The sequence below is a fragment of the Haloarcula sp. MBLA0138 genome (genome assembly GCF_055632455.1).
On record NZ_CM145746.1, the window covers coordinates 1,970,744 to 2,405,295 of the forward strand.

Sequence of the window (434,552 nt, forward strand, 5' to 3'; positions counted from 1 at the left end):
GCTTCAACCCCACAAGGGGTCCATCTGAAACCTCGCATCGACAACGTGGGCGACGTGCCCGTGTCGCTTCAACCCCACAAGGGGTCCATCTGAAACCCTCCCGGCGGTCTTGGCCGCCTGTGCCTGCGGGCTGCTTCAACCCCCACAAGGGGTCCATCTGAAACACTCCTCACGGGCGTCCTCGTGGCTCTCGCCGGTGCTTCAACCCCACAAGGGGTCCATCTGAAACAGGGGCAAGGCCTCTACAATGCAGTGATGGTCACGCGCTTCAACCCCACAAGGGGTCCATCTGAAACCCGGGTCGACGACCCGGTCGTTGTCGTCCTCGACGCTTCAACCCCACAAGGGGTCCATCTGAAACGCAGCATCGCCCCGTACTGGCCGGGGTGGACGAGGCTTCAACCCCACAAGGGGTCCATCTGAAACGGCCTCGATTTTCTTTCCCGTCGGTCGCCCGAGGCTTCAACCCCACAAGGGGTCCATCTGAAACCTTTGACAGCAGCAGCGGTAAGTCCCACACCAGAGGCTTCAACCCCACAAGGGGTCCATCTGAAACCGTCCGTTGCGTGTAGGTTCGGTGCGATGCTTTCCGCGCTTCAACCCCACAAGGGGTCCATCTGAAACTCGTCCCAGGCATCGTGCAGCGATACAAGGTGTCGCGCTTCAACCCCACAAGGGGTCCATCTGAAACTTGTTTCTCGCGCTCAGTAATGTCGTAAAACTGGTTGCTTCAACCCCACAAGGGGTCCATCTGAAACTCCGAGACGAGAGCGGGGAGGCAGTAGCAGTTACCGGCTTCAACCCCACAAGGGGTCCATCTGAAACGAGTAAACGGATGCGGTCTTAGTCCCAGACTTGTGGCAGCTTCAACCCCACAAGGGGTCCATCTGAAACCATGCCCTGGTCACGGGCCACAGGCCAAATACCGGCTGATTTCACTAAGTCGTTTTCGTCGACCGTCAATACCCCGCTGACCCCCGGGGGGTCGACGAAAACGCTGTCCGCGGTCGGCGAGACCGTCGCGGGCACGTACCACGCATCCCGCACGTAGCGGGTGGACTTATCGTCGCCGCCGTCGTACCGTCCCGACATGCCCGAGGAAGTGCTGTTCGAGTCAGAGAGCGACCAGAGCCGAGAAGCGATCGCGTCGTACCTCCGCAGCGTCGCCGACAAACTCGACCGCGGCGAGGCAGTTACGCTGGCGGCCGGCGGCGAATCCGTGACGATGGAGCCACCGGCCCGCCCGACGTTCGAGGTCAAGGCCGAGCGCGAGGGGCCGACGGACGGGCCCGGCGAACTGAGCATCGAGTTCGAACTCGAGTGGGACGAGAACGGCGGCGGGGAAGGCGAGAGCGGGGAACTGCGAATCGAGTGAGGCGGCGTCAGCCCAGCAGGCTCCGGAGGACGATACCGATGCCGGCGACGCCGAGGACACCGCCGACGGCGAGCGCGCCGGTACCGGCACCGAGGCCGCCGTCGGCAGTCGTGCCGGCCCGCGTCCCGGGGGTGGCCGACGGCGGCGAGCGCGCGGTCGCGGTCTCGCCCGCGTTGACCGACAGCGTCCCGATGTCGTCGGGCGAACCGGTCACCGCGCTCCCGCGGTACAGCGAGAGCGGGTAGTCGGCCGCGTCGAGGCGCGTGTCCAGCGCGACTTCGGAGCCGGGGTCGACGGTGACGCTGTCGTCGCTGTCGGCCACGCGGAGCGTCGTTCCGTCGCGGCCGGCGGCGGCGGTGTCGAACAACAGCGACACCCGGTCGTCGCCGTCGCCGTCCCGCACCGTCGCGTTGATTTCGTAGCCGGCCTCGGGGCCGCCGATGGAGACGGTGGCGCTGTCGGCGTCGGCGAGATAGACCGAGAGCGTCGCCGTCGCGCCCTGTCGGGTCCGCACGATGGACTCGCGGAAGCCGAACTCGGGGCGCTCGGAGACGTTGTGTCTGGCGTCGGCGTCGCCGTCGTCGCGGACGACCAGCGTCCCGACGGCGTCTGCCCGGCCGTTCGTATCGGTCCCCTCGAACAGCGCCACGTCGTAGTTCGCGGGGTCGAGCGACGAGGAGAGCTGTGACTCGTCGGTGACGGTCAGTTCGTCGCCCTCGCTCCCGACGGTCAGCGTCGGGTCGTCGGTGCCGGCTGCGTCGGTGTGAAAGCGGACGCGGGCCGCTCCGTCACCGTCGGCGTCGGTGACGGTCGCGTTGATGCGGTAGTTGACCGACGGGTCGCCGACCGACAACGTCACGGTCTCGGCACCGTCCATCGACAGGGGAATCGTGGCCGTCTCGCCCTGCGTCACGACGGTCACGTCGCGCACGTCGAGGCCGGAGCCGTTCCAGCCGTCGCCCGTCGCCGTCGGCGTGGGGGTGGGCGTCGGCGTCGCCGGGACCGAGTCGGTGCAGTCGCCGTCGCAGGCGGCCAGCCGACCGCTGCGCTGGGTGTAGGTCTCGCCGTCACGGAGGACGCTGAGCGTATAGGTGGTGTTCGCCGGGACGGAGCTCATGTCGAACACCGCGGCGAAGGTCCCGTCGTCGGCGACGCGGGCGGTCGACTGCCGGAGGAACGGCGACTCCGCGTCGTTGGAGCGGAGCCGGACGGTCACCTGCGTCCCGGCGTCGAACGTCGCCTCGCCCGAGACGACCTGCTGGCTGTCCGCCGCGAGCGGGAGGCGCTCCTCGTCGAGGGCGACCTGTTCGGCGGCGGCCGCGGTGCCGGCGAGCGCGGCGACGCCGACCAACAGGCCGACCAGTAGGTGCGTCCGTCGTGTCATCGGGCCACCTCCGCCGCGGGCCGGTCGCGGTCCGGCCGGTGGCGTCCGTGGAGGGCGGTACTGTCGGTAGTGCGGGGTCCGTGCATCACGCGCTGTCCTTCCGCTGTGCGGTACTAAGACGCCCCGATAGGTTAAATCACGTCTGAAGTGCGCAACCACGGTAGAGCGTCGAGTAGGCGAGCTATAACCCCATCTAAGAATATATTTCTATATAGAAAATATGAACCCATCCGGAACCTTCAGTACCGCGTGTGGTATTTAACCGGTATGCACCAGACTGGCTGCCTCGACGCCCCGACGGCGGCCGATTGGGGCGCTGCCGCCCCCGCCCCTACCTCTGTCACCGGTCGCCCGCCCGCGTTCGCCACGCGGGGGCGCTCGCTCGGGGTGACAGCCGCGTGACCGGACCGACGGCGACGAACGTCGTCCTCGTCACGATAGACTCGCTGCGAGCGGACGCCGTCGGCGGAACCGAGAGCGCCACGCCCGTTCTGGACCGTCTGGCCGACGACGGCGTCGTCTTCGAGAACGCCGTCGCACAGGGCAACTGGACGCCGTTCTCGTTCCCGTCCATCATGGGCTCGCGTCCGGTGTTCGCCGAGTCGGGCGACATCGGCCTGCACGGGACGCCGACGCTGGCCGAGCGGCTCTCGGATGCCGGCCTCTCGACGGGTGGGTTCAACGCCGCCAACGGCTTCCTCACGGAACACTGGGGGTACGACCGCGGTTTCGACGAGTTCGAGCCGTTCGTCGACAGCGACGGCTACGGGAAGTACCTCGCGGCCCACCCGACCGTCCAGGCGTGGGTGCAACTCGCCACATCCCCGGTCCGGCGGGCCGCGGCGGTCCTCTCGGGGAAGTCCGACGCCCGGCCGTTCGCCGACGTGTCCCGGATGGGCGACCTCGAAGACCGGGCCGAGGCGTTCCTCGAATCGACCGGCGACGGCTTCTTCCTGTGGGTCCACTACATGGACACGCACACGCCCTACGTCCCGGCCCCGCGCCACCTCCGGGAGGTCAGCGACCGCCGGCTCGGCGTCCTCCGGATGCTCGGTGCCCACGCCCGGACGGGACTCGGCTGGGACGTCTCCGAGCGCACGCTGGGGACGCTGCGGACGCTGTACGACGGGACGATACGGCAGGTCGACGCGAGCGTCGGCCGCCTGCTGGACGCGCTGGCGGCCGAGGAGGTCGCCGACGACACCGCGGTCGTCGTCGCCGGGGACCACGGCGAGGAGTTCCTCGAACACGGCCACCTCGCGCACTACCCGAAGGTCTACCGCGAGCTCGTCGACGTGCCCTTCCTCGTCTCCCACCCCGAGTGGGCCACTGGCCGGGTCACGGAGCCGGTCGGACTGGACGCGATACCGCCGACGGTGTGTGACCTGCTCGGCGTGACGCCCGCGGACGAGTGGACCGGCGAGTCCGTCGCGCCGGCGCTCGCGGGCGAGTCGGTCGAGAGTCAGGCCCCCGTCGTCTCCGTCGCGGTGCGTGGCGAGTCGGTCACGAGCCAGCCCATCCCTCGCCGACTGGCCGACGGGACGCTCGTCGTCGCGGCCCGCGACGAGCGCTGGACCTACGTCGAACACGTCGACACCGACCACCGCGAACTGTACGACCGCGACGCCGACCCCGAGGAACAGCGCGACCGCACCGACCCGGACACCGACGGCGACGCGCCGCCGGTGGTCATCGACCGGCTCTCGGCCGCCGTCGCCGACCACGTCGACGCCCTCGCAACCGACGGCGAGAGCGAGACCGGGGACGACGACGGCCCGGCGGCCGGCGAGGAGATAACCGCTCGGCTCAAGGCGCTTGGCTACCAGTGATACCAGTATGGCGCTCGCGGACGTGACGACGGCCCAGCGGCGACAGCTCGTTCGCTTCTTCGCCGTCGGCGTGGTGGCTGCGGCCGTCCAGATGGCGCTGCTGTGGTGGTTCGTCGACATCGGCGGCGTCAACTACCTGCTGGCGGCGCTGGTCGCCATCGAGTCGACCATCCTCCTCCAGTACGTCCTGAACAACGCGTGGACGTTCCACCGCTCGCGGCACACGACGCTCGGGGAGTACCTGCGGGGACTGGGCAAGACCAACCTCGTCCGTGGCACCGCCATCCCGCTCCAGTTGGGCATCCTCTACGCGCTGGTCAACTGGGTCGCGCTGGGTCTGCTGGTCGCAAACGGCGGCGCTATCGTCGTGACCGGCGTCTACCGGTACGTACTCGATGCCCGCTGGACGTGGGGGTAGGTTTGCGGGAGGGGGACCGTTTTTGCCGCCGGCGTCCGGAGTCGGGCCATGGACGAGTCGGTGCGACTCGGCGTCGACGTCGGCGGGACGTTCACCGACGTGGTGCTGGTCGCCGCGGGCGACCTGACCACGGCGAAGGTGCCGACGACGACGCCACAACACGAGGGCGTCCTGCGCGGCGTCGCCGAGGCCTGCGAGGCCGCCGGCGTCGAGCCGAGCGCGGTCGACCGGTTCCGCCACGCCACCACCGCGGCCACGAATGCGCTGTTAGAGGGGACCGGCGGCGAGGCGGCGCTTGTCACCACCGAGGGGTTCGGCGACGTCCTCGCCATCGGCCGGCAGGACCGGCCGGCGCTGTACGACCCGACCGCCGACCGGCCGGAGCCGCTGGTGCCGGCCCAGCGCCGCCACGAACTCCCCGAGCGGGCGACCGTGGACGGTATCGAGCGGGCCGTCGACGCGGACGCGGTCCGGGACCTCGCTGCCGACATCGACGCCGACGCCGTCGCGGTGTCCTTTCTCCACGCCTACGCCCACCCGGAGAACGAGCGCCGCGCCGCCGCCGTGTTGCGCGAGGAACTCGACGCGCCGGTGTCGGCCAGCCACGAGGTGCTGGGCGAGTTCCGAGAGTACGAGCGGACGGCGACGACGGCGGCCGAGGCCGTCGTCACGCCGGTCGTCGACGCGTACCTCGAACGCCTCGTCGCGGGCGCGACCGAGCGGGGCCTGCCCGCGCCGCGGGTCATGCAGTCGAACGGCGGCATCGCCGACGCCGAGACGGTCCGTGACCACGCCGTGACCGCGGCGCTGTCCGGCCCGGCTGCTGGCGTCGTCGGGGCGAGCGCCTTCGAACCGGCCGACGCGGCCGGCGTGGTCACTTTCGATATGGGCGGGACCTCCAGCGACGTGTCGCTCGTCAGGGACGGCGAGATACGGCGGACGACCGAGGGGACCGTCGGCGACCGCCCGGTCCGGGTCCCGATGGTCGACGTGGAGACGGTCGGGGCCGGCGGGGGCTCCGTCGCGTGGGTTGACGCCGGCGGCGCGCTCCGGGTGGGGCCGCGGTCGGCGGGGGCCGACCCCGGACCGGCCTGCTACGGCCGGGGCGGGACCGAGCCGACGGTGACCGACGCCGCGCTGGTGTTGGGGTATCTGGGTGCGGATACGGCCTTGGGAGGTGACCTCGAACCCGACGCCGACGCGGCCCGGGCGGCGCTGTCCGCCCTCGCCGACGACGCCGACCTCGACGGCCCGGTCGCGGCGGCCCGTGGCGTCTACGCGGTCGCCAACGCCACCATGGGCCGGGCGGTCCGGGCGGTCACGGTCGAGCGGGGCCACGACCCACGAGAGTTCGCGGTCGCGGCTTTCGGCGGCGCGGGACCCATGCACGCCGCGGCGCTGGCCGACCGCCTCGACGTATCGCGGGTCGTCGTGCCGCGGGCCAGCGGCGTCCTCTCAGCGCTGGGGCTACTGGCCGCCGACGAGCGCCACGACGCCGCCCGGACCCACCGGACGCCCCTCGACGAGGCCGACCCCGACGCCGTCGCCGGCGTCCTCGACGACCTCCGCGAGCGGGTGCTGGCCGACGCGGCCGACTCCGACGCCGCCGCGGTCTCGCTGCGGGCCGACTGCCGCTACGCGGGCCAGAGCTACGAACTCGCGGTCCCCGTCGGGGAGTTCGACCGCGCGACCGTCAGAGAGCGGTTTCACGACGCCCACGAGCGCGTCCGCGGCTACCGGCTCCCCGAGGGGGCCGTCGAACTCGTCACGCTCCGGGCGACGGCGACCGTCGCGGGCGACCGGCCGGCGTTCGGCCACGACGGCGGTGGCGACCCACAGACGGGGAGCCGCAGGGCGTACTTCGAGGGGTGGTACGAGACGCCGGTACTGGCGTGGTCGCGGCTGGCCGTCGGCGAGACACACGCGGGGCCAACCGTCGTCGAGGGCGGCGAGAGCACCGTCGTCGTCCCGCCGGGGTGGTCTCTGACCGCCGACGAGCGGGGCACGCTCAGACTGGAGGGACAGTCGTGACCGACGCCGACCTCGACGCCGTCGAACTCGAAATCCTGCGCACCCAACTGGAGAGCGTCGCCGAGGAGATGGGGCGGGTGCTGATTCGGGGCGCGTTCTCCCCGAACATCACCGAGCGGCGGGACTGCTCGACGGCGCTGTTCGACGCCGACGGCCGTCTCGTCGCACAGGCCGAACACATCCCGGTCCATCTGGGCGCGATGCCCGCGGCCGTCGACGCGGTGCTGTCGGCGGACCCCGTCCCGGGCGACGTGTTCGTCCTGAACGACCCCTTCGCCGGCGGGACTCACCTGCCGGACGTGACGCTCGTCTCGCCGGTCGCGCCCGACGGCGAGATAGTCGGCTACGCCGTCTCGCGGGCCCACCACGCCGACGTGGGCGGGACGGTCTCGGGGAGCATGCCCGCCGACTCGCGCGAGATACAGCAAGAGGGGCTCCGGATTCCGCCGACCAGACTGGTCGCCGGGGGCCAGCGCCGCGACGGGGTCGAGGAGTTGCTGCTGGCAAACGTCCGGAACCCGACGGAACGACGGGCGGACCTCCGGGCGCAACTGGCGGCCAACGAGCGCGGAGCCGACCGGGTCGCGGACCTGCTGGCCGACCACGGCGACCGCCTGCTGGCCGCCTTCGACGCCGTGCAGTCGTACTCCCGGGCCCGCGTGACCGACGCTATCCGCGAGCTTCCGGACGGCGTCTACACCGCCGCGGACGTGCTAGAAGGCGACGGCGTCGTCGACGGCGAAATCCCCGTCGAAGTGACCGTTACCGTCGACGGTGGGGCCGTGGACGTGGACTTCTCCGGGACCGCACCACAGGTCACGGGCAACGTCAACGCGCCGCTGTCGGTGGCGAAAAGCGCCGTCTACTACGTCGTTCGCGTGGTCACGGACCCGAACGTGCCGCCCAATCAGGGTTGTTACGACCCCGTCACCGTCCACGCGCCGCCCGGAAGCCTGCTCAATCCCGAGCCGCCGGCGGCCGTCGTGGGGGGCAACGTCGAGACGAGCCAGCGGGTCACCGACGTGGTGTTCCGGGCGCTGGCCGACGCCGCGCCCGAGCGCGTGCCCGCGGCCGGACAGGGGACGATGAACAACGTCGTCGTCGGCGACAGCGAGTTCAGCTACTACGAGACCGTCGGCGGCGGGATGGGCGCGAGCGCCGACGCCGACGGACCCAGCGGCGTACAGGTCGGGATGACGAACACGCTGAACACCCCCGTCGAGGCGCTGGAGGCCGCCTACCCGCTCCGGGTCGAGGAGTACTCGCTGCGCCGAGACAGCGGCGGCGACGGCCGACACCGCGGCGGCGACGGCCTCGTCCGCGAACTCACAGTCGAGACCGACGCTACCGTCTCGCTGCTGACCGAGCGCCGCCGCCACGCGCCGTGGGGGCTGGCCGGCGGGGCCGACGGCCTGCCGGGCGCGAACTACGTCGACGGCGAACACGTCCCGGCGAAGGTCACCCGGGAAGTCGAGGCCGGCACCACCGTCCGCGTGGAGACGCCGGGCGGCGGCGGCCACGGCGACCCGGAGTGAGCCGCCGACACCCGCTCGCCGCCGGGCCAACTGAGCGCCGGGCTGGTGTTCGCCGCGTCGCGCTGGTCGTCCTCGCGCTCCGTTAGACGGTCGGCACCGGCACCTCGTCGAGCACGTCCCCGAGCACGTCGCTCTTGTGGACCTGCTCGACGCGGGCGTCGGGGGTCAGGACGAGCCGGTGGGCCAGCGTCGGCCGCGCCACCCGCTTGACGTCGTCGGGCGCGACGAACTCCCGGCCGGCGACGGCGGCCATCGCCCGCGCCGCCTCGAACAGCCGCTGTGTCCCGCGGGGCGAGACCCCCACGTCGACCCGGTAGTCCTCGCGGGTCGTCCGTGCCAGTTCGGCCATGTACGCCAGCAGGTCGTCGTCGACGCGGACGCTCTCGGGCACCGCCCGTAGCTCCCGGAGCGTCTCGGCGTCGAGGACCGGCTCGACGGTCGGGCTCTGCGTGGTCCGGCCGGCGCGGCGCTGGAGGAGTTCGACCTCGCCATCGGCATCGGGGTAGCCGATGGCCGTCTTCGCCAGAAAGCGGTCGACCTGCGCCTCGGGCAGTTCGAAGGTCCCCTCCATGTCGACCGGGTTCTGCGTCGCCAACACGAAGAAGGGGTCGGGCAGGTCGTAGGTGTCGCCGTCGACGGTGACCTGTCCCTCCTCCATGGCCTCCAGCAGCGCGGACTGGGTCTTGGGCGGCGCGCGGTTTATCTCGTCGGCTAGCACGACGTTGGCGAATATCGGCCCGCGGTTGAACTCGAACTCGCCGCGCTCCTCGTCGAAGACGTGGGTCCCGGTGATGTCCGCGGGCAGGAGGTCCGGGGTAAACTGCACCCGGGAGAACGAGAGTCCGAGCGCGGTCGCCACGCTACGGGCGGTCAGCGTCTTCCCGGTGCCGGGCACGTCCTCCAGCAGCACGTGCCCCTTGGCGACGACGCCGAGCAGAACGGTCTCGAAGAACCCCCTGTCGGCGACGACCGCGCCGCCGACCTCGTCGAGGACCCGACTCGACAGTTCGCTGGCTTCCGTGACATCCATACCCCCACCGTGTCCCGCGTCGGGTAAAGGCGTGTCGAGTAACCGACACCCGACGAACCGAAACCCCTAAAGAGTGGACGGGGATACTGACGTGTGAGCCGAGGTAGCCTAGCCTGGCCAAGGCGGTTGCTTCGAGAGCAACTGTCCTCACGGACTCAGGAGTTCAAATCTCCTCCTCGGCGCTTCTCTCGACCGAACCCACGGAGCCGCGCTACACGCCGGCGACGAGGAAGACGAGGACGCTGACGGCCATCACGGCGAGGATGAACGCGGCCGCGAGTCCGCCCCCCAGCGCGACCATCGCGTTGGCCGTCGAAGCCAGCGTCTCCGTGCGGTCGTTGCCGAAGACGGTCACCTCGGCTTTCTTGCTGGCCATCCCGGCCTCGACGGGTTCGAGGTCGGCCACCGCGCGGTCGACGAGGTCGTCTATCAGCGCGACGACTTCGGCGGGTGGAATGGCCTGTCCGACCTGATTCTCGGCCTCGACGGTGTTGACGATGTGGGTGTCGCTGGTCATCACCTCCATCGCGTCGACGCTGTCGACGGCCTCCAGTATCTCCTCGCGGAGGCCGGGCTCCATGTTGTTGCCGTCGACGAGGACGTAGGCCGTGCGGTGGTCGTCGACGGCGAAGACGCAGACCCGGATGCCGAGCGGGCCGATGCCCTCCTCGGGCTCCCACGGCGTCTCGTCCCACGCGACGCCACAGCGCAGGCGGCCGGTCTCGGCCCCGGTCAGGCGGTCGCTCAGCCGGCCGGCCCCGTGGAGCATGTCGAACGAGCGCTTGCTGCCGGGGACGACGTGGCCGAGGTCCTCGCCTTCGAGGCCGTCGTTGCAGTTGTGGGCGTCGACGAGCAACACGTCGTCCAGCCCGCCCGAGCGGGCCTCGGACATCGCCGAGAGGCCGACGGCGTACTCCACGTCGTCGGCACACCCCGGCGAGAAAGTGTTGACCAGCAGGGCGTCGTCGCCGAAGGCCTGTCCGGTCAGGGTCGCCTCGTCCTCGGTCACGCGGTGGCCCCGCGTCGCCGTCTCGGAGAAGTCGATGCGCTCGCGGGCGCTCTCGGCGGTGCTGAGGATGGTATCGACCTCCCGTTCGGTGACGAGGTTGAAGTCGTGGCCGGCGGTGGCGTGGGGCGGGAAGGCGAGTCCGTCGGCGGCGGCCGCCACCCGCTCGGGGAGGTTTCCGCCGCCGATTTCGCCCATCGGCCCGGGATGTATCATCGGGAGGACGAACCGGGCCTTCTCCTCGCCGTCGGGGCGGCGGACCGCGAGGACGGTCACGGGGACCAGCGCCTTCTCGCCGATCTCCTCGAAGAACTCCTCCAGTTCCCGGGAGCCCTCGGCGATGTGGCCGATGAACCCCCGGAGGAAATCGAGCGCCGAGACGCCCAGCGAGGAGCGCCACGGCCGGTCGATGAGGACGAGAAAGAGCCACACCGCCAGCGCGTAGATGGTGCAGATGACCGCGAGCAGGGCGAAGTCCGCGGGGATGAACCCCTGTACCTCCGGCGGGGCCTGCTCGGCGCGGGCGAGCCACTCCTGTAGCACCGGGTCCTCCAGCAGGAACGCCGTCGCGCCGCTGTACACCGCCAGCAGGGCCGCGGCGGCGACGGTCTGGACGCTGGCCGGGACCGCCGCCTTCAGCAGCGAGTGCCGGGAGACGGCCATCAGGATGAGCAGGCGAAATGCGAAGATGGAGGCCAGCGCCACCAGCAGGGCGTCGAAGACGAAGTTCTGGCCGAGTGACGGGCTCAGAAGGGCGAGAACGCCCGCGACCGTCAGGACGCCGATGGTGACGAGTTCGCAGATGAGCGCGAGCAGCGAGGCGCGGTTGGGCGTCAGCTGGCCGCCGAGTCGGGAGTCGACCCACGGGGTGAACGCGCCCGCGATAGCGGTCGGAAAGCCGATGAAGAACAGGCCCTGCCACGCGTCGTCGAGGACGAACCGGGAGTCGAAAGCGGCGACCCCGGCCAGCGCGGCGATGAGTAGGGCGAACGCGAGGCTGGCGTACCAGTTCGGAGCCCGGAAGATGAACCGGGAGAGGCCCGCCAGATTCCCCTGTGTCGCCGTCATTTGTCGATTGGATTCCCCGCTGTCACATAAATCCGTTCGCTCCGTCCCGCCGCGGTCGCGTCACCGGGCCGGCGTCGCGCGCTCACAGACCGCGAGGAAGTTCTCGAAGACCGCCTCGCCCTCCTCGGTGTGGGCGACCTCCGGGTGCCACTGGACGCCGTAGATATCGGCGTCGGGGTTGCTCATCGCCTCCACGTCGCAGATGTCGGAGGTGGCCGTGCGCTCGAAGTCGTCTGGGACCGCTTTGACCTCGTCGGCGTGGCTCGCCCAGACGCGCGTCTCGGGGGCGAGCGAACCAAGCAGCGGGTCCTCCTCGTCGAGAATCTCCACGTCCACGTCGGCGTAGCCGCCGTAGTCGCCCCCGCCGACGCGCCCGCCCAACTGGTCGGCGATGAGTTGCATCCCCAGACAGATGCCCAACACGGGCACGTCCAGTTCGAGGTACGCGGGACAGTTGCCGATGTCGTCCATGTCCGGGCCGCCCGAGAGGACGACGCCGTCGGCGTCGATGTCCTCGGGCGGCGTCGTGTTGTCGACCAGTTCCACGTCCACACCCATGTCCCGGAGCGCGCGCTGCTCCAAGTGGGTGAACTGGCCGTGGTTGTCGATAACGGCGATGTGCGTCATTGGTGAGTGACACGCCGGCCGGCCGTATATATGTCCTGATGCCCGGCGCGTTCGGCCCGCGATGCTACAGCAAGCCCTCAGTGCGGCGTTTCGCCAGCCAGTTCGCGGAGCGGAGTTCGAGCGTGACGACGTTGCCGTCGTCGGGCGTCCGCTCGAAGGACACGTCGCCGCCGTAGCTCTCGACGACCCACGTCACGAGCCAGAGGCCGACGCCCTGCGAGTGCTGGAGCGGGGTCTCGGTCTCGGCGTCGAAGACCGCCAGTTCGGTCTCCGGAATCGGCGGGCCGTCGTCGACGATGCGGACCTCGGTCGTCCGCCCGTCGGCGTCGACGGTGACCCGGATGGTCGGGTCGCCGTCGTTGTGGACGACCGCGTTCTCGACGAGGTTGTCGAGGACGGTCCCGAGAAGCCAGTCGGCGTGGACCAAGGCCTCGTCGGGAACGTCGGTCTCGACCGTCGCCTCGGGGTGAGAGCGCGCGACGGCATCGACGCGCTCGGAGAGGTGTGGAACGAGGTCGACCGGGTCCTGCGAGCGGCGGTCGGCCGCGAGCGCGACCTCGACCTGTCGGGCCTTCTCCGTGGTCGTTATCATCTCGTCGATGGTACACCGGAGTTGGTCGGCGTGGGCGGTCGCCCCGTCGCCGTCGGCCCGGTCTTCGAGTTCGCTCAGGTGGCCCAACGCGACGTTGAGGTCGTTGCGCATGTCGTGTCTGAGGAGGCGGTTGAGCACCGCGTTGCTCTGGGAGAGCCGTCGGGTCGACCGGCGAAGCTCCAACAGCGCGCCGACGAGGATACCGACCAGTCCGGCCGTGGCGACGCCGCTGGCGAGCAGTCCGGGACCGACCGTCGACAGCGGGATGTCCGAGAGGACGACGCCGACGTTGACGAGCGTCAGCAGCGCGATACCGAGCCCGCCCCACTCGGCGACGGTCCACACCTCCTCGCCGTCTAGCCCGCTTTTCGGGAGCCAGTAGTTCGCCGCGGCGAGAGTCAGCGCCGGGACGACGCCGGCAGTGACGACGAGGAGGGCAGACACGCCGGTACCGGCCGCGAGGGCGTGCACGAGAAGCGCTACACAGAGGACGACGCCGGTCCCGACGACGTAGCCGATACCGAGCGAGCGCTTCGACACCTCCGGCGCGTACACAATGGTTGGGGTATCTCGACAGCGCGTACTTAGTTCCCCACTATCTGTTATCAAATTCGATACTCAGACCGAATATTACGGGCGATATATAAGTCGGAGCCGGTGCAGTGAAATTCTTCCGGCCGGGAACGACGCCGGCGTCGCGCCCGGGATTCGTCGCGTCGAGACTCGTGGCGGGCGACCGAGTTCTGAACGGGCGTCACTCGTCGTCGTAGCGCTCGGCGGCCGAGTCGAAGCCCAGTTCCGCCCGCTCCTCGCTGCGTCGCCCCTCCCGCACGGCGACCGCCTCGGGGTCCGGGGCGGCGTCGTCGTCGACCCGCGCCCACGACTCGTGGACCTTCGCGTGGCACCACCGACAGAGGTAGACCGTTATCTCGTGGTCGAGGTCGCCGTCGGGGTACGAGAGGTGGTGTTCCTCCAACAGCGGGCGCTCGTCGCCGTGGGCCATCGGCCGCGCTTCGAGGCCGCAGCGGGCACACGCTCGGTCGTGCTGGCGACAGCGGAAGTGCGGGCAGTCGGCCCAGTCCCACTCGGCGGCGTCCGGGTCCCCCTCGGGACCGACAGCGGCCGGACACCGGAACGCCTCGGCGCTGCGGGCGTCGGCGAACTCGGGGTCGTGGTGGCCGTGGTCCCGCGCCCACCGGCACTTGCCCTCATCGGTGACGAAATCACAGCGGTCGACGTGGGCGTAGGGGTCGTCGACGCCGACGCTGGTCCCGCCCGGGGCCTTCTCCATACGGCCGTGTTGGGGGCCCGACCACCTCAATCTGTCCGTACCACCCGGCGGCGACAGGCGTGGGTGGCGGAGCGGACTACAGAACCGGCCCGGGGCGAACGAACGTGAACACGACGGTGTTGAGCGCGAGACCCACGAGCGTCGTCGCGCCGGCGGCCGTCAGGAGGACGGCCCCGCGGGGGCGGTCGTGTCGCCGCCGAATCCAGTAGCCACAGCCCAGCGCGAGCGGCCCGAACACGAAGGGGGCGACGACCAGCGAGAGCGCCGCCGCGGAGACGCCGGTAAAGAGCAGGCCGCCGTAGCCGACCCGGCCGGCGTCGTCGCGGCGCTGTCGGTGCTGTGTGAAGCTGTACCACGCCGCCGTGAGGAGGTTGAGTCCCGGGAGCGCCACGCCGGCGACGAGGGGCCACGAGAGCGCCCCCGCTCGCCGGGCATCGACGACGACGGCCGGCAACAGTAGCAGCGACGCGGCCCAGCAGGTCCAAAAGAGGTCCATCGGGGGCGCGAGTTCGAGGAACGCCGCGGCGGCGAGGCCGTCGACCCACAGCGGGACGAGCGCGGTCACAGCGAGGAGCACGCCGTCGGAACGGTCGGACATATCGGGACTGTCCACACGCCGACACAAAAAACAGTCCCTCGGCGAGCCGACACGAAATCCCAAGTTATACAGTCGTGATACGTAACGATAGCGTATGGCTGTCAGGGGACTCGGGTCGCTGGTACGCGGCGGGTTCGACGCGCTGTTTCGCCCCCATCGGTTCGTCGAGTTCCAGACCGACTCCTACGGGGCGAGCCGGTTCGGCGTGGTTCGACAGCTCGCGTCGCTGCTTGGCGTCTACGTCGTCAACCTCGTCGCCTACGCGATTCCCCTGACGCTCGCCGGCATCGGCATCCAGACGACAGCGCAGGCACCCGCGGGGTACGCGAGCGTCGCCGGCACGTACGGGCTCGACCCGACCGCCAGCTGGCGGCTGCTGGCCGCGTTCGTCCAGAACTCCCTTTTCATCTCCGTCGCCACCGCAATCACGCTGGTCACGTTCCACGTCGGCGTCCTCGCGGTGCGGGACTCCCGAGGCGTCCTCCAGAGCGCCCACACCGTCGTCTACACGACGAGCGCGTACCTCGTCGCCGTCTTCACGGGCGTGTGGTACCTCACCAACCAGAGCGGCGTCGCCGGTGCCCGCGAACTCGTCAGAAACCTACAGGCCGCCTTCGTCTACGCCGTCATCGACGCGCTGGGCGCCGACCTCGAACTCCCCAGCGGACGGCCCGACGGCCTGCACACGGCCGCTATCTCGACCGAGGGCCAGTGGATTCTCGCCCTGCTCGTCGTCGCCGTGTTGTACTACCTGTTCTCGCTGTATCTCGGGGCTCGCATCAACCACCTCGCGACGCGGGCCAACGCCGCCGTCGCCGTCGCCGCCGTCGCCCTCTCGCCGGTTGTCTACGTCACCGGCTCGGTATTCGCCTACACCGTCGGATTCGCCTAACATGTCACGAACAGAGACACAACCCGAAGCGGCAACGGACCAGTCGAACGAACGGGACCCCGAGCGCGTCCTCGTGGAGACGAACCCGACGACCAAGCCGACGCTCGTCCGGTTGGCGGTCGTCTTGCTGATTGGCCTCGGTGTGTTCGCGTACTTGCAGACCACCCCCGAGGCGCTGGGGTCGCCCGACGTGACCAGCACGGCGTCGCTGGTCGTGTTGCTGGTGGCGCTGGCGCTGACGGTGCGCTATCTCGTCCGGACTATCGTGCTGGTCCGGACCACCTACGCCGTCACGCCCGAGCGGGTCGAACAGCGCTACGAACTGCTGTTCCGGACCCACTCGAAGGGCATCCGCTTCGTCGAACTACGGAGCCACGAACTGAACCAGAACCGCATCCAGTCGGTGCTTGGCTACGGGACTATCTCGCTGAACCGCGGGCTCGGCGCGCTCCGACTGGAGAACGTCGACGACCCCGAGGCGGTCTACGAGACGGTCCGGCAGTGTGCCCGGCGAGCGCGGTGAGCCGAGTGCCCGACGACGGGCCGAGCCGCCGCCGCTACGTGGCCGTACTGGCCGCCAGCGTCGGCCTCGGCGGCTGCCTCCAGTTCACCGAGGACAACGGTGACGACGGCCCGGAATCGACAGCGAACGCTGGTGGCGCGGCCACGACCGCCGACGGGAGCCCGACCGACACCGCCGAGTCGGACGGCGGCGACGGCGGAACGGCGACCCGGTCGCTCCCGCCCGGAACGCGGTGGATAGCCAGCGCCGGCGGGCCGTTCGTGGCTGGCCCGGTCGTCGTCGGAGACACCGTCGTCGCGACCAGCGTCGACAGACACGTCTACGGCTTCGACGCCGAGACGGGCGAGCGGCGCTGGCGCGTGAGCAGCGAGACGGCGCTGGAAGAGGGGTTGAACGCCGTCGGCGGCGTCGCCGTCGCCGCGGGCTTCGAGGAGCAACTGGGCGTCGCCGTCGGCGACGGGACGGTCACCTACCGCAAGCAGGGCTTCGAGAGCGGCGTCCGACAGCAGGTCGCCGCCGACGGTGCGGTGTTCCAGTGCGGGATACAGGGGGGCGTCCGAGCGCTCGACCCGGCGACGGGGACGGCCCGCTGGACCGCCGACGCCGACCAGCCACGGGTCGCCGTCGACCACGGCGGCGACACGGTCTGTGTCGGCCTCCACCCGACCGGCCACCACGGGTCGCCGCCGTGGGCCTTCGCGGGCCACGACGCCGCCTCGGGCGAGCGGTTGTGGTACGTCGAGCGCACCGAGGCCGACACGGCAAACCCCAGCGTGGCCGTCGCCGGCGACACGTGTCTCGCCTACAACGGCGGCAGCCACCACATGGTCATCGACGCCCGCTCGGGGACGGTCCGGACCGAGGTCACCGACTCCCGGCTCGGCCGCCTCTACGGCACCGTCGACGGCCGCATCGTGGTGAGCCGCGGGGGCAACCTACAGGGACTGAACGGCGCGACCGGCGAGCCCAGTTGGACGAGCACGGTCGGCCCGGGGAGCTACGACGCGACCGCCTTCGACGGGACGACGTTCTGGTATCTCTCGGCGACCACGCTCTACCGGGCCGACACCGCGACCGGCGAGGCGACGACCGTCGGCGACCTCGCGCTGGGGGGCGCGTCGGTCGACAGCGGTCCCGGGCTGCGCGGCGGCCTCGCCGTCGTCGACGGGACCGCGTTCGTGACCACTGGTGACGCGCGCCTGCGCGCGATGGAGGTCCCGTCGTGACCGACTCCGGCGCGGGGACGGACCCGACGGACCGCGACCCGGGAGCCGACTCCGGCCGCGGGCCGCGGCGCTGGACGCGCCGGGGCGTCCTCGGCCTGTCACTTGGCCTCGCGACGGCCGGCTGTCTCCGGACCGGTACCGGCACCGAGAGCGACACCGACGCCGGGACGGCCGCCGGGACCGCGACCGCCCGCGAAACGACGGCCGGCGAGCAGACCGCCACGGGGACCGCGGGGTCGACGCCGACGGGGCTCGAACGCGCGTGGACGGCCGACGAGGCCACGCCGGCGACGGTCGTCCGCGCCGCGCCCGACGGCGAGACCGCTGTCGTCGGTGGAATAGACGGCGTCGGAGCAGTGACGCCGACCGACGGGAGCGTCGACTGGACGGCGACCACCGGCGAGGTGACGGCGCTCCCGGCGGTGACGGCGACCACGGCCTACGTGCCGGCCATGGACGGCCGGCTCCACGCGCTCGCGCTCGCGGACGGAACCGAGCGCTGGGCGTTCGAGGCCCCCATCGGGCTGACGACGGTCCCGCTGGCGTTTCCCGAGCGCGACCGCGTCGTCGCCGGGGCCGGCGAGACCGGCGGGAAGCAGGTCGGCTCCGTCGGCAACGACGAGTTCGACCCGGCGTTCCTCTACGTCCTCGACGGCACCGGTGAAGCCGTCTGGTCGGTCGAGACCGCCAACGGCAACCCCGTCGTCGGGACGGCCGTCCACGACGACACGCTGTACCTCCGGACGGTCAACCGCATCGAGGCCTACGGCTTCGCCGACGGTACCCGACAGTGGCGCATCGGCCCCCACGACGTGCAGTGGGACAACGTCTCGTACTCCCCCCATCGTCCCAAGCGCCTGCACGCCGACGCCGACGGCGTCTACGTCCCGACGCAGGACGGCGTCACCGCCCTCGCGCCCGACGGCACCAGACGGTGGCGCTTCGAGCCGTTCGACAGCCCGTGTCGGTTCCACCTCGGCTCCGGGACGCTGTACGTCGGCGCGCGGGACAACGCCGTCTACGCCGTCGCCACTGCCGGCGGGACGCGACGGTGGCGCGCCCAGTTGGACGGCCGGGTCGACGCGCTGGTCCGGGACGGCGGCCGCCTGTGGGTCGGTACCGACGCGGGAACCGTCAGCGCGGTCGGTACCGACGCCGACGGCGGACCGGACGCGGGCGAGACGGCGGTCGACGCCGGCGTCGGCGACCGCGTCGGGTCACTCGACACGGCTGGGAACGGCCGTCTCGTCGGCGCGGTCGACGGGACGCTCGCGGGCTTTGACGTTCAGTACGCGTAGCCCACGGGTCAGCGCGTCCGTTCGTACAGACATGCGGACCACGTCGAGAGAGGGTACCGACAGGCGACCTTCAATACAATATATTTTAGCTAAATTTTATTACTTTAGCCCGTCCCATGAGCCCCATGACCGGCACAGCGCAGACGGGCGAACCGCCGACGGTCCCGGCCCCGGTTCCGCCGGACGACACCGCCGCGTGGTACGCGCCCGACGTTCGGGAACAGGACGCCATCGGCCACGGCGTCGTCGTGACGATACGCTCTGACGAGACGTTCCGGTACGAGGTCCGCGAGCCGCTACCGTCGGCCGCCGAACGCGAGGCGCTGTCGACCGTCGAGGCTCACTTCGACGGCGCGAACATCGAGCGCCCGCGGACGCGACAGGGGGCCGTCGAGCGGATGCGCGAGGGGTTCGACCGGAAACACCGACGGGTCATCGACCGGCTGGTGGACTGCTCGCCGGCGGCCCGCCGCCGCGTCGCGTACCACGCCCTGTGTTCGCTGGCCTGTCTCGGCGACCTGACGCCCTACGCCCTCGACGACCGCATCGACGTGGCCGACGTGACCGACGAGGGCATCGTCGTCCACACCGACGACTACGCGCCCCTGACGACTGCGCTCCCGTCGGACCCCGCGTACATCGACCGCTTCGCCAGCGAGCGGGTCGGCGAACACACGGTCCGGTTCCGTGGGTTCGAGGTCCCCGTGGTCGTCTACCGGGAGCACGTCCTCGGGGCCGACCCGTTCACGACGAAGTACGCGGTCCGGGAGCCGGACCTGCTCCCCGGCGACCGCGAACTCATCGCGGAGTGTAAGGAGCGAATCTGGGAGACGAACGTCGACGGGCTCGTCGAGGACCGCGGCGACTTCGTCCGCGAGCGCGCCCGGACGCTGCTGGCCCGGCAACTGACCGTCCGGAACACGACCGAACTCCTCGACGCCGCCCGGTATCGGGTCCGGTCGGCGATGGCCGAACTCGGTGTGGCCGTCCCGCCGGTCGACAAGCGGTTCGCCGACGGCCGGCTCGACGACCTGCTGTACTACGTCCTCCGTGACCTCGTCGGCCACGGCAAGCTCACCGTTCCCATCCGCGACCCCACGCTGGAGGACATCGAGGCCAACCGCGTCGGCGAGCGGGTGAAAGTGCTCCCGCGGGCCGACCTCGGTCACGACGGTCGCGTGCCGACGAACCTCGCCTTCGAGTCCGAGAGCGCGTTCGTCAACGTCGTCACGCAGTTGGCTGCCGACGACGGGACGGAACTCAACGCCTCGAACCCCAGCGCGAAGGTCAACATCGACCCGCCGACGGCCCACGACGCCGACGAGACGATTCGGTGTGCGGTGGCGCTCCCGACCATCAGCGAGGACGGCCCGCACATCTCCATCCGGAAGCAGGCCGCCGACGCGATGACGCCGGTCGACCTCGTCGAGGGCGGCTCGCTCCCCACGGAGTTGGTCGCGCTGCTGTGGCTCTGCTACGAGTCCCACGGGGTCGTTCTCTTCGCCGGTCCGACCGGGGTCGGCAAGACGACGCTGCTCAACGCGCACATGCCGTTCATCCCGTACCGCGACCGCCCCATCAGCATCGACGAGGGGTCCCGGGAGGTCCGGATTCCCCACGAGACCGGCGTCTCGCTGACCACCCGCGACCACGAGCGCGACCACCGCCGGGTGACGATGGCGGACCTGATGACGCAGTGTAACTACCTGAACCCGGACGTGGAGGTCATCGCCGAGATAAACTCGCCGGCGTCGTTCGAGACGTTCGCCGAGACTCTGAACACCGGCCACGGCGTCGTCGGGACGACCCATGCCTCGGACATCGAGACGCTGGTCAACCGCGTCGTCGAGCAGGACCTCCCGACCTACCTGCTGTCGGAGATCGACCTCGTCGTGTTCCCGCGTCACACGGACGGCGAGCGGTACGTCGGCGAGGTCGTCGAGTTCACCGACGAACCCGGACAGCGCGACGGCGGACGGAGCGGGACGGTCCGGAAGGACGGGACGACGTTACATTACAACACGGTCTGTGCCCGGGAGCCAAGCGGCGAGTTCGACTTCGCCTACGACCATCCGGCGCTGGGCGACGACGAGCGACGCGTCGATACCGAGGTGTTCGACCGGCTCGCGTCGCTGCGCGACGAACCGGTCGCGGCCGTCGAGGAGACGTTCCAGCGCCGGCACCGATACGTCCAGTACCTCGTCAGGGAGGGCGTCGACGACTTCGAGGAGCTGTTCGGCGTGCTGGCGGACTTAGAGACGAACGAGGCCGCGACCGTCGAGCGACTCCGCCACCGCACCGCCCGGGAGCGGGCACCGTTCGAGTTGGAGGTCGGCCGGGATGGCGACTGAGGGGGACCGGCTCCGGCTGCTGGACCGGGGTCTCTACGCCCTGTTCGCACACCACGCCGACGACAGTGGCCATCGGACGACCAGAGAGCGCTACCGGGCGGCCTACCCCGACACGGAGTTCGGCGTGTACGTCGCGCGACTGTACGGGTTCGCGTGGCTCCTGACGCTCGGCGGCGGCCTCGGCGTCGCGGGGCTGACGCTCGCGGTTCCCGACCGGCTCGTCGCTGCGGCGACGGCGTTGGCCGCGCGGAGCCTGCCGGTCGTCAACCGGCTCCCGCTACCGGACGTGCCGCGGGTCGGAACCGCCGTGTTGGCTGGCCTCGCCGCCGGGTTCGTCCTCCGGTGGAGCGCCTTCGCCGCCGGGGAGCGGTACCTCTCGTGGGTCGCCAGCGCGCGCCGCGCCGACATCGCGGCGACGCTCCCGGGCGCGGTGCGCTACCTCCGGGTGCTCGCCTCGGGGACCCACGACAGACGGACGATGCTCCGTGCCGTCGCCAGACAGGACGCCTACGGCGAGACGGCCGTGGCGCTGCGCCGGGCGCTGAACAGGGCGGCGCTCACCGGGAGCCTCGACGACGGACTGGAGCGGGTGGCGAGCGAGACGCCGTCGCGGGAGTTGCTCGCCCCGTTCCTGCTGAACTTCAGGGAACACGCGAACCAGAGCGCCGAGGCACTGGAGGGGTATCTGGAGATGGAGGGGCGGCTCCTCTCCCACGAACAGAGCCGCCGCCACGAGCGGGCGACGGGCTACTTGGAACTGCTGGCGGAGCTGTTCGTCGTCCTGCTCGTCCTCCCGTCGCTTGCGGTCCTCATCGTCACCGTCATGGGCGTCCTCGCGCCGGGGCTGTCGAACACCGTCTCGACGCCGTTGGGGCCGGTCTCGATTCGGGCCGTCGTCGTGTTCGGCTGTGGTGGCCTCGTCCTCGCCGCCGGCGCGCTGGCCGCGTTCGTCGTCCAGACGCTCCGACCGCACAACACCGCCGCGCCGAGCTACGAGCGCCCCGACGGCGTCGTCGGCATCGTGACGAGCGCGGCGTCGAACCCCGCGAGCGCGCTGGCGGTCTGCCTCCCGCTCGGCGTCGGCGCGGCGGCGTGGCTGTGGCTGCTGGGCTACGACCCGGTGAACGTCGGCCTGCTGTCGTACGCCGCCGTCGGCCTCCCGGTCGGGGCGGTGTCGGTCCGGCGGGCGCGACGCGACGACGCGAAAGACCGGGAGATACAGGACTTCGTCCACGCCGTCGCGGGCCACGTCGCGCTTGGGCGGCCGTTCCCTGACGCCGTCGACCGGGTCGCGGCGGAGGTCGGACTGGGGGCGCTGGAGCGGGACGTAGCGTCGCTGGCGTTCACGCTCGAACTCGGCGACAGCCCGGACGACGCCGCGGCGGACCGCCGGGCGGCCGCGCTCGACCAGTTCGTCGAGCGGGTCGGGACACCGATGGCCGAACAGACCATCGGGCTCGTCGTCGGCGCGCTGGACGCCGGCAGCGACGCGGAAGACGTCTTCGAGACGCTCCAGACCGAGATAGGACGGCTCTACCACCAGCGGAAGTCGCTCCGGTCGGCACTGTTGGTCTACGTCGCCGTCGGGTGGACGACGGCGCTGCTCGTCGTCGGCATCACCGTCGCGGTCAACGTCTACGTCCTCGACGGGTTCGCACAGCTCTCGGCCGTCTCGGGCGCGTCGAGCATCGCGCTGGACCCGACCGCGATTCAGCCGGCGCGCGAGCAGTACCGCTTCTACGTCGTCACGCAGGCGACGATGCTCGCGTGTGGCTGGTTCGCCGGGACCGCGAGCCGCGGCGGCTACGAGGCGCTGTTGCACTCGAGCGCGCTGGTGGTGGTGGCCTACGTCGTCTATGCGGGGGCGGGGTTGCTGTGAGCCGCCGCCTCCGCGGACAGTCACACGTCGTCGGTGTCGTCCTGCTACTGGGTATCACCGTCACCGCACTCGGCGGGCTGACGGCCGTCGTCGGAGCCGTCGTCGACGGACAAACGGCCGCGGCCGACGAGGCCCGAGTGGCGGACACCTTCGACTCAACGCTCCGACCCGTCGAGCAGACCGGACGGACGCGGTCGACGGTCCGGGTCACCGGCGGACGAGTGACGACCGTCGACCGACAACTGCGGATACTGACGGCGTCGGGGACCGAACGGACCCTCGACGTCGGTGCGCTGGTCTACGAGGGCGACGGGACCAGAGTCGCGTTCGTGGCCGGAGCGGTCGTCCGCGGCCCGCCGGGCGAGGCGTGGGTCGTCAGAGAGCCGCCATTGACTGTGACGGCGGCCGAGGAGGCCGTCGTCGTCGGTGCCCCGCGGCTCGGGTCGGCCGGCGCGACCGTCGCCGGGTCCGGCGGCATGGACGTGTCGGTTGTGACAAACGTCAGCCACCGCCGCGTGACGCTGCCGGCGGCGGAGTACAGCGTCGCCATCGAGACGGCGACCCCCGCGGCCCTGCGACGGTCGCTGGACCGGCCGGAACTGCGGACGACGCGCCGCGACATCGACGGCGACGGCGTCCCGAGCGTCGTCGTGACCGCGGACGGCCGCCGGACGCTGTATCTCGTCGTCCACGAGATGCGACTGGAGGTGGGGCATGGATAGCCGCGGCGTCAGCACGGTCGTCGAGAAACTGCTCGCGCTCGGGGTCGTGGTGCTGTACATCGGCTTCCTGACGACCACGCTGTACGGCGGCGTCATCCCGGAGTACCGGAGCGCGGTCGGGGCGGAACTGGGCGAGCGGGTCCTCGCCGAGGCGAGCGCCGCAGTCGAACAGGCGGTCCCACCGCGGACGCGGAGCGTCGCCGCGACACGACGGGTCGACGTCCCCGCGACCATCGACGGACGGGCCTACGAACTACGTGCCGACGGCGGACAATTGGTCCTGTCCCATCCCGACCCCGCAGTCGGCGGGCGTATCACACCGGTGTTGCCATCGCGTGTCACTGCTGTCGAGGGCGCGTGGCAGAGCGGCGAGCGGACGGTCGTCCGCGTCACCGGCGGGAACGGGAGCCTCGCGGTCAGGCTGGAGGGCGGGCCGTGAGTCACGACCGCAGCCAGCGGAGTCCGCCGGCGGCAAGCAGTGCGGCCAGCAGCGCCACCAGCCCGAAGCCGGCGAAGACCGTCACGAGCGCGCGGACGAACCCCGGCAGTCCCGCCGGTGCCGCGACCGCGACGAACGCGGCGATGCCGAAACAGACGACGGCGACGAACACGCCGACGAACAGGAGGTCGCTCGGGTCGAGGCGTCGCACGGCCGCCGGTACGAGCGGCGCGGGGAAAACTGCACGGGACCGCGGGCAGACGACTCTCCCCGCGGTAGCGGTCGCGCTCGTCGTCCTCACCGCCGTCACCGGCGTCGCGGTGCTCTTTGCCGACACCGCGATTACGGGCGCGAGCAGGACGCCGGGCGAGCGACACGCGGCCGCGGCGGCGGCCGACAGACTCGTCGCGGCCGACGGGCCGCTGACCGACCGGGCCAACGTCGTCACCCGGGGGCGGGCCGCGGCGTTCGACGCGGTCACACTGCGGCGCGTGGTCCCGCAGGCGGACGAGCGGGCCGTCCGCGTGACGCTTGGCGACCGGACGCTGGCGAGCGACGGACGGCCGACCGGCGGGACGACGGTGCGGCGACTCGTCCTCGTCGAGCGCCGGCAACGCGAGCGCGTCGTTCCCGACCTGACAGGCGAACGACGGGTGACGCTGCCCCGCCGGACCGACGCGGCGACAATCACCGTGGCCCCGCCAAACGGGACGGCGGTCTGGACGGTCCGGGCGGACGGTCGCGTGGTGTTGCACGACCCCGCCGGCCTCAACGGGACCTTCGACGTGGCGCTGTCGCCACAGCGGACGACGACGCTACGGTTCGTGGGGGCCGGCCGACTTGGCCGTGGAAACGTGACGGTGACCTACGCCGCGCCCCGGACGCGCAAGGCGACGCTGGCGGTGACCGTCGATGCGTAGGGCGCAACTGCCGCTGTCGCTCGTCGAGGTCGCCATCGGTACGACGCTGATACTGAGCGTGACGCTCGGGTTCGCGCTGGGCGTTCCGGCACCCGACCGGCGGTCGCCCCAGTTGGAAGCGTACGCGTCGGATACGGCGACTGTACTGGCGGGCGAGTCGCCGCGTCACGGGGGCCGGACGCGCCTGTCGGAACTCGCTCGGAGCGAGCGCGGGTTCGAGCGCGAGCGCCGTGCCGTCGCCGAGCGCGTCGACCGCATCCTCCCGGCGAACGTCGTGTTTCGGCTGACGACGCCCCACGGGACCGCGGGCTATCCGCGGCCCCGTGCCGTCAGCGTCGGCACGGCGACGGTCCCGACCGGCTACGGCCCCGTCCGAATCGAGGTGTGGTACGCGTGACCGACCGCGGGCAACTCGTCCTCGCGGCGGCTGTCCTCGTCGCCGTCGCGCTGGCACCCGTAGTGCTCGCCTACCTCCAGTTGGGGTACCACGACGACGTGCGGGCGACGGCGGCGTACGACGACGACGGGACGCGAACGCTGCGGGCGTTGGACCGCGCGGTGACGACGGTCGGCTACGGCGTCGCGGCGGAGTACGGCTGGTCCCGGCGAGACGATGCCGTGACCGACGTGCGGTCGCGGCTCGCACCGCGAATCGACCGCCTGCGGACGGCTGCCGTCGACGACGGCACGGTCCACACGGTCGCGTACAACGACACCGCGGCGCGTCGCTGGCGGGCGCGCGAGTGCCCGTCCGGTCCCGGTCGACAGTTCGGCACCTGCGTCGCCGACCGCGGCGTCGTCGTCCAAGAGCGGGCCGGTCGGACGCACGTGCTCGCGGTCGCGTTCGACGTGACCACGACGACGCCACGCGGTGAGCGGACCGCCACCGTCGTCGAGCGGGTGGTCGCGTGAACGCCGACCGGGAGACTAATGTCGACAGCCGCCCAACGGAACGGCTTGATGGAATCGAGCGAGCGGGTCTACGGGGACGTACAGTTCCTCACGGGGTCGCCACAGCGCCACGCCGTGCTGGCGGCGCTGGCCGAGTCGCCCGCGCCGCCGCGGGACCTGTGTGCCACAGTCGACGCCACGCGGACGACGGTCCAGCGCATCCTCGCGGGCTGTCGGGACCGGGAGTGGGTCCGCAAGCGCGACGGCGACTACCGGCTGACGCCGACGGGCCGGCGGGTGTTCGAGCGGTACCGGGACCTCCTCGCGACGGTCGAGCGGGCGAGCGAAGTGGGGCCGTTCGCGGTCCACTTCGAACCAACGGCCGGAGAGCTCCCGGCGACGGCCTTCGAGTCGGGGACGGTGACGGCGGGGACCGACGGGACGCCGCTGGCCCCGGTCCAGCGGTTCACCGAGTGGTTCGAGGAGCCCGACGGAGACGTGCGGGCTGTCTCGCCAATCGTGGCGGCGTCGTTCAACGAGGTGGCAGCGGGGCTGTTAGACCGGGGCGTCGAGATCGAGTTCGTCATCGACCCGAGCGTCCTCGAACGCTCTGTCGAGGAGTTCGAGCCGGCGCTCGAACGCGGCGTCGAGGACACGGGCATCGACGTGTTCGTCCACGAGAGCCCGCTGGCGTTCGGGCTGGCGCTGGACGACCACCGGTGTTGTCTGGCAGCCTACGGCGACGGGAACAACCTCCGGGCGCTGCTGGAGTGTGACGACGAGCGGACCTACGAGTGGGCCGTCGAGCAGTACGAATCCATCCACGACGGGGCACAGCCCCTCGAAACCGCCGTCTCGTCGTCGGCCTGAGTCGACGCGTCGCTGTCGGGCGGGCCCGGTGACTACGTAGCGACGGCGAGCGAAAACGGGGTGGGCGGCCGAAACGAAGCGGGCCGAAGCGCCCTCGGAGGCGGGTGCCACGATAAACGACCCGTCCGAGCGGGCGGCGGCAGACGGCGAGTCGTTCCCCATCGAACGACTGGGGCGCGGTCGACCTATATTTAGTTACGCGAACAGTTACGCGACCCGGAACGTGTTACCGAGCCTGTAACACCCCGGGCGACAGTATAAGTACGCGGGCGTCGATTGTCCGCGTATGTCACCGCCGGGCCGGGAAGTACAGTACACGGAATCGGATGTCATCGAGGTGTTCAAGGACCGTGGCGACTACGCCGAGCCGCTGACGGCCTCGGAGGTCGCCGAGCGACTGGGCTGTTCGCGTCGGACGGCGCTGAACAAGCTTCACGACCTCGAAGCGGAGACGGATATCACGAGCAAGAAGGTCGGCGGGCGGTCGCGGGTCTGGTGGATTCCGGTGCGGACCGACTAGAGGTCCCACTCGGCGGCGCGCTCGCGGGCCTCGGCGCGGGCCTGCTCCCGGATGGCTTCGATCTTCTCCTCGTCGTCGAGGAAGGCCGCGACGGCGCTTGGCGACGCCTCGGGCGTGGTCTCGTCGCGGTCAGGTTCGGTCGGGAGGGGGCGGTCGGGCGCGCCGTGGCGCGTACTCTCGGCGAGCGCGGGGTCGCCGGCCAACCGCTCGGCGGGCATCCCCGGCGGGACCCGGAGGGCGTCGGCGTCGTGGACCGAGTCGAGGTCGCGCTCGTCGAGGGCGTACATCTCGACGTGGTAGGGGCCGGGAACCGCGAGGTCCGCGAGCGCCGCCGGCCCGCCGCGCTCGGTTCCGGTGTGGTAGGCCAACACCGGGACGCCGTCGGCGAAGGTGAGGACGCCCCGACCGTCGGCGTCCAAGAGGAGCGCGTCCTGTGGCTCGAAGACGACGTAGCCGGTCAGTTCGCGGTCGAGCGCTTCGGCGAGGGCCTCCCGCGGGTCGGCGACGACGCGGGACTTCCGGAGTTGCCCCCGCGGGACCTTCATGGCTGCTCGGGGATGACGGCGCTGCGGAACCGGTCGGCGACCGCGCCCGGCCGCCCGGTCCGGACCGACAGTGCGTCGGCGGCCCGTCGGTACGCCGCGGCGGGGTCCGAGGCGGGCGCGTGAGCCAGCAACGGGCGGCCGGCGCGGCGGGCCTCGCGCACTCGCTCGCTCTCGGGGACGGTCCCCAGCGTCGGGCCGTCGAAGTACCGGTCGGTCTTGTCGGTGACGGCGTCGATGTCCTCGTCCTCGCGGACCTTGTTGAACAGCACGCCGGCCACGTCGGTCCCGTAGGAGGTGGCGTACTCCTGTACCTTCAGCCCGTCAGTGATGGCCGGAATCGTCGGCTGGAGGACGACCACGATGCGGTCGGCAGTCACGACGGGGAGGACGGCCGCCCGGCTGTCCAGCGCCGGCGGCGAGTCCAACAGGAGGACCTCGGTGTCGGCCGCGAGGGCGGCGACCACTTCGCGCAGTCGGGTCGGGTCGGCGTCCCGGAAGCCGTCGAGGCTGGTACCACAGGGGACGACGGTCATCCCGAACCGGTCGTAGGTCGCGGCCTCGACGGGCGCGGTGTCGGCGAGCACGTCGTGCAGCGTCGTCTCGGCCTCGGTGAGTCCCGCGTGAAAGAGGAGGTTCGCCATCCCGGTGTCGGCGTCGACGACCGTCACGTCGTAGTCGTCGGCCAGCGCCATCCCGAGCGCGAGGGTGCTGGTAGTCTTGCCGGTCCCACCCTTCCCGCTGGCGACGGCGAACGCTTCGACCATTGGCGGCGGTAGCGCCCCACTCACATATAAAGTTCCGGTTCGATAGCGAGGAATAAAATCAGTCGAGACCGAGTGGACCGAGGTCGACGGCGTCGCCGACGAGCGCCGCGGCGGCCGCGTAGGGGTCCACCGTGGCGGCCTCGGGGGTGCCGTCGGTTGTCGCGGTGTCCGCGTCTGCGTCCGGACCGCCGAGAACGGGGTCAGGTGGCTCGACACCGACGGCCGCGAACGTGTTTCGTACGAAGGCATCTCTGGGCGCGGCGTTCGCAAAGAGGTCGTGAAGGTAGGTACCCAGCACCGACTCGGTGGCCGCCCCCTCACCGTCGAACGGGCGGGCGGCGTCGCCGGTCAGGGTCGACTCGCCCATGTGTATCTCGTAGCCCTCGACGCGGCCGTCGGCACCGGCGAGCGGTCCGACGCCGTCGAGCCGGCGCTCGACGTGGGCGACGGTCTTCTCTGCCGAGAAGGCGGTCGTGACCGGCAGCAGGTCCAGCCCCGCGACGCGGTCGGCGTCGCCGGTCCCCTCGATGGCAGCGCCAGTGATCTCCTCGCCGAGCATCTGGTACCCTCCGCAAAGTCCGACCACGGGGCCGTCGAAGGCCGCGAGCGCGTCGTCGAAGCCGGCCGCCCGCAGCGCCAGCAGGTCGTCGGCGGTGTTTTTCGTCCCCGGGAGGACGACGGCGTCGGCCTCGGCCAGCGTCGCGTCCAGCGGGACGTAGGCGACGCGGACGCCGGGCACGCGGGCCAGTGGCTGGAGGTCGGTGAAGTTCGAGATGCGGGGGAGCCGCGGCACCGCGACGGTGACGCTGCGCTCGTCGGAGACACCGTCGTCGTCGCCGCGGACGGCCCGCCGGCCCTCGGGCGGGAGCGCGACGCTGTCCTCCTCGGGCAGGCCGGGGTCGTCGTAGGGGAGCACGCCCAACACGGGGACGCCCGTCCGGGTCTCGAATTCCGCGACGCCGGGGGCCAGCAGCGAGCGGTCGCCGCGGAACTTCGTGACGACCGCGCCGGCCACGCGCTCGCGGATGTCCTCGGGGACCAGTTCGAGCGTCCCGACCAGCGACGCGAAGACGCCGCCACGCTCGATGTCGGCCACGAGAAGCACGTCGGCGTCGGCAAAGCGGGCCGTCTCGACGTTGGCGAGGTCGCGGTCGTGGAGGTTTATCTCGGCTATCGAGCCGGCTCCTTCGGCGACGACGACCTCGTGGGCGTCGGCCAGTCGGGCGTGGGCGTCGCGGGCGGCGGCGAGGGCGCGCTCCCAGTGGGCGTCGTAGTACTCGCGCGCGCCGACGTGGCCGACGGGGTCGCCGTCGACGACCAACTGGGACTCGCCGTCGCCGCGGGGTTTGAGCAGGACCGGGTTGTGGTCCGTCGACGGCGGGACGCGGGCCGCGCGGGCCTGCACGTACTGCGAGACGCCGACCTCGCCCCCCGGCGTCGCCCGCGCGTTGTTGCTCATGTTCTGGGCCTTGAACGGCGCGACGGCGACGCCGCGGTCCGCGAGCAGGCGACACAGCCCGGCCGCGACGGTACTCTTGCCCACGTGGGACGCCGTGCCGGCGACCAGAACGGTCCGGGCCATCGCTTCGCTGTCGGCGCGCCGCGTACAAGAGTCGTTCGCCGGGGTCAGTACTCGGTCCCCTTGCGCGCGCCCTGTCCGTCGTCGATTGGGTGGCGCTCCTTGCGGACCTCAGTGACGAGGTCGGCGTGGTCGAGCAGGTACTCGGGGCGCTCGTGGGCACCGGTCAACACCAGCTCGAGGCCGTCGGGCTTGTCGTCGACGAGGGCGAGCACGTCCGCGGGGTCGAGCAGTCCGCGGCCGGCGGCGTAGAGGACCTCGTCGAGGACGAGCATGTGGACGCCGTCGTCGGCCGGGCTGTCGGCGGGGAACGGCGTCGAGAGGTCGGCGTCGGCGCTGGCGTCGACGACCGTCCGGGCGCGTTCGAGCGCGCCGGCGGCGCGGGCAGCGTGCTCGTCGTCGTCGCTCCCGTCGAGGAAGCCGTGCCAGCCGTAGTGGCCGGCGTTCTCGTAGGAGAACCCCGGCAGGGCCGCGATGGCGTTGTACTCGCCGCGGACGTCCTCGACGGAGCCGGTGCCGCCCTTCATGAACTGCAGCAGGTGGACGCGGTAGCCGTGGCCGACGGCGCGGGCGGCCATCCCCAGCGCCGCGGTGGTCTTGCCCTTCCCGTCGCCCCACCAGACCTGCACGAGGCCGAACTCCTCGGGCGCACCGGGCGTTATCGGCTCGGCGGTCGGACCGGCGTCGTTGTCGCTCATACCCCCTTCTTTATGGCTCGCGCACATCGGTCTGCCGGTCGGTGACCACGCCGTGGGCGGCCGCGGCGGGCGACGGCGGCCCGTCGGGGTAGCGGGCGGCGAGGCTCGCCCGCACGGCGTCGCGGACGCAGGCCCGCGTCGCGGCCCCGACCTCGGTCGCGCTGCCGGCGAAGCGGGCGCGCTCGGCGTCGGGCCGACAGCCGACGACGGCGGCGTCGGAGGTGGTCCCGGGGGCGTCGGCCACCGCCAGCAGCGTCGCCGCCTTCGCCTCCACGGCGGTCCCCAGCAGCGTCGCCAGCGCGCCGTCGCCGAGCGCCCGGTCGACGCCGACGACGAGGTTGACCGTGCCGGGCCGCCAGTCGGCGGTATCGATAGCATCGGTAGCATCGGTGCCGTCGGTGGCGTCGGCGGCGGTCCCGTCCGACCCGTCGGCGGTGTCGGTCATCGGCAGGGTCGCGGGGTTCGACACCCCCGCGGTGGCGAGGACGGCGACCGGGCCGCTCCGGGCGACGCGGGCGTGGGCCACGTCGACGCCGGTCAGGAGCGTCGGCCCGACGGGAAAGTCCGCCGCGGCGAGTCGCTCGGCGCGGTAGGCGTCAAGGTCGGTCCGCTCGAACCCCTCGGGGACCGTGACGTTGTACGCCGCGTCGGCGACGCGGTAGCCCCCGTCCCACGCCGTCGAGAGCCAGCGCCCGCCGTCGAAACCGAACCGACAGACCCCGGCCCGGCGCTCAGTCTCGAACACCCAGCGCCTCCAGTAGCCGGTCGTTCTCGGCGGGCGTCCGGACGGCGACCCGGACGTGGTTGTCGAGGCCGCGGAACGTCCGGGCGTCTCGGACCACCACGCCGCTCTCGCGGGCGGTCGAGAGCAGGTCGTCGACCCCCGTGTCAGTCGGTTCGAGCAGGAGGAAGGGGGCCTGCGAGTCGTGCACGTCGAACCGCGCCGAGAGCCGGTCGGCCAGCCGCTCGCGCTCGCTCGCCACCCGCTCGCGGGTCCGGTCGACGAACGCGCGCCGGCCGTAGCAGTGCGCGCCGACGGCCGCCGCGGGGCCGCTCATCGACCACGCGCGCCGGGCCGTGGCGAGGCGGTCGAGCCGGTCGCCGGCGGCGACGGCGTACCCCATCCGGACGCCGGGGAGGCCGAATAGCTTGGTGAGCGAGCGCGCCACGACGACGCCCTCGCGGCCGGCCAGCGACGGCCGGTCGGTGAAGCCGAGGAAGGCCTCGTCGACCAGCAGCGCCGTGTCGGCGTCCCGACAGCGGTCGGCGAAGGCCCGCAGGGCGGCCGCGTCGTAGGCGTCGCCGGTCGGATTGTTCGGGTTGCAGGCGATGGCGAGCGCGTGCGGGCCGGGGTCGGCCGAGAGGAGCGCGTCGTGGGCGACGAACTCCGGGTCGCCGCCCTGTAAGCGGACCTCGCGGGCGTACTCGCCGAAGCTCGGAGCCGGGACGAGGACCGAGTCGCCCGGCGAGACGGTCGTCTGTATCGCCAGCCGGATGGCTTCGAGGCCGCCGGCGGTCGGGACGACCTGTCCGGGGTCGCAGTCGACGAAGGCCGCGGCGGCCCGCCGGAACGCGGGGTAGCCGTCGTCGGGGTACGAGCGGGCGGCGTCGAACGCCTCGCGGTAGGCGCGCTCGGTCCCCTCTGGAACCTCGGGGTTCGTGTTGGCGCTGAAATCCAGCGGGTCGGGGTCGTCGCTGCTGCCGTGGGGGACGCGGCCGTCGGCGTCGAACGGCGCGTCGGGGCCGCCCGCGTCGCGCAGGCGGGCGACGCTCTCGGGGTCCATGGCGGTGGGTGGCGCGCCCGGACCGAGAAAGTTTCTCTCAGTCCCGGCCGGCCGCGTACAGCAGCGCCGCACCGGCGAGGACCACGAGAGCTTCGAACCCCCGTTCGACGCCGGGTTTGGCCGAGAGCGACGCCGGCGTCGCGGCCTCGTAGGCGTACAGGTACGCGCCGTCGTGAGCGTATATCTCGCCGGTCGAGTAGCGCACGGGGTCGTCGGACCGGGCGCTACCGGTTCTGAGCGCGCGACGGACGGGCGGTTCCGCGTCGGCTGGGTCGTCGGCAACCGTCGACAGGACCGTCTCGGGGTCGGCGCGTTCGAGGCCGAAGACGAACGCCTCGCGCTCGTCGTCGTAGGCGACCGTCCGCCGGTAGACAGTGCCTTCGCCGCCGAAGACGACGTATTCGGGTGGGTTGGGGTACGGGCTCCCGGTGTAGGAGAGGAGCCCCGGGTAGTCGACGGAGACGTTCCCGTCTCGGAGACGTGATTCGAGGTAACAGGCGCGGTCGTGGTCGACGGTGGCCGCGGCTCCGAGGCAGGCGACGTCCTCGGTCGGCCCGGCGGGCGGGGCGCTGTCGCCCAGTCGGAGGCCGTCGTCGGTCGCCGATACCTCCGCCGTCCGGTAGACGTAGTCCTCCCCGGTCAAATCGAGCGCCGGTCCCCAGACGGGGACGGAGACGAGCACCAGCCCGAGAAGGAGGAGAGCACGCTGGCGGACCATAACCGGCCGCTCGGTCGGCCGTCAGTTAAACGCGTCGTCGGTGGTCAGGAGCGCCTCGGCGACGCGGGCGTCGGCCAGCGTGTTGACGTTGACCGCCAGTCGCGCGTCGTCGGCCAGCCACGCGCTCTCGCCGCCGTCGCCGACGACGTTGACGCCGGTCGGGGCGACCGTCCGCCCCCCGCGCTCGAAGGTCGTGTCGGTGCTGACCCCGAGGTCCCGTTTCAGCGCCGCGGGGACGAGGACGGTCAGCGAGCCGCCGTCGTGGGCGACGCACACGCGGTCGAGAACCGTGCCGTCGAGCAGCGGGAGGTCGGCGGCGACGGTCAGGACCGGGCGGGAGAGTCGGGCGTCCGACAGCGCCGCGTCGAGGTCGGCGACGTACCCCTCGCCGGGCGTCTCGACGCAGGGCACGTCGAGGTGGGCGCGCGTCGCCGGGGCGTTGGGCGAGGTCGCCGCGTAGACCCCTTCGACCGTACTCCCCTCCAGCGCCGCCGCGACGCGGTCTATCATCGGGACGCCGTCGACCCGAAACAGTGGCTTCTCCGCGTCGCTGTCGAGCCGGGTCCCGCGGCCGCCACAGAGTATCAGAGCGTCCACGCGACCACCCCGGGGCCGGCGAGCGACCACGCCGTGACCGCCGCGTGGAGGGCGGCGACACGAGCCAGTTCGTTGGTCGCGCCGAAGGCGTCGCCGCCCACCCCGCCGAGCCGGCGGTCGGCCCACCGCCGTACTCCCAGCGCGACGAGGGGACCGGCGGCGACGGCCGCGAGCGAGGCCGGGACCGCGAGGACGGCGGCGGGGAGCGCCGCCAGCGCCGCCCACGCGAGGTCCGACGACCCGTTGCCCGACAGCACCGTCGCGCCGAACCCCTCGTGGCTCGGCGAGCCCAGACAGGCCAGCGTCGCCATGCCCAGTTTCGCGCCGACCTCGCTCGCCAGCGCAAGCGCGACAGCCACGAGCGGCCCGACGGCGGCGAGCGCGAGCGCGCCCAGCGCCAGCGCCAGCAGCGCGCTCGTCAGCGCGAGGACCGCGCCCACGCCGACCTCGGTGTCGCGCATCACCGCGCGGCGCTCGGCGGCGTCGCCGTGGACGGCGGCGGCGTCGCCGAGGTCGGCCAGCCCGTCGGCGTGGTTGACGCCGGTGACGGCGACGACGGCGGCAAGGTAGGCCGCCGCGACGACCGGGGCCGGGAGGTGGCCGACTGCGAGGAAGGGGGCGGCGACGAGCGCGCCGACGACGTAGCCCGAGAGCGGGAACGCGGCCGGCGTCGCGGCGAAGGCGTCCCACGCGGCCTCGCTGTGGCCGACGGGGAGCCGCGACAGGAAGCCGAGCGCCCCGCGGACGGCGGTCAGAACCACACGACCGCCCCCGCGAGTGCGTAGGCGAGCGTGCCCGCGAGGCCCACGCGGTCGACGGCCGCCTCGGAGCGCTCGGCGGTCGGGTGGTCGGCGCTCGCGTTCAGCGCGTAGACGCCGGGCTTCTCCAGACAGACGCCCGCGGCCGCGGCGACGACGCCCATCGGCCAGCCGGAGTTGGGCGAGGGGACGCGGTCGAGCCACTGCCGGGCGCGGGCGAGCGAGCGGGGGTCGCGGAAGGCGACGGCCAGCAGGACGGCGCTGGCGCGGGCCGGCAACCACATCGCGGCATCGTCGAGCCGTGCGGCTGGCGTGCCGACCCGCTTCGAGCGGTAGCCCAGCATCGAGTCCATCGTGTTGACGGCCTTCACCCACGCCGCCGCGCCGGCCGCGAGCGGGAGCGCCGGGAGTCCGACGAGCGGCCCAGCGGTCGCCGTGAGCGCGAACGCGCCCAGCGGTGCGACGAGTCCGTCTGCGAGGTTCTCGGCCGCGCTCTCGACGGCCGCGCTCCGGACCAGCCCCGGCGTGAGGTCGTCGGCGTTCCGTCCGGCCAGCGCGAGCAGTTCCTCGCGGGCGCTGGCGAGGTCCCGCTCGCTCTCGGCGACGACGGTCCGGGCCGTCGCACAGAGGTGCCGGAGGCTCGTCGTCAAGAAGAGCGCGACCCCCGCGGCCAGCGCGGCAGCGACCGCCGAGACCGCCCCGGCGGCCGCGACGGCGACGGCAACGGCGACGGCGGCACCGACCGGGAGCGCGACGGCCGCGAGCGCCCCGACGGCGAGGGGGCGGTCCCACGGGCGGTCGACCGCGCCGACCAGCGCCCCGAACCACGCGACCGGGTGGCGGCGGGTCGCGGGCTCGCCGACGGCGAGTTCGAGCGCGGCGGCCGCGAGGACCGACAGCGTCGTCAGCACAGGTCGCCCTCCCGGAGCAGGCGCGCGACGGCGGGGAGCGGCGTCTCGGACAGCAGGACCGAGCGAGCGCCGACGCGACCGGCCCCGCCGTCGGTGCGGGCGTCGTCGCCGACGTGGACGAGCGCCGACAGCGGGACCCCCAGCGCGTCGGCCGTCGCCGCGAACGCCTCCCGGTGGGGCTTGCGCCAGCCACAGCCGACGCTGGTGACGACGGCGTCCAACCGGTCGGCGTCGAGGCCACTGCGGTCGAGCGTCCGCTCGGCGAGACCCGGGACGGAGCAGTTCGAGCAGACGGCGACGGCCCCGGCGTCGGCGGCGGCCGCGAGCGCCTCGGCCGCGCCGTCGCGGCTCCGCACCGCGGCGTCGAACGCGTCGAGGACCGCCGCCCGGGCGGTAGCGTCGGACACCGAGACGCCGCGACTCGCCAGCGCGAGGCGGACGTGCTCGTCCAGCGGTGCCTCCCGGCCCCGGTCGTACTCGCGGTGGCCGGTCCGGTAGGCGGCCTCCCAGTCGTCGGGGACGGCGACGCCGCGGGCGTCGAGCGCCGCGGCGACCGCGTCCCACGGCGCGGCCGGCCGGTCGGCGTCGACCAGCGTCCCGAAGAGGTCGAACGAGACTGCCACGCTCGTTGCAATAGCGCAAACCCACTTGAACTGTGCGGTGGGTTCGGCGGCCGGTAGAGACCCCCCGACGGCCGGAGCTGACGTGCGTCAGACGGGTTAAATATATCCGATACTTTCTATCGCCATTATTGTCTGATTCCGTATACGAATTCGTCCGTATACAGTCAGAATTAGTAAATAAATCACTACACTGTGTCGGTGTGATTCGGAACGGGAGGGGGAGAGTTCGGCGGCAGTCAAGACCGACTCAGCCGCCGTTTTCACATACGTAAACCTATAATTCACTACCAGCGGTGGTGGACGGCGTCGCGGACGTGGGCCTCGTAGATGTCTCGGACCGCGCCGTGAGTCTGGTGCGAAAGCGGGTCGAGGTCCGAGACGGCGGCGTTGGCCTCGATGTGCTCGGGGGTCGTCGACCCGGGGATGACCGTCGAGACGGCGTCGTGGTCGAGAATCCAGCGCAGGGCCATCTGAGCCATCGTCATCCGCTCGGGGACGTGCTCGCGGAGCGCGTCGACGGCGTCGAAGCCGGCGTCGACCGGCAGGCCCGCGAACGTCTCGCCGCGGTCGAAGGCCTCGCCCTCGATGTTGAAGTTGCGGTGGTCGTTCTCGGGGAACTCCGTGTCCCGGGAGAGCTTTCCAGTGAGGAGGCCCGAGGCCAGCGGGACCCGGACGATGACGCCCACGTCGCGACGCTTCGCCTCCTCGAAGAACAGCTCCGCGGGCCGCTGGCGGAACATGTTGAAGATTATCTGGACCGTCTCGACCCCGGGGTACTCGATGGCTTTCAGGGCCTGCTCGACCTTCTCGACGCTGACGCCGTAGCGGTCGATTTTCCCCTCGTCGCGCAGCCGACGAAGCGCCTCGAACGTCTCGGGCTGGTAGTACGCGTCGGTGGGCGGGCAGTGCAGTTGGACCAGTTCCAGCGAGTCGACGCCGAGGTACTCCCGCGAGCGGTCGACGAACCGCGAGAGGTTCTCGTAGTCGTAGCGGTCGGCGGTGTGGGGGTCGAGTCGCCGCCCCGCCTTCGTGGCGACGGTCACCTCGTCGCGGACGCCCCGCTCGTCTAGGACTTCGGCGATGCGCTGTTCACTGAACCCGTCGCCGTAGACGTCCGCGGTGTCGATGAAGTCGATGCCGGCGTCGAGCGCGGTCCGGACGGCCTCGCGGCCCGCCTCCTCGGAGACGTCGCCCCAGTCGCCGCCGATGTTCCACGTACCGAAGCCGACCTCTGTCACGTCGTACCCGGTGGTGCCGAGCTGTCGGTGCTGCATACTCGCGGTTACCGCCGGACGTACTTGTGCCTGTGGCAAGCGGCCAACGGAAAGATGAGCGGGTGCCCGATAGCAGGCGGGACGTGCCGTGTGGACGCCGAGGGGCGGCCGGCTATTCGACCCACTTGGCCCGGCGGACGTCGTAGCCGCCACAGTCGGGGCAGGCGTGATACTGTACGTCGAACGATGTCTCACAGAGGAGACATATATACGGGTGCCGTTCGTGTTCCCCGAGCTGGGAAACGTCCTTAGCCTTGTCAAACACTCCCATCGACGACCACACCGTTGCTTGTACCCGTATCGCTAAAAAGAGCGAGGATAGTTCACGTCGTTTCACGCGCCGCCGTCCGGTGGTTCTCGGTTTCGAGACGCCGGCGTTCTGGCTCGGTCACACCCCGACCGGAGCGGCGACGCCGACGCGTACGCCGCGGTGTGAGCGATGCTCGCGGTCCGGCCGCGGGGCCCGCCCGTCAGACTCCTGTCACGACTTGGAGAGGAAACGTCGATGCTGCCCGTGATACCGGGTTTTTAATAAAAATTCGGTTGTTACCCACGTGCATGGACGACGCACCAGCCGTCGGGGAGCTCGCACCGCCGAACCGCACACTGATGGGTCCCGGACCCAGCGACGTGCATCCCCGCGTCCTGCGGGCGATGAGCACGCCGCTGGTCGGCCACCTCGACCCTTCCTTCATCGAGATAATGGACGAGGTACAGGACCTCCTGCGGTACACCTTCCGGACGGACAACCAGTGGACCATCCCCGTCTCCGGGACCGGGTCGGCGTCGATGGAGGCCGCCATCGGCAACCTCGTCGAGCCCGGCGACACGATGCTCGTCCCGACCAACGGCTACTTCGGCGACCGGATGGCAAGCATGGCCCGGCGGGCCGGCGGCGAGGTGGTCACCGTCGACGCCGCGTGGGGCGAGCCGCTCGACCCCGCCGACGTGGAACACGCCTTCGACGCGCACAGCCCCGACGTGTTCGGCTTCGTCCACGCCGAGACCAGCACCGGCGTCCTCCAGCCGTCGGTGCCGGAACTGACCGACATCGCCCACGCGAACGACGCCTTGGTCGTCGCGGACACGGTGACCTCGCTGGGCGGCGTCGAGTTCCGGGCCGACGAGTGGGACGTCGACGTGGCCTACTCCGGCCCCCAGAAGTGCCTCTCGTGTCCGCCGGGCGCGAGTCCGCTGACGCTCAACGACGACGCGATGGACAAGGTGCTCTCCCGGGAGACCGACCCCCGCTCGTGGTATCTGGACCTCTCTCTGCTGGAGGGGTACTGGGGCGAAGAGCGGGCCTACCACCACACCGCGCCCATCACCAACGTCTACGCGCTCCGGGAGGCCCTGCGACTCGTCGCCGAGGAGGGCATCGAGCAACGCTGGGAGCGCCACCTGTCGGTCGCCGGCGCGCTGAAAGCCGGCGTCGAGGCGATGGGGCTGGAGATGAACGCGCCCGCGGACTACTGGCTGCCCAGCCTCAACACCGTCAGGGTCCCCGACGGCGTCGACGACGGCGCGGTCATCGACCACCTCGTCGGCGAGTTCGACCTCGAGATCGCCAGCGGCCTCGGCGCGCTGGAGGGCGACATCTGGCGCATCGGCTGTATGGGCCACTCCGCGCGCCCGAAGAACGTCAGCTACCTCATGACCGCGCTGGGCGACGCGCTCACCGAACAGGGTGCCGACGTGGACGTCGACGCGGGGCTGGCGGCGACGAGCGACGCGCTCTGAGTCAGTCTCACGGTTCTGTGCCCCGCTACCGGAACGAGGCGACTCGCAGTCGGCTACGAAACGACCGGAAAGGAAGTCCGCCCTCCCCGATTTGAACGGGGGGCAAGTCGATCTACAGTCGACTGCTCTACCAGTCTGAGCTAAGGGCGGGCTGCACCAGAAGGTAGCCCGTCGTCCGGACTTAAGGGTTGTTATTCGGTCGAAACCGAGCCGAAACCACACGGTTGATTACGCAAGAAGTAAACGGAGGGTGGTCGTAGGCGGGGGCACGTGCTGGGAGACTGCGTCTACTGCGCCGACCGCCTCACCAACGAGCAACAGTCGCTGTCGTGTGACAACTGCGGGGACGGCTTCCACGTCCCGTGCGCACGCGACGCCGACGAGTTCACCGTCGAGAAGAACTCGCGGCTGCTCGGGTCGACGACGTACGCCGTCGACTGCCCGAGCTGTGGCGACAGCTGGGAGATCGGGTTCGACCCGCGCTGACAGACAGTCGTCAGACATCGCGGGAAGATTGAAATACCCCGGCGCACAACCTATGCGACGAGTCGGATGAGCAAGATTACCTTCCGCGCCGACGACGACCTCGTCCAACGCCTCGAGGAGTTCGACGCCTCGAAGAGCGAGGTCATGCGGGAGGCCCTCCGGTCGTATCTGGAGGGGGCCGGCGACGGCGGCGCGGCCGTGTCCGACGTGACCGACACCGAGAGCATCGACGCGCTCATCGCCGAGCGCGTCGACGCTATCATCGAGGAGCGCCTCGCCGACGCCGTGCCGACCCGACAGCCACAGGACGTGAACGTAAACATCGCGCTCGAAGGGGACTCGGCCGGGTTTTCGGCGGAATCCGGACAGTCCCGGAGTGGCGAACAGGCGGCGTCGGACGCGTCGACGACGGGCGTGTCACACGGCGCTGCGGAGCGTAAGACAGAGGCGGGGGAGCCCGAAAACGACGAGGCGCGGGCGCGTAAGACGTGTGCGCAGTGTGGTGAGAACCTGTCCGCAGACCACGTGTACTGTCCGAACTGCGGCGAGAAGTCGTCGCGCCGAGTGTTCTGTGAGTGCGGCGACGAGCTGCGTTCGGACTGGGGGTTCTGCCCCGGCTGCGGTCGTCGGACGCCCGCTGCGGACGTTCTCGACAAGTCGTAAGCCGCGTTTACCCGCCCGACAGGGCGTCAGACACCGCAAACGCCCGAGTGTATGACACTGGGCACAAGTTTTATTATACCACAGTCTGTGGTACATCGTGCGTAAGACGGTCGTCTTACAGAGCGAGCGTCCCGGTGGCACCGCGCCGCTGTTGGGCGATTCCGAGCTGTAAACAACGGCCCGGAGCGTAAACGGGCTCCGGGCGCGCCGTCTTACCCAAAGGGGAATACAAACATGGAGCGTGTGACACTACGGATTCCGAAGCAGCAGATAGAAGAGGTCGAACGAATGGTCGAAACGGGGGAATACCCTAACCGGAGCGAGGCGATCCGGTCGGCCGTTCGGGAGATGCTCGCAGAACAGGAGGGTGCCGAGCGGTCCTCCGAGAAACGCAAGCACGTGTGGGCGAGGGCCTAACGATGCAGGACATCGTCAAGGAGGCCCTCGAACGCGACGAGCAGGAACAGCAGAAACTGTCCGACGACGACGTCGACGGGTTCGGTGACCCGCGAATCGTCATCGTCGGCTGTGGCGGGGCCGGCAACAACACGGTCAACCGCCTGTACAACATCGGCGTCGAGGGTGCCGACACCGTGGCGATAAACACGGACAAGCAGCACCTGAAGATGGTCGAGGCCGACACGAAGATACTCGTCGGCAAGTCCCTGACCAACGGTCTCGGTGCCGGCGGCGACCCCTCGATGGGCGAGCGGGCCACCGAGATGGCACAGGGCACCATCAAGGAAGTGCTGGGCGACGCCGACCTCGTGTTCGTCACCGCCGGGATGGGCGGTGGCACGGGGACCGGCGCGGCCCCCGTCGTCTCGAAGATAGCCAAAGAGCAGGGCGCCATCGTCGTCGGCATGGTGTCGACGCCGTTCAACGTCGAGCGGGCCCGCACGGTGAAGGCCGAGGAGGGGCTGGAGAAGCTCCGCAACGAGGCCGACTCCATCATCGTGCTGGACAACAACCGTCTGCTGGACTACGTCCCGAACCTGCCCATCGGCAAGGCGTTCTCGGTGATGGACCAGATAATCGCCGAGACCGTCAAGGGCATCTCCGAGACCATCACCCAGCCCAGCCTCATCAATCTGGACTACGCCGACATGACGTCCATCATGAACCAAGGTGGCGTCGCGGTGATGCTGGTCGGCGAGACCCAAGACACCAACAAGACCGAGGAGGTCGTCAAGGACGCGATGAACCACCCGCTGCTGGACGTGGACTACCGCGGCGCGAGCGGCGGGCTGGTCCACATCACCGGCGGCCCCGACCTCACGCTGAAGGAGGCCGAGGGCATCGCCCAGAACATCACCGAGCGACTGGAGGCCTCCGCGAACGTCATCTGGGGCGCTCGCATTCAGGAGGAGTACAAGGGCAAGGTCCGCGTCATGGCCATCATGACCGGCGTCCAGTCCGCGCAGGTGCTCGGCCCGAGCACGCAGAAGCAGGCCAACAAGTCCCGCGAGGCGATTCAGGAGGTCGGCGACGACGCCTCCTTCGACGCCAGCGACAACGTCGAGAGCTTCGAGGGCAACGCCGGCAACGCCGCAGGCGGTCACAGCGCGGCCGGCGGTAACAACGCCGGCTACGGCGAGACCGACGGCGGGCGCGACACCCGCGAGAAGAACAACGGTCTCGACGTCGTCCGGACGAACGAGTAGCCGTCGGGCCTCGTTCCGGACCGCCTGTTTTCGCCGACTCTTCACCGCACCTTCGAGGTGGCGTCAAACCCGACCAGCGACGGCTCAGACGACGCCGGTCCCGGGGTTGCCGTCGACCCGGTCGCCGTCGGCGGCGGTGAGATACTCGACGGCTGCGCTCCCGGTCCCGATACCGTCGACGTACTTCAGTTTCCCGTCGTCGGCACCGAGGTAGACGAGTTCGTCGGTGCCGTCGCCGTCCACGTCGGCGGCCGCGGCGGAGGCTTTCGCCGCGGTCGGGGCGCTGGCTCCCGCGACGTCGCCGCTCGTTAGCTCGTCGGTCCCGCCGCCGTCGGCGACGAACACGTCGTTGCCGCCGTCGACCGCGGCCACCTCGGTCGCGCCGTCGCCGTCGAGGTCGCCCAGCGTCCCGGCCCCGACGCCGGTGCTGGAGCCGAGACTCAGCCCCGTGGTGACGACGCTGCCGCCGTCGAGGTACTGGAGCGTCTGGCTGGCGTCGGCGAAGACGAGTTCGTCGGTACCGTCGCCGTCCACGTCGCCGACGCCGACGACGCCTTGCACCCCGTCACCGGGCGTGGCGACGACCTGTGGCGACGGGTCCGACGGCGCGACCCGATAGAGCGTGTCGTGATTCTGATTTGCGAAAAACACCGACGGCGGGCTTCCGTTCCACCGCCCCGCGGCCACGCGGGTCTTGCTCGTCGCCACCGACCCGGGAATGTCGCCGCTGTCGGCGAGGGTCACGACCTCGCCGCCGGGGTCGGTGACCGTGACGCGCCCGCCGGTGGTGACGTAGGGTACGTCCGGGTCACCGTCGCCGGCCACGTCGGGACCGAGCGGTCCGAGAGCCGCCACGTCGTTCGTGTTCGGTATCGTCCGGAGCCGGCCGCCGTCGCCCGAGAGCGCGATGACGCCGCCGCTGTTGCCCGTGAAGACGGTGCCGGCGTAGGCGGGCGGGACACGCGCCGTCGGCGGAGCGATGCGCTCGACGGCGAACTCCGCGAGGACGTACGAGGAGGGCGCGCCCTCGGACTCGGTCCAGACGAGCGAGACGGTCTCGCGCTGGGCGTCGACGACGGCCGACCGCCCGGCGGCGAAGGTGGTGCCCGCGAGCGCGTCGGGGTCGCTCACCCCCCGAACTCGGAGTCGGTCGCCGGCGACGGTCTCGCCGGACTCGTGGACCAGCCGGTAGTCGTTGTAGCCGTCGGCCGGTTCGAGGGCGACCGCGACCTCCGGCGCGGGGTCTTGCTCGGTCGTCAGGCCGAACACCAACGACGCCGCCGCCGCGACGAGCAACACGACGATGGCGAGCAGAATGACCGTCCCGACGACCGGCGAGACCGACCGCTGGCAGCGATAGAAGCGAGGGGGACGCATACGTCGCTGTGTGACGAATCCAGCCACAAACCGTTTGTGCCGTTTTCACACGTTCAGGCCGCTTCGAGCGCGTCCAACAGCGAACACTTCCGGCAGCGGTCCCGGGCGGTGGGCGCGCCGCAGTTCCCGCACTCGCCGTAGTCGGCGTCGTCGCCGCCGTAGGCCTCGGCGGCCAAGGCGGCGAGCTTCTCGTAGCCGGCCATGATAGAGTGGCGGGTGCCGGGGTGGTTCTCCTCCAGTCCGAGCATCACGTCCTGTATCTCGCCGCGGTAGGCCTCCTCGGCGTGGGGACACTCCGTGATGTGGGCCGGGAGGTCCCGGAAGCGGGCGTACAGCGCGACCTCCTTCTCGGGCACGTCCCGCAGGGGCTTGGCCCGCGGGACGTGGTGGTCCTGGTCCTCGCGGGCGTCGGCCGGGGCGTCGCCGCCCTCGAAGGGGCCGAGCGAGGCCTCGAAGTGCTGGGCCATCTGCTCCACGTCGCCTTCGAGGAAGTTCATCAGCGCCGTCTCGGCCTCGTCGTCGAGGTTGTGGCCGGTCAGTAGCTTGTCCGCGCCGAGTTCCTCGGCGTACCGGGAGAGCACGTCCCGGCGGAAGACGCCGCAGTACGCGCAGGCGGCCATCCCCATCGGGTCGTCCTCGACCACGTCGTCCATCCGGACGCCGTACTCGTCTTCGTAGCCGACGACCTCGTGTCGGATGCCGAGGTCGTCGGTCAGCTCCCGGCAGGCGTCGAGGCTCGCGTCGCGGTACCCCTCGATGCCCTCGTGAATCGAGAGCGCGACGAGTTCGATGCGGGGGTCCTCGGCGAAGGTGTCGTGGAGGACCTCGGTCAGGACGACGCTGTCTTTCCCGCCCGAGAGGCCGACGACCCACGTCTCGGGGTCCTCGGGGGTCGCGTCGTCGGGGACGAGACCGTCCTCGCGGACCCGCCGGCGGACGCGCTTCTCGACGGCCCGACAGAGGTGGTCCTCGCAGAGATGCAGCCCGGAGTAGGCCGCGTGCAACACCGCCGGGGAGCCGCACTTGTCACACTCCATCTATCGAAGGCAGCGTCCGCGCGGCCCTGAGCGTTTCGCATTCAGAGCGCGTCGGGGCCGCGGGCCAGCGCGTCGACGACGGCGTCGGCGTGGCGCTCGCGGGCGGGCGAGGAGAACAGTTCGTGGCCGCCGTCGTAGAGCCGGATACGCTCGGCGGGCAGGCGTTCGCCGACGGCTCGCGGGTCGACCACGCGGTCGGTGAGCGTACAGAACGCGACAGCGCCGTCCCGAGCGGGCGGCAGCGTCGCCTGCGCGTCCCGGACCGTCCGGAGGAAGCGCGGCGAGAGGGCGTCGGGCCCCTCGCGGACCTGTCGCTCGGTGGCGAGGTCGCCGAGCGCCGCCCGGTCGAGGGGCCCCGCGGGAATCACGGGCGTCGACACCGGGAGTGCGGCGACGGCCCGCACGACGGCGTCGGGCAGCGGGAGGTCGGTCCCCCACCACGGGCTGAGGTAGACGCGCTGGGTCACGCCGGCCACGTCGAGATGGGCGGCGGTCAGCCCGCCGGCGCTGTGGCCCAGCAGGGCGAACGCGTCGAGGTCGGCGGCGTAGTCCGCGAGCGGGGCGACCCACTCGGTGCGTACGTCAGTGACGTGGGTCGGGAGTTCGGCGACGTGGACGCGGTAGCGCTCGGCCACGCGGTCGACGAGCCACCGGACCGTCTCGTGGCGACAGCGGTTCCCCCACCCGAGGACGAGCAGGCAGTCGTCGGCGTCGGCCCCGCGGTTCCCGTCGTCGTAGACGCGGACTCGCATGTCGGTGCCACGGCGGTCGCCCGGAAATAGCTGTGTGAACGACCGTCACGGTGACCGGCGTTTCCGCGCTGGAGCGTCAGCGATTTGACCGCCGGCCGACTACCGCGACGCATGAGCGAGGGCATGGACCGCGCGGCGGCCGTCGAGCGCGTCGAGGACATCGTCGCCACCGTCGAAAGCGAGACGATGCCGGTCCCGGTGCGCGAGGTGTGGGTGTACGGCGACGTGGCGCTCGGGCTGGACCCCATCGAGCGGCTGGACGTCTACGTCACCAAGGACATCCTGCTGGGCGACGAACCCGACCGCGCCGAGGAATTGCGGGCCGAACACGGCGTCGACGGCATCGGCCGCAGCGTCCGAGCCGAGTGGGCCGAGGCGTTCCCCGAACACATCCGCGCCAACAGCAGCGGCCACGCCGCCCCCGAAGAGTGTCTCGCCGCCCACCTCCTGCCCGACGACGAACCGGTCCATCTGGAGGTGTGTAACGCCTCCTTCGACGACAACGTCACCCAGCGGCTCCGCGGGGCGCGGGCACGGGGCGACTACGAGCAGATTCTCGACCCGCGGGCGGCCTGCCTGTGGGTCGAGGGGCGGCGCTCGGCCGACGCCTTCCAGAAACTCCGGGACGGCGAGTTCGTCTTCCCGACGCTGTCGGGCGCGCTGGAGATGCTGGACATGGACGCCGAGGAGGCCGCCGAGGCCGCCGAGGCGGTGCGGGCCTACCGGGAGCGCCAAGAGGGCGCGACGGTCCGGGGCGACGTGGTGTAGGGCGTCAGGCGGCGGCGTCGGGGAACGTGACGCCGGTCACCTCGAAGCGCGCGCCGCCGTCCTCGCCGCCGGTGACCCGGATATCCCAGCCGTGTGTCGCTATCACCTGCTCGACGACGCGCAGCCCCAGCCCGGTGCTGTCGGCCGTCGAGAACCCCGTCTCGAACACCGCCTCGCGCTCGGCCGCGGGGACGCCGGGGCCGTCGTCGGCGACGTAGAAGCCGTCGGGCAGGGCTCCGACGGTGACGGTGTCGCCGCCGTGTTCGACGGCGTTGGAGAAGAGGTTCTCGAACAGGCGGCGGAGCCGCCCCTCGTCGGCGCGGACGGTCCGGTCAACGTCGACGACCAACGTCGTCCCCGTCGTCGCCAGCCCGTCCCAGCAGTCCTCCGCGACGGCCGCGAGGTCGACGGGCCCCGTGTCGCCGGCCGCGGTGTCGTCCCGAGCGAGCGTCAGGAGGTCGTCTATCAGGGCGTCGATGCGGTCGTGGGCGTCGGCCACGGCGTCGAGGTGGTCGCTCTCGCAGTCCGTGCGCGCCAGTTCGAGCCGACCGTCGGCGATATGCAGCGGCGTCCGAAGCTCGTGGGAGACCAGCGACGCGAACTCCGACAGCCGCTCGTTCTGTTCCCGCAGCGCCCGCTCGCCGTCGAGTCGGTCGAGCACCGCCGCGGCGTTGTCGGTCAACACCTTCGCCAGCGTCCGGTCGGACCTGTCGAACTCCGCCGGTCCTATGGAGAGGGTCCCGTGGTCACCGATGGGCAGGTACAGCACCGACTCCGCGGCCGTCACGTCGATGTGGTCGGGGTCGTCGACGACCAGTGGCTCGCCGGCGTCGTACGCCGCGCCCGGGTACCCCTCGCCGATGTCGTAGACCGGCCGCTCGCCCATCGACGCGGTGGCGTCGTCGGAGATAGCGACCGGCAGGAGTTCGTCGCCCATCCGGAACCGGACGCCGTGGTACGAGAACTCGAATATCTCGTTGACGGCGTCGCTGACGACGGCCGCGACCGTCTCGCGGTCCTCGGCGCGGACGAGCTCTCTGGTCGCCTCGTGGAGCCGCTCCAGCCGGCCGGCGAGGGCGTTCAGCTCCCGCTTGCGGGCCCGCTGCTCGGTGATGTCGCGCGTGACACACGTGACGTACTGGGTGTCGCCGTCGACCCGAAGGGGCGTCATCCGGTAGTCGAGGACCACCTCGCCCCGCTCGGGTATCTCGTGTTCGACGACGCCGTGAATCTGCTCGCGCTCGCCGTCGAGTAACTGCTGGAACACCGGCTCATCACGGACCTCGCGCAGCCGGGGGACGAGCGTGCTCCGTTGCCCTTCCAGTTCCGAGCGGGTGGTGCCGAAGTCGTCGGCCAGAAACTCGTTGACGATGACGAACCGGCCGTCGGCGTCGTAGACGCAGGCGGCCTCCTGCATCGTGTTGACCAGTCGCTCGTAGATTCTGAGCTGTTCGTTTCGTTCGGCGAGGGCGCGCTTCGAGCGGTAGCTCTCGACGGCGTTGACGATGCGGTTGGCCAGTATCTCGTACTGGTCGACGCCGGAACCCTTCTGGAGGTAGTCGGTGACGCCGGCCGAGATGGCGTCGCTGGCGATCGCCTCGCTCCCCTTGCCCGTAAAGAGGATGAAGGGGAGTTCCGGGTATCGCTCCCGGACGGTCGTGAGAAACTCGATACCGTCCTGGACCGGCATGTCGTAGTCGCTGACGACGCAGTCGAAGCCGTCGCCGTCGAGGGCATCGAGCGCGACCTCGACCTCGTGGTGCGTGTCGACGGCGAACCGGTCGTCCTCCCGTTCGAGGAGGGCGGCGGCCGTCTCGCCGAAGGCCACGTCGTCGTCGACGTGGAGCACGCGTATCGGGCGGGTGCGCTCGGGCATTGCTACAGACGTACGTGTACACGGACATGAATGTGTGGGCCAGTAGCACGGGAGAAGGTTTTCGGGACGGCCGACGTAGGAGTCGGCGATGGCCCAACCGGTCTCGCTCGCGGTTCGAACCCTCCACGTCCTCGCGGTGACCGTCCTCGTCGGCGGGACGGCCGCCGTCTGGTACGGCTATCGGACGGCCGCCGTCGGCGGGCCGACCCCGGCGAAACGCTACGAGTGGCTGTTCTGGGGCGGCCTCGGAATCCTCGTCGTCACCGGCGTCGGTAACCTCGGCGCGCTCGGCCCGCCCGGGCCGGCGACCGACTGGGGGCGGACACTGCTCGTGAAACTGACCCTCGTCGTCGCGCTCGTCCTCGGCTCGGTCGTCAGGACGCTGGCAGTCGCCGGCATCGACGGCGATCCGGTGACGGACGGCGACGCCCGCGACGGCGACGCGCTCACCGACGGCACGGCGCGGCGCTACCGGCGGTTCCTCGGGCGCGCCTACGGCGCGACGACGGCCGCGTTGCTGGCGCTGGTCGTCCTCGCGGAGGTGCTCGCGCATGGCTGAGTCCGGCGGGTCGCGGCCGGCGCTGCGCCCGTGGTGTCTGGCGACGGCCGACGCCACGCTGTTCGTCCTCGTCGGCGTCCTGGCGGCCCACGCGACCGGCGCGCTCGGCGGTCTCCTGTCGGGGCTGCACACCGCCGCCGGCGTCGCCGCCTTCCTCTACCTCTGGGCGCTGTTCGTCGTCGCGGTCCGGTGGGTGCTGGCCGGCGCGCCCCTCGAACGCGCCGGGGCAGGGTCGCTGGCGCTCCGTGGCGTCGCGGCCGGTGGCGTCGCCGGTATCGCCTTCCTGCTCGGCGTCGTCGCCGTCGCGGCGGTCCCGCGGGTCCTCGCCGGCGACCTCCAGCCGCTGTCGGCACTCCTCGTCGCTCTCATCGGGAGCGCGGCCGCGGCAGTCGTCGGGGCCGTCGTCGGTCTCCTGTTCGGGTCGCTGGACGTGGTCCTGTACCGCGCCGCGGTCCGCGTCGGCCCGGACAGCGACGCTACGGCCGACCCACGGTGACGAAAAACGGGACCGTCTCCCGGCGCTCGTACTCGTCGGCCCGCATCTGCTCGACGACCGTCCGCCCCATCTCGCGCCACCGCTCGCGCAGGGCGTCGAACTCCTCGGCGGTGGCCGCGCCGTCGAGGATGGTCGCGCGGTCGCTGGCGAGGCCCTCCCCGGTCGCCTTCCGCCGAGCGCCCCGCACCGCCGCCTCGCCGTAGGGCGGCTCGACCGTCCGAGTCTGGTCGTAGCGCCGCGTCGAGACCACGTCGAGGCCGGCCTCGCGGAACAGGTCGGCGGCGTCGGCCCCCAGCGCCACGTCGGTGGCGACGCCGTCGAGAAACAGGTCGCGGGCCCGGCGTGCGAGAACCGGTTCGCTGTCGACGGTCGACTCGACGGCGACGGCGGCGTTGTTCGGCTCGACGGCCGCGACGCGGTCGCGGGCCACGCGGGCGAACTCGCGGACGGCCGCGCCCGGGTCGGGGAGGTTGATGAGCAGCGCCTGACAGACCACGAGGTCGAAACTGTCGTCCGGGAAGGGGAGCCGCGTCGCGTCGCCCGCGACGACGGGGCCGTCGGCCCGCGACAGCAGGGCGCGGTCGGCGTCGAGTCCGACCACCTCGCCGCCGGTCTCCTCGCGGAGGACGCGGGTCAGTTCGCCGGTGCCACACCCCGCGTCGAGCACCCGCTCGCAGTCCGCGAGGGCGAGGTCCGACAGCGCCGCTCTGGAGTCGTCCCACATCCCCGTGCGGGTGGTTTCGAGGTAGTCGGCCGAGAACCTGCGCACGGTCGTCACAGTCGGCTGGCGGTGAAAAGTCGACCGGTCTCGCCGGTGGTCCCGCGTCTCACTCGCCGCGCAGTTCGCGGACGCGCTCGACGTTCCACGCGAAGCCCTTGCCGTTCTCGGTCGGGGTTTCGAGCACCAGCGGCACGTCGGCGACGGCGTCGTGGGTGACGAACGCGCGCATCCCCGCCTCGCCGATCTCGCCCTCGCCGACGTGGGCGTGTTCGTCCTTGTTCGTCCCGCAGGCGTGTTTGGAGTCGTTGAGGTGGACACAGGCGAGGTCCTCCAGTCCGACCACGTCGTCGAACTCGGCGAACGTCTCGTCGACGCCCTCGGGCGTCGAGAGGTCGTAGCCCGCGGCGAAGGCGTGGGCGGTGTCCAGACAGAACTCGATGTCCAGCGCCGTGCGTTCGCGGACGGCCGCCAGATGCTCGAACTGCCCGCCGAGTTTCGTCCCGCTGCCGGCGTCGGACTCGACGAGAACGGTCACGCCGTCGGGCACGTCGATGTCGTCGAGCACGCTCGCGGCGTTGTCCAGCCCGCCCTCGACGCCCGCGCCGGTGTGGGCCCCGAGGTGGACGTTGACGTACTCGATGCCCAGTTTGGCGGCGGCGTCGACCTCCTTCTGCATCGAGTCGCGGGACTTCTCCCGGAGGTCGTCTTTGGGCGTACAGAGGTTGACGAGGTACGACGAGTGGATGACCCACGGGCCGACGCCGTGGTCGTCGCTCAGTTCCCGGAAGCGCTCGGCCTCTTCGTCCCCGATGTCGGGGTCCTGCCAGACCTGCGGCGAGTGGGAGAATATCTGCCCGCAGTTGCCGCCGTACTCGACTTGCTCCTCGACGGCGTTGAACGCGCCGCCGGCGATAGAGGTGTGTGCGCCGACTCGTACCATACGCCCGCTGGGGCACCGCCGTCTATAGGCGTTGTGAAGCCGGCGGTGCTGGCGTTTTTCACGGTCGGGACCGAACGGCGGGACATGGCAGAGGGACCGGCGGTCGGCGAGCCGGCACCGGCGGTCGGGGCGCGGCTGGTGACGCCGGACGGGCGGATGCAGCCGACGGCGCTGTCGCGGCTGTACGACCGCGGGCCGGTGGTGGTGGCCTTCTACAAGAGCGACTTCGAGCCGGGCTACCTCTCGGAGTGGGGCGTCGGCCCGCGGCTGACGACCGGAGACGGCCGGTCGGTCCCGGTCGTCGGCGTCAGCGAGTCCGGCCCCAACACCCACGAGGCGTTCATGGACCGCTACGGCGTCGAGACGCCGCTGTACGCCGACCCGGACGGGTGCGTCGCCGACGGGTTCGGCGTCCGACGCCGCCGCCTGTTCGTCTTCGAGCGGACTGTCCCGGCGGTGTTTCTCGTCGACAGTGACGGCGTGGTACGCTACCGCTGGGTCGGCGGCGGCTGGCGAGGGGCGGACGAACCGCCGGTCGCGGACCTGTGCGACGCCGCGACCGAGGAGACGACGGGCGCGGTCGAACGGCGGCGCTGGTGAGCGGTCGCCACGTCAGCCGCGCTGGCCGACCGGGCCGGCGGCGGCAGCTCGTCGGGCGACGGTTCAGGGGTCGCGCCGGACCCAGTCGTCGCTGGCGTACTTCGTCTCGGCGAGGTCGCGGGCGCGGGCGAGTTCGTCGTCGGTCCACGCGCCCTCGTCGGCGTCGACCCAGTCGGCGAGCGTCGCCCGGAGGGTCGCGGCGGCCGCCTCGGGGGACGTGTCGGCGTAGGCGTCGACGGCCCCGACCCGCTCGCGGAAGGCCGCCGGGTCGGGCGCGGCGGCGAAACAGCCACAGTGGCGCTCGGGGGCCAGCGACAGCGACAGCGAGCCGTGCTGGACGACCGCGTCCCGCTGGCGGTACTGGGCGTTCCCGCTTATCTTCCGCCCGTCCGGGCCGACGATGTCGTGGGCCGGGTGCAGCGCGCGGAGGTAGCAGGCGGGCGGGTGGACCGCCGGGCGCTCGCCGCCGGCGAAGGCGGCGTCGACCCCCATCGCCGCGAAGGCGTCCAGCACCGGCTCGCAGAACAGTTCGTAACAGTCCATGAGGTCGCCGGGCACCGCGTCGGCGGGCGCGACGATGCCGTAGGAGAGGTCCGCGGCGGCGTCGTGGTAAATCGCGCCCCCGCCGGTGGGCCGGCGCGTGACGCCGATGTCCGCGCGCTCGCAGGCGTCCCAGTCGACGGTCGCGGGGTCCTGTCCGTAGCCAAGCGAGAGGGTGTCGGGCCACGTGTAGACCCGGACCGTCGCCGGCCCGCCCTCGGCGGCCGTCTCCGCGGCGACTTCCTCCAGCGCCATCGTCAGCGGCCCCGGGTGCGACTCCGGGCCGACGACGCGCCAGTCGAGGTCCGACAGTTCCATAGCCGGGGTAGGCGGCGGGCGGCGAAAGTGGTTGCGACAGTCAGGCCGGGCCGTCGTGGCGGTCGAGGACGCCCGCCATCACGCGCCGTTCGGCCTTCCGGAGGTGTTCGGCGGCGGTGCCGGGCGCGCAGTCGAGGCGGTCGGCCACGTCGGCGACGCTGCCGGCGCGCGGGCTCTCGTAGTAGCCACAGTCGACGGCGGCGGCCACGGCGGCGAACTGCCGGTCGGTCAGCGACGCGGCGGTGTCCATCCGCCGGCTGTCGTACTCGCCGACCGACAGCACGTCGACGCCGACCCCCTCGGGGACCTCCCGAATGGCCGTCTGGACCGTCTCGCCGGGACCGACCAGCGTCAGGCGGACGGTGCCGTCGGCGCGGTAGGCCACCGGCGAGACGATGACGAGGCCGGTCTGGCTCACCGCGTCGATGAGGGCGTTTCCGACCGGCGAGGGGCGCTCGCGGACGTAGAGGTAGAACGTCTCGTCGGGGCAGGTCGACAGTTCGTACTCGGCGACGGCGTCGGTCGACGCCAGCGCGTCCCGGTAGGGGTCGGGGGGCCACCCGTCGACGTGGAACAGGAGCGTCTGGGCCTCGCCGCCCAGTTCCGTCCCGCGAAGGAGGTAACTCGCCGCGTAGCCGTCGCGGTCGACGACGAACTGGTGCATCGGGTGCCGGTGGGTCGGCCCCATCGTCAGCGAGAGGCGCGCGTACTTCACGGGCGGGCTTGCGCCGCCACGTATAAAGCAGCCTCGCACGTGAGGCAGAAAGGCGACGGCCGGCGTCGCGGAACGCAGACCAGAGCGATGGCACAGACAGCGACGGCCCCTCCGGAGGCCGACTCCCTCGTCGAACCGATACGCGAACACGTCCTCGGCCGCGAAGACCACCTGAACGCGCCGGCGGTCGTCGTCCGGGCCGACGAGGTGCAGGCGGTCCTCTCGACGCTGCGGCGGGATGCCGGTCTCGACCACTGCGCCTGCGTCACCGCACAGGAGTACGACGACCGCTTCGAGACCGTCTACCACCTGCGGAGCTACGACGACCCGACCCGCGAGCTGTCGGTGGTCGTCCCGACGACGAAAGACGACCCGACCAGCGAATCGGCCGCGCCGGTGTACCGCACGGCGGCGTGGCACGAGCGCGAGGCCTACGACCTGCTGGGCATCGAGTACGACGACCACCCGGACCTCCGGCGCATCCTCCTGCCCGAGACGTGGCAGGGACACCCGCTGACGACCGACTACGACCAGTCACAGCCACAGATAGTCACCTACCGCGAACACGAGCGCCTGCTGGAGGACCGCCGAGAGGGGCCGGAGACGCTGCATCTCAACGTCGGCCCGCACCACCCCTCCACCCACGGCGTCCTCCACCTCGAAGTCGGGTTGGACGGCGAGCAGGTCGCGGCCGTCGAACCGGACATCGGCTACATCCACCGCTGCGAGGAGCAGCTGTGCCAGTCCAAGACCTACCGCCACCAGATAATGCCCTACCCCGACCGCTGGGACTGGAGCGGCGCGGGACTGCTCAACGAGTGGGCCTACGCCCGCGCGGCCGAGGACCTCGCGGACATCGCGGTGCCCGAGTACGCGCAGGTCGTCCGGACGATGAGCGCCGAACTCAGCCGGATGCTCGGCCACCTGCTCGCTGTCGCCACCTACGCGCTGGACGTGGTCGGCGAGTTCACCGTCGCTTTCCAGTGGGGCATCCGGGACCGCGAACTGATACAGGGCGTCCTCGAAGACCTGACGGGCCAGCGCCTGATGTTCAACTACTTCCGGCTGGGCGGCGTCGCGTGGGACCTCCCCGAACCCCGCGAGGCCTTCTTCGAGAAGATACGGGACTTCCTCGAGGACCTGCCCGAGAAACTCGTCGAGTACCACGCCGTCCTGACAGGCAACGAGGTGTTCCAACAGCGGACCGTCGGCACCGGCGTCCTGCCGGCCGACCGGGCCAAGGCCTACGGCTGTACCGGGCCCGTGGCGCGTGGCTCGGGCGTCGACTACGACCTCCGGCGGGACGACCCCTACGGCTACTACGACGAACTCGACTGGAGCGTCGTCACCGAGGCCGACGGCGACAACTTCGCGCGGGTGCTGGTCCGCTTGCGGGAACTGGAGGAGTCCGCGAGCATCGTCGAGCAGTGCGTGGACCTGCTGGAAGAGTGGCCCGAAGAGGACCGCGAGATTCAGGCCAACGTTCCGCGCACGCTCAGGCCCGACCCCGACGCGGAACTCTACCGGGCCGTCGAGTCCGCGAAGGGGGAACTGGGCATCTACATCCGCTCTGACGGCACCGACACGCCCGCGCGGTTCAAGATTCGCGGCCCCTCGTTCTCGAACCTCCAAGCGCTCCCCGAGATGGCGACGGGGGAGTTCGTCCCCGACCTCGTGGCGACCCTCGGCAGTCTCGACCCCATCATGGGCGACGTGGACCGCTAGCCACCCGAGACGGGAATGTCGCCGAGGGCGACGGTGTACTCGGCGGTGGTCGGCGTGCCGCCGGTCGGCGTCGTCACGACCACGACCGTCAGGGTGTCCGGGCGCTGTCCCGGCGGGAGCCGCCAGACGCCGGTGACGGTCCCCGACGCGCCGGCGGCGACCGTCCCGGTAGTCGCGCCGGACCCCGCGACCGTCCGACCGCCGCGGGTCGTCACCGCCCCCAAGCGGAGTTCGGACGCCGCCCCGTCGGTGGCGTTGACCGTCACGGTCAGCCGGAACAGCCAGCTATCGTCGGCGGTGACCACCGACGCGGCCGCGATGCGCTCGGTGGCGGCCGTCTCGGCCAGCACCTCGTCGCCGGCGGTCGCGCCCGTCGCCTCGGGTGTCGGCGTCCCGGCGGCCCCACCGGCCCCGCCGCCGGCGAGGTGGTGGGTGAGGAACCCACCGAAGGTGACGACCTCGATGAGTATCGGGATGCCGATGGCCGCGATGATGAGATAGCGGACCAGCGGCGTCTGCTTCGGCCCCTCGACGTCGTCGAGCATCGGGGTCAGACCGGTATCGGCGGGCTTCCGGGCGCGGTGATGCCGTCGGCGACCATCGCCCACAGCGGCGGGCCGTAGGCGATGACGATGAGCACCAAGGCGATGGCGGTCCAGAGCTTGTAGTTGTCGAGGATGCGCGGGCTGTGTTCCGGCCCGGACAGGGGTTCCGGGAAGTCGGCGTTGACCGACAGCCGGCCGCCCCGGTGAGAGAGCCACGTGTCGGCCATCACGACGAGGAACATCGCCGCCCCGACGAACAGCAGGAAGCCGCCGATGGCTATCTGGAGGCGCATCTCGGCGACCGAGCCGACGATGCCCTCGAAGGCAAACTCGTCGTAGGTGGGCTCGGCGGTCCGGCGCGGGATGCCCGCGAGGCCGGCGCGGTGCATGGCGTTGGACATCAACGCCATGCCGACGAACCAGACGTAGGGCTGGGCGACCGCGAGCGACCGCTGGCGCAGGCGCTTGCCGGTGAGCTGTGGCACCAGCCAGTAGCTGATAGCCATCGCCGTCAGCGCGAAGGCGGTGCCGACGGTGAGGTGGAAGTGACCCGGCACCCACAGCGTGTTGTGGATGAGGTAGTTGATGTTCATCCCGGCGTTTATCATCCCCGAGAACCCGCCGGCCGCGAACATCAGCCCCGCGAGGGCACAGCCCGAGAACGCCGGGTTCCCCCACGGGAGCGACCGGAGCCAGCTCAGATACCCCTTACCGCCGCGCTGGCGCGCCCCGTGTTCGAGGGAGGCGACGACGGTGAAGGCCGTCAACAGCGACGGCAACAGGAGGAACATCGTGTTCGTCATGGCGATGAACTTGAACCCCTCCGGGATGCCGGGGTCGACGTACTGGTGGTGGAAACCGACCGGCGTCGACAGGAGGAGGAAGAGGACGAAGACGACGCGGGCAAGCGGGTCGCTGAACAGCCGACCGCCGGCCAGCTTCGGGAGGACGGTGTACCAGACGAGATACGCCGGCATCAGCCAGAAGTAGACGACCGGGTGGCCGAAGTACCAGAACAGCGTCCGGGTGAGCAGCGGGTCGACCTGACTGATGAGACCCAGCGACCACGGGATGAGGAAGGCGACCACCTCGACGGCGACGCCGATGGTCGAGACGTACCACATCAGCATCGTCGTCAGGACCATGAACGTCTTCAGCGGGATGCGGGCGTCGGGGTTCTCCGAGCGCCAGTCCCACAGGGCCCGGAAGTACGCCAGCCCGCCGACCCACGAGCCGACGATGATGAGCGCCGCTCCCAGATAGAACGCGGGGTGGGCTTTCATCGGCGCGTAGAACGTGAAGAGCACGTCCGCCGAGAGGTCGTGCCCCAGCACGGTCGGCGCACCGACGAGGCCGCCGATGATGGAGACGGCGGCAAGCACCGTCCCGACGAGCATCAGCCAGAAGCCGGTCCAGCCGATTCGCTGTGGCAGTTCGCGTTCGAGGCTGTTGGTGACTCCCCACGCGAACAGGCCGGCGATGAAGAACGTCGTGAACACCAGCGCCAGCAGGACGCCGTGGCCGGTGAGGATGGTGTAGTAGTCCGCGGAACTGACGAACCCGCGGAACACGCCGGTGCGGTGGAGCGCCTGGACGATACCGAACAGGGCACCGAGTCCCAGCGCTACGAACGCGACGAGGAACTCGCTGCGGATGAGTTTCGAAGTCTTCGGGTAGGAATCGACGAACACCATTACTGGTCACCTCCGTCGTCGTACTCGGACTGTGGCACCACTTCGATGGAGCCGCCCATCGTGTGGTGGGCGGCCCCGCAGTACTCGTGACAGACGAGCCCGTAGGTCCCCGGCTCGTCGAACCGCGCGGTCACCTCGGCGACCTGCCCGGGGATGACCATCGTGTTGATGTTGGTCTCGGTGATGGAGAAGCCGTGCATCACGTCGGCGCTGGTGACGCGGAACGTGATGCGCGCGTCCGCCGGCACGCGGATGGGGGTGTCGCCGCTGCCGGGGACGAACTGGAACTGCTGAGCCACCACGTAGACGACGTAGTGGCTGTCGTTTTGCCTGACGACGCCGGGGTCGTCGAAGCCGGTGCCGGTGTTGGCGTTCTGGACCGCCTGCGGGTCTATCTGTCCCCCCGAGTCGTCGACCATCGAAATCCCAGCGCCGACCGTCCCGTAAGCGATGGTGGCGATGAAGCCGACGATGAGGAGCAACGCTGCGCCCAACCAGACTTTCTCGAAGTTGTGGACCTGCATGGTATCACCCGATGACTGAGACGCGGCCGAGGAACTCGACGAAGTACATGAACACCCACAGCAGGGCGATGAGCACGAAGTAGAACGCGACCAAGGCGGCGGTGCCGGTCGGGTCGTACTCGTCGTGACCGAGTTCGACGGCCGGGTCGCTCTCCGGAGCCGTCTCGACTGCGACCGTGCCGTCCGCGCCGACGGCGTCGGCCGGCGGTTCGGTCGCCGTCCGCCGGCGACTCGCCGCGGCGTACAGCAGCGGCGCGGCGAACGCGAGCAGGACCGAGCCGTTCAGGAGCCAGCTCGGCCCCGACACCTCGATGCCGGCGTCGCCGCCACCGCCGTCATCGCCGCCTCCGCCGGGGGGTGCCCCGACGACGACGGCACCTTTCATCCCCAGCGCGCGGTGGGGCGTACAGTAGTACGGGTAGATACCCGTCTCCTCGAAGGTGTGGCTGTAGGTCGTCCCGCCCTCGGAAACCGACGACCCCGAATCGAGCGGGCCGTCCCCCTCCGAGACGACGTTGTGGGCTCCGCCGTTGCCCGTCCACGTCCAGACGACCTCCGTCCCCGGCGAGACGCGGACGGCGGGCGGGCCGTAGGCGTAGGCCCCGTTGTTGCCCTCCGCGCCGACGGTCACCTCGACGGTGTCCTGCCCGGTCCGGTCGACCGTCTCGCCGTCGAAGTTCGAGACGCCCTCGAACCAGCCGCCGTAGTCCGGGTTCGCCGGCGGCCCCTGCGCAGCGCCGCCGCTGCCACCGCCGCCCGAACCGCCGGGGCGGACGACGACGGCCCCCTTCATACCCAGCGCGCGGTGGGGGGTACAGTAGTACCGGAAGATGCCCTCGCTCTCGAAGGTGTGGCTGTAGGTCGTCCCGGCCCCGGAGACGGACGACCCCGAATCCAGCGGGCCATCGCCCTCGGAGACGACGTTGTGCGCGCCGCCGTTGCCGGTCCACGTCCAGACGACTTCGGTCCCGGGTGAGACCATCACCGCCGCCGGCCCGTAGGCGTAAGCCCCGTTGTTGCCCTCCGCGCCGACGGCTATCTCGACCGTGTCTTGCCCCCGACGGTCGACGGTCCCGTCGAAGTTCGAGACATCGTCGAACCAGCCGCCGTAGTCGGGTTCCTGCTGTGCCGTCGCGGTCCCGGCCGCGCCCAGCGCCGCCGCCCCAGCCGTCGCGGTGAGGAAGCGGCGACGCGGGAGCACGGGGACCGACGACCGTCCGCTGTCGGTACGTCCCTGTCCCATACACGGTCGAATATCGGGAACAGGGAAAAAGGTCCACCTGCGTTCTTGCCGAACTGGAACGCCCCCGGATTTTTTATAGACACTCTAGCGTACGGTCGGCCATGTCCGCGTCCAGTCCGCGGCTCGTGACGTTGCTCGCACTGCTCGGTCTCGCACCGGTCGCCTACTACCTGCAGGGGACCGGCCGAACGATAGTCGCGCTGTCGCTGGTCAGCGTCGTCGTCATCGCCGGGAGCCTGCTGTTGATGACCGGCGACCACGAGGGCGACGGCAGCGGGGGGCCGGCCGCCTGAGATGGCCCCGACCCCCGGGGCGGTCGGCCTCAGTACGGGCGAGACGGCCGGGCTAGCGGCGTTCGCCGGCCTCGGACTGCTCGGGAGCGTCCACTGTCTCGGGATGTGCGGCCCGCTGGTGACGACCTACGCCGACCGGCTCGACGACGGGGGGCCGGTCTCGACCCTGCAGATACGCCAGCAGGCGCTGTTCAACCTCGGGCGGGCGGCCAGCTACACGCTGCTGGGTGCGGTCTTCGGCGCGCTCGGCGGGGTCGTCTACGACGCCGCCGGCCTCGTTCGGCTGGGGACCGCGGTCCGGGGCGTCGTCGGCGTCCTCGCGGGCCTGTGTATCGTCGGTATCGGCATCGGCTACCTGACCCGGGGCGGCGCTGTCGCGGCCGCCGCGTCGCTGCCGGTCGTCGGCTCGCTGTTCGGGCGCGTCTCGACGGCGCTGGTCGCCCGGCTGGACCGGCTCGTCGACGGCCCGGGGATGGTCGCGCTGGGCGCGATGCACGGCCTGCTCCCCTGCCCGCTGTTGTACCCCGCCTTCCTCTACGCGCTGGCGACCGGGTCGGCGGTGACCGGCGGACTCTCGCTGGCGGCGCTGGGGCTGGGGACCGTCCCGCTCGTGTTCGCCTACGGCACCGCCTTCGGGTCGCTGTCGCCGGCCCGCCGGTCGGCGCTGCACCGCGCGCTCGGTGCCGTCTTCGTCGTCCTCGCGCTCGTGCCCCTCGCCAACGGGCTGGCGGCGTTCGGCGTCGCCGTCCCGAGACCGCCCCTACCGATGCCGTGGACCTGACCCATGCGCTGTACGCTCTGTGACCTCCCAGTCGAGGAGCCGGTCACCGACGCGGGAGTCGCGGGGACGTTCTGCTGTCGGGGCTGTCTCGAAGTCGCGCGGACGCTCGACGACCCGGCGGCCGCCGACGCCGCCGACGCCGCGACCGGCCCCGACCCCGCCGACGCCGACGGCGAGACGGCCTTTCTCTCTGTCGACGGGATGCACTGTGCGACCTGCGAGACGTTCCTCGAAGCCCGCGCCATCGACCACGCCGGCGTGGCGGCCGCCGCCGCGAGCTACGCCACGGGGACGATGAAGCTCACCTACGACCCCGACCGGCTCTCGGAGGCGGACCTGCCCGATGTCGTGGGTGGGACGGGCTACGACGCGCGGTTCCGGTCGGCCGGGGCCGACGACGACCACGAACTCGAAGGCCGGCTCGTCGTCGGCGGCTTCTTCGGGATGATGACGATGGTGTGGTACGTCCTCTTCCTCTACCCCGCGTACCTCGGCGTCGACCCCGGACTCCGGCTGCTGGACCTCTCGGGGAACGCCGGGAGCTACCTGCTGTGGAACGTGGCCGTGATGACCGGCGTCGTCGTCGGCTACACCGGCTGGCCGCTCCTGCGGGGGGCGTACGTCAGCCTCCGGACCGGGCGGCCCAACATGGACCTGCTGGTGGCGATGGCGGCGACGACGGCCTTCGGCTACAGCGTCCTCGCGGTCCTGCTGGGCAGGACCGAGGTGTACTTCGACGTGGCGACAGTCATCGTGCTCGCGGTCTCGGTGGGGAACTACTACCGCGACCGGGTCCGGTCGGCCGCCGTCGGCCGGCTCACCGACCTCACAGCACAGCGAGCCGACGCCGCGACCCGTCGGACCGACGCGGGGACGGAGACGGTCGGCGTCGACGACCTCGAAGCCGGCGACGCGGTCGTCGTCGGCGACGGCGAGCGGGTGCCCGTCGACGGAGTCGTCACCGAGGGGACCGCCGCCGTCGACGAGTCGCTGGTCACCGGCGAGTCCCTACCGGTGGAGAAAGCCGCCGGCGACGCGGTGTTGGGCGGCTCGCTCGTGACCGCGGGCGGACTCGTCGTCCGGGTCGGCCCCGACGCCGAGAGCACGGTCGACCGGCTGACGGAGCTGCTGTGGACGGTCCAGAGCGACCGCGGTGGCGTCCAGCGGCTGGTCGACCGCGTCGCCGCCGTCTTCGTCCCGCTGGTCGTCGGGTTGGCGGTGCTGGCGGCGGCGGCCCACCTGCTCGGCGGCGCGGCCCCGACCGACGCCCTGCTGACCGGGCTGGCGGTGCTGGTGGTCTCCTGTCCCTGCGCGCTGGGGCTCGCGACGCCGCTGGCGACGGCCGCCGGCGTCCGGGCGGCGCTGGAAGACGGCGTCGTCGTCACCGACAGCGCGGTGTTCGAGACGGCCGCCGACGCCGACGTGGTCGCCGTCGACAAGACCGGGACGCTGACGACCGGCGACCTGACGCTGGTCGACCGGCCCGGCGAGGAAGCGCTACGACGCGCGGCCGCCGTCGAGGGGTTCGCCGACCACCCGCTGGCGGCGGCCGTCACCGACGCCGCGGGGCCGGTCGACGCCGTCGTCGAGGGGTTCCAGCGCCACCCCGGCCGCGGCGTCGAGGCGACCGTCGACGGCGAGCGCGTGGTGGTCGGCCGGCCGACCCTGCTGGCCGAGCGCGGGCTGGCGGTGTCCGAGTCCCTCCGGAATCGCTGTGACGAGGCCCGCGAGCGCGGCCGGATTCCGGCGCTGGTCGGCTGGGACGGGCGCGCCCGCGGCGTCCTCGTCGGCGGCGACCGCCCCCGCGACTCGTGGGAGCCGGTCGTCGAGACGCTCTCGCAGGACCGCGAGGTCGTCGTCGTCACCGGCGACGGCGACGCCGCGGCCGCGCCGTTCCGCGAGCACCCCGCGGTCGACGAGGTGTTCGCCGGCGTCCCGCCGGCGGCCAAGGCCGAGGTTGTCCGACGGCTCCAGTCGCGGGGGACGGTGGCGATGGTCGGGGACGGCACCAACGACGCCCCCGCGCTGGGGACCGCCGACCTCGGCCTCTCGCTGGCGTCGGGGACGGAACTGGCGGCCGACGCCGCCGACGCGGTGGTCACGACCGACGACCTCGCGGCGGTGCCTCGCGCCTTCGAGTCCCTCACCGCGGCCCGGCGGCGCGTCCGGCAGAACCTCGCGTGGGCCTTCTGCTACAACCTCGTCGCCCTGCCGCTGGCCCTGCTTGGCGTCCTCAACCCGCTGTTCGCCGCCGTCGCCATGACCGCGAGCAGCCTGCTGGTCGTCGCCAACTCCGCGCGGTCGCTGGGCGGCGACAGCGGGTCGGCGGGTCGGGTCGGCGAGGCGGCCGCGGCCGACTGACGGCCCCCGACGGGCCGCTTTTGTGCGTTGCCGACCTACGCCGTGACGATGACCGAGCAAGCGACCTTCGCGGGCGGCTGTTTCTGGTGTACGGAGTCCGTCTTCGAGCAGGTAGAGGGGGTCGAGTCGGTGGTGTCGGGCTACGCCGGCGGCCACGTCGCGGACCCCTCCTACGAGGCGGTCTGTCGGGAGGAGACCGGTCACGCCGAGTGCGTGCAGGTCACCTACGACCCCGACGCGGTGAGCTACGAGGACCTGCTGGCCGTCTTCTTCACGACTCACGACCCGACGACGGAGAACCGACAGGGGCCGGACGTGGGCACCCAGTACCGCTCGGCGGTGTTCTACCACGACGACGCCCAGCGCGAGGCCGTCGAGGCGTTCGTCGCGGAGATTCAGCCCGGCTACGACGACGACATCGTCACCGAAATCGAGCCGCTGGAGACGTTCTACCCGGCCGAGGACTACCACCAGAACTACTACGAGAAGAACCCGAATCAGGCCTACTGCACGATGCACATCCCCCCGAAAATCGAGAAACTGCGCTCGAAGCACGCGGAGCTGCTGGGATGAGCTTCGAGTTCGAGACGTCGGTCGCCGTCCGCTACGACGACCTCGACACCTACGGCCACGTCAACAACGTCCGCTACGGGACCTACCTCGAAGAGGCGCGCATCGACTACCTCAGAGAGGTCGTCGACCGCGGCGACGGCCTGCTGTCGGCGACCGGGGACGGGACGGGAATCGTCATCGCCAACCTCGAAATCGACTTCGAACGGCCCGTCGAGTCCGTCGACAGCGTCGTCGTCGGCGTCCGGGTCCCCCGGCTGGGGACCAAGAGCTTCCCCTTCGAGTACGAGGTCCGGGATGGCGAGGGCGTCGTCGCCACCGGCGAGTCGACCGTCGTGACCTACGACCGCGACGCGGAGGCCCCGCAGGAGATTCCGGCGCGGTGGCGCGACGCAATCGCGTCTTTCGAGGGACTGTGACGCTGGCGGACACGCCGGGCGTCCACCACGTCTCGGCCATCGCGGGCGACCCCCAGCGAAACGCCGACTTCTACGGGGAGACGTTGGGCCTGCGGCCGCTAGTCCGGACGGTGAACTTCGAGGACCAGTTCACCTACCACCTCTACTACGGCGACAGCACGGGGACGCCCGGGTCGGTGGTAACGTTCTTCGCGTATCCCCGCGAGACGGCTGGCCGCGACGGGAAGCCCGGTATCGAGACGCTGGCGCTGTCCGTCCCCGAGGGGAGCCTCGACTACTGGGCCGACCGGCTCGCCGGCGGGGATGGGACCGTCGGCGAGGGGACGACCCGGCTCGGGGAGGCGGTACTTCCGGTCACGGACCCCGACGGCACGAGGCTCGAACTCGTCGCCGACGGCGACCACGGCGCGCCGGTCGCGGGCGGCCCGGTCCCCGAGGCGCACGCGGTCCGGGGCGTCCGGGGCGTCGCAGTCCGCTCGACCAGTCCCTACGTGACCGCGAGCCTGCTCGACACCTTCGGGCTCGACCTCGTCGGGGAGGACGACCGCGCCGTCCGGTACCGCGCCCCCGAGCGCGGGTCGACGGTGGATATCCTGAAAGGCGACGCCCCCTACGGCCGCGAGGGACGGGGCTCGGTCCACCACGTCGCGTTCAGCGCCGCCGACGAGGCGGCGCTACACGAGTGGCGGGACCTGCTCGCCGAGCGCGGGTTCGCCCCCTCGCGCGTGAAAGACCGGCACTTCTTCCACTCGCTGTACGTCCGCGGCCCCGGCGGCGTCCTGTTCGAGTTGGCGACCGAGCGGCCGGGGCTGGGCGTCGCGGCCGACAACGCCGCGCCCGCCGCCGACCTCCGGCTCCCGCCGTGGCTGGAGCCGGACCGCGAGATGATAACCGCCCAGCTACCGGCGCTGTCCGTCCCGGCGTGGTGACCGTGGCCGACGCCGACCCGCACGCCGACGGGCCCGTTGTCACGGCCGGCGCACCCCCGCAGGCCGCGACGGCGGCGGTCGTGATGCTGCACGGCCGGGGCGACTCCGCCCGGGCGTTCCTGCGGCTGACCGACGAGTTCCACCACCACGGCGCGATGTACCTCGCACCCGAGGCCGCCGGCAAGGCGTGGTTCCCCGGGCCGATGGACGCCCCCGCCGACGCCCGCGAGCCGTGGCTGTCCTCCGCGTTCGGGCTCGTCGAGCGCACGCTGGACCGCGCCGCCGAAGCCGGCGTCCCGCGGGAGCGGACGGTGTTCGTCGGCTTCTCGCAGGGCGGCTGTCTCGCCGCCGAGTACGTCGCCGCGAACCCCGAGCGGTACGGCGGCGCGGCGGTGCTCGCGGGCGGTCTGCTCGGTCCCGACCCCGCGGCCGTCGAGCGGGACGGCTCGCTGGCCGGGACGCCGGTGTTCGTCGGCTGTGGCACCGACGACCCCCACGTCGACTCCGAGTGCGTCGACGCGACGGCGGCGGCGCTTCGCCGACTGGATGCGACCGTCACCGCGCGGACGTACGACGGACTGGGCCACGCCATCGGCGACGACCAGATGCGGGCCGTCGACGGGCTGGTCGGCGACGCGGTGTGACCGAGCCTGGGCCGGTCACAGCGCGTACGCCAGCCGCTCGCCTGTGTCGAGTCCGTTCCGGAGTGCGGCGTGGAGCCGGCCCTCGCCGGCGACCCAGTCGCCGGCGCAGTACAGGTCGTGCGCTTCCGCGGTGTCGACCGGCCCGGCGGCGACGCCGCTCTCGGGCAGCGCGTAGCGCCACCCCTGATGGTCTGTCCAGTCAGGCGCGGTCAGTCGGTCGTCGCCGACCACGTCGGCCGTCAGGTCGGCGAGGGCGGCGACGTTCGCCGCCGGGTCGGCGTCGTAGCGCTCGACCGACCACTCGTGGTTGGCCTGCACGACGAGCAGGCTCTCGCCGTCGGGAACGTGGCCGGGCTTGCACTCCTCGCGGGAAATCCAGCCGACCTCGTGGTCCTTGTCGGTGTTGACCAGCCCGTAGTAGGGTACGTCGAGTTCGAACGGGTAGTGCAACAGCGCCGTCCAGACGGAGCGGTACTCGACCGCGCCGGCGGCGTCGGCGAGCGCCGCCCGGGCGTCGGCGTCCCAGTCGGCCGCCCGGAGGAGCGCCTCGGTCTGGGGTGCCGGCGGCGTCATCACGAGGGCGTCGAAGGGGCCCCACGTCTCCCCGTCGGCGTCCGCCAACGTCCACGTCTCGTCGGCGGGGTCCCGGGCGACGGACTCGACGCGGGTCCGGCGGTGGACCGTCGCGTCGGTCCGGCCGAACAGCCGTTTGGCTAGCTGGGTGAGGCCGGCCTCGTAGCTCCACTTGCGCTCGTCGGCGTCCCGACCCGCCGAGACCGCGCCCTCGCGGTCGAAGGTGTAGACCGGGCCGCGGGTGTCGACCAGTCCGTCGGCGTCCAGCGTCTCGCGGACGAGGTCGGTCACGCGCTCGTCGTCGTCCTTGAGGTAGTTCGCGCCGTAGTCGTACGTACAGCCCTCGCGACGGCGGGTGGCCGCGCGGCCACAGACCCCGCCCGATTTCTCCAGAACGGTAACCTCGGCCTCGGGCGCTGTGCGGTCGACGACGTGCGTGAGCGCCGCGGCGGCCGCGCCGGCCCCGACGACTCCGATGCGTGGCATGTGCCCACCGTAGGACCGCAGCGGCCTGTACCCATCGCCACCGGCACCACGGGCCGGCACCGCGAACATTCTATATAGCGATATGCGATATATTCCGGGACGTTCCCCGACGCGCCGAACTTATACGAGTCGGCCGACAACGGCCGGTGTAATGGTCGAGAACGTCGCTTCGGTGGTCGCCGAACTGGAGCAAGACGACGTCAATCTGCTGTCGGGCGTCGAACACGGGATGCGCTTCTCGGAGTACGTCGCTCGCGAGAAGCTCACCGAGTTCGCTCGGCTGACTACCGAAGAGGTCGACTACCGCCTCGACCGCTGCGAGGACCGGGGGCTGGTCGAGCGAAAGACCATCCAGTACGAGGGGTTCAAACTCACGTTCGAGGGGTACGACGCGCTGGCCCTGCACACGTTCGCCGAACGTGGCACCATCGAGGGGTTCGGTGCGCCCTTGGGGGTCGGCAAGGAGAGCGACGTCTACGAGGTGCAGTCGTACAAACCCCTCGCGCTGAAGTACCACCGGGAGGGATACACGAACTTCCGCGAGGTGATGCGCGAACGGGAGTACACCGCCGACAGAGAACACGTCTCGTGGCAGTACACCGCCCGGAAAGCCGCCGAGCGGGAGTACGAGGCCTTGGAGACGCTGTACCCGGCGGTTTCGGTCCCCCAGCCCGTCGACGCCAACCGCCACGCCATCGTGATGGGGAAAGTCGACGGCGTCGAACTCTCCCGGACCAAACTCGAACCCCGGCAGGTCGTCCCCGTCCTCGAACTCGTCGTCGAGGAGATGCAGGCGGCCTACCGCGAGGGGTTCGTGCACGCGGACATGAGCGAGTACAACGTCTTCGTCACCGACGCCGGCGTGGTCGTCTTCGACTGGCCCCAAGCGGTGCCGACCGACCACGAGAACGCACGGGAACTGTTGGCGCGTGACACGGACAACGTCGTGAGCTACTTCCAGCGGAAGTACCCCGCACAGGTCGACGCCGTCGACGTAGACGGGTTGGCGGCGGCCGTCGCTGCCGACGAGTTCGTATCGCTCTCGGACCACCTCGACTGAGGCGGTCAGCCGTTGACGGGACCCTCCCGACGGCTCTCGGGCCGGGCGACCGAGGCCCCGTCTGTTTCGCCCACCTCGTCGCGGTTCACACCCGAAATCCCCCGGAGCGGCGGTGCGCGACGGGCAACTGATAAACTGTATAGCGCGATATCAAATTCGTTGTGCGGGCGAGCGCGCCGGACACAGCGACCCGGTCCGAGAGGGCCGTTCGGCCGTGGAACCGCCGGTCGGCCGGCGTCGGCGCAACTGATTTCCGCTCGACGGCCCATCTCGGGCCAATGGGCGCAGACGACGGAGGCCGGCGGTCGAAGGTGGCCCGGCTCATCGAGGCGTACGGACTGGACGGGATGGGCGCGGAACTCGAAGCCGCGTGGCTCGGCGACGGGCGCGAGCGGGCGAGCCTCCGGGACCTCGCCGACCGCTTCAACCGGGCGCTGCTCGTGGCGGCCATCGGCGAGGCGGGGATGGACGCCGTCGACGGCGAGCCGGCGAACTTCTACCGGTTGCTGACCGACGCGGACGTGAGCGCCGGCGAGCGCATCGAGGCTCGCAACCGGCTGGAGCGGGGCGGCGTCGACGTCGACGGGCTGGAGTCGGACTTCGTCACCTATCAGGCGGTCCGGCACTACCTGACGGCGGTCCGGGGCGCGAGCTACGAGCCCGACGACTCGGGACAGGTCGACCGCGAACAGGGGACCATCGACCGGCTCCAGAGCCGGGTCGAGACCGTAGTCGGGGACACTATCGACCGGCTCCGGGCGAGTGGCGACCTGTCGCTCGGCGAGTACCGCGTGTTCGTCAGCGTCGAAATCCTCTGTCGGGACTGCGGGACCCAGTACAGCGTCGGGGACCTGCTGGCCCGGGGCGGCTGTGACTGCTAAACGTCGGTGACCCGGTTGTAATCGTCGTCCACGGCCTGTGCGTCCTCGGGGAGCAACGCGACGACGAGGTAGGGGGCGTAGTCGGCGAAGTAGTCGACGAGGGCGGCGATACGCTCGGCGTCGATGGCCTCCAGCGAGTCCAACAGCATGAACGGCACGTCCTCGTAGACGTCGTGGACGAGATAGCCCGAGAGCGCAAAGACGAGGCCGGTCACCTCGCGTTCGCTCTCGCTGAGGTGGGCGACGGTGTCCTCGTAGGCGGTCCCGCCCTCGCTGGTCCGGACGACGTGTAGCTCGAAGGTAGAACCGTCGGTGGCGTCGGCCGCCGGCGCGTCGGTGGGGCGGTCGGTCCGTTCGAGCCAGACGCGGTCGACGTTGTCGTAGTCGAGGACGTCGAGCAGCGTCGCCATGTGGTCGTTGAACTGCTCGGTCGCCTCGCTCTCCAGCCGGTCGATTCGGGTCCGGAGGTCGAGCAGTTCCGAGACGACCTCCTCGCGGCGGGCGACCAGTGCGTCCTCGCGGCGGATTTCGGACTCGCGTTGCTCGATGTCGGCCGCCACCTCGTCGAGGTCGGACTCCAGTCGGTCGAGTTCGAGTTCGAGTTCGTTGGCCTCGGAGTGGAGGTCGAGCACCTCGTCGAACTCCGCGGAGCGGAGTTCTTCGACCCGGGTTTCGAGTTCGGCGACGCGGTCCGAGAGGTTGTCGCGGCGCTCGCGCAGGTCCGCGACGGCGGACTGGCGGCGGTCGAGTTCGGCGTCAACGTCGTCGAGCGTCCCCGAGAGGTCCGCGCGGCGCTGGGCGGTGTCGGCGATGTCGTCGCGGCGCGCGACCAGTTCGGCGATGTCGTCCTCGATGTCGTCGACGTCCGCGAGAGTCTCGCGGCGGTGGTCGCGCATGTGCCCGAGCGTCGACTCGATGCGCTCGGGTTTGACCTGCGAGCCACAGGTCCAGCAGGTCGTCTTCGACCCCCCGTAGAGCTGCCCGGTGACGTCGCCGACGGACTCCGGTTTCGCGTCGATGGCGTCGGCGATGCGGGAGTGTTCGCCGGCCAGCAACTCCTCGTTGAAGCCGATGACGTTCTGGAGGCGGTTGGCGTACTCCGAGCGGTCCCGCCGCCGCTCCCGGAGTTCTTCGAGGCGGGCGTCTATCTCGTCGAGGCGGTCGTCGGGGGCCTCGGGCAGCCCGGCCAACTCGGCGGCGAGGCTCCCCCGCTCGTCGCGGAGGGCGGCGATGCTCTCCTGCTCGGACTCGATGTCGTCCCGGACCCGCCGCAGTTCCGCGCGGGTGGCCCGGAGTTCGTCGAGCGCGGTCTCCAGTTCGGCGGTGCCCGCGCGGGTCGCGTCGAGGTCGTGGTTCGTCTCCTCGATGCGGGCCTCCACGTCGGCCAGTTCGTCCCGCGTGTCGGCTATCTCCTCGCGGAGCGACGCCCGCTGCTGTTCGAGGGCCGGGAGCTCGCGTTTCAGTTCCGCGATGTCGTCGAGGTCGTCGTCGATGGCGGCCTTGCGCTGCTCGGCGTCGCGTATCTCGCGGCGGATGCCCGCCACGTCGACCGGGCGCATGATGAGGTCCCGGAGGTCGTCGCCGCGGACGACCGCGCGCCGGGCCTCGTTGTCCTCCAAGAGGAAGGCGAACAGCTCCGCGGTCGTCGGGTCGTCGAGGATACCCGACCCGGAGCCGACGGCGCCGTCCTCCGTGCGCGTGAGCGTGCGCGTGTACGACTCCCCGTCCAGCGAGAGGTCGACACGGCCGCGGTCGGCGTCGCCCTTGACGCTCGCCCAGTCGCTCCCGTGGGCGGCCATGAGGGCCTGCAGGAACGAGGTCCGGTTGGTCGCGTTGCGGCCGACGAGGACGGTCACGCCCGGCGGTAGCTCGACGGTCGTCTCGCCGATGCCGCCGATGCGCTCGACGGCGACCGTGACCGAATCGCCGGCGGTCGTGGCCGAGTCCATGCTCGGGACTCGGGCGGTCGGGAGGATAAACACTGGGGCGCGCGCGGCGAGCGCCGTGCGTGGCGGCCGCGCGTCCCGCCGTTCAGAATAACAAGCATATGTTTGTTAGTGCACGGTGTGACGGACTCACGTGCCAGTCGAAAGCGGTCACGGCAGGCAGCTATACGGACATATATAGTCGAAACCAGTCACAAGCGTGTACTTTTATCTAAGACCATGTACGTAGCTCGCGGTGTCGATAGCTATGTCAGCAAGCGATAAAGCCGAAAGCGCGCTCCGCGGTCACGTGACCTCCGTCAAGGAGGACCTGATGACCGGCGTATCGTTCATGATCCCGTTCGTCACCATCGGCGGCATCTTCCTCGCCCTCGCGTACGCGGTGGGGGACACACAGGCCGTCTTCGGCAACACCGGGTCGGCCGGCTGGTTCCTCGCACAGGTCGGGACGGCGGGCCTGACAATCATGGTCCCCATCCTCGGGGGCTACATCGCGTACGCCATCGCGGACCGCCCGGGGCTGGCCCCCGGGTTCCTGCTTGCGTACATCCTCCAACAGGGGAGCGTCGTGGCCGAGGCGGCCTCGGTCATCGGCCTCTCGGGCGGGCAGGCCGGGGCCGGCTACCTCGGTGCCATCGTGGCCGGCCTGCTGGCGGGCTACGTCGCCCGGTTCTTCAAGAACCTCGACGTGCCGGAGTTCATCGAGCCGATGATGCCCGTCCTGCTCATCCCCGTGGCGACGATGGCCGTGCTGACACCGGTCATGCTGTTCGTGTTGGGCGTCCCGGTGGCGCTGGCAAACGGCGCGCTGACGACGTTCCTCCAGACGATGCAGGGCGGACAGGCCGTCCTCGTCGGCCTCCTGCTGGGCGGGATGATGGCCTTCGACATGGGCGGTCCGGTCAACAAGGTCGCGTACGTCTTCGCCACCGGCCTCATCACCGAGGGCATCTACGCGCCGATGGCCGCGGTCATGATCGGCGGGATGATTCCGCCCATCGGGCTGGCGCTCTCCAACCTCGCCTCGCCGCACAAGTACGCCGCCGAGATGTACGAGAACGCGAAAAGCGGCGTCGTGCTGGGCTTCTCGTTCATCACCGAGGGCGCGATTCCGTACGCGGCCGCGGACCCGCTGCGAGTCATCCCCGCTATCGTCGCCGGGAGCGCCGTCGGCGGGGCGACCTCGATGGCGATGGGCGTGACGATGCCCGCGCCCCACGGCGGCATCTTCGTCGTCCTACTGTCGAACCAACCGCTCGCGTTCCTCGGCTGTATCCTGCTGGGGTCGCTGGTCACCGCCGTCATCGCGACCCTGCTCAAGCCCGACTTCGAGGACCGCGTCGACGTGGAGTCCGGGGCGGGCACCGCCCAGCCGACCGACGACTGACGACTGCCGACCGACCGCAACCGACTGACGACACACCAGACAATGACAGACGCAATCACGCGCGACGACATCGACGAACTGATTCCGGCGAGCCACGTCTCGCTGTCCGAACCGCCCGCGGAGAAACGGGCCTGCATCGAGCACCTGCTGGACCTGCTGGTCGAGGCCGGCCGCGTCGAGGACCGCGAGGCCGCGCTGGAGGCGCTGCTGGAGCGGGAGGCCGAGACGACCACCGGCGTCGGCATGGGCATCGGCATCCCCCACGCCAAGACCGACGCCGTCTCGCGGCCGTCGCTGGCGTTCGTCCGCTCCGAGTCGGGCGTCGACTTCGGCTCGATGGACGGCGAGCCGGCGACGCTGATATTCATGATACTCGTCCCCGCCGAGGGCGGCGAGGACCACCTCGAAATCCTCAGTTCGCTCTCGCGGGCGCTGATGCACGACGCGGTGCGAGACGACCTCCACGCGGCCGCGGACGCCGACGAGGTGCGCGACACGCTCCGGAGGGCCATCGCATGAGCGTAGAGCGCACCGTCACGGTCGTCCCCGAGGCGGGCCTGCACGCCCGCCCGGCGTCGGCCTTCGTCGAGGCCGTCACCGACCACGACGCCGAGGTGTCGGCCGGCCCGCCCGACGGCGACCTCGTGCAGGCCGGTAGCATGATAGCCGTAACGAGCCTCGGCGTCGGCGAGGGCGACGACCTCCGACTGGTCGCCGACGGCCCCGACGCCGAGGCCGTGCTGGACGAACTGGAGCGGATACTGACAACACCGGAGGAGGAGCTGAACGCCTGAGATGGCCGATAGAACGCTCATCGGAACGGGCGCGACGCCGCGGGCGGGTGTCGGCGAGGTCGTCTGGTACGGCCGCGACGTGACGCTGCCCGAGGCCGACGCGGCAGCCGACCCCGAGACCGAGCGCGAGCGCTTCGCCGCGGCCGTCGAGCAGGCCCGGGCCGAACTGGCTGCCGAGCGCGAGGCCACCGCCGAGCGCGTCGGCGAAGACGAGGCGGCGGTGTTCGACGCCCACGTCAAGTTCCTCGAAGACCCGACCATCGAGGACGCCGTCGAGACGGCCGTCGCCGACGGGACACCCGCAGCGACCGCCGTCGACGACGCCTTCGGCGAACACATCGAGCAGTTCGAGGGAATGGACGGCCGGATGGCCGAGCGCGCCGACGACCTCCGGGACGTGCGCGACCGCCTCCTCCGCCTGCTGACCGACGGCGAGCGCGTCGACCTCGGGGAGCTCCCCGAGGGCAGCGTCGTCCTCGCCGAGCGGCTGACCCCCAGCGACACCGCGCAGTTAGACCCCGAGCGCGTGGCCGGGTTCGCCACGGTGACTGGCGGGCGCACCTCTCACGCGGCCATCTTCGCCCGGTCGCTCGCGCTCCCGGCCGTCGTCGGCGTCGGCGAGGCACTGGAGTCCGTCGCGGACGACGAGGAGGTGGTCGTCGACGGCGACGCCGGCGAGGTGCTCGTCGGCCCCGACGACGGGGAGCGCGCGGCCGTCGCCGAGGACGGCGGGGCCGCCGTCGTCGAGGACGCCGTCGAGACGACCGACGGCCGCGAGATAGAGGTCGCGGCCAACGTCGGCCGACCCGAGGAACTGGCCGCGGCCGCCGACAGCGGGGCCGACGGCGTCGGCCTGTTCCGGACGGAGTTCCTCTTTCTCGACCGGGAGACGCCCCCGGACGAGGACGAGCAGTGCGCGGCCGTCCGGGAGGCGCTGGACGCGTTCCCCGACGGGCGGGTCGTCGTGCGGACGCTGGACATCGGCGGCGACAAGCGCATCCCCTACCTCGACCTGCCCGAGGAGGCCAACCCCTTCCTCGGCGAGCGGGGGGTTCGCCGGTCGCTCGGTCCCGACAGCGACCTGTTCCACGCGCAACTGCGGGCGCTCCTGCGGGCGGCCGCCGAGGGCGACGGCGAACTGGCGGTGATGTTCCCGCTCGTGACGACCGTCGAGGAACTGGAGGCGGCGCTGGAGGCGCTGGAGGCCGCCGCCGCGGACCTCGACGACCGGGGCGTCGACTACGCGCGTCCCGAAATCGGGGTGATGATAGAGACGCCCAGCGCCGTCTTCGTCGCCCGCGAACTGGCCGCCCGCGTCGACTTCCTCTCTATCGGCACCAACGACCTCACGCAGTACGTGATGGCTGCTGACCGGGAGAACGAGCGGGTCGGCGACCACCACGACCCGACCCATCCCGGCGTCCTCCGGGCCATCCACCGGACGGTCGAGTCGGCCCACGCCGAGGACGCGTGGGTCGGGATGTGCGGCGAGATGGCCGGCGACCCCGACCTCACCGAGTTGCTGGTCGGCCTCGGCCTCGACGAACTCAGCATGAGCGCCGTCACCGTCCCCGACGTGAAAACCGCCGTCCGCGAGACGGCGTACGACACCGCGAGCGAGCGCGCCGAGCGCGCCCGCATCGCCGCAACACGCAGCGCAGTCCACGACACACTAGACAGATGAAACTCGTCGCAGTCACCTCCTGCCCGACCGGCATCGCACACAGCCAGATGGCAGCCGAGAACCTAGAACAGACAGCACAGGAACAGGGCCACGACATCACCGTCGAGGTCCAAGGCGCGATGGGCGCGGAGAACGAACTCTCCGCGGCCGACATCGACGCCGCCGACGCGGTCGTCATCGCGGCCGACACCGCCGTCAGCCGGGACCGCTTCGAGGGGAAGCCGGTCGTGAAAGGCACCGTCAAGGATGCCGTCAACGACGTGGAGAGCCTCCTTGCCGAGGCCGTCGAGGCCGCCGACGGCGAGGCGGTCGACGCCGCCGACACCGACGACGCGCCCACGGAGAGCCAACAGCCCCGGCGGGGCGGCGACCGCTCGAAAAGCCTCGTCGCACGACTGAAGCGACTGTTCGGCTGAGCGTCCGTCGCGTGCCGACCGCGTCGCACATATCACCGGCCCCAGTCGCTATCAATCAAATTCAGTCATAATCAGTATTCTTTAGTGAGCGTGTGTGAGTGATAATGGTACAGATGCGACCTGTCGACGATTCACCGCTGGTGCGCAAGGACAAGACGCTGGTGCTGGCCCACGACCACGGGCTGGAACACGGCCCGAAACAGTTCAGCGGCGTCGAGGAGCGCCTCGACCCACGGGAAGTGTTCGAGATGGCCACCCACGACGCGGTCACCGCGCTGGCCGTGGGCAAGGGCCTCGCCGAGACGTACTACCCCAGCTACGAGGACGACGTGAACCTCTTGGCGAAGCTCAACGGCGGGTCGGACCTCTGGATGGGCGACCCTTACTCGCCCCAGAACTGGAGCGTCGAGTACGCCGCGGAACTGGGCGCGGACGCCATCGGCTACACGATTTACCCGGGCGTCAACCGCGAACCCGACATGTTCGAGGACTTCCGCCCCGTCCAAGAGGCCGCCCGCGACCACGACCTCCCCATCGCCATGTGGTCCTACCCCCGCGGCCAAGCCGTCAAAGCCCACCGCAACCCCGACACCATCGCCTACGCGGCCCGCATCGGCCTCGAACTGGGCGCTGACTTCACGAAGGTGAAATACCCCCGCGACAAGGAGGCCATGGCCCACGCGGTCGACGCCGCCGCCGACAACCGCGTCCTGCTGTCGGGTGGCTCGAAGACCTCCGACCGGGACTTCCTCGAACTCGTCGCCGACTGCATGGACGTCGGCGTCGCCGGCCTGGCCGTCGGCCGCAACGTCTGGCAGCGCGAGGACCCCGACGACATCCTCGACAAACTCGACCCCGTCGTCTTCGACGACGCCGACCCCGACGACGTGCTGTAACGGCACGTCGCGCGTCTGTCCCATCGTCGCGCCCGCCGCGCTCGTAGCCCACAGCGGGGGGCGACGACGGATTTCTCGCGGTTCGTGAGCGGGTAGCGCCGCCGCCGGGGACGGCGCACCACGAACGGCTAAGTCGCGGCCGCCCGGAGTGGCGGTATGGCACTCGACGCACTCGACGAGTTCGACGTGGTCCCGGCGGCCGGCGAGGTCGTCGACGGGGAACTGGCGGTGACCGACGACGTACTGGTGAAGGCGTTCGCGCTCGGGCCGGGCGGCGAAATCGAGCCCCACGAACACCCGGGCGCGACCAACGTGTTCCACGTCGTCGCGGGGACGGTGACGGTCACGCGAGACGGAACGTCCGAGACGGTGACCGCCCCCGGCGTGGTGTTGAACGAGCGCGGGCAGGTCCACGGCGCGGCCAACGACGGCGACGAGGTAGCCGTCCTGACAGCGAGCCTCTGTCCGCTGCCCGGGCAGTAAAGCGGCGCGAGAGCGGGGGCGTCAGGCGCTCGCGTTCGGTTCGGCGCTGCCTGCGGCGACCGTGTCGGTCCGGTCCGAGGCGGCTTCGAGCAGTTCGCGGTAGCGGTCCCGGATGGTGACCGTGCTCACGTCGGTGGCGTCGCTGACGGTCTCCTGTGTGAGTTCCTCGTTGACCAGCAGGCCGGCGGCGTAGATGGCGGCCGCGGCGAGGCCGACGGGGCTCTTGCCGCTGTGGACGTTCTCTGCTTTCCCCGTCTCGATGAGTTCGTGAGCGCGGCGCTGGAGTTCGTCGGTGACGGCGAGTTCGGAAGCGAACTTCCCCACGTAGTCGGCGGGGTCGGGCGGCCCGATTTCGAGCGAGAGCTCCTGATTGATGTAGCGGTACGCGCGGGTGAACTCCATCTCGTCGACGCGGCTGACGACGACCATGTCGTCGATGGTGTGGGGGAGGTTCGCCTGCCGGACGGCGGCGTACAGTGCGGCGGTGGCGATGCCCTCGATGGAGCGGCCGGGCAGGAGGTCCTCGTCGAGCGCGCGGCGGTAGATGACGCCGGCCGTCTCGCGGGCGCTCTCGGGGACCCCCAGCGCCGAGCCCATGCGGTCGATTTCGCCCAGCGCCTGCTTGAGATTGCGCTCCCGGGAGTCCCGCGTGCGGAACCGCTCGTCCCACGTGCGCAGGCGCTGCATCTTCTCGCGCTGGCGCGAGGACAGGGAGTTACCGTAGGCGTCCTTGTTCTGCCAGCCGATGTTGGTCGAGAGCCCCTTGTCGTGTTTCAGTTCGGTCGTCGGCGACCCGACGCGGCGCTTTTCGTCGCGCTCGGCGCTGTCGAAGGCGCGCCACTCCGGTCCGTGGTCTATCTCGTCGGACTCGACGACGAGGCCGCACTCCGAACACACCGTCTCGCCGCGGCGCTCGTCGGAGACCAGCGAGCCCCCGCAGTCCGGACAGCTGTGGGCGGTCGCCGCGTCGGCCTGTTCCTCCGTCGCCTCGCGTTCGTCGGCAGGGTGTGTTTGCAGCGTCATTTGGGAGTCGGTCGTACCAGTATAGACGAGCCCAATGGGTATCAGATTCCGTTTGGCGCACGCCAAAGTTCCGGGGAGTGAGGCGACCGGGAGACGGAGAACAGTTCCGTTCAGCTACCCGAGCGGCCGATTCGGAGGCGACCGCCCTCGGCGACCGTCTCCTCGGCCTCGACGGGGCCCATCGAGCGCGTGACGAACGAGCGGACTATCCACGCCTCCGCGCGCTGGAGGCGGTACTGGAGCGTCGACCGGGAGACGTCGAGCCGGTCGGCGAGCTCGGTCAGCGAGACGGCGCGGGGCGTCCGGTAGTAGCCGTGGTCGACGGCCGCCTCGACGGCCGCCTGTTGCTCGGGCGGAAGTTCGGCCAGCGTCACCGCCTCCTCGGACCAGTAGGAGGGCTCGCCCAACTGTCGGAACTCCACGGTCAGGCCGGGCCGCAGGTCCGCCTCCAGCGCCGCGAACAGGTCGTCGACACCGTCGTCGCTACAGAGCAGGAGCCGCCACTCGCATCTGTCGCCGCGGCGCTCGGTCTCACAGAGGACGCCGTTGCCGACGTGTTCGATAGCCAGCCGCGGGATGGAGTGGCAGTCGCCGGTCTCCGAGCGGTAGCTGTAGACGGTCCGGCGACCGGGCTCCTCGCCGATGACCTCGTACGTCCAGTCCGTCCGACAGTTGTGGGTGCCGATACACTCGGTGCACTGGACCGGTTCGTCGTACACGTCGTCGAGGCGTTCGAGCGCGGCCGGCGGCCCGGCGACCCGTTCGAGCCGCCACATCCCGTCGTCGGTGACGTTACACGCGATGGTTCGGGAGTGGGTCTCCGGATACTCGATGAACACGTCCATGATGGGGTCCTTGTCCCGCTCGTAGTCGATAGTGAAGATGAACTCGCGCACGCAACCGCGTACGTGGCGGAGGGCCATATATTCGGCGTATGCCGAACGCACTCTCTTTCGGACGGAGGACCTCTATCCGGTATGTCCTGTCCCCCCTCGACGGACGCGCCCCGGACCGGCGACGCGTCGGGCGCACCGCGAGAGCCCGCCCACAACTGGCGATACAGCGTCGTCCACGGTGCGTTGCTGTGGGCCGGGCTGGCGGTTGCCGCGCTCACGGTACCCGCCGGCCACCCGGCCGGGCTGGGCGTCACCATCGCCGGACTGCTCGGCGGGCCGCTGTTCCCGGTGGCCCTGTACTTCGACTACCGGCAGGCGCGACGGCTCGGGGCGTGTGACCCCGGGGTCGACGCGTACCTCCGAAACCTGTCGCGGGACGTGGCGACGACGCTGTCCGGTCGGGCACCGCTCGGGGCGGCCCGAACCGACATCTGCCGACGGCGCTGAAGCGCCGCGGCCCCCTCAGTCGTCGACCGCGACCCGGGACCCGGTGTCGGCGGCCTCGTAGACGGCATCGAGGGTCCGCATGTCCGCGAGGCCGTCGTCGCCGTCCAGCGTCGCCGGCTCGTCGGTGAGCAGCCGGTGGGCCGCGTAGTCGAACAGCTCCGTCATCTGGTTGTCCCCCGCGGTGTCGAGCGTCGCCGTCTCGCCGTCGACGGTCACCGAGAGCCCCGTCGTCGTGGTGAAGGCGGGGTCGAGCCGAACCCGCCCGCGCGTGCCAGTAATCTCCAAGACGCTCCCCGGTTCGGCGTTCTGGCTGGCCGTACAGGCCGCGTAGGTCCCGTCCTCGAACGTCATCGAGAACCGCGCGTGCTCGTCGGGCACGTCGGCGAAGGCGGGGTGGTCGGAGCGCATCGTCGCGGTCACGGCGACGGGGTCGGCGTCGAGGAGGAACCGGGCCGTGTTGACGGCGTAGATGCCGAGGTCCATCACCGACGTGCCGTAGCCGGTCAACTCCGGGTCGAGCCGCCACTGGTCGGGGTCGTCGAAGACGTCGAGCAGCCGCTGGGTGTTCGAGCCGTGGACGTGTCGGGGCTCGCCGATAGCGCCCGCGCGGACGAGTTCCCGCGCCCGGCGCACCGCCGGCTCGGTCTGCATTCGGTAGCCGACCAGCAGGTCCACGCCGTGGTCCGCACACGCCGCGACCATCTCGGCGGCCCGTTCGGCGGTCGCCTCCATGGGTTTCTCGGTGAGGACGTGCTTGCCGTGGCGGGCGGCGCTGGCGGCGTAGTCGAGGTGGCGGGCGTTGGGCGTACAGACGTACACCGCGTCGTAGGCGTCGGTCGCCGCGCCGTCGTGGAACTGTTCGTAGGTGATGGCCGCCTCGGCGGTGGACACGCCGTCGGCGACTCGCTGGGCCGTCCGGGCGCTGGAACTGACCAGCACTGTCGCCTCGCAGTACGACGAGTCGGCGATGGCGGGAATCGCCTGCTCGACGGTCCACCACCCCAGCCCGACGAGGGCGAACCGAACCGTGCCGTCGGCGTCGGTCTCCCAGTCGCGCTCGCGGAACCCGTCGAGGAACGCGTCGAGTGTCATTGCGCGTCGTTCGGCCACCGGCCCCAAAAGCGCGCGGTGACGGCCGAGACACGAGTGACCGCCGGGGCGGTTCGATATAGCCCACAGCGGTGTACAGCGTCAGACACACCGCCCGCGCTTACAGCCAGTCGGTTTCGGGGTCGATGCGCTGTGGTGGCGTCTCGCCGGCTAGCGCCGCCGCGACGTTCTCCGCGACGGTGTCGTTCAGTTCCGCCCGGGCCTCGGCGGAGCGCCACGCGGCGTGGGGCGTCACGACGCAGTTGTCGAGGCCGACGAGCGGGTGGTCCGCGTCCGGCGGCTCCTCGCTGAGTACGTCTAGCCCCGCCGCGGCGATGTCACCGGCCCGCAGCGCGGCCGCGAGGTCGTCCTCCGCGACGAGGCCGCCGCGGCCAGTGTTGACGAGGACCGCGTCGTCGTCCATCGCGGACAGCGCCGCGGCGTCGACCAGTCCCCGGGTTTCGTCGGTCAGGGGCGCGTGCAGGGAGACGTAGTCGGCCCGCGCGTACAGTTCGTCGAGCGTCACCGTCGCCACGTCGGCGGCGGCCATCGCGTCGGCGTCGACGTAGGGGTCGTAGGCGACCACGTCGAGGTCGAACCCCCGCAGTCGCTCCCGAACACGCCGGGCGATAGGTCCGAACGAGACCAGCCCCAGCGTCCGGTCGCGCATGCGGTGTATCGGCCGGGTCCGCTCCCAGCCCCAGCCCCCCGCCCGCACGTCGCGGTCGTAGGCCGCGACCGTCCGAACGCAGTCCAACAGGAGCGTGACGGTGTGGGTCGCCACCTCGTCGGTGCAGTACTCGGGGACGTTGGTGACGTGGGTGCCGTTCTCGGCGGCGGCCGCCACGTCGACGTTCTCGAAGCCGACGCCGGCGCGGGCGACGACGGCGAGGCCCGGGAGTTCCGCGAGGGCGGAGGCGGGGACGGGCGTGTTCACGTCGACGGCGAGGGCGTCGGCCCCGCGCGCGGCCTCGACGAGCGCCGCCTCGTCGGGCATCGGGGCGACGGTCACCGCGGCGTCGAGTTCGGCTCGCAACCGGTCGGCGTCTATCATCGGGTCGTCGCTGGCGACTACGCGTGCCATGTCCGGACGTTAGCCGCCGACGGGATAACGGGCCGGCCGTGTTCCCGCCCGGCAGGAAACGCGGCGATAGTCCAGTTATAAATCGTATATCGCGATATAGAATCGGCCACGCTGGCCAGTTCGTGTCCCGAGGCAGACGGGGACGGCGGGCATTGGCGGTTGTCCGGGACTATTTTTTGGCCCGCCTAAAATTCGTAAAACATATAAATTTTTTAGGCTAGCCTAATCCCATGGGAGACGATTCCGGCCGACGCGAGGCACCGACGCGGCGAGACTACATGAAATACGGCGGCGCAGTCATCACCGGGGGGCTGCTGGCAGGGTGTTCGAGCCGGGCCGACACAGAACCGACGCCGGCGGGGACGAACACCGAAGCGGGGGCGGGGACGGCCACGACGGAAGACGAGTACTCGGTGACGATGTCGCCGGTCGGCACCGTCGAGTTCGAGCGCCCGCCCGAGACGGCGACGCTGTACGACGCGACGTGGGCCGACGTGCTCGTCGGCCTCGGTCACGGCGACGCCGTCCTCTCGCTGGGGTTCCCGGACCGCTACTACACCGGGTACTACGACCAGCTCGAAGGCGTCACCTTCGATACGAGCGACCTCGCGGGCCTGTTCAACGACGGGCTCGACAAGGAGCAGTTCTACGAGCTCGATGCGGATGTCCACCACCTCGACCCCGTCAACGTCCGCTGGTGGTCGGAGTGGTCGGCGTCCGACATCGAGGAGGTCGAATCGAACGTCGCGCCGTTCTTCGCAAACCGTCTGAGCCGAGCGCACTCGACCCCGCCGGAGTGGTACGACGGGCAGTACGAGTATTACACCCTCTGGGAACTGATCGAGAAGGTGGCGAGCGTCTACCGCGAAGGGGAGCGCGCAGCGGAACTCGAGACGCTCCGGGACGAGGTGGTCACGGAGATAACCGAGGGACTCCCGCCGGCGTCGGACCGCCCGTCCGTCGGGCTGCTCGTCTTCTCGCCCGGTGAGGAGTCGTTCTCCCCGTACAAGCTCAACGTCCCGGGGTACGGCAAGGCGCAGTACCGCCCGCTCCAAGTCGAGGACGCGTTCGCGGACAGCGACAAGAGCTACGCGGAGAACTACGAGGGGAGCTACGACATCGAGGGGCTGCTCGAAGTCGACCCGGACGTGATAATCCACAACTGGGACATCGAGCCGTCGGAGCGGACGCGGGCGATGCGGGAGTTCTTCGCCGACAACCCGGTCGCACAGGAACTCACCGCCGTTCAGAACGACCGCGTCTACGTCGGCGGCTCGCCGTTGCAGGGACCCATTTACAACGTGTTCCAGCTCGAGATGGCCGCGAAGCAGGTGTTCCCAGACGAGTTCGGCGAGTGGAACGGGGTCGGCGAGACGCCGCGGAGCGAACAGCTGTTCGACCGCCAGCGCGTCGCAGACGTAGTTACAGGGGCGTTCTGAGCGCAGCTGGTAATCTCGGATTCGATACTACTTCGTCATATTTCAGCGTTGTAATGGTTATTATATGACTCGGCTGCGATTTTTGTCTCTGAAAAGCAGCACCTGAATTCAGATTCGACCGTTCGAGTATTGAGGCTCAGACACTAGTCGAACGAGACCATCCCTTTGACGACCTCGGGCTCCATCGCTCGTTGGAAGGCGGCGTCGATGTCGTCGAGCGAGGCCACGAAGTCGACGATTCCCTCGACGTCGACGGTCCCGTCGGCGAGCAGGTCGATGGCGGCGTCGTAGGTGTTCTTGTAGCGAAACGAGCCCCGAACGTCGAGTTCGTTGTCGATGACGTCGAGCACGTCGAAGGGGACCTCGGCCTCGTCGGCGAGTCCGACGAGGACGACGGTGCCGCCGCGGCGGACGGCGTCGACGGTGGCGCGGATGGACGGCTCCGCGCCGGAGGCCTCGACGACCACGTCGGCACCGACGCCGTCGGTGTAGTCGTCGACCGCGGTGGCGGGGTCCGTCTCGGTCACGTCGACGGCGCGGTCCGCGCCGCGCTCGCGGGCGCGGTCGAGTTTCGACCCGACCACGTCGGTGACGAGTACGTCGGTCGCGCCGGCGGCGCGGGCGGCCTCCATCACGAGCAGGCCGATGGGGCCGGCCCCCGTGACCAGCACCGTGTCGCCGGTGCCGACGCCGCCGCGCCGGCAGGCGTGGATGCCGACCGAGAGGGGTTCACAGAGCGCCCCCGCCGTGGTCGAGACGGCGTCGGGAAGCGAGTAGGCGAAGTCGGCGGGCCACGAGACGTACTCGGCGAAGGCCCCGTCGTGTGGCGGCGTCGCCATGAACCGGACGGACTCACAGAGGTGGTAGTCGCCGCGCTTGCAGTGGGCACACCGGCGACAGGGGACACCCGGTTCGAGAGCGACGCGGTCGCCGGGTTCGTGGGCGGTGACGTTCTCGCCGACGGCGACGACTTCGCCGGCGCTCTCGTGACCGAGGACGAGGGGGTCCTCGACGACGTAGTCGCCGATGCGACCGTGCCGGTAGTAGTGAACGTCCGACCCGCAGATGCCCACGTCGCGGACGGCGACGAGGACGTCGTCGGGGCCGGGGTCGGGGCGGTCGCGGTCGCGGAGTTCGAACTGCGTCGGCTCGACTAACACTGCGGTTCGCATGTCCGAACGGACGGTATCGACCCACTAAAACCTAGCTACTGGGGGGTCACCACTCGGCGATGCTCCCGTCCTCGTGGTGCCAGACGGGGCTGTACCAGTTGACCGCGGTCTGTGCCTGCTCGCGGATGTACGACTCGTCGAGTTCGATGCCCAGACCCGGGCCGGTGGGGCGCTCGACGTAGCCGTCGGCGAAGGTGAACGTGTCGGGCGCTTCGAGCAGGCGGAGGCGCTGGCTCCCCTCGGGGTCGTGCAGCCCGAGGTCCTGCTCTTGGAGGACGACGTTCTGGGCGGCGAAGCCGACCTGCAGGCTGGCGGCGAACGCCACCGGCCCGAGCGGGCAGTGCGGGACGACGGCCACGTCGAAGGCCTCGGCCATGGCCGCGAGCTTCCGGAGTTCGCTGATGCCGCCGACGTGGGTCACGTCGGGCTGGATGACCGAGACGGCGTCGTCGGCGAAGAGAGACTTGAACTCGTAGCGGGAGTAGAGCCGCTCGCCCGTCGACAGCGGGACGCTGGTCTGGCCGGCGATGCGGCCGTAGCCGTCGCTGTGTTCGGGCGACAGCGGCTGGTCGACGAACATTGGGTTGTACGGTTCGAGCCGGCGGAGTAGTTCGACGGCCATCGGCTTGGAGACGCGGCCGTGGAAGTCGACGCCGACCAGCGCGTCCTCGCCGACGGTGTCCCGCAGCGCCGCGACGCGCTCGACGGCGCGGTCGACGGCCGCGCCGGTCTCCAGCGGGCGGAACTCGCGGGGGTTGTTGAGCTTGAACGCGCGGTAGCCCCGCTCGTAGTCCTGCCGGGCGGAGTCGGCGATGTCGTCGGGGTCGCCGCCGCCGAGCCACTGGTGGACGAGCAGCCGGTCGCGGACGTGCCCGCCCAGCAGTTCGTGGACCGGGACGCCGAGGTGCCGGCCCTTGATGTCCCACAGCGCTTGGTCGATGCCCGAGAGGGCACTCATCAGAATCGGACCGCCTCGGAAGTAGCCGCTCTGGTAGAGCTTCCGCCAGTGGTACTCGACCCGGCGCGGGTCCGCGCCGAGCAGGTACCCCTCGACGAGCTCCGAGACGGCCGTCCGGACGGTTTCGAGCCGTCCCTGTACGATGGGCTCGCCCCACCCGACCGTCCCGTCGCTGGCCTCCAAGCGGAGCAACAGCCACCGCGGGGGCACGGCGAACAGTTCGAAGTCGGTGATTTGCATAGAGGGAGTAACGGCGAGCGGGCACTTGAAACGACAGGCTCGGGGCCGGGACGAGCGGGCGGACACGACGGCGCGACGGGCTGAGGGTATAGATTTAACACGGTGGCGGCGAGTAATTCGACTGTTCGCATGAGTGTAGTCGAGCGTTTCTCCCTCGACGGAGAGACGGCTATCGTCACCGGCGCAGCACAGGGACTCGGCAGAGAGATGGCGAGCGGCCTCGCGGAGATGGGGGCCGACATCGCCATCGCCGACGTGAACCACGAGAAGGCCGCCGAGACGGCCGCCGAACTCGACGGGGAGACGGACGTGGTCGCCGTCGAGGTGGACGTGACCGACGAGGCGTCCGTCGAGGCGATGGTCGAAGAGGTCACCGACCGCCTCGGCCCGATAGACGTGTTGGTCAACAACGCCGGCATCGTCGAGAACTCGCCGGCCGAGACGACGGACATCGACTCGTGGCGGCGCGTCGTCGCCGTCAACCTAGACGGCGTCTTCCTCTGTGCCAAACACGTCGGCCAGCACATGCTGGAGCGGGGCGAGGGCCGCATCGTCAACATCTCCTCGATGTCGGGGTTCGACGTCAACGTCCCCCAGAAGCAGGCCAGCTACAACACCACGAAGGCAGGCGTCAGGATGCTGACCCAGTCACTGGCCGTCGAGTGGGGCGACCGAGGCGTCCGGGTCAACGCCATCGCGCCGGGGTACATGCGGACCGACCTCGTCGACGAGGTGTTGGCGGAGAACCCCGAGATGGAGGAGACGTGGCTGGAGAACACGCCGATTGGACGGCTGGGCCGCCCGGAAGAACTGAAGGAACTGGTCGTCTACCTCGCGTCGGACGCCTCCTCGTACATGACCGGGTCGACGGTGGTCATGGACGGCGGGTACACGTCGCGGTAAGGGGTCGATGGCGGCGGCGACCGGAGCGGCGGTCCCGACCGGTCAGTCAGCCGGGAGCGCGCGCACCCGTTCTTTCGCGCGTTCCCACCCGGCCGTCTCGGCCGGGTCGTACGTCGTCGTCGTGAACGCCGACTCGACCAGCCGGCGGCCCGCGGCGAGGTCCGGCAACGTCCCGGCGGCCAGCGCCTGCGTCAGGACGTTCCCGACGGCGGTCGCCTCGACCGGACCGGCGGTCACCGGCCGCCCGGTCGCGTCGGCGAGACACCGGCAGAACAGTTCGTTGCGGACGCCCCCGCCCCCGAGGGCGATGCGGTCGGGCGGGTCGTCGACGACGGCGTCGAGGGCGTCGAGTTCCAGCGCCGTCTTGGCGACGAGGCTGTCGAGCAGACAGCGGACGACGCCGCCCCGGCCGGTCGGGACGGGCTGGTCGGTCCGGCGGCAGTAGTCGCGTATCTGGTCGGGCATGGGCGCGTCGATGCCGAAGGCGTCGGCGTCGGGGTCGACGAGCGCGGCCCGGGCCGGGGCGTTTCGCGCCGCCGACAGCAGCGTCTCGTAGTCGACGGGGTCGCCGGCCTCGCGCCACGCCTCGCGGCACTCCTCTAACAGGAAGAAGCCGTTGACGTTCTTCAGGAGCCGGACGCTGCCGTCGGCACCGAGTTCGTTCGAGAGGCCGCGCTCGAAGGCGGCGTCGGTGCGGACCGGCGCGTCGCGCTCGACGCCGAGGATGAACCACGACCCCGTGTTGAGGAACGCGGCGTCGTCGTCGAGCGGGAGGCCGGCAACGGCCGCCGCGGTGTCGTGACTGGCCGGGGCGACGATGTCGGGCGTCGTCGGGAGCCCCGCGGCGGCGTCGTCGGCGACGGGACCGAGGCGCTGACCGGGTTCACCCAGTTCCGGGAGCAACCCCGTCGGCAGCGACAGCGCGTCGAGCAGGTCGGTCGCCCACGCGCGCTCGGCCGGGTCGACCATCTGCGTGGTCGAGGCGACGGTCACCTCGCCGCAGTCCCGGCCACCGAGCAGCCGCGACAGCAGTTGGGGCATCATCAGCAGCCGGTCGGCGCGGTCCAGCAGGGCCGGCTCCTCGCTGGCGAGCGTGTGCAGCTGCCAGAGCGTGTTGGGCGTGTTCCAGTTCGTGATGCCGGTGGCCGCGAACAGCCGGCGCTTGTCGACGGTCTCGAACAGCGCCTCGCGGGTGGCCGTCGCCGCCGGGTCCCGGTAGGAGACCGGGTCCCGGATGACCGCGCCGTCTTCGAGGAGGCCGAAGTCGAGCCCCCACGTGTCGACCCCGACGGTGTCGAGGGCGTCGGCCCGCTCGCCCGCGGCCCGGAGGCCGTCGACCATGCGCTCGCGGAGCGCGTCGAGGTCCCAGACGTAGCGCCCGTCGCGCTCGACGGGGCGGTTGCCGAAGCGGTAGACCTCCCGCACGTCGAAGGCGTCGGGGGTCACGCGGCCGAGATAGACCGTCCCGCCGCTTGCGCCGATGTCGATGGCGACGTGGTTCATCTGGCGGGGTTACTCGGTGTAGGCGTCGAGTTTCTCGCTCAGACGCCCCATCTCGTCGTCGGGGAGTACCTCCGGCTCGCCGATGGCGCGGGCCTGATAGTGGATGCGCGCGCAGTACTCGACCATCAGCGCGACGGTGTAGGCGTCGTCGAGGGAGGCGTCGGCGGTCAGGACGCCGTGGTTGCGCAGGAGCGTGGCGTTGAACGACTCGCCCAGCGCCTCGACGGCGGCCTCGCCCAGCGCCTCCGTGGCGTGGGTCTGGTACTCGGCGACGGGGACCTCCGTCCCGGTAAAGGCAAGCAGGTAGTGGGAGGCCGGGATGGACTCGCCCAGCGAGGCGAAGGTCGTCGCGTAGGGCGAGTGGGTGTGGACGACGCCGCCCACGTCGGGCCGGCGGTCGTACACCGCGAGGTGCATCGGGAGTTCCGTCGAGGGGTCGATGTCCCCCTCGACGACGGTGCCGTCGGTGCGGACGATGGGCACGTCCGCCGGCTCGATGTCCTCGTAGGGGACGCCCGAGGGACTGATGGCGATGCGGTCCTCGTCGATGCGGGCGCTGAGGTTCCCGCCGGTGCCGGTGGTCAGGTCGTCTTCGAGCAGGCTGCGGCCGTACTCGCAGATTGCGGTGCGCGTCTCGGAGTGGGGTATGTCGTCGGTCATGTCGGCGTGTCTCTGGTCGGTCGTCGCGGTCGTCTGTCGGGCAGTACGAAAGGGCGGCGGCGCTCACTCGGCGGTCTGCATCCGCTCTTCCAGCGCGACCTCCGCCTCGGCGTCGAGTTGGCGCTGGTGGATGGTCTCGCCGGTGGCGGCGTCGAACAGGTGGACGTCCGCGTCGGGAATCTCGACGTGGACGCGGTCGCCCTCGGCGATGGGGCGTTGGCCGTCGGTCTCGACGACGAACGTCTCCTCGTGGTCCTGCGTCTTGGCCCGGAGGTAGACGTAGGAGATGCTCCCCATGGGCTCGACCACGTCGACGGTCGCCTCGAACTCGTGGTCGGCGTCGGCCCGGTCGTGGAGCACGACGTCTTCGGGACGAACCCCGAGCGTGAGTTCGTTGCGCCCGTCGGCGGACTCCTGCATCCGCTCGGTCAGGTCGAAGTCGAAGCCGTCGGCCCGGAGCGTCCCGCCCTCGACGCGGCCCTCGAAGAAGTTCATCGAGGGCGAGCCGAGGAAGCCGGCGACGAAGCGGTTGGCCGGCCGGTAGAAACACTCCAAGGGCGTCCCGACCTGCTGGAGTTCGCCGTAGTTGAGGACGACGAGCCGGTCGCCCATCGTCATCGCCTCCGTCTGGTCGTGGGTGACGTACAGCGTCGTCACGTCGAGTTCGCTCTGGAGGCGGTTGATTTCGGTGCGCATCTCCGCCCGGAGCTTCGCGTCCAGATTCGACAACGGCTCGTCCATCAGGAAGACGTTGGGGTCCCGGACGATGGCCCGGCCTAGGGCGACGCGCTGTTGTTGCCCGCCCGAGAGCTCCCCGGGCGTGTCGTCGAGCAGCATGTCGATGTCCATCATCTCGGCGGCGTTGCCGACGCGCTGGGCGATGTCGTCGTCCGAGAGGTCGGTCGACATCTTCAGCCCGAACGACATGTTCTCCTCGACGGTCATGTTCGGGTACAGCGCGTAGTTCTGGAACACCATGGCGATGTCCCGAGCGCGCGGCCCGAGTTCGTTGACGACCGTCTCGCCTATCTTCACGTCACCTTCCGTCTGCGTCTCCAGTCCAGCGACGATGCGCATCAGGGTCGACTTGCCGCTCCCGGAGGGACCGACGAAGACGACGAACTCGCCGTCGTCGATGTCCAGAGAGACGTCGTCGACCGCGACGATGGAGTCGTTGCCGTCGCCGAACCGCTTCGTTACGTCGTCTATCGTGATACTAGCCATTATGCGTCCTCCGTAGTGCGGCAGGTGACGCCCGCCGCCGGGGCGCGGTTCGCGGACCGTCCGTTCGCCGTCGCGGTCGCGGTCATTCCTTTATCACCACGCCGAAGCTCAGACCGGCGGCGAGATACTTGTTGACCGCGACGAGGAATATCACCACGGGCAGTATCATCGCCGTCGACGCGGCCGCCAGCATCGACCACTCGATGGAGCGAGAGCCGATGAAGGAGTAGACGTACAGCGTCACCGGCACCGCGTTGAAGCTCGTCAGCACGAGCCCGAACAGCAGCTCTATCCACGCGAAGATGAAGCTGATGATGGCGACCGAGAAGATGCCCGGCTTGGCGGCCGGCAACACGACCTTCCGGAACGACTGGAACCGGGTCGCGCCGTCGACGCGGGCGGCCTCCTCCAGCGTCTCCGGGATGCCGTCGAAGAACGCCTTCATCACCCACACGACCAGCGAGAGGTTGATGCTGACGTACATCAGCACCATCCCGATGCGCGTGTCGAACAGGTTCAGCGCCCGGAAGATGATGAAGAAGGGCAAGACGACGGCGATGGGCGGGAGCATCCGCGAGGAGAGAATCCACACGAGTACGTCCCGCTGCATGGGCACGTCGTACCGCGAGAGGACGTACGCCGCCGGCACGCCGATGAGCAGGACCAACACGACGGACGCGGCCACCATGACCACGCTGTTTGCGAACGCCGCGAGGAACTCGCCTTGCTGGGCCAACTGGATGTAGTTGTAGACGGTCGGCAGGAACAGCCAGTCCGGCGGCAGGGCGTTGGCCTGTCCCGGCGGCTTCAGCGACATCGAAGCCAGCCAGTACAGGGGGAACAACACGACGGCGGACCACGTCAGCAAGACGGCGTGGCGGACGACCGTCACCAGCGTCTCGCGGGTGTCCTTGTCGAGGCGCTGGCTGCGGGTCGCGGAGTCGGCGTCGGTCGTCGCCATCAGTCCCACACCCCCTCGAAGCCGACCTTTGCGATGATGACGTTACACAGCGCGACGACGAGGACGAGGTAGACCACGGCGATGGCCGCGGCCACGCCTATCTGGTTGTTGATGAACATCTGCTCGTAGATGTTGATACTCACCAGTTGGGTCGCCGTCCCCGGACCGCCCTGGGTCAGGCCGTACACCACGCCGAAGGTCCGGAACAGGTCGATGAGCCGGATGAGCATGGCGACGAACACCACGGGCTTCATGTACGGGATGATGACGTGGACGTACCGCCGCCACAGCGGCGCGCCGTCGACCCGCGACGCCTCGACGAGCGTGTCGGGCACCGACGAGAGGCCGGCGTAGAAGATGATGAACATGAACGGCGTCCAGTTCCACGTGTCCAGCAGGATGACCGTCAACAGCGGCACGTCGGAGAGGAAGTTCGGTGCCGCGAACGGGGTCACCGTGGTGATGATGTAGGGGATGATGCCGACCTCGCTGTTCAGCATCAGGCGACCGATGGTCGCCAGCGAGACCGGCGCGACCGCCATCGGAACGATGAACAGGACCCGGTAGAACGACTTCGCGCGCCCGGAGTCGACGCCGGCGACCAGCGCCGCCAGCACGAACCCGAGCAGGCTCTCCAGCGCGAGCGCGCTGACGACGACGGTGATGGTGATGACGAAGGAGTGGAACGCCCCGCCCCGAGAGAAGGCCGTCTGGTAGTTGCTCAGACCGGCGAACTCGGCGGCGAAGACGTTCAGCGTCGGCTCCTCGATGAAGCTGAGATAGAGGTCGTAGGCCCCCGGGAAGAAGGTGATCATGACCATCACCAGCACCATCGGGGCCATGAACCAGTACGGGAGGTACTGGTTCCAGAGCTCGCTCAGCGTCGAGCCGGACTCGTTGGCGGCCGCCTCCGTCTGTGTCGGTGTGCTCATGTGTTGGCTGTGGCTCGTGTGCTGGGGGCGGTCATTCGCTGTAGATGTCCTCGGCTATCTCGGCGGCCCGCGTCATCGCGGCCTCCGCGGACTTCTGGCCGGCGATGGCCCGCTGGAGTTCCTCGGAGTAGCGCTGGCCCCACTGGGGGTACTTCCGGTCGAACGGGTCCGGAGCCGCCGACTCCAGCGATTCGAGCGTGACCTGCGCGAAGTTGTCGCCGACGCGCGAGCGGAACTCGTCGTTCTCCCAGACCGAGCGGCGGACGGAGAACGCGGCGCTGCTGTTCAGGTGCATCCACGTGTTGGTCGGCTCCGAGGTCGCCCACAGCATGAACAGGAAGCCCTGCTCGGAGTTCTGGGCGTTTTTCGACGTGGATATCTGCCAGTTGAACGCGTTGGGCGAGAAGGAACCGTCGGCCGGCCGGGGGGCCTTGGCGATGCCGATGCGGTCCGCGACCGAGGAATCCGACCCGGTCAGCGTGGGCCAGAAGAGGTTGGCGTCGGCGACGATGTGGCCGGTCCGGCCCTCCTGCATCGTGGTGAGCACGTCGGACCACGTCTGCGTGGACGCCCCCTCGGGACCGTAGTCCTGCAGGAGGCTCGTGTACCACTCCGCGGCGTTGATGACGCCCTCGGTGTCGAGCCCGGAGTTCTCCGGGAAACTCTCCCAGAGCTTCGCCCCGTACTCGCGGAGGAAAGTGTTCAGGATGTAGATATTCATCCCGTACCCCTTCTGGCCGCGGCCGGCCGTCCCGACGACGTCGGACTCGTTCTCGTGGATGACGCGGGCGTTCTCGCGGAACTCCTCGAGGGTCTCGGCGACCTCCAAGTCGTGTTTGTCGTAGAGGTCCGTCCGGTAGAACTGGGTCTGGACCTCGACGGTGATGGGAAGGCCGGTCCACGAGTCGCTGTAGCCGCCGCCGTGGGCCTGCCATCGGGAGGCCTCGAAGAGGTCGTTGGGCTGGTACCACTCCTCGTCGTACAGGCTGCTGTCGTTGAAATACGGGTCGAGGGGCTGAATCCACCCCTCGTTCCGGAACTGGTTGACGACCTGGTCCATGTAGAACACGTCGAACTGGCCGGCCCCGGTGCTGACGTCGGTCTGTCGCTTGGTCCGGAACTGCTGTTCGGGGAGGACGTTCCAGACCACGTCGATGCCGGTCAGTTCCTCGAAGACCGGGACCGCGGGCTTGACGGCCGACACCCACGGGTGTTGGACGGCCCCGATGTTGATGGACGACCCCTCGAACTGCCGCCAGTCGATGTCGGCGCTCTGGTACTCGCTGAGCGGGATAGGGAGGTCGCCGCTGCTCGTACTCCCGCCGTCGCCGCCGCCACCGTCGCCACCCGAGCCGCCTGTCTCCGTCCCCGTTCCACCGCGGGTACAGCCAGCGAGGCCGCCGAGCAGTCCGACACCGGTCGCTTTCAGGAAGTTCCGTCTGTTGCGTTCGCTTGGCATATGTTCGTACCTCGTCCCAAAGATATCCGAATCCCCCATAATAAATCTATCCCCTTTCCGCCGTCACGACTGGTCGAACCGGGCCATCGGCGACGGCGTTGGGCGGATCGCCCACCGAAACACGGCCCGGGGTCACGGGGAACCGTTTTGTACCCCAGCGCCGATATCGGAGTCGAGACCGATGTCAACACCACCACTCCTCGACACGCCGTCGGGGAACGCGGTCGTCGTCGCACTGGACCACGGACTCAGCCTCGGCGCGCCCGAGGGGTTCGAGACACCCGAAGAGACGCTCGACGCGGTGTTGCGGGGCGGCCCCGACGGCGTCCTCGTCGGGCCCCACTTCGCCCGCCGCTACCGCGACCGCCTCGACGAGGCCGGCGTCGACGTCGTCGTCACCGCGGACGTAGTGACGTGGTCGACCAGCCCCGGCCGGGACGACGGCGAGGACATCTGGACGCCGGCGTTCGACGCGGACTTCCTGCGTGACCTCGACCCGGCGGGGGTCAAGACCGTCCTCGTGTTCGGCCGCGACGACACCGAGACGTTCGAGCGGAACCTCGCGTACGTCGCCGAACTCGCCGCGGAACTGCGCGGGACCGGCGTCCCGCTGGTCGTCGAACCGGTGATGTGGGGCGAGCGCGTCCCCGACCGGTTGGGGACCGACCCCGACTACGTCGCCGACGCGGCGCGCATGGGATGGGAACTGGGCGCGGACATCCTCAAGACGCCCTACACCGGGAGCGTCGACACCTTCGAACCCATCGTCTCGAACGCCCCCGTCCCGGTGATGATACTGGGCGGGCCAGCCTCGGGGACGACCCGCGCCACGCTGGAGTCCGTCGCCGAGGCGATGGACGCCGGCGCGCGCGGCCTGATGGTCGGGCGGAGCATCTGGAAGGCCGACGACCCGGCCCGCACCGTCGCCGCGCTCGGCGACATCGTCCACGACAGCGCGACCGTCGACGAGGTGTGGGACTGAATCGGGACCCGTCGCCGGTCGGTGACACAGCCACCGCGGGCCGGGTGGTCGTGGAAAGATTTTAATATGAGATATACGCAACTGTTGGCGAGGACCGACGAGACGAGCGACGCGGCGCGTGACACGGCGCGACGCCCGCCCGCCGGCGACCCGTCCTGCGGGGCGCGGCGGACCGTCTCGACCACCGGTCGAAACCAACCATGAGACGCGACCACCACACCCGCGACCAGACGCGAACCGCAGCGGCCAGCCACGAGCGACTCCGGAGGCCGCGAAGATAATGCGCGCGGCGACACTGACCGACGTGGGCGAGATAGCCGTCGAGGAGCGCGAGCGACCGACGCCGAACGACGACGAGGTGCTGGTCCAAGTCGGCGCGTGCAGCGTCTGCATGACCGACTACCACATGTATCACGGCACCTTCCCCGTCGAGACGCCGCTGGTGCCGGGCCACGAAGCCGCCGGGACGGTCGTCGGGACCGGCGCGGACGTGACCGGGTTCGCCGCCGGCGACCGCGTCGCTGTCAACCCGACAGTGCCCTGTAACGCCTGCGCGTACTGCAAGCGCGGCGAGACCCACCTCTGTGAGAACAACACGAGCATCGGCGGGGCCGGTGACACAATCCTCGACGGGGCCTTCGCCGAGTACGTCCGCGTCCCGGCCATCAACGTCGAGGACATCGGCGAGATGTCCTTCGAGCGGGCCGCGCTGGCCGAACCGCTGGCCTGTTGCCTCCACGGCGTCGACCAAGTGGACGTGACACCGGGCGACAGCGTCGCCATCGTCGGTGCCGGACCCATCGGCCTCCTGCTGTTGCAGGCGTTTCGCGCCGCCGGGGCGGCCCCGATAGTCGTCTCCGAACTCGACGCGGAGCGCCGGGAACTGGCCGACGACCTCGGTGCCGACGCCGTCGTCGACCCCGAGGCGGTCGACCCCGAGACGGCCATCCCCGAAGCGGCCGGCGGGAAGGTCGACGTGGGCGTCGAGGCCATCGGGCTGGTCCCGACCATCGAGCAGGCCAACGCCGTCACCGCGAAGGGCGGGTCGACGCTCGTCTTCGGCGTCCCGGGCCAAGACGAGACGCTCGAAGTCAACCCCTTCGACGTGTTCTTCGACGAGGTCGGTTACCGCGGCTCCTACTCGCTGACCACCGATGACTTCCAGCGGGCCGTGACGCTGCTCGAACACGGCCGCGTCGACGCCGACCGCCTCGTCACCGACCGCATCGGTCTCTCGGAACTTCCGGACGCCTTCGACCGCATGGCCGACGCCGAGGGCCTCAAGAACGTCGTCGTCCCCGACGCCGAGTGACCGCGCCGGCAGCTGAACCACCGTAGCGACTGTTTTCGATGGGCTCGACGCCGACAGCGCCGCGAAGGCCCCCTGTCGTCAGCGCCGACTACGGGTGGCCGCCACCGCGTTCTATTGCGTTCATCTCTGCAGAATACGTTGGTTTCTGTGCGTCGGTCGGCGTAAACAGCCAGACATCGCTGATAGTTCATTACATTTCTCGGGCACCCAGAGCGCACGGAGTGGCCGTGTGTTCTGCTCTAGTGAACAGCTTTTTGTCGCCGGTCGCCGTAGCGAGGGCGTATGAGCGACGAACCGACCTACGCGGTCGAAGCGACGGGCACCTCGATTGCGGTGTTGGAGACGCTGGTCGAGCGCGGCGAACCGATGGGCGTGACGGCGCTGGCCGAGCGCGTCGACGCCGCCAAGAGCGTCGTCCACAACCACCTCTCGACGCTGCTCGCGCACGGCTACGTGGTCAAAAACGGCAGCCAGTACCGGCCGTCACTGCGCCCGCTGGCGCTGGGGGACCGAACGCGGGCCGCGATGCCGGTCTACCGGGCGGCCAGACGCGAACTGGGCAACCTCGCGGCCGCGGCCGGCGAGACGGTGACGCTGTTCGGCGTCGAGGACGCCCGCGGCGTCCCGATACGCGTCGCGGTGACGCCCGACGGCTGGGAGCCGCCGTTTCGGGTCGGCGAACGGCTCCCGCTGCACGTCAACGCCCCGGGGAAGGCGATACTGGCGACGCTCCCGGACGACCGCGTCGAGGCGATTCTCGGTGACGGGCCGCTGGCCGCGCCCACCGACGCCACCGTCACCGACCCCGACCAGCTCAGGGACGACATCCGCCGCATCCGCGACGACGGGGTGGCGTTCTGCAGAGGTGAACAGTACGAGGGCGTCGTCGGCGTCGCCGCGCCGGTGGAGTCACTCGGTGACGGCCGCGCCGCCGCTGTCGGCGTCTGTGGTCCCGCGGAGCGCCTGAACCGCCGGTATCTGGAGGAAGACGTAACCGGGCAGGTGCTCAGTACCGCGAAGGCGGTTCAGGTCGAACTCACCAGCGGATGAACGCCCGATAACACAAGTACATCTGTTACTAAGTGAGCGAGACACCGCCGGAAATCGAAGAGAGTAGTCGGCCATTTCGGTTAGACTTCTTCGAGTTTGCCCATACTCCTACAGCTATGTATGTACCTATTGCTAGTTTTCTACTATTTTTGCCAAAGTGCAGTTGGATATTTCTTGACTACTACTGTTTCCCGTATTTTGTTTTCTTATATTACTTCCCCCTCACTATACCCACCAATCCACCTCCAGATTTTGCTCGGCAGCCACTCACACACCGTGTCCCGCTCCGAACCGCTTAAGGCCCCGAGCGGGAAAGTACGGGCAACTCGCTGGACGACGGGCACCAGCGGGCACCTGCGTGTGCAGGTCGGGATGTGAGTCGCCGACCGCGACTTGAACCACACGACGCCCGTGGTGATACACATGGCACGAAGTGCGTACTCGTACATCCGCGACGCGTGGAAGAACCCGAAAGACGGCAAACTCGGCGAACTGCAGTGGCAGCGCCAGCAGGAGTGGCGCGAGCAGGGCGCGGTCGAGCGCATCGAGCGCCCGACGCGGCTCGACAAGGCCCGCTCGCAGGGCTACAAGGCCAAGCAGGGCATCGTCGTCGCTCGCGTCTCCGTCCGCAAGGGCGGGGCCCGCAAACAGCGCTTCACCGCCGGTCGGCGGACGAAGCGACAGGGCGTCACCCGCATCACGCGCCGAAAGGACATCCAGCGCGTCGCCGAGGAGCGCGCCGCGCGGGTCTATCCGAACCTCCGGGTCCTGAACAGCTACTGGGTCGGAGAGGACGGCAGCCAGAAGTGGCACGAGATCATCCTCGTCGACCCCGAACACCCCGCCATCCAGAACGACGACGACCTCAACTGGATATGCGAGGACGACCAGACCAGCCGCGTCTTCCGGGGCCTGACCGGTGCCGGCCGCCGCAACCGCGGGCTGGGCACGAAGGGCACCGGTGCCGAGAAGACCCGTCCGTCGCTGCGCAGCAACGACGGCAAGGGCAAGTAACGCGGTTCTCTCTTTCGTTCGATTCGCCGGCGGCGCTCGCGCCGCCGGCACAAGGGATTTCCCGGGGCCACGAGACCCATCTCCCGTGGACCACGCGTTCGTCTACCGGTGTTCGGCGCTGGTCGTCGGCGTCTGCGTCGCCTACAACGGCCTCGTCGTCGCGCGGGCGGACGGCGTCAGCGTCGCGGCGGGGCTGGCCGCGGTCGTCGGCGGGGCCGCACTCGCCGCGGCGAACGGCTACGCGCTGGCGACCGAGCGGGAGGCCGCGGTCTCGGAGCGCGCCGCGTGGCTCGGTGTCGCCGCCGCGGTGCTGGCGGCGACCGGCACCGTCCTCGGCGCGGCGGGGTGAGCGACGCCGCGGGCCGGGCTACGCCCGGACGCCCTCCGCTCGGTCCATCAGCGTCACGACCGCGACGTGAGGGAGCGTGACGACGGCGACGAAAACCAGATACAGGCCGACCCACTCCGGGACCGTCGCCGGCGGGTTCGGGACGAGACGCCACAGACCCGCGAGCAACGCGAGAGAGGCGAGCGTCAGCGGCGCGGCGTCGCGCGCGAACCGGGCGAACGCGGCCGTCGCGTCGCCCTGCCGCAGCGCCGGGGCGGCCCCGTCGTCGACGACGAGGAGCCGCGCGACGTGGCGCAGCGAGTGCCAGAGACAGAAGTAGACGCCGACGGCCACCACCGGGGGAACGACGGCGAAGAAGAGGGCGAGCCCGACCGTCTCGCCGGCATCGAGTCGCCACCCGCGCAGGTCGTCGGCGCGGCGGTAGCCGACCGCGAGCGTCCCGACGACGAGCAGGCCGTAGCCGGCCGCCAGCGCCGCGCGGGTGTCGGCACGGAACGCCCAGTCCAGCGCCGTCACAGCCCCGGGGGCGAACAGCGCCACGAGGTCGACCGCGACCCGGCGGTACCACGCGGGGAAGGCGAGCAGCGGGACGAGCATCGGCAGGCCGCCGCGGACGGCGACGGTCGCGGCCCGCTGTGGCCCCGAGCGCAGATGGTCGACGGCGGCCAGCGCCGAGAGCGCGTAGCGGTCCCCCTGTCCCCAGTGGAACCACGTGAGGGCGACGAAGAACGCGAACGACAACGCCGGTGCGAGGAACCAGAGGACGGCGTAGAACCCACCGAGAGCGGCGTACAGCCCGAACACGCGGGCGATGGCCCGCCGGTCGGGGCGCTCGTCGCGGGCACGCGCGACCGCGAGGTGGTCGACGGCCCCGTGGGGGAGCCCCAAGAAGACGACGCTCGCGACCAGCGGGGCGTACTGAACGGCCGGCGGGATGGAGACGCCCGCGAGGAACACGGCGGCCAACAGGGCGGTCGCGGCCCACCCGGGGACGAGCGCGGTCCGGCGGAGCGTCGCGCGGGCCGCCGGCGCGAGGCGTGTCACCCCCATCGGTCGGTGAGCCACGCGTACAGGACCAGCCCCTGCACCACGAACAGCGAGGTCAGCAGGAAGAACGCGGCCTCCTCGACGGGCAGGTCGAGCAGCGGGACGGACAGCCCCGTCGTGTACCGGTCCGAGAGCGTCCAGATACCCAGTTCGAGCGCGATGCTGTCGGCGACCCACAGGTACAGCGTCGGGACGGCCGTCCCGACCAGTACCGTCCGCCACTCGGCGACGAGGACGGGCCAGCCGAAGGCCCACTGGAGGGCGAGGATAGGCGCGCTCCAGACGAGCAGCGAGCCGAGATAGAGCCCCGACGGCGCGGCCAGCAGGGCGACGCCGGCGGTGGCGACAACGCCGGCGGCCAGCGCCCCAAGGGCCCGCGTCGGCAGCGACACCGCCAGCGAGGGGGTCGTGTCGACGGGGAACCGTGCGGCCCACAGGCAGACGCCGACGGGTTGGAGCAGGAAGAACAGGTACTCGCCGAGGGGGACCCGCGCGAACCGGGCAAGGACGGTCCCGTCGCCGTACCACCAGACGCCGCGGGCGACGAGGTAGCTGTCCCACGGCGTCGTGTAGACGAACGCGAGGCCGGCCAGCAGCGCGGTCCCCGAGGCGACGACCCGGCGGTCGGCGAGGCGGTAGCGGGCGGTCAGCGCAAGGCCCGCGAGCGCCGGCGCGACCAGCAACGCGTGGAACTGGAGGTAGGTGAGCGCCGCCATGCCGGCGGGCGGGGTCACCCGCGCCACGTCGGGCGGCCGTGCCCGGTGACGTCGGTCGGGGCCGCCGCGGGGCTGCGCTCGGAGACGGCGCTGACGGCGTAGAAGGTCGCCTCGGGGTCGCCGTTGCGCCGCCAGTGCCACCACGTCCGGGCCAGCAGCCACAGGCGTCGCCGGCGGGTCAGTTCGGGCGTCTCGGTCAACACGTCGTACCCCCGGTCGCGGACGAGCCGGTGGTGTTCGGCGTACAGTACCGCCGCCAGCAGGACGCCGAACTGGCAGTCGTCGGGGAGGTAGCGGATGCCGGTGACGCCCTCGCGGTAGAGGTCCTCGGCGCGGGCGAGTTCCGCCTGCATCACGGCTCGGAAGCCGTCGTCGACCTCGGCGTCGGCCAGTTGCTCCTCGGTGACGCCGTGGCGCTCCAACGTCTCCTGTGGGAGGTAGACCCGGCCGTACTCGTGGATGTCCTCGCGCACGTCCCGCAGGAAGTTCGATAGCTGGAACGCCTCGGCCAAGGCGGCGGCGTGGGGCAGGGCCTCCTCGGCCTGTGGCGGGTCCATCACCGCGGTCATCATGTTGCCGACGGCGACGGCCGAACCACGCATGTACTCCCGGAGGTCGTCGAAAGTCTCGTAGCGGGCCTGCGCGATGTCCATTTCCATGGCGTCGACGAAGACGTTGACCTCCTCGTCGGGGATGCCGTGGTCGGCCCGAAGCTCCTGAAAGGCCGCCATCACGGCGGGGTCGTCGGTCGTCTCGGGGTCGGCGTTGCCCAAGGCGGCCTCGCGTATCTGCTCTAACCGCTCGTGTTGGACGTTGGGCGGCGGACCGTCGGGCTGGTCGACTATCTCGTCGGCCACCCGGAAGAACGCGTACATCACGTAGGTCGGGTGTCGGATGCGCTCGGGCAGCAGGCGCGTGGCGAGGTGGAACGTCCGGCCGGTCTCCTGTTGGATCGATTTGCTCGTTTCGATGTTGTCTGAGTGCATTGAGATGTGCGACAGGTCAGTGGGCGAGTGGTTCGGTTCGAGGGCGAGGGAGGCAGTCGGGCGCGACCCCCGATGCGGTCGGGACGGCGAAGCGGTGCGCCCCGGCGGCGGGTCACGGTCGTCCCATCGTCTGCCGTAAAATACGGGGACTGCGACATTAAGGTGTGTACCCAACTGCTTTGGGCGGGGCGGCCCGCGGGCCGCCGGTCGCGGGTCCGGACGCCTCACCACGCCTCGAAGACCTCTTCGAGGAGCTTGCGCTCGCCGGCCCGGAGGTGCTGGTGGAACGTCGACGGACAGATGTCCATCGACGCCGCCAGTTCCTCGCCGGAGACGTCCCGCGGCCAGTCGAAAAAGCCCCCGAGATACCCCTTCCGGAGCGCCGTGAGCTGGCGGTTCGTCAGCCGGTCGTCGAGCGTGGCGAGGAAGGCTCGCCGGGTCGTCGGCGGCTCGTCGCGCTCCCGGACCGACAGCAGTTCCGTGCCGGGGTAGCGGTCCCGGACGTGCTCGACGACGCTCCGGGTGTCGGTCGTCGCCGGGAGCGTGGCCGTGACGTTCGCCCGCCCGGGCTCGACGACGATGTCGCGGGTCTCCGCGCCGCGCTCGGCGAGTACCGAGACCACCGGCGGGTCCGAGACGGTGAACTCGAACAGCGCGGCGTCTTCCGCCGTCGAGACGTGCGTGACGGCGCTGACCTGCGGGTGGTCGCCGGCGACGGCACACAGCGCCGATGGGTCGTCGGTCTCCGCGAGGAAGAACATCACCGTCTCCTCGCCGGCGACGCTCCCGCCGTACTCCATCCGACAGCCCAGTTCGGCGGCGATGTCGACGAAGAACACCCCTTCGGTACCGACCTGTAGTTCGAGTTCGGTGAGGTTGTCGGCGGTCAGCAACCGGCTGGTCTCCGCGGCGTCGAGGGCGGCCGCGACGGTCTGGCCGACGACGCCCAACACCGTCTGCTCGCGGGGGTCGAAGACGTCCTCGCTGTCGGCGTAGACCGTCAGGACGCCGTACAGCGACTCGCCCGAGACCAGCGGGACGGCGGCGACGGAAGCGACCGGGCCGTCGGCCAGTCGCTCGTGTGCCGTCCCCACGTCGCCGGTGCGGACCTGTAGCTCCTCCTCGCGGGCGGCCACGGCGACCGGGTCGTCGTCGTCGAGCGACACCGAGAACCCCCCGTCGCGGTCGGCCGACAGCGCCGCCGGCGCGAGCGTCTCGTCCCGGAGGTCGAACTCCGCAACCCACGCGAACCGGTAGGAGTCGACGCCGGCGAGGCGGTCACAGACCGTCTGCCGGATGGCTTGTGTCGACTCCGCCGTCACCACGTCGCCCAACACGGCCTGGACGAGCCCGTCGACTCGGTCGACGAGGTGGCGCAGTTTCTCCCGCTCGGCCTGTAGCTGCTCGCTACGGCGCTCGGCGGCCAATTCGGCGAGCTTCCGCTGCGTGATGTCGATGTGGGCGACCGCGACGCTCCCGGCCGAGCCGTCGGGCAGTGGCGCGGCCCGCATCAGGAACCACTGCTTCTCCTCGGGCGTGTGACAAGGGTACTCCAGCGTGAACAGGTCCCGTTCGCCGGCGACGACGGCCTCGATGCCATCGACCGCCCGCGAGGCGTACTCGTCGGCCTCGACGTCGGTGGTCTCGAAGTAGTTGACCCCCTGCATCTCGCGGCCGTCGACGTTGGCGAACTCCCGCCACGCGCGGTTCGTGAACAGGATGGTCCCCTCGTCGTCGAGGACGGCGATGTTTATCGGGAGTGTGTCGAGCGTCGAGTGCGCGAGTGTCTCTGGTGCCTTCATTCGGTGACCCCGGCCGTTCCGATACCGCGTCTAGGGGCGGTACCCGGATAAACGTGTGGCCGCCAGCGGTCGTCTGCGACCGGCAGCGCCCGCGAGCCGCCGTCGCGTCTGCGAGAGCCGCCACTGCCGGTGTGGAAAGTTCTAAACCCGGCCGGTCGCTACGTCGAGATATGTTCGGGTCCCGGACCGGCGGGACGACGGTGACCTGCATCGCGTGCGGGGAGACGGTCGAGCGGGCCGACGCCCGCGAGTACGACAAACACGGCGACCGCTGGGACCGCCGGGACAAGGAGTTCGAGTTCCTCTGTAAGGGATGTTTCTCTGAGCTGAGCCGCCAGCCCCGCGACGGGCTCGAGACCACGCTCTCGGCCGCGGGGGCCGGCGAGACCGACCGGCGGACGTTCCTCGAACGGTTCCGGGAACTGTCCGAAGACGGCGTCGAGGGCGAGTAAGCGGCCCGTCCGCACGGAAGGTCGCGCTGGGCTGTCGCCCGCGCCGGCTCAGTCGTCGCCGGCCGCGCGCTCGCCGTCGGCCAGTTCCGCGGCGAGGTCGCGGTCCGAGCGCGGCCCGTCGAGTTCCACGTCGGGCAGGAGGTCACGGAGGTATCGGCCAGTGTGGGACGCCTCCGTGCGGGCCACGTCCTCTGGCGTGCCCGTGGCGACCAGTTCCCCGCCGTTCTCGCCGCCCTCGGGCCCGAGGTCGACGACGCGGTCGGCGTTTTTCACGAGGTCGAGTTCGTGTTCGATGACGACGACGGTGTTGCCGTCGTCGGTCAGCCGGTGGAGCACGTCGATGAGCTTTCGCTCGTCGGCGGGGTGAAGGCCCGTCGTCGGCTCGTCGAGCAGGTACAGCGTCTCGCCGGAGTCTTTCTTGCCCAGTTCCTCGGCGAGCTTGATGCGCTGGGCCTCACCGCCCGACAGCGTCGTCGAGGGCTGGCCCAGCGTCATGTAATCCAGTCCGACATCCTTGAGCAGTTCCAGCCGGCGGCGGATGCCGGGGTGGCTCTCGAAGAAGTCGTAGGCCTCGGCGACGGTCATCTCCAGCACGTCGGCGATGGTCGCGTCCTTGTAGGTCACGTCAAGCGTCTCGTCGTTGTAGCGCGCGCCGCCACACTCCTCGCAGGGCACCTCCACGTCCGAGAGGAAGTTCATGTCGATGGTGACCGTCCCCTGTCCGCCACAGGCCTCACACCGGCCGCCCTTGACGTTGAACGAGAAGCGGCCCTTCTCGTAGCCCCGCTGTTTGGCGAGGCTGGTCTCGGCGAACAGTTCGCGGATGTGGTCGAAGACGTTCGTGTAGGTGGCGGGGTTCGACCGCGGCGTGCGGCCGATGGGCGACTGGTCGATGAGCCGGACCGTCTCTATCTCGTCGATACCCTCGATGGCGTCGTGTTCGCCGGGGTTCACGTCGGTGTCGTTCATCCGGCGAACGAGGCCCTTGTAAAGCACGTCGTGCATCAGCGTGGACTTCCCGGAGCCGGAGACACCGGTGATAGCGGTGAAGGTCCCGAGCGGGAACTCGACGTCGAGGTCCGCGAGGTTGTGCTGGCGCGCGCCCCGGACGGTGAGGTGGCCGTCGGCGTCGCGGCGTTCGTCGGGGATCGGAATCGACCGCTCGCCGGCGAGGTAGTCACCGGTGACGGAGTCGTCGGCGGCTATCAGCTCCTCCTGTGGCCCGTTGACCACGACTTCGCCGCCCCGCTTGCCGGGGCCGGGCCCCATGTCGATGACGTTGTCGGCCCGGCGCATCGTCTCGGTGTCGTGTTCCACGACCAGCAGGGTGTTGCCGAGGTCCCGAAGCTCTTCGAGGGTGTTCAGCAGACGGTCGTTGTCCCGCTGGTGGAGGCCGATGGAGGGCTCGTCGAGGACGTACAACACGCCGACGAGCCCGGAGCCGATCTGGGTCGCCAGCCGGATGCGCTGGCTCTCGCCGCCCGAGAGGGTGGCGGCCTCACGGTCCAGCGTCAGATATTCGAGGCCGACCTCCTGCATGAACCCGAGCCGGGCGCGTATCTCCTTGAGAATCTCCGCGGCGATTTTGGTGTCCCGGGCCGAGAGGGCCGACTCCATGGCCTCGAAGTGGGCCGCGGCGTCGCCGATGGACATCTCGTTGACCTCGGTGATGGCGACGCCGTCGACGAGGACTGCCCGGGACTCGGCTTTCAGCCGCGTCCCCTCGCAGGCCGGGCAGGTCGTCGTCGCCATGAACTCCTCGATGTGCTCGCGGGCGCGGTCGGAGTCGGTCTCGACGTGGCGGCGTTCGAGGTTCGGAATCACGCCCTCGAAGCGCTCGGTCTTCTCGCGGGTGCCGTTTTTCGTCGTCCACTGGAAGTGGACGGGGCCGTCGGTGCCGTAGAGGAACTGCCGGCGTATCTCGACGTCCAGTTCCTCGAAGGGGGTCGACAGCGAGACGCCGAAGTGGTCGGCGACGTTGTCGAGTTGCCGGGAGTAGTAGGTCCGGTCGTAGCTCCACGGCTCGAAGACGTGTTTGAGGGGTTTGCTCGGGTCCGTGACCACGAGGTCCTCGCTGACCTCCTTAGTCTCGCCCAGCCCCTCGCATTCCGGACAGGCCCCGTGAGGGGAGTTGAACGAGAACGAGCGGGTCTCGACCTCGCTGATGTCGATGCCACAGTGGGTGCAGGCGAGGTCCTCCGAGAGTTCGACGACGAGGCGGTCCGCGTCGTCGGCGTCGTCCCCGTCGGCGAGGTCACCGGTCGAGCGGGCCGTCGACCCGCCGAGGGCCTCGCTCGCGCCCTCGGGCGGGTCCGGGACGACGACCTTCAGCGTCCCGTCGGCTTCCGCCAAGGCCGTCTCGACGGAGTCGGTGATGCGCGAGCGGGCGTCGGGCGAGACGGTGACGCGGTCGACGACCACGTCGACGGTGTGGTCGTAGTTCTCGTCTAACTCGGGGCGGTCGAGCGTCAGGTCGTAGGCCTCGCCGTCGACCTCGACGCGGGCGTACCCCTCGCTCACGAGGTCGTCGAACAGGTCCTCGAAGGCCCCCTTCTGGTCGCGGACGACCGGCGCACACAGTTTCGCGCGGGTTCCCTCGGGCAGTTCCAGCACGCGCGAGACCATGTTCTGTGCGGACTGCTCGCCGACCTCGCGGCCACACTCCGGGCAGTGGGGGGTTCCCACGCGGGCGTACAGCAGGCGGAGGTAGTCGTGGAGTTCGGTGACGGTCCCCACGGTCGAGCGGGGGTTGTTGGCGGCGTTCTTCTGGTCGATGGAGATGGCCGGCGACAACCCCTCGACGTTCTCGACTTGGGGTTTGTCCATCTGTCCGAGGAAGTTCCGGGCGTAGGCCGACAGGGACTCGATGTACCGGCGCTGACCCTCCGCGTACACCGTCTCGAAGGCCAGCGAGGACTTGCCCGACCCCGAGAGCCCGGTGACGACGGTCAGCTCCTCGCGGGGAATCTCCACGTCGACGTCCTTGAGGTTGTGTTCTTCGGCACCCGTGACCTCGATGACGTCCTTGCTCATCTATGGGGTCCCCAAGGCCGGCGGGGGTGAAACCCTGTCGGTTGTCGCCCGGGGGTTGAAGTGTCGAGCCGGTATCAGACAACCCGTGAGTGGGACCTCGAACTACGACATCGCGGGTATCGAACTGACAGACGACACCTACACCGTCGAGCAGAGCCTCGTCCGGAACAAATACAAGGCGATGGACGCCGCCGGGAACGTCGTCCTCCGGGGGAAACAGAAGATGTTCAAGCTCAAAGAGCAGTTCCCCTTCGTCGACGCCGACGGCGACGAGGTGTTCGAGGTCAGGGCCGGCGGCATCGTCGACGTGGCCGGCAACTACGTCCTCACCGACAGCGAGACGGGCGAGGACATCGTGGTTCTCGACAACGACTACTCCATCCTGCAGGACACGTGGACGGTCCGGGACGCGGAGACCGAGGCCAAAATCGCCAAGATAGACTCCCGCGGGGCGATGGTGACGCTGGCGCGGAACACCCTGCCGTTCGGCAACTGGATTCCCCACAAGTACGAGATAACCGACGCCGACGGCGACCACGTCGGGAACATCGACGGGGAAGTCTCGTTGCGGGACCGCTACACCATCACCGTCGACGACGCCAGCGACGTGCCCAAAGAGCCAGTCGTCGCCGCCGCGATGGTCATCGACGCCATTCAGGGGAACTGACCGGAAGCCTTCTCACCGTCGCTCCCCGACGGGGGGTATGCGCCGCCGGACAGCCATCCGGACGCTCGCGCTCGCCGGGGCGGGCGGTCTCGGGGCGACGCGGGCGCGCGGCCATCCGACGCCGACTGGGGACGACAGCCGCGGAACCGACGGGACCGCGACGGCGACGGGGAGCGGTCCACTGGGACGGCTCGACCTGCCCGCGGCCTACGAAGTCGTCACGAGCCCCGACGGCCACACGGCCTACGTCGCCACCGGCGACGGGGTGGTACTCGTCGACCTCGTCACGCCGACGGCCCCGCGCGTGCTGGCCGAGCGGACCGGGCTGCTCGCCGACGCCGCGGACGGCCCGCTCGAACGGATACAGGACCTCGCGCTCGCCGACGGCCGCCTGCTCGTCGCCGGGCCGGCCCACCCGACCGAGGGCGTCGCCGGCTACGTCGTCTTCGACGTGACCGACCGGCGGAACCCGACGCGGACGGCGGCCGCGACGACCGGGACGCGAATTCACAACTGCGACTTCGACGGCCAGTACGCCTATCTCACGGGCAACGGCCGCGAGGGGAACCCGCTGGTGATAGTCGACACCGAGACGGGGCGGGAGGCGGGGACGTGGTCGGTCCGCGACGCCGACGCCGGCTGGGCGGACGTGCCGACCGGCCTGTGGCCGCTCCACGACGTGTGGGTCCAAGACGGCCGGGCCTATCTGGCGTACTGGGACGCGGGGACGTGGATAGTCGACGTGTCGACGCCAGGCGACCCGGGACTAGTCTCGCGGGTCCGCGGGCGCTCGCCCGAGGCGCTGGCCGACCTCAACGACGCCGGCGACGAGCGCACGGAGCCGCCGGGCAACGACCACTTCGTGACGGTGAACGGGGACGCCACGCTGCTGGGCGTCGGCGGGGAGTCGTGGGCCCTCGGCGACGACGGCGACGGCGGCCCCAGCGGCATCGAACTGTTCGACATCGCCGACCCGACCGACCCCGTCTCGCTCACGACGGTCGCCCCGCCCCCGACCAGCGACCCCTCGCCGGGGGGCGTGTTGACGACCGCCCACAACTTCGAACTGACCGACGGTCGCCTGTACTCGGCGTGGTATCAGGGCGGCGTCCGCGTCCACGACCTCTCGGACCCGAGCCAGCCCCGCGAACTGTACGCGTGGCGCGACGGCGACGAGGCCGCGTGCTGGACCGCACAGCGGGCGGCGGGGTCGTTCGTGGCGACGAGCACGGACGCCACCGGGGGCGTGGACCTCCAGCCGCGGCTGTACGCGTTCCCGGACCCGGCGGCCCCGGCACCGACGGCCAGCGACACGCCCACCGACGAGGGGGAAAGCGCCGGTGCCGCCGGCGACGGGTTCGGCCCGCTCGCGGCGCTCGCGGCGCTGGGACTCGGCGCGTGGCGGGCGCGAGAGGCGTAGTCAGTTCTTCGCCCAGTCCAGCGCCGCGTCGCGGTCGTCGCTGGTCATCGTCTCGACGCCCATCTCGGAGACTTTCCCCTTCAGGGCGAGGTTCTTGATGCCGTCGGAGACGATGGCCCACTTCGTGATGCCGTGGCCGGCACCGACCTCGGCGGCCTCCTGTGCCTTCTCGAAGACGTCGGCGCTCAGCGAGGCGTCCATCTGGAGGACCGAGAGGTGCGCGTCCACGCGGTTCTGGGTCGCCAGTTGTTCGAAGCGCTCGTTGACGCGCTCGTACTCCTCGCGGTCCGAGGGCATCCCCGAACCGAAGTCCGCGACCAAGACGTTGTCGTCGACGTACAGTTGCCAGTCCGACATACTACTGACTGTGTCGGCATCTGAAGTATTCGTGATACCCAACTACGTAGGTTCGAGGGCGCTCGCCACCGCGGCGGCGACGCTGCGGGCGCGCTCGGCCAGCGAGTCGGGGACGTGGCCCCGGTCGACGGCGGCGTCGAGTTCGTCGTCGTCGACCCGCTCGACGGTGCCGTCGCGGTGTTTCACCACGTCGACGTGGAGGTCGACGTAGCGCGCGCCGTCGGGGAACACCTCGACGGGGGTACAGACGTTGACGTAGGTCCCCTTGCGCTCGCCGTCGGCGTCGCGGTAGACCGTCGGGTACCACCAGCGCCCCTCCTTGAGTTTGGTCTCGGCCACGTCGCCGGCGGTCTTCGGGACGCCCAAGGCGTCGTACTCGCCGCCGGCCGACATCTCGCGTTCGAGGGTAACGGTGCCGTCGGGGTCGACGGCCGCGACGGTACCACTCGACAGTTCGACGAGTCGCCCGTCGGGCTTGCCGTGGCCGATACCCAGCGAGTCGCCGACCCGCGGGCCGAACTGGCGGGCCGTGACCGCGAAGGGGAAGTCCACCTCGCCGTCGGCGTCGGGGTCGGGACACAGCGCCTCGACGTAGTCGACGGCGGCGCTGGCGGCCTCGCTGCCGGCCTTCACGCGGTGGTGGCCCGGCATCGTCTCGGTGACGGCGCGGCGGTGCTCGTCGAGCGCGAAGCGGCTCTCGCGGCCGAACCACGCCCACGTCGTCGCGGGGTCGACCCAGTAGGGACCGGGGTCGCGGTCGGCCGGCGGGGCGGCGTCGGCCAGCGCGCCGTCGAGGGCCGCGGCCCGCTCGTTGGCCGCCCGCAGGGCGTCGGCCAAGGCCTCGAAGGCCGCGTCGTCGCTGGCCCGCTCCCACGAGACGCCCCACCCCTCGCGGGGGTCGGCGGCGACCACGTCGAGCATCGCCGGGCCGCTGGCGTCGGGCGTCGACCCGCCCCGCACGAGCGAGAGGAGGTCGCCCCGGACCGCGACGGTCGTGTCGAGGACCGGCCGGTCGCCGGCCCACGGCGGGGCGTCGTCGACGACCTGCACGCGTAGGCGGTCGCCGGTCTCGACCCGGTCGTCGCTGTTACCGTAGGGGAGATACCCCTCGGCGTCACCGAGGTCCACGACCGCGCCGCCGCCGAGCGTCTCGGTGACCGCGCCGGCGTAGACGGCCCCCTCTGGCGTGGCGCTGTCCCACCGGAGCGTGTCCCGACCGAGCGTCGAGAGGGCGTCCGTAACCGCCGCGACCGTTTCGGGGTCGCCGCCGACGCCGACGCCCTGCCGGTCGTCGGTGGTCGTCACGACCGCGTCAGCCCGCGCCGTGTCGAAGTCAGCGTCGAACCGGGCCTCGATGGGGCCGGAGGCCTGCACCACGTCGACGCCGCGCTCGGTCAGCAGGCGGGTCAGCGCCGTCGCGTAGATGCCCCGGACCTTGACCGTCATAGCGCGTCGGGGTCGCGGGCGAACCGGACCCGCGCGTCGACGGTCGGCCCGAGCGTCAGTTCGACCCGCTCCTCGGAGAGGACGCGCCCGCCCTCGACGGGGACGCCCCACGAGTCGAAGCGGAGGTAGCCCCGGAGGTCGTCGGCGTGGGTGAAGAGGTCCAGATACTCGACGGCGTGTTCCTGTACGTCGGCGGCGCTGTGGGCCATCTCCATGTCGGAGTAGACGGTGTCGACGTCCGCGAAGAAGGCTTCGAGGTCGGCGGCCGCGTCGTCCGTCGCCGCGACGACGGCCTCCGAAGCCGCCTCGATGGTCTCCTGTGCGACGCCGGCCTCGCGCAGTGCCCGCTGTTCGCGCTGTGTGAAGTGCATACCCGCGCTTGTGCCCGGGGGATAGAAAACGTCGCGTTACGCCAGCGCGTTCAGCACCAGCACCAGTCCGCCAAAGAGGACGCCGAAGGCGACGATGGTGCGCGGGTCGATGCGGATGGTGTTGCTGTCCTCGGCGTCGAAGTACCGGACCAGTCCGGCACTGGACATCAGGCCGCCGCTGTCGCTGCTCATACACGTCACTGTTCCCTACCTCGGAGTAAGCCTTTCGGGTTCCGCTCGTGCCCTCGTCGGACCAACATGGATAACCCTTATCTGAGCGCACGGGCAAGGTTTGAGGGAGTACCATGACGGTCACGCTGAAAGACTTCTACGCCGACTGGTGTGGGCCCTGCAAGACCCAAGACCCCATCCTCGAAGAGTTGGAGGAAGAGTGGGGCGACGTGGAGTTCGAGAAGATAAACGTCGACGAGGAGCAGGACGTCGCCAACGAGTACCAAGTGCGCTCGCTGCCGACGCTGGTCGTCGAGAACGACGACGGTATCATCGAGCGCTTCGTCGGCGTCACGCAGGCCGACGACATCGAGGACGCGCTCCAGCAGGCCTCGGCCTGACCGCGCGGTTGGCCCGTCGTTTTCGCGGCTCGCTCGACCGATAGCCCCGGCGACGGCGCTACTGGAACCGCACGCCGAGGTCGTGCATGCCGTCGTTGTGGCGGGCGACGTTGATGAGCAGCGGCGTCACCGCCTCGACCTCGGCGGCGTTTTCGAGCGGGCCGCCGTCGAGCGCCCGCAGGCCGTCGATGGCCTCGGCCAGCTCCGAGACGGTGTCTTTGGCGTCGGTGTCGTCGCCGACGACGACGGTGTCCCAGTCGAGGTCGAGGTCGAGATTGGCGAGTCGGCCGGCCGCGAGGTTGTGGAACGCGCCGACGACGGGGGTATCGTCGGGGGCCGCTTCGGCGGCCAACCGGGTGACGCTGCCGGCACCGGGCCGGTTGTAGTGGAAGCCGTCCTCGTCGCGTTTCATGCCGACCGCCGGGGCGACCAGCACGGCGTCGTCGAGTTCGTCGGCGACCGACTCAACGGTGTCGGTGAGGTGGTAGGCGGGGACGGCGGCGACGACCACGTCGGCGCGGGCCGCGGCCGCGGCGTTGTCGAATCCGTCGACGGTCACGTCCCGGCCGCGACTCGACAGCTCGGTCTCGTACTCCTCGGCCTTGGTCTCGGCCTTCTGTTCGTCGCGGGAGCCGACGATGACGCGGTGGTTCGTATCGTAGGCCCACCGGAGGGCGAGGCCCTCGCCGATGTCGCCGGTGCCGCCGAGTAGGGCGATGTCCATGTGGGTGGCGTGGGGCGACCGGCGAATAAGCGTTGCGCGACCGGTGGTGCTTGCCTACGTGTAGGCCGCCCACGCCGCGTCGAAGCCGCCGCCGTAGGCGACGTAGAGGGCGGTGGAGGTCCCGCCGACGAACGCGACTAGCTGGAAGCCGACACCGAGGATTCCGGCGGTGCCAAAGAGGAGGTCGAACAGCGTCGCCAGCGTGACGGTGGCGACGAACAGCGAGAGGACGTACATCGCCACCCGCCCCGGTCGGTGGGCGTCGTCGAAGCGGTCCGCGTACCGCCGCATCGTGAGGTAGGCGCCGGCGGTGCCCCCGAGGAAGAAGGCGACGGTGTACAGTTGGATGAACGCGATGGGGAGCCTGACCGACGCGCTCCCGACGATGCCGGTCCAAACCCCGACGAGCAGCGCCCACGAGGCGGTGGGGAGTCGTCGCATAGCGGCCTCTCGCCCCCGAGACCCAAATCGGTGCCGCTTGCGGGCGGCGGGGCCGCCGCGAGCGGACGGCCGGGCGTGTGGCCCCGCTTCAGTCCAGCAGGTCGGGGAGGGCGTCGACGTGGTCGACGACGGCGCTGGCCCCGGCGTCGGCGAAGGCGCGTCGCCCGTCGTCGCCGGTCAGTCCGCCGGTGAGGACGCCGACGCCGTAGTAGACGCGGGACTCGTCGGCCGCGTCGGCGTTGACCGCGGTGCGCACGTCGTCGAGGGTGTCCCCCGCGAAGGCGACCCGCTCGGCGTCGAAGCGCTCGGCCAGCGTCGTCAGCGCGCCGGGGTCGGGTTTGCCGGCCGCCCAGTCGTCCATCGTGAACCGGCGGTCGTCGGGCAGGTCGAGGCCGGCCCGCTCCATGGCGATGTCGGCCTCGGCGGCCGGGCGGCCGGTGACGACGCCGATCGCGTAGCGCTCGGCCAGCGCGTCGAGGGTCGCCGGCGAGACTAGCACCGGTTCGTCGTGGACGTAGCCCGGCGCGTCGAAGGCGGGGTCGCCGCCCTCGATGTCGCGGTACAGGTCGCTCCCGAGATACAGCGTCTGGAACACCTCGCGGAGGCGCTCGGGGTCCCACGCCGACAGCACGCGGCCGGCCGCGGCCTCGTCGAGGCGGTCCCGGACGACGGCCTCGGCGGCGTCGATACCGCCCCCGCGGGCCGCGACGGCGTCGGTGAACTCGGCGACGGCGAGCTCCGTCTCGGCGGCCGCGAGGACGTACAGCGACGCGGCGTCGGTCAGTTCCCAGTCGTTGTTGAAGCCGCCGGCGTTCTTGAACCGCTGGACGGCGTCCCGGTCGACGGTGTCGCCGTACACCCGTTCGACGGTCTCGACGATGGCCCGCCGGTAGGAGTCGGCGACGTCGACGAGTACGCCGTCGATGTCGAGGACGACCGCGTCTACGTTCATGCGAGGGCGGTGGCGGCGCTCGTTCAAGCGCCTTACCATTCGCCGCGGGTCGCGGGGCTGTCGGGGAGCCGGCCCGACTCACCCCGGGCCGTCGGTCGGCCGGTACAGCGTCTCGCCGCCGGGGAGCTGTTCGGGGTCGGCCGGCACCGCCGGCTGGTCGGCCCCGAGGGTGGTGAACCGGCAGTCGGCGTCGACCCGGCGGGCGACCGCACGGACGGGGCGGTGTAGCTCCGGCGGGAGGTTCCGGGCGTAGACCACGTCGACGCCGTCGTACACCGAGAGGTCGGGGTCGGTCACGTCGTCCCGAACGAACCGGACCCCGTCGGGCACCGCCTGCGGTTCGATGTCCGTCGCGGTCACGGCGACCCCGCGAACGGCCAGTTCGTCGGCCACGCCGGGGCGGACGCCGACGCCGACTTCCACCGCGCTGTCGGCCGATTCCAGCCGATTCACGAGGGCCGTCTCGGGGTCGCTCACGTCGGGATATTTATGAGACGCTGGCGCATATGCGTTCGCATGCACGTCGACATCGTCCCGGTCGGCGAGGTCTCCGCGCAGGTCAAACGCGAGGCCTCGGAGGGACTCCGCTCTGTCTACGACTGCGAGGTCTCTATGCACGAACCGCAGTCGGTGCCCGCCGGTGCGTACGACACGGACCGCGACCAGTACCGGGCCGAGGAGTTCATCGACCTCGCCCGGCGGACCGGGGCGGGCGGGAAGAACATCGCCATCACGCCCAAGGACCTCTTCTACCGGCGTCGCAACTACGTCTTCGGGCTGGCGTATCTCGGCGGCTCCGGCAGCGTCATCTCCACCTACCGCCTGCAGACCTCCTCCGACGGCGGCTTCTCGAACCGCTCGGCCGGCGAGATATTCTCCCAGCGGGTCCGCAAGGAGGTCGTCCACGAGGTGGGCCACACCCTCGGGCTGGAACACTGCGACAACAAGCGTTGCGTGATGAATTTCTCGCCGACGGTCCGGCAGGTCGACGTGAAGGAAGTCTCGCTGTGTGGCACCTGTCAGCGCCACGTCCTCTGAGCGGTGAAACCGCCCGACAACGGCTACCCATACTAGTTAGGACGTGTGCCTAATACGACCCTTCGTGTAGCCGGAGACGCAATGAGCAAGAGCCAACCGAACGACCGAGCCGAGGAACTCGGCGATATCTTCGTCTCGGTCACCGGTGGCGAATCGGTCACCGAACAGCAGGACGACGCGCCTGCCGACCGGGAAGTCAGTCCCGACGACGAGCTGGACCCGACGGAGGTGGCTGACGGGCTCGACGACGCCGTCGCCGGCACCGAGACCGGCGACACCTCGGACCCCGCCGCGTAGCGACGCCCCGCCGGTGCCGGCGTCGGGCGTCACTTCCGTAACATCTTGTCTAGTATCGACAGCGAGGAGCCACGCCCGTAGCGCCGCCGCGGCGCGAGACGCCCGAGGACGGCGCTAATCCGGCGAGTAGTAGTACTCGCCGGCGTTTTTCTGCTCGCGGTCCAGTTGCGACCCCGGCTTGTTGATGCGGGGCCGCGAGGTCCGCTCGTCCCGGCGGAAGGTGATGTCGAGGTTCGAGAGGAACTCGTTCATCCCCTCACGCATCCCCTGTGGCGGGGCGGCGTGGCCTTCGCGGGCGGGCTCGCCGTCGAAGACCAGCAGGCGGTCGGCCAGCAGGTCTATCATGTAGATGTCGTGGTCGATGACCATCGCCGTGGCGTCGTGGTTCTCGGCGTAGCGGCGGATGGCCGAGGTGGCGAGCACCCGCTGTTCCACGTCCAGATGCGCCGACGGCTCGTCGAGCAGGTAGAGGTCGGCGTCCTTCGAGAGGCAGGCCGCGATGGCGACCCGCTGGCGCTCGCCGCCAGAGAGGTCGGTGAGTTGCTGCTCCATGATTGCCTCCAGTTGGAGCGGCTGGGCGATTTCGGTGTTCCAGTACGAGGAGCCGAAGTCGTCCGTGATGGAGGCGAGGAAGGCGTCGACCCGCATCGGCTGGTCGATCTCGATGTACTGGGGCTTGTAGGCGATGTCGAGTCGCGTGTCGACCGCGCCCTCCGTCGGGTCGAGGCGGCCGGCCAGCATCTTGGCGAACGTCGACTTCCCGATGCCGTTGGGGCCGACGACGCCGAGCACCTCGCTCTCGCGGATGGTCCCCGCGTCGACGGACAGGGAGAACTCGCCGTCGCCGTAGCTCTTTGCGAGTTCGGGGTACTCGATGACCACGTCGCCGGCCGAGGCGGTGCGGGGCGCGTGTTCCTCGAACTCGATTTCGGTCTGGCGGACCCGCATGTTCTCGTTCTCTAGGTACCCGGAGAGGTACTCGTTGATGCCGTTCTTGACGGACTTGGGCGACGTGATGATACCGAACGCGCCGGGGGTCCCGTAGGCGACGTGGATGTTGTCCGCGAGCAGGTCGAGGATGGCGAGGTCGTGTTCGACGACGAGCATCGACCGGTCGCCGTCGTCGGCCAGTTCGCGGATGAGCCGCGCGGCGGTCATCCGCTGGCCGATGTCGAGGTACGGCGTAATCTCGTCGAGGAAGTAGAAGTCGGCGTCCCGTGCCAGCGTCGCCACCAGCGCGACCCGCTGGAGTTCGCCGCCCGAGAGGTCGTCGATGTGGTTGTCGACGACGGGGCGGATGCCCGTTTGTTCGATGAGATAGTCCAGTTCCCCGCGCTCGTCGGTCTGTTCGAGCAGCTGGCGGGCCTTCCCGTCGAACTGGTCGGGGATGCGGTCGACGTACTGGGGTTTGCGGGCGACGGTCACGTCGCCGTCCCGGAGCTGTTCGAGGTAGTCCTGCAGGGCGGTCCCGCGGTACTCGTCTAACACGTCGTCCCAGCCGACGGGGTCGCCGTAGCGGCCGAGGTTGGGCTGGAGTTCGTCCGCGAGGATGCGGACGGCGGTGGTCTTCCCGATGCCGTTGGGCCCGAGGATGCCGGTGACCTGCCCCTCCTGTGGTGCGGGCAGGCCGTACAGCGAGAAGGCGTTCTCACCGTAGCGGTGGACCGGCTCCTCGTCGAGTTCCTGCGGGAGGTTGATTATCTCGATGGCGTCGAACGGGCACTTGTTGACGCAGATACCACAGGACTCGCCGAGACAGATCTCCTCGGAGATGCGGACTTGGTCGGGCTGGCCCTCGAACTCCTCGCCCTCCTCGTAGGCCTCGCCCCGGGGGACGATACACTCCTTCCCGCTCCGGTTGGGCGGGCAGTAGTTCATGCACTCGTAGTTACAGCGGTCGGGCTGACACCGGTCTAGGTCGACGACCGCGATGCTGTCCTCGGCCACGGTTACACCCCTGCTGTCAGCAGGATGCCCCACGAGACGAACCACAGCGCGAAGGTCATGAACGCGACGTAGAGGACGTCCTTCGTCGAGAGGTCGTCCGTGTCGATGCCGACGAGCCGCAGAAGCGGGAACTGGGCCACGACGGCGGCCGCGACGACGAGCACCCCGGTCACGTCGGTCGCGCCGGCGGCGACGGCGTTGGAGACGAACGCCGCGCCGATGCCGGCCACTGCCGTTATCGTCGTGACGGTCAGCCCGCGCATGTGCGAGCTCATGCCGTCCGCCGTGTCGGTAGCCATACCTCCCTCTCGACCACCCGCAACCAAAAGGTGCGTGGTTCTCCGACGGCCCCGTTGTCCCGCCTGCGGGCCGTCAGCGGCGGTCTGTCGAGCGGACTCCTCAATCTTTATGCATCCGGCGCTATTCGGTGTTGGTAATGACGGAAACCGATGGGGAGGCCATCGCAGATCTTCCTCCGAGCGCGAAGCTCGTGTACAAGGTGCTGGAGTACGACGGGCCGCTGACCCAGAAGGGCATCGTCGAGGAGTCGATGCTCTCGGCCCGCACCGTCCGCTACGCGCTCGAACGGCTCGACGAGGTCGGCGTCATCGAGGAGGACGTCTACTTCGCCGACGCCCGGCAGAACCTCTACGAGATTACCGACCGACCGACCGAACAGGCCGACGCCGCCGTCTCGGACTGACTACTGCGCCTCTCTCACGTCGTATCCACAGGCCGGACAGTTCTGCCGCGGGTTCTCGAAGGTCAGCTGACAGAAGCCACACTCGTAGCTCCGCGTCCCCGACACTCGGGCGCGGATGTGGCTCCGGATGCTCATGCCAGTTCCCCGCAGTCCAGACAGCGCGCCCGGTCGGCCGACGGGTCGAAGACCAGCGCGACCTCGCCGCAGTTGTGGCAGTAGCGGTCGTCGGCAGTGAGTTCGCCGGCGCTCCGACCGGCGGCCGTGTGTGAGTCAGTAGCTCCCATACCACGTTCGACGGCGAGGCGATACAAAAGTGTATGGCCATACGTATCGTTATACCCTTATACAGTAGACATTCTTCTATATTTTTGCCAGCTACTGCATTGTTTAGCCCACTTTCCTCGGATAATATGGCGATGTCGCCCATTCGTTTTCGAGACGTGAAATCGGGGACCGTCGGCCCACGGTGAGGGGTTTTTGTCGCCGACGGGCCTACCCGTGGCCATGCGCGACACGGAGCGACGGGAGGCGGGGTTCGAGCGCCGGACGCCGGTCGACGACGCACTGTCGGCGCTACTGGGGGCGATACAGCCACACGAGCGGACGGAGCGGGTCCCGCTCCAGGACGCCGACGAGCGCGTACTCGCGGCGGACGCGACCGCACAGCGGCCCGTCCCCCACTACCGCCGGGCCGCGATGGACGGGTTCGCGGTCCGGGCCGCGGACACCTTCGGGGCGAGCGACCGCTCGCCGGCGCAACTTCGAGTCGGCGACCGCGTCGGCCCCGAGACGGCGGTCAGCGTCCACACCGGGAGCGAACTGCCCGAGGACGCGGATGCGGTCGTGAAGGTTGAGGACGCCCAGCGGGACGGCGACCGGCTCACCGTCTTCGACGCCGTCGCCGGCGGGGAGAACGTCGCTCCCGTCGGCGAGGACGTGGCGGCGGGCCAGTCGCTTTTCGAGGCCGGCCACCGGCTCAGGCCGTCGGACCTCGGCCTGCTGAAGGCGGTCGGCCGGGACGCCGTCGCGGTGTACGAGCGCCCCCGAGTGAGCGTGATACCGACCGGCGAGGAACTGGTGCAGTCGGACCCGGCCCCCGGCGAGGTCGTCGAGACGAACGGCCAGACCGTCGCCCAGTACGTCGAGCGGTGGGGCGGCGCGGCGACCTACCGGGACGTGGTGACCGACGACGAGGCGGCGCTCCGGACGGCGGTCGACCGGGACCGCGACCACGACGTGGTGGTGACCACCGGCGGGTCGTCGGTCGGCGAGCGGGACCTGCTGCCGGAGGTCGTCGACGGCCTCGGCGAGGTGCTGGTCCACGGCGTCGCGCTGGCACCCGGCCACCCGGTCGCGCTCGGCGTCGTCGACGAGACGCCCGTGCTCTCGCTGCCGGGGTATCCGGTGGCCTGTATCGTCACCGCCGTCCAGTTCCTCCGGCCGGCGATGCGGGCGGTCGGCCACCTGCCCGAGACCGAGCCGCCGGCGGTCGACGCGCGCCTGACCCGCAAGTTAGCGAGCGAGCCCGGTACGCGGACGTTCGCCCGCGTCTCGCTCGGCGACGACGGCGAGCGGACGGCGACGCCGACCCGGACCGGCGGCGCTGGCGTCCTCTCGTCGGTCGCGCTGGCCGACGGCTGGGTCGTCGTCCCCGAGCGGACGGAGGGGTACGACGCCGGCGAGACCGTCGCCGTCGAACGCTGGGAGTGGTCGCAGTGAGCGACCGCCGGGAGTTTCGCGACCTCGCCACCCCGGACGAGGCCCGCGCGACGCTCGCGGGGTTGGACATCGACCCCGGGACCGAGACGGTGCCGCTGTCGGCGGCCCGCGACCGAGTGCTGGCCGAGCGCGTCGACGCGGGGCTGGACGTGCCGGGGTTCGACCGGGCGAGCATGGACGGCTACGCGGTCAGGGCCCGGGACACTTTCGGGGCCGACGAGGCCGACCCGGCGACGCTCGCGCTGTCGGGCGCGGTCCACGCCGGCGAGGAACCCGCCGTGACCGTCAAGCCCGGGACGGCCGTGGAGGTGTCGACCGGTGCGGTCATGCCCGACGGTGCCGACGCCGTGGTGATGGTCGAGCGGACCACCGAGACCGACGGCGGCGTCGCGGTCCGCACGTCGGTCACGCCGGGCGAGAACGTGATGCTGGCCGGCGCGGACATCGCGGCCGGCGCGCGGGCGCTGGGGCCGGGGACGCGGCTCACCCCGCGCGAAATCGGCCTGCTGTCGGCGCTGGGCGTCGACGAGGTGCCGGTCCGCGCCCGACCGACAGTGGGTATCGTCTCGACAGGCGAGGAACTCGTCCGGCCCGGCGACGCCCTCGACAGCGGGGCCGGCCAGATACACGACGTGAACAGCTACGCGCTGGCGGCGGCCGTCGCCGAGGCCGGCGGGGACCCCGACCTCTACCCCCACGTCGGCGACGACTACGACGAGATGGAGCGGGTCCTCCACGCGGCCGCCGACGACTGCGACCTCGTGCTCTCGTCGGGGTCGACCAGCGCCAGCGCCGTCGACGTGGTCTACCGCGTCATCGAGGAGCGGGGCGACCTCCTCCTCCACGGCGTCGCGGTCAAGCCCGGCAAGCCGACGCTGGTCGGCACCGTCGGGGAATCGGCCTACGTCGGCCTGCCGGGCTACCCCGTCTCGGCGCTGACGATATTCCGGGAGTTCGTCGCGCCGGTCGTCCGCGGGGCCGCGGGCCGGGCGGAACCGGCGACGGCGACGGTGACCGGCGAGATGGCCGTCGACGAGCGCTACGCGGAGGGGCGACACCGATTCGTGCCGGTCGGCCTCGTGCGCACCGGGCCGGGCGAGGGCGGCGGCGACGCGGACGGCGACCTGCTCGTCTACCCCGTCGACAAGGGCAGCGGCGCGACGACGACGTTGGTCGACGCCGACGGCACCGTGACGATGCCACCCGGAACCGACCGCCTCGCCGCGGGCGAGCGCGTCGAGGTGTCGCTGTTCTCGCCGGACGCGCGCCCGCCGACCCTGCTGGGCGTCGGCGAGGACGACCCCACGCTGTCGGACCTGCTCGACGCCGTCGAGCGGCCTCGGTATCTCCCGCTGGGGACCGACGAAGGACTGCGCCGGCTGGGGACCGGCACGCCGGACGTGGCGGTCGCGGCCGGGCCGGCCGACCCGCCCGACGACGCCGTCGAACTCGGCGGCTGGGAGCGCGACTGGGGGCTGGTCGTCGCGGCCGACGTGGGAGTCGACGGACTGGCGGCGCTCGTCGACGGTGACTACCAGTTCGTCAACCGCGGCGTCGGCTCCGGCCTCCGGCGGGCGCTCGACGACGCCGTGGCCGCGCTGGCCGACGAACGCGGCGTCGACCGGGCGGCGCTGACCGAGGCCATCGACGGCTACGAACTGACGGCACAGGCCCACGAGAGCCCCGCCCGGAAGGTCGCGGCGGGGGCGGCCGACGCCGGTCTCGGTCTCCGGGAGACGGCGGCGAGACTGGGGCTGACGTACGTCCCGCTGGGAACCCAGTCGGTGACGGCATACGCGAACGCCGAGCGGACCGAGAAGACCGGCGTACGGGCGCTCGCGGCTGCCATCGAGGGACGCGACGGCGTGTAGACGCCGGGACCGCGGTCACGCGTCCCCGAGCGCCGGCCGTCAGTCGCCGTCGGAGTACTCGTAGGGGTCGCGGTCGCCCTCGGTGTCGCGGTAGGCCTCGTTGAACTCCCACTCGCCGTCTTCCCCCTCGACCATGTACTCGCCGTAGTAGGGGACGCGGTTCTCGACGGTGCGCTCGAAGGCCGCACGCATACTCGCCCGGGTCTCGCCGATGTCGACGAGGTCGTCGTTGCGGTTGAGACACCCCTTGAGGTAGCCGTCGTGGGTCAGGCGCACGCGGTGGCAGTTCGCACAGAAGTCCGCGTTGCCGACGGGGTCGACTATCTCGACCATCCCCGTGCCCGACGGCGGGCTGGGGTCGGCCCGCGCCCCGCCGTCGGAGGCCGCAAGCGAGGTCGGCGAGGCCGTCACCTCGGCGTCCTCGCTGCTGACGAAGTAGCGCTTCCGGTCGTGCATCTCGCGGGTCTCGACGTGGTCGGCCCGCTCGGCCAGCCAGCCGTGGACCCGGTCGATGTCGACGGCCCACTCGGGATGGCCCGCGAGTTCGGGCATGTACTCGATGAGCTGTAGCTGGAGGCCGTCGTTGGCCGCGACGTGGTCGACCATCCGCGGGACGTACCCCGCCGTCGGCTCGAAGACGACCATGTTGAGCTTCACCGGCGCGAGCCCGGCGTCCAGCGCCGCCTCGACGCCCTCTAACACCTGCTCGTAGGCCCCGCTTTGGGTCAGCGCCGCGAAGTCGTCGGCGTCGAGGGCATCCTGCGAGACGTTGACCCGCTGGAGGCCGGCCTCGACCAGCCCCTCGGCCCGGCCCGGCAGGAACGTCCCGTTGGTCGTCATCGACACCGCCATCGCGTCGGGGGCCCGGCGGACTATCTCCTCCAAGTCCGACCGGAGCATCGGCTCCCCGCCCGTGAGCTTCACCGCGTCGACGCCGTAGTCGGCGGCCACGTCGAGGAAGCGAACCACGCGGTCGGTCGACAGTTCGCCGTCCTGTGGGTCCATCGGCCCGCGCGTGTCGCCCAGCCCCTCGTTGTGGCAGTAGACGCAGTCGAAGTTGCACCGGTCGGTCAGCGAGACGCGGAGGCCCGTCACCTCGCGGCCGAACTCGTCTGCCAACATCTGGTTGCCAACTGTTCACGCTGTCCGTATTTAAATTGCCGTCTTCTCTCCGAAAGCGCGAGAAAGTGACGAAGCGCCCACTTCAGAGCCCGCCGTCACCGCTGTCTCGCCGGCCGCACCCGCTCCGGCCGACCGCGTCGCCGAGGCGTGCCGCCGCCGCGGCCAGCGCCGCGGGCGTGTTCAGGTTCTCGAAGGTCGCCGCGTCGGCGGCCACGAGAGCTTCGCCGTCGACCACGGCGCAGTCGAGTTCGTCGAGGACGGCCGACACCCGCCGGTCACCCCGGGCGAGGACACGCTCGCAGGCCGCCGCCGTCGGTTCCGTCCGGTAGACCGCCTGTAGCGGCTGGAAGCGGTCGTCCGGCCGGGGCACCGCCCCGTCGCGGCCGGCGGCGCGGTCGAAGAGGGCCGCGACGAGCGACGGGTCGACGAAGGGCATGTCGGCGGCGACGACCGCGGCGTAGTCGGCCTCGGTCGTGGCCAGTCCGGCCGCGATACCGGCAACCGGCCCCCGGTCGGGGACGGGGTCGGTGGCGAACGTCGGGTCGAACCCGTCCAGCGCGGCGCGGACGGCGTCGAGTTGGGCCGTGCGGCAGTTGACCACGAGGTCGTCGACGACGCCGTCGAGACGAGCGACGACCCGTCGGACCAGTGGCTCGCCGGCCAGTTCGGCGACGACCTTGTCCCGGTCGCCGAAGCGGGTCGAGCGACCGCCAGCGACGACGACACCGGCGCGCATGGGCGGCGATTGGCGACCCGGCGGCAAGAACCTTGCCGGCCGCGTGGCGGCGGACCAGCGTTTATCCACCGGGCCGGCGATAGCTGTCGTATGGGAACGACGGAGGCGGCCGACGGGCACGCCGGCCGCGAACACGCGAGTCGGTGGCCGCCGGTCGCGGCCGTCGGGGCCGCCCTGCTGTACGCGGGTATCGGGCTGGCGCTGGTCGGTCCCGACCTCGTGCCGGCGGCGCTCCCGCTGGGACTGGGCGGGGTCGGCGCGGTGGGGCTGGTCGTCGGTCTCTCGGGGTGGGCCTACGAGGCGTTCGTCGCCGACTACTGGGCGGCCGGCGGTGGCGATGGAGGCGTCTACACCGGCGGGATGGCGCTCTTTCTGGCCTCGGACGTGGCGACGTTCGCGGCCGGCTTCGTCTACTACGTGGTCGTCCGGGCCGGCGCGTGGCCCCCGGCCGACCTGCCGCCGCTGGTCGGGTCACTGGTGGCGGTGAACACGCTCCTGTTGCTCGCCAGCAGCGTCACCGTCCACTACGCCCACGGGGCGCTGGTCGCGGGCCAGCGCCGGCGCTTTCTCGGGTTGCTGGGCGCGACAGTGGCGCTCGGCGTCGCCTTTCTCGGCGGACAGGTCTACGAGTACTACGAGTTCGTCGTCCACGAGGGGTTCGCGCTCTCGGGCGGCGTCTTCGCCAGCGCCTTCTACGGGCTGACCGGCCTGCACGGCCTGCACGTCGCGTTGGGCGTGGTGTTGCTCGCGGTCGCGTTCGGCCGGGCGCTACGGGGGCAGTACAGCGCCGAGCGGGACATCGGCCTGCGGACGACAGCACTGTACTGGCACTTCGTCGACGCGGTCTGGGTGTGCCTCGTCGCGGTGCTGTACGTCGGCGCGAGCGTCTAGCTCGCCGACCGTTCGAGGTCGACGAGCCGGCGGTACAGCGGCGGTGAGAGGATGGTGACGACGCCGACGGCGACGGCGAAGACGCCAAGCGGGAACTGCAGCGGCGGGGCGTCGAAACAGGGGTTCTCCGAGACGACGGTGGCGTAGTGGCGCTGCTCCTCGTAGACGACGACGGTCCCGTTCCGGAACGTCGCGGCGTTCGGGAAGGGGCCCTCGACGTGGGCCTCGCCGACGGGGTCCGCAAGCGCCGCGTCGACCGCCTGCTGCTCGGCGGGCGAGAGGTCGGCGTACGCGAGTCGGGGGAGGTCCGGCGACGGACCGCCGGCGAACCGCTCGGCGGTGGCGGCGGGGGACGCGACCGAAATCGTCGGGGCCCCGCAGGTGGCGATGTCGGTTTGTATCGTCGCGTACGCGCCGGGTACGGCGGCGGCGATGCCGACGGCGACGAGCATCACGCCGGCGAAGGGGACGACGTAGGTGAAAAACACCGAGTCGGTGGGGTCGTCGGGAGCCTCGGCCACGGCTCACCCCTCCCCGCGAGCGCGGCGACGGCGCGAGCGCAGGTACTGGAAGGTGACGGTCAGCCCGAGGCCGTACGCCCAGTGGGCGACGAGGACGAAGCCGAGATAGCCCACGAGCGCCAGTCCGCGCTGGCCGGTGTAGAAGGCGACGGCGAAACCGGTCGATACGAGCGTGGCGAACACCAGTCCGGTCTCGAAGAGGTAGCGCCCGGGGAGGTACTCCGAGAACGCGAGGAACACGAGCGGCCACGTGACGGTGCCGCCGACGAGAAAGAGCAGGGTGCCGATGGCGGGGTTCGCGGGCAGGCCGACGAGTTCGGCTATCTCGGCGAAGGACGCGGGGTCCAAGACGCCGCCGACGACGGCGGTCCCGAGGCCGCCGGTCATCAGGAGCGTCCCGACCAAGCCGCCGACGCCGGCCATCGAGGCGTTGCGCGAGACGTTCCGGGCCACGCTACCGACGCCGCCACCCAGTCCCGACGGGGCCGCCTCGGGCGCGTAGGACCGCCGGCGCGTCTCCGGCACCGCGGGCGTCAGGTCGTAGGCCTCGACCATCCGGTCCTCGAACCACTGCCACTCGCGTGTGAACTGGTTCGTCGCCTTGAGGTTCCACGGGTCAGTCGTCTCGACGGGGTCACCCTGCCAGTACGAGGCGAGCATGTTGTACAGCCACAGCAGAGCCGAGAGGCCGACCGTGTAACCGCCGACGGTCGCTATCTGCTGGGCGAGTTGGTACTCCGCCGGGTAGACGGCCTGCCGGCGCGGGAGGCCCAGCGCGCCCACGACGAGCAGTGTCAGGAACGTCACCGTGGCCCCGAAGACGACGAGACCGGCCTGAAACCGCGCCAGTCGCTTGTCGTACCAGCGGCCGGTGATGAGCGGGTACCAGTAGTAGCTCGCGGCCATCATCAGAAACGGGATGATGCCGACGACGATGAGGTGGAAGTGCCCGACGACGTAGTAGGTGCCGTGATAGAGGATATCGACGGGAATGACCGCGAGGAAGACGCCGGTGACGCCGCCGACGATGAACGTGCCGATGCCGCCGGCACAGAGGATGAAGGGCGCAGTCGTGCGGATGTCGCCGTCCCACAGCGTCGTTATCCAGTTGAACACCTTGATGGCGCTGGGGACAGCGATGGCGACGGAGACGGCCATGAACGAGGCCCGGATGCGGGGGTCGATGCCCGTCGTGAACATGTGGTGGGCCCAGACGCCGAAAGAGAGGACGCCGAGGCCGAGCGTCGAGTAGACGATGAACTGGTAACCGAACAGCTTCCGGCCGGCGAACTTCGGCAGGATGGTGCTCATCAGCCCCGCCGCCGGCAGGAAGAGGATGTACACCTCGGGGTGGCCCCAGAACCAGAACAGGTGTTGCCAGAGGATGGGGCCGCCGCCGTCGACGGCGAAGAACGTGGTTCCGAGGTTGCGGTCGAGCAGGAGCATCACCAAGGCGCTCCCGAGCAGCGGGAACGCGAACAGGGCGAGGCCGCTGGTGACCAGCATGTTCCACGAGAAGATGTCGAGGTTCGCCCACGTCACGTCCGCGGCGCGTTCGTAGACGACGGTGACGATGAAGTTGATGGCCGCGACGGTGGTGGCGATGCCCGAGAGGTGCAGACCGAGAAGCAACAGGTCTAGCTGCGGGTTCGGTTGCTGGACCGACAGCGGCGCGTACAGCGTCCAACCGACGCTGACCTCCCGCAGCGTGAGGAAAAACCGGATGGCGTCCTCGGGAAAGAACACGCCCAGCACCTGCCCGGCGACCTGTGCCAGCAGGCCAAAGCGGGCCAGCAGCAGCGCCGGCGGGAGCAGCCAGAACCCGACGGCGTTGACCCGGGGGAACGCCATGTCGTCGGCCCCGACCAACAGCGGGAGGACGTAGTTACCGATGCCGAAAAAGACCGGGAGGACGAAGAAGATGAGCATCGTCAGCCCGTGGGTCGTAAAGAGCGCGTTGTACGTCTCGGGGGTCCAGATGTCCGCCGGCGGCGTCAGCAGTTCGGTCCGGAGCATCATGGCGTCGACGCCGCCCCACAGGCCGGCAACAGTGCCGAACGCGATGTACAGCAGGCCGATGTCCTTGTGGTCCGTCGTCGTCAACCAGTGCAGCGCTGTCCGGCGCAGGCCGCGCAACTCCGACCGGACCGCCTCGCCCGTGGTGTAGCCGCCGTCGCTGTGGGCGCGTGCCGTGCGGCGCTTGCGGACCCACAGCAGGAGACAGCCGACGGCCAGTGCCGCGAGCGCGCTCCCCTCGACGACCGCGCGGTCGGTCATGGGCGGCGGCCACGTCCCGAACCCGCGGCCGCCGATGCCGCGATGTACATACCGGTCCGGAGAGGTGCCTCGGCATTAAAACTTCACTTTGGCTGTCATTCTCGGCCCGGAGCGGCAGCGCGGGGGCCGGCTCGGTGGGCCGTGATACGCCCGCCGAACCGCTCGATTGCGGGCGTTTCAGTCCCTCACTCTAGCAGACCCATGTCCGCGGCGACGCGGTCGGTCAGCGCCGACAGCACCTCGGGGTCGACCGCCGCGACGGCGTCGCCGCCGTGTAGCTGTTCGTTGTGTCGGGCGACCGCGGCCTCCACGTCCTCGAACGGGACCCGCGTCCGCGTGTCGCAGTCCGGACAGACGACGGGGATGTCCGGGAGGTCCTCCTCTGACATACACGGTCGTCGTCGCCGCCGCGGGAAGTACGGTTCGGTCCTCACTCCAGTACCGACCGGGGCCGCTTGAGGTAGTACTCCTGCTCAGTGACGCGCTCGAAGAGGGCAAACAGCGTCTCGACGGCCGCCGGGTCGGGGTCGAACTGGAGGTGGGGGGCGAGGTGGTACCCCTTGGCCCCGCTGCAGAAGAAATACAGCGTCCGGTGGTGGGCCGGCGTCGCGTCGACGACGCCCACCTCGGCCCCGCCGAGGTCGTCGGCGAGGTCGTTGAGCATCGCGGCGATGTCGTCGTGCAGGCGCTCGTCGGGCCGTGTCAGCGGCGTCCCGACGGTCTGTTCGAGGAAGTCGCTGGTCGCTCTGAGGAACGGGTTCGCGTCGACGCCGGTCGGGTCGACGGCGGCGAACCGCTCGTAGAGGTCCAGCAGCGCCGCCAGTTCGTCGGCCGTCAGCGCCACCGGCCGGACGGGGTCGCCCTGCGGGAGCGTGTAGTCGGGGAAGGTGTACGACTGGGGGTCCGGGAGCGAGCCGAACGCGTCGTCGAGGTCCATGGTGACAGTTACCGCCCGGCACGCCTAACTGTTGGGCCGACCGCAACCGGTTTCCGCCGGGCGGGCGAGCCGTCGGCCGATGCCCTCCACCCGCTCGCCGCGACAGCAGCACCGCCGACGAGACGACCCGCGACCCGGCCGACGGGAGGTTTGACCGTGCCCGATTTCACGACGCGGTTGGCCGACGGCTGGCACCGTGCCGGCAACGTCGCGCGGCTGGCGCTGGTCCCGATGGCGCTGTCGCTGACCAACACCGACGCCGTCTCGTCGGTGCTGACCCACGACGGGGTCCACGTCGGCCTCAAACTCGGCCTGCCGTTCTCCGTGGTCACTGTCTGGCAGTTCGTCGACCCGCCGAGTACCGGCGTCACCGTCGAGACCGGCCTCCCCGAGTCGGTCCCGCTCGCCGTCGCCACGCTCCCCGTGGTGGCGCTCCTGCACGCGGTGTTGAGCGCCGGCTACTTCGGTCGCCTCGGCGCGGTCGTGACCGGCCGCGACCGGACGTTCCGCGACGGCGTCCGGGCGCACCTCCGCCCGTTTCTCGTGTTGTCGCTGGTCCCGTACCTCCTCGCGCTCCCGTTCGTGCTGGGTGCGGGCGGCCTCGCCACGGTCGCCGCCCCGTTGGTCCTCGTGGCCGTCGTCGTCGTCATCCCGCTGTTCGTGGCCGGCGCGTACCTCTTCTACGCCGCGCCGTATCTGGTCGTCCTGCGCGAGGCCGGCGTCGTCAACGCGCTGCGTGGGTCCTACCGGCTGGCCGTCGCCGGCGGGCCGTACTTCAGCTACGCGCTCGGGTTCGCTGGGCTGGTGCTGGCCGTCTCACCCTTCGCCAGCCTGCTGGTCGTGAACGTCCCCGGGGTCGGCCTCGTGGTGGGCGTCCTCGCCGGCGGCTGGCTGGGACTGGTCTGTAACCTCACGACGATGCGGTTCGTCGCCGACCTCGACCCCGAATCGAGCGCCGCCCACGGCTGGGGCGACGTGTCGGCGATGGAGCGGGGCCGACAGCCCGACGGCGCGGGCGGGCCCGACTAGGACCGCCGCTCGTCGAGGGCCGTCAACAGATTGACGCCGTGAGCGATGCGCAACACGGTACTCGCGTCACCGGGTTCGTAGACGAGGTCCGACCCCGCCCGGACGTGGTCGAGGACGGTCTCGGAGGCGTGGGCCGGCGCGGCGGCGATGCCCGCGTCCCGGTCGGCGACCCACTCCATCACGCGCAGGTCGCTCTTGCTGTCGCCCATCACCAGCGCGAACGGGTCGGCCACGTCGAGTACGTCGAAGGCCTCGGCGACGCCGGCGGACTTGTCCAGTTCCAGACTGACGAGTTCGGCGGCATCGCCCTCGTAGTAGCCGATGTCGACGCGGTCGAGGACGCCGCGGAACGCCGCCGGCGCGTCGTCGACGGGGGCGTCGGTCGACTCGCCCGCCGCTTCGAGGACACCCTGTATCTCCGGGTCGGCGCTGAAGTGAGCGCGCGCGACCCCGGCGGGGTCGGCCACGTCGGCGTCGACGACGGCGGCGACGGTCTCCCCGACCAGCCGACAGAGGTACACCAGCGCCTCGTCGATGACCTCGACGGCCGCCGCGCTCCCGACCTCCGCGTTGGGTTTGAGCGTGACGTTGAACTCGTTGCCCTGCAGGTGACAGCGGTGGGCGATGTCGTCGGGCATCTCCGAGAGGACCCGCCCGCGGACGGCGTCGAAGACGTCGCCGACGGTGTCGTCCAGTCGCTCGTACAGCAGGCGCTTGGTGTCCGGGCCGTGGTCGGGCGTGAACACGCCGTTGCCCGACTCGTAGACGATGCTCAGCGACCCCGAGGAGACGACCTCGTTGCCCAGCCCTTGGATGAGAAAGCCCTTGACGTTCTCCAAGGTCTGGCCGGTACAGACGACGATAGGGACGCCGGCCTCGTGGAACCGGGTCAGCAGGTACAGCGTCTCCCGCGGGATTTCGTTGTCGGTGTCGCCGGCCGACCGCAGCGTCTCGTCGACGTCCAACACGAGGACGTTGACCGCGCGGTCGTACTTCGAGGTGAGGTCCAAGGCGGTGAAGGCCTCGTCCCGGGTCAGCCGCGCGGCCAGTTCGGCGTACGTCTCGCCGGTCACCGGAAACTGGTCGGTTATCTCCGCCTTCCGCTCGTCGAGTTCCTCCTTGGCCGCCTCCCACTGTTCGAGCGCGACGGTCGAGCGCAGCGGGGGGAACAGGTCGACGAACTCCTGATACGCCCGCAGCGTCTCCGTGTCGACATCGTCGTAGAGCCGGTAGAGCTGGTCGTATTGTTCCATCTGCACGTCCACGTAGTGTCTGAGTGTCTGTCCCCGCCCACTTTACCTAGTGGGGTCCGCCACCGCCGGAAAGACCGGCGCGCTTACGACCTCTCGTCGCCGCCGTCGGTCAGTAGTTCCGTCTCGCCGCCGGACTCGTTGCGAAACGCTGGCAGTTCCTCCTCGTCGTCCTCGGCCGGGACAGTGTCAGCCCCGTCGCTCTCGGGCGTCCACGCACGGCCGCGGTCGCGGTAGTGGCACATGTCGTCTCACCGTACGGGAGTCGGGACTGTCGCGTGTTAACTGTTTCCACAGTCCGGGCGAGAGCTACACCGTACGCTCAAGTCGCTCCGCCCCGGACCCCGCTGTATGAACGCACGGGGGACGCCGTGACCGACATCCAGCAACTCGACGAGCGGACCGTCGAGCGCATCGCGGCCGGCGAGGTGGTCGAGCGCCCGGCCTCCGTCGTGAAGGAACTGGTCGAGAACGCCATCGACGCCGACGCCGACCGGGTCGAGGTGGCCGTCGACGCGGGGGGCACCGAGGGCGTCCGCGTCACCGACGACGGCGTGGGGATGGACCGCGAGGCCGTCCGGCGGGCCGTCCAGAACCACACCACGTCGAAGCTCTCGGACATCGCCGACCTCGAAGCCGGCGTCGGGACGCTCGGGTTCCGCGGCGAGGCGTTACACGCCATCGGAGCCGTCTCGCGGGTGACTATCCGGACCCGCCCCCGGGGCGGCGACGCCGGGACCGAACTCGTCCTCGAAGGCGGGGAAGTCACGTCGGTCGGGCCGGCCGGCTGTCCGGCGGGGACGACCGTCGAGGTCGAGGGCCTGTTCTACAACGTCCCCGCCCGCCGGAAGTACCTCAAGCAGGCCGCGACGGAGTTCGCCCACGTCAACACCGTCGTCACGAGCTACGCGCTCGCCAACCCCGACGTGGCCGTCTCGCTGTCCCACGACGGCCGCGAGACGTTCGCCACGACCGGGCAGGGCGACCTCCGGGAGACGGTGATGTCCGTCTACGGCCGCGAGGTCGCCCAGTCGATGCTAGCGGTCGGCGCGGACGCGAGCGGCGGGGACCGGGAGAGCGATGGCGGCCTCCCCGACGGCCCGCTGGACGGCGTCTCGGGACTCGTCTCCCACCCCGAGACGACGCGGGCCGGCCGAGAGTACCTCTCGACGTACGTCAACGGCCGCTACGTGCGGGCCAAGACCCCACAGGACGCCGTCGTCGACGCCTACGGGACGCAACTGGCCCCGGACCGCTACCCCTTCGCCGTCCTCTTTCTGGACGTGCCGGCCGGCGACGTGGACGTGAACGTCCACCCACGGAAGATGGAGGTCCGCTTCGCCGACGACGAGGGTGTCCGCGAGCAGGTCCGGACCGCCGTCGAGGACGCGCTGCTCCGGGAGGGGCTGTTGCGCTCGTCGGCCCCGCGGGGCCGCTCACAGCCCGAGCAGACGGAGATAGCGCCCGCGCGGACCGCGGAGAGCGATGACCGAAGTGAGACGCGCGCGGGCGGTGGGGCCGACGGCGACACGGTGGCCGACGAGGAGTCGGCCGAGGGCGTGACGGGCGGCGAGGCGGCCGGTTCCACGCCGGCCGCGGGCGGCACCGACGGCGACGACCCCGATGGCGACGACACCGGCGTTTCGGGTCGAACGGCGGCGGACCGCACCGGAACCGCGACGGACCGCGAGGCGGCGTCGGCCGACGGTACTGCACCGAGCGGGGCGGCCGAAACGACCGACGGGACGACCGGCGACGGGACCGTACCGAACGCGGACGCGAACCGGGGGACCGACGCGGCCCGCCCGGCCGGCGGAGCCGACGGTCCGAGCGGGTCGGGCGGTGACGGCCGCGCCCCCTCGCCCGACCGGAAGTTCACCGGCGGGCGCGAGCAGGCGCGACTCGGCGACGACCCGGGGACGGACCACGACGCCCTGCCCGCGATGCGCGTGCTGGGCCAGCTCCACGACACCTACGTCGTCGCGGAGACGGGGTCGGGACTGGTGCTGATAGACCAGCACGCGGCCGACGAGCGGGTCAACTACGAGCGCCTGCGAGACGAGTTCGCGGGCGAGACGACGACCCAAGCGCTGGCCGACCCCGTTGAACTCGAACTGACCGCCCGCGAGGCCGCCGTCTTCGACGGGCGGGCCGACGCCTTGGCGAGTCTGGGCTTTCACACCGCCCGGACGGGCGAGCGGACCGTCGAGGTCCGGACGCTCCCGGGGGTCGTCGCCGACGCCGCCGGCCCCGAGGTCGTCCGGGACGTGCTGGGCTCGTTCGTCGCGGGCGACGACGCCGCGGCGGCGACGGTGGAGGCGGCCGCCGACGAACTGCTGGCCGACCTCGCCTGTTACCCGTCGGTGACCGGCAACACCTCGCTGACGGAGGGGTCGGTCCGGGACCTGCTCGCGGCACTGGACGACTGCGAGAACCCCTACGCTTGCCCGCACGGGCGACCGACCGTCATCGAGATAGACGGTGACGAACTCGAAGACCGGTTCGAGCGGGACTACCCCGGCCACGGGGGCCGGCGGGAGTGACACGCTCGTTCGCCGATAGAGGCGTGTGAATTAAACCGGCGTCCGCCGATAGCGTGGGTATGACCCTCGTTGCATTCGGCGAGACCGCCCTCCGGTTCGTACCCCCCGACGGCCAGCGGTTCGAGACCGCACGCGACGTTCGGCTCCGGGTCGACGGGACCGCAAGCACCGTCGCGGCGACGGCCAGCCGCCTCGGAGCCGACGCCCTCTGGCTCTCGAAGCTTCCCGACTCCCCGCTTGGCCGCCGCGTCGTCGCCGAACTCGGCGAACACGGACTGGAGACCGACGTGGTGTGGGCCGGCCCCGGCGACGGCCGGCAGGGGCTGACATTCCGCGAACCGGCGACTGCCCCCCGGGAGGAGCGGGTCCTGCAGGACCGCGACGGGGCCGCGGCGGCGACGCTCACGCCGGGCGAACTCCCGATGGAGGCGATTCAGCGCGCCGACGTGCTGTTTACCTCCGGTGCGACCGCGGCGTTGTCCGACACCGCGGCCGACACCACCGGGGCGCTCCTGCGGGCCGCGAGCGGCCTGCGGGCGATGGACCTCGACTTCCACCCCGGGATGTGGGACGCCGAGCGGGCCCGCGACACGCTCACGGACCTGTTCGACGCCGTCGACGTGCTGTTCGTCAACGAGGCGCAGGCGTCGGCCGTGTTCGACCGCACCGGCACCCCCCGAGAACTGGTCCACACCGTCGCCGCCGACTACGACCTCGAACGGGTCGTCCTCACCCGCAGCGAGCGCGGGGCCGTCGCCTACCACGACGGCGTCGTCCACGAGCAAGACGCCGTCGAGACGGAGGCCGTCGACGACGCCGGCCAGCACGCCGCCTTCGTCGGGGCGACCCTCCAGCAACTCGACGCCGGCGCGGCGATGGACGACGCCTTGGTCTACGGCGTCGCCGCCGCCGCGCTGGCCCGGACGATGACCGGGCCGCTGACGCCGCTGGAGCCGGCCGAGGTCGACCGACTGGTCGCCGCCCAGTCCTCTGGGTCCGGCCGGGGCCACTAGCCGCCGCGAACGGGACGCTTTTCCCCGCGAGACCCCCACGGGAGTACGATGACTGTCATCGAGGACGTCCACGCGGCCCACGGCGCGGCCTTCCGCGAGGCCGGCGGCCGGCGGGTCGTCGACACCTACGGTCGGCCCGAGCGGACCCACCGCGCCGTCCGCAACGTCGTCGGCGTCTGCGAGTTCGGCTACGGCGTCCTCGTCGTCACCGGCGAGGACCGCGTCGACTACGTCGACAACGCCGTCTCGAACCGCGTCCCGACGGCCGACGGCGAGGGCTGTTACGCGCTGTTGCTCGGCCCCGACGGCCGCGTCGAGACCGACCTATACGTCTACAACGCCGGCGAGCGCCTGCTCGTGTTCACCCCGCCACAGCGGGCCGAGCCGCTGGCCGAGGCGTGGCGCGAGAAGACCTTCATCCAAGACGTGGACATCGCGGTCGCCACCGACGACTTCGCCGTCTTCGGCGTCCACGGACCGAAGGCAACCGAGAAGATAGCGAGCGTCCTCCATCAGGCCGGCTCGCCCGAGGCCAGCCTCTCCTTCGAGCGCGGCGAACTGGGCGACGCCGGCGTCACCGTCGTCCGCACGGACGACCTCGCCGGCGAGGAGGGGTACGAGGTGGTGTGTGCCGCCGGCGACGCCGAAGCCGTCTTCGACACGCTGGTCAACCGCGGGCTGAACGCCGTCCCCTTCGGCTACCGGACGTGGGAGGCCCTGACGCTGGAGGCCGGGACGCCGCTGTTCGACACCGAAATCGAGGGCGCGCTGCCCAACGACCTCGGCCTGCGCAACGCCTTGGACTTCGAGAAGGGGTGTTACGTCGGACAGGAGGTCGTCTCCCGCATCGAGAACCGCGGGAACCCGAACGCGCGGCTAGTCGGGCTGACCGCCGATGCCGTCCCCGACTCGGGAGCGGCCGTCGCCGCCGGCGACGAACACGTCGGCGAGGTCACTCGCGCCGGCGAGAGCCCGATGCGCGAGACACCGGTCGCGCTGGCCCGCGTCGACTGGGACCTGCCCGACGGCGGGCTGTCGGTACGGGTCGACGGCGAGGAACGCGGGGCGACTCGCGTGGCCCTCCCGTTCGTCGAGGGGTCGGCCGACTCCGCCCGCCGGCCGACCTACGAGTAGGCTACTCCGTCAGCGGGAGGACGATACCGAAGACGAGCGGCGAGAGCAGGCCCAGCAGGATGCCGAGCGCTTCCATGTCGGTCAGCAGTACGTCACTCCACCCCGGGAGCGGCCCGACCAGCGCCGGGCCGACGAGTTCGCCGAGCAGGCCGGCCGCGAACAGGCCGACCCCGAGCAGGAACCCCCGCTTGGCGAGCGTCTCGTAGTCCATCTGTCGGTGCATGTCTCGACTGAAACCGTTCGGCGAGCTAAACCTTTCCATTCGGTCGAAAGAGCTACAACGCCGTTCGAGGAAGGTGTCGACCATGCGAGAATACCTCCCCGAAACGCTCGTCGAACCACTCGGAACGGCACTGTCGGCGCTGTTGGCCGGCGTCCTCACCGTCGCTGGCACCCTGACCGAGCAGGCCGGGCTGGCGGACCTGCTGGCCGGCCAGTCCACGATGGGCCTCTGGGAACTCTGGATGGGGACGCTCCTGCTGTTTGCCGGCATCTACATGCTGGGCTACAAGCGGGTCCTACCACGGCTTCGCGGCGCGACGCCGAACTGACCGGGGTCAGAGTGGTCAGGACCACGACAGCAGCGCCTTCAACTGCTCGCGGGAGAACAGCGTCGTCGGCCGGTCCATGTGGACCCCTATCTCCCCCTCGAAGGCCCTCATGCCCGCCCGCTGAATCGGCTCCGGCACCGAGTAGCCCGCACGGACCGCGTGGCCCAGCCGTATCTCCCGCCCGAGGTCGCCGCGCCACGCCCGCTCGTAGTCGTCGAGCGTCGACGGGTCGTCGGGGTCGACGGTGCGGGCCGCGTGGTCCGCGGCGGTCATGCCGTAGCGGATGCCGCCGCCGGTGAAGGGTTTGGTCTGTGCGGCGGCGTCGCCGACGAGGAAGGAGCGCCGGCCGGTGACCCGGTCGGGCGGGCCGACGGGGATGAGCCCCGAACAACGCCGGTTCACGTCGGCGTCGTAGTCGGCGACCAGCGACTCGAAGCGCTCGCGGGCGTCGTCGCCCGGCGGGACCGCGAGGCCGTACTCGACGCCGGCCTCGCCTCGGGGGATGCGCCACGCGAAGAAGCGCGGCACCGTCAGGTGTACGTCCACGAAGTCGCCGTGGTCAGCCGTCTCGTCGAAGCCGAGCACCCCGTGGAGCAGTTCGCCCGGCTCCGGCAGGCCGATTTCGCGGCGCACGCGGCTCTTGGGGCCGTCACAGCCGGCGACCAGTTTCGCGCGGTGGGTCTCGACGCCGTCGGGGCCTTTCACCTCGACCGCGACGGCGTCCCGGCCCTCGGAGACCCCGACGACGGTGTGTTCGTCGCGCACGTCCGCGCCGGCGTCGGCGGCCACCTCGGCGAGGTGTTTGTCAAGCCCGACGCGGTCGATGACGTTCGAGACGACCGTGTCCTTGTGGAAGGGGTGGGCGTCGCTGTCGGCCCCGCCGGTGTGAAAGCGCGCGCCGTAGACCTCGTTTTGCAGCAGGTCGTCGCGGGCGTCCTCGGTGAACTCCCAGACGTCCGTGCTGACGTGGCCCGAGCAGGCCAGCGGCGTCCCGATTTCGCCCTGCTCGAAGACCACCACGTCGAGGCCCGCCTCGGCGGCCCGGCGGGCGTACCGCGAGCCGGCGGGACCGGCCCCGACGACGACGACATCGTACATACCCGGTCCGAGGGTGTCACCGGACAAATACCTTCTCGATTGCGGGCCGCGACCGACCGCACCGGACTTGTCGCTCCGGCCCCGAGGGGCGGTATGACCGACTACCAGCCCGGCGTCTGCAACATCGGCTCGACACAGCGACGCGCGCGGCGGTTGTCCGGCGTCGCGTCCTTTCTGGTCGGCGGCGCGCTCGTCGCCGCCGCCCTGACCGGGGCTCTCCCGCGGGCGGCGTTGTGGGCCGCGGTGCCGTTCGTCTTCGGCGGGTGGGTCGGCGTGTTACAGGACTACCTCCGCTTTTGCGTCGCCTTCGGCGCGCTGGCGCGCTACGACCTCTCCGGGTCCGGCGGCGGACGGGGGCGCGCCGACGACGCGGCCGCGGTCCGGGCCGACCGGAAGCGGGCCGCGTCGGTGCTGGCCGCGGCGGCCGCCGCGACGGCGGCGACGACCGCGGCACTCGCCGGTCTCGCGGCGCTGCTCTAGACGACCGCCAGCCCGCGCGGGACCTGCGCGTAGGCGTCGTCCCACGCGCCGACCCGCGACCACTCGCGCCCGTCGGTCGAGCGGAACAGGCCGTGGTTCGTCAGCGCGAACAGGCCGTCGTCGCCCGCCGCGAGCACCGGTCGGGCGAGGCCGGCCGGACCGGGCAGGCCGGCCATCGCCCGCGCCCACGTCCGACCGGCCTCGGCCGAGCGATAGACGTGGCTCTCGCCGTCGACTCGGTGGGCCGCCCGCGGGCCGCTGGCCGCCGAGACGACCACCGTCTCGGAGTCGTCGGGGCCGACAGCGACGCTCCAGACGTACCGGTGGGCGAGGCCGTCCTGCGGGTGGGACCACGTCGCACCGCGGTCGTCCGAGCGGGCGTAGCCGTCCCCGGCCGCGGTGTAGACGCGGGCCGGCGCGTCGGGGTGGACGGCCAGCGTGTGGTTGTCGCGGCGCGCGCCCTCGGGGTGGTCGACCCACGTCTCGCCGCCGTCCTCGGTCCAGACGAACGCGCCGGCCTCGATGGCGACGTACACCCGCTCAGGGTCGTCCGGTGCGACTTCGAGCCAGCGGACGTGGTGGGTGTGGGGCCGGGGCGGGAACGACCACCGGCCGGCCGACGGGAGGTCGGCGAGGCCCGGCCGCTCGGTCCACGTCTCGCCGCCGTCGGTCGAGCGGTAGACGGCGCTGGGCTCGGTGCCCGCCCACACCGCGTCGGGGTCGTCGGGCGCGACCGTGACGCTCGTGACGCGGTCGCCGGCCGCCAGCACCCGCTGCCACGTCCGGCCGCGGTCGGTCGTCCGCTGGAGGCCGTCGCCGGCGGTCCCGACGAACGCCCGGGCCGGCCGGGCCGGCGACGCGGCGACGCACTCGACGCGGCTGTCGGCGAGCACTTCGGTCCACGTCCCGTCGCCGACGAGGACGCGGTCAGTCAGGGCAGCGTAGACGGTGTCCATACCCACCGCTACGCGGCCGCGAAGCAGAAAGCTGTCGGCAACGGGGCCGGCCCGACAGCCATAACTACACCGTGGGCGTAGCCGGCGGCATGACCAGCGACGACGCGCAGGCCGCCGCGGGGACGGTCGAGGGGCAGGGGCCCGTCGAGATAGACGAGGAGTTGGCCCGCCATCTGGAGAACAAGCGCGAGGACCTCTTCGAGAAGTTCGGTATCCCCGACGAGTTCCCGCCGGAGGTCCTAGAGGAGGCCGAGGCCCGGACCGAGGACGTCCAACAGGAGATACAGGACGAGGTCGACGAGCGGGCGGACCTCCGCGGGATGACGACGTGGACGACCGACCCCATCGACGCGCAGGACTTCGACGACGCCATCTCCATCGAGGAGCGGGACGACGAGTACGTCCTCTGGGTCCACATCGCCGACGTGACCCACTACGTCAATCCCGAGACGGAGATGTGGAAGTCGGCCGTCGAGCGGGCCAACACCGTCTACCTGCCGGGCTACACCGTCCACATGCTCCCGCCGGTGCTGGCCGAGACGGTCTGCTCGCTGGTCCCCAACGAGGACCGGCTCGCCCACACCGTCGAGATGCACCTCGACAAGGAGGACTTGGGTTACGAGGAGATTGACATCTACAAGTCCGTCATCCGCTCGGACGCCCGCCTGACCTACACGGAAGCCGAGAACCTGCTCGACGACCCCGACAGCGCCGCCGACCTGCTGGAGGACCCGGAGGTCGACCTCGCGGCCAAGACCGAACTCGTCTGGGAACTGGCCGACGCGATGCACGAACAGCGCAAGGAGGAGGGGTCGCTCGTCCTCAACCCCGCCCGGGACCGCGCCCACACCATCATCGAGGAGTGCATGCTCAAGGCCAACAAGGCCGTCACGCACGAACTCATGTGGGACCGCGGCGTCGAGGCGATGTACCGCGTCCACCCTCAGCCCTCCCCCGACGAGTGGGACGAGGCGCTCCGGGAGATTCAGGACCTCGACGGCGTCTCCATCCCCGGCGAGGCGTGGGACGACCCCCGGAAGGCCGTCAACGCCACGCTCGAGGACGCCCCCGGCCGCCAACTGGACCAGATTCAGTGGGCCGTGATGAAGGTGATGCCCCGCGCGAAGTACATGAACGACCCCTTCGGCGGCCACCACGCCCTGAACTTCGAGATTTACGGTCACTTCACCTCGCCCATCCGGCGGCTCTCGGACCTCATCAACCACTGGATAGTGTACACCAACGACGTGCCCGAGGACCTCATCGCGCTGTGTGACCGCGCCAGCGACCGGCAGAAAGACGCCGAGCAGTGCGAGCGCGAGTACAAGGACTTCCTGCAGGAGGTCGGGCTCGACCCCTCGGCGGTCAACAATCGCGGCATCGAAGTCGTCGACGAGTAGCGCGGCCGAGCCTCAGGCGTCGGCCTCGGCGAGGTGTTCCCGGCTCCACGCCCGCAGGTCGGCGATGACCGGTTCGAGGGCGACGCCGGCCGCCGTCAGCGAGTACTCCACGCGGACCGGTTTGTCGTCGATGACGTCCCGCGCGACCACGCCGCGGGCCTGCAAGTCGTCGAGACACTCCGAGAGTACCTTGTCCGAGATGCCGTCGACCCGCGCCTTCAGGTCGTTGAATCCGAGTGGTCCGTCGGTCAGCAACGCGGTGATGAGCACCGGGTGCCACTTCTTGCCGAGGATGGCCGTCGCCTGCCGCAACGGCCGGCGGTCGGCCGGGCCACCGTCGTCAGTCAGCCCCTCACATGCCATGAATTCGCTTTCAGCGCAGGCGGATATATATGTACTGACCACGCTCTGGCGTGTGTGTCTCTCAGGAAACAGGAAGGCCTATTGGGGTCCTCGCCCGCCATGCTGTCATGTGCCCGCCCTCCCCCGCCATCGTCACCGACGGGCTGACGAAGCGCTACGGCGACGCCGTCGCCGTCTCGGAACTCGACCTGACGGTCCCGCGCGGCAGCGTCTTCGGCTTTCTCGGCCCGAACGGGGCCGGCAAGACCTCCACCATCCGCGTCCTGACGACGCTGACCGAGCCGACCGCCGGGAGCGCCCGCGTCGCCGGTCACTCGGTCGCCGACCGCGCCAGCGTCGTCGACCACATCGGCTTCCTCCCCGAGGAGCCGCCGCTGTACGAGGAACTGACCGGCCGCGAGCAACTGGAGTACGTCGCCGGCCTTCGGGGGCACGAGGACTGGGACCGCGTCGAGTCGCTGCTGGAGCGGTTCACCCTCGCCGCCGACGCCGACAAGCGCGTCGCCACGTACTCGAAGGGGATGAAACAGAAACTCGGGCTCGTCCAAGCGCTGTTGCACGAACCGGACGTGCTCTTCCTCGACGAGCCAACCAGCGGCCTCGACCCGCGGGCGGCCCGGACGGTCCGTGACACCATCGGCGAGGTGGCCGCCGCCGACACGACCGTCTTCCTCTCGACGCACATCCTCCCGGTCGTCGAGGAACTGGCCGACACCGTCGGCGTCCTCTACGACGGCGACCTCGTCGCCTCGGGCGCGCCCGCCGACCTGACCGACCGCGCCGCGGCTGGCAGCACCCTCGAGGACGTCTTCCTCGAAGTGACGAGCGAGCGAGCGGGCGAACAATGAACGCGCCGCGGCCCGGCCGGGCGGCCCTGCTGGCCCGGACAGAGCTGTTGCGGACGTGGCGCAAGCTCCTGTCGAGCGCCCGCGGGCTCCTCATCCTCGCCTGCGGCGGGCTCGCCGTCGCGCTGTACGGGCTGGGCTTCGGCGCGGCCGCCTTCTTCGGTGCCGATGCGCTCGTCGGAAGCGACCCCGACACCGCCCGGTTCGTGCTGACGGGCGGGACCGTCGCGCTACTGGCACTCGTCACGCTCGTCACGCTCCAGCGCTCCGTCAAGACGACCGGGGAACCGGACGGTCGGGACGGCCTGCTGACGACGCTCCCCTACGAGGACGTCCTCGCCGGACTGGTCGTCGCGGAGGCCGCCCGCGTCCTCGTCGCGCTCGGGTTTCCGCTGGTCGCGTTCGCCGTCGGCGTCGCCGGCGGCACTGGGGACCCGGTCGCCGGCCTGCTCGTGTTCGTGCTCGCAGTCGTGCTCGCGCTCGTCGGGACGTTGCTGGGCTACGCGCTGGGGCTGGTGGCGAAACTGGTCGCCGCCCGGTCGGCGTTCGTGGCCCGCCACCGCGCGACCGTCGGCGCGCTGGCCTCGCTCTCGTTTCCGGTCGGCTGGGTCGCTCTGACCGTCGTCGACCCGGCTCAGCGTGCCCTCCTGCAGGCCGTGACGGCGTCGCCGCTCGCGTGGGTCGCCGACCCGGTCTTCGTGGTGGTCCCCGGACTCCCGGGCGACCCCGTCGCCGCCGTGTCGGCCGTCGCGGCGCTCCTGCTCGCGGTCCCGACGCTCTGTGTCGCCTGTCTCGGGCTGGCCGAGCGCGTCTGGTACGCCGACCCGGTCCAGCCCGACCACGAGTACGACGCCGACGAGCGGACACTCTCGGACCGCCTGCTGGAGGGACGGGTCCCGCCGGCGACCCGCGCGGTCGCACAGAAGTCGTGGCTCCGCGCGAAACGCGCCCCGATAGCCGTCCAGTTCGCCATCGTCCCCTTCTTCTTTCTCGTCTATCAGTTCCAGACCGTCCTGTTGCAGGGGCGGATACCGCCGACGCTCCCGCTGACGGTCGGCATCGCCAGCGCCGCGGCTTTCGGCGCGGCCTTTTCGCTGAACCCGCTGGGCGGCGAGGAGGCCGTCCTGCCGACGACGCTGACCGCGGCTGTCTCCGGCCGGGCCTTCGTCGCGGGGCTCGTCCTCGCCAGCGTACTCCCGGGCGCGGTCGTGACGACGGCGCTGGTCGTCGGCCTCGGCGTGGCGGCCGGTCTCCCGCCGGCCGTCGTCGCCGCTGCCCTCGGGACCGGGCTGGTCGGGACATTGAGCGCGCCGGCGACCGCCGCCGGCCTCGGCGTCGTCTTCCCGAAGTTCGAGTCCTCGTCGGTACAGGGCCGCGAGGTGGTCGTCCCGAGCGGATGGGCCTTCGGCGGCTACGCGCTCGTCCTCGGGGCCACCGTCGCCCCCGCCGCCGTGGCCGTCGCGCTGGTCGTCCACTGGCCCGCCGTCTTGCCGGTCGCCGGGACGTTGGTACTCACCGGCGGGCTGGCGGTCACGGCGCTGCTGGCCGCCGTCAGTGGGACCGCCGGCTTCCTCTACGCGGCCAACCGGGTCGGCACCTACCGCCTCGAGTGAGTCAGCAGACCGGCTTGGGGTCCAGCCCCATCGCTTCGAGCGTCTCGGCGTAGGCGTCGTAGGCGACGCCGATGGAACCGACCGCCCCGTCGTGGGCACGGCCGCGTTCGGCCTCGTCCAGCGCGTCCAACGCCCGCTCGCCCCGGGTCGCGTCGCCGGCCGCCGTCCGCAGTTCGCGGAACTGTTCGGCCCGGGCCTCGTCGGCCTCGTTGACGAAGAAGTTCACCACCTGCAGGTAGAAGCGGTCGGCCAACAGCGGCGCGGCGACCAGCCCCGCGCCGACCCGCTCGGCAGTCCCGGTGACGCGACCGAGGTGGTCACCGAACGCGTCGGCCTCGCCGGCCGTCCCGTCGATACTGTCGGCGCGGTCGTCGGCGGCCTCGGCCGCCGCCCGGAACGCCTCGCCGACGGGGCCGTCGGCCGTCGTCGTCCACTCGCCGAGCGCGGTCGCCGCGTGTCGCTCCCGCGTCGCCGCCGCGTCCAGCACCGCGTCGGCCTCCAGATTCGCGCCGGTCGCCGCGACGAGCGCCTTGTCCGACCCCAGCCGGGACAGTTCGGTCGCGGTCGCCTCACGGACGGCGTCGACGGTCTCTCCAGCGTCCATACCAGTGACTGAGTCCGTCGTCGGCTTAGAACCCCCGGCCGCTTTATCGGTCCCCAGCGCCTAGCGTCGCTATGGCCGACACGTACCCCGACCCCCCGACCGAACCGCCGACCGTCTCGGCCGCGCGGCTCCAGTCGCGGCTGGATGCCGGCGACCCCGTCCGTGTCCTCGACGTCCGCGACCGCGACGAGTTCGAGCAGTGGCACGTCGACGGGCCGTCGGTCACGGCGACACAACTCCCGTTCACGAAGTTCCTGCAGGCGAAAGTCACCGGCGAGGTCGACCCGCTGGTCGACGCCGTCGCCGGCGACGGCCCCATCACGGTCGTCTGCGCCCGCGGCGCGGCCAGCGCTTTCGTCGCCGGCCTGCTGACCGAACACGGCCACGACGCCCGGAACCTCGCGGGCGGGATGGACGGATGGGCGCGCCACTACGAGGGTCGCGAACTCCCCTGCGAGGCCGCGACCGTCGTCCAGTACCGCCGGCCGGCGTCGGGCTGTCTCGGCTACCTCGTCGTCGATGGCGGCGAAGCTGCCGTCGTCGACCCCCTACTGGCCTTCGTCGACCGCTACCGTGCCGACGCCGCCGACCGCGGCGCGACGCTGCGCTACGCCGTCGACACGCACGTCCACGCCGACCACGTCAGCGCCCGCCAGCGCCTCGCCGAGGACGGCGTCGAACCCGTCCTGCCCGCCCGGGCTGCCGACCGCGGCGTCGCCGTCCCGGTCACCGAACTCGCCGACGGCGAGAGTCTACGGGTCGGCGACGCCGAACTCCGCTCGCTCCCGCTGCCCGGCCACACGACCGGAATGACCGGCTTCCGCGTCGGCGACTGCCTGCTCGCGGGCGACAGTCTCTTTCTGGAGAGCATCGCCCGCCCCGACCTCGAAGCCGGCGACGAGGGCGCACCGGCCCTCGCGGCGACGCTGTACGAGACCCTAACCGAGCGCCTCGCCGCTCTCCCGGCCGCGACGCTGGTCGCCCCCGGCCACTACAGCCCCGGCACGACGCCCGACGATGGCACGTACACCGCCGCGCTCGGCGACCTGCGCGAGCGCCTCGCCGTCTTCGGGATGGGCCGCGACGAGTTCGTCGAGTTCGTCTGTGCCGACGTGCCGCCCCGACCGGCCAACTTCGAGCGCATCGTCGCCCGCAACCTCGGGACCGCCACCGGCGACGACGAGACGGCGTTCGAACTCGAACTCGGGCCGAACAACTGCGCGGTACACGCCGACGACTGACGTGAGCAGTCCGTCGACCACTGGGTGCCCTACAGCGGGAACCGCCGCCGTAGCTCCTCCAACAGCGACCGCTCCTCGTCCGGCGTTGGCGTCCCCACCACGTCCTCGTCGGGCCGGATGACCGTCCGCTGGTCGTTCTCGTCGACTTCGATGAGGTCGTCCGCCTTGAGCGCCGCCAGCGCCTCCTCTAGTGTGTCGATGTCCACGTCCGCCCGCGACCGTATCTCGAACACCGTCATCCCCTCCTCGTGGCGGTCCGCCAGAGCGTCGAGCACCGCGACCTCCGTCTCGTCGCGGTCGCGATACGCCGGCTTCGCTCTCATACGCACCCCTACTGTCGGCTGACTCTTGTCTCTATCCCTCACGTGGAAGCCGAATCTACAGGAGCAATGGGAACGATGTCCCTATCTTGGCGCGCTCGCTGGGCGGACCCCCGAGACCGTCCACACTATCTGAATCGGTAGACGATGCGATGGTCTTGAACGAGACTTAGTCATCGTCTCCGGGGAAGCACATTACCGCACTAGCTGACGTGGATAGTCCCTCCGTACCGTGATACTCTCGGTCTACTCCGGTGCAGGGTTCACACTCGTATTCTCCACCCGATCGCTCGGAGGGATGTTTATCTCACCGTCCCGGTCGATACCCGAGTACACGTCAAGGCCTGACGACGTGGAGTTGTCTGCTCCCGCAACATACGTGTCGCCCGAAGCCGGCGCCCATTTGGTCGTGACGATGTACCGCTTGAAATACTGCCACGAGTCTTCGGTGGCCGAGTAGTCTTTGGCTGCTTGGAGGGTAATGTAGTTGACTTTGTAGAGTTCGCCCTGTTCGTTCACAGCGCGGACATACACCCGCTCCGGAACCCACGATTCGTTTGCCGGCATGTTTTCAGGCCTCACGTACCCCTCGTAGAGGTTGGTGTACGCGAGTTGGATAGATGAATATATCCTCAGAGGTTTCTCCGTCTCGTTAGTCAGGAGGTGGGTGACGACGATGTAGTCCTGCTCGGGATTTGCCAACTGATAGTCCTCCATATAAGTATAGTTGTTAGTATCATTGGCCGTAGAGGTGTAGTCGTGGGCAAACTCCGCGTATCGTTCCGTCTCGTTCCAGTTGTCTGGGTCACCGCTGAACCACCCTACTTCTGGAGGTACTTCCACGAGTTCAAGGAAGTAGATAAACTCCTCTCGCTCACCCGCGGAGGTAGTGATGATAGTGTACTGTCCCGTCTCGGGTAGGGTGACCTCTTCTAGCTGGGCAGCGTTGTCGTTTCCCCCGTCGTCGTTGCTGTCAATGAGGCTTCCATTGGGGGCTTCGAGTCGTATCTCGGGGTCGCCGCTGGGAGAGCGCATGGAGAGATTCATCGTCGTCCCGGCTTCGGCCGTGAACTGAACTGGCTCGTAGTAGCGGCCATCAGTTTTCGGGTCCCCGCCGTCCAGTTCTCCGTTGATGATGTCGTTGTAGTAAGCTCCCGACCCCTCAATCTCCACCTGACGCAGATCAACGGCGTCCGATTCAGGCGTTGGAGTCGGCATATCCGTGCTCACACCATCGCTCGTAGGGGTTGGACTGTTCACGTCGCGCTCATCGGTATCTAAACCGGCGCAGCCGGCAGAGAGCAGTAGTAGCGCGGTGAGCACCGTGAGAATCGTGTCCCGGGAAGGGAAGGGAAGTGTCGATAGCATCCTACTGTATCAATTGTGTCTCCAGTTCTATTTACACACTATTTGTTCGGAATTATAAATCTGCGGCAGACGAGCGAGCTAGAGTGAACACGAAACGAGATGAGGTGGTGAACGAGCATGCCCCCGTTAGTAGAGGTTGCCCCGCCCGTATCCATCGGAGACACCACTATCTCCGGAATCGTCTGAGCCTCCGGAGTCGCCCCCACCAGCAGTGGTTCCGCCGCCACCGCCGATACCGAAGCTCGCTCCGCCATCGCCACCCGTCGACCCACCGTAGGTGATACCACCGCCATCGTCGTCCCCGCCGTCATCGCCACCGTTGCCACTCTCCGAACTGTCACCTCCGCCGCTATCACCATCATTATAGCTGGCGCTATCACTGTCACCGCCGTCATCGCTACTACTCTGGTCAGTCTGATGGTTTTCTTCGACGGCAGTTGTGAGACTACTCTTCGCGTACCCGGGTCCCGCTCCTTGGAACTCGCTCATGTCGTCCACGACATCGTTGGCGGTCACCCTAGCGGACCCACCATCGTATTGTGGACCCTGCAAGTACAGCGTGATTTCGCCGTCGCCGTTGCCGTCAACTATCGTCTGGCTCCCGGTGGCAACGTTGGTAACGGTGGCGTCAGTCAGACAGTTACCCGCGAACGGATTGCAGTCACTACCGCTGCCGCCGCCACCGCCACTGCTGCCGCCGCCACCGCTACTCCCTCCACCACCAATACTGACAACCTCACCGACCTGTATCCGGTGACTCGCCGTCGCCCGGTGCCCGGTAACGTCGTAGGCGACTGCGCGCACAGAGACGTTGCCGGTCTCGGCGAACGACCGGGAGAAGGTCGCGGTGCTGTCGTTGCCCGTCAGCGACCGCCGGGCGACGCTGTCGCCGTCAACCACCAGCGAGAGCGTCCGCAGGGAGTGGTTCCCCGCGGTTACGTCCGCCGTCAGCGGCGTCGAACTGCCGACGACCGTCACCGAGGGGCCGGTGAGCGTGACCTGTGGCCCCGAGGGCGGTCGTACGCGGACGAACAGCGTGTCCGAGCGCGTCGCGCCGTCGTCGTCGGTGACGGACAGCGTGACGTTGTACCGGCCGGTCGTCGAGGGGTCGAAAGAGGTCTGTCGGCAAGAGCTACAGGCCGGCGTCATCGTGGTTCCGTCCGGCGCTTCGACGTTCCACGCCACGCTACTGAGAGTTCCGTCGGGGTCCATCGACCCGTTGGCGTCGAGGTAGACGGTCGCGCCGCGTTCGACGGTCTGGTCGAGCCCCGCGTCCGCCAGCGGCGGGTCGTTGGCCGCCGCCGTCGCTGTTCCCGCGGCAGCGACGACCAGTACGACGAACGCGATAGCGAGCGGCCAGCGCACGAGAGGGTGTGGTGGCCGACTGCCCTATAAAATTTCACAATCCTATACGAGAATTGAATGTGGCGTGGTGAGCCGGCGGGCGGAGGGGACGACGGACAGGGTTTAAGTACTACAGGGTGGCAATTTCACGCAATGGGTCTCAAATGTTCCGTCCTCGGGCACGCGTGGGGCGAGACCACCGTCGAGCGCGAGCGGGAAGAGCAGGGCAGCGAAGTCGTAATCACCATTCAGGAACGGGAGACCTGCGAGCGGTGCGGCGAGCAGCGCATCGTCTCCGAGAACAAGGAGGTGACCGCAATCGAGACGCCCTCGGACATCGCCGCCGACGTCATCGACGAACAGGGTGACGTGGTGGAGGGGGGCGACGCCGCGCCGGAAGCCGACGAAACGGGGACGGAGGCGGCGGACGAACCGACCGACGCGGGGAGCGAAAGCGAGTTGAGCGGGGCCGGCGGGAGCGACGGTGACGACGAGGCGACCGTCTCCGAGTCTGTCGGCGACGCGGAGCCGGCCGGCGGCACCGAGGCCGCCGACCCGGCGTCGGAGGACGCGGAGATAATGGACGACGACGCCGTCGCGGGCGGCGACGACGAACTCGACGACCCGACGACGGATGTCGCGGTTCCCGACGCGGAGGGGGACGGACCGGTCGGGGAATCCGAGGCCGACGAGGACGACGGCGTCATCATCGATGGGGCAGCCGAGGAGCCATCGACCCGGGACCGAGAGCCCGGCGAGTGGCCCGAGGAGCCGGCGGGCGACGGGGACGACTGGGAACCCGAGACGGACCGGACCGGCGACGACCCCGACGTGGAACCGGCGAGCGGGCCGGCCGTGACGGTTCCGGACGGGCAGTTCTACTGTCCCGAGTGCGGGTTCACCACCGAGGTCGAATCGTCGTCGCTGCGGGCGGGCGACTTCTGTCCGGAGTGTCACAAGGGGTCGCTCGTCAACGACGCCGACGAGTGAACGCAAAGGGTAAGACGCCCCCTCGCAAAACCACGCCCATGCGAGAGTACAAGATGCGCCGGGGCGAGCATCTCGAAGACCGCGTTCCGGACATGGAGGCCTTCGTCGAGGAGTACTTCGGCGCGGTGACCGACACCGAAGACTACGACGACACCGACCTGCTGGTCGTCGACGAGCCGGACAATCCCGTCTTCGAGCGCGTGGTCGCCGGCCGCGTCGAGTACGGGAGCAAGAAAGACAAACTGGCCCTGCACATCGACGAACGCCCCGCCGAGGAGGTCATCGCCGAGGGCCACGTCGACGCCGCCGAGGACGCCGTCGCCAAGAAGAACAACTTCCTACAGGAGGCGACCGGCCGGGACGCGAAGGCCCGCCGCGACTCGATGAAACGTTCCGTCGAGGACGACGCCGACAAGCCCGACAACGTCTGACCACAGCGCTCGAAGCGCTCCGTTCTCCGTCGTTGGCGTTCGCCCCCGCCAACGCTAAATGCCTCCGTGACATACGTTCACATACGCCCCGGCCGGAGGCGACAGAAGTATCCGGACCCGAGCGGTTGCGCTCCCGCGGCTCCGGCCGCAGCGGCGCGCTGTCATAGTTTGTCCGCCCGCCGGAGCGGCCCCTTCCGGCATTCGGCGCGTCCCCGTTCGTCACTCCACCAGCCCGTAGCCCCGCTTGAAAAGCAGGAAGTCGACGGCGAGGACGGCCGCCGCCGCGAGCGAGAGGACGGCCAGCGACGCGTTCGGGTCGATTTCGGAGACGCCGATCATGCCGTAGCGGACGCCGTTGACCATGTACACCATGGGATTGAACAGCGAGACCTGTCGCCACAGCGGCGGAAGCACGTCGAGCGAGTAGAAGACGGCTCCGAAAAACACCAGCGGGCGGAGGATGAACTGGTTCATCACGGTCAGGTAGTCGAAGTCGTCGGCCCACAGGCCGCCGACGACGCCGAGGCCGGCGAACAGCACGGTGATGACCAGCAGAAACGCGACCAGATAGAACGGGTGCGCCAGCGGGACCGAGGTGAACACCAGTCCGACACCGACGATGAGGACGGCGGTGACGACACCCCGCAACGCGCTGGCGCTCACGTAGGCGGCGACCATGTTGCGGTTCGACATCGGCGAGGTGACGACCTCGTGGATGTACTCGTTCCACCGGCCGTGGAAGATGGAGAAGGAAGCGTTCTCGAAGGCGTCGGAGATGGCCCCCAGCACGACCAGTCCCGGCAGGACGAACTGGATGTAGCTCACACCGGCGATAGAGCCGATGCGACTCCCGAGGATGACGCCGAACACCGAGAAGTACAGCGAATTGGTGATGATGGGCGGCAGGAAGGTGTTGTAGGGCCGCCGGACGTAGCGGGTGATCTCCCGGCGGACGAGCGTCGCCAACTGCGTGGTCTCGGTGCTCACGCCGACACCTCCGCGTACTCGCGCTCGTCGCGGGTCATGTCGACGAACACCTCCTCCAGCGAGGCCCGGCGGATGTCCAGCGAAGTGACGGTGTGGCCCGCCCGCTCCAGTTCGCGGACCAGCGCCGGCGCGGTCTGGCTGCCGCCCGAGGCGGTGACGCTGAGGCCGTCGTCGGTGACGCTCACGTCGGTCACGCCCTCGACGTCGAGGCGCGGGGCGGTCCGGGGCGGGTCGGCCAGTGCCACGGCGACGGTGTCGGTGCCCCGGGACATCAGTTCGTCGGGCGTCGACACCTCGACCTTGCGGCCGTCGTCCATGATGGCAACGCGGTCACAGAGCCGCTCGGCCTCCTCGATGTAGTGGGTCGTCAGCAGGATGGTCGTCCCGGCGTCGTTCATGTCGCCGATGATGTCCCAGAGGTCGTGGCGCAGTTGCACGTCGACGCCGGCGGTCGGTTCGTCCAGAATGAGCAGGTCGGGGTCCGAGACCAGCGCCCGAGCGAGCATGAACCGCCGTTTCATCCCGCCCGAGAGCCAGTCGAAGCGCGTGTCGCGTTTCTCCCAGATGCCGACGGTCTTGAGCGCGTCCTCGGCGCGGCGCTCGGCCTCGTCGCTGGCGATGCCGTGGTAGCCCGCCTTGTGTTCGAGGACCTCGCGGATGGGAAAGAAACGGTCGACGTTGAACTCCTGTGGCGCGAGGCCGATGCGGTCGCGGGCCTCCCGGTAGTCGTCTTCCACGTCGAAGCCAAACACCTCGGCGACGCCGTCGTCCTTGTGGACGAGGCCGACGAGGGTGTTGATGACCGTCGTCTTGCCCGCGCCGTTGGGGCCGAGCAGGCCGAAGAACTCACCGCTGTCGACGGTCAGTTCCAGTCCGTCCAGCGCCTGTACGTCCCCGTAGCGCTTGTGGAGGTTCCGGACGCGTATCGCCGGTGCAGTCATTACCGTTGCAAGCGCCCCGACACCGAAAAGCACGTTGAAGCGCCGGAACTGTGCCGGAAAGAGTCAGCGACCCAGCCGCTCGCGGGAGATGGCGACCCCGTTGGGCGTGATGATGAGTTGGTCGTCGTCCTTCTGGACGATGTCGCCGCCGACCTCGTTTGCGACCTGCTTGAGTTCGTCGCTGATGTGTTCCATCGTCCGGTCCTGCGTGGAGTGGCGGGTGATGTCGGCGACGACCACGTCGCCGTCGTAGACGGCGTCCTTGATTTCGATGACGTCCTGCTTGTCGCTGATGCGGGCGATACGGACCTGCCGCTCCGCGTCAGCGCCGACGGCGATGTCCCCGGCGTCCAGTTCGACGTAGTCCTCGGTCTGTCGGGACGGTCCCGAATCGCCGAGAATCTTGCTCATCAATCCCATGTCCCTTCGGGCGTGCGCTGACGGTTTAGGTCTTACGTCAGACGCGTTTTACTTCACTTCATATTTTGTGGAAAGAATTCCAATTCCAGCGCCTCGGTAGCTCAGACGCGGCTGTGCGGGGACTAGACGCTGAACTCGAACAAGTCGTCGCCGACGTGGTGCAGCGACTCGACGACCTTCCCGCTGTCGCCGACCATGTCGTCGCCGGCGGCCTTCGCGCGGCCCACGGCGAGGAACTTCCCGTGGGACTCCTCGTTGATGACCACGAGGTCGCCCGCGGCGATGTCGTCGTCGGCGTCGGTGATGCCCGGCCGCATCACGTCCGCGCCGTCGGAGACGAACGACACCGCGCCCGCGTCGACGGTGACGACGTGTTTCTGTGGCGGGTAGCGGTTGGCCCCCTGTACGGTGAGAAACGGCTCTTTCTCCGCGTTGCCCTCGTCGTCGAGATACAGCACCAGCGGCTCCCCGTCGACCAGCACGACGTCCCAGTCGCTGTCGTCGAACTCGACTTTCTCGAAGCTGTCGGCGTCCAACTCGACGCCGAGGTTGTCGGCCAGCGCCGTCGCGATGGCGTCGACCTCGTCCGAGCGGAGGTGGTGGCGCGACTTGACTTCCATGGCCGCGTCTCCGCGGCCACAGCGGGTAAGCGTAACGAACTCCCGCCCGCGCTCGGGGAAACCGTTATCTCCCCGTGGCACCCGGACACGCCCGTACGGGAGAGCCGTGACCAGAGTCAGACCCGCCTTCGACGACGACGCCGAGGCCATCCGCCGGGTCGCCAAGCGGACGTGGCGCGACACCTACGACGTACTCGACCCCGCAGTGGTCGACGAGACCGTCGAACAGTGGTACGCCGACCCGCTGGGCAGTTCGCTCCACGGGTGGGCGGGCGGCCAGCCGGCCCGCGACCTCGGCGTCGAGGCGCTGCTGTTCGTAGCCGAGCGCGCCGAGGTAGTCGTCGGCTTCGCACAGGGGGTCGCCACCGGGCCGGAGGGGACGATACTCCGGCTGTACGTCGACCCGGCTCACCAAGGCCTCGGCGTCGGGTCGGCGCTGTACGAGCGGCTGTGTGACCGGTTCCGCGAGCACGGCGTCGAGCGGCTGACCGCCTTCGACCTCGCGGCCAACGACGACGGCCGGCAGTTCTTCGAGCGCCGCGGGTTCGAGCGGACCGGCACGGGGACCGTGACCATCGGCGGCGAGGCCTACGACGAGGCTGTCTACGCCCGCGACCTCGACCCGGAGGACACGGCGGAGGCGAACGCGTCGGACGCGGCGAGCGAGTAGTCGCGCCGAACCCGGCGGACGGGTGGGGACAACAGGCGATAGCGGGCGGGTTTTTGCCCCGCCGCGCCGTAGCCCGGGTATGCGTGTCGTCACACTCCTGCCCTCGGCGACGGAACTCGTCTACGCGCTGGGCGTCGTGCCGGTCGGCGTCTCCCACGAGTGCGACTACCCACCGGCGGCCCGCGAGCGGCCCGCGGTCAACCGTTCGCGGGTCGACGCCGGGGCGACGAGCGCCGAGATAAACGAACAGGTCGCGGCCGCCGAGGACGGCGACGGCGTCTACGCTATCGACCGCGCGACGCTGGCGGACCTTGACCCCGACCTCGTCGTCACGCAGGGAGTCTGTGACGTGTGCGCCGTCGACCGCGTGCAGGTGGCGGCGGCCGTCGACGACCTCGAACTGGACTGCGAGGTGCTGACACTCGACGTACACAGCCTCGACGACCTCTTCGAGTCCGTCCACCGCGTCGGCGCGGCGCTGGGCCGGGACGGCCGGGCCGCGGACCTCGTGGCGGCCATGCGCGAGCGGGTGGCGGCCGTCGAGACTACCGCCGCCCGCGCGACCGACGCCCCGCGGGTGGCCGTGCTGGACTGGCTCGACCCCGTGATGGTCGCCGGCCACTGGGTGCCCGAGATGGTCGAGCGGGCGGGCGGCACCTACGGCATGGAGGCCGCGGGCGCACACTCCCGGCCCCGCGAGTGGGACGCCGTCGTGGAGTACGACCCCGAGGTGCTGGTGGCCGCGCCCTGCGGGTTCGACGTGGCACAGACCCGCGAGAACCTCGCGGACCTGACCGACCGCCCGGGATTCGACGACCTGACCGCCGTCCGCGAGGGGCGGGCCTACGTCGTCGACGGGCACCACTACGTCAACCGCTCGGGGCCGCGGCTGGTCGACACGCTGGAGTATCTGGCGGCGCTGGTCCACCCGGCCCTGTTCGACGCGCCGCCGCGGGACGCCGCCGTCGAACTCCCGACGGTGCGGGCGTAGTCAGGCCATCGCCGCGGCAGCCCGCAGGCCGACGTAGGTGTTGCCGAGGACGACGGCGGTCCCGAGGGCGACGACGCCCGACAGCCACCAACGCCACCACGGCACCGCCTCCACGACGCGGCGACACGCCAGCAAAACAACGCCGACGTAGAGGACGACGGCCATCTTCAGCGCGACGACCAGCATGGGCTCGTGGGCCAGCAGCGCCCGAATCAACGGGTTCGCCTCGACGGCGTGGCCGGCGAACCGCGCGGCGAAAAGCGTCGAGACGGCGTCGCCAAAGCCCCAGACCAACACCAGTGAGAAGACGAGTTCGACGTAGCCGGGCCGCTCCAGTCGCATCGCGAAGGCGTCGGCGAGGGCCGGGCGACGCGAGGCCATGCCGACTGCTGTCACGCGGCGGCGCATAAATCTCGGCCCCGAGTTATCGCCGCTGAGAACGTCCCTGCTCACTCCGTCAGGGCGCACCGGCCCTCGTAGGCGGCGTCGGCGACGCGCTCGATGGCCGGGTCGGAGCCACAGACCGGGCAGTCCGGGTTCGGCGCGACGGGCACCTCGTCGACGGTCATCGCCGACGCGTCGTAGGCCAGCAGCCGGCCGACGAGGCTCTCGCCGTGGCCCGTGGCGAGCTTGACGACTTCGGTCGCCTGCATGCAGCCGATGGTGCCCGGGAGCACGCCCAGCACGCCGGCCGTCGCGCAGTCGGGGACGGTCCCCTCGGGCGGGGCCTGCGGGAACAGACAGCGGTAACACGGGCCCGTCCCGTCGAAGGTCGTCACCTGCCCCTCGAACCGGAAGACCGCGCCGTGAGAGAACGGGACGCCGGCGAGCGTGCAGGCGTCGTTGACCAGAAAGCGCGTGGCGAAGTTGTCCGAGGCGTCGACGACGACGTCGTAGTCGGCCACGAGGTCGGCGGCGTTGGCCCGGCTCAGCCGCGTCTCGCGGGCGTCGACGGTCACGTCGGGGTTCAGGTCGGTCACGAACTCGCGGGCGCTCTCGACTTTCGGCCGGCCCACGTCGGCGTCGGCGTGGACGACCTGCCGCTGGAGGTTCGACCGCTCGACGGCGTCGTCGTCGACGATGCCGAGCCGGCCGATTCCGGCGGCCGCGAGGTACTGGAGGACCGGCGAGCCGAGTCCGCCGGCCCCGACGACTAATACGTCGGTGTCGAGCAACGCGGCCTGTCCCTCGGGGCCCACGTCGTCCATGATGACGTGCCGCGAGTAGCGGTCGAGCTGTTCGGCGTCGAGGTCCGGGCGCATGCGCGGCCGTTCGGCGGCCAGCGAGATAAGGGGCGTGTTCCCGAGTAGGTCGCCGTCAACCCCCGGCGGACACGGGTGATGCTGTCCCTCGGCTCGCCTCAGCAGTCGTAGAGGTCGCGGTACTTCGCGTCGGCGTAGTCGAGGAAGTGGTCGGCGGTGAACGACTCGCCCGTGGCCTCGCGTATCAGGTCGTCGGTCTCGTAGCGCGCGCCGTGGCGGTGGACGGTGTCGGTCAGCCAGTCGTGGACGGCGTCGAACTCGCCGGCCCGGACCTGCGCGTCCACGTCGCCGAGGTCGGCCCGGAGGTGGTGGTCGAGTTGCGCGGCCAGCACCGACCCGAGCGTGTAGGTCGGGAAGTAGCCGATAGCGCCGTTGGTCCAGTGGATGTCCTGCAGACAGCCCTCGGCGTCGGTGTCGGGTCGAATCCCGAGGTACTCGTCCATCTTCTCGTTCCAGACGGCGGGGACCTCCGCCACGTCGAGGTCGCCCCGGATGAGGTCACGCTCTATCTCGAAGCGCAGGACGATATGCATGTGGTAGGTGAGTTCGTCCGCCTCGACGCGGATGGGGTTGTCGTCGTAGACGCGGTTGGCGGCCTCGTAGAACTCGCGGGGCGTCGCGTCGGTCCCGAGGTGGTCGTTGGCGGTGTCGGCGAAGAAGTCCCAGAACGCCCGCGAGCGGCCGACGTGGTTCTCCCAGAAGCGCGACTGGGACTCGTGGACCGAGAGGTCGCGGCTGTCCCCCAGCGGCGTCCCGTACTGCTCGCGGGGGAGCCCCTGCGTGTAGGTGGCGTGGCCGAACTCGTGGACCGTCGACCCGACGGCGTCAAGCGGGTCGTCGGGCGTGAACCGGGTGGTCACGCGGGCGTCGAACTGTGTCCCCGTCGAGAAGGGGTGGGGAGCGGTGTCGAGGCGGCCGCGGTCCCAGTCGTAGCCCAGTTCGTCCAGCGCCGTCTCGACGAGGGCGTGCTGGGTGTCGTCGTCGTAGGTCCCCTCGAAGGGGTCCGCGAGCGTCACGTCGCTGTCGGCGATGTCGTCGACGAGCGGGACCAGTTCGTCCCGCAGGCGCGTCAGCACGTCCTCGGCGGTGTCGATGCCCAGATACGGCTCGTACTCCTCGAACAGCACCGCGTAGGGGTCCCGGTCGGGGTCGATGGCCTCGGCGTACTCCCGGCGCAGTTGGACCATCTCCGCCAGCGTCTCCTCGAACAGTCCGAAGTCGTCCTCGGCCTTGGCCTCCTCCCAGACGGGGAGCGCGTTCGAGGAGGCCTCGGAGATGCGCTCGACGAGGTCCGAGGGGACCCGCGTCGCCCGCTCGTGGTCGCGCCGGACCTCGCGGACGACGGCGGCCTGTTCGGCGTCGAGGTCGGCCGCTTCGAGGTCGTCGAGCCACTCGCCCACCCGGTCGTCGGTCAGTAGGTCGTGGTGCAGCGTCGAGACGGCCGAGGACTGCTTCGCCCGGGCGGGCGTGCCCCCCTCGGGCATCATCACCTGCTGGTCCCACTGGAGGACGCCGCCGGCGTCCGAGAGGTAGTGGAGTCGCTTCACGTGGTCGAGGAACTGCTCGTAGGTCGACTCCGCCGCGCCGGTCGTTGCCATGTGACGGCGTTGGGGCGGCCGGCGTAAATGCTCGGTGTCGCCGGTAAGCCCGACCGTCGGTCGGCACAAGGTTCGTGTGCGTGCCGGACGCGGGGCCGTCCGGTGGCCCGTGGGCCGCCGCCGAGCGACCGCCGGTGACGGCTCACGCCGGCCACGCCTCGGCGACCCGCTGGTATATCGACCGACAGCGCTCCAGTACCGGCACCGAGACGCTCTCGGTCGCCGTGTGGGCCTCGCCGGGTTCGGCCGCGCCGACGACGACACAATCAGTCCCGGCGGCAGCCAGCCAGCCCGCGTCGGTCGCGTGGGGCTTGACGACCTGCTCGGGCGTTCCCGCCTGTGCCCCGGCGGCGGCGTCCAGCACGGCGTCGGCGAACGCCGGGTCCTCGCAGGCCATCGGCGGGAGGTCTTGGTCGACTTGCCACGAGACGCCGTCGACGGACTCGACCCGCGAGAGCGGCGCGCGCTCCCCGGGCACGGTCCGCTCGTCGACGGTGACGGTACAGCGCTCCGGGACGACGTTCCACGCCGACCCGCCCTCGATTTCGGTGACGGCGAGGCTCCCCGAGAGGGGGTGGCCCAGCACCGCCGTCTCGGGGAACTCGATGTCCCGGACCACGTCGACGGCGTCGCTCGCCCGGTAGATGGCGTTGTCCCCCGCCGCCGGTTCGCTGGCGTGGGCGGCCGCGCCCTCGGCGACCAGCGTCGACCCGCGCCGACCCTTGTGGGCGACGGCCACGTCGGTGACGCCGCCGGCGGAGTAGCCCGTCGACCCCTCGCCGACGACGGCGTAGTCCGGCGCGAAGCCGTCCTCGATGGCCGCCTGACAGCCCAGTCCGCCCCGCTCCTCGCCGACGAAGGAGGCGAAGACGAGTTCGCCGGCCGGGTCCGCGTCGGCGAAGGCGAGCATCGCCGCGGCGAGACACCCCTTCATGTCGGCGGTCCCGCGGCCGTAGAGCCGCCGCTCGGTGTCGCCGTCACCGGGTCGGGAGGCCGCGTCGGCCTCGTGCGTCTCGACGACGTAGTCGTCGCCGTCGACCTGTGACTCGTCGGGCGGCACTACGTCGTGGTGGCCCACCAAGGCCAGCGAGCGCTCGCCCGTCCCTTTGCGCGCGAGGACGTTGCCGTGTGCATCGCGGGTCACGGCGGCGTCGGTGTTGTCCCGCAGCCACGACGCGACGAGGTCGCCCGCCGCGGCCTCCGGGTGGTCGGCCATCCCGTCGTCCTCGTCCCAGTGGCTCGGGACGGCGACGAGTTCGCGGGTGAGTGCTGCGACGTTCATACCGGACGGTGGGCCGGCGGTGACTTCAACGCCCGCCGTTCGCGCGCCCGACTCCACAAGAGCCATACCCCCGTTGGCGCAACTGACAGTCGAATGACGACGACATCCGAGGGGGACACCGAGGACGCCCGCCTCGCGGACTCCGTGCCGCCGGTCCGGGAGTGGGGACGCGCGCTCGTCGTCGGCCTGTTCATGGGCACGGCCGACGGCGTCCCGGGGGTCTCGGGCGGTACCATCGCGCTCATCGCCGGCATCTACCCGCGGCTCATCGCCGCCATCACCGCCATCACGCCCGGTCACGTCCTGCGGTTCCTGCGCGCGCTGACGCCGCTCGACGAGGGGCCGTCGCTCGGGCGGGCCGCCGCCGTCGTCGACGAGTTCGACGGCTGGTTCCTCGTCGCCCTCGTGACCGGCGTCCTCACCGCCGTCGTCGCCGTGGGGCAGTTCGTCGAGTACGCCAACGAGCACGCGCCGGTCCTGCTGTTCGGGGCCTTCTTCGGGCTCATCGGGGCCTCGGCGGTCATCCTGTTCCGGGAGATAGCCATCGACACGAGCGCCGAGGCCGTCGCCGCCGTCGCCGGCTTCGTCGTGGCCTTCGTCGCCTCCGGACAGGGCACGCTCTTCGCCGGCGGGGGCCTGCTCGTCGTCTTCGTCGCCGGCGCTATCGCGGTCAGCGCGATGATACTCCCCGGCCTCTCGGGGTCGCTCCTGCTGGTCGTCATCGGCCAGTACGTCTACATGTACGACCGGCTCAACGCCTTCCTCGAATCGCTTGTCGGCCTCGTCACCGGCGGGTCGACGGCCGGACTCGTCGACGCCGGCACCGTCGTCGTGACGTTCGTCCTCGGCGGGCTGGTCGGCGTCTTCACCATCGCGCGGGTCATCCGCCGGGCGCTGGACGCCAACCGCGCGGTGACCTACGCCTTCCTCGTCGCGCTCGTCCTCGGGGCACTGCGCGCGCCGGTAGCGACGCTCAACGGGGCCGAGTACGCGGTGACGTGGGACGGCGCGACCGTCGGGGCGTTCGCGGCCGTCGCGGCGGTCGGTGCCGTCGTCGTCTTCCTGCTGGACTGGTACGCCGTCGACATCGACCTCGACGCGGTGTAGCCGTCAGCTGACGAACAGCCGGCGCGTGGCCCGCTCGTGGTCGGCTGCCAACACGTCGACCAGCGGCGCGAACTGCGCCATCCCGTCCAGCGTCCGCTCGGCGCTGTCGTCGACGGCGGCGACCATCGCCGGCCGGAGCGCGTCGAGTACCCGTTGGGCCTCGGTGTGACCCAGCGACAGCACCCGCTGGGCCGCGCCGAGCAGGCCGGTGACGAAGCCGTGACAGCACAGCAGGCACGCCTCCCGTTCGTCGATGCCGGCCAGCGCCGTCGCCGCGCCGAGGACGACGGGGTAGTTGCCCGGCGCGTCCCCGTCGGCAACCCGGTCGGCGTAGCGCTCGAACAGCGGGGCCTCGCGCAGGTCCCGCTGGAGCGAGAGCAGGCGGCTCCCCGACCGCTCGGCGCTGTCGCGGAACTCCGCGGCCAGCGTCACCGCCGTCAGCCGCCGGTCGGCCTCGCAGACGGCGTCGACGTCGCCCGCCAGCGCGCCGGCGTGGGCCGCCCGGAGCGCCACCAGTTCGCCCGGCCCGACCTGCCGGCGGAGGTACGTCGAAAGCAGCGCTTCGAGGTCGTCGCCGTCGGTCACCCGGTCGTCTTGGACGAACTGTTCGAGGGCGTAGGAGGCGGTGTAGGCCCCGACCGGCAGGAAGGAGTCAGCCAGTCGGAACGCCGAAAGGGTGGCGTCGTCGTCCGGGCGCGCGTCGGCAGCGTCGCCGCTCATCGGTCCCCTCCGTCGACGGTGCGGACGCCGTGAGCGAGGCCGTCAGCGCCCTCGCCGCCGTGGCTGTGGTCGCCGTGGGCGTGACCGCCCTCGCCGTGGTCGTGGGAGTGTGGGGGCCCTCCGCCGGACCCGTCGTCGAACGTCGTCGGCGGGACCCGCTCGAAGCGGCTCTCGACGCCGGCGGGCAGGTGGTCGGCGACGGCCTCGCGCATCCGCTCGCGGGTGTCGGGCACCGGGAACAGGGCCTCGCCGTCCCGCAGGGCGAGGTCCCAGTGGCGGTTGCCCAGCGCGTGGCCCAGTTCCAGCGCCGTCAGCGGCGACACGTCAGCGGCCGCGAAGTCGAGGACGAGCGCGTCGACGGCGGCCAGTTCCACGACCACGCACGCCCCGCTCTCGGTCGCCAGCACGTCGCCGTCGGCCAGTTCCGCCGCGACGACGACGCCGAGGTCGGTCCCGTCGACGGTCTCGGTTCTGACCCGCGAGCGCCGCCGCTCGGTGTCCGAGAGGACGACGCGATGGGGGTCGGCCCCGAGCCGGTCGGCCACGTCGGGGTCCTCGCGGTGCCCGAGGCGGGTGTCGGCCACCAGCATCAGTACTTCCTCCCCGAGGGAGCAGGGGCGTCCAACAGGGTCCGGCGCGCGCGGTCCCACGCGGCCCGGAGCGCCGCCTGCACCGTCTCGGCCCGGTCGCCGAGCGCCCGCACCGCCACGCCCGCGTCGTTGGGCAGGGCGGTCGCGCCCGCCCGCGCGTCGCCGTCGGCGACGGCCTCGTGGAGCGCGTCGCTCAGCCCCGCGGTGTCGCGGTCGGGCGCGACGACGAAGGCGGTCCCGTAGACGGCGAACTCCCCGAGCACGCCCGGCGCGGTCGGGTCGGTCGTCCCGGGCGCGAGGCGGGTCGCGTCCTCGAACAGCAGGCCGTCCGGGCCGCTTGCGCGCACCCGCGAGTGGTACCGCTCGAACTCGAATCGCTCGCCGCGGGCCAGCCGTCCGGGGACGACCACGTCCGCGAGGACGGCCGTCGCGTCCGGGCCGAGGTCGAGCGTCAGGTCCTGCGCGTAGCGGGCGTCGGCGTGCAGGATGGTCGGCTCGGGGACGTAGTCGAGGTGGCCGCCGCGCGCGACGGTCAGGTCGGTGTCGGCGGCGGCGTAGTTGGCGTTCATCGACTGGACCTTCGTCGAACTCTGGGTCGAGACGTGGGCGACGGCGTCCGCGCCGACCCCGATAGACACGTCGTGGCGGTCCCCCTGTGCGACCCCGCCGGTCGGCGACTGGACGAACACCGTCGTCCCGTCGGGATGGGGGTCGTGGTCCAGCGTCCCGGAGACGTGAAACGGGACCGTCGCGTAGTCCCGGACCAGCGCCGTCCCGCCGCCGGCGCGGTCGAACTGGAGGTCCATGACGCCGTCTTTCCCCGGCGACCCGACGGCGGCCTGCGGGACCGACTCGGCGGCGTACTCGGCAAAGGCCGGATGGGACGGAGCCGACGGCTCCGCGGACCGCCCCGCTGACTCCGGGCTGTCGGCGGCCATCAGGCGAACAGCACCCCCTCGCGGACGTGCTGTAACACCTCGTCGACGCCCTCGCGGGCCTTGCAGTCGGTGAAGACGAACGGGCCGTCCCGGACCTCGCTGGCGTCGCGCTCCATCACGTCCAAGTCCGCGCCGACGTGGGGCGCGAGGTCGGTCTTGTTCATCACCAGCAGGTCGCAGTCGACGACGCCCGGGCCGCGCTTGCGGGGGATGTCGTCGCCCTCGGCGACCGAGATGACGTACAGCGAGTAGTCGGCGAGTTCGGGGTTGAACGTCGCCGCGAGGTTGTCGCCGCCGCTCTCGACGAGGACCAAATCGAGGTCCGGGTGGTCGGCGAGGAAGGCGTCTATCTGCTGGAGGTTCATCGAGGGGTCCTCGCGGATGCCGGTGTGGGGACAGGCCCCCGTCTCGACGCCGGCCACGAGGTCCTCGGGGACGACGCCCGCGAACCGCTCGCGCAGTCGCTCAGCGTCCTCCTGCGTGAGGATGTCGTTGGCGATGACGCCCACGTCGAGTCCATCCTCGCGCAGGCGCGGGACGAGTTCGGTCAGCAGCGTCGTCTTGCCGGAGCCGACGGGGCCCCCGATGCCGACCGTCGCCACGTCGCGGTGTGTCAGGCTCACGCCTCGCCCCCGTCGTCGCCGTCCGCGCCGCCGACGCTGTCCGAGCGGACCGGGTCGTGGACGGTCACCAGCTTCGTCCCGTCGGGGAAGACCGGTTCGACCTGAATCATGTCGACCATCTCAGGGACGCCGTCCATCACGTCCTCGCGGCCCAACAGCTGTGAGGCCCCCGCGCGGATTTCGGCGACCGACTGGCCCTCGCGGGCGCGCTCGATGCACCAGTCGCTGATGTAGGCGACCGTCTCGGGGTGGTTCAGCAGGACGCCGCGCTCCTTGCGACGCCGTGCGACCTCTGCGGCGGTAAAGACCGTGAGCCGTTCCTGTTCCTTGGGGGTGAGTTTCATAGCAGGTACCGTTGAGCGAGTGGCAGTTCCGAGGACGGTTCGCAGGTGACGTGTTCGCCGTCGACCCGCACCTCGAAGGTCTCGGGGTCGACGGCGATGTCGTCGGGGCAGTAGTCGTTGTACACCATGTCGGCCTTGCCGGGCGTGCGGGTGCCCGCGACGGGGACGACCTCGGAGTCCAGCCCGTACTCCTCGCCGACGCCGCGCTCGGCGGCAGCCGGCGAGACGAACGACAGCGAGAGGGCGTGTTTCGCCTTACCGACGGCCCCCGCGCGTTCGCGCTGGAGAATCGGTTCACAGGTCATCAGCGACCCGTTGGCCTCGCCCATCTCGGAGTGGACCGGGAAGCCGCCCTTGAACGTCATCGCGGGCTTGACGCCGAAGAAGGCGGGGTCCCACAGCACCACGTCGGCGAGCTTGCCGGGTTCGAGCGTCCCGACGTACTCCTCGATGCCCGCCGAGATGGCGGGGTTGACGGTGTACTTGGCGATGTAGCGTTTGACCCGGAAGTTGTCCGCACCGGTGCCCTCGTCCTCGGGCAGCGGGCCGCGCTGGGACTTCATCTTCGAGGCCGTCTGCCACGTCCGGGAGACGACCTCGGCCATCCGCCCCATCGCCTGTGAGTCGGAGGTCATCATCGAGATGGCTCCCATGTCGTGGAGCACGTCCTCGGCGGCGATGGTCTCGGCCCGGACCCGGGACTCGGCGAAGGCCACGTCCTCGGGTACGTCGGGGTTGAGGTGGTGACACACCATCACCATGTCGAGGTGCTCGTCGAACGTGTTGTCCGTGTAGGGCATCGAGGGGTTCGTCGAGGACGGCAGCATGTTGGGCTCGCCGACCATCTCCATGATGTCCGGGGCGTGGCCCCCGCCCGCGCCCTCGATGTGGAACAGGTGCATCGTCCGGCCGTCGACGGCGTCGAACGTGTTCTCGACGAAACCGGCCTCGTTGAGCGTGTCGGTGTGCATGCACACCTGCACGTCCTCGTCCTCGGCCACGTCGAGCGCCGTGTCGATGGCCGCGGGCATCGACCCCCAGTCCTCGTGGAGCTTCAGCGTGCAGGCCCCGGCCTCGATCTGTTCGCGCAGCGGCTCGGGGTCGGAGGCGTTGCCCTTCCCGTAGAAGCCGACGTTGACCGGCCACGCCTCGGCCGCCTGCAGGTGGCGCTTGACGTTCTCCGGACCGGTGGTGCAGGTGGTCGCGCCGCCGCCATAGCCCCCGCCGAGCATCGTCGTGATGCCCGAGGACAGGGCATGTTCGTGCAACTGCGCGGAGTTCCAGTGGACGTGGATGTCCAGTCCGCCGGCGGTGGCTATCTTCCCCTCCGCGGGGTAGACGTCGGTCGACGGCCCGACCACGAGGTCGACGCCGTCCATCGTATCGGGGTTGCCGGCCTTGCCGATGCCGGCTATCTCGCCGTTGCGGATGCCGATGTCGCCGGCGACGACGCCCAACACGGGGTCGATGACCGTCGCGTTCGTGATGACCCAGTCCATCGCGCCCTCGGCCTGCGTGACGCCGGGGGCCATCCCCAACCCGTCCCGCAGCGTCTTGCCGCCGCCGAAGACCGCCTCGTCGCCGTGCGTGCGCAGGTCCTCCTCGACTTTCGCGAACAGTTCCGTGTCGCCCAGCCGGACCTTGTCGCCCTCGGTGGGGCCGTACAACTCCGCGTAGTTCTCGCGGTCGATGTCGCGCGTCACTGGTCGCCCTCCTCGTCGTCCTGCTCGCGGGTGTCTCCCCGCTCGCCGTCCCGAGACCCGCTTCCCGAGCGCGCCTCGCTATCCCCGAAGCCGGCCGCTCGCAGCCGTTCGAGCGCCTCGTCGGGGTCGCCGTCGACGCTGCCGTCGACCATCCCGTTCATCCCGTGGGCGACGCGCTTGCCGCCGATGGCGACCAGTTCGACCGTCTGCTCGTCGCCGGGTTCGAACCGCACCGCTGTCCCGGCGGGGATGTTCAGCCGCATCCCGTAGGCGGCCGCGCGGTCGAAGGCGAGGGCGGCGTTGGCCTCGAAGAAGTGGAAATGCGAGCCGACCTGCACCGGCCGGTCGCCGGTGTTGCCGACGGTCACCTCGGCCTTCTCGCGGCCCTCGTTCAGCGTCACGCTCCCTTCGCCGGTGACGACCTCGCCGGGGACGAGCCCCTCAGTCATCTCCGCCACCGTCCGAAACCACTATCGACTGTTCGTCCATCATCTGCGCGCTGGTTTGAACAGGTACGGTAAAGAGATTCACTTCGGCGCAAGTTCCGCCGGGCGCGCGCCGAGACTCGGACGTTCGACCACTAAAGCACTGCCGGAGCGGGCGAAACCGCGCGTTCGTCCATCGTCACGCGCCGTCGAGGTGTGCCCGCGCCTCGGCGACGGTCAGGGGGGACGCCTCGCGGTCGGCGAACAGGCGGACCACCTGCGGCGGCCGGAGGTCACAGTCGGTCAGCAGGTCGGCGTCGGTGAGCACCGCCCGGGTCGGCCCGTCGGCGACGACGTCGCCGGCCGAGTCGAGCAACACGACGCGGTCGGCGACGTGGGGGACGAGTTCCGTCTCGGGGGTCGACACGACGAGCGTAACGCCGGCGGCGGCCAGTTCGTCCAGCAGCGCGAGCACTTCGGCGCGGTTTGCCGCGTCGACGTTGCTGACCGGCTCGTCGAGCATGAGGAGGTCCGGCTCGGTGGTCAGCGCGCTCGCCAGCGCGGCCCGGCGCTGCTCGCCGCCACTGAGCCGGAAGGGCGGCTTCGAGAGCAGGCCGTCGAGGCCGAGCCGGTCGGCCAGCCGTTCGACCCGGCGCTCGGTCTCGGCCGCGCCGAGGTCGAGTTGGCTGGGGCCGTACGCGAGGTCCTCGCGGACGGTCGGGTTGAACAGGTAGTCGGCGGGGTCCTGCGTGAGGACGCTCAGGCGGTCCCGGACGGCGTCGGCGTCGGTCGTCTCGCCGAAGTACCGCACCGTCCCCCGGTCCGGGTCGAGCAGGCCGCCCAACAGTTGGAGCAGCGTCGACTTGCCCGCGCCGTTGGGGCCCAGCAGCGCCACCCGCTCGCCGGCGGCGACGGTCAGGTCGACGCCGTCGACGGCCGCCGTCCCGTCGGGGTAGGCGTAGCCCAGCCCGGTCGCCTCGACGGCGGTCACGCGAGGACCACCGCCGCGACCGTGCCGGCAACGACGAGGGCGAACGCGAGGTCCGCGCGGCCGAGCGACGCCGGCTCGGCGCTCGGTCGCACGCGGGCCCCGCCGCGGGCGCGGGCGGCCCGTTGGACGCGCTCGCCCCGCTCCAGACTGCGGAGGAGGAAGGCCCCGGCGAAGTTGCCCGAGTCCCGCCAGACCCGGCGCAGGGACGGCGTCGAGAGGGTCCGCCCGCGGCGCGCCCGGGCCATCCGCTCCAGTTCGCCGAACGTCACCAGCAGGTACCGGTAGGTGACCGCGAGCAGGGTGACCGCGACGGCCGGGACGGGCAGCCGCCGGCAGGCCCCGAGTACGTCCCGGAACCGCGTGGTCAACAGGAGCGCGGAGAGAAAGCCCACGCAGGCGGCGACCCTGACGGTGAACACCGCGACGTACTGCAGGCCGGCGACCGACAGCGGGAGCGACGGGAGCGTCGGCCCGCCCATCAGCAGGGCTTGGGGGGCGACGACGACGAGCGCGACCGCCGGCGGCCCGCCGAGCCGTCCGAGGAGCGTCCGGACGGGGACACGTGAGGAGAGTGCCAGCGCCGCGGCGAGGCCGGTCAGGGCGGCGACGGTCGCCAGTTCCCGCTGGGTCACGGTCAGCGCGACGAGGGCGACGACGCCGACGAGCTTCACGCGGGGCGTGACCGCCTGCAGGAAGCCGTCGCGCTCGGGCAGGGACTCCGAGAGCAGGAACCGCCGCGCGCGGGCGGCGACGGCACCGAGGGTGCGCCCGAGCAGGTCAGCCCGACCCATCGGTCTCCGCCCCGAGGAGGCGGCCCAGCGCGCCCGCGGCCAACAGCGTCAGCGCGGTCCCGACGGCCGCCGAGACCAGCGTCCCGGCCCCGCTCCCCAGCCCCGGCACGCTGTAGTCCGGCAGCGGCGCGACGCCGGTCGGTTCGGCCGCGTCGGTCGCGCCCGTCTCCTCGGCGGCGTTCTCTAACGGTTCGGCGTAGCCGACCGCACCGGCGGCCCAGCCAAAGACCGGGGCGAGCAAGACGAGGACCGCGAGGACGCCCAGCGCCCGCGGGAGCCACCCCATCAGGCGCTCACCTCCGGCGCGGTCCCGGGCCGGAGGTCCGGCCGGGTCCGGGCGAGATAGCGGTAGACGACGGCGGTGATGGCCCCCTCGACCAGCCCGAGGACGAGATGGCCGACGCCCATGATGGCGAGCGTCGTCGCGAGTTCGTACTGGAACGCCGAGGAGAGACCGAGTTGGAGCCCCGCCGAGAGCGCGCCCGCGGTGATGCCGAGCCAGCCGGCGGCGAAGGCCGCCCGGAACTCGCCGTAGGGGGCGACCAGCCGGTAGACGGCGTAGCCGACGTACACCTCGACGATAGCCATGTTGAAGACGTTCGCGCCGAGGACGACGAGGCCGCCGTCGCCGAAGACCAGCGCCTGTATCGCCACGACGGTGGCGACACAGAGCGCGCCCAGATGCGGGCCCAGCAGGATAGCGGCGAACGCGCCGCCGACGAAGTGGGCGCTCGTCCCGCCCGGGATGGGCCAGTTGAGCATCTGTGCGGCGAAGACCCCCGCCGCGACCACGCCCAGCAGGGGTGCTTGGCTGTCGGACACCTCGCCGCCGGCCCGCCGCGCGGCGAGGCTCAGGACCGCGACGGAGAGCGCGCCGAACAGCACAGCCAGCGGCAGGTCGACGTAGCCATCGGGGATGTGCATACCTCTCCGTCTCACCGCTCGACGGATAATACTTTCCACTCGTGCAGTATTACTGAGGGAGTGGGCAACCCTATTACCGCCGTCCGCCGTAGCCGCGGGCATGAGCGACGACATCGACCGCATCAGCCTGACGCTCCCGTCGGGGATGGTCGACCGGCTGGATGGCATCGTCGACGACTGGGAGTACGACAGCCGGTCCGAGGCCATCCGGGACTCGCTGCGGGACTTCTTCGCCGACTACGAGTGGGAGACCGGCGAGGCCGAGCGACACCACGGGACCGTCGTCGTCGTCCACGACCACCACGTCGACGGCATCGCCGACGACCTCCAGACGGTCCAACACGAGATGGCCGACAGCATCATCTCCGTCCAACACATCCATCTCTCGCACGACACCTGCATGGAGACGCTGGTCGTCGAGGGGCCGGGCGCGGCCATCACCGACCTCGCCAATCGGCTCCGCGCGCTCAGCGGCGTCCGGCAGGTCAAGGTCGTCGTCGTCGACCAGTAACGGACCGGCGGCCGCGCCGGTCCCCGCAGAGTCGGCAATCCTTTCCCCGTCCCGCCGCGCCCGGCTCGAAATGTGTGTATTTCGGACAGAAACACGCAGAGTTATTCGAACATCTCGTTTTCTCCACTGTCCTTGAATATCCTTAAACACAACTCGACATATGAAGGAGGATATAAGATTCGATGAGCAAACCTTATGTGTGTACTCCGGAACGCCAAGAACGTGAGCGAAATCGTGAACGCATGTCCGGATATGCTCGGTGAGTTGTCTAAAACGTGCAGTAATGGCGTGTATAAGGATACGTGCGGCGGCGTCTCGGCGGTGGTCGGCGAATGACGGATTCCCGCACTCGTCGGGGCTTTCTGGCCTCGTCGGCGGCGCTGACCGGGGCCGCGCTGGCCGGCTGTTCCGGCGGTGGCGGCAGCACCAGCGGCGGGACGGCCTCCAGTTCCGAGACCATCACCCTCGGCGTCCTAGAGGACCGGTCGGGGAACTTCGCGCTGGTGGGCGACCCCAAGCACAAGGCGTCGCTGCTCGCCATCGAGGAGATAAACGAGGCCGGCGGCATCGACGGCCAGCAGATAGAGGTCTTCGACCCGGACCCCCAGTCCGACAACCAGCGGTATCAGGAGCTGACCCGCCGGGCCATCCAACAGGAGAACGTCGACTCGCTGTGGGCCGGCTACTCCTCGGCCACGCGGGAGGCCATCCGCCCCATCATCGACCGCGAGGACCAACTGTACTTCTACACGACCCAGTACGAGGGCGGCGTCTGTGACAAGAACGTCTTCGCCGTCGGCCCGACGGCCCGCCAGCAACTGGGCAGCGTCCTCCCCTACCTCGTCGACGAGTACGGCTCGGACATCTACACCATCGCCGCCGACTACAACTTCGGCCAACTGTCGGCGGACTGGGTGAAGGTGCTGGCGAACGAGAACGACGCCAACGTCATCGGCGAGGAGTTCATCCCGCTGTCGAACTCCCAGTTCGGGTCGACCATCAACCGGATTCAGGAGGCCGACCCCGACTTCGTGATGTCGATGCTCGTGGGCGCGAACCACACCTCCTTCTACGAGCAGAAGGCCTCCGCGGGCCTCGACGTTCCCATCGGGACCTCGACGGCGATGGCACAGGGCTACGAACACCTGCGGCTCGACCCGCCGGCGATGGCCAACATCTACGCCGGGGTCAACTACATGCAGGAGATTCCGACCACGCGCAACACCGAGGAGGGCGGGTTCGTCGACCGCTACTTCGAGATGTTCCCCGACGCCCCCTACCTCAACGAGGAGGCGGAGAACAACTACTTCTCCATCTACATGTACAAGCGGGCCGTCGAGCAGGCGGGCACGACCGACCAAGCGGAGGTCAAGGCCGCGCTGGAGTCGGGCATCACCTATCCCGCCCCCGAAGCGCCCGAGGGCGAGGAGATAGCGCTGGACCCCCAGACCCACCACGTCGACCACCACATGTGGGTCATGCGGGCCGACGAGGAACACAACGTCGAGGCCGTCGACGACCGCGTCATCCCCGAGACGTTCCTCTCGGAGACGGTCGGCTGTGACCTCACCCAAGAGGACGAGGAGACGCAGTACACCCCACAGGACTTCTACGAGGAGGCCGGATAGTATGGTAAACGGGCTCAACCTCCTGTTCCAGTTTCTCGATAGCTTCGCCTTTATCGTGCTGGCGGCGGCGGGGTTGGCCATCATCTTCGGCATCATGGGCGTCATCAACCTCGCCCACGGGGAGTTCATCATGGTCGGCGCGTACGCGACGACGCTGGCGAACATCCGGCTGGGACTACCCCTGCCGGCGGCGATGCTGGCCGGCGTGGCCGTCTCGGCCGTCTTCGGCCTCGTCGTCGAACGCGTCGTCATCTCCGGGTCGGTCATCAACTGGGTCAGCCAGACGGCGCTGGGCCGTGACGTGGTCGAACCACTGTACGACCGGCTGGCGGACTCGATGGTCGCCACGTGGGGCCTCAGCCTCATCATGGTCCAAGGCGTCCGCATCACGCTGGGCAACTCACTCGACCAGATCGGAACGCCGCTGGGCGAAATCGCCTACGGCGGCTTCTCGTACTCGGCGTACCGCGTCGGGCTGGCCGGCGTCGCCGTGGCGCTGTTGGGCCTGACCTACTACGTCTTCACCCGCACGGACTACGGGATGCGGGCCCGCGCGACCATTCAGGACGAGGACACCGCCCGGGCGATGGGCGTCGACACCGAACGGACGTACATGACGACGTTCGCCTTCGGGTCGGCGCTGGCCGGCCTGACCGGCGCGCTGTACGCCCCGACCATCACGATGGTTCCCGGACTCGGCGGCTCGTTCCTCGTCGAGGCGTTCGTCGCCGTCGTCGTCGGCGGCCCCAGCGTGGTGCTGGGAACGACGCTGGCCGGCGGTCTGCTGGGCAGCATCAACGCCATCGTCTCGAACCTGTTCAACACCACCTACGGCCGCATCTCCTTGCTAGTGGCCGCCATCGTCATCATCCGGTTCCTGCCCGACGGCGTCACCGGCTACATCGAGCGCCTGCGCGAGCGTAGGCAGGAGGGGGCGTAGATGGCGACCGGCACCGCGGGCGGCGCGGGACCGACCGCGCCGAGCGGACCGCTGAGTCGCGTCCGGGCCTACCTCGAAGGCCCCAACACAATCGGGAGCACGCGGGCGTTCTGGGTCGGGTTCGCCGTCGCCGTGGCGGCGCTCGTGGCCTACCCGTTCCTCGTCGGCTCCTATCAGGCCTCGCGGTTCTCGCTGTTTCTGGTGTACGCCTTCCTCGGCCTCTCGCTGTCGGTCGTGTGGGGGTACGCCGGCGTCCTGTCGTTCGGACAGGTCGTCTTCTTCGGCGTGGCCGGCTACACCTTCGGCGTCGTCTCGGTCAACTTCGCCACGCCGGCGGGCATCACCGGCGCGTTCCTCGTCGGCATCGGCGGAGGCGCGCTGATGGCCGCCGTGCTTGGCTACTTCATGTTCTACGGCGGCGTCCGGAACGTCTACGTCACCATCATCACGCTGGTGTCGACGCTGGTGCTCCACACGTTCATGGCCCAGACCGCCGGGGACCAGTGGACCATCGGCGAGGCCGCGCTGGGCGGGTTCAACGGGATGCCGACCATCCCGAACCTCGCGTTCGGCGTCGGCGGGGCCGCCGTCACGTTCAGTAACTTCACGTTCTACTACCTCGTGCTCGGCCTGCTCATCGCCACGTATCTGGGCCTACGCGTGCTGGTCAACTCCGACTACGGGCGCGTGATGGTCGCGGTCCGGGAGGACGAGGACCGCACGCGGATGTTCGGCTACAAGGTCGAACGCGTCAAACTCGCCGTGTTCACTCTCGGGGGGGCGTTGGCGGGCCTCTCGGGCGTGCTGTACGCCTCGTGGGGCAACTACGTCAGCCCCGGCGTCTTCGAACTGACCTTCGCCTCCCTGCCGGTCATCTGGGTGAGCGTCGGCGGCCGCAAGAGCCTGCTGGGCGCGCTCGTGGCGACGGTCGGCATCGAGTTCTTCCGGAACTCGCTGGGCGGCGAACTCGCCTTCGTCATCGTCGGCACCCTCCTGCTGGTGTTCATCCTCGGGCTGCCGGGCGGTATCGTCCCGTGGATACACGGGACCTACACGCGGCTGCGCGGGGACGACACCGTGCCCGAGCCCCCGGAGACGGCCGGGGAGGTGAGCGAGTCGTGAGCGCCGAGGACGCGGCGGGCAACCCGAACGTCCGCCAGACGGCCGCGGAACTCGCCACGGGCGACCGCACCGACACGCTGCTCCAGACCGACGACCTGCGCAAGGACTTCGGCGGCTTCACCGCCACCGACGAGGTGGACTTCTCGGTCGCCGAGGGGGAACTGCGCTGTCTCATCGGTCCCAACGGCGCGGGCAAGTCGACGCTGCTGAAACTCATCACGGGCACCTACGCCCCCAGTTCCGGCAGCGTCTACTACGACGGGCACGACATCACCGACCTCGACCCCCACGAACGGGTCCAGCGCGGCATCAGCATGAAGTTCCAAGTGCCGTCGGTGTACGGCGAACTCACCGTCCGCGAGAACGCCCGGCTCCCGGTCCAGCAGTTCGCCACCGGGGCCGAGCGCCGCGAGCGCGTCGACGACGCCATCGCCGCCGCCGGCCTCTCGGGCTACGAGGAGGTGGCCGCCAGCGCGCTCTCGCACGGCCAGCAACAGCAACTCGAAATCGGGATGGCCGCCGCCTTGGAGCCGGACCTCCTCCTGTTGGACGAGCCGGTCGCCGGCCTCGACGTGACCGAACGCGAAGCCATCGCCGAGCGGGTGACCCGCCTCAACGAGGAGGCGGGCATCGCCTTCGTCGTCATCGAACACGACACGGACTTCGTCGCCTCCATCGCCGACGAGGTGACAGTCCTGCACAACGGCGACGTCTTCCGCGAGGGACCCGTCGAGGACATCGAGTCGGACACGGAGGTTCAGCGCATCTACCTCGGAGGGGAGCAATGATACTCGAACTCGACGGCGTCACCGCCGCCTACGACACGACCCCCATCCTGCGGGACGTGGACCTCGCGGTCGACGAGGGCGAAATCGTCGGCGTGATGGGGAAAAACGGCGTCGGAAAGACGACGCTGATGAAGACGGTGATGGGGCTGTTGGAGCCCACCGACGGGACGGTCACCTACGACGGCGCGGACGTGACCGCGGCGACGGCCGACGAGCGCGCCCGGGCGGGCATCGGCTACATCCCGCAGGGTCGGGACGTGTTCCCGAAGCTGACCGTCGAGCAGAACGTCCGGATGGGCGAGACGGTCAACGCCGACAGCGACGAGGCGCTGTACGACACCGTCTACGACTACTTCCCGGTGCTCGAAGAGCGGGCGAGCCAGCAGGCCGGCACGCTCTCGGGGGGCCAACAGCAGATGCTCGCCATCGCGCGGGCGCTGGTCTCGAACCCCGACCTCCTCCTGCTCGACGAGCCCAGCGAGGGTATCCAGCCCTCCATCGTCGACCAGATAAGCCGGGACATGCAGACCATCAACGAGGAACTCGGGACCACCATCCTGTTCGTCGAGCAGAACCTCGGCGTCATCCGGGACCTCGCGGACCGCTGTTACGCGATGGAGCGGGGCGAACTCGTCGACGAGGTCGGCCCGGAGACGCTGGCCGACGAGGACGCCATCGCGGAGTATCTCGCGGTCTGACGGCTGCCGACTCCACACCCTTTTCAACGCCTGCGACAAAGCGGTGGTATGGAAATCGTACCGGACACGAGCGTGGTCATCGACGGCCGCGTGTCCGAGCAGGTCGCGGCCGACGCGGACCCCGACGCGGAGGGTGAAGGCGCGGGGTTCGCCGGCGCGACCGTCGTCGTCCCCGAAGCCGTGGTCGGCGAACTCGAAGCGCAGGCCAACGACGGCCGCGAGACCGGGTGGGAGGGGCTCGAAGAGCTCCAGCGACTGGTCTCGCTGGCCGAGGACGGTACCATCGACGTGGAGTACGTCGGCCGCCGCCCGGACGCCGTCGAGAAGCGCGAGGCCGGCGAGGGTGAGATAGACGCGCTTATCCGCGACGTGGCCGGGGACCGCGGCGCGACGCTCGTCACCAGCGACGACGTGCAGGCCGAGGTGGCCCGCGCGAAGGGGCTGGCCGTCGAGTACCTGTCGCCGGTCGCCCGCTCGTTCGACCGCCTGCAGATAGAGAACTTCTTCGACGAGGGGACGATGAGCGTCCACCTCAAGACCGGCGTCGCCCCCTACGCGAAGAAGGGCGACATCGGCGACATGCACTACCAGCCGATACGCGACGAGCCGGCCACCGAAGAGGAACTCCGGGAGTACGCTGCCGACATCGAGGAGGCCGCCCACAACTCCACGGAGGGGTTCCTCGAACTCGACGAACCGGGCATGCGCATCGTCCAGTTCCGGGACCTCCGTATCGCCATCGCCCGGCCGCCCTTCTCCGAGGGGATGGAGATAACGGCGGTCCGACCCATCGTCAAGACGGACCTCGACGACTACGAGTACGCCGACGAACTGCGGGACCGCTTCACGGAACACCAGCGGGGCGTCCTCATCTCCGGGTCGCCCGGTGCGGGGAAGTCGACGTTCGCACAGGCGGTCGCGGAGTTCCTCGTCGACGCCGACTACTCGGTCAAGACGATGGAGAAACCCCGGGACCTGCAGGTCGGCCCCGACGTGACCCAGTACACCGAACTCGGCGGGTCGATGGAGAAGACCGCCGACTCGCTGCTGATGGTCCGGCCCGACTACACCATCTACGACGAGGTACGCAAGACCGACGACTTCGAGGTGTTCGCGGACATGCGGCTGGCCGGCGTCGGCATGGTCGGCGTCGTCCACGCCACCCGCGCCATCGACGCGCTCCAGCGGCTCATCGGCCGCGTCGAGTTGGGCCTCATCCCGCAGGTCGTCGACACCGTCGTCTACATCGAGGCCGGCGAGGTCCACACCGTCTACGACGTGACGACCGAGGTGAAGGTGCCACAGGGGCTGATGGAGGAAGACCTCGCGCGCCCCGTCATCGTCATCCGTGACTTCGAGACCGGGCAGCCCGAGTACGAGATATACACGTTCAACCGACAGGTCGTCACGGTGCCGCTCAACGAGGACGAGGACGGCGAGGACTCCGGCGTCGACCGCCTCGCCAAACAGGAGGTCGAACGCGAGATTCGCTCCATCGCCCGCGGTCACGTCGAAGTCGAACTCCGCGGCCCCAACACCGCCGTCGTCTGGGTCGAGGACGACGACATCTCGCAGGTCATCGGCAAGGGCGGCGGGCGCATCTCCGACGTGGAGAACCGGCTGGGCATCGACATCGACGTGCGCACCTTCGAGGAGCGCCCGACCGGCCCCTCGGGCGGGCCACAGACCGACGCCGGCGGCCAACAGGGCGAACTCGTCACGCCGGAAGTGACCTCCCGGCACGTCATCGTCCCGCTCGACGGCCACGCCGGCGACACCGTCGAGGTGCAGGCCGACGGCGACTACCTCTTCACGGCGACCGTCTCCCGTGGCGGCGAGATTCAGGTCTCGCGGGGGTCGGGCATCGCCGAGGAGCTAGAGCGCGCCATCGACCGCGGCGCGTCGATTACGGTCGTCCCGTCCTGACGCGGCGGCGTCACCCCGCGACCGGTTCGACAGCCACGCATCGTAAGCCGACTGGTTTCGCACGTCGACGGTGCCATGCATCCGCGAGTGGCCCGCGCCACAGAGTTCCGCGCAGTAGAGGCGATAGTCGCCGGTGGCGGTGGCGTTGGTCAGCACCGTCTGCGTCTGGCCGGGGAAGACGTCCTGTTTGATGCCCAACTCGGGAACGTAGATGGAGTGGACGACGTCATCGGAGGTCAAGGTGAGGCGCACGTCCGCGTCCCGCGGGAGGACCAGCCGGGACTGGCTGGTGACGTTCGCCGACGGGTAGCGAAAGCGCCAGCCCCACTGGTAGGCGACGACCTCCACCCGCACGTCGGGTTCGACGGCCGGCTCGCCGGGCTGGGCCGCGGCGGCCGGCGTGAGGTATGGGTTCGCCAGCACGAAAAACGCCGAGACGCCGACGAACACGAGGATGACGCCCGTCGCCGCCGTCCACGTTATCTCCAGCGCGGGGTCGTCGACGGTGGGACTGGGGTCGTCGTTGTCCCGGAACCGGTAGACGGCGTAGACGAGCGTCAGCTCGACGAACAGCGTGAGCGGTAAGGCGACGTACAGCAGTTGGCTGTTGAGGTCGTCGATGGCCGCGCGGTTCACCGACTGGGCGGCCGCCGGCGTCGCAAGCAGACAGAGACCGACCGCCAGCAGACCCAGTCGCGCGGCGATTCGCGTGGTCCGCATCGGTTCGAACTGCACTCGGCATCCGGATATAACTTCGGTCGGGTGAGAAGCATAGCGACGACTGACCGGCGAAAACGTCCCCGAGAGCGTCTCTAAGCGCCCATCTATGTCTCGTCGAGCCGCTCCTGCCACTGCTGGACGGTCGCCATGAGCTCCACCGGCGGCGTCTCGTTCACGTCGAGGTCCGCGAGCGCGTCCAGCACCGCGGCGGCGTCCTCGTCGAGCGGGGCGTCGGCGGTCCCGCCGTCGGCGCTGGCCCCGCGGTCCGGACGCGTCTCGCCAGCAGCGTCCGAACGGTCGGGGCCGCCGGCCGACCCGCCGCCGAAGCTCCCGCTCCCGAGGTCGAAGACGGCCTGTGTCGTCCCGCCGTCGCCGCCGCCTTTCGCCTCGATGGCCTTCTCCTCGCGCAGGCGGTCGAGCACCGTCCGCGAGCGGTCGACGACGGGGTCGGGCACGCCCGCGAGGTCGGCGACGTGGATGCCGTAGGAGCGGTCGGTCGGGCCGTCCCGGACCGTCCGGAGGAAGGTCACCTCGCCGTCGGTCTCGTCGGCGGCGACGTGGACGTTCTCGACGCGGTCGAGGTGGTCCGCGAGCGTCGTCAGTTCGTGGTAGTGGGTGGCAAACAGCGTCTTCGCGCGCACCTCGTTGTGGAGGTACTCCGTCGCGGCCCACGCGATGGAGATGCCGTCGAACGTCGCAGTTCCCCGACCGACCTCGTCGAGGATGACCAGCGACTCCTCGGTCGCGGAGTGGAGGATGTTCGACAGCTCCTGCATCTCGACCATGAACGTCGAGCGCCCCTGTGCGAGTTCGTCCAGCGCGCCGACGCGGGTGTAGATGCCGTCGACGACGCCGACCGTCGCCGACCGTGCCGGGACGAAACTGCCGACCTGCGCGAGCAGCGTCACCAGCGCCGCCTGTCGCATGTACGTCGACTTCCCGCTCATGTTCGGCCCGGTGACGACGAGGAACTGCCGCTTGGCGTCCATGTAGAGGTCGTTGGGGACGAACTCGGTCGTCTGCTCGACGACCGGGTGCCGGCCGGCCTCGATAGCGAGTTCCCGGCCGTCGGTCAGTTCGGGCCGACTCCAGTCGTTCTCGACGGCGTGGACCGCCAGTCCGGCCAGCGCGTCCACCTCCGCGAGCGCCCGGCCCGCGTCCTGCAGGAGCGGGGCACGCTTGCCGACCCGCTCGCGCAGTTCCTCGAACAGGGCGTACTCCATCTCGTGGCGGCGCTCCTCCAGTCGGAGCACGTCGCGTTCCTTCTCGTCGAGTTCCGGAATCGTGTAGCGCTTGGAGTTCTTGAGCGTCTTTATCTCCTCGTAGGCGTCGGGGACGGCGTCAGTCTCGCTCTTGCCGACTTGGATGTAGTAGCCGTCGGTCCGGTTGCGGTCGACCGAGAGGTGGGTGATGCCGGTGCGCTCCTTCTCGCGGTCGGGCAGGGTTTCCAGCCACTCCAGCGCGGCCTCGTGGTCCTCGACGACGGCGTCGAGTTCGTCGTCGTAGCCCCGCTCGAAGAGACCGCCCTGCGTGACCGTGCCGGGCGGGTCGTCGACCAAGGCGGCGTCCAGTTCGGCCGCCAGCGCCGCGGCCCCCTCGCGGTCGGCGTCGGCCAGCACGTCCGCCAGCGGCGACTCGGCAAGGCGCTCGGTCTCGGCGACGGCGTCGGCCACCTCGGGCAGCAGCGCCAGCGTCTCCCGTACCGCCCGCAGGTCGCGGGCGTCGGCGCTGCCCGAGGTGGCTTTCGACCCCAACCGTTCGAGGTCGTAGGCGTCGCCCAGCGTCTCCCGAATCGTCTCGCGGGCCATCGCGGCCTCGGTCAGCGCCGCGATACAGCCCTGCCGGCGGCGCAGTTCGCCCCGGTCCCGCCGGGGCCGCTGGAGCCAGCGCCGGAACAGGCGGCCGCCGGCCGCGGTGACGGTGTGGTCGACAGTGTCGAACAGCGACCCGGAGCCGTCGCCCTGCATCGTCTCGGTCAGTTCGAGGTTGCGCTGGGTGGTCGCGTCGAGGTCGACGTAGCCGCCCGCGCCGTAGGCCTGCAGGCGCGTCACGGCCGCCAGCGTTCCGACGCCCGTCTCGGCGACGTAGGCGATGGCGGCCCCGGCGGCGCGGATGGCCGCCTCGTCGCCGTCGATGCCGACGCTGTCCAGGGTCTCGGCTCCGAACTGGTCGCGGACGCGGTGGCGGGCGCGGCCGGCGGCGAAGGCCTCGGCGTCGTGGACCGTCAGCGCGGCGTCGGTCCGCTCGCGCAGGCGGTCACAGAAGTCGCCGTCGTTGCGCAGGTCCGGCCCCGGGAGGATTTCGGCGGGCGCGAAGGTGTACAGTTCCGACAGCGCCGCGCCGGGGTCGGCGTCGTCGAGTTGGGTCACCTGAAACTGGCCGGTCGTCGCGTCGACGAACGCCAGCCCGTAGGTCGCCGTCGGGCCGCTGCCCTCGCGGACGACCGCCGCGAGGTACTGGGCGGACTCGTCGCCGGTCTCTAGGTGCGTCCCCGGCGTCACGACCCGCGTTATCTCGCGGGCGTGGCCGTCGGCCGTCTCGTGCTGGTCGGCGACGGCGACCCGGTAGCCGCGCTCGACCAGCGCGGAGACGTACGGCGTGAGGTCGTCGACCGGGACGCCGGCCATCGGGTACGAGGAGCCGTGAGAGGACTTCTGAGACACCTTCAAGTCCAACTCGTCGGCGACCCGCTCGGCGTCGTCGGCGAAGAACTCGTAGAAGTCCCCACACTGCATCGCCAGCAGGTCCGCGTCGGTCCCCTCCTTGAGCGAGAGGAACTCCCCGACGATACCGGTCGCCTCTGTCATACCCGACTCTGTGGCGCTCCGGGGCGTAAGGATTGCGGGTGGCGGACGACGCCATCGCGTACGCGACCGTCGGACCCGTAGCCTCGGTTACAGGTTCCGGGCGCTTGAGCGGCCAAGTATTTCAACCGTGCCGCGGTAACAGGGGACGATGCACGGGGCGCGCCAGTGGTGGGTGGCGGTCGGGACCGCAGCGCTGGTGCTCGCCGCCCTCGCCGTGACCGTCGGGGCGGGCGTCGCAGCGCCGACCGGGTCGGACCCCGCGGGACCGACCGCGAGCGGCGTCGCCGGCCCGGCCGGCGTCACCACGACGGCGGCGGGCGACACCGGCGCGTCGGCCGACTACAGGCGCTTACCGACGGGGACGACCGTCCCGCAGGTGGCGGACGGCGACGCCATCGCCGTGACGCAGTCGTACCGACTCACGCCGGCCAGACCGGGCAACGTCACCGCGACGGTGACCTACGCGGTCCCCGACCGCGTCGTCCAGTTGGAGACGCGGGTCGCCGCGGAGGCGACGGTCGTCCGGTCCGAGGGGTTCGAGCGGGTCAACGCGACCACCTACGAGTGGGACGGCGAGGCGTCGACGGCCACCCTCCGCTACCACCGAAACCCCAACGCGACCGTCCAGCGGAGCGGGCCGGTGAGCGCCGATGGGGAGTACATCGGCGTCGACGCGGGCGAGTGGGCGCTGTTCCGCCGGTCGACGGTGCCGACGCGGTACCGCTACACTGGCACCGACCCGCTGGGCTTCGACATCGACGTGCGAACTGAGGGGCCGGGCGCGGCGGGCCAGCGCCTCGTCTACGCCGGCGCGGGGACGACCTACACCCGGGCCGCGAGCGACCAGCGGTTCCGGCTGTTCGTTCCCGAGCGGGCGTCGATGGCCGAGGACCCCGACGCGGTGCTGGACTCGATGGCGAACGCCTCCGACGCGCTGCGGGTGGGCGACCGGGACGAGCGCGTGTTCGTCGTGGCCGCACCCACCGACCGCGGCGTCGACTGGGGGGTCCGGGGGCTCCAGAGCGGCGAGCGGGACCTGTGGGTCCGGGACGGGGAACGGCTCGACGACGCCGACAACGTCTGGCTCCACGAGTACGTCCACACCCGACAGGCGTTCCGGACGACCGACGAGACCCGGTGGTTCACGGAGGCCAGCGCGACGTACTACGCGGCGCTGTTGACGCTGGAACAGGACCGCATCGACTTCGCGGCGTTCCGGGACCGCCTGAACGACGGCGCGAACGGGGTCTACGACGGCGTCGTCCTCGCGGAGCCGTCGACGTGGACGCGCAACGCCGACTACTACGTCGGCCCGCTGGTGGCCGGCCGCATCGACGAGCAGGTTCGGGTCGAGACCGACAGCGAGGGGACGCTACAGGGGGTGCTCCGGGAACTGAACGGCCGCACCGACCCGGTGACGGGGTCGGTGTTCGTCGCGGCCGTCGAGCGGACCGGCGGCCCGCCCGCGGCGTCGGCCGCGCGGGAGTACACGCAGACGACGGCGGGCGCGACGATGTGGAACGAGACAGTCCACGCCCGCGTCTTCGGCCAACTGCCGGCCCGCATCGGCTACGCGCTACCGCCGATAGCGACGGCGGACGGCTACCGCGCCAGCGGGCCGTACCGCATCGCGCCGGTGGGCGGGAGCGAGCCGATACGACTCGCCACCGGCGAGACGCTGACCGTCGACGTGACCGTCAGTAACGCCGGCGGAACGACCGGGGGTACAACGCGACGCTGGATATCAACGGGACGGGCGTGACGACACAGCAGGGCCGTCTCGACCCCGGACAGCGCCGCACGGTCGCGCTCTCACACACCTTCGCCACGCCGGGACGGTACCTCGTCAGCGTCGACGGGACGAACGTCACCGTCCGCGTCGAGCGCCCGGCGGTGGCGCGCGTGACCGACGTGTCGGTGAGTTCCCGGGAGTTCACGCAGGGAGAGACAGCCGTCGTGACGGCCACGGTGGTCAACGACGCCGCCATCCCCGCGGAGACGACGGTCGTGTTCACCCGCGACTACGGCGCGGTCACCGAGCGGCGGGTGTATCTCCCGCCCCAGAACACGACGCAGGTGTCCAGCGGCGTCCCGCTCACGGAGGGGGGCGACGTGTTGCTGTCGGCCGGCGGCGCGCCCCCGGTGTCGGTCCGCGTCGTCCCCGGGGTCGACGAACAGACGCCGACGGCGACGACTACCGCCACGCCGCGGCGGACGACCGGCGACAGCGGCCCGGGCTTCACCGCGCTCGCCGCGGCGCTGGCGGCGGCACTGACAGTGGCAGTACTCGCGCGGGAACGGGACCAATAGCGGCCGGTCGCTACGCGTGTGTTCGCTCCGAGGGGAGCCCTACCTCGACGGCGTAACTGGACTGGAGCCACGCCGCGGGGTTGTCGAGGTCGTAGACGACGACGTCGCCGCCGCCGGTGGTGAAGGTGCCGTACTGCTCGGTGGGCTGGTCGGAGTCGGTCGGTGCCGGTTCCATCGTCTTCGCCCGTCGGTCGACGGTGGAGTGGGTTAAGCGTTTCTCGAATCTAATATAGAGTACTAGTACCATATTAAGGTCCGACGGCGAACTGCGGGGCTCCGGCCGCCGGGGCACGGTGCCACCACCCCGCACCCGCCCTCTGTCTCACTTCGTGGAGACCACGAAGTCGGACTGAATCCACGCGTCAGTGTTCTCTCGGTCGTAGACGACCACGTCGCCGTCTGCGGTCCTGAGCGTGCCGTAATCGACAGCCACGGTATTCGTCGTGCCTGCCATCGTCGTGTTCCAAGGTCCCCACCCGGGACCTGTTAGAGAGAATGATTGATGGCGATATAATTCTGCCCGCAGTATCGAGCAGTGAGCCGCCGGGGACCACCACCGCTTAGGGCCGGGCGGTCGACCGCTCGGACATGACACGCGCGGACGCGCCGGTGTCGCCGCCGGTGGTACTGACGATAGCGGGGAGCGACTCGGGCGGTGGCGCGGGGATACAGGCGGACCTGAAGACCATCGAGGCCGGCGGCGGCTTCGGGACCAGTGTCGTCACTGCGGTCACGGCCCAGAACACGACCGGCGTCGGCGGCCAGCACCTCGTTCCGGTCGCGGACGTGGCGGCGCAGTTGACGGCCGTCACCGAGGACTTCGACGTGGCGGCGGTCAAGACCGGCATGTTGGCGACCAGCGACGTCGTCGACCTCGTGGCCGAGCGCGCCGACGCGCTCCCGGACCTCGTCGTCGACCCCGTGATGGTCGCGGCGTCGGGCGACCGGCTGCTCGAACCCGAGGCGGAGGCGGCCTACGAGTCGCTGGTCGCCGAGGCGGGGCTGGTGACGCCCAACGCCGACGAGGCCGCGGTGTTGACCGGCCGGACGGTCGACGACCCCGAGGCCGCCCGGGCGGCCGGACGCGACCTCGTGGCGATGGGGGCCGACGCCGCCCTCGTCAAGGGGGGCCACGTCCCCGGCGACGAGGTGGTCGACACGCTCGTGACCGACGAGTCGGTGACGACGTTCCGCCACGAGCGGGTCGACACCGACGCCACCCACGGCTCTGGCTGTACGCTCTCGTCGGCCGTCGCCACGCGGCTGGCCCACGGCGACGACTTGGCCGACGCCGTCGCCGCGGGCATCGACCTGCTCTCGCGGGCGGTCCGGTACAACCTCGACGTGGGCCAGGGGGCGGGCGCGGTCCACCACGCCGTGGCCGCGCGCGACGACGCGGCCCGCGACCGGACGCGCGAGGCCGTCGAGGGCGTCGTCGCCGCGCTGGTCGAGCGGGACGTGTCGGGGTTGGTCCCCGAGACCGGGATGACCGTCGCCGGGGCGACACCGTACGCGGAGACGCCCGCCGAGGTGGCCGCGGTCGAGGGCGGTATCGTCCGGACCCGCGACGGCGTGCGCGACGTGCGGGGCGTCCGGTTCGGGACCGGCGGCACGGTCGCCCGGTTCCTGCTGGCCGCCCGTGAGCACGACCCGGCGGTCCGCTTCGCCCTGAACTGCCGGCTCGACGACGCCGTCGAGTCGGGGCTGGACTCGCTGTCCGGGACCGTCTCGGGGTACGACCCGAGCGAGCGCCCGGCCGGGGCGGCCGACGACGCCGTCGCGTGGGGCGTCGGCGAGGCCTACGCGGCCAGCGACGACCCGCCGGTAGCCGTCGTCGACCGCGGGGCGGTCGGGGCGGCCCCGAGCGCGACCCTGCTGGCCCGGGACCCCGAGACGCTGCGCGAGCGCGTCCGGACGGTGCTGGCGGCCGTCGAGGGCACGTAACGCGGTCGTGCCCGGGCCGGGACGACCGCCCCGGCCGCTTTTGTAGCGGCGCGGCCAACGGCGGGTATGACCGACGAGACGGCGTCGATAACGGTGTTCTCGGACTACGTCTGCCCGTTCTGTTACCTCGGGCGGGCGTCCCTGCGCCAGTATCAGGCGACCCGGGACGAGGCGCTGGAGATAGACTGGCACCCCTACGACCTGCGGAGCCAGAAGCGCAACCCCGACGGGAGCATCGACCACTCGGTCGACGACGGGAAAGACGACGAGTACTACGAGGAGGCCAAGCAGGGTGTGCGCCGGCTTCAAGAGAAGTACGGCGTCGAGATGGACGTGGACATCGCCACCGACATCGACTCGCTGCCGGCGCAGGTGGTCTCGTACCGCATCAAACAGGCGTACGACTACGGAACGTGGCTGGCGTTCGACGAGGCCGTCTTCGACGCGCTCTGGCAGGACGGCGCGGACATCGGGAACCCGGCCCTGCTCGTCGAACTGGCCGTCGAGGCCGGCGTCGACGCCGAGGAGGTACGGGCGGCGCTCGACGACGACGCGCTCCGCGAGGAAGTGCGAGGGCTGTTCGACGAGGCCCACCAGCAGGGCGTCACAGGCGTCCCGACGTTCGCCTACGAGGGGTACGCCGCCCGCGGCGCGGTCCCGCCCGAACAGCTCGAACGCCTCGTCGAGGGGACCTAGACGACGCGGTTGCGCAGGTCCTCGCCGCGGGCGAGGCGGCCGACGTTCTCGCGGACGAGGGCGGCCACGTCCTCGTGATAGCGGTTCGTGAACGCCGCGCAGTGGGGCGTCATCACCACCTCGTCGCGGTCCCAGAGCGGGTGGTCGTCCGGGAGCGGTTCCGCCCAGTAGGCGTCGATACCGGCCCCGGCGAGGGTACCGTCGTCGAGCGCCGACAGCAGCGCTTCCTCGACCACGACCGGGCCGCGCGCGACGTTGACGAGGTACGCGTCGTCGGGCATCGCCTCCAACACGTCGGCGTCGACCAGCCCGCGGGTCGCCTCGGTCAGCGGACAGGCCAGCACGACGAAGCGGGCGTCGGCGACGGCGTCGACCAGCGAGTCGGGCGCGTACACCCGCTCGACGCCCTCGACGGGGTCGCCGGAGCGCCGCACGCCGACCACGTCCATCCCGAGCGCCTCCGCGCGGTCGGCGACGCCGCGGCCGATGGTCCCCAACCCGACGACACAGACCCGCTCGCCGGTCAGAGTGAAGGGCGCGCCGTAGGGCTCGTGGGTCCAGTCGCGGTCGCGCTGGCGGTCGCGGTAGACGTGCAGGCGGCGGGCCAGCATCGTCATGTACCCCACGACGGTCTCGGGGACGGTGTCGCCGTGGATGCCGGTGCTGTTGGTCAGCGCCGTCCCGCTCTCGGCGTAGGCGTCGGTGTCGAAGTCGTCGTAGCCCGCGCGGACGCCGTGGACCCACGCCGCGTCGTGAAACGCCGCGCGCGGGCCGAAGGTCACGACGCAGTCGGTGGGCGCGAGCGCGTCGCCGTCGCCGACGGTCACGACCGGAACCGACAGCGACGACAGCGACTCGGCGAGCGCCGCCGCCGGACAGGCCTTCGTCACCGACTCGTGGACCGCGACGCGTTCGATGTCCATACACGTGCCAGCGGCCCGCACGGCCTAACCGTTTCGGCGAAAAGAGGCGACAGCAACGGCTACAGGGCGTCTGTACAGCAGAAGCCGCGGCGACCCGTCACTCCCGCTGGCCGGTGCGGGCGGCGACGCGCATCTCGACGTAGCGACGGCTCCAGTCCTCGAAGTAGGTGCGAACCGAGCGCAGGAGGCGCGCTACGGTGCCGTCCGTCGGGGCGGGGTCAACCGCGTCGTGACTGTCGTCTACCGTCGACTGCGTACCCGTCGTGGGCCCCTCGGGAAAACTCATACGTTACGTACTGCCACACCCGGCATAATAAACATTAGGGATACGCCGACGCGCGGCCCGCCGGCCCCGACACGCGGCCCTCGACGAGCGCCGCAGGAACTCCGAGCCGTCGAGAGAGAGACAACAACGCACTTATACCGGTCTTCCCAACACGGCTCCAAGCGTCAATGACAACGTCCTCGTCTGGGAGCCTCCAGAAGACCTTTCTCAAGTATCAGCACGTCTTTGTGTTCCTCGCGCCGCTGGCGTTCGTCCTCGGCGTGTACTTCTTCGCGCCGACGAACGGCTCGGGGGCAGGCTACTGGTTCGAGTACTGGTGGCTGTTCCTCGCGTTCATCACCGGCGCGACCATCGTCAACACCGTCGGCATCAGCGGGTCGGCACTGTTCGTCCCCTTCCTCATCTTCGTGTTCCCGGTCGTCGCCGGGGAGACGCTGACACCGGAGACGCTGGTGAAGATCGGCCTCATCAGCGAATCGTTCGGACTCTCCAGTTCGGCGCTGGCGTTCATCCAGTACGGGCTCGTCGACCGCCGGCTGGCGACGACGCTCGTTCTCGGGGCCGTCCCGTTCGTCGTCGGCGGCGCGTTGCTCTCCTTTGTCATCCCGGAGCCGGTGTTTCACCTCCTGCTCGGCCTCGCGCTGATGGCGGCGGCGTACCTGCTTTTCAAGGCCGACCTCGGCCACGAGGAACCCGGCGGCACCGACGACTCCGTCTCGGCCGACGGCGGTCCCGGGCTGCCAAACGACGCCGACAAGCTCGGTCCCGCCGGCGTCGAGACGGCCGACGACGGCACCGTCACCCGGGTCGACCGCGACGGAAACGACTACGAGTACTCCCGCGGGGGCTACCTCGAACGGTTCGCCAACTACAGCGTCGGCGGCGTCTTTCAGGGGTTGGCCGGCTTCGGCATCGGCGAACTGGGCATCATCTCGATGCTCCGGACGAAGGTGCCGGTCCGAGTCGCCATCGGTACCAACCACATCGTGGTGGCGACGACGGCTATCCTCGCCTCGGTCGTCCACGTCTTCGGCGGCGGACTGGTCCCCGGCGCACACAGCATCGACCTCGCGTCGACGCCGTGGAACATGGTCGTCTGGACCGTCCCGGCGACGGCGACCGGCGGCCAGATAGCGCCCTACGTCTCGGCGGCGCTGGACACCGGCACCATCAAGAAGGGCGTCGGCGCGCTGTTCGCGGTCATCGCGGCGGCGCTGTTCGTGATGGCCGTCGGCGGGTTCTAAGTTTCCGGGGCCGCCTTCTTCGCGTATGTACGACGACATCCTGCTTCCGACGGACGGCAGCGACGGCATCGGCGTTGCGGCGACCCACGCGGCGACCATCGCCGAGCGATTCGACGCGACGGTCCACGTCCTCTCCGTGGCCGACACGCGGAACCGGTTCGAGAGCCCCGCCAGCGGCCTCTCGGCCGAGGCGTGGACCGACGCCGAGCGCGAGCGGGCCGACAACGCCGTCGAGAGCGCGGTCGACGCGCTGGGCGACGGCGTCGAGACGACGACGGCGGTCCGCGAGGGCGTCCCCCGGACGGAGATACTCGACTACGTCGACAGCGGGGCCATCGACATGGTCGTGATGGGGACCCACGGACGGACCGGGCTGGACCACTACCTCATCGGGAGCGTCGCCGAGAAGGTGGTCCGGCGGTCGCCGGTCCCGGTCGTCACCGTCCGCCTCGAAGCCGGGGACTAGGCGGGTACCGCGCCGGTCGCGGCCCCGTCGGCGTCGGCGCTCAGTTGCCGGTAGGCCGCGACGATGGCGGCCAGCGAGTACAGCGAGACGGGGGCTTGCGCGGCGACGACCGCCAGCAGCGTGAGCCAGTAGGGGAGCGCGAGGGCGGACAGCAGGCCGACGACGGCTCCCAGCAGGCTCGACAACGAGACGACCACCACCACCAGCGCGAACAGGCGGAGCCAGTGCCCCTTCGTGCGCCGGTAGCTCTCCCGCAGCGCGGCGACGAAGTTGCGGTCCTCGACGGCGACGATGGGGAGCATGAACAGGAAGGCGACGTAGGCGACGAGGCCGGGGACGACGAGTAGCGACCCGACGGCGACGGCGAGGCTGTACGCGAGGCCGCCGAGGACGACGTTGGCCGTCGCCAGCGGGGCGTTGCGCGTGAACGCGCCGGCCGGGAACGACTCGCGGGCCCCGGCGGCGAAGGTCCGGACGGCGGCGACGGAGACGTACGCCGAGACGACGACCAGCGCGAGGTAGCCACCGCCGAGCGCCGCGAGCGGAACGTCGACCGTCAGCGGGAGCGCGCCCGCCAACTCGCCCAGTCCGAGGCTGGCGTACCACACCGCCAGCGCCGAGTTCACGAGCGCCGCGGACGCCAGTTGGAGGGCGAGGAAGACGGCGAGAAACGTCGCGCCGGTTCGACTGCCGAGTTGCGTGGCCGCGTCGCTGAGCGCGGCACCGATGCGGAGGGCCATCGGGTCCCGGTTCCGCGGGTGCAACCAAAAGCGTACCGTCAGTCGCCCTCGACGAACGCCACCAGTTCGGCGGTCGGGACGAAGCCGTCGGCGCGTCGGGCGACGACCTCGCCGTCGGCAAACAGGAGCAGCGTCGGGACGCTGCGTACGTCGAACTCGGCGACGGCGTCGAGGTCATCGCTGGGATTGAACACCGCGACGGCGGCGTCGGTCGCCCGGGCGACGTTGTCCAAGACGGGCTCCATCGACTGACAGATGGTACAGCCGGTCGTCCGGACCATCACCAGCACGCGGTCGTGGGTGGCGAGTACGTCGTCGAGTTCGGCCCGCGTGGCGACGGTGACCGGACGGGCGTCCGCGTCGGGAGTCATGCCGTGACTACGGGGGCGGGACGGAAAACGGCCGCGGCGGCGAACACAGCGACTATGCCGGCCGAGCCACTCCCCTCCGGCATGGACGCTGCGCTTGGCCCGCCCGAGCAGATGGCCGGGCGGGAAGAGGAGCTGACGCCGATGATGGCGCAGTACTTCGAGCTGTGTCGCCGCTACGACGACGCGCTGGTGTTGTTTCAGGTGGGGGACTTCTACGAGGCGTTCTGCGAGGCCGCCGAGCGGGTCGCCCGCCTCTGTGAGATAACGCTGACCCAGCGGGAGGACTCGACCGGCGAGTACCCGATGGCGGGCATCCCCATCGACAACGCCGAGTCGTACATCGAGACGCTGCTGGACGCGGGCTACCGGGTGGCCGTCGCCGACCAAGTCGAGGACCCTGACGAGGTCAGCGGCGTCGTGAAGCGGGCGGTGACCCGCGTCGTCACGCCGGGGACGCTCACCGAGGCCGAACTGCTGGGCGGCGCGGACAACAACTACGTCGCCGCGCTGGCCGGCGGGGAGTCGTACGGCCTCGCGCTGCTGGACGTGTCGACCGGGGACTGCTACGCGACGAGTGTCGGCACCGAGACGGGCGTCGCCGACGAGGTGAGCCGGTTCGGGCCGGCGGAGGCCATCGTCGGTCCCGACGCCGACGTGGACACAGACGCGGTGTTCGGCCCGGCGTGTCTCGTCTCCGAGTACGACGCAGCCGCCTTCGACGGCGAGCGCGCCCGAGACGCCGTCGAGCGGTACTTCGGCCCGCCCGACAGGCTGCTGGCGGGCGACGCCGAGGTGCGGGCCTGCGGGGCCTTGCTCTCCTACGCCGAGTACACCCGCGGGAGCGCCGGCGCGGTCGGCCCGGACGGGGAGCCGGTCGACCCCGACGTGGACCCCGAGCGGACCCTCGACTACCTCAACCACCTCACGCGGTACGACCCCCGGGAGTACATGCTGCTGGACGCAGTGGCCGTCGAGAGCCTCGAACTGTTCGAGCGCCGCGCGGTGCGGGGCCACGGGAATCTGACGCTCGTGGACACGCTCGACGAGACGGCCTGCGCGCTGGGCCGGCGGGAGCTGACCGACTGGCTCCGCCGGCCGCTGCTCGACGCGGACCGTATCGACGCGCGCCACGAGGCCGTCGCCGAACTGAAGCGCGACCCGGCGACCCGCGAGCGGCTCCACGACCTGCTGACTGAGGTGTACGACCTCGAACGGCTCGTCTCGCGGGTCTCGCGGGGCCGGGCCAACGCCCGGGACCTGCGCTCGCTGGCGGCGACGCTGGCCGTCGTCCCCGAGGTTCGAGCGGCGCTTGCCGACGCCGACGCGCGCCTGCTGGCGGACCTCCACGCCACGGTCGACCCGCTGTCGGCGGTCCGCGAGGGGATAACCGACGCCGTCCGCCCGGACCCGCCACAGGAGGTGACCGAGGGCGGCGTCATCGCGGCTGGCTACGACGCTGAACTGGACCGGCTCCGGGACACCGAGCAGTCGGGCAAGGAGTGGATAGACAGCCTCCAACGGGGGGAGCGCGAGCGGACCGGCATCGACTCACTGAAGGTCGGCCACACGGCCGTCCACGGCTACTACATCGAGGTGACCGACGCCAACCTCGACGCCGTCCCCGAGGACTACCAGCGCCGTCAGACCCTGAAAAACAGCGAGCGGTTCGTCACCCCGGAACTGAAAGAGCGCGAGGAGGAGATTCTGCGGGCGGAGGCGGCCGCCGACGACCTCGAGTACGACCTGTTCTGCGAGGTCCGCGACGCCGTCGCCGCGGAGGCCGAGCGCGTGCAGGCGCTCGCGGACCGCCTCGCCCGGCTCGACGCGCTGGTCTCGTTCGCCGAGGTGGCCGCCCAGCACGGCTACTCCCGGCCCGAGGTGGGCGGCGAGGGCATCGACATCACGGCCGGCCGTCACCCCGTCGTCGAGCGGACCGAGGAAGCGTTCGTCCCGAACGACACGCACCTCGGGAGCGGGCCGACGGCCGACGAGGCGACAACCGACGGAACGGCCGGCGAGGCGAGCGAGACCGCTCCCTTCTTCGCCGTCCTCACCGGGCCGAACATGAGCGGGAAGTCGACGTACATGCGACAGGTCGCGCTGATATGCCTGCTCGCGCAGGCCGGGAGCTTCGTCCCCGCCGAGTCGGCCGACCTCCCGGTGCTGGACCGGGTGTTCACCCGCGTCGGGGCCAGCGACGACATCGCCGGCGGGCGCTCGACGTTCATGATAGAGATGACCGAACTGGCGACCATCCTCGACGACGCCACGGCCGACTCGCTGGTCCTGCTGGACGAGGTCGGCCGGGGGACCTCGACGGCCGACGGCCTCGCCATCGCGCGGGCGGTCACCGAGCGACTCCACGACGAGGTGGGGGCCTACACGCTGTTTGCGACCCACCACCACGACCTGACCGACGCCGCCGCGGCCCTGCCGGGCGTGACCAACCGCCACTTCGAGACCAGCCGCGAGGACGGGCGGGTCCGGTTCGACCACGAACTCGCGCCCGGCGCGGCGGCGGCCTCCTACGGCGTCGAGGTGGCCGACATGGCCGGCGTCCCCGAGGGCGTCGTCGAGCGCGCGCGGGAACTGCTCGACGGGCGGGGCGACAGCGACGCCGGTTCGGACTCGGTGCCGGCGGACCCGGCGGCGAACGGCCGCGGTGCGGTCGGGGCGAACGGCGCGGCGGACGCGGCGGATATGGCGGACGCGGGGGATGCGGCGGACGTTGCGGACGCGGCGGGCGGCGACGGCGAGACGGCCGACCTCCCGCAGTCGGTCCGCGAGCGACTGGCGGCCCTCGACGTGGCGACGATGACGCCCATCGAAGCGATGAACGCGCTGTCGGCGCTACAGGACGACCTCGACTGAGCTACCGGGTGTCGACGGCGTAGTTGAAGCCGGCGAACACGACAGCGCCGACGACGCCGACGGGGACGGCAAAGCGGAGCGCGCGACCGAGCGCCGACTGCACGGCGATGGTCACGACGAGCCAGACGAGGCCGTTCAGGAGGGCGTACTGGCGACGGGACAAGGTGTCGACCCACGTCGTGAGGGAGTCGATGCCGGGAACGGAGGCCACGGCCGGGCAGTCGGCCGCAGCGGTGAAAAGTCCCCGGCCCGAGCCGGCGGTGCCGGCCGCTCACTCGCCGGCGGGCGGCTCGAGCGGCACGAACTCCAACCCCTTCTCGGCGAGCAGGCTCCGGGCACGGTCGGTGACGGAGGGGGAGACGAGGATACCCCGGACCGCGGTGTCGGCGTGGAGGTCCCGCTCCAGCGCCGAGACGTAGCGGTCGAGTTGGCCGACGGCGTCGGGACCGACCCGCCGGCGTTTCAGTTCGAGGACGACCGTCCGCCCGGCGGCGTCCTCGCCGTAGACGTCGACGGCACCGGCGGGCGTCTCGCGCTCGGTCGCCAGCGGCGTGAACCCCTCCTCTATCAGGTCGGGCCGGTCGAGGACCCGCTCTTTCAGGTCCGCCTCCGTCCCGGAGACGGCGAGGTCCTCGGGGTCGGTGCCGTCGAAGGCCGCGGCGTGAGCGACGGACTCGAAGACGACCTCCAGCGTCTCGTCGGGGTTCGAGCGCGTCGACCGGACGACGAGGCGGTCGTCGGCGACGGCGACGGCGTGGTCACACCCGGGGGGCTGCCAGTTGACCGGCTGTTGGCCCTCGTCGGTGTGGACCAGCGCCGCGCCGTCGGGCTTGAGCGTGACGTGGCGGTCGCCCGGGCCGAGCGAACTGGCCGCGCGGCCCTCGTACTCCACCGTACACGAGCCAAACAGCGTCACCATCGCCCCCCGGTCGACGCCGCGCTGGACGAGGTCCCGGGCGGTGTCGGGCGCGGGGAAGGTCAGCGTCTCGACGGCGCGCTCGGCGGTCACGGCCGCCGGTTAGCGGCCGTCGCGTAAAAAGGGCGCGTCGTCGGGCGGGACGACCGGGACGCGCTCGGCGAGCGCGACCAGCAGGCCGTCCCGGACGGCCGCGGGGTCGGCCCCGTCGGCGACGGCGCGGCTGGCAGCGCTCTTGCGCTCGACCCACCAGTCGCGGAACGCGGCGGAGTCGTCGGGCCGTGCGAGGACGACGTCGGCGGCGTCGGTCAGCGTCGGGTCGAGCCAGCAGACGCGGTAGCTCGCCGCCCGTTCGCCGCGGACGAGCACGCGGTCCAGCGTCGCGTCGACGGCGGCGCGGACGCCGGCCGCGTCGGTCCCGAGCGCGAGCGGTCGCCCCGCGTCACCGTCGCCGACGCCCCAGTGTGCGAGGCGGCAGTCGAACCGGCCGTCGGCCCGGACGGTGACGACGAGCGTCCGCCGCCCCATCAGTCGCCCCCCGCCGTTTCCGGGTCGCGCATGGGCCAGCGTGGGCCCGTTTCCCTACTTGAACGTGGGGTCGTCGAGTGGGGTCCCGAAAGACGTGTCAACACGGCACAACCCTCAAGTAGCGTGTCGACGTAGCTAGAGATATGCCGGGAAGCGAGTGGCTCTACGGGGTCATCGCCCTGCTCGTCGGGCTGCACGTCCTGACAATGCTGTACGCGTACCGCAGTCGGGGCACCGCGACGGCCGGCCAGCGGACCGACGCGGACCCGAGCCTCGGCGGCGACGCGGGCGGGGACGGGAGCGCCCTCGTCTGCCCGCAGTGCGGGGCGGCCAACGAGCCGGACTACCAGTTCTGCCGGGAGTGTGTCGCCGACCTCACCGGCGGGGCACCGCGACACCAGTCGGTCGCCGGAACCGACACCTACTGAGCGGCCGCCAGAACCGGCGCGACAGTTCCGATACCGGCGTCGAAGCGTTTAGGTCGGCCGGGGGAGAACCGTCGAGCGACCGCGGAGTGGACGGATGGAACGAGTCATCGACGTCGGCGGAGAACGGGCGGTCTTAGAGCGCAGGGCTTCGGGCGGCGTCCTCGGCGGCGACCGCCTCGCCGACGCGCCACTCGACCAGTACCTCGCCGACAGCGAGACGGCCAGCTACGTCGCGTGGAACAAGCGCCGCGGCGTCGAACGGGACGGCGAACCGGTCGCCAAACCGGACGGGAGCCACCGGGCGTTTCTGGTCGTGACCGACGTTCGCGCCCTGTTCGTCGTCGGCCACAGCGACGGCGACTGCGCCGTCTCGGTCCCCCACACGGACGTACTCGGCGTCGAGACGAGCGACGGGCTCCTCGCGTCGACGCTGGAACTGGCCGTCACCGGCGGGACGCGCTGGCGCTTTGGCTGCCGGGGCGACCTCGCGCCGGTCGTCGACTGGCTCGACGACGCCAGTCAGGGGTGGGCGCGGGCCGACAGGCTACTCGACGAGGCCGCGGCCGCCGTCGACGACGCCGCGGCGGCGCTGCACGACGACCCCGAAGCGGCGCTGGCGACCGTCGCGGACGCGGCGAGGGCACTGGAGACGGCGCGGGACCGGCTGGCCCGCCTCGGCGACGGTGCCGTGGCGACGGTCGGGAGCCGGACCGAGCGGCTGGCCGACCGGCTGACCGCGCTCCGACGGCGCGCCCACGCACGGCGGGGTGATGAAGTGCGGGCGGCCGCCCGCGCGGCGTGGGAGGAGGGCGACTACGTCAGCGCGTACGACGGCTACGAGCGGGCGAGCGAGGCCTACGAACGGGCGTTGGCCGTCGCCGCGGCCGAGCCCAGCGACGGGGCGCTCCGGGAGCGCGTCGACGGCGTCGACGCCGAGCGGGCCAAACTCGAGCGCGCGCCGGTCGCGGCCGCGGAGGCCGCCGTCGACGCGGCCCGGGAGGCCGACGACGACGCCGTCGCGGTGGGGCGGTGGGAGACGGCGCTGGAGCGGTACCACGCGGCCATCGAACTCGACTGGGGCGGCGACCGCGCGTTCGCCGGCGACCGCGAGGGGCTCCGGGACGGTGCCGCCGACGCGGCCGCGGCGCTGGTCGACGCCCGCGTCGCGGCCGGTCGGACGCGGCTGGCGGCGAGCGAGCGCCACATCGTCACCGGCGACAGGGACGCCGCGCGCCGAGAACTGGCCGCGGCCCGGGACCACTTCGAGCGGGCCGGGTCAGTGGCGACCGAGTTCGTCCCCGACCGGCGGTCGCCGCCGACCGAGCGCCTCGAAACCGTCCGCGACCGGCTGGCCCGGCTCGGCGCGCCCGAGTGAACCGGGCGACAACGAGGCAAACCGTTTTCTCCGCGGCGTCCGAGTCCCGTACCGTGACACATCCGACCCGAACGCTGCCGAGCGGTGACGAGCTACCGACCGTCGGACTGGGGACGTGGGAACTCGACGAGGATACCGTCGGGGAGTCGGTCCACGCCGCCATCGAGGCGGGCTATCGACACGTCGACACCGCCGAGGGGTACTTCAACGAGGCGGCCATCGGTGATGCGCTGGCCGAACACGACCGCGAGGACGTCTTCCTCACCTCGAAGGTACTCGCCAAACACCTCGACTACGAGTCGGTCATCGAGTCCTGCGAGGCGTCGCTGGAGCGGCTGGGGACCGACTACCTCGACCTGTACCTGATTCACTGGCCCAACCCCGCCGTCTCGCTGCGGGAGACAATGGACGCGATGGCGACGCTACACGACCGCGGGCTGGTCCGGAACGTCGGCGTCTCGAACTTCAGCGCCTACCAGCTGTCGGCGGCCCACCACGTCTCGGACGTGCCCGTCGCGGTCAACCAGATCGAGTACCACCCGTGGAACACGCAGGACGACGTGGTCGAGTACTGCCGGGAGACCGACACCGTCGTCGAGGCCGCCGCGCCGCTGGCCCGGACCGAGGTGTTCGAGGACCCCACGGTACAGGCCGTCGCCGAGGAGTACGACCGCTCGCCCGCACAGGTCGTCCTCAAGTGGGCCGTCGAGAACGGCGTCGTCGTCCTGCCGAAGTCCTCCAGCCCCGAACACGTCCGGGCCAACGCCGACCTGTTCGACTGGAACCTCGCGGCCGAGGACCGCGAGCGCATCGACGACATCGAGCACCACCAACCGGTGTACGACTACCCGGCGCGGGACTGGACGGGCGACACGTACGGCATCTCGCAGTGAGATGGGCGCGCCGCGAGTGGACCGGTACGACGCCGCCGCCGCGGTGAGCGTCGCGGCGCTCGTGACGGGTGCGGCCGTCCTCGTCCCGGACCCCACAGTCCGGTACGGGGCGTGGCTCGCGGCGTTTTGCGTCTGGATGGCGTGGTTCGTCGCCTTCGGCGCGAAGTGGCTCGCCGACGGGTGAGCCGAGAAGGGTTTACTCGATTCCGTGTCAGACGGATTTTATTTACTCCCGGCGATTACGCACACCTGATGCCTCGCATCGAAGTCTCGGAGAACCTGTACCGCCAGCTCGAGGACGAAGCCAACGGAGCCGGGGACGACATCAACGACACGCTGTGGAGAATGGTGGGCTCCTACCGGCGCACGAACAACCCCGAATCCGACCGCCGATAGTCGGCCTGTTGTTTTCGTTTAGCTGCCCCAGAAGTTGTCGCGGCTGCCGAGTCGCTGGCTGTCGTCGTCTTCGTCGTCAGCGGTGGGTTCGTCGTCGGTTTCGTCGGCGTCGTCGTTGTCGTCGCGTTCGAGACGTTCGAGTTCGTCGGCGCGGGCGTGGTTCGAGCGGACTTTCGTGATTTCGACGCGGGCGCGAGCGGGCGGGAGGACGCCGTCGACCATGACGATGAAGCCGTCGTCGGTGCGGCCGACGCCGGCCCCGCTCTCGTGGATGTCGTCGACCTCGACGACGACCTCTTGGCCGGGTTGGACGGGTTGGCTCTTGAGTTCCGAAATCGGCTGGTTGTAGTGATTACACCACTCCGCGCCCCCGCGGTCCCCGTAGTGCGTACACCCCATCCCCTCGATTCGCTCCGTGAAACTCGGGCATTCCTCCGCTAACGGGCACTCCGGCATACCTCCTCCTACACCAGCACACCGCAAAACGCTTGCGACACGCCGGACCGGACCGGGGCGGGCGTCGGGAAACCGAACGAGGGCGACGGGCGTTCGATGTCGGTCCGGAGCGTGGGGGCCGCGGGACCGGGTTGCCGGGTCATATCGCGTCGACCCGTTCCAGCGCGCGCTCGATTCGTCGCACCGCCGTCCGAATCGAGTCGGCGTCGGTCGCGTACGAGAGGCGGACGTAGTCGGCCGCGCGGTCGCCGAAGTCGACGCCGGGCGTGACGGCGACACCGGCCTCCTCGAGGAGGTAGTCGGCGACGGCCAGCGCGTCCCCCGGGAGGTCGCGCACGTCGGCGAGCAGGTAGTAGGCTCCTTGTGGCGTGTAGCCGAGGTCGAGCCCCCAGTCGGCGACCGCGTCGAGGAGGAGGTCGCGGCGCTCGCGGTAGGTCTCCCTGACGGCGTCGAGTCGGTCCGGCGGGGCCGAGAGCGCCGCGACGCCGGCGTCCTGTGCGAAGTTCGGCGCGCAGATGAGGAGGTTCTGTGCCAGTCGCGTGACGGCGTCGACGTAGGCCGAGGGGACGACCATCCAGCCCAGCCGCCAGCCGGTCATCCCGTAGCGCTTCGAGAAGCCGTCGAGGACGAACGCCTCGTCGGTGTATTCGAGCATCGAGCGCGCCGGCGCGTCGTAGGCGAGGCCGTGATATATCTCGTCGACGACGAGCGTCGTGTCGGTCCGCGCGGCCGCGTCGGCCAGCCCGGACAGCGTCTCGCCGTCCATCACCGCACCGGTGGGGTTGGCCGGCGAGTTGAGCAACAGCGCGCGGGTGTCGGGACCGAGCGCGGCCTCGAACTCGGCGAGGCGGGGGCGAAAGCCGTCGGCGGCCCGCAGCGGAACCGTCTCCGTCCGACCGCCGACGGCGCGGACGAAGTTCGGGTAGCAGGCGTAGTGGGGGTCTGTCAGCGCCACCCCGTCGCCGGGGTCGACGGCGGCCGCGAGCGCGAGTAAGAGTCCGGGCGAGGAGCCGGGCGTGACGACGACGCGGTCGGGCGAGACGTCGACGCCGTACTCGCGCTCGTAGCGGTCGGCGATGGCCCGTCGGAGCTGTGGCTTGCCCGTCGCGGCCGTGTAGTCGGTGTTGCCGGCCCGCAACGACTCGACGGCCGCCTCGACGACGCCGTCGGGCGGGTCGATGTCGGGCTCGCCGACCTCCAGATGGACCACATCGTCCATCTCGTTGGCCCGTGCGAGGACGTCCATGGCGAGAAACGGCGTCACCGCGGCGGCGCGCTCGGAGACCATGCCGGCAGGATAATGCGCGCCGGGTTGAATAGACTCCGGTCGCTCGCAGTCGTCGGGGGCGGTCCGTTCGCCGGTCGGGGTGTGTCAAGCGCCGGTAGGGAGAGCGTACCATGGTGGTCCCGGGAGGGACCGCGACGGGGGAAGCGGGGGGCTCGAAAGCCGACGACGGCACGAAGTATTTTATCCCCCGATTAACAACTCTGGTTCTAGATGTTACAGAACCGACGACGGTTGTCGGGCGCGTGCTGGCTCGTCGCCGGCCTGCCGATACTCGCGTCGTTCGTCCAAGCGGCGGTCGCGCTGCTGGGGACCTCCGCGAGCGGGATACCCGTCATCGGCGGGCTGAAACAGCTGTTCCAGTCGGTCGCCGTCTTCGACGCCGCGGGGACGGTGTTCCGGGCGAGTTCGACGGTCGTGCTGGCGCTGTTCGTGCTGGTGACGGTCGCGTGGCTGGCACAGGGCGCTGGGCTGTTCGCGCTCAGACACCGCGTGTTCACGCTGGGTGCGACCGGCTTCGTCACGCTGTTTCTGGTGCTGTTCGAACTCGTCTACCTCCCGGTGGTGTCGGCGGGCGTGCCGACGGCGCAGGTTGCGGGGTTCCTGCTGGTCCCGGTCGTCGCCGCGGCGGCGAGTTGGGCCGCCTCGCTGGTGTTCGAGTGGGACGTGACGCTCGACGAGGAGACGAGCGAACAGCTGTCGACGGCCCGCAGCGAGGCGCGGACGGCGCTGGAGACGTTCGACGAACGGGTCGAGCGCGTCGCCGACGAGGAGACCCGGGAGACGCTGCGGTCGTTCGCGCCCGCGGCCGTCGACGCCTTCGAGCGCGACGCGGCGGCGTTCCGCGAGGAGTGTCGGGACGTGGTCGACCGGGCCGACGACCTGACCGACGGGTCGATGGCGAGCCGGGAGCGAAACGACGTGGCCGCGCAGGTCCGCGCCGACGCCGCGGACCTCGACCCCGAGGCGCGGGCCGACCGGCTCCGGGAGGACCTCGAACGGGCCGTCGTGGACCGACTCCGCGACGAGTTCGGCGACCTGCACTACGTCTCGCGGTACGGCCGGGCCTACGAGGTGCGGAACCTCCGGTCGTACAACGAGGTGTCGCTGCCGACGCTGGAGGGGCCGGCGGTACAGGTCGGCGGCGACCGGAACGAACTCGACGACCGGCTGGTCGAGGCCGTCGAGACGCAGGGACTCGGGCCGGTCGCGGGCGCGATAGAGCGGGTCCAGCGCCACCTCTCTGAGCTGGAGGCGACGCTGTCCGACCGCGAGGAGCGGGTGGCGACGGCGCTCGACGAGGCCGAGGAGGCGCTGACGCTGGCCGAGGACCACCTCGCAAACCTCGACGGTGAGGCGCGCGAGCGCCTCGAAGAGTACCTGCTGGAGGGGCGAACGCCCGAGGACGCGCCGGCGGTCCCGAATCGGCCGTCGGTGTCGGCCCACGAGACCGACGCGAAGGCGGCGCTGCACGAGGGGCGGTTCGACGCCGCCGAGCGCGCCGCCGAGGACGCCCGCGAGGAGGCCCGTGCGGTGCAGGCCGTCGCGGAGTTCTTCGGCGAGAGCGTCGTCGCCACCGTCGACTACGGCTCGGGGTCGATACCGGTCCCGGACAGCGTCGGGGCGGACCTCGCCGCACAGCTCCGGGTCCCCTTCGAACGGAGCTACGGCGTCGACTACGCCGTCGAGGAGGGGCGACTGGAGATAGCCGGCGACGGGACCGACGGGGCGGAGGAACGCGAGCCGGTGACCCGGCGCGGGGAGACGGGCACGGCGACGAACGGGGCGGACCCGGACGACGTGTTGTACGTCCTCCGGGAACTCCAGTCGACGGCGGCAGCCACCAGCACGGACGACACCGTCGAGCTACAGACCGAACAGCTACCCGAGAAGTTCGTCGACGAAGCGGTCCTGACCGAGATACGGTCGTTCGCCGAGCGACAGGGCGACGTCGTCGGCGTGACGGTCCCCGACGACCCGCCGCCGGGCTTCCTCTCCGTGGAAGTCGCCGACGGCGTCAGCCCCCAGCGGGTGATGGGCGACCTACAGGACCAGTACGCGAACAGCCGATGACCGAACACTCACACGACTACCGCGAGAGCCACGACCAATGAGCGACAAATGCAAGATATGCCTAGAGGACACCGAGGAGCCGACTATCGAGGAACACATCGCCGCCAACCACGCGGGGACGCCGAAATCCGTCCGGAAGGTGTACCCCGACCGCTACGACGACGTCTTCGACGGGGACGGCGAACTCAAACCCCGGTTCCGGACTGCCGAACCCGACGACGGCGACGAGGCCGAGCCGCCGGAAGGGACGGAGCAACCGGGCGACCCGGACGGCGGCGGAGCCGGTGCCACCGGCACCGCGGTTGGGAACGGGGCCGGCACCACCGCGACGGGGGCCGGTGGCCCGGATTCGGGTGTCGGGGGTCCGGACCCCGACCCGACCGCGGGCGGTGACGACCCCGTCGGAAGCCCGCTGAGCGGTGCGACCGGTAACAAGTGGCTGATGGTCGGCGTCGGCGGCGCGGGCAACCACATCATCGACGCCGTGTTGATGCGCCGGGACACGCTGCGAAACGAGAACAGCAGCCTCGCCGAGGTCTGGGAGGGGGGCCTCGCCAACTACGGGAGCATCAACACCAACATCACCGAACTGGGTGAGACCTACTACGCCCGCGAGGACCGCGGCTTCTCCCGGGAGGCGCTGGTCACGAACGGGATGATAGGGTACCGCCACCACAACTACTCCGGCGCGGGCCGCAACTGGAAGGTGGGCCGCCAGTTGATGCAGAAGGACTTCGAGGGGGAGAAAAACGCCATCCGGGACCGGCTCGACCTCAACCTCAACGACATCGAGGCCTCGCAGGCGGTGATGCTGGTAAACAGCGTCACCAAGGGGACCGGCTGCGGCGCGACGCCGGTGTTGGCCGAGAACCTCCGGGACCTCATCACGGAGGGGACCGGCGGCGAGGACACCATCGCCTTCTCGAAGCCAATTCTCAGCTCCGTGGTGCTGCCCTCGGACAACGAGTTCGGCTCCAGCGAGATGGTGCGGGGCGTCGTCGGGATGGCCTACCTCTCGAAGGCCGTCGACGGCATCATCCCGTTCGACAACAGCAAGCTCGACGACCCGCCGGCGGACCTCGCGGTCGACATCGACGCGGAGACGCTCGAACGGTACAACCCGCCGATGTACACCGACATCAACCGATTGTTGGTGACCTTTCTGGAGGCGTTCACGATGTCCTCGACGCCCCAGTCGGCCGACACCGCGGGGACCGCCCGCATCAACGGCGAGGTGTTCGACGTGCCCGACAGCTTCCGGCCGGTCCAGCGCAAGTACGGCCTGAGCGAGGACCGGGCGTACAAGCCCGCGGTGGTGATGGCCCCGGTCATCGGGAAGACCAGCGCCTCGACGTTCGACCGGTCGCGCCTCGACACGCTCGCGCGCTCGACGCTCCTGCAGGGTCAGCTGGTCGATTTCGACCCGAAGACCTCGTGGGGCGGGACGTTCATGGTGTACGGCCCGGAGGAGAAGATGGCGGAACTCGCACCGCTTTTGAGCAACAACGAGCTGAGCGACATCCTCAGCGGCGAGGACTTCCTCGACCGCGAGAGCTTCGAGGGACCGGGCTCCATCGACGTCTACGTCAACCAACTGGTCGTGCCACACGTCGACGACGTGTACCTGTGGGGGCTGCTGTGGAACCCCCACCTGCCGACCCTAGAGCGGATGTACGACCACGCCCGCGAACTGGTCGAGCACAGCGACAGTCAGGAGGCGACGGAGCTCCGGGAGATATGGGACACCGTCGAGCCGCTGTTTGACTGCCTCGGCCGGGAGAACATGGGGTGACACGATGGTCGAGCTAGTCGTCGCGGCGGGAGTCGCAGTGGGGGCGCTGCTGGTCGGGAGCACCGGGGGGTTCGCCGCCGGCCGCTTGTCGGGCGGGGACGGAGACGGCGGGACCGACCTCGCAGAGCCCGCCGAGCGGCTCGGCCAGCCACCACAGCCGCGGGCGGTGACCGAGGCCGTCGAGACGCTGATGGGGGCCGTCGACGCAGTCGTCAACGCCGCCGACCTCGAAGCGAGCGGCGGCGTCCGCCCCGAGGACGGACCGGTCCAGCGGGCCGACGAGGTGCGGCGGGCAGCCGAGCGCGGGGACCTCGTCGAGACGGACGCGCCGACCGCGGCGGGCGGGGCCCCCGGCTCGGAACCGGAGCCGACGGCCGAGCCAGAGGAGGTCGTGCCGGCGTCGCTTGCCGGCGCGGCGTCGTCGGTCCGCGCCCGGCGGGAGCCCGAGACGGCCGACGGCGAGCGGCTCTTGGAGTACCTCGAAGCCGCCGACGAGGTGCCCGAACGGAAGCTGACCGACACGCTCGACGGCGTCGTGCGCGCGCTGAACGACCACGAGGCGGTCGCGGCCGCACTGGAGGGGGTCGACCCCCACGTCGAGCCCCGGGAACTGGCCCGGACGCTGGAACGGCGCAGCGACGCCGCGAGCGGGGACCTCGGCGACGCCTTGGGGACCGTCGCCGAGACGCTCTCGACCGCCGTCGAGGAGCGCGAGCGGCGGGCGTCCGGCCGCGAACGGCTCGCGGAGAGCGCCGAGCGGGTGTGCGAGGCCGCCAACGAGCAGACGAGCGCGCGCTTCGAGAGCGACGCCGGGGCGGCGGCGTGGCTGGCGTCGCTGGCCGACCGGCTCGACGACGGCAGCGTCGCCTTCACCGACCGGGAGAGCGGCCTCGGAGGCGTCGCCGGACGGCTCGACCTCGCGCCCGAGAGCGCGCTTGGCCGCGAGTTCATCGACCTGCTGACCAGCGACGCCGTCTCGCGGACGGACAGCGAGGAGACGCTGCGCGCGGTCGTCGCGGCCGTCGACCGCGCCGAGACGACGGGCCACCGGCTCGAAGGGCTGGACGCCGACGAGGTCGCGTCGCTGGCCGACCGACTCGCCGATGACTTCCGCGCGGTCTCCGCTCCCGCCGGGGCGGTACTGGGAGAGCGGGCGGCCGAACTCGCGTCAACGGTGCGACGGGCCGGGGAGTCGGACCGCGTGACCGTCTACGCGGCCCGGCAGGAGCTTCGGTTCTACGACCACCGCTTGCTGGCGAAGCTGCGCGAGGGCGGCGACGACGGCGGCGAGCGGCCGGACCTGCAGGCGCTGTCCGACGAGGTGGAACAGCGCCGGTCGACGATGCGGACGCAGTACCCCTCGGACTACCCGCAACACGACCACAGCATCCCGATACACTTCCTCGAACTCGTGAGTACGCTTCAGGAGGCCGCCAGCGATGCCCGGGCGGCTGGCGACGAGGGCCGGGCGGTCGGCCACTTACAGGCCGCCGACCGGACGCTCGATTGGGTCGCCGAACTGTACGAGCGCCACGCCTACAGCGTCCTGCTCGAACAACTCCGCGGCTGAGCGGGACGTGACTGACTGCGTACGTGTTGCCCCGGTCGGCCGCGGTAGCCCGACCGTACCGCGGATTCCTCCGTGGGGTTTCCGAGCCCCGGCAGTCAGAAAAAGTGACAGATTTCTTTGTTGTCGATTGTAGTTAGAGACACATTTATGATACTGGATACTTGATACGTGGACCAATGCCATATCTCTTTGTGGGTGCAGGACAGGCAGGCAGCTCCATCGTGGACGAGATCTTCGCCCACAAGAACATGGGTCAGATAGCCACACCGCTCGTATTTAATTCCACGATACGAGACCTGCAAAAGATGCAGAATATCGGGCGTGACAACTGGTATGGCGTCGCGGAAGGGGCCGGACTGGTCCCGGGCACGACCGACGGGTTCGAGGAGCAGGTCACCGGCGGGTTCGGGCGGAACCCGGTGCGCGCAAACGAGGTGATGGCGGACAACCGGAGCGTCCTCGAGAGCACGCTGCGAGACGAACTGACCGAGCGAGTCGAGAGCGACGAGGGCGACGAGCGACCCGCGGCCACCACGGAGACGAACGTCCCCTTCGCGTTCGTCTTCTGCGGGCTGGGCGGGGGTACCGGCTGTGGCATCACGCCCCACCTCATCGAGGCCATCGACGACTACACGGACGGGACCTGCAAGACCATCGCGGTCTGTGTCCTGCCGAACACGCAAGGACCGGTCGGGCAGGCCGACGAGGACGAGGAGACCTCGCCCAGCCGACAGGCGTGGAACGCCCGCTACGGGCTGGACCGCATCGAGGACGTCGCCGACGGCATCATCCTCGTGGACAACGAGCGCCTGTCCTACCACGAGGCCGCGGAAGGGCAGTTCACCGACCTCAACGAGTACGTGGCGGCATCGCTGGTCGACCTCGTCTCCGGGACGGTGCTGGAACGCATCGACCGCAGCGAGTACGACGTGGACCCGCCCATCATCGACATTCAGGACATCGTGACGAGCCTCTCCTTTGGCCTCGGCGGCGAGCAGGGCGAGACCGGCTACGCGTCGCTGGGGCGGTCGGTCCAGATGACGCGGTCGCTGTCGGGCTACCTGCTCCCGTTCGTCGGGGGAAAGACCGTCGACGCCTCGGCGCTGTCCCACCTCGCGGAGCTGAAACAGACTGTCGAGGGTGCGGACACGGACGACGCCCGGAAGGCCATCGGCCTCCTGCGGGCCCCCTCGAAGTACGTCGCCGGGACGGAGTATCAGGTCGACACGTCGAAGCTCCGGTCGTTTCTCACCGCCCGGTGTGACGAGGTGAACCTCGGAGCGACGCTGACCAAGCGCAACCTCGTCTCGTTCACGACGCTGTTTACCTACCGCCGGGAGGACTTGGACCGGCTCGACGAACTGGAATCGCTGGCGACCGAGTACGAGCGCGAGTCCGAGGCCGTCGTGTCATGAACCGGACGCGGGCGACTCTCGCAGCGGGCGTCGCGCTGGTCGGGAGCCTGCTCGCCGGCTCGGCCGCCGGGCAGTCGACCGGCGGCGTCGCCGGTCTGCAGGCGCGGACGGCCGCGGCCGTCGCCGCGGTGGAACTGAGCCAGCAGCCGCTCGTCCACGTCGGGACCGGGGCCCTGCTGGGCCTCGGCCTCGGGGCGGTGCTCGGGAGCGCCTCGATGTTCGCCTACTGGAACCGGAAGCTATCATGAGAGTCGGACACGCCGCCGCCGTCGTCGCCCTCGTCGCCCTCGTCGCGCTCTGTTCGGGGCCCGCGGCGGCCGACCGCGCCGCGGACGCCCGCGCGGCCTGTGGCGACATCTCCGGGTCGACGCCGGTGCTGTTCGTGGCGGGGAGCGACCAGCCACACACGGACGACCTCGCGCTGTACCCCGGGACGAACGTCTCGGTGGCGTACTGTGACGGCGGGAGGGCCATAAACACCACCAGCGGCGGGACGACGCTCTGGGGCGTCGCGGACCGGGCCGGACTGGAGAGTGTCACCCGGGAGGCGGCGACCTACAGCGCGGTCGTCCCCGCGGGACAGCCACGCGTCGAACTGCGTCCCGACAACATCACCGGCCGGGAGCCGGCGAACGGGTTCACCGTCACCGTCCAGCGCGGGCCGACAGTCGAGTCGGGCCTGACGGGGACGACGCTCTCGTTCCGGTCCGGGCGGGCGAGCGCCTACCGGGCCAACGAGAGCGACTACCTCGACGCGCGAGACGAGACGCTGGCGGCCGCCGACGCCCTGAACGAGACGGCCGCCGGAATCCGACAGTCCGAGCCGTCGGCGTTCCCCGACCGATACGCGGGGAGCGCCAACGACACGCTCACGCGGCTGAACCGGTCTGGACGCGCCGCGGACGACGACGCCGCTGCCCTGCGCGGTCTCCTCTACGCCAGAGCGAACGCGAGTTCGCTCCCGCCCGGCGACTACGGGCGGACCCTCGAAACCCTCCACCGAAGCCGGACAGCGACGGACGACCGAACCGCGGCCGCGCTCGACCGATACCGGGCCGCGCTGCGTTCGGTGGAAGCGACCGCGCGGCGGACAATCCTGACCAACATGGTAGCGGGACTACTCACCGGCCTCGTCATCGGGGCCATCGGCGGCGGGTACAGGCTCAGACAGTACGGACAGAAGACGCAGGACTTCAGCGACTTCGGGGGGAGCGACTTCGACCGGTCGCTGCTGGTTCTCCCGGTCGCCGTCGGCCTCGCCCTGCTGGCCGGCGGGCTGGCGCTGCTGTTCGTGACCGGTATCGGGGGGGCGTTGCTGTGAAGTCCTCGACCCGGACCGTGGCGGGCATCTTCGGGCTGGTGGTGCTGGGCGGCCTCCTCAGCGCGGGCGTGTTCGTCTTCTTCGGCTCCCAACTCGCCGTGTACGCCGCGGCCGCCATCGCGCCGATGCTGGTGGTCGTCGGCGGGCTCTGGGTCCGCCGGCGCATCAGTTCGACCGGGACCGACCAGACCCAGTACACCCGGCGGCGCGCCCGGGAGGTCGGCGAGTCCTTCACCGACTGCTGGGAGACCAGAGCGCGGATGCGACAGGAGTACCCCGACGTGTTCGGCGACGGCCTCGGGCTCGGCGTCGACGGACTGGTCGCGGACCTCCGGGCGGCCGGCATCGAGTTCGACGAGGAGACGGGCGCGTTCACGCTCGGCAGCGTCGACACGCTGGAGGACGTGAACTCGCTGGCGGGTCGGGTCGACAGTCTCGATACCGACCTCGACAGCGCGTTCGGCGAGGCCGTCGAGCGCCGCGTCGAGGAGATCGGTTCGGAACTGGACCGCATCGACGACCTCGCGGCGGTCGGGGAGCGCCCGACCCGGGCGGACGTGCCCGAAGACGACTGGGAGGCCGCGGGGGCGACGCTCGACGAGGCCCGAGAGTTCGCCACCGAGCGGGTCGACGCGGCGGCCGAGACCATCCAGAACACCGTCGGCTCCGCCGACGACGTGGACCGCGAGGCCGTCGAGGAGCGACTGGCCGAGGCCCGCGCGGCCGCCGCCGACGACCGCTTCGCCGACGCCGTGACCGCCCTCTTGGACGCGCGGGACACCGTCCGGCGGGAGGGCGAACGGGCGTTCAGCAGCGTCCGGGCGGACCTCCGGTCGCTGCTGGAGACGATAGCCGACAGCGACGCCGACGACTACCTCACCGACACGGACGCCGACGTGAGCGACATCCAGCGGGCGGTCGCCGACCTCGACGACGCCATGGAGCTGTCGGCGCTGACCGAACACCGCGAGGCGGCCCGCGAGACCGCACTGGACGTGGTGACCGCGCTGGCGGCCGCCCTCGACGACGTGGTCGGCCGGCTCGAACGGGCGGACATCCCCGACGGCTACTACACCGTCCCCGAGACCCACCGCCGGAACTTCGCGGCGGAGCTTCGCGAGACCGGCGACCTCCAGTCGTTCGAGCGGACGTGGACCGAGGCCGTCGACGCCCTCACCGCGGCGCTGGACGACCTCCGGCCGAAGGCCGACGTGGTCAGCGGCTACGACCAAGTCCGGGAGGTCATCGAGACGGAGCTACAGGCCACGGGCCGGGTCGATGCCGACGACCTGCCCGTGCGCCAACACGAGGCGCAGTTCCTCGGGCTGTACTACCGCGAGAACCCCGAGACGGTGTCGTTCGACATCGACGAGCCGAGCCTGTCGGTCGACGGCGGCGGCGAGACCTACGCGGTCGAGGCGACCGTGAGCTTCGAGCGGGGCGGTCCCGACCGGGACGTGACGGTCACGCTGGAGGGGGACCGTCACACCGCGACCGAGACGGTGACGACGCCGCTGGTCGGGACGGCAGCGTTCGACGAGGTCCCCTTCGGCGAGTACACCGTCGAGGCGGCCCCGGACGACGACGACTTCGGCCGGGCCGAGGCGAGCGTGACCGTCGACGGCGACACCGAGGTGTCGCTGGACCTCCCGGAAGTGACGCTCAGGGACCAACTGTGTGACGGCATCGAGGGCGAGGCCGAGCAGTACCTCGACGACTTGGCCGACACCTTCGCCGACCGGTTCGACGACGAGGGGTATCTCAGCACCGACATGTCCTACCGCGTCGACGCGGAGTACGTCCCCTGTCTGCTGGCGCTGTGGGCCGAGCGGACCGGCCGCGGCGCGACCCGGCTCGACGACGGGACCGTCCTCGTCTACGACGGCGAGAGCCTGCGGGGCGAACTGGAGAACGTCGTCGCGTACAACCTAGACGACGGCGAGTCCATCGCCTTCGACGAACTCAGAGAGCGGTTCCTCTCCGCGCCGGTTCCGGACGCGGCGCTGTCCGAACTGGCGGCCGACGACCTCGACGACGCCGCCGTCGAGGGCGACCACCTCAGGAAACACTAGCTATGTCCCAATCAGACACCTACACCCGTTGGGCCGTCCTCGCCTCCGGAGAGGGCGGCGGCCGTATCGCTTCGACGCTGTTCAGTCGCACCGAGAACCCCGGTATCGACGACCGGGTGCTGGTGATGAACACCAACCGGACGGACATCGCCAACACCATCGAGCGCATCGAGCGCAACACTATCGACATACAGGACATCCGCGCCGACCACACGCTGGAGTTCGGACCGCTGGACGGCGTGGGCAACTACTTCCCCGGCGGCGAGCAGTGCGCCGAGGTCGACGAGGACCGCATCAGTCAGGAGATAGCGGACAACGGTATCGACGAGTCCGACGCCTTCCTCTACATGGCGACGCTGGGCGGGGGGACCGGCAACGGCTCGGTGCCCTACATCATCAACTCGCTCAAGGAGGAGCCGCCCAACACCGCCATGGAGGACGTCATCCACGTCGCGCTGGCGGCGTGGCCCTACGACTTCGAGGGGGGACAGCGCCACTTCAACGCCGTCTGTGGCCTCTCTCGGCTCCTGCGGTGGTACGACGGGACCCAGAACGCCGACATGGTGTTGCTGGTCTCGAACTCCCACATCTCGAACGACGACGACCTCAACGGGCCAAACGAGGACCGCCACGAGTCGGTCAACCGCAACGCCATCGCCGCCGTCGACATGATGATAGGGGCCGGCCGCCAGACCCACAGCGTCGTCGACGTCTCGGACCTCGTCACGTGGCCCTCGCGGCTGGACGCCTATCACTTCACGCCCGGCGTGGCGATGGACCAACCCTCCGTCTTCGAGTTGGACCTGCTGTTCGACAAGGCCGCCGACAACGTGTTCGTCCCGATGGACCCGACGACCGCGAAGGTCGTCTACGCCGTCGTCCGCGCCCCCGAACACCTCATCGAGGCCGGCGAGTACACCGAGGCCGACGTGGAGATGGCCCTCCAGCAGTGGCTCGACGCCAACGGGATGGACGAGGTGGTCCACCAGATGCCGACGCTGACGCCGACACAGCGACAGGACGACGAGGTGGACGTGCTGTTGTTGTTCGGCGGATTCGACCTCGAACCGCTGCTCGAGAACTCCCGACCGAAGTTCGAGCGCATCATGGAGCAGGCGACCGAAGACGGGCTGGCGACGGACATCGACACGCCGACCGAGGAGTTCACCGCCGACCAGTTCCGGACGGTACAGCAGAACCTCGACGACTACCTGTCGGGTACGCGGAGGTGACCAGCGTGGGGACGCCACACGCCGGCCGGGCCGTCGCGTGCCTGCTCCTCGTCGCCGCCGCCGTCGCGCTGGGTGCCGGGACCGCCGCCGCGGACGGCCACGTCTCGGTGACGCGCGACGGGGCGAACGTGACCGTCGCCGTCGACGCGAGCGCGGTCAACGCGACCGGGACGCAGGCGACGAACGTCTCCGTCCGCGGACAGACGATACGGAGCTACCGGCTGAACTACACCGCCCGAACGACACACACCCGGAGCATCCCGCTGACGGCGTTCCGGAACGTCTCCGGCGACCTCAGACAGGTCTCGGTCGTCGTGACCGTCAACGGGACGAGCGTCGGCGTCCCGGTCGGCCTCCGCTACGCCGAGCGGGCCGGTGACGGCGACGTGGTGGCCCGCAACGTCACGCTCCCGGTCGAGGAGCGCACCGTCGTCGGCGTGCCCGACGGCGCGGCGGTCCCGGTCGCGGTCGACGGCGCGGGCGGGAACCTGACCGTCGACGGGACCTACCGCGACGGGACGGTCCGCGTCCCGCTCGGGGCTATCCGCGACAACGTCTCGCTGTACGACAGCGTTCGGTTCCGGGTCCTGCCCGGCGGGAGCAACCGCACCTACGAACTCGTCCCGCGGCGGGCGGCCACGGCCTACGTGGTGTCGTCCGGCGACGGGGCCGACGTGAGCCACCCGCTGGTCCGGGCGGGCCAGCGGTACGCCGTCACGGCCACGACGGACGGTCCCGGCGGGACGTTCAGTCGGACCGTGACCGCCGGCGGGCCGACGACGCGCGGAGCGACCGACTACGGCGGCCGCGTCACGCTCCCCGAGCAGGTCCTCTACGCCGACCGGCTCCGACTACGCGTCGCCGCGGTCGACGGCCGAACGGTGTACAACCGGAGCGGCCCGCCGGCGTCGGTCCTCGAACCCGTCGAGAACAGGCGGGCGGTCGAGTGGAACGCGTCGAGCGAGACCATCGCGCTGCCGGCGGTGCCCGACGACCTCACGGCCGTCTGGATACGGAACGGGAGCGGCGAGGTCCGGCGGTACGACGCCGCCGTCGTCAACGCGTCGCGGTCGGTCCTCACCGTTCCGGACGCGGTCGCCGCGACCGGGAGCGGCTTCACGGCCGTCTTGGTCGGTGAACAGGACTACCGCGCGGTCACGGTCGAAGCGGTCGGGAACGCCTCGGCGGTGCAGGGCGGCGACGGCGGGACCGGCGGGGCCGGCGGCCAAGCGCAGCGGGACCCCGTCGGGCTCGTAGCGGACAACCTCGTGCTCGTCGTCGCCGGCGTGTTGGGGCTCGTCTCCTTCGGCGCGACGCGGGTGTTCACCGAACACCGGACACCCGTCGACCGGCCGACGGCGTTCGGGCTGGCGGTCGGCGTGGCCGCGTTCGGCCTCGCGTTCGGCTGGTGGGCGGCCGACAACGAGGCAGGGGCCTACGCGGTCTTCCTCGCGGCGGCGCTCGGCGTCGCAGGGGCGGTCGGCGCCCTGTGGGGCGCGCTCGCGGACAGGCAGTCGGTGGACCGACCGCTGGCGCTCGCGGTCAGCGTCGGGGCCGTCGGCGTCGCCCTCGCGGGCGGGCTGTACGGCCTCGGCCGCTACGGCGTGTTGTCGTCGTTCGAGCGGGTAATCGAACTGGGCTCTGTCTACGGGTTCGTCGCCGCCGCGGCGGTGCTTGGCTACGGGTCGTTCGCGCTGGAAAGCGGTGGGAGCGGCGGGGCCGCCGCGGCCGGACCCTCGACGCACGAGACGACGATACGCGTCCGTGACGAGACCGGTTCCCCCATCGGCGGAACGGTGTCGGTCGAAGTGCTGAGCGACATGGAGGTAGAGGAGACGGAGGTCACCGACGGCGTCGGCACCGTCGAGTTGAAGTCCGGGCAGCGGTGGCAGGCGCGGGCACAGCACGGCGGCCGGCAGGCGTCCTCGGGGAAGCGACAGGCCGGCGGCGAACTGGTCGTCGAGTTCGAGGGGCGACGCGCCGGCATCGAGGTCGTCGACGGCGAGACCGGCGAGCCGGTGTCGGGCGCGTCGGTGACCGCGACGGTCGACGGGGAGCGGCGAAGTCCCAGCGAGACCGACGGAAGCGGGCAGTGGGGGACGACGCTGCCGCTGTCGGCGTCGTCGTTCGAGGTGTCGGTCGACCACGACGCCTACGAGGGGGCGACGTGGTCGCCGGCCTCGCTGGACGGACGCACGACGACGACGCTCGAACTGCGGCCGCTGACGGGCACCGTCACGGCGACGGTGACGATAGCTGGCGAGAGCGTCCCCGGCGTCCCCGTGACGGTGGCCCGCCAGCGCGGGAACGAGCGCCGGAGCGACGCCACGGGCGCTGACGGGACGGCGACTTTCACCGACCTCCCGGTCGGCGAGTACGCGGTCGAACCGAAACTGGGCGACCGACCGCCGCAGTTCAGCGCCGGCCGGAGCACGGTCCGGGTCCGGGACGGCGAGACAAGCCGGACGGATGTCGCGGTCCGTCTCGACTACACCCTCCCGTCGGCGGCGGCCGAGCGGGTCCGCTCGCTCCGGGACCGAGCCGACGACATCGGGAGCGTGAGCCGGCGCGACGGCGCGATTCCGGCCTACTACGCGAGCGTCCTCGACGGCGTCGCCGACGCGGTCGAGCGGATTCCCGACAGCGGCCACGCGTTGCTGACGGCGAGCGTCGACCCCGAGGACGCGGTGGCGGCGCTGCTGGACGCCGGCGAGGCGGCGGCCGACACCGTCGACGACGTGATGACCTCGAAACGCAACGTCGACCTCTTCTCGGCGTGTTCGGACCTGCCGACGGCGACGGTGTCGTGGCGCGGCGAGCTGTCGGTCGAGCGCGTGACGGAGCTGGCGGAACTGGACATCGGCGAGCAGCGCGGCGAAGTGGGGGACCGACTCGACGCCGTCGACGACCGCATCTCGGCGGCCGCCGGCGACGTGGCGGAGGTCAGTCCGGCCAGAGAGATGCGCGAGGGAGTCCGGACGATGGTCCGGGACAACACGGGGGCCACGCAGGTGGAATCGGCGTCGCTGGTCGCCGTCGCCGAGGCACTGCTCGACGCCATCGAGGGGCTGTTCGACGACGACCGACTCAGGGCGCGGATGGAGCGGACGGTGTACTAACATGAGAGGGCACTTCGTGACGCTGGTCGTCGCGGCGGCGGTCGTGGCGGTGCCGGCAGCGGGCACCGCGGCACCGACTTCGCCGGCCGCGCCGGCCGTCAGTCACCCGACCGAGTTCGCACAGACAAACGAGAGCCAACCCGACTCCGCGTCGGCGTATCTCGCCACGTTCCGCGGGCTGAACGGGACCGCGGCGTACACGGCCTACAGCGAGTTCGAGGTCATCCGCTCGCAGGCCGTGCTGGCGGTCCAGATAGGCAACTTCACCGGGACGGAGGCCGAGCGGATGGGGCTCGTCCTCGACCTGCTCCGGACCTTCGAGACGGCCCACGCCCGCCAGCAGGCCGGCGAGTACGGGGCCGCTATCGCGGCCGCCAACGAGACCAGCGCGGTCAGCGAGCGACTGCGGGCGGTCGACGGCGGCGAGCGCTACGCCGTGCTGGCGGACGTGGCGCTGGAGCGGTTCTACGCTCGGACCGGGCAGTCGCTGCAGTCGGCGGCGGAGTCGGAGTCGGTGACGCCACAGCGGATACAGACGCTCCGGCGGGCGGCACTGTCCTACCAGCGCGCCGGCGCGACGGACCGCTACTCGCAGGTCCTCCTGCGGGTCGATAGCGTCGAACAGAGCTACGCGGCCGACGTGGCCGAGATGAACGACTCCGCGGCGGCCGCGGCGGGGTTCGTCGATAGCTGCTCGAACTGCGGGGGCGTCGCGGCGGCCCTGACGGGCTACGGCTTCGGCGTCTTCCCGAAGTACCGGGCGGCACAGCGGGCTACCCAGCGGACCGACGAGGCCATGGCGCTGGCCGAGACCCACGGCCTTTCGGGGCGGAGCCAGTCCCTGACCGACCTCCGGTCGTCGGTCGGAAGCGTCCGGTCGACGCTGGCGGTGGCGAGCGCCGTCGTCATCGTCGGATACACCGTCCTGTTGGGCCTGTTCTGTGCCCTCGTCGCGTGGCGGCTGACCGTCTGGCGGCGGGACTTGGAGGCCGCCGCACACGGTGACTCCGTGCTCGTGGGGGCGATGCTCCGTGGGTGAGACGGTCCGCGCCGTCGCGGTCGCCGCGATGGCGCTCTGTCTGGCCGCGAGCGCCGGCCTGGTGGCGGCCGACCAGACCGGCACGCTCGAACTACAGGAAGCAGAGAGCGGCGACAGCGACAGCACGACGCTCAGCTACACCTTCACTGCGCGTGGCAACGGGACCGCGACGGTCAGCCCGACCAGCGACCGGCAGGGCGACGTGTCGTTCACGCTGACGAGCGACCGGTCGTTCACCGTCGAGAACGGCGAGCGCTACACCGTCGAGTACGAGGCGACCGCACAGGACGGCGCGCGCGAGGGGAGCTACGACATCTACTCGACGGTCAACGGTCCGGGCGGGAGCTACTCGGAGACGCTGACCGCCGACGTGGAGGTCCGCAGCCCGCGGTTCGGCTCGGTGGGCACCCAGTCGACCGAGGTCAAGTTCACCGGCGGCACCAGCGCCTCCACGTCGGTCAACGTCGACGTGGAGAACACCGGCGACGGCGTGATGACCGGCGTCTCCGGGTCGACCAGCGGCGTCCCGTCGGGGATGAGCGTCGAACTCTCGACCCCAGGAGAAATCGATGCCGGCGACAGCGGGACGGTCGAGGTCGACGTGGACGTCGACGACTCGGTCAGCGAGGGGAGCCACGACATCGGTATCCGACTGACGGACTCGCTGGGCAACAGCGAGCAGTTCACCGTCAGCGTCGACGTGGTGAAGGCCCCGGTGTTGGCCGGGCCCGACGACGACGTGGAACTGGGCGACATCCTCGTCGGCGAGTCGGCCTCGACGGACTTTACCATCAGGGAGGACGGCGGCTACGAGAACGTCGACGGCGTGACGGTCGCGTCCGACGGCAGCGACCCCGGCGGGACGCTCTCGCTGTCGGGCATCGACGGCTACATCTCCGCCGGCGGCTCCCGGGACGGGACCGCCCGGATAGACGTCGACGCCGACGCCGACCAACACGCCGACCTCACGTGGAACGTCGACCTGCGGCCCGACGACCCGCAGGGCGTGGGCACGACCGTCTCGTTCAACGCGCGCGTCATCTACCCGCCGTACTACGAGTCGGTCACCGCCGAGGACCAGACCATCGTCTTCGACGAGCCACGGAGCGAGCAAAGCGAGTTCTCGACGACGGTGCCGGTCACCATCGAGAACGGCGGCGACCAACCCATGGAGGTGACCGACGTGACGCCGTCGGTCTCCGGGAGCGACCTGCGCGCGACGGTCGTCGATGCGCCCGGGACCGTCCCGGCACAGGACTCCCGCACCGTCGACGTCAGGGTCACCGCCGACGCCGCCGCCCCGGAGGGCGAACGGAGCCTGAGCGTCGGCGTCGACGCCGTGGAGGCCGGCGAGGAGAGCGCGTCCGCGACCGTCACCGTCGAGCACGACACGGAACTGGCCGTCGAGACCAGCGACGTGAGCTACGGTCGCGTCGTCGCCACCCGCAGCGTCACCCGGAACGTACTCGTCAGCGAGCGGCTGGGCTACAAGGACGTGGAGAACTTCGACATCGAGCAGGTGTCGGGCCCCGAGCGTGGCTGGCTGACGGTCGCCGAGCGCCCGGAGTCGCTGTCGGCCGGCGAGTCCGCACCCTTCGTCACCGCCATCACCTTCGACACGCGAGCGCAGTTCTTCACCCAGTACAGTTGGGAGTACCGCATCACCGGTGACAACATCGACACACAGACCATCACCATCACCGCCACGCCGCGGCCGGTCGACTTCACCGCGACCGTCGAGGACCTCCGGGCCGCCGAGACCAGCGGTGACAGCCGGCGGGAGACGGTCGCCACCGGGACGGCCGACGCGATGGAGGCGCTGGCGACCCGGCTCCGCGAGGACAGTTCGCGGCAGGCTCGCCGGGACGTGACGACCGTCAGCGCCGCGGGCCGGTCCACGGCGCTGTTCCTCCGGTACACCGCCGACGCCCGCGAGCAGTTGGCGGCGGGCAACCACACCGCGGCACAGCGGTCGCTCACGCGGGCCGCGGCGACGTACAACACCCTCGCGAGCGCCTCCGAGCGGGTCCGGACGCCGGCGATACGCGACCGGATGGCCGGCTCGTCCGACGCCGCCGAGTCGATACTGAGCGAGCTACTGGAACAACAGCGGAGCCACTACCGCCAGCGCCTCGACTCGAACGAGACGACGATGCTCGAACACGCCCAGACCTACCGTCAGCTCGCTCAGCTCGCGGCGCTGGCCGACGACGACCAACAGGCTACGCGCCTCCAGAACCAGTCCCAGTCCGCGTTCCGCGAGTACTCCACGCTCGTCAGCGACGGGAACGCGAACCTCCAGACGGCCCGGACCGAGCGGACGAACCTCACGGCCGCGACGATGCTGTCGGTTGGCGGCCGCCCGGTGTTCTGGATAGGGAACCTCGACTCCGTCGAGCGGCAACAGTCGGCCGTGGTCGAGGCCTACACGCAGGCTGAAGGGCAGTTCGAGTCCGCCGGCGCGACCAGCCGGGCGCAGACGGCCCGGACCGAGCGGGCGGCGTTCACACAGCGCATGGAACAGGGCCGGCTGCTCTCCTTTGGCTTCGCGGGCGCAGTGGCGCTTGCCTTCCTCGTCGCCCTCGGGTTGGAGGCGCGGGCCATCTACCGCTACGTGCAGGACTCCGCCGAGTCGGTCAGCGGCGACTTCCTGCTGACCGGCGACACGGCGTGACGAGGTGCGAGTCGGCGGCGGCCGTCTCGCCGTCCCGTCCTCCCTCGTCTGCGTCGTCGGGGGCACCCCCGTCGGTCCGCGTCGCGGCCCACGCGTCCGCGATGTCGTCGGCACCGGGGGCCGCGCCGTCGTCGTCCGCGACCGGGCCGGACACTCGGTAGACGTGTTCGACCGCGCCGTCCCGCGTGTCGCCCGACACCGAGAGCGTGAACGACGCGGTGCCGGGCGCGGCGGGTTCGATGTCGACGACGTAGCGCTCGGCGTCCCCGGCGTCGAGGCGGCCGATGTCGCGAGTGCCGGCCGCGAGGGGCGCGACCGCGTCGCCGGCGGCCTCGACCGAGAGGTCCGTCACGGCCGTCCCGGCGGTGAGCGTACACTCGATAGCGCTGTTGCGGCCGACCGCGGGCCGCGACCGCGGCGTGACGGACAGCGATAGAGGCACGTCCGGGACGCCGCCCTCGTCCGCCCCGCCCTCGCGGGCCGCCAGCGTCCAGTAGTGGGTCGGCTCCGACCCGGGGGTGCGGTAGCGGACGCCAGCCGCGAAGGGTGCCTCGGCCGGGACGGCGTCGCCGCCGACCCGCCGCTCCAGCGTCGCCGTCTCGCCGGGGGCCAGTTCGGGGCCGTCGTCGAGGGTCCACACCTCCGCCTCGGCCCCGTCGGGGTCGACGCCGAGCGCGCCGACCCGACAGGGGCGGTCGCCGGTGTTCGCACACTCGAAGGACAGGGCCGTCGCCGACCCGTCCGGTCGGGCGGTGACGCGGGCGAGGAACGCGCCGGGTTCGACCGTGACCGAGCGGGCCGGCACCTCGCGGGTCGTCCCGTCGTGGGCGACGGTGCCCCGGGCCACGTCGACCGGCCCCACGTCGAAAGCCGCGTGGTCGCGTTCGACGGTCACCCGCCCGTCGGGTTCGACGCGGTCGATTCGGTGTTCGGCCCCGTCCAGCGCGACCGTGACGCCGGTCGCCGCGCGGGTCCCGACGTTTTCCACGGCCACCGTCTCCGTGAACCGACGCCCCCGGGCGACGGCCTCGGGAACGTCGCGGTCGACCTGCAGCGACGGGGCCAGCCCCGCGTCGGCGTCGTCCGCGCTCGCCTCGCCGTCCGCAACGTCCGGCTCCGGGCGGCCGGTGGCTCTCTGGTCGCCCGAATCGGACGCCGGAGCGGGCGTGGCAGGCGTCGACCGGCCAGCGGGTTCCCCGCCACTGGACTCGGCGCGGTCGTCGCGGGCGCGGGGCCACTCCGCGGCCGACAGCGCGGCCCGCTCGGTCACGCCGTGGCCCGGGAGCCGCGCCGTCACGTCGACGCCGTCGGCGACGAACGATTCGCTCAGGGGTACCGCGAGCCGTAGCCGCGTCCCGCCGGACAGTTCGAGGTCGCGGTCGACCTGTAGCCGGTCGCCGCCGTCGACCGACAGCGTCCCGACGAGCGTCGCGTCGAAGGGGACCGACAGCGTCACGTCGAGAAACGGGTTCGCCCGGTCGCCGCCGGCGGCGACCGAGAGCGCGGGCGAGTCGGCCGGGAGCGGCACGGTCACGGCCGTCTCGGCCGCCGCGTCGCCGAGCGTCACCGAGAGCGGCCGCTCGGGGTCGGCGTCGGCCGGCAGCGTCACCGGAATCTCGGCCTCGCCGGCGGCCGGGACGGTCGCCTCGTCGTCCGCGAGGGCCACGTCGGCCGGCTGGTCGGCGTCGTTCGTCACCGTCACGGTCGCCTCGACGCCGTCGGGGGTCACGCGGTCGACCGCCCCCGTCGCGTCGACCGCCGTCGCCGGGTCGGCGCGCGCGACTGGCGTGACGGTTCCCTCGCCGACGGTCGCCCCGTCGACCGACAGCGAGACGGTCACGTCGGCCTCGCCGGTCACCTCTGCGACGGGCACCGCGACCTCGGTCGCCTCGTCGGGGTCGAGCGAGACCGTCGGCGACCGGTCGGCGAGCGAGAGGGGCGCGTCGGCCGCGGTCGCGGCCGCGAGGGTCGTTTCGGCCGGCGTCGGCCCGGTGTTCTCCACGCGGAAGCGGACCGGCTCGTCGGCCCGCGCGGCGTCGGTCAGCAGCGTCGCGTCGAGCGCGGCCGCCGGCGGCATCCCCCGCCGGTACACCGTCTGCGTCCCGCCGTCGGCGACCGCCAGCAACGAGCCGTCGGCGGCGGCGACCACTCGGTCCCCGCCGGGTAGCGACAGCGGGTCGGCGGTGCCGCGGGCGTCGAGGCGGCGGAGGCCCTCGCCGTCGACCACGACGACGCCGTCGTCGGTGGCCGCGATGTCGCGGGCATCGGTCGACTGGGACCACGTCTGCTCGGCGTCGGGCAGCGACAGCCGGACGAGCCGCCCGTCTTGCAGCCTGACGACGACGGCGTCGTCCACGAGCGCGACCTGCGCGATGGCCCCGTCGAGGTTGCGGTCGAACAGCACCTCGCCGGCGTCGTCGAAGGCGGTGAGAAACGACCACGCGGCGACGGCGACCCGTCCGTGGCCGCCGACGACCGCGGCGAGGTCCGACACGTCCGCGTGGGGCCGTTCGGCGGCGTACAGCTCCGCCCCGGTCTCGGTGTCGAGCCCGACGACCCGACCGTCGTCGGTGAGACAGGCCAGCACGCCGCCGGCACCGACGGGCGCGACGGTCCGCGCCGCCTCGACGGTCGCCGACCACAGCTCGATGTCGCTGGTCGTGGTCGCCGTCACCGTCTCCCCGGACAGCGTGAACACGTACCGCTCGGCGGCGACGGCCTCGACCGGTCCCGGGACCGACAGCGTCGTCGTCCCGTCGCCGTCGACTACGTCGACCCGCCCGGACGGCGTCGCCAACACCACGGCCGACTCGTCGCCGGCCACCATCGCGTCGCTGCCCAGCGAGAGCCGCTCGACCTCGGCGTACGAGCGGTCGGTCGCCCCCCGTGCCATCGGTCAGTCCCCCGCGTCGCCGCCGGCGGTTCCGGCCCCGCTCTCGCCCTCGTCGTCGGCAACGGCGGCCAGTTGGTCCGCCAGCGACCCGCCGCCCATCGAGATGCCGAGGCGGTCGGCCTGCTCGCTGACGTAGTCGCGCATCGCCGGATACCCCTCCAAGGCGTCGGCCTCGTCGCGGACGCTCGTGACGAACTGCCGGACAGTCTTGGGCTGGTGGTCGTCGAGGCGGTCGAGCAGGTAGTCGGTGTCTGGCGTGACCGGGTCGCGCCCGTCGTCGACGACGCTCCTGATGAGGTCCCGCTGGAGGTCCGTCCCCAGCACCCGGTCGGCTATCTCCGCGGGCGTGTAGCCGATAGAGGCGTCGCCCAGCCTGTCGTAGTCGATGTCGACCGCGTCGTTTGCGGCCTCCAAGTCCGACAGCTCCTTCTCCCAGACCTGACTCATCACGGCCTGTCCGGGCTGGGGGATGAACTGCTGGAGCGGGAACCGCCGGCTGGCCGCCGGGTCGATGGTAAAGGGCATGTTGGTCGCGCCGACGACCAGCAGATTGTCCTCTATCTTGTCGGTCCCCATCTCTTGGAGGAAGGCGTTGGTCAGCGACCGCTCGTGGCGCTGGAGGTTGTCGTCGCTCCGGTCGGGGATGAGCGTCTCTATCTCGTCGAAAAACAGGACGGCGAACCCGTCCTGTGCGACCCGGTGGGCCTCCTCGAACACCGCCTCGACCCGGCGCTCGGCCTCGCCGGGGTACCGCGAGAGGATGTCGCCGCCCTTGACCGGGAGGAACTTCACGTCGCCGTACTCCTCCTCGATGTTCGTGTTGTTGGCCGCCTCGTAGGCGATGGCCTCCGAGACCAGCGTCTTCCCACAGCCCGGCGGGCCGTACAGCAGCATGCTCCCGCCCCGGGACGCGAAGTTCTCGCCGTAGCGGTCCGTGATGGCCTGCTTGGTCTCGGGGTCGAACAGCGCAAGCAGCATCCGCGCGGTCTCCTTGACGTCGTCGAGCCCGGCCACGTCCGCCTCGAAGCTCACCGTCGGCTTCTCCGGGGAGACGTCGATGTCGACGTCCATCTCGCCGTCGTCGCCGGGCTGGCCGCCGGGACCTCCGCCGGAGCCCCCGCCGGGACCGCCCCCTTGGCCGCCGCGGGGCTTGCCGCCGGCCCCGCGCTGTCGCTCGGCCGCACCGGCGTCGACGAACTCGATGTCCGTGCTGTCGGTGACCACGAGCGTCGTGTAGTTGTACGGCTCCAGCGAGACCACCTCGAACGGGACCAGCGCCCCGGCCACCTCGGCCACCTCCTCGATGCCGCGGTGGAGCAGGAACCGCTCGTCGGCGAGATGCTCCCGGAGGCGGTCCTCGTCGCCGCTCTCGACGTGGAGCGTCGCCGTCTCGCAGGTCGCCACCTCGCTCAGCCCCACGTCTGTGTGGACGCGGAAGGGGAGGCCGTGGTCGATACCGCCGAACAGCTCCGCCGCGTTGTCGTGGAGGTAGACGGTGTTCTGGAGGTCGCTGCTCATCACCTCCTGCTCGGAGTCGACCCGGAAGTACCCCTTCGTGTTCCGGTGTTCGGCGGCGATGACGTTCGACGACCCGACCTTCCGCTTCTGGATGGTGATGTGGGACGTCGGTCGGTCCGACTTCGTTATCGGATTGAGATTCAGCGTGCTCATGGTTCGGTCGTTGCGTCGGTGAGCCGGTCGATGGTCCAGTCGGCGAACTCGGCCGGCTGGTCGGCCGGTCGCGTGTACAGCCGCTGGAGGGACTCCTGTCGGGCGAGTTGGGCCTTCAACAGCGAGCGGGTCTCGGCGACCGCCTCGACGGTGCTGGCCCACGTCCGCTCGGCGACCGGTGCGTCCGGGAGCGTCTCGGCGCGGGCCAGCACCCGCCGGCACTTCCCGGCCGTGGCGTCGAGTCGGTCGACCAGCAGCCGGAACACCGGCCGCCAGTTGTGGCCGACGGCACCGTCGGCCCCCAGCGGGACGAGCAGCGTCGGCCCGACAGCACTGACGCGGTCGGTCCCCGCGGCTCGGTCCCGGAGCGTCGGGTCAAGCGAGGCGGCGTCGACGGTGCCCTCCGCGTACAGCCGCTCTAACAGCGCGGCGACGACGTCGTCGGCGGGGTCGGCGGCCGCGTCGGGCACCGGGAGCGGCGTCCCGGCCTCGACGAGCGACGCGAGAGTCCCCAGCGTCGACAGCTGTTGGAGTCCCGTCCGGCGCAGTCGGACCGGGTCGAGGCGTCGCTCGTCGAGGACGGCGGCGGCTCGGCGGTCGAGCGCTCTGGCACCGACCACGAGCGACTGCGCCTGCATCGCCTCAGACGCCCTGTTCCTGCCCGGTCTGGTCCACGTCGGGGGCCTCCTGACTCGCCTGCTCGACGTCCTCGGAGCCCTGCAGTATCTGGGAGGCAAAACCCATCGTGTCCTCCTCCTCCTTGCGCTGCTCGGCGTCGGCCACGCCGGCGACCGCCGACGCGACGCTGGAGAGGTGTTCGGCCATCTCCCGGGCGTCCTCGTAGTTGATGTGCTCGTTGACTTGGTACACCTTCCGGAGGCGTTCGAGTTGGACTTCGAGCGACCCCTGCGTGTCCCCGAGGTTCTGGACGTGCATCGAGAGCTCCTGAGTCATCTTCTGAATCTCTTGGTCGAGGTCACTCCCGCTGCTGACCGAGTCGATCATCGATTCGAGGTGGAACAGGCGGTGTTCGAGGCGCTCGTACTCGGCTTGCTCGCTCTGACTCAGGTCCCCCTTGTCGAGTTGCCCGCCGTTGGTCAGGTTCATCAGGCGCTGGGCCACCTCCTTTTGCTTCTGTTCGTACTCCTCCATCTTCTGGGAGACGTCTATCTGCCCCATCTGCTGGCGCAGCTCCTCCTCGACTTCCTCGACGGTGTCGATGGTCTCCTGAATCTTGGTCGTACAGCCCTCGATGGCCGACATCCAGTTGAGCAACATCGCGGTGTCGTCCTCGGTGTCGCCGCCCTCCGAGGCGATGTCTGCCAGCGACTCGGGGTCCGAGAGGACGACCACCTCGGAGCCGTCCTCGTTCAGGACGCCGTTGGCGATGAAGTAGTCGATGATGGCCTCGGCCTGCTGGTCGGACTGGACCGGGACCGGCGACTCCTCGGCGTCGGCCAGCGTCGTGACCGCCTCCTCACGCGAGATGGTGCCGCCCGTGTCGGCTTCGAGGTTCAGCGCGTCCGAGAGGTCCTGCTGGATGAGGCTCTTGATGACGTCCCGGAAGGTGGCGTCCAGCCCCTCCGTCTCCTCCAGTTCGCCGGAGAACCGGACCGGCTCCTCGTGGTCGCTTTTCGGCTGTGCGACGATGTAGCGCTGTCCGCCCTGTTCGATGACGTCGAAATCTGTGTAGGTCTGTGGCATTGTTAGGCGTCGCTTTCGGCGGAGAACCGCTGGTCGACGAGCGCGTCGAACTCCGTCCGCACCGCGTCGCGGACGTGTTGGTTGACACGCGCCGCGTCGCTGACCTCGATGGCGTCGATGTCGGGGTGACCGTGGTCGCGGTAGTCGCTGGGCGTCGCGAGGTCGTGTTCGCTCTCGACGTCGTCGCGCAACTGCTCGGCCCGGCGGGTGACGTACGTCTCGAAGCGCTCGTCGTCGACGACGAGTTCCCGGGTCACGTCGAGGCCGTGGTCGGCGGCCACCTCGTCCCGGACCGCCGTCACCAGCTCGTCGGCGTCGTTGCGCCCGAGGTGGGGCAACACGTCGAACAGTTCGTCTATCTCGTTGCGCAACACCTGTTCGAACTCCGCGAGCGGGAGTACGCCCACGTCGCCGAACTCGTCGACGGCGCTCTCGCCGACCTCGTCAGCGAGGTGGGCGGCGTACTCGTCCATCGCGCTCTTGACCACGTACTCCCCGTCGAGGTCCGCGACGAAGTCGTTCTTCTCCAGAAAGCGGATGACGTCGCTGGTCGCCGCCACGTCGACGACTGTCTCCAAGTCGGCATGCGAGATGGTGCCGTGTTTGGCCTCTTCCTGAAGCCGCGAATCGACGCTCGCGTCCCCGGAGGTCTCGTCTTTCAGCCGCGGCCCGCTGACGTAGTAGTCCCGTTCCCCCGCCGCGATGCGCCGGACGTAGTCCTCACTCTCCAGTTCGTCCGTGAAAAAGCCAACGTCGGTGGGCGCGATGTCGAAGCGCTTCTCGATGGTCTGTGTGTTCACCACGAGGTCGTACGTGAAGATGCTCTTGAGTTCGTCGCTGACACGGCTCCCCTCGCGCGTCTCGAAGGGGTCGTAGTAGTAGACACCGCTGCGCCGCCGCTCCAGCGGGGAGACACCGTCGTCGGCGGCGTCCTGTAACGTCCCCTCGATGTCCGACAGCGACAGGCTGCCCGCCTTCGTCAGCCCCGTGTCGGCGCTCTCGTACTCCGTCTGAATCTGGTCTTTGTGGTCGTTGACGTACAGGAACCCGTAGTTGTCGAGCGCGATGTCCCGACATATGTCCTGTACCGCCTCGTCATCGGCGGGACGAATCATATCCGGAAATGAACGTCTCACGTAGTAAATGTTGTCCCGTGAGACAGTCGTAACCGGCCGGCGGCAGCCGAACCGCCGTGACCGGGTCGTACAGTTGACACCCACACCGGAGCCGCGACACCGACGGCGTGTCGTACCGGGACTGGTGCAAGCACCCGACAGGTGCGGTCGCGGGAGGAGAATCATGGACTCGCCGGGATTTGAACCCGGGGCCTCAGCGCCTCAGCAGGGCCTTCACGCCGCTTTGCGGGGAAGGCCGCTTCGGCGCGTGCGGGGCGAAGGGACCCCGCAGTTGCCGCCCCGCGGCGAGCGCCCGAGCGGGTAGCCGCCTGCGCGTGTTCGGTTGTTCAAGGGAGCAACCATGAACGCGACACCACCCCACGAAGCGAAGAACCGCTACCTGAAAGACAAGTCCACCGACGTTACGGACTCGACCCTGTCGAACTACGAAACCACGCTCAACGTCTTCTGCGAGTGGTTGACCGATGAGGCCGGCGTGGACACGCTGAACACGCTGACCAGCGACGAGATTCAGAAATTCAAGGAGCAACGGCTGGAGCAGGTCAAGACCATCACCCTCAAGACCGACATGACCTGCATCAAGGACTTCATCCGGTTCTGCGAGCACATTAACGCCGTCCCCGACGGGATGCACGAATTGGTCCGGGTGCCGAAACCGAGCCGCGAGGACGAGGTTTCGAGTGAGCTCATCACCAGCGACGAGGCCAGCGAGATACTGGACTACCTCGACACCCACGAGTACGCGAGCCTCCGGCACGTCATCTTCCGCATCCTGTGGAAGACCGGGATGCGCCGGAGTTCGCTGTACGCGCTCGACGTGGACGACTTCGATGACGGCTCGAAGCCGCTACTCCGCCTGCGTCATCGGCCCGACACCGGCACGCCGCTCAAGAACAAGCGCCGGGGCGAGCGGGACGTGCGCCTCGACCGGGAGACGGCAGACGTGATAGCCGACTTCCTGAAGCACAACCATCCCGGCGGAACCGACGGGCACGGACGGACGCCGCTACTCATGTCCACGCACGGGAAGCGGTGCGAGCCTTCGACCATCCAGCGAAACATCTACACCGTCACTCGGCCCTGCCACTACACCGGAGAGTGCCCGATGGACCGCGACCTCAATGAGTGCGAGGCAACGTCCTACAACACGGCGAGCAAGTGCCCCGGCTCGGTCGGCCCACACGCCCTCCGGCGCGGGTACGTCACCGAGGCGCTGAACGCCGGACAGCCGCGCGACGTGACCGCCGACCGCGTGGATATGACCACGGAAGTCTTGGACAAGCACTACGACCACGCGACGAAAGAGGAGCGGATGGAGCGACGGGAGGATTACCTCGTGGACGTTTGAAGTCTCGCCTCTATCTCCCAACGAGATTAGATTCATATTCAGTACCTCACAAAGCTCGCAAGTTGAAGGAGTCCGCTTGCTGAGTTGTGTCCAAGCAAGCAAAGCAAGCGGACAGTGAAATCCACGAAGACCAACTTCTTAACTTCCTCGTCAACCGGCTTGACGAGGAAGTTTCTCTCACCCTGGCGAATAACGCTGAAATCGATCCCGAGGACATCTACGAGGTCCTCGTCGGCGCGACCGCCGACGGGACCTCGATCTCCACGCTGTGCAACTCCAGTGAAGACTCGCCATCGGCGAACACGATCCTCTACCACCTGCGGACGAAGTTCGAGCCGGAACGGCTCGAACGAGTCGCTAACACACTCCTTCGGCAGGATGTCGTCGAACTGCTCCCCGAGCAGGTGGAGGTCTGCGCAGACCTCCACCTGCGGCCCTACTACGGTGACGAAGCCGACACAGACGGCCTCTACCACTCGGAAGCGAAGCGGGGAACCACCGCGTTCCACGCGTACGCGACACTCTACGCGCGTGTGAAGAACAAACGCTACACGCTGGCGGTGCGCCGTCTCGAAGACGGCGACACCGCCAGCAGCGTCCTCGCTGAGTTCCTCGGTGTGCTTGACGGCCTTGACACCGAGGTCAAGGCCGTCTACCTCGATCGCGGATTCTACGACAGCAAGTGTCTCACGCTGCTTCAGGCGCATAACTACGCCTACGTGGTCCCGATCATCCGGTGGGGTGAGGCGATTCAGCAGGAACTCTCGGAAGGCTGGAGCCGCGTCATTCAACACGACCTGACAGGGAAACTCGACGGTCATAGCTGGACCGTCGAGTTTCCCGTCTACATCGACTGTACGTACCTGAATGGACGGTATGACGAGAACGGCGTGGCGCGTCACGGCTACGCCGCTGACGCGCCGTTCATCGAGACTCCACGCGACGCTCGATACCACTACTCGAAACGCTTCGGTATCGAGTCGAGCTATCGCTTGTCCGAGCAAGCGATAGCGACGACAACGACACGAGACGCAACGGTGAGACTGATGTACGTCGTGGTGAGTCTGCTGTTGCAGAACGTCTGGCGGTATCTCCACTACGAATACGTGGCGACGCCCCGCCGAGGTGGGCGTCGCCTCTGGTGGTGGCCGTACAAGGAGTTCGTGAATATGGTTCGCCGGGCCGCGTGGACGGCCCTCGCGGTGCGTCGGGCCGTCCCCGCAAACCGGCCACCTGACGACCGGTTTCATCGGTAGTCACTTACCAGGATCGCCGCCTTGTGAGTGGCTACGCTGTCGCGTCGGCGGCTGACCGCCGCCGACAGCGACAGCTCCGTCTCCGATTAGTGTTGTTCAACCGCTATCGACGACTCATCACGACAGAACAGGTGACTTAGGTCAGGCTAACTGGTGATGCTTTGTGAGGTACTGATTCTCTTGTCGTGTGCTTTCGTTAGGCTCGTGTCGGGCAAACAGTATGACTGGAAGATTTGCGGCGTCCTCGAAGACACCTGAGTCTCGGAAGTCGTACACTTCCTCGATTGCAGATTCCTGGAGTAGAACCCGACGAATACCCTCACCGTAATCGGAAAGAAGAAATTGGTTTGAGGTAATGTAACCGAGTTCTCCTTTCTCTTCTTTGAGTAGTTCTAAACCACGCTCGTAGAAGACACAGTAAATGTCATAGTTTCCGGTCGTAGACTCGTAGAGTCGGTCGAGCATCTCTTTTTGTCTATCCGGAAGATGCTGAACCCGAACATACGGAGGGTTCCCGACTACGTAGTCGTACTCCATGTAGTTCTTCACGACGAGCGCGAGCACAGTGTCCTCGAACATCTTGAACAGCCGCCCGTCGTTGTGCTCCTCTTTCAGGTAGCGCACGTTCTCCAGCATATCGTCCACGTAGGGGGCGAAGAAGTCCTCCACCCCAGAGTAGTGCCGCGACGTGTGCTGGTTGATGCGCTCCTCCAGCCCACTCTTGTATTCCCAGTCAAAGTCGCCGCCGAACTCCTCGGCCAGCGCCATGTGGTCCTTGACGGTGTCCAAGACGCCTTGCAGGGCCGCGAAATACTCGCCGAAGTTGTTCACCCCTGTCTCCAACTGAATCGTGTCGAACAGTGGCATCCGCACCCGCCGCACGAGGAAGCCGTCCTCCGTCTCGGCGGCCTCGTCCTCGTCCACTTCCACAGGGAGCGGCACGGGAATCCGCACGTCTTGGTCGTCCTCGGTCATCGCGTCGAAGGTCATCTGGCGCGTGCCGTCGTCGCCAAGGTCCGCGCCGGTCAGCTCTCGCTCGTTGCGAAGCGTGTCCGTCCGGTAGATGGGGAGTCGTCGGAGCGTAAAGTCCGGGTTCTGGGTCTTGGCCTCGCGGTAGGCGGGAAGGATGGCGACCACGAAGCGAATCTGTGCCATCAACACAGCGAAGGGGTGTATGTCCAGTCCGACGATGCGGGGACGGGTACAGAGGTCCCGCAGGTGCTCCTCCCAGTCCGGGTCGTCCTCGAAGTTCTCCACGTCGGCGATGTACCGCTCGACAGCCTCTACGAGGAAGGTGCCGGACCCACATGACGGGTCGATTAGGCGCTCGTTGGAGACACCGCGCTCGTATCCGACGCCGTCCATGATGTAATCAACGACTGGTTGAGGAGTGTAGAACTCCCCAAGAGCCTTCCGCGTTTCACGGTCGAAGTACCGCTGGTAGAGGTCCCCGAGCAGGTCGCCCTCCACGTCCTCGAAGTCGAACCGGAGAACGTTGAAGAACACCTCGGCGACGGCGCGGCTGAAGCGGTCCCGCGTGGCTTCACTCACACGCTCTACGTCGCCGGACCCGCGTGCTACGTCCTCGAACCGGCTCGGCCCGCTCGCGTGTTGCGTGTCAATCTGCTCCCTGTACCCGTCAGTCCACCAGATGAAGATGTCGTCCTGAAACAGCCCTTCGACCAACTGGTCCTGCATATCGTCGATGAGGTCGTCCGCCGCGACGGCGAATGCGTCGAGGTTGATGGTGTCGCCGAAGCCCTGCAACCCGCGGAAGTAGTCGTCCATCCCCTCGTAGCCGGTGCCCGCGAAGAAGTCGTGGTCCTCGGTCGCCTTCGCCAGCAGGAGCCGCGCCAGCAGGGCGTGTCCGCTCTCCAGACAGAAGATGAAATCCCGGAGCGACTGCTTCCCATTGATGAACGGGTCCCACGAGGTCGGAACCTCGTCCGGCTCGTCGGCGTAGGTCGCCTCCCAGAAGTCGTAGGCCCCCTTCACGAACTTCGCTTCTTGGTCATCCCGCAGTTCGTGCAGGAGGTCCATCATCCCGGTGACGAGGTCGGCGAACGGACTCCCCTCCTCCAACCGGAAGGTGTCGAAGAAGTGCTCTTGCCCGAGTTCGGCCTGTGAGTCCAGTGGAATCGGGTCGAGGTCTTCGAGGAACTGGTTTACGTCCTCCGGGTCCGTGAGGTCGAACTCGCGTTTCTGGAGCGCGCTGACGAGGTCGCGGGCCTGACTCTCCGTGACCGCCTCCAGTGAGACGGTGAGCATCGCGCGGCTGTCGCCCCGGCGGTAGAGCCGCAACTGCTCGCCGTTGGTCAGGACGCCGTACTCCGCCCGCAGGTAGTCCATGTAGTGAAACAGTTGGTCCTCGTGGGGCGGCAGGTCACGGCCAGTCGTCTTGAACTCGTAGACCGCCGTGACGGCCTCGTTCGTGTCGAGCGTGATGTAGTCGGGTCGCCGGTCATCGGGGAGTGTGAACTCGCTCCGCAGGTCCGTTCCGGTCCCTTCGTAGTCGAGCGCATCGTAGAACCCCTGTTCGAGAAACAGGTTCTCCACGTCTCGCTCGCTCATATCTTCGTCCGTCTGTCCCGCTATGGATTGGAGAGCATCATGGAGAGCGGAGGCATCTGCCATAGAGCGTTCAAGAGAGTCGGCCATCTTAAAAGTAGATGAGATGTATTAGGTGTCAAGATACGGGTAGAATCTGTAACTACTCTAGTATTCGACAAACAACGTAATCGGGCCGCTAACCGAGGCGCGAGACTCCCCGCCACACCGTGGGCGTCGTGCGCGGCTACACGCGCTTCTGAGAGCGTTCTCTCACCAAGAGGATGTTTCCCTTTTGGAAGTGTGAAGAACCGCGTGAGAGCGTTGTGAAGCGTCGCTGTCCGTCTCACAATTGATGGCTGTTCGTTCTGACCGGAGACGCCGTAGGCAACACTCTCCACAGGTTAACGAACAGCGAGGGGGACAAGGTGCCGCTCACGGGTTTAGAACACGTTTTCCGGTCCCTTCGGGGTTAAACTCGATGACGCCGCCGGGTTTTTGCTGTGAACTTCTGCTGTGGTTCTGTGCTCAACGGTAAGAGACACCGGGTCACGACCCCGTAGAGCGGTGGTTCCCCATTAGGTGGCCACCCTTGGGCTAACCCCCTTTGTATTTCCCCTTACAGATTTCCAACACTTCGATGGACTATCTCTCCGGGGTTGTTCGACACTTGTCTAAACCGAGTCGGTGGCTACCCGGGCCTGCGGTTTCCATGCACAAGGTTCCAGATAGCCGCGAGAGTGCCGAAATCGGCGCGGCGAGCAACCGGGAACAACCCTCTATGCACCCAGTTTCCGAAAGTAAGGAGCAACCCGATACTGCGGGTTTCAGTCGGGACGACCCCCGAATTTCAGTCAAATCTCGCTGATTCTCGTGCACCGACTTACCAACAACACAGGTATCTAACCTTCCTGATGTAACAACCTCCCTAAACTTCGCCAAGCCAGTAGACGGTGTTCTTCTCTCCTATCGTCTTCCCTTCGAGCCGTCCCTCGTCTCGCAGGGATGACAGCCGCTTGTAGGTTGCACTCCTCCCGATGGGTAGCCTCTCTGCCACCTCATCGGTCGAGAGCACCGGGTCGTCCGTCTCACGAAACAGTTCAAGAATCTCCTCATCCGTGACTCGTGGTTTTCGACCGGGTTTCGAGCCGTCGCTCATGTCCGACAGGAGTGCCGCCGCGGTGTTAACTCTTACCGTTGGCGGTAGTAACCTACACTGCGCGTACGCTAAGTCCGAATTCCGTTAGTTTTAACTTTGTTACCGCCAACGGTAGTAATACGAAGACGACCCGTCCCTCGGGGCGTGACTCGCGGAAAACGCCCGGTGCTGGAACACCGGACGGGTGGTCTTCGTAGCCCCGAAGACCATGAGAGAGAACGAATCTACCGCTGAAAAGCGTATCGTTGAACAACTGGATTTCGGCCCGAAGACGGCGAAGCGGGTCGCGTGGGAAGCGTGGGAGTTCACCATCGTCGGCCCCCACCAAGTCGAAGTTACGAACGCCAGTTACGGCTTCAAGAAAGACGACCACGCCTACGTGGTCGGAGTCGATGAGCGGGACGGCGTCGCGGTCCCTGCCGAGTGTGAGTGTCCTGCCGACCTACACAGGGAGCCGGACTGCAAGCACAAACTGGCAGTAGCGACGGTCGGCGGTTCGACTGTTCTGCAAGCCGCGGTCACCTTTGAGTCGCCCGCGCCGGCGTCATCGGACAGTCCCCCGAGCGGAGCGACCACTGCCGCCGATATGCTCCAGACGGACGGCGGGACCGTCGCGGTCGAGGCCCCTGCCGAGGAGCCGGAGACTTGCCCGAACGGCGAGGAGTGGTGTCCCGGTCCCGACGCCGACGAGTTGCCCTGCTTCGAGTGCTTCGAGGTCGCCGACGAGCGGGGTGGTGCCCGATGACCAACCGCGAGACACACGAAAACGAGGAGCGGACGGTCATCTGCCCGGTCGAAGGGTGCGACGCCGAGAAGTTGGCCCGCGGGATGCACCTGCACGTCCTGCACTCGAAGGGCGACGGCCACGGCCCCAAGAGAGTCCTCCCGGACGACGTGTCGCTGGAGGATATGCTCACGGTCGGTACCGAGACGGTGGAGATGGAGTACCCGACCGAGCGCGACACCGAGCAGGAGGCCCGGCTGTGCCCCTACTGCGGCGAGGCGTTCACGGGCAAACAGGGCGTGCTCATCCACCTCGGGCAGGTCTCCGGTCGGAAGAACCACCCCGACGACGCCGCGGAACGACACGAACCGCAGGACTTCCCTCGCGTCGGCGTGGACGAAAACGAGAACGTCGTCCGGCTCATCGAGGACGACCCCGAGGACGGCGACCGCACCGAAGGCCCGACGGTTCCCGCGGAGAGAGTCTACCGCTACATCGCCGAACTGCACGCCAAGGACAAGCAGGGCGAGGCAAATCGGGCACGTCGCCGTCTGCTCGAAACTGGTGAGCGTGAACAGCCCGCGCTCTTGTCGCCTGTCTTCGAGCCTATCCTCGCCGAGGCCCGCCGGCGGGAGGTCGGCGACGGCGTCACGACCGCGCTCGAAGACGACGGCGTCTACATCGAAGCGGGCGACCGCTCACCGACGCTGACAGCCGATGAGGCCCGGCGGCTGGCCGACGAGTTGGAACGGGCCGCTGAACACGAGGACGGACTGGACGAGGACTTGCTCGGCCTCATCGGGTGGTTGCGCGACTGTGCCGACGTGCTCGAAGGGAAGATGAGTGAGGGCGAAATTGGCGTTTCGTGGGGTGGCAAAGGCGGTTGAACGGCTAATTCAGCGAAGATGTAATCAGGAGCCGAGATTTAGAAAGAGTAGTGACAGTAGGACCGTTCTCCGCGGGGGCCATACTCGGGGCGTCAGTGACTCTTGTGGTTGGGAGTATTCCTTTTGCCTACAGGTACATTTGGGGAGCGAAGTCCCATGTCTCACTCTCCCGTTTTTCTACGCTTGACGACTCTGAGTGGCGCGATGGCAGAAACAACGACAAGCCGGTTTGGAGTCGCCGGGTTCTCGTTCGGGCATCGAACAACGGATGGAGGGATGGAGTCATCAGCGATTTCTCACTTGAGGAAGTGAGACTCACCGGAGATACAGAGACGACCGTCATCAGGAATCCAGAAGACGGCGTTCTCAAAACCGAACTGGAACATTTCTCCGAATCAGGTGAGATGACTCGACTTGATGTTGACCAGCGAACCAACTACAAAGGACAGATTGTAGGTGGCCGTGATGACGAACTGATGGGAGTGATACCCTTCATCTTGCAAGAGAGCGAGTTAGGGAAGGCGATGAAGGAGGCACAGAATGGCGATTTCAAATTCTCCGCGACGGTTGAAGACAACAAGAGGATTTACTCTACGAGTATCGAGGTGTCCGCCTCTTTGGAAGATAGTGCAGGCGGAAAACTCGGCAAGTAGAATTGACGCTTCGAGAAAGTGTTTTGACCGTTGGTGGCCTATCGGGAATCAACGGAAGTCGCAAATGGTCAGAAGGACCGTGTGGCAGGGCTGAGGTTCGATTCCTCAGAGGCGTCATGCCACAGACGGCAGTCCCCGAGGACCCGGTCCGGTAAACAAGATTCTGACCATGACAGGGACAAACGCACTCGCAACGGTGCTGTCGAGTATCGTCCTCACGACTTCCGCACCCGTGGCTGCGGTCATCGTCACGGCGCTGCTTGCATCCAGCGTCATCCTGATGCAAGCGCCTTCCTCCGGGGCTACCTCGTAGTTGCATCTCTCTGGTTCGCTTGGCCGGCTCATCGAGTATCGACATAGTTCGGTAGAAGGCACTGGCGACGACAATTCCGTAATTCTCGCTAACCGCAGGATAGCGACCGGGGGACTCGGAGAAATCACGAACACTCAACCGGCAAGCGGTGCCGCGCGACGGAGCGAACACACTGTTCTAACGGTCAAGTAGATTTAAGTAAAAGCCCCGCCGTGTGGCGATTACTGAACGCGCGTAGCGCGTATGGACTCGCCGGGTTGGATAGACCGCGAAATCGCGCGATAATCCACCTGAAACGCCGGTTCCGAGCATCTTACAGTTCCTCCAGTTGTCGCTTTCGAACCTGCATCTTCTCCCGGTCAGTGCGAACATCGTAGTGCTTGTACAGCACGTCGAGGGACACGTCACACCGCTCCGAAACCGTCTCCGGAGCCACGTCGTCGTTCAGGTGATGCGTAATCGACCCGCGCCGAATGGCGTGAGGAGACCGTGACGACGGACACTTACTGGCGGCCTCACCGCCAGTGTGGGCGTCGCACTCCTGCGGGTCGCGGTCGTGCGGACACTCGCCGACGACGCAGGGCTGGGTGAGCTTGGTAACCCACTTGTAGACGGTATCACCCGACGGACGGCCGTACTCCGAGGTGATGAGCGGCCGCCGCCCGTGATCGTCCGTCACGTCGGGGCGGTCAGGGTTGTTCAGGTAATCCTCAATGGGCTGGTACCACCGTGGGCCGAGGTACACCCAGCGGTTCCCGTCCTCGCCGTTCTTGAGCTTCGTCCCTTCGTCAGGACGGTGTTCCACTACGATAGCGTGCTCGTCGGGTCGGAGATCGTCGACGTCCAACGACAAGAGCGCCCCGCGACGCATCGCCGTCCGCCACATCAGGAGCATCATCACGTGGTCCCGACTGGCGTAGCGGTACTCTCGCAGGTAGTTGAGTAGCTGTTCGGCCCGGTCCTTGCTTAGGTGAATGTCCCGCGCTTCGGACCCATCGGGCAGCTCCGGCGAATGGACCTTCTCGGCGAGCCCGTCGTGGACCGCCTCGATGTCGGCACACCACCGGAGAAATACCCGAATCGTACTCAGCTGCTTCTGTAGCGTGATAGCCGCTACGTCGCTTCGTCGCCACGAAACGAATGCCGCGAGGTTCCTGCCGGTCAGGTCGTTCAGATTGTCGATACCGTTGTCGTCGCACCACTCGTTGAAGAATCGTAGTCGCGTCTTCGCGTTCCGAATCGTCGACTCACGAACCGACGGTTCACGGTGGTCGAGGAACCGAGAGATACCCTCCTCTGGAGTCAGTGGGCGGAGATCGTCGGTCATGCGTCGACCTTCTCCCGTGCTCGGTTCAGTAGGTTCCCGACCGTACCCGGCGAGCGATCAGTCTCGCGGGCGTACTCTCGTAGGCCGAACTCGCCTTCTTCGACGGCGACGTACACCTCACGCTCGGCGTCGGTGAGGGAGTCGAAGCGGGTCCGCTCGAATGTGGCGAGTGAAACCTGCTTTCGACTCATGCGAGGGTAGTACCGGAGTCGGTGAACGAACGGCGCACTTCGAGAACGTACTCGGCGTCATCGGTGAGTTCGTACTCGTTGGTCCGCTGGTCGCGCTTGCCCTTCTCCAGCAGCCCCATCTCGACCAGTTCGTCGAGATTGGGGTACAGGCGGCCGTGGTTCACCTCTTCGCGGTAGTACGCCTGCAGCGCGCTCTTGATGCCGAGCCCGTGCAGCGCGCCCTCGTGGTGGAGAATCCAGAGGATATCCCGCTGGAACGCGGACAGGTCGGCGAGCCGAACGTCGACATCCTCGTCGTGCTGGCCCATCAGCCCACCGTCGGCCTGTAGGTTCGCACAGTCCGCGCAGGTGGGGAGCCGGTCGCGCGCGTCAATACCGTCGGCGTCCGCACCACAGGTGGCGCAGCTGCCGTCGTCAGAATTATTCGATAGCGTTGCCTCGGTGTTCGTGCGGGGCTGCTGCCCCGTAGCGGTGGATTCGCTCATGGCTTCACAGCGTGCGAAGCCACCCTTTCGGGCGGTGGTTCCAGCACCGCCCGTTCTTCACGAACCGAGGAGAGTCATCATCAACCGAGTCGGGAGCTTCGCATATCTACTTCTTGGCCGATAATGCATAAATGCATTGGTGGCCTCAAATCAGGCTATTAGTGAGCGATAAAGTACTCAATGTCGTAGTACAACGCGAATGCGCCAGTCAGGGTCTTGGATGACGATCTGGGACGACCGGATACTGGAAATCATCCGTGAAGACGAATCGGGCACATCAACAGAACTCTCAAACCGAGATGAGATTCACATTGCCCAATCTACCGTCTCTCGCCGTCTCCAGAAACTCACGGACTACGATCTTCTCCGCCCCCTTGGGAATGGTGTCTACATCCTCACTGATGAGGGCAAAGCCTATCTCGACGGCAAGTACGACGCCGAGAAAGAGCGCTATATCAACGGTGGCGGTTCCTCCGACGACGAAGAGAACGGTGCTGGCGCGACCGACGGTCCCGGAATCAATGGCTGACGATGTCGCTCCCCTGAATCATGTCACGCAAGCCCGCCGACTGGATGGTTCCTCTCGATGAACGGATTCTCGAAATACTGCGGTCCGAAGGCTGGTCTGCGCCGAGCTATATCGCTCGGAAGGTGTCACTGTGGGCTTCTGTGGGCCGGGTGCGGGAGCGATGTGATATGCTGATGCAGGCGCAGCTGGTAGAGCCGCTTTCGCCGGAGTTCCAGAACTACGATATCACCGGTGCCGGGCAGCGGTATCTGGAGGGACGGTTAGATGCAAGTACGCAGCCATGGCCGTCTCCGAGGACGGTTTGATCTCGTTCTTCGCTTGCACCTCGTTATAATCGTTGAAAAACACACGACAGTTACAAGTCCCGGCCATATGTTATCCGGGATGTTGCAATGAAACGACGGGATATCCTAATCTCGATAGGCTCTTCCTGTACCGTCATCGGTGGTTGTTCTACCCTCTCTGGCGATGATCGGTCGCCAAGAACTGCTGCACAGCAGACTGAGGGAACACAGACTCAAACTTCGACACCGACTGCGTCCCCGACCCCCGAGCCAGAACCGCAGGTTGGTTGGGCCGAGGAAGAAATCTCTAGCGGACAGTACCGTGTTATCGTTTCGGTAGATCTTGATGGTGCGGACAGTGCGAATTTCGTCGATATTTCGCTATCAGGTGGAGAGAATGAGTATATTAATTCTGTTTCCAGCGATGGAAACCACGTCATTGCTGGCCCGGGGAGCAACCAATCCACACTATCCGGGGGGACGATGATCTACGTTGAGATCGCAGACGGCTCTAGAAACTCTGTTGCAGCTAGTCGAAAATTCGGAGAATACATCGTTGGATCAGGTGGAAAAGGCGGATCTGTAGATGTCCCCGAAAACCAGACTGAAACGCAAGCGGAGACAGAACAAGAAGCGGTCCCGTCACACCTTGATGGGATGTCCAGAAGTACGTTGCCCGACACCTCGAACAATAGTCCAGTTGATCGAGAGTTTACGCAAAACTACGACGGAACGGTTACCGAGTTCTCACTGCAGATCTCGGAATCGCTCTATGAATATTACAATCAGCGAATTCGTGTCGCTGACTACGGGGCGTACGCCTCAGATACATTGGACGATCAATCGATACAGAGCCTTGCAAACACGTTGGAGCGATACGGGGAACGAAACGATCACACACCCCGTCAAATCGTAGACCACGCTATTGCTTGGGTACAGGGAATGGAATACACTCAGGACCAGCCAGCCACGGGATACAACGAGTATCCGAAGTATCCACTCGAAACGCTGTACGGCCGAGGTGGTGACTGCGAAGACACCTCGATTCTGCTAGCTGAAGTTCTCGACGAACTCGGGTATGGAGTTGTCCTGCTGAAGCTCGATCAGGCCGAACATATGGCCGTTGGTCTTGCCGGTGAAGATGATATCGAAGGCTCCTATTACACGCAGAATGGGCAACGGTATTACTATGTCGAGACCACCGGTTCTGGGTGGCGAATCGGTGAAGTTCCGGATTCAGTCCGAGAAGAGGGTTCGAACGCTGATTTAGTCGATATTAACCAATCACCGTCTCTTTCACATCAGTGGGAATCACGAGTGCAATCTGATGGGAGCGTAGAGATTCCGACGACCGTACTCAATTTTGGAAATACGTCTGCTGGCGACGCGGCGGTACAGGTTGAAATCGAGACTGGTGATGGAAATATCGTGGCACAGAATCGTCAGTCGATTCCGTCTCTTGGAACAGAACAACAGGTCACGACCAGACCACAAATTGAGCCACCCGCTGAACAACCGATGAAAATTCGTGTCGGAGTACTCTCTGATGATGTGCTTGTGGATTTGAGTGAGACAGGAATCCAGCGACAGCCATAACTGACATTCTGTATTTTATTGTCGGTGTTACTGGCCAGATATGGTCTATACATTTTATGCTGTCAGAAATAATTTAGTATCTGAACAGTGGTCCGAGCGCCAGTCATCAGCCGATGCGGACTATATGGATGACCTTTCGGAAAGGAATTGGAAAGGATACGCCCAGTCCTATCTAATCCATATGTTATTTTGCGTATAGTTCATCCATAGAGCGAAGGCCCGAACCTCTTTAACCGAATACGCACGGAGTATCCACAAGGAATGACAGAGAGGACTCAGCAGGCAACGCTCGGTGGGGGTGGTGGCCCACGAGAGCTCGAAGACTACGATTGGACCTTCGAGAAGAGCGACACGCAGTATCTCACGCATGGGCTACACTCGTACCCGGCCCGGATGATCCCACAGATCCCGGCCACGCTTCTATCTCACTACAAGGACCGAGGGGTCATCGAGGACGGCGACCGCGTCTACGACCCGTTCTCCGGCAGCGGAACGACGGCGGTAGAGGGGCGACTCGCGGGTCTGCATGCGGAGGCGAACGACATCAATCCACTCGCCTGTACGCTCACTCTCGCCAAAGCCGTCCCGCTGGAGCCCAGCCGGCTGAAGGAGGCACAGACGGCGCTGCTCAATGGGCTGGACGCAGCCCTTCGAGAGATACAAAACCAGCACGCAGAGACCGGCGAGGTAGACATCTCGGTAGACGATGTCCGGGATGGGTGGTTCCCCGAACCACAGCTCTACGAGTTGGCACACATCCGGAATCGGATCGACGATACTGAATCCGAGTACGGAACCGACATCGCTCGCATCCTCCGGGTCACACTCTCACAGACGACCCGGAAAGTGAGCTACCAGCGAAACGGCGAGTACAAGCGCTACCGAATGCCCGAGGAGAAACGGAAGTCACACGACCCCCCGGTCTACGATTGGTTCACCGACCGACTACAGGAGAACGTCGCCCGGATGCAGGACTACGCCGGGCGAGTCGACCCCGATCTGGAAACCAATGTCCACTATGCCGACTCCCGAGAAGCCGAAGACGTCGACACCGACAGTGCGGACATCGTGATCACGTCGCCCCCCTATGGTGACCACGGAACAACCGTCGCCTACGGACAGTTCTCACAGGACCCCGCTATCGTCGCCAGCGGCCGCGGCTACGACGAGATGAAAGATGTCGACAAGAACGGACTCGGAGGCAAGAAGAGTGAACTGGAGCCCATCGAGGAGATGCGGGAGTGGTCCCCCGCGCTGGAGCGGACGATCACCACACTGGAAGAGAAAGAAGGGCGAGCAGAAGACGCCATGGAGTTCTTCCGCGACTACTACGCGGTCATGGAACAGGTCGCGCGGGTACTCAAGTCCGGCCAGCCTGTCGCCTGGGTCGTCGCTAACCGAACGATGAGCCGGGTCAATATACCGACGCATCTGATTACGAAGGAACTCTGCGAACACATCGGGTTCACCCACGAACACATGCTCCCGCGGGAAATTCCAACGAAGACGCTCCCCTGGGAGAACGCCCCGGAGAACGAGACGGGCAACAAGGGCGACCTGATGGCCGACGAGAATATCGTCGTGATGCGGGCTCCTCAGTAATCGTCGAGTTTCGACTGTCGTGCTACAGAACCAAGATCGCTGGTATCGAGAGAGGTGGAATCAAAGACGGGTTCGCTCTTTTCGAAGGCATTGATCAGTGTATCCTTGCTCCGGATCCGAAACGCCGTTCCGTGATTACGCTCGCTGGTGGCGTCGGGTTTCAGGTGCCGACGAAGATCAACGACGACATCGCCGTTTCGGAGCAGGTGCATGAACGCATCACCTTCTAATCCGCGTAGCAGATACGCTTCCTTGTACCAGAACCATTCGCTGCTCGCTCTATCTTCGGACTCTGCAAGTACATACAGCAGATTCTGGAATTTGTCTTCGAACTCTTGGCGCATGTAGTTGGAGGTGTATCGCCCACACATCCCAACCTCTTCGTGTTCTATACAGAAGCTATCTTCATAGAAGCCGAGAGAGAAGCCGTCTGGGTTCGTCTGATCTGAGTTGATCGTCGAGTAGAGAGCCAGTCTCCCCTCGTCGTCTTCGACACCGACCTGCTCAACCAGTTCGGTGCCCCAAAGTTCCTGCGTCGGTGGTTCACGACAGAGTAACGTTGTCGGACTAGTAGAGTCACGCCGAACCGCCTTGATTTCGGTATTTTCGAGATCTGAATCGGATTCGTTGTTTTCGACTACGCCGAGATGCTCTTCGAGAGTGTATCCGACTGCAGTGTCACCGGTCCGTTCAGTCTCTATGAATCCCTGATTATGCAGCTCACGCAGATCAGGCAGAACGTCTTCGAGCGTGAGGTCATTCGGCATCCTTCAACCGAGGAGTTCCGTCCGTTCCTCGAAGGCTCGTTCTAGTTGGGATTCGTCCATAATCCGCCACGCAGTCCCCCGGTTCCGGATGTTTCCGTTCTCTTTGATGTGCATCCGGAGATCGAGGGTGATCACCGACTCGCGCATCAACCCCAAGAACGAATCGCCATCGAAGCCGTCGAGATGGTACGCTTCGTTGTAGTGGAAATGCTCCCGCCCGTCAACGTTCTTCACGTTGGCTTTGACCATCACCAGTTCGGGCATTTTCTTCTCGAAGACTTCCTGCAGGAGATCAAGCGGGTAGGTCGCACAGACGCCGTAGTCTTCGTGCGAAACCATCACCGAGTCAGAGGTATAGTCGAGATAGAAGCCCTGACTGTTCGGTGAGTCGACTTCGACAGTCACCTTCAACGCCTCGCGCCCCTTGCTGTCCACATAGCCTAACTCACGAACCATCTCTTGATTCCAGAGGGTCCGCTGACCACGCGGGGGTTCTTTCGTGAACAGCGTATTGAGGTTGTTACTCCCCTTTCGGGTACTCTTCAATTCGACACCAACAGCGTCCGGCCCCGGAATGTTGTTCTCCTCGATACCAAGAAGGTCTTCCAGCGTCTTCCCGATTCCAGTGTTTCCAGCACGATGAGTCTCGACATAGCCCATCTCCTCGATGTCCCTAAGACGGGCGGTGAATTCGTCAAAATCCTCCATGACAACGGAGGGCTAGAAATACCGTGTATGCTTATATTTCTAGCTTACACTTCAGAGCGTTGTTATATGACAACAGGTAACAAATACGGACTGGCAACAAGAACCGGTAGACAGCAACTACAACCAGCTGCCAACCGAATATTCTCGGTGATGCTGCACCGGCAGACTATCAGTATCCAGTATCTCCGCGATCTCGCCGGGTGTCACGCTTCCCTCCTCCACAGCCCTCTCCATTAGTTCCTCGTAGGTGCCCGTCGGATGTGCAGCGTTCGCCCCGGCACACCGACAGTAGTGGTTCACCGCCTTGTCTATCGCCTTGCTCTTCGTGTTCTCCCCGGTCGCGTCAAGGAGCGCTTCGAGCATTCGTTCCCGATGGTCGGTCATTCGGAGGCGCATAGAATTGCACACGTACCCCGTGCATCTAGTTTTTTCGTCGAACTGGAGCGGCTATATCGGGGTAGTTTGGAGGAAAATCGCCGCTCCATCGAAAACCGAGCCGAAGCCCATACCCACGCGGCCCGGTTCTGCACACACAGCTACTCGGCTGTGTGTGCAATTTCGGGGATTCGTTTCTGTCGGGCTGCGACCCCACGGGGTCGGTGCTGAGACTCCTACTCAGCGGTATCCATCACGCTAACCGAGAACCGTCCGTCCCCTTCGTGAGTTACCCGAGCCCACACGTCTTCGACCAGCTCGCCGTCTTCGTCGACAACACCCAACTCTTCCAGTTCCTCTTTCGGGAGCGTCACCGAGGTTGAATCCCCGTTTTCGCTGAGTTTTCGGAAGTCCATCACACCAGTGTCCACGGGTCAGCTAGGTATATGAATTAGGATTATCCGTATTATGAACACAATCGGAAAAATCCTACGAGTCTAGTCGTTTGCAGCGGGTTTTATGGGTGTAGTATGTTCGGAAAGATCGACATCGAGGACGCATTGGCCGGCGTCGTCTTCACCGCCAGCGCGTTCGTCACCAACGGTATCGCTTCGATCACTATCCTCGGCATCGACCTGTCGGCAGCGGTCGTCACCGTCCAGAACACGGACATCATCTTCGCGTTCCTACTGTCGCTGGCTTCCCTGGGGATGGCCTACGCCACCAACCGCGTCAACCAGAGTCGCAACAAGAACTACCAACTGAACACCGACCTCGCCGACATCGTTCGCGGCTCGGCCACCGTCGAGACCTACCTCACGCTCGCAACGGTCATCGTCGTCCTCCTGACCGGCCTGAACATCCTCGGGCTGCGCGAGATGGTCACCGCCTCCGCCGCCCTCGGTCTCGTCGTCGTCGCTGTCGAGGCCGCCGGCTACTACGTCATCAGCTACCTCGGATAACCATGCACGACGACCTCACCTACAGAGACCTCCCCACCGGCGGCATCCGCAAGCGTCCCACCAAGGCGCTCCTGCTTGCCTACGGCCTCGGCTGGGTCGCCGCCACCGTCGGCGCGGTCGGAAGCCTCGCCTTCGCAACGGGGGTGCTGTAATGGGCGACAACTACGGCGCGCTCGCGCTCGCGACCCTGCTGGTCGTCTCGACCGCCGTCGTCGGCGTCGGGCCGTCGCTGACTGCCGCCCAATCGACAACCTACGACCACACGTTCACCGCCGGCCAGCAGCGTGTCGGCGTCGACACCGGCAACTACACTGGGACGTTCGAGTATCAGGTCTGGGCCAACGATGGCCCGAGCGGGCAGCCTACCCTCATCTACGAAAACCAGTTCAACGCCACAGACACGGCTCGGTATCTGATGTTCGGCTCTCACGGCGCGTACGGCAACATCACCGTCACCGTGGTACCGATGGGCGGCAACAGCGGTGAGCCGTCCTTCGTCGACGGGAAGGACTTGGGACTCGTCGCCGAAAGCCGACTGCTCGCCGCCACCGGTGGTGATGCGGACCACATCTGTGACCCCAGCGAGCAACTGTCTACGATGACGATTCCGGGGTTGACCGTCACCGACTGCGACATGCCGGTCGACGATGTCGAAACGACGGATACGGACGCCAAACAGGTCAAACTCGACCTGTACCAGTCCGCACAGAACCAGCGTGCCAGCAGCGAGAACTTCCAGACCACGCTGGACAACTATCTCCAAGACACGGAGACGCAGGCCCGAATCGTCGGTCAGAACGCCTATATCAGGTCACTCAACAACGGCAGTAGCGAGTTGGCCGCGCGCACTGCCGCCCGACAGGCGGTCGCCGATTATTACGCTGTCAAGCAGATGCAAGTCCGCAATCAGTGGTCTACGGCCCTCGCACACGGTGCGTACATGCGGAGTGTCGCTCAAAGTGAGAGCAACATCACCAACTACTACCCGGCCCGCTTCGCGGTAAGCGCCTCGACCAGCCTCAGCGACACACGGATAAGGCAGTACCAGTACGATACCGAGACGCTGACCCTCACCAACGGGACGACAGTGGACTCTCCGCGGTTGTGGGCACAGCCGAACTTCGGAACCGGCTGGAACGGCGGCCCGAAAGTAGGCGTGACCGACGGACACACGTCGTGGAGCAACACCGACGGGAGCGTGACCGTCACCGGCGCGGTCGTGACTGCACCCACCTCAGACTATAGCAACCTGACCTACATCCGGTTCAGCGAATACAGTGATGCTTGGAGCGAGATTGAACAGCAAAACCAGCGCGTCCAAGACGAGATGGATACGCTGGTCAACAACACCTACAGTGAGTATCAGGCCGGCGACATCAACAACAGTGACCTCGTTGACCCCTACATCCTCGCAGACGAGTACTCGCCGGGCGACCAGTTCCAGAGCTTCGCCGCCGCGCAGCTGACCGCGATTGGTACCAACAGTCCCGAAGCGATGGACCAAGCCGGCCACTTCAACATCACCACCGAGAGCGGGACGGAGTACCGCGGTATCCTGTTCTCCGCCGAGAATCCGTCGAGTGGAGAGTTCGCGGTCAACCAGACCTACAACCCCGAATCTATCGCAGGCACCCAGTACATCGTGACCGAATCCCAGATGGTCGAACTCACCGAGAACTTCACCATCTCCGGCATCGAGGACACGAGCGGAGACCCAGTCCGAAACGTCACCATCGAGAAAACGACCTATCAGACCAGCAATGTCAGCGAACTCGAACAGCTATACGAGGATTTGGCCGAACGTCGGGCCGAGATCGAAGCCCGCGAACAGGCGCTGAATGCCGGCGGTGGTGTCGGTGGCGGCCTATTCGGCGGCAACGGGCAGGTCTCCCCCGTCGTCGCCGGCGTCGTCATCGTCGCCCTGCTCGCCGTCGCTGTCCTCCAAGACTAACCCATGCGTTCCCTCATTTTCATCGCGCTGGTCGTGGTCAGTCTCGGCTGCGCCAGCGCCCCGGCCCTCGCACAGTCCGCCAACACCTCCAGCCCACAGCCCACCGATGCCGCGACCGGCGAGCGCATCGACGCGAACACGGTTCTCGTCGAGTCGGAGTTCCACGCCAACGAATCGGCGGCGTACCTCACCCTCCGGTCGAGCGCCGTCCAAGTCGTTACCGTCTCCGACGCCGGCGCGTTCCGCGAGGGCGGCCGCGTCCCCGTCCGCTCGGTCGCCATGTCCGCCGGCGAGACCACCACCGTCGAGATACCCGTCACCGAACAAGACGGCTACGTCGGCGTCGCTATCTCTACGGAGGAAACACCGCTGTACGCCGAGATAATCCAACAGCCCTCCGGCGGCGGGCTCGACATCCTGCGCGCGCTCTCGTCCATGCAGGCGTGGCTTGCCGGCGCGGCAATCGCCTTCGTCTGGACGATTATCGCCGGCTGGAACGTGATGCGCGCCGAAGACGGCCGTCCGGAGGTGGCCTGATGCTCCCCGCGCCCACCTTCGCCAACAACCGCGACCGGCTGACGTACCTGCTGGCCGAGTACAAGCTCCTCATCGCCGGCATGGTCGTCGGTGCGGTCGGCCTCATCCTGTACTACCAGCCCGCCGTCCCCTCCCTCCCCAAGTGGATTCCGGCCGTGCTGGTCGGCTGGCTCGTCTTCGCCATCCCGTGCTACCTCGTCGGCGCAAAAATCGCCCGCTGGCTCCGTCGCCGCAACTGGGTCGAAGTCCACCATGTCAACGCCGTCGAGGACACCGTCGAGAAGTTCTACGTCCCGCCCAAGAAGTGGCAGGACAAGACCATTCCCGACGACGCCCCCGACCCCTACCCCGTCAACGGCGGCAGCGCGTGGGCCGTCCGCGACTACGAGTATCTCGACGACGTCGACGAACTCCGCGTCGAAGGTGTCTGGTTGGAGGGGTGCCGGGATACGGAACTCCTCACCAAGCGCAAGCAGATGGAGGACATCCACGGCTGGCTCATCGACCGCGCCGAAGAACTCGCTGCCATTCGCGGCCGCTGGTCCCGCGGGGCCGTGGAACTCCAAGGGAAAATCATCAGCTACGATTCGGAGGCCAACGAACGCGGCCGAATGGTCCAGAAGACTGCCGCGAAGGACACGTTCGCCGACCTCATCGAAGACGGCGAGAACTTTGACGACGCCCCCAGCGTTCACGACCTCGCCGACCGCCCCGACCCCACGGCGTCGGCCGCCGTGGGCGATGGGCCGCAGGAACCGCCCGCCGACCAACAGGAAGTGCTGAAAAACGATGACTGACGAGACCAACGACCTCTACACGCCCGCACAGTTCCGCGAGTATCAGGACGGCTTCGGTCAGCGAGACCCCGACGTGCATCGTCACGCGGGGCTGGTCCGCGACGAACAGCTATCCCGGTATCTGTCGGTGCTGGAAACTCACTACGACCCGCGGCTGTGCGACCAGCCCGAAAAGATGCCCGGACAGGCCAAAGACCTCCAACACGTCCGTGAAATGGTCCAAATCGCAGGTACCGAGACTGCCCGCCGCGCGATGGAGGCCGGCGACATGCAGTCGCTCAAGCAGTTCACCGGCGACGCGGGTCAGCGGGCGGACATCTCCGGTATCAAGGCAATCGACCAACTCCGCGCCCAGATGACCGGTCCCGCCCCGATGTTCTACGAGTGGGCCGAACCCGGGAGCGGGAAATCCAACTTCGCGTGCCTGCTCGGCCAGCTTTGGACCGAGCAACAGCCCGCCGAGGCGCTGGTCGCCTCCAACATCCGCACGCTCGAAGAAACCGACGAGTGGACCGACCGCGACGGCATCCGCCGCGACGGATGGCTCGCCAACTACGGCGAGCTTGAGGAGTGGCTGAAACAGGACGGCGACCCCATGCACAACGAACAGGTTCCGAAGCTGTTCATCTTCGACGAGGCCAGCAGTAACGCCGGCGGGTCGGGTTCGGACGGCTACGACACGAAGACGAAGCTCGGGCCGCTCACGTACAAGATTCGCAAGTACGGCGGCTCACTCATCGTCATCGGTCACGACGGCCGGGACGTTCATCCACTCGTCCGAGAGCTCGGCGTCTGCGTCCACAAGGAGGGACTGAAGGAAGCGACCTTCTACGAGGACGTGCGGAACCGGCAGGGCGTGAACCCCATCTTCTCGGTCTCGGGCATCCCTGAAACGGACTGGCGCTACGACGACAAGGAAGCGACCACGTGGTCGTGGTCCAGCGGTGACGACGAGGAAGATGTCGACCCGGCGGACCTCTCGCGGACGCTCGCTATCTACACGGTCATCACGGCCAAAGAGGCCGAACCGGACAAACCAAACCACGAAATCGCCGATTTCGTGCCGTACAGCGCCGAATGGGTCCGACAGCGCTGGAACGAATACGAACACGACGGCGAGCATCGGGACGTGGTTGGTGAAGTGCAGGACCTAACCGCATGAGGGCAGGCGAATGGCGACCAACCAACAACAACCAACCCCCTCCCGTACTCGTAGTGTTGGCCCATCGCCCGCTCGCAAGGCGAGCGGGAGCGAGCGATGGGCAGCGGCCGGCAACCAGCCGGAGGAGTATCTATATATGACGTACGCAAGGCAACAGAATGCCGTCTGAATCGCGGAGCCACCGCGCGAACCACTACGGGACGCTCGTCGAGCGGAAAGCGGTCGAGCGGTACCGGCTCGACTTGGAGCGGTGTAGCTGGCACGACGCGCTCCGCCCGGACGGGACGCCCGTGGAAATCAAGGCGGCGATGCACCGCCACGCGGACGGCCAACCCGGCACGTTCAAACTCTACGACCAGTACCACGAGCGACTACGCGCCGCGGACGGCTGGTACGTGTTCGGGCCGTATCGCGTTCGTGGGCGCGGTGTTGAGGTGCTGGACTGGGAGATGCGCCACTCGTCGCGACTGCCCCGTCTGGATTGGCACGGCGGTGGCGACCACCGCGATGCCCGGCAGGCGAAGGTCGAGATAGACGAGGTGTTCGGATGACGCTCGACGCGGCTGCGGCGGTGGTCTGTGCGGCGGGATGGGCGGGTTGGCTGGGCTACCAGCGGGTCCGGGAGTGGCGAGCGCCGTCCGAGCAAGAGCGGTTGCGACAGCGGTACGTGGAGGGTGACCTCAGTATCGAGGAGTACGAGCGCCGGCTGGAAGCCCTGCTGGACCCGCGCAACGAACGCATCCGGAACCGGGTGGCGGACATCTCGGGTATCGGCACGGTCACGGCCGACGAGATAGCGCTGGCTTTCGACTCGGTGGACGACCTCGCGGCGGCCGACCGGCAGGCGCTGACCAGCGTCCCGAACGTGGGTCCGGAGCGGGCGGAGGCGATTCTGTCTCGATTCGACTGACCCCGAATTTTTCGCGCGCGGCCCCTGCGGGGCCGACGGCTGTGTGGTGTATTTTGGTGAAGTGGCCTTAGCCACACGACTAAGGGAGAACCGGAAAGCGAGTTTCCGGTTCTCCCCTGGTCGCGCGGCTGGGGGACGTGACCGAAGGGAACGAACCCAGCCGCGCGACGCGCGATTTTCGAGGGGAACGAGAACAAATTGCCGCTAAAATAGTGTGTTCGGTAGTGATGCCTCTACTCGGGCAGCACGCTACCCGCCGTCCCAGTCCTCTGCGGGCGGACACCCAGCGGCCCGCCACGCTTTCCAGTCGAAGCCAGCGTTCCGGCGTTCCTGTGCCTCGCGGCTCGTGTAGTCGCCCTGTCGGTAGCCTTTGGCGAACACGTTGGATAGGTCGCGGAACCGCTCACGGCCCGTCTCGACCGTTTCGATGACGACGTGAACGCCGTAGGTGTTCGCCTCTACACACTCGGTGTAGGCCGTCCGAATTTCTCGGGCGATTTCCTGGGCCTCGTCGAGGTCGTCCGGCGTGTACCCCACCTTCAGTAGCTTCCGGCAGTCGTCGGCGTCGACTTCCGAGATGGCGTACTCGCGACGGACTCGGGCCCATCGTGACCGAGCCCGTTCCTCGGCAGCGTCGGCTAATTCCATCGTGGCGCTGCCGATCTCCTGCCGGAACCGATCACCGGCCGCCCGCACTCGCTTCAGGAGTTCCTGCTGGATCTTCTTCGACTCCAGCTCCATCTCGCCGTAGGTGTGCCGGATCAGGCCCTCCAGCCGGTCGATGACTGCCCGAATCGTCCGGTACGTGTAGCCGGTCTTCTCGGCCGCTTCCTCCGGTGAGACCTTTCCACCGTCGGTGAGCAACATCTCGGTCACGTCCCGGTCGGCGGCGGTCATGTCGCCCCACAGTTGCATCACGCGATGCTCCTGATCGTCTTCGATATCCGGTAGCGGGCACGGGACGAACTTCCGCGCTTCCGTCGTGTTACGGAGGCTCCAGAACGGGTCGAAGTCGACGAATATGCCGCTGTCGGCGTTCGTCGCCAGCCCACACCACTCCAGACAGTTCAGTACCGTTTCCTCCAGCTCGCGGCGGGCGTCGTCGAGGTCGTCCCACCGCACAGTTTGCTCGGTCCGACTCGTCTGATACGCCACCTCGAACTTCGGGTGATATGGCGCTTCGTCGGGCTCGTACTGCTGGGGTTCGTTCGGGTAGTAGTGTTTCAGTTCCTTCCCCAGCTCGTGGCCCCGGACCAGTTCGCCGGCCTTCTCGTCTTCGACCGTCGCGGTGACGTAGTAGCCGGGAAGCTTCGTGTTGTCCTCGACGTGCTTTCGGTAGCCGCTCCGATCTCCCTGAATGAGCGTGTGACAGCGCGCTATCGGCCCGGCGGCGGCGTACAGTGGGCCGCTGTCCGTTCGGGAGAGTCGGACGTAGTACGCGAGGTCGTTGATGTGGCTGTCCGGGTGGGGCTGGTCGAAGTACCGCGCGGCGATTCCGTAGGCGTCCATCACCCGCTTCACGAGTGAGAGATACCGCTCGTGAGGAAGGTTCGACGCCTGTACCTGCACGTCGATGTACGGCGCACCGTACTGCGGAACCGAGACGGGCGTCCCGTCGGCGGTCAGGTTCGGCCACCGTGGGCGGACAGTAATCGTCCCGCCTTTGACGCGCTGGTCCTTGTCGGCCCGCTTTCCTTGGTACGTGGGCGAGTCCTTCGAGACGAAGTAGAACTGGAACTCCCGGACGTTCTGAATCTGGAACTCCGAGCTGTCCCACGGGTCTAGCCCGCTTTCAGAGTAGTCGAAGCAGGTAGCCCACGTCTCGCCGTTGAAGTCGATGTCATGGGTCGGCTTGCCCTCGGTCTCCCAGCGGTCGCCCCACTCCTTGATGAGCGAATCCATCGCGTAGTAGGGCTTCAGCCCGTAGTCTGAGACGCTGGGGTCGGGATGCACACCAATCGTAAAGCGCACGTCGCCCTCATGAGGGGCACATTTGAGGTGCCGAGACATCCCTACCTCGCGTCCTCGATCTCCGCGACGGCGCGCTCGATTTCGGCCTGACTCTCTGCGACAGGCTGCATCTTCGCCCAGTCGAAGTGACGGGGTTCGCCCGCCTCTACATCGTAGAGACGGGAAGCCCGGACGAACCCATCAGTCACCAGACTCACCCCCGTCGGTGACCGTCCGAAGTGTCTGCTGTTGAGTGCGGCCTTCGACGGCGTGAAGGATGCTCTCGGATAGTTGACGGGGCATCCGAGCACGCTCGTCGTATCCGGCAGGCATCGACGCGACGGCACTCGTCCCGTCGTCTTCTCCGTTCGAGACGTGACAGTCTCTACCGCGTGGACACTTCCGGTAGGTCAATCCGTCGGGATGATCGCCCCACAGGTCCGTCGGCTTCTGGTAGTCAGTTCCGTACCGACAGTAGGTGACGGTCCCGGTCGGTTCCCCCAGAACCCACCGGAGTCGACCACGTGGGTTTTCGAGGAACCAGTACTCGGGCGATAGTGCGTGAATCAGCCCGAGGGTGTGATACACCATAGCGACGTGTCGGCGGGCACGGTCACCGACAGGCTCACGAGCTTCGTGATCCCACTCGTCGTGGTTTCCCGCTGTTGAGAACAGCGTACACGGATGGCCTGCAAGAACCACGGTGGCGTTCGGAAGATCACCCGGTCGAAGCTCCATCACGTCTGCGAGGATGTCCGGCTCTGTCTCCGGCCGGTTGTCGACCGTAACAACTCGCCATTGAGGGGAATCTTCAAATGCCGCCGAGAATCCACCAGCTCCAGCGAACAGGTTGAGACAGACACGACTCACAGCAGACCACCCCTGTTTCGACTCGAACGGATACCCCGACTGACCGGAATCACCCGAAATCCTTCGGAGAAACCACCGGACTGCGTGGGCGTGGATTCCGCTTCGGAATCCCTTCGATTTGAGACCGGGTTATTTCCGAACCGGAGATTGTCGCAACGTCCGGATAGAGCCAGCGTAGCAGTCGCTAACGGAAGAGTTCGACAGGACGAAGAACTGCTATGGACTCGCCGGGCAGGTTTTCTACGGTGCCGTCGTGTGGTTTTGGGTGTTTTCTGAACATGGTGGTGGTCACTCGTCTGGTAGGTGGTCGGTTCTCACGTCCATCTTCTCGCGTTCAGTTCGGGCGTCGTAGTGCTGGTACAGGACATCGAGCGAGACATCCATCCGCTCACTCACCGTTTCCGGCGGCGTGTCTTCGGTCAGGTGGTGGGTGATAGCTCCTCGACGCACAGCGTGGGGGGACCGCGACGAGGGGCAGTCTGCGACGTTCGCGTTCCGGCCCCGCGCGTCGCACGTCTCAGGCGTCCGGTCGTGCGGGCAGCTCGCGTAGCTGCACGGATGCAGCGCTCGCATGAGCCACTTGTAGATGGTCTGCGGGGACGGGCGGCCACCGTCCTGCGTCGTGAACAGCGGCTTCCGGCCGTACTCGTCGGTCCCCTGGACGCGGTCGGGGTTGTCGACGTAGTCGGCGAGAATCTGGAACCACTTCGGGCCGAGATAGACCCACCGCTCGCCGGCTTCGCCGTTCTTGAGCTTGGTCCCTTGGTGGATACGGTGCTCCAGCCGAATCGCGTTAGAATCGTGCTGGAGGTCGTCGACATCGAGAGACCAGATAGCACCGCGTCGCAGTCCGGTTCGCCACATCAGCGCAATCAGCGCGTGGTCTCGACTCGCGTACCGGTGTCGTTCGTAGTACTCCAGGGCCGCGTTCGCTCGACTGGGGTCGAGATGTACATCCCGACTCTCGGCACCGTCCGGCAGCTCGGGCGCGTGGACCTTCTCACCCAGCCCCTCCTGCACGGCCTCGATGTCGGCCCACCAGCGTAGCGCCTGCCGGATGGTCGAAAGCTGCTTCTGCAGCGTGATGGGGGCGATATCTCCACGTCGCCACGCTACGAAGTCCGACATGTCCCGACCTGAGAGCGTGTTCAGGTTCTCGATTTCGCGCTCTTCGCACCAGTCGAGGAAGTAGCGGAGTCGAGTCTTCGCGTTCTGCAGGGTCGACTTCCGAACGGACGGCTCCCGGTGGGTCAGGAACCGGTCGACCCCTTCCTCGGGTGAGAGCGGTTCGAGTTCGTCCGTCATTCCTCCAGCCCCTCGCAATTCTGAAAGTGGTCGATGGTGATCCGCTCACCGTCGGAGACGAGGAAGGTCTGCCCGCAGTGGTCACACCGCAGGCGGCCCTCTTTCTCAGTCATCCGCGACCACGGCCTTGCCAGCCGAGTCGTCGGCGCTCGCCTGCTCGCGGCGCTCCTCGTCCGCCACGCGGACTTTCAGGCCCTCCGGGTCCGACCGGTCGCCGTAGGCCTCCGTCCGCACCTCGCGGATAGCAGCGATCTTGTGCGGCGGGAGCTTGACGCGGTGGCCTTCCCACTCCGTGATTCGGAGCCAGCCGCTCGCGAGTGTCTCGTAGTCGGCCACGTAGACCGACCCCTGTTCACGGACCTGCACGAACGCAGGCGTGTACTGTGGGTTCTGAGGCAGGTCCTCGGGATCGATAGCGTCCCCGTTCATGGGCCATCAACCTCATCGTCGTTACTCTCTTGGTCGCTCGAATCGTCGGAAAAGTCGGGGCCTCGGCTACTGGACATAGTTTACGCGGCCCCCTCGTTTCGAGACTTTTCGCTGTTCCCGTCCACGCAGAGTACCGTGTCGTCGCACTCGAAGGGGGTCCCTTCGTGCTCGCGGATTGCTTGGCGGACGTACTGCGAGTAGGTCATCTCGTGCTTTTCGGCCTGTTCAGATATTCTCTCGTCCATCTCCGTTGGCAGCGAGATGGACACAGATAGGCTTCTCTGTACCATTGCGTGTTGACTAATTAATTGCTACGTAATATAGCTAACGGCACTTGATATAGTCTTAGACAATAATACGAGAGCGGTGGTATGATACCCAGCGCTGTTAATAATTAATTAACCGAGCATGAACAAGCGATATTCAGGAGACTGGATGGTTCTCGCAGATGACCGGATATTGGAGTTCTTGAACGAGGAGGAAGCGGCCAGTCCGTCGGAGATGGTCAAGAGCGGCGTCGTCCGGTACTCAAACGGATACGTCTCGCAGCGGTGTCAGAAGCTCGTTGAACACGGACTTCTCAAGCGTTTCGGGAGTGGAGTTTACGCCATTACGGACCGCGGAGAAGGGTATCTGCGTGGAGAAATCGACACATCCGAGGACGCGCCTGACGAAGTAGATTCATCGGTAGACAACGGACCAACAGCTGGCGAAAACCACGAGCAAGCCTGATACATGGAGAGGAGAAAGTCGGCGGACTGGATGGAGCAGCTCGACGAGCGAATCATGGAGTTCATCTATTTCGAGGGATGGGCCTCACCGAATCTGCTCAAAAAGGAGCGGAGTGTTAGTGCCTCAGAAGACCGAATTCGTGACCGCTGCAAGTTCCTCCACTACGTCGGCTTCATCGAGCCCATCCACGGCGAGATGTACGACCTGACCAGCGAGGGGATTCTGTACCTCAAGGGCGAGATCGACGCGGAGCACTATCCCGACCCGACGCCGAGTAAAGTGTTCAAGGACCGGTTCGCGACGCCGTCGAACTGGGCACACGCGAATGTGAAGCCGTACTGGCCGTGATTCCTAAACAAAAACGATGGTCAAGAATACAACTACAATCCTGATTAGCCTCGGTGGAAGCCTGGTGATCAATCTTGCCGGCATTTATATTCAGCACCGCCTTTCCGAAGGAGCAGAAACAACGCGAAACAGGGAAGCATGGTATCGTAAAATCGTTTCGCAGGGTAACAACGTACGAAGGACTTGTCTAAGCCTCCCTGCAGGTGTAGAAATCAACCCGAGAAATTTAGAACCTCGTGATGAAAGCTATCAAGACGACGTAGAAAAGCTAAAAACAGAGATTGAACAGCTACATCAGGAATGCGGAAGTGCGCCAGCAGGGGTTGATGATAACCTTGTGCAGAAGATACGGGACCTGAGGAATTGGATCCAGCAGCCGAATTTTCGTTCAGAACCACCAACAACAACAGAACTTCGTGAGGATGGACGAAAACAAGTAGATCAAATCATGAAAGAAGTATACGAGGAATCGTCAGAAATGGATAATTATCCCTACTAACTAGACAATCCATATCTATCAACCACCTCTTGAGAAGAGAATATATGTAGTTTGTCGCTGTCTGAAAGATTATTTTTGAGTATATCGTTGATATTCTCTGCTTTTTCATAAATTTGATCTCCACAGCTAACTAAAAAGTACTCATTCCCCCGACTCCGTTGCCAGTATACAGCATTTAGAATAGAGTCTGATCGAATTTTCCCTACTTGGCTACTCAAGTAGGATTCAACATCCCAATGTCCCTTGTTACCGCGACCGTATCGGTCCGAAATCATCCGTAGTTCGACACGCTCTTGAAGCGATGAAGACTGTTGTAGTATTTCATACACTTCCTCAGAGAACCTTGACAAGCCCAATTCTTTGACTGAGTTTTTTAATTGATCAATTTCAGGCTCATACCCATCTTTCAGACCATAGGGTAATTTACCTGCTATTTCAGAGAGCACCAACTCCTCAGAGACATAGTCATTGAGATCTAAGTCATCCCTATCGGCGTACTTTTTGCTTGATTGAAACAAGTGTCTGAGCATAGATTGACGGTTAGCAATCTGTCGCCCAAGCTGTTCCCCAGCTCGTTCACCTATCGTCATATCAACCTCTCGGTTTAGCAGTTCATCAAGAGTCAATTGAGCAAATTCAGCATTTTCACGGTAGCAGCAGCAATAGTCGAGTAAGACTGATCGGTCTACAAAGATAGACTCAGTTGGATTTGCCATCTTGGAAGACATCCATACTAGCAGAATCTACAGAGAGTAGAGAATCTGGAATTTCGCCATAGGCTTCTGCATACCCCTGGCTATCGGGCAACATATCAAATCCGTGGAGGTTATCTTTGTATCTATCAACCCGCCCGGGGTGGGTTTCTGCAGCTCCTGAAACTAACTGTTCGTTCTCATCACTATAACCGCTAACCTTAGCGCTGGGGCCGTCAGCGTTCTCTTTCGAAATAAGGAATGCTGGCCACGGCCAGACATAATTGTGATACAAGTTTCGCGACTCTTTGACTAACCGGATTTTGTCAGGAGTCGGGTTATCCGTCTGCTCAAGGCTAATGAGACCATCTTGGATTGCAAAAAGACTTGTCTCAACGTGGTTAACGACGTCTTCATCAAAACGGGGGTTAGACATGAGCTCGTACTGCATATCCATCGCGTGGTTTTTCAGCTCCTCACGATAGCTGGCAGCATTGTTCGCTAAGTCTTCGTCTTCAACCAATTTTTCCAAGGTTTCAATAATATCTAAGTTGGCCAGATAGATGCTTTTGTACCTCTCTGGGGCTAATTCTTGGTAATTCTCACGCAGGAATGGGAACAATTCTTGTTCCATCATTTCTGAAATACCTTCTTCAATCAGGAATCCTTTTATTTCCTCTCGGGTAGGCGGCTGCCAGAGGTTAGACCTAGAAGTCATATCAGATTCAATCTGATCAAGCGGGCCGACGCTCATCCGCTTCGGTCGGATATCGTCGTATGGAATGTACTGTCCGTACCGGAACCAAGTGTGCAGTATTGGAAGATTGAAATGGTCAATAGCCCGATAAGCTAGCTTGTTGACCTTGATATTGTCTTTGTAGAACCCCTCTATACCGGTGAAGCTCTGAGGAACAACCAGCTCAGTATCAACTTCATACAGGGCAGCCTCAAGAGCCGCTTTGAGATCGGCGACAGCATCCGTATCATCACTCCAGTCGATGTAGGTCATAGCGAAATCTCAGCCTTACGTATAGGTTCTCCCGTATTCACTATACAGGCCCTACCCGGATAAGGGTGAGCCGTTCAGGCAGTTCTTGTTCGACAATTTTGTGCGAAGGTTATGAATCTGGTGGTACAGTAGCAGTATGCGATAATACGTTATAACCCTATATTAACCCCTCTATACCTAATATTCTTCTTATACTCCAAGTAATGAATATCGCGTATTATCGAACATTGGTTCTAGCCGCTCTATTTACCACTATTTCCACCTGCATCTTTTCAACCCCGATTAGCTGCTTATTCAGCGGAGTGTTGCAACGTAGCTGCCTGCATCGTGCCCGGATGAACAACCTCTGCCTCCTCGTCACCACCTTCGAGGAAGTCTACTTTCCCCCGCTCTCGACGAATTGCCTCAGGACTGAACTCACCAAGGTAGTGCTTCCTGAACGTCTCCCAGTCTTCCCACCCACCGAAGGCCATCACGACAGACGGGATTACACCCTGCTCCAGTAGGTAGGTTCCCCAGGTCCGTCGGAGGTCATGCACGTCGAGATACTGCCAGCCCTGGTCTCTCGTCTCTGCTTCAAGTTCCTCAGCTGCACGCTTGACCCAGCGGTACACTGTCGACCCGGCCACGTCGAGTAGCGGCTCGTCGTCGTCTTGCTGGTACGCCAGCGTCTCCGCGATAGTCACCACCTCCTTCGGAACTGGCGGCTCTCGGTACTTGTTTCGCTTCGCGTAGCTCTCCCACACGCGGATGTGGTCGCCGGTCGGCCCACTCACCAAGTCCTGCGGGCACACCTCAATAATCTCCGAGCGACGGAGCCCGACCCGCCCAGCAAGCAAGAAGGCAAGGCGCTGGTGTGGCGTCTCGGCTTGCTCGATGAGCTGCCGTAGTTCGTCGTCGGAGAGCCACACCCGCTTCCCGTCGTCATCGTCGTAGTCTTTGAGTCGCATGCACTCGTTCCTCAGTTCTATTGCAAAACATCTAGTTTTTTCGGTGGTCGAGGGGTCCGGCGGGGTCAAATCAGTCCGAGATGCACGAGAATGGGGGATTCTCGGGCGTCGGTTGTCCGGCTCTCCATTCAGACCCGGACACCTATCTCGGCGGCTCGACGACCGTCGACGGGTCGCACCGAAGCAGCACCGTGTGGTCGACCGTCGCTACGGCCTCGCCGTCCATCTCCTCGATGCGGACCGGTGGGCTGTCGTCACTCATTGCGAGAGGTAGTACCCTCCTGCCGCGAGCGCCGCGACCAGCACGACCGCCAGTAGCGGGGTTGACGCGCTGGCAGTCGCCGCTGTAGCTCCCGACGAGGACGAGCCGGACCCAGTGGAGTCGGACCCGGACGAGCCGGACTCGCTGACTCGCTTGCCGAACTCGGGAGCGCTCGGCCAAGCGTACGGGTCGACCCACTCGCCCTGAGTCGTCGGTCCTGTGATGGGAGTCCCGTCGAGCGAGACGGTCACGCCGTCCGGTATGTCCGCCTCGACGATGCCGCCCGTGATGCGGTAGGTGTCCGTCCCCGAGCCGATGACTCCGTTGATGGTCCCGTTGTCGTACACGCTATCCTGCTCTCCGCTCTCCAACGACACCGCCGTCTTACCCGCCTGTATGGAGTATTCAGCGGCGTCGAGTCCGCCGGACCCCTCCACAACCAACTGCGCCATCTACTCGGCCCCCTCGTCGCTCTCGTCTCTCTCGCTGCCGGAGACCGCGCGCATTGCGTCGGACTCGTCCATGCCCGGAGGAGGTCGATACGGGAGTTGGGCCGCCATCGCCCTACCGAAGCCCTCGATGCGCTCCATCCCGTAGCGGGTCGGTACACCCATTCCGCCGAAAAAGAATAGCAGACACAGCGCGAGTGTCTGCGCGTCCGGCAAGCTTGGGATTGGGAGGGTCTGCAGCGCGGTCGTCACGCCTGCACCCCCCACAGGACGAGGGCCAGCAGCGCGACAACGACCCCGACGGCCGCCGCGGCACTGACTTCGTCGCTCTGTCCCGGCTCGCTCTGTCCCGGGTCGGTCGGCAGGGAGGCACCGCCGCCACCCGTAGACCCGGTTGGCGGGCTGCTCTCGCGGTCGTCCGGGTCGGGGGCGTTGGGCTGGTCCGTCACCGTCTCCCCCTTGCGCTTGACGATTTGTCCGTCGACGGTAATCCGGGACATCACCGGCGCGTCGATGCTCAGCAAGTCCCCGGAGTAGAGGTAGGCGTCCGTGCCGCCGCCGACCCCTCCGTACATGCTGCCGCCGCTGACGTTGTCTCCGGACGGCAGTTTCTCGGCTGACCCGCTCGCCTCTATCTGGTAGTCTCCTCCTCCGTCGCTGATTGCTAATCGTTTCATGAGATGTTGTGACTGTGAGACTGCGGGACGAGCGGGTTGATGCCGATGAGCGACAGGCCCGAGCCGCCCGGCTCGATGGCAGTAACGGGCTTGTGGTCGACAGATACCCAACTCGTGTACTGTGTCGACCCCGTGGTGGTGCTCCCGTCAGCGTAGTGTATCGTGTAGCTCCGGCTGGTGCCTCCTCCATCAAGCTGCACCTCGTCGAGCCACGTGGGGAGTCCGTGATAGACCGTCGACGCTGATAGGTCCCCCTGCTCGCTCACCGAAATCTGGGGAAACGTGAACCCGTAGGAGATGCGACCCGCAGGCTCTCGACCACCCGCGGACTGCGTCGAGTCGGGCCGCGAGTGGTGGGCGTCGTTGTCGCTGGCGTGACTGCTGAGTGCGGACGCGGCCCCGGTCTGGTCGTCGGTAACACCGTGTGGATTGGAGGAGTCCCCGACGTGCGAGTCAAGCTCGCTCTGCGTCGCTGTCGAGAACCCGAGGTCTCCTTCGCCGACGGGATAGCCCGAGAGCGACGAGAGCGAGATAGCCGACTCGTCGACAGCGAGGTCGTCGTTGCTGTCGGTGGTTAGTGCGTTCCCCAGCGCCAGCGCGAGGGCTTGCGCCGACCGGGTGAGCGGCGCGGTCACCGTCACCGGGTCGTGGTGGTCGGCCTCCGAGACGCCGCTGAGGTTGTCGTGCGAGATGGCTGACTCGTCGACGGCGAGGTCGTCGTTGCTGTCGGTGGTAAGCGCGTTCCCGAGCGCCAGCGCGAGGGCTTGCGCCGACCGGGTGAGCGGCGCGGTCACCGTCACCGGGTCGTGGTGGTCGGCTGGCGCGACGTTTTGGAGCTGGTCGTGAGAGATGTAGCCGGTCGGGTCCCACCGGTCCCCGTCCCAGACCTTCGCCTCGCCCTGTCCGTCGGCTCCGGCGTCGGTGTCGTACCACGATGCTCCTATCTCCGGGTCTGCGGGTTCGGCGGCTTGGATGTAGTCCCAGCCGCCTCCCGCGTTGCTGTTGAGTCCTGCCATGTTAGTCGTCCTCCGTGTCGACCGAGCGAACCGTGCCGACCACCTGCTCCTCGACCATCGACAGGCGTGGGACGACTCCTGTCAGGTGGGAGTTCTCTCCGGTCAGTATCTCACGGTTGCGCTCGCTGCGCCGCTCGTTGGCCTGTACGGACTGCTTGACCGACCGGGCCGCTGCGGCCGTGTACGTCGCTGCGCCGGCCGTAGCGATGGCTGCGGCCTGTACGAGATAGGAGGTTACTGCCTCCATCAGTCGCCCCCTCCCGTGAGATTGGCCCCTATCTCGGCGTAGGGCGCTCCGACGACGAGCAGGAGCAGCAGGACGATAGCTCCGGCCGCGAGCTTGATGTTGGCCCCGCTGCCGGCCCCCAGCGACGGGAGGCCGATACCGCCACCACTCCCACCATCGTTGGAGCCGCCGGGTGGGTCCGGGGTCGCGGTCAGTCCACCGTCGACAGTGACCGTCGAGCGCATGGGGCCGGTGGTCTTGCCGCTGCCGGGGAGGACGACGTTGGCCGACACTTCCACCGGCCCATCGGACTCGGGAGCGGTGAACGTCGCCGTGTACGTCTCGTCCTTGGTACCTACCTCGGTCACCACGTGACAGACCGGCCCGACAGTCCGGGTCTGCCCGTCTGGCCCCTCGAACTCGACCCGTAGTTCGTACCCTGAGCGGCTGCCTCCGTTGCAGAGGTCCGGGTCCCACGGGTTGAGGAGGTAGGCCTTGTTGGACACCTCTGCCTCCACCTCGAACGTCTGCCCCGGGTCGACAGTCTCGGGCGCGTCGACGCGCCGCAAGATGAGTAGCCCGCTCTTGGTCTCTGTCACGGCTGCTCACCCTCGAAGATGATGCCGACACCGTCGCCGGCCGAGTTGGTCTTGATGTAGAGCGGTGCGAGGCTGGTCCCCTCCCACGAGAAGACGTTACCCGGGTCGGTCAGCGGGACGAACTGCGCCGTCTCGTCCCCCAGATACACGTCTCCGCTGTTGCCGGGCAGGTAGACGACGAGGGCCGTCACGCCGTCGGGGATAGTGAGGTCGGGCAGTTGCTCCGCGGCAGTCCCCTCGGTAGTCACCGTCTGGATGGTAGCACCGCCGGGGTTCCCGACGGCGTCCCTGATAGCCTCCTGTTGGGCTTCGTTGGCCGGCGGCTGTCGGTCGCCGTCCCCGTCCTGCACGGTCTGCAACTCGCCGACCTTCGAGCGGGTTTCAAGCCCCATCGGACACCTCCGACACCTCCCAGCCGATAGGCTGCACGCTGTAGTCCTGTGCGGTGGTGTCAGACAGGTTGCGGACGATAACCCGCATCCGGGTTTCGAAGCGCTTGGCGGGGATAAACGTCGGTGACATGTCGTCAATGTCCGTGGGTGGGATGGGTGCGGGTCCGTAGACCTTCTCGCCGTCCATCCACACCTCGTAACTGCTCGCCGGCTGCTTGCTGATAGCGAGGAACGGGATACGGAACTCGGTGACCCGCTGGGTCGGCTCGAACGTCACGGTCAACTGCTGACCGGCATCGAGACGCCGAGAAATCGGGTCGTTGTACCCCACGTCGCCGGGGGCCGGCTCGGGGACGACGGTCACGCTTGACCCCCGTCCTCTCGGAGCTGTCGACGCTGGCGCTCGCGCTCCTCCTCGCTCATCTCCTCGACGGAGGCCTCCACGTTAGGCATCCTGCACCTCCTTGATGCCGACCGCCAGTAGGATGACGAGCAGGACGGAAACCGCGGCGGTCGCCGTCCCTCCGAGGCCGACCGGCTCCCCGAGCGCGCTGAACGACCCGAGCAGTTGGTCGGTCATGGTCTGAGGGGCCTGCGTCTGCCCTCCACCGCTCGACTGCCCGCCGTTGCTCTGCGCGTCGTCGGTGGACTGCCAAGTGGTATCAGTCACATCGCCACCGGCCCACTCGACGGCCTCCTCGTCCGCCTCATCATCGACCGCGTTACTCGGGCTGTCGCCGACGTAGCCCTGCTCTTGGTCGGTTGTGTCGTTGTCGATGGCGGGACCGCTCGGCTGGGCCTCGGTGGTGTCGGTCGTGGTCTCGGTCGAGTCGTCCGCTCCCTCGTTGGTGTCCTCGCCGAAACCGCGGTCGTAGTCGCCGGTAGCCCCGCTGCCGATGGACCACTCGGTCACGCGGACCCCTCCTTGTAGACGGTCTCGTAGACGAGCAGGAGGAACAACACCACGTTGATGAGTTGCGACGCCAGCATGAGGTCGTTGCTGGTAAATCCAGTCTGCTCAACGGTCGCGGTCAGCGGGCCGTTGGTCTCGCTGTTGCTCCCCGACACTGACCCGCCGGTGGTCTCGAAGGTAACGGAGTCCTCGAAGTCATCCGTGTCGGGGGTTGCTCCATCCTCCCATATCGCGCGATAATCGCTCGAAAATTGGGGCATCGAAACCTCCTACGCCTGTCCCATGTCCGACTTGATGGCGGAGGTCAGGCCGGGCACCTCGGCCTCGCCCTCCAGCACGGGGACATGGAGTAGTGCGTTGGTCGGCTCGGTACCGTCGCCGTCGGGGTCGGTCCACCGCACAGTGTACGGCGCGTCGAGGTAGACGGTCACCGTCATGTCGGTGCCGACCCACGGATGCAGCGGCGTCTGTTGGAGAGTCAGATACTCCGGCTGTTCCAGTTGGGGGGAGTCGTGGACCAGCCCGAGGTTCGAAGCGTAGACACGCTGACTGCCGGACGACGACTCCCCGGGGGCCGCCTTGCGGAGTTCGAACGAGGCGGCAGCGCCAGGGATGTAGTAGATGTGGGCCGTGCTGTTGGTCTCGGGGTCGGTGACAGTGATGGTGTCGGCGCTGTCGTCGTTGCGGCTCACCGAGTCCGGGGTGCCGTAGTAGTCGCCGTCGAGCCACACGACGACGGACTGAGTGACCGGCGCGTCAGCGAGGTCGAAGTCGAGCGAGAACTGCTCAGCGTCCCCCGCGCTGCCGTCGGTCGTCTCCTGCTGGTATGCGGGGATGGCGATCTTGAGCGGGTTGTCCCGTCCCTCGCGGAGCAGGTGCGCGGTGTCGACCTGCACCTCTCCGATGATGGACCGCTGGCCCTGCGAGTTGACGGACGTGTCCATGTCGCCGGGGACGATGTGGCCCGGCTGCCGGCTCACTTGGTCGATGCGGTCGGCGAGGTCGGCGTCCATCGTGTTACCTCCGGCTCCGCTGCTCGACGGCGTCCGAGTCGATGTAGACGGACGACTTGGACCAGTCGACCTGTGCGGCGCTGTCACAGAGCAGGAACATCTCGTCGATGTCCCGCACGTCGATGTTCTGGGTCGGGTCACCGCCGTTCGGCGTTGACTCGGGGAACTGAAGGGTGAACTTGGTGGCGTCGATGTTGTCGACGTTTCGCTGCTCGCTGATGGACAGCGTCACGTACTGGTCGATGGACTCGACCACCTCGGAGACCTTCATCATCGTGTCGTGGCCGCTGGGCTTGAGTGCCCAGAACAGCGTCGTGTTGACCGGGAGGGAGTCGCCGTTGCTGTCGCGCAGATCGATGTAGACCGGCATCCCCTGAGTCTCGCCCCGCGCCACCCGGTTCAGGAACCGGATGAACTGCCCGCGGTCAGGGACGATTTCGAGGATGGGGGTCGGGACGGGCGACGCCGGCGCGTTCTGGCTGACGGTGACCGCGTCCGCCGAGCTGCCCTCGGCAGCGTAGAGGTCCAGCCCCATCAGTTACCCCCCGTGAACCGATCTCGGAGAGCTTCGACGACGTGGACGCCGCCGCCGATAGCGACCTTGCGACCCATCCCTCCGTAGACCGCGCCGCCGACCGCGACGGTCGCGCCGTAGGCCTCGTCCGGGAGGTCCTTGCCCATCTTGGTCTCGATACCGTACTTGACCGCTGCCGGTGCGAGGAAGCCGCCGACGACGAGGCCCACGTCCATCACGTAGTCCTCGCTCGCCAGCGTGTCCATGGCATTACTGAAATCCATGCACCACCCAGTAGAGGGTATCAGAGTATCAAAAACCGACAAATTACCCCTGTCAAACCGGGCGGTTCCGGTCGGTCCCCGCGGGTGCCGCGTCAATCCCAGTCTGCCATCAGGTTCCGGACCACCTGCGCGTTTGAGACTGGCATCTGCCGCTCCGCTTCCATCTCATCCTGCACGGTCTCGAATCGTTCCGCATGGTCACCGTAGAGGGTGATGTGTGCCTCTGTCATCGGTAGCTTGGCATCGTGAGGTCGTTGCCCTGACTGCCGTAGTGGGTGCTGTGCATGGTCACGTTGGCCGTGTCGACCCGGTACATCTCTCCGTCGTCGTCGCTGTATATCCACTCACTCCCGACGGTGTGGCCCCTGTTGTCCTTGTGCTTCTGGAGCGACGTAGGACGGTCTCGGCCGTCAGGTAGGAGGTCGTCGGGCAGCCGGGATGGCGACGGGTCGGCCTGCGGGTCGTGCAGGTCGTCGGGATACTCGACCGAGACGCTACCGAGGTCGCCGCCCTTGAATCCCCCGAGCATCCGGGCCTGACACTGGGTTGTGATGGTCTTGTCGATGCGGGCGAGGCGCTGGGTAATCCACATCGAGGAGGTCCCCGCTCCGCGCCCCGTGGTGGCGAGATACTCGAGTGCGTCGGGCAGCGCCTCCCGCTGCGGCACGACGAAGTGAGCCTCGTCCACGACGATAAGCTGGTCTCGGCGAAGCATCCGGGCGGCGGCGGCAACCCGGTCACAGACTGCCCGCCACTCGTCGGGGTTGAGGGACTTGTGCCGCTCCAAGACGAGACGCGGGTTGTCTCTGAGCACGGTCATCCAGTTGTCGGCCGACAGATGGGCCTCTCGCGGGCCGACTATCCAGTGGTCGGCCAGACCGTGCTTGACGAGACCCCGGTACTCGGCGCAGAAGTCGAGCACTGTCAGCCCCTCGTAGTCGTCCACGTTCGCCTCCATCCACGCTTGAGCGTGGTAGCTTTTCCCCCATCCCGACTGTGCCGCGAACAGCAGCGCGGTCACTCCTCGCCCTCCACAGCGGCGAGCCGGACCATCCCTCCTTGCCGGGTCCGCACCGTTTGGGCGTCGCCGTCGGCGAGTGTCTGTAGGTCGCACTCGTCGAGAATGGCGTGGTCGGGGTGGTCACCGTCATCGTGGTCGTCAGGAGTGAGTTGTGATACCACGAGGTCGAGCAGGAGAGCGACGAGCAGCAGCCACGCGACTGCTTCCGCGGTCTGCTGCACGTCGAAGGTCGTTGGGAGAGTCACGCCAGCGCCTCCGTGTTGGCGCGGACGGCCTGCTCGGTCGCCTCGCTCGGCCCGGCCAGCAGGTCCACGAGGGCCTGCCGCCGGGTCCAGTCGACGATGACGGTCTCGAAGCGGTCCAACGACAGCCCCCACTTGCCTTCGACGTGGTGGCCGGCGAGCGTCCGGTCCGAGTGCATCTCGGCCCCCGCCTCGCGGTAGGGCTTCGCCCACTTGCTCATCTGCTGCTCCCACTCGTCGCTCTCCATGCCGACGTACTCGGCGAGTGCCGTGGGGTCGTCGGCTTCGAGGTCGTCCGGCGCGGCCTCGGACAGCCACACTTCTTCGAGCGAGGGGCCGCCGGGTCCGTAGCCGTCGATGAGGTCTAGGACGGCGGCGATGCGCTCCTCTTTGTCGATACGGTGGCGGCCGTCGTCGGCGTCGAGGTCGAGCCGTTCGCGCTGGTCCATCACAGCCTCCCGCTGCTGGCTCTCGATTTCGGCAAGCACCTCGGCCAGCGCCCGGAGCCGGTCGCTCTCGTGGGGGGTTTTGAGTTCCGCCTGTGCCTCTCGCGCTTGTCGCAGTTTATCCATCATCGTCGGTAGTCTCCGTGTTGAGTAGGGTGGTCAGGTCGCTATCCAGTCCGTCGAGTAGGTCGGTCACGATGTCGGTCTCGGTCACGAGAACCACCAGCACGAGGCCGGCAGTACCGATGGCAACGGCCTTCCCCGGCGGGAGGTCGGTCCCCATCCCCGACTGCGCAAGCCACTCGTCTACCGCGTCGTCGAGTTCGACAGGGGGAGAGCGGGCGAGGTCTTCGATGTCCTCAGAGGTTTTGCCCGTCTCTCCGTCGCTTTGGTCGGCGATTTCGCCAAGGAGCAGGGCGAGCGTGTCAACGTACTGGTCGCCCCATGTCGTCCCGGGTACCTCCATCCCCGTGGCCTGCTCGTCGCCGTCCCGCTCGTCGGCTGCCTCGTCGTCTCCGTCGTCCGACCCCTCCGTGTCATCGGCCCCGGCCCCTTGCTCTGCCTCCACCTCGTCGGGGTCGACCCCGAGCGCATCGAGGTCTACGTCAGCCTGCTCGTCGGGGGTCACGTCGGGCGGCCCTTCGTCCGACTCCTCCGGGTCCGGCTCCGGCTCCTCGGGCTGTTCGGTGTCCGCCGTCATGCTCCGGCCCGCCAGCCGTCGCTATCTGTCTCGTCGACGACCTCGCTCTCGACGTGCATCGTCTCCTCGTCGGCTGCCTCGTCGTCCTCGTCGTCGGAGGTCGCCACGACAGCGAGCAGAGCGAGCAGGACGAGACCACCAAGGAGCGGCACCACCGGCACTCCACCACCACCTTGAGCGGTGCTCTCGGTGCTGCTCTCGGTCCCTTGCTGTCCCTCGGTATCCGCTGCTTCAGCGCGCTCGTCTGTGCTCTCTTCGCCCGTGCTACCCGTGACCTGCTGCTCGTACTCCTCAGACTGGTCCATGTCTTGCTGCTCGTTCTCCCCGGTATCCGCTGCTTCAGCGCCCTCTACTGCTGCATCGCCCTGCTCGTCGCCGCCATCGTTTTCGGGAGCGCCCTGACCACCGTCCTCAGCGGTGCTTTCGGCACCCTCGGCGGTGCCGTCGTCGTGCTCGTCGGGCTGGGTCAGCGCGCTCCTGAGGGCTTCCATGTCGTCGTGAGCGGCGTCCGTCTTCGCGTTGATGTGGCGGCGTACCGATTGCTTGCTCTTTGCTCCGTCCGCGTTGTAGTCGCACCCCTCAGCGGGGCAGGTTGGTCCTGTCATGTCTCGGTCTCATTGCTGGGTCCGACCAAGGTCTCGTCCGCTCCGTCGAGTACTGCATCTGGCAGCCCCTCGCGGGGGCCGGTTGTCAGGTCGTGCTGGTGGTCGGAGTGGTCAGCGTGACACTCGACACAGTCGGCGGCCATCTCGCGGGTGAGGTCAAGCAGGTTGGCCTGCTCCGCTTCAAGCCGTTCCATGTGCAGCGGGTCCTGTCCAGCAGCCGCTCGTATCTCGTTGATAGCCCGAGCGGCCTGCTGTGCCTGTTCCCATTCTTCTGCAAGCGTGCTAATTGCCGCTTCTACCGCTTCTACTGCTCCTTTGTATCCGCTCCACGACCGTTTGAGAGCACCTTTTTGCTCGCCGGTGAGCGGGTCTCGGTCGTCGGGATGGGTCGGCTCGGGGCGGGATTCGGGCGCTCGCTCGGCCAGCAGGGCGTCTATCTCGTCCTCGTCGTAGCCGCAGGAGTCAGACAAGAAGTCGCAGGCCTCAGGGTCGCCGTACTGGCAGTGGCCTCGGGCGTGGTCGCACTGGTCGGACTGTGCCCGGCGGGCGGCCCGGCCAGCCTTCTCGGTAGCGCTGTCGTCTCCGTTGCGCTGCCCGCTCTCGCGGCCGGCGCGGGCCATCACTTCGCGGTGCTCGTCGACCGTCAGCGTCCCGTCGTAGTAGCTGGTCCAGTCCTCGACGCCTTCGGCCTGTGCGATGCCCTTCACGCTCTTGGCGTGCATCTCGTTGGCCCGTGGTTGGCTGTAGTCCAGCCGGTCCCGCTCGTCGTCCGAGAGCGGGACTTGTCCGGGACCGTCCGACCGCTCGCCGCGGCCGTCATCGGCATCGAGGCGTTCGGCGTCGAGCACGCTGTCGGGCGTGTCGGACGAGTAAGCGACTGTGAGCAGTCTGCGGTCGTCGTCAGTACACAGATACTCACTGTGTCGGTCTCGGGCGGCGTCAGCCGCGTCTTTGCTCGCGTACTCAATGCGTGTGGTCAATCGATGTGTGCCTCCGACCGACCGGACGCACGTGATAGGTATAATACCTGTTGCTTAGTTAATAATTAACTAAGTAACCAAGACAGGGGAGTGTGGTCTTACCTGTCAGTTAACCTGACAGACTGCGAGCGGTCGCATCGCGCGCAGACATCCCAGAGGCGGCCGACAGCAGCGCGCCGGGTCCACTTGTGGCCCAGCAGCCGGCAGCGGAGCGTGGGGCCGTCGGTCATCGGTCAGTGTCCGGGCTTAGGGAACAGTCGTTACCGCCGTCTGTGGCTGCAACTAAGGTCTGCTGTGCGGTCGCACCGTCGACGAACATCGGGACTTCGTGGGGCTGGTAGCTGAGATACAGCCGCTCCGTTCTGTCCTCGTTGTCCTTCGCTGCCGACCGGTTGTAGGAGCGCTCGACGACAGCGGTAGCGAGGTCTTCGAGACCGTCCGGCGGGTCTCGGTACGAGACCATCCAGTGACCGTCGACGGTCTCCAACTCGCTCACGAAGCGCTCGTGGTCGAAGCGTGGACCACGGTAGTAGTCGTCTTTTGCCTCCGTGTACGGCGGGTCGCAGTAGTACAGCGTCTCGGCGTCCTTGTCGTCGTAGCGGCCGAGAATGTCGCTGTAGTCGAGATTTTCGATAGCAACGCCACGGAACCGGTCTCGTACTTCGATGATACGGTCGGGCATCTGCTGCCAGATGCGCGACTTTTGCGGGCCACGTCGCGGGGTGTCCGTAGCGAAGCCCGCGCGCTGTCCGTACCGACCGGAGAAACTGGCATACCGGAGGTAAACCCACCGAGCGGCGCGTTCTACCACGTCGTCAGGCCAGCCGTCACCGCTTCGGAACTGTCGCGACCACTCGTTGTAGACCGACCGAGAGAACGGGATGTTTCGCACCCGTTCGGCCAGTTCTTCGGGATGCTCGCGACAGGCGCGGAAGAACTCGACGAGGGCCTTGTCTCGGTCGTTGTATATCTCACAGCTCGACCGAGGTTCAGTACCTCACAAAGCATCACCAGTTAGCCTGACCTAAGTCACCTGTTCTGTCGTGATGAGTCGTCGATAGCGGTTGAACAACACTACTCGGAGACGGAGCTGTCGCTGTCGGCGGCGGTCAGCCGCCGACGCGACAGCGTAGCCACTCACAAGGCGGCGATCCTGGTAAGTGACTACCGATGAAACCGGTCGTCAGGTGGCCGGTTTGCGGGGACGGTCCGACGCACCGCGAGGGCCGTCCACGCGGCCCGGCGAACCATATTCACGAACTCCTTGTACGGCCACCACCAGAGGCGACGCCCACCTCGGCGGGGCGTCGCCACGTATTCGTAGTGGAGATACCGCCAGACGTTCTGCAACAGCAGACTCACCACGACGTACATCAGTCTCACCGTTGCGTCTCGTGTCGTTGTCGTCGCTATCGCTTGCTCGGACAAGCGATAGCTCGACTCGATACCGAAGCGTTTCGAGTAGTGGTATCGAGCGTCGCGTGGAGTCTCGATGAACGGCGCGTCAGCGGCGTAGCCGTGACGCGCCACGCCGTTCTCGTCATACCGTCCATTCAGGTACGTACAGTCGATGTAGACGGGAAACTCGACGGTCCAGCTATGACCGTCGAGTTTCCCTGTCAGGTCGTGTTGAATGACGCGGCTCCAGCCTTCCGAGAGTTCCTGCTGAATCGCCTCACCCCACCGGATGATCGGGACCACGTAGGCGTAGTTATGCGCCTGAAGCAGCGTGAGACACTTGCTGTCGTAGAATCCGCGATCGAGGTAGACGGCCTTGACCTCGGTGTCAAGGCCGTCAAGCACACCGAGGAACTCAGCGAGGACGCTGCTGGCGGTGTCGCCGTCTTCGAGACGGCGCACCGCCAGCGTGTAGCGTTTGTTCTTCACACGCGCGTAGAGTGTCGCGTACGCGTGGAACGCGGTGGTTCCCCGCTTCGCTTCCGAGTGGTAGAGGCCGTCTGTGTCGGCTTCGTCACCGTAGTAGGGCCGCAGGTGGAGGTCTGCGCAGACCTCCACCTGCTCGGGGAGCAGTTCGACGACATCCTGCCGAAGGAGTGTGTTAGCGACTCGTTCGAGCCGTTCCGGCTCGAACTTCGTCCGCAGGTGGTAGAGGATCGTGTTCGCCGATGGCGAGTCTTCACTGGAGTTGCACAGCGTGGAGATCGAGGTCCCGTCGGCGGTCGCGCCGACGAGGACCTCGTAGATGTCCTCGGGATCGATTTCAGCGTTATTCGCCAGGGTGAGAGAAACTTCCTCGTCAAGCCGGTTGACGAGGAAGTTAAGAAGTTGGTCTTCGTGGATTTCACTGTCCGCTTGCTTTGCTTGCTTGGACACAACTCAGCAAGCGGACTCCTTCAACTTGCGAGCTTTGTGAGGTACTGAGGTTTGTTCAGCAGGACACCAGCAGCGCCGCCGAACGGAACGACGAAGTTTTCGTGGGCGCGGAGGTGCTCGACGACCCACGGCGCAAGGTAGGTTTTCGAGCCGATGTACGGGAACGCCGAGAACGTCGACGTTCGGTCAGTACTGCCTGAGGACTGACCACTCATCGCGGGTCACCTCCCCAGTCGCGGGCGTCTCGGCGGGTCAGGTGCGTCTGCTGTAGGTCGGTGATTGTGCCCACCTCTCGCCGGCGGTCGTCGTCCTCGATGCTGGCGAGCAGGTCGTCCCGCATCGTCTGCTCAGTCATCGGCGACGGCACCCCCGTATCCCTGTTGGCGCGAGAACGGGCGGACGTGGACGGCCACGTAGTCGCTGGGGGGAAGGTCGCTCTGTAGGTGGACGTACCCACGCTGTTGGAGCCGGTAGAGGAGTCGGTGAGCTTCGCTCTGGTCGATGTTGTCGACAGACTGCGCGAGTGCCCGTTTCGCGGTTTCGCCGCGAACGATACCGTTCGGGGTTCGCTTCTCGCACAGCGTCCTGTAGGCCACGGCGAGGTCCCGGTTGTCGGGGTCATCGTAGGGGTCGGGACCGCCGTCAGTCTCGGGTTCGTTAACGCACCGACGGACGTAGTCTTCGAGGTCGGCGCTCATGTTGTCGACCTGCTCCTTGTACTGCTCCTTCAGGTGGCTGCTGAGGCGGAACGTGATTTTGTCGTCGCCGCTCTCCTCGTGGAGTTGGCTGCCCCCGGTCATGTCTGACTAGACACCTCCGCGTAAGACGGCAACGAATCGCCACATGGCGCGGCGACAGATGCGAATGTTGGTACGTGTAGGACAGGGGGGTGGGGGTCTGCCGAACGGTCTCGCGTGAGGGCGGGCGTGCCTGTGCGCGTCATGGGCGGCCCTCCGTCTCGTCCCGCGCGTCGGCGAGCAGGTTCCCAACCGTACCCGGAGAGCGGTCGCTGTGTCGGGCGTACTCCCGAACGCCGAGGCTCCCGAGGTCGCAGGTCAGGAAGGCATCGAGGGCGGCAGGAGTGAGGCCGTCGTAGCGGGTCGGGTCGTCGTCGAGAGACAGCCATGCCGGTGGCGCTGGGTACTCCCGGCCCGTGTCGAGATGAGATACCGAGATGCGGCCGCGGACCCACTGCCACCAGAGCGCGGCGACGTGAGCGCACCACTCGCCGTGATACTGCCAGCCGCGACAATCGCACTCCGCGACGAGCGTACGTCCTCTCAGCGCCCACGTGACGCGATGCATGCTGTCGCCTTCCGAGAGGACAACCAGCCGCTCGGCGTCGTTGATGGGGCCGCCGGCGTCTCTCTCTGCCTGTGCGCGCTGCCACGGCGTCGAGAGCGTCCAGTCGTCGGGCATCGACAGGGGTGACGGGTCACCGACACGGCGGTCGAGGTCGTCGCTCGGTTCCCAGCGCGGGCTACTCGGACTGCTCGGGCGACTACTCACGGGCGACACACCCCGTTTTCCTTCGAGAGAGTCGCAGACAGCGTCGGGGTGAATCCCGGGGCGTAAGTAATTCGCTCAGAGACAGGGATAGTTTTCAGACTGTACTCAGGGAAACGTGCCACTTGACGGATGAAGCCGGAGAAAATCGGACCTTCGAGAAAGTCCAGAACTGCTATGGACTCGCCGGGATTTGAACCCGGGGCCTCTTCCTTGCGAAGGAAGCGATCTGCCACTGATCTACGAGCCCGCGTCGTCTGCCACTCGAACGCGGAGTTTTAAAAACCCTGCGCGTGAGGGAGACCTTCGATAGCGATTCACACAGCGTGTGGTGTGTCCCGGCTTGCGGTTCGGGCGGGCGGCGGTCATCGAACGCCGGAACCGAGCGGAGGCTCGGTCACGCCGTCGCCATCGGTCAGTCTTCGAGGACGATCTCGATGGAGACGTCGTTGGGCACTTGGATGCGCATCAGTTGGCGCAGCGCCCGTTCGTCGGCGTCGATGTCGATGAGCCGCTTGTGGACCCGCATCTCCCAGTGTTCCCACGTGGCGGTCCCCTCGCCGTCGGGGGACTTGCGGGTGGGAACCTCAAGCGTCTTCGTGGGGAGCGGAACCGGACCGGAGAGTTCGACGCCGGTCTTGTTCGCTATCTCCCGCACGTCGGCGCAGATGTCGTCGAGGTCGTCGGGGCTCGTGCCCGCGAGCCGAACGCGTGCCTGCTGGGACATGCGTTATCGCTCGTTGACGCTGAGGACCTTGCCAGCGGCGATGGTCTGACCCATGTCGCGGATGGCGAAGGAGCCCAGCTCCGGAATCTCGGAGGACGGCTCGATGCTGAGGGGCTTCTGGGGCCGGATGGTGACGACCGCAGCGTCCCCGTTCTGGATGAAGTCGGGGCTCTCCTCGGCGACCTCGCCGGAGGCCGGGTCGATCTTCTTGTCGATGGACTCGACGGTACAGGCGACCTGAGCCGTGTGGGCGTGGAAGACCGGGGTGTACCCCTCCGTGATGACGCTCGGGTGCTGCATCACGACGATCTGTGCTTGGAAGGTCTCGGCGACCGACGGCGGGTCGTCGGCCGGACCACAGACGTCACCGCGGCGGATGTCGTCCTTGCCGATGCCGCGGACGTTGAACCCGACGTTGTCACCGGGCTCGGCCTGCGGGACCTCCTCGTGGTGCATCTCGATGGTCTTGACCTCGCCACCGACGTCCGAGGGCTGGAAGCTGACGTTGTCGCCGGTGTTCAGGAGCCCGGTCTCGACGCGGCCGACCGGGACGGTCCCGATGCCGGAGATGGTGTAGACGTCCTGGATGGGGAGGCGAAGCGGCGCGTCCGTCGGCGGCTCCGGCTCGGGCAGCGCGTTGAGCGCCTCCAGCAGGATTTCGCCGTCGTACCAGCCGGTGTGCTCGGACTCGCTGGCGATGTTGTCGCCCTCGAAGGCCGAGACGGGGATGAACTTCGCGTCCTCCGTGTTGAAGCGGACCTGCGTGAGGAGGTCGTTGACCTCCTCGACGACCTGCTTGTACTCGGACTCGCCGTAGTCGACGAGGTCCATCTTGTTGACGGCGACGATGAGTTCGCCGATGCCCAGCGTGCGGGCGAGGAAGACGTGTTCCTGCGTCTGCGGCTGGACGCCGTCGTCGGCGGCGACGACGAGCACGGCGTTGTCGGCCTGGCTCGCGCCAGTAATCATGTTCTTCACGAAGTCACGGTGGCCCGGACAGTCGACGATGGTGAAGTAGTAATCGTCGGTGTCGAACTCCTGGTGGGCGATGTCGATGGTGACACCGCGCTCGCGCTCTTCGGCGAGGTTGTCCATGACGTAGGCGAACTCGAAGCCGCCCTTGCCCTTCTCCTCGGCCTCTTCCTTGTGCTGTTCGATGACGTGCTCGGGTACGCTCCCTGTCTCGTACAGGAGCCGCCCGACCAGTGTGCTCTTCCCGTGGTCGACGTGACCGATGATCGCGAGGTTCTGGTGCGGTTTGTCCTCACTCATTGTTATCTCACGCGCAGAGGCGCTATATCGGAGCCTTTGGCCGGTGGTTCATAAAACCATTTCGAAAGCTCCTGCACGCCATCCCGACGCCGTCCGTCGATTTGGCACGCGGTGTCACGGGCCGCGGGCGTGTCGGTCCCGGCACGGCCGGCCTACAGTTCGGTGAGCCGACCGACGTCCGCCAGCACCGCCGACGCCGTCTCGGGACCGCCGGCACCGCGCCCGGAGATGTTGAGCCGGCCGGCGTGTTCGGTCTCCAACTGGACGATGTTGCGCGTCCCCGAGGGAGCGAGGGCGGCGTTCTCGGGGACGAGGCGCGGCCCCACGCGGACCGCGCCGTCCTCGACCTCGGCGATGAGCCGGACGGTCCGGCCGTCCTCGCCCGCGAGTTCGAGCGCGCTCCCGGAGATGTCCCGGATGCCCTCGACCGCCGCGTCGTCGAGGGTGTACTCGACGCCGTCGTCGGCCAACACGTTGGCGACGATGACGCCCTTGAGCGCGGCGTCGGTGCCGTCGACGTCGAAGGCCGGGTCCGCCTCGGCGACCCCGAGGTCCTGTGCCTCCGCGAGGACGTGTTCGTAGTCCAGCCCCTCGGCGGCCATCCGCGAGAGCACGAAGTTGGCGGTGCCGTTCAGGACGCCGCGCACGGCGGTGATGTGCTCGGGGTCGAAGTCGGCGATGGTCGAGAGCACCGGCATCGCGCCGCCGACCGTGGCCTCGAACAGCACCGACCCCGCAGACTCGCGTTCGAGGGCGCGTACGTCGGCGTAGCGCTCGGCCACCGGCCCCTTGTTCGCCAACACGACGTGGCGGTTCCGCTCGAGGGCCGTCCGCAGGTGGTCGAAGCCGGGCTGGGCGTCCCCCAGCGTCGTCGGCGTCGCCTCCACGAGAGCGTCGTAGTCGGCCGCCAGCGCGGCCTCGGGGTCGGCCTCGCCGACGACGCCGTCGGTCCGTTTCCGGTCGAGCGCCGCCCCCGTATCGATGCCGCCGGGGTCGACGGCGGCGCTCTGGGAGTCGGCGAAGGCGGTCACCGAGTGCCCGTAGTCGGCGGCCAGTTCGACGACCGAGCCGCCGACCGCCCCCGCGCCGACGACGGCGAGTCTCATAGCTCGCCTCCCGCCGCCAGCGGCTCGATAACTCGCAGGTCCTTGTCCGCTGCGATGTCGCGGACAGTGTTCATCACGGCGTCGGTGGCCCCCTGTTCGGTCGCCAGCCGCAGGCGCGCGCTGGAGACGTCCTCGGTCCCCTCGGGGGCCGACAGCGAGATGTCTGTCACCGTCGCGTCGGACGTTCCCTGAATCCGCGAGAGCGTGTCCGAGAGGTCGGTGTTGATGAGGTGGCCGGTCAACACCACCGTCAGGGCCTCGCTGTAGCGTTCGGCTCCGGCCTGGATGACGTTGATGCCCGCCTCCCGCAGCGCGTCGACGATGCCGTCGAAGCGCTCGGGGGTGGCCTCCAAGTCGACCTCCACGGGGATGTGGCCCCGGGGCGTGACGTTGCCCCGCTCGTGGAAGATAGAGAGGAGGTTCCCGCCGTTGTCGGCGATGGGCCCGAGCGCCCGCAGCAGTTCGCCCGGTTCGTCGACCAGTTCCAGCCGAACTGTGTAGGACCGAACCTCGTCGGTCGAGTCGCTCATCGCCCGCTCACCTCCTGTGGAACGTCTCCGTTCATTATCCGAGACTCATAGCGGCCGCGTATAAGAAACCGTCCGTTCGGCTCCGGCTCAGGGGAGATACCGCTCGTAGACGGTGTCGATTGCCTCGTTGTACGCCTCACCGCGGGGCGACCCCCACGGGTTCCGCGAGAAGTAGTAGACCGCGGCAAACAGCGTCGCGACCCACAGCGCCAGTGCGGGGGCCACGACCAGCCCCCACAGCGCCGTCGACGTGCCGGCTATCAGCGCCGCGACCAGCAGGTCCACGAGTTGGTACAGGCGTCGGCTCATACGGCCCGTTGGCGGCCGAGGAGCCTAAGCGTGTGGGCCGAGGAACGCGAAACGGGCGGAACGGCGACGGGCGTTAGAAGTAGTCGATGGCTTCCGGCAGCTCGGTCTTCATGCCCTTGCGCTCCCGGATTTCCGTCATCTTGTCGGGCTGGAGGTTGTCGGCCATGACTTGGAAGCCAGCGTTCTCCGTGTTCCACGAGGCGCGGCCCTCCGTCGCCGAGCGGATGTCGCTGGAGAAGCCGATCATCTCGTCGACGGGCGCGACGCCCTCGACGACCATCAGGTCGCCCTCTTGGTACATGTCGTCGACGCGGCCACGACGGCCCTGAATCTCGCCGGAGGCGGCCCCCATGTGCTCGTTGGGCACGTCGATGCGGACCTGCTGAATCGGCTCCAGCAGCTTGATGCGGGCGTCGATGAGCGCGTTGTGGACGGCCTCGCGGACGGCGGGGATGACCTGCGCCGGACCGCGGTGGATGGCGTCCTCGTGGAGCCGGGCGTCGTGGAGGCGCAGCAGCGACCCCTGTACGGGTTCGGCGGCCAGCGGCCCCTCGTCGAGGGCCTCTTCGAGCCCCTCGATGACCAGTTCCATCGTCTCGTTGAGGTGCTGAATCCCCTTCGTGTCGTCGATGAGGATGTTGGTGCCGTGGATGTGCTCGACGTTCTGGGAGGTGTCCTTGTCGAGGCCGGCCTCCTGCAGCGCCTCGCGGCGCTCCAGTTCCGGCATGTCCATGGAGGCCTCGCCGAGCTTGATGGTCTCGACGATGTCCTCGCCGAGGGGTTCGATGGAGATGTAGAAGCGGTTGTGGCGGTTCGGCGAGATGCCCTCGACCTCGCGGGACTCCTGCTGGGGGGCCTCGCGGTAGACGACGATGGGTTCGCCGGTGTTGATGGGGATGCCCTGATTGCGCTCGATGCGCTGGCCGATGACTTCGAGGTGGAGCTCACCCTGCCCGGAGATGAGGTGTTCGCCGGTGTCCTCGTTGATCTCGACCTGAATCGTGGGGTCCTCCTTGGCGACCTGCTGGAGCGTCTCGATGAGCTTAGGCAGGTCGTCCATGTTCTGGGCCTCGACGCTCTTGGTGATGACCGGCTCCGAGATGTGCTCGATGGACTCGAAGGGAGTCATCTCGACCGAGGAGACCGTGGAGCCGGCGATGGCGTCCTTGAGACCGGTGACGGCGGCGATGTTGCCCGCGGGGACGCGCTCGACCTCCTCGCGCTCGCCGCCCATGTAGATGCCGACGCTCTGGATGCGGTTCTTGCCGGCGGTGCCCGAGACGTACAGCTCTTGGCCCTTCTCCAGTGTGCCGGAGAAGACGCGGCCGGCGGCGATTTCGCCGGCGTGGGGGTCGACGCCGATGTCGGTGACCATCAGGACGACGTCGCCGTCCTCGTCGACGAGTCGCATCCCCTCAGCGAGGTCGGACTCGGAGTCGCCACGCCAGATGCGCGGGATGCGCATCGGCTGGGCGTCGACGGGGTTCGGGAAGTGCTCACAGACCATGTCCAGCACGACGTCGGACAGCGGCGTGCGCTCGTGGAGCTCCTGGCGCTTGTCGTTTTGCTCCAGTTCCATTATCTCGCCGAAGTCCATCCCGGTGCGCTGCATCGAGGGCATCGAGACGCCCCACTTGTACAGCGCGGAGCCGAAGCCGACGGTGCCCTCCTCGACGGAGACCGTCCAGTCCTCGACATCGTCCATCTCCTCGGTCATGCCGCGGATGAGGTCGTTGACGTCCTGAATGACCGCGAGGAGGCGCTGTTGCATTTCCTCGGGCCCCTCCTGCAGTTCGGAGATGAGGCGGTCGACCTTGTTGATGAACAGCGTGGGCTTGACGCCCTCGCGCAGCGCCTGTCGGAGCACCGTCTCGGTCTGGGGCATCGCGCCCTCGACGGCGTCGACGACCACGAGCGCCCCGTCGACGGCCCGCATCGCGCGGGTCACGTCCCCGCCGAAGTCGACGTGGCCGGGGGTGTCGATGAGGTTGATGAGGTGGTTCTGGTCCTCGTACTCGTGGGTCATCGAGACGTTTGCGGCGTCGATGGTGATGCCCCGTTCCTGCTCGTCTTCTTCGGTGTCCATCGCCAGCTGCTCGCCGGCGGTGTCGTCGGAAATCATGCCCGCACCGGCGAGCAGATTGTCTGTCAGTGTCGTCTTCCCGTGGTCCACGTGAGCGGCGATGGCGATGTTCCGGATGTGCTCCGGGTCGTCCATCAGCGTCTCACATTCTTGGACGATTTTCTTGCGTCGGCCCATTATACAGTTGCGTATCAACAGGAGGGTCAAAAGGATAGTGTTTTGAAAGCGGTGCTGACCGCGAATTCGACCGAATGCATGCGATAAGCCCGCAAGAAACATACGTTCCCGTCCCCTGTCAACGATAGACATGGACGTCCACGTGCGGGGCGGACCGGCCGAACCGTTTCTCGGGGCACGCGACCTCTTTACCACCGAGTACGACCTCGAGATGCCCGTGACAGTCAGGGTGCGGGAGGACCCCGACGAGCGGACGCGGGTCAGCCACGGCGACGACGGTCACCGCCTGACCATCTCCAGACAGGCCGCGACCAGCGCGATGGCCCGCGAACTCGCCCTCCACGAGTTCGCTCACATGCACCGCGACGAGCGGGACCACCCCTCACACACCCAGTCGACGCGGGAGGCCATCTACCTCGCGCTGGCCGGTCGCTCCGTCGAGCGCCGGAAGCTCACCCACTGTTACCAAATAGCCAACCACATGAAAGACGTCTACGCCGACGACGTCTGGATGGGGATGGCCCCCGGCGACAAGCTGGTCCGGTTTCTGGAGGCCAGCCTCGCCGCCGCCGTCGCCGACCGGCCCGCTGACCGCGGCGAGTTGGGGCGTTCGGGCGGCGCGCGGGACGCGCCGGACCCCGTGACCCGCCTGACGCCGGCGGCCGACCCCGACATCACCGCGGTCAACGCGGCGTTCGCGCTGGCGCTGTGTGAGCGCCACGGGCTCGTCGGCGACGACCACCGACTGTACGACCTCGCACACGCGGCCGCGGCGGACGCCCCCGAGGTGAGCCTCGCGGAGTTCAAAGACCACTTCGGCTCGCTGGCCCCCGACCCCGACGAGTCGGAGTTCCGGCAGGCGCTGGTCGACGTGACCCGCGCCTACGCCGTCGGCGAGTCCGGGCGGGCCGCCGACTAGAGCAGCGGTGACGCCACGAGCGCGACGGCCAGCGCTAGAACCGGGTAGTCCCGCCGCGAGAGCGCCATCGCCGGCGGCGTCGGGTTCCACGCGAAACAGCGGGCCCGCAAGGCGACCGAGAGCCGGTCGGCGCGGGCCAGCGCCCGCCCGAGGCCGACCACGGCGATGCGTCGCGCCCGGTCGACGACCGAGCGCCGGTCCCCGCCGCGGGCGCGGACGGCGTCCCGGACCGTCGATAGGTCCCGCCGGAGGACGGGCAGGAACCGAAACGTCAGCGCCACGCCGACGCCCAGCGACTGCCCGAGCCGGCCGGGGACGTGGCGCTGGACGGCGGCCCGAGTCTCCCGGACCGGCGTCGTGCGGACGTAGACCGCCCCGACGAGCAGCACCAACAGCACCCTGGAGACGGCGAGGGTCGCCGGCACCGCCCGCTGGGGCGCGACCCACGGCGGCCCGAAAACGAGCGCCGCCGACAGCGGACTCGCGGCGAGGATGACCAGCACGACCCGGTAGTGCCGGAGGACCGCCACGGGCGAGACGCGGCCGGCCGCCAGCGCGAGCGCGGCCACCCCCGCGAGCGCGGCCAGTCGCGGCGGGGTGGGGCGGGCGAACGCGGCGACGGCGAAACCGACCTGCACGGCGAGTTTCGACCGCGCGTCGAGCCGGTGGGCGAGCGTCCCGCCCGGGGCGTAGGTCAACATTCCGCGTCGACGCCGATGTCGGCCAGTTCCGGGGCGACCGCCTCGGGGTCGCCGTCGGCGACGACCCGGCCCTCCGAGAGGGCGACGACGCGGTCGGCCCGCTCGCGGAGGTCCCGCAGGTCGTGGGTGACGACGACGACGCTCGTCCCGTCGGCCGCGAGGGCGTCCAGCCGCTCCAGCAGCGACCGGCGGGCCCGCAGGTCCAGCCCGGCGAAGGGTTCGTCCAACACGAGGTGGGTCGGCTCCATCGCCAGCGCGCCCGCGATGGCGACGCGGGCCTGCTCGCCCCCCGAGAGAGCGTCGACCCGCTCGTCGGCGCGCCCGGCCATGTCGACGGCCGCCAACGCGTCCGCGACGCGGCGGTCGATTTCGGCCCGGTCGAGGCCGAGGTTCTCCGGCCCGAAGGCCACGTCGGCCCCGACGGTCGCGGCCACCAACTGGTCCCGGGGGTGTTGGAACACCATCCCGACGCTGGTCCGGGCCGCCACGGGGTCGTCGGTCACGTCGACGCCGTCGACCGCGACGGTCCCCGAGTCGGGTTCTAACAGGGCGTTGCAGTGGCGAACGAGCGTGGTCTTCCCGCTCCCGTTGGGACCGACCAGCAGCAGGAACTCCCCGTCGGGGACCGTCAGCGAGACGCCGTCGAGCGCGGTGGCCTCGCCGAAGCGGTGCGTGAGGTCGGTGACCGAAATCATGCGGGCGCGACGGACTGCTCGCGGGCGAGGACGCCGCCCCGAACCAGCGCGAGCGTCGCGACTATCTTGATGACGTCGCCGGGCAGGAAGACGAGCGCGCCGACGGTGGCCGCCTCGGTGAACGGGTAGCCGGCGGAGAGGGCCAGCCACGGGACGCCGACGGCGTAGATGACGGCGATACCGGCCACGAGTGCGGCGGCCTGCACGCCCGTCGAGACCGAGGAGAGCGACCGCGGCTCCAGTCCGCGGTGGACGATTGCGCCGATGACGACGGCCGCCAGCAGGAACCCCAGCAGGTAGCCCCCAGTCGGGCCGAGCACGTAGCCAAGCCCGGCTGCGCCGTTCGAGAACACCGGCGCGCCGGCTACGCCCGCGAGCAGGTACAGGCCGACGGAGAACCCGCCCCAGCGCGGACCGAGCAGGAGGCCGGCGAAGTAGACCCCGAACACCTGAAACGACACCGGGGCCGGGAGGCCGGGAATAGGTATCGAAACGTACGCGAACGCCGCCGTGAGCGCCGCCAGCACCGCGGCCAGCGAGATGTGTTTGACCGCCTCGTCGCCGACGAGGTCGACCGACTGCGTCGAAGCCATACCCGTGGCTGTGTCGTCAACCGACAAATAGAACACGGTTTACGAGGCCGGGGAACGGACCCGCGGGTAGAACGTTCGAGAGCGAGAACGGACCGCAGAGAGAGCGAGAACCGCTCAGCGAGCCGCGGCCGCGACGCGCTCTTTCTCTTCTTTCTGGTTGACGGCGTAGGTGCTCACGTCGTCGTTGGCGGCACCGACGAGCTGGGAGGCGAGCGCCTCCGCGGCGTCGGTGGTCGTCTTGAAGGAGTCGCCGTAGACGCCCTCGGCGAGGAACTTCAGGGCCTGATCGACGCGGCGCTGGGGCGCGACGTCGACGGCCTTCGGGACGGAGATGCCGCCGTACTTCAGGCGGACGGTCTCCTCGCGGGGAGCGCTGTTCTCGACGGCCCCGACGAGCACCTGCACCGGGTTCTCCTCGGTGCGCTCGTGGACGATGTCGAAGGCGTCCTGGACGATGGCCGTGGCGAGTTGCTTCTTGCCGGTGTTCTCGTCGGTCTGCATCAGGCGGTTGATGAGCCGCTCGACGATGCTAATCTCGCTTTTCTTGAACTGCTTGTCCGTGTGCCGGCCCATCGTGTGGGCGATGGGGGTGACGGTGATGTAGCGCTCGGTCGAGGGGTCGCTGAACTCGATGTCGTCGACGGACCACTCGCCGAACAGTTCGGCGCGCGTGCCCTCGTCGTCGGTGCCGGCCGGTGCGTCGGGTTCGGGGGAGTCTTCTGTACTCATGATTAGCGGACGGGTTTCTCGGCGTTACCGCGGACCAGTTCGATGAGCGAGACGCCGTTGACCTTCTCGACCTTGTAGTTGACGCCGGAGAGGTCGCCCATCGCACGACCCTTGGCCCCGCCGATGCCGGCGATGGTGACCTCGTCGTGCTCGTCGATGAAGGAGATAGCGCCGTCACCGGGGCAGAAGGCGGTGACCTGCTTGCCGTTCTTGATGAGCTGTACGCGGACGCACTTCCGGATGGCGGAGTTGGGCTGTTTGGCCTCGATGCCGACTTTCTCCAGTACGATGCCACGTCCCTGTGGCGCGCCCTCGAGCGGGTCGGACTTCTTCCCGAGCCCGCGCTCCCGGCGCGCGTAATCGGAGTCGGACCACCGGTGTTGCTGGCGGTCCTTCTTGAGTTTGCGAGCGGCGTATTTGCCGTTTGCCATAGTACACGCCCGTATCCTGCCGAGACACTTAAGCATCCTCTTTCGGAGCCGCAGGGCCGGCCGCGTGTGGCGCGCTGTGGCACGCCGCCGCCCGTATTCACACCTGATAACGGGAGAGTAGCGTTTACAACAGCGGTCCAGAAATCACCACCAACCGAGCAGAGAGCCTACATGAACGCAGCCTCACTACTTCCTGACTGGATTCGGCGGAGCTACCTCCGCAAGTTCGCCCTCGCCGTGGCGACCATCGCTATCGTCGTGACCGCGGCCGGGTTGGTAGCCCAGAACTCTATCGGGAGCGAACTGACCGAACAGCGAAACAACGAACTGGAGATAACGACCGCACAGGAGGCTCAGTCGCTCGAAAGCTGGCTGGAACAGCAGTATCGGACGACGCGGCTTCTCTCGAATCACTACTTCGTCGCCGACGCGACGGCGACGCGGGCGGAGGCGACGTTCAACAACGAGAAGGGGCGGTTCAACGGGACGGTCCACGCCATCAACTACGTCTCGGCCTCGACCGACCGCATCGAGCGCAGCACGGTCTCGGGCTACCGAAACCGGACACTCGACGACTTCGGCATCACGTGGCAGCGCGGGACGCTGGTACTGTCGGGCAACGACGACGTGGCCCGGTCGTACGTCTTCGAGAGTGACGGCCACTACTACATGGCCTTCGCCAGTTCCATCCCCCGGAAGTCCTACATGACGGTCGTCTTCTACAACGTCAGCGCGCGCTCGGACCGGTTCAGTAACTCCATCGAGGGCGGCGAGACGTACGTCGTCGAGACCCAGAGCTCCCGACAAGAGGTGTTGTTCGCCGGCAACGACTCGCGCATCTTCGACCGCTTCACCGGCGAGACCGAGGACGGCATCCTCGCGTCGGCGTCGAACGGGACGACCGGTATCACGCGGGCCGGCGGCTCCGTTTACAGCTACGCGCCGGTGTCGTCGTCGGACTGGGTGGTCGTCAAACAGGCCCCGGCGAGCAACGCCTACGCTGTCCGCAATCAAGTCCGGTTCGACCTCTTTGTCCTCATCGGGCTGGCGCTGGTCGGCTTCGTCGCCTTCGGCGCGTTCGTCGGCCGCGACATCCGGAACTCGCTGACGACGGTGGCCGACCGCGCCGAGGCGCTCGCGGACGGCGACATCGACGCCGACGCCGAGGCCAGCGAGCGACTCGACGAGATCGGGCAGGTCGAGCGGGCCTTCACCGACATCCAGTCGTACCTACGCACCGTCGCCGACCAAGCCGACGCGCTGGCCGCCCAGCAGTTCGACGACCCCGCGCTCGACGAGGACGTGCCCGGCCGCCTCGGGGAGTCGCTGGAGACGATGGGCGACGACCTCGAAGGGTTCATCGACGAGATAGAGACCGCCAAGGCCGACGCCGAGCAGGCTCAGCGGGAGGCCGAGCGCCTCGCCGACTCGCTCGAACGGCAGGCCGAGGAGTTCTCCGACGTGATGCGGACCGCCGCCGAGGGCGACCTCACCCAGCGCCTCGACACCGACGCGGACAACGCGGCGATGCGGGAGATAGCCGCCGCGTTCAACGACATGCTCGCCCAGCTGGGCCAGACGGTCGTCCACATCCGCGAGTTCGCCGAGGACGTGGACGGCTCGGCCGACCAGATAACCGCGAGCGCCGCCGAGGTCCGCGAGGCCAGCGAGGAGGTCAGCGAGTCCGTCCAAGAGATAGCCGACGGGGCCGACCGGCAACACGAGAACATCCAGCAGGCCGCCGACGAGATGTCGAACCTCTCGGCGACCATCGAGGAGGTCGCCGCGCAGGCCGACGAGGTCGCCGAGACGGCGAGCGAGGCCGCCGAGGTCGGCGAGACCGGCAGCGAGCGCGCCGCGGAGGCGATGGACGTGATGAACGACATCGAGCGCCGCGCCGACGAGACCATCGACCGCGTCGAGGCGTTGGACGAGGAGATGGCGCACATCGGCGAGATAGTCGACCTCATCGACGACATCGCCGAGCAGACGAACATGCTGGCGCTGAACGCCTCCATCGAGGCCGCCCGTGCCGGCGAGGCCGGCGAGGGCTTCGGCGTCGTCGCCGACGAGATAAAGCAACTCGCCGAGGAGACCGGCGAGGCCACCGAGGAGATAGCGACCGTCATCGGCGACGTGCAGGAGTCGACCGACGACGCGGTGACCGACATCCGCGAGATGGGCGACAGCGTCTCCGAGGGCATCGAGACCGTCGACGACGCCATCGACTCCCTAGAGCGCATCGTCGACCACGTCGAGGCCGTCGACGACGGGATGCAGTCCATCAACGACGCCACCGACGAGCAGGCCGCGACCACCGAGGAGACCGTCGCCATGGTCGACGAGGTCGGCTCCATCAGCGAGGAGAGCGCCGCCCAAGCCGAGGACGTGGCCGCCGCGGCACAGCAACAGACCGCGACCATCAACGAGGTGACCGACAGTATCGCGTCGCTGTCCGGACAGGCCGCCGACCTCCGTGAACTGCTCGGACAGTTCGACGTGGCGACCGACCAACAACACGGCGACACGGACGTCTACGACCCCGACGCGGCGGCCACCGACGGTAGCGGCGACTGAGGCTGTCAGCGTTCGCCGGCCGTTCGCCGGCTGCGGGATACGAAACGTCGACGCTCCGACGGCGACGGGGCCGCCGTCGGTGAGCGTGGCCGAGAAGTGAGTGCCGGCCGCGTCAGGTCAGTTCGATGCCGTCGATGTCGAAGTGCCGCTTCGCCAGCCGGCGGGCGGCGTCGATGTTGCGGCCGTCGGTGCCGATGGCCGCGCCGCGGTCGGCCTGTGCGACCTCGACGTAGGCGACGGTGTCGCCGTTCTCCGAGACCGTGACGTTGTACACCGCGGCGGGCGCGAGCGCGTTCGCCACGAAGTCGGCGGCCGTGTCGGCGTCCTCGACGAGCTTGACTGGCCGGTCGAGTCGCTCCTCGACGGCGGCGACTGTCTGCCCGCCGGGACCGATGGCGTCGGCCATCTCGCCGCGCTTGACGAGATAGACCACTTGGTCGTGGTCGTCGTCGATGACGCAATCCCGGACAGTGACGTCTGCCTCGTCCTCGAAGAGAGCGACCAGTTGTCGCGCCTCGTCCGAGATTTCGATCGCCATCGCTAGTCCTGACTCGCGCCCATCCGGAGGTCCACGTCGCCCGTGCCGAGCTTGATGGGCTTGCCGACGATGACGTTCTCCGTGACGCCGTCCAGTTCGTCTATCTCGCCGTGGATGGCGGCGTCGAGCAGGTGGTTGACCGTCACCTCGAAGGCCGCGCGGGCCAGCACGGAGTCTTTCGACCCGGAGATGCCGTGGCGGCCGATGGACTCGATGCTCCCCTCGTTGGTCATGATGTCCGCGACCAGCATCAGGTGCCGGACGTTCACGTCGTCCAGCCCCTGCTCTTCGAGGGTGTTCATCGTCTCGTTGATGAGCGTCTCGCGGGCCGCCTCGATGCCGAGGTTGCGGTGTATCTCGTGGATGTTGTTACACGTCGTCCGGGAGGCGTCGACGCCCTCGATACCGAGCACGTCGCCGAAGGCCGACCCCTCGGTGTAGAGGACGAACTCCTCGCCCTCGTCGGTCTCCTCCTTGCGGATGACGACGCGGGTGATGTCCTCGATACCCTTGAAGACGATGTCGCGCAGTTCCTCGACCAGTTGGAGCAGGTCGCGGTACGAGGGCTCTTCGGGGCCGAACTCGATGACCGTGCCGGTCTGGCGCGCCCCCACGCCGAGGTTCGACTCGATGGTCTCGGCTATCTCCTCGGCGACTTCGACGGGGTCGGCGACCGTGGGCCAGCGCTCCAGTAGCGTCTCCTCGTTCAGGTCGATCTGGACGAGCATGTCCGCGACGTTCGTCGAGATGTCGCCCAGCGCGAGTATCTTCGTCGCCTCTATCTTCCAGACGACCTCGTGGGCGCGCTCGCGGTCCTCGGCGTACTCGTCTTCGAGGTGGACCGTCATCATCGGCGTGTCCGGCGTCTTCCGGGCGTCGACCAGTTCGATGAGCCGCGGGAGGCCCTGCGTCACGTCGATTTCGGCGACCCCCGCGTAGTGGAACGTGTTCATCGTCATCTGCGTCCCGGGCTCCCCGATGGACTGGGCCGAGACGGTGCCGACGGGGTCGAGCGGGTCGACCCGCGTGTTCTTGTAGCGGGTCTCGACGGCCTGTGCGACCTCGTCGGCCTCCTCGACGGTGGCCTCGCGGTCCTCGAGCGTGCTGTACACCTCGTCTTTCAGTCGTCGGGGAAGCTCCGTGTCCTCGACGACGGCCTCGATGTCGTCGGATACGTCGTAGGCTGTCATCTCAGTCGTCCCCCTCCGCCATCCACCAGTCGTCGGCGTGTTCCGAGAGGTTGGTGCGGTTGTCGCGCTGTCCGAGGAAGCGGTCCCGCTCGGAGGTGTCGTCGAACTCCTCGTCGAGCACGCGGTCGGCGATGGCCTCCACGTCGACGGCGTCCTCGTCGTCGCTGGAGGAGACGTTCACCGGCGAGGTGCCGTCCTCGCCGAACTCGAACTGGACGATGGTGTCGGAGGTGTCCCGGACGGTGCCGTCGTACTGCGTCTCCAGTTCCGACAGCGCGTTGATGAGCCGGCGCTGGAGGTAGCCGGACTTGGAGGTCCGGACGGCCGTGTCGACCAGCCCCTCGCGGCCGCCCATCGCGTGGAAGAAGAACTCCTTGGGGTCCAGCCCCGAGCGGTAGGAGGCCTCGACGAAGCCGTGGGCGTCCGCCGAGAGGTCGCCCTCCTCGAAGTGGCTGAGCGTGCGGTTCTCGTAGCCGCGGTTGATGCGCTCGCCCCGGACCGCCTGCTGGCCGACGCAGCCGGCCATCTGGGTCAGATTCAGCATCGACCCGCGGGCCCCGGACTCTGCCATGATGACCGCGGGGTTGTCGTCGCCGAAGTGGTCCTCGGCGATGTCGCCGGCGCTGTCACGCGCCTTGCCCAGCGTCTGCATTATCTTCATCTCCAGCGTCTCGTCGACGGTCCGGCCCGGCAGCGATTCGAGGTCGCCCCGCTCGTAGGTCTCGATGAGTTCCTCGACGCGGTCGTAGGCGTTGTCGATGGCCTCGTTTATCTGCTCCTCGGCCGCTCCGGGGATGGACTCGTCGTCGATACCGATGGAGAACCCGAAGTGCATGATAGAGCGCATCGCCAGCGCGGAGACCTCGTTGACGAGGATTCGCGCGCGGGTCTTGGAGTACTCCTTGGCGATGGTGTCGACGACCTCGCCGCCGAACGCGCCGACGGCGTCCTCGTCGATGGTACCACTCGCCATCTGGCCGTCCTCGACGGTGACGGTGTCGCCGGCCGAGGACGTGAACTCGAGGTCGAGGTCGTCGGGCAGTAGCTCCGAGAACAGCGAGCGCCCGGTCCAGTACTCGTCGCCGGCGTCGTCGACGCCGTCGGGTTCGGGTAGCTCGTCGATGCGGGTCGCCCGCAGCAGGTCCAGCGCCTGCGTCTCGTTGAACTTCGGATTGGTGTGGGTCAGCAGGTACGTTCCGCTGATGTGGTCCTGAATGGCCCCGATGATGTTCTCGCCGAAGCGCGGCGAGAGCATCTGTTCCTGCACGCGCATGAGGACGCGGGCCTCGGCCCGGGCCTCCTCGTTCTGGAGGGCGTGCATGTTCATCTCGTCGCCGTCGAAGTCGGCGTTGTACGGCGGGCAGACCGTCGTGTTCAGCCGGAACGTCTTGTACGGCATCACAACGACCTCGTGGGCCATGATGGACATCCGGTGCAGCGACGGCTGGCGGTTGAAGATGACGATGTCGCCGTCGACGAGGTGCCGGGAGACCTCCCACCCGGGCTGGACCTTCTCGGCCAGCTCCTCGCAGTTCTTCTCGGTCACCTTCAGCCGGCGGCCGTCCGGTCGGCGGACGTAGTTCGCGCCGGGGTGCCCCTCCGGCCCGTTGGCGACGTAGCGGCGGGCTTCGTCGAGGTTGCGCTCGTTGACGTTCATCGTCTGGGTCATCTCCGTCGCGACCCGTTCGGGGACGCCGACCTCGTTCAGCGACAGCGTCGGGTCCGGCGAGATGACGGTCCGGGCCGAGAAGTTCACGCGCTTCCCGGAGAGCGAGCCCCGGAAGCGGCCCTCCTTACCCTTCAAACGCTGGGAGAGGGTCTTCAGCGGCCGGCCCGAGCGGTGTCGGGCCGGCGGCGTGCCCGAAATCTCGTTGTCCATGAACGTGGTGACGTGGTACTGGAGCAGTTCCCAGAGGTCCTCGATGATGAGCTGGGGCGCGCCGGCCTCGCGGTTCTCCATGAACCGCTGATTGATGCGGATGATGTCGACCAGCTTGTGGGTCAGGTCGTCCTCGGAGCGCTGGCCGTTGTCCAGCGTAATCGAGGGGCGAGCGGTCACCGGCGGCACCGGCAGCACCGTCAGAATCATCCACTCGGGCCGGGAGCGGTCGGGGTTCATCCCCAGCACCTCGATGTCCTCGTCGGGGATGTCCTCGAACCAGTCCCGGATGTCCGAGGGCATGAGCTTGTTCATGTCCTCCTCGGTGAGGTCCGCGTTCAACGCCTTCTCGATGGCCCGGCGGTCCTCCTGTCGGGGCCGGAACTCGCCGCTGAGAATCTCCTGCACGCGGCCCGCGTCGATGCCCGTCTCCTCGGCGAGGTCGGTCGGCGAGACGGCCTCGTCGGCCTCCTCCATCGCCGCGGCGATGCGCTCGGGGTAGTCCGCGGCCAGCACGTCCTGCACCTCGTAGTAGGTCGTGGGCTTCTCGTGTTTGATGTCGTACTGCTTCTCGCCGCAGAACGGACAGCGGTCCTTCTTGCGGGCCTGCCGGATGGCGGCCTTCGTCACGTCGTTGAGGTCGCCTCCGAGGTCCCGCGTGCGACCGAGGCGGTCGGTGAACTCCTCGCGCTCGCGCTCGTCGAGACAGAGCCGGGAGCAGTCCCGACAGGTCCCCCGAAGCAGGCGACGGATGAGCTTGGCGAAGCCGACGTGGATGACCGGCGCGGCCAGTTCGATGTGGCCGAAGTGGCCGTTACACGACCCGGAGTGTTTCCCGCAGGTCTTACACTCCAGTCCGGGGTCGATGACGCCCAGCCGCGGGTCCATCAGCCCCATGTCGATGGGGAAACCGTCGTCGTCGTAGGTGTCGGCCGTGATGACCTTCGTAGCCGACATCTCTCGGTACTCCTCGGGGTCCATCAGCCCGAAGCTGATCTGCCCGATGTCCTTGGGTGTCTGTTGGGAGCTCATCTATACTGCGTCCTCCAGTTCGATTCGCGGAGCGATGCCCAGCGCCTTCATCTCGTCCAAGAGGAGCTTGAACGCGTAGGACATCTCCACCTCGTGGATGTCCGTCTCCTCTTCGCAGTTCGGGCAGTAGACGCGCCGTTGCTCGACGTTCTCGACGGCGGTCATGCCACACTGCCCGCAGACGTTAATCCACTCGCGGTCGGACTCGTCGAGCAGGCGCTCTTTGAGCGCCATCGCCGCGCCGTGCCCAATGAGCACGTCCCGCTCCATCTCGCCGACGCGGAGGCCACCCTCGCGGGCGCGCCCCTCGGTGGGCTGGCGGGTCAGCACCTGCACCGGCCCGCGCGAGCGGGCGTGCAGCTTGTTCGAGACCATGTGGTAGAGCTTCTGGTAGAAGATGTCGCCGACGAATATCTCGGCCTCGATCTTCTCGCCGGTGACGCCGGAGTACATCGTCTCCTTGCCACTGGAGTCGAAGCCGTGGTCCTCGAGCGAGCCCCGGAGCCGCTCCTCGTCCTCGCCGGTGAAGGCGGTGCCGTCGACGCGCCGGCCCTCCAAGGCCCCGACCTTGCCGCCGATCATCTCCAGAATGTGTCCGACGGTCATCCGGGAGGGGAGCGCGTGGGGGTTGATGATGAGGTCCGGGACGACGCCCTCCTCGGTGAAGGGCATGTCCTCTTGGGGCGCGATGTGGCCGACGACGCCCTTCTGGCCGTGGCGGCTGGCGAACTTGTCGCCCAGTTCGGGGATGCGTTCGTCGCGCACCGAGACCTTCGAGAGCTTCGAGCCGTCCTCGCCCTCCATCAGGGTCACGGTGTCGACGACGCCCGATTCACCCGAGCGCATCGTGACGCTGGTCTCGCGGCGTTTCTGCGGGGAGAGCCCGCCCATGTCGTCGGGCTCTTCGAGGAACCGCGGCGGCGAGGTCTTGCCCAGCAGGACGGCGTTCTCGCCGACCTTCGTCTCGGGGTTGACCAGCCCGTCGTCGTCGAGGTGGGTGTACGCCTCCTCGCCGCGAGCGCCCCGAACTTCGTCGTCGGGCATCTCGAAGCGGTCCTCCTGACCGCCGGGGTAGCGTCGTTCCTCGCCCTCGTAGGTGCGGAAGAAGTGCGAGCGCGAGAGGCCGCGGTCGACCGACCCTTGGTTCATCACGAGCGCGTCCTCGATGTTGAACCCCTCGTAGGACATGACGGCGACGACGAAGTTCTGTGCGGCCGGGCGGTCGTCGTAGCCGATCTGCTCGGTGGTCTGGGTCTTGACCATCGAGAGCTGGGGGTAGTGCAGCAGGTGCTGGCGGGTGTCCGGGCGGATGCGGTAGTTCGCGCTCGGGAGCCCCAGCGACTGCTTTATCATCCCCGACCCCATCGTAATCCGCGGGCTGGCGTTGTGCTCGGGGTAGGGAATCATCCCGGCCCCGATACCGAACATCAGCTGCGGGTCGACTTCGAGGTGCGTGTGGTTCTCGGTGAGTTCGGTCTCGTCGACGCCGACGAGGATGTCCTCTTCCTCCTCCGCGTCGATGAACTCGACGACGCCGCGCTCGACCAGTTCCTCGAACTGGAGTTCGCCGGACTTGACCTGCTCGACCTCGTCGTCGGTGATGAGCGGGTCGCCGTCCTCGACGACCAGCAGCGGGCGGCGTGCCCGGCCGGCGTCGGCGTTGATGATGACCTCGTCCGTGCGGTCCTTGACCGAGACGTTGACCATCTCGGAGACGTCCCCCCGTCGGCGGGCTTGTCGGACCTGTTCGGCGAGCTGTTCGGGGTCGGGGTGTGTCCCGACCAGACTACCGTTGACGTATACCTTGGCTTCTCGTCCCTGACTCATGTTAGTCGTCCGCGGGCTGCTGTTCGATGGACTCGATACCGGGGATGCCCTGAACCCCCATGTCGGCGAGCTCCTGTTTGAGACCCTGTGCGTCCTCGACGTCCTGTGACAGCTCCATCGCCTGCGCGAAGTTCTTCACCAGTCCGCAGTTCGGACCCTCCGGCGTCTCGGAGGGACAGATGCGACCCCACTGGGTCGCGTGCAGGTCCCGGGCCTCGAAGTGCGGCTGCGAGCGCGAGAGCGGCGAGCGCAGCCGGCGGAGGTGCGAGAGCACCCCCATGAAGTCGGTCCGGTCGACCAGTTGGGAGACGCCCGAACGGCCGCCCACCCAGTTCCCGGTGGCGATGGGGTGTTCGAGGCGCTCGGTCAGCACGTCGGACCGAACGACCGTCGAGACCGACAGCTGACGGTTGCGCATGTTGGCCCGCTCGAGCTGGTACTTCACGTCCCGGGCGAGCTTGTTCAGCGCCGTCCGGAACAGGTCGGTCATCAGGTCGCCGCTGACCTTCAGTCGCTTGTTGGCGTAGTGGTCCTTGTCGTCGGCCTCGCGCCGCTCCAGAGCGAGTTCGAAGCAGGCCTCGGCCATCCGGCAGAGATAGTAGGCCTTGTTGATGCGGACCTCCTCCTCGTCGACGCCGTCCTCGTGGAGGTGAGGCAGGAGGTAGCGGTCGATGACGTAGTTGGCGCGTTTGAGCTGGTAGTTCTTGCCCTGCCCGGAGGCGACGCGCTGGCCCAAGTCCTCGATGGCCTCCTCGGTCGTCTGGACCTCGGCCTCCTCTAGGTTCTCCAGCATGAACTTCACGATTTCGGGGTCCTCGCTCACGCGGTGGACGATCTCCTCGTCGGACTCCAGTCCGAGCGCTCGGACCAGCGTGACGAAGTTGATGCTGCCCGAGACGGAGGGGAACGAGACCTCCAGCAGTCCGTCGCGGGTCCGCTCACAGAGGACGAGCGCCCGGTACCCCCGCCGCTGCGAGAAGGTCTTGGCGACCTGCACCTCGTCGCCGTACTTGGTGTCGTACTCGGCCAGAATCTTGTTGGGCGCGAGGTCCTCGCTGGTCATCAGCACCCGCTCGGAGCCGTTGACGATGAAGTAGCCGCCGGGGTCGGCCGGGTCCTCGCCGATGTCGATGAGTTCCTCGTCGGTGAAGCCGGCGATGTTGCACTTCTCGGAGCCGACCATCACCGGCATCCGGCCGATTTTGGTCTCGGTGCGGTCGAGCACCTCCTCGGGCTCTTCCTCGCCGCCGCGGACGATGGCCATCTCCATGAAGACCGGCGCGGCGTAGGTGATGTTCCGGAGGCGGGCCTCTTGGGGGTAGAGCAGTTCCTCGCTGCCGTCTGCTTCCCGCACCCGCGGGGTGACGACGCGAACGTCGCCCAGTTCCACCCACACCGGCTCCTGTCCCTCCTTGTCGCCGATGTCGGTGTCGATGGTCTCCTTCTCGTCGACGACCTGTTGCATCCCCCGGTCGAGGAAGGCGTTGAACGAGCGGAAGTGGTGTTCTGCGAGCCGTTCCTTCGCGAAGTACTCGCGCGAAATCGCGCGTCGGTCCTGTGTGTCCATTATTCTACCACCAGTCGATAGACAACTGCGGTGTCGGTCGTGCGTGAGTCGCGCTCGATTCGGACGACGTCACCGATCTCCGCCGCGTCGGGCAGCGCGGGGTCGGCGCGCTTTATCTTCGGGAGGTCGGTCTTCGTGATGTCGTACTCGTCGAGCACGGCCTCGAGGTCGGCCTCGTCGACGACGCTGTGGTCGGGAACGAGTTCGTGTTGGCTTACATCTACCATGTGTGTGCGTGGGGCCTGCTGCTGGAGAAGGTGGCTGTCACGAGATACTACAGCCTCGTATTGTCGGCAGGCATATAACGCTTGCCAAGTCGGTCTGCTGTGGCTCTTCGACACCCCACGGGACCGCGAGAAGCGCACGTCGTGGGATGGGCTCTCGTACCAGCCGTTTGGCCGAGCGCCCGTATAGAGTTTTGGGTCCCGTTACGAGTGACCATCACAGGGCGGCCGCCTTTGGAAAGTCTTAATACCAGCACCGGGATACGAAGAAGTGCAGCGAACGCAAGCCCGGATGGTGTAGTGGCCCATCATACGACCCTGTCACGGTCGTGACGCGGGTTCAAATCCCGCTCCGGGCGCTTCTTCGAACACGAACTTGCGAGCGACGGGTTTCATCGCGTCGCGTCCCGTGTGGTCGCTGTGCGTTCGAGAGGGGTCTGAGCCCTGTCAGTCGCGCACAGCGAAGCGAGCACGTCTGGCTCCGGTTCAAATCCCGCTCCGGGCGCTTCTCTGATTTCGGTTTCTCAGCGAGGCGTCTCGTCGCCGAGCGACTCCCGAAATCAGTGTGTGACTGCGAGGGATTTGAATCACGCAAACGCGAGCGACAGCGAAGCGTTTGCCCGGGTTCAAATCCCGCTCCGGGCGCTTCTTCGAACACGAACTTGCGAGCGACAGGTTTCATCGCATCGCTATCCCGAGTCGCTGTGTGACAAGCCACACAACGTCAGAGACCCGTTCACGGAGTCGTCCGGCCGACGCGCGGCGACAGACTGTTTAGTGGCGGCGTCCGAGACGCTGGCATGGACGACGTGGACGGCGAGGAGATGCCGGGGGCCATCGTCGAGGCGTTCCTCGAACGGGAGGAGGGCGTGCGAGCGCTGTTGGAGGAACTGGAGAAGCTGACCATCGAGGGGCGACACGACGAGGTCCGCGAGCGGGTGCGCAACCTCGCTGACAGCGACGAGTCGGTGTTCTACACGGTGGCGTTCAGCCTGACCAACTCGCGGCAGTTCTTCGGCGACGTGGAGGCCCAACTGGACGTGACCGCGGCCGACCGGCTCCGGGACCTCGCGGAGACGTATCCAGCGCTGGCCGAGCCGTTCAACATCGTCCGCACCGAGCGGGCGGAGGACCGGCACAACCCGGTCACGGACACGAGCTACACCGTGACCTACCACCGCGAGGTGGAGTCGCCGATGGTGACCTACCGGCCACAGTCAGGCCAGCAGACGCTGTTCGAGTCCCGCGGGACGCCCAGCGAGGTGTTGCGGACCGCGACGGACCTCGCGGCGGCGACCACCGACGCCTTGGAGGTGGCGCTGGAGGAGGACTACTCGGTCAACACCGAGGAGTTGAGCGCGCTCATCGACCGCCGCGAGGAACTGGAGACGGAGCTGTCGCGGCTGCGCGACCAACTCGACGAACTGCGCCGGACGCCGGTCGAAGACGACGGGTGAGAGCGCGCTCGCGCCCACAGCGCCCGACGACGCCCCGGAACCCACCGGCGTTGCCACAACTGGGGCGTTTATGTACCCCGACTCGAAAGGACCGGTAGATTTCGTATGGGACTGGACCGACTGGGCGACCAAGTGGAGAAGGAGAGTCGGGACGTGACGATTCTGGCGGCGGTCATCGACCACGGGCCGATAGGCATCGTTCGGCTCTCGGAGGAGACCGGCGTCCCGGAACACAAGGTGCGGTACTCGCTCCGGATGCTGGAGGACGACGAACTGATACAGCCGACGCCACAGGGTGCGATACCGGCCGACGACGTGGCCGACCGCGTGGCGCGCATCAACGAGGGCATCGACGGACTCGTCGGCCGGCTGGAGGAGCTGAAAGACGTGACGCCGTCGGTCGAGGCGGCGGAGTAGGGCGGCGGTAACGGTTTTGCGGCGGCGGTCCGACCGCGACGCATGGAGGTCGCACTCGTCAGTGACACGCACATCCCGTCGCGGGCCGCCGAGATTCCGGCGACGTTCCGCGAGCGAATCGCGGCCGCGGACCACGTCGTCCACGCCGGGGACTTCGACTCGAAGGGGGCGCTGGCGGACCTGCGGGGGCTGGCGGCGGACCTGACCGCCGTCGCGGGCAACACCGACCCGCGGATGGGGCTACCCGAGCGGGCGTCGGTGACGCTGGGCGGAGTCACGTTCGTCGTCACTCACGGGACCGGGGCGCGTCGCGGCTACGAGGACCGCGTCGCGGCGGCGGTCCGGGCCGAGGCCGACGACGAGGCCGTCGGCGTCGCGGGCCACACTCACGAGGTGTTGGACACAGTCCACGGCGGCGTGCGGCTGTTGAACCCCGGGAGTGCGACTGGGGCGTCGCCGGCCGACGGGGCGACGATGCTGACCGCGACCGTCGACGATGGTGACCTCGACGTGACGCGCCACGAGGCCTGAGTCAGGGCGCGTCGGTCGTCGCCCCGGACCGGAGGCGGGCCAGCGCCCACAGGCAGACGGCCGCGCCGACGAGCGCGAGGACGGTCCCGGCCGGGCGCAGCAGATGGTCGGGGAGCCGGGCGACCGCCGGCGGGACGGTCGCCGTCGGGACCAACAGGTACCGCAGGCCGAGACCGACGACGACCAACAGCCCGCCGACGGCGTAGTCCCGGCGGACGGCGGCGGTCGGCGTCGCACCGGTTAGCGTGCGGGCGAGGTGGAAGACGAACAGCAGTCCGGCAGTCGACCCCATCGCGTGCAGCAGGACGAAGGCGGCTAGACGGGCGTCCACGCCGGTGTTCGGGACCAGAGGCGCAAAACGGCCGCGGTCGCGGAACCGGCGCTTGTTGCCACCGTCGGCCCGGCTTGCAACTAACGGACGCCTTTTTCCGGTGGGGTCGAAAGCGGGGGTATGGACGTCTCCGCAGTCACGGGGCTGCCCGAGGTCCGCCCGGGCGACGACGTGGCCGAACTCGTCGCCGAGCGGGCCGACCTGCGGGACGGCGACGTGTGCTGTGTCGCGAGCACCGTCGTCTCCAAGGACGAGGGGCGGCAGGCCGACCTCGACGACTTCGAGCCGGGCGAACAGGCCCGCCGGATAGCCGCCGCCGTCGGCGAGGCGACCGGCGAGGAGAAAGACCCCCGCTTCGCGCAGGCGGTCGTCGACGAGAGCGAGGAGGTACTCGTCGAGGCCCCGTTCGTGCTGGCGGTGACCCGCTTCGGCCACATCACGGTCAACGCGGGCATCGACCGGTCGAACGTCCCCGACGCGGACCTGCTGCTGTTGCCCGCAGCGCCGACGGCCAGCGCCGAGCGCATCCGGGCCGGACTGCGCGAGCGCACCGGCGCGGACGTGGCCGTCGTCGTCACGGACACCTCCGGGCGGCCGTTCCGGCTCGGCCAGCGCGGCGTCGCGCTCGGCTGGGCCGGCCTCGCCGCGGCTCGGGACTGGCGCGGCGAGCGCGACCGCGACGGGCGGGAACTGGGCGCGACGGTGCAGGCGGTGGTCGACGAACTCGCGGCGGCGGCGAACCTCGTCACCGGCGAGGGCGACGGCGGGACCCCGGCGGCCGTGGTCCGGGGGTTCGAGTTCGGCGACCACGGCACGAGCGACGACCTGTTCCGGTCGCCCGACAGCGACGTCGTCCGGCAAGCACTCCGAGAGTGGTCACATGTACGCGATTGAACTTACTCCCGAACACCCGGTCGCACAGCTCGCAGAGTTCGCGGTCACCGCCGAGGAGAGCGGCTTCGACGGCGTCTTCGCCAGCCACCACTACAACAACCGCGACCAGTTCATGGCGCTGACGCGGATGGCCGCCCGGACCGAGAGGGTGGCGCTGGGGCCGGGCATCGCCAATCCGTACGAGACACACCCGGTGACGCTGGCCTCGCGGGTGGCGACGCTGGACGAAGTCAGCGACGGCCGGGCCGTCTTCGGCGTCGGGCCGGGCGACAAGTCCACCCTCCGCAACCTCGGCTTCGACCACGACGACGCGCTCCGGCGCGTGCTGGAGACGTTCAAGGTCGCACAGCGGCTCTGGGACGGCGAGCGCGTCGACCACGACGGCACCTTCCGGGCCGACGACGCGGGCCTGAACTACGACGCGGGCGAGATTCCGGTCTACGTCGGGGCACAGGGGCCACACATGACCCGGATGGCCGCGAAACACGCCGACGGCGCGCTGTACAACGGCTCGCATCCCCGCGACCTCGCGTGGGCCCGCGAGCAGGCCGACGAGATGGCCGACGAGCGCGTCGCCGACGGCGAGTTCGACCTCTACGCGTACGCCAGCGTCTCCGTCGCCGAGGACGCCGCCGCGGCCCGCGAGGCCGCCCGGCCACCGGCGGCCTTCGTCGCCGCCGGGTCGCCGCCGCCGGTATTACAGCGCCACGACATCGACCCCGAGACCGCCGAACACGTCGGCGAGCGCATCTCGGCCGGCGAGTTCGACGCGGCCTTCGAGGCCGTCACGGAGCGGATGCTGGACGCGTTCTGTATCGCCGGAACGCCCGAGACGGTGGCCGAGCGGACCGAAGCACTGCTAGACTACGCTGACGGCGTGGCCTTCGCCTCGCCGCTCGGGCCGGACATCGAGACGGCTATTGCTCTGCTTGGGGCGGCGGTGACCGACCGCCAGAACCGATGAGTACCGAGAGCGCGGCCCCGGCCGAGAGGTAGCCGAAGACGGCGACGGCGGCGGTCGTCAGCAGCGCGCCGACGGCGAGCATCAGCGCCGCGAGCGGGTCGTTGAGCGCTACTCTGGCGAACTGCGACGGCATCTCGACCAGACTGGTGAGGAGTTCCGACAGGAGTGTCTGCATATCGTGGCGTTCGTCACCGGGTCACTTCCACCTTCCGCTCTCGGTCGAGTCACGCACCTATTTGCCGCTGCCCGCCCGAGATGTGGGTATGTCCGACGACGCCTCGCTCGACGACTTTCTCGGCGAGGATGCGGCTGACGGCGACGAGGACGCGGCAACGGCCGACGGGGACGAGAACGGGACGGTCGAGCCGGCGACGACCACCTACGCGTGGACCGGCGAGGGCGCGGCCTGTGCGGACTGCGGCGGGGCCGCGACGCGCCGGTGGACACAGGACGGCCGGCTCGTCTGTCCGGACTGCAAGGAGTGGTAGGGGCGGCGCGCGGCCGTGTACGGCGTGGACCCACCCAGCAGAGTTACGTGTGCGCGCAACCAAAATGGAACGCACGGACGGACGCGCAGCGTGGGTGAGCGACCGGCAGGCGCGAGGTGCGGCGTCGGCTCCGTCCCGGTCGCTCGGCGCGCACCTCGACAACCCATGACAGACACGGACACTTCACGCGGTCACCGCTCGGACAGCGCCCGCCACGACGCGACGCGCGTCGCCACGCGGGTCATCGAGAACGTCGAACAGGTCATCGTCGGGCACCACGACGAGATAGAGCACATCGTCGTCGGGCTGTTGGGCCGCGGGCACGTCCTGTTGGAGGACGTGCCCGGCGTCGGGAAGACGATGCTCGCGCGCTCGGTCGCCGCCTCCTTCGACGGCGAGTTCAAGCGGGTGCAGTTCACGCCGGACCTGCTGCCGACCGACGTGACCGGCGTCAACGTCTTCAACCAGAAGACACAGGAGTTCGAGTTCCAGCCCGGCCCCATCTTCGGCAACGTCGTGTTGGGCGACGAGATAAACCGCGCGCCGCCAAAGACCCAGTCGGCGCTGCTGGAGGCCATGGAAGAGGAACAGGTCTCCGTCGACGGGACGACCCACGGGGTGCCGACGCCGTTTACCGTCATCGCCACCCAGAACACCGTCGAGCGGAACAAGGCCTACGACCTGCCGATGGCCGAACTGGACCGGTTCATGATGAAGCTCCATCTGGGCTATCCCGACGCCGACGAGGAGACGGCGATGCTGGGCGAGGTGGTCGGCCACCACCCCATCGAGGAGCTATCGGCGGTGGCGACGCTGGAGGAACTGCGGGCGGCCCGGGAGACGGTGGCCGAGGTGACCGTCGAGGAGCCGATTCGGGCCTATGCGACGCGGCTGGCGGGCTACACGCGCGAACACGCCGAACTCGGGGTGAGCCCGCGCGGGAGCATCTCGCTGTTGCGGGCCGCACAGGCGCGGGCGGTGCTGGACGACCGGGCGTACGTCGTCCCCGACGACATCCAGCGGGAGGCCCCGGTCGTGCTCCCCCACCGAATCCGGACCGGCGACAGCGAGCGAACGGCGACCGCGCTCGTCGAGACGGCGCTGGAGACGGTCGACGTGGAGTGAGATGAGACCGACATCCCGCGGGCTGGTCGTCGGAGCCGTCGCCATCGTGGCCGTCGCCGTCGGCACGCGGTACGGCCAGCCCGGACTGGACGCCGTCGCCGGCCCGCTGATAGCGGTACTCGTGGGCGCGGTCGGACAGGTGCTGTGGACCGGGGAGCCACGCGTCGAGCGGTCGTCGCCCCGGCGCGGGTTCCCCGGCGAGCGCCGCACGGTCGAACTGACCGTCGCGGGCGGGGGCGTCGCCCGAGTCGCCGACCGTCTCCCCGACGGCGTCACGGGCGACGCCGCGACCGAGGTCTCGCTGCCGGCGACGGTGCGCTACGAGGTCACCTACGCCGGCCGGGGCGAGAAGCGGTTCGGGCCGGTCGACGTGACCGTCACCGACGCGCTGGGGCTGGTCAGCCGCTCGTACACCGTCGACGCGACCGACGACGTGCTGGTCTACCCGCCGGTGTATCGCGTCGGCGGCCCGGAGGCCTTCGCCCGGACGCTGGCCCCCGACGCCGAGGACCGGCAGGCCTTCGACAGCCTGCGCGAGTACGTCCCCGGTGACTCGCTGCGGGACGTCCACTGGAAGTCAAGCGCCAAGCGCGACGACCTGCTGGTCAAGGAGTTCGCCGACCGGCGCAGCGACCGCGGCCTGCTGGTGGTCGGCGACGCCGAGGAAGGCCACGCCGACGAGATGGCGGCGGCGGTGGCGACCGTCGCGGTGGCGGCGCTGGAGAGCGGGCTGGCCGTCGGCGTCGCCGTCCCCGGCGGGCGCGTCGACAGCGGCTTCGGTGACACCCATCGCACGCGCGTACTGGAGACGCTGGCCCGGACGCCCGACGGCGACACCGGCCGCGGCGACGACGCGGACGTGTACGTGCGGGCCGACGGCGACGGCGTGACGGTGCGCGTCGCCGGCCGCCGCCGGCCCTTCGACGACGTGACGGCCGGCCGCGAGAACCCGCTCGCGGGGGAGGGCGCGGCGTGAGCGTCGCCGACCGCGTCCCGGCACTCGGGGCCGTCGACCGGGGGCGGTTGCTCGCACTGCTGGCGGTGGCGCTGGCGCTTGGCGCGCCGCTGCGGACGATGTACCACCTCATCGACGTGGTCGGGTCGCCCCGGCAGTTCCTCGTCGTGACGGCGGCGGCGCTGGTCGCGGCGACGCTGCTGGCGCGGGCGGTGCGCCCGCGGGTGGCGGTCCCGCTGGGGGTGCTCCTGTTCGCCGGCGGGCTGACGTGGTACGTCCTGAACCTCTCGACGAACCCGTCGGTCGGCGCGCTCGTGGCCGACACGGCGTCGCTGCTGACCGGCCGCCGCCTGCTCCAGATAGCGAACGTCCGGCTGTGGGTGGTCTCGTTCGCGCCCGCGCCGGTGTTCCTGACGTGGTACTTCGGCCTGCGGCGGTGGTACGGGACCGCGGCCCTCGTCGCGGGGACGGCGCTTGGCTTCTTCGTGCTGACGACGGACGCGACGCTGTTGACGACGCTGCTCGGCGTCGTCGGCGCGGCGGCGACGCTGGGGCTGGGCGACGCCGAGCGCCGGGCCGAGGCGCTGACCGGGGCCGAGAGCGTCGCCGTCCTGCTCGCGGTGATGATAGTCGTCCCCTCGGTCGCCGCGGCCGCGCCGCTGGGGCTGGGGTCGGTGCTGTCGCTGTCGGGCACCGGGGAGACGCCGACCGTCGAGGGGAGTCTGGTCAGCGCCGACGAGTCGCTGACCGTGCAGGGCGACATCAGGCTCTCGCCGACGGTCCGGTACACCGTCCAGAGCGACGAGCCTCGCTACTGGCGGGCCGGTAGCTACGACCGCTACACCGGCGACGGGTGGGTCCGGACGGGCAACGCGCGGCCGTACCGTGGCAACAGGCTGCGCGGGCCGCCCGGCGACACCCGCACCGTGCGCCAGACGTTCGAGGCCGAGTCCGCCATCGGGACGGTGCCGGCGGCGTGGCGGCCGGTCCGGTACGACGGCGCGGTGAACGTCAGCGTCACCAGACAGGGCGGCCTCCAGCCAGACGAGACGGTGTCGGCCGGCGACAGCTACCGCGTCCGCAGCGAGGTGCTGGTCGCCACGCCCCGACAGCTTCGCAACGCCAGCGCGGACTACCCGCCGGACCTGCGCGAGCGGTACACGCAACTGCCCGAGAGCACGCCCGCCCGAGTCGGCGAGCGGACGGCGACGCTGACGGCCAACGCGGAGAACCCCTACGAGACGGCACTGGTCGTCGAGCAGTGGCTCCGCAACAACAAGGCGTACTCGCTGGAGGTCGACCGACCCGAGCGAAACGTCGCCGACAGCTTCCTCTTCGAGATGGAGCGGGGCTACTGCGTCTACTACGCGACGACGATGGTGACGATGCTACGGACCCAAGACGTGCCGGCCCGCCTCGTCGTCGGCTACACGTCCGGCGAGCGGGTCGACGAGGACCGCTGGGTCGTCCGGGGGCTGGACTCCCACGCGTGGGTCGAGGTGTACGTCCCCGAACAGGGATGGGTCCGGTTCGACCCGACGCCGAGCGCCCCGCGCGAGGAGGCCGAACAGCAGCGCATCGCCGAGGCCCGGGCCGCGAGCGACCCCTCGGTCGACACCGGCGAGACGGGCAACGGGAGCGGCTTCACCGAGACGCCCACCCCGACGCCGCCGCCCCTGACCGAGACGCCGGCCAACGGGACGACGGCCACCCCGACGCCGACGCCCACGGAGAACGGCACCGTCGGGACGCCGACTGTGCCGGGCGGGACGAACCCGAGCGACGGCGACTCGGCCGTGACCCTCCCCGAACCGCCGTCCCGCGAGGAGGCTGCGCTGGGCCTCGTCGCCCTGCTGGGGCTCGCGGCCGGTGCCCGCCGGACCGGCGTCCTCACTCGCCTGCGCCGGGTCGTCTGGGTGCGCTACCAGCGCCGCCGGGACCCGGCGGCCGACGTAGAGCGGGCGTTCCAGCGGGCGATGTACGCCCTCGGCCAGCGGCATCGACCGCGCCGGCCCGGCGAGACGGTCCGTGACTACCTCGACGCCGTCGACGCCGACGAGTCGGTCCGGCGGCTGGCGTCGCTGCGCGAGCGCGCCCGCTACGCGGGGACGGTCGACGAATCGGCCGCGGACGAAGCGGTCGATATCGCCGACAGCGTCGTCTTCGACCGGTAGGGGGCGTCTCGCGGGTTCGGCCTCCCGACAGTGTTTAATAGGTTGATTTCGTACGGGCCGATGTAATGTCGGAAGTCTGCTCGACGTGCGGGCTGCCTGAGGAGCTCTGCGTCTGCGAGGACGTCGCCAAGGAGTCTCAGGAGATAACTATCCGCATCGACGAGCGCCGTTACGGGAAGGAGGTAACGATTATCGAGGGATTCGACCCGAAAGACGTCGACATGGACTCGCTGTCCTCGGACCTCAAGTCCAAGTTCGCCTGCGGCGGCACGGTCGAGGACGGACAGATAGAGCTCCAAGGCAACCACACCGGTCGCGTCGAGGACTTCCTCCGCGACAAGGGCTTCAACGTCGCCTAACCTCCGCCCACACGGTTCTGCGGTGCCAGTGACCCGCTCGTGAGTGCCGACCGCGGAGTCAGTTGCTGGCCCCGCCGTCGGTCGACATCGAGGCCTGTCCGGGCGTCTCGGGGGTGGCTCCGGTCGCGCCCCCGGAGATGGTGAACCCGGAGAGCAGGTCCCTGAGTTCGTCCGCGCGGTCGGCGAGCGTCTCGGCTTGGTCGGTCACCTCCGAGAGCGACGCGGTCTGTTGCTGGGCGGCGGCCGAGAGGTTGTTGGACTCGCCGCTGACCTCGGCCGCGTCGTCGGCGACGGAGTCGACCATGCTCGCGACCTCCTCGGTCGAACTGGCTTGGTCGTCGGTCGCCTCGCTTATCTCCTGAATGCTCCGGTTGGCCTCGTCGACGTTCTCGGCGATGTCGTCGAGGGCGGCGAGGGCGTCCTCGATGGTCGCGGTGCCGGAGGCGACGCGGTCGCCCATCTCTTGGATGTCGGTGACGGCGGTCGAGGTCGAGGACTGTATCTCGCCGATGAGCGACTCGACTTCGCCGGTCGCGTCCGCGACCTCGGCCGAGAGTTGCTTTATTTCGTCGGCGACGACGGCGAACCCCTCGCCGGCTTCGCCGGCCCGGGCCGCCTCGATGGAGGCGTTCAGCGCGAGGATGTTGGTCTGGTCGGCGATGTCGTTGATGAGTTCCACTATCTCGCCGATCTCCTGAATCTCGTCCGCGAGGGACTCGATTTCGGCGATGGTCGTCTCGGACTTGTCCTCGATGGCGCTCATCTCGTCGACGGCCTCGGCAGCGGCGTCGCGCCCGTGTTCGCCCAGTTGGGCGGTCTCCTCGGACGCGGACGCTATCTCGTCGGCGGAGGCCGCGACCTCCTCGACGGTCCCCGAGAGGCTCTGCATCTCGCTGGCGACCGTCTGGAGCGTGTCGGACTGGGACTCCGCGTCGGCGGCGATGTTCTGGGCGGAGTCGCTGACCTGCTCGCTCGCGCGCTTGCTCTCGTCGGTGCTGGCCGTCACCTCGTCGCTGGAGCCGGCCACGTCGTCGGCGAACGAGCGGATGTGCGCGACCGTCTCGTCCAGTTGGTCCATCATCCCGTTGAAGCTCTCGGCGATCTCGGTCATGGCCTCGCTCTGGCTGGCGGGGGCCATCCGCTCGGTGAAGTCGCCGTCGGCGGCCCGCTGCATCGTGTCACTGAACGCCGTCGCCTTCTCTTGGAGATGGGTGTTCAGTTCCTCGGCGGCGGTGCGGGCCCGCTCGGCCTCCTGCCGGGCGCTTTCTGCCTCCTCTTCGGCCGCCTCGGCCTCGCGGCGTCGCTTCTCGGCCTCGTTGCGCTGTTGCTCGGCCTCCTGTCGGCGCGCCGCGGCCTCGCGCTGGGCGTCCTTGAGGTCCGCGACGGTGGAGATAGACCCCGTCGCGGAGATGGCGACGACGCCGACGAGGACGGCCAGCAACGACGTGCTGAGCGCGTCCATCAGCGGGCCGGCGACGCCGAGCCACTCGAGGAAGACGACGCCGGTCCAGAGGAAGCCGATGCCGCTGGCAAAGGAGAGGTTCACCCAGAGGCCGGACTCCAGCGTGGTGTCGCGGTACGTCTTGACTGCGAGCACCGTCGCGCCCGCGTAGGCGATGACTGCGAGGAAGTCGACGGCGACGATGAACGCGCTCACGGGTCGGCCCCCGCTTCGACCGGGGCGTCGGCGTCGTCGGCCTGCCCGACGCGGTCCTCGTCGAGGACCCGTTTGCGGCGGAGGTACGCCGCCGCGAAGAAGGCCACACCCGAGCCGAGCAGCCCGACGACGTGCTCGGTGTAGTTGAGCACGCCGCCGAGGAACAGGTTCTCGAGGTTGGTCGCCAGCGTGGCGACGACGAGCAACACGTAGCCGACGACGAACCACTTCGACTGGTCGCGGTACTGCAGCAGTATCGGCACCAGCCCGACGAGTGCGACGAGGGGTAACACCGCCTTGTGCGGGTCGAGCGCTGACAGTCCGGCTATCATACCTCAGAGAATCTATAACCTTTATTGATAAAGTAAACGGCCGAGTTCTCTCGTGTGATAACGAGTCGCACGAATCGGGGACGGACCACGTCCGAGAGCGCGGCCCCGTCGGGTGGCGAGCGTGATTTACCGCCCTCGACGGACGGTTTTCCCCGCTCACGCAGCCCTCGTCAGTGTCGCCGGCCACCGGGACGGGGGAGCGAAACAGTAACATGCCAAAAGACCGTTATAATACACAGCGATGGGTCAGGGTTCTCGGCGGTCCGTACTGGTAGTGACCGGGGGCGCGGCGACGGCCGAGCTCGGACCCGAGCTCGCCGAGCTACAGGCGTCGATGACGCTGCTGTCGGACCTGCCGGCGCTGTTCGACGAACTGACGACCGCGACGTACCACTGTCTCGTCCTCCCGCCGGCGGTCGACGGACACGCCGGCGTCGACATCGCGACGGGCGTGACGAAGCTGTTTCCCGACCTCCCCGTCGTCGTCGGCGTCGACGCCGACCCGGTCCCGGAGGGGGTGGACGTGCGCGCCGTCGACGCGGGCGAGGGGTACGCGAGCCGCGTCGTCGAGGCCGTCGCGGACGCGCTCGACGGCGACCCGCCGGCCGTCGCCGGCCGGCCGCCGTCGCCGATGGAGACGCTGTTGCTCTCGCTGTTCGACGGGATGAGCGACCACCTCTACGCCAAGGACGAACTGGCGAGACACGTCCTGATGGGTCGGGGGTTCAACGAGCCGACCGACCGGGTCGGGCGCACGGACCGCGAGGTCGACGAACTCGCGGACGAACACGGCGAGGCGGCCTACCGCGACGAGATGGACATCCTCGACGGCGACACGGACCACGTCGACGTCGAGGAGATCCACGACCACGAAACCCGGTACGTGCGGACGCGGAAGGTGCCGTGGTACGACGCCGACGGGGACGTGCAGGGACTGGTCGGCCTCACCGAGGACATCACCGCCCACAAGACCCACGAACACGACCTCCGCCGGCAGCACGAACGGATGGTGAAAGTCGCCCACGTCGTCGCCCACGAGTTCCGCAACGAGCTACAGATAGCCCACGGCCGACTCGAACTGCTCGACGACGACGTGGAGACGGACCCCATCGAAGCGGCGCTGGCCCGCATCGCTTCGCTCGTCGATACGGTCGTCGAACTCTCGACGCGGGAGTCCGGCCGACGGGAACGGACGCCCGTGTGGCTCTCGCGGCTCAGCCGCGAGGTCTGGGACACGCTGACCGAGACGGATGCGGCGCTCGAAATCGTGTCCGACGCCCGCGTCGTCACCGACCAAGAGTCCGCGAGCCTGCTCCTGCAGTTCCTGTTCCGGAACGCGGTCGAACACGGCGGCCCCTCGGTCACGATAACCGTCGGACGGACCGAACGGGGCTTTTTCGTCGCCAACGACGGCGCGGGCATCACGGCGGACCCGCCCGAGCGGGTCTTCGACGCCGGCTACACGACCGACGACGGCAACACCGGCTTCGGGCTCCACATCGCGCGGGTGATAGCACAGGAACAGAACTGGTCGCTCTCGCTGACGAGCACCGACGACGGCGAGGTCCGGTTCGACATCGGGAACGTCGACCTCCGGGAGTGAGCGGGCCAGCGAGACCGGACGGGGCCGGGGTCAGAAGAACTGGAACAGGTCGTCGCGGCCGGCCTCGTGGAGGTGGTGGCGCACGGCCTCGGTCATGGCGTCGACGTTCCCCCGTTTGGCGGAGATGGGAGCGACGGTCTCCTGCCACTGCTGCCACGGAGGGTGGAGACCGAGGCGCTCACAGAGGGCGTTCAGGCGCTCGTCCTCGTCGTCGACCTTGTCCATCTTGTTGACGGCGACGACCGGTTCGACGCCCACGTCCCGCAGGAAGTGGAACATCTCCACGTCGTGGGGCACCTCGTCGGGGCCGGAGTGACGGTCGATGATGTCGACGACGCTCTTGCCGTCGACGACCAGCACGCCGACCAGAATCTCGTCGGCGTTGGCCTCGACGTACCGGACCACGTCGGTCTTGATGCGCTCGCGGACCTCTTCGGGAACGCCCTTCATGAAGCCGAAGCCGGGGAGGTCGGTCAGTACGAAGTCGGGGCCGGTCCAGTCGTAGTGGTTCGGACTTCGCGTGACGCCCGGTCGCTGTCCGGTGTCGAAGGTGTGGCCGGTCAGTTCCCGCATCAGCGTCGACTTCCCGACGTTGGACCGGCCGACGAGCACGACCTCGCTGCCCCGGTCCGGGCGCGTCTCGAACATGCCGACCCGTAGGTCGCCGAGGGGCAAAAGCGCGTCAGTTCGGACCGCCGCGGCTACCACCCGGGTTTTTGCCGCCAGCCGCCACACGGGAGAGCGTGCGACTGGTACAGGTCACCATCCCGGCCGGCAAGCGCGAGGCGGTACTGGGCGTGTTGGACGAGGAGGGCATCGACTACGTCGTCACGGACGAGACCAGCGGCCGGGAGTTCACCGCCGTCGCCGAGTTCCCCTTACCGACCAACGCGGTCGAGCCGATACTGGCGGACCTCCGCTCGGTCGGCATCGACGACCAAGCCTACACCGTCGTCGTCGACGCCAGCACGGTCGTCTCCCGGCGGTTCGAGGCGTTAGAGGAGCGCTACGCCGAGGAGGAGGACGAGGACCGCATCGCCCGGGAAGAACTGACCTCCAAGGCACAGGACCTCGCGCCGACGCTGTCGACGTACTCGGTGATGACGCTCGTCAGCGCGGTCATCGCCACCGCGGGCCTGCTGTTGGACTCGCCGGCCGTCGTCGTCGGCTCGATGGTCATCGCGCCGCTCATCGGGCCGGCGATGGCCGCCAACGTCGGCACCGTCGTCGACGACCGGGAGCTGTTCGTCCGCGGCGTCAAACTGCAGGTGTTCGGCCTCCTGCTGGCGGTCGGGAGCGCGACCGCCTTCGCCCTGCTGGTGCGCTATGCCAACCTCATCCCGCCCATCGCCGACGTGACGACGGTCGGGCAGATACGCGAGCGGGTCGCCCCGGACTTCCTCTCGCTGGCCGTGGCGCTGGGTGCGGGCGCGGCCGGCGTCGTCAGCCTCACGACCGGCGTCTCGACGGCGCTGGTCGGCGTGATGATAGCCGTCGCGCTCATTCCGCCGGCCGCCACCGTCGGCATCGGCATCGCGTGGGGCCAGCCGCTCGTGAGCCTCGGCTCGGGCGTCCTCCTGCTCGTCAACGTCCTCTCCATCAACCTCGCGGCGCTGGTGGTGCTGTGGTACAAGGGGTACCGCCCGGAACACTGGTTCCGCGAGGGGGAAGCCCGCTCGGCGACCGTGACGCGAGTCGGCGTCCTCGTCGCCGCGATTCTGGTCCTGTCGGCCTTTCTGGGGGGCGTCACCTTCGACTCGCTCCAGCGGGCGACGACCGAAGAGGACGTGCGCGCCGCCGTCGGCGGGGAGGTCGACGCTCCCGCGACCGTCCTCGACGTGGAGGTGACCTACACCAACACCGCGGTCTTTCAGGACCCACAGCGGGTCGTCGTCACCGTCGGACTCCCGCCGGGGACCGACCCGCCCAGCCTCGTCGGGCGCGTCGACGCGGCGGCCGACGACGCGGCGGGGGCGGACGTCGCGACCGAGGTGCACTACGTCACCGTCGAGCGCAGCGCGTGACGCTCAAACCCCGGTTTGAGCGTCCGACGTGCTAAATACCGACGGCCGCGTCGGAGCGAGCATGGAGACGAAACCACTCCTCGTCGCCGGCGTCCTCGCCGTCGCGCTCGTCGGCGGTGCGGGCTTTGCCCTCGCCGACAACACCGCCGTACAGACCGCCGAAAACGCGACCGTGAGCGTCAGCGCCGACGCACAGGTCGACCGCGCGCCCGACCGCGCCGTCGTCACCGTCGTCGCGGTCGGCCGGGGCGACACCGCCGCCGCGGCGCGGGACAACGTCAGCGGGTCCGACGACGCCGTCGTCGACGCGCTGGAGAGCGAGGGGGCGACGGTCACCTCGTCGAGCTTCCGCGTGACCCCCGAGTACGAGTACAGCGAGTCGGGCCGCGAGCAGGTCGGCTACGTCGCCACCCACAGCGTCGAGGCCGAGACCGACGACGTGAACCGGACCGGCGCGCTCGTCGACGCCGCCGTCGACGCGGGGGCCGACCGCGTCGAGGGCATCTACTACGAACTGAGCGAGACCACCCGGCAGGACGCACGCGAGGCGGCGCTGACCACCGCGATGGAGCGCGCGCGGACCGACGCCGAGACGGTCGCGGCCGTCGAAGGACAGAGCGTCGGCGACGCCCTCGACATCCAGACCAGCGACAGCGGGCGCTACGTCGTCCGCGCGGAGGCGGCGATGCCGACGGCGGCCGACGCCGGCGGGAGCACGACCATCGAGCCGGGAACGGTGACCGTCGACGCCAGCGTGCAGGTGACCTACCGGCTGGACTGAGCGCCCGGCGGAGCCGAACCGAACCGTCCGACAGAACTGAACCGTCCGACAGAACCGAATCGCTCCCCGCGTCCGGGGTCCGCTCCGCGACGCGCCGTCACTCCTCGTCGAAGGGGAGCTCTATCTCGTAGCCGACGGCGTCGACGGCGGCGTCGAGGACCGCCTCGACGTTGTCGCCCTCGGCGACGCTCATGTAGTGGTCGGCCTCGACGTCCGTCGAGCGGTCGCTCTTGTTGGCGACGGTCAGGACCGGTACGTCGAAGCGCGCGGCGATGGCGTCGCGCAGTTCCAGTTGGCCGGCCAGCGGGTAGCCACACTCCTCGCTGGGGTCGACGACGACCAGCACGGCGTCGGCGAGGTGTTCCAGCGCGCTGACGGCCTGTGACTCGATTTCGTTGCGCTCCTCTGGGCGGCGGTCGAGCAGGCCGGGCGTGTCGACCAGTTGGTAGCGGATGCGCTCGCGCTCGACGTGGCCGACGCGTATCTGCGTCGTCGTGAACGGGTAGGCCGCTATCTCGTTGTCGGCGCGCGTGACCCGGTTGACGAACGAGGACTTCCCGACGTTGGGGGAGCCGGCGACGACGATGGCGGGCTCGTCGGGCCGGATGTCGGGCAGTCCCTTCAGCGCGTTCCGGGCCGTCGAGACGGCGTGGAGGTCGTCGGCGACCTCCTCGACCACGTCGGCGATGCGGGCGAAGGCCTGCTTGCGGAGCTTCCGTGCCGTCTCGGTGTCGCCCCGGACGACGCGGCTCTCGTACTCCTGTCGTATTTCCCCGGTCTTGCGGCCGGCCCACGTCACCTCCGAGAGGTGCTGTTTCAGCGCGTCGATGCCGCCCGTCTCGGCGGGGTAGGCGTCCGAGAGCACGGCGTCGGCCAGTTCCACGTAGAAGGGGTCGAGGTCGTCGATGGTCGGCCACGCCGTCACCACGTTCTCCAGATTGTCCGACGCGATGTTCGAGGCCGTCATCAGCATGGACTGCTGGGCCTCGGTGCCGTCTTTGGCCTTGCCGGCCCGCGACGCCCGCGAGAACGCCTTGTCCAGAAGCTCCTCGGACGTGGGCGTGGTCGGCAGGTCCTCGAAAGGATGGCTCATTACGGCCTCGTAGACGGCCACAGCGTAAAAACGCGTCCACTCGGACCCCCCGTGACAGGGCGGGCCACGGCGTGGCGCGAGCCACGCTTTTCCGGCTCGCGCCCCGACCCCCGGTATGGCACACATCGACGCCAGCGAGGTGCTGCCCAACGAACACGTCCGGGAGATGGTCGCCGAGGGGCGCGTGACCCAACTGCACCGCGGCCACAAGTACGCCGACGAGGGCGACACGTTCGCGGTCGACGGGGTGACCGTCGCGGTGACCGACGTGACCCGGCGGACGCTAGGTGACCTCACCGACGAGGACGCCCGCCGCGAGGGGTCGGAGGACTTGGCGGCCTACAAGGAGCGACTGCGGCGGGTCCACGACGAGTTCGAGTGGGACGACGATAGCGAGGTGGTTCGCCACCGGTTCGAACTCGTCGAGGAGTGACTCAGAAGCCCCCGTAGCGGAGGTAGACCATGTCGGCGATGAGCAGGAGTTGGACGACTCCCTGCAGGCCGCCGAGCATGGCGTTTTGCTTGCCGATGGCGGAGATGACGCCGGCGTCGGGCGCGGCGGAAGTCATCTCCCTGTAGATGCGAACTTCGCCGGGCATCAGGAAGCCAAAGCCCTGCACGGAGAGGATAGTGACCAGAACGAGGGCGACGACGATGGCCGGCGCGGTCATCTGGAACGCGCCGATGGTCGTCGCCACCCACGCCAGCGACCCGACGGTGCCGACGGCGAAGGCGGCCTGCCAGCGCCGGTCCGACCACGCGTTCAGCCGCCAGCCCAGCAACAGCAGGATGGGGACGACGTTGGCCGCGGTAAACAGCGGCAGCCACACCCCCGAGTGGGGGAAGACGCCGAGTCGGAGCGCGAGGGAGATGCCGCTGGCGATGGTGAGAAACGCCATCGACGGCAGGAAGAAGGACGTCTTCGGGGTCAACCGCTCGAAGACGGCGGCGCTTTGCTCCTCGTCGAGGCCGCCGATGACCGGCCCGAGGACGGCACCCATGAAGACGTCCGTGCCCGTCCAGAGCAGGCCCGCCATGACGTGGACGTAGGTGTGTTGCTGTATCGACGCGACCGTGGTCGCGTAGGCCAACGCGAGAACCGAGACCGCGACGACGCCGACGGCGAAGGCCGGGTTCGCTCGCTGCCCCAGCCCCGCAACCGTGCCGCGGACCGTGGCTGCGCTCATGGGCCGGCCCTCGCCCCACGGCGGCTTAGTTCCACCGACCGGGGCGAGATTGGGTGGCTGTGACGGTGCCGTCCGCCGCACATCACCGGCCCCGCGTATCCGTCTACCGGCGCTCGGCCAGTTCCGCCCGCAGGTCGTCGAGGTCCATCCCCTTCATCGAGAGGACGACCAGCAGGTGGTAGACGATGTCGGCGGCCTCGTGGGCGAGTTCCTCGCTGTCGTCGTCTTTCGCGGCCAGAATCAGTTCGGTCGTCTCCTCGCCGAGCTTCTCCAAGACGGCGTTCTCGCCTTTCTCGTGGGTGAACAGCGAGGCGGTGTAGGAGCCCTCGGGCAGGCGCTCCTTGCGGTCCTCGACGACCGCGAACACCTCGTCGATGACGTCGGCGGTGTCGTCCGGCGTGTCGCTCATACCACAGGGTCGCGGGCCGACCCCTTCAGGCCGTCGCTACGACTCGACGCTGTCGAAGAACGCGAGGTCGTGGATGCGGGAGTCGGGCGTCAGTTCCGGATGGAAGGAGGTGCCGACGACGGGGCCGTCCCGGACCGCGACGGGGCGGTCGTCCCACGAGGCCAGCACCGTCGCGTCGCTCCCGACGTAGTCGATGACGGGCGCGCGGATGAACACCGCGGGGAACGGCTCTTCGAGGCCGGTCACCGACAGCGGGGCCTCGAAGCTGTCCCGTTGCCGGCCGAAGGCGTTGCGCTCGACGGTCACGTCGACGAGGTTCAGCGGCTCGACGCGGTGGTCTTGGGCGTCGGTCGCGGCGACGATGAGGCCGGCGCAGGTCGCCAGCACCGGCTTCCCGGCCTCGGCGTGGGCGACGATTTCGTCCGCGATGCCCTCCCGGTGGACGAGCCGCGAGATGGTCGTCGACTCCCCGCCCGGCATGAGCAAGGCGTCGCAGTCGGGGACGATACCGCGTTCGCGTATCTCGACGACCTCGGCGGTCTCGTCGTGTGCCTCGGCCGCGCGCTCGATTGCGGCGGCGTGCTCGGAGACGTCACCCTGCACCGCGAGGACCCCGGCCCGGAGCGTCATGGCACCGAGTACGCGGCCGACGACGAAAAGCCCCCCGTCTCGACGGCGGGCCGGCTGTGGCGAGCCAAACCGTTAGGTGACGGCCGACCGAGGCCGGAGTATGGACAGCCGTCAGCGTGACCCGGTGGAGGCCAACGCCGACCGGTCACAGGACCTCTACGAGATAGCCGACTGGGAGGCGCGGTCGCGGCTCGACCGGCTCGTACACTCGCTCGACCGGCTCGTACACTGGCTCTACTACGCCGGGTTGCGGGCGGCTCGTATCCTCGTGGTGCTGGCCGCCATCGGCATCCTCGTCCTGCAGTTCGCCGTCGGGAGCCTCGGGGCCGTCGCGGACCAGCCGATCTTCGCCGGGATGGCCGCGCTGTCGGCGCTGCCGGCGCTCGTCTTGGCCGGCTACGTCTGGCGGGCCGACGTGACGACGCCGGAGCCGCTGACGCTGCTCGTCGGGACCTTCCTGCTCGGGGTGTTGTTCGCCGGCTTCGCCGGCCTGCTCAACGTCTTCCTCGGCGGGCCGGTACAGGCGCTCGGCTCCGGGTTCGGCGTGGTGCCGTTCGCCGGACAGGTGGTGTTTTTCTTCCTCGTGGTCGGCCCGGTCGAGGAGAGCGTGAAACTGCTCGCGGTCCGGCTGTACGCCTTCCGGGACGACCGGTTCGACGCGGTCATCGACGGCGCGGTGTACGGCGCGGTCGCCGGACTTGGGTTTGCGACCATCGAGAACGCCATCTACATCGCACAGAACACGGAGATGGTAACCGGGGCGTTGCAGGCCATCGACGAGGGGAGCGGTATCACGGCGGTTCGGGCGCTGGCCGGCCCGGGCCACGTCATCTACTCGGCCTTTGCCGGCTACTACCTCGGACTGGCGAAGTTCAACCCCGACGACGCCGGCCCCATCGTGCTGAAGGGCCTCATCATCGCGGCGCTCATCCACGCCGTCTACAACACGCTGTCGAGCCCGGTGACCGCGATACTGGCGGGCGTCTACGACGTGAACTTCCTCGTGGCCTTCTTCGGGTTCGTCGTGGTGTACGACAGCGTCTTCGGCCTGTTGCTGCTGCGGAAACTCTCGAAGTACCGCGCGGCCTACGACGAGGCCCACGCGGCCGGTGACGGCGCGAGCTACCGGTCCGAGCTGACCGAGTTCGACCCGTAGCCAGACGTGGAGCGGTCGCGTTCGGTGACACAGCGACCGCTCGGTGACCGTACGGCCGCCTAACAGAGCTGTTCGACGTACTTGGCGATAACGTCGACTTCGAGGTGGACCGGGTCGCCGACGGACTTCGCCGAGAGCGTCGTCTCGTCGTAGGTCGTGGGGACGATAGCCACGTCGAAGGCGTCCGCGCGGCGGTCGGCCACCGTCAGCGAGATGCCGTCGACCGTAATCGACCCCTTCTCGACGAGGTAGTCCCGCTGGGCGTCGGGCAGCGAGAAGGTGAACGTCCAGTCCTCGCCCTCGGACTCGATGCCGACCACCTCGGCGGTGGCGTCGACGTGACCCTGCACGACGTGGCCGTCGAAGCGGCCGTCGGCAGGCATCGCCCGTTCGAGGTTGACGCGGTCGCCCGCGGCCACGGCGTCGAAGTACGTCCGGTCGAGCGTCTCGCGGGCGAGGAACACCTCGAACCACTCGCCGTCGGCGAACGCCTCGACGGTGAGACAGGCCCCGGCGACGCTGACCGACTGCCCGTGGGTCAGCCCCTCGAACGGCGCGCCGACGCGGAGTCGGCGGCCGTCCGCGTCGTCGGTGACTCGCTGTATCTCGCCCGTCGCCTCGACGATGCCGGTGAACATACCCTCGCTTCGGGTCGCCCGGGCGAAAGGGCTTCGGAGACGACTTACTCGACGGCGAGTTATATTATTCCACTCTCGTTCGGAAAGAATTTATCCGGTGCGCGAGTAGCGCCGCGTATGTCCGAAACCGGCGTCACAGAGGCGGACAGCAGCGATTGGGGCGCGCGACACGCGCGGACGAAACAGCGCCGGCGTCGGCCGAGCGTCACCGTCGCGCGGCCGCCCGAGGACGACTGGCCGGCCCGCCACGCGGAGACCGACCGCTAGCGCCGGAGGACGTCGACGCCGACCAGTTCCGCGCCGGTGAGCGCGCGGATGTACGCGCCGCCGGCGATGGAGACGTGACCGAACTCGTCTTCCGCCATCCCGTACATCTCGATGGCGCGGGAAGTGTCGCCGCCGCCGACCACGGAGAAGCAGTCGGTGTCGGCGATGGCTTCGAGGACGCCCGCCGTCCCGACCGAGAACCGCTCGTCCTCGAACATCCCCAGCGCGCCCTTGACGAAGACGGCCTCGGAGTCCCGGATGACCGGGGAGTACTCCATGACCGTCTCGCTGCCCACGTCGAGATAGGAGACGGTCTTCTCGTCGATGTCGTCGACGGCCCGCTCGGCGCGGTTCCCGCCGTCGTCCTCGTAGGCGAGGTCGACGGCGAGGGTTATCTGGTCGCCGTGCTCGTCGAGCATCGCCTCGATTTTCTCGCTGTTCTGTTCCCACTGCTCGTCGTAGAGGTTCGCGTCGTCGATGTCGTAGCCGACGGGGTGCCCCGCCGCCCGCAGGAACAGTTCGCCGGCGATACCGCCCAGCAGGAAGTCGTCGACTTTCTCGTCCAAGTGTGTCATCACGTCGATGACGTCGGTGGCCTTGGTCCCGCCGACGACCATCGTCACCTGCCCGTCGAACTCCTTCTCGGCGATGGCGGTGTTGGCCTCGTACTCGGTCTCCATCACGCGGCCGGCGTAGGCGTCCATCACCAGCGGGAACCCCACGAGCGAGGCGTGCGAGCGGTGGGCCGCGGAGTAGGCGTCGTTGATGTACGCGTCGAACTCGTCTTTCAGCGTCTGGACGAACTCCGTCTGTGACTTGACTTCGGGGTCCTCCTCGGGGAGTTCGTCGTCGCACATCCGCGTGTTCTCCAAGACCAGCACGTCACCGCCGTCGAGGGCGGCGATGTCGTGGATGGCCTGCGGGCCGTAGGTCTCGTCGACGAAATTGACCGGGCTGTCGATGTGCGATTCGAGGATGTCGGCGTGCTGTTCGAGCGAGACGAAGTCGTCGCGGCCGGGGCGGCCCTGATGGGCCATGACCGCCACTTCGCAGTCGCGGTCGACCAGTTCGCGGACGGTCTCGGCGTGGCGCTCGAAGCGCCGGTTGTCCTGTACCTCGCCGTCCTCGACCGGGGAGTTGAGGTCGAGGCGGACGAGGACGCGCTGTCCGTCAGCGAGGTCGTCGAGCGTCTGGAAGGTCATCGCTAGAGGGGACAGCGGCCGCGTGTAAAGTCGTTTCCGAGTCGTCGCCTGCCGCCGGACGGGCGCACCGGGAGGAGCCGCGTCGGGACCGCGAGTTGGGAGCGGGGGGTGTCGGGCCTAGCGGTCGGCGACGTAGTCGGCCACGTCCAGCATCCGGTTCGAGAAGCCGTACTCGTTGTCGTACCACGTCAGGACCTTCGTCATCCCGTTGACGACGTTCGTCGAGGAGAGGTCGACCTGCGAGGAGTAGGGGTCGCCGAGGATGTCCGAGGAGACCACCTGCTCGTCGGTGACGCCCAGTACGCCTTCGAGTTCGCCCGCGGCGGCGTCCTCGAAGGCCCCGTTGACGTCGCTCTCGGTGACGTCGTCGTCGAGGTCGACGACGAACTCCGTGATGGAGCCGTTGGGGACCGGGACGCGGATGGCCATCCCGTCGAGTTTGCCCTCCAGTTCCGGCAGGACCTCGGTGGTCGCCTGCGCGGCACCGGTCGAGGTGGGGATGATGTTCTCGGCGGCCGCGCGGCGGCGGCGGGGCTTGCCGTTGGGGCCGTCCATCAGGTTCTGGGAGCCGGTGTAGGCGTGGACGGTCGTCAGCTGCCCCGAGACGATGCCGAACTCGTCGTTGAGCACCTTCGCGACCGGCGTGATGGAGTTCGTCGTACAGGAGGCGTTCGAGACCACGTCCTCGCCGTCGTACTCGTCCTGATTGACGCCGTAGACGATCTGTTTGACCGGCTTCTCGCCTTTCGGCGGGGCCGAGATGAGCACCTTGTCGGCCCCGGCGTCGAGGTGCTGGCTCGCGTCGTCGTAGTTGCGGAAGATGCCGGTCGCCTCGAAGGCCACGTCGACGTCGAGGTCGTCCCACGGGAGTTCGGCGGGGTCGGTCTCGTGGAAGACGCCGGCCTCGAAGTCGGTGCCGTCGACCGAGAGGACGCCGTCCTCGACGCCCGCCCCGTCGAGTTCGCCCATCACGGTGTCGTACTTGGCGAAGTAATCTATCTCGTCGTCGTCCATGACGTCGTTGACGCCGACGATCTCGACGTCGTCGTTCTCCAGCGAGGCACGGAATACGTTGCGGCCGATACGGCCGAAGCCGTTGAGACCGACGCGGACTGGGTCGCTCATACCGCCTAGAAAACTACTACTACAGAGTAAAGTATTTTCGGAATTGGCGCGCGAACGTGTTTGTTTGTGTTCGTTACCGAGTGTATCGATGGGAAACGGTCGCGTATGTACGCCGCGTCGGGCGACAGCGAGCGGGTCCGCCGGCAGCGTCTGACCCCGACAGAAGGCTTTTGAGACGGACGACCGTACCGGCGATACAGATGAGACGCGACGACGACGACCCCTTCGACGAGTTCTTCCGCGAGATAGAGCGCATGATGGACGAGATGATGGGCGCAGAAGGGGACGTCCACATCGACCGCAACAGCGAGTCCGGCGGGAGCGACATCCACGTCGACGTCCACGAGACCGAGGCGGCGGTCCGCGTCGTGGCCGACATCCCCGGGGTCGACAAGGAACACATCGACCTGAAGTGCGACGGCACGACGCTGACCATCGACGCCGGGAGCCACGACCGGGAGTACCACGAGCGACTCACGCTCCCGGCCCGCGTCAACGAACACTCCGCGTCGGCGACGTACAACAACGGCGTCCTCGAGGTCTCGTTCGACCGCGAGGCCGACTCGGCCGACATCGAACTGTAACCGACTCGTCGCTTCTCGCAGTCGTCGCCGAACGGTGCTGCCGCGTCAGCTACGCGTCGCCGTCTCCCGAACCAGTCCCGCCACGTCGTCCCAGAACCCGTCCGCGTACTTCGTCGCCGCGTCGATGGTCGGCCGGGCGTTGGTCTCGTTGACGACGGCCCGGTCGTCGGTCACGAGCAGGTCGACGCCGAGGTAGGGGATGTCGAGCACGTCGGCGGTCCGCTCGGCGAGGCGACGGCAGTCCTCGGGGAGAGTGACGCCCTCGGCGACGGCCCCGCGGTGGACGTTGTGCTTCCAGCGGCCCCGCTCGCGGGCCGCCGTCGGGAGGCGGCGCTCGACGGCCCCGACACAGTCGCCGCCGACGACCATCGCCCGGTAGTCCCGGGCGTCGGCCAGCGACTCCTGAACGAGAAAGGAGCGGTCGCCGGTGGCGCGGTAGTCGTGGACCAAGTCGAGGTAGTCGGCCACGCCGAGAAAGGAGTCGAGGTCGCCGACTCGGGTGACGCCGACGCCGCGGGTCGTCGAGTTCGGTTTGACGACGACGGGCGGGTCCAACCGCTCGAAGGCTGCCGTCAGCGCCGCCTCGTCGGCGGGGTTCGACACCATCACTGTCTCCGGGACCGGCACGTCGGCCCGACCGAGGCGGGCCAGCACGTCGGCCTTGTTGCGCGAGCGCAGGACGGCCTCGCGGTCGTTGACCCACGGCACGTCCAGCATGGCGTCGGCGACCCCGCCCTCCATCACTCTGGCGGGGTAGACGAAGCCCGCGTCGTAGGCGGCAAAGGGCGAGGCGTCCAGCGGGAGGGTCCGCTCGGTCGTCTCGACGTGGCCGACCTCGATGCCGCGCTCGGCCAGCGGGTCGGCCATCCGCTCGTATGTCTCGGCGGCCGTGGCGACGGCGAGGCGGAGCATACCCCCCGTTGGGGCGGTCGGTACATAGGTCGTGGGACCGCTCGTCACGCAAAAAGGTCGGGGATGGGTCCCAGTGGCGCGCAGGCGACCCCGGACCCCGTCGGCGTCGCGGTCGAACCGCGCCGGACAGAGCGGTCAGTCGCCGCCGCCCGGTGGTCACGCGCCACCCGTCGCGCACGTGCCGTGGCGTTCCCGGTCGTCGAGAACAGTCCAGTGGCTGAAGTGTCAGTCTGCCCAACATCCGCGTATGTACGACCGGATACTGTTCCCGACCGACCGGAGCGACGGCGCGGCGGCGGCGCTCGACCACGCGATAGAGCAGGCCGAGACGCACGACGCGACGCTGCACGTCCTCTACGTCGTCGACACGACGTATCTCGGCAGTGCAGCCGCTGAGGGGACGGTCGTCGAGGAGCTACAGGAGACCGGCGACGAAATCGTCGAGCGGACCGTCGAGACGGTGTCGGACCGCGGTGTCGACGCCGTCGGGGTGAAACGGACCGGCGAGCCGTACAGCGAGATACTCGACTACGCCGACAGCGAGGGGATGGACCTCATCGTGATGGGCACGCACGGCCGGACGGGTGTCGAGCGGTACCTGCTCGGCAGCGTCGCCGAGCGGGTCGTCAGGATGGCGTCGACCCCGGTGTTGACCGTCCGCCTCAACGAGACGTAGCCGGAGCCGAGAGGTCGGGTCGGGCCGTCAACCCACCGCGTCAGTCGCGGCGGCCGCCCAGCAGCCACAGGAGGATGACGACGCCCTCCGCGCGCGCGGCGGTGTACACCCACGGCCGGAGTTCCACGTCGTCGTCCGCGGTCGCCAACCCCATCCAGAAGTCGACGAGCCGGCGCGGGGCGAGCAGTTCGAGTACGGCGAGCGCCGCGAGGAGCAGTCTGAGGGCCATAGCCGTACCTACGCGGCGGGCGGTAATATCAGTTCTGCTGACACGAATGGGAAGCGAGAACGGACGGCCGTTACGCGATGAGCTGTTCCTCGCCGCGCTCGACTTTCACGCGGCAGGAGGGCGTAATCTTGTTGTAGGCACGCCGGAACGCCTCCTTGACGTGGGCGGCGTCCTCGACGTGGCAGTAGGCGGTGAACAGCTGCTCGCCGGCCTGCATGCGGGCGGCGGTACCGACTATCTTCCCGAAGGCGGCGCGCATCCCGTCGGAGACACGGTCGGCCCCGGCACCGGTCGCCTGCTTGTTCTCGCGCAGGACTTGGTGGGGGAACTTCCGCAGGGTCATCTTGTAGTCGCCCTCCTCGCCGAGTTCCTTGATGAGGTGGCGGTTGGCAGAGAGGCGGGCGGCTTCGAGCGAGCCGTGGCGGAGCTGGACCGACTCCTCGACGATGAGGCTTATCTGGACCGGATAGTCCTCGGTGTCTTTCTGCTTCTGGCCCATCTTGTGCTGTGCGATCTTCGAACCGGGGATGCCCGTGATGTACTCCCGTCGGGTGTACGAAGGCTTGTCGATGTCCCGGTACATCGAGGCGGGTTTGTCCGACATAGGTACTCTTGGCGGATACGTCGCCGAGCGAGGGGATAAGGGCTTCGAAGGCCGACGGGACCGTGCGAGAGCGTCGCAGGCGGGGTGACACGGGTGTTACTCCGCGTGGGTGTTTATACGCCTCGCGGGCCTACAACGTGACGCTATGAACATGCTCGTCGACGGCGAGTGGCGGACCGACGCCTACGAGACCACGAACGAGGACGGCGAGTTCGACCGGCAGGACACCACCTTCCGGGACCGCGTCGAGGACGACCCCGACGCGCGGTTCCAGCCCGAGGCGGGCCGGTACCACCTCTACGTCTCCTACGCCTGCCCGTGGGCCCACCGGACGCTGGTCGCCCGGAAGCTGAAGGGGCTCGAAGACGCCATCAGCGTCGACGTGGTCGACCCCTACCGCGCCGAGGACGGCTGGCAGTTCACTCCCGAGAAGGACGGCTGCACCGAGGACTCGCAGTACGGCGCGGACTACCTGCGCGAACTGTACGTGCAAGCCGACCCCGACGCCACCTGTCGCGTGACCGTCCCGGTGCTGTGGGACAAGCGGGAGGAGACCATCGTCAACAACGAGTCCGAGGAGATACTGCGGATGCTCGACACCGCGTTCGACGGCGTGGCCGACAACGACGTGGACCTCTACCCCGAGGGGGCCCGGGACGAGGTCGACCGTATCATCGACGACATCTACGAGCCCATCAACAACGGCGTCTACAGGTGCGGCTTCGCGGACACGCAGGAGGCCTACGACCGGGCCGCCGAGGAGCTGTTCGACGCCTTGGACCACTGGGACTCGGTGTTGGAGGACCAGCGCTACCTCGCGGGCGACCGGCTGACCGAGGCGGACATCTGCATGTTCACGACGCTGGTCCGCTTCGACGAGGTGTACCACACCCACTTCATGTGTAACCGCCGGCTGATTCGGGAGTACGACAACCTCTGGCCGTACCTGCGCGACCTCTACCAGACCGGCGGCGTGGCCGAGACGGTCGACATGGACCACATCACCGAACACTACTACACCACCCACCCGGACGTCAACCCGAAGGGCATCGTCCCGGTCGGCCCCGACCCCGAGTTCGAGGCCCCCCACGACCGGGAGAAACTGTCCGGCGACCCGCCCGCGGACCTGTCGCCGACGGCCTGAGGCGAGTCGGTCGGAACGATACCGTCACTCGCCGCGAACGGCCGTCGTGAGCGCAGGACCCTCTAAATCTGATATTTGTTTCGTGCGTGCGAGCGGTGCGTCTCCCGCTCGGACGCCCTGCTCGCCTCGCTGACGCCGGTATTTGCCGCGAGCAAACACCGACGCTGCGTCCCCTGAAGGGGCGCTTTTTGCCCGCTCCGCGCACTCACACTCACGCCGGTCCCGCGGCGGTCGCCCGCGTACTGCGCCGCACGCGGGGCGAGCGTACCGCCGACAGGAATTCACAATCTGAAAAAATTGCTTTGTCTGGCGCGAAGAGTTCATTACCGAGTTAGACAATCTTATTAGGGGAAGGCAACAACGGTTCGCGTATGGAACGGTCAGACCACGACTGGTGGCCGAATCAGCTGAGCCTCGAAATCCTCGACCAGAACGCCCGGGAGAGCGACCCGCTGGGCGAGGAGTTCGACTACGCCGAGGAGTTCCAGAAGCTCGACCTCGACGAGGTGAAAGCCGACATCGAGGACGTGATGACGACATCGCAGGACTGGTGGCCGGCCGACTACGGCCACTACGGTCCGCTTTTCATCCGGATGGCGTGGCACAGCGCCGGCACGTACCGCACCACCGACGGCCGCGGGGGCGCGGCGGGCGGGCGACAGCGCTTCGCGCCGCTGAACAGCTGGCCCGACAACGTCAACCTCGACAAGGCGCGCCGACTCCTCTGGCCCGTCAAGGAGAAGTACGGCCGCAAGCTCTCGTGGGCCGACCTGCTGGTCCTGACCGGCAACGTCGCGCTCGAGTCGATGGGGTTCGAGACGTTCGGCTTCGCCGGCGGCCGCGAGGACGCCTTCGAACCGGACAAGGCGGTCGACTGGGGCCCCGAGACCGAGTGGGAGGCCTCGGACCGCTTCGAGGAGGACGGTGAACTGGAGGAGCCCCTCGGCGCGACCGTGATGGGACTCATCTACGTGAACCCGGAGGGACCGGACGGCGAGCCCGACACCGAGGGGTCGGCCAAGAACATCCGGCAGGCGTTCAGCCGGATGGCGATGAACGACGAGGAGACCGCCGCGCTCATCGCCGGCGGTCACACGTTCGGGAAGGTCCACGGTGCCGACGACGGCGACAACCTCGGCCCCGAACCCGAGGCGGCACCCATCGAGGACCAAGGGCTCGGCTGGGAGAACGAACACGGCACCGGCAAGGGTCCCGACACCATCACCAGCGGCATCGAGGGGCCGTGGACCCAGTCGCCCATCTCGTGGGACATGGGCTATCTCGACAACCTGCTCGACTACGAGTGGGAGCCCCACAAGGGTCCCGGCGGGGCGTGGCAGTGGCGGCCGGTCGACGACGAACTGGAAAACACCGTGCCGGACGTCGAGGGCGCGCCGGACTCGGTCACCCCGATGATGCTGACGACGGACATCGCGCTGAAGCGGGACCCGGACTACCGGGAGATAATCGAGCGGTTCCGCGACAACCCCGCCGAGTTCCAAGAGGCCTTCGCCAAGGCGTGGTACAAGCTCATCCACCGCGACATGGGGCCGCCGTCGCGGTTCCTCGGTCCGGAGGTCCCCGACGAGGAGATGCTGTGGCAGGACCCCGTCCCCGACGCCGACTACGAACTCGTCGACGACGCGGCGGTCGCCGACCTCAAAGAAGAACTCCTCGACTCCGAGCTGTCCGTCTCGCAGCTGGTCAGGACGGCGTGGGCGTCGGCGTCGACGTACCGCGACAGCGACAAGCGCGGCGGCGCGAACGGGGCTCGCCTGCGCCTCGAACCCCAGAAGAGCTGGGAGGTCAACCAGCCCGAAGAGCTGGAGAGCGTACTGGAGACGCTGGAGGACATCCAGACGGAGTTCAACGAGTCCCGCTCCGACGGGACGCGGGTCTCGCTGGCCGACCTCATCGTGCTGGGCGGCAACGCGGCCGTCGAGCAGGCGGCGGCCGACGCCGGCTACGACGTGGAAATCCCGTTCGAGCCCGGCCGGACCGACGCCACGGCCGAGCAGACCGACGTGGACTCCTTCGAGGCGCTCAAGCCCGAAGCCGACGGGTTCCGGAACTACCTCGGCGACGAGGCCGACCAGTCCGCCGAGGAACTGCTGGTCGACAAGGCCGAACTGCTGAACCTGACGCCCGACGAGATGACGGTGCTGGTCGGCGGCATGCGGGTGCTGGACGCGAACTACGACCAGTCCGACCGCGGCGTCTTCACCGACCAGCCCGAGACGCTGACCAACGACTTCTTCCGGAACCTGCTCGGGCAGGACACGGAGTGGGAACCGGTCTCCGACGACAGAAACCACTTCGAGGGGTACGACCGCGAGACCGGAGAGCAGAAGTGGACGGCCAGCCGCGTCGACCTCGTCTTCGGCTCGAACGCGCGACTGCGGGCCATCGCCGAGGTCTACGGTGCCGACGACGCGGAGGAAGAGTTCGTGCGTGACTTCGCGGACACGTGGGCGAAGGTCATGAAGCTCGACCGCTTCGACCTCGAATAGACGCCGTTCCCACATTCGGGGCGACTGCCCCGTTCGGCGGCGGGGGACCGTTCTGACGACACCCGGGAGTACCGACCGGCGAGCGCCGCGGCGGCCGGTATCGAGCGGCGAGGCGATGACAGCCCTTTTGCGAGCTGAGGGTAGAGTGGCGGGCATGTCGCGGGTGCGCGGGTCGGAACGGGGCGTGACGCCGGTCATCGGGGTGGTACTGCTCGTGGCGGTACTGGTGGTCCTCTCGGCGACGGTGGGAGCGTACCTGTTCGCCTTTCAGGAGCGCCAGCCGGTGTCGGCACCGCAGGTCGCCGTCGTCGCCGACTTCAGCGACCGGACGACCGGGGACGGCCAGTACCTCAATCTGAGCTTCGAGAGCGGCGAGACGCTGTACAGCCGGAACGTCTCGCTGGTGGTCTCGGGGGCGCGAGATTCGAGCGGGAACGCCGTCTCGCTGGCTGGGGACCCGCTGCGGACCCACGCGGGGACGACCGTCACCGCCGGGACGGAGGTGAGCCTCAGCGCCACCGACTTCGACGGCGTCGGGACCGGCGAGTCCCTCTCGCTGCGCGAGGCGACGCTCCGGCTGGTCTGGCGGCCGGCGACCGACGAGGACAGCGAGAGCTACGTACTCTACCGGTGGCCCGACCCGAGCCGGCGGAACTAACCGAGGCGCACGTCGGTCGCCTCGTAGTCTTCGAGGAACGACCCCGGACCGCCGACCGTGACCGTCCGCTCGCCGGTGTCGACGACCAGCGCGTGCTCGATGGGGTAAGCGTTGGTCTGGGGCTCGACGAGCCCCTGCCGGGTGTCGACCACGTCGCCGTCGAGGCGGCCGATGTCGTCGGCGGCCTGCACCGGTTGGACCTCGGCGGTCAGGGGGACCGCCTCGTCCTCGCGCAGGCGGAGGGTGGCCTCGAAGACGACGGCCCGGAAGCTCGCGTGGGTGAACGGGAGCGGGCGCGGGTCGGCGACGTGGACCTCCGACGCCATCGGCCAGTAGTTGCCCAGAAACGAGCCCGACAGCACGGGGACGACCTGCCGCTGGACGAAGGCGATGGCCCGCTGGTCGGAGTTCGACCGGATTATCATCTCGCCGGGGACGACCAGCCCGTAGTCCTGGTCGACGGTGAGGATGATTGGCATCTCCGGCCCCCAGGCACGGGCGACGGACGCCCGGCCGGCGACCGCCGACTCGTCGAGGGCGTCGGTCCCGCTGACGACCAGCAACACGAGGACGCCGCGGTCGACGGCGGCTTCGAGTTCGTCGGCTACCTCGTCTAAGTACCCCTCGGGAACCGAGAGCATGACCTCGCCCGTGGCGTTCGAGAGGTACTCGCGGAGGCGCTTGATGACCGTGACGCGGGACTTGATGACGTCGAACTGCTGGGGCTCCTGCTCGGTGTGGGAGAAGCGCTCGTCGAGCGCGTCGCCCATCTCTTCGAGTTGGTCCGAGAGGTCCTCGACGACCTCGCTGGGGGGTCGCGCCCGGATGGTCGTCGGGACGACGTGGTCGTTGACGTCGACGAAGCCCCGGTCTTCGAGGGACTCGCTGATGCTGTAGACGTACCGCTTCGAGACGCCGGTGTCGTCGGCTATCTCGCTTGCTTTCGCCTCGCCGCTCCGGAGTATCGACAGGTAGGTGTCGACCTCCTTCTCGGAGAGGCCGAGCCGCGAGAGCCGGGCCGCGAGCGTAGCGTCGTCCATGTGGGGATAGCTGTGTGCTCCGGGACAACTGTGTTTCGGTAGGGCGGCCGCGTGGACGCGTGCGTCGTGACCACGGCGCGGCGGCCCCGCGCCGCACGTGGGACACGTCGACGGCGACCGGTGGCGGTTTCGAACCGCGAAAAACAATTACACCATATTTTATTACCGGCGGCGCGCTGGATAGTGGCAATGACGCTCCGGACTTCGCTGAACGACTACAAACGCACCCGGGACCGCGACCGCGTGTTCCCGGGCGAGCGCCGCTCGACGACGGGTGTCTTCTCCGGGTTCGACGACCGCCTCGTCCACGTCGACGACGACGGCTCGCTGCGGGACTACTCGTACCCGCTGTGTGGTCTCGACGGCATCGACCGGTCCCGGTTCGGCGTCGCGGCCGACGGCACGGCGTGGTTCGACGCCGGGGCCGACCAGCGCTACCGCGGCGACACCGGCCTCGTCGAGACGGTCCACGACCGCGGCGAGTGGGCGGTCGTCCAGTACGACCTGACACTCGGGCGCGCTCACGTGACGCGGTTCGAACTCCGCGGCGACGCCCCGGCGGACGCGACCCTGCAGGCGTTCGTCGACTTCGCGCCCGACGGTCGGGAGGGGCGGACGAGCCTGCTCGACCACGGCAACGCCGTCGAGGCGTACCACCGCCGGGAACACGACTTCGCCGGCGTCTCCACGTCGCTGTCGGCGGTTCGGGGCCAGATTCCCGAGCGGTTCGACGAACTGCTCGGCGACGCCCCCGTAGCCTTCCCCCGCGAGACGCGGGCCGAGCGCTACGAGGACACCGCACTGACCGGGGGCGCGCTCCTGTCGGCCCCCTTCGAGGACGGCGGCGTGACGCTCGTGACGCTGCTTTCCGACGCCGGCGAGACGGACCGCGAGGCCGCACTGGCGACCGTCGAGGGGCTGGCGGCCGACCACGGCGGGGTCGAGACGCTGGCCGCCGCCGGCGACCGCCAGCGCGGCTGGGAAGTACCCGAGACCGTCCCCGAGCGGGCGGCGGTCGTCGACGACCTCCGGGTGGTGACGCTGCTGTCGGCCGACACCGGCGCTCGCATCGCCGGGCCGGACTTCGACCCGTTCTACGCCGAGTCGGGCGGCTACGGCTACACGTGGTTCCGGGACGACGCCGAAATAGCGCGGTTCCTGCTCTCGGCCGCGGACCGCCTCGATATCGACCTCGGCGCGTTCCACCGGCGCTCGGCCGCGTTCTACCGGGGGACCCAACTCGACGACGGGTCGTGGCCCCACCGCGTCTGGCCGGGCGACGGGACGCTCGCGCCGGGGTGGGCGAACGCCCGCTTGGAGAGCGGGGACGACGCCGACTATCAGGCCGACCAGACCGCCAGCGTCGCCGGCTTTCTTGCCGCGTACCTCCGGACCGGCGACCCCGCCGACCCCGCGGCCGTCGAAACGGTACTCTCGCGGGCCGTCGACAGCCTCGACGAGACGCTGGCCGAGGACGGCCTCCCAGTCGCCTGCCAGAACGCGTGGGAGAACATGCAGGGGCGGTTCGTCCACACCGCCGCGACGTTCCTGCACGCCTACGCGGCCGTCGCCCGCGCGCCGGTCGCCACGGACCTCCGGGAGCGCGCCCGCTCGCGGGCCGACAGCGTCGCCGCGGGGCTGGACCGCCTCTGGACCGGCGACCGCTACGCGCTCCGGGAGCGCGGGAGCGACCTCGACGACCGGCTCGACGCCGGTTCGCTGGCGCTCCCCGCGGCGGTCCGGGAGTACGCCGCCGTCGCCGACCTCCCGGCGAGCCGACGGGACCGGTTGGTCGCCCACGTCGAGACGACGCTGGACGGACTGGAGCGCGAGACCGACGCCGTCCGCGGGCTCGTCCGCTTCGAGGGCGACGACTGGCGGACCGGGTCACAGCCCGAGCCGAAAGTCTGGACCGTCTCGACGGCGTGGGGGGCCAACGCGGCCGCCGAACTGGGAACGCTGCTCGCCGACGCCGGCGACGACAGGGCGGCCGGGGCCTACGCCCGCTCGCGGGACCTCCTGAGCGAGATTCTCCCCGGCGGCTCGCTGGCCCGGCAGTGTGGCTACCTCCCCGAACAGCTGTTCGACGACGGGACGGCCGACTCGGCGACGCCGCTCGGGTGGCCCCACGCGCTCCGGCTGGCGACGGTCGCGCACCTCTCGTCGGTCGGCGAACTCCGCGGGGAGCCGGTCGAGGCCGCCGAGTGAGCGGGCGGGCGGACGCGGCCCGCAGAGGTGGCCGGGAGAGAGCTACTGCGCCGACGGGACGGCGGGCTCCCCGCTGGCGGCGACGGCCGCGCCGCTGTCGGCGTCGAAGAGGTGGACCGCCCCCTCGTCGAAGGCGACCGGGACCACGTCGCCGACCGCGGGTTCGACCGCGGCGGGGACGCGGGCGACGAAGTCGGGGGTGTCGAACTCGTCGCGCTCGCCGCCGAGGTCGAGATAGAGGTAGTTGTCGCTGCCGACCGGTTCGAGCACGTCGACGGTGGCCGGCACGGCGTCGGCCGCGTCCCCGTCGACGCTGACGTGTTCGGGGCGGACGCCGAGGGCGTACGTGCCGCCGTCGAGGTCGCCGAAGGCGTCGGCACGCCCAGTGAGGTCGTAGCTGAACGAACCGTCGGCGGCGGTCAGCCGGACGCCGCCGTCGACGCGCTCGGCCGTCACGTCCACGAAGTTCATGCTCGGCGAGCCGACGAAGCCAGCGACGAAGCGGTTGGCGGGGTTCGCGTACACGTCGGTCGGCCGGCCGGTCTGCTGGAGGCGACCGCTGTCGAGGATGACGATGCGGTCGCCCATCGTCATCGCCTCCTCCTGGTCGTGGGTGACGTAGACGGCGGTGATGTCGAGTTCGTCCTGCAGGCGCTGAATCTCGGTGCGCATCGTCGTCCGGAGCTTCGCGTCCAGATTCGACAGCGGCTCGTCGAACAGGAACACGTCGGGCTCGCGGACGATGGCCCGGCCCAGCGCGACGCGCTGTTTCTGCCCGCCCGAGAGCTCCTCGGGCGTGTCCTCGAGCAGGTCGGCGATGCCCATCATCTCGGCAGCCTCCCGGACCCGCTGGGCCCGCTCGTCGGCCGAGAGGTCGGTACTCATCCGCAGCCCGAAGGCCATGTTCTGCTCGACGGTCTTGTGCGGGTACAGCGCGTAGTTCTGGAACACCATCGCCACGTCGCGCTTGCGGGCGTGAACGTCGGTCACGTCGGTGCCGCCGATGCGGATGTGCCCGCCGCTCGGCCGTTCGAGGCCGGCTATCATCCGCAGCGTCGTCGACTTCCCACACCCCGAGGGACCGACCACCGTCACGAACTCGCCGTCGGCGATAGACAGGTCGACGTCGTCGACGGCGACGATGTCGCCCCCGTCGAACTCCTTGCGAAGCGCTTCCAGTTCGAGACTCGCCATTACTCCCTGTGTACGTGTCCCGGATGATAAACCTTCCCCAAAATTTGGAAACTGTGAGGGGAAATTTCATACACTTTTCCGAGCGTCGCTCACGGCCGCCAGCCCCGGAGGAGAGCGGCCGCCACACCGCCCGCGGTGAGGGCGAACGGAACCGAGAGCGTCCGGACGACGAGTACCGGGGCGGCGGTCGTGGCGACGGGAAGCCCGGTCGCGAGCGCGAGCGCACCGCCCAACAGGACGTCGTACGCGCCGAGACTCGCCGGCACCGGGACGGCGCTGGCGGCCTGCGGGAGCGGGACGAGCGCGACGATGGGGAGCAGCGGGACGGCAACGCCGGTTCCCGAGAGCGCGACCCACAGCGCGACGGCGGTGAGGAACTGTTCGGCGACGCCACCGACGGCGACGAGCGCGAGCAGCCACGGCCGGTCCCGGAAGCGGACCACGCGGTCCCAGAACCGGTCGACGGCGGCGGCGACCACCGAACGGTCGTAGGGGTCCGCCCGGTAGCGCGCGGAGACGGCCCGGACGAGCGGCGCGAGCGCGGCCACCGCTCCGCGCCCGACGACCTCGCGGGAGCGAAGCAGGAGGCCACCGACGACCAGCAGGCCGACGAGCGCGCCGCCGAGCGTGACGGCGACCGCGCGGGCGTCGGGCGCGAGGACGACCAGCGCGAGACCCGTCGAGACGAGCAGTTGCGTCCCGGACTTGACGTATTTCGCGACGCCGCGGACGCCCAGCGCCTCGCCGTAGGTCGTCCCGGTGGCGACGGCGATGAACCGCGCCATGATGGGTTCGGAACTCACCGGTCCCGCGGGACTGAGCGTATCGAAGAAGTCGCCCGCCAGCGCGAACTGGGCGCTGCGCGGGCCGGAGAGCCCGTCGCCGAGCGGCCGCACGGAGGCCCAAACGCCGACGCCGTCGACGAGCCCCTCGGCGACGACCAGCGCGGCGACGGCGGCGACGGCCCACGGAGCCGTCTCCGTCGCTCTGGCGACCACGCTGTCGACGCCGGCCCACGCGAGATACGCCGCGAGCGCCGTCCCGCCGAGGGCGACGCCCGCGAGGAACCGGGCGGCGTTGCGCTGGGTGCCCATACGTCGGGCAGGCGACCGACCGGCGTCGGGCTTACGGTCTCTGCCCGGCAGCCGTCGGCACCGGCCGGAGCCGACTCCTGACCACCCGACAGGCTCCGAAACGTATTGCCCACTAATTGGCAAAACGCTACATACGGTTTTGATTCGCTCTGAGCCCAATATACGCCACTTCACCGGTTCGAAGATTCGCCTCGCCTGTGGCACTCGTTCGCGAATCTCCGAATGATTTAAGTCGTGAAAGACTATTTCATCCATTATCCATCCATGACAATGGACCGCAGAACGGTTATCAAGCGCGTCGGTGGCATGGGCGCGCTCGCGGCGCTCGCGGGCTGTAGCGTGCAGGAACAGGACGGCGGTTCCGGGGGCGGCGGGGAGAGCGGCGGGAGCACGGCCAGCGCGACCGGGAGCCAAGCGCCGGCCGGCACCGCGACCGCGTGGTACGAACTGAGCGACAGCGAGACGGCCATTCGCGAGGAAGCGCTCGCCGCGTTCGGCGAGCAGAGCCGCCATTCGGTCGGCGGGTCGGACATCTCCGACCTCCAGCAGAAGACGTCGAGCGCCATCCCGGCGGGCGAGGGACCCCACACGTTCGACTGGGCGCACGACTGGGCGGGCAACGTCTACGAGCAGGGGTTCGTCGTCGACCGCAGCGAGCAGGTGTCGGTGAGCCTCGACCGATTCACCGAGACGGCGCGGAACGCGGTCCAGTACGACGGCGCGCTCGTGGGCCTCCCCTACGGGGCCGAGACGGTGACACCCATCGTCAACACGGACATCGTCGACGGCACGCCCGGGAGCGTCGACGAGATGCTGACGATGATAGAATCCCACCACGACCCGGACAACGGTCAGTACGGGCTGGCGTTCCCGTTCGGCGACGGCTACTTCACCAGCGCGTGGCTGCACGCCTTCGGCGGCCACCTCTTCGACCCCGCGGCCGACGAGCCGCTGGGCGTCGCCAGCGACGAGACCGTCCGCGGACTGGAGTTCATGCTGGAGAACTTCGTCCCGTACATGCCCAACGACCCGAGCTACGAGGCCCAAGCCGCCGCCTTCGCCGAGGGCAACGCCGCGTTCACCATCAACGGCCCGTGGTCGCTGGCGACGCTGAACGACAACGACCGCAGCTACGAGGTGGTCAGCTACCCCGAGATGAGCGACGGGACCCCGGAGCCCTTCACCGGCGTGCAGGTGTGGTACTTCGCGTCCGCCATGACTGACGGCGGCGTCGACGCGACGGCCGCCCGCGAGTTCGTCGAGTGGTTCACCACCAACGAGGACCACCTCGGTCGGCTGGCGACGGAACTCGGGTCGATACCGGTACTCGACAGCCTCGTCGGCAGCAGCGACCTCCCCGCGGAGGTCCAAGCCTACTCCGAGTCGGCCGGACAGGGCGTCCCGATGCCGAGCGCGCCGCGGATGGACGACGTCTGGTCGCCGGTCAACACCGCGCTGACGAAGGCGTTCAACGGCGACGCCGGCCCGCAGGCGGCACTGGACACCGCGGCCGAGGAGATACGCGGCGCGTGGGACAGCAACTGACCGGAGAGCATGAGCACGGTCTCACGCGTCGCTGACCGCGTCGAACGCGCACCGTTCCTGAGCCGCGGCGACGCCTCGCTGCTGTTGGTGTTGCCGGGGCTGTTCGTCTTCTCTGCGTTCATGCTGTTCCCGGTGTTGTACCTCGTCGGCATCTCCTTTACCAACGCCGAGCCGGCGACCCTCTTCGCCGGCGAGGGCATCGCCGGCATCCTCACCTTCGGCGAGGCGGCCTTCGTCGGACTGGGGAACTACGCCGACGTGCTGACCGACCCCGAGTTCTGGAACTCCTTCGGCGTGACGTGGCTGTTCGTCGGGACGAGCGTCACGCTGAAAGTCGTCGTCAGCCTCGCCATCGCCGTCGTCGTCACCAGCGACCTCGTCCGGGGCAAGCGGCTGTTGCGCTCCTTTATCATCTTCCCGATGGGGCTGCCGCCCATCTTCGTCATCACGGTGTGGCGGGGCATCTTCAGTTCGGCCCAGTTCGGGCTGATGAACCAGTTCCTGACCGCGCTGGGCGGGGACCCCGTCTCGTGGCTCTCGGGCCGCTGGACGGCGTTTCTGGCCTACAACGTCACCGAGGCGTGGCTCGCGTACCCGTTCGTCGTCATCATCACCGTGAGCGCGCTGCAGGACGTGCCCGAGGAGCTCCACGAGGCCGCCGTCGTCGACGGCGCGGGCTTTCTCGCCCGGTTCGCCCACGTGACGCTGCCCGCCATCAAGCGGCCGGTGCTGTTCGCCACCATCCTCACCTCGGCCGCCTCCTTCCAGCAGTTCCTCATCCCCTACGTGTTCAACGAGGGCGGCCCCGCCCGCGCGAACGAGCTCATCGTCGTCTACGGCTACCGCGAGGCCCTGCAGTTCCAGCAGTACGGCCGCGGGGCCGCCGTCAGCATCGTCGCGCTGGCGTTCATCGGCGCGTTCATGTGGCTGAACGTCAAGAAGGGACGGCTCGCCGACGGGGTGAACGACTGATGGGCGCGCTCGGAACCGTCGCGCGCACGCTCGCCACGAACGCGGCGGGCATCGCCCGCGCGCCCGTCGAGACGCTCCGGCAGTGGCGCTACACCGCCGGGGCCGTCCGGCGCGGCGAACTGCCGGCCGGCGAGGTGCTGAAAGTCGCGGCCGCGACCGTCGGCGCAGTGGCGATGGTGGCGGCGCTGCTCTTTCCCATCTACTGGATATTCACCGCCGCCATCTCCGGGGCCGGAACCTCCATCTACACCTCCGAGAGCCTCCGGCTGTTCCCCGCGGAGCCGACGCTGCGGCCGTTCGTCTGGGTCCTCGGGGACCTCGGCGTGCCGGCGCTGACGGTCACGGTCGCCATCCCGCTGACCGACCTCGCGTTCGTCTTCGAGACGCCGGGGGTCACGCTGTTGGACGCCTCGGCCCACGGCGTCGAGCGGCCCTCCGAGTTCAAGACGTTCCTCTGGAACAGCGTCACCGTCGCCGTCCCCACGGTACTCATCGCCATGTCGCTGGTCGTCCCGGCCGCCTACGCGCTCTCGCGCCGGGAGTTCCTCTTGCGCCGGAAGGTGCTGTTCCTCTACGTGTTGATGACGCAGGTCGGGGGCGGCCTCGGGGTCGCCCTGCTCATCGGGATGTACGCCATCTACGTCCAGTTCGGCATCAACGACAGCAAACTCGCGTTGGCGGTGTACTACGCCGCGACGGCCGTGCCGTTCAACACGTGGCTGCTGAAGACCTACATGGACGGCATCCCGGTCTCCTACGAGGAGGCCGCCGTCGTCGACGGCGCGCCGCCGTGGCGGGTCGTCTGGGAGGTCATCCTCCCGATGTCCGCCGCCGGGCTGGCGACGGTGTTCATCTTCACCTTCCTGACCGGGTGGACGGAGTTCGTCGTCGCCCAGACGCTGCTGGGGACGGACAACTACACCCTGCCGGTCGGGCTGTACTCGCTGGTCACCGAGTACTCCATCCCGTGGTCGCGGTTCTCGGCGTTCGCGCTGACGTTTGCCACGCCCATCGTGCTGGTCTACCTCTTCGCCCAGCGCTACATCGAGGGCGGCCTGTCGTTCAGCGGGATGGAGGGGTGACCGCCCCCGTCGCGCTATCCGCCTCGGCCGGACCCCCGGCAGTCGGTCGCCGCGTCGGTCGCGCGCTCGCCGCTCGCGGGTCCGTCACGTCCGTTCGTCGCCGTTCTCGTCGTCGCCACGCTCCTCGCGCAGCCGTTCGGCCGTCCGCTCGCGGTCGGTGGTCTCGTCGTCGCCACGCTCCTCGCGCAGCCGTTCGGCCGTCCGCTCGCGGTCGGTGGGCGTGTTCACGTTGTGGACCCACCCCTCCAGCGGGACCGTCTCGACGCGGTGGCCCGCCCGGACCAGCAAGTCGACGGCGTCAGGCAGTTCGTACTCGCCCCGCGCCGAGGGCGTGACCAGCCGGCAGGCGGGCGCTATCGGCGCGTCGAAGGCGTAGAAACCGCGGGCGACCAGCGTCGATGGCGGGTCGGCCGGCTTCTCGACCAGCCGCCGGACCCGACCCGCGTCGTCGGTGACGACCACGCCCGTCTCGCTGGCCGCGTCCCGCGGGACCGACTCGACGAGCAGCGTCGCCGCGGCGTCGGTCTCGCGGTGGCGCTCGACGACGGCCCCGAGGTCGGTCCCGAAGACGTTGTCGCCGTTGGCGACGAGGACCGGCGGCGTCACCGCGGGCAGAGCCTGCCGGAGAGCGTGGGCGACGCCCAACCGCTCGTCTTGGCGGACGTAGCCCACCGGCACGCCCCGGTACCGGTCGCCGTAGCGGGCGCGGATGTCGTCGCCGCGGTAGCCGACGACGACCACGAGGCGGTCGGCACCGGCCGCCAGCAGACCGTCGAAGCAGTGCGACAACAGGGGCCGACCCGCCACCTCGACCAACCCCTTGGGCCGGTCGGCGGTGTGGGGTCGGAGCCGCGTCCCCTCGCCGGCGGCCAACACGACGGCGTCCATACCGGAGCGAGGGCCAGCGCGCACAAAGAGCCTGCGGGCGGCCTACGATGGAGTGGATACGCGGGCCGTACTCGCAGCGACGGGGAGTACGGCGTGACAAACCACATCCATCCCGACGGCCGAAAGAGACACGTAGCCGAATCGTGTTACGATGCCGCATGGAGGACGAAGCGTGGCAGTCGGTCGAGATTATCCGCGACAACGAGGGCGTCCCGCACGTCCTCCAACAGAAAGTCGAGGTGTACACCGCGGGCGTCGCCGAGGAGTCGTCGGGGTACACGAAACCAACCATGGAACACCGGCTCGTGGCGCTGACGGACCTCACGACGTACGGGAACTGACCGACGGACCCGTCCCGGCCGGCACACGGCGGGTCAGACTTTTCCCGCGCGGGCCGCGACATACGACCGATGGCCGAGGACGAAGGGCCGCCGCTGTACGTCGGCGTCGTCTGGAGCGAGGGGGCGTGGCTGGCGGTCGGGTTCACCTCCGACGGGTTCGACCACGCGGCGGTGTTCGACGGCGTCGGCGACTGCTGGGCGCGCTACGAGGAGCGGGCGCGCCGGATACTGGTCGCCATCCCCGTCGGCCTCGTCGACTCCGGGGAGCCGACCCGGGAGTGTGACACCCTCGCGCGCTCGGTTCTGGGCCCCCGCAGCGCGGCCGTGTTCACGCCGCCGGTCCGCGAGGCGACCCGGAAGCGGCGCTACTCGGCGGCCAAGCGGGTCAACGAGCGCAAGAGCGGCGAGGGGCTCTCGAAGCGGGCCTTCGCCGTCAGCGACGGCATCGCCATGGTCGACGAACTGCTACAGGAGGTCCCCGAGGCCGCGGCCGTGGTCCGCTCGGCCCACCCGGAGGTCTGTTTCCGGGCCTTCGCCGACGAGCCACTGGAACACTCCCGGCGGACCGCGGCGGGCTACGCCGAACGGATGCGGACGCTGGCCCGCTACGACCGCGACGCCGCGCCGACGGTCCAACACGCCGCCGAGGCCACGGACGGCCGCGAGGTGACCGTCGCCGACGTACTCGACGCCGTCGCGCTCGCCTACACCGCGCGGCCGGGCGAGGGCGACCTCCGGACGCTCCCGCCCGACCCACCGACGGACGGCTCCGGACTCCCGGTGGAACTGGTCTACCGCTCGGCGACGCCGCTCGTCGAGTCCTGAGTCGGCGAGCGCGTAGCCGGCGCTACCCGGTGAAATAATGTGTGGACTGCAGACAGAAGCCGTCTTACAGTCGCGTGAGGTTCGTCGCGCGGGGGCCCTTGTCGGCCTGTTCGATGTCGAACTCGACCTCCTGGCCCTCTTCGAGGTCGGGGCCGCCGACGTCTTCCATGTGGAAGAAGACGTCCTCGTCCGCGTCCTCGGTGTCGATGAAACCGTAGCCGCCGGTGTCGTTGAAGAAGTCGACAGTGCCTTGAGCCATTGTTAGAGCCGTGTCACGTTGTTCGCGCGGGGGCCCTTGTCGGCCTGTTCGATGTCGAACTCCAGTTCCTGTCCTTCCTCGAGGTCAGGACCGCCAACGTCCTCCATGTGGAAGAAAACGTCCTCGTCCGCGTCCTCAGTCTCGATGAAACCGTAACCGCCAGTGTCGTTGAAGAAATCAACCGTTCCTTTCGCCATTGCCTGTGTAGAGAGAGCGTGACCACGGATAACCGTTCCGGTATCCGTATCACGCGTGTTCGCGCGCCGAACCGCAAGCGGGCTCCCGGACGACGCGGCGAGCGTACTGACTCCCTATCGCGGCGTTGTGAACTCACTAACTAACTCCGTCTCGGCGTATCGGTCAGCTAATGCACTCGGAACAACTCGGCGTCCGGACCTACGACCCGGGCGACAGGGACGCGTTCCTCTCGTTGTATCGTGCGGTCTGGGGGCGGACGAAGGGCGAGGCGTGGTTCAGGTGGCGGTTCGAAGAGAACCCCTATCGGCGGGGGGTCCAGATGGTCGTCGCCGAACAGGGCGGCGAGGTCGTCGGCGTCGAGCCACTGCTCCCCTTCCGCCTCCGGGCGGGGTCCGAGACGGTCGACGTGTACCAGCCCGTCGACTGGCTCGTCCACCCCGACCACCGCCGCCGCGGCGTCTTCTCGCGGATGACCGAGTTCCTCCTCGACAGCTACGACGACGCCGCGCTGCTGTTTAACTTCCCGAACGAGGCGCTCCAACCGGGACTGGAGCAGTTCGACTGGCGGGTCGTCGGCGACGTGCCGACGGGCTACCGGGTCCACGACCCGCACCGCTTCGCCAACGGGGCGGCCGACGGACCGGTCGGGGGCTCCGTCCTCTCGCTCTGTGGGGCCGTCACCCGCCGGACGATGCGGCTGCTCGACCGGACCGCGACTCGCCCGGCGGACGTGACTATCGAGCGCCACGACGGCGTCCCGGTCGAGACCCTCCGCGCGCTCTACACCGCCGACAGGCCCGACCAGTTCCACCTCGCCCGCGACGAGGCGTACTTCCGCTGGCGGTTCGCCAACCCCCGCTGGCGGACGACGACCTACGTCGCCGCCCGCGACGGCTCGCCGGTCGCGGCCGTCGTCGCCGTCGCCGAGGCGGTCGACGGCGACACCTGCACCCGCATCGCCGACATCCAGCCGATGACCCCCAGCACCGACCACGCCGACGCGCTCCGGGCGCTGGTCGCCGAAGTCGTGGCCGACAACCGCGACGCCGCCATCCTGACGGTCCCCGCGGGCATCGGCTCGCACCTGTTCCGCCGCCACTGCTTCCTGCCCGATACCTCGTTCCCGCTCTCGCGCGTGACGACCGCCGCCACGCAGGTCGTGCGCCCGCTGTCGGGCGACTCGGGGTGGCGACTCGACGGCCGCGCCCTCACCGACCCCGACAACTGGCGGCTCATGCCCGCCGACCTCGACATCGAGTGAGCGTCCGACAAGCCGGGTCTGTGTCGGGCGCGACGCCGTCGCAGACGGGCCCACCGGCACCGCCGCTGTCCGCGATACCGGAGACAGCCGGACCGCTCACCCGAACAGCCGCGCGAGCACGCCCACGAGGACGAGCAAGGCACCGAGGATGAACGTCCCGGGAATCGGGAGCGCGAACACGAGCACGCCGACGCCGATGACGATTGTCGACAGGCGCATACCTCCGCGTTGGGTCGTCGCACTGATACGCCTTGTTGCCGGCCCCGCGGGGTCCGGGGCCGTCGAACCGCCCAGCCGCTCGGTCGGCCGTCTCGAACGCGAGCCGCGTCGAAACGGGACACTGTCTCCCGGACTGTGAACTTCCGAAAGACTCGCTCCGCTCGTCTTTCGACTTCCCGCTCGCCTCGCTCGCGGGAACGGGGACAGCTCGATCTTCAGTCGAGTGCGTAACACTCTCGAATGGAAATCGTGTAGAATCCGGATGCCGCCTCCCGGATTTGAACCGGGGACAGCTCGATCTTCAGTCGAGTGCTCTCCCAGTCTGAGCTAAGGCGGCGCGCACTCGAAGCGACGACGAGGGGAGGAAAAAGGATTTCGAAAGCCCGGCGCTGTCGGCGGAATCGGCCAGTGTGTCACCACACCACACTACGGAAGGAAGAGGTCGGCGCTGTCGAAGGCCGCCCCGCAGTCGTCGCACTCGTACTCGGTGCCGTTCGTCGTCGAGACGTGGCCCTCACAGCGGGGGCAGGTCGAGCCGTCTATCATGTCCCTCGGTAACACAGGCCCTTGTAAATGCGTTACGGCAGGTGTCGGCCGCGTGTCAGCACCGGCGGGGCCCACCTCCGGCGGAGAGACTCGTCACTCGCGGTCCGTTCGCGACGGAATATGTGGGTCCGGGCGGATTCGAACTGTCGGAAGACGTGCTCGCTGCGCTGTGCGCGACTTCCGGAGTTCGATTCCGCTACTCCCACCACTCCTCACATCCGTTTGTCGCAGGATGGGCCCAAGCGGATTCGAACCACGGTCACTCTGCTACGCTCCGTTCCCTGATTCGAATCCGCCCGGCGGAGAGACTCGTCACTCGCGGTCCGTTCGCGACGGAAGATATGGGTCCGGGCGGATTCGAACCACCGGCCTCGGCCTTGTAAAGGCCACGTCATAACCAACTAGACCACGGACCCGCAGTGCGGAGTTCCCCATCGGGAGGAATAACGCTTTCTCTCTGGGACGGAACGCTTACCAGCGCCGTGGCCGAGGTGTTCGGTATGGACCGTCGTCTCGCGGTCGCGGTCGGCGTCGTCGGCCTGCTGGCGGTCGGCGGCCTCGTGTTCGCCTCGGGCGTCTGGGTCGACGTGGTCGGCGTCGGCGAGTACGAGCGGGGGACCGTCACCGTCCGGGACGCGACGCCGACGGGCGGGGACGCGTCCGCAACCGAGGGGACGCCCACCGGCGAGCCGTCGCCGACCGTCGCCGTGCGGGACGAGGGGGCGGTGTTGGCGACCGTGGAGGTCCGAATCTCGGAGACATGGCGACAGCGGAGGACCGGCCTCAGCGAGACGGCGTCGCTGGCCCCCGACGAGGGAATGCTGTTCGTCCACGACCGGGAGGCGGAACACACCTACGTCATGCGGAACATGTCCTTCGAGTTGGATATCGTCTTCGTCGCGGCCGACGGCACCATCACCCGGATTCACCACGCCTCGCTGCCGCCCGAGGGCGAGCAGTACAGCGAGGAGTATCCCGGACGAGGGAAGTACGTCCTCGAAGTGAACCGCGGGTGGGCAAACCGGACCGGCGTGACCGTCGGCGACCGCGTCAACGTGCCCGCGACGGTTCGGTAGCCCGACGGTCTTTTGCGCGTTCGACCCCTGCGTCCGGTAATGGACATCGACGCGGGGGGCGAAGACGAGGCGTTCGAGGACGCCCGCGAGCGGGTCGACCGGCCCATGTGGCGGCTGTTCGGCGAGTACGGGCGGGGGCGGCGCGGGGCCTTCGCCGTCGGTCTCTTCAGTTCCGTCGTCGCGCGGATGCTCGACCTCCTGCCGCCGCTCCTGTTGGGTATCGCGCTGGACGCGGTCATCCGGGGCGAGGGCCAGTACGGTCTCTGGCTGGTACCTGACGGAGTGGTTCCGGACGGGACGGCGGGGCAGTTGTGGTTCACCGCCGGCCTCATCGCGGCCTCCTTTCTCTTCGGCGCGGTCTTTCACTGGAGCCGCAACTACGGCTGGAACAAGTTCGCCCAGCACGTCCAGCACGCGGTGCGGACCGACACCTACGAGGCGATGCAGCGGCTGAACATGGACTTCTTCGCCGACAAGCAGACCGGCGAGATGATGTCGGTGCTCTCGAACGACGTCAACCGGCTAGAGAAGTTCCTCAACGACGGGCTGAACTCCACCTCGCGGCTGGTCATCATGGTCGTCGGCATCGCCACGTACCTCTTCATCATGAACTGGCAGTTGGCGCTGGTGGCGCTCCTGCCCGTCCCGATAATCGCCGTCTTCACCAAGCGGTTCATCGACACCATCCAACCCAAGTACGCCGAAGTGCGCTCGTCGGTCGGCCGGCTCAACTCCCGGTTGGAGAACAACCTCAGCGGCATCCAGATAATCAAGACCGCCAACACCGAGCCCTACGAGGCCGACCGCGTCGAGGACAGCTCACAGGAGTACCTCGACGCCAACTGGGACGCCATCGAGACGCGCATCACCTTCTTCCCCGGCCTGCGGCTGGTGTCGGGCATCGGCTTCGTCATCACGTTCGTCGTCGGCGGGCTGATGGTCATCGGCCAGCCGCCGGGACCGCTGACGGCCAGCCTGTCGCCGGGGCAGTTCGTCGCGTTCATCATCTACACCCAGCGGTTCGTCTGGCCGATGGCCCAGTTCGGGCAGATAATCAACATGTACCAGCGGGCCTACGCCTCCGCCGAGCGGGTCTTCGGCCTGATGGACACGCCGGGTCGCCTCGAAGAGCGCGCCGACGCGCCGCCGCTTTCGGTGACCGAGGGGGCCGTCGCCTACGAGGACGTGACCTTCGGCTACGACGGCGACCCCGTGGTCGAGGACATCTCCTTCGAGGTCGAGGGCGGCGAGACGGTGGCGCTGGTCGGTCCCACCGGCGCGGGCAAGTCGACGGTGCTGAAGCTCCTGCTCCGGATGTACGACGTCGACGAGGGAGCGGTCACCATCGATGGGCAGGACCTCCGGGACGTGCAGATTCCCAGCATCCGGCGGGCTATCGGTTACGTCAGTCAGGAGACGTTCCTCTTCTACGGCACCGTCCGGGAGAACATCGCCTACGGCACCTTCGACGCCGACGACGAGGCGATACGCGAGGCCGCCCGCGCGGCCGAGGCCGACCAGTTCATCCGGAACCTCCCCGACGGCTACGACACGAAGGTCGGCGAGCGCGGCGTGAAGCTCTCGGGGGGCCAGCGCCAGCGCATCGCCATCGCGCGGGCCATCCTCAAAGACCCCGAGATTCTGGTGTTGGACGAGGCCACCAGCGACGTGGACACGGAGACGGAGATGCTCATCCAGCGCTCGCTGGACGACCTGACCGCCGACCGCACCACCTTCGCCATCGCCCACCGGCTCTCGACGGTGAAAGACGCCGACGTCATCCTCGTGCTGGAGGACGGCGAGGTCGTCGAGCGCGGGAGTCACGACGAACTGCTCTCGGAAGGCGGCCTCTACGCGAACCTCTGGGCCGTGCAAGCCGGCGAGATAGACGAACTGCCCGAGGAGTTCGTCCGCCGGGCCGCCGAGCGCCGCGCCCGAACCGACGCCGACGACTGAGCGGCGAGACGGGCAACCGTTATTAGGCCGTGCCATGTAACGACACACCATGGCAACCACCTACCTCGTGAGCACGGCGCTGATGGGCGTGTTCGCGGCCGCGGTGGTGGTGTGGATGGCGCGCAGCCGCGGGTGGTACCGATACTCGCCGAACCGAGCGACGGTCGCGGCGGCCGGCGGGACCGACCGCGGGAGTCGGCTGGCGGGGCTGGCCGGCGAGCCCGCGACGTGGGTCGTCGCGTTCGTCGTTCTCGTCGTGGGGTTCGTCGGCGGCGTGCTGGCGTACGTCGCCGGTCCCGTCGAGAGCCAGCCGATGGCGGGGCTGGCCGTCGCCGCCGGCGCGGGGCTCGTCCTCGGGGGGTATCTCCTCTACGGCGTCTACCTCTCGGCCGTGCGGCGGGGCCACCCGAGTTCGCTGGCGGCCGCGGAGTCGGCGGTGGTGGCCGGCGTCCTCTTTCTGGTCGCCGTTACCGCGCAGTTGGTGGCCTGAGAGGGTCAGACGATGGAGTAGGCCGCGGCGGCGGTCAGGGCCACGGCGGCGACGGTCCCGCCGAGGACGAGGTAGGTGACCGACCGCGGCTCCCAGCGCAGGTGCTGGTAGTAGGCGGCGACGCCGACGGCCTTGACGACGGACAACACCATGATGACCGCGAAGGCGGTCCAGTAGGCGCTGTCGACCAGCCCGGTGAACTCGACGACCGCTTGGGCGGTGGCGAAGGCGAACAGGACGACGTATATCGCGGTGTATCCTTTCCAGTTCATGGTTACAGGATGTAGAACAGCGGGAACAGGAACAGCCAGACGATGTCGACGAAGTGCCAGTACAGGCCGAAGTACTCGATGGCCCTGTCGTCGCCCTGATACGCCCCGTTCCACGCGCGGACGGTCATGTACGCACAGATGACGAGCCCGATGATGACGTGTGCGCCGTGTAAGCCCGTCGTGAGGTAGAACGTCGACGAGGCGATGTTCGTCGACAGCCCCCAGCCGTTCGGGAACAGTTCCGTCTGGATGTGGAACAGGTGGTTCCACTCGATGCCCTTGTTTATCAGGAAGCCGACGCCCAGCGCGAACGTCCCCACGAGCGCGGCGACGGTGCCCCGGCGGCTCTCGCGCTCGGCGGCGACCATCGCCAACACGACGAGGAAACTCGACGTGAGCAGGAGGTAGGTGTTGATGAGCCCCGGCATCGTGACGTGTTCGGCCGGGACGAGGTCGTGGTGCCACGAGGTCCAGCCGTAGGCCACCCGGACGAAGGCGTACGAGCCGATGAACGCCCCGAAGAGGACGATGTCGCTGGCGAGGAACGTCCACATCCCGAGTTTCGTCTTCTCCACCTCGGCGAAGGGCCAGCGCTCGGCGAGGGCCATCTCGGGCGCGTGGAACGACTCGCGGGTCATCCCCACGAGCGAGGCGAACGTGCCGAGGCCGCCGACGGCCGCGAGGCCGACGTAGACGGCGCTCCCGGTGCGCACGCCCGAGAGCCCGAGGAAGGCGACGAAGCCGAACAGGCCGACGAGGAAGGGCCAGAAGCTCGCGTGGCTAGCGTGGTCCTCGCCGCCGGTCTCGTGGGCCGTCGCCGGCGCGGCGGCCGTGACCGCTCGGACCGGCGGCGTCGCGCCGTCCGCGGCGGTGCCGCCGTCGGTCGCCGTCCCGCCGTCGGCGGCGACGCCCGCGCCGCCGGTCGACTGGTCGCCGTCCGCTGCCCGCGCGGCCGCCTCCGCGTCGGAGAGGAACGAGAGCGAGCCGCCGGCGTAGCTGGGGACGCCGGGGAAGTTCTCCAAGGGCGGCGGCGAGGGGACGGCCCACTCGGCGGAGGTGGCGTACTCCCACGGGTTGTCGTCGGCGTCCGCGCCGCGCCACAGCGAGACGAACAGGTTGTAGAACATGATGAGGAAACTCGCCCCGAGGACGAACCCGCCGACCGTGGCGATGGAGTGCCATATCTGGAGTTCCTGAGAGTACTGGAACACCCGTCGTGGCGTCTCCCACGCGACGAACATCGGGAAGTACAGCATGTTGAACCCGACGAAGTAGACGGCGAAGTGGAGTTTCCCGAGGAACTCGTCGTACATCTTCCCGGTAATCTTGGGGTACCAGTAGTAGAGCCCGCCGAAAAGCGCCGTCGCCCCGGCGACCATCACGTAGTGGAAGTGCGCGACGACCCAGTAGGTGCCCCGGAACTGGTAGTCCAAGACGATAGCGCCGAGGAAGACGCCGGTGATACCGCCGATGATGAACAGGACGAGCGCGCCCAGCGAGAACAGGAACGGCGTGGTAAAGCGGACCCGTCCCTTCGCCATGGTGTAGATGAGCGAGAACACCATCAGGTCGAACGGCAGCGAGATGCCGATGGTGGTCGCCATGAACACCGTCTTGATGGGGAGGTTGATGCCGGTCAGGAACATGTGGTGCATCCAGACGGCGAAGCTCTGGAGCGCGACCAACACCATCGAGATGATGAACCACTTCCGGCCGACCAGCCGCCGACCCGTGAAGGTCTGGAAACACTCGGCCATCACGCCGAGCGCCGGGAAGAAGACGATGTACACCTCCGGATGCCCGAAGAACCAGAACAGGTGGGCCCACAGCAGCGACGCCCCGGGGTTGTCGGCGTCGGTTGCCATCGTCGTCCCGTCGATGGAGTACTGGAAGTAGGTGGTCCCGAGGATGTGGTCGGAGGCGAGAATCATCAGCGCCGCCAGCAGGGCGGCGAAGGCGAACAGCATCATCCAGACGGTGAGGTTGATAGACAGCGAGAAGATGGGCACGTCCCGCATCCGCAGGCCCTCGGCGCGCATCCGGTACATCGTCGTCAGGAAGTTCACCGACCCCATCGTCACCGCTGCGGTAAAGAGGATGAGCGCGAGGACGACGGAGGTCGCGCCGAGCCCCTCGCCGGGGATGTACGCCGGCGTGTTCAGCGGCGCGTACATCGTCCACCCGCCGGCGAACGTCGACCCTTGGAAGAACGAGACCCCCATCAGGACACCCGAGAACAGGTACGTCCAGTACGATAGCGCGTTCAGCCGGGGAAAGGCGAGGTCGTCGGCCCCTATCTGGAGCGGGACGAGGTAGTTGGCGAAGCCGAAGGCGAACGGCGAGATGAACCAGAACACCATCAACAGGCCGTGGGTCGACACCGCCTGATTGTACCCCAGCGACCCCAGCAGGTCCGCGCCGGGCGTGACGAGTTCGAGGCGGAACAGCAGGGCGAGCAGGCCGCCGAACACGAGGAAGAAGAGGGCGGTGACGAGATAGAGGACGCCGATGTCCTTGTGGTTGGTCGTGAGGAACCACCGCCCGATGGACGACTTCGGCGGGAGGCCGTGGTCGTGGCTCACGCCGGCACACCTCCGGGCCCGGCCCGGGCGGCCGTGGCGTTCGCCGTCCCGTTGCTCGTCCCGTTGTACCAGTCGTGGTACGCGGATTCCGGGAGGACGCGGACGTCAGCGGTCATCAGGGAGTGGCCGCTGCCACACAGTTCGTAGCACTTGGCGGTGTAGGTGCCCGTCTCGTTGGCGGTGAACCACGCCGAGGTGTACTGGCCGGGGACGGCGTCGGTCTTGACCCGCAACGCGGGGACGCCGAAGTTGTGGAACACGTCCCGCGAGGTCACCCGTAACCTGACCACCCGGTCCTGTGGCACCGTCAGCGTCGACGTCTCGTGGCCGTTGGGGTAGACGAACGTCCACCCGAAGCGGTACCCCTCCACGTCGACTTCGAGCGCGTCGACCTGTGGCCCGTCCGGGCCGTTCTCGATGTACAGCAGCGTGCTGTAGGTCCACGCGATGAGCGAGACGACGATGACGGCGCTGACGCCGAAGGAGTAAAACACCTTCCGGCCGCCGGCCCCGCCGGTGGGGCGCTCCCCCATCGACGGCCGCTCGACCGCGTCGGCGTAGGGGTCCTCGCCGCCGCGGTCGCGGTACTTCAGCGCGTGGTACAGCGTGTACGTGACGACGGCGATGCCCACCGCCGTCCCGAGGCCGAGAAACACCTCGAAGATGCTGTCGAACACCGCGCTCGGGGCCCGGACCGACCCACCGTGCAAGGGAACGTCAGCCGCGATGCGTGGTATCAGTTGCCGCACCATTTCTTCATGATTTTTCCCACCACGTATTAGTCATTGTGGACAGACAGCCGACAAGTAGGAGCCGAACACGTGCGCGAAGTTTTTTATCCACTGGCATGTTACAACACACCATGGCCGACACGCCACCGGGCGTCGACGACCCGGCGCTGAACGAGGAATCGCTCGCCGACTCCGAGGAGTTCGACAGCCTCGCCGGCATCGTCGGGGACGGCGTCGTCGGGGCCGCCGGTGGGTTGGTCGGGACCGCGCTGATGACCGTCGTCTTCCTCATCGCCCAGTCGCTGGGCGCGTTCAGCCTCGGCGACTTCGCCATCCTGACCGAACTGGTCGGACTGAGCGGCTACGTCCCCGAGGTCCTGTTTGGCTTCTTCATCTTCCTCGGGGGCGGGATGTTCCCGTGGCCGCTGCTGTTCGCGTCGCTGAAGGCGTATCTCCCGGGTCGGACCGACCCCGTCAGCGGAGCCTTCTTCGGCGGCGCGATGTGGACCGGCTTCGTGCTGGCCTTCTACACCGGCCAGTCCGGCGTCGAACTGGCGCTGTACGTCGTCCTGACGCTCGTCGCCCACGTCGCCTACGGCGTCGGCCTCGGGACGGTGTTCAACTACTTCGCCACCCGCCCCGACTCCATCGTCTGAGACCCGGTGTCGCCGTCGCTTCGCCGACCGCTACACTTAGTCCGCCGCGCGCACACGTCCCGGTATGCATCTGCGAGAGGCCACGTGGACCGACGCCGCCGACGCGGAGACGCGGCTGGCGCTGTTGCCCGTCGGGAGTACCGAGCAACACGGGCCACACGCGCCGCTGGGGACCGACTCGCTGACCGCGGCGGCCGTCGCCGACGCCGGCGCGGCGGCCTACGACGGCGAGGTGGTCGTCGCACCGCCGATACACGTCGGCGTCGCCGAGGAACACCGCCAGTTCGCGGGGACGCTGTGGGTCGGTGAGGACACGTTCCGGGACTACGTCCGCGAGACCGTCGGGAGCCTCGCCCACCACGGCTGGGACCGGGTGGTCGTCGTCAACGGCCACGGGGGCAACGTCGGCCCGCTCCGAGAGGTCTGCGGGAAGGTAACGCGCCACGACGACGCCTACGCCGTCCCGTTCACGTGGTTCGACGCCGTCGACGCCGACGACATGGGCCACGGCGGTCCCGTCGAGACGAGCCTCCTCAAGCACACCGACGGCGACCTCGTCCGCGCGGACCGCCTCGACGCGGCCGCCGACGGCGGGGCCGACGGCTGGGGCGAGTGGGAGAGCGGCGTCAACCTCGCGTACGACACCGCGGAGTTCAGCGAGAACGGGACGGTCGGCGACCCGCGGGCGGCCAGCGCCGAGCGGGGCGAGCGGTTGCTGGACGCGGCGAGCGAGGCGCTGGCCGCCCTGCTGGAACGGGTCCGGGAGCGGTAGCTACGCCTCCGCTTCCTCGGCGTCGGCGTCGGTGTCGGCCTCGCTCTCGTCGGCGTCGCTCCCGCCGTCGGCGGCCTCGAACTCCTCCAAGGTACTCCGGAGTTGGGGGACAGTCGCGGTGAGGTCGCCGACCTGCTCGCGGGCGGCCTCCACGTCCTCGACGAGGTCCTCGACGGTCTCTATCTCCGCCGCGAGGTCGTCGGCGTCGTCGAAGGCGTCGGCGCGCTCGCCCATCGTGTACCACTTCTTGGCGTCCCGGAGGTGGTCCTCCGCGTCGCCCGCGTCGAGGGCCGTCTTCAGGGCGTTCAGCGCGCCCAGCGTGTTGTCGGCCTCCACGTCCCAGACCGCGTCGGCCGCCGGGAGCGCGTCGCGGGCCTCGGCGAGCGAGGCCTCCACGTCGCTTCGCATCTCCGTGGCCGCCTCGCCGAACAGTTCGTCGTCGTCCAGACTCGTCTGACTCATACCGTCCCGTTCGACGGGCGAGGGGTTAAACGCCCGCCTGAAAGTGAAAGTGAAACCGCAGGACGTGAGCGGGCGGGGCGGCCGAGAACCGAAAGCCACGCCGAGCACACGTCGGGGTCAGGCCCGCAGGTCGGCCCGGACCTCGGGGATGGGGTCGAGCGACGGGTCGATGTCGCCGAGGACCAGCATCGCGTAGTACCGCAGGAACGCCTGCAGCGGCGCTTTGATGAGGTTCGCGAGGACGAGCATCACGACGGCGAACAGGGCGGCGAGGACGCCGAGGATAGCGAAGGCGGCGAGGCCCTCACCGAGCGCGAACCAGACGACGAGGCCGACGACGCCGAACGGGATGGCGGCCACGACCAAGGCGATAGCGCCCAGCACGGCCCCGACGATGCCGACGCCGATGCCGAGGACGACCGAGAAAAACAGGTACGCGAGGTACTGCTTGGGGTGGTCGGTCAGGGAGCCAAACAGCCGCTGCCAGCCGGCGATGACCCCGTGGCCCTCGTCAACCATCAGCGGGACGACGAAGACGTTGGTGAAGCCGGTTATCGTCCCGCCGACGATGGCCGCGACGACGAGGACGACGATGAACAGGCCAAACGAGCCGAAGATGACCTCGGGCGAGGGGTTCGACAGGGAGGCCCCGCCGACGACGAGCAACAGCGCGAGCGCCAGACCGCCGAAGACCAGCAGCGTCGCCAGCCCGAAGAGGATGCGAAAGCCGAGCAGTCGGAGCCCGTTGCCGACGTGGCGCTTGACGTACCGGCGGACGTGGACCTCGCGGTCGACGAGCGACTGGATGAAGACGAACTCCATGATGGCCCCGAGGACCGCGAACACGAGCGCGAGGACGACGATGCCGACGAGGACGGCGGCGAAGGTGAGCAAGCCGAAGCCGGCCAGCGCCTCCGCGGCACCCGGCGAGAGGTCGCCGCCGGGACCGGCCACCTGCAACAGCCCGTCGGAGAGTGCGGGGAGCGATTCGAGGGGGGCGGCCACTTGGAAGCTCCCGGAGCCGCCGCCGGCCCCGCCGTCGCCGCCGAAGTTGCCGAGGCGGCCGATGTTCTGGACGCCGCCGGTGCCGCCGCCACCGCCGATGAAGAAGACGACGAACGCCAGCCGCAGCCACGTCCCGAGTTCGAACGGGAGCACGAACGACTTCGTGGCGTCGATGGCGTCGTCGATGTCGTCTACTGCGTGGAGGGTCATGCGTCTGCAGGTCACCTCCGGCGGGGGTAAAATTTTCGGAGAGCGACACGAACGGCCGGCCCGTCCTCACTCGCGGACTGCGTCGACTCGCATCAGCGGGTAGCCGCCTTCCATCGCCATGCTCGTCTCGACGACACAGCCCTCGTAGTCGATGGTCATCTCCACGTCGAGAAAGCGGCCGGTCAGTTCGGTGTAGTCGGCCCCGCCCGCGTCGATGGCGGCCCGCAGTTCGGCCTCGTCGACGGCGACGGTGACCGACTCGCAGTGCGGTTGGTTCTCGATGGCGTCCTCCATCGCCCGGGCCAGCGAGTCCGCGCTGTCGGGACTGAGCGGCGTCCCGGCGAACTGGTGGTAGAGCGAACCGAACTTCACGCCGGCTTCGAAGCAGGCGACCTGTGGGTCTGTCGGGTCCATACGAACCCGTCGGACGGCCGAAATATAACGGAACCGCAAGCTACCTATTGTGTGGCCCGTAGACTACGGACGAATGGAGGACCCGGTTCTGCTTACAGGTGCCGGCGGCGCGGTCGGGGAAGCCATCCTCGACGGCATCGGGGACGCCTACGACTGGAAGCTCATGTTTCACAGTCCCCCCGTCGAGGAGCCGGCCCACGAGTACACGGTCGGCGACGTCGCCGACGACGAGGACGTTCGCGCGGCTGTCGAGGGCGTCGGTGCCGTCGTCCACCTCGCGGGCGACCCGCGGCCCGAGGCCCCGTGGGACTCGGTGCTGGAAAACAACATCGACGGCACCCAGAAGATGTACGAGGCCGCCGTCGACGCGGGCGTCGACCGGTTCGTCTACGCCTCCTCGAACCACGCCGTCGGCGCGTTCGAGACCGACCGCCGGACCCCCGAGATGTACCGCTCGGACGACGACTTCCTGCTCGACGGGTCGGAGTTCCCCCGGCCGGGCAACCTCTACGGCGTCTCGAAGGCCGCCGGCGAGGTGCTGGGCCGCTACTACCACGACGAACACGGCATCCGCGTCTGTAACATCCGCATCGGGAACCTCAACCGCGAGTACCCGCCCATCGACTACGAGCGCGGGCAGGCGATGTGGCTCTCCTACCGCGACTGCGCCCACATCCACGAGCGCGCGCTGGAGGCCGACTACGGGTTCGAAATCGTCTACGGCATCTCCGACAACGACCGGAAGTACTACTCGCTCGACCGCGCCAAGGAGGCGCTGGGCTACGAGCCACGCGACAACTCCGCGCACTTCGACGGCGAGGAGCGGGTCGAGGGACCGAACGCGTAGCTCAGTCGAACAACCCCTCCACGTCGGCGTCTTTTCCCCGCTCGCGCTCGACGAGGTCCCGGAGCCGGTGGAAGACGACCGGCCGTCGGTCGCGCTCGCGGACGAACGCGAACAGGAGGCCGACGAACCGGCCCTCGCCGGCCGCGTCGAGTTCGTCGCGCGCGTAGCCGACGGCGTCCTCGACGACCGCCTCGTCGTAGCCGTCGGCCGCGGCCAGCACCGCGGCGGCGACGGCCGTCGCCGCGAAGTCCAGCGCCTCGTAGTCGAGCGCGTCGCCGCGATGTGTCAGAGGCGGCGGGGCCGTCCAGTCGACGGCCTCGGGGTCGGCGGCCACGCCGTCGAGGAACGACCGGACGGCGGTCAGGTCGATACCGCGGTACGCCGGTCCGAGACCGTCGAGATACGTCCCCGCGCTCTCGGCGAGACCGCGCGCGCCCGACCAGTTCTCCGCCGTCCCGTGGTGGACGACGGCCGTGAACTGGATGAGGCCGTGGAGGAACCGCTCGTCGTCGCCCGAATCGAGCGCGAGCCACCGCTCCTCCCACGCGTCGTGGGCGGCGTGGTGCCGGCCGGCGTTGTAGACGGCGACGCCGGCACGCAGGTGGCGCTCCATACCCGTCGGTACGGTGGGGACAGGCAAAAGCGGACAGGTGGTACCGTCGCTCGGCGAGTTGCGTCGCAGAAACGTCGGACGGAGTTCCACGCAAGGGTGGAACACGTCCGGTCGTGAACACAGTGAGCGTCCGGACGGAGATTTGAACTCCGGTCCCTGGCTCCGCAAGCCAAGAGGATAGTCCACTACCCTACCCGGACTCACTCCGAGAGAGGAGAGTGCCCAAGAAAAGGGTGACGGTTCGACGGTCCCCGCGTCACGTGGAGACACGCCGACGCTCAAAACCGAGCGGAGCGTACACAAGGGCCTTTTCCGGGGCCGCCGTTCGGTCGGGCATGAAGCGACGAACGCTGCTCCGGCGGGCCGGAGCCGCCGGGACCGCGGCGCTCGCGGGGTGTGCGTCGAGCGGCGACGCCGGACGGACCGGGACGCCCGAGCGGCCGCCGACGGTGCGCGAGACGACGTTCGAGGTCACCGACGCCGGCGGGGGGACGCAGGTCGACGCCGCGACCGTCGCCGTCGACGGCGGGACGGTCACCGTGGAGGGGACGATATGGGGACCGAACGGCTGTACGACGGCCGCGCTGTCGGGTGCCGACTACGACGCCGGGACGGACACGCTGACCGTGGCCGTGGCGACGACCGAGCGGGCCGACGCGGGGGACGCTTGCACGACGGGAATCGTCGAGATAGCGTACCGGGCGACGGTCGCGTTCGACGGCGGCCGCCCGGGGACGGTGGTGGTGACCCACGACCGCGGTGACGGGCCGGAGACGGTCGCCCGCGAGTCGGTGGCGGAGTGAACGAGCGGGTGGCCCGGGGGGTCGACTCGGCGGTCGGGCGGAGGTTTATACGCGGTGGCGCGACCAACGTCGGACATGGACGACCGACGGGAGAAACCGCAGGACAGCGGCGTCGTACCGTGGCAACGACAACGCTTAAGCGCGCCCCATCCCTGCGTCCCATAGATAGATGGGCGCAATAGAGGACATCTACGCGGACTTAGAGACGGACGTCTCCGAGGAGGAGTTCCGCGAGGCCGTCGCAGAGAAGGTCGAGCAGATGGGCGGGCTCGCGGACGAGGAGACGGCCGCGATGTTGCTGGCCCACGAACTCAACGAGGGGGAGGTGGAGACGGTCGCGGACATCGAACCGGGGATGGAGGAGGTGAAGTTCGTCGCCAAGGTACTCGCCGTCGGGGAACTGAAACGCTTCGAGCGGGACGGCGACGACGAGGACGGGCGGGTGCTGAACGTCGAGGCGGCCGACGAGACCGCGAGCGTCCGGCTCGCGTTCTGGGACCAGCAGGCCGTCGACATCGACGACGGGGGCCTCGACGTCGGCGACGTGTTGCGGGTCAAGGGCCGTCCGAAGGACGGCTACAACGGGCTGGAGGTGTCGGTCGACAAGGCCGAAATCGACGAGGACGTGGCCGTCGACGTGGAACCGGGCGATGGCGCGACCGTCGAGGGGCTGACGATGGGCCAGTCCGACGTGACCCTCAGAGGGCTGGTCCTCGATACGGACTCGATACGGACCTTCGACCGCGACGACGGCAGCGAGGGCCGCGTGGCGAACCTCACGCTGGGCGACGAGACCGGCCGCGTGCGGGTGACGCTGTGGGACGACCGCACGGAGCGCGCCGAGGAACTCGACCCGGGGACCGCCGTCGAGGTCGTCGACGGCTACGTCCGCGAGCGGGACGGCTCGCTCGAACTGCACGTCGGCGACGAGGGCGCGGTCGACGAGATAGACGAGGACGTGCGCTTCGAACCCGACGCCGACCCCATCGAGAACGTCGAGATCGACGACACCGTCGACATCGCCGGCGTCGTCCGCTCGACCGACCCCAAGCGGACCTTCGACCGCGACGACGGCAGCGAGGGACAGGTCCGGAACGTCCGGGTTCAGGACGCGACCGGCGACATCCGCGTCGCGCTGTGGGGCGAGAAAGCCGACAAGGAGATCGCGCCGGGCGACGAGGTGCTGGCCGCCGACGTGGAGATACAGGACGGCTGGCAGGACGACAAGGAGGCCTCGGCCAACTGGGCGTCGACGGTCGTGGTGTTGGACGACAGCGCCGGGGCGGCCCCGGCCCCGTCGGGCGGCGACGACGAGAACGCCGGCCTCTCGTCGTTCGCGGGCGATAGCGCGGACGACGGGTCGGACGGCGGCGAGACGACAACCGGCGGGAGCGCCGGCGGCGGGGCCGGTGGGGCGGCGACCGACGGCGCGGACGCGGCCAGTGCGGCGTCTGACACCGCCGGCGCAAGCGGCGACGGGGGCGCACAGGCCGCCGAACAGGTGGAGTTCACCGGGACGGTCGTCCAGACGGGCGACCCGGTCGTACTGGACGACGGCGAGCAGACGCGCCGCGTCGAGACCGACGAGGGCGTCCAGTTAGGCCAGCAGGTGACGGTTCGGGGCCGGCGGGTCGACGAGGACCGAATCGACGCCGACGACGTGTTCTGAGCGGGTAAGCGGCGCTACGGAAACCCTTAAGGCCGCAACACTCCCGGATGTGGGTATGAGCGTCGAGCTACCGTTCGCGCCGGTGGACGCCGTCATCCGGCGGAACGCGGACGGGTTGCGGGTGAGTGCCGAGGCGGCGGAGGAACTGGCGCGCCGTGTCCAGTCACACGGGGCCTCGCTTGCGGTGGCGGCCGCCGAGGAGGCGACCGCCGACGGGCGGAAGACGCTGATGCCGTCGGACTTCGGCGTTGCGCCCGCCCCGGACAAAGACGGCCTCGAACTGCCCGTCGCCCCGGTCGACCGTATCGCGCGATTGGACATCGACGACGACTACCGCGTGGCGATGGACGCCCGGGTCGCGCTGGCGGACATCCTCGAAGGGTACGCCGACGACGCCGCGGCGGCCGGCGCATCGCTGGCCCGCCACGCCGACCGACGCACTATCAAAGCCGAAGACATCGAGACGTACTTCCAACTGGCCCAGTACTACTGAATGAACTTCGGCTACCGCGAGGTCTGTCTGGACCACGACACCGGGCCGCGCCACCCCGAGAGCCCCGACCGACTCCGTGCGGTCCGGCGCGCGCTCAAGGACCACCACGGCGTCGAGTACGTCGCCGCCAGCGACGCCGACAGGGACCTCGTCGAGCGAGTCCACGACCCGGCGTACGTCGAGGAGTTCGAGGCGTTCTGCGCCGACGACGGGGGCAACTGGGACGCCGACACCGTCGCCGTCGAGGCGACGTGGGACGCCGCCTTGGCCGCCGCCGGGCTCTCGGTGTGGGCCGCCGAGGCCGCGATGGCGGGCGAGGACGGCCGCGACACGCCCTTCGCTCTCGGTCGGCCGCCGGGCCACCACGCCGTCGGCGACGACGCGATGGGCTTTTGCTTCGTCAACAACGCGGGCGTCGCCGCGCAGGCCGCCCTCGAAGACGACGCCGACCGCGTCGCTATCTTCGACTGGGACGTCCACCACGGCAACGGGACGCAGGATATCTTCTACGACCGGGGCGACGTGTTCTACGCCTCGGTCCACGAGGACGGCCTCTACCCCGGGACCGGCGACGTTTCCGAGACCGGGACGGGCGAGGGCGAGGAGACGACGCTGAACGTCAAGTACCCGCCGGGCGCGGACACCGCCGACTACGTCGCCGCCGTCGAGCGCTGCATCGCGCCGGCCATCCGCGAGTACGACCCCGACCTCCTGCTCGTCAGCGCGGGCTTCGACGCCCACGAACACGACCCCATCTCGCGGATGAAGGTGTCGACCGAGGGGTACGGAGTGTTGACCGACCAGATGCGGACGCTGGCCGACGACTGCGGGGCCGGCCTCGGCTTCGTCCTCGAAGGTGGCTACGGGCTGGACACGCTCGCGGACTCGGTGACGACGGTCCACGAGGTGTTCGACGGTTACCGGCCTGTCGAGCCGGACGGCGACGTGAGCGAGGGGGCCAGCGAGGTGCTCGACGAACTGGCCGCTCAGGGCTTCGGCTCGAAGTAGGCCGCCAAGTCCGTCCCGAATCGGTCCGCCAGCGCCGCGACGTCGACGCCCGAGAGCGTCTCGTACCCCTCCCGCAGCGCCGCCTCGACGTGGGGACCGAGCCGCGCGTCGAACAGCGCGTCGCCGTCGATGACAGCGAGGGCGTCGGTGACCTCGCGGGGGCGCTCGACGACGTACCGGCCGCCCTCGACGAAGGGGCCGGCCACCGACGGGTCGTCGGCGTACGCCTCGTAGAACCCCGTCGCGTGCTCGCGGACGTGGACCGGCGGCCCCGCGTGGCGCTCGACGGCCGGCAGTTGCGCGACGGCCAGTTCGAGCAACAGGACCGCTTCGGCGGCGTCGCCCCCGTCGTCGGTAGCGGCACTCGCCTCGTCGTCACCGGTGGCGAACGCGGCCGACCGGAACACCTCGAACCCGCGGCGGTCGAGTTCGTCGGTCAGCCCCGCCAGCGACTTCCGGAGCTGTGGCCACAGCTGGTCGTCGACCACGTCGGGCGCGTCGAACCGAACCGCGACGGGCGTCGTCGCGCGGTCCTCGACGGCTGCCCGCACGTCGGCGGCGTCGTACGGCTCGCGCACGTCGGCCTCGAACAGCGCCACGGTCGGGTCGGCGAGCAGTTTCCGCGCGTAGTGCTGGAACCGGGCGACGTTCTCGGCCGAACAGACGGCCGCGACGTTTCGCTCGGGGTCGGTCGGGTCGACGACGACCAGCGGGTCCTCGAAAGAGGCCTGCGCGTGGTCCGCGGGGTCAAGTTCGACCGGCGGGTGCCAGTCCGCCGCCGCCTCGACGAGGCCGCGGAACCCGCCGTATTCGAGGACGAGCAGTTCGGTCAGGTAGCCGGAGAACCCGCGGGTCCGGAGGTCGCTGCCGTAGACGCCGACGGCCTTCGCGAACGCCTTGGCGACCCGCACGTCGGCCGCGAGGTCGTCGTCGAGCCGGGCGGCGAGATAGCGGGTGTGAAACGGCGTCCGGTCGACGGCCGACTGGATGGCCGTCGCGTCGGCGACGGCATAGCAGGGCACGAGGTCCACGTCGTACCCGTCGACCTCGCCGACGACGTAGGGGTGTTCGGCGTACTCCTCGCGCCCGTCGGGGAGGACCGCGTGCCCGACGGTCAGGCCGTACTCCTCTAAGTCAGCGCGGTCGGTTTCCGGCGGGAACGCGACGAACACGTCGATGTCGCGGTCGCCGGCGACCCACGTCCCGCGGGCCGTCGACCCGACCCGGACCACCTCGGCGTCGACCGGCAGGTCGGCGGCGGCCGCCTCGGCCCGGGCCACCACCTCGTCGGCAACCCGCCGGAGTCGGTCGCGCTCCGCGCCGTCGGGCGAGACGCGCTGGCGGACCCGCTCGACGACGGCGTCGAACTCGTCGCTCATGCCGCCGGCTACTGGGAGAGTGCGTGAAAGCGTGTCGGTGCGCCCCGGAAGCGAAAGCCCTATTTAATAACTCGGTCAATCCACGTACGCGAACAAGCCGCCGTAGCTCAGTTGGTAGAGCACCACGCTGTTAACGTGGTTGTCCCAGGTTCGAGCCCTGGCGGTGGCGCTTTCTCCGTTTCCGTCGGAACCGACCGACGGTGACCCGACAAACTAAAGAACGGGACTCGTGAATCGACTCGTGAGGGCCCTTAGCTTAGTCCGGTTAAAGCGATCGGCTCATAACCGATTGAGCGCTGGTTCAAATCCGGCAGGGCCCATCACCCTTTCAATCGAACTCCAGCCGACCCAGAACGGTCCCCTCAGCCCCCAGAGAAGCCATATAATCGGTTCTAACGGTTTTGAGACGGGGGAGAAACTCATGAGTTCAACAAGGACGTTGTTGGACACCCACCGCGTCCGGCAGTGTCAGTAGCTGAGAGGTGCGTGATTCCCCGTCGGTCGGCCGACCGGCAGACGTGCCAGCACTGCGGGGCGCGCGTCTCGCGGGACTTCCGGCGGACCTTCGGCGACAAGAACGTCGTCGTTCACCGCTGTCAGGGGTGCGATTCCAGCCCGCGGCTCCGGGCCGGCAGCACCGCCGGTCGAGACGTGGACTACCCCGACCCCGCCAACCAACCCAATCGGAACCGCGGCCGCCGTGGCGACGCCCGGATTGACGGGGGTGAGATTTGTGAGTGCCCAGCCCACCCTATTCGACATAGTAGGCTGGCCGCGAGTGCAGCCATGCCCGCCAGTCTCTGGGGGTTCGGTAAAAGTCAGGTCGTAATTCTCGACTGTCCGCTGTCTACGTCCATTCGTCTTCAGGGAGCTCCGTCACAACTTTGCTGTTTCCGAGCGTGCCGCCGTCCTTACCACCAAGAGTTGCACCATGCTCACCACCCAAAGTGAATCCAGAAGATACAGTCTCGACGATATACACCCCGATTGGGATTATCTGTTCTACCGCCCACCAAAGAAGACGAATCAGCGCCACTGAAACACCCCACCCAACTAAATCATACTCAAGCATCAGGGAGCCGAAAAAGTCACCAACAATTTCTAATCCTTCTGGAAATCTTTCTATGCCCACACTTCCTGAGATCCACAATAATCCCTTATAGAGGGATTCAATGCGCTGAAATAAGTCACGGTGTATTCTAATTTCGACAATCTCTCCGTTTTCTCCTGTTTTTGGATAAATCGGGAAGCCTGATGAGGACATATGCAATAGTTCGCCTCCCTATCAGATAAACTATCTTCAGCTAACCCCCTTCGGGGTCACAGCTCGAAGATCGTCCTCGGCGCGATATGCACACGAGCGCGAGCTGGCCGTGTGCATACTCCGGTGGGCGTCGTGGGCTGAATGGAAGACATCGACGAGCGATGGGCGTGGGCCACGGTAGTCTTTATCAGTAGCCGGGCGTCGAGTTGGTCGAGAATACCTTGTTTTTGCCCCCGTGTTCACGAGCGGTGGGTATGCGAATCCGCGAAGGCGGCAAGCACGCGCACCGCACGGACACCATCGAGCAGGCCGCCGAATTCTGGGACTGCAACAAGACGACGACACTGATGAAATCCGCCGAGTTCTCGTGGCGGATGGACGAGCGAATACGAGAGATATTGGCGAGAGAGGGTTTGACTCGGCAGAAGAGAGATCGCCGAGACACCACGGGTTCCGGGGACCTGCGATATCTGGGTCGGTGAGACCGTCAACACCGAATTGTGACGACGGAGGTCAGCGTCCCAACAGGCATAAGTCGCTACCTCGATGATATTGTTGTATGAGCCTCGAACGGGAGGACAAGCCCGACGGGAAATCGGCCGCCGAGCGCCTCGCAGAGCTTACGGGCGAGTCCGTCGAGGAGTTCGAGTACGACGGCGAGGTTCCTGAACTCGACGACTTGGAGCGCGAGCGCGTCGACGAGTAGGGTTCGCTACCGCCATTCTCTGCCGACATCGTGCCAGTCCTCGAACTCGTCGAGTAGCTTGTCGGCCCGCTGTTGAAGGAACTGTTGACAGAAGTCGGGAGCCTCGTTCGCGGACAGCTCCGGGAAGCCCCATACCCTCTCGTACTTCTCGCCGTCGCGGTAGAGGTCGAGGTGGAGCCCTTCGTCCTCGATGTCGTGTTCCCCGTCGACGTTGTGGTCGAAGCGAGCGACTTCTCGCCAGTCGTGGGGCGGGAGTCCGTCTTGGGTCGCTCGCATATTGTACTCCAACTGGAATACGAACCGGGTGACGTGGCCGTCCTCAGTGTCTAGTTCGCGGCGGATTCGTGCGTAGGGCCACTCGACCCACTCAAATCCGAGATCCGTCATAACTCTCCTTCGCTGGCACGACTGTGTTCGTCTTCGGGACCATCCTCAGATAGTCGTCCAGAGTCAGGCCGGGATGTTGAACGTAGCGACTCGCCCGAAGCGGTGAGTATCGACCTCTGGTATTCTTCGAAGGATCGACGGCGAGAAAGATCGGAAAGGTGTGGAATCACGCACCGAGACTACTCCGATCACGAAATCCATCGGACACGTCTCTTCGAATCGAGCCTCGGCGTGAGTCATTTCGTCTTCTTCGGGACCGAGTACATCAGCGACCCGATTCCCGTGGTGTTCGCAGTAGTACTTCGGACCGATCAGCCTATCGGGACTGACAAAAATCGTCTCCGCCGGGTCGTCACAACCCTTTCGCGAACACTCCCCGATCGGCTGATCGAACTCTAGATACTCCCTGAGATACCGGGACCGAATCCGCGGGAAGTCGCGGTGCTGTTCTACGAGCGCGGCGTCGTCGAGGAAGGCTTCGTACCGGTCGCGCTGCTCGGCCGGGTCCCCTTCGAAAGTGATGCTCCAGCTGATGTACCGCCAGTCATCACGAGAATGAATCCGCGCGAAGATGTCCTCGAACTCGAACCCTTCTCTGGTCAGCCACACCGAGAGCGCGTTCGCTTCGTTCTGGAAGAGCGGCATAGGCGAGACGTGAGACGGGAGGATAAGCTTCGAGGGCAACCGGTACCCTCCGGTCGTTCCTCCGGTTCGCCGCGGAGATCGACGCAGTGCCCGAGGATATTGGAACGAAGGTCCCGCTGCCGAGCATCAACGGTGCTGGCGAAGTGAGTGAGTCGCCCCTCGAACCGGAGCGAGCCGAGAGCCACTACAGACGACCAGTACGGCCGTGTGTCGGGCTCGGCGATGCGGTCGGTTCTCTACGCGGTCACCCGCCCGTGCTGGCACGGAGCGGAGTACCCCCACGACCGGGAGATCGAGGAATGCGACGCGACGGAGCTACCGAGTGCGTCGACGTGTCCCTCGACGCATAACCATGAGCAAACCGATTACGAAACGTAACCGCAAGACGGCAGGGACCACCGGCAGGGCCCATATTCCGTGGGGAGCGGACGCGGCGAGCGGAGTCCGTTGTCCGACGGCGTCCCGGCAGACACGCAGCGAGTCCGTTGTCAGTTCACATCCGGCAGGAGCCGTGGTTTCTCGCCGATTCTCGACCGAATTCCGGGGCGTGGACCGGTCGCCGAACAGCGGCGGAGCGACGGTTACGCTTCCGGCCCGGTGTCCTGTGCGAGCGTCGCGGAGGTGTCGCCTTCGACGGACTCGTAGACGACGCGGAGGTCGTAGTCGTCGTCGACGCCGGTGACGACGAAGTTGCCGGCGACGATGTCGGTACTGGCGGCGTAGGCGCCGGCGTTGTTCCACGTCCCGGTCCCGCCGAGGGAGTGGCTGCCGGAGTAGTCGTTGGGACCACCGGCGACGCCGCTGCCCCGGAGGTAGAGTTCCTGTGCCTGAATCGAGTCGCCGCCGTCGTGGGTTATCCGGAGGTCGCCGTCGCCGTTGGTCGGGCTGGAGACGGACTCGTACTGGAAGGCGAAACTGGCCTGTGGCGTGGTCTGTTGGGCTTGGTCGCCGAGACCGAGGACGAACGAGGCGATGACGGCCGCGAGGATGACCGTGATAGCGACCATCAGGATGACCCCGATAACCGGCGAGACGGCGTCGTCGTCGTGGAGCAGTTCTCTGAAGTTCATCGCAGAACTTTCTTTCATACTATTACTATATAAAACTGTCCGAAGAGTAGTGTATCTATCAGGGGTGCTGACGAGAGCTGGCAACGATTCACAGTACCAGAAAGAATATATGCTGGTGTGGTATACCATAGCACGTATGGCGTCCGCACCGAGTAGCGGCGATATGTTCGACGAGTTCCTCTCCCAGCGGGGCCACGACGTGGAGTCGCCCGGGTGGGAGGAGAGCTACAACAAGAAGCAGTGTCCGGACTGCGGTGGGCTCCACGAGCCGGCCGCCACGGAGTGCTCGGTGTGCGGTTGGACACCGGTAAACTGACCGGTCGGTCGTTTTTCGGTATCGGAACGCAGGGGTAGTCACACTCCGGTTCGAGCGAGACTCGCGTCCGTAGCACCGCTCGCCGTCGTTGCGAGCGATTGCTCCGTCTGTACCGTGACCGGCGTGTGCCGTCGGCCGGCGGAGCCACGGCTCTCCGGGACGAAGTGTGTGGCCGCCGCACCGACCGGGGTCAGGAGCCGGGGGGCGGCCACGGGGGAGAGAGTGAAGTCGGGTCAGTTCGGAGCGTCACATGGCGTCGAGCGACGCCTGTAGGTACATCCCGAGCGCGAGATGTCGGTACGCCGCGTTCTCGACCATCTCCGTCGCCGCGTCGGCGTCGTCGATGGCGTACTGCTTGGTCTGGACGAGTTCGTGCATCCGGAGGACGCCGTCCTCGTCGAGGTCGTGCAGTCGCGGGTACACAGTCCCCGGACTCAACTGGGCGTCGAACAGACGCGACAGCCGCTCCATGAGTCCGGTTCCGTGGGTGTCGTCGTCGGACAGCGCGATCATCGCGAGCAGAATCTCGTCCAGGCTCTGGGTGACGAGGCCGTCGTCGACGGCGATGTCGCCGTCGGCGATATCGTCACTGATGTCTGTCAACAACGACTCCGAGATAGCGTCGTGACTGGGGGGGTCGTTCGCGTTCGGACGCCCGGTCCCGTCGAGGGGGGTCAGTCGCTCGTCGGTCCGGTCGCCCATCGTCTCGGTCGTCGCGACGCGACGGAGGTTGTCTCTTGACATCGTCTCACCTGAACGGTATCCGCAATAGGGCGTAACGGTGGTATCGGCATATAAACATAGCAGCGTTTTCGGAGCGTGAAACAGCCCACCCGCTCGAAAACCCTTATGTGACGCGGGGTGAACGTTCAACCAGTGGCTGAGGAACCAGAAGACAGGAGCATCGAGGAAATCCTCGATACCATCGGCGACCAACACGCCCGCCGCGTGCTGGCCGCTATCAGCCGGGAGCCACACTCGGCGAAGGAACTCGCCGGGGAGTGTGACCTCTCGCTGCCGACGGTGTACCGCCGCATCGAGATGTTGGAGGAGTACGACCTCGTCACCGACCGCACACTCGTCGCCGAGGACGGCAACCACTACAAGGTGTACGAGTCGAACTTCGAATCGACGGTTATCTCTCTCGAGGACGAAGAGTACAAGGTCCGCATCTACCGCGAGGAGAACCTTCCCGACCGGTTCAGTCAGCTCTGGGACGAGCTAAACCCCGAGTGAGTCAGCGACTGACCCGACACGAACGTTTACGGCACCGGTCGACCAACGGGGGCAACAAGATGGCCGACGGCGTCGCGCTTGCGAGAGGAGCGCTCGTGTTGATGCGGATGGTCGTGTTCGGTCTCACGCTGGGTATCACGCTCATCAGCTTTCAGGCTTACCGCAAGCGACCCTCCGAGCGGCTCCAGTACGCCTTCGTCGGCTTCGCCTTCATCAGCATGGGCGTCGCCATCTCCAGTGTCATCACGCAACTGAGCGCCGGCCAATCGGGGGCGCTCGTCCGCGTGTTCTTCCAGATGTCCGAGACCATCCCGTTCATCATCGGCTTCGCGATGCTGTACGTCTCGCTGTATCGCTGACCCCACTGGTCACCAAAGCACGTCGTTTATTGGGGAGCGCACCTAGTATAGGTGCAATGACTGATTCGACCACCGAGGTCGTCCGACTGTTCGGCGGTCCCGGGAGCGGGAAGACGACGGCGCTCCTCGACCGCGTCGAGGAACTGCTGACGGACGACGACGTGGACTTCCGCGACGTGCTTGTCGTCTCCTACACGCGGGCGGCCGCCGCCGAAATCCGCGAGCGCCTCGCCGAGCGGCTGGACGAGAGTCCCCGCGCCCTCCGTGGCAACGTCTGTACGATGCACGCGAAGGCCTACGAACTGCTGAACCTCTCTCGGGGCGACGTGGTCGGCGAAGACGACAAGGAGGCGTTCTGCGACGACTTCGGTATCGACTACGAGGACGAGTACGAGGGGTCCCGGCGGCGCTCGGCACGGTCGACGACGCTTGGCAACAAGATAATCGCGACGAGCCAGTGGCTCCAGCGGACCCGCCGGGACGTGGCCGACTGGTACGACGTCCCCTTCAAGTGGGACGAGGAGGAAGTCCGGCTTCCGCCCGAAATCGACGACAAGGCACAGACCGGCAACAAGTACACCCCGACGTGGCCGACCGAGGACGACCGCGTCGACGTGCCAAACGCCATCCGCGGCTGGCGCACCCACAAGGGCGACAACGACGTCATCGGCTTCGCGGACATGCTCGAACGGGTCGCCCAGCGCTCGCTGCTGCCCAACGTCGACTACCTCGTCATCGACGAGTTTCAGGACATCACGACCCTCCAGTACGATGTCTACGAGGAGTGGAAGCCCCACATGGAACGGGTCCTCATCGCCGGCGACGACGACCAGGTCGTCTACGCGTGGCAGGGCGCGGACCCCGACCTCCTGCTCGACGAGGACGTGACCACCGACGAGATACTGCCAAACTCCTACCGTCTACCCTCGCGCATCCTCAACGTCGTCAACCGCGAGGTCCGCCACATCGACAAGCGTCAGGAGAAAGACCTCAACCCCCGCAAGGAGGGGGGCCGGGTCGAGGCCGTCCGCAACCCCTCGATGTTCGACCTCGCGCGCAACGTCACCGCCACCGTCGACGAGTCCGACGAGACGGTGATGGTGCTGTTCCGGGCGCGCTACCAGATGTTCCAGTTCATCGACGAGTTCATCGACAAGGGCATCCCCTTCTCCTGTCTGACCGACCAGCGGATGTGGACCGACCGGCTGACCCAGTACGTCCGCGGCGTCGAGGCGGTCCAAGACGACGAGTCGCTGTCGCTGCTCGAAGCCCGGCGGCTGGCCGACATGCTCGCCGACTCCGCGTTCGGCACCGGCGAGCGCGACGACTTCTTCGACGCCCTAGAGGAGATAGAGGAGGCCCACGACGTCGACGACATCGCGGAGATAACCATCGAACCAGACGTGGTGAAAGAGAACGTCCCGTTCGTCCCCGACCCGGCCTCCGCCAGCGACATGCTGCGGAAGGTGACCAACTTCCAAGAGCGGACCGTCAACGCCTACTTCGCCGGCGACTACGCCGGGATGGACCCCGACCGCGTCCGGTTGGGTACCATCCACTCCGCGAAGGGGCGGGAGGCCGACCACGTGTTCGTCGGGACCGACCTCACCGAGAAGGTCGTCGAGCAGATGGCCGCGACCGTCGACCAGCAGGGCATTGCGGTGCCCGAGGTCGACGAGTTCACCAAACACACCAGCCCCGTGCCGACCCTGACCGACAACGAGCGGCGGGTCTTCTACGTCGGGATGTCCCGGGCCCGCGAGCGCCTCGTCCTCATGGAGAACCTCGTCGACGGCGCGCCGACGCTGCCCATCGACGTGTTGCTCGAAAACGAGCCGACGGAGCGCTCCATCGAGGACCTCCTCGACGAGGCCGGCGAGGCCATCGTCGCCGACTAGCCGTCCTCGTCGTCGCGTTTCACGACCGCGCCGACCGTCTTCTCCGCGACCAGTCCCGGAATATCCGTCGGCGTCGTGAGGTACTGCTCGACGGCCACCATCCCGACCGCGATAGCGAGGTAGACTGCGCCGGCGACGAGTTCGCCCCGTACCAGATGCTCAGCGCCGAACAGCGCGACCGGAATCGCCAGCACGACGACCGCCGCCAGTCCGATAGTGTCGAGGATGCCCGGTGCCATCAGCCCGATTTGGTCGGGGGCGGCCAAAAGCCCCGCGGCCCGCTCGCGGTACGTTGATGTGGCCGCCGCCGCAACTCCGGGTATGCTCGTCGGACTCGTCTCGGACACGCACGACAACGCGGACGCGGTGGAGGCAGCGGTGACGGCCTTCGAGGACGCCGGCGTCGAGGCGGTCGTCCACTGTGGCGACTTCGTCGCCCCGTTCTCGGTGACTCCCTTCGACGGCGACTGGGAGTTCCACGCCGTCCGGGGGAACAACGACGGCGAGTGGGCCGTCGAGTCCACCGTCGCCGACTTCGGCACCTACCACGGCGAGACCGCCGAACTGACCCTCGACGGAGCCGAGGTGGCGGTGTATCACGGCACCAGCGACGCGGTGGTCGCGGCGCTGGTCGACTGCGGGCGCTACGACTACGTCGTCCACGGCCACACCCACGAGCGCGGCCGCGAGCAACGGGGCGGGACGGTCCGTCTCAACCCCGGCGGCATCGCCATCCCGCCCGCGCCGGAACCGTTCTCCGTGGCGACGCTGGCGACCGAAGACGGCGACGTGACCTTCCACGAACTCGGCTAGGGAGTCAACCGCTCGGTCCCGACCCACGCCACGTCGTCGCCGTCGACGAGGGCGAAGGCCATCGTCTTCCGGACGCCGTGGGCCAGCCGCACGTCGAGCGCGAGGTCCCGCGGGTCGAAGACGTGGCCGGCCGGCAGGACGCGGACGAGCAGTTCCGAGTGGCCGAGGTCGTCGACGCTCGCCACGTCGGCGTAGGTCCGGAAGTCCGCGCCGAACTTGAAGCCAGTCTTGGGGACGACGCCGGCGTCCCGCAGCGCCGCGTAGACGGTCAGCCGGCGGTCGAAGCGCTCGCCCTCCACCTCGCGGCCGCGGGCGACGACCGCGTCGGCCCCGCCGTCGACCGACAGCGTCCCCTCGCGGGCAAGATAGGCCGCCTCGACCAAAGAGAGTTGGACCGCGCCGCCGTCGTCGAGGCGCTGTCCGTAGAAGGCCCGCTGGTAGAGGGCCGCCGGCGGGTCCCAACACAGCACCCGCTCGGCGAGTAAGTCGCCCTCGGTCGCCGTGACCCCGGCGTCGCTGGTCCCGTCGGGTGCCGGTCGGTCGGTCGCGAGGTACGTTATCTCGCTCTCCTCGTCGACGACGGCCAGCACGCAGTCACCGAGGGCGTCGGCGGGAACGGCCTCGCGCTCGCCGACGACGCGGACGCTGTAGGCCACCTCTCCGTCCCACGGCCCCTTCCCGCGGGGGTAGACCACGAAGTCGGCTCCGTCGGGGTCGTCGACCCACCCCTCGCGGGCCGGCGAGAGGTAGAAGCCGCGGTCACGGAGGTCCTTGTAGACGAAGAAGGCCACCTCGGAGACGGCCGCCGAGGCCAGTAGCTCCCGAAACCCCATGCCTGAGACGGCGTCGAGGTCGCCGCGGTACAGCAGGTGGGCGGCCTCGACCGGCGCGAGGTCGAGGTCGCCGCCCCGAACCCGGCCGTAGCCGCTGGCGTCGTAGAACCGCTCGCGGGCCCGGGTGCCGGCCCGCACGACATCGCCGTCGAGCGTCAGGTCCATGCCGGGAGTGGCGGACCGAGGGACAAAGCCCCTGCGGGTTCAGGCCGCGTCGCAGGTGCCGTCGAGACAGCGCCGGCCCCCGGCCGTCTCGAAAGCCGGGAGGCCACAGGCGCAGTCGCCGACGACGACGCCGGCGGGCACCGAGAAGCCGGTGTCGCAGTCGGGGTAGCTCGCACAGCCGGCCAGCAGGCCGCCCCGCCGCAGGATGCGGAGGTCGTCGCCGCAGTCGGGGCAGTCCCACTCGCGGTCGAACGCGGCCCGGACGCGGTCGTCCAGCGGGTCGCAGTCCCGGTCGAGACAGCACTCGAAGGCCCGGCCGCGCTCGACGCGCATCGTCGGCAGCCCGCAGTCGTCACACCGGCCGCCGGTGACCGTCGCGTCCGAGGGGACGCCGTACGACGCGGCGCAGTCGGTGCAGGCGACGGTGTCGCGGCTGCGGACCAGCGTCCCCGTACAGCGGGGGCAGTCGGCGACGGGGACGCCCGCATCGGAGGCCGGGAAGCGGGCGCTGCCGTGTTCCTCGTGGGCGACCACCCGGAGCAGTTCGTCGCCGTCGCGGGCGGTGACGACGCCGTCCTCGACCGCGACGCTCTCGGCGCGGGTGAGCCACGCCACGGGCTGGTAGCCGCCGGCGTCGTGGACGAGGACGGTGTTGTCGGGCTTGACGACGACCAACACGTCGCCGCGCTGTTCGCGCTCGCGGGACCCCTCGAAGACGGTCGTACACTCGCCGGCCATCACGCGCGTGCCATCGTGCATGGGACGGGGTGGGCCCCCGCCGGTACCTAAACCCTCGGCCCGGAACCCACAACAGCCATGGCCGTCGAGCGCGAGGCGACGACAATGAGCGACCAGCCGCCCGCGGTCTGTTTCGACATGGACGGTGTCCTCGTCCAGTCGGAAGACCACTGGACGAGCGTCCAACGGGACCACATCCTCCCGACCGTCGCGCCAGACGACGACATCCCGCTGTCGGAGATAACGGGCCGGGACTACACCGAGGTGTATCCGGACCTCGACGCGAAGTACGACCTCGCCGTCTCCCGCGCGGAGTACGAGGCGCTGTTCGAGGAGGCCGGCCACGAGATATACGGCGAGCACGCGACGCTGCTGGCGGGCGCACACGACCTGCTGGACGCGCTCGCCGACGCGGGCGTCGCGCTGGCGCTGACCACCTCCGCGCCGTGGGAGTGGATAGACGTCGTCGACGACCGGTTCGACCTGCTCGGCCACTTCGATGCGGCGGTCAGCGCGGGGGACGTGGACGGGCCGGGAAAGCCCGCGCCGGACATCTACGAGCGCGGGGCCGCCGAACTGGGCGTCGACCCGACCGACTCGTGGGCCGTCGAGGACTCGACTGCGGGCGCGCGCGCGGCCGTCGCCGCCGGGATGACGACCGTCGGGTTCCGGGGCGACGGCGACGAGACGGACCTCTCGATGGTCCACCACGAGGCGGGCGACGCCGCGGTGCTGCGGCGCGTGCTGCTGGGCGGACGATAACGCGGCCCCGCGTGGGGAACGGGGCGCGTTTCGTAGAACGGGGGTCGCGGAAGGGAGTGGCGGAGGGCGTAGTGGGATGGGGGGTCGGGGACCGAGCGGTCAGGCGTCGCCGTAGCCGCGTCCGAGCACGAGGCCGGCGACGTTGACGACGACGACGCCGAGGAGGAGCACCAACGACTGCACGTCGAGGCCGCCAAACAGCAACAGCGGATACGCCAGCGGCGCGAGCACGCCCGTCCAGAAGCCGACGAACTGCAGCGGGCGGACGGCGGCGGTTCTGAGGTCGACGCTCTCGGCAGGGGTCGACTCCACGGGCGAACTGAAGGGCGACGCGCTTGCCATTGGTATTCTCCTCACTCACACGTATGGCGCGACACCCCCATATAAACGACAGACGCTTGGCGGGATTTCGCTCGCCCGACCGACGTTTCGGCGGGTTTCACCACGTTTCACGGGCGGTCGGTAGCTCTCTGAAATGGGCCGAGAGCGGTTTATAAATTTTATTCGGCCAGTAGAGACGGTTTGGCACAGCCGGCCGAACCGGTCCCGGACGACCGCACGCGCGTGGCCGGTGCCGGCCGCTCGGGTGCTCGGCGGGACGGGCCGACGGCGGCGACAGCGACGGCAACGAACGCGGCGGCAGCCCGGTCACTCGACGGAGACGGTCCGCGTCTCGGTCACCGGGTGCAACGGGAGCGCGGGGAAGGCGACCTCGACGGTGAGCGTGAGTTCGTCGGTGTCGGCCCCGAACAGGGCGACGGGGAGCGTCGCCTCGCCGAGATACGAGGGTTTGGCAGTCATCTCGCGGCCGTTGACCGTCACCCGGAGGCCGGCGCGTGCGCCGCCGCCGTCGTTCGTGACCGTCACCTCCCGCATGGCGCGGTCGCCGGCGGCGATGGTCTCGGGGAACGCGCCCCAGTCGACCGAGACGACGGGCAGTTCGCGGGCGTTCGAGACGACCTGTTGGGCGACGCCCTCGGAGAGGCCGGCCCCGACGAGGCCGTCGACGCCGGCGTCGAGCACGTCCGCGGGCGTCCGCAGGCCCGCGGCGGCGAGCGTGCCCGCGCGCCCGGACCCGACGCCGTCGACGGCGGTCAGGCCGACGGCGTCGGCGCTGACGCCGTGTTCGACACGGGACTCGACGCGGGCCGCGAGGTTGGCCGCCCGCGCCGGCGCGAGGTTGTCGAGAAAGTCCCGGAGCGCGGCCAGCAGGCGGAGGGCGTTCTGCCGGATGACCCACGCGTCGCTTTTGAGTTCGGTCGGCGTCGTCCCGGTCATCCCCGACCGGAGGATGGCGAGCACCTTCCGCTGTCCGGCGTCGAGTTCGTCGTCGGTTTCGCCGAGGACGGCGTGGACCGCGTCCTGCTCGTCCGAGCGGGCGCTGACGCTGTCGAACTCCGCGGCCCCGGCGACGGTCCGCAAGAGCGCGTCGGCGTCCGGTTCGACGCCGTCCGCGCAGCGCTCGGCGAGGTCGGCGAAGCGCCGCGCCGTCGAGAGGCGGAGGTAGAACTTCGAGGCCAGCTGACCCAGCCGGGTCGCCTCGATAGCGAGGCCGTCCTGTTCGACGAAGCCGTCGGCGACCAGCGACGAGAGGGTGTCGCTGACGCGGTCGCGCAGGTCGCTCCCGGCGGCGTAGGCGTCGGGCGCGGACTGGGCGCGGGCGTAGTAGAACGTCGTCGCCAACCAGTCCATCACGTCGTCGACGTCGCCGACCGTCCCGAGCGCGATTTCGGCGTTGAGGTGGGCGTCCAGTTCGCCGGCCAGCCGTGACTCTATCTCCTTGCCGTCCCGGAGGAGCGCGCGGTACTTGTCGGCCTCCGAGCGGTCACAGACCACCCACGCGTACCCCATGTCGTCGTAGCCCGGCCGGCCTGCGCGCCCGAGCATCTGGAGCACGTCGAGCGGGCTCATGTCGACCTCGCCCTCCAGCGGGTCGTGGAGCTTCGTGTCCCGGATGACGACACAGCGGGCGGGGAGGTTGACGCCCCACGCCAGCGTCGAGGTCGAGAACAGCAGTTGAATCTTCCCCTGCTTGAACCACTCCTCGACGCGGTTCTTGTCCTCGCGGGCGAGGCCGGCGTGGTGAAAGCCCACCCCGTCGAGCACGGACTGGCGGAGCGTGTCGTTCGAGAGGTCGGCGGCGTCGTTGTGGAAGTCGTAGTCGCCCCGAGCGCCCATCGGCACGTCCCGCTCGGTGAGTTCGTCACGGGCCTTCTTGGCGGCTTGGACGGTGTCCTGCCGGGAGGAGACGAACACCAGCGCCTGCCCCTCGTCGTGGATGTGTGGCTCGGCGAGGTCGAGCGCGCGGTAGAGCCGGCGGTACTTGTCGGCGAAGGCGTTCTCGCCGTGGGAGTACGTCTTCACGTCGGCGTTCAGCGGCACCGGCCGGTAGTCGTCGCCGAAAGCGAACGTCGTCTCCTCTGGGGCGTCGAGCCAGTCGGCCACGTCGTCGACGTTGGGCATCGTCGCCGAGAGCGCAACCACGCGGGGGTCACAGAGGCGACGCAGTCGGGAGACGGTGACCTCAAGCACCGCACCCCGGCGGTCCGAGTCCAGCAGGTGGACCTCGTCGATGACACAGCAGTCCACGTCCGTGATGAAGGCGTAGCGTGGCGTGTCGTGCTTGCGGGTGGCGGAGTCGGCTTTCTCCGGCGTCATCACGAGGATGTCGGCCCGCTCGGCCCGGCGGGGGTTGAGGTCCCGCTCGCCGGTGACGACGTACACCGAGTAGCCCAGTTCCTCGAAGCGCTCCCACTCGCTCTCCTTCTCGTTTGTCAGCGCCCGGAGCGGGGCCAGAAAGAGCGCGGTCCCGCCCGCGGCCAGCGTCTTGCAGATAGCGAGTTCGGCCAACGCGGTCTTGCCGCTGGCGGTGGGCGCGCTGACCACGACGTTGTCCTCGCGGTTCAACAGGGCGGGCAGGGCCGCCGACTGCATCTCGTTGAACCGCTCGAAGGGAAAGGCGTCGGCGAACTCGGGGAGCACCTCCGAGACCGCCACGGTCGGCTCGCTGTCGGCGCTGCGTGACACGTCCGAGAGGCGGGACCGCGACGGCAAAGGCGTTTCTATGGCGGCGAACCGACCCCCGCGGTCGGCCCGGCCACCGGGATTTAGGTGGCTGGCCGCGCGCGCTTACGTGTGAGCAAGGACTGGGACCCCGAGACCGTCTTCGACGTGCTTGGCAGCGAGGCGGTGCGGCGCATCCTCGCGGTGGCGAACGTCGAACCGGTGTCGGTCCAGCGCCTGACCGCCGAACTCGACGCCTCGGAGCCGACGGTCTACCGCCGCGTCGACGTGTGTCAGGAGTACGACCTGCTTCGGGAGGCCCGCCGGGTCGACGAGGACGGCAACCACTACAAGGTGTACGAGGCGACCTTGGAGCGGGTCTGTTTCGAACTGGACGGCGGCGGCTTCGAGGTCGACCTCCAGTTGCGCCGGGAGTTCGTCGACGGGAGCACGGACGTTCGGGACGACGGCGACGAGTGAGTCCCAGCGCCGAACTGCGGTGCCGCTTTCGACGAGCGGACGGCGACGCCGGCGGGCGGGTCGCTCGCGCGGCTTCGCGGTCTGAAACTGCCGGGCCGCGCCGGCGACCGGCCGCCATTGGCCGGCCGAACGCCGAGTTTTCGCGGCCGGGTGAGCGACAAACTCGCCTGCCCGGAATCGCGCGCTTCGCGGTCTGAAGCGCCGGACGACGTTATAACACGCCGGCTCCACAATCCGTGGAGTGGAACCCATGTCCGTCATCCAGACCGTCAAGCAGAAGGTCGGTATCGCTGAACAGAAGCCCAAATACGAGTGCGAGGAGTGCGGCCACGAGTTCCGGTCGGAGGCCGAGGAGGACTCCTACTGGTTCCAGTGCCCGGAGTGTGGCGGCGAGGACCTGACCTCACTCGAAGGGTAGTCGGCGGCCGGCCGAACACAACGTCTTTTGCGCGACGGGGCCAACCGTGGAGTGATGAGCCACCGGCGCAAGCCCGACTGGCTGAAGACGCGGCCGCCGTCGGGCGAGCGGTTCGCCGACATCAAACGGAGCCTCCGGGAGCGCGACCTCAACACGGTCTGTGAGGAGGCCAACTGCCCGAACCTCGGGGAGTGCTGGTCGGGGAGCGAGAGCGTCCCGGGCGACGGCGACGCCGGCCCCGGGACGGCGACGTTCATGCTGCTCGGCGACCGCTGCTCGCGGGGTTGTAACTTCTGTGACGTGGCGACCGGCGGGATGGAGCCGCCCGACCCCGACGAACCGGAACGGGTGGCCGACGCCGTCGCCGACATAGGGCTGGACTACGTCGTCCTGACCAGCGTCGACCGGGACGACCTGCCCGACCAAGGCGCGGGTCACTTCGCCGAGACCATCCGGGCCATCAAGGACCGCGACGAGGGGATTCTCGTGGAGTGTCTGGTGCCCGATTTCCGGGGGGAGGCCGACTGCGTCCGGCGGATACTCGACGCCGAACCGGACGTGTTCGCCCACAACGTCGAGACGGTCGACCGCCTCCAGTGGCCGGTGCGGGACCGCCGGGCGGGCTACGAGCAGTCCCTGTCGGTCCTCCGGCGGGCCGCCCGCGAGAGCGACGCCGTCGTCAAGACCAGCCTGATGCTGGGCGTCGGCGAGTACGCCCACGAGGTGTACCAGACCCTCTCGGACCTCCGGCAGGTCGGCGTCGACGTGGTCACCTTCGGCCAGTACCTCCAGCCGTCCCGGTCGCATCTGGAGGTGAGCGAGTACGTCCACCCGGACGTGTTCGACACGTGGCAGCGGGTCGCCGAGACGGAGCTGGGCTTCCTGTACTGCGCGTCGGGGCCGATGGTCCGCTCGTCGTACCGCGCCGGCGAGTTGTTCGTCGAGGCGGTGATGGAAGACGGCGACGTGGAAGCCGCCCGCGAGCGAGCGCGGGGCTACACGGCGTAGCCGCGACGAGCAGTACGTACTCGAATATAGTTCTCCTGACGGCTCCGTTCGTCCAATAGCCGTTCGGACGAATATTATAATCGTTCAAATAGCGACTGGCTATCCGTTCGACCGTAGCATGAGTACGACCTCAGCGACGTCGGAGGGGTGGTTCACGTTCGACAAACAGGACATGATGGTGTTCATCCTCGTCATGTCCCTGACGGGGTTACAGAACGCCGTCACGGAGATACTGCCGGAGTTCACGCTCGGGCCGCTGGAACTCGGGGTCGGCGAGTTCGTCTTCATCCCCATCGTGTTGGTCCTCCTGTTCCGGACCTACTGGGCGGCGCTGGCCGTCCCGGTCGGCGAGATAGTCTTCGGCGAGATACTGCTCGGCGAGTTCGACGGACTCGGCGCGATGGAAGGGTTACTCCTGATTCCGGTCTGTTACTACTTCGCCGCCAAACTCCTGCAGGACCCCGAGAACACGACCCAACTCGCAATCGTCGTGTTCCTCGCGGAAGCGTTAGAGGAGTTCTTCGCCATGTTCATCGACGTCGGCAAGGTGTACGTCGGCGTCGAGGAACTGGAAGCGGTGCCCGGCCTGCCAGAGAGCATCCTCGTCCTCGAAGCCGTCGACTTCGTCACGCAGATGGTCATCACCGGCATCGTCTTCGGCGTCATTCCGGCGCTGTACCTCTATCCGAAGCTCCACGGGAAGATAGAGCCGCTGCTGGGGATGGAACCGTACGCGGGCGAACGCGGCGCGTCGATGTGGCGCGGGTTCTCGGTGACGGCGCTGCTCGCGATGCTGGTCGCCTTCCCGATAGCGTTCGCCGCCGAGGCCGCCAGTGAGGTCGGCGGTGCCATCAACGTCGTCTGGGAACCAGCGTTCCTCGAAACGTACGGACAGGTCTTCATCGCGGTGCCCATCGTCGTCGCCGCCGTCCTCGCACTGGCCGCCTGGTATCGCGCGACCCGACGGGCAGCCTGAAGCGATGGACGCGAGTCACGACGCGGACATCGTCGTCGACGACCTCTCCTTTCGGTACCCCGGGACCGACGCGAACGTCCTCTCCGGGGCCGACGTAGAGATAGCCCCCGGCGAGTTCGTCGCCGTCGTCGGCGGCAACGGGTCGGGGAAGACGACGCTGTGTAAGTCGTTCAACGGCATCGTCCCCCACTTCTACGAGGGGACCTTCGAGGGGTCGGTCACCGTCGCCGGGCGCGACGTCGAGTCGAGTTCCGTCTCGGAACTGTCACGGCGCGTCGGCTACGTCTTTCAGGAGTTCGACAACCAGTTGGTCAGCCCGACGGTGTTCGAGGAAGTCGCGTTCGCGCCGCTGAACTACGGCCGCGAGGACTACCGCGAGCGCGTCCACCGAACGCTCGACCTGTTGAACCTCGACGGACTCGAAGACCGGTTCGTCTGGGAGCTATCGGGCGGACAGAAACACCTCGTCGCCCTCGCGGCGGCGCTGTCGCTCGACCCCGAAATCCTCGTCGTCGACGAACCGGCCGCGCAGTTGGACCCCGAGAACGCCCGGGAGACCTACGAACACCTCGCCGAACTCAACGCCGACCACGGCAAGACGGTCGTCACTATCGAACACCACACCGAGTTCATCGCGGAGTACTGCGAGAGCGTCGTGCTGGTCGACGACGGGGAAGTCGCCTGGAAACTCCCCGTCGAAGACGCGCTGAACCGCCTCTCGGACCTCCGGGCGCAGGGTGTCCATCCGCCACAGGTGACCCGGGTCGCCGAACGCGTGTACGACGACGACCGGCGACTGCCGGTCACTGTCGCCGACGGCGCGTCGCAGTTCGAAGCGCACGTCGCCGCGGGCGGCGTCCGCACCGACGGCGCTGTTCGCGACTCCCCGACGGCGGGCGACGGCCGGTCACCGGTCGTCGCCGTCGAGGACGTCTCGAAGTCCTACCGGACGCTCCGGAACGGAAAGCGTCGGGCGCTCGACGGCCTCTCGCTCGACCTCTATCCGGACGAACGAGTCGTGCTGGTCGGGAGCAACGGAGCCGGGAAGTCGACGCTGCTGCGACTGCTCACCGGCATCGAGCGCGCCGACGAGGGAAGCGTCACCGTCGACGGCGTCGACGCGGGGGCGGCGCTGCCCGAGGAACTCGCCGAGGAGGTGGTGTACGTCCACCAGAACCCCGAGGAGATGTTCATCGAAGACGAAGTGCGGGCGGACGTCGCCCACTACCTCCGCGACCGGGAGTACCCGGACGTCGAGGCGCGCGTCGACGACGTCATCGAGTATCTGAACCTCGAAGACCTGCAACACCGGGACGGCCGCCTGCTCAGCGTCGGCCAGCAACGGCGCGCCTCGCTGGCCATCGGGCTGGCGACGGACCCCTCGATTATCCTGCTCGACGAACCGACCGGAAGCCTCGATTTGGCGAGCAGAGCGGAGGTCGGACGAACTATCGACCGGGCCGGCGACCGCGTCGAGACGGTCGTCGTCGCCACGCACGACCTCGAGCTGGCGGCCGCGTGGGCGACCCGCGTCGTCGTCCTCGACGGCGGCCGGGTCGTCGCCGACGGCCCGCCGGAATCGGTGTTCTCGGCCGTCGAGACGCTCGAACGGGCGAATCTACGCCCGCCCCAGGTCGTTCGACTGGGCGAGCAACTCGGTCTCTCCCCCCTGGCGCTGACCGTCGACGAGTTGGCGCGTCGGCTCGACGGTGACGCCGTCACGCCGGAGGTGACCGACCGATGACGTACTTCGACGGCCTGCGCGACGCCGCGTCGGTCGAAGGCATCAAGAACGACCTGCTGAAGACGGCCTACGAGAACGAGGGGTCGTTCCTGCACCGCCTCGACCCGCGCGTGTTGTTGCTGTGGTACGTCGTCTTCCTGTTCGTCCCGTGGCTGTTCTACGATACCGCGGTCTTACTGGGACTGCTCGCGTTCGTCTCGGTGCTCGCGGTCGCCTCGCGAGTGAGTCTCTTTCTGGTCGGGTTGATGGCGTTCACCGTGGCGTCGACGCTGGCGTCGTACGCCGTCGTGACGGCGTTTACCGGCGACCCGCTGGCGGCGATTCGGGCGCTGATTCCGTTCACGCTGAAGCTGACCGTCATCTCCGTCTCGAGTCTGGCCGTCTTCTCCAGCATGGGGCCGAAGACGCTCGCGCGCGGCCTGCGGAGTCTCGGTATCCCCCGGCAGTTCACTTTCCTCATCACCTACGGCTACCGGATGTTGCCGGTGCTCTTCGAGGAGTACCACGACCTCGTCAACGCCTACCGGCTCCGCAGTTCCGCGCCGTCCGCGCCCGGCCGCTTCCGGTGGCGACACTACGCGTATCTGCTGAAGACGTCCATGCGAGCGTTCTATCCCATGATATTCAACGTCGCAAAGCGCAGTCGCGTCACCGTCGAGGCCATGGAGACGCGAGGGTTTTCCCACTCGTTGCACGACGATGCGAGCAAGGAGTTGCAGTTGGCGGACATGAACGTCCGGCCGCTCGACGTCGGCTTCTTCGCCGGGTCGCTGGGCGTCGTCGCACTGCTCGCCGTCTCGCTGTAGCGCCGCCACGTCACCGCTTTCCGCGTCAACCTGCCGTGCAACGTTCCGTCGATGCCGGTGGCTCTCGTTACGCGCCGAACGCTCCGAAAATCGGTATATAGCGATACCGAGCGGTACCAAGCCGAAAAGACGGCTCATAGTCGCCGTTATATCCGGCCACCTAAACGAAGAGACATGCGCTTGGTTTCGGACGACGGCCTCGGCGAGAAACTGTTAGAGACAATCATCCCGGCGCGGGCACAGATTCCCGACGACCCCGCACCCGGGAACTACGTGGTCATCGACGTCGCCCAGTTCTCGACGACGGTGCCGGAACTGTTCGCCAACGGAGCGGAGTACATCTACATCACCGAGGAGCGCGGCAACGAACCCGATTTCAAAGCCGAGCATCCACGAGCGAAAATCGGCGGCAGTTCCGGTCCGAACTACGAGGGCGAGGAGGAATACGACTTCTTCAACTCGCCCAGTTTCGTGCAGGACGTGGACGTCGCGGGCCGACCGACGGCGATGACCTCGACCAACGGCGGCAACGCCGTCACCGACCTCCGACTGGCCGGCGGCGACGACGTCGAGATATACGTCGGCGGCCTGACCAACGGGAAGGCGGTGGCCGAACACCTCCGAGAGAGCGACCGGGAGACCTACTTCGTCGCCGCCGGGTCGAACGGCAAGCCCTCGCCGGAGGACGTCGCCGGTGCGCTCTACATCGCCCGACACCTCCACGAACGACCGCCGACAGCCGAACAGCGCGCGGTCTTCCGCGAGATGGTCACGTTCGGGAAGGGACCCAAATACGAGCGCAAGCCACAGGTCAAGCGGACCGACCTCTACGAGTACACGCTGGCGTTCGACAGCCGCGACGTGGTCCCGAAACTCGTCGACCAGCGCCTCGTCGACGTCGGCGGCGAGGCCGCCTGAACGATGGAAAGCGACGGTCACGTTCACACGACGTTCTCGGACGGGTCCGCCCTCGACGGGATGGTCGCGGCCGCCGAGACCGCCGGACTCGACGGCCTCGGCCTGACGGACCACTGCATCGTGAGCGATGACGAGTTCGGTCGGCGCGCGCGCTACGACCTCGTCGAGACCTACGAGGAGCGACGCGAGGTCATCGACGCGGCGCGCACCGAGACCGACCTCCGGTTGTACGACGCCGCCGAGATGAGCTACGTCGAAGGCGAGGAGGCGCGTCTCGCCGCGTTCCTCGACGAGTCCGACTTCGCGTACACCATCGGTAGCGTCCACTTCGCCGGACCCTACGACTACACCAGCGCCAGTCAGTACGCCGATGCCGACCCCGCCGAGCGCCGGGCGGCCGTCGAGCGGTACTACGACGCGGTCGTGGCGCTGGTCGACTCGGAACTGTTCGACGTACTCGGTCACCTCGACCTCCCCGAGCGGATGGCTCCCCTCCGCCGATATACGACCCGTCGCGACTACGAACGCGTCGCGGCGGCGCTTTCCGACTCGCGGACGGTCCCGGAAATCAACGCCGGCCGAGCCAGCCAGTCGCTCGGCCGCGTTCACCCGGACCCGGCCGTCCTCGACGTCTTCCGGGACGAAGGCGTCTCGTTCGTCCTCGGAACGGACAGTCACACGCCCGCGGAGTTGCGTGAGCGCGCGCCCGTTTTGCGGGGCGTCTGTGAGCGTTCTGCGGTCGAACCGGTCGAGATAGCGTCGCTGGTCGACTGACGGGGAATAATGCCTTCGAGAGAAATGCTCTACAGTAATCACTCCGCCGTCAGTATAACGCCGGAAAAACGCTAAATCCGTTGCGAGCCAACACACACCACATGTCACGCCACGGCAGGTGGTCCCACTGAGCGTCCTCCAGCGCGACCCGACGGACAGAGTACAGGTCATCGACGAGGACGGCGCGGTGGTCGAGGGCGCGACGGTCCCGGACCTCGGCGACGACGCCCTCGTCGAGATGTACCGCCTGCTGAAGCTCGGGCGGCACTTCGACCAGCGGGCGGTGAGCCTCCAGCGGCAGGGGCGGATGGGGACGTACCCGCCGATGGCCGGACAGGAGGCCTCGCAGGTCGGGAGCGCGATGGCGCTGGACGAGGGCGATTGGGTGTTCCCGAGCTACCGCGAACACCTCGCGCTCGCGGTCCGGGGCTGGGGGCTGGCCGACGACCTGCTGTACTGGATGGGCAACGAGCGCGGTAACGCGCCCCCCGAGGACGTGGCCGTCTTCTCGCTCGCGGTCCCCATCGCCACGCAGATTCCCCACGCGACGGGGGCCGCACTGGCCGCAAAGCTCCGGGGCGAGGACCACGCCGTCCTCGTGTACTTCGGCGACGGCGCGACCAGCGAGGGGGACTTCCACGAGGGGCTGAACTTCGCGGGCGTCTTCGACGTCCCCGCCGTCTTCTTCTGTAACAACAACCAGTGGGCCATCTCGGTCCCCCGCGAGCGCCAGACGGCGAGCGAGACGCTGGCGGGGAAGGCCCACGCCTACGGCTTCGATGGGGTACAGGTCGACGGGATGGACCCGCTGGCGGTGTATCAGGTGACCCGCGAGGCCGTCGAGAAGGCCAAGCGCCCGCCCGACGGCGACCCGCGGCCGACGATGATAGAGGCGGTCCAGTACCGCTTCGGGGCCCACACCACGGCCGACGACCCCTCGGTCTACCGGGACGACGAGGAGGTCGAGCGCTGGAAGCGCAAGGACCCGATTCCGCGGCTGGAGGCGTTCCTCCGGGAGCGGGGACTGGTAGACGACGAGCGGGTCGCCGCCATCGACGAGGCCGTCGGCGACGAGGTCGCCGAGGCCATCGAAACCGCGGAGTCGACCGAACGCCCAAGCCCCGACGAGATGTTCGCGGACGTGTACGCGGAGATGCCCGAGCGACTGCGCGAGCAACTGGAGTACCTCGAGGCGCTACGGGCGCGCCACGGCGACGAGGTGTTGCTGGAATGAGCGCACAGGACGCCGACACGCAGAGCCTGACGCTGGTACAGGCGGTCCGGGACGGCCTCTACGGCGAGATGGAACGCGACGGGGACGTGCTGGTGATGGGCGAGGACGTGGGCAAGAACGGCGGCGTCTTCCGGGCGACACAGGGGCTGTACGAGGAGTTCGGTGGGGACCGCGTCGTCGACACGCCGCTGGCGGAGTCGGGCATCGTCGGCACCGCCATCGGGATGGCCGCCTACGGCCTGCGGCCGGTCCCCGAGATACAGTTCTCCGGGTTCATGTACCCCGCCTTCGACCAGATAGTGAGCCACGCGGCCCGCCTGCGAACCCGAAGCCGGGGGCGCTACACCTGCCCGCTGACGATTCGAGCGCCCTACGGCGGCGGCATCCGCGCGCCGGAACACCACTCCGAGTCCAAGGAGGCCTTCTACGTCCACGAACCCGGGCTGAAGGTGGTCGTCCCCTCCACGCCCCGGGAGACGAAGGGGCTGCTCGCTGCGTCGATTCGGGACCCCGACCCGGTAATCTTTCTCGAACCGAAGCTCATCTACCGCGCGTTCCGCGAGGACGTGCCCGACGAGCGCTACACGGTCGAACTGGGCACGGCCGCCGTCCGCCGCGAGGGCGCGGACGTGTCGGTGTTCACGTGGGGCGCGATGACCCGGCCGACGATGGACGCCGCCGAGGAACTGGCCGCGGAGGGTATCGACTGCGAGGTCGTCGACCTGCGGACGCTGAAGCCGATGGACACCGACGCCATCCTCGACTCGTTCCGCAAGACCGGCCGCGCCGTCGTCGTCCACGAGGCCCCAAAGACCGGCGGGCTGGCCGGCGAGATAACCGCGACCATCCAAGAGGAGGCCCTGCTGTATCAGGAGGCTCCCGTCGAGCGGGTGACGGGCTTCGACGTGCCCGTCCCGCTGTACGCCTTGGAGGACTACTACCTCCCCGAACCCGCCCGCATCAAAGACGGTATCAGGTCGGCCGTCGAGTTCTGAGCCATGACCGTCGAGTTCACGCTCCCCGATTTGGGGGAAGGCGTCGCTGAGGGCGAGGTACTGGCGTGGCACGTCGAACCGGGCGAGCGGGTCACCGAGGACCAACTGGTCGCCGAAGTGGAGACGGACAAGGCCGCCGTCGACGTGCCCGCACCGGTCGACGGGGTCGTCGCCGAACTGCACGCCGCGGTCGGCGACGTGGTCGCCGTCGGCGACGTGCTGGTCACCTTCGAAGTCGACGAGGAGGGAGCCGACGGCGCGGAGACGGCCGACGGCGAGGCGGCAGACGAGAGCGACGCGGGTGAGGACGAGGCGAGCGAAGGAGCGACCGACCGCGACGACGGGGCCGGCGGCCGCGTCTTCGCCGCCCCGAGCGTCCGCCGACTGGCCCGCGAGGAGGGCGTCGACATCGGGGCCGTCGAGGGGTCCGGCCCCGGCGGCCGCGTCACCGACGAGGACGTGCGGGCGGCCGCCGAGTCCGGGGCCGACGGCACGGAGCCCACCCCCGCCGTCTCGGCGGTCGGGGACGCGGACGACGACGACGGACCCACGAGCGTCGTCTCGCCGGCCGACGACGGCACGGACGCCGCGGACGACGGACCCACCAGCGTCGTGGCGAGCGTGGGCGACGACGCGGAGGACGGGGACGACGCCGCGGTGCAGTCGGCGGTCCGGCGGGCGGACGAGGACGCCGAGCGCCGCGAGCGGACGCTGGCGACGCCGGCGACCCGGAAACTGGCGCGGGAACTCGGCGTCGACGTCGACGCCGTCCCGACGGACCAGACCCGCGACGGGCAGCCCTACGTCGACGCGGCGGCGGTGCGCTCGTACGCCGACCGACAGGCCGTCGCCGCCGAGGTCACCGACGAGGACGTGCGCGAGGTGGCCGAGGCGGTCGTCGCGGAGATGAAAGCGGCCGCCGGCGGAGCGACCGAGGACGCCGCCGCGGCTGGTGAGACGGCCGACGGGGCGACCGCGGCGGCGGGCGACCGCCGCGAGCCCTACCGCGGGACCCGGCGGACCATCGGCGAGCGGATGGCCCGCTCGCGCCGCGAGGTCCCCCACGCGACCCACCACGACACGGTCGCCGTCGAGGGGCTGGTCGAGGCCCGCGAGCGACTTGAGCCGCTGGCCGAGGAGCGTGGCGTCCGGCTGACCTACACCCCGTTCCTGCTGAAGTGCGCCGCGGCGGCGCTGGCCGACCACCCCGTTCTCAACACGCGGCTGGACACCGAGAGCGAGGAGATCGTCTACCGCGACGAGTACAACCTCGGCGTGGCGACGGCGACCGACCACGGCCTCGTGGTGCCGGTCGTCGACGCGGTCGACGAGAAGGGGCTGCTCGAACTCGCCACCGAGGTCAACGACCTCGTTGCCCGCGCCCGCTCTCGTGACCTCGACCGCGCGGAGATGCAAGGCGGGACGTTCACCGTGACGAACTTCGGCGCGGTCGGCGGCGAGTACGCGAACCCGGTCATCAACGTCCCGGAGACGGCGATACTCGGCGTCGGGGCCTTGGAGGAGCGCCCGGTCGCCCGCGACGGCGAGGTGGTCGCCGCGCCGACGCTCCCGCTCTCGCTGGCTATCGACCACCGCGTCGTCGACGGGGCCGACGCCGCCCGCTTCACCAACACGCTGATGCGGTACCTCGCGGACCCGACGCGGCTGCTGTTGGAGTGACGGTCAGGAACCGCTCTTGAGAGGGTACCCACAAGATTTACCAAACTCGGGAAGTGAGGTACACATACCGATAACGCCGTGGGCGGCCGATGACCCTGCAGGGGCGTGAACAACGCCTCAGCCCGGAAACGTCTGGAAGCGTTGATTGGCTTCCTCAGTTGCCGGGCGAGTGGGTGGGAGGCCAAACACGGGCCGGTGTTCATGCAGTGAGTTGGTGTTCCAGTTGCGCCAGCGTCCAGTGTGAACACTCTTCTATCTCAGCCGCGGTATCGAAGTGGTCGAGCCACGGCGTCCCGCCCGTCTCCTGTGCCGCTGCAGCGCCGGCCAGACAGTCGGCTGCCTGAATGCCGTCTCTCTGTCTCGAAGACGCACACGTCACGTCAACGTAGTCCAGCCGGTCAGCGATTTCCTCGCAGAGCTCGTCCGTCTGCCGCGTCGAGCGGAAGCGGTCGGCGTAGAATTCGACTCGGTCGTTGCCTGTGAGTTGCTGGAGGATTTCCGTGTATGCGTAGGCGCGCACTGCGATGTCCCAAACGGGCGGGAACTCTACGTCCTGAAAGAGCTTATAATGCGAGTCGAGCGTCGTGAAGTCGTCCTTCTCGAATACCGCGTATCCGAAGCGGAGCGAGTCCTGATGCTCCGAGAGACAGTCCATGAACCGGCGTTTCTCCGTCGCCTGCATATCGTACCACTTCGCCTCGTCGAGTTGCGTCACATTCCGGACCGCTCGCTTTGGGCAACGATAGCAGTCGTGTACGGTACCACCGACGACAGCAACCGCGACCGCGTCGCACGAGTCCCGCAGGAGATTCCGGAAGTCCCCGGAAATGTCGCCGTAGTAGGGCATTATCGAGGTGGAAAATCTCTTTGCGTGGATTCGGGAAGAAGGTTCGCAAACCGAGGTGGAAGTGGTTCCGGCTCGCTGTATCCACAGTTTCGTTCGGCGGTGGTCACACGATGAGACGGCGACCGAGGGTCGAGCGCTGCGGCCGCAGTACGCTACGGCTCCGTCTCGTCGGCGATCCACGTGCGGGCGGCCATGGCCTGCGGGAACCCGAGCGTCGGGACCGCCAGCGTGGCGACGTGGTCCAGCGCCGCAGGGTCGAGTCCCTCCTCCAACCCGCGGCGGACGTGGGAGTGGACCGCGCCCTCGGACTCGGCACCGATAGCGAGCGCGAGTTTCACGAGCCGCTTGGTCTCGTCGTCGAGCGGGCCGGCCTCGGCGCAGGCCCGCCCCAGTTCCGCGTAGGCGCTCCAGACCGCGGGGTTGTCGGCGGCGAACGTTCCGGCGGCCGCTGGCAGTTCCGATGGGTCGTCGATGTCGTCGGCCATGGGACGACGTTCGCCGGCCGGGGTAAGATAGGTGCCGGGCTTAGAGGAACCGGTCCCGAACGTCGCCGTCGGGAACCATGCACTGCTCTCTCCGGCCGAACCAGTCGTAGCGGTTGGCGGCGACGAAGTCGTAGACGCGGTCCCGGAGCGCCGCGGGGAGGAGGCGGCCGACCGCCGCCAGCCGGTAGGGCCACCCCAGTAGTTCCGCGATGCGGAGCACCGCCCCTGACTTGGTGTAGGTCCGGTCGCCCTCGACGAGGACGACCGAGTCGAAGTCCGCGGTCGCGTGGCCGTGGCGGGCCAGCAGCGCCTGCCCGGCCTCGGACTGGAGCGAGGCGAAGCGCAATCGCCCCTCGGGGTCCCGCGGGACGAGAAACCGGACGAAGCCGTTACAGAGGTTGCAGACGCCGTCGAACAGCACGACCGGGCCGTCGGGGTCGGGAGCGTCCTCGGCCGGCGTCGCGGCGGCCGCCTGCCCGTCGTCGTCAGCCACCGTCGGCCACCTCCGACCGCCGGCTCCGCGAGGCGACGACGTCGAGGCCGGGGCTGTAGTAGTACACCGGTTCGGTCCCCTCGGGCCGGGCGAAGCCGTCGGCCCGCAACAGCGTGGCCGCCTCGACGCTGGCCGTGGCGGGGTACAGCGTCCACGGCTCGTGGGACACGTCGGTGTACCGGACGGAGCCGTCGGGGGCCTCGGTGTAGAAGCGGTAGCGCTCGACGAGGAACTCGGCCAGCGGGTCAGACGGAGCCGCGAACGGCTCGCCGGTCGGGTGGTACGTCGCCCTGTAGCGGGCGGGCCGTGCGCCGGGGTGGCGGCGTCGGCTGTCGAAGACGACTTGGCCGTCGTCCCACGCCAGCGAAATGCGGGCGTAGTAGTACGGGAGGTGGTAGAACAGGCGCGCGCCGAGGACGCTGGCGACGCCCTGCGCGTCGAGGCTGAAGAAGTAGACGCTGGGCACGCCGTCGCGGGTGACGTAGGTCCGGACGTTTATCTCGGGGAGACGGACGCCCAGCGCCCGGGGCACCCCCTTAGGCCGGACGGCGACGTTGGTGAAGGGCACCACCGAGAGCCACGCCGCCCCGTCGTGGGTGTCGGGGGCGAGTGCGTCCGGGAGGTGCGCGTCGAGCAGGTCCGGGTCGACCGGCCAGTTCTCGAACAGCAGGTGTCGCCACCCCATCTCCAGCGGGCAGACCATACCCGTACTCGGGCCGCCGACGGAATGAACCCATCGGGGCGACACCGCCCGTTTTTATGCGGAGCGGTCGACAGGCCAGACAATGGTCGTCGGAGACGTCACGACGGGAACGGAACTGCTCGTAATCGGCGGCGGTCCGGGCGGCTACGTCGCCGCAATCAGGGGCGCACAGTCGGGGCTGGACACGACGCTCGTCGAGCGGGACGCGTTCGGCGGGACCTGCCTGAACCACGGCTGCATCCCCTCGAAGGCCGTCATCTCCGCGTCGGACCTCGCTCACCGCGCCGGGGCCGCCGAGGAGATGGGGGTGTTCGCGGACCCCGCGGTCGACATGGCCGGGCTGACCGAGTGGAAAGACGGAGTCGTCACCCGCCTCACGCGGGGCGTCGAGTCGCTGTGCGAGGCCGCCGGCGTGACTCTCGTCGAGGGGACCGCCGAGTTCGCCGACGCCGAGACGGTCCGGGTCGCCCACGGCGGCGAGGGACAGGGGTCGGAGACGATAGCGTTCGAACACGCCGTCGTCGCCACGGGGAGCCGGCCGGTGACGGTGCCGGGCTTCGAGTTCGACGGCGAGCGCGTCCTCTCCTCGAAGGACGCGCTGGCGCTGGAGAGCGTCCCCGGGGAACTGCTCGTGGTCGGCGCGGGCTACATCGGGATGGAGCTGTCGACGGCGTTCGCCAAGCTGGGGGCCGAGGTGACCGTCGTGGAGATGCTCGACGGCGTGTTGCCGACCTACGAGGACGACGTGTCGAGCGTCGTCCGGGAGCGCGCCGAGTCGCTGGGCGTCGACTTCGCCTTCGGCGAGGCCGCCCGCGGCTGGGAGGAGACCGACGACGGGATGCGCGTCCAGACGACCGACGAGGACGACGAGATACGGGAGTACAACGCCGAGCGGTGTCTGGTCGCAGTCGGCCGGGAACCGGTGACGGACACGCTGGGCCTCGACGCCATCGGCCTCGAACCGGACGCGGACGGCTTCCTCCGGACCGACGAGCGGGCCCGGACCGACCTCGAGGGCGTCTTCGCCGTCGGCGACGTGGCCGGCGAGCCGATGCTGGCCCACAAGGCCATGGCCGAGGGCGAGGTAGCCGCCGCGGTCGCGGCCGGCGAACCCGCCGCCCTCGACCAACAGGCCGTCCCGGCGGCGGTGTTCACCGACCCCGAGGTCGGCACCGTCGGCCTGACCGCCGACGAGGCCGAGGCCGAGGGGTTCGACACCGTCGTCGGGCGGATGCCCCTGCGGGCCAACGGCCGCGCGCTGACTCTCGACGAGCGCGACGGGTTCGTCCGCGTGGTGGCCGACGCCGACACCGAGTTCGTGCTGGGCGCACAGATAGTCGGGCCGGAGGCCTCGGAGCTGATAGCCGAGGTCGGCCTCGCCATCGAGATGGGGGCGCGCCTCGAAGACGTGGCGGGCACGGTCCACACGCACCCGACGCTCTCCGAGGCCGTCCGCGAGGCCGCGCTGGACGCCCGCGGCGAGGCCGTCCACACCCGATAAACGGGGCCGACGGGACCCGGCGACTCGCCCAGAGCCCCACGCGACGACCCGCCCAGAGCCCCACTCGGCGCACGCCGACGCCACCCCTTTGTGGCGAGCGGGCGAACCGGCGGCCATGGTCACGAACGAGAGCGACACGTTCGACATCGGCGGCGACCTGACGGTCAATCGGCTCGGCTTCGGCGCGATGCGCATCACCGGCGAGGGCGTCATCGGCGAGCCCGACGACCCCGAGAACGCCCGCGCGGTGCTCGAACGCGCCGTCGAACTCGGCGTGAACTTCGTCGACACCGCGGACTCCTACGGACCCGGCGTCTCCGAGCGCCTCATCGGCGAGACCCTCGACACCGAGCGCGACGACCTCGTGATAGCGACGAAGGGCGGCCTGCTCCGTAACACCGACGGCGACTGGCTCCCCCACGGCGACCCCGACTACCTCCGGAACGCCCAGTTGTGCTCGCGGGACCGTCTCCGGATGGACCCCATCGACCTCTACCAGCTTCACCGGCCCGACCCCGACACCGACTTCGAGGCGTCGGTCACCGCGCTGGCGGAGCTGAAAGACGAGGGGCTGGTCCGCCACGTCGGCCTCTCGAACGTCACCGTCGAGCAGTTGGACCGGGCCCGGGACATCGTCGACGTGGCGACCGTCCAGAACGAGTACAACGTCGCCACCCGCGAGGACGAGGCGGTGCTGGAGGCCTGCGAGAACTACGGCATCGGCTTCATCCCGTGGTTCCCGCTCGCGGCCGGCGACCTCGACGGCGTCGACGGCATCGGGGAGATAGCCGACCGCCACGACGCGACGCCCCACCAGATAGCGCTCGCGTGGCTGCTCGACCACTCCGACGTGACGCTACCGATTCCCGGTACGTCCAGTCTGGCCCACCTCGAACAGAACGTGGCCGCCAGCGCCATCGACCTGACCGACGCGGAGCACGACCGGCTGGCGTGAGCGCGGGCGACCCGGGTCGGCGGTAGGCGGGCCACCGAGCGACCCCGGGCGGCCCGAACGCGGGGGACCGCGCCGCTTTTACCGCACAACGGAGTACCGGCGGGTATGACGACCATCACGCTCGGCCCGTCGGGGACCTACTCCCACCGGGCCGCGTCGGCGGTCGCCGACGACGACATCGAGTTCTCGGAGTCGGTCACCGCCATCGTCGAGGCCGTCGCCGAGGGGCGGGCCGACCGGGGCGTCGTCCCCGTCGAGAACAGCATCGAGGGGTCGGTCACCGAGTCCCTCGACGCCTTCGCCGAGTACGACGTGGCCGTGGTCCGGGAGGTCATCACCCCCATCCGCCACGCGCTGCTCGCACAGGGCGAGGACGTCGACCTCATCGCCAGCCACGCGCAGGCGCTGGCCCAGTGTCGCGGCTGGCTGGAGGAACACTACCCGGACGTGGACCGCGAGGCCGTCGCCTCCACCGCGCGCGGCGTCGAGCGTGCCCGCGAAGAAACCGGCGTCGCCGGCATCGGCCACCCCGCCAACGCCGGCGACGGCGTCGACCTGCAGGTGCTGGCCGAGGACATCCAAGACCGGGACTCCAACGCCACGCGGTTCGTCGTCGTCGCCCCAACCGACGAGCGCGACGACGGCGGCGCGAAGACTTCCTTCATCGTCTACCCCGACGTGGACTACCCCGGCCTGTTGCTCGAACTGCTGGAGCCGTTCGCCGACCGCGACATCAACCTCACCCGCGTCGAGTCCCGCCCCAGCGGGGAGCGACTCGGCGACTACGTCTTCCACATCGACATCGCCGCCGGCCTCTACGAGGAGCGCACGCAGGCGGCGCTCGAAGACATCGAGGCCATCGCCGAGGACGGCTGGGTCCGCCGGCTGGGCTCGTACGACACCGAGACCGTCGTCGACTGAGCGCGGTCCTGTCGCCTGCTCTACGCTTAAGTTCTCCGGCGGCGTACCCCCGTCCATGACCGACCGCGACCCGCTGAGCGAGATAGAGCGCGCGTTCGACCTGCTGGGCGACCAGTTCGGCGTGGCTCTCGACGCCGTCCCGACCGACGTGGTCGACGAGGGCGACGCCTTCCGCGTCGAGATGGAACTCCCGGGGTTCGAGAGCGAGGACGTGGACGTACAACTCGTCGAGGACCGGAAACTCACCGTCAGCGCCAAACACACCGACAGCCGCGAGACCGACGACGGTCGCTACCTCCAGCGCGAGCGCCGCCGGCAGTCCAGCGGCCGAAGCGTCACGCTGCCGGAACCGGTCGACGACGACGCGACCGCGAGCTACGACGCCGGCGTCCTCACAGTCCGCCTGCCGAAAGCGACGGCCGGGGACGACGACGGGACCGACATCCCGGTGAACTGAGATGGTGCTCGAACCCGGGTCGGACGCGCCGACCATCGAGGCGACGAACCAGTGGGACGAGCGGGTCCGCGTGGACTTCCGAACGCCGGCGGTCCTGTACTTCTACCCGCGGGACCAGACACCGGGCTGTACGACCGAGGCTCGGCAGTTCAACGAGCGCTACGAGGCCTACGACGCGGCCGGCGTCGAGGTCTACGGCGTCTCGACCGACGACGTCGAGAGCCACTGCGAGTTCGCCGAGGAACACGACCTCGCGTTCGACCTGCTCGCGGACCCCGACGGAGCCGTCGCCGAAGCCTTCGACGTGCCCGTCGACGACGGGGCGGCCCGCCGGACTACGTTCGTCCTCGCGGCCGGGCGGGTCGTCGGCGTCTACGAGGGGGTCAGGCCCGACGGGCACGCGACGGGCGTGTTGCGCGACCTGAAGGAGGCCGGCCTCGTCGAGATGGGGTGACTACTCGGCGATGTCGATGGCCGGGCGACCCGGTTCGGCCTTCGAGACCAGCGCGTCGTCGGCCTCGTCGGGGGCCTGCACGACGACGGTCGCGCCGAACTCCCGTTCGATGAGCCACGCGGCCCGCTCCAGTGCCGCCCGCTCGCGCTCTGGCGGGAGCGTCTCGGCGTACTGGGCGCGGCCGGCGAGGTCCTTGGCGAAGTCGGCGGCAGCCTCGCCGTACTGCTGGAGGTCCTCGGTTCGCATCACGGCCGGCACCACGTCGTCGGCCTCGCGGGCGATGTCGACCACGCGGTGTTTCCACTCGGGCGCGACCGCCAGCGTGACGGTCTCGGGGTCCTCGATGCCGACGGTGTCGACGATGTCGCGCACGTCCTCGCGGGTGTCGGCGACGAGGCGGCGCTCGGCGTCGTAGTCGGCGGGCGCGTCGGCGGCGGGCCAGTCGGCCTCCGCGACGAGACCGTCGCGGCCGAGTTCGACCCACATCTCCTCGGCGACGTGCGGGGCGACCGGCGCGAGGAGCTTCGTCGCCGTCACCAGCCCGCGCTCGAAGGTGTCGGCGTCGGGCGCGGTCGCCTCCCGGAACCGCCGCAGCAGCGAGACCAGTTCCCGCACGGCTTGGAGGGCGTGGTTGAACCGGAAGTCCTCGTACTCGGCGGTGGCGTTGGCGGCCGTGGCGGCTATCTCGCGGTCGACGTAGTCGGCGACGGCGGCGTCCCCGTCGCCGCTCGCGTCGGCGGTGTCCACGTCGCCGTCGGCGTAGGCGGCGACCAGCCGGTAGAGGTTCTGGAGGAAGCTGTGGGCGGACTGGACGCCCTCGTCGCTCCACGCGAACTCCTTCTCTGGCTGGGCGGCCTCCATGATGAACAGGCGGGCGGTGTCGGCCCCGTACTCCTCGATGATGCGCTGGGGCGAGACGCCGTTGCCGCGGCTCTTGGACATCTTGTTGCCGTCCTCGCCCAGCACCATCCCCTGATTGGTGAGGTTCGTGAAGGGCTCGCGGACGCCCTCGACCATGTCGAGGTCGTCGAGGACCTTCGTGAAGAAGCGGGCGTACAGCAGGTGCATGACGGCGTGTTCGATGCCGCCGACGTACTGGTCGACGGGCATCCAGTCACTGGCCCGCTCGGTGTCGAAGGGGGCGTCGTCGAGGTCCGGCGCGGTGTAGCGCAGGAAGTACCACGAGGAGTCGACGAAGGTGTCCATCGTGTCGGTCTCCCGCACCGCGTCGGCCCCGCAGTCCGGACAGTCGACGCGTTTCCACTCCTCGGCGGCGTCCAGCGGATTGCCGGTGGTGTGGACGAACTCCGGCAGTTCGACGGGGAGGTCCTCGTCGGGGACCGGGACGTGGCCGCAGTCATCGCAGTGGACCATCGGAATCGGGGTGCCCCAGTAGCGCTGGCGGGAGATACCCCAGTCCCGGAGGTTGTACTCCGTGCGGTGCTCGCCGTCGAAGACCTCGACGAACTCCTCGCGGGCCTGCGCGCTCGTGAGCCCGTCGTACTCGCCGCTGTCGACGAGCAGGCCGTCCTCGGGGTAGGCTTCCGCCTGCACGTCGATGTCTTCGGGGTCGGCGTCGGCCTCGGGGCCGGGTTCGACCACCTGCACGATGTCGATGTCGTGGGCCTCGGCGAACTCGTGGTCCCGTTCGTCGTGGGCGGGGACGGCGTAGAGCGCGCCGGTGCCAACGTCGGTCAGGACGTAGTCGGCGACGTAGACCGGAATCTCCTCGCCGGTGGCGGGGTTGACGGCGTACTCGCCGGTGAACACCCCGGAGGTCACGTCCAGTTCGTCTTCGTCGGCGGCCGCGGCCGTCTCGATGTACTCGGCCACGTCCGCGTTCTCCTCGGCTATCTCCTGTGCGACCGGGTGGCCCGGCGCGAGCGAGAAGAAGGTCGCGCCGTGGATGGTGTCCAGCCGGGTCGTGAAGATGTCCACGTCGCCGTAGCCGGGAATCTCGAAGGCGACGCTCGCGCCCTCCTGTTTGCCGATCCAGTTGCGCTGCATCTCGCGGACGTTGTTGGGCCACCCGGCCAAGTCGTCGAGCGAGGAGCGCAGTTCCTCGGCGTAGTCGGTGATAGTGAAGAACCACTGGTCCATCTCGCGGTGTTCGATGGGCGTGTCACACCGCCAGCACAGTTCCGCCTCGCCCTCGACTTGCTCGTCGGCCAGCACCGTCTCGCAGGAGGGACACCAGTTGAGTTCGGCGGCCTGTCGCTCCACCAGCCCCGCCTCGCGGAACTGTTTGAACAGCCACTGGTTCCAGCGGTAGTAGTCGGGGTCACAGGTGGTTATCTCGCGCTCCCAGTCGTAGCCAAAGCCCATCTCGGTCAACTGGTCGCGCATCGCGTCGATGCAGTCCAGCGTCCAGTCTCGGGGGTTGGTGTCGCGCTCCTCGGCGGCGTTCTCGGCGGGGAGGCCAAAGGAGTCCCACCCCATCGGGTGGAGGACGTGCTCGCCGCGCATCCGCTCGAAGCGGGCGAAGGCGTCCGTGATGGTGTAGTTCCGGACGTGGCCCATGTGCAGCGACCCGGACGTGTACGGGAACATCGCCAGCACGTACTCCGGGTCGGCGGCGTCGTCGTCGATGCGGAACACGTCCGCGTCGTCCCACGCCTCCTGCCAAGCGGGCTCGACCTCGGTGTGGTCGAACCCCCGCTCGCGCTCCTCGCCAGTGCTCATGTGAGCGAATCCGGCAGCGACGATGCTATACCTTTCCCTTCGGCGGGGGCAGTCCCGGTTCCGGTCCCGGCCGTCTCGGGGCCTCACTCCCGTATCCGACTCGGGTCGACGACGTTGCGGACGACCTTCTCGCCGCGCTCCGTGATGCCGTAGAAGGGGTGGCCGTCGCTCTCGTCGGCGGTGACCAGCCCGTGTGCAGCCAGCGTCCGGAGCCGCTCGCTGGTGTAGCCCCGGCTGAGGTCCGCGTTGCGGGCGACGTTCTTCGTCGTGAGTTCCAACCGCTTGGGCGGCCCGAGGACTCGCAGGATGGACTGGTCGGCCGCCCGCATCCAGTCCACCTGTCGGTGCATGGACGGTCACCAACGGCGCACGCTATTTGTTTCTGTCTCTCTGCCGACAATAGGAGACGAATTCGACCGCTGTAGCTGACGAGTTCGTAATTTATATACCGACACTCGACCGACAGTGCGACGAGTCACCGCCCCGCGCGGCGCTACGGCGGTGAGACCAACACAGTATGGGAGAAGACAGGACGACGCCGGACGATTGGACCGCGCTGAGTGCGTTCGAACGCGACGCGGTCGTGGCGGTGTGTGAGCGGACCCGCGCTGGCGAGCGCAGCGACGGTCTGAGCGTCGGACGCACGCTCGAATCGTGGTACCGCGAGGACGTGTCACGGGAGCGGCTGCTCGACTGCCTCGACAGCCTCGTCGACCGGGGCGTGGTCTCCCGGCGGCGTCTCGACGAGCGCACGGCCGCGTACGAACTGACCGCCAGCGGGCGGGAACTGCTCCAGAACCGGACGGCGCGGCTGGTGGCGCTGACGACGGACCGCGACGGCGAGGGCGGCCGGTAGCACGTACACTTAGGTGTCACTCGGCCGAACGGACTAGCATGGCGAACGAGACACCGACCGACGAGGACGACGCGGGACTGCTCCCCGAACCGCTGCGGACGGTCGCGCCGCCGTACGGGAGCCACCGCGACGAGGAGATGGACGCCATCGGCTGGGGTATCGCGCTCGGACTGGTGATAGTGCTGGTCCCGCTGTTGCCGTTTCTCGTCATCGTCTGGCTCATCTCGAAGGCGACCGACGCGCTGACGCCGACCGACTAGCGGTCGGTGCCGACGAGTTCGAAGCCCGTCCCGTCCCCGGCCGCGCGGGCGCTCTCGTAGACGACGTGGGCGGCGGCCACGTCCTGTATCGCCAGCCCGGTCGAATCGAAGAGCGTGAGTCCGTCACCGGGGTCCCGGCCCGCGAGGTCGCCGGCGACGACCGAGCCGAGTTCCCCGTAGATGTCGCCGTCGCCGAGGACGCCCTCGCCGTAGGGGACGTTTATCTCGCCGGAGTGGACGCACTGCTCGTAGTCGTCGACGACCAGTTTCGCGTCCAGCAGCGTCCGGTCGTCGTGCTCGTGCTTGCCGGCGGCGTCGGCCCCGACGGCGTTGACGTGGGTGCGCTCGCCGAGCCACTCGCGGTCGACGATGGGCGATTCGACCGGCGTGACCGTCGAGAGCACGTCGCAGGCCGCCGCCTCGGCGATGGAACCGGGACGCACGTCGAAGCGGTCGCCGAAGCGGTCGGCGAAGGCCCGCTGTTTCGCCGCGTTGCGGTCGGCGACGACCACCCGGTCGATGTCCCGGACGCCCGCGATGGCCGCCAGTTGGGTGGCTGCCTGCGTGCCGGCCCCGACCAGCCCCAGCGAGTCCGCGTCGGCGACCGCGAGGTGGTCGGTGGCGACGGCGGCGGCCGCGCCGGTCCGCAGGCGCGTGAGGACGGTGCCGTCCATCACCGCCAGCGGGAAGCCGGTCTCGGGGTCCGCGTAGACGAGCGTGCCCATGACGGTGGGAAGGTCGTGGTCCGCGGGGTTGTTCGGGTGGACGTTGACCCACTTGACGGCGGCGGCGTCCCAGCCGTCGGCGCGGACGTACGCCGGCATCGACCGGAAGTCGCCGTCGTACTGCGGGAGGTCGACGTAGGACTTGGCGGGCATGACGGTGTCGCCCCGCGCGTCCGCGGCGAAGGCCGCCTCGACGGCCGCGACGACCGACGGGAGGTCGGCGTGTGCCTCGACTGTCTCGGGACCGAACAGCGACGTCTCCATGCGTGGAAGTGGCACGCGGCGGCCCTTATACCCACCCGCCGCCCTGTGGCAGTCACGTCCGAGTAGGGCCACTCCCCGGCAGTGCCGTCCCGACGAGCCACGGCGCGGCCGGCGGAGCGGTTACCCGTCTGGCGTCCGTGTCACCGGTATGCACGTCCGGGCGGCGCTGGTGGTGTGCTGTCTGCTCACCGCCGGCTGTACCGGACTCGTCGGGAGCGGCCCGTCGGGCGAACGGTCCGCCGTGACGCCCGCGCCGGTGCCCGAGTCCCCGCCGGCGGCCGTCGCGCCCGGACTCACGGTGTCGGGGGTCAGCAACGCCACCGCGCTGGCGAGCGCCCACGCGCGGGTGCTCTCGAACGTCTCCTACACGGTCCGGCGCGCGCGGACGGTCCGGACCGCCGACGGGACGACCCGCCGCCGGGAGATAACCCGGGCGCAGGTCGCCGCCGGCTACCGGACCTATACGGCCGTGCGAACCGTCTCCGGCCGGAACGCTACTCGGCGGACGGTCCGGACACAGTGGGTCGACCAGCGGGCGACGCGGACGACGACGGTGAACGGAACCACCAGCCGGGAAGTGGTCGCCGACGGAGAGGGCATCGGTGGGCCGCCGCTGCCACCGCGGGCGGCGCTCGATTTCGACCCCACCTACGGCGACCGCATCGGGGCGCTGTTCGCCGGCGCGAACGTCACGAGCGTCAGCCCGGCCCGCGAGGTGGTCATGCAGACCTACCGCGCGCCGGTCCACCACGTCAGGGCCGACGGGGCGCGCGCCCGGGCGCGGTTCCCGGTCCGCCCGGCGGCCCGCGTCGGCGACGTGAGCTTCGCCGCCACCGTCACGCCGGGGGGCGTCGTCTACAGCTACGGCGTCCAGTACACCGTCGTCCGCGACGGGACGCGGCTCCGGGTCAGCGAGCGACTTCGCTACAGCGACGTGGGCGTGACGACGCCGGACGTGGGTGCAGAGTGAGTCGCGCAGCGACGTGGCAGCCGCTCGGGAGCATGCGGAACGGAAAACGGAGTTGCGTCGCGGTATCTACGCGTCGGTTGGATTGGGTGTGCGCCGCGCTTACATCGCGCCGCCCATGCCACCCATGCCGCCCATGCCGCCGGGGGCACCGCCGGGACCGCCGGGGCCGCCCTCGTCCCCGTCACCGGAGGTCGAGAGCTCGCCGGCGGCGATGATGTCGTCGATCTTGAGCACGAGGTTCGCGGCCTCGGCGGCCGAGGAGATGGCCTGCCGCTTGGCGTGGGCCGGCTCGACGACGCCGGAGTCGAGCGTGTCCTCCACGTCGCCGGAGAAGACGTTCAGGCCGGCGTTGACCTCGCCGTCCTCGTGGGCGGCCCGCAGGTCGACCAGCGTGTCGATGGAGTCCAGCCCGGCGTTCTCGGCGAGCGTGCGCGGGATGACCTCCAGCGCGTCGGCGAAGGCCTCGACGGCCAGCTGCTCGCGGCCCTCGACGCCGTCGGCGAAGTCCCGCAGGCGGGCGGCGACCTCGACCTCGGGCGCGCCGCCGCCGCCGAGGACGCGGCCGTTGGCGACGGTGTCGGCGACGACGTCCAGCGCGTCCGTGACGCCGCGTTCGAGTTCGTCGACGACGTGGTCGGTCGAGCCACGGAGGAGGAGCGTGACGCCGTGGGCGTCCTCGCCGCTGCCCTCGACGTAGAACAGCCCCTCGTTCTCGTCGCGGGAGACGGAGCCGTGGCCGAGGTCGTCGGCGCTGGCGGCTTTCACGTCGGAGACGACGTTCGCGCCGAGCACTTCCTTCAGGAACTCGATGTCGGACTTCTTGGCCCGGCGGACCGCGAGGATGCCCTCCTCGGCGAGGTAGTGCTGGGCCATGTCGTCGATGTTCTTCTGACAGAAGACGACGTTCGCGCCGGTCGCGGCGATGGCGTCGGCGAGTTCCTTGAGCTGTTCTTCCTCCTTGTCGATGAAGCTCTGGAGCTGGCTGGGGTCGTCGACGGAGAGCTGGGCGTCGACCTCGGTCTCGTCGAGCTCGATGGCCGTATCCAGCAGGAGCACGTCGGCGTCGTCGACCTCGCTGGGCATCTCCTCGTGGACGGGGTCCTTGTCGACGACCGCGCCTTCGAGCAGTTCGGAGTTGCCAGCGGAGCTACCGGTCTGGGTCTCGATGTTGAGGTATTCGAGGTCGGCGACGACGGAGCCGTCGGCGGCCTCGACGGTGACGGCGTCGACCGCGTCGACGATGAGCTGGGCGAGCAGCTCCTTGTTGAGCTCCGCGCCCTTGCCGGTCATCGAGGTCTCGGCGACCTTCCGGATGAGCGCCTCGTCGTCGGGGTCGACGTCGGTGGCGATGGCGTCGAGCTCGGACTTGGCCTCCGTGGCGGCCATGTTGAACCCCTTGATGATGGCCGAGGGGTGGATGTCCTGCTCCAGCAGGTCCTCGGCGTTTTTCAGGAGTTCGCCGGCGATGGCGACGGCGGAGGTGGTGCCGTCGCCGGCCTCGTCCTCTTGGGTCTCGGCGACCTCGACGATCATCGAGGCCGTCGGGTTGTCGATGTCCATCTCCTGCAGGATGGTGACGCCGTCGTTGGTGACGGTCACGTCGCCCATCGAGGAGACGAGCATCTTGTCCATGCCTTTCGGCCCCAGTGTGGAGCGTACGGACTCCGCGACCGCGCGGGCGGCCGAGATGTTGTGTTCCTGTGCGGACTTGTCTTTCATCCGCTGGGCGTCCTCGCCGAGAACTATCATCGGCTGGCCCTGCATCTGACGCTGGCTCATAGTCAGGCGAAAGATTGTATGTGGTTCTATATAAAAGTATGGGTTGAGCCGAGGCGGCGACGACCGACGCGACCGCCCCGACGGCGGAAAGACCACCAGAAGGCGACTACCTCGCCCCGAAGCCGTGCGGAGTGTTCACACTGTTCAGCCGCCGCTCGCCGACCGATTTATATGTCGGACCGCGGTTCGGGGCGATGGACGCGGGCGGTGCGGTGACGGATTTATGCCGACGCGACGCGTATGCGTGCCCGTGAACCGCACGGCAGCGCTCGACGCCGTCGTCTTCGGAGTCGACATCCAGAGCGGTGACGTCCGCGGGGACGCCCCCTCCTACGCGCTGGTGGTCTTCGACGGGGAGTCCGTCGAGCGGGACGTGGTCTCCCGGCGAAAGCTCCGGCGGCGCATCGACGACGAGGTGCCGGCCATCGTCGCCACGGACAACATGTACGAACTGGCGGCCGACAAGGACGCGCTCGTCCACTTCCTCGGGACACTCCCCGACGAGACGCGGCTGGTGCAGGTGACCGGCGACGAGCAGCCCGAACCCCTCTCGCGGGTCGCCAAGCGCCACGGCGTCCCCTACGGCAAGGACCCGATGGAGGAGGCCGAGGCCGCCGCCCGGCTCGCCGCCGCCAACGTCGGACAGGCGGTCTCGGCGTTCACCGACACGACGACGGTGAAGGTCTCCCGGGGCCGCTCGACGGGCGGTGGCGGCGGCTGGTCGGAGGACCGCTTCACCCGTCGCATCCACGGCGCGGTCAAGACGCAGGCCCGCGAGGTCGAGTCGAAACTCGACGAGGCGAACCTCGACTACGAGCGGGACGTGACCGAGAAGTACGGCGGCTTCGCCAACGCCGTCTTCGAGGTCGCGGCGCGACCGCAGGACATCCCCGTCTCGGCGCACCGCAGCGGCGACACGCGGATCGAGATAGAGCGCGAGCGCCGCGACGGCATCGAGTTCGAGCCGCTGGCGAAGCGCCGGGACCACGTCGTCGTCGGCGTCGACCCCGGGACCACGACGGCCGTCGCCATCGTCGGCCTCGACGGCGAGGTGCTGGACGTGACCTCCTCGCGGACCAACGACGCCGCCGCCGTCACCGAGTGGATAATCGAGCGCGGGCGGCCGGTCGTCGTCGCCGCGGACGTGACACCGATACCCAACACCGTCGAGAAACTGCGCCGCTCGTTCGACGCCGCCGGCTGGGAGCCCGAGCGGGACCTCCCCGTCGACGAGAAGAAACACCGGACCCGCGACCACCAGTACGACAACGACCACGAGCGCGACGCGATGGCGGCCGCGCTGTACGCCTACGACGCCCACGAGGACCAGTTCGACCGCGTGGCAAGCAAGGTCCCCCCGCGCCACGAGGTCGGTCCGGTCGTCGCCCGCGTCGTCGCCGGCGAGGAGTCCGTCGAGTCGGTCCTGCGGGACATCGAGGGCGACGGCGAGGACGAGTCCGAGGAGTCGACCCACCAGCCGCGCGAGCTCTCTCCCGAGGAGCAGGAGATACGGCGGCTGGAGGCCCGCATCGACCGGCTGGAGTCCCACGTCGACGACCTCAAAGGGACCATCCAGCGGAAAGACGAGCAGCTACAGGAGAAGGACCGCCAACTGGAGAAGGCCCGCAGCGAGGGCCGCCGGGAGGTCCGCAAGGACCGCGAGGTGACCCGGCTCCAGCGGCGCAACGAGGCCTTGGAGCGGGACCTCGAAGAAGAACGCGAGCGCCGCGAGGAACTGGCCGACAAGCTCGACCGGCTGAAGTCGCTGTGGAAGCTCGACCACTCGAACTTCGCCGACGTGGCCGCCGAGCGGGAGGGGCTGGTCCCGGTGAAGGTCGTCGAGCAGTTCACCCGCGACGCCATCGAGGACGCGGACGAGCGGTTCGGCCTCGCCGAGGACGACATCGTGTTGTTCCGGGACGCCTCGGGCGCGGGCCGCTCGACCGCCGAACTGCTCGCCGACGTGGCCCCCCGGCTGGTGTTGCGGACCGGCGGGCTCTCGGACGCCGCCGACGAGGTGCTGTTCGACAACGACGTGCCGGTCGCGCCGGCCGAGGCGGTCACCGTCCGGGAGGTCGACGAACTCGCCGTCGCCCGCGAGCAGGCCGTCGAGGCGGCCGTCGCGGACTGGCGGGACCGCGCCGAGGAACGCGAGAAGGAGCAACAGGCGGAGATGGTCGACCAGATAATCAGCGAACACCGGGCCGACCGCACGCTCAGCGAGAACTGACGGGCCCGAACGCTTACCCGTCGGACCCCCCTGCGAGTACTGCATGGAGGTCGCACTCGTCACCGTCGGCGACGAACTGCTCGCCGGCGACACGGAGAACACCAACGCGACGTGGCTGGGCCGGGAGCTGACGGCGGCCGGCGCGACGGTCACGCGGGTCCTGACGGTGCCCGACGACGAGGCGGTCATCGCCGACGCCGTGGCCCGCTACCGCGACGCCTTCGACGCCGTCCTCGTCACCGGCGGCATCGGCGGGACCGCCGACGACGTGACCAAGGCCGCCGTGGCCCGCGCGTTCGACCGCGAACTGGTCGTCCCCCCGGACGTGCGCTCCCACCTCGAAGCCAAGGCCGAGCGCTTCGCCGAGCGCAACCCCGAGACCGTCGACCGCTACGACATGGAACTCGATTTGGACGGGTGGGCGGCCGTCCCCGAGGGCGGCGAGGCGCTGCTGACCGACGAGAGCTTCGCCGCCGGCTGCGTCGTCGAGGGCGTCTACGTCCTGCCGGGCATCCCCGAGGAACTGAAGGCGATGTTCGCCACCGTCGCCGGCGACTTCGGCGGGGCCCGGACGACGGAGACGCTGCACACGCCCGCGCCGGAGGGGGCGCTGGTCGGCGTCGTCGACGAGGCCACCGACCGCTTCGCCGTCACCGTGGGGAGCTACCCCCGCAGCGACGACGCGCCGGGCCGCGTGAAAGTCACCGGCGAGGACCGCGAGACGGTCCGCGACGCCGCGGCGTGGCTCCGGGAACGCATCGAGACGGTGGACTAGAACAGTTCCAGTACGCCGAGCGCCGCCGCGGCCAGCAACACCTCGAACGAGAGCGTCCCGAGCGCCGAGAGGGCGACGAACCGGCGGGCGGACATCCCGGCGACGCCGGCCGGGACCGTCAGCATCCCGCGGGTGAAAAGCAGGCTGTTCGACAGCGGGACCGCCAGCAGGCCGTAGCGGTCGAACATCGCGCCGAAGCGGTCCAACCGGGACTCGCTGATGCGGAACCACGGCTTCGAGAGCAGCCACTCCCGGCCGCCGCGTTTCGTCAGCAGGAAGAGCGCGGTCTGGCCGACCGTCGCGCCGGCGACAGCCACCCCGAGGATGGCGGCGACGGCCGGCGCGTCGTAGCCGCCGCCGTCCCGCGCCAGCACCGCGACGGCGACGGGGACCAAGGCCTCGCTGGGCGCGAAGTACAGCAGCATCGCCCCTTCGAGGACGAAGACGAACAGCAGGGCGACCAGTCCGTACCGCTCCAGCAGCGCGCGGGCCAGCGCCCGGTCGCCGAAGACGTACAGCGCCACCCCGGCCACGCCCAGCGCGGCAAAGAGCGCGGCGACCACGAGCAGGCCGTAGTCCTCGGCGAAGGCCCGGACGCCGCTCCGCGAGTCAGTGGCGTCGACTGCCATCCCCCGAGACAACCGCCGAGGCGGGCATAGGTTTTCCGCATCGGGAGCGCAAGCGGTGGGTTCATGGCCGCCACGGCCCGACGACCGGTATGGAACCGACACGTCGCCCCCGCAGGCTGCGGACCGACGGGGTCCGCCCGCTCGTCCGCGAGACCGAACTCTCGGCGTCGGACCTCATCGCGCCCGTCTTCGTCGACGCCACGGCCGACGAGCGGGTGCCCATCGAGTCGATGCCCGGCCACGAGCGCGTCCCGGTCGCGGAGGCCGCCACCCGCGTCGCGGAGGTCCGCGAGACCGGCGTCGAGGCGGTCATGGTGTTTGGCGTCCCCGAGTCCAAGGACGAGCGCGGGTCGCGGGCGTGGGCCGAGGACGGCGTCGTCCAGCGGGCGGTCCGCGACATCGCCGCCGAGACCGACGCCTACGTCATCACCGACGTCTGTCTCTGTGAGTACACCGACCACGGCCACTGTGGCGTCCTCGAAGCCGACGCCGCCGAGGACCCCCACCTCACCGTCCGCAACGACGAGACGCTGACCCTGCTGGGAGAGACCGCTCGCTCGCACGCCCGCGCAGGTGCGGACATGGTGGCTCCCTCGGGGATGATGGACGGCATGGTCGGGGCCATCCGCGAGGCGCTGGACGGCGAGGGGTTCTCGGACGTGCCCGTCATGAGCTACGCCGCCAAGTACGAGTCGGCCTTCTACGGCCCGTTCCGGGACGCCGCCGACGGCGCGCCCGCCTTCGGCGACCGCCGGCACTACCAGATGGACCCGGCCAACGCCCGCGAGGCCCGCCGCGAGGTCACGCTCGACGTGGAACAGGGCGCGGACGTGTTGATGGTCAAACCCGCCCTACCGTACTTAGACGTGGTCAGTGCCGTCCGCGAGAACCACGACCACCCGGTCGCGGCCTACAACGTCTCCGGGGAGTACGCCATGCTCCACGCCGCCGCCGAGAAGGGGTGGCTCGACCTCGACGCGGTCGCCCGCGAGTCGCTGCTGTCGATAAAGCGGGCCGGCGCGGACCTGATTCTCACCTACTTCGCCGAGGACGTGGCCCAGCGGCTGTGAGCCGCGGAGACGCTGGTGGCCGCGTTGCCCGTCGCTGCTCTGCCCGTCGCTGCTCGGCCCGTCACTGCTCGGTCGCGCACGGCTCGCCTTCGGGGCGGTCGACCGGGAAGTCGAGGGGGTCGGCAGCGTCGGCAGTCGGGAGCCGCAGCGTCACCGTCGTCCAGCCGTCGTCGCGCTCGTAGTTCAGGTCGCCGCCGGCGGCCTCTGCCACCCAGCGGGCCAGCCACAGGCCCAGTCCAGTCCCGTGGCTCAGCGTCGTGATGTCGGCGTCGCCGAAGACGACCGCGCGCTCGATGTCCGGGATACCGGGGCCGTCGTCGCGGACCCAGACCCGCGTCCAGTCGTCGCCGGGGTCGACGCCGACCCGGACCGCCGTCCCCGCCGGCGTGTGCTCGACGGCGTTCTCGACGAGGTTGTCGAGGGCCTCGTACAGCGCCGTCCCGCCGAGGGCGGGCGCGGAGTCGGGGCCGTCCGTCGAGACGACGGGGTAGTCGGCGGCGACGGCGCGGGCCAGCGAGGCCGCGTCGACCGCGCGGTCGCTCTCGCTGTCGAGGGCCGTCTCGACCGCGCGGGCCTGCTCGCTCACGTCGTCGAGTCGGTCGGCGGCGTCGAGCACTCGTTCGGCGGCCCGGGCGCTGTCCCCCGAGGAGTGCCTGCGGACGTACTCGGCCATGCCGAACACGACCGAGAGGTCGTTCCGGAGGTTGTGGCGCAACACGCGGTGGAGCACCCTGAGCCGCCGCCGTCGCCGCCGGTCCTCGGTCACGTCGGTGTAGACGGCGAAGCCGTACTGTCGCCCGTCGGCCCCCTCGTAGGGCAGACCGGTGTAGACGAACTCGCGGTGGCCGTCGGTGGTCTTCCGGGAGACGACTGCCCGGTTGTGTTCGCCGAGGGCGGTGCGCCGGTCGTAGGAGACGGCCTCGCTGACCTTCCCGTCGGGGACGATGTACTCGTTGAGCGACTCGCCGACTATCTCCTCGGCCGGGTAGCCGAAGGTCTCGACGAACGCGGGGTTGACCGTCCGGACGACCGGGACCATGTCCACGATTTCGAAGCCGACGATGGCGTCGTGGCTCCGCTCGAAGAGGTGCCGGAACCGGTCGGTCGACGAGCGCTCGACCGTTCCGACGACCCGCCCGCCGGCGGCGGTGAGTTCGACCGTCGCGGGGGCATGGTCACCCGACAGCCGAAGGTGGACGTGACAGCGCCGGCTCGCGCCGTCGCTCGCCCCTCGGACGGCCGCCGCGGCCGCGCGCACGTCGGCGGCGTCGTCCGGCGCGACGAGGCAATCGACCGGGCGACCCGTCAGCGCGTCCGCAGTCGTCGAGAACTGCGATGCCAGCGCCGCCGTGACGAACGTGAGTTCCCCACCCGCGGCGACGCCGAACATCAGCGGCCGCGCACCCGGGCGAAGGGGGGACGCGACTGGACGGACAGTTCTCGGCGGTCGCCGGGGTCCCCGATTGGCGACCCGCGGAGTTCGACGTACTGTCGCCCGCCCGTGGTCTCCACGACGAGCGTCTGGTCGGCCGCGCCGGCGTAGAAGGCCGCGAGCGTCGCCGGGACATCGCCGTCGGCGACGACGTTGAGGACGGTGTCGGCCCCGTCGAAGACGCTGCCGTCGTTCTCGTAGCGGGCCTCGCGGGCGGCCGTCTCGCCGATGGTCTCGACCTCGCCGGCGATGTTGCCGACGACGAGCAGCGGGTCCGACCGCCGCGAGACGGTCGTCTCGTTGGCCGCCGACAGCGACGTGCGGTCGAGGTCGAAGACGTTGCGGTCGTCGCGCCACGTCCCGAAGGCGTCGAGGACGAACAGGCGGTCCTCGGCCAGCGCGTCCGCGAGGTCGAGGCCGGCGTCGGCGAAGGCGTCCGCGAGCGTGCCGCGGTCGAGGCCCCGCGGCGGGGTCAGCGAGACGGCGCGGCCGTCGGCGACGGCGCTGGCCGTCATCGCCGCGACGAGGCCGTCGACCGAGGCCTCGGCGTCGTACTGGAGAACCGCCTGCCCGCCGGCGATGAAGCCGCCGCCACAGAGGTCGTCGAGCCCGTCGACGCCGGTCGAGAGCGTTGCGGCGTCGGCCAGCGCGGCCCGGCGCTCGGCGTCGGCCTCGGTCAGCACCCGGTCTATCTCGTCGAGCATCGTCGTCTGTTCGTCCCGGGCCTCGCGGATGCCGTCGATGTCCTCGTCGATGGCGACGGCCCGCTCGGCGAGCGTCTCGCACCGGCTGGCGACCGCCTCGCTGCTCTCGGCCTGCTGGTCGGTCGCATCGGACACCGATGCGATGCCGTCGGCCGTCTCGGAGACGGTGTCGGCGACGGTGTCCAGACTCGCCATCGCCGTCTCGACCTGCTCGGCCCCGCGGTCGAGTTCGGCCACGGCGGTGTCGAGCTCCTCGACGGTGTCCTCGGCGGCGCTGCGGACGGCCGCCAGCGCCTCGTCGATGTCGTCGGCTTGGGCCTGTGACTCCTCGGCGAGCTGTTTTATCTCGTCGGCGACGACGGCGAACCCGTCGGCGTCGCCCCCGGCGCGAGCGGCCTCGATGGAGGCGTTCAGCGCGAGCATGTTCGTCTGGTCGGCGATGCGGTCGATGCCTTCGAAGGCCTCCGCGATGCGGTCGACGCGCTCGGTGAGCGTCTCGACCTCGGCGGCGACCTCGCGGCCGACCGCACGCACGTCTTCCATCGTCTCCATCGCGTCCTCTGCGGCCGCCTGCCCGTCGTCGGCCGCCGCGGTGGCGCGCTCGCTCTGTTCGGCGACCTCGCTCGCGGTCGCGGCTATCTCCTCGATGGTCGCCGACAGCGTCGAGACTTCCTCAACCATCCACTCGGCGTCGGTCGCCTGCGCGCTCGCGCGCTCGTCGATGTCTTCGAGTTGTCCGTCGACCGCCTCCGCGGCCGTCTGAACGACGTCGAGCGCGCCCTGTGCGTTGGGAATCGCCCGGTCGTCGGTAGCGTCGGTCGCCGCCGGTCGGCGCTCGATGGCTTCGGAGTTCATGAGTGTAGACTTTTAACCACGTTATTATCAATAATAGTCATAAATAATCACGTTTGTTTCTATTATTTCGTTTTCTCGCGCGTTCTGCGTTCGAATCAGCCAACAGTCTCGGGACTGATAACGGTACTGTCGGTGGCAACACCCGCCACCCGCTGCCCGGCGCGCACGAGCGAGCAGGCTGTTTTTCGGGGTATCGGCCCGAATCGGGGTCGACGTTCGTCCAAAATCCTGACGGACGAATACGCTCTTTCTTGACGGAGAACAACCTTATATCCATAATACTCTGGTATAATCTGGACGAGCGTCTACCTGATACTGCATAATATCGACTTTCATAAAGCAAACCCTTATGTAGTGGTCTGTCCAGAGGTTTTCCCGTGAAAGAGTTGAACAAGTCGGGCGATGTGGCGATAAAGTTGGACGAACAATCGAGATAACGACTCGAATCAACACGAACTATGGTACTCACCCCACTCCAAGCTGCGAGCGCGGAAGCGCTGAACTTCACGTGGATACTCGTCGTATCGTTCCTGATCTTCTTCATGCACGCCGGCTTCGCCATGCTCGAGGCGGGCCAGGTGCGCTCGAAGAACGTCGCGAACCAGCTGACGAAGAACCTGTTGACGTGGGCGGTCGGCGTCTCGGTGTTCTTCCTCATCGGCTCCGGCATCGCCTCCCTCGCGGGGGGCGGTGGCTGGGGTGCCGCGTACCTCACCAGCGGCACCGGCTGGATTAGCTGGCTCTACGGCGCTGTGTTCGCGATGACCGCCGCGACCATCGTCTCCGGGGCGGTGGCCGGTCGCGCGAAGCTCCGCGCGTACATGACCTACACGTTCCTGCTGGCCGCGGTCATCTACCCCGTCGTCATCGCGATGACGTGGAGTTCGACCGGGCCCGGCCTCGTGGAACTCATCACCGGCACCGCCTTCACGGACTTCGCGGGCGGGATGATCGTCCACGGGATGGGCGGCATCGCCGGCCTCACCGCGGCGGCCATCCTCGGCCCGCGGATGGGCCGGTTCAACGAGGACGGCTCCGCGAACGTCATCCCCGGGCACTCGATGACCTTCGCCGTGCTGGGGACGCTCATCCTCGCGTTCGGCTGGTACGGCTTCAACGTCGGTACCTCGGCCATCATCGGTGACGCGTTCCTCGGCGAGCAGCTGGGCCGCGTCGCGATGACCACCACCATCTCGATGGCGATGGGTGCCATCGGCGCCGGTGCGGTGGCGTGGGCCAAGACCGGTAAGGTCGACACGCTGTACGTCGCCAACGGCCTGCTGGCCGGGCTGGTCGGTATCACGGCCATCCCCCACACGACGGCGTGGTGGGGCGCGTTCATCGTCGGCATCCTCTCGGGCGCACAGCTCCCCATCGTCTTCGACTTCGTCGAGACGCGGCTCAACATCGACGACGTCTGTGCGGTGTTCCCGGTCCACGGGAGCGCGGGCGTCCTCGGGACGCTGCTGTACCCGTTCGTCGCCGCCGGGAGCGTCAACATCGCGGCCGCGTTCGTCGCTCAGCTCGTCGGTGTCGTCATCATCGGCGGCTGGACGCTGACCGCGACGGCGATTATCTGGTACGTGCTGAAGGCCATGGGGCAGTCCCGGGTCACGCCCGAACACGAACAGGAGGGGCTGGACATCAGCGAACACGGCGTCGAGACGTACCCCGAGTTCGGGGCCGACGACGGCGTGGTCGCCGACGGTGGCCTCGTGAACGACGATGCGGTCCGCGCACGCGGAGGTTCCAACGATGACTGACGAAGACACTGACATCAAGATGGTCGTCGCAATGGTCCGTCCCGACAAGCTCGGTGACGTGAAGAAATCGCTCGCAGAAGTCGGCGCTCCCTCGCTGACGGTGACGAACGTCTCCGGCCGCGGCTCACAGCCCGCGAAGAAAGGGCAGTGGCGCGGCGAGGAGTACGTCGTCGACCTCCACCAGAAGGTCAAGGTCGAGACAGTCGTCGCCGACGTTCCCGTCGACGACGTCGTCGAAGCCATCGCAGAGGGCGCACACACCGGTGAGAAGGGCGACGGGAAGATATTCGTCCTGCCGGTCGACGACGCCTACCAGGTCCGCACAGGCAAACAGGGCCCCGAGGCCGTCTGACGACGGGCGATGGTCGACGACATCGACAGACAGGTCGTGAACGCGCTCCTCGAGGACGGGAGAGCGAGCGCACGAGATGTCGCTGCCGAGACGGGCGTCGCCGCGACGACCGTCTCACGACGGATGGACGAACTGACCGAGGTCGGTGTCATCGAGAGCTACACGGCGCGGGTCGACTACGCCGCACTCGGCTACGACGTGACGGCGGTGTTCCAGCTCTCCGTCGAGGGCGACGGGCTCCAGTCGGTGACCGAGACGCTGGCCGAACTGCCGACGATGGTCGCCGTCTACGAGGTGACCGGCGGCCACGACATCGTCGCGGTCGGGAAGTTCCGGAGCACCGAGGAGATGAACGAGCAGATAAAGCAGCTGTTGACCGACGACGACGTGCGGTCGGTGTCCACGTCGGTCGTGCTGGAGACGGTCAGCGAACACGAGCAGTTCCCGGTCGAGACGGCCGAGGAGTGACGCCGGCCGCTCTCGCCGCGTGAACCCCGCCGTCCCGTTTTCCGTCCGCTCGCCCGCCAGCGCCGCGAGTGCGTCGCTTCGGCAGAGCCACACGCGCCCGACAGGAAGCGACTGCGGTGGGATTAAACCGCTCGCGGCGCTGTAGCGGGTATGGGACTGGAAGTAGACGTCAGGAAACTCGACCTCTTCAACCAGATGGCCAAGGAGGGGTCCGAGACGGTCGCCGCCCACCTCGGGCAGCTCACCGGTCTCGACGCCGGGGTCCACACGTCACAGATCAACTTCCTCGACATCGAGGACGTCAAGACCCACCTCGGCGGCGAGAAGCGGGTCGGCATCTACGTCGAACTGAACGAACCGCCCTACGGCTACGTCCTGTTCATGCTCGACCCGGCCGACAGCAAGCAACTCGCCGGCGCGATGATGGGCGGGATGGGGGAGCCGAGCGACGGCCCCGGCTTCTCGGACATGGAGCGGTCGGCGATGCAGGAGATCGGCAACATCATGACCTCGGCGTTCATCGACGGCTGGGCGAACGTCCTCGATACGACCATCGACATGGGGACGCCCAGCTTTCTGTTTGGCCCCGCCAGCGGCATCGTCGACGAGATGGGCGGGTGGCCCGACTCCGAGCTCGTCTTCGTCATCAACTCGAAACTGGTCGTCGACGACGGCGACCTCGGGATGACCGTCTACACCTTCCCCGAACTGGAGGACCTCGTCTCGCTCATTCAGGGTATCGATCTCGACACCGACGTGGCGGCCGACACCGAGGCCGACGACCTCCTGTAGGGCCCGTCGTCCGAGCGCGGCGTCGGTCGCGCGGGCGGCAGTTTCCGCGGACCCCGGGCGCTCGTTTATTCGCGACGGAGTCAATCATAATGATATATCGTGAAAAATAATATAACAGTTCGGGACACGTGGGGAGTATGGCTCGGCGGGAAGCCGGCCCCGAACGGGGTCGACGGGCGGTATTACGAGGTATCGGCGCGGGTGGAATCGCGGCGCTTGCCGGCTGTTCGGGGGGCGGCGGTTCGGCCGGCGAGTCGACGGGGACAGCACTCGGCAACGCCCCGGTGACCGGCGAGACGGTGACGTTCGGGTTCACGGTGCCAAACACCGGCCCCTACAGCGCCGAGGGGGAGGACGAACTCAGGGGGTACCGGCTCGCTGTCGAACACCTCAACGAGGGCGGGGGCTGGGTCGGGAACAGCACCTACCAGTCGCTGTCGGGCGACGGCGTCCTCGGGAAGACCGTCGAGTACGTCAGCGGGGACACACAGACCGACGCCGACGTGGCGGCGGAGTTGGCCGCGGACATGGTCGAAAACGACGGCGTGGTGATGCTCTCGGGCGGGTCGTCGAGTTCGGTCGCCATCGCCATCCAGCAGGTCGCACAGGCCGAGCGCGTCCCGTTTATGGCGTGTCTCACCCACTCGAACGACACGACGGGGGCGGACTGCGTCCGGTACGGCTTCCGGGAGATGTTCAACGCCTACATGTCGGCGCAGGCGCTCCGTCCGGTGTTGGTCGAGAAGGTCGGCGAGACGGCGTCGTTCTACCAACTGTTCGCGGACTACACGTGGGGCCAGACGGTCCAGTCCTCTATCGCGTCGACGATGCGGGACGCCGGCTGGACACAGCAGGCGTCGGTCCCGACGCGGCTGGGAACGTCGGACTACCGCTCGCTGCTCGACGAGGTCGCCGCGGCCGACCCGGACGTGCTGTTTCTGGACCACTACGGGCTCGACGCGGCCCGGTCGATACGACAGGCCGACCGGACGCTCTCCGACGACATCCAGATAGTCGTGCCGCTGTACAACCAGTTGGTCGCGGAGAACGCCAGCGCCCACATCGCGGACACCTACGGGACCATCGCGTGGGACACGAGCATCGACACGCCGCTGTCGAACGCCTTCACCGACGCGTTCCAAGCGAAGTACGGGCCGGACACGTACCCCTCGGGGCCGGCCCAACTCGCCTACGGGCAGACGCTGCAGTTCGCTGCGGCGGCCGAACGGGCCGGAAGCTTCGACCCGGCGGCGGTAGCGCGGACGCTGGAGGGCCACGAGTACGCGATGGGGATGGGGGCCGAGACGATGCGGGCCTGCGACCATCAGGCCATCCGGCCCGTCCCGGTCGTCCGGGGGCTCCCGGCCGACCAGCAGGCGGCGGGCCAGTACTACGAACTGGTCACCGTGACCCGCGATGTCGGCTACGGCTGCCAGAGCGGGCCGGCCAGCGAGTGTACGCTCGGGCCGTACGGCGACGAGTCCTGAGCGCCGCCGGCGCTGGGAGCGTGCGCGGACGGCGAGCACGGCCCCGGCCCGCGCGGGCCGGGACGCGAACGCGGAAAACGAGTCGACGGAGCGGTGGACACGAGCGTGCTCCGTCGGGGTGCCGCGCGACCGCTTCGGGGGGCGCGGCGGACCCCCGCTACGCCAGCAGTTCCGGCGCGGCGTCGTAGGGCACCCCCTGTGTCACCTCGGCCGGCGCGTTCGCCTCGGGCGCGGACTCGCCGGCGTCGCTTCGTTCGGGCATCGTCAGTCGTCCGCCGAGATGGGCTGGCCCTCGGCGTCGGTCGGGGCCGGGCTCTCGCCGTCGTCGAACGGATACCACGACTGCTTGCCGTCGGCGAGACAGGGGTCCTCGTACCCCTCGACCTCGCCGGGTTCGGCCAGTTCGACGATGGTCTCGTGGCCGGTGGCGTCGACCCACTCGCGGAAGGTCTGGCCCTCCGAGCGGAGCGCGGCGTAGGCCTCGACGATGTTGGCTATCATTCCCGGCACCTCGTCGGCCGGGACCCGCTGGCGGACCCACTCGATGAAAGAGGGGTCCTCGCCGATGCCGCCGCCGACGCCAACGTCCATCGCCTCGACCATCTGGCCGTCCTTCCGGGCGCGCATCCCCTGCAGGCCGATGTCGGCGGTCATCGCCTGCCCGCAGTCGGCCGTACAGCCCGAGAAGTGCATCTTGATGCGGTCCACGTCGTCGGGCACGTCGACGTTCTCGCCGAGCCAGCGCAGTAAGCGTGCCATCCGCGCCTTCGTCTCGGTCAGCGCGAGCGAGCAGAACTCCGTCCCGGTACAGGCCATCGCCCCCTGCACGAACGGGTTGGGCTCCGGCGTGTACGTCTCCAGCAACGGCTCGGCCAGCAGGTCGTCGAGCCGGTCGTCGGGCACGTCCATCACTAGCGGGTTCTGCCGGCGGCTGAGCCGGACCTCGCCGGAGCCGTACTCGTCGGCGAGGTCGGCCAGCGCGATGGCGTCCTCGGCCGGCATGCGGCCCACGGGGACCGAGAGCCCGACGTAGTTCCGGCCGTCCCGCTGGTCGTAGACGCCGACGTGGTCGTGTGCGCCCCGCTCGGTGGGCTTGCCGGCGTTGTAGGTGTACTCCCCGCGGAAGTCCGTCCCCGCGGACTCGAACTCGAAATCCAGTCGCTCGTCGAGTTCCTCGCGGATGGCGTCGGTCCCGAGTTCGTCGACGAAGAAGCGCGCGCGGTTCTTCGAGCGGTTCTGTCGGTTCCCCTCCTCGTGGTAGAACTCGACGAACGCCCGCACCGTCTCGACGGCGTGTTCCGGCCGGACGAACAGGTCCAGCGGCCGGGCCTCGCGGGGTTCGCGCCCGCCCAGCCCGCCGCCGACGCGGACGTTGAACCCCGCTATCTCCTCGCCGTCGACGAACTTGTGTGCGGGCTCCAGCCCGATGTCGTTGATGCTGTCCTGCGCACATCCCTGTCGACAGCCCGTGACGGAGATGTTGAACTTCCGGGGCATGTTACAGAGGTCGTCGTCCTCCCGGATGGTCTCCTGAATCTCGTCGAGCAGGCCGCGGGACTCGACGTACTCCTCGGCCTTGCCGGCGACCGGACAGCCCGAGATGTTGCGCATGGTGTCCCCGCCGGCCGAGCGCGAGGAGACGCCCACCGCCTCGAGTTTCTCCCAGATTTCGGGGATGTCCTCCAGCTTCAGCCAGTGGAGTTGGATGGACTGGCGGGTCGTGAAGTCAACCCAGCCGTTGCCGAACTCGGGGTTCTCGGCGGGGCCGTTCGCGTAGTCGCGGGCGACTTCGCCGATGGCCCGCAGTTGGCCCGGGTCGAGTTCGCCGCCGCAGTTGGTGAGCCGCATCATGAAGTACGACTCCTGCCCGCCGCGATGGTGGAAGACGCCCCAGAACTTGAACCGCGAGAACCACGCCTCGCGCTCGTCCTCGGGGATGGACTCCCAGCCCTGCTGGGCGAACTCCTCTAATTTCTCGCGGACCTCGTCGCCGTACAGCTCGCCCTTGACGTCCTCTTTCTTGTGCGCCATCGTCAGCGACCCCCAGTAGTTACAGAATGTTTCGTTTTTTCCGATATGCTGCGTCGCATGTGGTATCTCTCTCGTTTTACCTTCATATCTAGTATCTTGATAAGGCTATTCGTTAACGAACTCGGATATATTCACGAGCAGATTGACAATCCACCGAACCGGGTTCAGAGCGGGGGCGTCTCGGGGGCGGTCTTGAACATCGTCCACCGTCCGTGCCTCAGTCGGACGTTCGTCCACCCGGTGGGACGCTCAGTCGTCGCCGCTCGTGACCGTCTCCGAGCCGGGGCTATCGCCGACGAAGCCGGCGGTGTTGGCGACTTCCGCGACCTCCGGCCGGAACACCCACGCGGCCAGCAACACGATGGGGACCATCGAGGCGGCGACGACGGAGTAGCCCAGATGGAGGTTCGCCAGCCACGGCGCGGAGTAGATCAGCGGGTAGACGATACCGCCGACCGTCCCGATGCCGCCGACGACGCCGGCGACCGCGCCGGAACTGTTGGGGAACATCGCGGGCACCATAGCGAAGATGGAGCCCTCGGCGAAGGCACACGCCGTGCCGACGAGGAAGCCGACGACGACGGCGTTCATCAGGACGCCCGACAGCCCCGCCATCGTCATGGCGACCATCGTCACGACGATGAAACACAGCGTGACGAACGTCCACTGCTCGCGGTACCGGCCTTCGAAGAACGGCAGGATGTCCTTCTCCTTTCGGGCCAGCAGGTCGCTGACGTAGCCGCCGATGGGCCGCAAGAGACCGGCCGCGACGGAGAACGTCGCGGCGAACGTGCTGGCGACGACGAGATTGTCCTGATTGAACGCCTCGCGGTAGTAGGTGGCGAGCCAGCCGTTCATCGAGAGTTCGAGGCCGAACGACATCACGTACGCCAGCGCGAGGACGACGGTGCCGTAGCGGGTGGCCGTGTATATCCAGTCCTTGAGGCTCGCGTTGTCCTTGGTGGCCTGGCGCTTCTCCTCGCTCTTTGCGGCCTCGCCCAGCGTGTAGTAGGCCACGGCGAGGAAGATGGAGACGACGCCGGTGTAGAAGAAGGCCGCGCGCCAGTTCGTCGAGAACAGCGGGCCGCTCCACCCGGTTCCGAACACCCGCGGGAGGACGAGCGCGCCGCCCGCGGCCCCGGCGTTCCCGACGCCGGCGTAGATGCCCTCGGCCAGTCCGAGGTTCTCCTCCTCGAACCACTCGGCGACGTGTTGGATGCCGATGACGAAGGTGATGCCCGCCGTGGCGACGATGAGCCGCGTCACGAAGAACAGCGAGTAGTCCTGTACGAACGCGCTCGCCATCGAGAACACGCCGACGTACGCCAACACGATGGCGAAGATGGTCGGCGCGCCGAACTTATCCGAGAGCCACCCGGTCACCATCCGGCCGAAGGGGGCCATCCAGATGGCCGAACTGGCGAGGATGCCGATTTCGGCCGTCGTGAGGCCGAACTCCTCGGCCATCGGCCCCGTGAACGGGGCGAAGGAGAACCAGATGAGAAAGGAGAAGTTGAACCCGATGGTCGCCAACAGCAGCGTCCGGTACTTCGTCATCCGGATCAGCCCCATAGGGACACCTCCGGACGGACGGACGAGCGTTCGACTTCGCGCTCCGAGGGTGGTATTTCATTAACTTTACTTCCATATTCTGCTACGTTCGACCACATTGCTTCGTCAAAGCCCAATGAATTAAGGGACTAAAACGATATCCGTTTACAAAACTTCAATTATTGGCCGTTCCCCGGACGAGCGGACAGTGGGGCGGCCACCGGACTGGTCCCGACGCCGTTTTTTCCCAACGTGAACCATATCCGGTCCCGAGTGTGCAATCGTCAATCGGGTCGGCCGGGAGTCCGGCGCGCGCGACCACGAGCGCACTCACCGGCGAGCGTCGGGACGGTCCGTACGCTGGGTGATGAGGCCTCCGCGGCCGCCGTCGGTCGGTTTCGTGTCCGACCCTACCGAGCCAATATTTTCGGACAACGAAAGGGTTATTCGGATAATCCTCCCACGATATTGTGGGAATAGTTTAGAATAATGTACAGACTTGGTCAGATTCGCCGCCGCGCGCCGTACTCGGTCACCGAGACGCGGACGGGCGTCACCGCGACCCGCAGCGAGGAGCCGTCGGGCGGGGGGCGTCACCGGCGATGAGCCAGTGGAAGCCGACGACCTGCATGCGCTGTGCCGTCGGCTGCGGACAGCATCAGCGCGGCGTCGACGAGGGGTACGGTGTCGACAAGGTCCGGGGGAACTACCGTCACCCCGCGACGAACGGCCTCTCGTGTGAGCGGGGTATCCGAGAGACGGAGAACCCCCAAGGAGAGTGGCTCACACAGCCGCTGGTCCGGCGCGGGGACCGGCTCCGGCCCGCGACGTGGGAGACGGCGCTGGGCGTCGTCGCCGCGCAGTTCATCCAAGCCATCGCCGACGACCCGGACAGCGTCGCGGTGCTGGGCAGCGGCCAGCAGACCAACGAGGCCGCCTACGCGCTCGGGAAGGTCGCCCGCGGAGCCATCGGCACGCGCAACTTCGACGCGAACACGACGCTGTGTATGGCCTCCGCGGTGACGGCCTACTACGACGCCTTCGGCAGCGACGCGCCGCCCTGTACCTACGACGACATTCCGAAAGCCGACACTCACGTCGTCTGGGGCGCGAACCCCGCGGCCGCCCACCCCGTGTTGTACCGCTGGATTCTCGACAGCGCCGCCGAGTCGGGGGGCCGCCTCGTCGTCGTCGACCCCGTCGAGAGCGAGACGGCCGAGGACGCCGACCACCACGTCCAGCCGGCACCGGGTACGGACCTCGAACTCGCCCGGGCGGTGCTCGCACACGTAGTCGAGACCGACCGGGTCGACGAGGCCTTCGTCGACGAGTACACCGAGGGGTACGAGCGGCTGGTCGAGTCGCTGCCGGCGGTCGAGACGGCCGCGGCGACGGCCGAGGTGTCCGTCGACACCGTCGCGGAACTGGCCGCGGCCTTCGACGCGTCCACGCTGCTGTACTGGGGGATGGGCGTCAACCAGAGCACCAACGGCACCGACGCCGCGCGGACGCTGATAAACCTCTGTCTGGCGACGGGAAACATGGGTCCCGGGAGCGGCCCGTTCTCGCTGACGGGACAGGCCAACTCGATGGGGGCGCGGGTCTGTGCCTCGAAGGGGACGTGGCCCGGCCACCGTGCGTTCACCGACCGTGCGAACCGGGAACTGGTCGCCGAGGAGTGGGACGTGCCGCTGAGCCGGCTCCCGGCCTCGACCGGCCCCGGGCCGGTCGGCATCGTCGACCGGATAAACCGGGGCCACGTCGACGCCTGCTGGACGGTGGCGACCAACCCCGTCGCGGGGATGCCCCACGCGAGCACCGTCAAGCGCGCCCTCGACGACGTATTTCTGGTCGTGCAGGACGTGTTCCGGTCCGAGACCGTCGAACACGCCGACGTGGTGTTGCCGGCGGCGACGTGGGGGGAGAGCGAGGGGACCGTGATGAACATGGAGCGGCGCGTCTCCAGAGTCACCGCGGTCAGCGACCTCGTCGACACGGTCCGGCAGGACCTCGATATCATCGCGGCGATAGGGAACCGCATCGAGTCGGGCCTGTTCGACGAGCCCCCGCTGGAGCCGGCGTCGGTCTTCGACGAACTGCGCGGGCTCACCGAGGGGACGCCGGCGGACCTCTCGGGCATCTCCTACGAGCGCCTCGACGCGGAACTGGCCGTGCGGTGGCCGGCCCCGGACGCCGAGAGCGCGGGCGGCTACCGTTACCACGACGCCGGCGACGACGGCGAGTGGTCGTTCCCGACCGAGTCGGGATTGGCGCGGTTCGAGACGGCGAGCTACGAGGGACTGCCCGAGACCACCGACCCGAACTACCCCCTGCTCCTGACGACCGGACGGCGGCCGGGCGCGTACAACACGGGCGTCCGGAACCGCGAGCAGACCGCCGACGTGCCGAGCGCGCGCATCCACCCGGAGACCGTCGGCCAGTACGTCGACCTGCTGGACCGCGGCCGGACCGTCGTCGAGTCCCGCCGGGGACGGGTCACCGTCGACCTCGCGCCCGACGACAGCATCCCGACGGGGGCCATCTGGATGGACATCCACCACCCCGCGGTCAACGAGTTGACGCTGCCCGCGGTCGACCCCGATTCCAACGAACCCAACTTCAAGCAGTGCGCCGTGCGGCTGGCACCGCCCGAGAAGTCGCCACCGGTGACCCGCGACGGCGTCCCGCGGACCGGGATGGTCGACAGCGGGTGAGTCGTCAGGTCGAGCGCGAGCGCCGCCGGCCGGTGGCGCTGTCGACCCGGCGGGCCGGTGACGGCCCCCTGACGGTGCCCGTCGAGAGCCGGTCGAGCAGGTCCCTGACCGTCCCCGCGTCGAGCCGTAGCGTCGTGTCGGCGGCCTCGACGAGCGGCCCGGTGCGGTAGGCCCCGGCCAGCGGGCGGGGCTGGCCGTCGACCAGCGGGACGGCACCGTCGTCCTCGACCGCCTCGAACAGCCGCGCGACGAGCCGCGGCCGGACGAACAGCATCTCCGGCGTCGTCACGAGCGTCCGCCGGGCGCGGGCCATCCGACAGCCGGACCGGATGCACGCGACCCGTCCCGCGTCGGGGACGTGCGTCCCGGCGAGCCGGCAGTCGTCGGGCAGCGCCGCCGAGAGCGCGTCGCGATGACCGGCCCGACAGCCGACGACCACCTCGTCGACGGCCGGCGCGACCCGCTCGACGGCCCGCCCCAGCGACGCCGCCTCGGCTGTCGTCGGGTCGCCCTCGCAGTCGGCGAGGACGACGGCCGAGCGCATCTCAGGCCCCCCGTTTTGCTACCGCCGCTCTGTCACATCTTCCACACGTTGCTCCCGTCGGGTCCGCCCGTGGATTCGCACCGGTCGGCACGGACCACTCGGGGAGAGAAGCGGCAGCGGCAGTCGACGCCGGTTCGGCAGTTCTGAGAGGGGCCGTCATACGTAGTTATAGTGGTCAACTGGGCAGTTATTAACTGTACTGCTTGTTATACTGCCAGTATTATCTCCTTATTGTGACCATACAACCAATAGAGAGTGGCGAGCGCGGTCGCGGCAACGGCGGATGGACGAACGGTCACCGACCGGACCGACGCCGCCGCGTGGGGCCGGCGGTTCAGAAGCCGGACTTCCCGCGTGGCAACGAGTCGGCGTCGGGCGTCCGGTCGAGCGACTCCACGAACTCGGTGGCAAAGCGCGACTGGCCGACAATCACCTCGGCGTTTCGCTTGAACGGCTCCCAGACCTCCCGCACCCGCTCGATTTCGTCACGGATGGCCTCCGGGGCTGGTTTCAGTCGAGTATCGCGGTGGACGCCACCCCGCTCCAGCGCCCCCAGCGCGTGGTCGTACTCCTCGACGTACGATTCGAGGTCCGCTTTGGCGTCACGGACGGCGGTCGAGTTCTCGCCGGCCCGTTCGTTGCGGGCGAGAAACAGCGTCGTCTTGGCGATGCGCTGGCTCAACATCCGCTGACGGCCGGCGATGTTCACCTCGTCGGTGTACTCGCCATCGCACTCCGTGTACGCGACGACGACGCTGTCGCTCCGGGCGAGCAGTTCCTCGTTGGTTGTCTCGACGTGAGCGACCGCGTCCTCGTACTCGGGGTTGGTCAACGCGCGGTGTTCCGCGTCTGTCCCCGCGGTCCCGACCCGGAACGTGTCGACACTCCGTGACAGCTCCATCACGAGGTCGTCAAGTTCACTCGTCCGGTCGGCGATACCGCCGAGGGCGTCGGTCTGTGTCGCAGTCGCCTCGGAAACCGCCGCCGCCTCGGTCGCGGTCTGCTCGCTGAGCGTCGTCACCTCGTCGACCATCGCCGCGACCTGCTGTGCCGTGTCGGCCTGTTGGTCGGTCGCGTCGCTTATGGACTGGACGCCGGCGTTGGCGTCGGTGACGTGGTCGGATATCTCCGTCAAGGCGTCGAGTCCGTCCGTGATCGCGTCAGTGCCCTCCTCGACGGCCGCCCCCATCGCGCGGACGTCGTCGGCAACGTCGTCGGTCGTGCCTCGGACCTCCGAGACGATGCCTGCAGCCTCTTCGGTCGCCCGCTGTGTCTCCTCGGCCAGCTCCTTGACCTCGTCGGCGACGACCGCGAACCCGCTCCCGGCCTCGCCGGCCCGGGCCGCCTCGATGGAGGCGTTCAGCGCGAGGACGTTGGTCTGTTCGGCGATGTCGTCGATGAGTTCGACGATGTCCTCTATCTCCGCGACGGCCGATTCGAGGCGGTCGATCTCGTCGACAGTCGAGTCAGTCTGTGTCTCCAGTTCCTGCATCGTCTCCAGCGAGCGGTGTGCGAGGTCGGCCCCCTGTTCGGCCCGGCGCGCCGCCTCCTGTGACCGCTCCGCGACCTCGTCGGAGGAGGAGGCGATCTCCTCGACGGTCGCAGAGAGGTCCGTGAGGTCGTCGGCCGCCGTGGTCAGTCGGTCGGTCTGACGGGTCGCGTCGTCCGCGATGTCCGTGACCGACTCGTCTACCTCCTCACTGGCGTCTTGGACCTCCGCTGTCCGTTCGGATATCCGTTCGGTCGAGGTCGCGACCTCGGCACCGAACGACTTTATCTCCATCACCGCGCCTTCGAGCTCGCGCAGCATCGCGTTTATCGACCCCGCCAGCTCCGCCGCGGTCTCGTTGTGATACTCGGAATCGAGACGAACGGTCAGGTCCCCGTCTGCGGCCTGTTGAACAGTGTCGTCGATGTCCGCGACCGCTCGTTCGAGGGACTCGCTACCGGTCATCGGGGTAGAGTACCGGATTCCGTGCAATAGTACTACGTCAACGCGCAGATGTTGCCAACGTACGCGATATTCTGGATGTTTCTGCCACTCCAACGAAGAATAGAGAACAATCGTAAATTACGAGCCGGCGCAGTTCAGTCGTCGGCTTCCGCGGCCACGCCGGCGGCGACCGTGGTCTCGGGGGCGACCAGTCGGACGGCGCACTGCTTGAAGTTGGGCTCTTTCGACTGCGGGTCCCGGTCCGAGAGCGTCAGCCGGTTCGTCGCCGGGTGGTGGATGGGGAGCCACACCATCCCCTCGGGGACGCCCTCGTCGCGGTCGACGCGGGCCGTCGCGGCCCCGCGGCGGGAGGCGACGGTGACCCGGTCGTCGTCGACGGCGGCGCTGTGGGCCGCCACGGTGTCGGGGTGGACGCGGGCGACCAGTTCGCCGCTCGCGCCGCCCCGCGAGCGGACGCCGGTGTTGTAGCCGTCGGCCTCCCGGGCGGTCGTCAACACGAGCGGGTAGTCGTCGTCGGTGGGTTCGGGGAGAGAGCCCTGCCGGCCGGTCGAGAACGCGGCCTTGCCCGAGGCCGTCGGGAACGACCACGACTCGGCGTCGTCGGCGTCGTGGTAGCGGTAGCCGCCCGCGCTCTCGGCGTCCGGGGCCGGCCACCGCACGGCGTGGGCGTCCTCCAGTCGCTCGTAGGAGATGCCCGAGCAGTCCGCGACGGTCCCCTCGGTCAGGCCGGCGAACTCGTCGAAGACGGCGGCGGGGTCGGGCGAGGTGTCGCCGACGAGGTCCGGAAAGAGTCGCGCACCCAGCGTGGCGACGATGTCGAGATCCGGACGGACGCCGCCGGGGACCTCGGTCGCCGCCCGCACCCGGGAGATGGTCCGCTCCATGTTCGTCGTCGTCCCCTCGCTCTCCCCCCACGTCGCCGCCGGCAACACCACGTCGGCGACGGCGGTCGTCTCGGTGTGGAAGGCGTCCTGTGCCACGACGAAGGCGTCCTCCAGCGCCCCGCGGGCGGCGTCGGCGTCGGGCATCCCGGCGACGGGGTTGGTCGCCACCGCCCAGACCGCCGCCGGCCCGTCTTCGAGGATACCGACCGGGCCGGGACCGGGGTCGTCGGGGAGGCGGTCGACCGGCATCCCCCACTCCTCGGCGACGACCCGGCGGTGGTCGGGGTCCTCGAACGCCCGCTGGCCGGGCCACGTCCCCTTCGAGGAGCAGACGCGGGTCCCCATCGAGTTGGCCTGCCCCGTCAGCGAGAACGGGCCGCCGCCGGGCCGGAGGTTGCCGGTGGCGAGCGTCAGGTCGATGAGCGCCCGGGCGGTCTCGGTCCCTTGGACGTGCTGATTGACGCCCATCCCCCAGTAGACGAGCGCGCGGTGGTCGAGGGCGTCGGCGAGCAGGTCCACGTCGGCCATCTCGACGCCGGCCTCGTCGGCAGCCGCCTCGGCGTCGGGCAGCGCCGCCAACAGCGCCTCGAACCCCTCGGTGGCCGCGTCGACGAACGCCTCGTCGACCCGGTCGGTCTCGACGATGCGGGCGAGGACGGCCCGGGCGAGCGCGAGGTCCTTGCCGGGAGCGGGCGCGACGTGGTGCTCGGCGTTCTCCGCGGTCTCCGAGCGCACCGGGTCGACGACGACGATGGCCGCGTCGTCCTCGTCGGCCGCGCGGCGAATCCAGCGGTACATCACGGGGTGGGCGACCGCGGGGTTCGCGCCCCAGACGACGTGGCGCTCGGTGTCCTCGATGTCGGCGTAGGTACAGGGCGGCGCGTCGCTGCCGAAGGCCTGATAGTACGCGGTGACGGCCGAGGCCATACACAGCGTCGTGTTCGCGTCGTAGTTCCGGGTCCCGAACCCGCCACGGGCGACCTTCCCGAGCAGGTAGGCGGCCTCGTTGGTCTGCTGGCCGCTACCCAGTACGGCAACCGCGTCGGGGTCTCGCTCGTGGGCCTCCCGCAGGCCCTCGACGGCATGGGCGAGTGCCACGTCCCACGTCGTCTGGCGCAGTTCCCCGTCGCTGCGGACCAGCGGCCGCGTGAGCCAGTCGCCGTCCGGGTCCTTGCTCTCGCGGATGCCGCGGGCACACGCCAGCCCCTGATTGACCGGGTGGGCCGCGTCGCCGCGGGCCACGTCGATGCCGTACCCCACGTCCGCGGCGCGGTGCATGTGTCCGCAGCCGACGGCACAGCGCATGCAGGTCGTCGGCGTCCAGTCGCTCACGCCACACCACGCGCCGACCGGGCGCACGTCCGTCCGACCACAGTACCGTGTCGAAGACGTTCGGCTAGCATTTCACTATCTAACTGAATGAACACCCACTACAAAACGGTATCCCTTGACGAAAGCGTATCTTTGGGCAGTATAGAGAATCATCCGGTCACGCGGGCGCGCGTCGAGCGGGCGAGCGGGGCGCACGCCCCGGCGGCCCCGAACCGCGACCCGTCACCTTCTTTCAGACCGGGGCCGAACGGGCGGCCATGAACCACGAGCAGTCGCGCGACCTGTACGACCGGGCGCTGTCGGTCATGCCCGGCGGCGTCAACTCCTCGGTCCGGGCGGTCAGACCCTACCCCTTCTTCGTCGAGCGCGGCGACGGCGGCCACGTGATAGACGCCGACGGGAACCGCTACCTCGACTTCGTGATGGGCTATGGCCCCCTTCTGCTGGGTCACGACCTGCCCGAACAGGTCCAGTCGGCGGTACAGCGCCGGGCCGCCGAGGGGCCGATGTACGGCGCGCCCACGGAGGTCGAAGTCGAACTCGCCGAGTTCGTCGCGCGCCACGTCCCCAGCGTCGAGATGCTGCGCTTCGTCAACAGCGGGACCGAGGCGACCGTCTCCGCGGTCCGGTTGGCCCGCGGCTACACCGGCCGGGACAAGATAGTCGTGATGCAGGGCGGGTACCACGGCGCACAGGAGTCGACGCTGGTCGAGGGCGAGGGCGACCACACCGCCCCGTCCAGCCCCGGCATCCCCGAGAGCTTCGCCGAGCACACGCTGACGGTGCCGTTCAACGACGCCGAGGCCGCCCGCGAGGTGTTCGCCGAACACGGCGACGACATCGCCGCCGTCCTCACCGAGCCGATACTGGGCAACTACGGCATCGTCCACCCGGTCGAGGGGTACCACGAGACCCTGCGGGAACTGTGTGACGACCACGGCTCGCTGCTGATATTCGACGAGGTCATCACCGGCTTCCGCGTCGGCGGCCTCCAGTGCGCACAGGGGAAGTTCGGTATCACTCCCGACGTCACCACGTTCGGGAAGATAGTCGGCGGCGGCTTCCCGGTGGGTGCCATCGGCGGGAAAAGCGAGATAATCGAGTCGTTCACCCCCGCCGGCGACGTGTTCCAGTCGGGCACTTTCTCGGGCCATCCCGTGACGATGGCCGCCGGGCTGGAGACGCTGCGGTATGCAGCTGAACACGACGTATACGACCACGTGAACGGGCTCGGCGAGCGCCTGCGGTCGGGCCTGCAGGACATCGTCGAGGACCGCGCCCCCGAGTACACCGTCGTCGGGACGGACTCGATGTTCAAGCTCGTGTTCACCCGCGAGGGTCCCGATACCTTCGACGGACACTGCGAGGCCGGCTGCCGGCAACGCGAGGCCTGCCCACGGTTCGACCACTGCCCGAAGAACGGCGACGACATCGCGCAGGCCGAGACCGAGCGCTGGGAGCGGTTGTTCTGGCCCGCGATGAAAGAGCAGGGCGTCTTCCTCACGGCGAACCAGTTCGAGTCACAGTTCATCTGCGACGCCCACACAGAGGAAGACATAGAGGATGCCCTCGAAGCGTACAAAGAGGCGATATGACGTGTCGGACGACGACATCGCGCTCTCGGAGAAGCGGATGTACGGCGAGAAACGCCCCGAGACCCACGCCTTCGTCGCGTCGGGGCTGGGCGTCACCCGCGTCGAGACGGCCGGCGGGCAGATAGGACGGTTCTCGCTGGTCGAACGCTGTACCGCCCGCGACGCCGCGGCGGCCAACGGCGAGGCGGCGGTCGCCACCGACGAGTCCGTCCTCGTGTTGACCGCCGACGGGTTCGAACCGACCGGCTTCGGCCCCGCGACGGCCGTCGGCTACGACGACGCCGGCCTCGTCGCGGCCGGTCCGGACGGGCACGTCGCTCGCTACGACGGCGGCTGGACGACGCTGGGTACCGTCGGGGACGTGCGGGCCATCGACGGCGGCCTGCTCGCCGCGGCCGACGGCGTCTACGCGCTGTCCGACTGCGAGTACCGCGGCCTCTCGGACGTGCGCGACGTGGCCACGGGCTACGCGGCCGCCGCCGACGGCCTCTACGCCCACGAGGGCGGCGAGTGGACCGAGGCGCGCAGCGGCGAACACACCGCGGTAGCCGCCGACGGCGGCCGGGTCCACGCGGCCGACGCGGAGGGCCTCGTCGAGTCTACCGGGACCGGGTGGGACCGCTGTGCGCTCCCGGTCGCGGAGCGCGTCGTCGACGTGACCCACGGCGACGACACCTACGCCGTCACGGCCGCGGGCACCTTCCTCGTCGCCACCGACGCCGAGTCGACGGCCGACGGGCGTGGCGGGTGGCGACGGCGCTCGCTGGGCGTCCCCGACGTTGTCGGCGTCGCCGTGGTGTAGGACCGGGGCCGCCGGCGTGGCGTGACGGCGGGAATCGAAAAGCCGTTTACCACGGCCAGCGACCCCCCGAACATGATTCTCCCCGGCGCGGAGACGCAGGCGTTCGCGGCGGCGCTGGCCGACGCCACCGGCGATAGGCTCGGACGGGTCGAGTACGAACAGTTCGCCGACGGGGAACACGTCGTGCGGGTCCCGGAGGCCGTCGCTGGCGAGCGAGCCGTCGTCGTCGCCTCGACGGTCGACAGCGACGCCCACGTACAGGTCCTCCAGTTGCAGGACGCCGCCCGCGAGGCCGGCGCGAGCGAGGTGGTGACCGTCCTCCCGTACATGGGCTACGCCCGGCAGGACGAGGCGTTCCGGCCCGGCGAGCCGGTCTCCTCCCGGGCGATGGCGCGAGCCGTCTCGTCGGGCACCGACCGCGTGGTGACAGTCACGCCCCACGAGCCCGCCGTCTGCGAGTTCTTCGACGTGCCCGCGACGGCGGTCGAGGCCGCCGGCGTCCTCGCGGACCCGCTACCGGCGGACCTCGCGGACCCGCTCTTCCTCTCGCCCGACGAGGGGGCCGTCGACCTCGCGGCCACCGTCAGGGACGCCTACGGCGGGGGCGAGACGGACTTCTTCGAGAAGGAGCGCGACTACGACACCGGCGACATCTCCGTCGAGCCGAGCGACGCCGCGGCCGCCGGCCGGGACGTGGTGCTGGTCGACGACATCATCGCCACGGGGTCGACGATGAGCGAGTCCGTCGCGGTCCTCGCCGAGCGGGACGCCCAGCGGGTGTTCGTCACCTGCGTCCACCCGATGCTCGCCGGGAACGCGCTGACGAAGCTCTCCGCGGCGGGCGTCGAGACGGTCTACGGCACGGACACGCTGGAGCGTGCGGTCAGCGAGGTCAGCGCCGCGCCGGCCGTCGCCGAGAAGCTCTGAGCTACCACTGGGCCAGTCCGCGCCAACCGTGGCGGTACGTGAGCACGCCCGCGAAGGCGAGCGCGCCGGAGAACGCCGTCGCCGCGCCGAGGTAGAACACCACGTCCATGCCGACGTTCGTCGTGAGCCACCCCCCGGCAAGCGGCGCGAGCACCGCCCCGGGCCGCCAGACGAGGTCGCGGACGCCGAAGCTGGAGGCGACGCCGGAGCCGCTGCCCTCGTCGGCGAACAGCGCCATGCTCGCCGGTTCGCGCACGGAGTCGGCGATCCCGAGTAGACCGTTCAACGCGACCAGCGGGAGGAACGCCGCCGAGAGGTGGCCGAAGTAGGGGAACGCCGCGGGGAGGTCGAGCGCCGCCCCGACCGCCGGCGTGAACGGCACGGCGAGGGCGACGACGCCGTAACACAGGCCGCCGACGAAGACGAACCGCGCCCGGCCGTCCCGGTCGGAGAGCCGGCCGGTGTAGGGCTGAGCGAGCATGTTGGTGAACTTCTCGGCCGCGAGGACGACGGCGACGGCCGTCGCGCCGTTGACCGCGGCGTTGTAGCCCAGTCCGCCGCGGGCCGCGGCGACCCCGGCGAATATCGGCACCCACGTCCGGACCAGCGTCACCGCGACGGCGTACTGCGCGCGGAAGGTCGTGACGGTCAGCAGCCGGCGATTCAGCGCGAGGTCGGCGAAGGCGAAGCCGTCGACGCTGGTCTCGTCGGGGTCGACGAAGGCCCAGACGCCCGCGAAGGCGAGCGCGGTCACGACCATCAGCAGGCCGAAGACCGCCTCGAAGCCGAACGCGTCGTACAGCGCGCCGGCCGACAGCGACCCGCCGATGGCGGCGGCGAAGCGCCACGAGTTCGACATCCCGATGGTGTTGCCACGCTCGCTCTCGCGGGCGAGTTGCCCCACGAGCGCCAGCCCGAGCAGGCCGGCGACGGTGGCGGCGACGCCCTGCAGCCCGCGGACGAAGACGAACTCCCAGCTCCCGTCGACCAGCGGGAACAGGCCGTAGACGGCGGCGGCGAGCGCGAGGCCGGCGAGCAGGAGCCGCCGCTTGTCGAAGCGGTCGCCCAGATACGACACCGGGACGACCGCGCCGGCCTGTGCCAGCGTCAGCCCGGTGGCGAACATCCCCAGCACGAACCCCTGCGGGTCCAGCAGGTCGATGTAGGTCGGCAGCAGCGTCAGCAGCGTCACGATGCCGAAGGCGTTGGCGAAGCGGACGAAAAACAGCGCCTGTAGTTCGCGTTTCTCTGTCACCGACCAGTAGCAGACGGGTGGCGCTCTAACGTGTTACGATGCCGGCGTTACCGGCGGCTGCCCCACACCCGCTTGTCCAGCAGGCGGACGTACATCCCGTCGTGGACCGCGACCTGACAGGACAGGCGGGGGTAGCCAAAGCGGTCGGCGAGGGCGTCGTGCCAGTGGTCCGGGGCCGGCGGCGCGCCCAGCCGGACGCCGCAGGTCGCACAGATGCCCCGGCCGCCGCAGTTGAGCGTCCGTGCGTAGCGGCCGTGCGGAGAGTGGCCCGCCGCCAGCAACACGTCCCGCAGCACCGCCCCGGCCTCGGCGGTCAGTTCCGCGCGCTCGCCGCTTGGCAGTTCGACGGTGAGGGTAGCGGTGTCGGACACGGGCAAGAGTGAGGCCGCCAGCGACAAAACGGTCAGGCCAGTTCGATGGTGCGGACGAACGGCATCGCCCGGAGGTCGTTGATGAGGTCGCCGGGCAGCGGGTCGTCGGTGATGACGTACAGCCGCGGCTCGTCGGTGAACTCGGGGTCCTCGCTGAGCACCTGTCGGATGGAGATGTCCCGCTCGGCGATGGCATCGGTGACGGTGGCGACGATGCCGGACTCGTCGGCGGCCCGCACGGAGACGGTCACCGCCGAGAGGTCCAGCACCGGCGCGAGGTCGAGCAGGCTGGGGACCGACGAGATGTTCCGGAAGATGCGCCGCAGGTCGTCGTCGGCGAGGATGGCGTCGGTGGTGGCGTTGACCACGCGGCGGTCGACGCCGGCCTCCCGCGCGATGCCGGTGTTGGGTATCTCGATGCCGCCCGAGACCACCCGCCCGTCCTCGTTGACCGAGAACCCCCGCTCCAACAGCAGGCGGATGACGTCCTGCTGGCCCGGCGAGTCCGCGAACTTCCGCATGATCTCGTCGAACATACCCGCGGTTGGGCCGGCGACCCACAAAGCCCTGCCGACCGGACCCGCCGCGACCCCGGCGGCCCGCTCCGGGACGGCGCGGGGTCTACAGTTCGCCCTTCGTGCTCGCCACGTCCGAGCGGCGGTCGTCGACCCGCGTCGCGTCGTCGAGGGCGCGGGCCAGCCCCTTGAACAGCGCCTCTATCTCGTGGTGGGCGTTCTCGCCGTCGACGCCGCAGTGCAGCGTCAGGCCGGCGTTGGTCGCCAGCGAGCGACAGAAGTGGCGGGCCATGTGGCTGGTCATCCCGCCGACCGCGGCCTGCGAGAACTCGCCGTCGAAGGAAAAGTACGGCCGGCCGGAGACGTCGACGACGACGCTGGCGACGGCCTCGTCCAGCGGGACCCGCCGGTCGGCGAAGCGCTCGATGCCGCGCTTCTCGCCCAGCGCCTCGGTGAACGCCTCGCCGAGCGCGATGGCCACGTCCTCGACGGTGTGGTGGTCGTCTATCTCCAAGTCGCCGTCGCAGTGGACGGTCAGGTCGAACAGGCCGTGGGTCGAAAACGAGTCGAGCATGTGGTCGAAGAAGCCGATGCCGGTGTCGACGGTGCTGTCGCCGTCGCCGTCGAGGTCCAGCGTCACCTCGATGTCGGTCTCGGCCGTCTCGCGCGTGACGGCGGCCGTACGGTCGGTCATACCCGCGCTTCTCGGCCCGCGTATTTGGGGGTTGCCCCTGCGAGGGGGCGCGTCGCCGCCCGTCAGAACGGCAGCGAGAAGGGGACCGAGCCGCGGGTGTACCCCTCGACGGTCCCGTCGGGGCGGTAGCGGAAGACGACGAGCGGTTCGTAGCCCACCGACGGGCGCTCGCCGTGGACCCGCCGCCACTCGTCGTCGCGGAAGGAGGTGCAGTCGACGGCCAGCACCGCGCCGGGATGTGCGGCCAGTTGGTCGCGGGTCTTGGCGTCGCCGGAGGCCTTCAGCGCGCCGACGCCGGTGTCGGCCTGCCGGCGGGTGGGCGGCCGGGGGCGGGTCACCTCGACGAGCGTGTCGTCGACCCGGAAGTCGACGGAGTGGCCCGAGTCCAGTTCGACCTCGGGGACGAACGCGTGCCCGGCGTCGGCGAGCAGTTTGGCGACGTTGAACTCGCCCATCGTCGCCCGCATCCGCGTGAGGTCGAACCCCTCGCTGGTGCCCAGTTTGCTCGCCATCGTGTACCGGTAGTCGTCGAGCACGCCCGTCGCCAGCAGGTCGTCGTAGAACCGCAGGCCGGCCTCGCGGTCGGCGTCGGGGAAGCCGGCGGCGTGGCTCCGGAAGAACTCGCGGGTGGAGTCCCGGCCGTCCTTCGAGAGAAAGACGGGGAGGAAAAAGCGCGCCAACGCGTCGTAGTCGGTCAGCCACGGGTCCTCGACGTCGAGTTGGCCCAGCAGTTCCCGCTGGCCCCAGTCGGCGACGGGGTCGGGGGCCTCCTCGAAGGTGTACTTCTCGGTGCGCCAGAGGGTCTCGGGCGTCTCGGTGTTGCCGAGCCAGTAGGCGTCCTGCCCGTTCCAGCAAAAGAGCGCGAGGTCGCCGTTGTCCATCTCCAGTCGGCGCGCGGCCCACCCCTCCGGCGGGGCGTACCACGGGCCGGTCAGTTCGGCACCGAAGGTGTCGTCGAGCGGGGCGAGGAGGTCGCGCCGGACGCGGTCGGTGTTCCAGCGCTCGGGCGAGTGTCGAAAGCGGAGCGGGCCAGCCACACCGGCTATAGGCCGCCGGCGTTCTTGTGCGTTCCGTCTATCCAGTGGGGTTCCGACGCGCCGAAGCAGACGGAAAGCGTTGCCTTCGACGGCCGAAGAGCGGGTCTCGCACTGACCGTTACATTGATAGGTAAGAACTACCAATCATGGGTGTGGTTACCTATGTCTATGGGAGCGTACGACGACGACGAACACGAACGCCGTGAGCGCAAGAACAACGAGGTCGACCTGTCGGACGACGACGACCGGACAGCGTATCACGGAACGGTCGAGTACGACAGCGGCGAGTCCACCGAGGAACTCCTCGACCAGTTCGAACAGATCACTTCGGAGTAGCCGGCCTGTTTCTGGACCGGAGTCGTAACAACAGCACCGAGAGGCCGGTGACCAGCGTGACGGCCCCGACGTGTGCGACGAGCGCCGCCAGCAACACCGGTTGGTCCAACACGAACGGTACCAGCACCAACTGCAGGACGCCAAAGCCCCACGTCTCCACGTCGGCGCGCTGGAACACCCGCGCCGTCTCGGGGTCGAACCGGTAGCGAACCGAGCGCCACAGCCCGGTGACGCTGGCCCACCACCCCGTGCCGATGCGGTAGCTCACGTCCCAGAGGATGAGCAACATGAGGTAGACGACCAGTACCGGCGGGTCCGGCCCGAACAGCGTGGTCAGAAGCGGCGTGGCGCTGTTTTGCGGGTCGAAGACGAACAGGTGAGTCAGCATGGCGATGTAGGCCAGCACCGACAACACCACCTCGACGTTCGAGGAGAAGAGCAGCGCCTGATAGCTGTAGGGCACGTCGATGCGGCGCACGAGGGTACTGATGCGCAGCATCTCGACGCTGCCGATGCTCGCCACGAACACGACGGCGGTGCCCGCGATGGCGGCGTTCCAGAGCCCGTAGTACGCCGACAGGGCGACGATAGCGACCTCGAAGACCAACAGCTGTATGGCCACTGCCGCCCACGTGGGAATCTGGATGCCCGGGAGCGCGCCGACGATGCTCTCGTAGACCCACGTCTCGCCGTAGACCGGGTGGGGCGACTCGTCGCTCATCCCTCGACTCCCCCGTTGTCCTCCTCGCGTTCCGCCGCTGCGCGGGCGCGCTCGCGGCTCCGCTGTTCCGAGACGGCCAGTTCGACGGCCTCGTCGAAGGGGGTCAACTCCACGTCGACGAGCGAGCGAATCCGCTCGTCGTCGGCGACGACGGGCGTCTTCAGGCCGTCGATGAGCGGGCGGGCGACGCTGGCGGACACGTCGGTCATCAGCCCGACCCAAAACGAGGAGAGTCGCGGGGTCAACACCGGCACGGGGACGATACGTGGCGCGCCGTGCCCGAGGATGCGGCCGGTCCGGCGGAGTATCTCGGCGTAGGTCAGCACCTCCGGCCCACCTATCTCGTAGGTCCCGCCGGCCGTCTCGGGCACGTCCAGCGCACCGACGAGGTAGGCGACCACGTCGTCGACGGCGATGGGGTGGCAGTCGGTACCGACCCACCGCGGCGTCACCATCACCGGGAGCCGCGTCGCCAACTCCCGAATCATCCGGAAGCTAGCGCTCCCGGCCCCGACGACGATGGCGGCGCGAAAGGTCGTCAGGTCGTAGTCGCCCTCGGCCAGCAGGTGTTCGACCTCCCGGCGCGACCGGAGGTGCTCGGAGAGGGGGCCGTCGTCCTCGCCGAGGCCACCTAGATATATCACGCGCTCGACGCCGGCGGCGTCGGCGGCCGCCCGAAAGTTCCGGGCCGCGCGCCGGTCGCGCTCGGCGTAATCCGCGCCCGAGCGCATCGAGTGGACGAGGTAGTAGGCGGCCTCGACGCCGGCCAGCGCGTCGTCGAAGCTCCCGGGCGCGAGCAGGTCGCCGGTCGCCACCTCCACCCCCGCCGGCGGGTCGTACCCCTCGGGGTCCCGGACGAGCGCGCGGACGTCGTGGCCGGCCGCGGCGAGCGCCGGGACGAGGTGGCTGCCGACGAACCCCGACGCGCCGGTCACCAGCACGTGCATGTCCGGAGTCCAAGCGCGGGAGCGAAATAAAACGGATGCACGACCGTCCCGGGTCGGCGCGCTCGCCGAAAGGGCTTCACGCGTGCCGTCACTACGTCGGGTATGGCATCCCGGTCCTGTGACGGCTGTGGCGACGACGTGTCGATAGCCGGCGGCATCGCCAACATCTGGACACAGGAGAGCCGACCGACCGAGGGCATCGTGCTGGAACTGGGCGACGACACCGAACACTTCCTCTGTTACGCCTGCATCGACAGCCTCCCCGACGACCGCGAAGTGACCGCGGCCGACGTGGCCGACCTCTAGCGTCGTCGCTCCTCGCGTCTGGCTCTCGGCGTCCACTGCGTCACGCGCTCGTCGATTCCGAGACGGCCGTCGCGCCAGCGAACGGACGCCAGTACTAGGAGGCCGCCGACGGCCACGAACAACATGTAGACGAGCCCCTCTTCTCCGACCCAGCGCGTGGGACCGGCTATCTCGACGGCGAGCAGTTCGGGCGTCTGCTGTGAGTGACCGAGACCGAACACCGCGCTCTGGGTGAAGTTGTACCAGACGTGAAAGCCGACCGGGAGCGCGAGGTCACCGGTGAGCACGTACGCGCCGCTCAAGACCAGTCCGGCGAGCAGGTAGTACCCGTACTGACTCGGGTGGTCGACCTTGCCGCCGTGTAGGAAGGCGAAGACGAGCGAACTCGCGAGCACCGCGACCCCGACCGCCACCCACCGCGGGACCGGTCCGTCCGCACCTTCGGCGATGTTCTTCAGCATCGCGCCGCGGAAGATGACCTCCTCCCACGCCGACGCGAGGGCGACGTAACTGAAGACGACGACTATCGCCGTCGGAAACGAAAGGTCGCCCGCCCCCTCCGCGACACCGACGACCGTGGCCCAGCCCGCGCCGACCGCGACGGCCAGCGTTCCGGCGTTGACGACGGTTGCTATCGCGCCGCCGACGGCGAACGACCGCCACCAGCGGCGGTCGAGGGACAGGCCGTACTCGTCGACGGGTCGGCGGTCGAGGAGCCACGCACTGACGAACACGGTGGCGACGAGGACCACGCCGATTCCGGCCGCTTCGAGCGTCTCACGGAGCGGATGCTCGAACCGCGCTCGAACGGCGGTCTGCAGTACCGCGAGGGCGAGAAACGACAGCGCCGTCGGTAACACCGCACGGAGCGGCGCTCTGAGTCTGCCGTCCGCGCTGTTCCAGACCGGCCAGACGACGCGAGAGACTACCCGCTCGACGACACCCCGGGTCTCTGGGCCGTCTCGTTGGTCCGGTGATTCCGGTGCCATACACGGACCGCCGGCCGGTGACAACGTATCACCGCGGGCACTGCTTCCGCCTCGGAAGCCGGTGGGGCCTTTTTATTGCGCTCCGCTCGCTGGAGCGACTATGGACGCGGTCGGCGACGACGAACTGCTCGCGCTGCTCGAAGACGAGTACGCGCGGGCCATCATCGCCGAACTCACTACCGGACCGATGTCCGTCTCCGAACTCTGTGCGGCCTGCGAGATGTCCGACCCGACGGCGTATCGCCGCCTCGACCGCCTCGAGGCGGCCGACCTCGTCACCGAACGGCAGGCCGTCGACCCCGACGGCCACCACCACAAGCGCTACGCGGCGACCGTCGAGGACGTGACCGTCACGTTCGCTGACGGGACGTGGGACGTGACGGTCACGCGGTCCTCGCGGGACCCGGCGGACCGATTCACCGACCTGTTCGAGGGGCTGTCCTGAGATGTTCACGACACTACTGCAGTTGCGCACGGGCGGAACCGACCCGGGAATCGCGCTGGCCGTCATCGCGCTCTCGGTCGTCTCGGTGGCGCTCTCGGTCGCCATCGCCGTCGTCCTCGTCCGCGGCTATCGGCGCGGGCCGGGGCGGACCGGCATGCTGGCGCTGGCCGTCGGGCTTCTCCTGCTCACGACCCTACCGGAACTCCTCCGTCTCGTGTTGCCCACGGCCACCGCCGTCGGCGTCGTCGGCCGCTCGCTCCTCGTGAGCGCCTGCGAACTGCTCGGACTCGGCACGGTTCTGTGGACCGTCTACGGGAGTGAGTCGTCGTGACGGTCCCCTTCGACCTGCTCGCTCCGGACGCCGTCGCGGAACTCTCGCGGGGCCTGACGGCGGTCGTCGGGCTGTTCGTCGCGTCGCTGGCCGAGCGCGGCTACCGACGCAACGACGCGCCGAGGATGCGGTGGCTCGCCATCGGCATCGCGTCCCTGACTGCCGGCGTCTACGCCGCCGCCACCGTCGCCGACTGGGCCGGGGCGACCGCCGGCCTGGTGCTACTCGTCAGAGGACTCGTGACCGTCGCGGGGCTCTGTGCCGTGCTGTACGCGCTGCTCGTCGAGTGACTCCGGATAAGAACAAGTGTCAGATGTGGCCGCTGAAGCGACCGGAAATCTGCTTAGTTGCGGACGACGTTCGTCGCGCGGGGGCCCTTGTCGGCCTGCTCGATGTCGAACTCTATCTCCTCGCCTTCCTCGAGGTCGGGGCCGCCAACGTCCTCCATGTGGAAGAAAACGTCCTCGTCCGCGTCCTCAGTCTCGATGAAACCGTAACCGCCAGTGTCGTTGAAGAAATCAACCTTACCGTTTGCCATTGCATACAACCGTACAGCCGATGGGGGGATAAGGGTTCCGAGAGTCCGGGTACCACGACCGTGTGTGTGTCACCACGGCCCGCGATTCGGGCTGTCGTTCGACGCCCCGGAGCCCGGCCCGGGGACCGACAGGAAGGTTTACGCCCGGCGGTCCCGTGGCCTCTCGCCGTGTACCCGGCGCGGATTCACGACGAGTTCCCCGCCCCCGAGTACCGGGGGACACAGCGGCAGGCCCTGACGGACATCCGCGCGGCCTTCGAGGCCGGCAACGACGTCGTCCTCGTTCGCGCGCCCACCGGGAGCGGCAAGTCCCTGCTGGCCCGCGCTATCGCAGGGTGTGCCCGCACCGCTGGCGAGGCCGGGCCCGAGGAGGTCGTCGACGCCTACTACACCACGCCGCAGGTCTCCCAACTGGACGACGTGGCCGAGGACGACCTGCTCGACGACCTCTCGGTCATCCGTGGGAAGAACAACTACGACTGCATCCTCCCCGGCGAGACTGACACGCCGGTCGACCAAGCGCCCTGCGTCCGCGAGCGGGCGTTCGACTGTCAGGTCAAACACCGGTGTCCGTACTTCTCGGACCGCGCCATCGCCTCGAACCGCCGCATCGCCGCGATGACGCTGGCCTATTTCATGCAGACCGCCGGCAGCGACGTGTTCGGGACCCGCGACGTGGTGGTCGTCGACGAGGCCCACGGGCTGGGCGACTGGGCGGAGATGTACGCCACCATCGACCTCTCGCCGGCGACGGTCCCGATGTGGTACGACCTCGACGTGCCCGAACTCGACGGCCTCGACGACGCCGTCGGCTTCGCCGAGCGAATCGAGGGGGTGGCCGAGCGCCGCGTGAAGGAACTGCGTGGCAACGCCGAACTGACGCCCGACGAGGTCGCCGAGCGCGACTCGCTGAACAAACTCCGCTCGGACCTCCAGTGGTTCCGCGAGGACTACCGCGACCCCGACAGCGCGACGACGTGGGTCGTCGACCAAGCCGGCGCGGACGAGCCGGTGACGGTCAAGCCGATGAACCCCGAGCGGTACCTCAAACACACCGTCTGGGACCGCGGCCACCGCTTCGCCCTGCTGTCGGCGACCATCCTCAACAAGGACGCCTTCTGCGCGAACGTCGGCCTCGACCCCGCCGACGTGGCGCTGGTCGAGGTCGACCACACCTTCCCGGTCGAGAACCGCCCGCTGTACGACGTGACGCGGGGGAAGATGACCTACGAACACCGCGACGAGACCCTGCCCGACATCGCCCGGACGCTCGTGCGGGTCATGGCCCGCCACCCCGACGAGAAGGGGCTGGTCCACTGTCACTCCTACGCGATTCAGGAGCAGTTGCGCGAGCAGTTGGCCGAACTGGGTGTCGACGCGCGGGTCCGGGACCACGACAAGGAGGGCCGTGACGGCGCGCTGTCGGCGTGGAAACGCAGCACCGACCCCGACGTGTTCCTCTCGGTGAAGATGGAGGAGGCGCTGGACTTGGAGGGGGACCTCTGTCGCTGGCAGGTCGTCTGCAAGGCCCCCTACCCGAACACGCGGGACTCCCGCGTCGCCCGCCGACTGGAGGACGGCCAGTGGGGCTGGTACTACCGGACGGCGTTGCGGACGGTCATTCAGGCCTGTGGCCGGGTGGTGCGTGCGCCCGACGACCACGGCGCGACCTACCTCGCGGACTCGTCGCTGCTCGACCTGTTCGAGCGCGCCCGAACGGACATGCCCGACTGGTTCGGCGAGCAGGTCGACCGCCTCTCGGAGCCGGGCCTCCCCCGGTTCTCTCCAGACCGGGCGCTGTCGGGCGTCAGTTCGAGTTCGCGCCGCCGCCGCGAGCGCTCCCGGTCGCGCTCGGGCGACCGGAGCCACCCCCTCTCGGACGTGTGGGACTAGAGGAACGCGAAGGCCAGTCCGTAGACGACGGCCGACCCGACCATCAGGAAGGCCAGAAAGACCGCCATTATCTGCTGTCTGTCCATGCGGGCCGTTTGGCCGTTGGTTCCATTAGGTGTTTCGCGTCAGTCCACGCGCGCGTCGACGACGACGTGGTCGACGCCCTCGCTGTACCCCTTCACGCGCCGGGTGTCCAGTATCTCGACCCCGCGGTCGGCCGTGTCGACGGCCGCTTCCAGTCGCTCGACTGGGCGGTCGAAGACGAGGGACGCGGGGGTCGCCTCGTGGAGGTGGACGACGCCGCCGGGCGCGAGCGCCGCCAGCGCCGCGTCGAGGTACTCGTGGGCCTCGTAGTAGCCCATCACCACGCGGTCGGCGCGCCCCTCCTCGGCGAAGCCCGGCACCACGTCCCGGCAGTCCGCGCGGTAGGGGTGGACCCGGGCGTCGACGCCGTTGCGAACCGCGTTCTCGACCAGATAGCGGAAGGCGGTGGGGTTGCGCTCGACGGCGGTGACACGCGCGCCAGCGCGGGCCATCGGGAGCGTGAAGTAGCCGATGCCGGCGAACATGTCCAGCACGCGCTCGCCCTCGCCGACGGCGTCGCCCATGCGGGCGCGCTCGGCCTTGTTGCCCGGCGAGAACATCACCTCGGCGAGGTCCATCGCGTACTCGGTGCCGTGTTCGGTGTGGACCGTCTCGGTGTCGCCCTCGCCGGCCAACACCGTCACGTCGGGTTCGCGGTGCGGGCCGTCGATGCCGCCCCGGGACAGCACCGTGTCGGCCTCGCCGTGGATGGCCAGCAACGCCTCGCCCACCTCGGCGGGACGGGGGGCGTCGCCGACGGCCACGAGGACGACGCTGCCGACGACGGCCCACGACGACGGCGCGGCCGCCAGTTCCTCGTCGGTCCATCCCCGCTCCCGGAGGTGGTCGTCGAGGGTGCGAAGCCGGGGCTCGCCGACCTGTGCGACCACCTCGCGACACGCCGTCGACTCGGGCGGGTCGGTGACCGGCACCGCGACGGCGTCGGCGCTCCACTCGGTGACGCTACGGTCGGGGTCGTAGACGCCCTCGTCGCGCAGGGCGTCGATGGCCGCCTGCGCGCGCCGCTTGTCGACGACGGCCGCGAGTCGCTGGTCGGACTCCATCGTCGGTCCCGTACCCGACCCGCGGACAAACGGCTTGCGCTCCCGGCTCGCGGGCCCGAAACACCGAGACAGCGCCCGAGTCGTCGCCGCAACGCATATATGCGGGGACCGGCTTACCCTCAATAGAGGTACGGAACACTATGTCACGGTCGGCGCTGGTCGGTAACGTCACGGCCATGTTGGAGGACGCGGGCTTTCTCGTCAGCGACCGCTGCGCGATTCGGCCCAAGAGCTTCGACGTGGCGGCCCGGCGCGGCGAGGACGTCCTGCTCGTGAAGATTCTGAGCAACATCGACGCGCTGGACGCCCGGACCGGGGCCGAGATGCGCCGGCTGGGGACCTACCTGAACGCGACGCCGATGGTGCTCGGGCTGCGGACCCGCGACGAGGAGCTGAAACCCGGCGTCGTCTACTTCCGCCACGGCGTACCGGTCCTCTCGCCGGACACCGCGGTCGACCTGTTCGTCGAGGAGGTCCCGCCGCTCATCTACGCCGCGCCCGGCGGCCTCTACGTCAACATCGACTCCGAGGTGCTGGCCGACGTGCGCGAGAAGCGCGACTGGTCGCTCGGACGGTTGGCACAGGAACTGGGCGTCTCCCGGCGCACCGTCTCGAAGTACGAGGACGGGATGGACGCCTCCGTCGAGGTCGCCGCCGAACTGGAGGAACTGTTCGACGCGCCCCTGACCTCGCCGGTGAGCGTCCTCGAGGGGGCCGACGACGTGCGCGACGACGAACCGACCCCCGAAGACCCCGACGTAGACCCCGAGGACGAGCCCATCGTCACCGTCTTCACCCGCATCGGCTTCGACGTGCATCCGACCGACCGCGCGCCGTTCAAGACGGTCAACGAGGACGCCCGCCGGCGCGAGCAGGTCCTGACCGGCCACTCCTCCTTTACCGAGACCGCAGAGAAGCGCGCCCGCATCATGTCCTCGGTCGGCGAGGTCACCCGCACCCGCTCGGTGTACGTCGTCGACGAGCGCTCCCGGGAGTCCGTCGCCGGCACCGCGCTCATCGGCCGCGACGAGATGGCCGACATCGAGGACACCGACGACCTCCGGGACCTCATCATGGAGCGCGGCGAGGAACCCGAGGAAGTCGCCTGAGCGACGGGCTACCAGCGCTGTCTGTTCGAAGTCGACGAGCCGCTGGTGAGACGTGGGCGAAAACGCCGCTCGCTGCGCTCGCGGTACCTACGCCGCGCTGCCGTAGGTCTCTTCGAGGTACTCCACGATGTCAGTCCCACCTTTTTCAGCCTCGGGTGCGCTCACGCTGTTCGCGCACCGCTTCTCGAAAAACGTGGGCGAAAACGCCGCGCGTTGCGCTCGCGGTACCTACGCCGCGCTGCCGTAGGTCTCTTCGAGGTACTCCACGATGTCAGTCCCACCTTTTTCAGCCTCGGGTGCGCTCACGCTGTTCGCGCACCGCTTCTCGAAAAACGTGGGCGAAAACGCCGCTCGCTACGCTCGCGGTATCTACGCCGCGCTGCCGTAGGTCTCTTCGAGGTACTCCACGATGTCGTCGGACTCGGGCATCCCCTCGACGCCGTTGTCCGGGTCGACCAGCACGGGAACGCCGGTCTGGCCCGACACTTCCTCGACCTCGGTGCGCTCGTCGTGCGAGCGCGGGACCATGTGGGACTCGTACTCCAGCCCCAGCTCGTCGAGTTTCTCGATGACCTTCGCGCAGTACGGGCAGCCCTCCAGTTCGTAGAGTTCGAGGTTAGCCATTGCACACATCGGTACGGAAGCGAGGGATAAGAGCGCGTTGGTGGTGTGTCCGGGCGACGCAGGGACGGCCGGCGCTCAGAGCGCGCCGCCGAGGATGCCGCTGGTCCGGACGAAGAAGTACAGCACGAACGCGCCGGCCAGCACCCACTGTCCCGGGTGGATGTCGCCGGCCTTCCCCTGTGCGGCCTTGACGATGGGGTAGGCGATGATGCCCGCGGCGATGCCGTAGGAGATGGAGTAGGTAAACGGCATGATGAACATCGTCAGCCCGGCGGGGACGGCGTGGCTCAGGTCGTCCCAGTCGATGTCGACGATGTTCTGGAGCATCAACACCGCGACGACGACCAGCGCGATGTGGGAGGCGTGCAGCGGCACCGCGGCGGCCAGCGGCACCAGCGCGAGCGACGCCAGAAAGAGCAACGCGACGACGAGCGCCGTCAGGCCGGTCCGGCCGCCCTCCTCGACGCCGGTCGAGGACTCGATGTAGGTCGTCACCGTCGAGGTGCCGATGATGCCACCGACCGTGGTGCCGACGGCGTCGGCCATCAGCGGTCGGTCGATGTCGGGCAGGTTGCCGTCCTCGTCGAGGAAGCCGGCTATCTGGCCGACGCCGGTCAGCGTCCCGGCGGTGTCGAAGAAGTCGACGAAGAAGAACGTGAACACGATGAGCGAGAAGCCCAGCGCGTCGACGTTCGAGAAGCCGTCGAGGAACGCGCCCACCAGCGGCGAGATGTTGTAGCCCGCCACGGAGTAGACCACGTCGGTCTGGCCGGTCAGCGTCGCCGGCGTGTAGAGGAACACGCCCTCGGCTATCTGGGGGTCGATGGGGGAGACGCCCAGCGCGCTCGCGACGTAGGAGAGTATCGTCGTGATGACGATGCCGAGGATGATGGACCCGGGGATGTCGGCCGCGTACAGCGCGAACGTGAGAAACAGGCCGACGACGGAGATGATAGCGATGGGGTCGTTTGCGAAGGCCGGGTTGAACTGGAGGAAGGTCGAGGGGTCGGCGGCGACGACGTGCATCGCCTCCAACCCGATGATGGCGAGGAAGAGCCCGATACCGGCCCCGACGGCCATCTTCACCGGTTCGGGGAACAGCCTGATGATGTACTCGCGGGCCCCGACGGCCGTCAGGACGATGAAGAGGATACCCTCGACGACGACGGCTGCCAGCGCCGTCTGCCACGGGACGCCCAAGCCGAGGACGACGGTGAACGCGAAGAAGGCGTTCAGCCCCAGCCCCGGGGCCTGCGCGAACGGCCGGTTCGCGTAGAAGGCCATCACCAGCGTCGCGGCGGCCGCCGAGATGATGGTGACGACCGCCAGCATCTGGACGGTCTGGCCCGCGGTTCGGTTCTCGACGGAGATGGCCGCGCTCAGGATGGCCGGGTTGACCACGACGATGTAGCTCATCGTCAGGAAGGTGGTCAGTCCGGCCAGTACCTCCGTCCGAACGTCCGTGTCGTGCTCGTCTAGGTCGAACAACTCGTGGAGTGTTCCCGCCATCGTGTACGTCCCGAGCCACTACACAGACCGGCTTAAGCGTGGCGAGAGCGGCGAAAACCCCTCACGCGGGCGACGTGTCCGGAACCGGTCGACGGCGGGCCGTCTCAGTCGCCGGCGTCGTCGGGCGCGTCGGCGAGCAGGTCCGAGGCGGTCACGAGCGCCTCCAGTTCGAGGTCGTGGTCGGCGAGGTTCTCGGCGGCCCCCTCCTCGCGGTCGACGACGACGAGGACGCGCTCGACGACCGCGCCGGCATCCCGCAGCGCCGCGGCGGCGTCGACGGCGCTCTGGCCGGTCGTGGCGATGTCTTCGAGGATGACGACCTCCTCGCCCTCCGCGAGGTCGCCCTCGACGAGGTTGGCCGTCCCGTACTCCTTTTGCTGCTTGCGGGCGATGACGTAGGGCAGCCCCGTCTCGACGCTGGTGACCGCGACCAGCGGGACGGCCCCGAGCGCGACGCCCGCGAGCTTCGCGTCGCCGAGCCGCTCGGCGAAGGCCGCGGCGACGAGTTCCAGACAGCGCGGGTCCGTCTCGAAGACGTACTTGTCGACGTAGTAGTCCGAGGTGCCCCCGTGGGAGAGCTCGAACTCGCCGTACTTGACCGCCTCCGCGTCCCGGAGCGCCGCGATGAGTTCCCGGTTTGCCATACTGGCAGTCGGCGGTCCCGGTGCTAATGGCTGTTGGAATCGCGTGCCCGTTCCGTTCGAGCGACAGGACCGCCGCGGATGGCGACACGAATAAGCCACTCGCCGACGGATTCCCGCCCGAATGCACGTCTTCGGGTCGAGCGGCGTCCGCGGTGTCGCCGGGGAGGAGTTGACACCGGGCTACGTCCTGCGGGTGGCACAGGCCGCCGGGGCCGTCTGGCTCCCGGACCACGCTCGCGTCGCCGTGGCGCGGGACACGCGGACCACCGGGCGGACGTTCGCCAACGCCGCGACCAGCGGCCTGACGGGGCTCGGACTGGACGCCGACCGCCTCGGCGTGGTCCCGACGCCGGGACTACAGGCCTACTGCGAGCGCGAGGGCGTCCCGGGGCTGATGGTCACGGCCAGCCACAACCCCGCGGCGTACAACGGTGTGAAGCTCGTCGCCGCCGACGGCGTCGAACTGGCCCGCGGGACCTTGGACCGCATCGAGGCGGCGCTCTCGGCCGACGACCCGCCACACGCCGACTGGGCAGGGACCGGACGGGACCGCCGCGTCGAGTCGGCCCGGCGGCGCTACCGCGAGCAGGCGCTTGCGGCCGTCGACCGCGAGCGCGTCGCCGACGCCGACCTGACCGTCGTCCTCGACCCGGGCCACGGCGCGGGCTCGCTGACCAGCCCCGACTTCTTCCGCGAACTGGGCTGTACGGTCCACACGGTCAACGCCCAGCCCGACGGCCACTTCCCCGGCCGGGACCCCGAACCGGTGGCGTCGAACCTCGCGGACCTGCGGGCCTACGTGACGGCGACCGACGCCGACCTCGGTGTCGCCCACGACGGCGACGCCGACCGCGCGATGTTCGTCGACGAGCGGGGCCGCCACGTCGAGGGCGACGCGGCGCTCGCGGCGCTCGCCGCCGCCGAACTGGAAGCCGGCGACGCCGCCGTCTCGGCGGTCAACGCCTCACAGCGCCTCGTCGACGTGGTCGAGTCCGTCGGCGCGACGCTGTCGCTGACCCCCATCGGGTCGACCCACATCGTGAGTCGCATCCGCGAGCTACGGGCCGCCGGCGAGCACGTCGCCGTCGCCGGCGAAGGCAACGGCGGCGTCCTCTTTCCGGACTACCGAATCGCCCGCGACGGGGCCTACACGGCCGCGCGCTTCTGCGAACTCCTCGCCGACCGGCCCGCCAGCGAGGTGGTCGCGGCGTTCGACGGCTACGCCAACGTCCGGCGGAACCTCGACTACGCGGACGAGGCCGAGCGTGACGCCCTGCTGTCGGGCATCGAGTCCCACGCCACCGACGCCGACGCCGACCTCGACACGACCGACGGCTGGCGGCTGGATTACGGCGACGGCTGGGTATTGGCCCGGCCGTCGGGAACCGAACCGGTGGTGCGCGTCTACGCCGAGGCCCGCACCGAGAGCCGGGCCGCCGCGCTCGTCGACGACGTGGTCCACGCGGCCAAGCGAGAGGCGTAGCGCGTCTCAGAGCGGGCCGTGCTCCGCGAGGGCCGCCTCGACGGCCGCCCGCTCCTCGCGGGCCGCGGTCAGGTCCGCGTCGACGGCCCCGCTGGCCACCCGGTCGCGCTCCGCGGCCGTGAGTTCCGACCGCGCGACGGCGCTTTCCCGCAGGCGCTCGTAGTCGTCGCGGTCGGCCAGCGCCCGCACGGCCCGCAGTTTCGCCACGACCGCCTCGTCGGCGAAGCCGGCGACGACCGAGCGGTACTCGCGGCACAGCCACGGCAGGTGGTCCGCGGGCGGGGGCGGCCACCCCACGCTGACCGGGTCCGCGTCCAGCCCGCGGAGGTACGTGCGCCGCGTTGCGACGGCGCTGCGCAGCGCCGCCGGGTCGTCGACGTAGTGGTCGAGTTTCGACGCCGAGTAGTCGGCGTACTCCAGCAGCGTCGGCACCGGCTCCGCGCCGGCGTCGTGCTCGCGGACGTACGTCAGCAGCTCCTCGGGCGGGGAGCGAAAGCCCACGAGCGGGAAGGCGTCGGCCCGCGCGACGGCGGCCAACACCTCGCGGGCCGGTTCGCTCGCCCGGAACTCGCGGAACGCCTCGCCGACGGCCTCGTCGTAGGCCGCGATGGGGTCGCGAAGGCGCTCGACGGGGGCGTCTAGCTCCGCCTCACCCAGCCGCGCCAGCCGCTCCAGTTCGTCGATTCGGTCGGCCAGTTCGTCCAGCCGGCGGCGGGCGTCCCGGCGGGCCTCGCGGTAGTCCTCGCGGGCCTGCTCCCACTCGTCGAGGCGGGCGACGGTGTCCTCGACGGCGTCGAGCTTCCGCCGGGCCGTCTCGAAGTCCCCCTCGGTGAGTCGGCGCTGCTGGAGGTGGTCGTCGACGGCCTCGAACGTCTCGCGCTCGGGGAGGTCATCCGGGAGGTCCTCAACGAGACCCCCCACCTTCCCTTGGAACTCGGTGAACGCCTGAAAGTCGCCGCTGCCGGTCGCGCGCTCCTCGTAGTCGTCGAGGAGCCGTCGGAGGTCGCGGTAGGCCTCGCGGCAGGTTCGAAGGGTGCTTTCACCCACATCGGTGACGCGGTCGCGGGTCCGCTCGCGCTCGCGCTGGGCCCGTTCGAGCGCCGCGACGGCCTCGTGGTCGGTCATCAGTACACGTCGTCGGGGTCGAACACCCGCTCGCCGACCGTCTCGCCGTCGACGGTGCGGTGGAAACAGGACTCGTAGCCGGTGTGGCAGGCGCCGCCGGACTGCTCGACCAGATAGAGGATGGCGTCGCCGTCGCAGTCCACCCGCACCTCCTCGACGGCCTGCGTGTGGCCGCTCGTGTCGCCTTTCCGCCAGAGTTCGTCGCGGCTCCGGGAGTAGTAGTGGGCGTAGCCGGTCTCTCGGGTCCGTTCGAGCGCCTCGGGGGTGACGTAGGCGAGCATCAGCACGTCGCCGCTGTCGGCGTCCTGCGCGACGGCGGGGAGGTACTCCTGCTCGTCGAACGCGAGGTCCACCTCGGTCATAGTCGGCCGGAGGCGTGTCCGAAAAATAGGTCTTCTGCTCGGGGCAGTCGACGCGGGACCACGGTCAGTGAGCCGCGGTCTCGGAGACGACGTTGAGGACGTAGACGCCGAGGACGACCAGCGCGATGCCGACCGCTCCGGCGAGGTCCAACTCCTCGCCGAAGACGACGACGCCGATGGCGGCCACGCCGACGACGCCCAGCGCCGCCCACGTCCCGTAGACGACGCCGACCGGAAGCTCCTCCAAGGTCAGCGAGACGAGATAGAACGCCAGCCCGTAGCCGACGACGACGCCGGCACTCGGGAGGGGACGGGAGAAGCCCTCGGAGAGCTTCAGCGCCGTCGTCCCGAACAGTTCGGAGACGATGGCCGCGGTGAGGAGGAGGTAGGGGTTCATCCGGTCGCCAATGCCGCCGGCGCGCTCGTATGTGTTCCGGTCGCCCGCCGCGTTCAGGCCACGCCGACCAGCGCCAACAGCGCGTACAGCGCGTCGCCGTAGGTCAGCGAGACGAGCAGGCCGGCGAACATCGGGACGAGGAAGGGGATGCCCGGCGACACCCACACCTCGTCGCTGGCGGCGAGCACGTCCAGCCCCTCGCGCAGTCCCTCCGGCGTCGTCCCGTAGGCGCTGCCCTCGATGTCGTCGAGGAACCGCTCGGCCCCCCACGGGTCCGCGGGGTCGGCGTCGACATCGGTCCCGACGACACTGGAACCGGCCCGCTCGCCGCCGTCGGCGGTAATGGCCCCGTCACCGGGGTCGTTGAACGTCGCCGGGAGCGAGTCGGGGTCGCGGTACGTGTCGGGGTCGGCCCGCAGTTCGGCCAGTGTCGCCCCGCGCCACCGGAGGTACATCCGCAGGGCGTCGAGGTCGAGCCCCCGTCGGGTGAACCCCTCGGGCGTCTCCAGCAGGCGGCCGTACTCCGTCGGCACGTCCGCGACGGCGACGGGCTTGCCGATGAACATCGCCGGGTCGAACCGGCCGCGGGCGGCGTTGGTCGCGGCCACGGCGAGCGGGTAGGCGACACCGGCCAACACCGTGTTCGAGAGTATCGTCAGGGAGAACACGCCAAGCGGTGCCGGCTCCAGCGGCAGCGCCACCGTCGGGAGGTAGTACACCGGGTACACCGGGAAGAGGAGAGCGACGACCATGAACGCCTTCGCGTCGGCCCCGCCGAAGCCGCCGATGCGCCAGAAGACGTAGGAAAGCGGGACGACGAAGCCGACGCTGAGGGCCACGCGGACGAAGAAGAGCCGTCCGCCAAAGGCGGGACCGGTGACGACGGCGTAGGCGTCCCACGCGAGCAAGGCGATCGCCAGCGCCGCGAGCGGCAGCCACGTCCGGTTGGGGACCCGCCGGGTCTTCACGTCGCGGTAGGCCGCCCAGCCGAAGACCGGGACGGCGAGCAGTCGCAACAGGTCCGGCGCGGAGCCGACGCCCAGCGGGTCCAGTATCGCCTGCACGCTCCGAGACTCCCGCGGGACCGCCCTAATAATTCCGGTCGGTGACGGGGAGTGGACACCGCGACGGAGCGCCGCGGCGTCCGTTCCGACGACCGGTGCCGGGCCGGTCAGGCCGTGGCCGTGTACGTCCGCTCGAAGCCGAGTTCGAACGGGACGGGTATCTTGTAATCGTGGTTGTGCAGATACGCCAGACAGTCACCCAGCGTCGCCCGCTCGCCCTCGGGGACGGCGAACGACCCGTACGGGAGCGGGTTGACCAGCGCCGAACCGCACTGGTTGGCGTTCTCGGTTCGCCAGTCGTCGCTCCCCGCTGCTGCCGCCGGGGCAGCAGTCATGCTGAGCATCGCAACGATGCACCCTACCCGGAGGACCACTTTCGTAACCTGTCGCATGACGCACTGGATTCGTGTACGGTCCAGTTATATAAATCTGTTCCAGCGGTGGATTTTGACGTGAAGCGACGGGCGGAACCGCGACGCTGTCGGGCGAAACTGCCGAGC

General features: G+C 69.0%; 465 protein-coding genes, 9 tRNA genes, 1 pseudogene and 1 CRISPR repeat array. Of the genes and pseudogenes, 219 read left to right on the plus strand and 256 right to left on the minus strand.

The features are described from left to right. Nucleotides 1-894: a CRISPR direct-repeat array (repeat unit 31 nt; unit sequence GCTTCAACCCCACAAGGGGTCCATCTGAAAC). 196 nt (nt 895-1,090) lie between these two features. Then, nucleotides 1,091-1,375, plus strand: a complete 285-nt coding sequence (locus ACV7JO_RS10445) for an amphi-Trp domain-containing protein (RefSeq protein WP_470353352.1) — start codon at nt 1,091-1,093, stop codon at nt 1,373-1,375. A gap of 7 nt (nt 1,376-1,382) precedes the next feature. Here the strand turns inward: ACV7JO_RS10445 and ACV7JO_RS10450 are convergent, their stop codons facing one another. After that, nucleotides 1,383-2,759, minus strand: coding sequence for a DUF7827 domain-containing protein (locus ACV7JO_RS10450; protein WP_470353353.1), 1,377 nt, complete (start codon nt 2,757-2,759; stop codon nt 1,383-1,385). Between the two features lie 398 nt (nt 2,760-3,157). Between ACV7JO_RS10450 and ACV7JO_RS10455 the strand changes: the two genes are divergently transcribed. From ACV7JO_RS10455 to ACV7JO_RS10470, 4 genes are read left to right on the plus strand one after another with little or no spacing between them, the layout of a single operon-like run. Then, complete coding sequence (locus ACV7JO_RS10455; RefSeq protein ID WP_470353354.1) at nt 3,158-4,588, plus strand: sulfatase; 1,431 nt, start codon at nt 3,158-3,160, stop codon at nt 4,586-4,588. A 7-nt stretch (nt 4,589-4,595) separates the two neighbouring features. Then, the gene (locus ACV7JO_RS10460; protein ID WP_470353355.1) at nt 4,596-5,006 is read left to right on the plus strand and encodes a GtrA family protein; all 411 of its coding nucleotides are present in this window, start codon (nt 4,596-4,598) and stop codon (nt 5,004-5,006) included. A 48-nt stretch (nt 5,007-5,054) separates the two neighbouring features. Continuing rightward, complete coding sequence (locus tag ACV7JO_RS10465; RefSeq protein ID WP_470353356.1) at nt 5,055-7,037, plus strand: hydantoinase/oxoprolinase family protein; 1,983 nt, start codon at nt 5,055-5,057, stop codon at nt 7,035-7,037. Then, complete coding sequence (locus ACV7JO_RS10470) at nt 7,034-8,572, plus strand: hydantoinase B/oxoprolinase family protein (protein WP_470353357.1); 1,539 nt, start codon at nt 7,034-7,036, stop codon at nt 8,570-8,572. The genes ACV7JO_RS10465 and ACV7JO_RS10470 overlap by 4 nt, the downstream gene beginning before the upstream one ends. An 82-nt stretch (nt 8,573-8,654) precedes the next feature. On the opposite strand, the gene ACV7JO_RS10475 is transcribed toward ACV7JO_RS10470, so the two are convergent. Beyond that, nucleotides 8,655-9,602 (minus strand): AAA family ATPase, encoded by a 948-nt coding sequence (locus ACV7JO_RS10475; RefSeq protein ID WP_470353358.1) that lies wholly within the window; start codon nt 9,600-9,602, stop codon nt 8,655-8,657. 97 nt (nt 9,603-9,699) lie between these two features. Between ACV7JO_RS10475 and ACV7JO_RS10480 the strand changes: the two genes are divergently transcribed. Next, nucleotides 9,700-9,784 (plus strand) — tRNA-Ser (locus ACV7JO_RS10480). 29 nt (nt 9,785-9,813) lie between these two features. Here the strand turns inward: ACV7JO_RS10480 and ACV7JO_RS10485 are convergent. The 5 genes from ACV7JO_RS10485 to ACV7JO_RS10505 form a co-directional block, all read right to left on the minus strand. Further along, a complete protein-coding gene (locus tag ACV7JO_RS10485; RefSeq protein WP_470353359.1) occupies nt 9,814-11,676 on the minus strand; it encodes a DUF2070 family protein in 1,863 nt (620 codons plus the stop codon). A 60-nt stretch (nt 11,677-11,736) separates the two neighbouring features. Continuing rightward, nucleotides 11,737-12,303: a GMP synthase subunit A gene (locus ACV7JO_RS10490; RefSeq protein ID WP_470353360.1), complete on the minus strand. Its 567-nt coding sequence runs from the start codon at nt 12,301-12,303 to the stop codon at nt 11,737-11,739. Between the two features lie 64 nt (nt 12,304-12,367). Then, nucleotides 12,368-13,450 (minus strand): sensor histidine kinase, encoded by a 1,083-nt coding sequence (locus ACV7JO_RS10495; RefSeq protein ID WP_470353361.1) that lies wholly within the window; start codon nt 13,448-13,450, stop codon nt 12,368-12,370. Nucleotides 13,451-13,649: 199 nt separating this feature from the next. After that, entirely contained in the window at nt 13,650-14,186 is a 537-nt protein-coding gene (locus tag ACV7JO_RS10500) for a DUF7097 family protein (RefSeq protein ID WP_470353362.1), read from the minus strand. 76 nt (nt 14,187-14,262) lie between these two features. Beyond that, nucleotides 14,263-14,784 carry a hypothetical protein gene (locus ACV7JO_RS10505; protein WP_470353363.1) on the minus strand — a complete coding sequence of 174 codons (522 nt, stop codon included), beginning with the start codon at nt 14,782-14,784 and terminating at the stop codon, nt 14,263-14,265. A 94-nt stretch (nt 14,785-14,878) separates the two neighbouring features. On the opposite strand from ACV7JO_RS10505, the gene ACV7JO_RS10510 reads away from it, so the two are divergent. The 8 genes from ACV7JO_RS10510 (at nt 14,879) to ACV7JO_RS10545 (ending at nt 24,114) form a co-directional block, all read left to right on the plus strand. Then, complete coding sequence (locus ACV7JO_RS10510; protein ID WP_470353364.1) at nt 14,879-15,676, plus strand: hypothetical protein; 798 nt, start codon at nt 14,879-14,881, stop codon at nt 15,674-15,676. Between the two features lies 1 nt (nt 15,677). Continuing rightward, a complete protein-coding gene (locus tag ACV7JO_RS10515; protein WP_470353365.1) occupies nt 15,678-16,199 on the plus strand; it encodes a PH domain-containing protein in 522 nt (173 codons plus the stop codon). A gap of 5 nt (nt 16,200-16,204) precedes the next feature. Beyond that, a complete protein-coding gene (locus ACV7JO_RS10520) occupies nt 16,205-17,425 on the plus strand; it encodes an outer membrane protein assembly factor BamB family protein (RefSeq protein ID WP_470353366.1) in 1,221 nt (406 codons plus the stop codon). Beyond that, a complete protein-coding gene (locus ACV7JO_RS10525) occupies nt 17,422-18,723 on the plus strand; it encodes an outer membrane protein assembly factor BamB family protein (protein WP_470353367.1) in 1,302 nt (433 codons plus the stop codon). The genes ACV7JO_RS10520 and ACV7JO_RS10525 overlap by 4 nt, the downstream gene beginning before the upstream one ends. 125 nt (nt 18,724-18,848) lie before the next feature. Next, nucleotides 18,849-21,074 (plus strand): type II/IV secretion system ATPase subunit, encoded by a 2,226-nt coding sequence (locus ACV7JO_RS10530; RefSeq protein WP_470353368.1) that lies wholly within the window; start codon nt 18,849-18,851, stop codon nt 21,072-21,074. Then, nucleotides 21,064-22,953 (plus strand): type II secretion system F family protein, encoded by a 1,890-nt coding sequence (locus tag ACV7JO_RS10535; protein WP_470353369.1) that lies wholly within the window; start codon nt 21,064-21,066, stop codon nt 22,951-22,953. Before ACV7JO_RS10530 ends, ACV7JO_RS10535 begins: the two co-directional genes overlap by 11 nt. Further along, nucleotides 22,950-23,675, plus strand: a complete 726-nt coding sequence (locus tag ACV7JO_RS10540; protein ID WP_470353370.1) for a DUF7289 family protein — start codon at nt 22,950-22,952, stop codon at nt 23,673-23,675. The genes ACV7JO_RS10535 and ACV7JO_RS10540 overlap by 4 nt, the downstream gene beginning before the upstream one ends. After that, complete coding sequence (locus tag ACV7JO_RS10545; protein ID WP_470353371.1) at nt 23,668-24,114, plus strand: DUF7266 family protein; 447 nt, start codon at nt 23,668-23,670, stop codon at nt 24,112-24,114. The genes ACV7JO_RS10540 and ACV7JO_RS10545 overlap by 8 nt, the downstream gene beginning before the upstream one ends. Nucleotide 24,115: 1 nt before the next feature. Here ACV7JO_RS10545 and ACV7JO_RS10550 read toward each other — a convergent pair whose 3' ends face one another. Then, nucleotides 24,116-24,325 (minus strand): hypothetical protein, encoded by a 210-nt coding sequence (locus tag ACV7JO_RS10550; protein ID WP_470353372.1) that lies wholly within the window; start codon nt 24,323-24,325, stop codon nt 24,116-24,118. Between ACV7JO_RS10550 and ACV7JO_RS10555 the strand changes: the two genes are divergently transcribed. From ACV7JO_RS10555 to ACV7JO_RS10575, 5 genes are all read left to right on the plus strand, one after another. After that, nucleotides 24,258-25,034, plus strand: a complete 777-nt coding sequence (locus ACV7JO_RS10555) for a DUF7263 family protein (RefSeq protein WP_470353373.1) — start codon at nt 24,258-24,260, stop codon at nt 25,032-25,034. The two genes, ACV7JO_RS10550 and ACV7JO_RS10555, sit on opposite strands and share 68 nt — an antisense overlap. Continuing rightward, nucleotides 25,027-25,431, plus strand: a complete 405-nt coding sequence (locus ACV7JO_RS10560) for a DUF7262 family protein (protein ID WP_470353374.1) — start codon at nt 25,027-25,029, stop codon at nt 25,429-25,431. Before ACV7JO_RS10555 ends, ACV7JO_RS10560 begins: the two co-directional genes overlap by 8 nt. Beyond that, the gene (locus ACV7JO_RS10565; protein ID WP_470355770.1) at nt 25,428-25,946 is read left to right on the plus strand and encodes a DUF7261 family protein; all 519 of its coding nucleotides are present in this window, start codon (nt 25,428-25,430) and stop codon (nt 25,944-25,946) included. The genes ACV7JO_RS10560 and ACV7JO_RS10565 overlap by 4 nt, the downstream gene beginning before the upstream one ends. A 48-nt stretch (nt 25,947-25,994) precedes the next feature. Next, entirely contained in the window at nt 25,995-26,795 is an 801-nt protein-coding gene (locus tag ACV7JO_RS10570) for a helix-turn-helix transcriptional regulator (protein ID WP_470353375.1), read from the plus strand. 286 nt (nt 26,796-27,081) lie between these two features. Beyond that, complete coding sequence (locus tag ACV7JO_RS10575; RefSeq protein WP_470353376.1) at nt 27,082-27,315, plus strand: HTH domain-containing protein; 234 nt, start codon at nt 27,082-27,084, stop codon at nt 27,313-27,315. Here the strand turns inward: ACV7JO_RS10575 and ACV7JO_RS10580 are convergent. The 12 genes from ACV7JO_RS10580 to ACV7JO_RS10635 all read right to left on the minus strand — a co-directional run bounded on the left by ACV7JO_RS10580 (nt 27,312) and on the right by ACV7JO_RS10635 (nt 37,566). Further along, nucleotides 27,312-27,860 carry a DUF8054 family protein gene (locus tag ACV7JO_RS10580; protein WP_470353377.1) on the minus strand — a complete coding sequence of 183 codons (549 nt, stop codon included), beginning with the start codon at nt 27,858-27,860 and terminating at the stop codon, nt 27,312-27,314. The two genes, ACV7JO_RS10575 and ACV7JO_RS10580, sit on opposite strands and share 4 nt — an antisense overlap. After that, nucleotides 27,857-28,624, minus strand: a complete 768-nt coding sequence (locus tag ACV7JO_RS10585) for a nucleotide-binding protein (protein ID WP_470353378.1) — start codon at nt 28,622-28,624, stop codon at nt 27,857-27,859. The genes ACV7JO_RS10580 and ACV7JO_RS10585 overlap by 4 nt, the downstream gene beginning before the upstream one ends. A 58-nt stretch (nt 28,625-28,682) precedes the next feature. Beyond that, nucleotides 28,683-30,206 (minus strand): cobyric acid synthase, encoded by a 1,524-nt coding sequence (locus ACV7JO_RS10590; protein ID WP_470353379.1) that lies wholly within the window; start codon nt 30,204-30,206, stop codon nt 28,683-28,685. 44 nt (nt 30,207-30,250) lie between these two features. Next, nucleotides 30,251-30,901 (minus strand): cob(I)yrinic acid a,c-diamide adenosyltransferase, encoded by a 651-nt coding sequence (locus ACV7JO_RS10595; RefSeq protein ID WP_470353380.1) that lies wholly within the window; start codon nt 30,899-30,901, stop codon nt 30,251-30,253. A 10-nt stretch (nt 30,902-30,911) separates the two neighbouring features. Next, nucleotides 30,912-31,646: an adenosylcobinamide amidohydrolase gene (locus ACV7JO_RS10600; protein WP_470353381.1), complete on the minus strand. Its 735-nt coding sequence runs from the start codon at nt 31,644-31,646 to the stop codon at nt 30,912-30,914. Beyond that, the gene (gene cobD, locus ACV7JO_RS10605; protein WP_470353382.1) at nt 31,633-32,685 is read right to left on the minus strand and encodes a threonine-phosphate decarboxylase CobD; all 1,053 of its coding nucleotides are present in this window, start codon (nt 32,683-32,685) and stop codon (nt 31,633-31,635) included. Before cobD ends, ACV7JO_RS10600 begins: the two co-directional genes overlap by 14 nt. Before the next feature lie 37 nt (nt 32,686-32,722). Further along, nucleotides 32,723-33,403 (minus strand): DUF8127 domain-containing protein, encoded by a 681-nt coding sequence (locus ACV7JO_RS10610; protein ID WP_470353383.1) that lies wholly within the window; start codon nt 33,401-33,403, stop codon nt 32,723-32,725. Between the two features lie 21 nt (nt 33,404-33,424). Then, nucleotides 33,425-34,000 carry an NTP transferase domain-containing protein gene (locus tag ACV7JO_RS10615; protein ID WP_470353384.1) on the minus strand — a complete coding sequence of 192 codons (576 nt, stop codon included), beginning with the start codon at nt 33,998-34,000 and terminating at the stop codon, nt 33,425-33,427. After that, a complete protein-coding gene (gene cobS, locus ACV7JO_RS10620; RefSeq protein ID WP_470353385.1) occupies nt 33,988-34,761 on the minus strand; it encodes an adenosylcobinamide-GDP ribazoletransferase in 774 nt (257 codons plus the stop codon). The genes ACV7JO_RS10615 and cobS overlap by 13 nt, the downstream gene beginning before the upstream one ends. After that, a complete protein-coding gene (locus ACV7JO_RS10625) occupies nt 34,752-35,669 on the minus strand; it encodes a CobD/CbiB family cobalamin biosynthesis protein (RefSeq protein ID WP_470353386.1) in 918 nt (305 codons plus the stop codon). Before ACV7JO_RS10625 ends, cobS begins: the two co-directional genes overlap by 10 nt. Further along, the gene (locus tag ACV7JO_RS10630; protein WP_470353387.1) at nt 35,663-36,292 is read right to left on the minus strand and encodes an HAD family hydrolase; all 630 of its coding nucleotides are present in this window, start codon (nt 36,290-36,292) and stop codon (nt 35,663-35,665) included. Before ACV7JO_RS10630 ends, ACV7JO_RS10625 begins: the two co-directional genes overlap by 7 nt. 284 nt (nt 36,293-36,576) lie before the next feature. Beyond that, the gene (locus tag ACV7JO_RS10635) at nt 36,577-37,566 is read right to left on the minus strand and encodes an aldo/keto reductase (protein ID WP_470353388.1); all 990 of its coding nucleotides are present in this window, start codon (nt 37,564-37,566) and stop codon (nt 36,577-36,579) included. A gap of 558 nt (nt 37,567-38,124) precedes the next feature. Between ACV7JO_RS10635 and ACV7JO_RS10640 the strand changes: the two genes are divergently transcribed. Next, on the plus strand, nt 38,125-39,306 hold the full coding sequence (locus tag ACV7JO_RS10640) for a pyridoxal-phosphate-dependent aminotransferase family protein (protein ID WP_470353389.1): 1,182 nt from the start codon (nt 38,125-38,127) through the stop codon (nt 39,304-39,306). Between the two features lie 76 nt (nt 39,307-39,382). Here ACV7JO_RS10640 and ACV7JO_RS10645 read toward each other — a convergent pair. Then, nucleotides 39,383-39,456: transfer RNA gene (locus tag ACV7JO_RS10645), tRNA-Tyr, on the minus strand. Between the two features lie 120 nt (nt 39,457-39,576). Between ACV7JO_RS10645 and ACV7JO_RS10650 the strand changes: the two genes are divergently transcribed. From ACV7JO_RS10650 to ftsZ, 4 genes are all read left to right on the plus strand, one after another. After that, nucleotides 39,577-39,792, plus strand: a complete 216-nt coding sequence (locus tag ACV7JO_RS10650) for a hypothetical protein (protein WP_470353390.1) — start codon at nt 39,577-39,579, stop codon at nt 39,790-39,792. 66 nt (nt 39,793-39,858) lie between these two features. After that, on the plus strand, nt 39,859-40,455 hold the full coding sequence (locus tag ACV7JO_RS10655) for a double zinc ribbon domain-containing protein (protein WP_470353391.1): 597 nt from the start codon (nt 39,859-39,861) through the stop codon (nt 40,453-40,455). 234 nt (nt 40,456-40,689) lie between these two features. Then, a complete protein-coding gene (locus tag ACV7JO_RS10660; RefSeq protein WP_470353392.1) occupies nt 40,690-40,872 on the plus strand; it encodes a ribbon-helix-helix domain-containing protein in 183 nt (60 codons plus the stop codon). 2 nt (nt 40,873-40,874) lie between these two features. Next, nucleotides 40,875-42,119, plus strand: coding sequence for a cell division protein FtsZ (ftsZ, locus tag ACV7JO_RS10665; RefSeq protein WP_470353393.1), 1,245 nt, complete (start codon nt 40,875-40,877; stop codon nt 42,117-42,119). A gap of 84 nt (nt 42,120-42,203) precedes the next feature. Here ftsZ and ACV7JO_RS10670 read toward each other — a convergent pair whose 3' ends face one another. Genes ACV7JO_RS10670 through ACV7JO_RS10680 form a run of 3 tightly spaced genes read right to left on the minus strand, consistent with a single transcriptional unit; the run spans nt 42,204 to nt 45,285 of the window. Beyond that, nucleotides 42,204-43,496 (minus strand): type IV pilin N-terminal domain-containing protein, encoded by a 1,293-nt coding sequence (locus tag ACV7JO_RS10670; RefSeq protein WP_470353394.1) that lies wholly within the window; start codon nt 43,494-43,496, stop codon nt 42,204-42,206. 53 nt (nt 43,497-43,549) lie between these two features. Then, the gene (ncsA, locus tag ACV7JO_RS10675) at nt 43,550-44,533 is read right to left on the minus strand and encodes a tRNA 2-thiolation protein NcsA (protein ID WP_470353395.1); all 984 of its coding nucleotides are present in this window, start codon (nt 44,531-44,533) and stop codon (nt 43,550-43,552) included. A 41-nt stretch (nt 44,534-44,574) separates the two neighbouring features. After that, nucleotides 44,575-45,285, minus strand: coding sequence for an alpha/beta fold hydrolase (locus ACV7JO_RS10680; protein ID WP_470353396.1), 711 nt, complete (start codon nt 45,283-45,285; stop codon nt 44,575-44,577). Nucleotides 45,286-45,408: 123 nt separating this feature from the next. Here ACV7JO_RS10680 and ACV7JO_RS10685 point away from each other — a divergent pair, with 123 nt between their 5' ends. Beyond that, nucleotides 45,409-46,053: a DUF7095 family protein gene (locus ACV7JO_RS10685; protein ID WP_470355771.1), complete on the plus strand. Its 645-nt coding sequence runs from the start codon at nt 45,409-45,411 to the stop codon at nt 46,051-46,053. Between the two features lie 4 nt (nt 46,054-46,057). On the opposite strand, the gene ACV7JO_RS10690 is transcribed toward ACV7JO_RS10685, so the two are convergent. Further along, nucleotides 46,058-47,929 carry a PAS domain-containing sensor histidine kinase gene (locus ACV7JO_RS10690; protein ID WP_470353397.1) on the minus strand — a complete coding sequence of 624 codons (1,872 nt, stop codon included), beginning with the start codon at nt 47,927-47,929 and terminating at the stop codon, nt 46,058-46,060. Nucleotides 47,930-48,017: 88 nt separating this feature from the next. On the opposite strand from ACV7JO_RS10690, the gene ACV7JO_RS10695 reads away from it, so the two are divergent. Both ACV7JO_RS10695 and ACV7JO_RS10700 read left to right on the plus strand, forming a co-directional pair. Continuing rightward, nucleotides 48,018-48,488 (plus strand): CopD family protein, encoded by a 471-nt coding sequence (locus tag ACV7JO_RS10695; RefSeq protein WP_470353398.1) that lies wholly within the window; start codon nt 48,018-48,020, stop codon nt 48,486-48,488. Beyond that, nucleotides 48,481-48,984, plus strand: a complete 504-nt coding sequence (locus ACV7JO_RS10700) for a DUF7965 family protein (protein WP_470353399.1) — start codon at nt 48,481-48,483, stop codon at nt 48,982-48,984. Before ACV7JO_RS10695 ends, ACV7JO_RS10700 begins: the two co-directional genes overlap by 8 nt. Here the strand turns inward: ACV7JO_RS10700 and ACV7JO_RS10705 are convergent. Continuing rightward, nucleotides 48,965-49,708, minus strand: coding sequence for a class I SAM-dependent methyltransferase (locus ACV7JO_RS10705; protein ID WP_470355772.1), 744 nt, complete (start codon nt 49,706-49,708; stop codon nt 48,965-48,967). The genes ACV7JO_RS10700 and ACV7JO_RS10705 overlap by 20 nt on opposite strands. A gap of 103 nt (nt 49,709-49,811) precedes the next feature. Continuing rightward, nucleotides 49,812-50,645, minus strand: coding sequence for a deoxyribonuclease IV (locus ACV7JO_RS10710; protein WP_470353400.1), 834 nt, complete (start codon nt 50,643-50,645; stop codon nt 49,812-49,814). A gap of 84 nt (nt 50,646-50,729) precedes the next feature. On the opposite strand from ACV7JO_RS10710, the gene ACV7JO_RS10715 reads away from it, so the two are divergent. Beyond that, nucleotides 50,730-51,245, plus strand: a complete 516-nt coding sequence (locus ACV7JO_RS10715) for a redoxin domain-containing protein (protein WP_470353401.1) — start codon at nt 50,730-50,732, stop codon at nt 51,243-51,245. Between the two features lie 63 nt (nt 51,246-51,308). Here the strand turns inward: ACV7JO_RS10715 and ACV7JO_RS10720 are convergent, their stop codons facing one another. Further along, nucleotides 51,309-52,103, minus strand: a complete 795-nt coding sequence (locus ACV7JO_RS10720) for a lipoate--protein ligase family protein (protein ID WP_470353402.1) — start codon at nt 52,101-52,103, stop codon at nt 51,309-51,311. 40 nt (nt 52,104-52,143) lie between these two features. After that, on the minus strand, nt 52,144-52,818 hold the full coding sequence (locus tag ACV7JO_RS10725; protein WP_470353403.1) for a helix-turn-helix domain-containing protein: 675 nt from the start codon (nt 52,816-52,818) through the stop codon (nt 52,144-52,146). A gap of 87 nt (nt 52,819-52,905) precedes the next feature. On the opposite strand from ACV7JO_RS10725, the gene ACV7JO_RS10730 reads away from it, so the two are divergent. Continuing rightward, entirely contained in the window at nt 52,906-54,543 is a 1,638-nt protein-coding gene (locus tag ACV7JO_RS10730; RefSeq protein WP_470353404.1) for an NADH-quinone oxidoreductase subunit D, read from the plus strand. Here the strand turns inward: ACV7JO_RS10730 and ACV7JO_RS10735 are convergent. Genes ACV7JO_RS10735 through ACV7JO_RS10750 form a run of 4 tightly spaced genes read right to left on the minus strand, consistent with a single transcriptional unit; the run spans nt 54,540 to nt 58,549 of the window. Continuing rightward, nucleotides 54,540-55,088, minus strand: a complete 549-nt coding sequence (locus ACV7JO_RS10735; RefSeq protein WP_470353405.1) for a hypothetical protein — start codon at nt 55,086-55,088, stop codon at nt 54,540-54,542. The two genes, ACV7JO_RS10730 and ACV7JO_RS10735, sit on opposite strands and share 4 nt — an antisense overlap. A 5-nt stretch (nt 55,089-55,093) precedes the next feature. Beyond that, nucleotides 55,094-56,782, minus strand: a complete 1,689-nt coding sequence (locus ACV7JO_RS10740) for a b(o/a)3-type cytochrome-c oxidase subunit 1 (RefSeq protein WP_470353406.1) — start codon at nt 56,780-56,782, stop codon at nt 55,094-55,096. Continuing rightward, nucleotides 56,782-57,306 carry a cytochrome c oxidase subunit II gene (locus ACV7JO_RS10745; RefSeq protein WP_470353407.1) on the minus strand — a complete coding sequence of 175 codons (525 nt, stop codon included), beginning with the start codon at nt 57,304-57,306 and terminating at the stop codon, nt 56,782-56,784. Before ACV7JO_RS10745 ends, ACV7JO_RS10740 begins: the two co-directional genes overlap by 1 nt. Before the next feature lie 4 nt (nt 57,307-57,310). Beyond that, the gene (locus ACV7JO_RS10750) at nt 57,311-58,549 is read right to left on the minus strand and encodes a halocyanin domain-containing protein (RefSeq protein ID WP_470353408.1); all 1,239 of its coding nucleotides are present in this window, start codon (nt 58,547-58,549) and stop codon (nt 57,311-57,313) included. 101 nt (nt 58,550-58,650) lie between these two features. Here ACV7JO_RS10750 and ACV7JO_RS10755 point away from each other — a divergent pair, with 101 nt between their 5' ends. Genes ACV7JO_RS10755 through ACV7JO_RS10785 form a run of 7 tightly spaced genes read left to right on the plus strand, consistent with a single transcriptional unit; the run spans nt 58,651 to nt 64,546 of the window. Further along, nucleotides 58,651-58,842 carry a DUF8131 family protein gene (locus ACV7JO_RS10755; protein ID WP_470353409.1) on the plus strand — a complete coding sequence of 64 codons (192 nt, stop codon included), beginning with the start codon at nt 58,651-58,653 and terminating at the stop codon, nt 58,840-58,842. A 1-nt stretch (nt 58,843) separates the two neighbouring features. Further along, nucleotides 58,844-59,623 (plus strand): sulfite exporter TauE/SafE family protein, encoded by a 780-nt coding sequence (locus ACV7JO_RS10760; protein ID WP_470353410.1) that lies wholly within the window; start codon nt 58,844-58,846, stop codon nt 59,621-59,623. Nucleotides 59,624-59,626: 3 nt separating this feature from the next. Beyond that, nucleotides 59,627-61,984, plus strand: coding sequence for a heavy metal translocating P-type ATPase (locus tag ACV7JO_RS10765; RefSeq protein ID WP_470353411.1), 2,358 nt, complete (start codon nt 59,627-59,629; stop codon nt 61,982-61,984). A 48-nt stretch (nt 61,985-62,032) separates the two neighbouring features. Beyond that, on the plus strand, nt 62,033-62,557 hold the full coding sequence (gene msrA, locus ACV7JO_RS10770; protein WP_470353412.1) for a peptide-methionine (S)-S-oxide reductase MsrA: 525 nt from the start codon (nt 62,033-62,035) through the stop codon (nt 62,555-62,557). After that, nucleotides 62,554-62,973 carry an acyl-CoA thioesterase gene (locus ACV7JO_RS10775; protein WP_470353413.1) on the plus strand — a complete coding sequence of 140 codons (420 nt, stop codon included), beginning with the start codon at nt 62,554-62,556 and terminating at the stop codon, nt 62,971-62,973. The genes msrA and ACV7JO_RS10775 overlap by 4 nt, the downstream gene beginning before the upstream one ends. Beyond that, nucleotides 62,970-63,902 (plus strand): VOC family protein, encoded by a 933-nt coding sequence (locus tag ACV7JO_RS10780; protein WP_470353414.1) that lies wholly within the window; start codon nt 62,970-62,972, stop codon nt 63,900-63,902. Before ACV7JO_RS10775 ends, ACV7JO_RS10780 begins: the two co-directional genes overlap by 4 nt. Before the next feature lie 2 nt (nt 63,903-63,904). Further along, the gene (locus ACV7JO_RS10785) at nt 63,905-64,546 is read left to right on the plus strand and encodes an alpha/beta hydrolase (RefSeq protein WP_470353415.1); all 642 of its coding nucleotides are present in this window, start codon (nt 63,905-63,907) and stop codon (nt 64,544-64,546) included. Between the two features lie 15 nt (nt 64,547-64,561). On the opposite strand, the gene ACV7JO_RS10790 is transcribed toward ACV7JO_RS10785, so the two are convergent. Beyond that, on the minus strand, nt 64,562-65,605 hold the full coding sequence (locus ACV7JO_RS10790; RefSeq protein WP_470353416.1) for an NAD(P)/FAD-dependent oxidoreductase: 1,044 nt from the start codon (nt 65,603-65,605) through the stop codon (nt 64,562-64,564). A gap of 151 nt (nt 65,606-65,756) precedes the next feature. On the opposite strand from ACV7JO_RS10790, the gene ACV7JO_RS10795 reads away from it, so the two are divergent. Beyond that, a complete protein-coding gene (locus ACV7JO_RS10795) occupies nt 65,757-66,665 on the plus strand; it encodes an RIO1 family regulatory kinase/ATPase domain-containing protein (RefSeq protein WP_470353417.1) in 909 nt (302 codons plus the stop codon). A 278-nt stretch (nt 66,666-66,943) separates the two neighbouring features. After that, on the plus strand, nt 66,944-67,546 hold the full coding sequence (gene rdfA / locus ACV7JO_RS10800; protein WP_470353418.1) for a rod-determining factor RdfA: 603 nt from the start codon (nt 66,944-66,946) through the stop codon (nt 67,544-67,546). Here the strand turns inward: rdfA and ACV7JO_RS10805 are convergent. Next, nucleotides 67,543-69,495: an archaea-specific SMC-related protein gene (locus ACV7JO_RS10805; RefSeq protein ID WP_470353419.1), complete on the minus strand. Its 1,953-nt coding sequence runs from the start codon at nt 69,493-69,495 to the stop codon at nt 67,543-67,545. The genes rdfA and ACV7JO_RS10805 overlap by 4 nt on opposite strands. Nucleotides 69,496-69,739: 244 nt before the next feature. Here ACV7JO_RS10805 and ACV7JO_RS10810 point away from each other — a divergent pair, with 244 nt between their 5' ends. The 7 genes from ACV7JO_RS10810 to ACV7JO_RS10840 all read left to right on the plus strand — a co-directional run bounded on the left by ACV7JO_RS10810 (nt 69,740) and on the right by ACV7JO_RS10840 (nt 75,152). Further along, complete coding sequence (locus ACV7JO_RS10810; protein WP_470353420.1) at nt 69,740-70,879, plus strand: PTS fructose transporter subunit IIC; 1,140 nt, start codon at nt 69,740-69,742, stop codon at nt 70,877-70,879. Between the two features lie 42 nt (nt 70,880-70,921). Continuing rightward, a complete protein-coding gene (locus tag ACV7JO_RS10815; protein WP_470353421.1) occupies nt 70,922-71,398 on the plus strand; it encodes a PTS sugar transporter subunit IIA in 477 nt (158 codons plus the stop codon). Further along, nucleotides 71,395-71,673, plus strand: coding sequence for an HPr family phosphocarrier protein (locus ACV7JO_RS10820; protein ID WP_470353422.1), 279 nt, complete (start codon nt 71,395-71,397; stop codon nt 71,671-71,673). Before ACV7JO_RS10815 ends, ACV7JO_RS10820 begins: the two co-directional genes overlap by 4 nt. A 1-nt stretch (nt 71,674) precedes the next feature. Continuing rightward, nucleotides 71,675-73,357, plus strand: coding sequence for a phosphoenolpyruvate--protein phosphotransferase (gene ptsP / locus ACV7JO_RS10825; protein ID WP_470353423.1), 1,683 nt, complete (start codon nt 71,675-71,677; stop codon nt 73,355-73,357). Next, the gene (locus tag ACV7JO_RS10830) at nt 73,354-73,773 is read left to right on the plus strand and encodes a PTS fructose transporter subunit IIB (protein WP_470353424.1); all 420 of its coding nucleotides are present in this window, start codon (nt 73,354-73,356) and stop codon (nt 73,771-73,773) included. The genes ptsP and ACV7JO_RS10830 overlap by 4 nt, the downstream gene beginning before the upstream one ends. A 113-nt stretch (nt 73,774-73,886) precedes the next feature. After that, on the plus strand, nt 73,887-74,669 hold the full coding sequence (locus ACV7JO_RS10835) for a class I fructose-bisphosphate aldolase (RefSeq protein WP_470353425.1): 783 nt from the start codon (nt 73,887-73,889) through the stop codon (nt 74,667-74,669). 156 nt (nt 74,670-74,825) lie between these two features. After that, nucleotides 74,826-75,152 carry a cupin domain-containing protein gene (locus ACV7JO_RS10840; protein WP_470353426.1) on the plus strand — a complete coding sequence of 109 codons (327 nt, stop codon included), beginning with the start codon at nt 74,826-74,828 and terminating at the stop codon, nt 75,150-75,152. Nucleotides 75,153-75,173: 21 nt separating this feature from the next. Here ACV7JO_RS10840 and ACV7JO_RS10845 read toward each other — a convergent pair whose 3' ends face one another. Both ACV7JO_RS10845 and ACV7JO_RS10850 read right to left on the minus strand, forming a co-directional pair. Beyond that, nucleotides 75,174-76,175: a transcription initiation factor IIB gene (locus ACV7JO_RS10845; RefSeq protein ID WP_470353427.1), complete on the minus strand. Its 1,002-nt coding sequence runs from the start codon at nt 76,173-76,175 to the stop codon at nt 75,174-75,176. A 110-nt stretch (nt 76,176-76,285) separates the two neighbouring features. After that, nucleotides 76,286-77,071 carry a helix-turn-helix domain-containing protein gene (locus ACV7JO_RS10850; protein WP_470353428.1) on the minus strand — a complete coding sequence of 262 codons (786 nt, stop codon included), beginning with the start codon at nt 77,069-77,071 and terminating at the stop codon, nt 76,286-76,288. A gap of 81 nt (nt 77,072-77,152) precedes the next feature. Here ACV7JO_RS10850 and ACV7JO_RS10855 point away from each other — a divergent pair, with 81 nt between their 5' ends. Then, nucleotides 77,153-77,518 (plus strand): hypothetical protein, encoded by a 366-nt coding sequence (locus ACV7JO_RS10855; RefSeq protein WP_470353429.1) that lies wholly within the window; start codon nt 77,153-77,155, stop codon nt 77,516-77,518. A 15-nt stretch (nt 77,519-77,533) separates the two neighbouring features. Here the strand turns inward: ACV7JO_RS10855 and gfo6 are convergent, their stop codons facing one another. Beyond that, nucleotides 77,534-78,610: a D-xylose 1-dehydrogenase Gfo6 gene (gene gfo6 / locus ACV7JO_RS10860; protein WP_470353430.1), complete on the minus strand. Its 1,077-nt coding sequence runs from the start codon at nt 78,608-78,610 to the stop codon at nt 77,534-77,536. Between the two features lie 118 nt (nt 78,611-78,728). Beyond that, nucleotides 78,729-79,691: a C-terminal binding protein gene (locus ACV7JO_RS10865; RefSeq protein ID WP_470353431.1), complete on the minus strand. Its 963-nt coding sequence runs from the start codon at nt 79,689-79,691 to the stop codon at nt 78,729-78,731. A gap of 230 nt (nt 79,692-79,921) precedes the next feature. On the opposite strand from ACV7JO_RS10865, the gene ACV7JO_RS10870 reads away from it, so the two are divergent. Continuing rightward, on the plus strand, nt 79,922-81,130 hold the full coding sequence (locus tag ACV7JO_RS10870; RefSeq protein WP_470353432.1) for an ABC transporter substrate-binding protein: 1,209 nt from the start codon (nt 79,922-79,924) through the stop codon (nt 81,128-81,130). Nucleotides 81,131-81,273: 143 nt separating this feature from the next. Here the strand turns inward: ACV7JO_RS10870 and ACV7JO_RS10875 are convergent, their stop codons facing one another. Together ACV7JO_RS10875 and dgoD are read right to left on the minus strand one after the other, a co-directional pair. Continuing rightward, nucleotides 81,274-82,302, minus strand: a complete 1,029-nt coding sequence (locus ACV7JO_RS10875) for an NAD(P)-dependent alcohol dehydrogenase (protein WP_470353433.1) — start codon at nt 82,300-82,302, stop codon at nt 81,274-81,276. A gap of 46 nt (nt 82,303-82,348) precedes the next feature. Beyond that, on the minus strand, nt 82,349-83,500 hold the full coding sequence (gene dgoD, locus ACV7JO_RS10880; RefSeq protein WP_470353434.1) for a galactonate dehydratase: 1,152 nt from the start codon (nt 83,498-83,500) through the stop codon (nt 82,349-82,351). 129 nt (nt 83,501-83,629) lie between these two features. Between dgoD and ACV7JO_RS10885 the strand changes: the two genes are divergently transcribed. After that, nucleotides 83,630-84,403, plus strand: a complete 774-nt coding sequence (locus ACV7JO_RS10885; protein WP_470353435.1) for an SDR family NAD(P)-dependent oxidoreductase — start codon at nt 83,630-83,632, stop codon at nt 84,401-84,403. Between the two features lie 42 nt (nt 84,404-84,445). On the opposite strand, the gene ACV7JO_RS10890 is transcribed toward ACV7JO_RS10885, so the two are convergent. The 6 genes from ACV7JO_RS10890 to ACV7JO_RS10915 all read right to left on the minus strand — a co-directional run bounded on the left by ACV7JO_RS10890 (nt 84,446) and on the right by ACV7JO_RS10915 (nt 91,142). Then, nucleotides 84,446-85,906: a rhamnulokinase gene (locus tag ACV7JO_RS10890; protein ID WP_470353436.1), complete on the minus strand. Its 1,461-nt coding sequence runs from the start codon at nt 85,904-85,906 to the stop codon at nt 84,446-84,448. Nucleotides 85,907-85,915: 9 nt separating this feature from the next. Then, a complete protein-coding gene (locus ACV7JO_RS10895) occupies nt 85,916-86,566 on the minus strand; it encodes a class II aldolase/adducin family protein (RefSeq protein WP_470353437.1) in 651 nt (216 codons plus the stop codon). Between the two features lie 63 nt (nt 86,567-86,629). Further along, on the minus strand, nt 86,630-87,790 hold the full coding sequence (locus tag ACV7JO_RS10900; RefSeq protein WP_470353438.1) for an ABC transporter ATP-binding protein: 1,161 nt from the start codon (nt 87,788-87,790) through the stop codon (nt 86,630-86,632). Nucleotides 87,791-87,872: 82 nt separating this feature from the next. After that, entirely contained in the window at nt 87,873-88,751 is an 879-nt protein-coding gene (locus tag ACV7JO_RS10905; RefSeq protein ID WP_470353439.1) for a carbohydrate ABC transporter permease, read from the minus strand. Beyond that, nucleotides 88,751-89,683, minus strand: a complete 933-nt coding sequence (locus ACV7JO_RS10910; protein ID WP_470353440.1) for a carbohydrate ABC transporter permease — start codon at nt 89,681-89,683, stop codon at nt 88,751-88,753. Before ACV7JO_RS10910 ends, ACV7JO_RS10905 begins: the two co-directional genes overlap by 1 nt. Before the next feature lie 31 nt (nt 89,684-89,714). After that, complete coding sequence (locus ACV7JO_RS10915; protein ID WP_470353441.1) at nt 89,715-91,142, minus strand: extracellular solute-binding protein; 1,428 nt, start codon at nt 91,140-91,142, stop codon at nt 89,715-89,717. Between the two features lie 181 nt (nt 91,143-91,323). Here ACV7JO_RS10915 and ACV7JO_RS10920 point away from each other — a divergent pair, with 181 nt between their 5' ends. The 5 genes from ACV7JO_RS10920 (at nt 91,324) to ACV7JO_RS10940 (ending at nt 95,849) form a co-directional block, all read left to right on the plus strand. After that, on the plus strand, nt 91,324-92,124 hold the full coding sequence (locus ACV7JO_RS10920; RefSeq protein WP_470353442.1) for a class I fructose-bisphosphate aldolase: 801 nt from the start codon (nt 91,324-91,326) through the stop codon (nt 92,122-92,124). 280 nt (nt 92,125-92,404) lie between these two features. Next, a complete protein-coding gene (locus ACV7JO_RS10925; protein ID WP_470353443.1) occupies nt 92,405-93,436 on the plus strand; it encodes a zinc-dependent alcohol dehydrogenase family protein in 1,032 nt (343 codons plus the stop codon). A 282-nt stretch (nt 93,437-93,718) separates the two neighbouring features. Then, nucleotides 93,719-94,486: an IclR family transcriptional regulator gene (locus ACV7JO_RS10930; protein WP_470353444.1), complete on the plus strand. Its 768-nt coding sequence runs from the start codon at nt 93,719-93,721 to the stop codon at nt 94,484-94,486. A 423-nt stretch (nt 94,487-94,909) separates the two neighbouring features. Next, nucleotides 94,910-95,500: a 50S ribosomal protein L15e gene (locus ACV7JO_RS10935; RefSeq protein ID WP_470353445.1), complete on the plus strand. Its 591-nt coding sequence runs from the start codon at nt 94,910-94,912 to the stop codon at nt 95,498-95,500. Nucleotides 95,501-95,585: 85 nt separating this feature from the next. After that, nucleotides 95,586-95,849: a hypothetical protein gene (locus ACV7JO_RS10940; RefSeq protein ID WP_470353446.1), complete on the plus strand. Its 264-nt coding sequence runs from the start codon at nt 95,586-95,588 to the stop codon at nt 95,847-95,849. Nucleotides 95,850-95,867: 18 nt separating this feature from the next. Here the strand turns inward: ACV7JO_RS10940 and ACV7JO_RS10945 are convergent, their stop codons facing one another. The 4 genes from ACV7JO_RS10945 to ACV7JO_RS10960 all read right to left on the minus strand — a co-directional run bounded on the left by ACV7JO_RS10945 (nt 95,868) and on the right by ACV7JO_RS10960 (nt 100,400). Continuing rightward, nucleotides 95,868-96,899, minus strand: coding sequence for a Brp/Blh family beta-carotene 15,15'-dioxygenase (locus ACV7JO_RS10945; protein ID WP_470353447.1), 1,032 nt, complete (start codon nt 96,897-96,899; stop codon nt 95,868-95,870). Next, the gene (locus ACV7JO_RS10950; protein WP_470355773.1) at nt 96,890-97,612 is read right to left on the minus strand and encodes a lycopene cyclase domain-containing protein; all 723 of its coding nucleotides are present in this window, start codon (nt 97,610-97,612) and stop codon (nt 96,890-96,892) included. The genes ACV7JO_RS10945 and ACV7JO_RS10950 overlap by 10 nt, the downstream gene beginning before the upstream one ends. 14 nt (nt 97,613-97,626) lie before the next feature. After that, nucleotides 97,627-98,598, minus strand: a complete 972-nt coding sequence (locus ACV7JO_RS10955) for a phytoene/squalene synthase family protein (RefSeq protein ID WP_470353448.1) — start codon at nt 98,596-98,598, stop codon at nt 97,627-97,629. A gap of 224 nt (nt 98,599-98,822) precedes the next feature. Then, nucleotides 98,823-100,400, minus strand: coding sequence for a bacterio-opsin activator domain-containing protein (locus tag ACV7JO_RS10960; RefSeq protein ID WP_470353449.1), 1,578 nt, complete (start codon nt 100,398-100,400; stop codon nt 98,823-98,825). Between the two features lie 170 nt (nt 100,401-100,570). On the opposite strand from ACV7JO_RS10960, the gene ACV7JO_RS10965 reads away from it, so the two are divergent. Beyond that, entirely contained in the window at nt 100,571-100,852 is a 282-nt protein-coding gene (locus ACV7JO_RS10965; RefSeq protein ID WP_470353450.1) for a DUF7562 family protein, read from the plus strand. A 48-nt stretch (nt 100,853-100,900) separates the two neighbouring features. Here the strand turns inward: ACV7JO_RS10965 and uvrA are convergent, their stop codons facing one another. Then, nucleotides 100,901-103,885, minus strand: coding sequence for an excinuclease ABC subunit UvrA (gene uvrA, locus ACV7JO_RS10970; protein ID WP_470353451.1), 2,985 nt, complete (start codon nt 103,883-103,885; stop codon nt 100,901-100,903). A gap of 85 nt (nt 103,886-103,970) precedes the next feature. On the opposite strand from uvrA, the gene ACV7JO_RS10975 reads away from it, so the two are divergent. Further along, a complete protein-coding gene (locus ACV7JO_RS10975) occupies nt 103,971-104,552 on the plus strand; it encodes an LURP-one-related/scramblase family protein (RefSeq protein ID WP_470353452.1) in 582 nt (193 codons plus the stop codon). 37 nt (nt 104,553-104,589) lie between these two features. After that, nucleotides 104,590-105,972, plus strand: a complete 1,383-nt coding sequence (locus ACV7JO_RS10980) for an LVIVD repeat-containing protein (protein ID WP_470353453.1) — start codon at nt 104,590-104,592, stop codon at nt 105,970-105,972. On the opposite strand, the gene ACV7JO_RS10985 is transcribed toward ACV7JO_RS10980, so the two are convergent. From ACV7JO_RS10985 to ACV7JO_RS11000, 4 genes are read right to left on the minus strand one after another with little or no spacing between them, the layout of a single operon-like run. Next, the gene (locus ACV7JO_RS10985; RefSeq protein ID WP_470353454.1) at nt 105,973-106,329 is read right to left on the minus strand and encodes a hypothetical protein; all 357 of its coding nucleotides are present in this window, start codon (nt 106,327-106,329) and stop codon (nt 105,973-105,975) included. A gap of 42 nt (nt 106,330-106,371) precedes the next feature. Next, complete coding sequence (locus ACV7JO_RS10990) at nt 106,372-107,775, minus strand: ribonuclease FAU-1 family protein (protein WP_470353455.1); 1,404 nt, start codon at nt 107,773-107,775, stop codon at nt 106,372-106,374. Then, a complete protein-coding gene (locus ACV7JO_RS10995; RefSeq protein WP_470353456.1) occupies nt 107,772-108,146 on the minus strand; it encodes a DUF7532 family protein in 375 nt (124 codons plus the stop codon). Before ACV7JO_RS10995 ends, ACV7JO_RS10990 begins: the two co-directional genes overlap by 4 nt. A 36-nt stretch (nt 108,147-108,182) precedes the next feature. Further along, the gene (locus ACV7JO_RS11000) at nt 108,183-108,338 is read right to left on the minus strand and encodes a preprotein translocase subunit Sec61beta (RefSeq protein ID WP_470353457.1); all 156 of its coding nucleotides are present in this window, start codon (nt 108,336-108,338) and stop codon (nt 108,183-108,185) included. A 113-nt stretch (nt 108,339-108,451) separates the two neighbouring features. Here ACV7JO_RS11000 and ACV7JO_RS11005 point away from each other — a divergent pair, with 113 nt between their 5' ends. Next, nucleotides 108,452-108,718: a thioredoxin family protein gene (locus ACV7JO_RS11005; protein WP_470353458.1), complete on the plus strand. Its 267-nt coding sequence runs from the start codon at nt 108,452-108,454 to the stop codon at nt 108,716-108,718. 58 nt (nt 108,719-108,776) lie between these two features. On the opposite strand, the gene npdG is transcribed toward ACV7JO_RS11005, so the two are convergent. The 4 genes from npdG to ACV7JO_RS11025 all read right to left on the minus strand — a co-directional run bounded on the left by npdG (nt 108,777) and on the right by ACV7JO_RS11025 (nt 111,312). Further along, nucleotides 108,777-109,442 carry an NADPH-dependent F420 reductase gene (npdG, locus tag ACV7JO_RS11010; RefSeq protein ID WP_470353459.1) on the minus strand — a complete coding sequence of 222 codons (666 nt, stop codon included), beginning with the start codon at nt 109,440-109,442 and terminating at the stop codon, nt 108,777-108,779. A gap of 54 nt (nt 109,443-109,496) precedes the next feature. After that, nucleotides 109,497-109,883, minus strand: coding sequence for a hypothetical protein (locus tag ACV7JO_RS11015; protein WP_470353460.1), 387 nt, complete (start codon nt 109,881-109,883; stop codon nt 109,497-109,499). A gap of 88 nt (nt 109,884-109,971) precedes the next feature. After that, complete coding sequence (locus tag ACV7JO_RS11020; protein WP_470353461.1) at nt 109,972-110,835, minus strand: TIGR01548 family HAD-type hydrolase; 864 nt, start codon at nt 110,833-110,835, stop codon at nt 109,972-109,974. Nucleotides 110,836-110,913: 78 nt separating this feature from the next. Next, nucleotides 110,914-111,312, minus strand: a complete 399-nt coding sequence (locus ACV7JO_RS11025) for a UPF0146 family protein (protein WP_470353462.1) — start codon at nt 111,310-111,312, stop codon at nt 110,914-110,916. A 39-nt stretch (nt 111,313-111,351) separates the two neighbouring features. Between ACV7JO_RS11025 and ACV7JO_RS11030 the strand changes: the two genes are divergently transcribed. Both ACV7JO_RS11030 and ACV7JO_RS11035 read left to right on the plus strand, forming a co-directional pair. Next, complete coding sequence (locus tag ACV7JO_RS11030) at nt 111,352-111,873, plus strand: archaemetzincin family Zn-dependent metalloprotease (protein ID WP_470353463.1); 522 nt, start codon at nt 111,352-111,354, stop codon at nt 111,871-111,873. Nucleotides 111,874-111,954: 81 nt separating this feature from the next. Then, nucleotides 111,955-112,170, plus strand: coding sequence for a hypothetical protein (locus tag ACV7JO_RS11035; RefSeq protein WP_470353464.1), 216 nt, complete (start codon nt 111,955-111,957; stop codon nt 112,168-112,170). A gap of 114 nt (nt 112,171-112,284) precedes the next feature. Here the strand turns inward: ACV7JO_RS11035 and ACV7JO_RS11040 are convergent, their stop codons facing one another. Both ACV7JO_RS11040 and ACV7JO_RS11045 read right to left on the minus strand, forming a co-directional pair. Beyond that, nucleotides 112,285-114,117, minus strand: coding sequence for a ribosome biogenesis/translation initiation ATPase RLI (locus ACV7JO_RS11040; protein ID WP_470353465.1), 1,833 nt, complete (start codon nt 114,115-114,117; stop codon nt 112,285-112,287). A 2-nt stretch (nt 114,118-114,119) separates the two neighbouring features. Beyond that, the gene (locus tag ACV7JO_RS11045) at nt 114,120-114,416 is read right to left on the minus strand and encodes an EMC6-like membrane protein (protein WP_470353466.1); all 297 of its coding nucleotides are present in this window, start codon (nt 114,414-114,416) and stop codon (nt 114,120-114,122) included. 137 nt (nt 114,417-114,553) lie between these two features. On the opposite strand from ACV7JO_RS11045, the gene ACV7JO_RS11050 reads away from it, so the two are divergent. Then, nucleotides 114,554-114,820, plus strand: coding sequence for an ArsR family transcriptional regulator (locus tag ACV7JO_RS11050; RefSeq protein WP_470353467.1), 267 nt, complete (start codon nt 114,554-114,556; stop codon nt 114,818-114,820). Here ACV7JO_RS11050 and ACV7JO_RS11055 read toward each other — a convergent pair whose 3' ends face one another. Both ACV7JO_RS11055 and ACV7JO_RS11060 read right to left on the minus strand, forming a co-directional pair. Then, complete coding sequence (locus tag ACV7JO_RS11055; RefSeq protein ID WP_470353468.1) at nt 114,821-114,955, minus strand: hypothetical protein; 135 nt, start codon at nt 114,953-114,955, stop codon at nt 114,821-114,823. Further along, nucleotides 114,952-115,104 (minus strand): hypothetical protein, encoded by a 153-nt coding sequence (locus ACV7JO_RS11060; protein WP_470353469.1) that lies wholly within the window; start codon nt 115,102-115,104, stop codon nt 114,952-114,954. The genes ACV7JO_RS11055 and ACV7JO_RS11060 overlap by 4 nt, the downstream gene beginning before the upstream one ends. A gap of 220 nt (nt 115,105-115,324) precedes the next feature. Here ACV7JO_RS11060 and ACV7JO_RS11065 point away from each other — a divergent pair, with 220 nt between their 5' ends. Together ACV7JO_RS11065 and ACV7JO_RS11070 are read left to right on the plus strand one after the other, a co-directional pair. Further along, nucleotides 115,325-116,539 carry a molybdopterin molybdotransferase MoeA gene (locus tag ACV7JO_RS11065; protein WP_470353470.1) on the plus strand — a complete coding sequence of 405 codons (1,215 nt, stop codon included), beginning with the start codon at nt 115,325-115,327 and terminating at the stop codon, nt 116,537-116,539. Further along, on the plus strand, nt 116,536-118,410 hold the full coding sequence (locus ACV7JO_RS11070) for a molybdopterin biosynthesis protein (RefSeq protein WP_470353471.1): 1,875 nt from the start codon (nt 116,536-116,538) through the stop codon (nt 118,408-118,410). Before ACV7JO_RS11065 ends, ACV7JO_RS11070 begins: the two co-directional genes overlap by 4 nt. A 39-nt stretch (nt 118,411-118,449) precedes the next feature. Here the strand turns inward: ACV7JO_RS11070 and moaA are convergent, their stop codons facing one another. Continuing rightward, complete coding sequence (gene moaA, locus ACV7JO_RS11075) at nt 118,450-119,532, minus strand: GTP 3',8-cyclase MoaA (protein ID WP_470353472.1); 1,083 nt, start codon at nt 119,530-119,532, stop codon at nt 118,450-118,452. Between the two features lie 82 nt (nt 119,533-119,614). After that, nucleotides 119,615-120,268, minus strand: a complete 654-nt coding sequence (locus ACV7JO_RS11080; RefSeq protein WP_470353473.1) for a molybdenum cofactor guanylyltransferase — start codon at nt 120,266-120,268, stop codon at nt 119,615-119,617. 90 nt (nt 120,269-120,358) lie between these two features. On the opposite strand from ACV7JO_RS11080, the gene ACV7JO_RS11085 reads away from it, so the two are divergent. After that, complete coding sequence (locus ACV7JO_RS11085; RefSeq protein ID WP_470353474.1) at nt 120,359-121,159, plus strand: cytochrome c oxidase subunit 3; 801 nt, start codon at nt 120,359-120,361, stop codon at nt 121,157-121,159. Here ACV7JO_RS11085 and ACV7JO_RS11090 read toward each other — a convergent pair. The 4 genes from ACV7JO_RS11090 to ACV7JO_RS11105 form a co-directional block, all read right to left on the minus strand. Then, nucleotides 121,156-121,680, minus strand: a complete 525-nt coding sequence (locus ACV7JO_RS11090; protein WP_470353475.1) for a DUF7979 domain-containing protein — start codon at nt 121,678-121,680, stop codon at nt 121,156-121,158. The genes ACV7JO_RS11085 and ACV7JO_RS11090 overlap by 4 nt on opposite strands. Before the next feature lie 3 nt (nt 121,681-121,683). Then, nucleotides 121,684-123,957 carry a DUF6789 family protein gene (locus ACV7JO_RS11095; RefSeq protein WP_470353476.1) on the minus strand — a complete coding sequence of 758 codons (2,274 nt, stop codon included), beginning with the start codon at nt 123,955-123,957 and terminating at the stop codon, nt 121,684-121,686. Between the two features lie 185 nt (nt 123,958-124,142). Then, nucleotides 124,143-124,346: a DUF8149 family protein gene (locus ACV7JO_RS11100; protein ID WP_470353477.1), complete on the minus strand. Its 204-nt coding sequence runs from the start codon at nt 124,344-124,346 to the stop codon at nt 124,143-124,145. A gap of 41 nt (nt 124,347-124,387) precedes the next feature. After that, nucleotides 124,388-124,894, minus strand: coding sequence for a hypothetical protein (locus ACV7JO_RS11105; protein ID WP_470353478.1), 507 nt, complete (start codon nt 124,892-124,894; stop codon nt 124,388-124,390). A 156-nt stretch (nt 124,895-125,050) separates the two neighbouring features. On the opposite strand from ACV7JO_RS11105, the gene ACV7JO_RS11110 reads away from it, so the two are divergent. Then, a complete protein-coding gene (locus ACV7JO_RS11110; RefSeq protein ID WP_470353479.1) occupies nt 125,051-125,923 on the plus strand; it encodes a hypothetical protein in 873 nt (290 codons plus the stop codon). On the opposite strand, the gene ACV7JO_RS11115 is transcribed toward ACV7JO_RS11110, so the two are convergent. After that, nucleotides 125,920-127,188: an HAD family hydrolase gene (locus ACV7JO_RS11115; protein ID WP_470353480.1), complete on the minus strand. Its 1,269-nt coding sequence runs from the start codon at nt 127,186-127,188 to the stop codon at nt 125,920-125,922. The two genes, ACV7JO_RS11110 and ACV7JO_RS11115, sit on opposite strands and share 4 nt — an antisense overlap. Nucleotides 127,189-127,259: 71 nt before the next feature. Continuing rightward, nucleotides 127,260-127,418 (minus strand): hypothetical protein, encoded by a 159-nt coding sequence (locus ACV7JO_RS11120; RefSeq protein WP_470353481.1) that lies wholly within the window; start codon nt 127,416-127,418, stop codon nt 127,260-127,262. A 126-nt stretch (nt 127,419-127,544) separates the two neighbouring features. Here ACV7JO_RS11120 and mutL point away from each other — a divergent pair, with 126 nt between their 5' ends. The 3 genes from mutL to ygfZ are packed head-to-tail and all read left to right on the plus strand — an operon-like array spanning nt 127,545 to nt 131,863. Beyond that, a complete protein-coding gene (gene mutL / locus ACV7JO_RS11125) occupies nt 127,545-129,716 on the plus strand; it encodes a DNA mismatch repair endonuclease MutL (RefSeq protein WP_470353482.1) in 2,172 nt (723 codons plus the stop codon). A gap of 59 nt (nt 129,717-129,775) precedes the next feature. Beyond that, complete coding sequence (locus ACV7JO_RS11130) at nt 129,776-130,729, plus strand: sugar kinase (protein ID WP_470353483.1); 954 nt, start codon at nt 129,776-129,778, stop codon at nt 130,727-130,729. Between the two features lie 48 nt (nt 130,730-130,777). Next, complete coding sequence (ygfZ, locus tag ACV7JO_RS11135; protein WP_470353484.1) at nt 130,778-131,863, plus strand: CAF17-like 4Fe-4S cluster assembly/insertion protein YgfZ; 1,086 nt, start codon at nt 130,778-130,780, stop codon at nt 131,861-131,863. A 1-nt stretch (nt 131,864) separates the two neighbouring features. Here the strand turns inward: ygfZ and ACV7JO_RS11140 are convergent, their stop codons facing one another. Next, on the minus strand, nt 131,865-132,086 hold the full coding sequence (locus ACV7JO_RS11140; RefSeq protein ID WP_470353485.1) for a DUF7860 family protein: 222 nt from the start codon (nt 132,084-132,086) through the stop codon (nt 131,865-131,867). An 82-nt stretch (nt 132,087-132,168) separates the two neighbouring features. Between ACV7JO_RS11140 and ACV7JO_RS11145 the strand changes: the two genes are divergently transcribed. Further along, the gene (locus ACV7JO_RS11145) at nt 132,169-132,414 is read left to right on the plus strand and encodes a DUF8151 family protein (protein ID WP_470353486.1); all 246 of its coding nucleotides are present in this window, start codon (nt 132,169-132,171) and stop codon (nt 132,412-132,414) included. Between the two features lie 15 nt (nt 132,415-132,429). Here ACV7JO_RS11145 and ACV7JO_RS11150 read toward each other — a convergent pair whose 3' ends face one another. Next, nucleotides 132,430-133,512, minus strand: coding sequence for a geranylgeranyl reductase family protein (locus ACV7JO_RS11150; protein WP_470353487.1), 1,083 nt, complete (start codon nt 133,510-133,512; stop codon nt 132,430-132,432). A 93-nt stretch (nt 133,513-133,605) separates the two neighbouring features. Here ACV7JO_RS11150 and ACV7JO_RS11155 point away from each other — a divergent pair, with 93 nt between their 5' ends. Continuing rightward, the gene (locus ACV7JO_RS11155; protein WP_470353488.1) at nt 133,606-133,992 is read left to right on the plus strand and encodes a hypothetical protein; all 387 of its coding nucleotides are present in this window, start codon (nt 133,606-133,608) and stop codon (nt 133,990-133,992) included. Here the strand turns inward: ACV7JO_RS11155 and ACV7JO_RS11160 are convergent. Next, the gene (locus tag ACV7JO_RS11160) at nt 133,989-134,948 is read right to left on the minus strand and encodes a WD40/YVTN/BNR-like repeat-containing protein (RefSeq protein WP_470353489.1); all 960 of its coding nucleotides are present in this window, start codon (nt 134,946-134,948) and stop codon (nt 133,989-133,991) included. The genes ACV7JO_RS11155 and ACV7JO_RS11160 overlap by 4 nt on opposite strands. 89 nt (nt 134,949-135,037) lie before the next feature. On the opposite strand from ACV7JO_RS11160, the gene ACV7JO_RS11165 reads away from it, so the two are divergent. Beyond that, the gene (locus ACV7JO_RS11165; protein ID WP_470353490.1) at nt 135,038-136,348 is read left to right on the plus strand and encodes an RNB domain-containing ribonuclease; all 1,311 of its coding nucleotides are present in this window, start codon (nt 135,038-135,040) and stop codon (nt 136,346-136,348) included. A gap of 12 nt (nt 136,349-136,360) precedes the next feature. On the opposite strand, the gene ACV7JO_RS11170 is transcribed toward ACV7JO_RS11165, so the two are convergent. After that, nucleotides 136,361-136,711 carry a winged helix-turn-helix transcriptional regulator gene (locus ACV7JO_RS11170; RefSeq protein ID WP_470353491.1) on the minus strand — a complete coding sequence of 117 codons (351 nt, stop codon included), beginning with the start codon at nt 136,709-136,711 and terminating at the stop codon, nt 136,361-136,363. A gap of 107 nt (nt 136,712-136,818) precedes the next feature. On the opposite strand from ACV7JO_RS11170, the gene ACV7JO_RS11175 reads away from it, so the two are divergent. Next, entirely contained in the window at nt 136,819-137,559 is a 741-nt protein-coding gene (locus ACV7JO_RS11175; protein ID WP_470353492.1) for an ABC transporter ATP-binding protein, read from the plus strand. Further along, entirely contained in the window at nt 137,556-139,169 is a 1,614-nt protein-coding gene (locus tag ACV7JO_RS11180) for a hypothetical protein (RefSeq protein ID WP_470353493.1), read from the plus strand. Before ACV7JO_RS11175 ends, ACV7JO_RS11180 begins: the two co-directional genes overlap by 4 nt. Nucleotide 139,170: 1 nt before the next feature. On the opposite strand, the gene ACV7JO_RS11185 is transcribed toward ACV7JO_RS11180, so the two are convergent. Continuing rightward, entirely contained in the window at nt 139,171-139,773 is a 603-nt protein-coding gene (locus ACV7JO_RS11185) for a transcription antitermination protein (RefSeq protein ID WP_470353494.1), read from the minus strand. Between the two features lie 71 nt (nt 139,774-139,844). On the opposite strand from ACV7JO_RS11185, the gene ACV7JO_RS11190 reads away from it, so the two are divergent. Beyond that, nucleotides 139,845-141,014, plus strand: a complete 1,170-nt coding sequence (locus tag ACV7JO_RS11190) for an MBL fold metallo-hydrolase (RefSeq protein WP_470353495.1) — start codon at nt 139,845-139,847, stop codon at nt 141,012-141,014. Between the two features lie 29 nt (nt 141,015-141,043). Here ACV7JO_RS11190 and ACV7JO_RS11195 read toward each other — a convergent pair whose 3' ends face one another. From ACV7JO_RS11195 to ACV7JO_RS11205, 3 genes are all read right to left on the minus strand, one after another. Next, complete coding sequence (locus ACV7JO_RS11195) at nt 141,044-141,337, minus strand: DUF6432 family protein (protein WP_470353496.1); 294 nt, start codon at nt 141,335-141,337, stop codon at nt 141,044-141,046. Nucleotides 141,338-141,580: 243 nt separating this feature from the next. Further along, nucleotides 141,581-142,702, minus strand: a complete 1,122-nt coding sequence (locus ACV7JO_RS11200) for a PPC domain-containing protein (RefSeq protein WP_470353497.1) — start codon at nt 142,700-142,702, stop codon at nt 141,581-141,583. A 126-nt stretch (nt 142,703-142,828) separates the two neighbouring features. Beyond that, nucleotides 142,829-144,067 carry a PKD domain-containing protein gene (locus tag ACV7JO_RS11205; protein ID WP_470353498.1) on the minus strand — a complete coding sequence of 413 codons (1,239 nt, stop codon included), beginning with the start codon at nt 144,065-144,067 and terminating at the stop codon, nt 142,829-142,831. A gap of 132 nt (nt 144,068-144,199) precedes the next feature. Between ACV7JO_RS11205 and ACV7JO_RS11210 the strand changes: the two genes are divergently transcribed. Further along, the gene (locus tag ACV7JO_RS11210) at nt 144,200-145,036 is read left to right on the plus strand and encodes a DUF7093 family protein (RefSeq protein WP_470353499.1); all 837 of its coding nucleotides are present in this window, start codon (nt 144,200-144,202) and stop codon (nt 145,034-145,036) included. A 38-nt stretch (nt 145,037-145,074) separates the two neighbouring features. Further along, nucleotides 145,075-145,467: a DUF5611 family protein gene (locus tag ACV7JO_RS11215; RefSeq protein WP_470353500.1), complete on the plus strand. Its 393-nt coding sequence runs from the start codon at nt 145,075-145,077 to the stop codon at nt 145,465-145,467. 219 nt (nt 145,468-145,686) lie between these two features. On the opposite strand, the gene ACV7JO_RS11220 is transcribed toward ACV7JO_RS11215, so the two are convergent. The 4 genes from ACV7JO_RS11220 to ACV7JO_RS11235 all read right to left on the minus strand — a co-directional run bounded on the left by ACV7JO_RS11220 (nt 145,687) and on the right by ACV7JO_RS11235 (nt 148,435). Continuing rightward, entirely contained in the window at nt 145,687-146,454 is a 768-nt protein-coding gene (locus tag ACV7JO_RS11220; protein WP_470353501.1) for an ABC transporter permease, read from the minus strand. Beyond that, entirely contained in the window at nt 146,451-147,395 is a 945-nt protein-coding gene (locus ACV7JO_RS11225; RefSeq protein WP_470353502.1) for an ABC transporter ATP-binding protein, read from the minus strand. Before ACV7JO_RS11225 ends, ACV7JO_RS11220 begins: the two co-directional genes overlap by 4 nt. A 63-nt stretch (nt 147,396-147,458) precedes the next feature. Next, entirely contained in the window at nt 147,459-147,815 is a 357-nt protein-coding gene (locus ACV7JO_RS11230) for a cell division protein SepF (protein ID WP_470353503.1), read from the minus strand. A 122-nt stretch (nt 147,816-147,937) separates the two neighbouring features. After that, nucleotides 147,938-148,435 carry an RNA-binding protein gene (locus ACV7JO_RS11235; RefSeq protein ID WP_470353504.1) on the minus strand — a complete coding sequence of 166 codons (498 nt, stop codon included), beginning with the start codon at nt 148,433-148,435 and terminating at the stop codon, nt 147,938-147,940. Nucleotides 148,436-148,541: 106 nt separating this feature from the next. On the opposite strand from ACV7JO_RS11235, the gene ACV7JO_RS11240 reads away from it, so the two are divergent. Continuing rightward, entirely contained in the window at nt 148,542-149,105 is a 564-nt protein-coding gene (locus tag ACV7JO_RS11240; protein WP_470353505.1) for a GNAT family N-acetyltransferase, read from the plus strand. 79 nt (nt 149,106-149,184) lie between these two features. After that, the gene (locus tag ACV7JO_RS11245; protein ID WP_470353506.1) at nt 149,185-150,096 is read left to right on the plus strand and encodes an ABC transporter substrate-binding protein; all 912 of its coding nucleotides are present in this window, start codon (nt 149,185-149,187) and stop codon (nt 150,094-150,096) included. Here ACV7JO_RS11245 and ACV7JO_RS11250 read toward each other — a convergent pair whose 3' ends face one another. The 4 genes from ACV7JO_RS11250 to ACV7JO_RS11265 all read right to left on the minus strand — a co-directional run bounded on the left by ACV7JO_RS11250 (nt 150,097) and on the right by ACV7JO_RS11265 (nt 154,238). Beyond that, the gene (locus ACV7JO_RS11250; protein ID WP_470353507.1) at nt 150,097-150,477 is read right to left on the minus strand and encodes a DUF5658 family protein; all 381 of its coding nucleotides are present in this window, start codon (nt 150,475-150,477) and stop codon (nt 150,097-150,099) included. 68 nt (nt 150,478-150,545) lie between these two features. Further along, on the minus strand, nt 150,546-151,358 hold the full coding sequence (ubaA, locus tag ACV7JO_RS11255) for an SAMP-activating enzyme E1 (RefSeq protein ID WP_470353508.1): 813 nt from the start codon (nt 151,356-151,358) through the stop codon (nt 150,546-150,548). 98 nt (nt 151,359-151,456) lie between these two features. Next, complete coding sequence (locus ACV7JO_RS11260; RefSeq protein WP_470353509.1) at nt 151,457-152,956, minus strand: carboxypeptidase M32; 1,500 nt, start codon at nt 152,954-152,956, stop codon at nt 151,457-151,459. Between the two features lie 142 nt (nt 152,957-153,098). Beyond that, nucleotides 153,099-154,238 carry a M20 family metallopeptidase gene (locus ACV7JO_RS11265; RefSeq protein ID WP_470353510.1) on the minus strand — a complete coding sequence of 380 codons (1,140 nt, stop codon included), beginning with the start codon at nt 154,236-154,238 and terminating at the stop codon, nt 153,099-153,101. Nucleotides 154,239-154,331: 93 nt separating this feature from the next. Between ACV7JO_RS11265 and ACV7JO_RS11270 the strand changes: the two genes are divergently transcribed. Then, nucleotides 154,332-155,345, plus strand: coding sequence for a DUF368 domain-containing protein (locus tag ACV7JO_RS11270; RefSeq protein ID WP_470353511.1), 1,014 nt, complete (start codon nt 154,332-154,334; stop codon nt 155,343-155,345). Nucleotides 155,346-155,348: 3 nt separating this feature from the next. On the opposite strand, the gene ACV7JO_RS11275 is transcribed toward ACV7JO_RS11270, so the two are convergent. The 11 genes from ACV7JO_RS11275 to ACV7JO_RS11325 all read right to left on the minus strand — a co-directional run bounded on the left by ACV7JO_RS11275 (nt 155,349) and on the right by ACV7JO_RS11325 (nt 163,394). After that, complete coding sequence (locus ACV7JO_RS11275; protein ID WP_470353512.1) at nt 155,349-156,065, minus strand: urease accessory protein UreF; 717 nt, start codon at nt 156,063-156,065, stop codon at nt 155,349-155,351. Next, nucleotides 156,062-156,655 (minus strand): urease accessory protein UreE, encoded by a 594-nt coding sequence (locus tag ACV7JO_RS11280; protein ID WP_470353513.1) that lies wholly within the window; start codon nt 156,653-156,655, stop codon nt 156,062-156,064. Before ACV7JO_RS11280 ends, ACV7JO_RS11275 begins: the two co-directional genes overlap by 4 nt. Continuing rightward, a complete protein-coding gene (ureD, locus tag ACV7JO_RS11285; protein WP_470353514.1) occupies nt 156,655-157,593 on the minus strand; it encodes an urease accessory protein UreD in 939 nt (312 codons plus the stop codon). Before ureD ends, ACV7JO_RS11280 begins: the two co-directional genes overlap by 1 nt. Next, nucleotides 157,593-158,210, minus strand: coding sequence for an urease accessory protein UreG (gene ureG / locus ACV7JO_RS11290; protein ID WP_470355774.1), 618 nt, complete (start codon nt 158,208-158,210; stop codon nt 157,593-157,595). The genes ureD and ureG overlap by 1 nt, the downstream gene beginning before the upstream one ends. Nucleotides 158,211-158,212: 2 nt before the next feature. Further along, nucleotides 158,213-158,560: an urease subunit gamma gene (locus ACV7JO_RS11295; RefSeq protein ID WP_470353515.1), complete on the minus strand. Its 348-nt coding sequence runs from the start codon at nt 158,558-158,560 to the stop codon at nt 158,213-158,215. Further along, nucleotides 158,557-160,263, minus strand: coding sequence for an urease subunit alpha (gene ureC / locus ACV7JO_RS11300; RefSeq protein ID WP_470353516.1), 1,707 nt, complete (start codon nt 160,261-160,263; stop codon nt 158,557-158,559). Before ureC ends, ACV7JO_RS11295 begins: the two co-directional genes overlap by 4 nt. After that, nucleotides 160,260-160,712, minus strand: a complete 453-nt coding sequence (locus ACV7JO_RS11305) for an urease subunit beta (RefSeq protein ID WP_470353517.1) — start codon at nt 160,710-160,712, stop codon at nt 160,260-160,262. Before ACV7JO_RS11305 ends, ureC begins: the two co-directional genes overlap by 4 nt. A gap of 175 nt (nt 160,713-160,887) precedes the next feature. Beyond that, a complete protein-coding gene (locus tag ACV7JO_RS11310; protein WP_470353518.1) occupies nt 160,888-161,679 on the minus strand; it encodes an energy-coupling factor ABC transporter ATP-binding protein in 792 nt (263 codons plus the stop codon). Beyond that, nucleotides 161,676-162,470: a cobalt ECF transporter T component CbiQ gene (gene cbiQ, locus ACV7JO_RS11315; RefSeq protein ID WP_470353519.1), complete on the minus strand. Its 795-nt coding sequence runs from the start codon at nt 162,468-162,470 to the stop codon at nt 161,676-161,678. The genes ACV7JO_RS11310 and cbiQ overlap by 4 nt, the downstream gene beginning before the upstream one ends. Then, complete coding sequence (locus ACV7JO_RS11320) at nt 162,457-162,756, minus strand: PDGLE domain-containing protein (protein WP_470353520.1); 300 nt, start codon at nt 162,754-162,756, stop codon at nt 162,457-162,459. Before ACV7JO_RS11320 ends, cbiQ begins: the two co-directional genes overlap by 14 nt. Continuing rightward, nucleotides 162,756-163,394, minus strand: coding sequence for an energy-coupling factor ABC transporter permease (locus ACV7JO_RS11325; protein ID WP_470353521.1), 639 nt, complete (start codon nt 163,392-163,394; stop codon nt 162,756-162,758). Before ACV7JO_RS11325 ends, ACV7JO_RS11320 begins: the two co-directional genes overlap by 1 nt. Before the next feature lie 100 nt (nt 163,395-163,494). Between ACV7JO_RS11325 and nikR the strand changes: the two genes are divergently transcribed. The 7 genes from nikR (at nt 163,495) to ACV7JO_RS11360 (ending at nt 171,007) form a co-directional block, all read left to right on the plus strand. Continuing rightward, the gene (gene nikR / locus ACV7JO_RS11330) at nt 163,495-163,905 is read left to right on the plus strand and encodes a nickel-responsive transcriptional regulator NikR (protein WP_470353522.1); all 411 of its coding nucleotides are present in this window, start codon (nt 163,495-163,497) and stop codon (nt 163,903-163,905) included. 332 nt (nt 163,906-164,237) lie between these two features. Further along, the gene (locus ACV7JO_RS11335; protein ID WP_470353523.1) at nt 164,238-165,533 is read left to right on the plus strand and encodes an urea ABC transporter substrate-binding protein; all 1,296 of its coding nucleotides are present in this window, start codon (nt 164,238-164,240) and stop codon (nt 165,531-165,533) included. Between the two features lies 1 nt (nt 165,534). Continuing rightward, nucleotides 165,535-166,473, plus strand: coding sequence for an urea ABC transporter, permease protein UrtB (urtB, locus tag ACV7JO_RS11340; RefSeq protein ID WP_470353524.1), 939 nt, complete (start codon nt 165,535-165,537; stop codon nt 166,471-166,473). Continuing rightward, a complete protein-coding gene (locus tag ACV7JO_RS11345; RefSeq protein ID WP_470353525.1) occupies nt 166,474-167,595 on the plus strand; it encodes an ABC transporter permease subunit in 1,122 nt (373 codons plus the stop codon). Beyond that, complete coding sequence (locus ACV7JO_RS11350; protein ID WP_470353526.1) at nt 167,592-168,383, plus strand: ABC transporter ATP-binding protein; 792 nt, start codon at nt 167,592-167,594, stop codon at nt 168,381-168,383. The genes ACV7JO_RS11345 and ACV7JO_RS11350 overlap by 4 nt, the downstream gene beginning before the upstream one ends. Beyond that, entirely contained in the window at nt 168,380-169,081 is a 702-nt protein-coding gene (locus tag ACV7JO_RS11355; protein WP_470353527.1) for an ABC transporter ATP-binding protein, read from the plus strand. Before ACV7JO_RS11350 ends, ACV7JO_RS11355 begins: the two co-directional genes overlap by 4 nt. Nucleotides 169,082-169,129: 48 nt before the next feature. After that, nucleotides 169,130-171,007 (plus strand): ATPase, T2SS/T4P/T4SS family, encoded by a 1,878-nt coding sequence (locus tag ACV7JO_RS11360; RefSeq protein WP_470353528.1) that lies wholly within the window; start codon nt 169,130-169,132, stop codon nt 171,005-171,007. On the opposite strand, the gene coxB (ACV7JO_RS11365) is transcribed toward ACV7JO_RS11360, so the two are convergent. Together coxB (ACV7JO_RS11365) and mutS (ACV7JO_RS11370) are read right to left on the minus strand one after the other, a co-directional pair. After that, the gene (gene coxB / locus ACV7JO_RS11365) at nt 170,957-171,727 is read right to left on the minus strand and encodes a cytochrome c oxidase subunit II (protein WP_470353529.1); all 771 of its coding nucleotides are present in this window, start codon (nt 171,725-171,727) and stop codon (nt 170,957-170,959) included. The genes ACV7JO_RS11360 and coxB (ACV7JO_RS11365) overlap by 51 nt on opposite strands. A gap of 104 nt (nt 171,728-171,831) precedes the next feature. Further along, the gene (gene mutS, locus ACV7JO_RS11370) at nt 171,832-174,534 is read right to left on the minus strand and encodes a DNA mismatch repair protein MutS (RefSeq protein ID WP_470353530.1); all 2,703 of its coding nucleotides are present in this window, start codon (nt 174,532-174,534) and stop codon (nt 171,832-171,834) included. A 148-nt stretch (nt 174,535-174,682) separates the two neighbouring features. Between mutS (ACV7JO_RS11370) and ACV7JO_RS11375 the strand changes: the two genes are divergently transcribed. Continuing rightward, nucleotides 174,683-176,296 carry a hypothetical protein gene (locus tag ACV7JO_RS11375; RefSeq protein ID WP_470353531.1) on the plus strand — a complete coding sequence of 538 codons (1,614 nt, stop codon included), beginning with the start codon at nt 174,683-174,685 and terminating at the stop codon, nt 176,294-176,296. After that, nucleotides 176,293-176,844, plus strand: a complete 552-nt coding sequence (locus ACV7JO_RS11380; protein ID WP_470353532.1) for a hypothetical protein — start codon at nt 176,293-176,295, stop codon at nt 176,842-176,844. The genes ACV7JO_RS11375 and ACV7JO_RS11380 overlap by 4 nt, the downstream gene beginning before the upstream one ends. A 10-nt stretch (nt 176,845-176,854) precedes the next feature. On the opposite strand, the gene ACV7JO_RS11385 is transcribed toward ACV7JO_RS11380, so the two are convergent. Further along, nucleotides 176,855-177,019 carry a DUF7331 family protein gene (locus tag ACV7JO_RS11385; protein ID WP_470353533.1) on the minus strand — a complete coding sequence of 55 codons (165 nt, stop codon included), beginning with the start codon at nt 177,017-177,019 and terminating at the stop codon, nt 176,855-176,857. 147 nt (nt 177,020-177,166) lie between these two features. Then, entirely contained in the window at nt 177,167-177,298 is a 132-nt protein-coding gene (locus tag ACV7JO_RS11390; RefSeq protein WP_470353534.1) for a DUF7331 family protein, read from the minus strand. 134 nt (nt 177,299-177,432) lie between these two features. On the opposite strand from ACV7JO_RS11390, the gene thiD reads away from it, so the two are divergent. After that, nucleotides 177,433-178,788 carry a bifunctional hydroxymethylpyrimidine kinase/phosphomethylpyrimidine kinase gene (gene thiD, locus ACV7JO_RS11395; protein ID WP_470353535.1) on the plus strand — a complete coding sequence of 452 codons (1,356 nt, stop codon included), beginning with the start codon at nt 177,433-177,435 and terminating at the stop codon, nt 178,786-178,788. A 66-nt stretch (nt 178,789-178,854) separates the two neighbouring features. Further along, entirely contained in the window at nt 178,855-179,484 is a 630-nt protein-coding gene (locus ACV7JO_RS11400; RefSeq protein WP_470353536.1) for a DsbA family oxidoreductase, read from the plus strand. Here the strand turns inward: ACV7JO_RS11400 and ddh are convergent. Then, a complete protein-coding gene (gene ddh, locus ACV7JO_RS11405) occupies nt 179,481-180,407 on the minus strand; it encodes a D-2-hydroxyacid dehydrogenase (protein WP_470353537.1) in 927 nt (308 codons plus the stop codon). The two genes, ACV7JO_RS11400 and ddh, sit on opposite strands and share 4 nt — an antisense overlap. 97 nt (nt 180,408-180,504) lie before the next feature. Continuing rightward, nucleotides 180,505-180,693 (minus strand): hypothetical protein, encoded by a 189-nt coding sequence (locus ACV7JO_RS11410; protein ID WP_470353538.1) that lies wholly within the window; start codon nt 180,691-180,693, stop codon nt 180,505-180,507. A 167-nt stretch (nt 180,694-180,860) separates the two neighbouring features. On the opposite strand from ACV7JO_RS11410, the gene ACV7JO_RS11415 reads away from it, so the two are divergent. Together ACV7JO_RS11415 and ACV7JO_RS11420 are read left to right on the plus strand one after the other, a co-directional pair. Then, a complete protein-coding gene (locus ACV7JO_RS11415; RefSeq protein WP_470353539.1) occupies nt 180,861-181,937 on the plus strand; it encodes a TSUP family transporter in 1,077 nt (358 codons plus the stop codon). A 25-nt stretch (nt 181,938-181,962) separates the two neighbouring features. Further along, the gene (locus ACV7JO_RS11420; protein ID WP_470353540.1) at nt 181,963-182,403 is read left to right on the plus strand and encodes a universal stress protein; all 441 of its coding nucleotides are present in this window, start codon (nt 181,963-181,965) and stop codon (nt 182,401-182,403) included. On the opposite strand, the gene ACV7JO_RS11425 is transcribed toward ACV7JO_RS11420, so the two are convergent. Together ACV7JO_RS11425 and ACV7JO_RS11430 are read right to left on the minus strand one after the other, a co-directional pair. Continuing rightward, nucleotides 182,400-183,143, minus strand: a complete 744-nt coding sequence (locus ACV7JO_RS11425) for a DUF7847 domain-containing protein (RefSeq protein WP_470353541.1) — start codon at nt 183,141-183,143, stop codon at nt 182,400-182,402. The genes ACV7JO_RS11420 and ACV7JO_RS11425 overlap by 4 nt on opposite strands. A 38-nt stretch (nt 183,144-183,181) precedes the next feature. After that, nucleotides 183,182-183,514: a thioredoxin family protein gene (locus ACV7JO_RS11430; protein ID WP_470353542.1), complete on the minus strand. Its 333-nt coding sequence runs from the start codon at nt 183,512-183,514 to the stop codon at nt 183,182-183,184. Nucleotides 183,515-183,595: 81 nt separating this feature from the next. On the opposite strand from ACV7JO_RS11430, the gene mutS (ACV7JO_RS11435) reads away from it, so the two are divergent. Next, entirely contained in the window at nt 183,596-186,385 is a 2,790-nt protein-coding gene (mutS, locus tag ACV7JO_RS11435; RefSeq protein ID WP_470353543.1) for a DNA mismatch repair protein MutS, read from the plus strand. A 1-nt stretch (nt 186,386) separates the two neighbouring features. On the opposite strand, the gene ACV7JO_RS11440 is transcribed toward mutS (ACV7JO_RS11435), so the two are convergent. Genes ACV7JO_RS11440 through ACV7JO_RS11450 form a run of 3 tightly spaced genes read right to left on the minus strand, consistent with a single transcriptional unit; the run spans nt 186,387 to nt 187,829 of the window. After that, on the minus strand, nt 186,387-186,596 hold the full coding sequence (locus tag ACV7JO_RS11440) for a hypothetical protein (RefSeq protein ID WP_470353544.1): 210 nt from the start codon (nt 186,594-186,596) through the stop codon (nt 186,387-186,389). Between the two features lie 60 nt (nt 186,597-186,656). Further along, a complete protein-coding gene (nucS, locus tag ACV7JO_RS11445; RefSeq protein WP_470353545.1) occupies nt 186,657-187,394 on the minus strand; it encodes an endonuclease NucS in 738 nt (245 codons plus the stop codon). 9 nt (nt 187,395-187,403) lie between these two features. Next, the gene (locus ACV7JO_RS11450; protein ID WP_470353546.1) at nt 187,404-187,829 is read right to left on the minus strand and encodes a DUF6735 family protein; all 426 of its coding nucleotides are present in this window, start codon (nt 187,827-187,829) and stop codon (nt 187,404-187,406) included. Nucleotides 187,830-187,972: 143 nt separating this feature from the next. On the opposite strand from ACV7JO_RS11450, the gene ACV7JO_RS11455 reads away from it, so the two are divergent. From ACV7JO_RS11455 to ACV7JO_RS11475, 5 genes are all read left to right on the plus strand, one after another. Further along, nucleotides 187,973-188,257 (plus strand): DUF7577 domain-containing protein, encoded by a 285-nt coding sequence (locus ACV7JO_RS11455; protein ID WP_470353547.1) that lies wholly within the window; start codon nt 187,973-187,975, stop codon nt 188,255-188,257. 94 nt (nt 188,258-188,351) lie between these two features. Next, complete coding sequence (locus tag ACV7JO_RS11460; RefSeq protein WP_470353548.1) at nt 188,352-189,632, plus strand: hypothetical protein; 1,281 nt, start codon at nt 188,352-188,354, stop codon at nt 189,630-189,632. A gap of 53 nt (nt 189,633-189,685) precedes the next feature. Then, nucleotides 189,686-190,525, plus strand: a complete 840-nt coding sequence (locus ACV7JO_RS11465; protein ID WP_470353549.1) for an aldo/keto reductase — start codon at nt 189,686-189,688, stop codon at nt 190,523-190,525. Nucleotides 190,526-190,541: 16 nt separating this feature from the next. Then, a complete protein-coding gene (locus ACV7JO_RS11470; RefSeq protein ID WP_470353550.1) occupies nt 190,542-190,709 on the plus strand; it encodes a hypothetical protein in 168 nt (55 codons plus the stop codon). 68 nt (nt 190,710-190,777) lie between these two features. Continuing rightward, nucleotides 190,778-190,921 carry a hypothetical protein gene (locus ACV7JO_RS11475; protein ID WP_470353551.1) on the plus strand — a complete coding sequence of 48 codons (144 nt, stop codon included), beginning with the start codon at nt 190,778-190,780 and terminating at the stop codon, nt 190,919-190,921. 18 nt (nt 190,922-190,939) lie between these two features. Here ACV7JO_RS11475 and ACV7JO_RS11480 read toward each other — a convergent pair whose 3' ends face one another. Together ACV7JO_RS11480 and ACV7JO_RS11485 are read right to left on the minus strand one after the other, a co-directional pair. Then, nucleotides 190,940-191,377, minus strand: a complete 438-nt coding sequence (locus tag ACV7JO_RS11480) for a TRAM domain-containing protein (protein WP_470353552.1) — start codon at nt 191,375-191,377, stop codon at nt 190,940-190,942. Between the two features lie 139 nt (nt 191,378-191,516). Further along, on the minus strand, nt 191,517-192,665 hold the full coding sequence (locus ACV7JO_RS11485) for a pyridoxal phosphate-dependent aminotransferase (RefSeq protein WP_470353553.1): 1,149 nt from the start codon (nt 192,663-192,665) through the stop codon (nt 191,517-191,519). Nucleotides 192,666-192,875: 210 nt separating this feature from the next. Here ACV7JO_RS11485 and ACV7JO_RS11490 point away from each other — a divergent pair, with 210 nt between their 5' ends. The 11 genes from ACV7JO_RS11490 (at nt 192,876) to ACV7JO_RS11540 (ending at nt 210,969) form a co-directional block, all read left to right on the plus strand. Continuing rightward, nucleotides 192,876-194,735, plus strand: a complete 1,860-nt coding sequence (locus ACV7JO_RS11490) for a hypothetical protein (protein WP_470353554.1) — start codon at nt 192,876-192,878, stop codon at nt 194,733-194,735. Nucleotides 194,736-194,772: 37 nt separating this feature from the next. Further along, nucleotides 194,773-196,527 (plus strand): cell division protein FtsZ, encoded by a 1,755-nt coding sequence (locus ACV7JO_RS11495; protein ID WP_470353555.1) that lies wholly within the window; start codon nt 194,773-194,775, stop codon nt 196,525-196,527. A gap of 4 nt (nt 196,528-196,531) precedes the next feature. Further along, on the plus strand, nt 196,532-198,097 hold the full coding sequence (locus tag ACV7JO_RS11500; RefSeq protein WP_470353556.1) for a hypothetical protein: 1,566 nt from the start codon (nt 196,532-196,534) through the stop codon (nt 198,095-198,097). A gap of 305 nt (nt 198,098-198,402) precedes the next feature. After that, complete coding sequence (locus tag ACV7JO_RS11505; protein WP_470353557.1) at nt 198,403-199,512, plus strand: FtsZ/tubulin family protein; 1,110 nt, start codon at nt 198,403-198,405, stop codon at nt 199,510-199,512. Further along, entirely contained in the window at nt 199,509-199,760 is a 252-nt protein-coding gene (locus tag ACV7JO_RS11510) for a hypothetical protein (protein WP_470353558.1), read from the plus strand. The genes ACV7JO_RS11505 and ACV7JO_RS11510 overlap by 4 nt, the downstream gene beginning before the upstream one ends. Next, the gene (locus ACV7JO_RS11515; RefSeq protein ID WP_470353559.1) at nt 199,757-200,833 is read left to right on the plus strand and encodes a hypothetical protein; all 1,077 of its coding nucleotides are present in this window, start codon (nt 199,757-199,759) and stop codon (nt 200,831-200,833) included. Before ACV7JO_RS11510 ends, ACV7JO_RS11515 begins: the two co-directional genes overlap by 4 nt. Further along, nucleotides 200,830-202,905 carry a hypothetical protein gene (locus tag ACV7JO_RS11520; protein ID WP_470353560.1) on the plus strand — a complete coding sequence of 692 codons (2,076 nt, stop codon included), beginning with the start codon at nt 200,830-200,832 and terminating at the stop codon, nt 202,903-202,905. Before ACV7JO_RS11515 ends, ACV7JO_RS11520 begins: the two co-directional genes overlap by 4 nt. Nucleotides 202,906-202,907: 2 nt before the next feature. Further along, on the plus strand, nt 202,908-204,137 hold the full coding sequence (locus tag ACV7JO_RS11525; RefSeq protein ID WP_470353561.1) for an FtsZ/tubulin family protein: 1,230 nt from the start codon (nt 202,908-202,910) through the stop codon (nt 204,135-204,137). A gap of 5 nt (nt 204,138-204,142) precedes the next feature. Next, nucleotides 204,143-207,256: a hypothetical protein gene (locus ACV7JO_RS11530; RefSeq protein WP_470353562.1), complete on the plus strand. Its 3,114-nt coding sequence runs from the start codon at nt 204,143-204,145 to the stop codon at nt 207,254-207,256. 1 nt (nt 207,257) lies between these two features. Next, on the plus strand, nt 207,258-208,295 hold the full coding sequence (locus tag ACV7JO_RS11535; protein ID WP_470353563.1) for a hypothetical protein: 1,038 nt from the start codon (nt 207,258-207,260) through the stop codon (nt 208,293-208,295). Beyond that, nucleotides 208,288-210,969 (plus strand): hypothetical protein, encoded by a 2,682-nt coding sequence (locus ACV7JO_RS11540; protein WP_470353564.1) that lies wholly within the window; start codon nt 208,288-208,290, stop codon nt 210,967-210,969. The genes ACV7JO_RS11535 and ACV7JO_RS11540 overlap by 8 nt, the downstream gene beginning before the upstream one ends. On the opposite strand, the gene ACV7JO_RS11545 is transcribed toward ACV7JO_RS11540, so the two are convergent. Genes ACV7JO_RS11545 through ACV7JO_RS11565 form a run of 5 tightly spaced genes read right to left on the minus strand, consistent with a single transcriptional unit; the run spans nt 210,932 to nt 218,352 of the window. Further along, nucleotides 210,932-213,862 carry an outer membrane protein assembly factor BamB family protein gene (locus ACV7JO_RS11545; protein WP_470353565.1) on the minus strand — a complete coding sequence of 977 codons (2,931 nt, stop codon included), beginning with the start codon at nt 213,860-213,862 and terminating at the stop codon, nt 210,932-210,934. The two genes, ACV7JO_RS11540 and ACV7JO_RS11545, sit on opposite strands and share 38 nt — an antisense overlap. Nucleotides 213,863-213,865: 3 nt before the next feature. After that, complete coding sequence (locus ACV7JO_RS11550) at nt 213,866-215,533, minus strand: ATP-binding protein (RefSeq protein WP_470353566.1); 1,668 nt, start codon at nt 215,531-215,533, stop codon at nt 213,866-213,868. Continuing rightward, nucleotides 215,530-216,171: a hypothetical protein gene (locus ACV7JO_RS11555; RefSeq protein WP_470353567.1), complete on the minus strand. Its 642-nt coding sequence runs from the start codon at nt 216,169-216,171 to the stop codon at nt 215,530-215,532. Before ACV7JO_RS11555 ends, ACV7JO_RS11550 begins: the two co-directional genes overlap by 4 nt. 4 nt (nt 216,172-216,175) lie before the next feature. Continuing rightward, the gene (locus ACV7JO_RS11560; protein WP_470353568.1) at nt 216,176-217,237 is read right to left on the minus strand and encodes a hypothetical protein; all 1,062 of its coding nucleotides are present in this window, start codon (nt 217,235-217,237) and stop codon (nt 216,176-216,178) included. 2 nt (nt 217,238-217,239) lie between these two features. Further along, nucleotides 217,240-218,352 carry a hypothetical protein gene (locus tag ACV7JO_RS11565; protein ID WP_470353569.1) on the minus strand — a complete coding sequence of 371 codons (1,113 nt, stop codon included), beginning with the start codon at nt 218,350-218,352 and terminating at the stop codon, nt 217,240-217,242. 361 nt (nt 218,353-218,713) lie between these two features. On the opposite strand from ACV7JO_RS11565, the gene ACV7JO_RS11570 reads away from it, so the two are divergent. Further along, on the plus strand, nt 218,714-219,721 hold the full coding sequence (locus ACV7JO_RS11570) for a tyrosine-type recombinase/integrase (protein ID WP_470353570.1): 1,008 nt from the start codon (nt 218,714-218,716) through the stop codon (nt 219,719-219,721). Nucleotides 219,722-219,807: 86 nt separating this feature from the next. Further along, nucleotides 219,808-220,977: an ISH3 family transposase gene (locus tag ACV7JO_RS11575; RefSeq protein ID WP_470353182.1), complete on the plus strand. Its 1,170-nt coding sequence runs from the start codon at nt 219,808-219,810 to the stop codon at nt 220,975-220,977. A gap of 186 nt (nt 220,978-221,163) precedes the next feature. Here the strand turns inward: ACV7JO_RS11575 and ACV7JO_RS11580 are convergent. Together ACV7JO_RS11580 and ACV7JO_RS11585 are read right to left on the minus strand one after the other, a co-directional pair. Continuing rightward, a pseudogene (locus ACV7JO_RS11580) lies at nt 221,164-223,611 on the minus strand (Eco57I restriction-modification methylase domain-containing protein); the annotation flags it as partial. Between the two features lie 841 nt (nt 223,612-224,452). After that, the gene (locus tag ACV7JO_RS11585) at nt 224,453-224,683 is read right to left on the minus strand and encodes a helix-turn-helix domain-containing protein (RefSeq protein WP_470353571.1); all 231 of its coding nucleotides are present in this window, start codon (nt 224,681-224,683) and stop codon (nt 224,453-224,455) included. 184 nt (nt 224,684-224,867) lie between these two features. Here ACV7JO_RS11585 and ACV7JO_RS11590 point away from each other — a divergent pair, with 184 nt between their 5' ends. From ACV7JO_RS11590 to ACV7JO_RS11605, 4 genes are all read left to right on the plus strand, one after another. Next, nucleotides 224,868-225,428: an SWIM zinc finger family protein gene (locus tag ACV7JO_RS11590; RefSeq protein ID WP_470353572.1), complete on the plus strand. Its 561-nt coding sequence runs from the start codon at nt 224,868-224,870 to the stop codon at nt 225,426-225,428. Continuing rightward, on the plus strand, nt 225,425-226,294 hold the full coding sequence (locus ACV7JO_RS11595) for a C2H2-type zinc finger protein (protein ID WP_470353573.1): 870 nt from the start codon (nt 225,425-225,427) through the stop codon (nt 226,292-226,294). Before ACV7JO_RS11590 ends, ACV7JO_RS11595 begins: the two co-directional genes overlap by 4 nt. 50 nt (nt 226,295-226,344) lie before the next feature. Next, entirely contained in the window at nt 226,345-226,947 is a 603-nt protein-coding gene (locus ACV7JO_RS11600) for a hypothetical protein (protein WP_470353574.1), read from the plus strand. Nucleotides 226,948-227,116: 169 nt separating this feature from the next. Then, on the plus strand, nt 227,117-227,260 hold the full coding sequence (locus ACV7JO_RS11605) for a hypothetical protein (RefSeq protein WP_470353575.1): 144 nt from the start codon (nt 227,117-227,119) through the stop codon (nt 227,258-227,260). Between the two features lie 313 nt (nt 227,261-227,573). On the opposite strand, the gene ACV7JO_RS11610 is transcribed toward ACV7JO_RS11605, so the two are convergent. Genes ACV7JO_RS11610 through ACV7JO_RS11620 form a run of 3 tightly spaced genes read right to left on the minus strand, consistent with a single transcriptional unit; the run spans nt 227,574 to nt 229,263 of the window. After that, nucleotides 227,574-228,587 (minus strand): tyrosine-type recombinase/integrase, encoded by a 1,014-nt coding sequence (locus ACV7JO_RS11610; RefSeq protein WP_470353576.1) that lies wholly within the window; start codon nt 228,585-228,587, stop codon nt 227,574-227,576. Continuing rightward, entirely contained in the window at nt 228,584-228,778 is a 195-nt protein-coding gene (locus ACV7JO_RS11615) for a sigma factor-like helix-turn-helix DNA-binding protein (protein ID WP_470353577.1), read from the minus strand. The genes ACV7JO_RS11610 and ACV7JO_RS11615 overlap by 4 nt, the downstream gene beginning before the upstream one ends. After that, complete coding sequence (locus tag ACV7JO_RS11620) at nt 228,775-229,263, minus strand: helix-turn-helix transcriptional regulator (protein WP_470353578.1); 489 nt, start codon at nt 229,261-229,263, stop codon at nt 228,775-228,777. The genes ACV7JO_RS11615 and ACV7JO_RS11620 overlap by 4 nt, the downstream gene beginning before the upstream one ends. Nucleotides 229,264-229,462: 199 nt before the next feature. Here ACV7JO_RS11620 and ACV7JO_RS11625 point away from each other — a divergent pair, with 199 nt between their 5' ends. From ACV7JO_RS11625 to ACV7JO_RS11635, 3 genes are all read left to right on the plus strand, one after another. Beyond that, nucleotides 229,463-229,792 carry a helix-turn-helix domain-containing protein gene (locus ACV7JO_RS11625; protein ID WP_470353579.1) on the plus strand — a complete coding sequence of 110 codons (330 nt, stop codon included), beginning with the start codon at nt 229,463-229,465 and terminating at the stop codon, nt 229,790-229,792. Nucleotides 229,793-230,184: 392 nt separating this feature from the next. Next, nucleotides 230,185-231,672, plus strand: coding sequence for a hypothetical protein (locus ACV7JO_RS11630; RefSeq protein WP_470353580.1), 1,488 nt, complete (start codon nt 230,185-230,187; stop codon nt 231,670-231,672). A 261-nt stretch (nt 231,673-231,933) separates the two neighbouring features. Next, nucleotides 231,934-233,274: an adenine-specific DNA methylase gene (locus ACV7JO_RS11635; RefSeq protein WP_470353581.1), complete on the plus strand. Its 1,341-nt coding sequence runs from the start codon at nt 231,934-231,936 to the stop codon at nt 233,272-233,274. Here ACV7JO_RS11635 and ACV7JO_RS11640 read toward each other — a convergent pair. From ACV7JO_RS11640 to ACV7JO_RS11655, 4 genes are all read right to left on the minus strand, one after another. Then, nucleotides 233,268-234,041: an MvaI/BcnI family restriction endonuclease gene (locus ACV7JO_RS11640; RefSeq protein WP_470353582.1), complete on the minus strand. Its 774-nt coding sequence runs from the start codon at nt 234,039-234,041 to the stop codon at nt 233,268-233,270. The genes ACV7JO_RS11635 and ACV7JO_RS11640 overlap by 7 nt on opposite strands. A gap of 3 nt (nt 234,042-234,044) precedes the next feature. Beyond that, nucleotides 234,045-234,749 carry an MvaI/BcnI family restriction endonuclease gene (locus tag ACV7JO_RS11645; protein WP_470353583.1) on the minus strand — a complete coding sequence of 235 codons (705 nt, stop codon included), beginning with the start codon at nt 234,747-234,749 and terminating at the stop codon, nt 234,045-234,047. A gap of 117 nt (nt 234,750-234,866) precedes the next feature. Beyond that, a complete protein-coding gene (locus ACV7JO_RS11650; RefSeq protein WP_470353584.1) occupies nt 234,867-235,112 on the minus strand; it encodes a hypothetical protein in 246 nt (81 codons plus the stop codon). 248 nt (nt 235,113-235,360) lie between these two features. Further along, nucleotides 235,361-235,540 carry a DUF8053 family protein gene (locus ACV7JO_RS11655; RefSeq protein ID WP_470355775.1) on the minus strand — a complete coding sequence of 60 codons (180 nt, stop codon included), beginning with the start codon at nt 235,538-235,540 and terminating at the stop codon, nt 235,361-235,363. Between the two features lie 114 nt (nt 235,541-235,654). Between ACV7JO_RS11655 and ACV7JO_RS11660 the strand changes: the two genes are divergently transcribed. The 8 genes from ACV7JO_RS11660 (at nt 235,655) to ACV7JO_RS11695 (ending at nt 241,443) form a co-directional block, all read left to right on the plus strand. Further along, nucleotides 235,655-236,086, plus strand: a complete 432-nt coding sequence (locus tag ACV7JO_RS11660; protein ID WP_470353585.1) for a DUF8023 family protein — start codon at nt 235,655-235,657, stop codon at nt 236,084-236,086. A gap of 2 nt (nt 236,087-236,088) precedes the next feature. After that, nucleotides 236,089-236,238 carry a hypothetical protein gene (locus tag ACV7JO_RS11665; protein ID WP_470353586.1) on the plus strand — a complete coding sequence of 50 codons (150 nt, stop codon included), beginning with the start codon at nt 236,089-236,091 and terminating at the stop codon, nt 236,236-236,238. After that, complete coding sequence (locus tag ACV7JO_RS11670) at nt 236,238-238,037, plus strand: Env/VP5 family phage fusion protein (RefSeq protein ID WP_470353587.1); 1,800 nt, start codon at nt 236,238-236,240, stop codon at nt 238,035-238,037. Before ACV7JO_RS11665 ends, ACV7JO_RS11670 begins: the two co-directional genes overlap by 1 nt. A gap of 3 nt (nt 238,038-238,040) precedes the next feature. Then, nucleotides 238,041-238,574 (plus strand): DUF8063 family protein, encoded by a 534-nt coding sequence (locus ACV7JO_RS11675; protein WP_470353588.1) that lies wholly within the window; start codon nt 238,041-238,043, stop codon nt 238,572-238,574. Further along, the gene (locus tag ACV7JO_RS11680; RefSeq protein WP_470353589.1) at nt 238,574-239,371 is read left to right on the plus strand and encodes a hypothetical protein; all 798 of its coding nucleotides are present in this window, start codon (nt 238,574-238,576) and stop codon (nt 239,369-239,371) included. Before ACV7JO_RS11675 ends, ACV7JO_RS11680 begins: the two co-directional genes overlap by 1 nt. Next, on the plus strand, nt 239,364-240,533 hold the full coding sequence (locus ACV7JO_RS11685; RefSeq protein ID WP_470353590.1) for a hypothetical protein: 1,170 nt from the start codon (nt 239,364-239,366) through the stop codon (nt 240,531-240,533). Before ACV7JO_RS11680 ends, ACV7JO_RS11685 begins: the two co-directional genes overlap by 8 nt. Nucleotides 240,534-240,691: 158 nt before the next feature. Continuing rightward, nucleotides 240,692-241,084 (plus strand): PD-(D/E)XK family putative nuclease, encoded by a 393-nt coding sequence (locus ACV7JO_RS11690; protein WP_470353591.1) that lies wholly within the window; start codon nt 240,692-240,694, stop codon nt 241,082-241,084. Further along, the gene (locus ACV7JO_RS11695) at nt 241,081-241,443 is read left to right on the plus strand and encodes a helix-hairpin-helix domain-containing protein (protein ID WP_470353592.1); all 363 of its coding nucleotides are present in this window, start codon (nt 241,081-241,083) and stop codon (nt 241,441-241,443) included. The genes ACV7JO_RS11690 and ACV7JO_RS11695 overlap by 4 nt, the downstream gene beginning before the upstream one ends. 249 nt (nt 241,444-241,692) lie before the next feature. Here the strand turns inward: ACV7JO_RS11695 and ACV7JO_RS11700 are convergent, their stop codons facing one another. From ACV7JO_RS11700 to ACV7JO_RS11725, 6 genes are all read right to left on the minus strand, one after another. Then, complete coding sequence (locus tag ACV7JO_RS11700) at nt 241,693-243,396, minus strand: DUF7845 domain-containing protein (protein ID WP_470353593.1); 1,704 nt, start codon at nt 243,394-243,396, stop codon at nt 241,693-241,695. Nucleotides 243,397-243,455: 59 nt separating this feature from the next. Continuing rightward, nucleotides 243,456-243,602 carry a hypothetical protein gene (locus tag ACV7JO_RS11705; protein WP_470353594.1) on the minus strand — a complete coding sequence of 49 codons (147 nt, stop codon included), beginning with the start codon at nt 243,600-243,602 and terminating at the stop codon, nt 243,456-243,458. Beyond that, the gene (locus tag ACV7JO_RS11710; RefSeq protein WP_470353595.1) at nt 243,595-244,263 is read right to left on the minus strand and encodes a DNA cytosine methyltransferase; all 669 of its coding nucleotides are present in this window, start codon (nt 244,261-244,263) and stop codon (nt 243,595-243,597) included. The genes ACV7JO_RS11705 and ACV7JO_RS11710 overlap by 8 nt, the downstream gene beginning before the upstream one ends. Before the next feature lie 288 nt (nt 244,264-244,551). Continuing rightward, nucleotides 244,552-245,568, minus strand: coding sequence for a tyrosine-type recombinase/integrase (locus tag ACV7JO_RS11715; RefSeq protein WP_470353596.1), 1,017 nt, complete (start codon nt 245,566-245,568; stop codon nt 244,552-244,554). 105 nt (nt 245,569-245,673) lie between these two features. Next, nucleotides 245,674-245,997, minus strand: a complete 324-nt coding sequence (locus ACV7JO_RS11720; RefSeq protein ID WP_470353597.1) for a hypothetical protein — start codon at nt 245,995-245,997, stop codon at nt 245,674-245,676. 80 nt (nt 245,998-246,077) lie between these two features. Then, the gene (locus ACV7JO_RS11725) at nt 246,078-246,242 is read right to left on the minus strand and encodes a CopG family transcriptional regulator (RefSeq protein ID WP_470353598.1); all 165 of its coding nucleotides are present in this window, start codon (nt 246,240-246,242) and stop codon (nt 246,078-246,080) included. Nucleotides 246,243-246,432: 190 nt separating this feature from the next. Here ACV7JO_RS11725 and ACV7JO_RS11730 point away from each other — a divergent pair, with 190 nt between their 5' ends. Genes ACV7JO_RS11730 through ACV7JO_RS11740 form a run of 3 tightly spaced genes read left to right on the plus strand, consistent with a single transcriptional unit; the run spans nt 246,433 to nt 247,576 of the window. Beyond that, nucleotides 246,433-246,729 (plus strand): MarR family transcriptional regulator, encoded by a 297-nt coding sequence (locus tag ACV7JO_RS11730; protein WP_470353599.1) that lies wholly within the window; start codon nt 246,433-246,435, stop codon nt 246,727-246,729. A gap of 30 nt (nt 246,730-246,759) precedes the next feature. Further along, nucleotides 246,760-247,077, plus strand: a complete 318-nt coding sequence (locus tag ACV7JO_RS11735) for a hypothetical protein (RefSeq protein WP_470353600.1) — start codon at nt 246,760-246,762, stop codon at nt 247,075-247,077. 16 nt (nt 247,078-247,093) lie between these two features. Then, the gene (locus ACV7JO_RS11740; RefSeq protein ID WP_470353601.1) at nt 247,094-247,576 is read left to right on the plus strand and encodes a hypothetical protein; all 483 of its coding nucleotides are present in this window, start codon (nt 247,094-247,096) and stop codon (nt 247,574-247,576) included. Here ACV7JO_RS11740 and ACV7JO_RS11745 read toward each other — a convergent pair. The 36 genes from ACV7JO_RS11745 to ACV7JO_RS11920 form a co-directional block, all read right to left on the minus strand. Next, a complete protein-coding gene (locus ACV7JO_RS11745) occupies nt 247,573-248,292 on the minus strand; it encodes a hypothetical protein (protein ID WP_470353602.1) in 720 nt (239 codons plus the stop codon). The genes ACV7JO_RS11740 and ACV7JO_RS11745 overlap by 4 nt on opposite strands. Beyond that, nucleotides 248,276-249,277: a DUF8098 family protein gene (locus ACV7JO_RS11750; RefSeq protein WP_470353603.1), complete on the minus strand. Its 1,002-nt coding sequence runs from the start codon at nt 249,275-249,277 to the stop codon at nt 248,276-248,278. The genes ACV7JO_RS11745 and ACV7JO_RS11750 overlap by 17 nt, the downstream gene beginning before the upstream one ends. A 290-nt stretch (nt 249,278-249,567) precedes the next feature. After that, complete coding sequence (locus ACV7JO_RS11755) at nt 249,568-250,227, minus strand: site-specific integrase (protein WP_470353604.1); 660 nt, start codon at nt 250,225-250,227, stop codon at nt 249,568-249,570. 258 nt (nt 250,228-250,485) lie between these two features. After that, entirely contained in the window at nt 250,486-250,941 is a 456-nt protein-coding gene (locus ACV7JO_RS11760) for a hypothetical protein (RefSeq protein WP_470353605.1), read from the minus strand. Further along, nucleotides 250,942-251,103, minus strand: a complete 162-nt coding sequence (locus ACV7JO_RS11765; RefSeq protein ID WP_470353606.1) for a hypothetical protein — start codon at nt 251,101-251,103, stop codon at nt 250,942-250,944. It abuts the gene before it with no gap. An 83-nt stretch (nt 251,104-251,186) separates the two neighbouring features. Further along, on the minus strand, nt 251,187-251,615 hold the full coding sequence (locus ACV7JO_RS11770; RefSeq protein WP_470353607.1) for a hypothetical protein: 429 nt from the start codon (nt 251,613-251,615) through the stop codon (nt 251,187-251,189). After that, complete coding sequence (locus ACV7JO_RS11775) at nt 251,612-252,631, minus strand: hypothetical protein (RefSeq protein WP_470353608.1); 1,020 nt, start codon at nt 252,629-252,631, stop codon at nt 251,612-251,614. The genes ACV7JO_RS11770 and ACV7JO_RS11775 overlap by 4 nt, the downstream gene beginning before the upstream one ends. A 1-nt stretch (nt 252,632) precedes the next feature. After that, the gene (locus ACV7JO_RS11780; protein ID WP_470353609.1) at nt 252,633-252,878 is read right to left on the minus strand and encodes a hypothetical protein; all 246 of its coding nucleotides are present in this window, start codon (nt 252,876-252,878) and stop codon (nt 252,633-252,635) included. Beyond that, nucleotides 252,878-253,456: a hypothetical protein gene (locus ACV7JO_RS11785; protein ID WP_470353610.1), complete on the minus strand. Its 579-nt coding sequence runs from the start codon at nt 253,454-253,456 to the stop codon at nt 252,878-252,880. The genes ACV7JO_RS11780 and ACV7JO_RS11785 overlap by 1 nt, the downstream gene beginning before the upstream one ends. Next, nucleotides 253,453-253,848: a hypothetical protein gene (locus ACV7JO_RS11790; RefSeq protein WP_470353611.1), complete on the minus strand. Its 396-nt coding sequence runs from the start codon at nt 253,846-253,848 to the stop codon at nt 253,453-253,455. The genes ACV7JO_RS11785 and ACV7JO_RS11790 overlap by 4 nt, the downstream gene beginning before the upstream one ends. After that, entirely contained in the window at nt 253,838-254,212 is a 375-nt protein-coding gene (locus ACV7JO_RS11795; protein WP_470353612.1) for a hypothetical protein, read from the minus strand. The genes ACV7JO_RS11790 and ACV7JO_RS11795 overlap by 11 nt, the downstream gene beginning before the upstream one ends. Before the next feature lie 81 nt (nt 254,213-254,293). Next, nucleotides 254,294-254,761: a hypothetical protein gene (locus tag ACV7JO_RS11800; protein ID WP_470353613.1), complete on the minus strand. Its 468-nt coding sequence runs from the start codon at nt 254,759-254,761 to the stop codon at nt 254,294-254,296. Beyond that, the gene (locus ACV7JO_RS11805) at nt 254,758-255,021 is read right to left on the minus strand and encodes a hypothetical protein (protein WP_470353614.1); all 264 of its coding nucleotides are present in this window, start codon (nt 255,019-255,021) and stop codon (nt 254,758-254,760) included. Before ACV7JO_RS11805 ends, ACV7JO_RS11800 begins: the two co-directional genes overlap by 4 nt. 9 nt (nt 255,022-255,030) lie before the next feature. Continuing rightward, nucleotides 255,031-255,774 (minus strand): hypothetical protein, encoded by a 744-nt coding sequence (locus tag ACV7JO_RS11810; protein WP_470353615.1) that lies wholly within the window; start codon nt 255,772-255,774, stop codon nt 255,031-255,033. Between the two features lie 4 nt (nt 255,775-255,778). Continuing rightward, nucleotides 255,779-256,309, minus strand: a complete 531-nt coding sequence (locus ACV7JO_RS11815; RefSeq protein WP_470353616.1) for a hypothetical protein — start codon at nt 256,307-256,309, stop codon at nt 255,779-255,781. After that, nucleotides 256,309-256,572, minus strand: a complete 264-nt coding sequence (locus tag ACV7JO_RS11820) for a hypothetical protein (RefSeq protein WP_470353617.1) — start codon at nt 256,570-256,572, stop codon at nt 256,309-256,311. Before ACV7JO_RS11820 ends, ACV7JO_RS11815 begins: the two co-directional genes overlap by 1 nt. Nucleotides 256,573-256,798: 226 nt before the next feature. Beyond that, nucleotides 256,799-257,593: an ATP-binding protein gene (locus ACV7JO_RS11825; protein WP_470353618.1), complete on the minus strand. Its 795-nt coding sequence runs from the start codon at nt 257,591-257,593 to the stop codon at nt 256,799-256,801. Further along, complete coding sequence (locus ACV7JO_RS11830) at nt 257,590-257,838, minus strand: hypothetical protein (RefSeq protein ID WP_470353619.1); 249 nt, start codon at nt 257,836-257,838, stop codon at nt 257,590-257,592. Before ACV7JO_RS11830 ends, ACV7JO_RS11825 begins: the two co-directional genes overlap by 4 nt. Beyond that, a complete protein-coding gene (locus tag ACV7JO_RS11835; protein ID WP_470353620.1) occupies nt 257,835-258,410 on the minus strand; it encodes a hypothetical protein in 576 nt (191 codons plus the stop codon). Before ACV7JO_RS11835 ends, ACV7JO_RS11830 begins: the two co-directional genes overlap by 4 nt. Then, the gene (locus tag ACV7JO_RS11840) at nt 258,400-258,981 is read right to left on the minus strand and encodes a hypothetical protein (protein WP_470353621.1); all 582 of its coding nucleotides are present in this window, start codon (nt 258,979-258,981) and stop codon (nt 258,400-258,402) included. Before ACV7JO_RS11840 ends, ACV7JO_RS11835 begins: the two co-directional genes overlap by 11 nt. Beyond that, nucleotides 258,978-259,586, minus strand: coding sequence for a hypothetical protein (locus ACV7JO_RS11845; RefSeq protein ID WP_470353622.1), 609 nt, complete (start codon nt 259,584-259,586; stop codon nt 258,978-258,980). The genes ACV7JO_RS11840 and ACV7JO_RS11845 overlap by 4 nt, the downstream gene beginning before the upstream one ends. After that, nucleotides 259,583-260,566 carry a hypothetical protein gene (locus ACV7JO_RS11850; protein WP_470353623.1) on the minus strand — a complete coding sequence of 328 codons (984 nt, stop codon included), beginning with the start codon at nt 260,564-260,566 and terminating at the stop codon, nt 259,583-259,585. The genes ACV7JO_RS11845 and ACV7JO_RS11850 overlap by 4 nt, the downstream gene beginning before the upstream one ends. 98 nt (nt 260,567-260,664) lie before the next feature. After that, on the minus strand, nt 260,665-260,796 hold the full coding sequence (locus tag ACV7JO_RS11855) for a DUF1660 family phage protein (RefSeq protein WP_470353624.1): 132 nt from the start codon (nt 260,794-260,796) through the stop codon (nt 260,665-260,667). Next, nucleotides 260,793-261,536, minus strand: coding sequence for a DNA adenine methylase (locus tag ACV7JO_RS11860; RefSeq protein ID WP_470355776.1), 744 nt, complete (start codon nt 261,534-261,536; stop codon nt 260,793-260,795). The genes ACV7JO_RS11855 and ACV7JO_RS11860 overlap by 4 nt, the downstream gene beginning before the upstream one ends. A gap of 194 nt (nt 261,537-261,730) precedes the next feature. Next, entirely contained in the window at nt 261,731-262,900 is a 1,170-nt protein-coding gene (locus ACV7JO_RS11865) for an ISH3 family transposase (protein ID WP_470353625.1), read from the minus strand. Between the two features lie 20 nt (nt 262,901-262,920). Continuing rightward, the gene (locus tag ACV7JO_RS11870) at nt 262,921-263,115 is read right to left on the minus strand and encodes a hypothetical protein (RefSeq protein ID WP_470353626.1); all 195 of its coding nucleotides are present in this window, start codon (nt 263,113-263,115) and stop codon (nt 262,921-262,923) included. Next, nucleotides 263,112-263,255, minus strand: coding sequence for a hypothetical protein (locus ACV7JO_RS11875; protein WP_470353627.1), 144 nt, complete (start codon nt 263,253-263,255; stop codon nt 263,112-263,114). Before ACV7JO_RS11875 ends, ACV7JO_RS11870 begins: the two co-directional genes overlap by 4 nt. Next, the gene (locus tag ACV7JO_RS11880; protein ID WP_470353628.1) at nt 263,248-263,700 is read right to left on the minus strand and encodes a hypothetical protein; all 453 of its coding nucleotides are present in this window, start codon (nt 263,698-263,700) and stop codon (nt 263,248-263,250) included. The genes ACV7JO_RS11875 and ACV7JO_RS11880 overlap by 8 nt, the downstream gene beginning before the upstream one ends. Before the next feature lie 139 nt (nt 263,701-263,839). Then, nucleotides 263,840-264,409, minus strand: a complete 570-nt coding sequence (locus ACV7JO_RS11885; RefSeq protein ID WP_470353629.1) for an SWIM zinc finger family protein — start codon at nt 264,407-264,409, stop codon at nt 263,840-263,842. A gap of 175 nt (nt 264,410-264,584) precedes the next feature. Continuing rightward, nucleotides 264,585-264,656 (minus strand) — tRNA-Ala (locus ACV7JO_RS11890). A 165-nt stretch (nt 264,657-264,821) separates the two neighbouring features. Then, nucleotides 264,822-265,133: a 30S ribosomal protein S10 gene (gene rpsJ / locus ACV7JO_RS11895; RefSeq protein WP_470353630.1), complete on the minus strand. Its 312-nt coding sequence runs from the start codon at nt 265,131-265,133 to the stop codon at nt 264,822-264,824. A 3-nt stretch (nt 265,134-265,136) separates the two neighbouring features. Continuing rightward, complete coding sequence (gene tuf, locus ACV7JO_RS11900) at nt 265,137-266,405, minus strand: translation elongation factor EF-1 subunit alpha (protein WP_470353631.1); 1,269 nt, start codon at nt 266,403-266,405, stop codon at nt 265,137-265,139. A 152-nt stretch (nt 266,406-266,557) separates the two neighbouring features. Further along, nucleotides 266,558-267,511: a homoserine dehydrogenase gene (locus ACV7JO_RS11905; protein WP_470353632.1), complete on the minus strand. Its 954-nt coding sequence runs from the start codon at nt 267,509-267,511 to the stop codon at nt 266,558-266,560. After that, entirely contained in the window at nt 267,508-268,041 is a 534-nt protein-coding gene (locus ACV7JO_RS11910; RefSeq protein WP_470353633.1) for an amino acid-binding protein, read from the minus strand. The genes ACV7JO_RS11905 and ACV7JO_RS11910 overlap by 4 nt, the downstream gene beginning before the upstream one ends. Nucleotides 268,042-268,128: 87 nt before the next feature. Beyond that, a complete protein-coding gene (locus ACV7JO_RS11915) occupies nt 268,129-268,350 on the minus strand; it encodes a hypothetical protein (protein WP_470353634.1) in 222 nt (73 codons plus the stop codon). A gap of 73 nt (nt 268,351-268,423) precedes the next feature. After that, nucleotides 268,424-270,610, minus strand: coding sequence for an elongation factor EF-2 (locus ACV7JO_RS11920; RefSeq protein ID WP_470353635.1), 2,187 nt, complete (start codon nt 270,608-270,610; stop codon nt 268,424-268,426). A gap of 130 nt (nt 270,611-270,740) precedes the next feature. On the opposite strand from ACV7JO_RS11920, the gene ACV7JO_RS11925 reads away from it, so the two are divergent. Further along, nucleotides 270,741-271,529, plus strand: a complete 789-nt coding sequence (locus tag ACV7JO_RS11925) for a DUF5781 family protein (protein WP_470353636.1) — start codon at nt 270,741-270,743, stop codon at nt 271,527-271,529. Here ACV7JO_RS11925 and ACV7JO_RS11930 read toward each other — a convergent pair. The 5 genes from ACV7JO_RS11930 to ACV7JO_RS11950 all read right to left on the minus strand — a co-directional run bounded on the left by ACV7JO_RS11930 (nt 271,526) and on the right by ACV7JO_RS11950 (nt 274,678). Further along, nucleotides 271,526-272,230 (minus strand): energy-coupling factor transporter transmembrane component T family protein, encoded by a 705-nt coding sequence (locus tag ACV7JO_RS11930; RefSeq protein WP_470353637.1) that lies wholly within the window; start codon nt 272,228-272,230, stop codon nt 271,526-271,528. The genes ACV7JO_RS11925 and ACV7JO_RS11930 overlap by 4 nt on opposite strands. Beyond that, entirely contained in the window at nt 272,224-272,925 is a 702-nt protein-coding gene (locus ACV7JO_RS11935; RefSeq protein ID WP_470353638.1) for an energy-coupling factor ABC transporter ATP-binding protein, read from the minus strand. The genes ACV7JO_RS11930 and ACV7JO_RS11935 overlap by 7 nt, the downstream gene beginning before the upstream one ends. Next, complete coding sequence (locus ACV7JO_RS11940; RefSeq protein ID WP_470353639.1) at nt 272,922-273,518, minus strand: biotin transporter BioY; 597 nt, start codon at nt 273,516-273,518, stop codon at nt 272,922-272,924. The genes ACV7JO_RS11935 and ACV7JO_RS11940 overlap by 4 nt, the downstream gene beginning before the upstream one ends. Before the next feature lie 114 nt (nt 273,519-273,632). Next, a complete protein-coding gene (locus ACV7JO_RS11945; RefSeq protein WP_470353640.1) occupies nt 273,633-274,247 on the minus strand; it encodes a 30S ribosomal protein S7 in 615 nt (204 codons plus the stop codon). A gap of 2 nt (nt 274,248-274,249) precedes the next feature. Next, nucleotides 274,250-274,678 carry a 30S ribosomal protein S12 gene (locus tag ACV7JO_RS11950; RefSeq protein WP_276270652.1) on the minus strand — a complete coding sequence of 143 codons (429 nt, stop codon included), beginning with the start codon at nt 274,676-274,678 and terminating at the stop codon, nt 274,250-274,252. A 171-nt stretch (nt 274,679-274,849) separates the two neighbouring features. Here ACV7JO_RS11950 and ACV7JO_RS11955 point away from each other — a divergent pair, with 171 nt between their 5' ends. Beyond that, nucleotides 274,850-277,255, plus strand: a complete 2,406-nt coding sequence (locus ACV7JO_RS11955) for a methyl-accepting chemotaxis protein (protein ID WP_470353641.1) — start codon at nt 274,850-274,852, stop codon at nt 277,253-277,255. A gap of 112 nt (nt 277,256-277,367) precedes the next feature. On the opposite strand, the gene ACV7JO_RS11960 is transcribed toward ACV7JO_RS11955, so the two are convergent. Genes ACV7JO_RS11960 through ACV7JO_RS11985 form a run of 6 tightly spaced genes read right to left on the minus strand, consistent with a single transcriptional unit; the run spans nt 277,368 to nt 285,515 of the window. Beyond that, nucleotides 277,368-277,793: a NusA-like transcription termination signal-binding factor gene (locus ACV7JO_RS11960; protein ID WP_470353642.1), complete on the minus strand. Its 426-nt coding sequence runs from the start codon at nt 277,791-277,793 to the stop codon at nt 277,368-277,370. A gap of 2 nt (nt 277,794-277,795) precedes the next feature. Beyond that, nucleotides 277,796-278,983 (minus strand): DNA-directed RNA polymerase subunit A'', encoded by a 1,188-nt coding sequence (gene rpoA2, locus ACV7JO_RS11965; RefSeq protein WP_470353643.1) that lies wholly within the window; start codon nt 278,981-278,983, stop codon nt 277,796-277,798. Between the two features lies 1 nt (nt 278,984). After that, nucleotides 278,985-281,894 (minus strand): DNA-directed RNA polymerase subunit A', encoded by a 2,910-nt coding sequence (locus ACV7JO_RS11970; protein WP_470353644.1) that lies wholly within the window; start codon nt 281,892-281,894, stop codon nt 278,985-278,987. Further along, a complete protein-coding gene (rpoB, locus tag ACV7JO_RS11975; RefSeq protein ID WP_470353645.1) occupies nt 281,895-283,721 on the minus strand; it encodes a DNA-directed RNA polymerase subunit B in 1,827 nt (608 codons plus the stop codon). It abuts the gene before it with no gap. Between the two features lies 1 nt (nt 283,722). After that, a complete protein-coding gene (locus tag ACV7JO_RS11980; protein ID WP_470353646.1) occupies nt 283,723-285,288 on the minus strand; it encodes a DNA-directed RNA polymerase subunit B'' in 1,566 nt (521 codons plus the stop codon). After that, nucleotides 285,288-285,515 carry a DNA-directed RNA polymerase subunit H gene (locus ACV7JO_RS11985; protein ID WP_470353647.1) on the minus strand — a complete coding sequence of 76 codons (228 nt, stop codon included), beginning with the start codon at nt 285,513-285,515 and terminating at the stop codon, nt 285,288-285,290. The genes ACV7JO_RS11980 and ACV7JO_RS11985 overlap by 1 nt, the downstream gene beginning before the upstream one ends. Nucleotides 285,516-285,798: 283 nt before the next feature. Between ACV7JO_RS11985 and ACV7JO_RS11990 the strand changes: the two genes are divergently transcribed. The 4 genes from ACV7JO_RS11990 to ACV7JO_RS12005 all read left to right on the plus strand — a co-directional run bounded on the left by ACV7JO_RS11990 (nt 285,799) and on the right by ACV7JO_RS12005 (nt 287,917). Continuing rightward, nucleotides 285,799-285,871 (plus strand) — tRNA-Asp (locus ACV7JO_RS11990). 441 nt (nt 285,872-286,312) lie between these two features. Next, nucleotides 286,313-286,969 (plus strand): hypothetical protein, encoded by a 657-nt coding sequence (locus ACV7JO_RS11995; RefSeq protein WP_470353648.1) that lies wholly within the window; start codon nt 286,313-286,315, stop codon nt 286,967-286,969. 105 nt (nt 286,970-287,074) lie between these two features. Further along, a complete protein-coding gene (locus ACV7JO_RS12000) occupies nt 287,075-287,386 on the plus strand; it encodes a hypothetical protein (RefSeq protein WP_470353649.1) in 312 nt (103 codons plus the stop codon). A 42-nt stretch (nt 287,387-287,428) separates the two neighbouring features. Beyond that, nucleotides 287,429-287,917, plus strand: a complete 489-nt coding sequence (locus tag ACV7JO_RS12005) for a metallophosphoesterase family protein (protein WP_470353650.1) — start codon at nt 287,429-287,431, stop codon at nt 287,915-287,917. A gap of 1 nt (nt 287,918) precedes the next feature. Here the strand turns inward: ACV7JO_RS12005 and ACV7JO_RS12010 are convergent, their stop codons facing one another. Beyond that, nucleotides 287,919-288,248, minus strand: a complete 330-nt coding sequence (locus ACV7JO_RS12010) for a hypothetical protein (RefSeq protein WP_470353651.1) — start codon at nt 288,246-288,248, stop codon at nt 287,919-287,921. 120 nt (nt 288,249-288,368) lie between these two features. Between ACV7JO_RS12010 and ACV7JO_RS12015 the strand changes: the two genes are divergently transcribed. After that, the gene (locus ACV7JO_RS12015; protein ID WP_470353652.1) at nt 288,369-289,142 is read left to right on the plus strand and encodes a coenzyme F420-0:L-glutamate ligase; all 774 of its coding nucleotides are present in this window, start codon (nt 288,369-288,371) and stop codon (nt 289,140-289,142) included. Continuing rightward, nucleotides 289,129-290,106, plus strand: a complete 978-nt coding sequence (locus ACV7JO_RS12020; protein ID WP_470353653.1) for a 5,10-methylenetetrahydromethanopterin reductase — start codon at nt 289,129-289,131, stop codon at nt 290,104-290,106. Before ACV7JO_RS12015 ends, ACV7JO_RS12020 begins: the two co-directional genes overlap by 14 nt. Here ACV7JO_RS12020 and ACV7JO_RS12025 read toward each other — a convergent pair. Beyond that, nucleotides 290,060-290,281, minus strand: a complete 222-nt coding sequence (locus ACV7JO_RS12025; protein WP_470353654.1) for a DUF8024 family protein — start codon at nt 290,279-290,281, stop codon at nt 290,060-290,062. The two genes, ACV7JO_RS12020 and ACV7JO_RS12025, sit on opposite strands and share 47 nt — an antisense overlap. 88 nt (nt 290,282-290,369) lie before the next feature. Between ACV7JO_RS12025 and ACV7JO_RS12030 the strand changes: the two genes are divergently transcribed. From ACV7JO_RS12030 to yciH, 5 genes are all read left to right on the plus strand, one after another. Continuing rightward, nucleotides 290,370-290,594 (plus strand): DUF7573 domain-containing protein, encoded by a 225-nt coding sequence (locus ACV7JO_RS12030; protein WP_470353655.1) that lies wholly within the window; start codon nt 290,370-290,372, stop codon nt 290,592-290,594. 165 nt (nt 290,595-290,759) lie between these two features. Next, the gene (locus ACV7JO_RS12035) at nt 290,760-291,719 is read left to right on the plus strand and encodes an AAA family ATPase (protein ID WP_470353656.1); all 960 of its coding nucleotides are present in this window, start codon (nt 290,760-290,762) and stop codon (nt 291,717-291,719) included. 1 nt (nt 291,720) lies between these two features. Further along, nucleotides 291,721-292,695 carry a DUF58 domain-containing protein gene (locus ACV7JO_RS12040; protein WP_470353657.1) on the plus strand — a complete coding sequence of 325 codons (975 nt, stop codon included), beginning with the start codon at nt 291,721-291,723 and terminating at the stop codon, nt 292,693-292,695. Continuing rightward, on the plus strand, nt 292,692-294,848 hold the full coding sequence (locus ACV7JO_RS12045; protein WP_470353658.1) for a transglutaminase TgpA family protein: 2,157 nt from the start codon (nt 292,692-292,694) through the stop codon (nt 294,846-294,848). The genes ACV7JO_RS12040 and ACV7JO_RS12045 overlap by 4 nt, the downstream gene beginning before the upstream one ends. A 65-nt stretch (nt 294,849-294,913) precedes the next feature. Beyond that, nucleotides 294,914-295,207, plus strand: coding sequence for a stress response translation initiation inhibitor YciH (gene yciH, locus ACV7JO_RS12050; protein WP_470353659.1), 294 nt, complete (start codon nt 294,914-294,916; stop codon nt 295,205-295,207). Between the two features lie 58 nt (nt 295,208-295,265). Here yciH and ACV7JO_RS12055 read toward each other — a convergent pair whose 3' ends face one another. Beyond that, a complete protein-coding gene (locus ACV7JO_RS12055) occupies nt 295,266-296,864 on the minus strand; it encodes a methyl-accepting chemotaxis protein (RefSeq protein WP_470353660.1) in 1,599 nt (532 codons plus the stop codon). After that, nucleotides 296,861-297,196: a hypothetical protein gene (locus tag ACV7JO_RS12060; RefSeq protein ID WP_470353661.1), complete on the minus strand. Its 336-nt coding sequence runs from the start codon at nt 297,194-297,196 to the stop codon at nt 296,861-296,863. Before ACV7JO_RS12060 ends, ACV7JO_RS12055 begins: the two co-directional genes overlap by 4 nt. 274 nt (nt 297,197-297,470) lie before the next feature. On the opposite strand from ACV7JO_RS12060, the gene ACV7JO_RS12065 reads away from it, so the two are divergent. Next, a complete protein-coding gene (locus ACV7JO_RS12065; RefSeq protein WP_470353662.1) occupies nt 297,471-298,799 on the plus strand; it encodes a sensor histidine kinase in 1,329 nt (442 codons plus the stop codon). A gap of 30 nt (nt 298,800-298,829) precedes the next feature. On the opposite strand, the gene engB is transcribed toward ACV7JO_RS12065, so the two are convergent. Then, nucleotides 298,830-299,447 carry a GTP-binding protein EngB gene (engB, locus tag ACV7JO_RS12070; RefSeq protein ID WP_470353663.1) on the minus strand — a complete coding sequence of 206 codons (618 nt, stop codon included), beginning with the start codon at nt 299,445-299,447 and terminating at the stop codon, nt 298,830-298,832. Between the two features lie 95 nt (nt 299,448-299,542). On the opposite strand from engB, the gene ACV7JO_RS12075 reads away from it, so the two are divergent. Together ACV7JO_RS12075 and ACV7JO_RS12080 are read left to right on the plus strand one after the other, a co-directional pair. Continuing rightward, nucleotides 299,543-300,823, plus strand: a complete 1,281-nt coding sequence (locus ACV7JO_RS12075; RefSeq protein WP_470353664.1) for a TIGR00341 family protein — start codon at nt 299,543-299,545, stop codon at nt 300,821-300,823. Between the two features lie 61 nt (nt 300,824-300,884). Further along, nucleotides 300,885-301,604, plus strand: a complete 720-nt coding sequence (locus ACV7JO_RS12080; RefSeq protein ID WP_470353665.1) for an SIMPL domain-containing protein — start codon at nt 300,885-300,887, stop codon at nt 301,602-301,604. Nucleotides 301,605-301,701: 97 nt separating this feature from the next. Here ACV7JO_RS12080 and ACV7JO_RS12085 read toward each other — a convergent pair whose 3' ends face one another. Continuing rightward, complete coding sequence (locus tag ACV7JO_RS12085; RefSeq protein ID WP_470353666.1) at nt 301,702-302,697, minus strand: NOG1 family protein; 996 nt, start codon at nt 302,695-302,697, stop codon at nt 301,702-301,704. 115 nt (nt 302,698-302,812) lie between these two features. On the opposite strand from ACV7JO_RS12085, the gene ACV7JO_RS12090 reads away from it, so the two are divergent. Beyond that, a complete protein-coding gene (locus ACV7JO_RS12090) occupies nt 302,813-303,130 on the plus strand; it encodes an ASCH domain-containing protein (RefSeq protein WP_470353667.1) in 318 nt (105 codons plus the stop codon). 1 nt (nt 303,131) lies between these two features. On the opposite strand, the gene ACV7JO_RS12095 is transcribed toward ACV7JO_RS12090, so the two are convergent. The 3 genes from ACV7JO_RS12095 to pdxT form a co-directional block, all read right to left on the minus strand. After that, nucleotides 303,132-303,848 (minus strand): hypothetical protein, encoded by a 717-nt coding sequence (locus ACV7JO_RS12095; protein WP_470355777.1) that lies wholly within the window; start codon nt 303,846-303,848, stop codon nt 303,132-303,134. Between the two features lie 139 nt (nt 303,849-303,987). Next, entirely contained in the window at nt 303,988-304,293 is a 306-nt protein-coding gene (gene hisE, locus ACV7JO_RS12100) for a phosphoribosyl-ATP diphosphatase (protein ID WP_470353668.1), read from the minus strand. A gap of 36 nt (nt 304,294-304,329) precedes the next feature. Further along, nucleotides 304,330-304,923 carry a pyridoxal 5'-phosphate synthase glutaminase subunit PdxT gene (gene pdxT / locus ACV7JO_RS12105; RefSeq protein ID WP_470353669.1) on the minus strand — a complete coding sequence of 198 codons (594 nt, stop codon included), beginning with the start codon at nt 304,921-304,923 and terminating at the stop codon, nt 304,330-304,332. A 100-nt stretch (nt 304,924-305,023) separates the two neighbouring features. Between pdxT and ACV7JO_RS12110 the strand changes: the two genes are divergently transcribed. Further along, a complete protein-coding gene (locus ACV7JO_RS12110) occupies nt 305,024-306,079 on the plus strand; it encodes a PrsW family intramembrane metalloprotease (protein WP_470353670.1) in 1,056 nt (351 codons plus the stop codon). Between the two features lie 59 nt (nt 306,080-306,138). Here ACV7JO_RS12110 and ACV7JO_RS12115 read toward each other — a convergent pair whose 3' ends face one another. Beyond that, nucleotides 306,139-306,717 (minus strand): riboflavin synthase, encoded by a 579-nt coding sequence (locus tag ACV7JO_RS12115; RefSeq protein ID WP_470353671.1) that lies wholly within the window; start codon nt 306,715-306,717, stop codon nt 306,139-306,141. A gap of 117 nt (nt 306,718-306,834) precedes the next feature. Here ACV7JO_RS12115 and ACV7JO_RS12120 point away from each other — a divergent pair, with 117 nt between their 5' ends. Continuing rightward, on the plus strand, nt 306,835-306,984 hold the full coding sequence (locus tag ACV7JO_RS12120; protein ID WP_470353672.1) for a hypothetical protein: 150 nt from the start codon (nt 306,835-306,837) through the stop codon (nt 306,982-306,984). Here ACV7JO_RS12120 and ACV7JO_RS12125 read toward each other — a convergent pair. After that, the gene (locus ACV7JO_RS12125; protein WP_470353673.1) at nt 306,981-308,186 is read right to left on the minus strand and encodes a phosphoglycerate kinase; all 1,206 of its coding nucleotides are present in this window, start codon (nt 308,184-308,186) and stop codon (nt 306,981-306,983) included. The genes ACV7JO_RS12120 and ACV7JO_RS12125 overlap by 4 nt on opposite strands. 117 nt (nt 308,187-308,303) lie before the next feature. Next, nucleotides 308,304-309,311 carry a type I glyceraldehyde-3-phosphate dehydrogenase gene (gene gap / locus ACV7JO_RS12130; RefSeq protein WP_470353674.1) on the minus strand — a complete coding sequence of 336 codons (1,008 nt, stop codon included), beginning with the start codon at nt 309,309-309,311 and terminating at the stop codon, nt 308,304-308,306. Nucleotides 309,312-309,511: 200 nt separating this feature from the next. On the opposite strand from gap, the gene ACV7JO_RS12135 reads away from it, so the two are divergent. Then, nucleotides 309,512-309,895, plus strand: coding sequence for an Hsp20/alpha crystallin family protein (locus ACV7JO_RS12135; protein ID WP_470353675.1), 384 nt, complete (start codon nt 309,512-309,514; stop codon nt 309,893-309,895). Nucleotides 309,896-309,940: 45 nt separating this feature from the next. On the opposite strand, the gene ACV7JO_RS12140 is transcribed toward ACV7JO_RS12135, so the two are convergent. Beyond that, a complete protein-coding gene (locus tag ACV7JO_RS12140) occupies nt 309,941-310,807 on the minus strand; it encodes an ATP-grasp domain-containing protein (protein ID WP_470353676.1) in 867 nt (288 codons plus the stop codon). 247 nt (nt 310,808-311,054) lie between these two features. Between ACV7JO_RS12140 and ACV7JO_RS12145 the strand changes: the two genes are divergently transcribed. Continuing rightward, nucleotides 311,055-311,483: a universal stress protein gene (locus ACV7JO_RS12145; RefSeq protein ID WP_470353677.1), complete on the plus strand. Its 429-nt coding sequence runs from the start codon at nt 311,055-311,057 to the stop codon at nt 311,481-311,483. A 40-nt stretch (nt 311,484-311,523) separates the two neighbouring features. Here the strand turns inward: ACV7JO_RS12145 and ACV7JO_RS12150 are convergent, their stop codons facing one another. Both ACV7JO_RS12150 and ACV7JO_RS12155 read right to left on the minus strand, forming a co-directional pair. After that, nucleotides 311,524-311,712, minus strand: coding sequence for a hypothetical protein (locus ACV7JO_RS12150; protein ID WP_470353678.1), 189 nt, complete (start codon nt 311,710-311,712; stop codon nt 311,524-311,526). 70 nt (nt 311,713-311,782) lie between these two features. Continuing rightward, nucleotides 311,783-312,316 (minus strand): 50S ribosomal protein L16, encoded by a 534-nt coding sequence (locus ACV7JO_RS12155; protein WP_470353679.1) that lies wholly within the window; start codon nt 312,314-312,316, stop codon nt 311,783-311,785. Between the two features lie 145 nt (nt 312,317-312,461). On the opposite strand from ACV7JO_RS12155, the gene ACV7JO_RS12160 reads away from it, so the two are divergent. The 3 genes from ACV7JO_RS12160 (at nt 312,462) to ACV7JO_RS12170 (ending at nt 316,628) form a co-directional block, all read left to right on the plus strand. Continuing rightward, nucleotides 312,462-313,460 (plus strand): glutathione S-transferase family protein, encoded by a 999-nt coding sequence (locus tag ACV7JO_RS12160; protein ID WP_470353680.1) that lies wholly within the window; start codon nt 312,462-312,464, stop codon nt 313,458-313,460. Nucleotides 313,461-313,831: 371 nt separating this feature from the next. After that, entirely contained in the window at nt 313,832-315,970 is a 2,139-nt protein-coding gene (katG, locus tag ACV7JO_RS12165; protein WP_470353681.1) for a catalase/peroxidase HPI, read from the plus strand. Between the two features lie 154 nt (nt 315,971-316,124). After that, nucleotides 316,125-316,628 (plus strand): type IV pilin domain-containing protein, encoded by a 504-nt coding sequence (locus ACV7JO_RS12170; protein ID WP_470353682.1) that lies wholly within the window; start codon nt 316,125-316,127, stop codon nt 316,626-316,628. Here the strand turns inward: ACV7JO_RS12170 and ACV7JO_RS12175 are convergent. Next, nucleotides 316,625-317,668, minus strand: coding sequence for a TrmB family transcriptional regulator (locus tag ACV7JO_RS12175; RefSeq protein WP_470353683.1), 1,044 nt, complete (start codon nt 317,666-317,668; stop codon nt 316,625-316,627). The two genes, ACV7JO_RS12170 and ACV7JO_RS12175, sit on opposite strands and share 4 nt — an antisense overlap. Nucleotides 317,669-317,857: 189 nt before the next feature. Here ACV7JO_RS12175 and ACV7JO_RS12180 point away from each other — a divergent pair, with 189 nt between their 5' ends. Then, nucleotides 317,858-319,876, plus strand: coding sequence for a DUF7997 domain-containing protein (locus ACV7JO_RS12180; RefSeq protein WP_470353684.1), 2,019 nt, complete (start codon nt 317,858-317,860; stop codon nt 319,874-319,876). Between the two features lie 42 nt (nt 319,877-319,918). On the opposite strand, the gene ACV7JO_RS12185 is transcribed toward ACV7JO_RS12180, so the two are convergent. Both ACV7JO_RS12185 and ACV7JO_RS12190 read right to left on the minus strand, forming a co-directional pair. Then, nucleotides 319,919-321,070 (minus strand): ABC transporter ATP-binding protein, encoded by a 1,152-nt coding sequence (locus ACV7JO_RS12185; RefSeq protein ID WP_470353685.1) that lies wholly within the window; start codon nt 321,068-321,070, stop codon nt 319,919-319,921. Between the two features lie 89 nt (nt 321,071-321,159). Next, nucleotides 321,160-322,164, minus strand: coding sequence for a lysylphosphatidylglycerol synthase domain-containing protein (locus ACV7JO_RS12190; protein WP_470353686.1), 1,005 nt, complete (start codon nt 322,162-322,164; stop codon nt 321,160-321,162). Nucleotides 322,165-322,428: 264 nt separating this feature from the next. Between ACV7JO_RS12190 and ACV7JO_RS12195 the strand changes: the two genes are divergently transcribed. Genes ACV7JO_RS12195 through ACV7JO_RS12205 form a run of 3 tightly spaced genes read left to right on the plus strand, consistent with a single transcriptional unit; the run spans nt 322,429 to nt 325,763 of the window. Further along, complete coding sequence (locus ACV7JO_RS12195) at nt 322,429-323,709, plus strand: extracellular solute-binding protein (protein ID WP_470353687.1); 1,281 nt, start codon at nt 322,429-322,431, stop codon at nt 323,707-323,709. Between the two features lie 9 nt (nt 323,710-323,718). Further along, nucleotides 323,719-324,681 carry a carbohydrate ABC transporter permease gene (locus ACV7JO_RS12200; RefSeq protein ID WP_470353688.1) on the plus strand — a complete coding sequence of 321 codons (963 nt, stop codon included), beginning with the start codon at nt 323,719-323,721 and terminating at the stop codon, nt 324,679-324,681. After that, entirely contained in the window at nt 324,681-325,763 is a 1,083-nt protein-coding gene (locus tag ACV7JO_RS12205) for a sugar ABC transporter permease (protein ID WP_470353689.1), read from the plus strand. Before ACV7JO_RS12200 ends, ACV7JO_RS12205 begins: the two co-directional genes overlap by 1 nt. 84 nt (nt 325,764-325,847) lie before the next feature. Here the strand turns inward: ACV7JO_RS12205 and ACV7JO_RS12210 are convergent, their stop codons facing one another. Then, nucleotides 325,848-326,651 carry a sugar phosphate nucleotidyltransferase gene (locus ACV7JO_RS12210; RefSeq protein WP_470353690.1) on the minus strand — a complete coding sequence of 268 codons (804 nt, stop codon included), beginning with the start codon at nt 326,649-326,651 and terminating at the stop codon, nt 325,848-325,850. A 158-nt stretch (nt 326,652-326,809) separates the two neighbouring features. On the opposite strand from ACV7JO_RS12210, the gene ACV7JO_RS12215 reads away from it, so the two are divergent. Together ACV7JO_RS12215 and ACV7JO_RS12220 are read left to right on the plus strand one after the other, a co-directional pair. Further along, nucleotides 326,810-326,992, plus strand: a complete 183-nt coding sequence (locus ACV7JO_RS12215) for a hypothetical protein (RefSeq protein ID WP_470353691.1) — start codon at nt 326,810-326,812, stop codon at nt 326,990-326,992. A gap of 69 nt (nt 326,993-327,061) precedes the next feature. After that, nucleotides 327,062-327,817, plus strand: coding sequence for a DUF429 domain-containing protein (locus ACV7JO_RS12220; protein ID WP_470353692.1), 756 nt, complete (start codon nt 327,062-327,064; stop codon nt 327,815-327,817). Between the two features lie 64 nt (nt 327,818-327,881). On the opposite strand, the gene ACV7JO_RS12225 is transcribed toward ACV7JO_RS12220, so the two are convergent. Further along, a complete protein-coding gene (locus ACV7JO_RS12225) occupies nt 327,882-328,076 on the minus strand; it encodes a cold-shock protein (RefSeq protein WP_470353693.1) in 195 nt (64 codons plus the stop codon). Nucleotides 328,077-328,078: 2 nt separating this feature from the next. After that, a complete protein-coding gene (locus ACV7JO_RS12230; protein WP_470353694.1) occupies nt 328,079-328,273 on the minus strand; it encodes a cold-shock protein in 195 nt (64 codons plus the stop codon). A gap of 170 nt (nt 328,274-328,443) precedes the next feature. Between ACV7JO_RS12230 and ACV7JO_RS12235 the strand changes: the two genes are divergently transcribed. Further along, entirely contained in the window at nt 328,444-329,535 is a 1,092-nt protein-coding gene (locus ACV7JO_RS12235) for a GNAT family N-acetyltransferase (RefSeq protein ID WP_470353695.1), read from the plus strand. Nucleotides 329,536-329,631: 96 nt separating this feature from the next. On the opposite strand, the gene ACV7JO_RS12240 is transcribed toward ACV7JO_RS12235, so the two are convergent. The 3 genes from ACV7JO_RS12240 to ACV7JO_RS12250 all read right to left on the minus strand — a co-directional run bounded on the left by ACV7JO_RS12240 (nt 329,632) and on the right by ACV7JO_RS12250 (nt 330,716). Next, nucleotides 329,632-329,754, minus strand: coding sequence for a hypothetical protein (locus tag ACV7JO_RS12240; RefSeq protein ID WP_470353696.1), 123 nt, complete (start codon nt 329,752-329,754; stop codon nt 329,632-329,634). A gap of 263 nt (nt 329,755-330,017) precedes the next feature. Next, nucleotides 330,018-330,091 (minus strand) — tRNA-Phe (locus tag ACV7JO_RS12245). Between the two features lie 551 nt (nt 330,092-330,642). Beyond that, a tRNA-Val gene (locus ACV7JO_RS12250) sits at nt 330,643-330,716 on the minus strand. Nucleotides 330,717-330,800: 84 nt separating this feature from the next. Between ACV7JO_RS12250 and ACV7JO_RS12255 the strand changes: the two genes are divergently transcribed. The 3 genes from ACV7JO_RS12255 to ACV7JO_RS12265 are packed head-to-tail and all read left to right on the plus strand — an operon-like array spanning nt 330,801 to nt 333,822. Next, nucleotides 330,801-331,376: a DUF192 domain-containing protein gene (locus ACV7JO_RS12255; protein WP_470353697.1), complete on the plus strand. Its 576-nt coding sequence runs from the start codon at nt 330,801-330,803 to the stop codon at nt 331,374-331,376. Nucleotides 331,377-331,415: 39 nt separating this feature from the next. Then, nucleotides 331,416-333,332 (plus strand): ABC transporter ATP-binding protein, encoded by a 1,917-nt coding sequence (locus ACV7JO_RS12260; protein ID WP_470353698.1) that lies wholly within the window; start codon nt 331,416-331,418, stop codon nt 333,330-333,332. 49 nt (nt 333,333-333,381) lie between these two features. Continuing rightward, nucleotides 333,382-333,822, plus strand: coding sequence for a hypothetical protein (locus ACV7JO_RS12265; protein ID WP_470353699.1), 441 nt, complete (start codon nt 333,382-333,384; stop codon nt 333,820-333,822). 5 nt (nt 333,823-333,827) lie between these two features. On the opposite strand, the gene ACV7JO_RS12270 is transcribed toward ACV7JO_RS12265, so the two are convergent. Genes ACV7JO_RS12270 through coxB (ACV7JO_RS12280) form a run of 3 tightly spaced genes read right to left on the minus strand, consistent with a single transcriptional unit; the run spans nt 333,828 to nt 337,428 of the window. Continuing rightward, entirely contained in the window at nt 333,828-334,094 is a 267-nt protein-coding gene (locus ACV7JO_RS12270) for a cytochrome C oxidase subunit IV family protein (RefSeq protein ID WP_470353700.1), read from the minus strand. A 2-nt stretch (nt 334,095-334,096) separates the two neighbouring features. Further along, nucleotides 334,097-336,676, minus strand: coding sequence for a cbb3-type cytochrome c oxidase subunit I (locus ACV7JO_RS12275; protein WP_470353701.1), 2,580 nt, complete (start codon nt 336,674-336,676; stop codon nt 334,097-334,099). Next, the gene (gene coxB / locus ACV7JO_RS12280; RefSeq protein ID WP_470353702.1) at nt 336,673-337,428 is read right to left on the minus strand and encodes a cytochrome c oxidase subunit II; all 756 of its coding nucleotides are present in this window, start codon (nt 337,426-337,428) and stop codon (nt 336,673-336,675) included. The genes ACV7JO_RS12275 and coxB (ACV7JO_RS12280) overlap by 4 nt, the downstream gene beginning before the upstream one ends. Nucleotides 337,429-337,538: 110 nt before the next feature. Between coxB (ACV7JO_RS12280) and ACV7JO_RS12285 the strand changes: the two genes are divergently transcribed. After that, complete coding sequence (locus ACV7JO_RS12285; RefSeq protein ID WP_470353703.1) at nt 337,539-338,063, plus strand: DUF6789 family protein; 525 nt, start codon at nt 337,539-337,541, stop codon at nt 338,061-338,063. 64 nt (nt 338,064-338,127) lie between these two features. Continuing rightward, on the plus strand, nt 338,128-338,835 hold the full coding sequence (locus tag ACV7JO_RS12290; protein WP_470353704.1) for a creatininase family protein: 708 nt from the start codon (nt 338,128-338,130) through the stop codon (nt 338,833-338,835). On the opposite strand, the gene ACV7JO_RS12295 is transcribed toward ACV7JO_RS12290, so the two are convergent. From ACV7JO_RS12295 to ACV7JO_RS12305, 3 genes are all read right to left on the minus strand, one after another. After that, nucleotides 338,836-339,297, minus strand: coding sequence for a DUF5790 family protein (locus tag ACV7JO_RS12295; RefSeq protein ID WP_470353705.1), 462 nt, complete (start codon nt 339,295-339,297; stop codon nt 338,836-338,838). A 117-nt stretch (nt 339,298-339,414) separates the two neighbouring features. Next, nucleotides 339,415-340,512 (minus strand): DUF7544 domain-containing protein, encoded by a 1,098-nt coding sequence (locus ACV7JO_RS12300; RefSeq protein ID WP_470353706.1) that lies wholly within the window; start codon nt 340,510-340,512, stop codon nt 339,415-339,417. 66 nt (nt 340,513-340,578) lie between these two features. Continuing rightward, nucleotides 340,579-340,926, minus strand: a complete 348-nt coding sequence (locus ACV7JO_RS12305; RefSeq protein WP_470353707.1) for a dihydroneopterin aldolase family protein — start codon at nt 340,924-340,926, stop codon at nt 340,579-340,581. Nucleotides 340,927-340,999: 73 nt separating this feature from the next. Between ACV7JO_RS12305 and azf the strand changes: the two genes are divergently transcribed. Continuing rightward, nucleotides 341,000-341,773: an NAD-dependent glucose-6-phosphate dehydrogenase Azf gene (gene azf / locus ACV7JO_RS12310; RefSeq protein ID WP_470353708.1), complete on the plus strand. Its 774-nt coding sequence runs from the start codon at nt 341,000-341,002 to the stop codon at nt 341,771-341,773. A 1-nt stretch (nt 341,774) separates the two neighbouring features. On the opposite strand, the gene ACV7JO_RS12315 is transcribed toward azf, so the two are convergent. Both ACV7JO_RS12315 and ACV7JO_RS12320 read right to left on the minus strand, forming a co-directional pair. Next, nucleotides 341,775-342,386, minus strand: coding sequence for a DUF309 domain-containing protein (locus tag ACV7JO_RS12315; protein ID WP_470353709.1), 612 nt, complete (start codon nt 342,384-342,386; stop codon nt 341,775-341,777). Between the two features lie 127 nt (nt 342,387-342,513). Beyond that, nucleotides 342,514-342,586, minus strand: a tRNA-Arg gene (locus tag ACV7JO_RS12320). 135 nt (nt 342,587-342,721) lie between these two features. Between ACV7JO_RS12320 and ACV7JO_RS12325 the strand changes: the two genes are divergently transcribed. From ACV7JO_RS12325 to ACV7JO_RS12340, 4 genes are all read left to right on the plus strand, one after another. Continuing rightward, nucleotides 342,722-343,189: a hypothetical protein gene (locus ACV7JO_RS12325; RefSeq protein ID WP_470353710.1), complete on the plus strand. Its 468-nt coding sequence runs from the start codon at nt 342,722-342,724 to the stop codon at nt 343,187-343,189. Nucleotides 343,190-343,358: 169 nt separating this feature from the next. After that, nucleotides 343,359-344,858, plus strand: a complete 1,500-nt coding sequence (locus tag ACV7JO_RS12330) for a single-stranded DNA binding protein (protein WP_470353711.1) — start codon at nt 343,359-343,361, stop codon at nt 344,856-344,858. Between the two features lie 55 nt (nt 344,859-344,913). After that, nucleotides 344,914-345,351, plus strand: coding sequence for a histone (locus ACV7JO_RS12335; RefSeq protein ID WP_470353712.1), 438 nt, complete (start codon nt 344,914-344,916; stop codon nt 345,349-345,351). Continuing rightward, complete coding sequence (locus tag ACV7JO_RS12340; RefSeq protein ID WP_470353713.1) at nt 345,352-346,359, plus strand: histone deacetylase family protein; 1,008 nt, start codon at nt 345,352-345,354, stop codon at nt 346,357-346,359. It begins immediately after the preceding gene. Here the strand turns inward: ACV7JO_RS12340 and cca are convergent. Then, nucleotides 346,338-347,738 carry a CCA tRNA nucleotidyltransferase gene (gene cca, locus ACV7JO_RS12345; protein ID WP_470353714.1) on the minus strand — a complete coding sequence of 467 codons (1,401 nt, stop codon included), beginning with the start codon at nt 347,736-347,738 and terminating at the stop codon, nt 346,338-346,340. The genes ACV7JO_RS12340 and cca overlap by 22 nt on opposite strands. A gap of 96 nt (nt 347,739-347,834) precedes the next feature. On the opposite strand from cca, the gene ACV7JO_RS12350 reads away from it, so the two are divergent. The 3 genes from ACV7JO_RS12350 to ACV7JO_RS12360 all read left to right on the plus strand — a co-directional run bounded on the left by ACV7JO_RS12350 (nt 347,835) and on the right by ACV7JO_RS12360 (nt 348,689). Continuing rightward, nucleotides 347,835-347,907: transfer RNA gene (locus ACV7JO_RS12350), tRNA-Asn, on the plus strand. A 76-nt stretch (nt 347,908-347,983) separates the two neighbouring features. Next, nucleotides 347,984-348,058 (plus strand) — tRNA-Ile (locus ACV7JO_RS12355). A 166-nt stretch (nt 348,059-348,224) separates the two neighbouring features. Then, nucleotides 348,225-348,689, plus strand: coding sequence for a DUF7563 family protein (locus tag ACV7JO_RS12360; RefSeq protein WP_470355778.1), 465 nt, complete (start codon nt 348,225-348,227; stop codon nt 348,687-348,689). Here the strand turns inward: ACV7JO_RS12360 and ACV7JO_RS12365 are convergent. Continuing rightward, entirely contained in the window at nt 348,586-349,002 is a 417-nt protein-coding gene (locus ACV7JO_RS12365) for a hypothetical protein (RefSeq protein ID WP_470355796.1), read from the minus strand. The two genes, ACV7JO_RS12360 and ACV7JO_RS12365, sit on opposite strands and share 104 nt — an antisense overlap. 254 nt (nt 349,003-349,256) lie before the next feature. On the opposite strand from ACV7JO_RS12365, the gene ACV7JO_RS12370 reads away from it, so the two are divergent. Both ACV7JO_RS12370 and ACV7JO_RS12375 read left to right on the plus strand, forming a co-directional pair. Then, a complete protein-coding gene (locus tag ACV7JO_RS12370) occupies nt 349,257-349,484 on the plus strand; it encodes a DUF7692 domain-containing protein (RefSeq protein WP_470353715.1) in 228 nt (75 codons plus the stop codon). A gap of 77 nt (nt 349,485-349,561) precedes the next feature. Beyond that, nucleotides 349,562-349,708 (plus strand): hypothetical protein, encoded by a 147-nt coding sequence (locus ACV7JO_RS12375; RefSeq protein WP_470353716.1) that lies wholly within the window; start codon nt 349,562-349,564, stop codon nt 349,706-349,708. A 6-nt stretch (nt 349,709-349,714) separates the two neighbouring features. Here ACV7JO_RS12375 and ACV7JO_RS12380 read toward each other — a convergent pair whose 3' ends face one another. The 3 genes from ACV7JO_RS12380 to ACV7JO_RS12390 all read right to left on the minus strand — a co-directional run bounded on the left by ACV7JO_RS12380 (nt 349,715) and on the right by ACV7JO_RS12390 (nt 351,810). Further along, the gene (locus ACV7JO_RS12380; protein ID WP_470353717.1) at nt 349,715-350,095 is read right to left on the minus strand and encodes a DUF7718 family protein; all 381 of its coding nucleotides are present in this window, start codon (nt 350,093-350,095) and stop codon (nt 349,715-349,717) included. Between the two features lie 63 nt (nt 350,096-350,158). Then, nucleotides 350,159-350,740 carry a hypothetical protein gene (locus ACV7JO_RS12385; RefSeq protein WP_470353718.1) on the minus strand — a complete coding sequence of 194 codons (582 nt, stop codon included), beginning with the start codon at nt 350,738-350,740 and terminating at the stop codon, nt 350,159-350,161. A gap of 581 nt (nt 350,741-351,321) precedes the next feature. Next, nucleotides 351,322-351,810: a type IV pilin domain-containing protein gene (locus tag ACV7JO_RS12390; protein WP_470353719.1), complete on the minus strand. Its 489-nt coding sequence runs from the start codon at nt 351,808-351,810 to the stop codon at nt 351,322-351,324. Nucleotides 351,811-351,946: 136 nt separating this feature from the next. Between ACV7JO_RS12390 and ACV7JO_RS12395 the strand changes: the two genes are divergently transcribed. Further along, a complete protein-coding gene (locus tag ACV7JO_RS12395) occupies nt 351,947-352,126 on the plus strand; it encodes an HVO_0416 family zinc finger protein (RefSeq protein WP_470353720.1) in 180 nt (59 codons plus the stop codon). 246 nt (nt 352,127-352,372) lie between these two features. On the opposite strand, the gene ACV7JO_RS12400 is transcribed toward ACV7JO_RS12395, so the two are convergent. After that, on the minus strand, nt 352,373-352,870 hold the full coding sequence (locus ACV7JO_RS12400; RefSeq protein ID WP_470353721.1) for a PadR family transcriptional regulator: 498 nt from the start codon (nt 352,868-352,870) through the stop codon (nt 352,373-352,375). Nucleotides 352,871-353,002: 132 nt separating this feature from the next. Here ACV7JO_RS12400 and ACV7JO_RS12405 point away from each other — a divergent pair, with 132 nt between their 5' ends. From ACV7JO_RS12405 to ACV7JO_RS12415, 3 genes are read left to right on the plus strand one after another with little or no spacing between them, the layout of a single operon-like run. Beyond that, a complete protein-coding gene (locus ACV7JO_RS12405) occupies nt 353,003-353,362 on the plus strand; it encodes an ArsR/SmtB family transcription factor (RefSeq protein WP_470353722.1) in 360 nt (119 codons plus the stop codon). 59 nt (nt 353,363-353,421) lie between these two features. Beyond that, a complete protein-coding gene (locus ACV7JO_RS12410; protein ID WP_470353723.1) occupies nt 353,422-353,721 on the plus strand; it encodes a DUF7521 family protein in 300 nt (99 codons plus the stop codon). Between the two features lie 56 nt (nt 353,722-353,777). Then, on the plus strand, nt 353,778-355,619 hold the full coding sequence (locus ACV7JO_RS12415; RefSeq protein ID WP_470353724.1) for a UvrD-helicase domain-containing protein: 1,842 nt from the start codon (nt 353,778-353,780) through the stop codon (nt 355,617-355,619). On the opposite strand, the gene ACV7JO_RS12420 is transcribed toward ACV7JO_RS12415, so the two are convergent. Beyond that, complete coding sequence (locus ACV7JO_RS12420) at nt 355,616-355,858, minus strand: DUF7533 family protein (protein ID WP_470353725.1); 243 nt, start codon at nt 355,856-355,858, stop codon at nt 355,616-355,618. The genes ACV7JO_RS12415 and ACV7JO_RS12420 overlap by 4 nt on opposite strands. Nucleotides 355,859-355,940: 82 nt before the next feature. On the opposite strand from ACV7JO_RS12420, the gene ACV7JO_RS12425 reads away from it, so the two are divergent. Continuing rightward, nucleotides 355,941-356,432, plus strand: coding sequence for a metallophosphoesterase (locus ACV7JO_RS12425; protein WP_470353726.1), 492 nt, complete (start codon nt 355,941-355,943; stop codon nt 356,430-356,432). On the opposite strand, the gene endA is transcribed toward ACV7JO_RS12425, so the two are convergent. Together endA and ACV7JO_RS12435 are read right to left on the minus strand one after the other, a co-directional pair. Then, nucleotides 356,429-357,430, minus strand: a complete 1,002-nt coding sequence (gene endA / locus ACV7JO_RS12430) for a tRNA-intron lyase (RefSeq protein ID WP_470353727.1) — start codon at nt 357,428-357,430, stop codon at nt 356,429-356,431. The genes ACV7JO_RS12425 and endA overlap by 4 nt on opposite strands. Before the next feature lie 39 nt (nt 357,431-357,469). Further along, nucleotides 357,470-358,189, minus strand: a complete 720-nt coding sequence (locus ACV7JO_RS12435) for a PDDEXK family nuclease (RefSeq protein ID WP_470353728.1) — start codon at nt 358,187-358,189, stop codon at nt 357,470-357,472. Between the two features lie 84 nt (nt 358,190-358,273). Between ACV7JO_RS12435 and ACV7JO_RS12440 the strand changes: the two genes are divergently transcribed. After that, entirely contained in the window at nt 358,274-358,930 is a 657-nt protein-coding gene (locus ACV7JO_RS12440) for an HAD family hydrolase (protein ID WP_470353729.1), read from the plus strand. Nucleotides 358,931-359,029: 99 nt separating this feature from the next. On the opposite strand, the gene ACV7JO_RS12445 is transcribed toward ACV7JO_RS12440, so the two are convergent. Beyond that, nucleotides 359,030-359,272, minus strand: coding sequence for a DUF8028 family protein (locus tag ACV7JO_RS12445; RefSeq protein WP_470353730.1), 243 nt, complete (start codon nt 359,270-359,272; stop codon nt 359,030-359,032). Between the two features lie 306 nt (nt 359,273-359,578). Further along, nucleotides 359,579-361,927, minus strand: coding sequence for a DEAD/DEAH box helicase (locus tag ACV7JO_RS12450; RefSeq protein ID WP_470355779.1), 2,349 nt, complete (start codon nt 361,925-361,927; stop codon nt 359,579-359,581). A 138-nt stretch (nt 361,928-362,065) separates the two neighbouring features. Here ACV7JO_RS12450 and ACV7JO_RS12455 point away from each other — a divergent pair, with 138 nt between their 5' ends. From ACV7JO_RS12455 to ACV7JO_RS12505, 11 genes are all read left to right on the plus strand, one after another. Further along, entirely contained in the window at nt 362,066-362,413 is a 348-nt protein-coding gene (locus ACV7JO_RS12455) for an ArsR/SmtB family transcription factor (RefSeq protein ID WP_470353731.1), read from the plus strand. A gap of 250 nt (nt 362,414-362,663) precedes the next feature. Further along, nucleotides 362,664-362,831, plus strand: a complete 168-nt coding sequence (locus tag ACV7JO_RS12460) for a hydrogenase/urease maturation nickel metallochaperone HypA (protein ID WP_470353732.1) — start codon at nt 362,664-362,666, stop codon at nt 362,829-362,831. Between the two features lie 54 nt (nt 362,832-362,885). After that, a complete protein-coding gene (gene lipA / locus ACV7JO_RS12465) occupies nt 362,886-363,839 on the plus strand; it encodes a lipoyl synthase (protein ID WP_470353733.1) in 954 nt (317 codons plus the stop codon). Nucleotides 363,840-363,957: 118 nt separating this feature from the next. Further along, nucleotides 363,958-364,815 (plus strand): DUF8171 family membrane protein, encoded by an 858-nt coding sequence (locus ACV7JO_RS12470; RefSeq protein ID WP_470353734.1) that lies wholly within the window; start codon nt 363,958-363,960, stop codon nt 364,813-364,815. A 4-nt stretch (nt 364,816-364,819) separates the two neighbouring features. Further along, on the plus strand, nt 364,820-366,559 hold the full coding sequence (locus tag ACV7JO_RS12475; RefSeq protein ID WP_470353735.1) for an ABC transporter ATP-binding protein: 1,740 nt from the start codon (nt 364,820-364,822) through the stop codon (nt 366,557-366,559). Next, nucleotides 366,556-367,365: an energy-coupling factor transporter transmembrane component T family protein gene (locus ACV7JO_RS12480; RefSeq protein WP_470353736.1), complete on the plus strand. Its 810-nt coding sequence runs from the start codon at nt 366,556-366,558 to the stop codon at nt 367,363-367,365. Before ACV7JO_RS12475 ends, ACV7JO_RS12480 begins: the two co-directional genes overlap by 4 nt. 174 nt (nt 367,366-367,539) lie before the next feature. After that, the gene (locus ACV7JO_RS12485) at nt 367,540-368,283 is read left to right on the plus strand and encodes a 2-phosphosulfolactate phosphatase (protein WP_470353737.1); all 744 of its coding nucleotides are present in this window, start codon (nt 367,540-367,542) and stop codon (nt 368,281-368,283) included. Between the two features lie 3 nt (nt 368,284-368,286). After that, the gene (locus tag ACV7JO_RS12490; RefSeq protein WP_470353738.1) at nt 368,287-369,057 is read left to right on the plus strand and encodes a PHP domain-containing protein; all 771 of its coding nucleotides are present in this window, start codon (nt 368,287-368,289) and stop codon (nt 369,055-369,057) included. A gap of 127 nt (nt 369,058-369,184) precedes the next feature. After that, nucleotides 369,185-370,291 (plus strand): pyruvate dehydrogenase (acetyl-transferring) E1 component subunit alpha, encoded by a 1,107-nt coding sequence (pdhA, locus tag ACV7JO_RS12495; RefSeq protein ID WP_470355780.1) that lies wholly within the window; start codon nt 369,185-369,187, stop codon nt 370,289-370,291. After that, entirely contained in the window at nt 370,288-371,286 is a 999-nt protein-coding gene (locus ACV7JO_RS12500; RefSeq protein WP_470353739.1) for an alpha-ketoacid dehydrogenase subunit beta, read from the plus strand. Before pdhA ends, ACV7JO_RS12500 begins: the two co-directional genes overlap by 4 nt. A gap of 3 nt (nt 371,287-371,289) precedes the next feature. Next, entirely contained in the window at nt 371,290-372,966 is a 1,677-nt protein-coding gene (locus tag ACV7JO_RS12505; RefSeq protein WP_470353740.1) for a 2-oxo acid dehydrogenase subunit E2, read from the plus strand. 199 nt (nt 372,967-373,165) lie between these two features. On the opposite strand, the gene ACV7JO_RS12510 is transcribed toward ACV7JO_RS12505, so the two are convergent. From ACV7JO_RS12510 to ACV7JO_RS12525, 4 genes are all read right to left on the minus strand, one after another. Next, complete coding sequence (locus ACV7JO_RS12510; protein ID WP_470353741.1) at nt 373,166-373,813, minus strand: DUF3800 domain-containing protein; 648 nt, start codon at nt 373,811-373,813, stop codon at nt 373,166-373,168. A 152-nt stretch (nt 373,814-373,965) separates the two neighbouring features. Further along, entirely contained in the window at nt 373,966-374,298 is a 333-nt protein-coding gene (locus tag ACV7JO_RS12515; protein WP_470353742.1) for a carboxymuconolactone decarboxylase family protein, read from the minus strand. Nucleotides 374,299-374,338: 40 nt separating this feature from the next. After that, nucleotides 374,339-374,791 carry a thiol-disulfide oxidoreductase DCC family protein gene (locus ACV7JO_RS12520; RefSeq protein ID WP_470353743.1) on the minus strand — a complete coding sequence of 151 codons (453 nt, stop codon included), beginning with the start codon at nt 374,789-374,791 and terminating at the stop codon, nt 374,339-374,341. Then, nucleotides 374,784-375,494 carry a YqjF family protein gene (locus tag ACV7JO_RS12525; protein ID WP_470353744.1) on the minus strand — a complete coding sequence of 237 codons (711 nt, stop codon included), beginning with the start codon at nt 375,492-375,494 and terminating at the stop codon, nt 374,784-374,786. Before ACV7JO_RS12525 ends, ACV7JO_RS12520 begins: the two co-directional genes overlap by 8 nt. Nucleotides 375,495-375,576: 82 nt before the next feature. Here ACV7JO_RS12525 and lpdA point away from each other — a divergent pair, with 82 nt between their 5' ends. The 5 genes from lpdA (at nt 375,577) to ACV7JO_RS12550 (ending at nt 379,782) form a co-directional block, all read left to right on the plus strand. Next, nucleotides 375,577-376,995, plus strand: a complete 1,419-nt coding sequence (gene lpdA / locus ACV7JO_RS12530) for a dihydrolipoyl dehydrogenase (RefSeq protein ID WP_470353745.1) — start codon at nt 375,577-375,579, stop codon at nt 376,993-376,995. A 115-nt stretch (nt 376,996-377,110) separates the two neighbouring features. After that, nucleotides 377,111-377,950: an aldo/keto reductase gene (locus ACV7JO_RS12535; protein WP_470353746.1), complete on the plus strand. Its 840-nt coding sequence runs from the start codon at nt 377,111-377,113 to the stop codon at nt 377,948-377,950. A gap of 105 nt (nt 377,951-378,055) precedes the next feature. Further along, nucleotides 378,056-378,871 (plus strand): prephenate dehydratase, encoded by an 816-nt coding sequence (gene pheA, locus ACV7JO_RS12540; RefSeq protein WP_470353747.1) that lies wholly within the window; start codon nt 378,056-378,058, stop codon nt 378,869-378,871. 55 nt (nt 378,872-378,926) lie between these two features. Then, the gene (locus tag ACV7JO_RS12545) at nt 378,927-379,328 is read left to right on the plus strand and encodes an Hsp20/alpha crystallin family protein (RefSeq protein ID WP_470353748.1); all 402 of its coding nucleotides are present in this window, start codon (nt 378,927-378,929) and stop codon (nt 379,326-379,328) included. A 1-nt stretch (nt 379,329) separates the two neighbouring features. Next, nucleotides 379,330-379,782: a peroxiredoxin gene (locus ACV7JO_RS12550; protein WP_470353749.1), complete on the plus strand. Its 453-nt coding sequence runs from the start codon at nt 379,330-379,332 to the stop codon at nt 379,780-379,782. Here the strand turns inward: ACV7JO_RS12550 and leuS are convergent, their stop codons facing one another. After that, the gene (gene leuS, locus ACV7JO_RS12555; protein WP_470353750.1) at nt 379,783-382,464 is read right to left on the minus strand and encodes a leucine--tRNA ligase; all 2,682 of its coding nucleotides are present in this window, start codon (nt 382,462-382,464) and stop codon (nt 379,783-379,785) included. Between the two features lie 83 nt (nt 382,465-382,547). Continuing rightward, the gene (locus ACV7JO_RS12560; protein WP_470353751.1) at nt 382,548-382,814 is read right to left on the minus strand and encodes a helix-turn-helix domain-containing protein; all 267 of its coding nucleotides are present in this window, start codon (nt 382,812-382,814) and stop codon (nt 382,548-382,550) included. 167 nt (nt 382,815-382,981) lie between these two features. Between ACV7JO_RS12560 and ACV7JO_RS12565 the strand changes: the two genes are divergently transcribed. Beyond that, nucleotides 382,982-383,320: a PadR family transcriptional regulator gene (locus tag ACV7JO_RS12565; RefSeq protein WP_470353752.1), complete on the plus strand. Its 339-nt coding sequence runs from the start codon at nt 382,982-382,984 to the stop codon at nt 383,318-383,320. A 38-nt stretch (nt 383,321-383,358) separates the two neighbouring features. Then, nucleotides 383,359-383,580, plus strand: coding sequence for a DUF7535 family protein (locus tag ACV7JO_RS12570; protein ID WP_470353753.1), 222 nt, complete (start codon nt 383,359-383,361; stop codon nt 383,578-383,580). Here ACV7JO_RS12570 and ACV7JO_RS12575 read toward each other — a convergent pair. Next, nucleotides 383,577-384,569, minus strand: a complete 993-nt coding sequence (locus ACV7JO_RS12575) for an ornithine cyclodeaminase family protein (protein WP_470353754.1) — start codon at nt 384,567-384,569, stop codon at nt 383,577-383,579. The genes ACV7JO_RS12570 and ACV7JO_RS12575 overlap by 4 nt on opposite strands. Before the next feature lie 148 nt (nt 384,570-384,717). Here ACV7JO_RS12575 and ACV7JO_RS12580 point away from each other — a divergent pair, with 148 nt between their 5' ends. After that, a complete protein-coding gene (locus tag ACV7JO_RS12580) occupies nt 384,718-385,539 on the plus strand; it encodes a hypothetical protein (RefSeq protein ID WP_470353755.1) in 822 nt (273 codons plus the stop codon). Between the two features lie 99 nt (nt 385,540-385,638). Here ACV7JO_RS12580 and thsB read toward each other — a convergent pair whose 3' ends face one another. Continuing rightward, nucleotides 385,639-387,318 carry a thermosome subunit beta gene (thsB, locus tag ACV7JO_RS12585; protein ID WP_470353756.1) on the minus strand — a complete coding sequence of 560 codons (1,680 nt, stop codon included), beginning with the start codon at nt 387,316-387,318 and terminating at the stop codon, nt 385,639-385,641. Nucleotides 387,319-387,541: 223 nt separating this feature from the next. Here thsB and ACV7JO_RS12590 point away from each other — a divergent pair, with 223 nt between their 5' ends. Together ACV7JO_RS12590 and ACV7JO_RS12595 are read left to right on the plus strand one after the other, a co-directional pair. Next, nucleotides 387,542-389,548 (plus strand): DUF460 domain-containing protein, encoded by a 2,007-nt coding sequence (locus ACV7JO_RS12590; RefSeq protein ID WP_470353757.1) that lies wholly within the window; start codon nt 387,542-387,544, stop codon nt 389,546-389,548. Between the two features lie 43 nt (nt 389,549-389,591). Continuing rightward, entirely contained in the window at nt 389,592-390,323 is a 732-nt protein-coding gene (locus ACV7JO_RS12595) for a competence/damage-inducible protein A (RefSeq protein WP_470353758.1), read from the plus strand. Here the strand turns inward: ACV7JO_RS12595 and ACV7JO_RS12600 are convergent. Further along, on the minus strand, nt 390,320-390,952 hold the full coding sequence (locus ACV7JO_RS12600) for a DedA family protein (protein ID WP_470353759.1): 633 nt from the start codon (nt 390,950-390,952) through the stop codon (nt 390,320-390,322). The two genes, ACV7JO_RS12595 and ACV7JO_RS12600, sit on opposite strands and share 4 nt — an antisense overlap. 89 nt (nt 390,953-391,041) lie before the next feature. Here ACV7JO_RS12600 and hemB point away from each other — a divergent pair, with 89 nt between their 5' ends. Beyond that, complete coding sequence (gene hemB, locus ACV7JO_RS12605; RefSeq protein ID WP_470353760.1) at nt 391,042-392,022, plus strand: porphobilinogen synthase; 981 nt, start codon at nt 391,042-391,044, stop codon at nt 392,020-392,022. A gap of 61 nt (nt 392,023-392,083) precedes the next feature. Here the strand turns inward: hemB and ACV7JO_RS12610 are convergent, their stop codons facing one another. Further along, the gene (locus tag ACV7JO_RS12610; RefSeq protein WP_470353761.1) at nt 392,084-393,412 is read right to left on the minus strand and encodes a PAS domain-containing sensor histidine kinase; all 1,329 of its coding nucleotides are present in this window, start codon (nt 393,410-393,412) and stop codon (nt 392,084-392,086) included. Further along, on the minus strand, nt 393,412-395,013 hold the full coding sequence (locus ACV7JO_RS12615; RefSeq protein WP_470353762.1) for a methyl-accepting chemotaxis protein: 1,602 nt from the start codon (nt 395,011-395,013) through the stop codon (nt 393,412-393,414). The genes ACV7JO_RS12610 and ACV7JO_RS12615 overlap by 1 nt, the downstream gene beginning before the upstream one ends. 458 nt (nt 395,014-395,471) lie before the next feature. Between ACV7JO_RS12615 and ACV7JO_RS12620 the strand changes: the two genes are divergently transcribed. The 5 genes from ACV7JO_RS12620 to ACV7JO_RS12640 all read left to right on the plus strand — a co-directional run bounded on the left by ACV7JO_RS12620 (nt 395,472) and on the right by ACV7JO_RS12640 (nt 399,875). Beyond that, nucleotides 395,472-396,776 carry an ammonium transporter gene (locus ACV7JO_RS12620; protein ID WP_470353763.1) on the plus strand — a complete coding sequence of 435 codons (1,305 nt, stop codon included), beginning with the start codon at nt 395,472-395,474 and terminating at the stop codon, nt 396,774-396,776. Continuing rightward, nucleotides 396,769-397,128 (plus strand): P-II family nitrogen regulator, encoded by a 360-nt coding sequence (locus ACV7JO_RS12625; protein WP_470353764.1) that lies wholly within the window; start codon nt 396,769-396,771, stop codon nt 397,126-397,128. Before ACV7JO_RS12620 ends, ACV7JO_RS12625 begins: the two co-directional genes overlap by 8 nt. A gap of 9 nt (nt 397,129-397,137) precedes the next feature. Beyond that, entirely contained in the window at nt 397,138-397,596 is a 459-nt protein-coding gene (gene lrp, locus ACV7JO_RS12630; protein ID WP_470353765.1) for an HTH-type transcriptional regulator Lrp, read from the plus strand. Nucleotides 397,597-397,746: 150 nt separating this feature from the next. Next, nucleotides 397,747-398,388 (plus strand): chemotaxis protein CheC, encoded by a 642-nt coding sequence (locus ACV7JO_RS12635; protein ID WP_470353766.1) that lies wholly within the window; start codon nt 397,747-397,749, stop codon nt 398,386-398,388. Between the two features lie 137 nt (nt 398,389-398,525). Further along, entirely contained in the window at nt 398,526-399,875 is a 1,350-nt protein-coding gene (locus ACV7JO_RS12640) for a substrate-binding protein (RefSeq protein ID WP_470353767.1), read from the plus strand. 264 nt (nt 399,876-400,139) lie between these two features. On the opposite strand, the gene ACV7JO_RS12645 is transcribed toward ACV7JO_RS12640, so the two are convergent. After that, a complete protein-coding gene (locus ACV7JO_RS12645) occupies nt 400,140-401,906 on the minus strand; it encodes a nitrite/sulfite reductase (protein WP_470353768.1) in 1,767 nt (588 codons plus the stop codon). A gap of 249 nt (nt 401,907-402,155) precedes the next feature. Next, nucleotides 402,156-403,478 (minus strand): MFS transporter, encoded by a 1,323-nt coding sequence (locus ACV7JO_RS12650; RefSeq protein ID WP_470353769.1) that lies wholly within the window; start codon nt 403,476-403,478, stop codon nt 402,156-402,158. 581 nt (nt 403,479-404,059) lie between these two features. Between ACV7JO_RS12650 and nasA (ACV7JO_RS12655) the strand changes: the two genes are divergently transcribed. After that, on the plus strand, nt 404,060-406,171 hold the full coding sequence (gene nasA / locus ACV7JO_RS12655) for an assimilatory nitrate reductase NasA (protein ID WP_470353770.1): 2,112 nt from the start codon (nt 404,060-404,062) through the stop codon (nt 406,169-406,171). Nucleotides 406,172-406,175: 4 nt separating this feature from the next. Here the strand turns inward: nasA (ACV7JO_RS12655) and ACV7JO_RS12660 are convergent, their stop codons facing one another. The 3 genes from ACV7JO_RS12660 to nasA (ACV7JO_RS12670) form a co-directional block, all read right to left on the minus strand. Continuing rightward, complete coding sequence (locus ACV7JO_RS12660; protein ID WP_470353771.1) at nt 406,176-406,715, minus strand: NTP transferase domain-containing protein; 540 nt, start codon at nt 406,713-406,715, stop codon at nt 406,176-406,178. Nucleotides 406,716-407,049: 334 nt separating this feature from the next. Further along, nucleotides 407,050-408,669, minus strand: coding sequence for a methyl-accepting chemotaxis protein (locus ACV7JO_RS12665; RefSeq protein WP_470353772.1), 1,620 nt, complete (start codon nt 408,667-408,669; stop codon nt 407,050-407,052). 134 nt (nt 408,670-408,803) lie between these two features. Next, nucleotides 408,804-410,858 carry an assimilatory nitrate reductase NasA gene (nasA, locus tag ACV7JO_RS12670; RefSeq protein WP_470355781.1) on the minus strand — a complete coding sequence of 685 codons (2,055 nt, stop codon included), beginning with the start codon at nt 410,856-410,858 and terminating at the stop codon, nt 408,804-408,806. 284 nt (nt 410,859-411,142) lie between these two features. On the opposite strand from nasA (ACV7JO_RS12670), the gene hemL reads away from it, so the two are divergent. The 3 genes from hemL to prs all read left to right on the plus strand — a co-directional run bounded on the left by hemL (nt 411,143) and on the right by prs (nt 414,209). Then, complete coding sequence (gene hemL, locus ACV7JO_RS12675; protein ID WP_470353773.1) at nt 411,143-412,480, plus strand: glutamate-1-semialdehyde 2,1-aminomutase; 1,338 nt, start codon at nt 411,143-411,145, stop codon at nt 412,478-412,480. Between the two features lies 1 nt (nt 412,481). Beyond that, nucleotides 412,482-413,282: an HVO_0234 family beta-propeller protein gene (locus tag ACV7JO_RS12680; RefSeq protein WP_470353774.1), complete on the plus strand. Its 801-nt coding sequence runs from the start codon at nt 412,482-412,484 to the stop codon at nt 413,280-413,282. 72 nt (nt 413,283-413,354) lie between these two features. Beyond that, nucleotides 413,355-414,209, plus strand: coding sequence for a ribose-phosphate diphosphokinase (gene prs, locus ACV7JO_RS12685; protein WP_470353775.1), 855 nt, complete (start codon nt 413,355-413,357; stop codon nt 414,207-414,209). Nucleotide 414,210: 1 nt separating this feature from the next. Here prs and ACV7JO_RS12690 read toward each other — a convergent pair whose 3' ends face one another. From ACV7JO_RS12690 to ACV7JO_RS12710, 5 genes are all read right to left on the minus strand, one after another. Beyond that, on the minus strand, nt 414,211-415,464 hold the full coding sequence (locus tag ACV7JO_RS12690; RefSeq protein ID WP_470353776.1) for an MFS transporter: 1,254 nt from the start codon (nt 415,462-415,464) through the stop codon (nt 414,211-414,213). Nucleotides 415,465-415,511: 47 nt separating this feature from the next. Continuing rightward, entirely contained in the window at nt 415,512-415,835 is a 324-nt protein-coding gene (locus tag ACV7JO_RS12695; RefSeq protein ID WP_470353777.1) for a 2Fe-2S iron-sulfur cluster-binding protein, read from the minus strand. A gap of 32 nt (nt 415,836-415,867) precedes the next feature. After that, nucleotides 415,868-416,371 (minus strand): amino acid-binding protein, encoded by a 504-nt coding sequence (locus ACV7JO_RS12700; RefSeq protein WP_470353778.1) that lies wholly within the window; start codon nt 416,369-416,371, stop codon nt 415,868-415,870. 85 nt (nt 416,372-416,456) lie between these two features. Beyond that, entirely contained in the window at nt 416,457-417,044 is a 588-nt protein-coding gene (hisB, locus tag ACV7JO_RS12705; RefSeq protein WP_470353779.1) for an imidazoleglycerol-phosphate dehydratase HisB, read from the minus strand. A gap of 62 nt (nt 417,045-417,106) precedes the next feature. Further along, nucleotides 417,107-418,081, minus strand: a complete 975-nt coding sequence (locus ACV7JO_RS12710; RefSeq protein ID WP_470353780.1) for a DUF5784 family protein — start codon at nt 418,079-418,081, stop codon at nt 417,107-417,109. Between the two features lie 162 nt (nt 418,082-418,243). Between ACV7JO_RS12710 and ACV7JO_RS12715 the strand changes: the two genes are divergently transcribed. Further along, nucleotides 418,244-418,417 carry a DUF5786 family protein gene (locus tag ACV7JO_RS12715; protein ID WP_470353781.1) on the plus strand — a complete coding sequence of 58 codons (174 nt, stop codon included), beginning with the start codon at nt 418,244-418,246 and terminating at the stop codon, nt 418,415-418,417. On the opposite strand, the gene ACV7JO_RS12720 is transcribed toward ACV7JO_RS12715, so the two are convergent. Together ACV7JO_RS12720 and ACV7JO_RS12725 are read right to left on the minus strand one after the other, a co-directional pair. Next, the gene (locus tag ACV7JO_RS12720) at nt 418,404-419,138 is read right to left on the minus strand and encodes a DUF7530 family protein (RefSeq protein ID WP_470353782.1); all 735 of its coding nucleotides are present in this window, start codon (nt 419,136-419,138) and stop codon (nt 418,404-418,406) included. The two genes, ACV7JO_RS12715 and ACV7JO_RS12720, sit on opposite strands and share 14 nt — an antisense overlap. Next, the gene (locus ACV7JO_RS12725) at nt 419,135-420,085 is read right to left on the minus strand and encodes an NAD(P)H-binding protein (protein ID WP_470353783.1); all 951 of its coding nucleotides are present in this window, start codon (nt 420,083-420,085) and stop codon (nt 419,135-419,137) included. Before ACV7JO_RS12725 ends, ACV7JO_RS12720 begins: the two co-directional genes overlap by 4 nt. 102 nt (nt 420,086-420,187) lie before the next feature. Here ACV7JO_RS12725 and ACV7JO_RS12730 point away from each other — a divergent pair, with 102 nt between their 5' ends. Next, nucleotides 420,188-420,391 carry a DUF7561 family protein gene (locus ACV7JO_RS12730; RefSeq protein ID WP_470353784.1) on the plus strand — a complete coding sequence of 68 codons (204 nt, stop codon included), beginning with the start codon at nt 420,188-420,190 and terminating at the stop codon, nt 420,389-420,391. On the opposite strand, the gene ACV7JO_RS12735 is transcribed toward ACV7JO_RS12730, so the two are convergent. Beyond that, the gene (locus tag ACV7JO_RS12735; RefSeq protein WP_470353785.1) at nt 420,388-421,380 is read right to left on the minus strand and encodes a lysostaphin resistance A-like protein; all 993 of its coding nucleotides are present in this window, start codon (nt 421,378-421,380) and stop codon (nt 420,388-420,390) included. The two genes, ACV7JO_RS12730 and ACV7JO_RS12735, sit on opposite strands and share 4 nt — an antisense overlap. A gap of 100 nt (nt 421,381-421,480) precedes the next feature. Here ACV7JO_RS12735 and ACV7JO_RS12740 point away from each other — a divergent pair, with 100 nt between their 5' ends. The 3 genes from ACV7JO_RS12740 to ACV7JO_RS12750 are packed head-to-tail and all read left to right on the plus strand — an operon-like array spanning nt 421,481 to nt 422,446. Then, on the plus strand, nt 421,481-421,825 hold the full coding sequence (locus ACV7JO_RS12740) for an ArsR/SmtB family transcription factor (RefSeq protein ID WP_470353786.1): 345 nt from the start codon (nt 421,481-421,483) through the stop codon (nt 421,823-421,825). A 1-nt stretch (nt 421,826) separates the two neighbouring features. Next, a complete protein-coding gene (locus tag ACV7JO_RS12745; RefSeq protein WP_470353787.1) occupies nt 421,827-422,156 on the plus strand; it encodes a hypothetical protein in 330 nt (109 codons plus the stop codon). Beyond that, on the plus strand, nt 422,153-422,446 hold the full coding sequence (locus ACV7JO_RS12750) for a DUF7521 family protein (RefSeq protein WP_470353788.1): 294 nt from the start codon (nt 422,153-422,155) through the stop codon (nt 422,444-422,446). The genes ACV7JO_RS12745 and ACV7JO_RS12750 overlap by 4 nt, the downstream gene beginning before the upstream one ends. Nucleotides 422,447-422,499: 53 nt before the next feature. Here ACV7JO_RS12750 and ACV7JO_RS12755 read toward each other — a convergent pair whose 3' ends face one another. Further along, nucleotides 422,500-422,694, minus strand: a complete 195-nt coding sequence (locus tag ACV7JO_RS12755; RefSeq protein WP_470353789.1) for a cold-shock protein — start codon at nt 422,692-422,694, stop codon at nt 422,500-422,502. 168 nt (nt 422,695-422,862) lie between these two features. Between ACV7JO_RS12755 and ACV7JO_RS12760 the strand changes: the two genes are divergently transcribed. After that, complete coding sequence (locus ACV7JO_RS12760; RefSeq protein WP_470353790.1) at nt 422,863-424,587, plus strand: helicase C-terminal domain-containing protein; 1,725 nt, start codon at nt 422,863-422,865, stop codon at nt 424,585-424,587. A gap of 125 nt (nt 424,588-424,712) precedes the next feature. On the opposite strand, the gene ACV7JO_RS12765 is transcribed toward ACV7JO_RS12760, so the two are convergent. Beyond that, nucleotides 424,713-425,735, minus strand: a complete 1,023-nt coding sequence (locus ACV7JO_RS12765) for a class I SAM-dependent methyltransferase (protein ID WP_470353791.1) — start codon at nt 425,733-425,735, stop codon at nt 424,713-424,715. Nucleotides 425,736-425,875: 140 nt separating this feature from the next. Between ACV7JO_RS12765 and ACV7JO_RS12770 the strand changes: the two genes are divergently transcribed. Continuing rightward, on the plus strand, nt 425,876-426,844 hold the full coding sequence (locus ACV7JO_RS12770) for a transcriptional regulator (RefSeq protein WP_470353792.1): 969 nt from the start codon (nt 425,876-425,878) through the stop codon (nt 426,842-426,844). 369 nt (nt 426,845-427,213) lie between these two features. On the opposite strand, the gene ACV7JO_RS12775 is transcribed toward ACV7JO_RS12770, so the two are convergent. The 3 genes from ACV7JO_RS12775 to pyrE all read right to left on the minus strand — a co-directional run bounded on the left by ACV7JO_RS12775 (nt 427,214) and on the right by pyrE (nt 429,621). Next, on the minus strand, nt 427,214-427,468 hold the full coding sequence (locus ACV7JO_RS12775) for a glutathione S-transferase N-terminal domain-containing protein (protein ID WP_470353793.1): 255 nt from the start codon (nt 427,466-427,468) through the stop codon (nt 427,214-427,216). A 75-nt stretch (nt 427,469-427,543) separates the two neighbouring features. Further along, on the minus strand, nt 427,544-428,977 hold the full coding sequence (locus tag ACV7JO_RS12780; RefSeq protein WP_470353794.1) for an NCS2 family permease: 1,434 nt from the start codon (nt 428,975-428,977) through the stop codon (nt 427,544-427,546). A gap of 104 nt (nt 428,978-429,081) precedes the next feature. Beyond that, nucleotides 429,082-429,621, minus strand: coding sequence for an orotate phosphoribosyltransferase (pyrE, locus tag ACV7JO_RS12785; protein WP_470353795.1), 540 nt, complete (start codon nt 429,619-429,621; stop codon nt 429,082-429,084). A 121-nt stretch (nt 429,622-429,742) separates the two neighbouring features. Here pyrE and glmM point away from each other — a divergent pair, with 121 nt between their 5' ends. After that, nucleotides 429,743-431,104 (plus strand): phosphoglucosamine mutase, encoded by a 1,362-nt coding sequence (glmM, locus tag ACV7JO_RS12790; protein ID WP_470353796.1) that lies wholly within the window; start codon nt 429,743-429,745, stop codon nt 431,102-431,104. Nucleotides 431,105-431,110: 6 nt separating this feature from the next. On the opposite strand, the gene ACV7JO_RS12795 is transcribed toward glmM, so the two are convergent. The 5 genes from ACV7JO_RS12795 to ACV7JO_RS12815 form a co-directional block, all read right to left on the minus strand. After that, a complete protein-coding gene (locus ACV7JO_RS12795) occupies nt 431,111-432,229 on the minus strand; it encodes a DUF7118 family protein (protein WP_470353797.1) in 1,119 nt (372 codons plus the stop codon). After that, the gene (gene hisI / locus ACV7JO_RS12800; protein ID WP_470353798.1) at nt 432,229-432,591 is read right to left on the minus strand and encodes a phosphoribosyl-AMP cyclohydrolase; all 363 of its coding nucleotides are present in this window, start codon (nt 432,589-432,591) and stop codon (nt 432,229-432,231) included. Before hisI ends, ACV7JO_RS12795 begins: the two co-directional genes overlap by 1 nt. Nucleotides 432,592-432,655: 64 nt before the next feature. Continuing rightward, nucleotides 432,656-432,988, minus strand: a complete 333-nt coding sequence (locus tag ACV7JO_RS12805; protein WP_470353799.1) for a DMT family transporter — start codon at nt 432,986-432,988, stop codon at nt 432,656-432,658. A 53-nt stretch (nt 432,989-433,041) separates the two neighbouring features. Beyond that, the gene (locus ACV7JO_RS12810; protein ID WP_470355782.1) at nt 433,042-434,043 is read right to left on the minus strand and encodes an A24 family peptidase; all 1,002 of its coding nucleotides are present in this window, start codon (nt 434,041-434,043) and stop codon (nt 433,042-433,044) included. A 116-nt stretch (nt 434,044-434,159) separates the two neighbouring features. Next, nucleotides 434,160-434,444 (minus strand): hypothetical protein, encoded by a 285-nt coding sequence (locus ACV7JO_RS12815; protein ID WP_470353800.1) that lies wholly within the window; start codon nt 434,442-434,444, stop codon nt 434,160-434,162. Nucleotides 434,445-434,552: the final 108 nt, after the last annotated feature.

Coding starts and splice junctions, on each gene's coding strand:
- ACV7JO_RS10445 (WP_470353352.1), top strand. CDS start 1,091: ATGCCCGAGGAAGTGCTGTTCGAGTCAGAGAGCGACCAGAGCCGAGAA.
- ACV7JO_RS10450 (WP_470353353.1), bottom strand. CDS start 2,759: ATGACACGACGGACGCACCTACTGGTCGGCCTGTTGGTCGGCGTCGCC.
- ACV7JO_RS10460 (WP_470353355.1), top strand. CDS start 4,596: ATGGCGCTCGCGGACGTGACGACGGCCCAGCGGCGACAGCTCGTTCGC.
- ACV7JO_RS10465 (WP_470353356.1), top strand. CDS start 5,055: ATGGACGAGTCGGTGCGACTCGGCGTCGACGTCGGCGGGACGTTCACC.
- ACV7JO_RS10475 (WP_470353358.1), bottom strand. CDS start 9,602: ATGGATGTCACGGAAGCCAGCGAACTGTCGAGTCGGGTCCTCGACGAG.
- ACV7JO_RS10485 (WP_470353359.1), bottom strand. CDS start 11,676: ATGACGGCGACACAGGGGAATCTGGCGGGCCTCTCCCGGTTCATCTTC.
- ACV7JO_RS10490 (WP_470353360.1), bottom strand. CDS start 12,303: ATGACGCACATCGCCGTTATCGACAACCACGGCCAGTTCACCCACTTG.
- ACV7JO_RS10500 (WP_470353362.1), bottom strand. CDS start 14,186: ATGGAGAAGGCCCCGGGCGGGACCAGCGTCGGCGTCGACGACCCCTAC.
- ACV7JO_RS10505 (WP_470353363.1), bottom strand. CDS start 14,784: ATGTCCGACCGTTCCGACGGCGTGCTCCTCGCTGTGACCGCGCTCGTC.
- ACV7JO_RS10510 (WP_470353364.1), top strand. CDS start 14,879: ATGGCTGTCAGGGGACTCGGGTCGCTGGTACGCGGCGGGTTCGACGCG.
- ACV7JO_RS10515 (WP_470353365.1), top strand. CDS start 15,678: ATGTCACGAACAGAGACACAACCCGAAGCGGCAACGGACCAGTCGAAC.
- ACV7JO_RS10530 (WP_470353368.1), top strand. CDS start 18,849: ATGACCGGCACAGCGCAGACGGGCGAACCGCCGACGGTCCCGGCCCCG.
- ACV7JO_RS10535 (WP_470353369.1), top strand. CDS start 21,064: ATGGCGACTGAGGGGGACCGGCTCCGGCTGCTGGACCGGGGTCTCTAC.
- ACV7JO_RS10545 (WP_470353371.1), top strand. CDS start 23,668: ATGGATAGCCGCGGCGTCAGCACGGTCGTCGAGAAACTGCTCGCGCTC.
- ACV7JO_RS10555 (WP_470353373.1), top strand. CDS start 24,258: ATGCCGAAACAGACGACGGCGACGAACACGCCGACGAACAGGAGGTCG.
- ACV7JO_RS10560 (WP_470353374.1), top strand. CDS start 25,027: ATGCGTAGGGCGCAACTGCCGCTGTCGCTCGTCGAGGTCGCCATCGGT.
- ACV7JO_RS10570 (WP_470353375.1), top strand. CDS start 25,995: ATGGAATCGAGCGAGCGGGTCTACGGGGACGTACAGTTCCTCACGGGG.
- ACV7JO_RS10575 (WP_470353376.1), top strand. CDS start 27,082: ATGTCACCGCCGGGCCGGGAAGTACAGTACACGGAATCGGATGTCATC.
- ACV7JO_RS10580 (WP_470353377.1), bottom strand. CDS start 27,860: ATGAAGGTCCCGCGGGGGCAACTCCGGAAGTCCCGCGTCGTCGCCGAC.
- ACV7JO_RS10585 (WP_470353378.1), bottom strand. CDS start 28,624: ATGGTCGAAGCGTTCGCCGTCGCCAGCGGGAAGGGTGGGACCGGCAAG.
- ACV7JO_RS10590 (WP_470353379.1), bottom strand. CDS start 30,206: ATGGCCCGGACCGTTCTGGTCGCCGGCACGGCGTCCCACGTGGGCAAG.
- ACV7JO_RS10595 (WP_470353380.1), bottom strand. CDS start 30,901: ATGAGCGACAACGACGCCGGTCCGACCGCCGAGCCGATAACGCCCGGT.
- cobD (WP_470353382.1), bottom strand. CDS start 32,685: ATGGACCCCGAGAGCGTCGCCCGCCTGCGCGACGCGGGCGGCCCCGAC.
- ACV7JO_RS10610 (WP_470353383.1), bottom strand. CDS start 33,403: ATGGTCCGCCAGCGTGCTCTCCTCCTTCTCGGGCTGGTGCTCGTCTCC.
- ACV7JO_RS10635 (WP_470353388.1), bottom strand. CDS start 37,566: ATGCAGCACCGACAGCTCGGCACCACCGGGTACGACGTGACAGAGGTC.
- ACV7JO_RS10640 (WP_470353389.1), top strand. CDS start 38,125: ATGGACGACGCACCAGCCGTCGGGGAGCTCGCACCGCCGAACCGCACA.
- ACV7JO_RS10655 (WP_470353391.1), top strand. CDS start 39,859: ATGAGCAAGATTACCTTCCGCGCCGACGACGACCTCGTCCAACGCCTC.
- ACV7JO_RS10660 (WP_470353392.1), top strand. CDS start 40,690: ATGGAGCGTGTGACACTACGGATTCCGAAGCAGCAGATAGAAGAGGTC.
- ftsZ (WP_470353393.1), top strand. CDS start 40,875: ATGCAGGACATCGTCAAGGAGGCCCTCGAACGCGACGAGCAGGAACAG.
- ACV7JO_RS10670 (WP_470353394.1), bottom strand. CDS start 43,496: ATGCGTCCCCCTCGCTTCTATCGCTGCCAGCGGTCGGTCTCGCCGGTC.
- ncsA (WP_470353395.1), bottom strand. CDS start 44,533: ATGGAGTGTGACAAGTGCGGCTCCCCGGCGGTGTTGCACGCGGCCTAC.
- ACV7JO_RS10680 (WP_470353396.1), bottom strand. CDS start 45,285: ATGCGAGTCCGCGTCTACGACGACGGGAACCGCGGGGCCGACGCCGAC.
- ACV7JO_RS10685 (WP_470355771.1), top strand. CDS start 45,409: ATGGACCGCGCGGCGGCCGTCGAGCGCGTCGAGGACATCGTCGCCACC.
- ACV7JO_RS10690 (WP_470353397.1), bottom strand. CDS start 47,929: ATGCCCGAGCGCACCCGCCCGATACGCGTGCTCCACGTCGACGACGAC.
- ACV7JO_RS10695 (WP_470353398.1), top strand. CDS start 48,018: ATGGCCCAACCGGTCTCGCTCGCGGTTCGAACCCTCCACGTCCTCGCG.
- ACV7JO_RS10700 (WP_470353399.1), top strand. CDS start 48,481: ATGGCTGAGTCCGGCGGGTCGCGGCCGGCGCTGCGCCCGTGGTGTCTG.
- ACV7JO_RS10705 (WP_470355772.1), bottom strand. CDS start 49,708: ATGTGGGACGACTCCAGAGCGGCGCTGTCGGACCTCGCCCTCGCGGAC.
- ACV7JO_RS10710 (WP_470353400.1), bottom strand. CDS start 50,645: ATGGTACGAGTCGGCGCACACACCTCTATCGCCGGCGGCGCGTTCAAC.
- ACV7JO_RS10715 (WP_470353401.1), top strand. CDS start 50,730: ATGGCAGAGGGACCGGCGGTCGGCGAGCCGGCACCGGCGGTCGGGGCG.
- ACV7JO_RS10720 (WP_470353402.1), bottom strand. CDS start 52,103: ATGGAACTGTCGGACCTCGACTGGCGCGTCGTCGGCCCGGAGTCGCAC.
- ACV7JO_RS10730 (WP_470353404.1), top strand. CDS start 52,906: ATGGCACAGACAGCGACGGCCCCTCCGGAGGCCGACTCCCTCGTCGAA.
- ACV7JO_RS10735 (WP_470353405.1), bottom strand. CDS start 55,088: ATGCTCGACGACGTCGAGGGGCCGAAGCAGACGCCGCTGGTCCGCTAT.
- ACV7JO_RS10740 (WP_470353406.1), bottom strand. CDS start 56,782: ATGGTGTTCGTCGATTCCTACCCGAAGACTTCGAAACTCATCCGCAGC.
- ACV7JO_RS10745 (WP_470353407.1), bottom strand. CDS start 57,306: ATGCAGGTCCACAACTTCGAGAAAGTCTGGTTGGGCGCAGCGTTGCTC.
- ACV7JO_RS10750 (WP_470353408.1), bottom strand. CDS start 58,549: ATGGGACAGGGACGTACCGACAGCGGACGGTCGTCGGTCCCCGTGCTC.
- ACV7JO_RS10755 (WP_470353409.1), top strand. CDS start 58,651: ATGTCCGCGTCCAGTCCGCGGCTCGTGACGTTGCTCGCACTGCTCGGT.
- ACV7JO_RS10760 (WP_470353410.1), top strand. CDS start 58,844: ATGGCCCCGACCCCCGGGGCGGTCGGCCTCAGTACGGGCGAGACGGCC.
- ACV7JO_RS10765 (WP_470353411.1), top strand. CDS start 59,627: ATGCGCTGTACGCTCTGTGACCTCCCAGTCGAGGAGCCGGTCACCGAC.
- msrA (WP_470353412.1), top strand. CDS start 62,033: ATGACCGAGCAAGCGACCTTCGCGGGCGGCTGTTTCTGGTGTACGGAG.
- ACV7JO_RS10775 (WP_470353413.1), top strand. CDS start 62,554: ATGAGCTTCGAGTTCGAGACGTCGGTCGCCGTCCGCTACGACGACCTC.
- ACV7JO_RS10790 (WP_470353416.1), bottom strand. CDS start 65,605: ATGCCACGCATCGGAGTCGTCGGGGCCGGCGCGGCCGCCGCGGCGCTC.
- ACV7JO_RS10795 (WP_470353417.1), top strand. CDS start 65,757: ATGGTCGAGAACGTCGCTTCGGTGGTCGCCGAACTGGAGCAAGACGAC.
- rdfA (WP_470353418.1), top strand. CDS start 66,944: ATGGGCGCAGACGACGGAGGCCGGCGGTCGAAGGTGGCCCGGCTCATC.
- ACV7JO_RS10805 (WP_470353419.1), bottom strand. CDS start 69,495: ATGGACTCGGCCACGACCGCCGGCGATTCGGTCACGGTCGCCGTCGAG.
- ACV7JO_RS10810 (WP_470353420.1), top strand. CDS start 69,740: ATGTCAGCAAGCGATAAAGCCGAAAGCGCGCTCCGCGGTCACGTGACC.
- ACV7JO_RS10815 (WP_470353421.1), top strand. CDS start 70,922: ATGACAGACGCAATCACGCGCGACGACATCGACGAACTGATTCCGGCG.
- ACV7JO_RS10820 (WP_470353422.1), top strand. CDS start 71,395: ATGAGCGTAGAGCGCACCGTCACGGTCGTCCCCGAGGCGGGCCTGCAC.
- ptsP (WP_470353423.1), top strand. CDS start 71,675: ATGGCCGATAGAACGCTCATCGGAACGGGCGCGACGCCGCGGGCGGGT.
- ACV7JO_RS10830 (WP_470353424.1), top strand. CDS start 73,354: ATGAAACTCGTCGCAGTCACCTCCTGCCCGACCGGCATCGCACACAGC.
- ACV7JO_RS10835 (WP_470353425.1), top strand. CDS start 73,887: ATGCGACCTGTCGACGATTCACCGCTGGTGCGCAAGGACAAGACGCTG.
- ACV7JO_RS10840 (WP_470353426.1), top strand. CDS start 74,826: ATGGCACTCGACGCACTCGACGAGTTCGACGTGGTCCCGGCGGCCGGC.
- ACV7JO_RS10845 (WP_470353427.1), bottom strand. CDS start 76,175: ATGACGCTGCAAACACACCCTGCCGACGAACGCGAGGCGACGGAGGAA.
- ACV7JO_RS10855 (WP_470353429.1), top strand. CDS start 77,153: ATGTCCTGTCCCCCCTCGACGGACGCGCCCCGGACCGGCGACGCGTCG.
- gfo6 (WP_470353430.1), bottom strand. CDS start 78,610: ATGACACTCGACGCGTTCCTCGACGGGTTCCGCGAGCGCGACTGGGAG.
- ACV7JO_RS10865 (WP_470353431.1), bottom strand. CDS start 79,691: ATGGCACGCGTAGTCGCCAGCGACGACCCGATGATAGACGCCGACCGG.
- ACV7JO_RS10870 (WP_470353432.1), top strand. CDS start 79,922: ATGGGAGACGATTCCGGCCGACGCGAGGCACCGACGCGGCGAGACTAC.
- ACV7JO_RS10875 (WP_470353433.1), bottom strand. CDS start 82,302: ATGCGAACCGCAGTGTTAGTCGAGCCGACGCAGTTCGAACTCCGCGAC.
- dgoD (WP_470353434.1), bottom strand. CDS start 83,500: ATGCAAATCACCGACTTCGAACTGTTCGCCGTGCCCCCGCGGTGGCTG.
- ACV7JO_RS10885 (WP_470353435.1), top strand. CDS start 83,630: ATGAGTGTAGTCGAGCGTTTCTCCCTCGACGGAGAGACGGCTATCGTC.
- ACV7JO_RS10890 (WP_470353436.1), bottom strand. CDS start 85,906: ATGAACCACGTCGCCATCGACATCGGCGCAAGCGGCGGGACGGTCTAT.
- ACV7JO_RS10895 (WP_470353437.1), bottom strand. CDS start 86,566: ATGACCGACGACATACCCCACTCCGAGACGCGCACCGCAATCTGCGAG.
- ACV7JO_RS10900 (WP_470353438.1), bottom strand. CDS start 87,790: ATGGCTAGTATCACGATAGACGACGTAACGAAGCGGTTCGGCGACGGC.
- ACV7JO_RS10905 (WP_470353439.1), bottom strand. CDS start 88,751: ATGGCGACGACCGACGCCGACTCCGCGACCCGCAGCCAGCGCCTCGAC.
- ACV7JO_RS10910 (WP_470353440.1), bottom strand. CDS start 89,683: ATGAGCACACCGACACAGACGGAGGCGGCCGCCAACGAGTCCGGCTCG.
- ACV7JO_RS10915 (WP_470353441.1), bottom strand. CDS start 91,142: ATGCCAAGCGAACGCAACAGACGGAACTTCCTGAAAGCGACCGGTGTC.
- ACV7JO_RS10920 (WP_470353442.1), top strand. CDS start 91,324: ATGTCAACACCACCACTCCTCGACACGCCGTCGGGGAACGCGGTCGTC.
- ACV7JO_RS10925 (WP_470353443.1), top strand. CDS start 92,405: ATGCGCGCGGCGACACTGACCGACGTGGGCGAGATAGCCGTCGAGGAG.
- ACV7JO_RS10930 (WP_470353444.1), top strand. CDS start 93,719: ATGAGCGACGAACCGACCTACGCGGTCGAAGCGACGGGCACCTCGATT.
- ACV7JO_RS10935 (WP_470353445.1), top strand. CDS start 94,910: ATGGCACGAAGTGCGTACTCGTACATCCGCGACGCGTGGAAGAACCCG.
- ACV7JO_RS10945 (WP_470353447.1), bottom strand. CDS start 96,899: ATGGGGGTGACACGCCTCGCGCCGGCGGCCCGCGCGACGCTCCGCCGG.
- ACV7JO_RS10950 (WP_470355773.1), bottom strand. CDS start 97,612: ATGGCGGCGCTCACCTACCTCCAGTTCCACGCGTTGCTGGTCGCGCCG.
- ACV7JO_RS10955 (WP_470353448.1), bottom strand. CDS start 98,598: ATGCACTCAGACAACATCGAAACGAGCAAATCGATCCAACAGGAGACC.
- ACV7JO_RS10960 (WP_470353449.1), bottom strand. CDS start 100,400: ATGAAGGCACCAGAGACACTCGCGCACTCGACGCTCGACACACTCCCG.
- ACV7JO_RS10965 (WP_470353450.1), top strand. CDS start 100,571: ATGTTCGGGTCCCGGACCGGCGGGACGACGGTGACCTGCATCGCGTGC.
- uvrA (WP_470353451.1), bottom strand. CDS start 103,885: ATGAGCAAGGACGTCATCGAGGTCACGGGTGCCGAAGAACACAACCTC.
- ACV7JO_RS10980 (WP_470353453.1), top strand. CDS start 104,590: ATGCGCCGCCGGACAGCCATCCGGACGCTCGCGCTCGCCGGGGCGGGC.
- ACV7JO_RS10985 (WP_470353454.1), bottom strand. CDS start 106,329: ATGTCGGACTGGCAACTGTACGTCGACGACAACGTCTTGGTCGCGGAC.
- ACV7JO_RS10990 (WP_470353455.1), bottom strand. CDS start 107,775: ATGACGGTCAAGGTCCGGGGCATCTACGCGACGGCGCTGACCCGCCTG.
- ACV7JO_RS10995 (WP_470353456.1), bottom strand. CDS start 108,146: ATGCACTTCACACAGCGCGAACAGCGGGCACTGCGCGAGGCCGGCGTC.
- ACV7JO_RS11000 (WP_470353457.1), bottom strand. CDS start 108,338: ATGAGCAGCGACAGCGGCGGCCTGATGTCCAGTGCCGGACTGGTCCGG.
- ACV7JO_RS11005 (WP_470353458.1), top strand. CDS start 108,452: ATGACGGTCACGCTGAAAGACTTCTACGCCGACTGGTGTGGGCCCTGC.
- npdG (WP_470353459.1), bottom strand. CDS start 109,442: ATGGACATCGCCCTACTCGGCGGCACCGGCGACATCGGCGAGGGCCTC.
- ACV7JO_RS11015 (WP_470353460.1), bottom strand. CDS start 109,883: ATGCGACGACTCCCCACCGCCTCGTGGGCGCTGCTCGTCGGGGTTTGG.
- ACV7JO_RS11020 (WP_470353461.1), bottom strand. CDS start 110,835: ATGAACGTAGACGCGGTCGTCCTCGACATCGACGGCGTACTCGTCGAC.
- ACV7JO_RS11030 (WP_470353463.1), top strand. CDS start 111,352: ATGCACGTCGACATCGTCCCGGTCGGCGAGGTCTCCGCGCAGGTCAAA.
- ACV7JO_RS11035 (WP_470353464.1), top strand. CDS start 111,955: ATGAGCAAGAGCCAACCGAACGACCGAGCCGAGGAACTCGGCGATATC.
- ACV7JO_RS11045 (WP_470353466.1), bottom strand. CDS start 114,416: ATGGCTACCGACACGGCGGACGGCATGAGCTCGCACATGCGCGGGCTG.
- ACV7JO_RS11050 (WP_470353467.1), top strand. CDS start 114,554: ATGACGGAAACCGATGGGGAGGCCATCGCAGATCTTCCTCCGAGCGCG.
- ACV7JO_RS11055 (WP_470353468.1), bottom strand. CDS start 114,955: ATGAGCATCCGGAGCCACATCCGCGCCCGAGTGTCGGGGACGCGGAGC.
- ACV7JO_RS11060 (WP_470353469.1), bottom strand. CDS start 115,104: ATGGGAGCTACTGACTCACACACGGCCGCCGGTCGGAGCGCCGGCGAA.
- ACV7JO_RS11065 (WP_470353470.1), top strand. CDS start 115,325: ATGCGCGACACGGAGCGACGGGAGGCGGGGTTCGAGCGCCGGACGCCG.
- moaA (WP_470353472.1), bottom strand. CDS start 119,532: ATGTTGGCAGACGAGTTCGGCCGCGAGGTGACGGGCCTCCGCGTCTCG.
- ACV7JO_RS11080 (WP_470353473.1), bottom strand. CDS start 120,268: ATGCGCGCCGGTGTCGTCGTCGCTGGCGGTCGCTCGACCCGCTTCGGC.
- ACV7JO_RS11085 (WP_470353474.1), top strand. CDS start 120,359: ATGGGAACGACGGAGGCGGCCGACGGGCACGCCGGCCGCGAACACGCG.
- ACV7JO_RS11095 (WP_470353476.1), bottom strand. CDS start 123,957: ATGACCGACCGCGCGGTCGTCGAGGGGAGCGCGCTCGCGGCACTGGCC.
- ACV7JO_RS11100 (WP_470353477.1), bottom strand. CDS start 124,346: ATGTCAGAGGAGGACCTCCCGGACATCCCCGTCGTCTGTCCGGACTGC.
- ACV7JO_RS11105 (WP_470353478.1), bottom strand. CDS start 124,894: ATGGACCTCGACGACGCGTTCGGCTCGCTCCCGGACCCCCAGTCGTAC.
- ACV7JO_RS11120 (WP_470353481.1), bottom strand. CDS start 127,418: ATGTGCCACTACCGCGACCGCGGCCGTGCGTGGACGCCCGAGAGCGAC.
- ACV7JO_RS11130 (WP_470353483.1), top strand. CDS start 129,776: ATGACCCTCGTTGCATTCGGCGAGACCGCCCTCCGGTTCGTACCCCCC.
- ygfZ (WP_470353484.1), top strand. CDS start 130,778: ATGACTGTCATCGAGGACGTCCACGCGGCCCACGGCGCGGCCTTCCGC.
- ACV7JO_RS11140 (WP_470353485.1), bottom strand. CDS start 132,086: ATGCACCGACAGATGGACTACGAGACGCTCGCCAAGCGGGGGTTCCTG.
- ACV7JO_RS11145 (WP_470353486.1), top strand. CDS start 132,169: ATGCGAGAATACCTCCCCGAAACGCTCGTCGAACCACTCGGAACGGCA.
- ACV7JO_RS11150 (WP_470353487.1), bottom strand. CDS start 133,512: ATGTACGATGTCGTCGTCGTCGGGGCCGGTCCCGCCGGCTCGCGGTAC.
- ACV7JO_RS11155 (WP_470353488.1), top strand. CDS start 133,606: ATGACCGACTACCAGCCCGGCGTCTGCAACATCGGCTCGACACAGCGA.
- ACV7JO_RS11160 (WP_470353489.1), bottom strand. CDS start 134,948: ATGGACACCGTCTACGCTGCCCTGACTGACCGCGTCCTCGTCGGCGAC.
- ACV7JO_RS11165 (WP_470353490.1), top strand. CDS start 135,038: ATGACCAGCGACGACGCGCAGGCCGCCGCGGGGACGGTCGAGGGGCAG.
- ACV7JO_RS11170 (WP_470353491.1), bottom strand. CDS start 136,711: ATGGCATGTGAGGGGCTGACTGACGACGGTGGCCCGGCCGACCGCCGG.
- ACV7JO_RS11175 (WP_470353492.1), top strand. CDS start 136,819: ATGTGCCCGCCCTCCCCCGCCATCGTCACCGACGGGCTGACGAAGCGC.
- ACV7JO_RS11180 (WP_470353493.1), top strand. CDS start 137,556: ATGAACGCGCCGCGGCCCGGCCGGGCGGCCCTGCTGGCCCGGACAGAG.
- ACV7JO_RS11185 (WP_470353494.1), bottom strand. CDS start 139,773: ATGGACGCTGGAGAGACCGTCGACGCCGTCCGTGAGGCGACCGCGACC.
- ACV7JO_RS11190 (WP_470353495.1), top strand. CDS start 139,845: ATGGCCGACACGTACCCCGACCCCCCGACCGAACCGCCGACCGTCTCG.
- ACV7JO_RS11195 (WP_470353496.1), bottom strand. CDS start 141,337: ATGAGAGCGAAGCCGGCGTATCGCGACCGCGACGAGACGGAGGTCGCG.
- ACV7JO_RS11200 (WP_470353497.1), bottom strand. CDS start 142,702: ATGCTATCGACACTTCCCTTCCCTTCCCGGGACACGATTCTCACGGTG.
- ACV7JO_RS11210 (WP_470353499.1), top strand. CDS start 144,200: ATGGGTCTCAAATGTTCCGTCCTCGGGCACGCGTGGGGCGAGACCACC.
- ACV7JO_RS11215 (WP_470353500.1), top strand. CDS start 145,075: ATGCGAGAGTACAAGATGCGCCGGGGCGAGCATCTCGAAGACCGCGTT.
- ACV7JO_RS11225 (WP_470353502.1), bottom strand. CDS start 147,395: ATGACTGCACCGGCGATACGCGTCCGGAACCTCCACAAGCGCTACGGG.
- ACV7JO_RS11230 (WP_470353503.1), bottom strand. CDS start 147,815: ATGGGATTGATGAGCAAGATTCTCGGCGATTCGGGACCGTCCCGACAG.
- ACV7JO_RS11235 (WP_470353504.1), bottom strand. CDS start 148,435: ATGGAAGTCAAGTCGCGCCACCACCTCCGCTCGGACGAGGTCGACGCC.
- ACV7JO_RS11245 (WP_470353506.1), top strand. CDS start 149,185: ATGCGTGTCGTCACACTCCTGCCCTCGGCGACGGAACTCGTCTACGCG.
- ACV7JO_RS11250 (WP_470353507.1), bottom strand. CDS start 150,477: ATGGCCTCGCGTCGCCCGGCCCTCGCCGACGCCTTCGCGATGCGACTG.
- ubaA (WP_470353508.1), bottom strand. CDS start 151,358: ATGCGCCCGGACCTCGACGCCGAACAGCTCGACCGCTACTCGCGGCAC.
- ACV7JO_RS11260 (WP_470353509.1), bottom strand. CDS start 152,956: ATGGCAACGACCGGCGCGGCGGAGTCGACCTACGAGCAGTTCCTCGAC.
- ACV7JO_RS11265 (WP_470353510.1), bottom strand. CDS start 154,238: ATGAACGTCGCAGCACTCACCCGCGAACTCGTCGCCGTCCCGAGCCAC.
- ACV7JO_RS11270 (WP_470353511.1), top strand. CDS start 154,332: ATGACGACGACATCCGAGGGGGACACCGAGGACGCCCGCCTCGCGGAC.
- ACV7JO_RS11275 (WP_470353512.1), bottom strand. CDS start 156,065: ATGAGCGGCGACGCTGCCGACGCGCGCCCGGACGACGACGCCACCCTT.
- ACV7JO_RS11280 (WP_470353513.1), bottom strand. CDS start 156,655: ATGCTGGTGGCCGACACCCGCCTCGGGCACCGCGAGGACCCCGACGTG.
- ureD (WP_470353514.1), bottom strand. CDS start 157,593: ATGGCCGCCGACAGCCCGGAGTCAGCGGGGCGGTCCGCGGAGCCGTCG.
- ACV7JO_RS11295 (WP_470353515.1), bottom strand. CDS start 158,560: ATGAAACTCACCCCCAAGGAACAGGAACGGCTCACGGTCTTTACCGCC.
- ACV7JO_RS11305 (WP_470353517.1), bottom strand. CDS start 160,712: ATGACTGAGGGGCTCGTCCCCGGCGAGGTCGTCACCGGCGAAGGGAGC.
- cbiQ (WP_470353519.1), bottom strand. CDS start 162,470: ATGGGTCGGGCTGACCTGCTCGGGCGCACCCTCGGTGCCGTCGCCGCC.
- ACV7JO_RS11320 (WP_470353520.1), bottom strand. CDS start 162,756: ATGGGGTGGCTCCCGCGGGCGCTGGGCGTCCTCGCGGTCCTCGTCTTG.
- ACV7JO_RS11325 (WP_470353521.1), bottom strand. CDS start 163,394: ATGCACATCCCCGATGGCTACGTCGACCTGCCGCTGGCTGTGCTGTTC.
- nikR (WP_470353522.1), top strand. CDS start 163,495: ATGAGCGACGACATCGACCGCATCAGCCTGACGCTCCCGTCGGGGATG.
- ACV7JO_RS11335 (WP_470353523.1), top strand. CDS start 164,238: ATGACGGATTCCCGCACTCGTCGGGGCTTTCTGGCCTCGTCGGCGGCG.
- urtB (WP_470353524.1), top strand. CDS start 165,535: ATGGTAAACGGGCTCAACCTCCTGTTCCAGTTTCTCGATAGCTTCGCC.
- ACV7JO_RS11345 (WP_470353525.1), top strand. CDS start 166,474: ATGGCGACCGGCACCGCGGGCGGCGCGGGACCGACCGCGCCGAGCGGA.
- ACV7JO_RS11355 (WP_470353527.1), top strand. CDS start 168,380: ATGATACTCGAACTCGACGGCGTCACCGCCGCCTACGACACGACCCCC.
- ACV7JO_RS11360 (WP_470353528.1), top strand. CDS start 169,130: ATGGAAATCGTACCGGACACGAGCGTGGTCATCGACGGCCGCGTGTCC.
- coxB (WP_470353529.1), bottom strand. CDS start 171,727: ATGCGGACCACGCGAATCGCCGCGCGACTGGGTCTGCTGGCGGTCGGT.
- mutS (WP_470353530.1), bottom strand. CDS start 174,534: ATGACAGAGGCGACCGGTATCGTCGGGGAGTTCCTCTCGCTCAAGGAG.
- ACV7JO_RS11375 (WP_470353531.1), top strand. CDS start 174,683: ATGCACGGGGCGCGCCAGTGGTGGGTGGCGGTCGGGACCGCAGCGCTG.
- ACV7JO_RS11385 (WP_470353533.1), bottom strand. CDS start 177,019: ATGGAACCGGCACCGACCGACTCCGACCAGCCCACCGAGCAGTACGGC.
- ACV7JO_RS11390 (WP_470353534.1), bottom strand. CDS start 177,298: ATGGCAGGCACGACGAATACCGTGGCTGTCGATTACGGCACGCTCAGG.
- thiD (WP_470353535.1), top strand. CDS start 177,433: ATGACACGCGCGGACGCGCCGGTGTCGCCGCCGGTGGTACTGACGATA.
- ACV7JO_RS11400 (WP_470353536.1), top strand. CDS start 178,855: ATGACCGACGAGACGGCGTCGATAACGGTGTTCTCGGACTACGTCTGC.
- ddh (WP_470353537.1), bottom strand. CDS start 180,407: ATGGACATCGAACGCGTCGCGGTCCACGAGTCGGTGACGAAGGCCTGT.
- ACV7JO_RS11410 (WP_470353538.1), bottom strand. CDS start 180,693: ATGAGTTTTCCCGAGGGGCCCACGACGGGTACGCAGTCGACGGTAGAC.
- ACV7JO_RS11415 (WP_470353539.1), top strand. CDS start 180,861: ATGACAACGTCCTCGTCTGGGAGCCTCCAGAAGACCTTTCTCAAGTAT.
- ACV7JO_RS11420 (WP_470353540.1), top strand. CDS start 181,963: ATGTACGACGACATCCTGCTTCCGACGGACGGCAGCGACGGCATCGGC.
- ACV7JO_RS11425 (WP_470353541.1), bottom strand. CDS start 183,143: ATGGCCCTCCGCATCGGTGCCGCGCTCAGCGACGCGGCCACGCAACTC.
- ACV7JO_RS11430 (WP_470353542.1), bottom strand. CDS start 183,514: ATGACTCCCGACGCGGACGCCCGTCCGGTCACCGTCGCCACGCGGGCC.
- mutS (WP_470353543.1), top strand. CDS start 183,596: ATGGACGCTGCGCTTGGCCCGCCCGAGCAGATGGCCGGGCGGGAAGAG.
- ACV7JO_RS11450 (WP_470353546.1), bottom strand. CDS start 187,829: ATGGGGCGGCGGACGCTCGTCGTCACCGTCCGGGCCGACGGCCGGTTC.
- ACV7JO_RS11455 (WP_470353547.1), top strand. CDS start 187,973: ATGCCGGGAAGCGAGTGGCTCTACGGGGTCATCGCCCTGCTCGTCGGG.
- ACV7JO_RS11460 (WP_470353548.1), top strand. CDS start 188,352: ATGGAACGAGTCATCGACGTCGGCGGAGAACGGGCGGTCTTAGAGCGC.
- ACV7JO_RS11475 (WP_470353551.1), top strand. CDS start 190,778: ATGCCTCGCATCGAAGTCTCGGAGAACCTGTACCGCCAGCTCGAGGAC.
- ACV7JO_RS11480 (WP_470353552.1), bottom strand. CDS start 191,377: ATGCCGGAGTGCCCGTTAGCGGAGGAATGCCCGAGTTTCACGGAGCGA.
- ACV7JO_RS11485 (WP_470353553.1), bottom strand. CDS start 192,665: ATGGTCTCCGAGCGCGCCGCCGCGGTGACGCCGTTTCTCGCCATGGAC.
- ACV7JO_RS11490 (WP_470353554.1), top strand. CDS start 192,876: ATGTTACAGAACCGACGACGGTTGTCGGGCGCGTGCTGGCTCGTCGCC.
- ACV7JO_RS11495 (WP_470353555.1), top strand. CDS start 194,773: ATGAGCGACAAATGCAAGATATGCCTAGAGGACACCGAGGAGCCGACT.
- ACV7JO_RS11500 (WP_470353556.1), top strand. CDS start 196,532: ATGGTCGAGCTAGTCGTCGCGGCGGGAGTCGCAGTGGGGGCGCTGCTG.
- ACV7JO_RS11505 (WP_470353557.1), top strand. CDS start 198,403: ATGCAGAATATCGGGCGTGACAACTGGTATGGCGTCGCGGAAGGGGCC.
- ACV7JO_RS11510 (WP_470353558.1), top strand. CDS start 199,509: ATGAACCGGACGCGGGCGACTCTCGCAGCGGGCGTCGCGCTGGTCGGG.
- ACV7JO_RS11515 (WP_470353559.1), top strand. CDS start 199,757: ATGAGAGTCGGACACGCCGCCGCCGTCGTCGCCCTCGTCGCCCTCGTC.
- ACV7JO_RS11525 (WP_470353561.1), top strand. CDS start 202,908: ATGTCCCAATCAGACACCTACACCCGTTGGGCCGTCCTCGCCTCCGGA.
- ACV7JO_RS11535 (WP_470353563.1), top strand. CDS start 207,258: ATGAGAGGGCACTTCGTGACGCTGGTCGTCGCGGCGGCGGTCGTGGCG.
- ACV7JO_RS11545 (WP_470353565.1), bottom strand. CDS start 213,862: ATGGCACGGGGGGCGACCGACCGCTCGTACGCCGAGGTCGAGCGGCTC.
- ACV7JO_RS11550 (WP_470353566.1), bottom strand. CDS start 215,533: ATGAGCACGCTGAATCTCAATCCGATAACGAAGTCGGACCGACCGACG.
- ACV7JO_RS11555 (WP_470353567.1), bottom strand. CDS start 216,171: ATGCAGGCGCAGTCGCTCGTGGTCGGTGCCAGAGCGCTCGACCGCCGA.
- ACV7JO_RS11560 (WP_470353568.1), bottom strand. CDS start 217,237: ATGCCACAGACCTACACAGATTTCGACGTCATCGAACAGGGCGGACAG.
- ACV7JO_RS11565 (WP_470353569.1), bottom strand. CDS start 218,352: ATGATTCGTCCCGCCGATGACGAGGCGGTACAGGACATATGTCGGGAC.
- ACV7JO_RS11570 (WP_470353570.1), top strand. CDS start 218,714: ATGAACGCGACACCACCCCACGAAGCGAAGAACCGCTACCTGAAAGAC.
- ACV7JO_RS11585 (WP_470353571.1), bottom strand. CDS start 224,683: ATGAGCGACGGCTCGAAACCCGGTCGAAAACCACGAGTCACGGATGAG.
- ACV7JO_RS11595 (WP_470353573.1), top strand. CDS start 225,425: ATGACCAACCGCGAGACACACGAAAACGAGGAGCGGACGGTCATCTGC.
- ACV7JO_RS11605 (WP_470353575.1), top strand. CDS start 227,117: ATGACAGGGACAAACGCACTCGCAACGGTGCTGTCGAGTATCGTCCTC.
- ACV7JO_RS11610 (WP_470353576.1), bottom strand. CDS start 228,587: ATGACCGACGATCTCCGCCCACTGACTCCAGAGGAGGGTATCTCTCGG.
- ACV7JO_RS11615 (WP_470353577.1), bottom strand. CDS start 228,778: ATGAGTCGAAAGCAGGTTTCACTCGCCACATTCGAGCGGACCCGCTTC.
- ACV7JO_RS11620 (WP_470353578.1), bottom strand. CDS start 229,263: ATGAGCGAATCCACCGCTACGGGGCAGCAGCCCCGCACGAACACCGAG.
- ACV7JO_RS11625 (WP_470353579.1), top strand. CDS start 229,463: ATGCGCCAGTCAGGGTCTTGGATGACGATCTGGGACGACCGGATACTG.
- ACV7JO_RS11630 (WP_470353580.1), top strand. CDS start 230,185: ATGAAACGACGGGATATCCTAATCTCGATAGGCTCTTCCTGTACCGTC.
- ACV7JO_RS11635 (WP_470353581.1), top strand. CDS start 231,934: ATGACAGAGAGGACTCAGCAGGCAACGCTCGGTGGGGGTGGTGGCCCA.
- ACV7JO_RS11640 (WP_470353582.1), bottom strand. CDS start 234,041: ATGCCGAATGACCTCACGCTCGAAGACGTTCTGCCTGATCTGCGTGAG.
- ACV7JO_RS11645 (WP_470353583.1), bottom strand. CDS start 234,749: ATGGAGGATTTTGACGAATTCACCGCCCGTCTTAGGGACATCGAGGAG.
- ACV7JO_RS11650 (WP_470353584.1), bottom strand. CDS start 235,112: ATGCTCGAAGCGCTCCTTGACGCGACCGGGGAGAACACGAAGAGCAAG.
- ACV7JO_RS11655 (WP_470355775.1), bottom strand. CDS start 235,540: ATGGACTTCCGAAAACTCAGCGAAAACGGGGATTCAACCTCGGTGACG.
- ACV7JO_RS11660 (WP_470353585.1), top strand. CDS start 235,655: ATGTTCGGAAAGATCGACATCGAGGACGCATTGGCCGGCGTCGTCTTC.
- ACV7JO_RS11665 (WP_470353586.1), top strand. CDS start 236,089: ATGCACGACGACCTCACCTACAGAGACCTCCCCACCGGCGGCATCCGC.
- ACV7JO_RS11670 (WP_470353587.1), top strand. CDS start 236,238: ATGGGCGACAACTACGGCGCGCTCGCGCTCGCGACCCTGCTGGTCGTC.
- ACV7JO_RS11675 (WP_470353588.1), top strand. CDS start 238,041: ATGCGTTCCCTCATTTTCATCGCGCTGGTCGTGGTCAGTCTCGGCTGC.
- ACV7JO_RS11680 (WP_470353589.1), top strand. CDS start 238,574: ATGCTCCCCGCGCCCACCTTCGCCAACAACCGCGACCGGCTGACGTAC.
- ACV7JO_RS11685 (WP_470353590.1), top strand. CDS start 239,364: ATGACTGACGAGACCAACGACCTCTACACGCCCGCACAGTTCCGCGAG.
- ACV7JO_RS11690 (WP_470353591.1), top strand. CDS start 240,692: ATGCCGTCTGAATCGCGGAGCCACCGCGCGAACCACTACGGGACGCTC.
- ACV7JO_RS11695 (WP_470353592.1), top strand. CDS start 241,081: ATGACGCTCGACGCGGCTGCGGCGGTGGTCTGTGCGGCGGGATGGGCG.
- ACV7JO_RS11715 (WP_470353596.1), bottom strand. CDS start 245,568: ATGACGGACGAACTCGAACCGCTCTCACCCGAGGAAGGGGTCGACCGG.
- ACV7JO_RS11720 (WP_470353597.1), bottom strand. CDS start 245,997: ATGAACGGGGACGCTATCGATCCCGAGGACCTGCCTCAGAACCCACAG.
- ACV7JO_RS11725 (WP_470353598.1), bottom strand. CDS start 246,242: ATGGACGAGAGAATATCTGAACAGGCCGAAAAGCACGAGATGACCTAC.
- ACV7JO_RS11730 (WP_470353599.1), top strand. CDS start 246,433: ATGGTTCTCGCAGATGACCGGATATTGGAGTTCTTGAACGAGGAGGAA.
- ACV7JO_RS11735 (WP_470353600.1), top strand. CDS start 246,760: ATGGAGCAGCTCGACGAGCGAATCATGGAGTTCATCTATTTCGAGGGA.
- ACV7JO_RS11740 (WP_470353601.1), top strand. CDS start 247,094: ATGGTCAAGAATACAACTACAATCCTGATTAGCCTCGGTGGAAGCCTG.
- ACV7JO_RS11745 (WP_470353602.1), bottom strand. CDS start 248,292: ATGGCAAATCCAACTGAGTCTATCTTTGTAGACCGATCAGTCTTACTC.
- ACV7JO_RS11750 (WP_470353603.1), bottom strand. CDS start 249,277: ATGACCTACATCGACTGGAGTGATGATACGGATGCTGTCGCCGATCTC.
- ACV7JO_RS11755 (WP_470353604.1), bottom strand. CDS start 250,227: ATGCGACTCAAAGACTACGACGATGACGACGGGAAGCGGGTGTGGCTC.
- ACV7JO_RS11760 (WP_470353605.1), bottom strand. CDS start 250,941: ATGGCGCAGTTGGTTGTGGAGGGGTCCGGCGGACTCGACGCCGCTGAA.
- ACV7JO_RS11765 (WP_470353606.1), bottom strand. CDS start 251,103: ATGGGTGTACCGACCCGCTACGGGATGGAGCGCATCGAGGGCTTCGGT.
- ACV7JO_RS11770 (WP_470353607.1), bottom strand. CDS start 251,615: ATGAAACGATTAGCAATCAGCGACGGAGGAGGAGACTACCAGATAGAG.
- ACV7JO_RS11775 (WP_470353608.1), bottom strand. CDS start 252,631: ATGGCAGGACTCAACAGCAACGCGGGAGGCGGCTGGGACTACATCCAA.
- ACV7JO_RS11780 (WP_470353609.1), bottom strand. CDS start 252,878: ATGGAGGCAGTAACCTCCTATCTCGTACAGGCCGCAGCCATCGCTACG.
- ACV7JO_RS11790 (WP_470353611.1), bottom strand. CDS start 253,848: ATGGGGCTTGAAACCCGCTCGAAGGTCGGCGAGTTGCAGACCGTGCAG.
- ACV7JO_RS11805 (WP_470353614.1), bottom strand. CDS start 255,021: ATGCCCCAATTTTCGAGCGATTATCGCGCGATATGGGAGGATGGAGCA.
- ACV7JO_RS11810 (WP_470353615.1), bottom strand. CDS start 255,774: ATGGACGCCGACCTCGCCGACCGCATCGACCAAGTGAGCCGGCAGCCG.
- ACV7JO_RS11815 (WP_470353616.1), bottom strand. CDS start 256,309: ATGGGGCTGGACCTCTACGCTGCCGAGGGCAGCTCGGCGGACGCGGTC.
- ACV7JO_RS11820 (WP_470353617.1), bottom strand. CDS start 256,572: ATGGATTTCAGTAATGCCATGGACACGCTGGCGAGCGAGGACTACGTG.
- ACV7JO_RS11835 (WP_470353620.1), bottom strand. CDS start 258,410: ATGATGGATAAACTGCGACAAGCGCGAGAGGCACAGGCGGAACTCAAA.
- ACV7JO_RS11840 (WP_470353621.1), bottom strand. CDS start 258,981: ATGACGGCGGACACCGAACAGCCCGAGGAGCCGGAGCCGGACCCGGAG.
- ACV7JO_RS11845 (WP_470353622.1), bottom strand. CDS start 259,586: ATGACAGGACCAACCTGCCCCGCTGAGGGGTGCGACTACAACGCGGAC.
- ACV7JO_RS11855 (WP_470353624.1), bottom strand. CDS start 260,796: ATGACCGACGGCCCCACGCTCCGCTGCCGGCTGCTGGGCCACAAGTGG.
- ACV7JO_RS11870 (WP_470353626.1), bottom strand. CDS start 263,115: ATGAGTGGTCAGTCCTCAGGCAGTACTGACCGAACGTCGACGTTCTCG.
- ACV7JO_RS11875 (WP_470353627.1), bottom strand. CDS start 263,255: ATGACTGAGCAGACGATGCGGGACGACCTGCTCGCCAGCATCGAGGAC.
- ACV7JO_RS11880 (WP_470353628.1), bottom strand. CDS start 263,700: ATGACCGGGGGCAGCCAACTCCACGAGGAGAGCGGCGACGACAAAATC.
- rpsJ (WP_470353630.1), bottom strand. CDS start 265,133: ATGTCCCAGCAGGCACGCGTTCGGCTCGCGGGCACGAGCCCCGACGAC.
- tuf (WP_470353631.1), bottom strand. CDS start 266,405: ATGAGTGAGGACAAACCGCACCAGAACCTCGCGATCATCGGTCACGTC.
- ACV7JO_RS11905 (WP_470353632.1), bottom strand. CDS start 267,511: ATGAGACTCGCCGTCGTCGGCGCGGGGGCGGTCGGCGGCTCGGTCGTC.
- ACV7JO_RS11910 (WP_470353633.1), bottom strand. CDS start 268,041: ATGAGCGACTCGACCGACGAGGTTCGGTCCTACACAGTTCGGCTGGAA.
- ACV7JO_RS11915 (WP_470353634.1), bottom strand. CDS start 268,350: ATGAGCCGACGCCTGTACCAACTCGTGGACCTGCTGGTCGCGGCGCTG.
- ACV7JO_RS11920 (WP_470353635.1), bottom strand. CDS start 270,610: ATGGGCCGACGCAAGAAAATCGTCCAAGAATGTGAGACGCTGATGGAC.
- ACV7JO_RS11925 (WP_470353636.1), top strand. CDS start 270,741: ATGGACGTCCACGTGCGGGGCGGACCGGCCGAACCGTTTCTCGGGGCA.
- ACV7JO_RS11930 (WP_470353637.1), bottom strand. CDS start 272,230: ATGTTGACCTACGCCCCGGGCGGGACGCTCGCCCACCGGCTCGACGCG.
- ACV7JO_RS11935 (WP_470353638.1), bottom strand. CDS start 272,925: ATGATTTCGGTCACCGACCTCACGCACCGCTTCGGCGAGGCCACCGCG.
- ACV7JO_RS11940 (WP_470353639.1), bottom strand. CDS start 273,518: ATGGCTTCGACGCAGTCGGTCGACCTCGTCGGCGACGAGGCGGTCAAA.
- ACV7JO_RS11945 (WP_470353640.1), bottom strand. CDS start 274,247: ATGAGTACAGAAGACTCCCCCGAACCCGACGCACCGGCCGGCACCGAC.
- ACV7JO_RS11950 (WP_276270652.1), bottom strand. CDS start 274,678: ATGGCAAACGGCAAATACGCCGCTCGCAAACTCAAGAAGGACCGCCAG.
- ACV7JO_RS11955 (WP_470353641.1), top strand. CDS start 274,850: ATGAACGCAGCCTCACTACTTCCTGACTGGATTCGGCGGAGCTACCTC.
- ACV7JO_RS11960 (WP_470353642.1), bottom strand. CDS start 277,793: ATGGCGATCGAAATCTCGGACGAGGCGCGACAACTGGTCGCTCTCTTC.
- rpoA2 (WP_470353643.1), bottom strand. CDS start 278,983: ATGACAGCCTACGACGTATCCGACGACATCGAGGCCGTCGTCGAGGAC.
- ACV7JO_RS11970 (WP_470353644.1), bottom strand. CDS start 281,894: ATGAGCTCCCAACAGACACCCAAGGACATCGGGCAGATCAGCTTCGGG.
- rpoB (WP_470353645.1), bottom strand. CDS start 283,721: ATGAGTCAGGGACGAGAAGCCAAGGTATACGTCAACGGTAGTCTGGTC.
- ACV7JO_RS11980 (WP_470353646.1), bottom strand. CDS start 285,288: ATGGACACACAGGACCGACGCGCGATTTCGCGCGAGTACTTCGCGAAG.
- ACV7JO_RS11985 (WP_470353647.1), bottom strand. CDS start 285,515: ATGGTAGATGTAAGCCAACACGAACTCGTTCCCGACCACAGCGTCGTC.
- ACV7JO_RS11995 (WP_470353648.1), top strand. CDS start 286,313: ATGGACGACGTGGACGGCGAGGAGATGCCGGGGGCCATCGTCGAGGCG.
- ACV7JO_RS12000 (WP_470353649.1), top strand. CDS start 287,075: ATGGGACTGGACCGACTGGGCGACCAAGTGGAGAAGGAGAGTCGGGAC.
- ACV7JO_RS12005 (WP_470353650.1), top strand. CDS start 287,429: ATGGAGGTCGCACTCGTCAGTGACACGCACATCCCGTCGCGGGCCGCC.
- ACV7JO_RS12015 (WP_470353652.1), top strand. CDS start 288,369: ATGGACGTCTCCGCAGTCACGGGGCTGCCCGAGGTCCGCCCGGGCGAC.
- ACV7JO_RS12020 (WP_470353653.1), top strand. CDS start 289,129: ATGTACGCGATTGAACTTACTCCCGAACACCCGGTCGCACAGCTCGCA.
- ACV7JO_RS12025 (WP_470353654.1), bottom strand. CDS start 290,281: ATGCAGACACTCCTGTCGGAACTCCTCACCAGTCTGGTCGAGATGCCG.
- ACV7JO_RS12030 (WP_470353655.1), top strand. CDS start 290,370: ATGTCCGACGACGCCTCGCTCGACGACTTTCTCGGCGAGGATGCGGCT.
- ACV7JO_RS12035 (WP_470353656.1), top strand. CDS start 290,760: ATGACAGACACGGACACTTCACGCGGTCACCGCTCGGACAGCGCCCGC.
- ACV7JO_RS12040 (WP_470353657.1), top strand. CDS start 291,721: ATGAGACCGACATCCCGCGGGCTGGTCGTCGGAGCCGTCGCCATCGTG.
- yciH (WP_470353659.1), top strand. CDS start 294,914: ATGTCGGAAGTCTGCTCGACGTGCGGGCTGCCTGAGGAGCTCTGCGTC.
- ACV7JO_RS12060 (WP_470353661.1), bottom strand. CDS start 297,196: ATGATAGCCGGACTGTCAGCGCTCGACCCGCACAAGGCGGTGTTACCC.
- engB (WP_470353663.1), bottom strand. CDS start 299,447: ATGTTCGAGACGCGCCCGGACCGGGGCAGCGAGGTCGTGCTCGTCGGC.
- ACV7JO_RS12080 (WP_470353665.1), top strand. CDS start 300,885: ATGGAGACGAAACCACTCCTCGTCGCCGGCGTCCTCGCCGTCGCGCTC.
- ACV7JO_RS12085 (WP_470353666.1), bottom strand. CDS start 302,697: ATGAGCCATCCTTTCGAGGACCTGCCGACCACGCCCACGTCCGAGGAG.
- ACV7JO_RS12090 (WP_470353667.1), top strand. CDS start 302,813: ATGGCACACATCGACGCCAGCGAGGTGCTGCCCAACGAACACGTCCGG.
- hisE (WP_470353668.1), bottom strand. CDS start 304,293: ATGAGCGACACGCCGGACGACACCGCCGACGTCATCGACGAGGTGTTC.
- pdxT (WP_470353669.1), bottom strand. CDS start 304,923: ATGACGCTCCGGGCCGGGGTCCTCGCGGTGCAGGGTGACGTCTCCGAG.
- ACV7JO_RS12110 (WP_470353670.1), top strand. CDS start 305,024: ATGGACAGCCGTCAGCGTGACCCGGTGGAGGCCAACGCCGACCGGTCA.
- ACV7JO_RS12115 (WP_470353671.1), bottom strand. CDS start 306,717: ATGTTCACCGGCATCGTCGAGGCGACGGGCGAGATACAGCGAGTCACC.
- ACV7JO_RS12120 (WP_470353672.1), top strand. CDS start 306,835: ATGTCCGAAACCGGCGTCACAGAGGCGGACAGCAGCGATTGGGGCGCG.
- ACV7JO_RS12125 (WP_470353673.1), bottom strand. CDS start 308,186: ATGACCTTCCAGACGCTCGACGACCTCGCTGACGGACAGCGCGTCCTC.
- gap (WP_470353674.1), bottom strand. CDS start 309,311: ATGAGCGACCCAGTCCGCGTCGGTCTCAACGGCTTCGGCCGTATCGGC.
- ACV7JO_RS12135 (WP_470353675.1), top strand. CDS start 309,512: ATGAGACGCGACGACGACGACCCCTTCGACGAGTTCTTCCGCGAGATA.
- ACV7JO_RS12140 (WP_470353676.1), bottom strand. CDS start 310,807: ATGCTCCGCCTCGCCGTCGCCACGGCCGCCGAGACATACGAGCGGATG.
- ACV7JO_RS12145 (WP_470353677.1), top strand. CDS start 311,055: ATGTACGACCGGATACTGTTCCCGACCGACCGGAGCGACGGCGCGGCG.
- ACV7JO_RS12150 (WP_470353678.1), bottom strand. CDS start 311,712: ATGGCCCTCAGACTGCTCCTCGCGGCGCTCGCCGTACTCGAACTGCTC.
- ACV7JO_RS12155 (WP_470353679.1), bottom strand. CDS start 312,316: ATGTCGGACAAACCCGCCTCGATGTACCGGGACATCGACAAGCCTTCG.
- ACV7JO_RS12160 (WP_470353680.1), top strand. CDS start 312,462: ATGAACATGCTCGTCGACGGCGAGTGGCGGACCGACGCCTACGAGACC.
- katG (WP_470353681.1), top strand. CDS start 313,832: ATGGAACGGTCAGACCACGACTGGTGGCCGAATCAGCTGAGCCTCGAA.
- ACV7JO_RS12170 (WP_470353682.1), top strand. CDS start 316,125: ATGTCGCGGGTGCGCGGGTCGGAACGGGGCGTGACGCCGGTCATCGGG.
- ACV7JO_RS12175 (WP_470353683.1), bottom strand. CDS start 317,668: ATGGACGACGCTACGCTCGCGGCCCGGCTCTCGCGGCTCGGCCTCTCC.
- ACV7JO_RS12180 (WP_470353684.1), top strand. CDS start 317,858: ATGACGCTCCGGACTTCGCTGAACGACTACAAACGCACCCGGGACCGC.
- ACV7JO_RS12185 (WP_470353685.1), bottom strand. CDS start 321,070: ATGGCGAGTCTCGAACTGGAAGCGCTTCGCAAGGAGTTCGACGGGGGC.
- ACV7JO_RS12190 (WP_470353686.1), bottom strand. CDS start 322,164: ATGGGCACCCAGCGCAACGCCGCCCGGTTCCTCGCGGGCGTCGCCCTC.
- ACV7JO_RS12195 (WP_470353687.1), top strand. CDS start 322,429: ATGACAATGGACCGCAGAACGGTTATCAAGCGCGTCGGTGGCATGGGC.
- ACV7JO_RS12200 (WP_470353688.1), top strand. CDS start 323,719: ATGAGCACGGTCTCACGCGTCGCTGACCGCGTCGAACGCGCACCGTTC.
- ACV7JO_RS12205 (WP_470353689.1), top strand. CDS start 324,681: ATGGGCGCGCTCGGAACCGTCGCGCGCACGCTCGCCACGAACGCGGCG.
- ACV7JO_RS12210 (WP_470353690.1), bottom strand. CDS start 326,651: ATGGACGCCGTCGTGTTGGCCGCCGGCGAGGGGACGCGGCTCCGACCC.
- ACV7JO_RS12215 (WP_470353691.1), top strand. CDS start 326,810: ATGGAGGACGAAGCGTGGCAGTCGGTCGAGATTATCCGCGACAACGAG.
- ACV7JO_RS12220 (WP_470353692.1), top strand. CDS start 327,062: ATGGCCGAGGACGAAGGGCCGCCGCTGTACGTCGGCGTCGTCTGGAGC.
- ACV7JO_RS12225 (WP_470353693.1), bottom strand. CDS start 328,076: ATGGCTCAAGGCACTGTCGACTTCTTCAACGACACCGGCGGCTACGGT.
- ACV7JO_RS12230 (WP_470353694.1), bottom strand. CDS start 328,273: ATGGCGAAAGGAACGGTTGATTTCTTCAACGACACTGGCGGTTACGGT.
- ACV7JO_RS12235 (WP_470353695.1), top strand. CDS start 328,444: ATGCACTCGGAACAACTCGGCGTCCGGACCTACGACCCGGGCGACAGG.
- ACV7JO_RS12240 (WP_470353696.1), bottom strand. CDS start 329,754: ATGCGCCTGTCGACAATCGTCATCGGCGTCGGCGTGCTCGTGTTCGCG.
- ACV7JO_RS12255 (WP_470353697.1), top strand. CDS start 330,801: ATGGACCGTCGTCTCGCGGTCGCGGTCGGCGTCGTCGGCCTGCTGGCG.
- ACV7JO_RS12260 (WP_470353698.1), top strand. CDS start 331,416: ATGGACATCGACGCGGGGGGCGAAGACGAGGCGTTCGAGGACGCCCGC.
- ACV7JO_RS12265 (WP_470353699.1), top strand. CDS start 333,382: ATGGCAACCACCTACCTCGTGAGCACGGCGCTGATGGGCGTGTTCGCG.
- ACV7JO_RS12270 (WP_470353700.1), bottom strand. CDS start 334,094: ATGAACTGGAAAGGATACACCGCGATATACGTCGTCCTGTTCGCCTTC.
- coxB (WP_470353702.1), bottom strand. CDS start 337,428: ATGGTGCGGCAACTGATACCACGCATCGCGGCTGACGTTCCCTTGCAC.
- ACV7JO_RS12285 (WP_470353703.1), top strand. CDS start 337,539: ATGGCCGACACGCCACCGGGCGTCGACGACCCGGCGCTGAACGAGGAA.
- ACV7JO_RS12290 (WP_470353704.1), top strand. CDS start 338,128: ATGCATCTGCGAGAGGCCACGTGGACCGACGCCGCCGACGCGGAGACG.
- ACV7JO_RS12295 (WP_470353705.1), bottom strand. CDS start 339,297: ATGAGTCAGACGAGTCTGGACGACGACGAACTGTTCGGCGAGGCGGCC.
- ACV7JO_RS12300 (WP_470353706.1), bottom strand. CDS start 340,512: ATGACCCTCCACGCAGTAGACGACATCGACGACGCCATCGACGCCACG.
- ACV7JO_RS12305 (WP_470353707.1), bottom strand. CDS start 340,926: ATGGACCCGACAGACCCACAGGTCGCCTGCTTCGAAGCCGGCGTGAAG.
- azf (WP_470353708.1), top strand. CDS start 341,000: ATGGAGGACCCGGTTCTGCTTACAGGTGCCGGCGGCGCGGTCGGGGAA.
- ACV7JO_RS12315 (WP_470353709.1), bottom strand. CDS start 342,386: ATGGAGCGCCACCTGCGTGCCGGCGTCGCCGTCTACAACGCCGGCCGG.
- ACV7JO_RS12325 (WP_470353710.1), top strand. CDS start 342,722: ATGAAGCGACGAACGCTGCTCCGGCGGGCCGGAGCCGCCGGGACCGCG.
- ACV7JO_RS12330 (WP_470353711.1), top strand. CDS start 343,359: ATGGGCGCAATAGAGGACATCTACGCGGACTTAGAGACGGACGTCTCC.
- ACV7JO_RS12335 (WP_470353712.1), top strand. CDS start 344,914: ATGAGCGTCGAGCTACCGTTCGCGCCGGTGGACGCCGTCATCCGGCGG.
- ACV7JO_RS12340 (WP_470353713.1), top strand. CDS start 345,352: ATGAACTTCGGCTACCGCGAGGTCTGTCTGGACCACGACACCGGGCCG.
- cca (WP_470353714.1), bottom strand. CDS start 347,738: ATGAGCGACGAGTTCGACGCCGTCGTCGAGCGGGTCCGCCAGCGCGTC.
- ACV7JO_RS12365 (WP_470355796.1), bottom strand. CDS start 349,002: ATGTCCTCATCAGGCTTCCCGATTTATCCAAAAACAGGAGAAAACGGA.
- ACV7JO_RS12370 (WP_470353715.1), top strand. CDS start 349,257: ATGCGAATCCGCGAAGGCGGCAAGCACGCGCACCGCACGGACACCATC.
- ACV7JO_RS12375 (WP_470353716.1), top strand. CDS start 349,562: ATGAGCCTCGAACGGGAGGACAAGCCCGACGGGAAATCGGCCGCCGAG.
- ACV7JO_RS12380 (WP_470353717.1), bottom strand. CDS start 350,095: ATGACGGATCTCGGATTTGAGTGGGTCGAGTGGCCCTACGCACGAATC.
- ACV7JO_RS12385 (WP_470353718.1), bottom strand. CDS start 350,740: ATGCCGCTCTTCCAGAACGAAGCGAACGCGCTCTCGGTGTGGCTGACC.
- ACV7JO_RS12390 (WP_470353719.1), bottom strand. CDS start 351,810: ATGAACTTCAGAGAACTGCTCCACGACGACGACGCCGTCTCGCCGGTT.
- ACV7JO_RS12395 (WP_470353720.1), top strand. CDS start 351,947: ATGGCGTCCGCACCGAGTAGCGGCGATATGTTCGACGAGTTCCTCTCC.
- ACV7JO_RS12400 (WP_470353721.1), bottom strand. CDS start 352,870: ATGTCAAGAGACAACCTCCGTCGCGTCGCGACGACCGAGACGATGGGC.
- ACV7JO_RS12410 (WP_470353723.1), top strand. CDS start 353,422: ATGGCCGACGGCGTCGCGCTTGCGAGAGGAGCGCTCGTGTTGATGCGG.
- ACV7JO_RS12415 (WP_470353724.1), top strand. CDS start 353,778: ATGACTGATTCGACCACCGAGGTCGTCCGACTGTTCGGCGGTCCCGGG.
- ACV7JO_RS12420 (WP_470353725.1), bottom strand. CDS start 355,858: ATGGCACCGGGCATCCTCGACACTATCGGACTGGCGGCGGTCGTCGTG.
- ACV7JO_RS12425 (WP_470353726.1), top strand. CDS start 355,941: ATGCTCGTCGGACTCGTCTCGGACACGCACGACAACGCGGACGCGGTG.
- endA (WP_470353727.1), bottom strand. CDS start 357,430: ATGGACCTGACGCTCGACGGCGATGTCGTGCGGGCCGGCACCCGGGCC.
- ACV7JO_RS12435 (WP_470353728.1), bottom strand. CDS start 358,189: ATGCACGATGGCACGCGCGTGATGGCCGGCGAGTGTACGACCGTCTTC.
- ACV7JO_RS12440 (WP_470353729.1), top strand. CDS start 358,274: ATGAGCGACCAGCCGCCCGCGGTCTGTTTCGACATGGACGGTGTCCTC.
- ACV7JO_RS12445 (WP_470353730.1), bottom strand. CDS start 359,272: ATGGCAAGCGCGTCGCCCTTCAGTTCGCCCGTGGAGTCGACCCCTGCC.
- ACV7JO_RS12460 (WP_470353732.1), top strand. CDS start 362,664: ATGTCCGTCATCCAGACCGTCAAGCAGAAGGTCGGTATCGCTGAACAG.
- lipA (WP_470353733.1), top strand. CDS start 362,886: ATGAGCCACCGGCGCAAGCCCGACTGGCTGAAGACGCGGCCGCCGTCG.
- ACV7JO_RS12470 (WP_470353734.1), top strand. CDS start 363,958: ATGAGTACGACCTCAGCGACGTCGGAGGGGTGGTTCACGTTCGACAAA.
- ACV7JO_RS12475 (WP_470353735.1), top strand. CDS start 364,820: ATGGACGCGAGTCACGACGCGGACATCGTCGTCGACGACCTCTCCTTT.
- ACV7JO_RS12480 (WP_470353736.1), top strand. CDS start 366,556: ATGACGTACTTCGACGGCCTGCGCGACGCCGCGTCGGTCGAAGGCATC.
- ACV7JO_RS12485 (WP_470353737.1), top strand. CDS start 367,540: ATGCGCTTGGTTTCGGACGACGGCCTCGGCGAGAAACTGTTAGAGACA.
- ACV7JO_RS12490 (WP_470353738.1), top strand. CDS start 368,287: ATGGAAAGCGACGGTCACGTTCACACGACGTTCTCGGACGGGTCCGCC.
- ACV7JO_RS12500 (WP_470353739.1), top strand. CDS start 370,288: ATGAGCGCACAGGACGCCGACACGCAGAGCCTGACGCTGGTACAGGCG.
- ACV7JO_RS12505 (WP_470353740.1), top strand. CDS start 371,290: ATGACCGTCGAGTTCACGCTCCCCGATTTGGGGGAAGGCGTCGCTGAG.
- ACV7JO_RS12510 (WP_470353741.1), bottom strand. CDS start 373,813: ATGCCCTACTACGGCGACATTTCCGGGGACTTCCGGAATCTCCTGCGG.
- ACV7JO_RS12515 (WP_470353742.1), bottom strand. CDS start 374,298: ATGGCCGACGACATCGACGACCCATCGGAACTGCCAGCGGCCGCCGGA.
- ACV7JO_RS12525 (WP_470353744.1), bottom strand. CDS start 375,494: ATGGTCTGCCCGCTGGAGATGGGGTGGCGACACCTGCTGTTCGAGAAC.
- lpdA (WP_470353745.1), top strand. CDS start 375,577: ATGGTCGTCGGAGACGTCACGACGGGAACGGAACTGCTCGTAATCGGC.
- ACV7JO_RS12535 (WP_470353746.1), top strand. CDS start 377,111: ATGGTCACGAACGAGAGCGACACGTTCGACATCGGCGGCGACCTGACG.
- pheA (WP_470353747.1), top strand. CDS start 378,056: ATGACGACCATCACGCTCGGCCCGTCGGGGACCTACTCCCACCGGGCC.
- ACV7JO_RS12545 (WP_470353748.1), top strand. CDS start 378,927: ATGACCGACCGCGACCCGCTGAGCGAGATAGAGCGCGCGTTCGACCTG.
- ACV7JO_RS12550 (WP_470353749.1), top strand. CDS start 379,330: ATGGTGCTCGAACCCGGGTCGGACGCGCCGACCATCGAGGCGACGAAC.
- leuS (WP_470353750.1), bottom strand. CDS start 382,464: ATGAGCACTGGCGAGGAGCGCGAGCGGGGGTTCGACCACACCGAGGTC.
- ACV7JO_RS12560 (WP_470353751.1), bottom strand. CDS start 382,814: ATGCACCGACAGGTGGACTGGATGCGGGCGGCCGACCAGTCCATCCTG.
- ACV7JO_RS12565 (WP_470353752.1), top strand. CDS start 382,982: ATGGGAGAAGACAGGACGACGCCGGACGATTGGACCGCGCTGAGTGCG.
- ACV7JO_RS12570 (WP_470353753.1), top strand. CDS start 383,359: ATGGCGAACGAGACACCGACCGACGAGGACGACGCGGGACTGCTCCCC.
- ACV7JO_RS12575 (WP_470353754.1), bottom strand. CDS start 384,569: ATGGAGACGTCGCTGTTCGGTCCCGAGACAGTCGAGGCACACGCCGAC.
- ACV7JO_RS12580 (WP_470353755.1), top strand. CDS start 384,718: ATGCACGTCCGGGCGGCGCTGGTGGTGTGCTGTCTGCTCACCGCCGGC.
- thsB (WP_470353756.1), bottom strand. CDS start 387,318: ATGAGCCAGCGTCAGATGCAGGGCCAGCCGATGATAGTTCTCGGCGAG.
- ACV7JO_RS12590 (WP_470353757.1), top strand. CDS start 387,542: ATGCCGACGCGACGCGTATGCGTGCCCGTGAACCGCACGGCAGCGCTC.
- ACV7JO_RS12595 (WP_470353758.1), top strand. CDS start 389,592: ATGGAGGTCGCACTCGTCACCGTCGGCGACGAACTGCTCGCCGGCGAC.
- ACV7JO_RS12600 (WP_470353759.1), bottom strand. CDS start 390,952: ATGGCAGTCGACGCCACTGACTCGCGGAGCGGCGTCCGGGCCTTCGCC.
- hemB (WP_470353760.1), top strand. CDS start 391,042: ATGGAACCGACACGTCGCCCCCGCAGGCTGCGGACCGACGGGGTCCGC.
- ACV7JO_RS12610 (WP_470353761.1), bottom strand. CDS start 393,412: ATGTTCGGCGTCGCCGCGGGTGGGGAACTCACGTTCGTCACGGCGGCG.
- ACV7JO_RS12615 (WP_470353762.1), bottom strand. CDS start 395,013: ATGAACTCCGAAGCCATCGAGCGCCGACCGGCGGCGACCGACGCTACC.
- ACV7JO_RS12620 (WP_470353763.1), top strand. CDS start 395,472: ATGGTACTCACCCCACTCCAAGCTGCGAGCGCGGAAGCGCTGAACTTC.
- ACV7JO_RS12625 (WP_470353764.1), top strand. CDS start 396,769: ATGACTGACGAAGACACTGACATCAAGATGGTCGTCGCAATGGTCCGT.
- lrp (WP_470353765.1), top strand. CDS start 397,138: ATGGTCGACGACATCGACAGACAGGTCGTGAACGCGCTCCTCGAGGAC.
- ACV7JO_RS12635 (WP_470353766.1), top strand. CDS start 397,747: ATGGGACTGGAAGTAGACGTCAGGAAACTCGACCTCTTCAACCAGATG.
- ACV7JO_RS12640 (WP_470353767.1), top strand. CDS start 398,526: ATGGCTCGGCGGGAAGCCGGCCCCGAACGGGGTCGACGGGCGGTATTA.
- ACV7JO_RS12645 (WP_470353768.1), bottom strand. CDS start 401,906: ATGGCGCACAAGAAAGAGGACGTCAAGGGCGAGCTGTACGGCGACGAG.
- ACV7JO_RS12650 (WP_470353769.1), bottom strand. CDS start 403,478: ATGGGGCTGATCCGGATGACGAAGTACCGGACGCTGCTGTTGGCGACC.
- nasA (WP_470353770.1), top strand. CDS start 404,060: ATGAGCCAGTGGAAGCCGACGACCTGCATGCGCTGTGCCGTCGGCTGC.
- ACV7JO_RS12660 (WP_470353771.1), bottom strand. CDS start 406,715: ATGCGCTCGGCCGTCGTCCTCGCCGACTGCGAGGGCGACCCGACGACA.
- ACV7JO_RS12665 (WP_470353772.1), bottom strand. CDS start 408,669: ATGACCGGTAGCGAGTCCCTCGAACGAGCGGTCGCGGACATCGACGAC.
- nasA (WP_470355781.1), bottom strand. CDS start 410,858: ATGCGCTGTGCCGTCGGCTGCGGACACATGCACCGCGCCGCGGACGTG.
- hemL (WP_470353773.1), top strand. CDS start 411,143: ATGAACCACGAGCAGTCGCGCGACCTGTACGACCGGGCGCTGTCGGTC.
- prs (WP_470353775.1), top strand. CDS start 413,355: ATGATTCTCCCCGGCGCGGAGACGCAGGCGTTCGCGGCGGCGCTGGCC.
- ACV7JO_RS12700 (WP_470353778.1), bottom strand. CDS start 416,371: ATGTTCGACGAGATCATGCGGAAGTTCGCGGACTCGCCGGGCCAGCAG.
- hisB (WP_470353779.1), bottom strand. CDS start 417,044: ATGACCGACCGTACGGCCGCCGTCACGCGCGAGACGGCCGAGACCGAC.
- ACV7JO_RS12715 (WP_470353781.1), top strand. CDS start 418,244: ATGTCTATGGGAGCGTACGACGACGACGAACACGAACGCCGTGAGCGC.
- ACV7JO_RS12720 (WP_470353782.1), bottom strand. CDS start 419,138: ATGAGCGACGAGTCGCCCCACCCGGTCTACGGCGAGACGTGGGTCTAC.
- ACV7JO_RS12725 (WP_470353783.1), bottom strand. CDS start 420,085: ATGCACGTGCTGGTGACCGGCGCGTCGGGGTTCGTCGGCAGCCACCTC.
- ACV7JO_RS12730 (WP_470353784.1), top strand. CDS start 420,188: ATGGCATCCCGGTCCTGTGACGGCTGTGGCGACGACGTGTCGATAGCC.
- ACV7JO_RS12735 (WP_470353785.1), bottom strand. CDS start 421,380: ATGGCACCGGAATCACCGGACCAACGAGACGGCCCAGAGACCCGGGGT.
- ACV7JO_RS12740 (WP_470353786.1), top strand. CDS start 421,481: ATGGACGCGGTCGGCGACGACGAACTGCTCGCGCTGCTCGAAGACGAG.
- ACV7JO_RS12745 (WP_470353787.1), top strand. CDS start 421,827: ATGTTCACGACACTACTGCAGTTGCGCACGGGCGGAACCGACCCGGGA.
- ACV7JO_RS12755 (WP_470353789.1), bottom strand. CDS start 422,694: ATGGCAAACGGTAAGGTTGATTTCTTCAACGACACTGGCGGTTACGGT.
- ACV7JO_RS12765 (WP_470353791.1), bottom strand. CDS start 425,735: ATGGAGTCCGACCAGCGACTCGCGGCCGTCGTCGACAAGCGGCGCGCG.
- ACV7JO_RS12770 (WP_470353792.1), top strand. CDS start 425,876: ATGTCACGGTCGGCGCTGGTCGGTAACGTCACGGCCATGTTGGAGGAC.
- ACV7JO_RS12775 (WP_470353793.1), bottom strand. CDS start 427,468: ATGGCTAACCTCGAACTCTACGAACTGGAGGGCTGCCCGTACTGCGCG.
- ACV7JO_RS12780 (WP_470353794.1), bottom strand. CDS start 428,977: ATGGCGGGAACACTCCACGAGTTGTTCGACCTAGACGAGCACGACACG.
- pyrE (WP_470353795.1), bottom strand. CDS start 429,621: ATGGCAAACCGGGAACTCATCGCGGCGCTCCGGGACGCGGAGGCGGTC.
- glmM (WP_470353796.1), top strand. CDS start 429,743: ATGCACGTCTTCGGGTCGAGCGGCGTCCGCGGTGTCGCCGGGGAGGAG.
- ACV7JO_RS12795 (WP_470353797.1), bottom strand. CDS start 432,229: ATGACCGACCACGAGGCCGTCGCGGCGCTCGAACGGGCCCAGCGCGAG.
- hisI (WP_470353798.1), bottom strand. CDS start 432,591: ATGACCGAGGTGGACCTCGCGTTCGACGAGCAGGAGTACCTCCCCGCC.
- ACV7JO_RS12805 (WP_470353799.1), bottom strand. CDS start 432,988: ATGAACCCCTACCTCCTCCTCACCGCGGCCATCGTCTCCGAACTGTTC.
- ACV7JO_RS12815 (WP_470353800.1), bottom strand. CDS start 434,444: ATGCGACAGGTTACGAAAGTGGTCCTCCGGGTAGGGTGCATCGTTGCG.